This window comes from Rhodococcus sp. IEGM 1341, from assembly GCF_030056895.1.
Classification (GTDB): domain Bacteria; phylum Actinomycetota; class Actinomycetes; order Mycobacteriales; family Mycobacteriaceae; genus Rhodococcoides.
This window is the reverse complement of the sequence record NZ_JASHKV010000001.1, coordinates 864,315-1,325,687: the sequence shown is the minus strand read 5'-3', so window position 1 is coordinate 1,325,687 and position 461,373 is coordinate 864,315. Positions and strand designations below refer to the sequence as shown.

The following is a 461,373-nucleotide window of genomic DNA, read 5'->3' as shown; positions in this document are numbered from 1 at the left end:
CAAGAACAGGCCCTCCACCGGCGTCTCCGCCCGACCCAGACCCGGTGTCGGTCGAAATATCAACTGCTGCTGCAGCTGTGCGGTTCCGCCGTTCACCGCACCACCGTGCAGATTCGCGTCGGCACCGTACAGATCGCTCGGTCGCTGTACGATCCGCCCGACGATCGAATCGAGAAACCCCGGTGCGTGGGCGTCGAGGACTTCGTCCACCCGATCCGCCACGGTGTCGGCGGCCGCGTCGTCGACGACGCCTCTCGGCAGATGCGTGTAGGCCCAAGCGCTTTCGGTGCCCTCCGGTGATCTGCTCCGATCGGCAGTGGTCATCTGACCGAACAGCATGAACGGACTCGCGGGAAGGACTCCGGTCGTGAGATCGGCTGCCCAATGCACGAGACCGTTGTCGTCCGCACCGAGATGAACGGTGCCGGCATCGGCCAGAGACGGTGAATTCCAAGGGATTCTACGATCGAGCGCGTAGTTCACCTTGACCACAGGGGTGTCCCACTCGAAGGTGCGCAAGTCGTCGTGCACACGGCGCGGCACGGCGTCGTACGGAAGCAGTGAACCGTAGAGCGCCGGTGCGGACACGTCGGCCACGATCGCTCGGCGCGCCCGAAACGTGTCGCCGGCCGCGGTGTGCACTGCCCGAGCTCGACCGCCGCGCACCTCGATGTGCTCGACCGCCTGACCGCACTCCAGCACCGCACCCGATGCGGCGCCACGCCGAATCAACGCCGACGTCAGCGCAGAGGATCCGCCCACGGGGGTCGGAAACCCGACGTCCTGGGCCAGCATCGTGAGCAGCCAGCCCATCATCCCGCTCACGGGGGCGTCGGTCGGGACGTCACCGTGCATGGCGTTTCCCAGCAGGAGGCAGCGAGCGGCCTCGCTGTGGAAGAGTTCGTGAGCCATCACGCGGGCGGGGAGGGCGGCGAATCGTGCGAAGCGCAGCGTCTCGGGTACGCCCAAGGCGTGGACGAGGCGAGCCGCGGGGACGACTGGTGGAAACGGTCCGAACAGCGAGTTCATGAAGGGCTCGCGAATGCGCTCCCACTGCTCGAAGAGTCGCAACCAGGTGCGGCCGTCCCGCGCGTCGTGTTCCGACAGCCGCGCGGCGGTGGTCTCGACATCGTGGTGCACGACCGGAGCGTCGGTGTCCTGCGGTGACCGCGCATGGCCGTACACCGCGGGGGAGTGCGACCACTGCAGCCCGTGGCTTTCCAACTCGAGTGCCTTCATGGCAGGCGAGGCGAGCGCCAGTGGGTAGAACGCGCTGAAGAGGTCGCTGGTGAAACCGGGAACGAGCTCGGCGCTGCGCACAGCGCCGCCGGGATGTTCGGCGGCCTCGAGGACCACGACGTCCCAGCCGGCGTCTGCCATCGCTGCCGCCGCGACCAAGCCGTTGTGGCCACTGCCGATCACGATCGCGTCTACTTCGGTCGTGGTCATCGGGATGTACTCCTCTGCTCGGTCTTCGTCCTGCCGGTCAGCACGGTACCGACGAAGTACAGCGCTACGCCTACCGCAAGAAGCAGTCCGGCGCGGAGCCACGTTGCTCCCGACTGCTGGGTCAGCAGTACGGCACAGGTGATCAGCGCCAGGACGGGAAGTGCTGTGGGCGTTCGGAAATGGTCGGTCTCTGCCCGATCTCGGCGTAGTACGAGCACGGCGACGTTGGTGCTGACGAAGACGAACAGCAGCAGGAGCACCACGGTTTCGGCCAGTGCCGCAACAGAACCGGTGGTGGCCAGGACCATCGCGACAGCTGTGGTGGCGACGATGGCAGTCCACGGTGTCTTGCGACCCGGCAGAACCTCGGCGAGCACTCCGGGGAGCAGACCGTCGCGCGCCATCCCGAACGTCAGCCGCGATGCCATGATCATCGTCAGCAACGCGCCGTTGGCGACAGCGACGAGTGCGATCAGACCGAAAACCGACGGCGGAATGCCGGCATCCGCTGCAGCGACGACCTCGAGCAGTGGACCGGTGGACTGCGACAGTGTGTCGGCAGGTACGACCGTCGACACAGCAAGCCCGACGAGCACGTACACCACACCGGCCACGGTGACGGCACCGAGGAGGGCTCGTGGGTAGACCCGGCGCACGTCCTCGACTTCCTCGGCGATGTTCGCGGACGTCTCGAAACCCACGAACGAATAGAAGGCCAGCAGAGCCGCGCCGAGAACCGCCAAGGTCGGTGTCGTCTCGTCGGTGAATTCGAGGACGCGAGAGGGCACACCGTCGCCGCGGCTCAACACCAGTCCGGCAAGGGCGATGACGACGACCAGCCCGGACACCTCGACCACCGTCATCACGAGATTGGCGCGGAGAGACTCGGTGATGCCGCGCGCGTTGAGCAACCCGATCAACAGCAGGAAGACCACTGCAGCGGGTACAGCAGGCACGTCGAGGAACACGCCCAGATAGTCACCCGAAAAGGCGAGTGCCAGCCCGGCCGCACTGGTGACACCCGCGGCGAGCATCGAGAATCCGACGAGGAACGACACCATCGGTTTGCCGTACGCCTGTTGCGCGAAGACCGCCGCGCCGCCCGCCCTCGGATATTTGGTGACCAACTCTGCGTACGACGCCGCGGTCAGCAGCGCCATCAGCAGCGCGACGAGCATGGGGAGCCAGATCGCTCCGCCGACCTCACCCGCGATCTCACCGACGAGAGCATAGATTCCGGCACCGAGCACATCGCCGAGAATAAACACGAACAGCATTTTTCCCGAAACTGCTTGTCGCAATGGGGTCTTGGTCACGGTGCAGTGGACCGCTCGGCCAGGAGTGCAAGCCTGCGCAGCGCCTCGGCGTTGCGTGGATGCGCCAGAAGATGTTGGACCCGGTCGGGGACCAGATCGAAGGGTGCCGTGATTGCGTGCTCGATGATTTCGATGCGGCAGCCCGAGGCGAGAGGATGCAGTCGCACTGTTATCGAGGCCTTTCCGAACGGCAGTGCACGGGCTTCGAGCACAAGTTCTCGACCGGCATGGAGTCCCACCGACCGCGTGACGTCACTGAGTACCGCAGGCCACGCACCCACCGAGTGATGAATGGAGCTGCCGACTGCGGGCCAGTTGCCGTCGACAGCGCGGATGCGGGACGCGCCGACGACCCAGGTCGCATAGCTCCATCCGTTCGCCAGGACGTTCCAGACGTCCTCGCAGGTGGCTGACGTATTTCTGCTGGTGGGCACGATTCGGCCTCCGAAACTCTCGTCGTTGTGCGTGATTGCACGATCTCCGATCGTGCTCCGCTACTCCTGGGCTCGAAGTCGATGTACTGCGCGGTGTCGTCGGTTGCTCGAGGAGACGCACCGACTTCGACGTATGCCCCGAAACCTCCGGACCCAATCCCGTGGCGACCACTCGCGTCGGTGCCGATCTGCGATTGTCATACTGAGGCCATGTCGACAATCGCCTATGTCATCGCTGGTTCGGAAGCCACCGGCGGAGCCGGTCTGCAAGCAGATCTCAAGACATTCGAGCGGCTCGGGGTCTACGGAGTCGGCACGATCACGTGCATCGTCTCGTTCGATCCGAAGGCGGGCTGGGGGCACCGATTCGTGCCCATCGACAGCACGGTCATCGCCGATCAGATCGAAGTGGCCACTGCCGCACACGATCTCGATGTCGTCAAGATCGGCATGCTCGGCACCCCCGTCACCGTGGACACGGTAGCGGCGTCGCTGCGCCTGCAGCCGTGGCGGCACGTGGTCGTCGATCCGGTCCTGATCTGCAAGGGCCAGGAGCCGGGTGCCGCACTCGACACCGACAATGCCCTGCGGCGCGAGATCCTTCCGTTGGCCACCGTGATCACCCCCAACCTGTTCGAGGCGCAGACCTTGTCCGGAATGGACGCCATCGACACCGTCGACGATCTGGGTGAGGCCGCCAAGAGAATCGCCGATCTCGGGCCTCGTTTCGTGGTGGTCAAGGGTGGCACAGGTCTGCCCGGCGACGAGGCCGTCGACGTCGTCTACGACGGGTCCGAACTGACCGTGCTGCGCGCCCCCAAGGTGGGCGAAGAGCGCGTGTCAGGTGCCGGCTGCGTGTTCGCCGCAGCCATCACCGCGGAGCTCGCGAAGGGCGCAGACGTGCTCGACGCCGTCGCGACGGCCAAGGATTTCGCGCACGCCGGCATCGTCGGCCGACTCGCCAGCCACGCTCCGTTCGCGGCAGTGAGTTGGCACGACTGATCGTCCGATCCGACCTCAGGTTTACCGCCGGTGACTAGCGGGCAGCCGATACGAACCGCTTGTCTCGAATGGGACGAACGGTCCGTATCCGGAGAGGATCCACATGGCAGACCAGAACACGAGCGAATCCGACGCCGGGGCAACCGACGACGATCGGACGACGCGCGGGCACGCGGGTGAGGCAATCGTCGACACACGCAACTGGCCCGGGTACATCTGTATCGGAGTGGCATTGGTGAGTCTCGGTCTCACTCTCACCGCGGCAGGTTACGGATTCACCGGGTGGGTGTGGATCGGGGCCGTTGCCGCGCCGGTGCTACTCGCCGCCGGGATTGCTCTGGTCCTCCTCGAGCGCAAGCGTGTCAAGGCCAAGGAAGGCAAATCCCTCACCGACCCGGCGGGTCATTGACCGAGCCCGCGGCCGACGGATCCTGGAAGTCGCCGGGCCGAGGTCTCGGTACGGCGCTCGCTGATATCGCTCGCACGATCGGATCACCTGTACCCATCGAATCCGTGCGCGTGACCGGGGCGAGTGACGATTCCCGGACGGTCCGCCCCGGAGACCTGTACTTGGCGTTTCCGGGCTCTCACGCCCACGGGTTGAACCACGAACTCGAGGCGTACGAGCGCGGAGCGGTGGCCGTCCTGTCCGACAGGCCGTCGACCGTGCTGCCGACCGTCGTCGTCGACGACCCGCGCCGAAGCGCAGGCGCGGTCTGCGCACTGATCCACGATCACCCCGCGGACGCCATGGACGTCTACGGGGTGACCGGAACCAATGGAAAGACCAGCACTGCACTGCTGCTCGCTGCGGGGCTAGAGGCCTCGGGCGAGACGGTCGGCACGATGACCGGCATCGGACTGGCCGGGCCGGCGACGTGGTCACCCACTGCGCGAACGACACCCGAGGCTGCGACGGTCCAGCGCACGCTCGGCCGCTTTCGAGACGAGGGCGCAACGGCTGTCGCGCTGGAGGTGTCCTCTCATGCAGTGTCCGAACACCGCATCGACGGTATGCGCTTCGCTGCGGTCGGGTTCACCAATCTCGGTCCCGACCACCTCGACTATCACGGCAGCATGGACAGATACTTCGCCGCCAAAGCGGAGTTGTTCGCAGCCCACCGAACAGCAGCCGCGGCGGTGGGTATCGACGACGTGTACGGAAGAAGGTTGGCCCAGCTCGTGGACGTTCCGTGCTGGAGGTGGTCGGTACTCGACATCCGTGCGGAGGTGTTCGGAGAGCACATCGAATGCACCGGCGTCGATACAACGATGACTGTCCGAACACCTACGGGTTCGATCGACGTTCGACTGCCCCTGCTCGGTCCGCACCAGGCCGGTAACGCGCTTGCTGCGCTTGCCACAGCACTGGCCGCAGGCAAGGATCTCGCGGTGGTCGCCGCAGGATTGGAGAGCGTTCGATCCGTTCCCGGACGGCTCGAGAAGGTCGATGCCGGGCAGCCGTTTCTGGCATTGGTGGACTACATGCACAACACCGCGGGACAACGCCGATTGTTGCCGTTCGTACGGACTTTGGTGACCGGTCGGGTGATCGTGGTCGTCGGGGCAACGGGTGAACGCGATCCGGGCAAACGCTTCCCGCTGGGAGCTACCGCAGCCGAACTTGCCGACGTGGTGATCGTCAGCGACGAAAGTCCGTTGTCCGAGGATGCCGACACCATCCGAGCTGCGGTGGCGGAAGGTGCGCGAGCTGCACGGTCGGCGTCGGTCGTCGTCGAGCCGGACCGTCGTACTGCGCTCGCGCTCGCAGTGAAGATGGCCGAACCCGACGATGTGGTCGTGGTCGCGGGCCGCGGCTGTGACACCGAGCAGGCCTACGGTCGAGACATCGTCGAATTCGACGATCGGGTCGTGCTCCGAGAAGTGCTGAAGGACCTCCGCCGAGAAACCGGCGACCGGCTCTAGCGACCGACGCTGCGGGACTTGCGGTCCTGCTTGCCCTGGGACTTGTCGGCGCGCTTCTGCGCGAATCTGCCGGCCGATTTCAGGCCCCTGGACACGAAGTTGTCGTTCCCTGTTCGCTTTTCGAGGCTCTGACCGGCGAAGGCCAGCAGTCGGGCGAGGATGGGTAGCCCGATCGCGACGATCAGGTAGCGGTACAGGTATTTACGGGCAAGCAGGGGAAGCATCGGGCATTCCTTCTCGGGTCGAAGTCGGTCAGCGGACTGCGCGTCGAACCTTGAGCGCTGCGGTCGCGGTCAGCGTGATGACGGCACCGACGACGGCTGCGCCGAGCAGGGAGACACCCTGACCGAGGTCGAAGTTCCAACCCAGGAAATTGATCGTGGTGTGCACGGTGTTCTGCAGCACGAAGATCACCAGCGCTGCGACCAGGACGAGCGTGATCAGGAGGGCGAACTTCGAGGCGAATCCGCCGCGACGCTTGGGGGCCTTGGTCGTGTCTGTCGATGTGGTCATGAGGGGCATCCGTTCTCTGGTGTGAGGAAAGGTGGGAGTGAAAGGCGAGTGCCGCCGATCATCGAGATCGGCGGCACTCGATGCGATGGGGGTGGTTACTTGAAGGTGTCCTTGATGTTCTCGCCGACCTTCTTCACGCCTGCCGAACCCTGGTCCTTCTTGCCCTCGGCCTCGAGGTCCTTGTTGTCGGTTGCGTCGCCCACAACCTCCTTGGCCTTGCCGATGGCGTCTTCTGCAGCGTTCTTGGCCTTGTCGATGAAGCTCATGGTGTTGCCCTTTCAGGTGGCTGTGACTGTTGGTAACGGATACTTAGTCGGTTTCCGCCCCTGAAAGCAAACGCCGCTGTGATGTAGCTCATATCGCCGCAGTGTTCGCTCGGAGCATCAGGTGAGAGAGACCAGCTCGGTGATGTCGTCCTGAGGCAGCTCGCCGTCGACGACAGCGGTCACGACCGAACTGTTCAGGGTGATCGCACCCTTGTGGTTGTCCAGGAATGCGGTGTCGGCAGCATCGCGACCGACCGAGATTCGCACCAGCGTCGAGCGAGGGGCGAGGCAGGTGGCATCGACAACACGCCACTGGCCGCCCACGAACGCCTCGGCGACGGCGTGAAAGTCCATCGGATCGCAGCCGGGTGCGTACACCGCCACCAGCCGAGCCGGAACGTTGACCGCACGCAGCATGGCGACCACGAGGTGCGAGTAGTCCCGGCAGACACCCTGTCCGGCGAGCAATGTGTCGACGGCTCCGTCGATCGGATCGCTGCTTCCCGGAACGTAATTCAGACGTGCGCCCACCCATGCGGAGATCTTCGCCAGCAGTTCCTCGGAGTCCGCGTAGTCGCCGAATTCGGTTGCGGCGAACCCGTAGAACTTGTCGGCCTCGGCGTACCGGCTCGGCCGGAGATAGAGCGACATGTCGTAGTCGGTGACCGGAGCCGGGGTGGTGTTGCCCAGAATGGTGGCGTCGTACGAGACCTGCAGATTGCCGACGTCGGCAGGCATGACGTGGATCCGGTTGCCGTGCGGTCCGCTCACTTCCTTGGCCTCGATGGGGTTACCGTCGAGGACGAAGGACAGTGACTCGGTGACCGTCGTACCTGGGTGCGGTGCGACTGCGATCTGGAATTCGAGCGTGGTGGCTGCGGTGATGTCTACATCGAGGCGCGCGGATACGTCGCGTTTTAGCATGGGAACTCCTGGCAGGTGGGGTGGGTGAACCTGCTGCCAGTACCCACGTTCACCGAAGCCAAACGCCGCTGCTCAGCAGGTGATCAACGCCACCCCAGGGCGGGAGCGACGTCGCGCAGCAGTGTCTCGAGCAAGTGAGCGCAGTAGTCGACGCCCAGTTGGTTGGGGACGGTGAGCAGCAGAGTGTCTGCGGCAGTGATCGCTTCGTCGGTGGCCAGTTCCTCGATCAGCCGGTCGGGCTCGCCCGCGTAGGTCTTGCCGAACCGTGCTTTGCCGCCGTCGAGGTAGCCGACTTGGTCGTCGCCGGTGCCCTCTCGGCCGAAGTAGGCCCGATCGAGATCGCTGACGATCGGAAAGATGCTGCGGCTCACGGACGTTCGCGGTGCGAAATCGTGGCCTGCATCGCTCCACGTCTTGTGGAATCGTTCGATCTGCTCGGCCTGCAGTTGATGGAACGGCACACCGGTGTCTTCGCTCAGCAGTGTCGAGCTCATCAGGTTCATACCCTGGCGCGCGGTCCACTCGGCGGTCTCGCGAGTTCCGGCACCCCACCAGATGCGCTGACGCAATCCGGGGGAGTGCGGTTCGAGGCGCAGCAGTCCGGGTGGGTTGGGAAACATCGGTCGTGGATTGGGCTGCGCGAAGCCCTTGCCTTCCAGGAGGTCGAGGTAGATGCGGGTGTGCTCACGCGCCATATCGGCATGATCCGAACCGTCGGCGGGTGCGTAGCCGAAGTAGCGGTAACCCTCGATGACCTGCTCGGGCGATCCCCGACTGATGCCGAGTTGCAACCGTCCGCCGGAGATGAGGTCGGCAGAGCCCGAGTCCTCGGCCATGTAGAACGGGTTCTCGTACCGCATGTCGATGACGCCGGTGCCGATCTCGATGGTGCTCGTCTTGGCACCCACGGCGGCGAGCAGGGGGAACGGCGACGCGAGTTGGTTGGCGAAGTGATGGACGCGGTAGTACGCGCCGTCGGCACCGAGCTCTTCGGCTGCGACCGCGAGGTCGATGGACTGCAGCAGCACGTCCGACGCAGACCGTGTCTGCGACTGTGGGGATGCCGACCAATGTCCGAAGGACAAGAATCCGATCTTCTTCATCACGCGCTCTTTCGTTGAAGGATCAACTAAGTTCACAGTACTGCAGCGTGTGTCGAGGTGGATTCATTCCCGGCTCCCGCTAGGCGCCGATTCCAGCGGTCAAGAGCTTGGCCAATTCGAGATAGGCGTCGCCGTCGCTCAAACCCGTCAGGCGAAACACCTCACGCGTCTGGATGCGCACCATGACCGAGGAGGCGACATCGCCGACGAATGCGGCGTGCACGTCTCGTACTTCACCGCTGGCGACGCCCTCGCTGATCAACTCCTGAACACGCCGAGCGGCGATCGCGGTATTGCGTTCGTACACCGAACGAGCGGATTCGAGAGATGCCAGATCGGTCATGAACTGCTCGGACGCCGATTCCAGGGCCGCGCCGACGGCGGTGAGATACGTGGTGATGCGATTGCGGGTGCCGTCCACCTCGGCGACCGCGTTCTCGACCTGGGTGGTCATGGACTTGAAGTAGTGCACTGTGGCGCCGCCGACGAGCTGATCCTTGCTCGACGCCAGTGTGTACAGCGTGGACTTGGAGCATCGGAGGCGGGCCGCGATGGTGTCGAGCGTCAGGTGGGCGAAGCCCTCTGCCAGAAACAGGCTCACGAGCTGGTCGAAGAGCTCGGAACGGCGTGCCGTGGCATGCGAGGTCACGGGTGCGTTCACATCAGGGATGGTACTGCATCGCCTTGTGCAGTACTGTGCATCAGTACTGCGGATCATCCGGCAGTACTGATCCGAACTTCCCGGAGGTTTTCCACGTGCCCGTCGATCGTCTGTTGCCCACTGCCGAAGCGCGCGACCTCATCGCGCTGACCCGCGACGTGGCAGACAAGGTGCTCGACCCGATCGTCGACGATCATGAGCGGCGTGAGGCGTACCCGGACCAAGTGTTCGCCACCCTGGGTGAGGCAGGACTGCTGAGCCTGCCGTACGCGGAGGAATGGGGCGGTGGTGGCCAACCGTACGAGGTCTACCTCCAGGTCCTCGAAGAACTGGCATCGCGCTGGGCGGCAGTGGCCGTTGCAGTGAGCGTGCACGGTCTGGCCTGCTATCCCGTGATGGCCTTCGGTACCGACCAACAGAAAGCCGACAAGCTTCCCGACATGCTCGGTGGGGCTCAGATCGGTGCCTACTCGTTGTCCGAGGCGCAGGCCGGTTCGGACGCTGCCGCACTCAGTTGCAAGGCCACCCCGACCGAGGGCGGCTACACGGTGAACGGTTCGAAGGCGTGGATCACGCACGGTGGAGTGGCCGACTTCTACAACCTGTTCGCCCGAACAGGCGAAGGATCCAAGGGAATCTCGTGCTTCCTCGTTCCGGACGGAACCGACGGCCTGAGCTTCGGTAGGCCCGAGGAGAAGATGGGGCTGCACGCCGTCCCGACGACCTCGGCGCACTACGACAACGTCCACGTCCCCACCGATTGGCGAATCGGTGCGGAGGGGCAGGGGCTGCAGATCGCCTTCAGCGCGCTCGACGCCGGACGGCTCGGAATCGCCGCTGTAGCAGTGGGAATCGCTCAGGCGGCACTCGACGACGCGGTGAAGTACGCCCAGGAGCGTACGGCGTTCGGCAAGAAGATCATCGACCACCAGGGCCTCGGTTTCGTATTGGCGGACATGGCGGCCGCAGTGGACTCCGCCCGCGCCACCTACCTCGACGCCGCCCGTCGGCGTGACGCCGGACTTCCCTACTCGCGCAACGCCTCCGTGGCAAAGCTGATCGCCACCGATGCGGCCATGAAGGTGACCACCGATGCGGTGCAGGTCTTCGGCGGCTACGGCTACACCCGCGACTTCCGCGTCGAGCGATACATGCGCGACGCCAAGATCACCCAGATCTTCGAGGGCACCAACCAGATTCAGCGTCTGGTGATCGCCCGATCGCTCGCAACCAGCTGACACCAGAATCCACTCGACACGCCCGAACAGCAACCGTAGGGGACTCCTTCATGACCACGACCGAACCCGATATCCATACCACTGCGGGTAAATTGGCCGATCTTCGTAAACGTCTCGCGGTTGCGGAGATTCCGTCCGGTGAGGCAGCGGTGGACAAGGTCCACGCCAAAGGCAAGCTCACCGCCCGCGAGCGGATCACCGCGTTGCTCGACGAGGGCTCGTTCGTCGAACTCGACGCCCTCGCCCGGCACCGCTCCCAGAACTTCGGGCTCGGGGACAACCGGCCCTTCGGTGACGGTGTCGTCACCGGCTACGGCACCGTCGACGGCCGCGATGTGTGCGTGTTCTCCCAGGACGCGACCGTCTTCGGCGGCTCCCTGGGCGAAATCTACGGCGAGAAGATCGTCAAGGTCATGGACCTGGCCGTCAAAACCGGACGGCCCCTGGTCGGGATCAACGAAGGTGCCGGAGCCCGCATCCAGGAAGGTGTCGTCTCCCTCGGGTTGTACGGCGAGATCTTCCACCGCAACGTCCGCGCCTCCGGAGTGATCCCACAGATCTCGGTGATCATGGGACCCGCCGCCGGCGGGCACGTCTACTCCCCGGCGCTGACCGACTTCGTGGTCATGGTCGACGGCACGAGCCAGATGTTCGTCACCGGACCCGACGTCATCAAAACCGTCACCGGCGAGAACGTCACCATGGAAGAACTCGGTGGCGCGCACACCCACATGGAAAAGTCCGGGGTCGCGCACTACGTCGCCTCCGGCGAACAAGACGCGTTGGATTACGTCCGCGACCTCCTGTCGTATCTACCGAGCAACAATCGCGCCGACGCCCCCCGCACCGCACCCTCGGACCCGATCGCCGGGTCCATCGAGGACAATCTGACCGCCGAGGACCTCGAACTCGACACCCTGATCCCCGACTCACCGAACACCCCGTACGACATGCACGAGGTCATCACCCGGATCCTCGACGACGACGAATTCCTCGAAGTGCAAGAAGGCCGGGCCCGCAACATCATCGTCGGGTTCGGGCGCATCGACGGCCGATCGGTGGGGATCGTGGCCAACCAACCCACCCAGTTCGCGGGCACCCTCGACATCGATGCTTCCGAGAAAGCAGCCCGGTTCGTGCGGACCTGCGACTGCTTCAACGTCCCGATCATCACCCTGGTCGATGTTCCCGGGTTTCTGCCCGGCACCGGGCAGGAATACAACGGCATCATCCGCCGTGGCGCGAAACTGCTCTACGCCTACGGCGAAGCGACCGTCGGCAAGATCACCGTCATCACCCGCAAAGCGTACGGCGGCGCGTACGACGTGATGGGGTCCAAGCACATGGGAGCCGACGTCAACCTCGCCTGGCCGACCGCGCAGATCGCCGTCATGGGAGCCTCCGGTGCCGTCGGGTTCGTCTACCGCAAACAGTTGCTCGAAGCCGCCAAGAACGGGGAGGACGTCGACGCCCTGCGCCTGAGGTTGCAGCAGGAATACGAAGACACCCTCGTCAACCCCTACATCGCCGCCGAACGCGGCTACCTCGACGCCGTCATCCCCCCCAGCCACACCCGCGGCCAGATCGTCACCGCACTACGACTACTCGAACGCAAACAAGTCACCCTCCCACCCAAGAAACACGGAAACATCCCACTATGAACGAAGCGAATCATGACGCAGCGAACGACGAAGCGAATCATGCTGCAGCGTCGGTCAGTTGGTCGTTTCGCGGAAGTCCGACGGACGCCGAGATCGCTGCTGTCGTTGCGGTTTTGACTGCCGCGCAGCCGTCGGTGGCCGAGGAGTTGCCGGCCCCGATCGATCTGTGGGGTCGCCCGGAAGACATGCATCGCTACGGACTCAACAGTGCCCCAGCTCTTTTCGTCAATGCCCGATATGGCCAGTGAAGGAATTTCAGTACATGACTACCTCGACTTCCCATAAGAAAATCTCGAAGGTTCTTGTCGCCAATCGTGGTGAGATCGCGGTGCGGGTGATCCGGGCTGCGGCCGATGCCGGGTTGGCCAGTGTCGCTGTGTACGCCGAACCCGACGCCGACGCCCCGTTCGTCCGTCTGGCCGACGAAGCGTTCGCGCTCGGCGGGCAGACCTCCGCGGAGTCGTATCTGGTGATCGACAAGATCATCGACGCGGCCGCCAAGTCCGGGGCCGACGCCATCCACCCCGGCTACGGATTCCTCTCCGAGAACGCCGACTTCGCCCAAGCCGTCATCGACGCCGGTCTGATCTGGATCGGACCGTCCCCGCAGTCGATCCGCGACCTCGGCGACAAGGTCACCGCCCGCCACATCGCCGCCCGCGCCAAAGCCCCCTCGGTCCCCGGCACCTCCGAACCGGTCAAGGACGCCGACGAGATCCTCGCCTTCGTCGACGAACACGGCCTACCCATCGCGATCAAAGCCGCGTTCGGTGGCGGCGGACGCGGCATGAAAGTCGCCCGCACCCGCGAGGAAATCCCCGAACTGTTCGACTCCGCCACCCGCGAAGCCGTCGCCGCGTTCGGGCGCGGAGAATGCTTCGTCGAGCGCTACCTCGACAAGCCCCGCCACGTCGAAGCTCAGGTCATCGCCGACCAACACGGCAACGTCATCGTCGCCGGCACCCGCGACTGCTCCCTGCAACGCCGCTTCCAGAAACTCGTCGAGGAAGCCCCCGCCCCGTTCCTCACCGACGCCCAACGCAAAGAAATCCACTCCTCCGCGAAAGCCATCTGCCTCGAAGCCGGCTACTACGGTGCCGGCACGGTCGAATACCTCGTCGGCCAGGACGGCCTGGTGTCGTTCTTGGAAGTGAACACCCGTCTGCAGGTCGAGCATCCCGTCACCGAGGAAACCTCCGGCATCGACCTGGTGCTGCAGCAGTTCAAGATCGCCAACGGTGAAGAACTGTCCATCACCGACGACCCCGAACCGCGGGGGCATTCGTTCGAGTTCCGGATCAACGGCGAGGACGCCGGACGCGGCTTCCTGCCCGCCCCCGGTCCGGTGACCACCTTCCGTGCGCCGTCGGGACCCGGGGTGCGCGTCGATTCCGGTGTCGAATCGGGCTCGGTGATCGGTGGCCAGTTCGATTCGATGCTCGCCAAGCTCATCGTCACCGGCGCGACCCGCGAGGAAGCCCTCGCGCGGTCGCGTCGAGCGCTGGCCGAATTCGATGTCCAAGGGTTGGCGACGGTGATTCCGTTCCACGCCGCGGTGGTCTCCGATCCGGCGTTCATCGGCGACGGCGACTCCTTCGACGTCCACACCCGCTGGATCGAAACCGAATGGGACAACCAGGTTCCCCCGTTCACCGCCGGACAACCCATCGACGACGAGGAAGTCCTGCCGCGGCAGTCCGTCGTCGTCGAGGTCGGTGGCCGCCGCGTCGAGGTCTCCCTGCCCGGGGAACTGTCCCTCGGCGGCGGCGGTAACGGCGGCGGGCCCGCGGGAGCGGTACGCCGCAAACCCAAAGCCCGCACCCGTGGCGGTGCCGGAGCCGGTGCCGCATCCGGAGACTCGGTCACCGCACCCATGCAGGGCACCGTGGTCAAAGTCGCCGTCGACGAAGGCCAAACCGTCGACGCCGGTGACCTCATCGCCGTCCTCGAAGCAATGAAAATGGAAAACCCCGTCAACGCCCACAAAGCAGGCACCATCACCGGCCTGACCGTCACCGCAGGCGACGCCATCACCCAAGGCACCGTCCTCGCAGAGATCAAGTAGGGGGTGTTCGATGACTGCCCTCGCTGAATCGTTCGACGGTGGTAGCTCTCCGGTGCATTCGACCGAGCTCGAAATCGTGTCCACGGTGCTGCGCATGGCGTCGGCCGCGCGGGTTCGTCTGGCCGAGGCATTGGACGCGCAGGGGCTCAGTTGGGCGAGGTACGAGGTACTGGAACTGGTGTGCAGACGAGGGCCGATGTCCTACAGTGCGCTGTCGCGGGAGTTGGTGCGACACCGGACGAGTATCACCGCCACGACGGCAAGTCTCGTCGAGGCGGGGCTGCTGGCGCGGAGCGTCAATCCGCGAAATCGGCAGCAGTACATGGTCGAGTCCACCGACTCGGGGCACCGTGCGGTGACGCGGGCCGAGCGTGCGCTCGAGCGTGCCCGGTCGAGGATGGCTGTCGATGCCGATTCTGCTCGGACGCTCGAGGTGTTGCGCGGCATCGAGAAGCAGTGGAACGGCAGGCGCTGATCGAGGCCGAACAGGTGCCGCCGTCTCCGACCCCGGCCTGAAGTCGGGGTTCGGTGCCGCGGGGGAGTGACCGGAAAACGAACAGTGGGAGTCGTGTCGGCTCCGAGGTGACGCGTCGAGCGTCGTTGCGGTCGACATTCGGAGAATTCGTCTGCATACTTGACTTTGTCCAGAAAAGCGGAGGATAATATTGCTGTGATGCCGATCTCACCGTACGCGGAGCTGTTACGCACCGCCGACATGCGCGTGACCCGTCCGCGGGTCGCGGTGCTCGGGGTCGTCGGATCCAATCCTCATGCAGACACCGACACGATCCTCGGGCTCGTGCGATCGGTGCTGCCCGAGGTGTCGCGGCAAACCGTGTACGACGTGCTCAATGCGTTGACCGCGGCGCGCCTGGTACGGCGAATCGAACCGGCAGGATCTCCTGCTCGGTACGAATCTCGTGTCGGCGACAACCATCACCACGCGGTGTGCCGCTCCTGCGGTGTCATCGCCGACGTGGACTGCGCGGTCGGCGAAACGCCGTGTCTCACCGCATCGGACTCCGTCGGTTTCACGATCGACGAGGCGGAAGTCATCTACTGGGGCTTCTGCGCACAGTGTTCGGCTGCTCGAGGGCAGTCGACAGCTCCTGTTTCGTTCCCTCCCGGTTCTCGAACACAGCAGAGTTCGTGAATCGACCTCGATCACAGCCCGATCGTCACACTTCGGAAGGAAGCACGTGTCACAAGATCACACAACACGCGAAAAAGAGATGAACGAGGATCAGCCACAGGAGTCGGGTGGCAAGTGTCCGGTCATGCACGATTCGATGCCGATGCCCGTGGAGGGTGGCGGTAACCGCGAGTGGTGGCCCAAGGCTCTGAACCTCAAGATTCTCAAGAAGAACCCGGCCGTCGGCGACCCGATGGGTGCAGATTACGACTACGCCGCCGAGTTCAACTCCCTCGACCTCGCCGAGGTCAAGCGCGACATCGAAGCCCTCATGACCAACTCGCAGCCCTGGTGGCCTGCCGACTTCGGTCACTACGGCCCCTTCTTCATTCGCATGGCGTGGCACGCCGCAGGCACGTACCGCAAGCAGGACGGGCGCGGTGGAGCCGGAGCGGGCATGCAGCGCTTCGCCCCCCTGAACAGCTGGCCGGACAATGCCAGCCTGGACAAGGCTCGTCGTCTGATCTGGCCGGTCAAGCAGAAGTACGGCCGCAAGCTCTCCTGGGCCGACCTGATCGTGCTCACCGGCAACGTGGCCATCGAGTCCATGGGTCTGCCGACCTACGGCTTCGCCGGCGGACGCGTCGACGCCTGGGAGCCGGACGAGGACGTCTACTGGGGCCCCGAGCAGACCTGGCTGGGCGACGAGCGCTACAACGGTGACCGCACGAGTCTCGAAAACCCCTTGGCCGCAGTGCAGATGGGCCTGATCTACGTCAACCCCGAGGGCCCCAACGGCAACCCGGATCCGGTGCAGTCCGCACTGGACATTCGCGAGACCTTCGGCCGGATGGCCATGAACGACATCGAGACCGCGGCACTCGCCGTCGGTGGGCATACCTTCGGTAAGACGCACGGTGCGGCGGATCCCGACGAGCACATCGGTGCCGAGCCCGAGGGCGCACCCATCGAGCAGATGGGCCTCGGCTGGAAGAACAGCTACCAGAGCGGTGTCGGTGCGGACGCGATCACCAGTGGTCTCGAAGTCATCTGGACCCCCACGCCCACCCAGTGGGACAACAGCTTCCTCGAGACGCTGTACGGATTCGAGTGGGAGCTCCACAAGAGCCCCGCAGGTGCGCACCAGTGGCGCCCGAAGAACGGCGAGGGCGCAGATCTCGTTCCCGACCCCGCCGATCCCACCAAGCGTCGCCACCCGTCGATGCTGACCTCCGACATCGCGATGCGCGTCGACCCGATCTACGAGCAGATCACCCGTCGCTGGCTCGACCACCCCGAGGAGCTCGCAGAGGAATTCCAGAAGGCGTGGTTCAAGCTCACCCACCGTGACATGGGCCCGGTCTCGCGTTACCTCGGCCCCGAGGTTCCGGCGGAGCCCCTGCTCTGGCAGGACCCGATCCCGGCCGTCGATCACGAGCTGATCAACGACGCTCAGATCGCCGAGCTCAAGCAGACGATCCTCGGTTCCGACCTGACTCAGGACCAGCTGATCTCGGCTGCCTGGGCCGCGGCGTCGTCGTTCCGAGTCAGCGACAAGCGCGGCGGTGCCAACGGTGGCCGTCTGCGCCTGCAGCCGCAGGCAGGCTGGGAGGTCAACGAGCCCGACGAGCTCGCACAGGTCATTCGTGTGCTCGAGGGAGTCCAGCAGTCGTTCTCCGGAACGGTGTCGTTCGCCGACCTCGTCGTTCTCGGTGGCGTCGCAGCACTCGAGCAGGCGTCGGGTGTCAGCGTGCCGTTCACGCCGGGCCGTATGGACGCGACGCAGGAGCAGACGGACGTCGATTCGTTCTCCGATCTCGAGCCGAAGGCCGACGGTTTCCGCAACTTCCTCGGCAAGGGTCAGAAGCTTCCGGCCGAGTACTCCCTCGTCGATCGGGCGAACCTGTTGTCGCTCAGTGCACCCGAGATGACCGTGCTCGTCGGCGGACTGCGTGTGCTCGGAGCCAACTTCGGAAAGTCGTCGCACGGCGTCCTGACCGACAAGGTCGGAACGCTCACCAACGACTTCTTCGTCAACCTCCTCGACATGGGCACCGAATGGGTCCCCGCCGCGGAGGAAGGCATCTACGAAGCCAAGGATGCGGCGACCGGTGAGAAGAAGTGGACCGGAACTCGCAACGACCTGGTGTTCGGATCGAACTCCGAATTGCGCGCTCTCGCAGAGGTTTACGCCTGCGACGACTCCAAGGACAAGTTCGTCGCGGACTTCGTCGCTGCCTGGGACAAGGTCATGATGCTCGATCGCTTCGAGCTGGCTTAACTCTCTCGACCGAACTCGAAGTTATGGATGGAAACCGTGCTCGATCCATCCATAGCTTCGAGTTCGTCGTTATCGGTCCGTTATCTTTCGTTGCCGATTCGTGTCCTCGGTCCCTGATTCGCTGAAATTTGCGAGCGGCAAGCTACAAGACATGACACACGACGAGGGGGCGGCAGGAGCCGTCGACCACAACATGGACGAACCACGCAAGGGAGCATCCGGCTTCGGATCGTTCCTGGAGATGTTCCAGGATGCCTCCACCGACAAATCCGATACCGAGCGCTGAGTTCAGCGAGTCCCGATCGTGTTGGTGACCGATCCGATCCGTTGAATACTCAGCTCGACGCGATCGCCCGGGGCGATCCATCGGTCGAGTTCCAGGCCGCATCCGCGCGGAAGCGTGCCGGACGTCAACAACTCACCGGGGTAGACGTTTTCGCCGCGGCTGGCGTATGCGAGAGATTCGCCGACCGAGTACCGCATACCGGCGGTGCCGGTCGTCGACCATAGTTCCTCGTTGACGGTGACGGTGGCCGTCAACGAATCCAGATACGGCGTGATCTCGTCGGCGGTCACGATGTCGGCTCCCATGGAGCTGGCGAATGTCTTGGTCTTGACCACCGGACCGAACGGGGTGCGGCGCTGCTCCTCCCACTGGGTGTCGCGGGCGCTGATGTCGTCGAACACCACGAACCCTCCGATCGCAGCAGTGGCCTCTCGCTCGGATACGTCGCGCACGGGCCTGGTCACCACCGCTCCGAACTCGAGCTCGAAATCCAGTGCCCGGCTGTAGGACGGCCACTCGACCGGAGCTTCGTCGGCTACGACGGTGAGGTGGTTGCCGGTGTAGTAGACCGGATGGTCGTCGAATCCCGGCCCCGGACGGAGCGCCGGAAACGTCGATCGAGTGACGGCTTCGAATCCGCGGATGAAGGGGAGAGCTTTCGGGAGGTTGCGGCGAACCAGGTTGTGCGCGGCCAGATCCCAGTGAGCCTCCCAGCCGAGGAAGCAGCGAAGCGACGCCGGGACCACCGGAAGCGTCGGTGCCGGTCGGTCGATCACCGCGACTCCCTCGGACACGGCGCGCTGCACCACGGCAGAGGCCGCGTCGCGCACGCGTTCGCCGGCATCGAGAAACCCGAGCACGGTGCGGGTGAGCGGGCGTAGAGACTCGTCGGCACCCAATGTCGACACGGCGGTATCGAGGTCGACCCACGATCCCGACTCGGGTGCGTACACGGCCAGACGATCTGTCGAATCGGCAGCGATCAGGCGTCGCAATCGCACGTCAGGAATCCGATCTTTGCGGGAGGGGGCCCTACAACGGTTGAGGAACCAGGAGTGTAAGCGGCAGCACGGCCGTGATGTCAAGACCTGCTCGCCGAGGACTAGCGTGGACACATGAGATCGCCTGTTCCCGAATACCTCGCCTCCGTGTTGGAGGACTGCAGACAGTTCGACGGAGGGACGGTGACCGAGGGCAACCCGGTAGTGGCCTCGGCGGATCCCGACACGTTCGCGGTCGCACTCGCCACCGTCGGGGGATCGCTGCACGGAGCGGGCGACACCGACACCGAATTCTCGATCCAATCGATCGCCAAAGCGGTCGCGTACGCTCTCGCCATCGAGGACAACGGCATCGAGGCCGTGCTCGAGGCCGTCGACGTCGAGCCGTCGGGAGACTCGTTCAACGAGATATCCCTCGAAGCGGAGACCGGAAGACCGCGGAACCCGTTGATCAATGCCGGTGCGCTGGCAGTGCATTCGATGATTCGAGGCCAGGGAAGCGAAGAGCGGGCAGGGCGATTGACGGACCTTCTGAGCCGAATGGCCGGTCGCGGACTCTCCGTCGACCGTCAGGTGTACGAGGCAGAACTCGAGTCCGACGACCGGAACACCGCGATCGCGCACCTGTTGAAGTCGGTCGGCCATCTCGGAGCCGAGCCCGCCGATGTCGTCGACGGTTATGCACGTCAGTGCGCGGTGACCGTGACCTGCAACGACCTGGCCCGGATCGCCGCGGTGTTGGCGAACGGTGGGAAGGATCCCGACACGGGCGAGCAGGTGGTCGACCCAGCGATCGATCGACACGTGTTGGCGGTCATGGCCACCTGTGGAATGTACGACGGCAGCGGCAGCTGGCTCGCGTCCGTGGGTATTCCGGCCAAGAGCGGGGTTGCCGGGGCGATCATCGGTGTGCTGCCCGGTCAGGTGGGGATTGCTGTGCTGTCCCCGAGGCTGAACGAGCACGGCAACAGCGTCCGTGGGGTGGCGGTGTTCGAGAGGCTCTCGCGCGATCTGGGTCTGCACATGATGCATGTGGCACCCAGCGGCGAATCGGCCATCCGCAGCGTGACCGAGGCGGAGGGTGTGACCACAGTGGAGCTGCAGGGTGATCTTCGGTTCGCGGGTGCCGAGGCGATCATCGCCCGGATGGTCCACGGTTTCGGCGAAAATGACAGTACGACAGTCGATTTCAGTGAGGTACGGGCAATCGACGGCACGGCTCGACGGCTCCTGGATGATGCGTTTCGCGCCCTGGAGGACGACGGTCACCGGGTGGTCGCCCGTGACCCCGACGGGTTCATGGGCTCGCCCGATCGGTCAGAGTCGGCCGGCGAGAATCATGTTCCAGTAGGACAGCGGTAGGCCGTAACGGTCGAACGCCCAGGCGGAGCGCCGGGGTTTCAGCGGATCGACGAACGACGGCAACGACGGCGTCAGGGTGCCGGTGCGATCGAACTCGGCAGCGATCAGGCGGTGTGCATCGACCGGGATGGGGGCCACGGTGTAGCCGTCGTACTCCGACAACGGCGTGCCGCTGCGCGCTGCGATCATATTGTCGACGAGAATCGAAATCTGTTTGCGCAGTGCGCCACCCGAGGAATCGGTGTCGATGGCTGCGCCGTCACCTGCGGCCCAGATCTCCGGATGGATCCGGTGGCGCAGAGTTCGTCCGTCGATGTCGACGACACCGTGCAAGGCGGACCCGGTCAGGTTCGATTCCTCCAGCCACTTCGGACCGCGGAACGGCGGTACGAGGTGCAGCATGTCGTAGCCGAGCCGCTCGTCGATGCCGTCGTGGTCCGTGACCGTGATGTGTCCGCTCTCCGGGTGCAGTGCCGTCACCGCAGTGCGGGTCAGAATGCGCACGCCGAGCTCGCGTAGTCGTGCGATCACGATGCTGTCGAGTTGCGGCACACCCAGTAGTCGGTGTCGATCCACCACCAGCGTGATGTCCATTCCCGGCATGCGGCCGGTGCGGGTCCAATGGTCTGCCGCGAGGAACAGCGGCTTGAGGGTGGTGCCTGTGCACCCGACCGGTGGCCGGGGCACGGTGAACACCGCCCTGCTATGGGCTGGCAGATCGCGTACCAGCTGCCAGGTGCGTTCGGCTCGGTCGAGGTAATTGCTGGTGACGGCGGGGGATCGGAGCGCGGCCCACACTCCGGGCAGCGCGTCGGTGTCGACGACGAGACCCTGTCCGAGGACGAGATCCCGGTAGCCGTACTCGGTGCCCGACGCGCAGCGCACCAGACGATTCACCGGGTCGATCGCTGTCGCCGAATCTTCCAGCCAGACGCATCCGGTCGGGATCACCGAACGTTGGGTGCGCTCGGCCTCGGTCAGAGCAGCTTGACCGGAGCCCACGTACGAGAGCAATGGGCGATAGGTGTGCACTTTCTTGGGTTCGAGCACCGCGACGTCGGAGATGCCCTTCTTCAGCAGTCGTGCTGCCGCGCTGATGCCCGCGTTGCCGCCGCCGACGACGAGCACGTCGTAGGTCGTGTTCGGGGTGGTCACAGAGACACCTGCCGCGCTTCGGTGCGTGCCCTCGTCGTCATCGAACGGATCACCGGGTGTCTGCTGTCGGCGCGAGCACGGATTCGGTCATCGATCCTCGTACCTCGACTCGATCGGGTACGAGACCGATGCCGGACTGCTGCAGTGCCGGCGAAAGTACCACTGACAGTTGCTGATTCCACCGGCCGAGTCGGATGGCGGTGGCGTCGAGTACGGAGTGGACACCGGCCGAGGCTCCGGCCACCGACGACAGGTCGAGTATCAACGCTCGCCCGCGCTCGGCCGCTTCACCGAGCGTTTCGGCCAGGAGGGGGACATCCGAGTCGCCGATCGTGCCGGTCACTCGGACGACGATGTCGGAACCCGCGCTCTCGTCGACCGACAGCATCATCTCGGTATCGAAGCTCTGCGAGGCGTTCAGCGACGGAATCACTTCGGCGAGCGGGGGCGTGATGGACGGTACGACGATCATGAACACACTCCTGAGCAGCCGAACTCCTCGCCCGGCGCACGGGGGGAATCGACAGTCGACATTCGGGGACCGCGGGCTACTCCTCAACCACGCTCCACAGGACTACCCGGGGTGGGGTGTTCGTAAGCCTCGAAACGGCAACGGGTTTGACTGCGGGTCCGACGGGAATACGACAACGATCGCTACACCGTGGGAGGCACGCCGATGACGACAGCCGAATCCGATTCCATCCGAGCATTGACATCCGTGCACGCCGATCCAGGGGTGTACGAACCGCAGGAGGATTCGCTTCTGCTGTGTGACATCGCCGCCACGACGGGCATCGTCCCCGGCGCGCGAGTGTTGGACATGTGCACCGGCAGTGGTGCCGTGGCGATCACTGCCGCACTGTTGGGTGCGCGCGAAGTGGTGGCATTCGACATCTCGCCCCGCGCTGTCGACTGCGCCGAGCGGAACGCGCGCTCGGTAGGCGTCGAGGTGGACGTCAGGTTGGGTTCCCTGGCAGAGGCCGCCGAGCTCGAACCGTTCGACGTCCTGCTGTGCAATCCCCCGTACGTGCCGTCCGAGCTTCCTCCGACGGGGATGGGCCTGCACCGCGCCTGGGATGCGGGCGAGGACGGCCGGACGGTGCTCGATCCGCTGTGTCGCGCCTCGGCCGACCTGCTCGCGCCGGGTGGCGTGCTGCTCGTCGTCCATTCGGAGTTCTCCGGCCCCCACCGCACCGTGAGAATGCTCTCCGACAACGGATTCTCGGTGACGGAAGCGGGCCGGCAGACCATCGATTTCGGGCCTGTGATGCACCGGCGCGCAGAATGGCTGGAAGCTCGCGGAGCATTGGCTCCGGGGTGCCGAACAGAGGAGTTGGTGGTCGTTCGTGGCGACAAGCGATGACGCGGCAGGTGCGCGCACCACGGTGAGAATCGTCCGCGGCGGACCGATGCTGATCGACGGACCGGTGAACATCGAACTCGACGACGGTACGCGGGTGGAATCGGATCGCTTCGTCGTCGCGGTGTGCACGTGTCGGCGCAGCAAGAACTATCCCCTGTGCGACACGAGCCACCGCGCCAAGCGGCGACCCTCTCAGTCCAGCGAGGACTGACCGGCAGACCACCGCTTCATCACGTGGTCGGCGAGCTCGTTCTCGACGAAATCCAGCGCACGCATTCCGAACACCACATCAGCCTCCAGTTCGGGCTCGTGGCGGAGGAGCGTGCCGACCACATCGTGACGTAGTACCTGCTCGTGGACGGCGTCCGCCTCGACGTGCTCGGCGTAGAACGCGATGCATGCTGCGGGGGCATCGAGCCTCTGCAGTCCCTGGACGTAGCGCTGTGAGCCCGGAGACGAGGTGATCTCTGTTGCCGCGAGGTGGCCCACGGTGGCACCGCGCAGACCACGATGCAGGCCGAAGAGCGACATGAGATTGACCCACGCCAATGTCTGCGCCGGGACACGGTCGACGTACCCGAGGTACGTGGCATCGAGGTCGGCGGCCACCATCGATTCGGCCCACAGATGCTGGTGCAGGCGGTCGCCCTTGCCGCCGCCGTACTCGTCGAATTCCACTGCTACGTAGGAAGCCTTGGTCTGACCCGTCAAGCGGGGAATGGCCCAGGCATGCGGGTCGGCTTCCTTGAGGTGATAGACGGATCGGTGCACGAAGTATTCGCGCATCTGCTCCCATGAGCCCTTGTCGCGCAGGAACCAGGACGGGCCGGTTCCCGAGGTGGCCTCGACGGACAGTGCGTCCATCTCTGCGATCGCGTCGGTGCCGGGTTCCACGTTCTCCCGTACGTAGGCCAGGAAGGCGGATTCGAGAGCTCCTCGCAGTCGAAGGAGTTCGGGATCCCATTCCCAGGCGTCGGCGACACCCTGGAATCCGCGGTAGTGCAGTTCGTAGCAGATTAAAAGTGACAGTTGCACGTCTCGTGACGTGGGATCGACCTCGGTCGGTGTCGGCATAATCTCAGTCCCGTTCGGCTCACCCGCGGTCAGGCGCCGAGTGATGGCATCGGAGATCGGCCCACAGGGAGTGGGCAGCGCAGGGGAGCGGGCGGTGGACGGATCGACTGAGAACAACGCGGTCATAGTGGTGGCTACCCGCTGACGCTCGGTACCAACCACTCACGACCTCTGTGTTTGTGACCTGTCACAACAGGCAATGCGCAGTGCACGACATCGAACTTCGAGGTCGTTCCATCGGAAGGACCATATGCGCGCAGTGACCTGGCAAGGCAAGAGGAAAGTCGGCGTGGACACCGTTCCCGACCCGCGGATAGAACTGCCGACAGACGCGATCGTGAAGATCACGACGACCAACATCTGCGGTTCGGACCTGCATTTGTACGAAACACTCGGTGCCTTCATGGACGAAGGTGACATCCTCGGCCACGAGCCGATGGGCATCGTCGAGGAAGTCGGTTCGCAGACCGGCGATCTGGCAGTCGGAGACCGAGTGGTCATCCCGTTCCAGATCTCCTGCGGGCACTGCTACATGTGCGATTCGAGCCTCTACACCCAGTGCGAGACCACGCAGGTGCGCGAGCAGGGAACGGGTGCAGCACTGTTCGGCTTCTCCAAGCTCTACGGGCAAGTTCCCGGCGGTCAGGCCGAGTACCTCCGCGTCCCGCAGGCGCAGTTCACTCACATCAAAGTTCCGGAGGGACCTCCGGATTCGCGATTCGTCTACCTCTCCGACGTGTTGCCGACCGCATGGCAGTCCGTCGAGTACGCGGCAATTCCCGACGGGGGATCGGTGACCATCCTCGGACTCGGGCCCATCGGAGACATGGCAGCGCGCATCGCACAGCACAAGGGCGCGCGAGTGATCGCCGTCGACCTCGTACCCGAGCGACTCGCCCGCGCCGCAGCGCGGGGAATCGAGACGGTGAACCTTGCCGAGCACAGCGGTGGCGTCGGCGACGTCATCCGCGAGATGACCGACGGCCGGGGCACGGACTCGGTCATCGATGCGGTGGGTATGGAGGCGCACGGATCGCCGGTCGGCAAACTCGCACAGCAGATCGTCGGAATGCTTCCGGACGCTGTGGCCGCGCCGATGATGCAGAAGGCCGGTGTCGATCGACTCGGCGCGCTGTACTCGGCAATCGACATCGTCCGCCGCGGCGGAACCATCTCGATCATCGGGGTGTACGGCGGCATGGCCGATCCGCTACCTCTGATGACCATGTTCGACAAGCAGATTCAGCTCCGGATGGGGCAGGCGAACGTCAAGAGATGGGTCGACGACATCATGCCGTTGCTCGGTGACGACGATCCCCTCGGCGTCGACTCGTTTGCCACACACGAGCTTTCGCTCGAGGAGGCTCCGCATGCGTACGACATCTTCCAGAAGAAGCAGGACGGTGCCATCAAGGTGCTGTTGAAGCCCTAGAGACGTCCTTCGAATACAGCGATGCGGCCCGGAAGTTCACGGGCCGCATCGGTATTCGCAGAAGGATCAATCCATCTTCGTCAGTCGATGGAGATGACGTCCTTGGCGATTGCTGCCACGCGCGTCTGTCCTGCGGACACGACTCCGTGGCGGTTCTTGTGTGCCTCTTCGTACGTCACGACGGTGCGAACGTCGGTCGGGTTGGTGAGGTCCTTGATGGCGGCGACGGCGTCCGAGACGTTCAGGTCGTCGTAATCCGCGATCGGCAGCTCGTCGGCGTCCAGGGTTCCGCTGGCCGACCGCGCGGTGTGGATTGCGTCGGCGACGGTATCGACGCCCTCGCTGCGGGTGACGTCCTCGGCTGCTTCGAGTGCTGCATCGCGACTTGCCGTCAGCGTCTTGACTGCCACGTCACCGGCGTGAGCGCCGCGGCCCAGAAGTCCGGCGAGGCGGTCCGGGGTAGCGCGAGCTGCGTCCAGTGCACGGTCGAGACCGCGAGCCGACCAGGTTGCGGGCGCGTTGACGATCTTGACCGCGGTGCCTGCGGCGGCCTGGAACGGGGTGCGACGCAGTGCTGCGGGTCCGCCCAGTGCATCTTCCGCGAGGACGGTCTCGAGCCATTCCACCGTGGCGCTGTGCGCCGTGGCCAGCCGAGTCGCCAGAGCGACGACGGTGGGCTCGTTCGCTGCGGTGGCCAGAGCCTTGATGTACTTGGCGCGGCCCAGCAGCTGCTGCTCGAGGGCGAGATCGCCCAGCAGGGCCTCGTTGAACGGCTGTGCTTGCTCGGCCACTGCCTTGACTGCGGCGAGCGTGCGTCCCAGGAACGGCGACACGAGATCGGGCAGTCCGCCGAGTCCGCGAAGGGCTTCCTCGATGGCTGCGGCGCGGTCGCGACCGTTCGCGGCGTTCTGGGTCAACTCCCGGCGTACCGCCTCGGTGCGCGCCTGAACGACGCGAGTCTCGGCGATCTGGATTTCGGTGTTCGTCAGCTGCAGTGCGACACGCAACTGGGCGATCAACGTCGATGTGCTCATGGTGCTCCCCTTTCGGTCGGGTGGTCGATTTACTCTGGCCGATGCCTGTGGGTCACAGCGTGATGCTCGGCCCTGACTGCAGCATTACCCGTCGGTAGGTTCGACCAAACTGATGTGTCCGATATGTGAACAGCGACACGTACCCGTCGGCCTCCTTCCGCAGGTGCGGAACCTGACGGTTTCGATCGGCTGCCGACTGGACATCCGACATCGATGAACACCGAGCTGTACACAGCAACTGTCTCTGCCACCGCGACGGGAGTCACCTCCGACGACGGGGTGCTGTCCCTCGGTGTGCGCGAACCGAAGCAACTCGGGGGGCCGGGGGAGCACACCAACCCGGAACAGCTGATGGCCGCCGCATTGTCGAGCTGCCTGGTCGAATCTCTGCGTATCGCGCTCGGAACCGTCGGGGGCAGCGTCGACGAACTTGCAGTGAAGGGCACCGTGGTGCTCACCGACTCCGACGCATCCGGCTACGACGCGACGTTCGCACTCGCGGTATCTCTTCCCGGTACCGACGACGCCGAAGCAGTGTTGGCGCAGGCGACCTCGATCTGCCCGTTCCTCAAGGTCATCGACGGAGTGGAGGTCACCCTTGAATGACCCGTCGACGGGTGCCCTGTACTTCGGTGCCCGCACGAGATGACCTCGATACGCACCAGGGCAGCGCGGGGAGTCGAGGCAATCAAAGCCGGGTTCGCCCGCGAGGACACCACCTTGATCGCGGGCGGACTGACCTTCTACGCCGTCATCGCCGTGGTGCCGCTGTTGCTCCTCACCATCCGCGCCTGCGCTCTGCTGGTGTCGGCCGACTGGGTGCGCGGTGGCTTCGACGCCATCTCGGCGTTGTTGCCCGACGCCCTGGGTGCTCGCGCGGCCGTGGACGGACTGGCCACTGCCGGAATCGAACTCGGCCCGATCGGCGTCCTGATCGCCATCTTTCCCGCGACGTTCTACGGGGAGGGCCTGCGCCGGGCGATCGTGCGGTTCGCTCCGATCCGAGAATCGTTCACCGGTTGGCGGGGTCGGCTGGCAATGGTGCCGTTCTTCGCCGCAGCGCCTGTCTTGCTGGCAGGCGTCCTCTGCCTAGCGTGGTTGCTCGAAGCGACGACCGGTGGCGGCGGAATCGGTGCCATGGCGGCGCGCGTCTTCCTCGGCTTCAACTGCCTGTGGGTGATCCTGTCCGTCCCCTTGGCATGGACCTATCGCGTGATTGCGCCACGTGCGGTGGGCTGGCGGGCGTTGATCGTCGGATCACTCGTCACCTCGTCCATCGTCACCGGATTCGTCCATGGATTCATCTTGTTCCTGGCGATACCGGTGGACCTGGGTGCGCCGTTCGGAGGCCTCACCGCGATCGGCGGTGGAGTGGCAATGATGTTGTGGATGTTCGTGTTCCATGTGCTGGCTCTGGCCGGCTGGCTGGTCACCGCCGAGTTCGATCGGCCCGTCGATGCAGCCCAAACATCAACTGCATGAACCCGACGACTGCGAGCGCGCACGTCACCGACATTCCGATCGTCGCCGATGATCCGGCGGCGGCCGGAGCGGCACCGGCAACCGTCGCCGTGACCGCAGCCGCGATCACCCGCGAGGGGCGCTCCCACACCGTCAGAAAACCGACATCCTCGATGCCGGAACCGACCGCGCGGGCACGGGCCATCTCGTGCAGCATTGTCGTCACACCGACCGCGAGGACGAGCGGCATCGGTGCTCCGAGCGCAAGACCGCTCGCCAGGAGCAGCAGGTCGCTGCAGCGATCGGCGACGGTATCGAGCAGGTACCCCCACTGAGTTTGGGAGCGACCGATCATCGCGACCCCACCGTCGATACCGTCGAGCAGGCCGGAGATCACGATCAGCACAGCCGCGATCAGTGGTGCCGAGGTGCCGGGGCGAGACAGGGCCACTGCTGCTCCTGCCACGACGACGGCGGTCAGCGTGACCGCGTGGGCGGATACGGACGCGCGGACCAGCGGCGCGCTCAGCGCATAGACGACGCGAAGCCAACCCGAGACCAACCCGGAAGCAGAAGGATCGATGCCGTTGTGCAGCGTCGACCACGTCGACAGATACTCCTCGCGAGTCGCCGGACGTACCGGCACACCCTGCTGCTTCGACGTACTGCGCTGATTGACCATCGAGAACCCTTGCTCGGCACTGACTGAGAGGAACTCGACGAGCGGGTGACCGGCGATTGCGCGTCGAGACTTCGATGCGGAGTACCCGCCCGCGGCGTTCTCAATCCGCACCGCAGCCGGACTATCGGTCGTCGTCGGAGTTGCTCGCTCTCCGCCGCGCTTTCAGTCGCGAGATCTTGATGCCCACGGCAGCGAGCACGATCAGCCAGCCCGAGATCAACACTCCGCCACCGACGAACGCCGCACGGCGCAGAGGATGTTCGTCGGCGTACACGTAACCGACTGTGCCCCAGATCAATGCGATGAGGGCGATGATCGCCATCATCCAGAGCATCGAATACAGCGTTCTGTTCATTGTTCACCCGACCTTGCTGTTACGTCGTCCCCGACGAGCGCGGACATCCATTCTTCCATCAGTGGCCGCCGCACCGTACTTCCCTTCACCAGGACAGATTCGGTTGATGTTCACCGGTCGAGATCCCGAATTCGACGGCCGTGCGGTGCATGTGCCCGAAGAGGCCTTCGGCCGCATCGAGCCGATCACGACCGAGCTCATCGGCCCACCGCGCCGCGCGCGCACTCGACCGCGAACTGCGACACTCGACGACACCGCAGCCCCCGACGTCCACGGTCATGCGATCGGCACCGGTTGCCAGCATTCGGCGCAGAGCGTGCTCACCGAACAGTACGAGTCCGCGGACGTGTACGACCATGTGGCTGCGGCCGGTGTCGCCGGGCCGACCCAGATGGACGCGTGGGTCCACGTCGCCCCACTGCTCTCGCAACGACGCCGCGTCCGAACCGTCCAGCCACACCGCGCAATCTCGCTCGCGCAGAACGGAACCGACCGTGGCGAGCAGCGAGGCAGAGCTGTGTCCGGCGCACTCGACGACCACGACGATCTCGGGCACGGCGTAGACGAGGCCGTGAGTGCGAGCCGCAGGGTCGGTGATGCGCGAGGACAGCATCAGCGCTTCGAGATTCTTGCGTTCGCGATCCCCACCCGTCCGCTCGGCCCATTCGGGTCCGTCGTGCCAGGCGACCGCTCGGGGCAGGTGCGCCAGGACGGCACCGGCGTCGTAGGCGCGATGCGCGAACTCCCAGTCCTCTCCGCCGTAGCCGACGAAGGTCTCGTCGAATCCACCGATCTCCGAGAACAGCCGACGGCTGCACGACATGACGGCGCTGATGATGAACCGGTACGAACGCCGATCGGCATCGAGCAGGTTTCGCGAGCGGGAATACCCGTCCCGAAGCCACCCCGGCTCCGACAACTCCGGTGGTGCGGAAAATTCGCCGCCGAACCACCCGGCCACGTCCTCGGCGGACCAGCCCGTCAGATCGGCATGGCGTCGCCGACCCACGGCGAGGGCATCGGGAACCGCCCCTGTCAGCCGTACCGATTCCGCGATGTACCCGGGTTCGGGGGCGGTATCGGCGTCCAGAAAACACAGAATCTCCCCGTCGGCCACCGATGCGCCGAGGTTGCGTACTGCCGCCGCACGAAAGCCGAGATCGTCCTGTCGAACCACGGTGATGTCCAGGTCCGTCCGGAAGCCGTCGACGTCCGGTGCATCGGGGGACCCGTCGTCGGCCACGATCACCTGGAGCAGCGAGGCCGGGTAGCTCTGCAGTGTCAGCGCGGTCAGTACGAACTCCAGCTGACGCTGCTGGCGAAAGTACGGGATCACCACGGACACTCGCGGTTCCCGATCGACCGGCTCGGCGAGATCCCACCGATTGCCCGGAACCACCCATCGGCCGTCGGGTAGCTGGTCTGCCGTTCGTGCACACTGTTCGTCGAACAGTGCGTGGTACAGCACGGCTGCTTGCTCGAGCGTGGGGTAGGTGACCACGTCGCGGTTCTGCCAGGTCCTGTCGGGATGGCGCAGAGCCTCCGCCATCGCAGACGCGAGGCCGTCGACCGAATTCTCGTGAATCCACAGCGCCCCGGGGGAGTTGGTCTCCATTTCCTCCACGTACCGACCGCGCGGGACGAGTGGTCGACGGCCGGCCGCGATCCAGGAATTGATCGAACCCGATGCCGACACGTGTCGGTGGAACGCGACGGGAATCGCGATCGACCGCAGGATCTCGTTCAGCTCTGCATCGGGAACGAAACCGGTCGAGGTGAACGACCGGCCGAGTTGCTCTGCAGCACGGCCGAGTTCGTCGATCATGGATTCGTGGCCCGGTGATGCGGACCCGATCGAGAGAAAGTCGACGTCGGTGTCCAGCGACGTCATGGCATCGAGCACCTCCTCGTGCCCTTTACCCGGGTAGACGAATCCGAGTACGCCGACGAGTTTTCGCGGGGCGACGCGGTCTTCGGTTCGTGGCTCCGCGCGTCCGATCGGAAGCGGGATCACCCGAACGTCGTCTCCACCGTCCAGGACGTCGTCGAGCAGTAGCCGCTCGTGCATGCTGGAGACGACGACGGCAGCGGCGCAATCGGCCACCCGCCGGTAGCACTTCTTCCGCGCCTCGAATGCGTGGCCGTCGGATGCCTGCGGGACATCGTGCATCGTGACGGTGATCGGTGCGCGGTGCCGCTGCGCGAAGGCGACGAAAGCATCCGCCGCCGCCTCTGCAGTACGGCCGAACAACCGGTCGGTGAAGTGCACGTGGATCGCACTGTCGAGGGGGAGCTGCTCGAGATCCGATATCACCGGACTGGCTGTGGCGGAGGCCAATTCGTGCGCACAGCGGACGACACCGTGCTCGTCGGGCCCCATGACGAGATGAAGTACCGTCCCGGTCACGGTGCTAGCTCCAGGGTACGGATCAATTCGGCGTGACGTTCCAGCGCCGCATCGACGAACTCGGGACGATCCGCGTACCACTGCAGGTGCGCGCGGTGAACGGAATCCGGCGACACGGCAGCGCCGTCCACCGACCAGTTCGGCCGCGAATCACCCTGCAGACCCAGAGCATTCAGCACTCGCCCCTCGACGGGCGCGCGAACGCCGCCGAGCAGTTCGCGTCCCGGATCTCGCACCGTGCTCCCGGTCCCCAACTGATCGAGTATCCGCTGGGCGAGAGCGCCGAGCACCACGTTGGTCGCATGGTTGATCGTGTGGGTGGCGTCGATCCCGGCATCTGCGAACAGGTCGGAGGCAACGATGTCGGTGTCTCGGCGTTCGCGTCGGCGCAACTCGTCGAGGCTCGCCTCGGCTGCCTGTCGCAGACCGTCGTCCGAGACCGGTCGATCCCAGTCCTCGTCGCCGCTCAGGCCGCGACGGGCGGCGAGAATCGTCCGTAAGTCGTGGTACGGCACCATGTTCGGGACGGCAGCGGGGTCGCTCGGGTGTCGAACGATGACCTGGAAGGGGTGCAGCCCCGCGTATCTGAGTACCGGCCACCGGACCACGGTGGCGCCGGGTGCGAGCGCGTCGGCGAGATCGGGTACCCCCAGTGGCAGCGACCGATAGCCGGCTCGAACCGGCTGGGTGAGCAGCACCGACGCCTGGCGCACGAGGCGGTCGACGTGGGGCAGGTCCGAGGCTTCCAGCTCGTGTACGGGAGGGATGCGTACCGTCCGCAGCGGCATGGCCGGGTCGGAACCGAGGAGGATGCGCAGTGCCTCGGCCTGGCAATTTCCCCAGACGAGCAGGAGCGGTCCGTCCTTCTCGGCGTCGTCCGCCAGTCCGTAGAATTCGCCGTAATGGCGGGTGCGACCGTCCATGCTTGCCCCGACGTCGTGTGATCGTTCTTGTTGGACCATTCTCTCGTCAACGTAGACCCGGCGGACGGGCTTCGCCAACCCCGATTGAACCCGGCACCAACTGGGTACAGGCTACGTATCGCGTGTCGGGACCAGGCACGATCCACCTGCCTGTACCCGAAGGAATTCATGATTCGCGTTGCATCGGTTCCGTCCTCGCACGCCTATGTCCGACACCTGCAGCCCGTCGTCGGTGCCGCCCCACACGAGATGTCCGTCGACCCGGCGGTGATCGTGCTGCCCGATCCTGCCCCGGTAAGAGTCGATGTACCCGGCCAGTGGTGGCCCCCACGATTGCTCGATGCTCGGTGGCTCGCCGAGCAGACCGACGTGCACTTCGATGTGCTGCACGTGCATTTCGGGTTCGAGTCCTTCACGGCCGACGAACTCACCCGCACCGTCGAGCATCTGCGCGCCCACCGGCAGCCGTTGGTTCTGACGGTTCACGACCTGCACAATCCCCATTTCGCGGACAGCGCCGATCACCTGCGACAGTTGGACGTACTGATTCCCGCTGCCGCCGCCGTCATCACCCTCACCGCGGGAGCCGCTGCCTGGATTCACGATCGGTGGGGCGTCGAGGCAACAGTGGTGGACCATCCGCACGTCGTGCCGCTGGAGCGGATGACACTGCCGCGCCCGGAGTCGGACTCGTTCGTCATCGGCGTCCATGCCAAGAACCTGCGGTCCAACATGGACCCGTTGGCTGTGATGGATGCCGTGGTCGAGGCCGCACGATCGCTGCCCGACGCCACTGTCCGGTTGGACATCGACGAGGACGTGTTCGAGTCCTCCAGCCATTGGCACAGCCCGACGGTCGGCGCAAAGTTGCTGGACTACACGAGTTTTCCCGATGTCGACGTGCGCGTGCACGAACGTTTCGACGACGACGCGCTGTGGGACTATCTGTCGTCGATCGATGTCTCGGTGTTGCCCTATCGATTCGGAACACACTCGGGCTGGCTCGAGGCCTGCCGCGATCTCGGGACCGCCGTGGTCGCGTCGGACTGCGGCTTCTACGCAGATCAGGCCCGGGTGCACAGTTTCCGAATGGGAATCGATTCGTTCGATCCCGAAACCCTCGTTGCTGCCGTGCGAGCAGCGCACGCCGATCGAACGCCTGCGCTCGATTCGGGCGTTCGCGCGGAGCAACGACAGCGAATCGCAGCAACTCATGCCGCGATCTATTCAGCAGTGACAAAGGAGATGCGTTGAACGAGAACCCACTTCGCATCGCGGTGTTGGCGTCGTCGAGTTTTCCAGTGGCACAACCCTTCGCCGGCGGTCTGGAGGCGCACGTCTACAACCTGGTGCGCGCGCTTACCGAGCGTGGACATCAGGTGAGTCTGTTCGCTGCAGACGGATCGAGCGTCGACCTGGACGCAACGATGCTGCCGGTCCGAACGTTGGATCTGACGCCGATCTCGATCGCCGACGTGGCGATCACTCCCACCGCGATCCGTGAGCATCACGCGTATCTGGCGGTGATGTTGGAACTGGCCGGGACGCTGTCTCGGTCGTTCGACATCGTGCACAACCACAGCCTGCACTACCTGCCGCTGGCGATGTCGGCGACGCTGTCGGTACCGATGGTGACGACACTGCACACACCTCCGTTCGCGTGGCTGGAGTCCGCGGTTGCGTTGGCTCCTCCGGGTGCCAACACCTTTGCCGCTGTCAGCGAGTTCGCCGCCTCGCAGTGGGCCGATGTCACCGCCGGAACCGTCGTCATTCGCAACGGAATCTCGTTGGAGGACTGGCCGTTCGGCACCGGGGGCGACTACGTGGTGTGGTCGGGTCGGGTGGTCCCGGAGAAGGGGCTGCACCTGGCCATCGCGGCTGCGAAAGAAGCAGGGCGCTCGCTGCGTATCGCCGGTCCGCTGAGCAATCTCGAGTACTTTCACGAGTTCGTCGAACCCATGCTCGACGAGAACATCCGGTACGTCGGACACCTCGATCAGCCCGCCCTGGCGGCGTTGGTGGCAGGTGCCGAGGTCGCGCTGGTCTCGCCGGTCTGGTCCGAGCCGTACGGCCTGGTGGTCGCCGAAGCGCTGGCCTGCGGCACTCCCGTCGCCGCGTTCGCCAGGGGCGGCATACCGGAGATCGTGGACAGCTCGTCGGGAGTGCTGGTGGCTGCCGACGACGTACACGGCCTCGCCGCAGCGATCCCCGCGGCGGCAGCGCTGAGGAGGTCCGACGTCCGGGCCCGGGCGGAGAAGGTGTGCTCGATGGGCCGGATGGTGGACGAGTACGAGGCGCTGTACCACTCGACTCTGGCCGCGGCGGTCGACTCGGTGGACGACCGACTCGCGATCGCATGATCGGCTACTACGCGCACCACCACGGGGTCGGTCACATCACCCGTTCCGACGCCATCGCACGGTCGATGGCCGAGCCGATGACGGTGTTGTCCTCGCGTGCTCGACCGACAGCGCATGCGGCGGCCGAGTGGATCTCGCTTCCTCTCGACGTGGACGACTCCGTGAAAGGCGATGCGGCGGTGGACAGTTCGGCTGGAGGGGTGCTGCACTGGGCTCCCCACGACGTGGACGGTCTGACCGAACGGATGGCGATCATCGCGGAGTGGGTGGCGCGCGAGCGACCGCGGGCAGTGGTGGTCGACGTATCGGTGGAAGTAGCGATGTTCCTGCGGCTCATGGGTGTTCGCGTGATCGTGATGGCGATACCGGGGGAGCGGGATGATCCGATCCACAACCTCGCCTACCGGGCTGCGACCCACATCGTCGCACCGTGGTCCCGCGAGGTCTACGACCCGACCTGGCTGCGGCCCTTCGCCGAGAAGACCACCTATGCAGGCTCGATCAGCCGGTTCGCCGAACGTGAGCGAGACACTGCCCACGCCGATCCGACCGTGGTGGTTCTGGGCGCCGCCGGTGGCACGGCGCTGACCCGAGACCTGGTGGACTCGTGGTCGGCGGTGGACGGCCGCTTCGAGTTCCGCGCACTCGGCGTCGCAGGCGGCGACTGGGTCGACGACGTGTGGCCGGTGCTGTGTTCGGCGGCACTCGTCGTCACGCACGCCGGCCAGAACGCCGTCGCCGACGTCGCTGCTTCGGGCGCGCCGGCCATCGTCGTGCCGCAGGCCCGTCCCTTCGACGAGCAGCATGCCACCGCCGCGGCGCTGGCGGGCGGCCCGTTCGCCGAGGTTCTCGACTCGTGGCCGTCCGTCGCGCGATGGCATGCTGCTGCCGATCGCGCTCTCGAGATCGGTGGCCGGCGGTGGTCCGCGTTGCGTACCGAGGGCGCACCCGCACGTGCTGCCAGGGCGATCGAGCAGGCCGCACCTCGAACGGCGCGACAGTGAAGACCGTCGTCGTCACCGTGGTGTCCGGTCGGCACGAGCACCTGGCCGCTCAGGTGCGCGGTCTGAGTGCATCGGAAGAGCAGGTCGAACACGTCGTGGTCTCGATGGGCGACGACGCGATAGAAGACGTGCTCGCACGATCGGGTTCGGCGGCGACGTGCATCGACATGCCCCCGCAGACCCCGCTGCCGCTGGCCCGCGCCCGCAATCGAGGCGCGGCCGCAGCAATCGAACGTGGCGCGGAACTGCTGGTGTTCCTGGACGTTGACTGCATTCCGGGCCCGAACATGATCGAGCAGTACCGCCGTGCGGCAACGCTGCCCGGCAACGAGCGATCCCTGCTCTGCGGCCCGGTGACCTATCTGAAAGAGAAGGACATCGGTGCGGAGGGCAAGGCTCTGACGTTGCTGACCGCACCGCACCCGGCGCGGCCGAACCCGCCGGTCGGCACCGTCGAGCGCGGAGACAACTTCGATCTCTTCTGGTCGCTGTCCTTCGCGGTCGGGGTAACGACCTGGACCGAACTCGGCGGCTTCTGCGAGGACTACACCGGCTACGGCGGTGAGGACACCGACTTCGCAGCCACCGCGGAGGCGTCGCGCATGGGGTTGCGGTGGGTCGGTGGGGCTCACGCCTATCACCAGTTCCATCCGGTCTCCGATCCTCCGGTGGAACATCTCGACGACATCGTCGCCAACGCGCGCACGTTCTTCGACCGATGGGGGCGGTGGCCGATGATCGGATGGCTCGACGCCTTCGCGGCTCGCGGACTCGTCGAGTTCGACGGCTCCGGGATCCGCCGCACGGCCGGCTGACTCGCTCGGACCGGCACGGCCCCGCGCAACAGTGAGGGCGATCGGCCTCCGCAGCCGATCGCCCTCACCGAGGTTTGCTCGCCGGTGACTAGCCGCCGGTGATGGGTGAGTTGAATGCGCACGGGATGGACCTCGTGGGGAAGCCCTTCGGATCCAGTGCGTTCTTCACGATGCCGATCGCGCGAGGCGAGACCGAGATCGACAGGTGGTCCGACAGATCGATCTCGCAACCGTTCTGCAGGGTGACGTTGTTGACGGTGGCACCGGGACCGGCGGTGAGGAACGTCGTCTTGTACGGGGTGACGACCTCGTCGTACTTGGTGCCGATCACGGTGTACTTGATGCCGGGGTCGGTGTCACCGCCCACTGCCAATCCCTTGACCAGATCCGAGTCGATGACCTGGTCCGAGGCGGCGGGTCCGGCGATGGCCCCGACGACGCCGAGTACGTTCAGGCCCAGGTTGTTGATCGTGCGACCCAGAGTGCCGATACCGACGAGTGTGGTGCCGTGGTTCGACCCGGCGACGCTGACGACGGTGTTCACTTTGTTCTTCGTCGGGTCGGCCGGGTTGGCACCACCCTCGAAGCGCAGGTACTGGCGGGTCACGAGTCCACCCTGGGAATGGCCGACGATGTCGACCTGAGCGGACCCGGTGGCGGCGCGCACGGCGTCGATGTAGGTCGCGATCTCCTTCGCGCTCGACGCAACGGATGCCGTGCCGCGCAGCGACTCGAGATTGCCGACGATGCTCGAGTCCCGGTCGCCGTAGTTGAGCGCGAAGATGCAGTAGCCCTCCTTCTTCAGCGCAGGCGACATCCGAGCGAAGTTGTTGTAGGCGTTCTCCCACGTGCCGTGCAGCAGCACGACCGGACGTGGATGCGCTGCCGACGGCTTGCAGTTCCAGTCGTTGGCACCCTGAGGTGCGACATTGGGGTTGACGATGCTGTACAGGAATCCGGCCAGGAAGTTCTTCTGCTCCGGTCCGTAACCCGTGGTCTCGGTCCGTGGGTCGTAGGTGATGGTCGCGGGAGCGGCGGATTCGATGTTCGGCTGGGCGATGCCCTGGTCGGCGGCCTTGGGGGAAGCCTCGGTCGGGCCGGGCGGAACGACCGTGTCGCCCTGCACGGTGGCGGGCGGAGCAGGTGCGGTGGTGGGCTGTGCCTGTGCTGCGACACCGGTACCGAGGGTGAGTGAGCACGCCATTGCGGCGATCATCGCGGCGCGCACCGTCGTTGCCTTCCGCGTCGTGCGGGAGGTGGACCGAGAAGTGGTCATGGAGCCTGACTTTCGACGAGGGTTGTTGGACAAGGCGGAACAGTAAGCGCGGATTTCGGTGATTCTCGTTCTCCTGTCGGGCGTTTGGAATCTGCCCGTAACCGCCGAGTCGTATGTGAGAGATCGTCACAATTGAGCACCGACGACCCGAATCCGAACGGACTGCCGGATATATTCGGAAAAACAATCCCCAGGTTTGATTGGTGTTCTACAGTTCGTAGGGGGGAAACAAACCTGAAGTAGGTTTCGAGGTTCGAGGGGTGGGGTCTTCGGTGACGGCAACGGAAAGCGTGCACGTGTCGCAGGAGGAATACGTCAGTGGGCGACGGGCGTCCGATCGTCTGCGGACTCCGAGGGAGACTGCCGCACGCATGCTGGATCAGTACTTCGGCGAGCCCGAGGACACACCACCGCCGCGTGAGTGCGCCCGCGGCGAACTCGACGACATGACGACGACCTGCTGCGAACTGGCGACCGGAGTACTCGAATCCGGGCGGCTACCGATACCCGGTGCGATGGACGTCTTTCGCGACGCAGCGACCCGGTGGGCCCGAGATGGCGTACCGCTCGGCCGTATCCAACATGCCGTCAACGAGGGCTGCGCACTGGCTGTGCGACAGGCACCGCGCCCGGGCGACGGGGGTGCCGACGATCGACTCGCCGACGGAACCGTCCTGGTCATGGAACTGTTGGACGTCGTCACCGCGGCCGTGTCCGATGCCTACCTGACGGAATTTCGCACGCTGGCTCAGAACGGCCCCCGTCACGACGTGGAACTGCTGGACGCGCTGTTGACCGGTGACGGCACGGCTCGCAAGATCGCCGATCGGATGGGAACGCTGCTCGCCGAGGATTATCACGTTGTCGCCCTGCACTTTCCGGCCCATGCCGACGAAGGTGGCCGTCGGATCGACGCGGCGATGATGGCGGCTCGAAAACTGCGAAGAATACACACCGCGCTGGCCACATTCGACGCGGACTGCGTGCCCATCGCGTCGATCAGTCCCACCGGCGGAACCGTCCTGCTGCCCGATGTCCCCGGCGTCGACGTCGGCGACTTGATCGATCGTCTGGCCGACGCGGGTCAGGTGGCGGTGACTGCGACAACCGGGTCGGCCGCGATCGACGACATCGCCGCTACCGCGCCTCACCTGTACGAACTGCTGAGTCTCGTGCGTCGGCTCCGATACGCACCGGGGACGTACCGGATTTCGGATCTCGTGTTCGAGTACCAGGTGAGCAGGCCGGGCCTGGGGCGCAAACACCTTGTGACACTGATCGATCCGTTGCGCGATTCGGTCGACCTGTTGCCGACGCTGCAAGCATTCGTCGATTCGGACTCCAACCGAAAGAAGACGGCCACCTGGCTGACGGTGCATCCCAACACCGTCGACTACCGTCTCAAAAGGGTGGAGCAGCTCACCGGACTCGATCCGATGAAGCCGTCCGGACTGCGAAGACTGCACGCTGCTCTGATCGCCGACCGCCTCGAGGCCCGTCGCGTTCCGGTGGACGAGCGATCACTGTGACCGCGCCGGACGGCGCGGTGCTCGCAGCATCGGCGGCGCTCGATTCGGTGGAGTCCGTTGCCGCTCTGTTTCAGCCCGTCGTCGAACTGGCCACCGGGACAGTCGTCGGATACGAGGCTCTGGCCAGGTGGCCGTCTCCGAGCCTGGCCGTGCCCGAGGACGTGTTCGCGCTGGCGAGAGAGCGCGGACTGGTGGGTCGCGTCGACGTCGCGTGTCGCGCCGCCGCGCTGCGGGCGGCGCGTGAACGCGCCTACTCGCGTCGGGTGCGTTTCTTTCTCAACATCGAGCCGGGCTGTTTCGCCGACGAACGCGACGTCGACATCCACCTCGACGCGATCGGTGACGACCTCGACGTCGTCCTCGAGATCACCGAGCGAGACCTCGACCGCAACGTGCCGTTGCTGATGGCTCTGGTTCGAGGAGCCCGCGCTCGCGGCATCTCGGTGGCCATGGACGACGTCGGTGCCACGCCTGCAACGTTGGCACTGTTGGCCTCGGTCGCGCCGGACATCGTCAAACTCGACGCGTCGATCGTGAGGTCCCCGTACCGCGCACGCGCCGCGATACGACAGGTGCGGGCCTACGTCGGTTCGAGCGACGCCGTTCTGCTGGCCGAAGGAATCGAAACCCGCAGGCATCTGCGTCGCGCCAGGTCTCTGGGAGCAACCCTCGGTCAGGGCTGGATGTTCGGACGTCCCATGCCGCTGCCGAATCCGCCGATCTGACGAGGGACCGGGAACGACGAAACCCCGCACCCTCGACGGCCGGGGCCTGGGTGCGGGGTTTCGTTACGACCGATCGAGACGATCAGTTCTTGAACTTGTCCTTGATGTTGCCTGCGGCGTCCGAGACGTCGTCGCCGACCTGCTTGGTCTTGCCCGACGCCTGATCCTTTGCGCCTTCGGCAGCAAGATCGTCGTTGTCGGTCTTGTGGCCGATCTTTTCCTTGGCTTCGCCCACGAGCTCTTCTGCCTTGTGCTTTGCCTTGTCGATGAAATCAGCCATGGTGAACTCCTCGAAATCGATTGTCTATCCGTTCACGAGTAGCTATACCCGTGATCGACGTCGGTAATCATGAACTGCACATGCGGCGGGTTCTGCCGGCCCGATTCGGGTAATCGACGGCCATGGACCCAGATACCGATATGCACTCCGCCCCCGCTATGCCCTCACCCGAACACCGGCGCCCGAGCGGAGTGGACGATGTGACCGTGGCCGCAGTGGGAAAGTTGTCCGAGGCACTCGAGTGTGTGGAGCGGGCCCGGGGACACCTGTACTCGTTCCACCAACTGATGGGGCATTCGGACCTGCTGTTGGGTGAGGCCGTCGAGGCACTCGCCGAGGCAGATCACGACGCGATCGCGCAGCGAATCGACACGGACATGATCGGCAGAAACATCGCACCGGGGCGTTGGACGTTCCAGCTCGTCGAGGAGTTCGACGACGGATACTGGGGCCCGTTGCGCGAGCACGAGCGGGCCGTCCGAGACGAATTGCTCGACGGACGTCGCCACGTGTTCGAGGCCGAGATGAAGGAGAAGCGTAGAACCCACGGCCGCAGCGGGCACGAAGCGAGACCGTCCGACTGACGCCGGTCCACGAAAAAGCACCGACCCCGCCGGTTGACGGCGGGGTCGGTGCGTAAAGCGTGAGTGTCTAGCCTGCTTGCTTCGCCGCGTCGACCTCGCTGGTCGCGTTGGCGGTCGAGAGCTGGCCACCGGAGTTCTCCAGGTGTGCCCGCACGAACCAGTGGAAGAGTTCGAGCTGCGCGCTCTGGCCGATGAGCATGTCCTCGGTCACCGGGTCGATCTCGCCGACCTCTTCGATGTTCTTCCGAGTGGTCTCGATGACTCCGGTGTAGACCAGGTCGAGTGCACCGAGGTGCTCGATGGCCGTCGCGCGACCGATCGAGTAATCGTCCCAGCTGCGCTCGGAGACGATGGTGCCCGGTGTGCCCTTGGCCGAGGAACCGAGGGTTGCGATGCGCTCGGCGACGTCGTCCGCGAATCCGCGAACTGCTTCGACCTGCGGGTCGAGCATCTCGTGTACCGAGATGAAGTTGGGACCGACGACATTCCAGTGAATGTGCTTGAGGGTCAGGTGGAGATCGTTGTAGGCGTTCAGTCGATCCTGAAGGATCGCGGCGACGCGCGCGCCCACTTCCGAGGTGAGTCCGGGAACGGTGTACGAGTTCTTTTCAGCCATGTGCAGTGATTGCCCCATCCCCCTGGAACACAAACATGCCCCGCCGAATCGAATCGGCGGGGCATGTGTGGTGAAGGGTCAGGGCTTGTCGAGTCGCGGTGAATCCGTGCTCGACGTGCCGGTCGGCGAGGTGCCGGCCGAGGAGGTTCCGTCCGTCGGATCGACGATCGGGCTGTCGGCAGCGACCTTGTCGATGGCGTCTGCTTCGTCCTCCTTCGGGGGATTCTTCAGGCTCAGAATGATCGAACCTGCCAGGACCACGATGATGACCACCAGGCTGACCAGCGAGGGAATCTCGGGGATCGAGGTACTGATCACCTTGTGTCCGGCCTGCAGGATCAGCTTGACGCCGATGAAGGCGAGGATGATCGCCAGTCCCTTGGACAGGTAGTGGAACTTCTCGAGCAACCCCGCGAGCAGGAAGTACAGGGCGCGTAGACCGAGGATGGCGAACGCGTTCGAGGAGTAGACGATGAAGGGGTCGTCGGTCACCGCAAGAACTGCCGGAACACTGTCGACTGCGAAGACCAGGTCGGCGGCCTCGATGGCCACCACGACGGCGAGAAGCGGCGTGGCCACTCGCTTGCCTGCTTCCTTGACGAAGAACTTGGTGCCTTCGTATTCGTCGCGGACAGGAATGATCTTGCGAAGCAAACGAACTGCGATCGAGGTGCTCGGGTCGTACGAGTCGTCCTCGTCCTTCATCAGCTTGTATGCGCTGTAGAGCAGGATGGCGGCGAATACGAACAGAACGGCAGCGAACTTGCTGACGATGGCCACACCGGCGGCCAGGAAGATCGCGCGGAAGACGAGGGCACCGATCACACCGAAGAACAGCACGCGGTGCTGGTACTCACGGGGAACCTTGAAGTAGCCGAAGATCAGCGCGAAGACGAAGAGATTGTCGACGGACAGACTCTTCTCCAGCAACCAGGCCGTCGTGTATTCGACGCCGGCCGTGGTGCCCAAGGTGAAGAACACCACGATGCCGAAGATGATGGCCACGCCGACCCACAGTGCGCTCCACCATGCGGCTTCCTTGAAACCGATGATGTGGGCACCGCGGTGTGCCAACAGGTCGATGGCCAACAGGATCAGGACGACGGCACCGAATGCCGCCCATGCCCACCAGGGGACGACGTTCATGAACGGCCACCTCTATTCGTGAATTTGCTGCCGAGTTGCTTCAACTTCGCCTGATTCTCGGGCTTGGTTGCGTACCGACGTGCTTGGTCGATCATCTTCTTGCCCTGTGGGCTGCGAGCGAACGATGTCAACTTCTGTGTCAACGACGCCATCTTCACACGCTCCTTCTCGTTCTCGTCTGTCTTCGTCTTGCCGTTTTTCCGGCCGTACGTTCGGGCCTGGGCGGAAAATACTGCGTCTTTCCGCGACTACTCCAGTGTGACTGTTCGCTTTCCTGCAGGCATGGTCGTTTTGCGGACACGTTTCGACCGATTTCGTTGCCGGGTTACGGCAAGTTCAGCGGCCCCGCTGAGTCACGACGACGAGCCGACCTCGGGCCAGTCGAGCAACTTCGCTCCGAGCACCGCCGTGTGCAGCGCGAATGCCTCGACGGGGTTGCCCACATTTTGCCCGGTCAAATCCTTTATTCGCGACAACCTGTAGGTCACCGCCCGTACCGACAGATGCATGCGGCGCGCGGTGGATGCAGTGTTCGCACCGGTGTCGAAGTACACCTGCAACGTCTCCAGCAGTGGACCCGCGCCGCCTCGCGCGCTCAGCAACGGTGTCAACAACGTGTCGACCAGATCGGCGATCGCCGCGCGATCGCTGATCAGGACGCGGTAGACGAGCAGATCACGAGCATCGACCACCGATGCGTCGAATCCGAGCGAGGCTGCGAGATCGAGTGCGTCGAGGGCTTCCCGGTACGACGCCGCGACACCGACCGCCCCGCTGCGTGGGCGGCCGACCCCGATCTGCGTCCGGCCGTATTCCCCCTTACGACGTAGATCGACCGATTCGCTCGAGGTCGATGTGGACGTACCGAGGGCCCGTCCCACCCGGTCGAGGACGTGGTCGACGGCGACGAGGTCGGGTGCCGGGAACACCAGGATCAACCTGTCCTGCTTGGTGGCCACGAGCAACTCGGCGTCGCCCTTGCTGCCCTGCACGCTGCGCTCGACGAGGGTGATGGCAGAGCTGGCGTCGGTGAAGGGCTTGGTCGACGTCACCACGGCCACCACATGAGGACTCGACAGATCGAGACCGAACGTCTGCGCCCGCCCGAGCACCCCGGCGACATCGGAGGTGCCCGAGAGCAGATCGTCGACGAATTCACGGCGGGCGAGTACCTCGGCTCGCACGAGAGTGCGCCGGGCGAGCTGGAATCCCTCGGCCAGTTCGGCCACCGCGTCGTCGACCGCGCGCAGCATCACCTCGCCTGCCGTGACGACCCCAGCCGGGTCCTCCGCAGCGGCGACGACAGCGGGTAGTTCGCGCCACAGTCGCCACGCCGAGCTCAGATACAGATCCAGCAATGCCCGCAGTGCGACGCCCGCGCGGGCAGCGGCATCACCCTGCGCTCGGAACTCGTGCAGCTGCGGGCGGCTCAGTGGGACGCCGGCATCGACGGCGTCGGCGAGGACTTCGAGGAAGCTGCCCAGCAGAGCGACGTCGAGTCCGCCGGCGTCCGAAGCCGACTGCGCAGCGACGGAATCGAGCGGTAGCGCATCGCGCTGTGTGGCCATGTGTGTCTTGCTCCTCGTCGACTCCCATCATCGTAAGTCGCCGAAACCGATCGGTTACACGGGTGTGGAAGCATCGTCGCGCGCGACTCGGCGTTCGACGAAGGTAGGTAGATGACACGACTCGGCTCGGTGACCGTCGTCGCGATCGTGTGCGTGCTGTCGGTCAGCGCGTGCTCGGCACCGTCGCAATCGGGAGCGGCATCGGCCGATGCACTGGTGTTGGCGGACGGTTACGAACTCGGCGGTTTCAACCCGGTCGCCGGGTACGGTGCCGCGGGCGAAGCGAAGATGTACGACGGGCTGGTGCGCATCGGCAGCGGCGACGGTCTGCCACCGCTCGAACCCGCACTCGCAGTCGAGGTTCCCACAGCGAACGACGACGCGACGGTGTGGACGGCGACGCTTCGCGAGGGAGTGGTCTTCTCCGACGGGTCCGCGTTCGATGCAGCCGACGTCGTCGCCACCTACGAGGCGATTCTGGATCCGGCATCGGCGTCCGAGGCGAGATCGTCGTTCGACATGATCGACGAGGTCGTCGCGATCGACGATTCGACCGTCGAATTTCGACTTGCCTATTCGTACGCGCCGTTTCCGACGAAGCTGCTCATCGGAATCGTTCCATCGGAGGCCGTTTCGGAACCCGGGCTCGCCGCCGAATCCCCACTCAACCGCGCACCTGTGGGAACAGGCCCCTACGTTCTGGTGGATCTGTCACCGGATCGAGCCGAATTCGAGGCCAACGACAACTACTGGGGCGGTGCGCCCCAGGTGAAGAAGCTCACCCTGCTGTACGTCCCGGACGACAACACCAGAGCCCAGCGGATGGCGTCGGGCGACATCGACGGGACGAACCTACCGCCGCTTCTCGCGCAGAGCCTGGACGGACGCGAGGGAATGTCGTTGTCGGCCAATGTCTCCGCGGATTGGCGGGGTGTGTCGTTGCCGACGAATTCACCGGTCACCGGAAACCGGGACATGCGGCTCGCCCTCAATCTCGCCGTGAATCGTCAGGCGATGACGGACGGGGTGCTCGGCGGATACGGCCGACCGGCGGCCACACCCGTTCCGCCGGTGTTCGGCGACTCCTACGAACCGACTGCGGTGTTCGAGTACGACCCGGCCGCGGCCCGGCAGATCCTGTCCGACGGCGGCTGGATCCCCGGTCCCGATGGCATTCGCACGCGTGACGGACAGCGCGCAGAGATCACCGTGATGTACAACTCGACCGATACCGTGCGTCGAGATCTGGCGCAGGCCTTCGCGTCCGACGCGGTGGCGGTGGGGGTCGAGGTCACCCTCGAAGCACTGTCGTGGGACCGGATAGACCCCAGGATCGGCGTGGATTCCACGATGCTCGGCGGCGGAGAAGAGCCGTTCGATGCCGATACGCAGGCATACCGCGCACTCGACTCGTCGTTCGTCGCGCCGGGCGTCGGAAGTGTCTACGACAACGCGGCCGACTACTCGAACCCGACGGTCGACGCCGCCCTCGACACCGGCAGGCGCAGCCTCGACCCTGCGGTACGCGCGGAGGCGTACCGGGAGATGCAGCGCGCCTACGTGGCCGATCCGGGATACGTCTTCCTGGTCTTTCTCGATCACACGTACGTATCGAAGGATTCGGACTGGACGATGTCCGGCCCGGTACTCGAGCCGCACTCCCACGGCGTCACGTGGGGTCCGTGGTGGTCGTTGCAGACGTGGACTCGCGCGTCGTGACCGTCGATCGACGGCACGCCACGAAATCGCGCGGCATCGGAGCGATGGTGCGCCGTCGACTGATGCTGCTGGTTCCGGTGTGCGGTGTCGTCTCGCTCGGTCTCTTCGCCGCCGCAGCGGTGTCCCCGTTCGACCCGCTCGTCGGGTACCTCGGAAACCGATACACGACGACGACGGAGGCGGACAAGGCGTCGATGACGGTTGCCCTCGGCCTCGATCGGCCGTGGTTCGTCGCCTACTGGCAGTGGTTGCAGGGCGTCGTGACAGGAGATCTGGGTCAATCGCGATCCTACGGACAGCCGGTGAGTCAGGTTCTGGCCGAGCGTATTCCGTGGACGATGTTGTTGGCGGGAGTCGCGCTGTCGGCCGCGATTGCGATTGCGTTCACGGTCGGCATCGCTTCCGGCATTCGTGCCGGCGGCCGGTTGGACCGCTTCGTCGCCGCCGCGTGCGTCACCGTTCAGGGAGTGCCGCCGTTCGTGCTCTCGCTCGCCGCAATTGCGGTGTTCGCGCTCGGTCTTGGATGGTTGCCCGTGGCCGGACTCTCCGACGGCGGCAGCGATCCCACCCTCGGTGGAGTACTCCGCCATCTGCTGCTGCCCGCGTCGGTTCTGGCTCTGTCTCAGGTTCCGTGGCTGCTGTTGTCGGTTCGCGAGTCCATCGTGTCCGCGCGTGGCGAGGACTTCGTGGCAGGTGCGGTGGTTCGCGGCATTCCCACCGCCCAGATCACTCGCCGCCACATCGTGCCCGCCGCATTGGCCCCCTTCGTCAACGTCGTCGGAGTTCGACTGCCCGAGTTGGTCGTCGGGGCAGTACTGGTGGAAGAGATATTCGGGTGGCCTGGCGTCGCAGGAGCTGTCGTGCAGTCGGCACGCGATCTCGACATGCCGTTGCTGGCCGTGCTGACTCTCGGAACCACTGTCGCGGTCATGCTCGGCTCTCTGCTCGCCGACGTACTGGTCGTGCGACTCGATCCGAGGGTGCGTGCGGATGGATAGGCGAACGGCGATCGCGAGCGTGGCCCTCGCCGCTCTGACCGTGTACGCGGTAGCGGTCCCCATGCTCGCGGGGGTGGACGATCGCGTCGTCGACTTCTCGTCGGCGAGGCTGGGGCCCTCGGCGCAGCATCCGTTCGGCACCGACTCGGCCGGCCGAGATCTGTTCGTGCGCAGCGCATCGGCCATCGGCACATCGTTGCTCATCGCGGTGGCCTGCGCGGCACTGGCGACGGTCCTCGGCTGCGTCGTCGGCCTGGCCGCGGGGGTCTGGGGTGGGCGGGTCGATCGCATCGTCATGCGCAGCACCGACGCCGTCAACGCGCTGCCCCACCTGTTGCTCGGCATCGTGATCGTGGCGATGTTTCGCGGTAGCGTCGTCGCCATCGTGGCGTCGATCGCGTTGACACACTGGACCCAGGTGGCTCGCATCGTGCGCTCGGAGATCCTTCGGTTGCGCGAGCGAGAGTTCGTCGACGCGGCAATTCTGGCCGGGGCCAGTCGTTTTCACGTGGCAACTCGACACTTCGTTCCTGCCGTTCTACCCCAGGCCATGATCGCCGTCGTCCTGTTGCTCCCACACGCGGTGTGGCACGAATCGACGCTGTCCTTCCTGGGGTTCGGGCTGCCTCCACACGAGCCGAGCCTGGGTACCCTGCTCGAGGAAGCCCGCAGTTCTCTGCTGCTGGGGAGTTGGTGGACCTTGGTGTTCCCCGCCGCGATACTGCTTGTCGCCACGCTGTCCGTGGCCGTACTGGGTTCGGCACTACGGACGCGGGTGACGCCTGCGCGTCCGTCGGAGCTTCGCCTGTGACCCGGGGTCTGTCCGTTCGAAATCTGACCGTTCGCATTCCGATCGGTCGACGGTGGGTGCATGCCGCCTCCGATGTCGATCTCGAGGTTCCGGTCGGAACCGTGACCGCTCTGGTCGGCGAGTCGGGCTGCGGCAAGTCGATTCTCGCGGCGACGGTGATGGCGATGTTGCCGGTCGGAACGACCGTGAACGGATCGGTCCTGGTCACCACCGCGGAACGGGAATTCGACGTGACGAGTGCGGCAGGGTTTCGGGGCAGGGACGTCGCGCTCGTTCCGCAGTCTGCGGCAACACATCTCACGCCGACTCGAACCGTCCGATCGCAACTGGACGAGACGATCGCCGCACACGGAGGTCCGTCGACGTCCGATCGGCTCGCCGAGCGGGTGGGGCTTGCTCCGGCACACCTCGATCTCCATCCACATCAGCTCTCGGGTGGAATGGCTCAGCGGGTCGCTCTGGCCGGAGCGCTGGCCGCGGATCCCACGGTGATCGTCGCCGACGAGCCCACCTCCAACCTCGATCGCGCGGCCGTCGACCACGTGCTCGGGCTACTGCGGGCGTGCGCGGACGACGGCGCAGCGGTACTGCTGATCACCCACGACCTGTCGTCGTTGATCAGGACGGAGGTCGCGGATCGCATCGCCGTCATGTACGCCTCGCGACTCATGGAAACGGGGCCTGCCGCGTCGGTGCTCGAGAATCCCCTGCACGACTACACCCGGGACCTGCTGGATGCGCTGCCCTCCCGCGGGATGACTCCGCTCCCGGGATCGCCGCCCGAGTTGACGGACCTTCCCGACGACTGCGTCTATCACCTCCGCCGGCCACTGTCTCCACACTCCGGTGGACCCACTGAAATGGTGACGGTGGGCGCGCGGTCGTACCGAACGAGAGTGCACCGATGAGTCTGGACGCGATGGCCGTGAGCGCCGGTTACCCGGGTGGCCCCGATGTGTTGACACAGGTCAGCGTTTCGGTCGAACCGGGAACGATCACGGGGCTGACCGGCCCGTCGGGTAGCGGAAAGACAACCCTCGCGAGAGTGCTTGCGCTGCTGCAGAAACCTCGAACCGGATCGGTGCTGCTCGACGGAACCACCGTGCGAGGCGTCGGGTATTCGGTACCTGCGACGTCACGCGCACAGATCGCGCTGCTGTTCCAGTCTCCACGGCAGGCGACCGATCCACGGATGACCCTGCGCTCGATCATCGAGCAACCAGCGGTCATCGCCGGGCGCTCGGTCGATGTCGCGGATCTGGCAGAGCAGGTGGGCCTGACCGCCGACCTGCTGTCCCGTCGCCCACACCAGATCAGCGACGGGCAATTGCAGCGCGCCTGTGTCGCACGGGCGTTGGCGCAACGGCCGCGCTATCTGATCTGCGACGAGGTGACGTCGATGCTCGACGCGGCGACGACGGCGTCGATCGCCAGATCGGTCGAACGACAGGCCGTCGACGGCGGACTCGGTGTGCTCGTGATCAGCCACGACGAGGATCTGTTGGACGCTCTGTGCTCTTCCGTGCACCATCTGAGCTGAGAACCACATCGAGAACTCGCGGAGACGAGCGAGCCGGTTCGGTGTGCGAATCACTCGATCGGGGAGCAGAATCAGCCGAACCGATTGATTCGAGAGTTTCTCTCCACGTTGGGAGTCGCCCACATGACCTCGTCGAACAGACCTGCATCGAGTCTGCGATCACAACTGCTTCGCAAGAAGCCGATCGTGGATCCGGACCAGCAGAACAGTGGCGGGCTGGAACGCACCATCGGCACGTTTCAGCTGACGATGTTCGGCGTCGGTGCCACCATCGGTACCGGCATCTTCTTCGTCCTGTCGCTCGCGGTTCCCGAAGCCGGTCCTGCAGTGGTGCTCTCGTTCCTGGCCGCGGGTATCGCGGCCGGCCTCGCAGCCATCTGTTACGCCGAAATGGCATCGGCGGTACCGGTTTCGGGCTCGACCTACTCCTACGCGTACGTGACGATGGGCGAGGTGGTCGCGATGGGCGTCGCCGCCTGCCTGTTGCTCGAGTACGGAGTGTCCAGCGCTGCCGTCGCCGTCGGGTGGAGCGGGTACCTCAACGAGTTGTTGAACAATCTCTTCGGCTTCACCATCCCGCACGCGCTGTCCGCTGCCCCGGGTGACGCCGATCCTGGCATCATGAATCTGCCTGCGGTCGTGCTGATCGTGCTGTGCGCCGTTCTGCTCATTCGCGGTGCGAGCGAGTCGGCGGCCGTCAACGCAGTCATGGTCGTCATCAAACTCGGCGTGCTGGCTCTGTTCGCGATCGTAGGATTCACCGCCTTCGACTCCGGCAACTTCTCCGACTTCATGCCCCTGGGCGCAGCAGGTGTGACCGCGGCCGCCGGCACGATCTTCTTCTCGTTCATCGGACTCGACGCGGTGTCCACCGCGGGCGACGAGGTGAAGGATCCGCAGAAGACCATGCCGCGGGCCATCATTGCGGCGCTGATCGTCGTCATCGTCTTCTATCTCGTCGTCGCCGTGGCCGCCCTTGGCACTCAGCCCTGGACCGACTTCGCCGGCCAGGAGGAAGCCGGGCTGGCCGAGATCCTGCGTAACGTGACCGGGCAGGCCTGGCCGGCAACGATTCTGGCTGCAGGTGCGGTGATCTCCATCTTCTCGGTGACCCTGGTGACGATGTACGGGCAGACTCGCATCCTGTTCGCCATGGGCCGAGACGGCATGCTGCCCAAAGCTTTCGCCAAGGTCAGTCCTCGCACGCACACTCCGGTCAACAACACGATCGTCGTCGCCGTCGTGATCTCGATCCTCGCCGCGTTCATTCCGCTCGACAAGCTGGCGGACCTGGTGTCGATCGGCACCCTCGTCGCATTCATCGTCGTGTCCATCGGAGTGATCGTGCTGCGCCGCTCGATGCCCGATCTCGAGCGGCCGTTCAAGGTTCCGGGATACCCGGTGACTCCGGTGCTGTCGGTCCTCGCGTGCCTGTACATCCTGTCCGGGCTGCACTGGACCACGTGGTTCTGGTTCGGGCTCTGGCTCGCGGTCGTGTTGGCGTTCTACTACTTCTGGGGTCGGCACCATTCGGCATTGCGTGGTGCAGGGCAGGACGCGCGATGAGCGTGCTGATCGCGTTCGCACCGGGGAAGGGCAGCGTCGGTGCCCTCGATCTCGGTGCCCAACTCGCTCGGTCGACCGGTGCCGACATCGACGTGGCGACGGTGGTTCCCAAGCCGTGGTCGACGCCGTCGATGGCCCGCGTCGATGCCGAGTTCGCGGATTGGGCGGCGGCAACGGCAGCCGAATCCGAGGCGAAGGCGCGGCACTATCTGCAGGAGAAAGCGCCCGATATCGCCGCTTCGTTCCACCGCCTCGCGCACCGCTCGGTGTCGACGGCGCTGACCGATGCGGCGGACAGTCTCGGGGCCGCGGTTCTGGTTCTCGGCTCCTCGGGCGACGGCGCACTCGGGCAGGTCGTCGTCGGGTCGACCGCCGACAAACTGCTGCACTCGTCGCCGGTGACGGTGGCGCTGGCTCCGCGCGGCTATCGTGTGCGCGAGCGCACGACTCTGACGCGGATCACGTGCGCGTTCTCCGGTGACAGCGAGGCCTCGCGCGTGGTGGGACCCACCGCCGAACTGGCCAGGGAAGCAGGCGTTCCGCTTCGTCTGGCGTCGTTCGTGGTCCGTGGTGCGACGATGTACCCGCCAGAAATCGGGCTACGAGCCGAGGACGACGTCGCCGCCGAGCTGTCCCGGGGGCTCAGCGAGGCGCTCACCGCAGCAGTGGACGACGCGGTTGCGGTGGGACTCCCGGTCGATCGGGTGACGACCGAGTTGGCCTCGGCCGGCAGTTGGCGCGAAGCCCTCGACGAACTGCACTGGCAGGACGGCGAAGTACTGACCATCGGATCGTCCGGGCCACTGGGACCCATCGCTCGGGTGTTTCTCGGTTCCCGGGCAACGAAGATCATCCGTCATTCGCCGGTGCCGATCCTGGTGCTGCCGCGGCGGTGACGTCCTATCGGTTGAGGGCGAGAACCGACAACAGCTCGTAGGCAACATGAGCCGCAGCGATTCCGGTGATCTCGGCGTGGTCGTAGGCCGGCGCGACCTCGACGATGTCGGCGCCGACGACATTCAGGCCGACGAGTCCGCGCAGAGTGTTGAGCAACTCTCGGGACGTCATGCCGCCGGCTTCGGGAGTGCCGGTGCCGGGCGCATGTGCTGGGTCGAGAACGTCGATGTCGACCGAGACGTAGACCGGGCCGCCGTCCAGACGTCTGCGCATCCGCTCGACGATGCTGGCGACACCGTCGACCTCGTAATCGTCGGAACGAATCACCTGGAAGCCCAGAACTCGATCGTCCTCGAGGTCCTGCTCGCTGTAGAGCGGGCCGCGAATGCCGATGTGCTGCGAGCGTTCGAGGTCGATCAGGCCTTCCTCACTGGCTCGTCGAAACGGGGTTCCATGGGTGTAGGGCGCACCGAAGTACGTGTCCCACGTGTCGAGGTGAGCGTCGAAGTGCAGCACTGCAATCGGTCCGTGGTCGCGGGCGAGCGAGCGCAGAATCGGCAGTGCGATGGTGTGATCGCCGCCGAGGGTCAGAACCGAGGAGCCGTCGGCGCGCAGGTCGGTCACCGCGTCGTGCACCGTGGTGAGCGCCTCGGTGATGTCGAACGGATTGACTCCGATGTCGCCGAAGTCCGCAACTTGCTGGCGGGCGAACGGCGAGACCTTCAGGGCAGGGTTGTAGGGCCGCAACAGTTTCGAGGCAGCACGGATGTGCCCGGGACCGAAACGTGCGCCCGGGCGGTAACTCACGCCGGAATCGAACGGGACGCCGAGGATGGTCACGTCGGCGCGGGACACCTCGTCGAGGCGCGGGAGCCGAGCGAACGTGGTGGGCTCGGCGTAGCGGGGGACCTTGGTCGCGTCGACCGGACCGATCGGTGGGTGCTCGGGACTGCTCGGGTTCATCGAGAATTCCTTCCGAATTTCACAGAGTCCGGTGACAGTGGAGTCGACCAGTTCGCCCGGCAAGCGTTACTCTGATGCACGATCTTGTCAACACGAGTTTCCTGAGAGGCGATGACGGTGTCGATTGCTGCTTCGGTCGAGAACGACGCGCCACGTATCGGCGCGCGACTGAAGGAAGCACGCATGAAGAAGCGGCTGACTCTCGACGCCCTCGCCGATACCTGCGGGGTGACCAAGGGGTACCTGTCCAAGCTCGAGCGCGATCAGGTGAACGCATCGGTCGCGTCGTTGGTTCGGGTCTGTGCTGCGCTCGACGTTCCGGTCGGCTCCCTGTTCGACGACGCCCCCGCCGGTGAAGTGGTGCGCGCGCAATCGTTGCCGCGCATCATGTTCGGGGGAACGGCGATGACGGAGTATCTGTTGACCCCGGTCGGGGAGCGGCGGGTCCAGGTACTGCTGGGGGAGATCGAGGAAGGTGGCGGCAGTGGCGCGGAGGCGTACACCCTGCCGTTGGACGTCACGTTCGTACACGTGCTGTCCGGCGAGGTTCGAGTGACCTTCGAGGAAGATCCAGGCGGTGCCTTCGGCGGCGACGACGTGCTGCTCGGACCGGGCGATGCGTTCACGTTCTCGCCGCGACGCCCGCACAGTTTTCGCAGCGACAGCAGTGGTGGTGCCCGGGTCCTGTGGGTGCTGGCGCCCGCGCTGCCCGAAGAGTTGCACAACAGGAAACCGGAGTTTCTCTCATGACGGTCATCGTGTCGCTGTTCCAAGGGCCGGAGTTCTCCGCCGACGTCGAGGCCAACCTGTCGGCGATCGATGCCGCGGCGCGCAGCGCAGCCGAAGCAGGGGCGTCGATGCTGGTGACCCCGGAAATGTCGGTGAGCGGCTACGACATCGGGGATCTCGTGCGCGAACGAGCCGAAACGTTCGACGGTTCGATCTTCGAGCGCATCGCCTCGATCGCGCGAACACACGGTGTCGCGATCGTGTACGGATACCCCGAACTCGGTCATTCGAATCACGGGGGCGAGCCTGTGTTCAACGCGGTGCAGGTGGTCGACGCATCCGGACGATCGGTCGCGCGTTATCGCAAGACGCACCTGTTCGGGGCCCTCGATCGCACTCACTTCACCCCGGGGCCGGACCTGCTGGTGCAGTTCGACTTCGGCGGGCTGCGGTGCGGTGTACTCACCTGCTACGACGTCGAATTTCCCGAAGCCGTTCGCGCGCACGCCGATGCCGGCACCGAGTGGTTGATCGTTCCCACCGGTCTGATGACCCCATTCGAGATCATCGCCACTCACGTCGTTCCCACGCGGGCGTACGAGAGCCAACTGTTCATCACCTACGTCAATCGCTGCGGCACCGAGGCGAGCCTGAGGTATTGCGGGCTGACCTGTGCCGTCGGGCCGGCCGGCAACGACCTCGCGCGAGCCGGTGAACACGAAGAACTGCTGACCTTCGAGCTGGATCCGGCCGAGCTCGCTCGATCGCGTGCGGTCAACACCCATCTGGCCGATCGCCGTACCGACCTCTACCCGACAGGACCCTCACGGGCCGAGCAGGAGACCGACCGATGACCACACCCGTCACCCCGGACAGCGCAATCGCATCCGAGGACGACCAGCCGCTCACGATGTTCGGCCCGGACTTCCCGTTCGCGTACGACGATTACCTCGCGCATCCGGCCGGCCTGGGGAGCATTCCCGACGCGGCCCTCGGTACCCGGGTCGCCGTGATCGGCGGCGGACTCGCCGGTATGGTCGTCGCCCACGAATTGCTGAAGCTCGGCATGGAACCCGTTGTGTACGAATCGGATCGGATCGGCGGCCGGATGCGCTCGGTACCGTTCGACGGGCACCCGGGTGTGGTGGCAGAGATGGGCGCGATGCGTTTTCCGCCGTCGTCGACCGCGCTGTTCCACTACCTCGACGCCGTCGGGCTCGAGACGACACCGTTTCCGAACCCGCTGGCCGAGGTGACCCCCAGTACGGTGATCGACCTCAAGGGCGAGAGCCACTACGCACGCAAGCTCGACGATCTCCCGCCGATCTTCGCCGAGGTCGCCGACGCGTGGAACAGGACGCTCGAGGAACACGCCGAGTTGATTCCGCTGCAGCGTGCCATCCGCAGGCGAGACGTGGCCGAGATCAAGCGGATCTGGAACGAGCTGATCGTGAAGTTCGACGATCAGACCTTCTACGGCTTTCTGGCTGCGTCCGAGCACTTCTCGTCGTTTCGGATGCGAGAGCTGTTCGGCCAGGTCGGTTTCGGAACGGGCGGATGGGACACCGACTATCCCAACTCGATCCTCGAGATCCTTCGCGTCGTCATCACGGCAGCGGACGATCACCATCGCGGAATCGTCGGCGGCTCACAGCAACTCCCGATGCGGTTGTGGACCGACTCGCCGGCGAACATGGCGCACTGGCCCGCAGGCACATCGGTCGCGTCACTGAACGGCGGCACCACGATGTCGCGCGTCACCGAGATCAGGCGCACCGACGGCGGCACCACGATCCACGACGATCGCGGCAACATTCGCACCTACGCCGCCGCCGTCGTGACCGCCCAGAGCTGGATGCTGCTGAGCAACATCAGATGCGACGACGAGCTGTTCCCCATCGACCACTGGACCGCCATCGAACGCACCCACTACATGGGGTCGACCAAGGTGTTCGCACTCGTCGATCGGCCGTTCTGGAAGGACAAGGATCCGGTCACCGGCCGCGATCTGGTGAGCATGACGCTGACCGATCGAATGAGTCGCGGCACGTACCTACTCGACCAGGGTGAGGGCAAGCCCGGGCTGATCTGCCTGTCCTACACGTGGTCCGACGACTCGCTCAAGCTGCTGGCCCTGGATCCGACCGAGCGCATGAACATCATGCTGCGATCGCTGGAGGAGATCTATCCCGGTGTCGACTTCCGCAGTCACATCATTTCCACGCCGGTGACTCTGTCCTGGGAAACCGAACGCGATTTCATGGGCGCATTCAAAGCGAATCTGCCGGGGCACTATCGATACCAGGAAAGACTGTTCACCCATTTCGTGCAGCACGATCTCGAACCTCGACACCGGGGGATCTTTCTCGCCGGCGACGACATCTCGTGGACGGCAGGGTGGGCCGAGGGAGCCATTCACACCGCACTCAACGCGGTGTGGGGCGTCGTGCATCACTTGGGCGGTTCGTCGGGAGACGACAATCCGGGACCGGGCGATGTGTTCGAGTCGATTGCTCCGCTTCGGTTGGGCGACTGACCTTTCGGAGACAACGACCTGGGTGTGCGCTCGTCGAACACGAACAGTGCCAGAGCGACGGTCAGCATCACGGCTACGACCCAGATCGCCCGTAGCCCGAAAAGCTCGACCGCGACTGCGCCGAGCAGCGCCCCGCCGAAGAATCCGGAGATCACCGCGCCGAACCGTCGGGCGCGGGTGCCGGCCTCGAGATCGTGTTCGACCACCCGATGGAATGCCGCCATCGCCATGCTGCGGAGATTGCCGGTCGTCATCGTGGTGTTGAACGGCGAATCCACCAGCACACGGAAGGTGGTCACCTGCACGCCGGCAACGTGAGCGAGAATCACCGAGACCACTGCATCGGGGACGGTGGCCGGCAGAAATCCGACGACGAGGACCACGAGGATCTCGAACACCAGCACCGCCCGCACCGGTCGTCGGACGATCCTCGCAACCGCGGGCAGCGCGATGAATTCTGCGGTCGCGACCCCCAGGACGAAGGCCGCCAACGGCGGTAGGAACGCGAGCGCTTCGACCCACCGGCCGGCGGCGACATCGACGCCGAGCAGCACGACGTTGCCGGTCTGCGCGCCGGCGAACACGCCGCCGCGGGTGATGTAGGTGTACGCGTCGAGGAATCCACCGACTGCCGCCAGCAGTACTCCGAGTCGAACCGATTTCGCAGTGGCGACGGCAATGTGGGGCTGCGGCGTGCTCATCGAGAAATACTGACACGATTGCCGATGTTCACGATGTCGCGGCAAGCAGTGAGAGCAACAATTCCGCCCGCACCCGCGCCGACGTCAGATCGACCGACAGTAACTCTTCGCATCGGGTGATCCGGTTTCGCAGCGTGTGGCGATGAACGGACAGATTCGCCGCGGCGGTCTCCCAATGCCCGTTCGCTTCGAGAAAAGCCCGAAGCGATCCCACCAGATCGGCGGTGTGGGTGCGGTCGTACTCGGACAGCACTGCAATGGTCACGGCGGCCATGGCACGCAACGATTCCTGTACCGGCTCGGAGGCCAACAGCATCGATCCGGTGAATTCGACGATCCGATCGCCAGAGCCGGCCGCTGCGCACGCGAGCGAAGCCTGCTTCAGAGCGACGGGAGTCTCGGTGATGGGGAGGCTGGAACTGAGGCCGACGCGCACCGACCTCGGCAGTGAATCGAACAGTCGGGCAACGACATCGGAGTCGTCGCTACCGCGGAACAACACCACCACACCGGTGTCGGTCTGCCGAGTGAACGTGGGCCGCGCCCTGGCTCGGCACTCGGCATCGATCGCCTCGACGATGCGCTCGTACGGTCCGCGGACAACGGCGACCCTGATGCGAGAGTCGTCGTCGGCGGCGTCGACGAGATAGCTCGGTAGCGCGGTGCCGTCGGGGGAGGGCAGATGGCCGTCCAGCAACAATCCGAGCGCGAGCGTGTTGAGTCGCGACTGCTCGGCGCGCAGCCGCGTGGGCTTCTCGAGTTCGAGGGTCACCAGAGACACCGCGTGCCCGAGCAGGATCTGCTCGACGCCCGTCACCGGGCCTGCGGTGCGAATGGCGAGAAAGCTCGACGCCCCGCCGGAGATGGCGACCGAATGCAGAGTGACGGTGCACCCCGGTTCGCTGACCGACACCGTGGCCGGTGACGACGACGGGCGAATGCTGCGGGCGACGTCGCGGGCGCGCTCTACGAGATCGGCTGCGGCGGCGGGATGGAACGATTCGGTGCGATTGCCGATCAGCGCCACCGATGTGGACGTGGCGACGGCCAGTTCGCGAACGATCGCGTCGACGCCGCCGTGCAGTGCTGCCCTCGTGATGCGGGTCTGGACCGACGCCGCACGCAGAACCTGCTCGTATTCCTGCTCGGCTATGCGTTTCATGACCGCTCTGATGACGGCGGCGAACGGGATGTCGTAGGGAACCTCCACGACAGGAAGCCCGACATCCTCGGCGGTGTCGAGAATGTGACGGGGAATAGTGCTGTGGGACAACCCGACTCCGAATCCGAGACAGGCGACACCCGCGGCTGCCAAGGTCCGGACGTAGGTACCGAGGGCCGGGCCGTCGGCGTCGAAGCCGAGTCCGGTCGTGAGAATCAGTTCACCGCCCGACAGCCACGGACTGGGATCGATGAGTTCGGTCGCCTGCGCGAAGGTGATGGGCGCAGCGCTGCGCTCCGGTCCGCCGCGGTGACTCAGGCGAAGGTGTTGCTGCCTCAACAGCCAGGACATCTGCACGCTCACCGATCGAACTGTAGCGGCAGAACTGCCGAAATGGAGTGCAATGTGCCGTCGAGGTGTACGAAATGGCGTCCGGCCGTCGTGCTCGTCGAGTCGCATACTTGCACGACAAGCCCACACGAAAGGTGCGACCCATGGCCTCGATCGAGTACCGACTTCCGCAGGAGCGCAAGATCGTCACCGCCTTCCCCGGGCCGAAGTCGGCGGCGTTGGCGCAGCGGCGCAAGGCCGTCGTCGGTGCAGGCGTTGCCTCGACGCTGCCGGTGTACGTGGCCGACGCGGACGGTGGCGTCGTGGTCGATGTCGACGGGAACTCGCTGATCGACCTCGGGGCCGGAATCGCCGTGACCACCGTCGGTGCCTCGAACCCGGCAGTTGTTGCCGCCGTGCAGGATCAGGTCGCACACTTCACCCACACGTGCTTCATGGTCGCGCCGTACGAGGGCTACATCGAGGTCGCCGAGAAGCTGGCCGCGTTGACCCCGGGCGATCACGACAAGCGCAGCGTCCTGTTCAACAGTGGTGCCGAGGCCGTCGAGAACGCCGTGAAGATCGCACGTCACGCGACCGGGCGGTCCGCTGTCGTCGTGTTCGACCACGCGTACCACGGCCGCACCAACCTGACGATGGCACTGACGTCGAAGTCGATGCCGTACAAGAGCGGATTCGGGCCGTTCGCTCCCGAGGTCTATCGAGCGCCGATGTCGTACCCGTTCCGCGAAGGTCTGAACGTCGACGGTTCCGCGGTGACCGGTGCCCAGGCTGCGGCCCGGGCGATCTCCGTCATCGACAAGCAAATCGGTGCAGGCAATCTCGCGGCCATCCTGATCGAGCCGATTCAGGGTGAGGGCGGCTTCATCGTGCCCGCAGAAGGATTCCTGCCTGCACTGGCGGATTGGGCACGTGAGAACGGCGTCGTGTTCATCGCCGACGAGGTGCAGTCCGGCTTCACTCGGACCGGGGCCTGGTTCGCCAGCGAGCACGAGGGCGTCGTACCGGATCTGATCACGATGGCGAAAGGCATCGCGGGCGGGATGCCGCTGGCCGCGGTCACCGGTCGTGCCGACCTGATCGATGCCGTGCACCCCGGTGGGCTCGGTGGCACGTACGGCGGCAACCCCGTCGCCTGCGCCGCAGCCCTGGCGTCCATCGAGCAGATGGAGACGCTTGAGCTCAATGCCCGAGCGCGCGACATCGAACGCATCGTGTTCGAGCGACTGAACGCGTTGAGTGCCGAGGTCTGCATCATCGGTGAGGTGCGTGGCCGCGGAGCCATGCTTGCGCTCGAGCTCGTGCTGCCGGGTGGGCGTGAGCCCAACCCGGAGGCCACCAAAGCCGTTGCGGCGGCGGCACTCGAGGCCGGAGTGATCGTGCTGACGTGCGGCACCTACGGCAACGTCATCCGGTTGCTGCCGCCCCTGGTGATCTCCGACGAGTTGCTCGATGATGCTTTGACCGTGCTCGAAGACTCGCTTCGGACTGTGGCGCAGGGGAACTGATGGGTGCTCACGATCTGATCTCCTCGCTGCCCACCGATCTCTGGCTCGGTGGTGTCCAGTCGACCTCTGCGTCGGGCGCACGATTCGCCGTGCTGAACCCGGCGACCGGCGAGGAGCTGATCACCGTCGCCGACGCCACCGCGGCCGACGGCATCGCCGCGCTCGACCGTGCCGCCGAGGCGCAGCCGGGGTGGGCGGCTACGCCCGCTCGTGAGCGAGCCGAGATTCTGCGGCGCGCTTTCGACCTGCTGCAGGAGCGTGCTGCCGATTTCGCTCTGCTGATGACACTCGAAATGGGAAAGTCGTTGGCGGAGAGCCACGGTGAGGTGAAGTACGGCAGCGAATTCCTACGCTGGTTCAGCGAGGAGGCCGTCCGAATCGGCGGCCGGTTCACCCCCGCCCCTGCGGGCAACGGCTCGATCCTGGTCAGCAAGTCGCCCGTCGGGCCGGTCCTGGCGATCACCCCGTGGAACTTTCCGTTGGCCATGGGCACACGCAAGATCGGCCCGGCACTCGCGGCCGGCTGCACCGTCATCGTCAAACCGGCCGAGGACACCCCGCTGACGATGCTTCTGCTCGGACAGGTGTTCGCCGACGCGGGGTTGCCCAGCGGTGTGCTGTCGATACTTCCCACCTCCGACGCCGCCTCCGTCACCGGGCCGTTGATGGACGACCCGAGACTGAGGAAGGTCACGTTCACCGGATCGACCGGAGTGGGAAAGCTGTTGGTGCGCAACGCAGCCGACCGACTGCTGCGGACGTCGATGGAACTCGGCGGCAATGCGCCGTTCATCGTGTTCGACGACGCCGACATCGACGCCGCTGTCGACGGAGCGATGCTGGCCAAGATGCGCAACGGCGGCGAGGCGTGCACGGCAGCGAACCGCCTGTACGTCGCGAACTCCGTGCGTGAGGAATTCACCGCGAAGTTGACGGCGCGCATCGAGGCATTGACGGTCGGTCCCGGTGATCGGGAGGGCACCGACATCGGCCCGCTCATCAACGACAAGCAGCGCAGGACGGTGACCGCGTTGGTCGACGACGCCGTGGCCAAGGGTGCCCGGGTGCGTACCGGGGGCACGACGCCCGAGGGACCCGGCTTCTTCTACTCACCCACGGTTCTCGACTCGATTCCTGCCGACGCGAATCTGTTGCACGACGAGATCTTCGGCCCAGTGGCGGCGATCATCGGATTCGACACCGAGGCCGAGGCCATCTCTGCGGCCAACGACACCCGATACGGGTTGGTGGCGTACTTCTTCACCGAGAGCCTCGACCGCGCCCTGCGGGTGTCGGCGGCACTGGACACCGGCATGGTCGGGGTCAATCGCGGTGCCATCTCCGATGCCGCCGCCCCGTTCGGTGGCGTCAAGGAATCGGGCTTCGGACGCGAGGGTGGTTCGGAGGGCATCGAGGAGTACCTCGAGACCAAGTACATCGCGCTTCGGTGAGGGTGCACATGGCGCTCCACTCCGCGGCCTGTGGCGCGGGTATCGCCGATTTACGGCAGGGAGTGGAGCGTCGTGTGCAGGCCGCCTCTCAGCTCTGCGCGGCGGCGATTCGATCCTCGGCCAGGCGATCGGCCGCTGCCCCCAGCAGGATGCCCTCGGTGCGGGCGATGGCGAAGATGCCGGCGACGGTATCGCGGATCTTGCCGATCGTGGCCATCACCTCGGCCGAATCCTTGCCGCGCAGTTCGCCTTCCACCTGGATCAGGCCGCCGGCGTTGGCGACGTAGTCGGGGACCCAGACGATTCCGCGCGCAGCCAGCATGGCTTCGACATCGGGCGTGAGGAGTTGATTGTTCGCTGCGCCGCACACGATGGACGCCGACAACCGGGCCACCGAGGACGCGTCGAGAGTGGCACCCATGGCGCACGGGGCGTAGACGTCGATGTCGGCACCGATGATGTCGGATCCGACGGTGACTCCGGGGAAGTCGGCGACGATGCGATCGAGGGCGGGCGCGTAGGAGTCGCTGACGATCACCTCGGCACCGGCATCGCGAAGCAGGGCGACGAGGTTGTAGCCCACTTTGCCTGCACCCTCGACGCCGATGCGCTTTCCGGTCAGATCGTCCGAGCCCCAGGTCGATTCGGCTGCGGCCAGAAGAGAGAGAAAGACTCCGAGCGCGGTTTGGGGGCCGCTGTCGCCGGTGCCGCCTGCGGTGGTGTTCTTGCCGACGACGTGCGCCGTTTCTTCGGCGATGATGTCGAGATCGTCGCTGTTGGTGCCCACATCGCCTGCCGTCACGTACGTTCCGCCGAGCGACTCGACGAACCGGCCGTACGCGCCAAGCAGGGTCGGGGTCTTGATGGCGTTGGGGTTGCCGATGATCACCGCTTTACCGCCGCCGAGATCGACTCCCGCGACGGCCGCCTTGTAGGTCATTCCCCGGGAGAGCCGTAGTACATCGGTCAACGCATCCTGCTCGGATGCGTAGGGGTAGAAGCGAGTTCCGCCGAGAGCGGGTCCCAACGCAGTGGAGTGGACCGCGATGATCGCGCGCAGCCCGGTGTCGGGATCCTGACAGAACACGACGCGTTCGTGTGCGGAGTCGCGCGGCATGTCGGGGCGATCGAAGACGCCCGTCGGCAGGGGATCGTTCGGGGTGGGTACGACGGCGGGGCGGTCGGCAACGATGGACACAGGCAGTCTCTTTCGGTGATGAGGCGGCGGTACCCGGAAATGGATGGTGTCCGGGAACATGTCCGTCGAAGAGTGCCGTGAACGTGCACGCTGGTCAACCACCGTCGTCGAGAACGTGCATGTTGCACTGTGGCGCGTGAATCGACTCGGCAGAGCTGGTCTGGCTGCTCAGCGTCGGCCCTCCTCGGCGAGCTGCTCGAGCAACGGCTTGGTGCGGTACTGGATCAACTCGCTCATCGCGATGGACATGTTGGTGCGCTCGACGCCGGGAATGTCGAGGATGAGACCTGCGATGCGATACAGGTCGTCGGCGTCGACTGCGGCGATGCGAATGTGCATGTCCGCAGCACCGGACAGTCCGAACACCTCGAGTACTTCCGGAATGGTGCGCAGGTGTTCGGTGACCGCAGCCAGGGTGTGCTGGTTGACCTGAGCTGTGACGAATGCTTGCAGCGGGCGGCCGAGAGATTTCGGTGGAATGCGGTGATCGATCGGCGTGAGCGATCCCTTGTCGTCCCATCGACCGAGGCGCGCCTGCACGGTGTTGCGGGACAGGCCCAAGGTGGTGGCGAGTTCGACGCCGGTGGCTCGCGGCTTGGCGCAGAGAGCGAGGAGGAGTCGGGCGTCGGTCTTGTCCAGATCGGTCATTGCGCACTTCCTGTCGCTCGGTCGTTACCCAATATTGTGCATCGTGCGCAGTTCTGAAGTCAGCACTTGTGCACTCTGGCTGTCGGTGGTGTTCTTGTGAAGGACATCACACCACGACGGAGAGTGCGACGAACATGAACACCACCTCGCTGGTACAGCTGATCAAAGAATCTGGAACGGTGGTCCGCAACGAGACCTACTCACCTCTCGTCGCGGACATCGACACGGCCGCGATGATGGAGATGTACCGCGATCTCGTGGTCGTCCGGCGCATCGACACCGAGGCGACCGCGCTACAGCGACAGGGCGAACTGGGCTTGTGGGCACCGCTGCTCGGGCAGGAAGCGGCACAGGTCGGATCCGCTCGTGCGCTCGACACCGAGGACTTCGTGTTCGCCAGCTACCGCGAGCACGGCGTTGCTTACTGCCGGGGCGTCGACCCCACCCAGATGCTGCGGTTCTGGCGCGGCTCGACGCTCTCGGGCTGGGACCCGTACGAGTACCGCATGACTACACCGGCGATCATCGTCGGCTCGCAGGGTTTGCACGCCACCGGGTACGCCATCGGCATGCAGCTCGAGGGAGCCGAGGGCGCGGCCATCACCTACTTCGGTGACGGCGCAACCAGCCAGGGCGACATCTCCGAGGCGCTGGGCTTCGCCGCCAGTTTCCACGCACCGGTGGTGTTCTTCTGCCAGAACAACCAGTGGGCGATCTCCGAGCCGGTGACCGTGCAGACCAAGGCAACGATCGCCGCTCGCGGTGAGGGCTACGGCATTCCCTCGGTCCGCGTCGACGGCAACGACGTTCTCGCCGTCCTGGCCGTCACCAGGGCAGCACTCGCTCGCGCCCGCGAGGGCAGCGGCCCGACTCTCATCGAGGCCGTCACCTACCGCATGGGCCCGCACACCACCTCCGACGACCCGACGCGATACCGCTCGGGTGCCACCGACGACGAATGGCGCGCCAAGGATCCGATCGACCGAATCGAGAAGCTACTGAGGCGAATCGGCGTGTTCGACGACGCATTCGCCGCCTCGGTGAAGCGCACCGCCGATGACGTCGCGGCCGAGCTTCGTCGCGGATGCCTCGAGACCGTCGAACCGGCTGCGATGTCGGTGTTCGACAACGTCTACGCCGACCCCCACCCCCTCCTGGACGACGAGCGAGCCCAGTTCGCCTCGTACCAAGCCGGATTCGAAGGAGCTTCGTCATGACCACCCTGGAACGGCCCACCAGTCTTCCGTTGGGCAAGGCCATCAACGCAGGTCTGCGACGAGCGATGGAGAACGATCCGAAGGTTCTGTTGATGGGCGAGGACATCGGCAAGCTCGGCGGCGTCTTCCGCATCACCGACGGCTTGCAGAAGGACTTCGGCCCTGGCCGTGTACTCGACATGCCGTTGGCCGAATCGGGCATCATCGGCACCGCAGTCGGACTCGCGATGCGGGGATTCCGCCCGGTGTGCGAGATCCAGTTCGACGGCTTCATCTATCCGGCGTTCGACCAGATCGTCTCGCAGGTCGCCAAACTGCACTACCGCACCAGCGGCAATGTCAAGATTCCGATGACGATTCGCGTGCCCTACGGTGGCGGAATCGGTGCCGTCGAGCATCATTCGGAATCTCCCGAGGGCTACTTCGCGCAGACCGCAGGCCTTCGTGTCGTCACCTGCAGCAATGCCGCCGACGGCTACTCGATGATTCAGCAAGCCATCGCCAGCGACGACCCGGTGCTGTTCTTCGAACCGAAGCGCCGGTACTGGGAGAAGACCCCGATCGATCTGGAGTCGCGCGATCTCGACGCGTCCTACCCGCTGCATCGGGCGCGGGTGGTCACCGAGGGCACCGACCTCACCCTGATCGCGTACGGACCGCTCGTCGCCACTGCCCGCAAAGCTGCCGAAGTCGCTGCCCACGAGGGGGTGTCGATCGAGGTCATCGATCTTCGTTCACTCTCACCCATCGACTTCGAGACCATCGAGGCCTCGGTACGCAAGACCGGGCGTCTGGTCGTCACGCACGAGGCCCCCGTGTTCATGGGCCTCGGCTCCGAGATCGCCGCCCGGATCTCCGAACGCTGCTTCTACAATCTGGAGGCGCCGGTACTGCGCGTCGGCGGCTTCGGTACTCCGTACCCGGCATCGAAGCTGGAGAAGTTCTATCTCCCCGACGTCGACCGGATTCTCGACGCAGTCGACCGCTGCCGCTCGCACTGACCTCGCGCTCACCGACCGCCGCCGATACGTACCGAACAGGATTCGACGATGCCCACCATCAAGAGCTTTCCGTTGCCCGACCTCGGGGAAGGACTCACCGAAGCCGATCTGCTGACTTGGCTGGTCGCGGTCGGCGACACGATCGAGTTGAACCAGAACATCGCCGAGGTCGAAACGGCCAAGGCCGCCGTCGAACTTCCGTCACCGTTCGCGGGCGTCGTTGCTGCCCTGCATGTGTCGGAGGGTGACACCGTCGAGGTCGGGGTTCCGATCATCGACATCCGAGTCGATGGAGACACCGAGGACCCCGACGTCGTCGTCACCGGCACCGATGTGGACGACGCGAGTCCTGTCGAGGACAGCGAGGAACGCGTTCCGGTTCTCGTCGGTTACGGCGTGGCGAAGGAAGGATCGAGTCGACGCGGCGGCCGGGGGACCACTCCGGTCTCTGCGGCATCGACCGGGCAGAACGGCAGACCGCTGGCTGCACCGCCGGTGCGAAAGATCGCCAAGGACAACGCCGTCGACCTATCCGAGGTACCCCCGACCGGAGCTCGCGGCGACGTCACCCGAGACGATGTCGAGTCATATCTGCACGGAGCCGACACTGCAGGGGAGCAGACCCCACTGCGGGTCGGCCGCGAAGAGCGGACCCCGATCAAGGGGGTGCGCAAACATACTGCGGATGCAATGGTGCGCAGTGCATTCACCGCTCCGCACGTCACCGAGTTCGTCACGGTGGACGTCACCGACACCCTGACTTTGCTGGACTCGCTACGGTCCTCCGCCCACTTCGCCGACGTGCGGCTGACCCCGCTGGCGCTGGTCGCCAAAGCGGTTCTCGTTGCGCTGAAATCGAATCCCTCGCTCAACTCCTCCTGGGACGAGACTGCTCAGGAGATCGTCACCAAGCACTACGTCAACCTCGGCATCGCCGCAGCAACCCCGCGCGGATTGATGGTGCCCAACATCAAGGATGCACACGAACTGTCCCTGGTGGACATCGCCCGCGCACTGGCAGAGCTGACGCGAACGGCCAAGGAGGGCAAGAGCAGTCCGGCCGACCTGGCGGACGGCACGATCACGATCACCAACGTCGGAGTGTTCGGAGTGGACGCGGGCACTCCCATTCTCAATCCCGGCGAGGCTGCCATCCTGTGCTTCGGTTCGATCCGCCGCATTCCGTGGGAGCACGAGGGCGAGATCGCATTGCGGTCCGTGACTACACTGTCACTCTCGTTCGATCACCGCCTCGTCGACGGCCAGCAAGGTTCGCAGTTCCTGGCCCTCGTCGGCCGGTTGCTGAGCACTCCGATGGATATGATCGCCCTGAGCTGATTCCTCAGCTCGGCTCGACGCAGACAGCTCGATGGAGACAAAGGTGCGAGTGTGGCCGAGGCGATCGACGAGTACTTCCTGAAGCAGGTTCGGTCGGCTCGGAACGGAGATTCGGCCGTTGCCGATCCGGACCGACTGCTCCGGTACTTCGACGCGCAACTCGCGAGCCGGCATCTCGACTTCGCCGCGCGCTGGTTGCAATCAGCTGGCTTCGGCTACTACACCATCGGCTCGTCCGGGCACGAGGCCAACGCAGCCGTCGGTGCCGCGACGACGGTCACCGACCCGGCGCTCCTGCACTACCGGTCCGGCGGCTTCTATGCCGCACGAGCACAACAGTATTCGGGATCCAATCCGATCCACGACGTGCTCGCCGGGTTGGTCGCCTCCACCAGCGACCCCATCTCGGGCGGGCGGCACAAGGTGTTCGGGCATCCGGAACTGGGCATCGTCCCGCAGACATCGACCATCGGCTCGCAGGTACCGCGCGCAGTCGGTCTGGCGTTCGCGCTCGGCCGGGCGAAGGCTCTGCGGCATCGCACCCCGTGGCCCGAGGACGCCATCGTCGTGTGCAGCTTCGGCGACGCCTCGGCCAACCATTCGACGACGGTGGGGGCGCTCAACTCGGCGGCCTACTGCGCGCACCAATCCGTTCCGATGCCGATATTGTTCGTCTGCGAGGACAACGGGATCGGCATCAGTACCCGATCGCCGCGAGGGTGGATAGCGCAGTCGCTCGGCAGATTTCCCTCGATCGAGTACGTGCGGGCCGACGGACACGATCCTGATGCATTGATGCATACCGTCGACGCTGCCGTTGCTACCGTGCGGACTCGGCGGCGTCCGGTGGTCCTCCATCTCGAGACGGTCCGGCTGATGGGCCACGCCGGTTCCGACGCCGAGCTGGCCTATCGCACCAACACAGATATCGTCGGCGACTATGCACGAGATCCGTTGCTCGCCACTGCACGTACGCTGATCGGGGCCGGGGTGCTCTCGGCAGCCGACGTCGAAGTGCGCTACGAGGCGGTGCGCGAGACCGTCATGGCAGAGGCCGAGGCAATGGTCGAGTCACTGCGGACCGGGGGGTCGTCGCGCCTGGCCACCGCGGACGAGGTGATGGCTCCGTTGACCGAACGGCGACCCGCTGCCGTGGCCGCCACCGAGCAGAGCCTGCGGCCCGCACAGGGTGGGCCGCATCTGACGCTCGCCGCCATGATCAACAGGACCCTCACCGACATCATGGCAGCGCGACCGGACGTCCTCGTGTTCGGGGAGGACGTGGCCGTCAAGGGCGGCGTCTACGGTGTCACGAAGGGTCTACGCAAGAAGTTCGGTGCAGCACGGGTTTTCGATACTCTGCTCGACGAGCAGACGGTGCTCGGCACCGCCCTCGGTGCTGCGCTCGCCGGGTTCGTTCCGATACCCGAAATTCAGTATCTGGCGTACCTGCACAATGCGGAGGATCAGTTGCGCGGCGAGGCCGCGTCGCTCAAGTTCTTCTCCGATTCGCAGTTCACCAACGGCATGGTCGTGCGCATCGCAGGCCTGGCGTATCAGCGTGGTTTCGGTGGGCACTTTCACAACGACAACGCGGTTGCGGTTCTGCGCGATATCCCCGGCATCGTGGTGGCCGTTCCGAGTTCCGCGGCCGAGGCCGCAGCCCTGCTGCGAACCTGTGTGGCACTGGCCGTGGAGGAGGGACGGGTATGTGTCTTTCTCGAGCCGATCGCGTTGTATCACCGCACCGACCTGCTCGACGGTGACGGGGCGCTCCGCTGCACCGACGAAGGCCCGGCCCAATTCGGTACCGTCGCAAAGCATTCGGACGGAGGCGATCTTGCCATCGTCACGTTCGGAAACGGGGTGGTGATGAGCAGGCGTGCGGTGCCGAGGTTGCGTGAGCACGGAATCGGCGTGACGATCGTCGACCTGCGGTGGATCGTTCCGCTGCCGATCGACGACCTTCTGCGCCGGCTCGAAGGCTTCGATCGAGTGTTGGTCGCCGACGAGACCCGGCACGACGGGGGAGTGGGAGAAGGCGTCGTGACGGCCTTGATGGAGGGTGGCTACGCGGGCACGGTCCGCCGAGTGGCGAGCAAGAATTCGTTCGTGCCACTCGGCGGAGCAGCAGATCTCGTCCTCCTGTCGGAAGACGAGATCGTGTCGGCGGCTGTGACGATGGTTCGATCCGGTTGAGTCAGTGCACCGGCTGTACGGGAGCGACCTCGTCGAGATCACTATGTGCCGGGGCGCGGATGAAGAACGACGCCACCACCGCAACCAGCGATACTGCACCGCCGTAGAGGAAGGCGGTGTGGATGCCTGCCTCCGAACCTCCCACCTGAGTTGCGCCGTCGGAGATTCGGGCTGCCGCGGTATTCGACATGACGGTGACGAACAGTGCGGTCCCGGCAGCGCCTGCCAACTGCTGCACCGTGTTGAAGATGGCGCTACCGTGTGAGTACAGCTGGGTCGGAAGCGATCCCAGCGATGAGGTCATGAGCGGCGTCATGATCAGCGCGAGCCCCGCCGAGAGCAGCATGTGGATGCCGATCACCAAGGGCAGCGCGGTCTGCGCGTCGAGCACGGTCATCGACCACAGCGCGGCACTCACCACCATCGCACCTGGAATGACCAACGGGCGCGGTCCGATTCGGTCGAAGATACGTCCGACGAACGGCGCGAGCAGGCCCATCAGCAGTCCACCGGGAAGCAGCATGAGTCCGGTGTCCAGGGTGTCGAGACCGCGAACGTTCTGCAGGTACATCGGTAGCAGGATCAGAGCGCCGAACAGGGCCATCATCGAGATCGCGATCATGCCGAGGCCGATGCTGAAGGTCGGGGTACGGAACGGACGCATGTCCAACAGCGCGCCGCCGCGGTCCTGACGCGAGATCTGACGCAGCACGAACACCAGGAGGGCGATTGCTCCGACCACCAGTGGCAGCCATACCGGCACCACGGACTCCTCGGCCGAATGTCCCAGGCTGCTCAGGCCGTAGACGATACCGCCGAAAGCCAACGCGGACAACACGACCGACAGGGGATCGAACGACGGCCGACCGGTCTGGGTCACGTTTTTCACCAGGGTGGTCCCGATGGCGAACGCGACGAGCGCGATCGGCAGCACGAGCCAGAACATCCAACGCCAGTTCAGCGAATCGAGGATGATGCCCGAGATCGTCGGACCGATGGCGGGGGCAACGGCGATGACGATGGAGATCACGCCCATCATTGCGCCGCGCTTGTGCGCGGGAACCACCGTGAGCACAGTGGTCATCAACAGCGGCAACATTATCGCCGTGCCGCTGGCCTGCGTGACGCGTCCGAGCAGGAGCAGCTCGAAGCCCGGGGCAGAGGCTGCGAGCAGTGTGCCGACGGTGAACAGACTCATCGCAGCGACGAATACCTGGCGCAACGTGAAGCGCTGGAACAGGAATCCGGTGATGGGGATGACCACGGCCATCGTCAGCAGGAATCCGGTGGTGAGCCACTGCGCCGTCGTCGCCGTGATGTCGAGGTCGACCATCAGGGTCGGGAGTGCCACGCTCATGATCGTCTCGTTGAGGATCATGACGAACGCGGCGATGACGAGAATGCCGATCAGAAGTTTGCTGCCCGGCGCGAGTTCGTCGTCCGGCGCGGACTCGGATGTGTGGTCGGTCTGAGGTGAGTTCATCGGACGCTTTCGAGTATCGGTACAAGGTGCGGACAACGGACCGCCTAGATAGCTTGAGTCACCATGACAGTGACTGTCAACTTGAATATTACTGGTAAGTTGACGGTGAGAACCCGAAGGAGTGACGAGGATGACCGAACGAGTGTTGGATCTGCGAGAACGACGTCGCCGAGACACCCAGCTCGAGATCTCCTGCGCAGCGCTCGACCTGTTCGAGAAGCAGGGGTGCGCCGCGACGACGGTCGACGAGATCGCGCGTCGGGCAGGGGTATCGCCCAGCACGTTCTTCCGTAGTTTCGCGTCGAAGGAAGAATCCGTCCTCGGAAACGACCCCGAGCTGGACGTCGATCTGCACGCCTGGCTGGCGTCCACGGCACCGGAGAACATCACCATCACCGGAATCGAAGCACTGTACGAGCGATCCGTCGAACGATTTTCCTCCGCACCGGACGAGGTGCGTGATCGTCTCCTTCGCACCCGACGGCTGATCGGGGCCGACGCGCACCTGCGATCCGCGGCCTTCGCCCACGACGCGATGACATTGTGCCGCGTCACCGATGCGGTGGCCGAACGGCTCGGTGGCCACGAATCACGTTCCTATGCACGACTTCTGGTGGAGGGTGCCGGCATGGTCATGCGCATCGCCTTCGACGACTGGGCCGAGCGGGTCGACGGTGGACAGGACGCCGATCTACTGGACATCTACCGAACCACGGTGCGTGATCTACGACGCGTCGTCGGTAGAGCGGCTGCGCCGCACGTGAGTGAAACTTCGTAGCAGGGGTCGAGTTTTCGTGCACGTGGCGCGAAGCGCCTCTCACCCGAAGCGCTGTGGAGCCACGTCGCCCGGCCGTAGTCCACGCTCGGTCACATCGACCGGAAGTGGTTGCCGCCGTATCAGAGACGCGCCCACTCTGGCCAGCGCCGCACACGTCTGGATTCCGTATCCGCCCTGACCGGCGCACCAGAAGAAACCTTCGACTTTTCGATCGAAGCCCACGACCGGGGTGCGATCGGGAACGAAACTGCGCAGACCCGCCCAGGACGAGCGCAGATGCCTTCCTGTCAGCGTGGTCGCCTCGGCGATGTCGTCGAACGCCCGCGCGATCTCCAGCTCGTCCGGGCGCGCATCACTCGGTTCGGTGGGCGTCTCATCCGCAGGCGAACACAAGAGTTGTGCGCCTTCGGGTTTGATGTAGAACTTCTCGTCCATGTCGCTCAACGTCGCAAGGTTCGCGGTGTCGAGATCATCGGGTGCGGCGACCATGAACACCGACCGACGCATCGGCACGAGTCCGACGGGATCGGCTCCCGCCATCGCCCCGAGAACATCCGCCCACGCGCCTGCTGCGTCGACGACGAGCGGCGCGGTGTGGACCGACCCGTCCGTGGTGTGCACGTGCCACAGTCCGTCGATGCGTCGCAGTCGCGTCACACCTGCCCCGGTGTGGACTCGACCACCTCGATCGCGCAGCCCCCGCACGAACCCCTGATGCAGCGCGTGTACGTCGACCTCCATCGAATGTGGTTCGTACAGTGCACAATCGATCAGTTCGGAACGTAGCGGCGGAAAGAGCGTCTGCGCGTCGGCCGGGGATACCAGTTGGGCGTCCGGGGTCAGTCGGCTGACGTCCGCGTACATTGCCTCCAGCGCGTCACCTCGGCCGCTGGCCGCGAACTGCAGCAGCGGACGCGGGGCGAGCAGTTCGGATCGGAAGTGTTCCGGCGGGTTCGTCAGGAATTCTCGACTCGCCGTCGTCAGAGCGCGAATGGTGCTGTTGCCGTAGGTCTCCAGGAACAGTGCGGCCGAGCGGCCGGTGGTGTGGAAGGCCAGGGTCTTCTCGCGCTCGAGCAGCGCGACGCGTCGGTCGCTCGCGAGTTCGTATCCGAGCGAGACACCCGCGATTCCGCCGCCGATCACGATGACGTCGGTGGAGTTCGGATCTCGCTCGGGCGTGGTCATGGATTGCTTCCGTTCGTTGTCTCTGCGGTCCACTGCGCGCCCGGTCCGATCGCCTCGTCGAAGATCAGCCAGGTTCGCGTCGACAGTATCCCGTCGAGTCCCTGCAGCTTGTCGAGTACCAGATGGCGTAGCGCCGAGGTGTCCGGAGCTCGCACCAGAACGAGTGCGTCGAAGTCGCCGCCCATGAGGCTGACGTGTTCGACGAACGGAAAGGTGCTCAGGTCGTCGGCGACGGCTCGCCAGGAATCCTGCCGAATGGACAGTGCCACATAGGCCGACGCGCCGAACCCCGCCTTCTCGTAGGCGATGCGTGCGGTGAATCCCTCGATGACACCTTCGTCGACGAGGCGGTCGACGCGCACGTAGGCGTGCGCCCGCGAGATGTGGGTGGCCTCGGCCAGGGCGCGCATGGACATTCGGCCGTCGCGGCTGAGCTCGGTGACGATGCGTCGGTCCACGTCGTCGAGACGGTACTCGGGTCGGTGCTGTGCCATCCGTCCACTCCAGGTCGCTCGGAAAGGGTCTGTGTAGACGAATTGTCACATCTTTCGTGGCCATGAGCCATCGATCTTCGATTCGGCTCTCGATTTGAAAGTCGGTCCATCTGGCCGCACTCTGTGTAGAACACATCGATCCGCGACGAACACGCGCAGAAGGGGTAGTCATGACCACGACCGACACGCTCGATCACGTCACGACCTCGGTCGCACGACGCGTTCGACAGGGATACGAAACAGACTTCGTGGAGTGGACCGATCACGGGATGGATCTGGTCCGAACCTTTCCCGGATTTCTCGGTGGCGGCTGGCTGCGCAGTTCCGGTGATTCCAGCGACTATCACGTGGTGTACCGATTCGAGACCCACGACGACCTCGACGCCTGGCTGCGCTCGGATGCCAGGCGCACCTGGCTCGCCACCGGCCGTCCCATCGCCGACGACGTTGCGACCCATCGACTCTCCGGTGTGGAGGGATGGTTCGAGCCGCAGTCCAACCTCACCGACGCCGTTCGGGTGATCGGTGGACCGCCGCCGCGGTGGAAGCAGGCGATCTCGATCGGCGTGGCCTTCTACGCTGTCAGTCTGCTCGTCAACATCGTTCTCACTCCGCACCTGACGGACCTGAACGTGGCTCTGCGCACCGCACTGGTGGTGATGATGTGCACGCCGCTGATGGTCTACGTGGTGATGCCGTTCGTCACCGCCCGGCTACGGCGGTGGCTGGTACCGCACTCGTAGCTTCACCTTCGATAGGGTCGAAGCATGCCCGACGCCCCGGTACACGATCAATTCGCCCTCGACGGGGCCTGGAACTTCCGTGATCTCGGCGGTGTGCGTACCACGGACGGGGCGACGGTTCGGCCCGGATTGTTCTATCGCGCATCCGAATTGAGCGGGTTGACCGAGGTCGGGCAGCGCGTTGTCGCGGATCTCGGCATCCGTACCGTGTTCGATTTTCGCGGTGATGCGGAGGCCGAGCGAAGCGGTGTCGACAGGGTTCCCGCCGGCGTCGAGTCGATCTCCGTGCCGTACGAGAATCTGAAGGGCGAGCGAGCCCCACACGAGGCGGCGCCGATTCACGACGAGCAGAGTCAAGTGGACTACATGATGCGCGCGTACGCGTCGTTCTCGACTCTCGACGGTGCGTCGCATGCGATCAAGCGGGTGGTGGACGAGATCGTGGGGCGTCGCGGCGGCGTCCTGGTGCACTGCGCAGCGGGCAAGGACCGGGCAGGGTGGACGGTCGCGACGGTGTTGCGGGCGGCCGGCGTCGACGAGGACGACATCGTTGCGGACTATCTGAGAAGCAACGACGCGGTGGAGCCATTGCTCGCCCACGTCCGCCGGACCTGGACCGGACTCCACGACGTTCTGCCCACCGAGGCGATACTGGGAGTTCGCGCGTCCTATCTGGAGCACGGCCTGGAGGTCATGGCGAGGTCGCACGGCTCGTTCGACGGGTACCTGAACTACCTGGGCATCGATCGGGATCTCCGACGACGTCTGACTGCTTCGCTCGTACAGGACTGAGCGGTAACCTCGCCCCATGCGCATCGGAAAGACCGCCCCGGACTTCGAGTTGCCGGACCATTCCGGTGAACTGCGTGCGCTTTCCGACCTGACGGCGTCGGGTCCGGTCGTCCTGTTCTTCTATCCGGCGGCCAACAGCCCCATCTGCACAGCCGAAGCGTGTCACTTCAGGGATTTGGGCACGGAATTCGACAGATTCGGCGCACAACGTGTGGGCATCAGTACCGACACCCGAGATCGCAACCATCATTTCGCGCTGCAGAGGTCGTTCGACTTTCCGCTCCTCTCCGATCCCGACGGGGCGGTCGCCGAACAGTTCGGAGTGCGTCGAGGCGGGTGGTTCACGCGGCGGCGTCGGCTTCGAGAGTTCGAACGCGGCCACTCGAACGCGGGCCGTCGCGGATATGTGAGGCAGTTACTGTCCGTGAAGCGGACGACATTCGTGATCGATCGGCACCGAGTGGTGCGGATGACGGTGCGGAGCGAGCGCGGTCACGTGCATGCGACCAAGGCGCTCGAGTACCTGCGCTACCTGTCGTGAGAGTTGCTCGTTACGTTCCGAACGTCATTCGTTCGCGCCGCTGAACAGGGCGGTGTAGACGGCAGGCTTCGAAGCTTCGGCGTGTGCATCGGTCGATGCATCGTCAGGATGGCTGAAGAGTGCCTCGTTCTTGTCTTTGTGTTCCATTCCCCGAGCATGCCCCTGATTCGCCGCAATAGCCACTCGCCGCGCGGGCTGTCGTGGGTGCGCAGGGTGGGATACTGCTCGGGTGCCCGATGAATCCCTGTTCGACGCCCTCCGCCGTGAGCCCGACGCCGAGGCACCCAACCTCCATGCCGTCGACGCCGCGGACCGCCTCGTCCTCGATACCGTCGACGAACTCCCCGGAATCGACAGGACGATGCCGATCGCGGTGATCGGCGACAGGTACGGAGCCATGACCCTCGGAGCCGTTTCTCTCGGTTTCACCGCGGTTCGCGTTCATCAGGACGCCGTCACCGGCGCGCGGGCACTCGAGCTGAACGCCGCGCGGGTCTCGTTGTCGGACTCCTACACCCAGCACGACCTGGGTGCCGAACTGCTGACCGGCGTGGGCACAGTACTGATGCAGTTGCCACGAAGTCTGGCCGAACTCACCGAGATCGCCGAGCACATCGCGGCACACGCGTCGGCGGACGTCGTCGTCCTCGCGGGCGGGCGAGACAAACACATGACCCCCGCGATGAACGACGTCCTGAGAAAGTCGTTCGAGACCGTCACGGCCGGCCGCGGCCGGCAGAAAGCCCGAGTGCTCACCGCAACCGGGGCGGTGGCGTCGGGCATGACGTATCCGGTGAGCAAGCGGATTGCCGATGTCGACATGACGGTGGTGGCGCACGGTGCGGTGTTCGCGGGGGCCGGCCTCGATATCGGAACTCGTTTTCTGCTCGAGTACATACCGAAGATGCTGCCGCGAGCTCGCAACGCCGTCGATTTGGGTTGTGGCACAGGAATTCTCGCCACCGAGCTGGCTCGGGCCAGGCCTGATCTCGAGGTGATCGCGACAGATCGCTCGGCGGCAGCGATCGCATCGGCAGCGGCCACTGCGGCGGCGAACGGGACGAAGATTTCGGTGGTCGCCGACGACGCGATGTCGACCTTCGAATCCGAATCGGTCGATCTGGTGGTCTGCAATCCACCGTTCCACGAGGGTGCTGCGGTACACACGGGCGCGGCGAGCAAACTGTTCGCAGCCGCCGGTCGGGTGCTGCGACCGGGCGGACAGATGTGGACGGTCTACAACACGCACTTGAACTACCGGCGTGAATTGGCCGACGCGGTGGGTCCCACCGATCTCATGGGCCGCAACGGCAAGTTCACCGTCGCTCGCTCGGTACGCCCGAGCGAGCAACGATGACTGTCAGGTGACCGGGCCGCCGTCTTCGGGAGTTCCGTCGATCTGTCCCCGGTTGCGCCCGAGGTCCTCGACGAGGGTGCCCTCGACGATCTCGGCCTGACGCTGGCCTTCCGCGTAATCGATGTCGGGATCCTCGTCGGATTCCTCGACGACGTGGTCGACGAGTTCCTCGGTCAGTTCGTCGTCGGGAGTCTCGGTGATCGGGCGGTCGAGCTCCTCCTCGACGGCGATGTCGGGTTCTTCCTCGCTGAGCTTGAGATCCAGGCTCTCGCCCTCGGCAGCCTCGCGAGCGGTGGTGCCGAAGCTGTTGGCCTCGCTCCAATGGTCGGGGGGATCGACCACGGTGTCGCCGTCGTCGTTGCGCACCTCGTCGGAGTCGACGCTTTCACTGGGGTCCAAGGTCTGGTCGGGTCCGTCTTCGATTGCCATTTCCTCATACTGCCCGTTTCGATTCGGTGTCACACACGCGGTCGTCTCCGCGTGTGTGCCCGGTACCCGGTAGAGTCCGTTTTGTCCGTCGTAGAAGTTCTCCGCTCGGGAACTTTTGTCCGGATGTCAGACGTTCTACTGATGACCGACGGGGAGATCCCCGGTGGGGATCAGAACTTACGAAGGGAAGAGACACGGTGCGCACCTCCAGCAACCCGGTGTTCCGCAACCTGCCCAAGCAGCAGGGCGGCGGATACGCCACATTCGGATCTGCGACGGCTGGAGCCTCGCAGGCCGCAACCTTCGGCCAGCATCCCGGAACGCAGGCCGATCCGTACACGACGCAGCCTGCTCAGCGGGCCATGACGATCGACGACGTGGTCACCAAGACCGGCATCACCCTCGGTGTGCTGAGCGTGACGGCGATCATCTCGTACCTGCTCGTCTCAAACAACACCGACTTGGCCATCCCGTTCGTCATCGGCGGTGGCTTGATCGGCTTCGGTCTGGTCATGTTCGCGACCTTCGGCCGCAAGATGGACAACAAGGCGATCGTGCTCGCGTACGCCGCAGCCGAAGGCGTGTTCCTCGGTGCGCTGTCGCTCATGTTCACCGGCGTCGAGTTCGGTGGGGTCGGTGGATCCGCCCTCATCGGCCAGGCAGTCCTCGGTACGTTCGGCGTGTTCTTCGGCATGCTGATCGTCTACAAGACCGGTGCCATCCGCGTCACCCCGCGCTTGACCCGCATGGTCGTCGGTGCCCTCATCGGTGTCGTCGTGCTGATGCTCGGCAACCTCGTCGCCAGCTTCTTCATGGAGGACGGCTTCGGACTTCGCTCCGGCGGACCGCTGGCCATCATCTTCAGCCTCGTCTGCATCGGCATCGCGGCGTTCAGCTTCCTGCTCGACTTCGACCAGGCCGATCAGCTGATCCGCGCACAGGCTCCCGAGAAGGCAGCCTGGGGCGTCGCCCTCGGTCTGACCATCACGCTGGTCTGGCTGTACGTCGAGATCCTGCGTCTGCTGAGCTACTTCCAGAACGACTAGTGCTCACGCGAAAAGCCCCGCCACTCCATCGAAGGAGGGCGGGGCTTTTTCGTTGTGTGTCTCGGATCAGCTGAGGCGCTCGAGCACCATCGCCATACCCATGCCGCCGCCGACGCACATGGTCTCGACGCCGAACGTCTTGTCGTGCGTGGTCAGGTTGTTCAGCAGCGTGGTGGTGATGCGCGCACCGGTCATGCCGAACGGGTGGCCGATCGCGATGGCACCACCGGAGACATTGAGCTTGTCCTCTTCGATGCCGAGGTCGCGCGCCGATCCGAGGACCTGGACTGCGAAGGCCTCGTTGATCTCGAACAGGTCGATGTCGGAGATGGACATGCCCGCGATCTTCAGCGCCTTACGGGTCGCCTCGATGGGTCCGAGGCCCATGATCTCGGGGGACGTGCCGGTCACGCCGGTCGAGACGATGCGGGCCAGCGGGGTCAGGCCCAGTTCCTTGGCCTTGGTGTCGCTCATGATGACGAGCGCTGCTGCGCCGTCGTTGAGCGGGCACGCGTTACCGGCGGTGATGGTGCCGTTCGGGCGGAAGACCGGCTTGAGCTGGCTGATCTTCTCGTAGGTGGTGCCGGCGCGAGGGCCGTCGTCGGTGTTGACGACGGTGCCGTCGGGCAAGGTCACCGGGGTGATCTCCCGCTCGAAGAAGCCTGCGTTGATGGCCTCTTCGGCGCGGTTCTGGCTGCGGACGCCCCAGTGGTCCTGATCCTCGCGGGTGATGCCGGTGAGCAGCGCGACGTTCTCGGCCGTCTGGCCCATCGCGATGTACGCATCGGGCAGCTCGCCGTTCTCGCGGGGATCGGTCCAGCTGTCCGCGCCCTCTTCCTGCGCCTTCTTGGTGCGGGCCTCGGCGTCGGCGAAGATCGGGTTGTGGCTCTCGGGCAGCGAGTCGGAGCTGCCGTGGACGAAGCTGGACACGCTCTCGACACCAGCGGAGATGAACACGTCACCCTCGCCTGCCTTGATCGCGTGCAGCGCCATGCGGGTGGTCTGCAGCGAGGACGAGCAGTAGCGCGTGATCGTCGTTCCGGGCAGCGAGTCGTAGCCGAGCTGCACTGCGACGATACGAGCGAGGTTGTTGCCCTGCATGCCGCCGGGCAGACCGCAGCCCAGGAGGAGATCGTCGATGTCCTTCGGGTCGAGCGAGGGCACCTTGGCCAGCGCGGCGGCGACCATCTGGGCGGTGAGGTCGTCGGGACGAATGTCCTTGAGCGAACCCTTCATCGCCCTGCCGATCGGTGAGCGCGCGGTGGCGACGATGACTGCCTCTGGCATGAGATCTCCTTCGAATCGATACTGCGTGACTACAGTGCTACCGCCGGGTAGGCGATGTCTCCCGTCCGAACTTACAACCCCGCCGATTCGTCACCGGCACGACGTACGAGATCCTCCGACGCAGTGACGATCTCGGCATCGAGCTCGGCGCTTCTCCGGCGCAGGAAGCGATCGAACGCGGCCGTCGCGCGGGGGATGGCCTTGCGTGATTCGGCGACAGCGGACACGGTCGGCAGCTCGGGCAACGGGCCGCCGTGCCACACCCCCAACGCCGACGCGAGTACCGGCAGAATCTGCTGAGCGGCGAGCTCGTACCCCGCGGCCGACGGGTGAAAACGGTCGGCCGAGAACATCGTGTCGGGCGCTGCCAGGAACTCGGGGGAGAGCAGATCTGCCAGAGCCACCGGATGGCCACCGGCGCTGAGAGTCCTGGCCGTCTGGGCATTGGCGAGACGTCGACCCCAATTGCGGACGACGGTGCGCAGCGGCTGCGGGATAGCCGTCACGACACCGAGATCGGGGCACGTGCCCACTGCCACGACGCAGCCCTTGGCCGTCAATCGTTCGACGGCGTCGCCCAGCCGAGCCGCCGACGCCGGGATGGAGAACTTCTTGGTGACGTCGTTCGCGCCCACGAAGATGACCGCCGCGTCCGGGGGCGGGCCCGCGACGAACATCGCGTCGACCTGGCCTTCGAGCCCCTTCGAGGTGGCACCGGCAATCGCTTTGGTGCTCAATCGAATTCGTTGCCCGGTTTCCTCGGCCAGTCCGCGGGCGATCAGTACGCCGGGAACTTCGTCGGCTACGGTGCAGCCCACGCCGGCAGCGGTGGAGTCGCCGAAGATCATCAGATGAATATCTGCTGAATTTCCCATCCGCCACCGTTCCGGGGCCGCGCATCCCGCGGTGTAGACGCCGTCCGCCTCCGGTGGCTTGGCGGTGGTGCGCCCGATGACGCCGCGGGCCGCCGCGGCCTGCGCCATCAGATGTCGGTACGCGGCCCAGGATGCAGTCCCTGCTCCGGAGCCTGCAAGTACTGTCGCGGCGCTCGCTTTAGCAGCGGTACGCCATCCGCTCGCCGTCACAGATCGATCCCTCTCCTCGTGCCGTTGTGACCATCGTATGCGGGGTATCGACGGCCGTGACCGAGAGTGAAATAGGTGCATCTGGGAAGATGGAGCAATGCGCATCGCACAGCACATCACCGAACTCATCGGCAACACCCCGTTGGTGAAGTTGTCCACCGTCGTCGGCGACGGTGCAGGCACTGTCGCGGCCAAGATCGAGTACCTCAACCCGGGTGGTTCGTCCAAGGATCGCATCGCGGTGAAGATGATCGACGCGGCCGAGGCAGCAGGGGAACTGAAGCCCGGCGGCACCATCGTCGAGCCCACGTCCGGCAACACCGGCGTCGGTCTCGCCCTGGTCGCTCAGCAGCGTGGCTACAAGTGCGTGTTCGTGTGCCCCGACAAGGTCGGCGAGGACAAGCGCAACGTGCTGCGCGCCTACGGAGCCGAGGTCGTCGTCTGCCCCACGGCTGTCGCACCCGACGACCCCAACAGCTACTACAGCGTCTCCGATCGACTCGTCCGCGAGATCGACGGAGCCTGGAAGCCCAACCAGTACTCCAACCCGGCCGGCCCGGCCAGCCACTACGAGACCACCGGTCCGGAGATCTGGGCCGACACCGACGGCAAGATCACGCACTTCGTCGCAGGCGTCGGCACCGGCGGAACCATCTCCGGCACCGGCAAGTACCTCAAGGAGGTCTCCGGCGGCAAGGTCAAGGTCATCGGCGTCGACCCCGAGGGCTCGGTCTACTCCGGCGGAACCGGGCGTCCGTACCTCGTCGAAGGTGTCGGCGAGGATTTCTGGCCGACCGCCTACGACCCGTCCATCCCGGACGAGATCATCGCCGTCTCCGACAACGACTCGTTCGACATGACTCGGCGTCTCGCTCGCGAGGAGGGCCTGTTGGTCGGCGGTTCGTGCGGCATGGCTGCCGTCGCCGCGATCCAGGTCGCCGAGCGCGAAGGTCCCGACGCCCTCGTCGTCGTACTGCTGCCCGACGGCGGCCGCGGCTACCTGGCCAAGATCTTCAACGACTCGTGGATGTCCTCGTACGGCTTCCTGCGTTCGCGTCTGGACGGCAAGACTCACGAGACGTCCGTCGGCGAGGTGTTGCGCGGAAAGTCCGGCGCATTGCCGGATCTGGTGCACACCCACCCGTCGGAAACCGTGCGCGACGCCATCGAGATCCTGCGCGAGTACGGCGTCTCGCAGATGCCGGTCGTCGGTGCCGAGCCTCCCGTCATGGCAGGCGAGGTTGCCGGCAGCGTCACCGAACGCGATCTGCTCAGCGCAGTCTTCGAAGGTCGCGCCGCGTTGGCAGACCCCGTTGCCAAGCACATGAGCGAGCCGTTCCCCCTGATCGGTGCCGGCGAAACCGTCTCCGACGCCACCAAGGCACTCGGCGAGTCCGATGCGCTGATGGTCGTCGAAGAAGGCAAGCCCGTCGGCGTCATCACTCGCCACGATTTGCTCGGATTCCTCAGCAAGGGTGCCTAGCGGCAGTGGTGCGGTTGAGCGCCCCAGGGGGCACTCAACCGCACCACTGCGCGTCAGCGCACTGCGCTGGTGCCGGTCAGTGCCTGGCCGATCACGAGTTGATGGACCTCGGATGTGCCCTCGTAGGTGAGGACGGATTCGAGGTTGTTGGCATGACGGAGTACCGGGTATTCCAGCGTGATTCCGTTGGCCCCCAATATCGTTCGACATTCACGAGCGATCTTGATGGCCTCGCGCACGTTGTTGAGCTTGCCCAGTGACACTCGCTCGCCCGGCAGTTCGCCCTTGTCCTTGAGCCGGCCAAGATGCAGTGCGAGCAGCTGACCCTTGCCGAGCTCGAGGGCCATGTTCGCGAGCTTGGCCTGAGTGAGCTGATATCCGGCGAGTGGCTTGTCGAACACCGCGCGGGTCTGCGAGTACTCGATCGCCGATTCGATGCAGTCCCGCGCCGCGCCCATCGCGCCGAAGACGATGCCGAAGCGTGCCTCGTTGAGGCAACTCAGAGGTCCGCGCAGACCGCTGGCCTCGGGCAGCATCGCGTCGGCAGGCAGTCGGACGTCGTCGAACACCAATTCGCCGGTGATCGAGGCACGCAGTGACAGCTTCTTCTTCACGGTGTTGGCGGTGAATCCCGGTGTATCGGTGGGAACGACGAATCCGCGGATCTTGTCGTCGGTCTGAGCCCACACGACGGCGACGTCGGCGACGGGTCCGTTGGTGATCCACATCTTGCTGCCGTTGAGGATCCAGTCGTCACCGTCGCGCTTGGCGCGGGTGAGCATGCCGCCGGGGTTCGATCCGTAATCGGCCTCGGTGAGCCCGAAGCAGCCGATCAGCGATCCCTCGGCCATGCCCGGGAGCCACTGCTGCTTCTGCTCCTCGGAGCCGTACTTCCAGATGGCGAACATCGCGAGCGAGCCCTGCACCGAGACGAGCGATCGGATGCCGGAGTCGATCGCTTCGAGCTCGAGGCAGGCCAGGCCGTACGCCGTCGCGGACGTTCCGGCGCAGCCGTAGCCCTCGAGGTGCATGCCCAACAGGCCCAGCGAGCCCAGCTCCTTGGCCAGCTCGCGCGCCGGCACCGTGCCCTCGTCGAACCAATCGGCGATGTGCGGACGAATGCGCTCGTTACCGAACTTGCGGACTGTGTCCCGGATCTGACGTTCCTCGTCGTCGAGGAGTGAATCGATCGCGAACAGTTCGTCGACGCTCTGGGAGTTGGCCACGGTGCCTCTTTCCGCTGGGGGTTGTCTTCGCAGGTTACCCACGCCCCCGCGCGGCGACGCAGGCCGATTAGGGTGGAGGCCATGAGTGAGCAGCGCAGCAAGGCAGACAACACCTCCTGGCAGGGCTTTTCCACGAAGGCAGTGCATGCCGGATACGAGCCGGATCCGCTGACCGGCGCGGTGAACGTGCCGATCTACGCCAGCTCCACCTTCGCTCAGGACGGCGTCGGCGGCATGCGCAGTGGATTCGAGTACGCGCGCACCGGCAATCCGACGCGTCGGCCGCTCGAGGCCAATCTCGCGGCCATCGAGTCCGGCACCTACGGTCGCGCGTTCTCCTCCGGCATGGCGGCCACGGACTGCCTGTTGCGCTCGGCGCTGCGTCCCGGTGATCACCTCGTCATCCCCAACGACGCCTACGGCGGCACGTACCGGTTGATCGACAAGGTCTTCACCCAGTGGGGCATCGAGTACTCGGTGGCCGCAGTGTCGGACGTGGACGAGGTGCGCTCGGCGATGCGTCCGAACACCAAGCTCGTCTGGGTCGAGACGCCCACCAACCCACTGCTCAACGTCGGAGACATCGAGGCATTGTCGGGCGTTGCGCACGAGGGTGGGGCCAAGCTCGTCGTCGACAACACCTTCGCGTCGCCGTATCTCCAGCAGCCTCTGAGCCTCGGTGCCGACGTGGTGCTGCACTCGACGACCAAGTACATCGGCGGACACTCCGATGTCGTCGGCGGCGCTCTGGTGACCGACAGCGAGGAACTGGACACGGCCTTCGCGTTCCTGCAGAACGGCGCGGGTGGCGTTCCCGGACCGTTCGACGCGTTCCTGACCTTGCGCGGCATCAAGACTCTTGCGCTGCGGATGGAGCGACACAGCGACAATGCCGAGAAGATCGTCGAATTCCTCGACGGGCATCCGGCCATCTCGCAGGTCATCTACCCCGGACTCGAATCTCACCCGTCTCATGCTGTCGCCGCGAAGCAGATGCGACGGTTCGGCGGGATGGTCTCCGTTCGTCTGGCCGGTGGCAAGCAGGCTGCGCTGGACTTCTGCGCGAAGACCGAGATCTTCACGCTCGCCGAGTCTCTGGGCGGCGTCGAATCGTTGATCGAGCATCCCGGTGCGATGACCCACGCCTCGACGGCCGGTTCGTTGCTCGAGGTGCCCGACGATCTGGTGCGTCTGTCGGTCGGGATCGAGGACGGTGCCGATCTGGTCGGTGACGTCGAGCAAGCGCTGGCATGATCGTCGCACTGATCGACTCGGGCCTCGGGATGCTCCCGACGGCTGCGCGGTTGCGACAAGCGCGCCCCGAGCTCGATCTGGTGCTGATGATGGACCCCGACAACGCTCCGTGGGGACCCAAACCCGATGGGTGGGTCGTCGATCGAGTGGTCGCCACCGCCCAGCATGCCGTCGAACTCGGTGCCGAGGTGGTCGTGCTTCCGTGCAACACCGCCAGTGTGACGGCGCTGAGTCACGTTCGGGCCGCGCTCGGTGACACGATTCCGGTGGTGGGTACCGTTCCGGCGATCAAACCCGCTGCAGCGGTGAGTGATCGGATAGCGATCTGGGCGACGGCGGCCACGACCGCGAGCGCCTATCAGGGGCGTTTGATCGAGCAGTTCGCCTCGCACCGAACGGTGACGAGTGTGGCGTGCCACGGTCTGGCGGATTCGATCGACCGTGGTGACGAGCGGGGGATCGGTGCCGCTATCACCGCGGCCGTGGCCGCGACACCCGCGGACGTCGAATCGATCGTGCTGGGTTGCACGCACTACCCACTGGTGTTGGACCGGATCGTCTCGCAGCTGCCGCGCGACGTCACGATGTTCGACAGCGCCGAGGCGGTGGCCAACCAGACGGTGCGACGCGTCGACGAAGTCGGTTCGAGCGGTTCGGGCACCGGCTGCGTCTCGGTGTGGTTGAGCGGAATCGAGGGCGACTTGCCTGCGAGCGCGCAGCGGTACCGCGAAGGAAAACTGCTGCGGGGCGACGCACGAGCCGAGCAACACTGACCGTCGGGGAATGCCGGGCGCTCCCGAGCGTTGTCTTTCACTGAGCTAACGGTTACTGCGGTGAAGGGAAATACATGGTCGGCGTGGGCACTCGGACTCCAGTGGAACGGACGGCGGTGCGCATGCCGCATCGGTACGCGTTCTGGGTCGTCGGCGTCGCCTTCCTGGTCCTGATGGCCTCGGCGTCGGCACCGTCGCCGCTGTACCCGGTGTACCAACAGGCCTGGGGATTCAGCGCTCTCACCCTCACGGTCATCTTTGCCGTCTATGCGGTCGCATTGCTGTCCACGTTGCTCACCGTCGGTAGTCTGTCGGACCACATCGGGCGCAAACCCATTCTGATCGCCTCACTGGTTCTCCTTGCGGTCAGCTTGATGCTGTTCATCGTCGCCGACAGCGTCCCGGTACTCCTCGCGGCTCGCGTCGTGCAGGGAATTGCCGCGGGTGCGGCCACCGGTGCGCTGAGCGCAGCCGTCATCGACCTGCAGCCCGACGCGTCCACCGGACCGTTGCTCAACAGCGTCGCGCCCTCCCTCGGCCTGGCAAGCGGCGCGCTCGGGGCCGGATTGCTGGTCCAATTGGCACCTGCGCCCGACATCTTGGTGTTCGCATTGCTGATCGGCGCGGCACTGACTCTCGCAGTGGCATTGCTGTTCGTCCCCGAGACCTCGGCACTGCGTGGCTTCGATTCCCGCCGTCACCTCGCCTCGACCCTGCTGCCGAGGATGTCGATCCCCACGTCGGTGCGGGCACCGTTCCTGCTCATCGCTCCCGCTCTGTTCGCGACCTGGTCGCTCGGCGGGTTTCATCTCTCGCTCGGGCCGTCGATCATCGGCACGGTGTTCGACGTGGACAACCACATAGTGGGCGGGTTGGAGATCTTCGCGATGTTCGCCTCGGGCGCGGTGGCAGCTGCAGTGGTACGCAACGGGTTTCCCCGCACCGTGATGATGATCGGGGCGACGGTGTTGGCGGCAGGCGTCGCGCTCTCCCTGGTGTCGGTGCAGATCGAGTCGATCGTGCTGTACTTCGTCGGGGCTGTCATCGCCGGATCGGGCTGGGGAGCAACGTTCCTCGGTTCTATGCGCACGCTCGGCGCGCTGGTCCCCGCAGCGGAGCGAGGTGGGGTGTTCGCCACGACGTTCGTCATCAGCTACCTCGCGTTCAGCCTGCCCGCCGTGGTCGCCGGGCTGGCCGTGCATCGCCTCGGCCTGAGCACGACGGTGCAAGTGTACGGAGGGTTCGTCATCACGCTCGCGCTGATCTCGGTTCTCGGATTCTCTCTGGCGCAGCGGCGAGATCGATAGTGCACCAAAGCTTGTGAGTTCTCCTCTGCCGAGGGTGAGCGAGTACTCCTACCCGATCGGGTAGTTCGGTCGAGTCGTTGGCAGGGTTCCCGCCTCGAGGTGTTCCCACGCGGTACCGGGCAGGGGAGTGTGGTCATCAGTGAGACGCCGATCACAGAAGAAGGCGTCTTGTACTCACACTCACCGAGGAGACACCGATGGTCATCGAGCTCAACCAGATCTGGGAATTCCCCATCAAGGAGTTTCACCCGCTGCCGCGCGCCAAGCTGGGAGTCGGCGCCCACGACATGATCGGTGTCGAGGCCAAGGAACTCGGATTCAAGCGCTCGCTGCTGGTCACGACCGGTCTGCGCGGATCGGGCATCATCGAGGAACTGATCGGCAAGATCGAGTACCAGGGCGTCGAGGTGGTCCTCTACGACAAGGTCGAGTCCAACCCCAAGGACTACAACGTCATGGACGGTGCCGCGCTGTACCAGAAGGAGAAGTGCGACAGCGTCATCTCCGTCGGTGGTGGCTCGAGCCACGATGCGGCCAAGGGCATCCGCGTCGTCGTCGCCCACGACGGCCGCAACATCAACGAGTTCGAGGGATTCTCCAAGTCGACCAACAAGCAGAACCCGCCGCACATCGCCGTATCGACCACTGCCGGAACGGGTTCGGAGACATCCTGGGCCTACGTCATCACCGACACCTCGGACATGGAGAAGCCGCACAAGTGGCTCGCCTTCGACGAGGCGTCGACACCGACGCTGGCACTGGACGACCCGCTGCTCTACTACACCTGCCCCCAGCAGTGGACCGCGTTCTGCGGCTTCGACGTCCTCGCCCACGGCGCAGAGCCGTACGTCTCGCGGCTGGACTTCGCGCCGTCGCTGGGCAATGCGATCTACTCGATCGGGCTGGTCTCCAAGCATCTTCGTGAAGCTGTGTACGACCCGGGCAACCTGAAGGCTCGCGAGGGCATGATGAACGCCCAGTACATCGCCACACAGGCCTTCAACTCCGGTGGACTCGGCGTCATCCACTCGATCTCGCACGCGATCAGCGCCTTCTACGACAGCGCGCACGGCCTCAACAACGCCATCGCTCTACCGCGCGTGTGGGAGTACAACCTGCCCTCGCGTTACGAGCGCTACGCCGAGATCGCCGTGGCCATGGGCGTGGACACGAAGAACATGACCACCGTTCAGGCTGCCGACGCGGCAGTCGAGGCGGCCATCAGGCTCGCAAAGGACGTCGGAATTCCGGACAACTTCGGATCGATCCGTTCGGCGACGTACGACAAGAACCGGATGAACACCGGCAAGTACGCCGGCAAGGGCGACGTGATCAAGGGCGACGAGAAGTCGGTTCTGAAGATCTCCGAGCACATCCAGGAAGACTGGTGCACCCCGGGCAACCCCCGTGAGGTGACCGTCCAGTCGATGATTCCCGTCGTCTCGCACGCGATCAACGAGTCTTACTGATGCTTCGCAGTGGTGCGGTTGTGTGCCCCGGGCGGCGCACAACCGCACCACTGCGCCGCCTGAAAGGAAGCACATGACCTCGCTGTCGACAGTGCGTAGCGACGACACCGGCACCGTTCGATTCACCGACGCCGCCGATCTGCAGCGCGCGCTCGGAGAGCAGGACTACATCGCGGACGACGATCTCGCCACCGTGGTGCATCTGGCGACAGCACTCGATCGCCCACTGCTGCTCGAAGGCCCCGCGGGCGTGGGCAAGACCGAGCTGGCGAAGTCCCTGGCCGCGGCGAGCGGACGCAAGCTGGTGCGCCTGCAGTGCTACGAGGGTCTCGACGACAATCGGGCCCTCTACGAGTGGGACTACGCCAAGCAACTTCTGCACGTGCAGATGCTGCGCGAGCACATCGGCGCACTCACCCAGCACGTCACCGACATCGACGACGCCTCGAAGATGCTCGCCGCCAAAGACTTCGGCCTCTACTCCGAGCCCTTCCTCGCCGTGCGGCCCCTGTTGGAATCGGTGCTCTCCGAGGAGCCGGTGGTGCTCCTGGTCGACGAGGTCGATCGCACCGAGGAATCGATGGAGGCCTTGCTGCTCGAGGTGCTTGCCGAGAAGCAGGTGACGATCCCCGAGGTCGGTACGTTCACCGCGCGCAGCGATCCGTGGGTGATACTGACCTCCAACGACACTCGTGAGCTGTCGTCGGCCCTCAAACGTCGCTGTCTGCATTTCCATCTCGATTATCCGACCGCGGCGCGTGAGCGCGAGATCGTCACTGCTCGTGCCCCCGAGGTGCCCGCGCACATCGTGTCCGAGATCGTGGAGCTGGCAACGGAATTGCGTGAGCTACCGCTCCGCAAGAGCCCGTCGATCTCGGAAGTGATCGATGCGGCTCGTATCGCCTCGGTCCTCGGTCATACCGAAGACACCCGCAAGTACCTGCTCGCGGCCCTGGTGAAGTACTCGTCGGACATGAAGATCGCGCTGGCCGGACCGGTCGCAGAAACACCCTCTGCAGCAACATCACTCGGAACGGTCGTCAACACGACCGCGTCGGCCTTCAGAGGGCACGGTGGACGCGACAAGGGTGGCATCGGAATACGACGATGACCGTGGCACAAACGTTCTCGGCATCGGTGGTGCTCGATGTGCTGGCTGCGGTGTTCGGGCGCACGCTCAGGCGCTTCGGAGTAGCGGCGTCGCCGGCAGAGGTCATCGAGGTACGACGCGTCCTCGGACTTCTCGGGGCACGTGACCTGGCGGTGTTGCGCGCGGCCTTGCGTGCGACGTGCGCCAAGTACGACCACGAACAGCACGGTTTCGATCTGGCCTTCGAGTCGATGTTCAGGGCACCCGTCGAGAGCGCCATGGACGAGCATCGTTCGCCACTGGGAGCGCAGGTAGCAGGCGGATTGCCGACGGACCTGGACGTCGGCGCAGACCAGGAAGCGGCCAAATACGCCGAATACAACGAGCGTGCGGTCGAAATCGGTGATCTGCTCGACGCCCCGGAAGCGGACAAGGGCTTCAACCCGCACAAGGACGACGACGACATCAGTCTCTCGTCCGAGGACCACGATCTGTCGATCGACACCGACGGCGACATGGGTCGACGGGGTGTCACCTACACCGTCGACCTGGAGCGGTCCGGGTCGACGGCGGCCGGGGAGTTGGCGTCGAGCACCAGCGGAGCTGTTGCGGGACAGCTGAACTGGGAGGATCCGGCGAGCATCCTGGCGTGGTTCGATGCTTACGATCCGAGTAGCGTCTACGGCGACGGGGGTGATTCCGGTCCACTGAGTGCTGCGATGCTCGACCGCATCACCGATGCCGTCGAGGCTTTCGTCGCGGCGCTGGGGGATGTGACGGGGACGATGTCGTCACCGGTGCCGGTCGACGGCGCGGCGCAGGCGATCGGCCGGCACGCCGAGATCGAGCGCGCGAGTCACGAAGTGCTCAAACACATGCGGGGCACTCCTCGCCCACGACCACGCGAACATTCACGCGGACCGCTCGACATGCGGCGCACTGTCCGGTCCAGTCTGCGTACCGACGGCATCCCGTTCCGTCTGGTGACGAAAACCCCTGTGCCGGGCAAGGTTCGGTTGCTGGTGCTGGCGGACGTGTCGTTGTCGGTTCGGCCCATCACCGCGTTCACCCTGAGGCTTGCGCAAGCCATGCATGCGCGCGCACACCGATGCACGGTGATGGGGTTCGTCGACGCACCGGTCGATGTGACTACCACCTTGCTCGGCAGTACCGGCGACGGCGCACTGGCCGCGGTGCTCGCGGACGCGCGGCTGGACCTCGAAGCGAGCAGCGATTACGGCAGAACCTTCACCGATCTGTTGCAGTCACACCCGGAAGTCCTGGACAAGCGCACCGCGGTCATCATCGTCGGCGACGGTCGGTGCAACGGACGCCCGGCTGGCCTCGAGGCCCTGGACGAGATCCGGTCGAAGGTGCACCGCATCGCGTGGATCACCCCCGAAGCTCGTCGTTACTGGGCGCAGGCAGCGTGCTCGATGGAGGACTACGAGCGAATATGCGACCGGGTCGTCGTCGCGCGGGATGGCGAACAATTGACCTCGCAGGCGGCCGAACTGGGCCATGCGCTGTCCTGACCTGACCGATCGTGCCGCCTACCTACCCGATCGGGCAGGTAGGAACCTGGCCCGGTGCTGGTGGGATCGGATCAGCCGTACTCGTAAGGTTGTAACCTGAATCACAGGTCCGAGAGTTCTGGGATCGATGGACAGCGAGGGTGTGAACGGTGGACCAGGCAGCTACGGCGGACGTCGGCAAGGCGCTGCACGACCTCGATGCACAGCGCAGCCGAGCCGAGACGTCACGAGTTCTCAAATTCCACGCACCCGAGATCGTGTTCGGTCCGGATTCGCTGGGCGAGGTCGCGCACGCGACATGTCGTCTCGGTGGGGTCCGGCCGATGCTCGTCACGGACTCGGGGTTGATCGAGAGCGGCTGGGCCGGGCAGCTGGTCGACCTACTCGTTGACCAGGGCCTCGACCCCCAGGTCTGGAGCGCGCTCACGCCCAATCCCAAGGATGTCGAAATCGAGGCCGGGCACGGCTACTACGCAGAGAACGGTTGCGACGTGCTGGTGGCGATCGGCGGTGGGTCGGTCATGGATGCGGCCAAGGGGATCGCCATCCTCGCGGGCAACGGCGGCAGAATCCTCGACTACGAGGGCGTCGATCAGGCCACTCGGCCGATTCCCCCGCTGGTGATGGTGCCCACGACATCGGGCACCGGGGCCGACGTCTCGCAGTTCTGCATCGTCACCGACACGGCGCGCTCGACCAAGATCACCATCCTCGGCCGGGCACTCGTTCCCGATATCACCGTGATCGATCCGATGTTGCTTACCACGATGCCCGAATGGCTCAACGCGGCAACCGGTTTGGACGCTCTGACGCACGGAATCGAGGCATTCGTCTCGCTGGGGCACAACCAGCTCACCGACCATCATGCACTTCGGGCCATCACCATGGTGATGTCGCAGTTGGCGCGCACCATCGACGAGCCCACCGATATGGCCGCGCGTGGTTCGATGGCGCAGGCAAGTCTGGAAGCCGGTCTGGCGTTCACGAATGCGATTCTCGGTGCCACCCATGCCATGAGCCATCAGGTGGGAGGACTCCTCGACCTCCCGCACGGGGTGATCAACGGAGTGCTGCTGCCGCATGTCATTCGTTTCAACGCCGCGGAGGATCCGTTGCCCTACGTGGCCATCGCGACGAGCCTCGGATTGCCGGAAGGCAGAGCCAGGCCGGAGGAAGCCGCCATGGCTGTGGCGGACCGTGTCGATCGCCTTGCACGTCAGGTCGGCGTTCCCACCGGTCTGGCACAGATCGGTGTCCGCGAGTCCGATCTGGATGTGTTGGCCACCAACGCTTTACATGATGCCTGTATGTCCACCAATCCTCGCTCCGCCACGCACCGCGAGATGGTCGATCTGTTCAGGAGTGCGCTGTGACGTCCGGACCCGACCTGTCGCTGCTGACGGGGCTGCGTTCGGGCAAGAACACGTTCTACCCCCAATATCGTGGCGCGGCCGAACGTTTGGAGCGCGTCGTCTATGCGCTGGAGTTGATTTCACGGGCACTGGTTCGGACGGTCGACGGGCCCGAGACGCTGGTGTGCGCGGTCGCGGAAGCAGCTCGTGCCCATCTGAGCGCACGCTGGGTGGTCTTCGCTCTTGCCGATGGCGCTCTGCCGGATGCCGGTCCTCGTCGACTCGTGCTCGGACCGGACGCCACGCCGTTTCTGGTCGACAACGTCGAGGGGCCACCGTTGCCGGACGACGTCGTCGACTGCCTCGAGTCGATTCGACAGTCGACGTGCGGCGATGGGCAGACACCGGTTATTTCCGCTCATCACGCCTTCGTGCCGATCGCGTTCGACGGAGGCGTTGTGGGTGCTTTCGCGGCGTGGACCGGAGAGCAGCGGGTGCTCGACGCCACCGACGCAGCGGTGTTGAGCATTCTGGCCAGTCAAACGGCGGTGGCGCTGCAGAATTCGGCGCTCTTCCAGAGTCGACGGCAATTGCTCGAGCGGACCGAGAGTGCCTATGCCCAGGCGAACCGCACAGCGGCCGATCTCGCAGCCCGCAATGCCGAACTGTTGCTGACACAGCGGCAATTGGGTGCCGCGCACCGCCATCAGGTCCTCGACGACGAACGCCACCGCATCGCTCGCGAATTGCACGACAGCGTCACTCAGGCCGTGTTGTCCGCTGGTATGCAGATCGAAGTGTGTCGCAGCGAGATCTCGGCCGAAGAACGCAGCGACAGATTGGATCTTGCGAAGGATCTGACGCGTCGAGCTGTGGAGCAACTGCGGTCGGCGATCTACGCGCTCAATCATCCGCAGGACGCGGATCGAACGTCGCTTCCCGAAATGCTCGAACAGCTTTCCGTGGTCCACATGCCCGACGAGTTGCAGGTCTCGTTGCGTGTGGAGGGAACCCCCGTCGAGCTGAGCAGCGAGTGTGAGCATGCATTGCTCCGTATCGCCGGCGAAGCATTGTTCAACACAGCGGTGCACGCGCACGCGTCGCGGGCGATTCTTCGGTTGACCTATTCGCTCGATCAGGTGCAGTTGTCGATCGCCGACGACGGCGACGGCGATCCGGCCCACCTGCGAATGATGCTGCACCTGGCCGAGTCCACCGATGTCGACGGCCGCCACCGCGGATTGGCGAACATGGCGGCCCGCACCCGTGAACACGGCGGGGTCTTCGAGATTCGCCGCGCCCGAACCGGGGGTGTGCGTGTGGCAGTGCGCATTCCCTTCCAGGAAAGATCCGAGAAGGGCGAAACACAGTGAGCGTTCCGACGGTTCGCACGGGCATGGGGCAGGTGGCGGCACCTACTGTCCGCATCGTCCTGGTCGACGATCATGCAATTCTGCGCGACGGGCTGCGTTCGGTGCTCGAGCGCGAGTCGGATCTGACGATCGTGGGGGAGGCGTCGACGCGGGAGGAGGGATTGGCCGTCGTCGCGCGGGTCGAGCCCGATATCGTGCTGATGGATCTCAAGCTCTCGGCCAGTTCGGATTACGAGGGCCTTGCCTTGTGCGCACAATTGGCCAAGGCGCACAACGGAATCGGATTACTGGTGCTCACAACTTTCCTCGACGACCGACTCGTGGTGGAGGCGGTGCACGCCGGTGCGCGCGGATACGTCGTCAAGGACGTCGATACCACCGAACTGGTGCGGGCGATACGTGCTGTCTCGCGAGGCGAGAGTGCCTTCGATTCGCGCAGTGCCTCGGCTGTCGTGCGATCACTCAACGGCACCCCGAGCAGCATCGAGCGGCTGACCGAGCGCGAACTCGAAGTACTCCGGTTGCTTGCGACGGGCCTGTCCAACAACATGATCGGGACCCGCCTGTTCATCTCGGCAACGACGGTGAAATTCCACGTCAGCAACATCATGCGCAAGCTCGCAGTGTCTCGGCGAGCCGAGGCCGTGTACGCGGCGAGCAAGCAGGGGTTGATCTGAGCGACGCCCAAACATCCGAAGGTGCGGGGAAGCTCTCCGCGCCCCACCCCCCGGTGTGAGGAGAGTGCACACATTTCGTAACGCAAATGCCTCGGATGGCTTACGCCCAGGGCTTACCGTGTGTGCACTCGAACCTAGCGCGGAGTGCATCATGACGTCGTATTGGACAACCCGGGGACTCGGCCCGGCCGATCAGATGAGCTATTGGGCCGATGTTCTCTGCCAGGCATTCACGCCGCTGGCACCGTGGCGATCCCGGGACCACGTCGAACACAGTTCGTCACGTTCAGGACTCCCCGGATGGGTGCGCTCCGCGGCGATCGGGGGTGGCAACGCAGCGGAGATCGCTTCCTGCACACAGCGAATCGATCACGGAAAACGCGAGGTAGCCCGCGCGGACGAGGATGTCGTCTTCGTCAATCTGCAACTGGACGGGCACTGTACGACCACTCAGGACGGGCGGCAGTGCACGGTCTCCCGAGGTGAGTTCGCCGTCGTCGACTCGACTCGCCCGTACCGGCTGGAGTTCGTAGAGCCCGGCAACGACGAACTGTGGCGAGTGCTGTCCTTCCGACTGCCGCGCCCTCTGCTGGCTGATGTGGTCGGTCCGTCGGCAGCGACGACTGCGCGGCGTTTCGCAAGCTCGTCGGGTTCTGCTCGGCTGCTCAGCTCGTTGATGGTGGAGACCTGGCGGACCGATTCCTCGCTGCAGACCGCCGAGCGGCAGATGATCGGAGCGGCCCATGTCGATCTGCTGCGTGCCGTACTGGGAGGGACACAACGGCGCACCGGATGCTCGTTGGAGACCGACGAAGCACTTCGGGTCTCCGTCGTTCGGTACATCGACTCCAGGCTTGCATTCGGCCGAGTTCCCGCCACCGATGCGGCCCGCCATGTCGGGGTATCGGTACGCACGCTCCATGCCCTCTTCGAGAGGACGGGAACCACGTTCGGTGCCGTCGTCCGTGAACATCGCGTCGAAGCGTGTCGGCGTGAGCTCGCCGATTCTCGGGACACTCGATCGATCGGAACGATAGCGGCAGCGTGGGGATTCTCGGATTCCGCCCATCTGGCCAAGACCTTTCGATCGCGCTTCGGATGCAGTCCGGTCGAATACCGCGCGTTGGTGCAGACAGGGGAAGTGCCGCAGTCGGCGCAGGGGTGAATCTGTTTGTTCGACAATGCAGAACGGTACCGATGACGGCGCAGTCCGGTACAAGACCGGGATGCATCGGGCGATGAAACATGGTGGGTAGGGCAGCGTCGCCCGATTCCGTTCTTCACCTCCACCAGGACAGACATCGAGGAGTCTCACATGACCCTGAGTTTCGAGCTCAGCCCCGAGCAGATGGCAGTGCGCATGCAGGCGCGGCAAGTGGCAGACGACATTCTGAGCGAAGTAGCGCCCACCATTTCCTCCATACCGAGCCCCGAGGATCGCTTCTACGCGCTGCAGCCGGTCTACAAGCAGCTGGCCGGTCTCGGCTTCGTGAAGGGACTGGTTCCCGACCAATACGGCGGCGCGTACTTCGACAATCTCACCTTCGCGCTCGCAGCCGAGGAACTCGCTCGGGTCGACATCAACGCTCCGACTGCGTTGCTGGGCACGGGATTGGGACTCAACCCGATCATCAATTTCGGTACCGAGGAGCAGAAGAACCGGTGGCTCCCGTTGTTCTGCGACGGCGAACCCCGATTGGCTGCGATCGCCTACACCGAGGTGACCGGCGGGGCCAATTACGACTCGGAGGACCCGACCGTCGGAATTCGGACCTTCGCGCGTCGCGAGGGCGACGAGTGGGTCATCAACGGTGCCAAGCACTACACCACCAATGCCTCGGGCTGGGACGGTCAGGGTGCCGACCTGATCAGTGTGGTCTGCCGTACCGATCCTGCACTGCCGCCGTCGGAGTCGCTCGCCGTCATCGTCGTGGAGAAGGGAACGCCCGGGGTCGAGATCACCGACATGATCGACACCATCGGACATCGCGCCACCAATTCGCCGCGGGTGGAATTTCGCGACGTGCGGGTGCCGGTCGGCAACATCGTCGGCAAGCCGGGCGACGGGTTGGACATCGTCGCCACCGCGTTCTCCTGGACCTGCTCGTCCATCGCTGCCGCGTGCGTGGGCAGGATGCGAGCTGCATTCGACTACTCTTTGCACTTCGCCAAGACCGACCACCGCTCCGGTCCGGTACCCGTCATCGAGTATCAGAACGCCGGCTACATGTTGGTGGACATCAAGACTCGCATCGAGGCGGTGCGCTACTTCGCGTGGAAGGCCGCCGACCATTTCGACCGCACCGGCGGACGGGATCGGGAATTGGCGAACGAGGCAAAGATCTTCGCATCCGAGACGGCCGTGCAGGTCGTGTACGACGCCATGCGTCTCGTCGGCGTCGATGCGTACACGAACCTGACACCGATCGCCGCGATCATGGAGGACGTCCTGTGTTTCCCGGTCTACGACGGCGGCAACATGGGGGTCCGACGGCGTAACGTCCACAATCTGCTCAAGGCAGACGGATTCGACTCACTCGGTGCAGCGGAGAATCGACTGTCGGTACCCGAGTACGCCTAGGTCGACGGACGCAGTGGTGTCAGGATCCATTGCGATCCTGACACCACGTCGGTATTGCGATGTGGTACTCCCAGCGGCCTGTCAGACCAGTTGGGGGGGTCGAGGTCTTGTCGATCACGAGCCACCCACCGTGGTGCTCGAAGGTCCGAAATGCGCGGCCCGACGACCGACCGAGCTCGACCAGCGATGCCTCGTCGAATGTGCGGACGTGTCCGTGGCAGGCGGTGGTCTCGGTCTCGAAGGGCACGGCGACAACGACACGGGTGCGCGCGATGCGTAGCGCTTCTTCCACTATGCGGGAGCCGGTCTCGGCGTCGACGTGCTCGAGGAGATGCAGTGCAGTCACCGTGTCGGCACTGCCGTCGGCAACGGGAACATTCGCGGCGTCGCACACCACGGTGTCGAGCGTGACCCCGAGGTGTGGAGCCACGGTGGCGAGCAACCGCATGGTTCCGGCCGACAGGTCCGTCGCAGTCACCGAGTGGCCTTCCATCGCCAGCCGCAGTGGAAAGAAGCCGAAACACGAACCCAGGTCGAGCACCGACCCGACGATCAGGTTCTCCGCCCGTTCGTGGACAGGCGCGAAATCGGCGGTGCCCGAGAGCAGCTCGTCCAACGAATTGCGGTAATAGGTGGCCCATGCGTCGACCGGATCGGCGACCGTGGTGCGGACGATCCCGACCAACACCAACTCGAACTCGCGCTGCGAAAGACCTACATGGCGGGCGTGTGGGGTGACCATCGGAACCAGGCGCTCACCGATACCCGCAGACGTCAGGCCGTGGCAGACCTGCACGATCGACCCTGTTCGGGCCGCGTCGAATTCCAGTCCGGGGAGGTGCCGAACCACCACGTTCTCGTGAGCCCAGACTCCATCCGGGCTCGGTGCGAGTGCATCCAACTCGGTCATCGAAAGCCATTCTGTTCGTCGGACTCTCAGCGAAGCCGTACCTTCGCACACCGCCGAGCGTTCCACACGACGGTGTGCGAAGGTACCGATCCAGGGAAGATCGGGCCGTTCGGAGGACGTGGAACCCACGCGCCGGACGGGCCACTGCCTACCCGGACGGTCAGGTGGTGTCGACTCCCGAAACTCGGCGAACGCGTCACGATCCAAGGAGTGTCCACGAAAAAGACGCGATACGCATGAGGGAGGTCCACTCCGAGTTTCGACTGTTGTTTCGGTCGAGTTACTCGACGGTGGTGGACGTCCGTCGGAGCTTCAGCGACCCTCGATCATTTTCGCGCACACATCTGTGGTGGCCGACCGAAGACGCGCCACCGCGATGTGGGACAAGGGCCCGCCCTCGATCCGTAAGGGCTGGATGGCGATGGTCGTGGCGATCATCGTGCGTGCTCGCAGCGACCGAGCGGCGTGATGCGCCGCGGCCGACCGCTTGTCCGCCGGTGTCTCCGAGTCGGGGAAGTAGTCGAAGGCGCGGCGTACGTGCCTGTCCTCGTACTCTTTGGTCAGCAGGCGCGTCCCAGGGGTGGCACCGCCGGCCACCTGAAGAAACAGCATCCGGGCCGCATCGGGGTGTTCTGCCGTCCAGTCCCAGACGGCGTCGACGGCCTCCTTGAACGCGGCGGAATCGGCCTCGGTGTCGTCCGGTCGAACTGCCTGGGCTGCGGCGGTACTGGCATCCATCGCGAATCCGAGCGCGGTATCGAACAGCTCTTCCTTGCCGGCGAAATGGTAGTAGACCGCCGTCGGAACCATGCCCGCTGCTTCGGCGATCTCTTGAATGGACGTTTCCGCAAAACCTTTGCGGGAGAAGACACGCACCGCCGCCTGGACGATGAGGTGGCGGCGAGAGGGCCGGTGGGCAGATCCCTTGGGGGGCTGGGCATCGGGCTCGGACGCAATCGGAGCATCGACAGCAGCTCCGAGCGCGGAACTCTCGTCGACTTCGGACGTCGAGCTGCTGGTTCGTCGCGGCACAGCGTCCTCCTCGGCACCTGGGTCAGTGCATGGTGCCATGATCTCCGTCATGGCAGCAAAGGCAGTGAAGCCGAAATCGACGGTGACGCCCCCGGCGGACAAGGGGGCCAAGCGTGCGGCGCATCGGCCCTCGCGGCGCGAAGTAGTGGTCGAGGCCGCCATGCATCTGTATTCGGTCAGGTCCATCGAGGACGTCACCGTGGCCGATATCGCCGCGGAGGCGCAGATGACGTCGGCGGCCGTGTACTACCACTACCCGTCGAAGGACGAGGTTCTGCTCGCGGGTTTGCGTTTGTTCGCCGATGGTCTTCTCGATGAGCTACGGGCCCGGATCGCAGCTGACCCCGACGCTGCTCTGGGTGACATCATTTCTTCGTTGCTCGAGTGGACGGATCAGCACCGTGCTGCCGCATTGGTGTACTTCACCCGATCGCCCGGTTGGAGTCTGTCCATCGAAACCCTGCGAAGAGAAGTGCGTTCGGTGATGCTGGCGCTGTTCTCGGCCGAACTGCGCACTCGAAGCGGTATCGCGTCCAAAGCGAAGCAGGGTGCCGCAGCTGTTGCGTTGACTACCCTGCTCGAAGTGGCAGCCTCGTCATGGCTCACCGAGGATGCGGTTCTGGCCGGTCTCGGCCGACGTCGGTTCTCCGAGGAAGTTCGCGAGCTGGCGGCCGACATCTCGAGCGTCTGACGAGGGGTCTCGCGGCACCGATTTCACGAAGTATCTTCGGAGTTTTTTTCCAGTGCTCACTCGATGTGCTCTCCGTCCAGTCGGCTCTCGGCAGTGTCACTGGACGCTCGGAGCGGACCGACACCGGTGAAGAGAACCGACGCTCCTGCCGTCAGAAGCTCGGGAAGGCTGTTGTTCTCGTCGATCAGCCAATGCTCGTACGCCGAGATCGCCACCCCCAAGAGCATCCATCCGACGGTGCGCGGAAGATGGTCGCCGGGGTCGGAGTTCGTCCGTGCTGCCACGTATTCGGCAATGACCTGACGCCAGCCCTCGTACATCACCATCGAGTAGCTCTGCAGTGCTGGATTTCCCAGGATCAGTGCCATGCGCTGACGGTGAACGGCTACTTCTTCCTCGGGGAATGTGTTGAACTGCAACAGGGCCGAGTGCAATCCGTCCGCGAGTCCGACGTTGCCGGGCAGGTCGTTCAGATGCGTCCTCAATGCCGTGAGCTGAGTGTCGAAATCGCCCCAGGGAACTGCGTTCTTGGACGGGAAGTAGCGAAAGAACGTGCGTCGAGCGATGCCCGCGGCATCGGCTATGTCGTCGACGCTGGTCTCCTCGAATCCCTTGGCGGCGAACAGTTCGATTCCGAGATCGCTCAGTTCGCCTCGCGTTGTGGACGGGCGCCTACCTGGCTGACTGGACGGTTTTGCGCTCCTGACCATTTTCTTCTTTCCATTCTCTGGTTTTCTGCACTCAGTGTCATTATGTTGGTGACCCAAGCCACTGTCGACTCCGATTGTGGTCCGAACAACCTCAGGAGGTTTCCGATGTCGAAGAACAACGAGAACGCTGTAGTCGATACGGCAGTCGTCGAATCCGATCTGGTCGAAGAGTCGTTGGTCGAGGAAGTATCCATCGACGGCATGTGCGGCGTGTACTGATCATGACCACTGCGGTGCGCGAGGACCTCGACGAGTTGGACCTGGATGTGCGGTGGATTCTGCATCCGCAGGTGGCGTTGCGGCCGGAGTCGTTCGGGGCGCTGCTCTACCACTTCGGAACTCGCAAGCTCTCGTTCCTGAAGAACCGCACGATCGTGGCGATCATCGAATCGCTGCCCGACCACCCGGATATGCGGTCGGCGATCGCGGCTGCGGGAATCACCGAGTCGCAGTCGGCACCGTACGTCACGGCACTCGCGACGCTGGCCCGCTCGAACATGATCACTCGCCCGTAAAGCCCTGACCTATCGCAGAAGAGGACTTCCGCCCATGACCTCCACCCTCGAAAGACCAGCTCCGGTAGGAAAACTGGTCGATCAATTCGAACTCGGACTCGACGCCCCCATCTGTCTGACGTGGGAGTTGACGTACGCCTGCAACCTTTCCTGCGTGCACTGCCTGTCCTCGTCGGGTCGCCGTGACCCGCGCGAACTCAGTACCGAGCAGTGCAAGTCGATCATCGACGAGCTGCAGAAGATGCAGGTGTTCTACGTCAACATCGGTGGCGGTGAGCCGACGGTGCGGTCGGACTTCTGGGAGCTCGTCGACTATGCGACTGCGCATCAGGTGGGGGTGAAGTTCTCCACCAACGGGGTCAAGATCGACAAGAAGGTCGCGGCGCGTTTGGCTGCGTCGGATTACGTGGATGTGCAGATCTCCATCGACGGCGCGACGGCAGAGGTCAACGACGCGGTCCGCGGGCCGGGCTCGTTCGACATGGCCTGCCGTGCGTTGGAGAATCTGAAGGAGGCGGGCTTCCGGGACGCGAAGATCTCGGTGGTCGTCACCCGGCACAACGTTTCTCAGCTCGACGACTTCAAGGCCTTGGCCGACGAATACGCTGCAACACTGCGCATCACGCGGCTTCGGCCGTCGGGACGTGGCGCGGATGTCTGGGACGATCTGCATCCGACGGCGGGGCAGCAGCGAGAGCTCTACAACTGGCTCGTCGCGAACGGTGAGGGAGTGTTGACCGGTGATTCGTTCTTCCACCTGTCGGCGTTCGGTGATGCTCTGCCCGGACTGAACCTGTGCGGTGCCGGGCGTGTGGTGTGTCTGATCGACCCGATCGGCGACGTGTACGCATGCCCGTTCGCCATCCACGAGAACTTCCTCGCCGGCAACATCGTGCGAGACGCCAAAGACGGCATGGGCGGGTTCCAAACCGTCTGGCAGACTTCGGAATTGTTCCAGGAGTTGAGGTCTCCGCAGACCTCGGGTGCGTGCACCAAGTGTGCTCATTTCGATGCGTGCCGCGGTGGCTGCATGGCGGCGAAATTCTTCACGGGCCTGCCGATGGACGGTCCGGATCCCGAATGCGTCATCGGTAACGGCGAAATGGCGTTGGCGGCGGCGGGGGAGATCCCCAAGTCCAGCGTCGATCATTCCCGTACCGGGCAGCGCAAGAGCCCACGAAAGTCGGTGCCGCTGACGCTGATGATGCGTCCCCCGGCGAAGATCTGCGACGAGAACCCGCTCGCAGGAATGGAACAGGAACACTGATGGCCAAGAGTGCGTGGTTCGAGACCGTTGCCGAAGCGCAGCGACGAGCGAAGAAACGTCTACCGAAGTCCGTGTACGCCGCACTCGTGGCGGGGTCCGAACGCGGGTTGACGATCGACGACAACATGGCAGCATTCGGCGAACTGGGGTTCGCCCCGCACGTTGCCGGTCTGTCCGACAAGCGGGACTTGTCGACGACTGTGATGGGGCAACCCCTGTCGTTCCCGGTGATGATCTCCCCGACGGGTGTCCAGGCGGTGCATCCCGACGGTGAGGTCGCCGTCGCGAGAGCTGCTGCAGCGCGGGGCATTGCGATCGGACTGTCCTCGTTCGCCAGCAAGTCCGTCGAGGAGGTCGCTGCGGCGAATCCGCAGACGTTCTTCCAGATGTACTGGGTGGGCTCGCGCGAGATCCTGCTGCAGCGGATGGAGCGGGCACGCGCCGCGGGAGCCGTCGGATTGATCATGACCCTGGACTGGTCGTTCTCCAACGGCCGCGATTGGGGCAGCCCGTCGATTCCGGAGAAGATGGACCTCAAGGCAATGGTGCAATTCGCTCCCGAGGGCATCATGCGACCGAAGTGGTTGTGGGAGTTCGCCAAGACCGGCAAGATTCCCGACCTGACGACCCCGAACCTGACGCCACCCACCGGCGGTCCTGCGCCGACGTTCTTCGGAGCGTACGGCGAATGGATGGGCACCCCCTTGCCGACGTGGGAGGACGTGGCGTGGCTGCGTGAGCAATGGGGTGGGCCGTTCATGCTCAAGGGAGTGATGCGGGTCGACGACGCCAAACGAGCCGTCGACGCGGGCGTGACCGCTATTTCCGTCTCCAATCACGGCGGCAACAATCTCGACGGCACCCCGGCACCGATCCGGGCGTTGCCTGCGATCGCCGAGGCCGTCGGCGATCAGATCGAGATCACCCTCGACGGCGGAATCCGGCGCGGCAGCGACGTGGTGAAGGCGCTGGCACTCGGCGCGCGTGCGGTGCTCATCGGCCGGGCGTACCTGTGGGGTCTGTCGGCCGGCGGTCAGGCGGGCGTGGAGAACGTGCTCGACATTCTGCGCGGCGGAGTCGATTCCGCGGTCCTCGGACTCGGACACACCTCGGTACACGATCTCTCGCCGTCGGATGTGGTGATGCCGCCCGGGTTCGACCGGAAGCTCGGGGTCTGAGCGAGGGCGTGTGGTTCGAGACCGTTGCCGAGGCCCAGCGGCGAGCTCGGAAACGTGTACCGCCGTCGGTGTACTCGGCGCTGGTGGCGGGTTCCGAACGTGGTCTGACCGCGGCGGACAACACCGCCGCGTTCGCCGAACTCGGGTTCGCCCCACACGTTGCAGGGTTGTCGGACACCCGAGAGTTGTCGACGACGCTGATGGGGCAACCGCTGGCGTTCCCGGCAATGATCTCCCCGACGGGTGTGCAGGCGGTACACCCGGACGGTGAGGTCGCCGTCGCCAGAGCTGCTGCGGCGCGGGGGATTTCGATGGGGTTGTCGTTGTTCGCGAGCAAACCGATCGAAGAGGTCGTCGCGGCCAACCCACAGACGTTCTTTCAGCTGCATTGGGTGGGTTCGCGGGAGATGTTGGCGCACATGCTCGATCGCGCGCGCAGCGCGGGCGCGGTCGGGTTGATTCTGACGATGGATTGGTCGTTCTCCGAGGGCCGAGATTGGGGTAGCCCGGTGATTCCCGAACGCCTCGATCCGAGGGCGATGATCCGGTTCGCACCGGAAGCGCTGTGTCGGCCACGGTGGCTGACGCAGTGGGCCAGGTCGGGCGCGTTCCCTGATCTGACTGCCCCGAACCTCGCGCCGCCCGATGGGCCTGCGCCGACGTTCTTCGCTGCTTATCGAGAGTGGAAGGCGACCCCGCTTCCCACATGGGATGACATCGCGTGGTTGCGCGAGCAGTGGGACGGGCCGTTCATGCTCAAGGGCATCTCGCGGGTCGACGACGCGCTGCGGGCCGTGGACGCAGGCGTCACCGCGGTTTCGGTGTCCAATCACGGTGGTAACAATCTCGACGGTTCCCCGGCGTCGATTCGGGTGTTGCCTGCGATCGCCGAGGCCGTGGGCGATCAGGTCGAGATCACCCTCGACGGTGGTGTGCGTCGGGGAAGCGACGTGGCGAAGGCACTCGCGCTCGGTGCGCGGGCAGTGCTGATCGGGCGAGCGTATCTGTGGGGTCTTGCTGCGAACGGTCAGGCCGGAGTGGAGAACGTCCTCGACATCCTGCGCGGCGGCCTGGACTCCGCCGTACTCGGTCTCGGTCGCACGTCGGTCCACGAACTGTCACCGTCGGATGTCCTGGTGCCGCCTGGCTTCACGCCGGCGAATCAGCTCCCAGGTCTGGGATAACCGACGCCGATCGGAGTCCGGGATCCAGAACCGAGGGGCCGATTCGACCTGGACGGCCGCCGCAGGGAGACGAATCGACAGTCACCATTCGGACAGGTGAGTGTGGCCGTCCTGTAGTGCGCGAGCGAACAGGGCGGCCTTCGTCGGCGCGTTGCGTCCCACCGCCGCGTATTTCTGCCGGATGCGGGTGATGTGGGTGTTGATCGTGCCCACCGAGATGTAGACGGACCGAGCTGCGACCGTTTTCGAGTCGGAGGCGAACCAGGCGAGCATGACCTCGATCTCGCGGGCGCTCAACGCAGGCTTGCGGTGGCGAGCTTCGAGCGGTGTCGGGACTGCACCGGGTCCCCGCTGTGCCGGCCTTCGGAACGGGTGATGCACTGCCGATGCCAGCGTTCGTTCGAGCACGAAAATTCCCCCCCCTGGAGTGTCCACTTGCCCCGACCACACCGTCCATCGTCGACTGGACTTCGTCGCGGATCCAGCTGAACGAGCATGTCCGTACAAGGTCAATACGGACGGCCACGGACTCCGTACGAGCGTCATTCAAACGCATCAATTTGCTGTTCGTGCAGCTCAGCGCGATGCTTGAGTGCCTCTATCGAGGTTTTCCCGGTTCTATAGTTCTCGCTCATGACCATCGACCGTCCGGATCCTTCGTCGATCACGGACCGCACGGAATTCGCGGCAGCATTGCGTGCGATCAGGACCGAGGCGGGTGCCACGGTCCGGGAGATCGTAGAGCGTTCCGGTGGCTTGCACGGCACCATCAGTGGCTGGTTCTCCGGACATCACGTCCCGACCAAAGCCAGCGCCGAAATGTTCGCTGCCGTACTGATCGCATGCGGCGTAGCCGACGAGGACGAGCGCGCTCTGTGGTGGGACGCGGTGTCGAGGGTGCGGTCGATCCCGGGCAGGCGGACCGTCGATCCGGTGAAGGGCGACCCTCCGTACAAGGGTCTCGAGGCGTTCGAGCCGGCCGATGCAGAGTGGTTCTTCGGACGTGACGACGTGATCGAGCGTCTGAGCACGCGCGTCCGGGAAGCCCTCGGCTCCGGTGGAGGCATCGTCTTCGTCGTCGGTGCTTCGGGCTCCGGCAAGACCTCGCTCCTGCGTGCCGGGCTGGCATCGAGATTCCCCGGTTCGGAAGTCCATTCCGGCGTCGGCGATATTCGTGCCTTCCCCGAACGAGCCGAATCCTTTGCGCCGGGATCGGTTCTCGTCCTCGATCAGGCCGAGGAGTTGTGGACACTGGCGACACCGCTCGAGCGCGAGAACTTTCTGCGTGCGGCAGCGGCGTTGCCGAGCGCCGGGTCGGTTCTCGTGGTCGGACTGCGGGCGGATTTCTACCAGAACGCCGTGTCCGAGGACGCGCTGCTCGCCGGCCTGTCCGACAACCCGGTGGTTGTCGGGCGTCTCACCGAGTCACAACTGCGGGAGGTCATCCTGTCGCCTGCCGCGAAGGCGGGTGTCTCCGTCGAGGCCGCCCTCGTGCAGGTCTTGGTCGGCGAATTGGGTCCACGCGGATCGCAGTTCGCCCACGACTCCGGTGCCCTGCCGCTGCTGTCCCATGCCCTGCTCACCACGTGGCAGGTGTCGAGCGGCAGAACGTTGACTGTTTCGGACTACCTCGCAACCGGCGGGATCGGCGGTGCCGTGGGGCAGAGCGCCGAGGAAGTGTTCTCGGCTTTGACCGCCGAACAGCAGCGCGAGACACGACGCATCTTCATGCGGTTGGTCAATCTCGACGACGAGGTCGTCACTCGTCGCCGCGTCGATCGCGTGAAGCTGTTCAACGGAGACGAGAACGAGGTCGCGGTCACCGACGTCGACATCGTCGTCGAACGGTTTGCCGCACGCAGACTGCTGACCGTCGGAGAAGAGACCGTCCAGATCACCCACGAGGCGTTGCTGACGGCGTGGCAGCGGCTGCGCGAGTGGCTCGACGACGATCGTCAGTGGCTCGTCGACCACCGTCGACTCACCCAGGCCGCAGAACTGTGGGAGAACAACGATCGCGACGACGGTTCGTTGCTGCCGGAATCGAGGTTGGCGCTGGTGCAGGAATCCCTCGGTCCGGTACGTCGGCGAGATCTCAACTCGGTGGAGAGGCGGTACCTCGATGCGAGTGCGAACCGAATCGAGCAACAGAACCGAAGCGACCGACGTCGGCGACGCACCCTCGAAACGCTCGTCACTGCACTCGCGCTTCTGACCGTACTGGCTGTGACACTGGCAGTGACCGCGTTCGTTGCTCGGTCGGACGCGAACAACCGACGGGTCGAGGCCGAGCGCGCGGAGGCAGAGGCTGTCTCACGTCAGATCGCCGGTGTCGCAGAGCAATTGAGGACTCGAGATCCCGGGCTGGCGGCATATTTCGCGTTGGCGTCGTACGAGGTGGACCGCACGACGGAGGCACGATCGTCACTGCTCGACTCGTCCGCGATCCATACTCCTGTGCGGCTGCTCGGAGTGGAGGGCGGGGCGGTGACCGCGGTCGACCCGCGCGGAAACATCGTGGCGACAGCCGGTTCCGACGGACACGTGCGGATGTGGTCGCTCGCAGAGGGGCACGCGAAGCTCGGTGAAATTGTCTTGCGTGACGCCCGGGTGTTGATTTTCGATCCGCAGGGGAGCGTGCTCGCTGTGGGAGGATCGTACGGCGTCGAGCTGTGGGATGTGGCGAACCCGTCGGCACCGATGTTGTTGTCGCGCATCGACGCAACTGGCGTCAGTAGCCTGTCGTACTCTCCCGACGGCCGGCTGCTCCTCGTCGGAACCCAAGATGACACACTGCCTCTCCTCGACGTTGCAGATCCCACCGCGCCGCGCACGATAGGTGAAGTCTCTCAACCTGGTTCGCCGACAGCGACGGAATTCAGTCCCGACAGTCGATACCTGGTGACGGCCGGTCCGGGGCGCGCGATGCGGCTGTGGGACGCGACCCGACTGACCGCGTCTCCAGCAGCCCCTGTCGTTCCGCTGATCGACGTCCCCTCGGACGGATCGACCTACACCGCGCTACAGCTGGCATTCTCTCCCGACGGCACCACGTTGATCGCGGGTACCACCGGTCGCGAGGTTCTACGCTGGGCGGTCGACGGCGGTCGGCTGACTGCACTACCGGCGTTGACGGGATTCACCAGTTACGTCAACGACGTCGCGTTCAGCGGGGACGGGGTGTTGATCGCTGCGGCGAGTTCGGACAACACCACGAAGGTGTGGGACGCCGACTCGGGAACGCTGCAGCGGACACTGCCCGGCCCCATCGAGGTCACTTCGCTCGCGTTCTCACCGGATCGCTCGTCGATCGTGACGGCCAGTGGCGATGGCATCACGCGGATCTGGCCACTTCCCGGACCGGCCCTGGTCGATGCCGGCGACACGATCTATCAGAACCCCATCGGTGCGTCGGACACCCGGATGCTCGTCGGTGCCGGCAGCCGAGCCCCGGCCACGATCGTCTGGGAAATCACGGATGTGGAGCATCCGGTGGCGTCGGCACCGTTGGTGATCGGCGACGGTGCCCAGCAGACGGGGGCGGTAGCACTGACCGCCGACGGCACCCGTGCTGCTGTGGGTACCACCACCGGTGGATTTCAGCTCTGGGACACAACCGATCTCACCGATCCGGTCGCCCTCGGTGGCATTCGGGAGGCAACGACCAGCTTGACTGCGGGGCTGGTCTTCGACGGAACGGGATCGCTTCTGGTCGTCTCCGGCCAGAACTCGAACGACGTGTCGTTGTGGTCGCTGGCCGACCCAACGATCCCGCGAGCGTTGTCGACCCTGGAGGCGGGTAACTACCCCGCGGGTATGGCGCTGTCGCCCGACGGTTCGGTACTCGTCATCGCCAGTGTCGGTGGCGTGGTCGAACTGTGGGACATCTCCGACCCCACCGATCCGCGTCGAAGGACCACGTTGGGCGGTTTCGGAAGTGACGTGCAGGCCGTGGCCATCTCACCGGACGGGCGAACACTCGCCGCAGGCAGTGCTGATCGCTCGATTCGACTGTGGGACATGGAGAATCCGGACAACCCACAGCACCTCTCGCGCATCGTCGGACCGTCCAGTCCGATCTGGTCGCTCTCGTTCGATCGATCCGGTACGCGGCTGGCCGCCGGTGAGGGGGGATCGACGCTCTGGCTGTGGAACGTGGGGGACCGCTACGCACCCGAAGAGTATGCGGCCCTCACCGCGTACGGCCAGCGTGTCTACACCGCGGTGTTCGGCGCGGGCGGACAGGTGCTCTTCGGCGGTGGCTCGGCCCGCGACCTCCGCATGTGGCAGACCGAGCCGGACGAGGTCCGCAGTCGCCTGTGCGAATCCGGGGGCTCGGTGGTCACCGAAGCCGAATGGGACCGCTACCTGCCCGGGGTGCCGTATCGGCAGTTGTGCGAGACCTGATCGATCGCGGATCCAGGGCTAAGGATCAGGGATCGGTCGGCTGAAACCCTCCAGCATCCCGGTGTAGCGCTTGGGTGGCGGAACGGCGAATTCGCCCCTCTTTCCGGTACCCAGTCCCAGCGAGATCAGTGACTGCACGAACAGTGTTCCCGCGGCGACGCCGTCGACCACCGGTACGCCGATCTCGGCCGAAATGTGTTGGCACAGATCGGCCATCCCCGCACATCCGAGGACCACGGCATCGCTACCGTCCGTCTTCACGGCGATGCGACACGCCTCGGTGACGATCTTGCGGGCGTCGGGGTCCGCCTCGAGATCGAGGACCGGCAGGTCGCACGCGTGGATGCCGAGGCAGTGGCGTCCGAAGCCGTAGTGGTTGGCCAGATCCTGGGCACGCCCGACGGTGCGCCCGAGTGTGGTGACGACGCTGAATCCTCGGCCCAGGAAGCTCGCGGCGTGCATGGCCGCCTCGGCGATACCGATGACCGGCCCGGCCGCGAGTTCGCGAGCCGCGTCGATGCCGGGGTCGCCGAAGCAGGCGATGACGTAGCCGTCGACCCCCTCGGCCTCGCCACTGGCGATCTCGGCGAGAATTCCTGGGACGCTGAGGGCTTCGTCGACATGGCTTTCGATCGAAACGGGCCCCATCGAGGGGCTGACCGCGTCGACGACCGTGCCCGGGCCGACCACGGCCCGGGCACAGTCACCGATCGTTGCGGTCATCGAACTGGTGGTGTTCGGATTGATGACCTTGATGAGCACGGAAGAGATCCTATGCCTTCGCTGGAACGTCGAAGTTGGTGACAGCCAGCTTGGTTCGCGTCGCAAGGAAGTAGTACGTGGCGAATCCGATGCCGCAGCCGATGAACCAGCTGTACTTCGACGCCGTGGACATACCGGCGATCTCCAGGCCGTCGACGGCTCCGTTGAACAGCACGGTGAACATCGCCACCGCTGCGCCCGCGACGGTCGCGTACACCGCCGCCGGGTTGTAGCCCTTCGAGTACCAGTACAGGCCGGTCTTGGACATCGAGAAGAGTTCGTCGACCGCCACATGCTGCTTACGGATCAGGTAGTAGTCGGCGATCAGGATTCCGAACAGAGGCCCGATGAACGCACCGAGGGTCTCGAGCGTCAGGTGGATGACCTCGGGATTGTTGTACAGGTTCCACGGGGTGATCAGTACCGAACCGACTGCGGCGATCATGCCACCGGCGCGCCAGCTGATGCGTTGCGGGCTGACGTTGGAGAAGTCGAAAGCCGGAGCGATGAAGTTGGCGACGATGTTGATGCCGACCGTCGCGATGGCGAAGGTGAGGGCACCGAGGACGATGGCGAAGGTGCTGTCGATGCGGGCGACCGTCTCGACAGGGTCGGTGATCAGCTCGCCGAACACCGGCAGAGTCAGCGAGGCGGTGACGACAACGAGGATGGAGAACACCAGGAAGTTGACCGGCAGACCGAGGAAGTTGCCCTTCTTGACGGCAGCGTAGGACTTTCCGTACCGAGAGAAGTCACCGAAGTTGAGCATCGGACCGGAGAAGTACGAGACGACGAGCGCAATGGCTCCCAGCATGACGGGAACGGCGCTGAAGCCGGTGTATTCGACATCGCCGAGGGTGAGATCGATTGCGCCCCAGCCGGCTTTCCAGATCAGGTAGCCGCACAGCATGAACATGACGACGTAGACGGCAGGGCCGCAGAAGTCGATGAACTTGCGGATCGACTCCATCCCGCGCCAGAACACCGCAGCCTGAACGACCCAGAGGAACAGGAAGCTCGCCCAACCGAGCAGCGACAGTCCGGCGAAACCGTAGTCCGCGGTAACGGCGTACGGAGCCAGAGACGGGAACAGCTTGATCAGCACGATGTCGAGGGCAGCCGATGCCAAGAATGTCTGGATGCCGTACCAGGCCACCGCGATCAGGCCACGGATGATCGCCGGGATGTTGGCACCGAGTACTCCGAACACGCTGCGACAGATGACCGGATACGGAACCCCCGTCACCTGGCTCGGCTTGGCGACCAGATTGCAGAAGAAGTAGACGATCGTGATGCCGACGAGCAACGCGATCAGCACCTGCCAACTGGCCAGCCCGAGCGCGAACAGGCTGCCCGCCGTCACGTAACCGCCGACCGAGTGCACGTCCGACATCCAGAAGGCGAAGAGGTTGTACGAAGTCCAGGTCTGCTTCTTCAGCGGAGCGAGATCCTCGTTGGTCAGCCGTGGGTCATAGGTGTCCTTGATCAGTCCACCACCGACGGGGTGGCCCGCGGCTTCCACGAGATCTCCCGTTTGAGCGGGACCGTGCGCTGTATCTGTCATCGATGCTCCTGACGGCATGGCGTATGAGACGAACGAAGGAGGTGAACGAGCGAATGAGGAAAAGTTAGCGGCGAAGTGTTGCGCACTCGTGACGAGAGCGATATATCTTTTCGGTCGTTTTTGCAGTCTTTATTCCGACGACGGATCGGCGAACAATCCGTGATCGTTCGACAGTGTCGAAATGACCGAATTGAGACGCGTGTGGTGATGCTGCGCGGCGCGCAGCAAGCCCGCGGAATCGCCGGCCAGAAATGCCGCGAGCATTTCGGCGTGATCGCTGTGCAGCGACGCCCTGTCCGACCCGGCGACATGCACCATGGGTTGCACGGGTTCGGTTATGTTCCAGGCGGATTCGAGCATGTGCAGCAATCGATGCATGCGGGACGGACGGGTCAGGGACAGGTGGAACTCACGCGAGAGGCGGTGATATTCTCGCGAGTCGTCCTGGGCAAGCGAGGCCTCGAGTTGACAATTGATCTCGACGATGTGGGCCCGGTCGGCCTCGGTGGCGAGCTCGACTGCGGACGGTAGTGCAGCCGTCTCCAATACCTCTCGCACGATGTACATTTCGCGAAGTTCGGCTGCGGTCAACTGCGCAACCGTGTAGCCCAGATTCGGTCGATGATCGACCAGTCCCTCGCCGATGAGTGTCTTGAGGGATTCGCGCACCGGAATTCTGCTCACCCCGAAGAGTTCCGCTACTTCATTGAGTGGAATCGGCGTATTCGGCGGCGCATCGCCGGCAAGAATGACTCGGCGTAACTCTTGCAGAATTGTCGGTTGCGGGCCGCCGGGTGCCGATATCGACAATTGCGAGAGCAATACGGATCGGCGACGGGGTGGCACGAATCGAAGATTATCGTCGCAGTGTTTCGGCGGCGTGACGTCCTCGTTCCATCCGATAGCATCTGCACTCATGGCCACGGACCCCCTCGGTACGCAGTACTGGCCGGACCTCGACGGGTCTCGCACCCTGGTGGTGCCGGTCGGCTCGATCGAGCAGCACGGTCCGCACCTCCCGCTCGATACCGACACTCGTATCGCAACCGCCGTGGCGCACACCATCGCGGATGCTCTCGTGGCCCCCGCGATCGCGTACGGAGCCAGTGGCGAGCACGAGGGATTTCCCGGCACCGTGTCGATCGGGGCCGCAGCTCTCGAATCGGTTCTGGTGGAGTACGGGCGTTCCGCGTGCCGCTGGGCCGAGCGAGTGGTGTTCGTCAACGGACACGGAGGCAACGGCCCCACCGTGCGCTCTGCCGTACTGCTGCTGCGCTACGAGGGCCGCGACGTCGTGTGGTTTCCGTGCGCGATACCGGGAGCAGATGCTCACGCCGGGCGCACCGAAACGTCGTTGCTGCTGCACCTTTCGCCCGAGGTGGTGAACATGAGCAAGGCCGAGGTGGGCAATGTAGCCGACATCGCCGATCTGTTGCCTGCGCTTCGCGTCGACGGCATGGCACCGATCACTGCGAACGGGGTGCTCGGTGATCCCACCGGGGCCGATCCGGAGGAGGGGCGTCGGATGTTCGAGCAGCTCTGCACCCGCGCCGGCGATGCTGTGCAGAGATGGAGTCCCTCCGAGCACGGAGTGATCACATGAACGAGCTCGATGGATTGCCTGCTGAGGGGCCGTCCGACGATTCCGGAAAAACGGGGCATGGGTATGTTCCGTCCGATTTCACGGGTGGCCGACACTTCGGCGTCTCGTCCGCTTACGATCTCCTGATGGGTGAAGGTCGGTTGCCTGACGGCTTCGGGGTGCGAGTCGATCCACGCGTACGCACATTCTCCGAAGGACGAGTCCTGATCGGTGGTTCACCGACACGCATGCTCAAGCTCGCACCGACGGCAGCGGCGATGATCGGTGACGGTTTCATCGAAGTGACCGACTCGCAGTCCGCTCTCGTCGCTCGCAAACTGCTCGACTCGGGTGTCGGGAACCCGCGCCCGATGTCGATTCCGTCGCCGAGCGACGTCACCGTGGTCGTACCGCTCAAGAACAACGAGGCCGGGTTGGAGCGCTTGATCGCAGCACTCCACGGTCTGCACGTCATCATCGTCGACGACGGGTCGGACGTTCCGGTCGCAGTGCCGCGGGTCTCGTGGAGTGTGGGCAGCGTGACGGTGCTCCGGCACGAGCACTCGCGCGGACCCGCTGCGGCGCGAAACACGGGATTACGATGTGCAACAACGGATTTCGTTGCTTTCCTGGACTCGGACGTCGTGCCGCGCAAGGGATGGCTCGAGGTGATGCTGGGGCACTTCTCGGATCCGGCCGTGGCGCTGGTGGCACCCCGAATCGTCGCGCTGGAGCCCGAGGGCAGCGCCCTGGCCAGGTACGAACACGCGCGCTCGTCCCTCGATCTCGGTCGCAGGGAAGCAGCGGTACGCGCAGGCAGCTCGGTCTCCTACGTGCCCAGTGCGGCAATGCTGATTCGTCGGTCGGTGGCGATGGACTGCGAGGGATTCGACGAGTCGATGCACGTGGCCGAGGACGTGGACCTGTGCTGGCGGCTGCAGGAGGCGGGTTGGCGACTGCGCTACGAACCGGTCGCTCACGTCGCGCACGAGCATCGCGTCACCTTCGTCGAGTGGTTCGCCCGCAAGCTGTTCTACGGGACCGGTGCCACCCCGTTGTCGGCACGTCATCCGGGAATGGTGCCGCCCATCGCAATGTCGCCGTGGACGTTGGTCGCGTGTCTGCTCGCCGCGAGTCTGACGAGGATCGGACTCGTCGGTGCCGCCGCCACGCTCGGTGTCACGATCGTCCGCCTGCGCAAGATGTTCGTCGGTCTGGATCAGCCCACGCGGATCGCGGCCATTCTCGCTGCCGAGGGTTTCGTGGCGGGGTTGTGGCAGTTGGCGTCGGCCCTGTGTCGACACTATTGGCCGATCACCCTGCTCGCCGTGCTGCTGTCGAGTCGTATTCGTAGAATAGCGCTGGGATTGGCTGTTGCAGAGGCGTTTTCGGATTGGTACAAGCATCGTGAACTCGGCGGCCTCGACCCTGTGCGGTATGCATTCTACAAACGTGCCGATGATGTCGCGTATGGCGCAGGCCTGTGGCGCGGTGCACTGTCCGCGCGCAGCATCGACGCGCTCAAGCCTCGCCTGGACGGCTGACGCGATGCGAGCCGGGCCCGCCCCGCAGACGGTGTGATCGGAATCGAGCACGCGGACGTCATCGTCGTGGGAGGCGGATCCTGCGGCTGCGTCGTCGCGTCGAGGCTCATTGAGAATCCCGATCGGTCGGTGCTGTTGCTCGAAGCCGGGCCTGCGTTCTCCGGCGTCGCCGACGTTCCGGCGGCTTTGCTGGACGCGTCGACGCTTCCCATCGGCCCGGGGAGCGAATGGGTGGGAACCTACACGGCCGAACTCGCGTCGGACGTGTCTCGGACGATCGCGCGAGGCCGGGTGCTGGGGGGCTCCGGCGCAGTGAACGGCGGTTACTTCATCCGCGCCACGCCGGGCGACTTCGACGCCTGGCCGCAGTCGGTGTGGTCGTTCGATCAGGTGTTGCCGTTCTACATCGCCTCCGAAACCGATCTCGATGTCGAGGCGACCGGTCGGTGGCACGGTTCCCACGGACCGATGCCGGTCTCGCGCACTCACGTGCAGGACCGACATCCAGTGACGGCGGCATTCGTAGAGGCCGCTACGAACGCTGGCTTTCGATTCCATGATGATCTGAACGCTCCCGACGCGGCCGTGGGGGGAGTCGGCGTTGTGCCCTCGAACATCCGCGACGGGGTCCGCGTAAGTGCCGCTCTGGCATATCTGTTGCCGGTCGTCGGAAGGAAGAACCTACGGGTACAGGGGAATACGACGGTCGCGTCGTTGATGTTCAAGGGAAGCAAGGTGATCGGGGTCGAGATCATCGCCGACGGTGTACGCAGTGTCGTCGAGTCCGACACCGTTGTCGTCTCGGCCGGCGCGGTGCATACTCCTGCCCTACTGCTTCGATCCGGCATAGGACCGTCGGAAAGCTTTGCTGCGCTGGGTATTTCGGTCGTCGCCGACAGTCCTGGAGTCGGCCAGGGTTTCAGCGACCATCCCGAGGTTGCCGTTCCCGTCGTCACGACGAACGAATTCCCGACGGCATCTCGTGTTCTGGAAGCGGTGCTGCATGCGGGCGACGTGGAGATCAGGCCGTACACCGGGAGATTCGACCGACTCATTTCCGGGCTCCCCGCAGGTCCGCACGTGTTCGGTGTCGGCCTCATGCGCTCGACGGCACGAGGGAGCATCGCGCTGCGCAGCACGGATCCGTTCGAGGCTCCGGACGTGCGCTACCGCTATCTCGAATCGGAGGGTGATCGGCAGGCGGTGCGAGGTGGCGTCGCACTGGCGCGAGATCTGATCGCATCGCCGTCCATGGCGTGCGTCGAGGTCCCTGCGGTCGACGACCCTCTCGCGGCACTGGGCACGTCGTTGCACCTGTCCGGTAGCGCCAGGATGGGACCCGAGTCGGATCCGGGGTCGGTGCTCGACGATCACTGCCGCGTGCGCGGTGTGGATGGAGTCTTCGTGATCGATACTTCGGCGTTCCCGATGGTGCCGAGCCGCGGCCCGCACGCGACGGCGATCATGTTGGCCGAACGCGCCGCTGCGTTGATGGGAGAGGAGCCGGCGGAACGACCGGTGGCTGTTGCAGACCACGGTGAGGGTGTGTAGGCGTAGCGTTCGTGGTCTGGGGACCGTTCAGGTTCCCCGATAGATGGGTTACTGCCATGTCGGACAAATCGCCCCGCAACACGATGACCAAGAAATCCGGCAAATCGCTCAAGGACAAGCGCGCAGACAAGCGGGCCAAATCCAGTGGTGACACCAGCAACGACATCATCACCACGGCCGTCAAGAAGAAGTAGGCACTCGGGGTCGGCGCAACCGGCCACGGCCGCGCGCGTCGGCCACGGCTGTATCCTTGCGTGTGAGCTGGGTTACAACGATGTGGACAGGTCACGGAGGAAGCGTCGAATGGCAAGCCGATCGGACAGTGGTGGCAACCCCTGGGTCGCAGTGCGCCCCGGCGAGGACGTCGCTGTGCTCGCGCGCCAGATGTCCAGTGCCCATCAATCTTTCGTCGACGATGTTCGCACCCATGGGTCGGCCGTCCGGTCGGTCGTTCTCGATTCGTGGATGCGCAGCCGAACCAAGGGTGTCGACCCGGACGGTGGCAACGACACTCCTGCGCTGACCGGTGCGGACCTCGAGCGCTACCGCAACGGACACCCGATGGCCATCATCCGTCCGGTGATTCGGAAGCTTCTGGTCGAGGACGCGTCCGACACCGGTTTGCTCGTTGCGATTTCCGATGCCGAGGGACGCCTGCTGTGGGTCGAGGGTGATTCTGCGGCCAAGGACCGAGCACTCGCGATGGACTTCGCCGAGGGGGTCGATTGGAGCGAGGAGAGCAAAGGTACCAACGCCCCGGGCACTGCGCTCGCGGTCGATCACAGCGTGCAGATCTTCGCATCCGAGCACTTCTCGCGGTCGGTGCACGAGTGGAGCTGCTCGGCGGCACCGGTGCACCACCCCACCAGTGGTCACATCCTGGGAGCCATCGATATCACCGGTGGCCCGCGGGTAGCGGTGCCCGAGGTGCTCTCGTTGGTGCGCGCAACGGTCGCCGCTGCTGAATCCGAGCTGCGCCTGCATCTGATGAACTCGCCGAAATCATTGGGCGACACAGCTCCCCGGCTCGAGGTCCTGGGTTCGGGACGGCCGGGAGTGGTGCGCGGATCCGGCCGGATACCGCTTTCGCAGCGGCACGCCGAAATTCTGCTTCTGCTCGGTGAGCATCCCGAAGGCCTGAGCTCCGACCACCTCGCCGTGCTGCTCGACGAGCAGGAACTCGACTCGGTCACCATTCGCGCCGAGATGTCGAGGCTGCGCAAGGCCTTCGGTACTGCAGGCCTGGCATCGCGGCCCTACCGGCTGGTCGGCGAGTTGTCCTCCGACGTCGGCGATATCCGACGAGCCCTGGATCGAGGCGACGTCGACGCTGCTCTGCGCATCTACTCGGGCCCGGTGCTTCCCGGGTCGTCCGCGCCGGGAATCGAGGAGATCCGCGAGGAACTGCGGTCTCGGATGCAGGCCGCATTGCTCCGACTCGGAGATCCGGTGCTGCTGGCTCAGTGGACCTCGTCCATCCACGGTCGCACGGACGTCATCGCATGGGAGGCGTACCGGGCCACGCTCAGCCGCGACTCCGCGCTCTACGGGCAGGTCAGTGCGCGTATCGACCTTCTCGACCGCGATCTCGGCATCTGAGGAACCGGTCGCTCCAGGCCGTCCTCGGAATCGGCAACGTAGTTGCAACGTTGCAAGCCCTAGTGTCCTGAATCACACACCGCATCAACTGTGAAGCACGTGTCGATCAGGAGGATTTTCAATGTCCGTCTACGCCCGTCCAGGTACCGCCGATTCCGTCATGTCGTTCCAGTCGCGCTACGACAACTGGATTGGCGGCGAGTGGGTACCGCCGGTCAAGGGCCAGTACTTCGAGAACCCGACTCCCGTCACCGGTGAGAACTTCTGCGAGGTCGCCCGTTCCACGTCCGAGGACATCGAGCTCGCGCTCGACGCCGCACATGCCGCAGCCCCCGCATGGGGCAAGACCTCCGCGGCCGAGCGTGCCGTGATCCTGAACAAGATCGCCGACCGCATCGCCGACAACCTCGAGTCCATCGCGCTGGCGGAGTCCTGGGACAACGGCAAGCCGATCCGCGAAACACTGAACGCCGACATCCCGCTGGCCATCGATCACTTCCGATACTTCGCCGGCTGCATCCGCGCGCAGGAGGGATCGCTCTCCGAAATCGACAGCGACACAGTCGCTTACCACTTCCACGAGCCGCTCGGCGTCGTCGGGCAGATCATCCCGTGGAACTTCCCGATCCTCATGGCCGTGTGGAAGCTCGCCCCCGCCCTTGCCGCCGGTAACGCAGTGGTGCTCAAGCCCGCCGAGCAGACCCCCGCGTCGATCCTGCACCTGATCTCGATCATCGGCGACCTGCTGCCCGCGGGCGTGCTCAACATCGTCAACGGATTCGGCGTCGAGGCAGGCAAGCCGCTGGCTTCGAGCCCGCGTATCTCCAAGATCGCGTTCACCGGCGAGACCACCACCGGCCGCCTGATCATGCAGTACGCGTCGCAGAACTTGATCCCGGTGACACTCGAGCTCGGTGGCAAGAGCCCCAACGTCTTCTTCTCCGACGTGCTGCAGGCCAACGACGACTACCAGGACAAGGCGCTGGAGGGCTTCACGATGTTCGCCCTCAACCAGGGTGAAGTGTGCACCTGCCCGTCGCGCTCGCTGATCCAGGCCGACATCTTCGACGAGTTCCTCGCCCTCGCAGCCATCCGTACCAAGGCTGTGCGACAGGGAGATCCGCTCGACACCGAGACCATGATCGGCGCACAGGCCTCGAACGATCAGCTCCAGAAGATCCTGTCGTACATCGAGATCGGCAAGGGTGAAGGCGCACAGGTCGTCACCGGCGGCGAGCGCGCACAGCTGGGCGGCGACCTCAACGGCGGCTACTACATGCAGCCCACGATCTTCACCGGCAAGAACAACATGCGCATCTTCCAGGAGGAGATCTTCGGGCCGGTCGTCTCGGTCACGTCGTTCACCGACTACGACAACGCCATCGAGATCGCCAACGACACCCTGTACGGGCTCGGCGCAGGCGTCTGGTCGCGGGACGGCGGCATCGCCTACCGTGCCGGCCGCGATATCCAGGCCGGTCGCGTCTGGACCAACACGTATCACCAGTACCCCGCGCACGCGGCGTTCGGTGGCTACAAGCAGTCGGGTATCGGCCGTGAGAACCACAAGATGATGCTCGATCATTACCAGCAGACCAAGAACCTGTTGGTCAGCTACGCCCAGAAGGCACAGGGCTTCTTCTGATGAATGCCCCTCGGCCGCCTGCGCGGCTGAAGACCACCGTCGAGGCGATGGACCTGCTCCGTCGCCTCGGCGGTATCCACGGCGAACTGATGATGCATCAGTCCGGGGGATGCTGTGACGGGTCGTCGCCGATGTGTTATCCCGCCGGCGAATTCATCGTCGGCGACCGGGACGTTCTCCTGGGGTACATCGACCTCAGGCTCGGCGTCGGCGAGGTCCCACAGGGCCTCCCGAGCGGGAGCGACGGTGTACCGGTGTGGATTTCGGGGTCTCAGTTCCAGGCGTGGAAGCACACGCAGCTCGTGCTCGACGTGGTTCCCGGCCGCGGCGGTGGGTTCTCGCTCGAATCGCCCGAGGGAGTGCGCTTCCTCAGCCGCGGACGTGCGTACACCGCCGAGGAGAACGACATCCTCGCCGAGTACCCACCGCTCGTGGGTGTCGACTGGGAAGAAGGCCGACGGCCGGAGATCCCCGACGATCCGCTGGTGGTCGCCGAGGCCGTCGACGCATGTCCCGTTCCGGGGATGCTCCAGGGCTGAATGCCTGCGGCAGTGGCGCGGCTGAGAGCCCCAGGCGGCACTCAGCCGCACCACTGCGCGGAGCGCATACAGTGCGAACGATGAAGAGCGCACCGAAGTCCAACCACGTCGAGGGTGACGAGAGCCTGCGCACCGTGGTCATCGCTTTCGTCGCCAACCTCGGCGTCGCGATCGCGAAGACCTGTGCAGCGGTGTTCACCGGATCTGCGTCGATGGTTGCCGAAGCCGCGCACTCCTGGGCCGATACCGGGAACGAGATATTCCTGCTCGTCGCCAATCGTCGAGGATCCCGCGGACCGGACGATCGACGGCCTCTCGGGTACGGGCGGGAGACCTATTTCTGGTCGACTCTCGCAGCGGTCGGACTCTTCGTTGCCGGTGCGGCGGTGTCGGTGTGGCACGGCATCACCTCGCTGTTCGCCGGCGAATCGAGCAGCGAGAACTACCTCGTCGCATACGTGGTGCTCGGCATCGCATTTCTGCTCGAGGGAGTCTCGTTTCTGCAATCGGTTCGACAGATTCGCGGCGAGGCCGCCGAGTACCACAGAGACTTTCTCGATCACGCGCTCGAGACCTCGGATCCGACACTGCGCGCAGTGTTCGCCGAGGACAGTGCCGCACTGATCGGCATAGTCATCGCCGGTGCCGGAATCGGATTGCATCAGCTCACCGGTAACGCTGCCTTCGACGCCATCGGCTCGATTCTGGTGGGTGTGCTGCTCGGAATCGTCGCGTTCGTACTGATAGATCGAAACCGCCGATTCCTCACCGGCGAACCGGGATCGAGAGCATTATGGAACGCGGTGGTGCAGCGGATCGAGGAACTTCCCGACGTGGCGTCGGTCCGGTTCGTTCGCATCGAGTTCGTCGGTCCCAAACAGCTCTACGTGGTGGCGAGTGTCGATCTCGTCGGTGATTTCGCAGAATCACGCATCGCGCACACGCTCCGGCGGCTGGAGCGTGAGTTGGAAGCCAACAGAGCTGTGGTGGACGCAGTACTGACAGTCGCCGAACCGGACGAGGGAGACCTCGGCGACGTCAACGCCGTCGGGTACCAGCCGTAATTCGCCCGTCATTCATCGATGACGCGCCGCTTACATCACGCGCCTATCGTGAACCGATTCGCGCGCCACACCTGTTGTGAATCGTCCCCTCGGGCGTGACCGTCGTCCCGAGCGTTATGGCTACGAGAGGCTTGTCATGTCCGTAGTAGACCCCCAGTCGTCTCCCCCGAAATCGGGCTCCCACGAGAGCACTCAGTCACACGTCGAGGGCGGTGACTACCTGGCCAAGCGAACCCTGAAGAAGGGGACGGCAGGCTGGGTCCTGCTGGCGGGCCTCGGAGTCAGCTACGTCATCTCCGGCGACTATTCCGGATGGAATTTCGGTCTCGCCGAGGGTGGCTTCGGTGGTCTGCTCATCGCGGCGATCATCATCGCGGGCATGTACCTGGCCATGGTGCTCGGCATGGCCGAGATGTCCTCGGCGCTGCCCGCGGCCGGCGGTGGCTACACCTTCGCCCGCCGCGCTCTCGGACCGTGGGGCGGATTCGCCACCGGTACAGCGATTCTCATCGAGTACGCCATCGCTCCCGCCGCCATCGCGACGTTCATCGGTGCCTACGTCGAATCCCTCGGGCTGTTCGGCATCACCGACGGGTGGTGGGTCTACCTGGTGGTCTATGCGGTGTTCATCGGAATCCATCTCTCCGGCGCAGGCGAAGCCCTCAAGATCATGTTCGTCATCACCGCGATCGCCTTGGTCGGACTCATCGTGTTCGCCGTCGCCGCCATCGGACAATTCGACGCGAGCAACCTGACCGACATCGCGCCCACCGACGCAGCCGGAGCTTCGGGATTTCTGCCGTTCGGCTACCTGGGCATCTGGGCTGCCGTCCCGTTCGCCATCTGGTTCTTCCTTGCGATCGAAGGCGTTCCGCTGGCCGCAGAAGAGGCCAAGGATCCGACCAAGAACGTCCCACGCGGCATCATCGCCGCCATGGGCGTGCTGCTCGTCACCGGTGCTGTCGTGCTGCTCCTGGTGACCGGCGCAGGCGGTGCCGACGCCGTCAAGGAATCGGGAAATCCGTTGGTGGAAGCCCTCGGTGACGGAACTGCGAGCAAGATCGTCAACTACATCGGCCTCGCCGGACTGGTTGCGTCCTTCTTCTCGATCATGTACGCGTACTCGCGCCAGCTCTTCGCGCTCTCGCGTGCCGGATACCTGCCGAAGACACTGTCCATCACCAACTCTCGCAAGGCCCCGACGCTCGCCTTGATCGTCCCCGGCGTCATCGGCTTCCTGCTCTCACTGACCGGTCAGGGCGCAATGTTGCTGAACATGGCCGTGTTCGGGGCGGCGCTGAGCTACGTACTGATGATGGTCAGTCACATCGTGCTCCGTCGCAAGGAGCCGAACATGGAACGCCCGTACCGAACCCCCGGCGGCGTCGTGACCACCGGATTCGCGTTGATCGTCGCAGCGCTCGCCGTTGTCGCCACGTTCGTCGTCGATTCCACAGCGGCACTGTGGTGCCTCGGCGTGTTCGTCGCGTTCATGGCCTACTTCGGCATCTACAGCAGGCATCATCTGGTCGCGAACTCGCCGGACGAGGAGTTCGCTGCGCTGGCCGAGGCCGAGGCCGAGCTGGAATGACGATCTACACCCAACAGGTCTCGGGCACCACCTACACCTTCGACGGGTTGGTGGACTTGATGGCCAAGGCGACACCGCTTCGATCGGGCGACGAATTGGCAGGCTGCGCAGCCGAATCGGATGCCGAGCGCGCGGCAGCCCAGTGGGCATTGTCGGAGGTCTCGCTCGACGTCTTCCTGCAGGATCTGCTCGTGCCGTACGAGAGCGACGAGGTCACCCGCCTCATCATCGATTCACACGACCGCCTCGCCTTCGGAGCAGTGTCGCACCTGACCGTCGGCGGCCTGCGGGACTGGCTTCTCCAGGTCACCGCCAGGCCGGACGCGGCCGCGACGTTGCGGTCGGTGGCCGCCGGACTGACTCCGGAGATGGTGGCAGCGGTCAGCAAGATCATGCGAAACCAAGATCTCATCGCGGTGTCTCGAGCCGTGCAGGTGACATCGGCTTTTCGTACGACGGTGGGACTGTCCGGAACGCTCACCACCCGGCTCCAACCCAATCACCCGACGGACGACCCCCGCGGAATCGCCGCGGCCACGCTCGACGGGTTGCTGCTCGGATCGGGCGACGCGGTCATCGGGATCAACCCGGCGACCGACTCGCCTCAGGCGACGGCCGAACTGCTGCACCTGCTCGACGAGATCCGGCAGCGCTTCGAGATTCCCACACAATCGTGCGTGCTCTCGCACGTGACGACGACGATGGAACTGATCGACAAGGGCGTTCCGGTCGATCTGGTGTTCCAGTCCATTGCGGGCACCGAAGGAGCCAATTCGAGCTTCGGAGTGAACATCCCGCTGCTTAGGCAAGCCAACGAGGCCGGCCGATCGCTGCACCGCGGAACCGTCGGGAACAACGTCATGTATCTCGAAACAGGCCAGGGTTCGGCGTTGTCGGCGGGCGCGCACATCGGTACCGGCGACCGCCCCGTCGATCAGCAGACCCTCGAAACGCGTGCGTACGCGGTGGCCCGCGATCTCGAGCCGCTGCTGATCAACACCGTCGTCGGATTCATCGGGCCCGAGTACCTCTACGACGGCAAACAGATCATCAGGGCGGGCCTCGAAGATCACTTCTGCGGCAAGCTGCTGGGACTGCCGATGGGTGTCGACGTATGCTACACCAACCATGCCGAGGCCGACCAGGACGACATGGACACCCTGCTGACGCTCCTGGGTACCGCCGGGGTTGCGTTCGTCATCGCGGTGCCGGGTGCCGACGACGTCATGCTCGGCTACCAGTCGTTGAGCTTTCACGACGTGCTCTACGTTCGGCAGGTTCTCGGTCTGCGACCCGCTCCGGAATTCGAGTCGTGGCTCTCCCGGCTGGGCATGGTGGACGCCGACGGCAGAGTCCTCGACGTCGATGCCGCGGGATCACCGCTGCGCGCGTTGATGAGCGCGCGATGAGCACGCCAGCGGAACGACCGGAAACAGAGTTCTGGGGCGAGTTGCGCGCGATGACGCAGGCTCGAATCGGGTTGGGCCGCATCGGTGATTCGTTGCCGACCACGCGGGTGCTCGAGTTTCGCTCGGCGCATGCTGCGGCGCGTGATGCTGTGCACATGCCGCTCGAGGTCGAGGAGTTCGTGGGCCGGGTGGAGCAGGTCGGTCTCGGTTCGCCGTCGGTGGTGACGTCGTTGGCGACGAGTCGCGCGGAGTATCTGCGACGGCCCGATCTCGGTCGGCAACCGAAGGATCTGTCGGAGGTGGTGAATTCCGAGAGCGAGATCGGTATCGTGTTGGGCGACGGGTTGTCCCCACGTGCGCTCGCCGATCACGGCGTGCCGATGCTGGAGGCGCTGAAAGCAGAGCTCTCCGATCGTTATTCGATCGCGGCTCCGGTCATTGCAACCGAGGCGCGGGTGGCGCTCGGTGACCACATCGCGGCTGCGATGGGTGTGCGGACGGTGTTGGTGCTGATCGGGGAGCGTCCGGGGTTGTCGGTCGCCGACAGTCTCGGTATCTATCTGACGCATCTGCCGAAACCCGGGTGCACCGACGCCGATCGCAATTGCGTATCCAACATCCATCCGCCGGAAGGCCAGGGGTATGCGCAGTCGGCACGAATCGTGGCCGGTCTGTTGGCCGGTGCCAGGAAGCTCGGGCGGTCGGGTGTGGCGTTGAAGGACACCTCGCGAGCCGATGTGCTCGAGGCAGGCGAGGCCCTCACCCTCGAGTGACATCCCCCTATTCGGGGGTGGCCGACGGTGACGGGGCTCACTACCGTGGCCGTATGGACAGTTACTCTTCCGGTGAGTCGGACACAGCGGTGCTGGACGACACGATCGGTGCGAATCTGGATCGAACTGCGGCGCGGTACTCGGATCGCGATGCGCTGATAGATGTTGCGTCCGGGCGACGGTGGACCTACTCGGAGTTCGTCGCCGACGTCGATCTGTTGGCGGCCGGGTTGCTCGTGGCCGGAGTCGAGGTGGGGGACCGCGTCGGAATGTGGGCACCGAACTGCCCGGAATGGGTTCTGGCGCAGTATGCGACGGCCAAGGTCGGTGCCGTGTTGGTCAACATCAACCCCGCGTACCGCTCGCACGAGTTGCAGTTCGTGCTGAAGCAGGCCGGGGTGTCGGTGTTGTTGTCGGCCAGGGAGTTCAAGGGGTCGGACTACGCGGCGATGATCGACGACGCCCGCCCCGAGGTGCCGTCCCTGCGTGAGGTGCTGTTCATCGGGAGCATCCAGTGGGAAGCGATGACCGATCGCGGGCATCGAGCGCTGGCGAAGACTCCGCGCATGATCACCGATGTGTCCGAGCGGCTCCGCTGCGACGACGCCATCAACATCCAGTACACCTCGGGGACAACGGGTTTCCCCAAGGGTGCGACGCTCAGTCATCGAAACATCCTCAACAACGGATTCTTCGTCGGCGAGCTCTGCCATTACACCGCCGAGGACCGAGTGTGCATTCCGGTGCCGTTCTACCACTGCTTCGGCATGGTGATGGGCAATCTCGCGTGCACGTCGCACGGCGCAGCGATGGTGATTCCCGGACCCTCGTTCGATCCGGTCGCGACGTTGACGGCCGTCGCCACGGAGAAGTGCACGTCGCTCTACGGAGTCCCGACGATGTTCATCGCAGAACTGGCACTGGAGAACTTCGAGGATTTCGACCTCGGCAGTCTGCGTACCGGCATCATGGCCGGATCGCCGTGCCCCACCGAGGTGATGAAGCAGGTGATCGAGCGGATGGGGATGGCCGAGGTGTCGATCTGTTACGGCATGACCGAGACTTCTCCGGTGTCGCTGCAGACTCGGAGCGAGGACTCCGTCGAGCAACGGGTGTCGACCGTCGGACGCGTCGGTCCGCACCTCGAAGTGAAGATCGTCGATCCGATCGAGGGCAGCACACTGCCGCGTGGGGAGGCGGGCGAGCTGTGCACGCGCGGGTATTCGGTGATGTTGGGCTACTGGGAGCAGCCGGAGAAGACCGCCGAGGCCATCGACGACGAGGGGTGGATGCACACCGGCGACATCGGGGTGATGGACGACGATGGCTACGTGGCGATCACCGGACGGATCAAGGACATGGTGATTCGCGGCGGCGAGAACATCTATCCCCGCGAAGTGGAGGAGTTTCTGTACACCCATCCCGACGTCCTCGACGCGCAGGTGATCGGTGTGCCCGACGCGAAGTACGGCGAAGAGCTGATGGTGTGGATCCGGATGAAAGACGATGCTGCGCCGCTCGATTCGGCAGCGGTGCGTGAGTTCTGCGACGGGCGGTTGGCGCACTACAAGATCCCGCGGTACGTGCACGTGGTCGACGAGTTCCCGATGACGGTCACCGGCAAGGTGCGCAAGGTGGAGATGCGCGAGCGATCGCTCGGCCTGATCGAACAGCTGCCCTTCGGCTGACATACTCGCTTCCATGACCAGTGCGCTGTGGACGCCGACGGATTCCGACCTCGCCGAGGCTCGGGTGACCGCGTTCGCGCGCTTCGTCGAGCAACGTCACGATGTGCTTCTACCGGACTACTTCGCTCTGTGGCGATGGTCGACCACCGAGCTGGAGCTGTTCTGGCGAGCGGTGTGGGACTTCTTCGAGGTTCGCTCCTCCAGCGTGCCGACAACGGTGCTTGCGGAGCGCACGATGCCTGGCGCGCAGTGGTTCCCGGGTACGGAACTGAACTACGTGGACCACGTGACTCGGCACGCTCGACCCGGTCGCGCCGCGATCGTGCACGCCCGTGAAGACGGTTCGACGCGGACCGTGACGTGGGAGGAGATGATCGATCAGGCCGGGGCGCTGGCGGGGACGCTCGCAGGCGCGGGAGTTCGACGCGGCGACCGCGTCGTCGGGTATCTGCCCAACGTCCCCGAGGCGGTGATCGCGTTCCTGGCGACCGCGAGTCTGGGTGCGGTGTGGTCCGCGTGCGGGCAGGACTACTCGGCCTCGGCAGCGCTCGATCGTCTGGGACAACTCGAACCCACGGCACTGATCACTGCCGACGGGTACGTCTACGGAGGGAAGTTCCGAGACAAGGCCGCCGATGTCGACGCGGTCACGGCCGGGCTGCCGACGCTACGGCTGGTGGTGACGGTCGGCGAGGCGTCGGGAACTGCAGTGAGCTGGTCTGCCGCAACAGCGCAGAGCCGTGAATTGGAACCGGCCGCAGTGCCGTTCGATCATCCGCTGTGGGTCGTGTTCTCCTCCGGTACCACCGGTCTGCCCAAGGGCATCGTGCACGGTCACGGTGGCGTGGTGCTCGAGCATCTCAAATCGGTTGCCCTGCACTCCGATCTGGGGCCGGAGGACGTTTTCTTCTGGTACACCAGCCCCAGCTGGATGATGTGGAACTTTCAGGTCGCCGGTCTGCTGGCCGGGTCCACGATCGTGTGCGCCGACGGCAATCCCGCATTTCCGACGCCTGATGCATTGTGGGACATCGCCGCTCGCCTGGGTGTGACCTATCTCGGCACCAGCCCCGGGTACGTACTCGCATGCATCAAGGCCGACGCACATCCGGGCACCGATCACGATCTCTCGGCACTGCGGGCCATCGGCATCACCGGATCCGCGATGCCTGCGACGTCGTCGATCTGGTTGTCGGAGAACATCGGAGCCCACGTACCGGTCTTCTCCATCTCCGGTGGCACCGACGTGGTGTCGGCGTTCGCCGGGGGAGTGCGGACCGCGCCGGTCCGGGCGGGGGAGCTGTCGGTGCCGTTCCTCGGCGTCGCGCTCGACGCCTACGACGAGGACGGCGAGCCCGTCCGCGGCACCGTCGGTGAACTGGTCGTCACCGAGCCGATGCCGTCGATGCCGCTGCACTTCTGGAACGACGCGGACGGATCTCGTTACCGAGAGGCGTACTTCGAGACCTATCCGGGAATCTGGCGGCACGGCGACTGGATCACCAGGACCGATCGCGGCAGTGTGCTCGTCCACGGCCGGTCGGATTCCACGCTCAACCGCAACGGAATTCGTATGGGGAGCGCCGACATCTATCAGGCCGTCGAATCGCTGGACGAGGTCACCGAGGCGCTCGTTCTGGGCATCGAGCTACCCGACGGCGGATACTGGATGCCGCTGTTCGTGGTGGTCCCGGGCGGCGCGACCGACGAGTTGGGTGAACGCATCCGATCCGTCATCGGAACCCAGGTGTCGCCGCGACACGTTCCCGACGACGTCATCGCCACGCCCGCGGTGCCCCACACTCGAACCGGGAAGAAACTCGAGGTACCGCTCAAACGACTTTTCCAAGGTGCCGCTGCGGCAGGCACCGTCGATGCGAGTGCCGTCGACGACCCGGCTGCGTTGGCGTGGTTCGTCGACCGGGCGGCCGAGTTTCAGCGAGTCCAGCGCGCGAGGTAAGCCTTCTCCTCCGGCGCGATGCGGCGCAGAGTCTCGGCACCGACGTTTACCATCGCCATCCGGGTGGTCGCCACCACCGCGGGCGGCGAATCCGGTGCCGCGCCCGCGGCGCGCACCTCGTACCCGATGGTGAAGTCGACAGCGCGCACCTTCTCGAACCACAGGGTGACGTCGAGTGGACCGTCCGAATGACGGAGCGGCTTCTTGTACGCAATGGTCACGTTGGCGATCAACGCACTCTTGATCAGCGACTCGTTGGCCTCGCCCTCGCTGAGCAGCCATTCGATTCGCGCTTCTTCGAGCAGGGTGACCATCCGTGCATGGTTGATGTGCGCAAAGGCGTCCATGTCGGACCAGCGCACCGTCACGCTCGCGTGATATCCGACGGGACCGGTCTGCTCTGTCTGCATCGCAACAGGCTCTGTCTTCATTGCTAGAGGATGGCATGCGCGCCCGTGAAGTCGACGCTCTAGAGTCCCAGGAGTGATTATCGCCAATGTCGCACTGGATGGTTCCGGCGTGCTCTTCGACATCGAACTGGCAGGGTCGGTCATCGCGGCGATCACCCCCGCAGGTACTCGACGCGCAGCGGGTGACGAGGTGCTCGACGGTGGGGGCGGGGTGGCGCTACCCGGATTCGTGGACTCTCACGTGCACCTGACGCAGTGGGCGGCGGCCCGTAGGCGAATCGACGTCGGGCCGGCGATGTCGGCGGCCGACGCCGTCGCGCTGGTGTACCCCTACGCGCGTACGTCAGGTGAATCCGTGGTGCGCGCCAACGGTTTCCGCGATGCACAGTGGCCGGAGGAGCCACACAAGGACCTGCTCGAGAATGCGTTGCCCGGTGCCCGCGTGGCGATGACGAGCATGGACCTGCACACGCTGTGGCTGAGCCCGGCGTTGCTCGACGACCTGGGTATCGACCACCCCACCGGTGTGTTGCGTGACGTCGACGGCCTCGAAGCGGTCATGGCTCTCGAAGAGCAGGAGGACCCGGCCGAACTCGATCGAGCCGTGCTCGACGCGACCGCGGCACTGGCGGTCCGCGGAGTCACCGGCGTCGTGGATTTCGAGTTCGCCGACAACAAGACGGTCTGGGATCGACGCCTGACGGCCGGCTCTCCCGCGGTACGCGTCGACACGACCGTGTGGCCGCAATGGCTCGACGAAGCACTCGAGCGCGGCGAGCGGACCGGAGACGTCTCGGCTCTGTCGGAACTGATCCGGCGCGGACCGCTCAAGGTGATGCTCGACGGCTCGCTCAACACCCGGACGGCGTGCTGCCACGACAGGTACCCGGGGATCGAGGGTGACGACGCGTACGGTCTGCTGCTCGAGACCCAGGAAGGTCTGTTCGAGCTCGTGTCGCGGGCCTCACGCGGCGGCATCGTTCCGGCGATCCACGCGATCGGTGACCGCGCGAACGGTGTTGCTCTCGATGCGTTCGAGCGCGCCGGTTGCGGTGGTCGAATCGAACATGCGCAACAGATCCTGCCGGAGGACATCACGCGTTTCGCAGCGCTCGGCGTCGCGGCATCGGTGCAGCCGCAGCACGCGATGGCCGATCGCGAGATCGCCGAGGATCTGTGGGCCGGGCGGCGCTCGGTGGCGTACGGATACGGAACCTTGCACCGGAGCGGGGCGAGGTTGCTGTTCGGTTCCGACGCCCCGGTCAGTCCGCCCGAGCCGTTGGCCGGAGTCGCCGCGGCGGTGTTCCGTACCGACGACGACCGACCCCCGTGGCACCCCGAAGAAGCCGTACCTCTCGAGGTGGCACTGCGGGCGGCGTGCGGTGGCCGCGGGATACTCCGCGTGGGGGATACGGCGGACATCGTCGTTCTCGTCGAGCATCCCGTGCACCGATCGGCACACGATCTGGCCGACACCGAGATCCGAGCGACGATCTGCGCCGGCGCGCTGACCCACGCGTCCGCCGGATAGGCACCGGGTTCGCGGACGAAAATTCGGTCCATAGCCGGACATGAGAACTCACTCATGTTGCCCTCATCGGCGTCTCACTCGTTCGAGACAGTGTGGTGATGTGAAGTTCGCACCCAAGATCGCCGTCCTGGCGGCCGTGGTCATCGTCCCGGTGGGCGTAGCACTGGCGAGCACCGTACTCGCCGACATCCCGCAGCCACCGAGCTTCGAGCCGCGAGTCACCGTCGGAGTCGCGGCACCGAGCGCATCCGAGACCTCCGGCGAGGCGCCGCCCCCATCGGCCACACCGCCCTCCTCGACCGCTGTACCCCCGACCGCTGTACCCCCGACCGCTGCACCCTCGACCGCGGCCCCCTCGGTGGCTGAAATTCCTCCCGCGGCCACGGGCCCGGTGGGCGGTACGGCTCCTGCTGCAGCGGAGCCGCCGGCAGCACCGCAGTCCATCGTCGTCCCTGCCCCTCCGCCTGTCGAAGTCATTCCGGACGGTGATGACGATGATGACGACGTCGGTGGCCAGGACGATGCGGATGGCGACGACGATGTGGAAGACGACGACGGGTGAATTCGACCGAGAAACTGATCGACGGCAGTGATGCCCGCACCGAGGTGCTCGCTCGGAAGGGCCCTGTGCCCGAGCCTGCGCCTCGTCGTCCCCGGGTGGGAACCCGTGTTCCGGCGCGGGTGCGCATCCTCGGCTGGCTGTTGTTCGTCATGGCACTGGCCATGCTGGCCGTGGGGGTTGCCGTCCGAACGATCCTCCTCGCCGATGTCGAGAGAGACACCGCGGTGGCGCTCGAGCAAGAGATCGGCGAGTTCAGCGAGTTCGCTGCGACCGGCCGGGATCCGGACGACGGGTTGCCGTTCGGCAATGTCGCCGATCTGCTCCAGTTGCACCTGCAGCGCCAATACCCGGACGACGACGAGATCCTGTTCGGCTACACCGACCGACTGCTGCGTCAGGAGCGCAGCGGCCCGGGAGATCTGGTCGCCGACGCGGCCGTCGTATCGGCGATCGTGGACTCACCCGACAGTGTGGGATCGACGCAGACTTCGGAAGGCGAAGTCGCCTGGGCGAAACAGGTCGCCGAACCTTCCGGCGGCGGCCAGGCCGGAACTTTCGCGATCGGAATCCTCGTCGACCGCGAACGCGCGGACGTATCCGACACCGTTCGTGTGGTGATCGGAGTGTCACTGATGGCACTGCTGTTCACCGGCGGCATCGCCTGGGTCGTGGCCGGGCAGATCCTTGCGCCCGTGCGTCTGGTTCGGCGGACCGCAGCCCAGATCACCACCGACGACCTCTCCAGGCGGATCGAAGTGGACGGCCGAGACGACGTCGCCGAACTCGCCGACACCTTCAACGACATGCTCGATCGATTGGAGTCCGCGTTCGCCGCGCAGCGACAATTCGTCGACGACGCGAGCCATGAGCTTCGTACGCCGATCACGATCGTGCTGGGGCATCTCGAACTGATGGGTGATGATCCACGCGAGCGCGAAGAGACGGTCCGGCTCGTCACCGACGAGTTGGACCGAATGAACCGGATCGTGGAAGATCTGTTGCTCCTCGCCAAAGCCGAGCGGCCGGATTTCGTGCACAAGCAACCGGTGGATCTCGAGACCCTCACGCGCGACATCGACGCGAAGGTGCGCGCGCTCGCCGACCGCGACTGGATACTGGGGCACGTCGGCACGGGCTCGGTGCGGGTCGATCCACAACGAGTGACGCAGGCAGTGCTTCAGCTGGCGCAGAATGCGGTGTCGCACACCGGCCCCGGTGACCGGATCGTCGTGGGCTCCGAGCTCGCCCTGGACCGAGTTCTGTTGTGGGTGAGCGACACCGGTCCCGGTGTGTCCAGCGAGGACGCGCCGACCATCTTCGAACGATTTGCCCGCGGCACCAGTGCTTCGCCTCGCTCGGACAACGGCGGAGCGGGTCTGGGCCTCAGTATCGTGCGAGCGATCGCCGACGGGCATCACGGTGCAGCGACACTCGACAGTCGGCCCGGTGCCGGTGCGACATTCGGGCTCGACCTGCCGGCACGGTGAGCGACCGACGATTTCGTTCTGCCAGAAATGTTTCCACGTCACCCACGGCAGTGGAACGGCACATGAAAGAACGCTCATGGAACGTTCATCGACGTTTCATCGGACGGACCGAGACTGGTCACCATGAACACGGTCAGCTACAGAACGCAGCCACCTCCTGTCCCGGAACCGATGCGCTCGTGGCGCTTTCGCGATCTGTTGACCCGCCGACTGGTCCAGGGTGTCATGAGTTCGGTTGCGCTGCTGGTACTCCTGGGCGTACTCGCCGGCGCGGCGCAAGGGCTGCCCAGCGCCGGGCGGACCACGCTCGTGGTCTTCACCGCAGCTGTCGCGCTCTGGGTGTTCACGAAGATCGACGACACCTACGTAGCTCTCGGTGCCGCACTTGCTCTGGTACTGACCGGTGTGGTGAGCACCGACGCACTGTTCGACACTCTCGGCGAGGAGACCATCTGGCTTCTCATCGCGGCATTCATCATCGCCGCGGGAGTCCGTGAGTCCGGTTTGGCAACGCGCGCAGCAGTGTTCATCGTCAGTGGCGCGCGTAGCGTACGCCAGCTCGCCCATCTGGTGACGGCCGCGTTGATCGTGACCGCTTTCGCGATTCCCGCCACCTCGGGTCGCGCCGCCCTTGCGCTGCCGGTGTTCTTGGCGTTGGCGCAGGCGCTCGCCGAGCGCAAGCGGGTGGTGCGGGCGTTGGCAATCCTGTTTCCTACCGTCATCCTGCTGTCCGCGGTGGCGACGCTCATCGGGGCGGGGGCGCATCTGATCACCAGCCAGGTGCTCGAGAGTGCGACGGGTACCGGGATCAGCTTCACCGCGTGGCTGTTGCTCGGTGTGCCGCTGGCCGTGGTCAGCAGTCACTGCGCCGCCGAACTGGTACTGGTGCTGTTCACCGATCGGGAGGATCGCCGAATACCGTTGACGGTGAACGTATCCGACATGGCATCGCGACTCCCGACACCGGTGACGGGACCGCTGACCATCGCGGAGAACCGGGCCGCGACGCTGCTGGCCGTCGTCATCGTGCTGTGGTGCTCCGAACCGTTGCACGGCGTGCACCCCGCCATCATCGCCCTGCTGGGTGCCTTGATCTCCACCTCACCGCGGGTGGGTACCACCGACTTCGGAAAGGCGCTCGCTACCGTGCCGTGGTCGCTGCTGTTGTTCATGGCGGCAACGCTGGCCCTCGGGACCGCGTTGACGACGTCCGGTGCGGCAGGGTGGCTCTCGGACGGGCTGTTCACGGTGGTTCCGATCGGCTCGGCACCGCCCTGGGTGTTCATCGCGGTGGTGATCGTGCTGTCCGTGGCCTCGCACCTTCTCATCCAATCTCGCTCGGCACGTTCGTCCGTCCTCGTTCCGCTCGTCGTCACCACGGCTTCGGCGCTCGGAGTCGACCCCATGGCCGCGGCCTTCGCGTCGACGGCTGCAGCAGGCTTCTGCCACACCATGCCGTCCTCGGCGAAGCCGGTGGCAATCTTCGGCAAAGCCGAAGGTGTGGAGACGTATTCACCGAAGGACCTGCTACGCCTGTCCGCCTTTCTCGCGCCGCTGACCGCAGGGACCGTGCTGTTCTTCGCCGTGTTCGTGTGGCCGCTGCTCGGCACCCCCATCTCCTGATCTCCCACCCTCGAAAAGGAATCGATCACCATGCCGTCTTCCACCCCACTCCGGTTCGTCGTCGCCCCGTCCGGGTTCAAGGAATCTCTCGGTGCCGACGAGGTCGCGTCGGCCATTGCCGCTGGTATTCGCCGGGTGGTGCCCGGGGCCATCGTCAACTCGGTCCCCCTCGTCGACGGGGGTGAGGGGTCCGCTCGCGCCCTTGCCGGTGCCACGATGGGCAAGGTGATCGACACCGTCGTGACCGGGCCGGTGGGCAAGCCGGTCGATTCCCATTTCGCTCTGCTGGGAACGGACGGGCCGGTCACCGCGGTCGTGGAGATGGCAGCAGCGGCCGGTCTGTCGCTGGTTCCGCGAGACATGCGCGACCCGACGGTGACCACGAGCCGCGGAGTCGGTGAGCTCATCCGCACCGCCCTCGACTACGGTGCCGAACGAATCCTGTTGGGCTGCGGCGACTCCGGCACCTCGGACGGCGGTGCGGGGCTCCTGCAGGCGCTCGGAGTGCGACTCCTCGATGCCGAAGGCCTCGAATTGGGCGACGGCGGAGGCGAGTTGACTCGGCTCGACCACATCGATGTATCCGGCCTCGATTCACGGCTGAGTCCGGGAAGCGGTGTGGAGATCAGGGTCGCATGCAACCCACACAACATTCTCTGTGGGCCCGGCGGAGTCGCCCGGGTCTTCGCACCGCAGAAGGGGGCCACCGCGACGCAAGTGGAGATCCTGTCGGCTGCGATGGACCGCTGGGCCGAGGTGTTGGAGCGTGACGTATCGACGCGGCCGGCCGGTCTGAACCTCCGCACCGGGCCCGGTACCGGCGCATCCGGCGGGATGGGGGCAGGCGTGGCAGCGGTCCTGCGGGCCGAGCTGCTACCGCGCTTCGAGGTGATGCTCGATCATGTCGACCTCGACAGCCTCATCGCGACAGCAGACCTGGTGTTGACCGCCGAGGGGTCCATCGACAAGCAGACGCCGAAGGGGAAGATCCCGACGGAGGTCGCCCGCCGAGCCAAGCTTCACGGCAAACCTGTGGTGGCGCTCGCGGGAACCATCGGGCTCGACGCCCGCGCCAACTACGACTCGGGTATCGACGCCTTCGCCGGCATCCTGCCCTCACCGGTCGAGTTGGTCGAGGCGCTCGAACGGGGTGCCGAGTTCCTGACCGACGCCACGGAGCGAGCCATGAGATTGCTTCTGGTCGGAGCGACTCTCGGCCGGTGAGGCCGGAGCAGCGTGAATGGATCTCGAGGACCTGCCGAAGTGTCCGCGATCGCCGATTCTGTCGGATCACCCGCGTAGCGTGTCTGCGATGACGTCGATCACCGATCCGCGCGTACGCGAGTTTCTGTCCACGGGTACCCGCACCGGCAAGCTCGGATACCTGGCCTCCGACGGCAGGCCCCTGGTGGCCCCCGTCTGGTTCATCGTCGAGGGCGACGAGATCGTGTTCAACACGGGGGCCGACACCGCGAAGGGAAAGTCGATTCGCCGTGATCCCCGCGTGGTGCTGACCGTCGATCTCGAAGAGCCGCCGTACGGATTCGTCCAGGTGCAGGGCATCGCGTCGGTCGACGAGGATCCCGCCGAGTTGCTCCGCACCGCCACCGAGCTGGGGGCTCGGTACATGGGCCGCGATCGCGCCGAGGAGTTCGGCGCACGCAACGGTGTTCCGGGCGAATTGATCGTTCGGGTGACACCGAACAAGGTGATCGCCGCTTTCGACATGACGGCATGACGACCGACGGTCTTCGCCCGGTCGGCACTGTAGATTGACCGGGTGCCGAATCGAGTCGGAGTGTGTCGGGTGAGCTCGGATCGGGTATCGACTTGTAACGGTCCGGTACATACGGACGGATATGTACTGAAAGGTAACTTCGAGTTGTTTCCGGTGAGAAAATAGAGAACGAAGTAAGCAACTTGTTCGATGTGTTCGGTGCCTGCCGATCGCTGCTCGTGTGGCAGCCGGTGGGGGCGCGTGTGATTGTGGGAAAGAGAGGCTTCGATTGGACCCGCTAGGTGTGGAAGGTGCTGGACACGACGACGGAGTCGGCAGTTCCGAGCATTCGTCGTTCCCACTGTCACCGGCCCAATTGGGAATGTGGTTCGCACAGCACGTGGACCCCTCGGTACCCGCGAACATCGCCCAGTACATCGAACTTCACGGCGACCTCGACGTGGAGCTGCTTCGCCGAGCATCCTCGCAGGCGGCACTCGAACTGCAATCCGGATTCGTGCGCATCGTCGAGGTCGACGCCGAGCCCCGTCAGATCGTCGACCCCACTCTCGACGACTCTCTGAACTACCTCGATCTGCGCGGTGAGGCCGATCCGAGGGCAGCCGCCCTGGCGTGGATGCACGGCGACTACAGCGCGCCGATCGACATTCTCCGCGACCGACTCATCGCGGCAACCGTCCTGCGCCTCGAGGACGACGTGTGGTTCTGGTACGAGCGCGTGCATCACGTGGTGCTCGACGGTTTCGGAGCCGTCACGTTCATGAACCGTGCGGCGGAGCTGTACACCGCAGCGGTGGAGGGCACCGAGCCGAGCAAGAACCTGGCATCGGACCTGACCAAGGTCTACGACATCGACGTGGCATACCGTGATTCGACCCGTTTCGAGGCCGACCGCGAGTACTGGGCGTCACGCATCGACGGCATCGACGGAGTCACCACTCTCGCCGGGCACACGGCTCCGCCCGCAGCGAAGAGCCAGATCGACAGCACAGCTCTGTCCACCGAGACGATGGAACGGCTCGAGGCTCTTCGTGCCGAGACGGACACCACGATGGCAACCATCGTCATCGCCGGCTTCGCCGCCTATCTCGCCCAGATGACCGGACGAGAAGACGTCGTACTGTCGCTGCCGGTCACCGCACGCACCACCGCTGTACTTCGCCGTTCCGGCGGCATGGTCTCCAACGTCGTTCCCCTGCGGCTCGACGTGTCGGGAGACACCACCGTCGAGACGCTCTTCGCGCGCGTCAACGCCGAGGTCTCCGGGGCCCTGCGCCACCAGCGTTACCGGCACGAGGACATCCGGCGCGATGCAGGCTCGGCCAGTGGTCAGGCCTCGTTCTTCGGCCCGTGGGTCAACATCATGCTGTTCTTCGGCGAGGTGCGCCTCGGTTCGATGGTCGGCGGCATCAACATTCTCTCGACCGGCCTCATCGAGGATTTCGGGCTCAATCTCTACACCAGCGTCGCCGGGTCCACCACGCACATCGACTTCGAGTCCAACCCCAATCTGTACGGACCGGAACAAGCCGGCCGGAACCACGAACGCTTCGTCGACTTCTTCGCCCGCTTCGTGGCGTCGGGACCGAAGGACGCGGTATGGGATCTGGCACTGACGAACGGTCTCGAACGCGAGCAGGTCGTGGACCGGTGGAACGACACCGAGCACGAGACCGAACCACGGACTCTGCTCTCTGCATTCGAGGCAGCCGCGGCCGCGAATCCGAACGCAACAGCCCTGGTGTACGAGGGTGAGGCGCTGACCTACGGTGACCTCTCGGCGCGCGTGAACGGCCTCGCTCGCCACCTGATCGACATGGGTGTGGGTCCCGAGACGCTCGTCGGACTGTCGATTCGCCGTTCTTTCGACCTCGTCGTCGGCATGTACGCGATCGTCGCGGCAGGCGGTGCCTGGGTGCCGATCGACCCCGACCACCCCGCGGATCGCACGGCCTACATTCTGGACTCGGCACAGCCGCGGTGCGTGCTGATCTCTTCCCGCGACGACGTGGCGCTGCCCGAGGGAACCGAGACGGTTGCGGTCGATCTCGTCGACTGTGCCGCGAGGTCCACGGCACCCGTTCGGGATGTCGAACGCACTGCGCCACTACGACTTTCGAATACTGCGTACGTGATCTACACCTCCGGTTCCACCGGACGGCCCAAGGGCGTCGCGGTCGAACACGCGGCGATCCACAACCAGATGGAGTGGATGCTCTCGGAGTATCCGATGGACGGCTCCGACGTCTATCTGCAGAAGACGGCCACCACCTTCGACGTCTCGCTCTGGGGATTCTTCCTGCCGCTGCGCGTCGGCGCGACGATGGTGCTCGCCACCCCCGACGGGCATCGAGACTCGGTCTACGTGGCCAACAAGATCGCCGAACATCGGGTCACGATCACCGATTTCGTGCCGTCGATGCTGACGGTGTTCGTGGCCAACGCGCCGATGGGCACCTGCAGTTCGCTGCGCCACGTGTTGGTCATCGGCGAGGCACTGCCGGTCGAGACAGCAGCGTCGTTCCGCGCGCTGTGCTCGGCGGGGCTGCACAATCTCTACGGCCCCACCGAGGCCGCGGTCTCGGTCACCTATCACCCCAGCGGACCGGAGGACACCCGCACCGTTCCGATCGGTGTCCCCGAGTGGAACACCAGGGCCTTCGTTCTCGACGGTCGGCTGCGGCCCACCCCGATCGGCGAATCGGGCGAGCTCTACCTTGCCGGAGTCCAGTTGGCGCGCGGCTACGTGGGCCGACCGGATCTGAGCTCGGATCGCTTCGTCGCCAACCCCTTCGGCACCGGCGGCGAGCGGATGTACCGCACCGGTGACCTCGTGCGCTGGCGTAGCGACGGAGTGCTGGACTACATCGGACGAACCGATTTCCAGGTCAAGTTCCGCGGCCAACGCATCGAGCTCGGTGAGATCGAAACGGTTCTGCTCTCCAACGAATCCATCTCGCAGGCAGTGGTGTTGGTGGTCCAGACGGTCACCGGTGATCAGTTGGTGGCGTATGTGGTCGCCGCTCCCGGACGATCCATCGAGTCGGCCGCGGCGATCGAGTTCGCCGGTCACGCCCTACCGTCGTACATGGTGCCTGCAGCGGTCGTCGTCCTCGACGCCCTGCCGCTGAACACCAGCGGCAAGCTCGACCGAAAAGCGTTGCCCGAACCGGTGTTCAGCAGTGCGAAGAAGTACCGGGCCCCGCAGAGCCGCGCGGAGTACGTCGTCGCGGGCATCTACGAGGATCTGCTCGGAGCCTCCAAGGTCGGTCTGGACGAGGACTTCTTCGAGCTCGGTGGCAACTCTCTGATCGCCACGCAGTTGGTGACGCGAGTCGGCAGCGCTCTCGGTGTGCGCCTCGGTGTCCGTGAGCTGTTCGAGGCTCCCACGGTCGGCGCACTCGCGGCCAGGGCCGAATCGGCGGCCCGGCTCGGGGCGGACACCCCGGTTCTGGAGTCGCGGGAACGGCCCGAGCGTATACCGCTCTCACCTGCGCAACAGCGGATGTGGTTCCTCAACCGCTTCGACCCGACCACCGCGGCGTACAACCTGCCGTTCTCCGTTCGTCTGACCGGTCCGCTGGACGTGGTGGCGCTGTCGGCCGCATTCGCCGACGTCGTCGATCGACACGAAACGCTGCGCACCGTCTACCCCGAAGTGGACGGCTCACCCGAACAGGTCGTGCTCACGGCCGCACGGACTCCGGCGACGATTCTGCCGGTTCGCATCGAACGCGACGAACTGGGTGGCCGGCTGCACGAACTGGTCGCCAAGGGATTCGACGTCACGGTCGACACACCGTTCCGCATCGCACTCTTCGAGATCTCACCGACCGAACACGAACTCGCGATGGTGCTCCACCACATCGCCGCCGACGGTGCGTCGTTCGGCCCGCTGGCGCGGGACGTGCTGGTGGCGTACTCGAGCCGCGTCAAGGGGCGCGCACCCGAGTGGACCCCTCTCGAGGTCCAGTACGCCGACTACGCGTTGTGGCAACGAGCGGTGCTCGGTCCCGAGGCCGATCCACTGTCTCTGGCGTCTCGCGAAATCGCCTACTGGAGCGCGACTCTCGAAGATCTGCCCGATCAACTGGCGCTGCCGTCGAGCAGGCCACGGCCCGCCGTGTCCTCGAATGCGGGCAGCAAGCTCCGGGTCGACGTTCCGGCGCATCTGCATGCCTCGCTGGCGAACCTGGCCCGAGCGAACAACGCCTCGCTGTTCATGGTCATGCAATCCGCGTACGCGCTGCTGCTCGCTCGGCTCAGTGGTACCACCGACATCGCCATCGGTGCGCCCGTGGCCGGTCGGGGAGAACCCGCGCTGGACGACCTGGTCGGCATGTTCGTCAACACGCTCGTACTGCGCACCGAGGTCGATCCGGCGTTGACGTTCGAGGATCTGCTCTCGCGCGTACGTGACACGGATCTGTCCGCGTTCGCGCATGCAGACGTGCCGTTCGAGCGCCTCGTCGAGGTGCTGAACCCGGTTCGCTCGACGTCTCGGCACCCGCTGTTCCAGGTCGCGATCTCACTCGAATCGGCGATGTCTCGCGAACTCACCGTCGGCAGCCTGCGCGCGGAGGCCGCCGAATTCGATGTTCCCATCGCCAAATTCGACATACAGCTGTGGCTGACCGAGCACCTCGACGACGGAGCGCCCGCGGGTATCGATGCGGTGTTCGAGTACGCAACGGATCTGTTCGACGAAGATCTCGTCGAGAGCTTCGCGCGTCGCTTCCTGGCGATTCTGGACGCGGTCACCACGGACGCGACAGTGCCGGTCGGTGACGTCACGATCGTCGACGCCGCGGAGCACCGTGCCGTGGTGTCGCAGTGGAACGTCTCGGGAGACGACGTCTCACGAGAGCTGACCCTGGTGGATCTGCTCGATGCAGCAGCCGCGAATCACCCGGACGCCGTCGCGGTGCGATTCGGTGGCTCGTCGATGACCTATGCGGAGTTCGATGCGCAGTCCAATCGCCTTGCGCGCGTTCTCGTCTCGCACGGCGTCGGCCCCGAAAGCCTGGTCGCCGTAGCACTTCCTCGGTCGGCGGAACTGGTCGTCGCGCTCGTCGCGGTGATCAAGGCCGGCGGTGGATACCTCCCCGTCGACCCGAGCTACCCACTCGACCGGGTCGAGTACATGCTCGACGATGCTCGCCCCACCACCGTTCTGTTGTCCGGCTCGGACCGAGTCGAACTGCCGTCCGACGTCGAATCACGTACCGGCGCAGCGCTGCTCGATATCGACACCGTCGATCTGTCCTCGGTGTCCGACGATCCCGTCACCGACGAGGATCGGACTGCTCCGCTGCGGCCCGACAACGTCGCCTACGTCATCTACACCTCGGGTTCGACGGGCCGTCCCAAGGGCGTGATGGTTCCGCATCGCAACGTCGTTCGGCTGCTCGACAACACCGATTCGGTCTACGGCTTCGGTGCCGACGACGTCTGGACGATGTTCCACTCCTACGCGTTCGACTTCTCGGTGTGGGAGCTGTGGGGCCCGTTGCTGTACGGCGGCACGTTGGTCGTCGTCGACTACTTCACCTCACGGTCGCCGGAGGCATTCCACCGACTGCTCGTCGACGAGCAGGTCACAGTGCTCAACCAGACGCCGTCGGCCTTCTATCAGCTCTCCGAGGCCGATCGCACGACGGCGACCGCGCACGGCGAATTGGTGCTGCGGTACGTGATCTTCGGCGGTGAAGCCCTCGAACAACGACGGCTGACCGGCTGGTTCGAACGGCACGGGCACAGTGCGCCCCAGCTCGTCAACATGTACGGCATCACCGAGACGACCGTCCACGTGTCCTACCGTGCGCTCGATGCCGCGTCCGTCGAGACCAGTGCGTCGGTGGTCGGTAAGCCGATCGCCGGGCTGCGGGTATTCGTACTGGACACTCGCCTGCACCCGGTTCCGGTCGGGGTGCCCGGTGAAATGTACGTCGCCGGTGGACAACTCGCCCGCGGTTACCTCGGTCGCCGCGAACTGACGTCGGTTCGCTTCGTGGCGAACCCGTTCGCGTCGGGAGCCGACGAGGGATCGCTGCTGTACCGAACCGGTGACCTCGCACAGTGGAACGCCGCAGGCGAACTCGAGTACCTCGGACGTTCCGACGACCAGGTCAAGGTTCGCGGATTCCGCATCGAACTGGGTGAGGTCGAGGCGGCGGTGTCCGCGCAGCCGACCGTCACCCAGGCCGCCGTGGTCGTGCGCGAGGACTCGCCCGGTGCAGCTCGACTGGTCGCCTACGTGGTGTCCGCCGCGGTCGAGGGCAGGCCGATCGTCGACATCGAAGACATCAGAACCGGTATCGCAGAGGTACTTCCCGAGTACATGGTGCCGTCGGCTTTCGTCGTGCTCGACGCGATCCCACTGACCGTCAACGGCAAGCTCGATCGCCGGGCACTGCCGGCTCCGGTGTTCGAGGTGCGCGAGTTCCGCGCCCCGACCACACCGATCGAGGAGATCGTCGCGGACGTCTTCGCAGACGTTCTCGGCGTGGAACGCGTGGGTCTCGACGACGACTTCTTCGAGCTCGGCGGTAACTCGCTGATCGCCACGCAGGTGGTCTCGCGCCTGGGAGTCGCTCTCGATGCGACCGTGCCGGTGCGCATGCTGTTCGAGGCATCGACCGTAGCGCTGCTCGCGGTACGGGTGGAGCAGGCCGCAGGGGAGGGCGGCCGCGTCGCGCTCGTCGCAACCGTGCGGCCCGAGCGCATTCCGCTCTCGCTCGCGCAGCAGCGTATGTGGTTCCTCAATCGATTCGACGCCGATTCGACCGCATACAACATTCCGTTCGCACTGAGACTGACCGGCGAACTCGACGTCGCCGCGTTGCAGGTGGCGATCATGGACGTCATCGACCGTCACGAATCGCTGCGCACGGTCTACCCCGACACCGCGGCCGGCCCGCAGCAGACCATCCTCGATGCCGCGCAGACGGTGCCGAACCTGATGCCCGTTCCGACGTCCGCGACCGATATCCAGCGGCAGGTCTTCACGCTCGCGTCGACGACGTTCGACGTGACGGTCAACGTTCCGATTCAGGCTCGCCTCTTCGAGATCGGTCCCCGCGAGCACGTCATCGCCATGGTGGTGCACCACATCTCGGCCGACGGCTGGTCGATGGGTCCACTGGCCCGCGACCTCATGATCGCGTACGCCTCACGCACCGCGTGGGAGAACCCGGCGTGGATGCCGCTCGAGGTGCAGTACGCCGACTACAGCCTGTGGCAGCGTTCGGTTCTCGGCTCCGAGGACGATCCGCAATCGCTGATCTCCGGTCAGGTCGACTACTGGGCCGACATGCTTGCCGGTCTGCCCGACCAGCTGGACCTGCCGACCGATCGGCCGCGCCCGAATCGTCAGTCGTACCAGGGATCGTCGATCCGATTCGAGGTACCGGCCGAGGTCCACCGAGGCCTGTCCTCGCTGGCTCACACGCACAACGCATCGCTGTTCATGGTCGTGCACGCCGCTCTGGCGGTACTGCTCGCTCGCTTGTCCGGCACCGAGGACATCGCGATCGGTACTCCGGTCGCAGGCCGCGGCGACGCAGCCCTGGACGACGTGGTCGGCATGTTCGTCAACACCCTCGTGCTGCGCACCGATATCGAGTCGGGTCGCACGTTCTCGGAGCAGATCGGCCGCGCCCGCGAGGTCGCGCTCGGTGCGTTCGGGCACGCCGATCTGCCGTTCGAGCGCTTGGTCGAGGTGCTGAACCCGTCCCGGTCGCAGGCGCGGCACCCGCTGTTCCAGGTGATGCTCTCGTTCGAGAACCTCACCCGTACGCACGTGGACCTACCCGGACTGTCGGTGGACAGCGTCGCCCTCGATGCCGAGGTGGCGAAGTTCGACCTGCAGCTGACCGTCACCGAGTCCATCGGAGTGGACGGTCGCGGACAGGGCATGGCAGCCGAGTTGACCTACGCGACCGATCTTTTCGACGCCGCGACGGTCCGAGGATTTGCCGAACGTTTCGTGCGGATGCTCACTGCCGTGGTCGCAGATCCCTCGCTGTCGGTGGGAGACATCGACCTTCTCGACGACGGCGAGCGCGAGCGCGTCGTCACGGCGTGGAACCGGACCGAACACGACGTGCCGAAGCAGGTGACGTTGGTCGACCTGTTCGACCGTCAGGTCGACCGGACCCCCGATGCACCGGCTCTGGTGTTCGAGGGGGAGCGGCTGACGTATGCGGAGTTCGCGGCGAGAGCCAATCGTCTTGCGCGACATCTGGTGTCGACCGGTGTCGGGCCCGACACCCTCGTGGGGCTCGCCATCGGACGCAGCCTCGACCTGTTCGTGGGTATGTACGCGATCGTCAAGGCCGGAGCCGGGTACGTTCCGATCGATCCGACGCAGCCGGCCGATCGCAACGAATACATCGTGGCCACGGCCGCACCGGTCCGAGTGCTGTCCACCACGCGAGATCACGTGGAGTTCGCCGGGGTCGCGACGATCGACATCGACACACTCGACGTGTCGGACCTGTCCTCGACGCCGTTGACCGACGCCGACCGTGCAGCCCCGCTGCGGCCCTCGAACATCGCCTACGTGATCTTCACGTCGGGATCGACAGGTCGCCCCAAGGGCGTCGGAGTCTCGCACGAGGCGATCGTCAACCGCCTGCTGTGGATGCAGCACGAGTATCAATTGAACGCCGACGACGTGGTGCTGCAGAAGACTCCGTCGACCTTCGACGTCTCGGTGTGGGAGTTCTTCTGGGCTCTGCAGAACGGCGCATCGGTCGCCATCGCTGTTCCGGACGGTCACCGCGATGCGATGTATCTGCTCGACGTCATTGCGCGCGAACATGTCTCGGTGGTGCACTTCGTACCGTCGATGATGTCCGTCTTCGTCCCCGAGGTGGAGCGACGCCGAGCATCGGGTGCCACACTGCGGCTGGTGTTCGCATCCGGCGAGGCACTGGCTCCCACCACGGCTCGTGCACTGCGCCGAGCGGTGAAGGGAGTCGAGCTGCACAACCTGTACGGTCCGACGGAGGCTGCCGTCGACGTCACCTATCACGCTGTCACGGACGAGGATTCGGACGTGATGCCGATCGGTGCGCCGGTGTGGAACACCGCCGTGTACGTGCTCGACTCGCGACTGAATCCCACTCCCGTCGGTGTCGCAGGTGAGCTCTACCTCGCAGGTACACAGCTGGCTCGCGGCTACGTGAGCCGCCCCGACCTGACCGCGGATCGCTTCGTGGCGCATCCGTTCGCAACGGGCGGGCAGCGCCTCTATCGGACCGGTGACGTCGTGCGGTGGAACCGTGACGGCGAGCTGGAGTACGTGGGTCGTTCGGATTTCCAGGTGAAGCTGCGCGGCCTGCGCATCGAACTCGGCGAGATCGAATCCGCATTGCTGGCACAACGCTCCATCTCTCAGGCAGTCGTCGTGGTCCGCAACGACCAACTCGTCGGGTACGTCGTACCGTCCGGTGCCTCGGTGGAGACCGGAGCCGTCCTCGGTGCCCTGCGCTCTCGACTCGCGGAGTACATGGTGCCGTCGACGCTGATCGTGCTCGAGGAGTTTCCGCTCGGTGCCAGCGGAAAGCTCGACCGCAAGGCTCTGCCCGATCCCGCTTTCGAGGTGACCGAGTACCGGGAACCGACCAACGACATCGAACGCACCGTTGCGGAGGTCTTCGCCCAGGTCCTCGGAGTCGAGCGCGTCGGTCTCGACGACGACTTCTTCGAGCTCGGCGGAAACTCCCTCATCGCAACACAACTGGTGTCACGACTGGGCGTCGCCATGGACACTCGAATTGCGGTTCGAGAGCTGTTCGACACCTCCACGGTGGCCGATCTGGCCGCGCGGTTGGGCACACTGGTCGCCACCGGAAGCCGTCCGCCGCTGGTGCCTCAGCAACGGCCGCAACACATTCCGTTGTCGCTCGCGCAGCAGCGGATGTGGTTCCTGAACAAGTTCGACGTCGAATCCGCAGCCAACAACATCCCGATCGCCGTGCGACTGTCCGGTCTGCTGGACCGTCGCGCAATGCAGATCGCGGTCGCGGACGTCGTGGCTCGGCAGGAGTCCCTGCGCACGGTGTTCCCGGAGACCGACGGAACCGCACATCAGGTGATCGTCGACGCAGCCACGGCCACACCGGATCTGACGCCCGTCGACATCGCCGCGCACGAGGTCGCGGATGCGTTGCGTGAACTGGCGACCACCGGATTCGACCTGTCGAAGGACCTGCCCTTCCGAACCAGGCTCTTCGAGGTCAGCCCCACCGAGCACCTGCTGGTGTTCGTCGTCCACCACATCGCGGCCGACGGGTTCTCGCTGGGCCCGCTCACCCGAGACGTGATGAACGCGTACGCGGCTCGCTCGCTGAACCAGGAGCCCTTCTGGTCTCCGCTGCCGGTCGACTACGCCGATTACAGCCTCTGGCAGCGCGAAGTACTCGGTTCCGAGGACGACCCGCAGTCGGTCGTCTCGCAGCAGATCGACTACTGGACAGCCACTCTGGCGGGCCTACCGGATCAGCTCGACGTGCCGTCCGACCGACCGAGGCCTGTCGTGGCGTCGAACCGTGGCGCGCTCGTACGCTTCTCCATCGACGAAGATCTGCACCGCGCGCTGATCGATGCCGCCAGAGCAGAGAACGCCTCGCTGTTCATGGTGGTGCACACCTCGTTGGCCGTACTGCTGTCGCGGTTGTCCGGCGAGGCCGACATCGCGATCGGCACCCCGGTCGCCGGTCGCGGTGAGGCCGCCCTCGACGACTTGATCGGCATGTTCGTCAACACGCTGGTGTTGCGCACCGAGATCGACACGTCGCGGCGATTCGACCAGGTTCTCGCCGACACCCGCGAGACCGACCTGTCGGCTCTGGCTCACGTGGACGTACCTTTCGAGCGGCTGGTCGAAATTCTCAACCCCGCCCGATCCACGGCTCGGCATCCCCTCGTGCAGGTGGTACTCGCGTTCCAGAACCTGGGACAGAAGGATCTCGAACTGCCTGGACTGTCGGTCTCGGGTGTCGATTTCGAGACGCTGGTCGCGCTGTTCGATCTGCAGTTCACGTTCGTGGAGTCGATCGGACCGAGCGGTGCTCCGCAGGGCATGACCGTCGACGTCACCTACGCCACCGATCTCTTCGACGAAGCCACGGTCGTCACGCTGGGCGATCGGTTGATCACGGTTCTCGAAGCCGTCGCCGACAACCTCTCGACCGTGGTCGGGGACATCGAGCTGCTCGAGCCCGTCGAACGCAGCCGGGTACTGGTCGAGTGGAACGACACCGCGCACGAGCTCGACCGGGCACAGACGTTGGCCTCACTTGCCGGACAGGTCGACTCGACCTCCGCCGCACTGGTTTTCGAGGGCGACACGCTCGGCTACGGCGAATTCCAGGAACGGGTCTCCCGTCTGGCGCGGTTCCTGATCGCCCGCGGTGTCGGACCCGAGAGCGCGGTAGGCATCGCTGCCCGTCGCTCGGTGGAACTCCTCGTCGGCATTCACGCGATCATCGCCGCCGGCGGTGCGTACGTACCGATCGATCCGGACCAGCCGACCGAGCGGATCGCACACATTCTCGGAACCGCGGAACCGGTCTGCGTGCTGACCACCTCACGTGACGCGGTGGAAGCCGACGGCTACGAGGTGCTCGATATCGACACCCTCGATCTGTCCGGCTTCTCCGATGCGCCGATCACCGACGCGGACCGAATCGGTGCGCTGGCACCGTCCAACACCGCCTACGTCATCTTCACCTCGGGTTCGACCGGGCAGCCCAAGGGCGTGGCCGTCTCACACGAGGCGATCGTCAACCGCCTGCTGTGGATGCAGTCGGAGTACGAGCTGAGTCCCGACGACGTGGTGCTGCAGAAGACCCCCGTCACGTTCGACGTGTCGGTGTGGGAACTGTTCTGGCCGTTGCAGATCGGCGCTACGTTGGTCATCGCGAAGCCCGACGGCCATCGCGACCCTCAGTACCTGCTCGAGACGATCGAGGCACAGTCGGTCACCACAGCGCACTTCGTACCGTCGTTGCTCGAGGTCTTCGTGTCCGTCGTGGCGGCTGCGCCGTCTCCTGCGGCCGGCTCTCTGCGGACGCTGTTCGCATCAGGAGAGGCGCTGCCCGCCGAGGTCGGCGATCGGCTCCGTCGCGTCCTGCCGGGCGTGGCTCTGCACAACCTCTACGGTCCCACCGAGGCGGCCGTCGACGTCACCTACCACGCAGTGACGGAGGCGGACGTCGACCTCGTCCCGATCGGTGTCCCCGTGTGGAACACCAGAACGTATGTCCTCGACGCTCGACTGTCTCCGGTCGCACCTGGGGTTGCCGGCGAGCTGTACCTCGCCGGAGTTCAACTGGCCCGCGGATATCTCGGACGAACGGACCTGACGGCCGATCGATTCCTTCCCGACCCGTTCGGAGAACCGGGCTCGCGCATGTACCGCACCGGTGACCTGGTGCGCTGGCGTGCGGCGTCCCCCGGTTCAGGACGGTTGGAGTACCTGGGCCGCACCGACTTCCAGGTCAAGCTTCGAGGACTGCGCATCGAACTCGGCGAGATCGAGACCGTGCTGCGCAAGCATCCGTCCGTGGAATCCGCCGTCGTACTGGTTCGGCAGACCGTTGCCGCGGGCGATCAGCTGGTCGCCTACGTCGTACCCACGGTCGGCGGGACCGTCGACGTCGCCGAACTGGCGGAGTTCGCGTCACGTTCGCTCGCGAGCTACATGGTCCCGGCCGCGACCGTCGTGCTCGACGCGCTGCCACTGACGCCCAACGGCAAGCTCGATCGTCGCGCTCTGCCGGAGCCGAACATCGAGCAGCGCGTGTTCCGTGCACCGACAACCACGTCGGAAACCGTTGTGGCCGAAGTCTTCCGCGATGTTCTCGGCATCGATGTGGTCGGTGCCGACGATGAGTTCTTCGCGCTCGGCGGCAACTCCCTCGTGGCCACGAGAGTGGCGTCTAGAATCGGCGCTGCACTCGACACCACGGTGACCGTGCGGACGATATTCGAGGCATCGACCGTGTCCGCCCTGGCGGCCAGACTCGACGAGCTCTCGGGTTCGGGCCGTCGAATTCCGCTGGTGCGCACCGACCTGCCGGATCTGGTACCGCTCTCGCTCGCGCAGCGCCGGATGTGGTTCCTCAACCGGTTCGACCCGGAGTCCGCGACGGAGAACCTCCCCGTCGCCATCGAGCTCAGTGGCGATCTCGACATCCCCGCTCTGCGCGCAGCAGTGGCCGACGTGATCGAGCGGCACGAGTCGCTGCGAACGGTCTACCCGGAGGTCGACGGCGTCGCCTCCCAGGTGATCGTTCCGGCGGAGCGGGTGGTTCCGGATCTGGTACCGACAGCGACCACCACGGCCGAACTGCCGTCGGCGCTGGCGGCGCTGGCCATGGGCGGGTTCGACGTCACCGCGGAGCCGCCGTTGCGTGCTGCGCTGTTCGAGCTGGGCTCGGACCGCCACGTTCTGGCGTTCGTCACCCACCACATCGCTGCAGACGGCTTCTCGATCGGCCCCATGACTCGGGATCTGATGGTCGCGTACGCGGCCCGGAGCGCGGGGACCGAGCCCGGTTGGGCTCCGCTCGCCGTCCGCTACGTCGACTACACCCTCTGGCAGCAGGCCGTTCTGGGTTCCGAGGACGATCCGTCGTCACCGGTCTCGAACCAGATTCGGCACTGGACGAGGGCATTGGCGTCGCTGCCGGACGAGGTCACCTTCCCCGGCGATCGCGTCCGCCCGGACAGGTCGTCGTATCGCGGCGGCAACATCACGCTGGCCCTCGACGCAGCCACGCACGGACGCCTCGGCGACGTGGCCCGCGCCAACCAGAGCTCGCTGTTCATGGTGTTGCACTCCTCGCTCGCCGTGCTGTTGGCCCGGCTGTCCGGTGAGACCGACATCGCGATCGGTACTCCGGTCGCAGGACGCGGTGAGGCCGCGCTCGACGACGTCATCGGAATGTTCGTCAACACGCTGGTACTGCGGACCGATATCGATCACGGCGGCGCCTTCACCGGGCTGCTGGCTCGGGCACGCGAGACCGACCTGTCGGCGTTCGCCCACGCCGAGGTGCCGTTCGAGCGGCTCGTCGAGGTACTCGACCCACCGCGGTCGGCGGCTCGGCACCCGCTCGTCCAGGTGATGCTCACCGTGCAGAACATGGAGCAGACCGAGCTCGAACTCCCCGGCCTGAGCGTGCGCGGAGTCGATCTCGACGTCGAGACGGCCAAGTTCGACGTTCAGTTCACGTTCACCGAGAACCACGTCGACGGCGGCATGACCGTCGACGTCACCTTCGCTCGCGATCTCTACGACGACAGCACAGCGCGTGTCATCGGGGAACGTCTGGTCCGCGTCCTCGAATCCGTGGCAAGCGATCCGAGTCAGCGAATCGGCGACGTCCCCGTCATGGACGAAGCCGAACGCGGCCGTGTTCTCGCACTCGCGCAGGACGCGCCTGCCGTTGCCGATTCGCTCGACACGATCGTCGATCTCTTCGCCGCTCGGGTGGCCGAGGACCCGGACGCTCCCGCAGTGGTGTTCGAGGGTGCCTCCACGAGTTACCGAGAGATCGACGAGTCCTCGACGGCACTGGCGAGAATTCTCGCCGGCCAGGGGGTCGGGCCGGAGTCGCTGGTGGCCGTCGTGCTGCCGCGTACCGCCGATCTCGTCGTCGCACTGCTCGCGGTGCTCAAAGCCGGCGGTGCCTACGTTCCGATCGATCCGTCCTACCCGGCCGACCGTATCGAGTTCGTACTCACCGATTCTCGTCCGGTGGCCGTCCTGACGTGGACCGGTGTGGACGTGGAGCTACCCGCCGCGCTTCCTAGGATCGATATCGACACCGCCTCGATCGCGGGCGACGTGTCGGTGGCCGATCCGATTCCGGCGACCGCGGCTGCGACGGCGTACGTGATCTACACCTCGGGCTCGACGGGCAAGCCCAAGGGCGTACTCGTTCCGCATCGGAACGTCGTACGGCTGTTGGCGAACACCGAGCGGCACTTCGAGTTCGGTCGAGGCGACGTGTGGACGCTGTTCCACTCGTTCGCGTTCGACTTCTCGGTGTGGGAACTGTGGGGCCCGCTCACCACCGGCGGCAGCGTCGTCGTGGTCGACTACTTCACCTCCAGGTCGCCGGAAGCGTTGCGAGAGCTGCTCGTTCGTGAGCGTGTCACCGTTCTCAATCAGACTCCGTCGGCGTTCTACCAGCTCGATCAGGTCGATCGGACCGCAGGCTCGACAGGCGACTATTCGTTGCGGTACATCGTGTTCGGTGGCGAGGCGCTGGAACTGCGACGACTGGCCGGTTGGTTCGATCGTCACGGCGACGAATCCCCGCAACTGGTCAACATGTACGGCATCACCGAAACCACCGTCCACGTCTCGCACCGCGTCGTGGACGCGCAGTCCGCAGCGCAGGCTTCGGGATCTCTGGTGGGACGCGCCATCTCGGGGCTCTCGGTGTACGTACTGGATTCGCGACTGTCGCTGGTGCCAGCAGGCGTGCCGGGGGAGATGTACGTCTCCGGTGGTCAGGTCGCGCGCGGGTATCTCGGTCGGCCCGGACTGAGCGCGACGAGGTTCGTCGCCGATCCTTTCGCAGGCGACGGATCGGTCCTGTACCGCACCGGCGACGTGGCACGGTGGTCGACCGACGGCGAACTCGAATTCGTCGGTCGCGCCGACGATCAGGTCAAGATCCGCGGTTTCCGAATCGAGCTGGGCGAGGTCGAATCCGCCGTCGCGTCCGCTCCTACCGTCGGGCAGGCCGCGGTGATCGTGCGCGAAGACACTCCCGGTGCCGCACGCCTGGTTGCCTACGTCGTGCCCGCGGCCGAGTCGACCGTCGACATCGACGTCGTCAGGACAGCGATCGGGGAGCACCTTCCCGAGTACATGGTGCCCTCGGCGTTCGTGGTCCTCGACGCGATTCCGTTGACCGGCAACGGAAAACTGGACCGACGAGCGCTGCCCGAGCCGGCCGCGCGCACACGTGAGTTCCGACCACCGACCACTCCGGTGGAGGAAATGGTCGCCGACGTGTTCGCCGAGGTTCTCGGAGTGGAGCGTGTCGGTCTCGACGACGACTTCTTCGAGCTCGGCGGCAATTCGCTGGTGGCAACGCAGGTGGTGTCCAGGCTGGGAGCCGCAGCGGACACCACTGTCCCCGTCCGCGCACTGTTCGAGGCCCCGACCGTCGCGGCTCTGGCAACGCGGGTCGAGCAAGGTTCTGGCGCAGGCGCGCGTCCGGCACTGGTGGCATCGACGCGACCGAGCCGAGTGCCGCTCTCGCTCGCGCAGCAGCGGATGTGGTTCCTCAACCGCTTCGATTCCGAGTCCACGGCGTACAACATCCCGTTCGCGCTTCGGCTCAGCGGGCGTCTCGACGTCGACTCGCTGCAGCGTGCCGTCTCCGACGTGATCGAACGTCACGAGACTCTGCGATCGGTCTATCCGGATTCACCCGAAGGCCCGCATCAAGTGATCGTGCCGATGTCCCAGGTGCCCACCACTCTCGAGGTGATCGACACCGACGCGGAGTCGGTGACCGCGCGGGTTCTGGAGCTCCTGTCGGCGACGTTCGACGTCACCACCCAGGTTCCGCTGAAGACCGCACTCTTCCGAGTCTCGAACACCGAATTCGTACTCGGCATGGTCATCCACCACATCAGCGCCGACGGTCTGTCGGTGATGCCGTTGTCCACCGACGTCATGACCGCATACGCCGCGCGCACCCGTGGTTCCGATCCGGCGTGGGCACCGTTGCCGGTGCAGTACGCCGACTACGCGCTGTGGCAACGCCAGGTTCTCGGATCCGAGGAGGACTCGGAATCGATTGCTGCGCAGCAGATTCGGTACTGGGAAAGCGCTCTGGCCGAGCTGCCCGAGCAGATCGAACTACCGCTCGATCGTCCGCGACCCGCCGAGCAGACCTTCCGGGGCAGCCGCGTCGACTTCCGGATCGACGCAGCCGCGCACGCTCGACTGACCGAACTGGCACGCGCACGCAACGCGACGGTGTTCATGGCCGTGCACGCGGCGTTCGCCGTGCTGCTCTCGCGCATGTCGGGATCGTCGGACATCGTCGTCGGGACTCCGATCGCGGGTCGCGGCGAAGCGGAGATCGAGAACCTCGTCGGGATGTTCGTGAACACGTTGGTGCTGCGGCTCGACGTGGCGGGCGGTGCGAGCTTCGAGGACCTCCTCGACGCGGCTCGGGAAACCGATCTGCAGGCTTTCGCCAACTCCGACATACCGTTCGAGCGGCTCGTCGAGGTCGTCAACCCCACCCGGTCGACGGCGCGTCACCCGCTGTTCCAGGTCGGCTTCTCGTTCCAGAACTTCGCGCGCCGAGAATTCGAGCTCGACGGACTGGATATCTCGGCCCTGGACACCGAGACCGGAACGTCGCAGTTCGACCTGCATCTGATCGTCTCCGACGCATCGAGCGGCGACGAGGCGTCGGGCGGGGCCGATGCGTTGTTGACCTACGCGACCGACCTGTTCGACGAGCGCACCGCGCGTTCGCTCGTAGCCCGGTTCGAGGCCGTGCTCGACGCTGTCACAGCGGCGCCGGCGACCCCGATCGGCGATCTCGATCTGTTCCTCGACGGTGAGCTGCCCGCCATCGTCGAGGAATGGAACGACACCGACCGTGAGTTCGATTCGGCATATGGCACCACGCTCGCCGATCTGTTCGCGGGCTCGGCAGCGCGCAACGGTGACGCCGTTGCACTCGTGCACGACGACGGCACGCTGACGTACGGCGAGTTCTCCGAGCGGGTGTCGCGTCTGGCCCGTCATCTGATCGGTCTGGGTGTCGGACCCGAAGTGCCGGTGGGGCTTGCCATTCGGCGTTCGGTGGATCTACTGGTCGGCATGTACGCCGTCTCCGTGGCCGGAGGCGCCTACGTCCCGATCGATCCGGATCAGCCGGCCGAGCGCAACGCGCTGGTGTTGGAGACCGCAGCTCCGCTGTGCGTACTGACATCCGGTGCTGTCGGCCCGGAGATCTCCTCTGCAGCAACGGTCGTCGATCTGGCGCAACTCGATCTCGAGGGCTACTCGTCCGCGCCGGTCGAGACCTCCGAGCGCTGCGGTGAACTCTCCGCCGACACCACGGCCTACGTCATCTTCACGTCCGGCTCCACCGGCCGGCCCAAGGGCGTGGCGGTCTCGCACGGCGCAGTGGTGAACCAGTTGAACTGGCTGCGCGCGGAGTACCGCCTCGACGAGACCGATGCGTCTCTGCTCAAGACCGCAGCGACGTTCGACCTGTCGGTGTGGGAGTTCTGGTCGCAACTGACCTCGGGTGGGCGACTCGTCATCGCGAACCCGGAGGGTCATCGCGATCCCGACTACCTGCTCACGCTGATCCGTCGGCACGCGGTGACGACGTTGCATCTGGTGCCGTCGATGTTGTCGATGCTCGGCACCGTTGCCGCGGGCGATCTGTCACCCGATCTGCGACGTGTCCTGGCCATCGGTGAAGCACTACCCGCAGCGGTGGCACAGGACTTCCGGCGGCACAACGGTTCCGCCGAGCTGTTCAACCTCTACGGTCCGACCGAGGCTGCGGTGTCGGTGACCTCGCATCCGGTCACCGATGCCGACACCGTCACCGTGCCGATCGGCGTGCCCGAGGCCAACACCGCCGTGTTCGTGCTGGACTCGCGCCTTCATCCGGTTCCTGCCGGAGTCACGGGAGAGCTGTATCTCGCCGGTGCACAGCTGGCGCGAGGATATTTCGGGCGTGCGGACCTCACCGCCGAACGGTTCGTGGCGAATCCGTTCGACGCGAACGGAATGCGGATGTATCGCACGGGCGACCTCGTGCGCTGGCGGGTTCCGGTCGTCGACGGCGCACCCGCGGCGGCCCGCCTCGAATACATCGAGCGTGCCGATTTCCAGGTCAAGATTCGCGGCTTCCGCATCGAGCTCGGTGAGATCGAGGCAGCCCTGCGCACACAGGCGACGGTGGCCGACACCGCCGTCGTGGTGCACACCGGCGAATCGATGGGGGACCAGCTGGTCGCCTACGTCGTCGGTACGTCCGGAGCAGTACTCGACGTGGCGAGTGTCGAAGCCGAACTCGCCCGCGCCGTGCCGTCGTACATGGTTCCGGCAGCGTTCGTCGTCCTCGATGCCCTTCCGCTCAACGCCAACGGCAAACTGGATCGACGGGCACTTCCGGCACCGCAGTTCGAGGTTGCCGAGTTCCGCGCTCCGGTCACTCCGGTCGAAGAGATCGTCGCGGCCACCGTGGCGGAACTGCTCGGTCTGGACCGTGCCGGACTCGACGACGATTTCTTCGCGCTCGGCGGAAACTCATTGGTCGCAACGCAATTGGTCTCGCGGCTGGGACAGGCTCTCGACGCCCAGATTCCGGTGCGAGCAGTGTTCGCGGCGTCCACCGTCGCAGGCCTGGCCGCCCACATCGCCCCGCTCGTCGGCGGCGGTGCGCGCCGAGAACTGACCGTTCGTGAGCGACCCGATCTGCTTCCACTCTCGATCGCTCAGGAAAGAATGTGGACGATCAACCGGATCGACCCCGGTTCCTCGGCGTACAACATTCCTGTCGCGGTCCGGCTGACCGGCGCACTCGACGTCGACTCCCTGCGTGGGGCATTCGACGACGTTCTGGGGCGCCACGAAATTCTGCGCACGGCGTACCCCGATTCTGTGGACGGGCCGGTGCAGCAGATCGTTTCCGTCGCCGAGGTAGGGGTCGATCTGACGCCCGAGCGGGTGGAACCGGATGCAGTGATCTCCCGCCTGACCGAGACCCTCGGTGCCGGGTTCGACGTCACGAAGTCGGTTCCGGTGCGCGCTGCGTTGCTGCAGGTCGCCGACAACGAGCACGTGCTCGCCGTGGTGGCACACCACATCGCTGCCGACGGTTTCTCGATGGGTCCGCTGATCCGCGACGTCATGGTGGCCTACACCGCTCGGGTTGCGGGGGAGATGCCGGCATGGACTCCGTTGCCGGTCCAGTACGCCGACTTCGCGCTGTGGCAGCGTGACGTGCTCGGCAGCGAGAACGATCCCGAGAGTCCACTCGCGAAACAACTGGCGTATTGGACGACCGAGTTGGCAGGTGCGCCGGAACAGTTGGCGCTCCCGCTGGATCGGCCGCGACCGCCTCGGCCGACGATGCAGGGTGCCTCGTACGAGTTCTCGTTCGGCACCGACATCGCATCGGCGATCGAGAAGATCGCTCGCGAACACTCGGCGACGACGTTCATGGTGGTGCACTGTGCCTTCGCCGTGCTGCTCTCGAGGCTGAGCAACTCCTCCGACATCAGCATCGGTACACCCACTGCCGGTCGCGGTGAACAGCAACTCGACGAGCTCGTCGGCATGTTCGTCAACACGCTCGTGCTGCGAACTCGACTCGATCAGAGCGGCACGTTCGTCGAGCTGCTGCAGCAGGCCAAGGACAAGGATCTGGCAGCGTTCGGCCACGCCGACGTCCCGTTCGAGCGGCTCGTCGACGCGCTGGGCCGGGCGCGGTCGAGTGCCTACACTCCGCTGTTCCAGGCGATGCTGACGTTCCAGAACCACGTGACCGGATCGTTCGAGTTGCCGGGTCTGCAGGTGCAGGCCTTGCCCGCGGGCGACGACCAGGCCAAGTTCGATCTGCAGCTGACCGCCGTCGAACGATTCGACGACACCGGTGCACTGCGCGACATCGAGGCGACGTTCACCTACGCGACGGCGATCCTCGACGAGTCGTCGATCGCGACGTTCGCAGATCGGCTGCTGCGGATTCTGAACGCCGTGGTCTCGGATCCTGATGTGGTGCTGCGGTCCATCGACATCCTCTCCGACGAGGAGAAGGCGGAGTTCGCACCGCGAACCAAGCCCAAGACGGTGGACGATCTGCCCGATCTCGTTGCCCGCGCAGCGGCCGTCGCACCCGATGCGGTGGCACTCGAACACGAGTCGACGACGGTCGATTTCGCTGCTCTGCACGCCAAACTGGCTCAGATGTCGGCAACGATGGGCTCGGCGATGAAGCCGCAGGCTCTGGTGACGGTCACTCTGTCGGCACTGGTTCCGGGGATCTTGCCCGCCCTCGGTGCGGAGGGGCTGAACACCGCTCTGGCATCGTTGATCGAACGGGCGGAGTCGGTGATCGCGTCGTCGTGACGAATGCCGAGCTCGCCGGTTGTGCACGTGGATCGATCAGGAGGAAAAGGTAGATGGCGGTAGGACGTCGAAGCGATGCAGCTCTGACGGTCGAGGACCTTCCGCGCTTGGTTCGGAGCGTCGCAGCGGTCGAACCCGACCGCGTAGCTCTCACGCACCTCGGTACGGAACTGACCTACGCCCGCCTGGACGAGGAGATCACCACCCTCGATGCGGCCATGGGGGGCGTCCTCGGCCCCGACGCGCTGGTTCCGGTCGTGTTGTCCAACACGCTTGCAGGCCTCATCGAGGCCACCGAGGGTGGTCTGGACGCGGTCGTGTCCACCGTCGTCGCGGATGCGGTGTCGGTTCTCGGCGACGACGAGTCGACGTCGAGCTCCGCCCATCCCGAAGCCGCCACGCTGTACGCGCTGTTCGCCGATCAGGCCGAGCGCACCCCGGACGCACCTGCCCTCGTCTTCGGCGACGACACGCGAACCTACGCCGAGTTCGCCGCCTCGGTGGAGCGTCTAGCCCGCGTGCTGATCGCACGGGGAGTCGGCCCCGATTCAGCGGTGGGACTGTCGATCCGCCGATCCTTCGATCTGCTGGTGGGCATGTACGCCGTCTCCGCAGCAGGCGGAGCCTACGTGCCGTTGGACCCGGATCATCCGGTCGACCGACTCGGCTACGTTCTCGACATCGCGACACCTGTCCTGGTTTTGACGACCACGAACGACATACCGCAGTTGCCCGAGGGCACCGCCACCGTTCTCGTCGACGAGCTCGACCTGACCGATGTGCCGGGAGGACGGATCACCGATGCGGATCGGCTCTCCGCCCTGACCGAGGACGACCTCGCCTACGTCATCTTCACCTCCGGTTCGACGGGACGCCCGAAGGGCGTGGCGGTGAGCCACCGGGCCATCGTCGCCAACATCTCCTGGCGTCAGCGGGAGTACTCGATGAGTGCTGCCGACGTCGTGTTGCAGAAGACTCCGTTCACGTTCGACGTATCGGTGTGGGAGTTCTTCTGGCCGTTGCAGATCGGTGCCACGCTCGTGATCGCCGAGCCCGAGGGCCACCGCGACCCCGCCTACCTCGCCCGCGTCATCGGCGAGCGCGGCGTGAGCGTGACGCACTTCGTGCCCTCCATGCTCTCGGTGTACGTCGCCGAACCCACTGCTGCGCAAGCCGATTCGCTTCGGATGGTCTTCGCCTCCGGCGAGGCTCTCCCGGCGCGCACCGTCAACGCGTTCCACGAGATCTCGAACGCGGAACTGCACAACCTGTACGGTCCCACCGAAGCGGCCGTCGACGTCACGTACTACCGAACCCAGCAGGTGGAAGAAGCCTCGGTTCCCATCGGCGCTGCCGTCGACGACACCGATCTGTACGTGCTCGACGAAGGACTGCGGCGATCGCCCCGTGGAGTCGAGGGCGAGCTCTATCTGGCGGGCGTGCAGCTCGCTCGCGGATACCTCGGACGCACCGACCTGACAGCCGATCGGTTCGTGGCCGACCCGTTCGGTGAGCCGGGTGACCGCATGTACCGCACCGGCGACCTGGTGCGTCGACGCGGCGACGGCCTCATCGAATACATCGGGCGCACCGACTTCCAGGTCAAGCTGCGCGGCCTGCGTATCGAGCTGGGCGAAATCGAATCGGCCCTGCTCGCCGAGCCTGAGGTGACCCAGGCGGCTGTACTGCTTCATTCGTCGGAGCAGTCGGAACAACAGCTCGTCGGCTACGTCGTCAGTACCGATTCCGATCTCGACCACGACGGCCTCGCGGACGCGGTGAGACGCCGCATGCCCGAGTACATGGTGCCGTCGGTGTTCGTCGTCCTGGACGAGTTCCCGCTGAACGCCAGCGGAAAGCTCGACCGAAAAGCGTTGCCCGCTCCCGATTTCGCGTCCCTGGCTCGGGAGTACCGCGCACCGAGCACGGAGACCGAGTCGGCATTGGTCGCGATCTTCGAGACCGTGCTCGGCATCGACCGTATCGGCGTCGACGACGACTTCTTCGCACTCGGCGGCAACTCGCTCAACGCCACCCGCGTGATCGCGCGGGTCAACGCCGAGCTGGGCACTGCGGTGGATGTGCGGTCCTTCTTCGACGCACCGACCGTCGCCGAACTGGCCGCCGCAGTCGACGCCGCAGGCTCGACGCACGCGCGACCGGCGTTGGTTGCGCAGCAGCGGCCCGAACGTGTGCCGCTGTCGCTTGCCCAACAACGGATGTGGTTCCTCAACCGATTCGAGCCGGACTCGGCTGTCAACAACATCCCGGTCGCCATCGCGTTGAGTGGAGAACTCGACTTCACGGCCCTGCAGTCGGCCTTGGTCGACGTGTTGGATCGGCACGAGTCACTGCGGACGGTCTACCCCGACCACGACGGTGTCGGCTTCCAGCGAGTACTCGAATCCGATTCGGTGGCAGTGGAATTGGAACGTGCGACGGCAACCGATGCCGACGTTCCCGCCGTGCTGCTCGAGTTCGCGCTCAGGCCCTTCGATCTGGCGGTACAGCTGCCCTTCCGGGCGGTGCTTCTCGAGACGTCCGAGACCGAGCACGTGCTCGCGTTCGTGGTGCACCACATCGCGGCCGACGGATTCTCGATGGGCCCGCTGACCCGCGACGTGGTGGCCGCCTACGTGGCACGCACAAACGGGCAGGAACCACAGTGGACTCCGCTCGAGGTGCAGTACGCCGACTTCACGCTGTGGCAGAGAGCCGTCCTCGGTAGCGAGGACGACCCCGAGTCGGTGCTCTCTGCTCAGCAGGATTATTGGCGCGGACGCCTCGGCGGAGCACCCGATCAACTCGAACTACCCACCGACCGGCCCCGCCCGGCTGTCGCCACGACCAACGGCGGCACGCACACGTTCGAGATCGACGCCGAACTGGTCCGCGCGCTGGAGAGGCTCGGAAGAGACCACAACGCAACGACGTTCATGGTCGTGCACGCCGCACTGGCGGTGTTGTTGGCCAAGCTCGCTGCCGCCGACGACATCAGTATCGGTACTCCGGTCGCCGGCCGTGGTGATGCGGCCCTCGACGACGTCGTCGGGATGTTCGTCAACACACTGGTGCTGCGCACCGAAGTCGATCCACGGACGTCGTTCGACGATCTGCTCCGCGAGACGCGGGAGGTGGACCTCGCCGCGTTCTCGCACGCCGAGGTGCCGTTCGAGCGTCTGGTGGACGTGTTGGCTCCGGCGCGCTCGCAGGCACGCCACCCGCTGTTCCAGGTGATGTTGACGTTCCAGAACCTGGATCGAACCTCGGTCGAGCTTCCCGGCCTGACCATCGCAGCGGTCGACTACGAGGCAGACCTGGCGAAGTTCGATCTGCAGGTGACGCTGTGGGATTCGGCACCGGCCGGCTCCGAGCCCGCGGGCCTGACCGTCGCCCTGACCTATGCCGCGGACCTGTTCGAGAAATCGACGATGGCCCGATTCGGAGAACGGTTCGTTCGTGTTCTTCGTGCGATCACCGCAGCGCCCGCCGCAGCCGTCGGAGAGATCGACCTGCTCGACTCGGTCGAGCGGGAGTCGGTGCTGACGTTCGGTTCGGGACCGGCGCACGAGATCACCAGCGGAACAACGTTGGTGGGGCAGTTCGACGGTCGCGTCGAGCAGACCCCCGACGCGCAGGCCCTGGTGTTCGAGGACGTTCGGCTGACGTACGCCGAGCTCGATGCGCGCGCGAACCGCCTGGCGCGGTACCTGCTGTCGGTGGGTGTCGGGACCGATTCGACGGTCGGCCTCGCAGTCGGCCGCAGTATCGAGTTGTTCGTCGGTATGTACGCGATCGTCAAGGCCGGTGCTGCGTACGTACCCATCGATCCGGCTCAGCCGTCGGAGCGCAACGAGTACATCGTGAGCACGGCCTCGCCGGTACGGGTGCTCTCGAGCACCCGAGACCACGTCGAGTTCCCCGGCGTGGAGACGGTGGACATCGACACCGTGGACGTGTCCGAATTCTCGTCGGCACCGGTGACCGATGCGGAGCGGACGGCACCGCTGCGGGCGGAGAACCTCGCATACGTCATCTTCACCTCGGGTTCGACGGGTCGGCCGAAGGGCGTCGGCGTATCGCACGCGGCGATCGTCAACCGGTTGTCGTGGATGCAGCACGAGTACCCCCTCGGTCCGCAGGACGTGGTGTTGCAGAAGACACCGGCTACGTTCGACGTGTCGGTGTGGGAGTTCTTCTGGGCCTTCCAGGTCGGCGCATCGGTGGTCCTCGCGGTTCCCGAGGGTCATCGTGATCCGTCGTACCTGCTCGATGTCATTGCACGCGAACGTGTCTCGGTAGTGCACTTCGTGCCGTCGATGATGTCGGTGTTCACGCCGGAGGCGTTGCGTAGGCCCGACGCGGGAGCGTCGCTGCGTACGGTGTTCGCCTCGGGGGAGGCGCTTGCGCCTGCTACTGCACAGTCGTTGCGCCGCGCGCTCCCACAGGTGTCGGTGCACAACCTGTACGGCCCGACCGAAGCTGCTGTCGACGTGACCTATCACGCGGTCTCCGACGCGGACACAGCCGTGGTGCCGATCGGTTCACCGGTGTGGAACACCGATGTGCGCGTTCTGGATTCGTCGTTGCGGCCGGTTCCGGCCGGGGTGTCGGGAGAGCTCTATCTCTCGGGTGTCCAGCTCGCCAGGGGATACGTGAGCCGACCCGATCTGACCGCGGATCGCTTCGTTGCCGATCCGTTCGCGGTCGACGGTGCGCGGATGTACCGAACCGGCGACGTGGTGCGGTGGCTGCCCGCCGGTGAGTTGGAGTACGTGGGCCGGTCCGACTTCCAGGTGAAGTTGCGTGGTCTCCGTATCGAACTCGGCGAAATCGAATCGGCTCTGTTGGATCTTCCCGAGATCGCTCAGGCCGTGGTGCTCGTGCGACGAGAACAACTGGTTGCCTACGTCGTCCCCACCGAAGGCCCGGTCGAAGTGGACCGGGTACGCACCGCGCTACGTGGACGTCTGGCCGAGTACATGGTGCCGACCACCGTCGTGGAATTGGCCGAGTTCCCGCTCGGCGGAAGTGGCAAGCTCGATCGAAAAGCGCTGCCCGATCCCGAATTCGAGGCAACGCCCTACCGAGCACCGTCCGATCCGGTCGAAGAGATCGTCGCGAACGTGTTCGGCGCGGTCCTCGGACTCGACCGAGTCGGTGTGGACGACGACTTCTTCGCGCTCGGCGGCAATTCGCTCGTCGCCACTCAGGTCGCCGCACGACTCGGTGCCGAACTGGGCACGACGGTGCCCGTCCGAACGATGTTCGAGGCAGGCACGGTGGCAGCCTTGGCTGCTGCGTTGGAAAGCCACGTCGGCCACGGAGTCTCCGCGCCTCTCGTGCCGCAGGAACGCCCCGAACGAATTCCGCTCTCTCTCGCCCAGCAGCGGATGTGGTTCCTCAACCGATTCGAGCCCGAATCGGCGGTCAACAACATCCCCGTGGCGATCCGGCTCACCGGAGCACTCGACACTCCGGCCCTGAACGCAGCGGTCGTCGACGTTCTCGACCGGCACGAAGCACTCCGCACCGTCTACCCGAGTGTGGACGGAGCGGGGCATCAGGTGATCCTGCCTGCCGAATCGGTGGCACCGGACCTGACACCCACCACACCGTCCGCCGACGGTGCGGTGGCCGACCTGATCGCTTTCGCCTCCGAAGGATTCGACGTCACCCAGTCGATTCCCCTGCGCGCGAAACTGTTCCAGGTCACCGACGACGAGTACGTGCTGGTCGTCGTGGTTCATCACATCAGCGCAGACGGGTGGTCCATGGGACCGCTGACCCGCGACGTGATGACGGCTTACCTCGCTCGTGTGGCCGGCGACGCTCCGCAGTGGACGCCGCTGGCGGTTCAGTACGCCGACTTCGCGCTGTGGCAGCGCGCCGTGCTCGGCGACGACGCGGATCCGAACAGCCTGATGGCAGCACAGGCGGACTACTGGCGTTCGGCCCTGGCGGACCTGCCCAGTGAGCTGACCCTGCCGTACGACCGGCCGCGTCCCGCGGTGCAGTCGTACTCGGGCGGGCGGTTCCAGTTCGATATCGATGCGGATCTGCGTGCCTCGCTCGACGATCTGGCCCGGTCGACCGGAACCACCCTGTTCATGGTGCTCCACGGTGCTCTCGCGCTGTTCCTGGCTCGCATGTCCACCTCGGACGACGTTGCGGTGGGTACCGCGGTCGCAGGCCGCGGCGAGGCCGTCCTGGACGACGTCATCGGCATGTTCGTCAACACCCTGGTGCTCCGCACCTCGGTCGATCGAAGCAAGGGATTCACCGACCTCCTCGGCCACGTCCGGGACGTCGACCTCGATGCATTCGCACACGCGGACATCCCCTTCGAGCGGCTCGTCGATCTGCTCGAACCCGAGCGAACGACGGCCAGGCACCCGCTGTTCCAGGTGGCGATCGCGTTCGAGAACCTGCCGCCGAGCGAATTCCACCTTCCCGATCTGACGGTCTCGGCGGTCGACGTCGAGGTAGACACCGCCAAGTTCGACCTGTCGCTGACGCTGCACGAGAAGTCCGACGGCACCGGTCTGTCCGCCGGTTTCCTCTACGCGCGAGACCTGTTCGACGAGAACACGATCGAGGTGTTCTCGCGACGTTTCCGCTGGCTGCTCGAAGCGATCGTGGCGACACCGAACACCCCGGTGGGCGATCTGTCCATCCTCTACGACGACGAATACGACCGGCTCACCCACGTCCACGGTGACGACGTGTTGGCCGGCGGCACTCTGGCCGAGATCTTCGCTGCCGGAGCCGCACTCGACCCGTCGGCGACCGCGATTCGCTACGAGGGCCGCTCGATCTCGTACGCCGAACTCGATGCGACGTCCTCGCAGCTCGCCCGGGTGCTCATCGAGCGCGGGGCCGGCCCCGAATCCGTTGTGGCTCTGGGATTCCAACGCTCCTACTTCATGGTGCTCGCGGTCTGGGCAGTGGCGAAATCGGGGGCCGCGCACCTACCCGTCGACCCGACGTATCCGCAGGATCGCGTCGCCCACATGGTCTCGGACTCCGAGGCCCTACTGGGCCTGACCACCCGGGCACACTCGGATCGGCTCGCCGGTGGACAGCAGGACCTGACCTGGCTGAGCGTCGACGACGACGAGTTCGTGGCCGAGGTCCGCACCCGCTCTGCCGAGCCGGTCACCGACGCCGACCGCCTGCGACCCGTCACGTTCCAGAACCCCGCCTACGTCATCTACACCTCGGGCTCGACGGGCAAGCCGAAGGGCGTCGTCGTCACGCACGCCGGACTCGGCGGCGTCCTCGACGCAGCAACCGATCTCTATCACCTGAAACCGGCCTCGCGGTTCCTCCACGTCTGCTCGCCGAACTTCGATCCGTCGGTTCTGGAGTGGATGGCGGCGTTCTCCGTCGGCGCGACGTTGGTGGTGGTACCGGCATCGATTCTCGGCGGCACCGAACTGGCCGAATTGTTGAAGGCGGAGAGGGTCACTCACACGATCATCACGCCTGCGGTGCTCGGCACGATGGATCCCCACGGGATCGATTCGCTCGAGGTGCTCTCGGTGGGCGGCGACGTGACCACTCCCGAACTCCTCGCCCGGTGGGCAGGGGACCGGAAGTACTTCAACGGGTACGGACCGACCGAGACCACGATCATCTCGAGCTTCGCCGAGTTGACGCCCGGCGAACCGATCACCATCGGTCGACCGATTCACGGCATGTCCGTGCTCATCCTCGATTCCAGGCTCGAACCGGTTCCGACCGGTGTCGCGGGTGACCTGTATCTGTCGGGCGGTGCGCTCGCTCGTGGCTATCTCGGTAGGCCGAGTCTGTCCTCCGAGCGCTTCGTGGCCAATCCGTACGGTATCGACGGCGCACGGATGTACCGCACCGGCGACGTCGTGCGATGGACGGACGACCTGCAGCTGCAGTTCGTCGGCCGCACCGACTTCCAGGTCAAGGTGCGCGGGTTCCGTATCGAGCTCGGCGAGATCGACTCCGCGCTCACCGCTGTTCCCGAGGTCGACTTCGCCGTCACACTCGGACACGAACTGCCCTCGGGTGTCACCACTCTCGTGTCCTACGTGTTGCCGGCGCGTGGTTCGGTCGTCGACGTCGACGAGCTGACCGCCTTCGTCGGAAAATCATTGCCCGCCTACATGATCCCGTCGTCGATCATCGTTCTCGACACCGTTCCACTGACCCCGGTGGGCAAGTTGGATCGCGCCGCGCTTCCCGCACCCGTGTTCGAGGCCCGGGAATTCCGCGCACCCACCACCGCGGTCGAAGAGATCGTCGCCGGAGTGTTCGCCGACGTTCTGCACCTCGAGCGAGTGGGACTGGACGACGACTTCTTCGCCCTGGGCGGTAACTCGTTGATCGCCACCCAGGTGGTCTCGCGGCTCGGCGCGGCCCTGGACACGGTGGTCCCGGTGCGGGCGCTGTTCGAGAGCTCGACCGTGGCCGCACTGGTGGCGCACGTGGAGAGCGCTGTCGGTTCGGGCGGGCGAGCTGCACTCGTGGCGGGTCCGCGTCCCGAACACCCGCCGCTCTCGCCTGCGCAGCAGCGGTACTGGTTCCTCAACCAGTTCGACACGACGTCGTCGGTGGACAACATTCCGTTCGCCGTGCGGTTGTCGGGTGAGCTCGACGTCGCTGCGCTGCAGTCGGCGGTGCGCGATGTCGTCGAGCGCCACGAGTCTCTTCGTACCCGGTACCCGGACTCGGCACAGGGCCCGTTCCAGCAGGTGTTGCCGGCGTCCGAGGTGCCGATGGACCTCGCCGTGCGAGACGTGGCCGGTGCGAACGTCGTCACCGCCGTGACCGAATTCTTCACGCGTGGCTTCGACGTCACCGTCGAGGTACCGGTCGACGCGCGCGTGTTCCGCGTCGACGAGAACGAGCACGTCCTGGCCTTCGTCGTCCACCACGTGTCGGCCGACGGCGCTTCGATGGGCCCGCTGGCCGTCGACGTCATGACCGCATACACCGCGAGATCTGCAGGGACGGCTCCGGACTGGGAGCCACTCGAGGTGCAGTACGTCGACTTCGCGCTGTGGCAGCGAACCGTACTCGGCACCGAATCGGATCCCGATTCGGTTGCAGCGCAGCAGGTGTCGTTCTGGAAGGATACGCTCGCCGAGCTGCCGGATCAGCTGGTGCTGCCCACCGATCGCCCGCGCCCGCCTGCGCAGAGTTTCCGTGGCGATGCCGTGCGGTTCACCGTCGACGCCGGCACGCACGCTGCTCTCGCCGAACTCGGACGTACCGAGCAGGCAACGTTGTTCATGGTGGTGCACTCGGCATTCGCCGTGTTGCTCGCACGCCTGTCCGGTTCCGAGGACATCGCGGTCGGAACGCCCATCGCCGGCCGCGGTGAGCGGGCTCTGGACTCGATGATCGGTATGTTCGTCAATACCCTGGTCTTCCGGTCGTCGGTCGAATCGTCGATGACCTTCCGCCAGTTGCTCGCTCAGGCCCGAGAGCGGGACCTGGCCGCGTTCGCGCACTCCGACGTTCCGTTCGAGCGTCTCGTGGAGGTGCTGAACCCGGTGCGGTCGACGGCACGCAACCCGTTGTTCCAGGTAGGCCTGTCCTTCCAGAACCTTGCCGAGTCGACGTTCGAGCTGCCGGGTCTGACGGTGAGTGCCGTCGAGGCGGATGCGGTGACTGCGAAAACCGATCTGCAACTGTCGATCTCGGATCGCTACGCCCCGGACGGCTCGCCCGCGGAACTGTCGGCCGAATTCAGTTACGCCACCGATCTTTTCGATCGCGCGACGGTCGAAGGTTTTGCCGACCGGTTCGTTCGCCTCCTCGCTGCCGTGGCCGAGGACCCGTCGGCCGTCGTCGGCGATCTCGAGCTGCTCTCACCCGAGGAACGCACCCGGATCGTCCGCACGTGGAACGACACCGATCACGATGTCGATGCGTCGCAGACGCTGGTATCGCTGTTCGATCGACAGGTGCAGGCACAGCCCGACGCGGTCGCGGTGGTCCACGCCGGGCAGTCACTGTCGTACGGCGAGTTCGATCGTCGAATCAACCGGTTGGCCCGCGTCCTGATCGGTGCCGGTGTCGGCCCGCAGGTGACGGTTGCCCTGGCGATCAGGCGCTCGGTGGATCTGCTCGTCGCGATGTATGCCGTCGCCAAGGCGGGCGGGGCGTACGTGCCCATCGATCCGGACCAGCCGGCGGACCGCAATGCCTACATCCTGGAGGTAGCTGCTCCCGCTCTGGTCCTGAGTACTGCTCGCGACGGTGTCGATGTCGACTCGGTTCCGGTGCTGTTGGTCGACACCGATCCGCGAGTGCTCGACGCAGAGGTCTCGGACGCGCCCGTCACCGACAGTGAGCGCACCTCGCCGCTGCGGCCTGCGAACACCGCCTACGTCATCTTCACGTCCGGATCCACCGGCCGACCCAAGGGTGTCGCGGTGAGTCATGCCGCCATCGTCAACCAATTGCTGTGGCAGAGCGCCCATTACGGACTGGGCAGCACCGACCGAGTGCTGCTCAAGACTGCGGCCACATTCGACCTGTCGGTATGGGAGTTCTGGGTCGCCACCGTCTCCGGTGGTGCGATCGTCGTTGCCGACGCCGAGGGCCACCGCGATCCCGCCTACCTCGTCGATCTGATGAACCGGGAATCGGTGACGACACTGCACACCGTGCCGTCCGTGCTCGATGCGTTGGTCACGGCGTCGGCGGGCACACTGCCCGAACACCTGACGCGGATCCTGGCGATCGGCGAGGCGCTGCCGGTGGCGACGGCCGAGCGCACACTACGCAGTTCTGCTGCGCGACTGGGCAACTTGTACGGGCCGACCGAGGCCGCGGTCTCGGTGACCGCGCACCGGGTGACGACCGTCGACGGCACAACGGTTCCCATCGGCGCGCCGGAGTGGAACACCCGTGTCTACGTGCTCGACTCGCGTCTGGCTCCCGTTCCGGTCGGCGTCGCAGGCGAGCTGTACCTCGCGGGTGCGCAGCTGGCCGACGGGTACTTCGCCCGGCCGGACCTGAGCGCCGAGCGATTCGTCGCGGACCCGTTCACGCCCGGCGGCCGCCTGTACCGCACCGGTGACCTCGTATCCTGGCGCGCCGACGGCGAATTGGAGTACGTCGGGCGCACCGACTTCCAGGTGAAGATTCGCGGTTTCCGGATCGAGCTCGGCGACATCGATGCCGCTCTCGGATCGCTCGACGACATTCGCGACGTCGCCGTGATCGCTTTCGAGGACACGGGATCAGGCGCGCGGCTGGTGGCCTACCTCGTGCCCGCCGATGGGGTGACGCTGGATCAGGACGGCATCCGTCGAGCACTCGCCGAACGTCTGCCGTCGTACATGATCCCGGCGGCCTTCGTCGTGCTCGAGGCTCTTCCTCGAGGCGTCAACGGAAAGCTGGATCGACAGGCGCTCCCCGAACCGCAGTTCGAGACAGCCGAATTCCGCGCGCCGACCAATCCGGTGGAAGAGGCCGTCGCGGCGGTCTTCGCCGAGGTGCTCGCTGTCGAGCGCGTGGGTCTGGACGACGACTTCTTCGCGCTCGGCGGTAACTCGCTCATCGCCACCCAGGTGGTCTCCCGGCTGGGGGCGGCGCTCGATACTCAGGTGCCGGTCCGCTCGATCTTCGAGTCTCCGACGGTGCAGTCGCTCGCACGTGCGATCGAGTCCGAGGTGGGTACCGGTGCGCGCCGGGCACTGACGGCTCGGACGCGACCGGACTCGGTGCCGCTGTCGATGGCCCAGCAGCGCATGTGGTTCCTGAGCCAATTCGATCCGACGTCCGCCGTGAACAACATCCCGGTCGCAATTCGGTTGTCCGGCAATGTCGATGTCGATGCACTCACCAGCGCGGTGTACGACGTGCTGGCACGGCACGAGATTCTGCGCACCGTGTACCCGGAGGTCGACGGACGAGGCCAGCAGGTTGTGCTCGGTACCGCAGAGGCCGGCGTGACGGTTGTCGTCGACGACGTCGACGAGAGTTCGATCGAGCACGCCCTTCGCGACTTCGTGTCCGCGGGATTCGACGTGACCCGAGCTGTTCCGGTCCGAATCCGGATCCTGCGGGTCAGCGAGACCGAGCACGTACTGGCCTTCGTCGCCCACCACATCGCCGCGGACGGGTTCTCGATGGGACCCCTGACGCGCGACGTCATGGTGGCCTACACCGCCCGTGCCGCGGGGGAGAACCCGCAGTGGGCACCACTCCCGGTGCAGTACGCGGACTACGCGTTGTGGCAACGCGAGGTACTCGGTTCCGAGGACGACCCCGATTCGCCGTTGGCGAAGCAGCTCGCCTACTGGACGACGGCTCTGGCCGGTGCCCCGGCACAGCTCGACCTCGCGACCGACCGGCCGCGTCCGGCGGTGGCGTCGTATCGCGGTGCGGCATACAACTTCTCGATCGACTCGGTATTGCAGTCGAACATCGCTCGGGCCGCCAGAGCCGAAAACGCCACGAACTTCATGGTGGTGCACGCCGCGCTCGCGGTGCTCCTCGGCGCGATGGCGGGAACCGACGACGTGACGATCGGAACTCCGGTCGCCGGCCGCGGTGACGCGGATCTGGACGAGCTCGTCGGCATGTTCGTCAACACGCTCGCTCTGCGTACCGCGATGAATGCCGCGGCAACGTTGCGCGAGCAACTCGCCGCAGTTCGTGAGGCCGACCTGGGTGCCTTCGGGCACGCCGACGTGCCGTTCGAGCGGCTGGTCGACGAGCTGGCCCCGGACCGCTCTCAGGCTCGGCACCCGATCTTCCAGGTCATGTTGACGTTCCAGAACCTGAACCGTCAGACGTTGGCCCTGCCCGGGCTGAGCGTCGAGGGAATCGATCTCGGCAGCGCGTTCGCAAAGTTCGACCTGCAGGTGACGCTGTGGGAGAACGTCGAAGAATCCGGCGCTCCAGCCGGCATCGACGTCCAATTCGACTACGCCACCGATCTTTTCGACGAGTCCAGCATGAAGTCTCTCGGGCGACGGCTCGTCCGGGTTCTGCACGCGCTCACCGATGCACCGGACGCCGTCGTCGGCGACATCGACATCCTCGAGGAGGGCGAACGTACCCGCGTCCTCGAGGAATGGAACGCCACCGCGCACGAGGTGGATCCCGGCGCAACTCTGGTGTCGCTGTTCGAGGCCCGAGTTGCGGCGTCACCGGACAACATCGCCACGAGCTTCGCCGACGACCGAGTGACCTACCGCGAATTCGCCGAGCGGGTCAACGCGCTCGCGCGCCTGCTCATCGCCGAGGGAGTCGGCCCGGAAACCGTGGTGGCCACGGCCATGCGCCGCTCGATCGACATGCTCACGGGTATCTACGCCGTGCTCACCGCGGGTGGTGCCTACGTCCCGGTCGACCCGGATCTTCCGGCCGAACGAATCGGCTACATCCTGGACACGGCGGCACCGGTGGTACTGCTCACGACCGAGCACGACGGCACATCTCTCGTGACCGACGCCGCCAGGATTCTGGTCGACACCGTCGACACGACAGGTCTGTCCACGGCACCGGTGACCGATGGCGAGCGAACCGCGCCGCTGCGACCGGCGGACACCGCGTACGTCATCTTCACCTCCGGCTCCACCGGTCGCCCCAAAGGCGTTGCGGTCAGCCACGAGGCCATCGTCAACCGTCTGCTGTGGATGCAGGACGAATACCGTCTCACCGAGCAGGACAAGGTGTTGCAGAAGACGCCGGTCACGTTCGACGTATCGGTCTGGGAACTGTTCTGGCCGTTGCAGATCGGTGCCGAACTCGTCATCGCGGTGCCCGACGGCCACCGAGATCCGGCATACCTGGTGAGCACCGTCGCCGAACGCGGCATCACGGTCGCGCACTTCGTCCCGTCGCTGTTGGCCGTGTTCGCTGCTGCGGATGGTGTCTCCGACTGCACCGGCCTGCGTGCGGTCTTCGCCTCGGGCGAGGCGCTGCCTGCATCGGTTGCCTCGGCGCTGCGCGCGGCACTGCCTGCCACCGAACTGCACAACCTGTACGGACCGACCGAGGCCGCAGTCGACGTCACCTACCACCGCGTGGTGCCGGCCGACGTCGCGTCGGTCCCCATCGGTGCTCCGGTCTGGAACACCCGAGTCACCGTGCTCGATGCACGCCTGCACCCGGTCCCGGTCGGAGTGCCCGGGGAGCTGTATCTCGCCGGGCGGCAACTGGCCCGCGGATACCTCGGCCGCCCGGACCTCACCGCCGACCGGTTCGTCGCCGACCCGCACGGCAATGCCGGCTCGCGGATGTATCGCACCGGAGACCTGGTTCGCTGGAACGCAGACGGCGAGCTCGAGTACCTCGGCCGCACCGATTTCCAGGTCAAACTGCGAGGCCTGCGGATCGAGCTCGGCGAAATCGAAGCCGCGTTGACCGCAGATCCGTCGGTCGACCAAGCCGTGGTTCTCGTGCGCAGGACGCCGTCGGCAGGTGAACTACTGGTCGGGTACGTCGTTCCTGTCGCCGGGGAGACGATCGACACCGCAGCGGTCACCACCTCGGTTGCCACCCTGGTTCCGGAGTACATGGTGCCGGCCGGGCTCGTCGTGCTCGATGCCCTCCCACTCGGGCCGAACGGCAAGCTGGACCGCAGAGCGCTACCCGAACCGGAATTCGGCAGCGATGCCGAATTCCGTACGGCGACAACCGATACCGAACGCGTCATTGCCGAGGTCTTCGCCGACGTGCTCGGCCTCGACACCGTGGGCGTCGACGATTCGTTCTTCGCGCTCGGCGGCGACAGCATCGTCTCCATTCAGCTCGTCTCTCGTGCCAAGGCCAGGGGAATTCAGTTCGGTCCGCGAGATGTGTTCGAGCGCAAGACCGTCGCCGGTCTCGCCGAGGTCGCCGTGATCGTCGGTGAGGGCGCTGACGCGGTCGTGCTCGAGGAACTCGACGGCGGCGGCGTCGGTTGGATGCCGCTACCCCCGTTCGGTGTGGCGATGATCGAGCGCGGCGGAGGCTGGTCGCGGTTCCATCAGGCCGTCACACTGGAGCTGCCGCTCGGCATCGACCGAGCCGGGATTCTCGCCACGGTGACTGCAGTGGTCGATCGACACGACGTGCTGCGCTCGACCCTGGTGCACGACGACCGCGGCTGGGGTCTCGAGGTTGCGGGCACCGGTGCGGTCGACGTGGATGCGTTACTCACCCGGGCCGATACCGATTCGGCCGCAACCGTATTCGACGACGCAGTCGGAACGCTCGACCCCACGGCCGGGCGCATGCTCGCCCTCGTCTGGGTCGATCGAGGACCCGACGAAGCGGGCACGCTGACCGTCGCCGCGCACCACCTCGTGATCGACGGAGTGTCGTGGCGAATTCTGGTCCCCGACTTCGTCTCCGCCTGGGCTCAGGTGTCCGGGGGAGTGGACCCGAGCCTGCCCGAGGTCGGAACCTCGATGCGGCGGTGGACCCATGCTTTGGCCGACGCGGCAGCGAGCGAAGCGCGGCTGGCCGAGTTGCCGCTGTGGCGCTCGATCGCCGACACCGAGGATCCCGTGCTGGGCGACCGAGCTTTCGATCCCGCGGTCGACGTCGTCGCGACGCTCGAACGGGTGAACATCGAACTGGCACCCGACGTCACGCGCACCTTGCTGACCACGGTTCCGGAGATCTTCCGCGGCGGCGTGGGCGACGGGTTGTTGGCCGGACTCGCTATGGCTGTCACGAGACTGCGGTCCGAGCGCGGCGTCACCGCACCGGCGACACTGGTGCAGCTCGAAGGCCACGGCCGCGAGGAAGCGGTGGTTCCCGGAGCCGATCTGGGACGCACCGTCGGCTGGCTGACCAGCCTGTTCCCCGTCCGCCTCGACCTGACCGGAATCGACGTCGACGCTGCGTTCGCGGGCGGACCGCAGCTCGGCGACGCCGTCAAGGCCGTCAAGGAACAGATGCTGGCGCTGCCCGATCGAGGCATGGGCTGGGGACTGCTCCGTTACCTGAACTCCGAGACAGCTGCGGAACTTGCGGAACTCGGGACCGGACAGATCAGCTTCAACTACCTGGGCCGGGTCGACGCCGGCGAGGTCCCGGACGAGATGAAGTCGCTCGGCTGGTTGCCGGCCGCCGACGGCGAGCTCTCCGCGCCCGGTGACGCCGACATGGCCGCGAACAAGACCGTCGACATCAACGCCATCGTGCTCGACACCGACGAGGGCGGGGTCCTGAGCGCCAGCTTCGCGTTCCCGACCGGAGCCGTGTCCGCGGACACGGTCGAGCGTCTCGCCGGGCTGTGGTCCGAGGCGTTGTCGGCGCTGGCCTCGTACGCCGAGGTACCCGGCTCGGGTGGCCTGACCCCGTCGGACGTGCCCCTGGTGGCGCTGTCGCAGGCCGACATCGCGTCGTTCGAGGCGCGTTACCCACAGCTGACCGACATCTGGTCGCTGTCACCGTTGCAGCAAGGACTGCTGTTCCACGCGTTGTTCGCCGATGCGTCGATCGACGTCTACACCATGCAGGTCGTACTCGACCTGGCCGGCGAGGTGGACGCCGAACGGTTGCATCACGCTGCCCAGACACTGCTGGATCGGTACGAGAATCTGCGTACCTCGTTCACCGCGACCGCGGACGGCGAGACTGTGCAGATCGTCCAGCAGAACGTTCGTCTGCCCTGGAACACCCTCGATCTGTCTCATCTCGACGGGCTCGAACGCGACGCTGCCGTCGCCGACGCACTGGCCGCGGATCAGCGACGACACTTCGACGTGTCCACGGCACCCCTGCTGCGGTTCCTGCTCGTCAGGATCACGCCGACCACTTACAAGCTCGCGATGACCAATCATCACGTGTTGCTCGACGGATGGTCGTTGCCGCTGGTGATGAAGGAACTGCTGTACCTGTACGCGGCGCAGAGCTCCACGGCGTCGATGCCTCGCGTGCGGTCGTACCGCTCGTATCTGGCGTGGCTCGATCGACAGGATCCAGCCGTATCGCTGAGCGCGTGGACCCGGGCACTGGACGGTGTCGAGGAACCGACCTTCGTCGCTCAGCCGAGCGTCGGACGAGAAATCTCGTCCAGATCGGCCGAGGCGGAGAAATCGGTCGATGTCGACACGACAGCGGCGCTCGTAGCGCTCGGTGGCCGGCTCGGCGTCACGGTCAACACGCTGGTGCAAGCGGCGTACGGACTGTTGATCGCGCACGTCACCGGACGCACCGACGTCGTGTTCGGTGCCACGGTCTCCGGTCGTCCGGCTGCTCTTCCCGGCGTCGAGTCGATGATCGGGCTGTTCATCAACACCATCCCGGTGCGGGTTCGATTCGATCCCGCCGACACGGTGGAGAACTACCTGGTCCGGATCCAGGGCGAACAAGCCGATCTTCTCGACCACCACCACGTGGGACTGGTCGACATCCAGCGGGCGATCGGCGTCGGCAATCTGTTCGACACCCTGACCATTTTCGAGTCCTACCCGGTGGACGAAGCACAACTGACACAACAGGCCGCGGCCATCGACGGCATGACCGTCGAGGGCGTGAGCTCCAACGACAACACCCACTATCCGCTGACGTTGCTCGTCGTGGCCGAGGACCGAATCTCGTTCACGCTCAAGTACATCAGCGATCTGTTCGATCCCGCATACATCGACTCCGTGCTGGCGCGACTCGTCGGCATCCTCGAAACCTTCGTGTCCGACACGACCGTCGCGGTCGGCGATATCGATCTGCTCGGCCCGGCAGAACGAACTCGAGTGATCGAGACGTGGAACGACACCGCACACGAGGTCGACGCAGGCGTCATGCTGACCGAGCAGTTCCGGGCGCGAGTGGCCGCGAACCCGGACGCCACGGCCGTGGTGTTCGAGGACGCGACCGTCACGTATGCGGAGTTCTCGGACCGAGTGAATTGCCTCGCGCGACACCTGGTGTCTCTCGGTGTGGGGCCGCAGTCGCTCGTCGCACTCGGGATGCGGCGCGGAATCGACCTCATGGTCGGCATCTACGCCGTCCTCGAAGCCGGTGGCGCCTATGTGCCCATCGATCCGGACCACCCCGCGGATCGCATCGAGTACATCCTCGACACAGCCGAGCCGGTGGTGGTGCTCTCCACCAGTCACGATCGGGAAGGTCTACCGGAGCGTTTCCCGATTCTCGAACTCGACACCGTCGGTCTCACCGGGTACCCGAACGGTGCCTTGACCGACGCAGATCGACTGGCACCGGTGCGTCCTGGAAACACCGCCTACGTCATCTTCACCTCGGGCTCGACGGGACGCCCCAAGGGCGTGGCGGTGTCGCACCGTGCCGTCGTCAACGAGATGGCCTGGATGGTGCACCAGTACTCGCTCGACGAGAACGACGTCTACTTGCAGAAGACCGCCACGACATTCGACGTGTCTCTGTGGGGGTTCTTCCTTCCGCTCTGGGTCGGTGCAACGGTCGTTCTGGCGACCCCCGACGGCCACCGCGACCCGGAGTATGTCGCGGAGCGCATCGCTCGGCACGGCGTCACCGTCACGGACTTCGTGCCGTCGATGCTCACGGTGTTCGCCGCGTACGCGACCGAGGAGCAGTGCCGGTCCCTGCGACACGTCTACGTCGTGGGTGAGGCACTGCCCCCGGAGACGGTGACGGATTTCCGTGCGATCACCTCTGCCGGGATCCACAACCTGTACGGACCCACCGAAGCTGCTGTGACAGTGACGTTCTGGGAGACCGAGCCGGAAGATGTATCGACGGTTCCGATCGGTGCGCCGGAATGGAACACCCAGGCCTACGTCCTCGACGGCAGGCTGCATCCAGTGGCCGCAGGGACCGCGGGTGAGCTGTATCTGGCGGGTACCCAGCTCGCCGACGGATATCTCGGCCGCGTCGACCTGACGATGGACCGCTTTGTCGCGAACCCGTTCTCGGCTGCCGGCGAGCGCATGTATCGCACCGGAGACCTCGTCCGATGGCGGCCGGGCCCCGACGCTGTGGGGGTACTCGAGTACATCGGGCGCACCGACTTCCAGGTCAAGTTCCGTGGCCAACGGATCGAGCTCGGTGAGATCGAGACCGCGCTGTTGGCCCATCCCGACGTCAACCAGGCCACGGCCGTGGTGGCGACCACCGGTGCCGGCGACCAGCTCGTCGGATACGTGGTGCCTGCACCGGGCAGCACACTGGACCCGGCCGAGGTACGCACCTTCGTCGGCGGCGCGCTGCCGAAGTACATGGTGCCGGCGACGGTGATGGTGCTCGCCGAATTCCCTCTGAACACCAGCGGCAAGCTGGACCGAAAAGCACTGCCGGAGCCGGTGTTCGAGGTTCGCGAGTTCCGTGCTCCGGCAACGCCGGTCGAGGAGATCGTGGCGGAGATCTACGCCGAGTTGCTCGGCGTCCAGCGTGTCGGATCGAACGACGACTTCTTCGATCTCGGTGGTAACTCGCTGATCGCCACGCGAGTGGCGGCACGGGTGTCGGCGGCGCTCGGCAAGAAGGTCGGTGTCCGAGACCTGTTCGAGGCGTCGACCGTTGCCGCGCTCGCAGCTCGTGCCGAGTCGCGTATCGACGACGCGAACGATGTGCCGCTGCGCCGCCGACCGGCCGGACAGACCGTGCCGTTGTCGCTCGCGCAACAGCGCATGTGGGTACTCAACCGACTCGACCCCGAGTCCGGGGCCTACAACATGCCGCTGGCGCTCCGTCTGCGAGGCGAGCTGGATGTCGCGGCACTGCAGACCGCCGTGTCCAGCACCGTGGAACGCCACGAGGCACTGCGCACGCGCTACCCGGAAGATGCGAACGGTTCGCCGTATCAGGAGTTCGTCGACGCCGGATCGGTCGTACCCGATCTGACTCCGATCGACGCGCCCAACGACTCCGACACCGCCGAACGGATTCGCGCACTCGTCTACCAGGGTTTCGACGTCACCGTCGCACCCCCGGTCCGGGGAGCACTGTTCCGGTTCGGTCCGGACGAGTACGTCTTCGTCATCGTGATGCACCACATCAGCGGAGACGGCGCATCGATGGCACCACTGGCCCGTGACGTCATGACCGCGTATCTCGCTGCCGCGTCGGGAACCGACTACACGCCCGAACCGCTGACGGTGCAGTACGCGGACTTCGCGGTCTGGCAGCGGCAGGTGCTGGGCTCGGACAGCGACCCCACGTCGATTCTGTCGCAGCAGTTGGCCTTCTGGGCGGACGAGCTCAGCGGGATCACCCCGGTCGTGTCGTTGCCGTGGGATCGGCCGCGTACGGCTACCGCCAACCTGCGCGGAGCCAGTGTGAGTGTCGAGCTGGACGAGTCGGTACACACCGGGCTCGCGGCGATCGCGCGCGAGAACAACGCGACTCTGTTCATGGTGTTGCACGCGGTACTCGGGGTGCTGTTGTCACGGATGAGTGGCTCCCGCAGCTTCGCCGTCGGCACGCCTATCGCCGGCCGCGGGCACGAGGCGCTCGACGGACTGGTCGGCATGTTCGTCAACACCCTGGCATTGCGCACGGACGTGGACCCGGATGCGACGTTCGCAGAGCTGCTGACCGCCCTCCGCGAGACCGACCTGCGGGCCTTCGCGAATTCGGACGTGCCGTTCGAGCGGGTCGTCGACACCATCGCACCGGACCGGAACGCCGGGTACACCCCGCTGTTCCAGACGGTTCTGTCGGTGGAGCCCCACGGCGAGGCGCGGTTCGAATTGCCGAACCTGGTGGTCGAACCCGTCAGCGGCTTCGAGCCGACGGCGAAATTCGACCTGCAGGTCACGGTGGAGACCCAGCACGCCGACGGGAACAGCGGCACCGGAACCCTGAACGTCGAATGGGTGTACGCCGCCGACCTGTTCGACGAGTCCACGGTCGCCTCCTTGGCGGAACGATTCGCTCGTATCGCCGGTGCGGTAGCGGCAACACCAGCTGTCGTCGTCGGCGACATCGACGTGCTCGACGCCGCCGAGCGGGCCGCACTGACCGAGACCCCGCAGACCGCCGACTCCCCTGCGGCACCGGTCCGGTCGGACCTGACCTTGCCGCAGGTACTCACCTCGGCGGTGGACGCAGATCCCGATGCGCCCGCGTTGTCGTCGGACGGAGTCGAGACCACCTATCGTCAGCTCGACGAGCAGTCGTCGAGGATGGCTCGGGTACTGATCGAGCGCGGCGTCCGGCCCGGAGTCGTGGTCGGCGTCTCCGTCACCGGCGACGTCGCGGCCGTCGTGACGCGGTGGGCGGTGGCCAAGGCAGGCGGAGCTGTGGCACCGATCACCACTTCGAACTCCTCCGACGTTCTGGAGCGGGCAGGCGCATCCGTCCTCGTTCTGGACGGTGACGATGCGCCGAGCTCGGCCGGGCCCGCCACGACCGTCCACCTCGGACAACCCGACGTGGTCGACGCCATTGCCGCGAGTTCTGCGCGGCCGGTGACGTATTCGGACCGAACGGCGGTTCTGGGACCCGACAGCCCAGCGTTGGTCTCGGTCGACGACGGCACCGTGATCGACCACGGAACACTCGCCGCACTGGCGACGAGCGCAGTGACGGAGTGGGCAGTGGCGTTCGATTCACGGCTGGCCGTTCCCACCCGGTTCGATTCCGCTGCAGCAGTTCTGGCCGGCGTGGTCGGCGTCACGGCAGGTGCAGCTCTGGTGACCGACCGGGCGGAGTCCGCCGAAGACGCCGCAGACATCGTGTCCGCAGAATGGGTGACCCATGCGTTCCTCGCCGCAGCAGACATCGCCGCGGTCGATCGACTGCAACCCGAGGACATCGAGGACCTCGTTGCGATCGTGTCGGTCGACGGTGACGGTGACGGTGTCGAGATGAGCGGTGTCGACATTCCGGTGCATCGTCTGCCCGGGTCGATGGGAACCGCCGACCGATAGGGTGAAGCGAACTGCAACGCTCGCCGCGTCGCGGACGATGAACGGTCGGATCGGCCGACGCGTCGTCCACGACCGAGCGCGGGGCAACACTGGTGAGGAGTCATAGTTCAGATGAGTTCGGATGGATCGACCGGCACACCGTCCGAGTCGGGCGGCCGAGTGGGTGGACGGTCGAGCCGCCCCAGGCCTACCCGTGCACGACCCACCCGACAGCGACCGGCCCGTACGGTCGCGCTGCCGACTCTGCTCGCCGCGGCGGTGGAAAAGAACCCGGACGGTACCGCGGTGGAGTTCGGCATCCGGTCGCTCACCTATCGGGAGATCGACTCCCGGTCGTCCAGGCTCGCCCGGCTGCTCATCGAACGCGGGATCGGTCCCGAGGATTTCGTGGCTCTGGCACTGACCCGTTCGATCGAATCGGTCACGGCCGTGTGGGCCGTGGCGAAGACCGGTGCTGCTTTCGTGCCCATCGACCCGAATTACCCAGCCGCCCGCATCACGCACATGGTGAACGACTCCGGCGTGCGAATGGGTGTCACTGCAACACAATTCGAGGACACGATGCCGACGTCGGTGTCGTGGATCAGCCTCGACTCGTCCGACACCGAAGGCGCACTCCAGGGGTTCTCCGACGATCCCGTCGTAGCGGACGACCGACGGGCACCGATTCGCCCGTCCACGCTCGCGTACGTCATCTACACCTCCGGCTCGACCGGTCTGCCGAAAGGCGTCGCCGTCTCCCACGCCGGACTGGCTCCGCTGACCTCCACTCAGGTCGAGACCTACGGGCTGGACTCCGATTCGCGCACACTGCATTTCGCGTCCCCCAGCTTCGATGCATCCGTGCTGGAGCTACTGATGGCCGTGGGCGCAGGCTCGACGATGGTCATAGTCCCGCCCGGCGTGTACGGCGGGTCCGATCTGGCCGACATGCTCCGCCGCCACCGCGTCAGCCATGCGTTCATCACCCCGGCAGCGCTGGCCTCGCTCGACCCGGCTGAGGTGCCCGACATGCGAGTGCTCGCGATCGGCGGCGAGGCCTTCACCTCGGAGCTGATGTCGAAGTGGGCACCGGGCAGACGGTTTCTCAACGTATACGGCCCCACCGAAGCGTCGATGGTGTGCAACATCTCGCCGCCGTTGAACGCCGGCGAAGCCGTGCTGCTCGGGCCGTCCACCAAAGACATGGGCTACCACGTGCTCGACGACCGGTTGCGGCAGGTACCGGCCGGGGTGCCGGGGGAGCTGTATCTGACCGGTGCCGGCCTTGCGCGGGGTTACCATCGAAGATTTGCGCTGACCGCGGCGCGATTCGTAGCCAATCCCTATGCAGCCGAGGGTATCTCGGATCAGAGTCGACTGTACCGTACCGGTGACCTGGTGCGGTGGCGGGAAGTGGCGTCCGGACGTGCCATCGAATATTTGGGCCGCAACGACTTTCAGGTCCAGATCCGAGGCTTCAGAATCGAACTCGGTGAAATCGACGCCGTTCTCACAGCGCAGGACGGGGTCGATTTCGCTGTCACCCTCGGTCACCGCAGTCCTACTGGCGCAACCGTTCTCGCAGCCTACGTACTGCCGGTGGCAGGGGCGGACGTCGACCTGGACCGGGTGCTGGACGAGGCCGGGCGGAGTCTGCCCGCGCACATGGTGCCCTCGGTGATCACGCGGATCGATACGATCCCGCTGACTCCCACCGGCAAGCTGGACCGAGATGCACTGCCGGAACCGGTGTTCGAGGCCGCGGAATTCCGGGCTCCGTCGACCCCCACCGAACAGGCGGTAGCAGAGATATTCGTCGAGCTGCTCGGAGTCGAACGAGTCGGTGCAGGCGACGACTTCTTCGCGCTCGGCGGCAACTCGCTGATCGCCACCAAACTCGCCGCACGACTGGGTTCGGCTCTCGGCGTGCACGTGCCCGCGCGTTCTGTGTTCGAGTCGTCCACCGTCGAGGCGCTCGCGAACGCGGTCGACTCGGTCGACGCTCCGGTCCGGGCGCAGCTCGACGCCTCGAGGGCTCGACCGCAACACATTCCGCTCTCGTCCGCTCAGCAACGTATGTGGTTCCTCAACCGACTGGACACCGGGTCGGCACTCAACAACGTGCCGGTTGCTCTGCTGCTGCGAGGTTCCCTCGACATCGAAGCGCTGCAGGCCGCCGTCCTCGATGTGGTCGGTCGGCACGAATCGTTGCGCACCATCTATCCCGACATCGAAGGCAGCGGCTATCAGCAGGTGCTCGACGAGGCCGATGCGCAGGTCGACACGGCCATGGTCACCGTCACCCGTGACAGCGCCTTGGCCGACGTCACCGAATTCTTCAGCCGTGGATTCGACGTGACGGTCGAAATTCCGTTCCGCGTTCGGCTGTTCGAGGTCACCGACCCCGCCGGTCCGATGCCGGAGTACGTATTGGCGTTCGTGGCACACCACATCTCGGCCGACGGGCTGTCGATGGCTCCGCTGTCTCGGGACGTCATGACGGCATACCTCGCGCGACGCAGTGGATCGGCACCGCAGTGGATGCCGCTGCCGGTTCAGTACGTCGACTACACGCTGTGGCAACTCGACATGCTCGGTTCCGAATCGGACCCGAAATCCGTCGCCAGCAAGCAGATTCAGTACTGGCAGCACACACTCGACGGCCTACCCGAACAACTGGAGTTACCCGCCGACCGGCCGCGCCCGCGAGTCGCGTCGGGACGAGGGGCGGTGGTGTCGTTCGATATCGATCCCGAGCTGCACACCCGAGTGGTCGAATGCGCCCGGGCCAACGAGTCGACCCCGTTCATGGTGGTGCACGCCGCGTTGGCCGTGTTGCTGGCGACACTGTCGGGTACGTCCGACATCGCCGTCGGAGCGCCGGTGGGTGGCCGTGGTGACGCGCGGCTGGACGATTTGGTGGGCATGTTCGTCAATACGGTGGTGCTTCGAACCCCTGTTGACTCGGATGCCTCGTTCGTCGAGGTTCTCGACACGGTCCGTGAGGCCGACCTCGAGGCGTTCGACAACGTCGACGTTCCCTTCGAGCGTCTGGTCGAGGTACTCGATCCGGTGCGTTCGCAAGGACGACACCCACTGGTGCAGGTTGCGCTGTTCTTCCAGAACTTCTCGCAGGGTTCGTTCGAGCTGCCCGATCTCGCCGTCGAGGCGTTCGGGTCCGGCGTGGCATCGGCCAAGTTCGACCTCCAGGTGACGTTCACCGAGCGGGGCGACGGCGCAGGGCTCGCCGTCGAGTTGATGTACGCCACGGATCTGTTCGACGAGCCGACCGTGACGTCCTTCGGGCACCGGCTGGTGGCCGTTCTCGACTCCGTGACCGCTCGACCCGAACTCGCGGTCGGTGACATCGACGTTCTCGATTCGGCTGAGCGTGAACAACTCTCGTTGCGGGGCCACGGCAGCGCGGTGGCTGTCGATTCGGACGAGGTGCTGCTGGATGGTTTCGACCGGGTGGTGGCCGAGTCGCCTGATGTGGTGGCGTTGGTGTTCGGCGAACAGTCGTTGACGTATCGGGAGTTCTCGGACCGGGTGGATGCGACTGCGTGGTTGTTGCAGGAGCACGGTGCCGGGCCTGGTGTGTCGGTGGGGTTGGCCATGCGTCGATCGATCGAGCTGGTGGTCGGCATGTATGCCGTGCTGCGGTCCGGTGCGGCGTACGTTCCGGTGGATCCGGATCAGCCGTCCGAGCGAAACGACTACATTCTCGACACGGCGTCGCCGGTTGTCGTTCTGTCGACGGCGCGAGACGACTTCGCCACGGGGACAGCGATTCCGGTTGTCGACATCACGGATCCGCCGCCGCCGGTCGGGTCGGTGGCATTCCCTCGTGCCTCCGGTGCCGATCTGGCATACGTGCTGTTCACGTCCGGGTCGACAGGTCGGCCGAAGGGGGTGGCCGTCGAGCATCGCGCCATCGTCAACCAGATGGCGTGGATGGCGCAGGAGTACGGTCTCGACGCGTCGGATGTGTACTTGCAGAAGACGGCTACGACGTTCGACGTGTCGTTGTGGGGGTTCTTCCTGCCGCTGCGTACCGGGGGTCGGTTGATCGTGGCGGCCCCGGGCGCGCAGCGCGACGTGGAGGCAGTCGCGGCCGAGATCGCCCGTCATGGTGTGACGGTGACAGATTTCGTGCCGTCGATGCTCACGGTGTTCGCCGAATCGGTTGCTGCACAGTCCATCTCTTCGCTTCGGCACATCTTCGTGATCGGTGAGGCGTTGCCCGCGCGGACCGTGGATACGTGCCGCGCGGTGTCGGATGCTCGGGTGCACAACTTGTACGGACCGACCGAGGCGGCGGTGAGTGTCACGTATCGCGACGTCTCCGAGGACGTCGGGGTGGATGGCTCGGTCTCCATCGGGGTGCCGGAGTGGAATACCTCTGTCCACGTTCTCGATTCGCGGTTGCATCCGGTGCCTGCGGGTGTGCCGGGCGAGCTCTACCTCGCCGGGGTGCAGTTGGCTCGGGGTTACGTTGTGCGGCCGGACCTGTCTTCGGAGCGTTTTGTAGCGAACCCGTTCGGCGATGCTGGGGCGCGAATGTATCGCACCGGCGATCTGGTTCGGTGGTCGATGGATGGCGGGCGGCTCGAGTACATCGGTCGGACGGACTTCCAGGTCAAGTTCCGTGGGCAGCGAATCGAGTTGGGGGAGATCGAGACTGCCTTGACGGCGTCTCCGGCGGTGAGTCAGGCCGTTGTGGTGGTTGCGCAGTTGTCGGTGGGGGAGTCGTTGGCGGCGTACGTGGTGCCCGCGGTCGGAGCCGACATCGAGGTCGAGGCGGTCCGGTCGGAGTTGGGGTCGGCGGTGCCGTCGTACATGGTGCCGTCCGCGTTCGTGGTGCTCGACGCGTTGCCGCTCAATGCGGCGGGCAAGCTGGACCGTCGTGCGTTGCCTGCCCCGGAATTCGAGATCCGCGAGTTCCGCGCTCCGCGGACACCGGTCGAGGAATCGATCGCGGCGGTGTATTCGGACGTCCTGGGAGTCGAGCGCGTCGGGTTGGACGACGACTTCTTCGCGTTGGGTGGCAACTCGCTGCTGGCGGTCAAGTTGGTGTCCAAGCTCGGAGCGGCCGTGGGCGGGCCGATACCGCTGAACTGGTTGTTCGTCGACGCGTCCGTGGCCTCGCTCGCCGCGCGGATCACCGCAGCGACAGCGTCGCCTGTCGAGGGGGACGAATCGAGCGGGCTGGACACAATGATTCCCCTTCGGATCGGTGGTTCCGCGTCACCGCTGTTCTGCATCCATCCCATCGTCGGGCTCTCCTGGGCCTTCGGAGGATTGTCGGCGTACCTGGGCGAAGATCGTCCGATCTACGGGTTGCAGTCACCTGCCCTCTCCGGTGCCGAACCCCTGCCGGAATCCATCGAACAGTGGGCCGCCCTGTTCGTCGACAGGATTCGCAGCGTGCAGCCGTCCGGCCCGTACCACCTGCTCGGTTGGTCGATGGGCGGATCGATCGCGCACGCCATGGCTGTGCAACTGCAGCACGAAGGCGAGTCGGTAGCAACGCTGGCGATGATGGACTCGTTCGTCGCGGGCAGGACCGACCACCTCGTGGACCGCCCCGTGTCGGCCGGAGAGATGCTCGGCGGCCTCGGCCTGGGAACAGACTCCGATATCGAGATCGGAGAGCTCACGGTCGATTCCGTGGCGGAACTGTTGGCATCGATGCCTGCTCCGTTCGACGCGATATCCCGCGAACGGATAGCCGGGATACTGGACGGGATCGCCCGCTCGGCGGAGCTGATCGACTCGTACGTGCCACGGACATTCGTCGGGCGGTCGACCCTCTTCGCGTCGGTCGTCGACGATCCGACCGGAACCATTGCAGCGTCGACGTGGGAGGACGCGGTCGACGGGGGCGTGAACGTGGTGCCCGTGCATTCCACCCACTGGCAGATGGCGTCGCAGTCTGCGCTCGCCGAAATCGGACCGGTGTTGCAGTCCGAGTTGGACCGGTAGACCGTCGAACACGACCGGGGCCTCACGACGTGATGTCGTGAGGCCCCGGTGGTGAAGGTTCGTGCTGTGTCAGCAGGGTGCAGGCGTCGTCGCTGCGTAGTCGGGATCGAGCGCCGACTTGACCATGTACAGAGGCACAGGGTCGGTGACGAGGCCGATGTGCGATGTCGTGGCGGCCGGGCACACGTCCTGGACCCAGACGTTGTGCACCGTCGACGGATCACCCGACCGGAGGAAGGTGTTCCCCGGGGGTGTCGACACCGTGTCGTTGCGTGTGGCGACGACGGTGTACTCGACTCCCGGTTGGACGTCACCGCCGTCGTTCAGGCTCGTCAACGTCGTCGAACCGACCAACTGCTGTGCACCGGCCATGTTGTACGTCAACGGGGTGAGCGCGTCGCCGGGGAGTCCGAGCGAGGTCAGCAGTTCGGAGAGCTGCTGCAATCCGCCGAACGTCGTCCCGTGGTTGGTGGCACCGAGGGTGACCAAGGTGTGAACCTTGTTGCGGGCCGGGTCCTGCGGATCGGTGCCGCCGTCGAATTTCATGTACTGGCGTGAAGAAGTACCACCCTGTGAATGGCCGACGAGATCGACCTGTTCGGCACCGGTGGCGGCAAGTACCTCGTCGACGAAGCGGCCGATCTGACGTCCCGACTCGGCGATGTCGCCCGAACCCCAGATGGTGGTGCTCGGATCGAGCAGGAGCGAGACGCCACCGTAGTTGGGGGCGAAGACGCAGTACCCCTCGCTCTTCAACTGTGGTGCGAGTGTCTTCCACGTCGACGCATCCATCTTGGTTCCGTGTACGAGAACGACCGGGCGCGGATGGGCCGCACTGGGTACGCAGCCGAAGTCGTTGGCACCCTCGAGTACGGGGGTGGCCGACACCGAGGTGCCGGTGGGAGAGGGTGCTGCGGTCGCCGTTCCCGCCCCGGTCAAGCACAGGGCACCGGCGACGGCGGCAGCAACCGCCGTGGGCAGCACTCGGGAAAGCGTGTTCGACATGGCCTCGATCTCGTGTGAAGGCGTGGGACGCGCCGCCGGTTTCGGCAGGCCTGTGTTGTCGACCGTAACATCGGTCATCCATCCGTTACAGTCGCGCGGATCAAGACTGCAGGCCGGGTGGGTCGGTGAGCCAGTGGGTGTGTCCGACGTCACCAGCTGAACGCGCGATAGGCAATGCCCCCGCGAATTTCGCCGACCCGGATGACGAGGGCCCTCGACCAGTGACCACGGGCCAGCCCGGTCCATGCCGTCGGTAGCAGCGGATTGCGAACCAACAGGGCTGTCCACCACGACAGGACCGTACGAACTTTCATGGCCGGGCACCCCTGGGGCCGATAGATTCCCCGCAGCTTGGCAAAGCCGAATCCGAGCCGGAACGACTGGCGCAGCATGGGTCGGAGCTCGGCGCGCAGTCTGTAGGCCACGACAGTGTCGGTACTGAAACCGAGGGTGTAGCCGGACAGTTGCGCGCGCCAGCAGAATTCGACGTCCTGGCTGGCCCTGAACCGGTTGTCGATGCCACCGACATCGCGATAGACCGACGCCCAACAGGCCATGCTGGCCCCGATGGCGAACGGCAGGAAATCCGTACGGCCCTGGTTCTCGGGCGGTGTGGTCGGAGTCCAGGACAGCGCTCGCGCACTGTTCAACGTGTGCGTCTCCACTGCGGTACCTGCCACGTCGAACGTCCGAGCCAGTTCGGCGAGCGTTCGTAGCCACGACGGATGCACCACGTCGTCCGCGTCGCAGAACATCAACAGGTCGCCGGAGGCGCTCTCGGCACCGCGATTGCGTGCGTGCGCCGCACCGACCTGCTGTGACGCGTCTACGCAGGTCAACTGCAGTCGATCCCGCAGGGGATGCGAAGCGACGTGATCGCTGACTCGTCCGTCGCCTGCATTGTCCGAAATCAGAACCTCGAACGGATGGTCGACATCTTGCTCCGCCAACGCCTGCAACTGGGCGTCGAGCAGGGGATCCAACGAGCCCACAGGAATGATCACCGAGATCGACGGATGTGCGGAGTGCGCATGCTTCACGATGTCATCTCCGTTCCGGGCCGTGGGTCGACCGGAGCCACTTCGATCAGCCGTCCGACGACGCCTTCTTGTAGCCGCGAATTGCCGGGATCAGAAACACTGCTGCCATTCCGAGCGACCACGCAAGAGTCTGCAACACCGGTGTCAGGACCGGACCACCCATTGCCAGGTTTCGCATTGCATCGACCGCCACCGACATCGGCTGCGCCGCGACGACGGGCTGAAGCCATGGTGGGTAGGCCAGCACAGGTACGAAGCCGGCGTTGAAGAACATGAGAAGCGTGGCGAAGATCGACACGACTTCGACCAGGGGTGCGTCGCCGGCGACGGTGGCCAGGAATGTCACCATGACCGCGAACCCGATACCGAACACGATCGGCACCAGAATCAACAAGATGCCGGCCGGAATTCCCTGGGTGAATCGGAACCCCATCGCGACACCCGCCAAGGTGATGACGATGGTGGTGACGAGCACTCGAACTGCTTCGGCGATCATCCTGCCCAGCAGACCGGCGGCACGATGCGTCGGTGTCGTCCAGAAGCGGGACAGCAAACCCGATTTACGTTCGCCCTTGAGGCCGACCGCGCTGACGATGGATCCGAACATCGCTCCGACGAGAGCGATCATCGGCACCTGGCCGTAGATCGCCGGCGCTCCGGTGGCCGCGGAAATCGAGTTTCCGAGCACGACACGGAACATGACCAGCATCAAGGCGGGGTACAGCAACGCCTGAATCATCGTCGACGGATCGCGCATCCATCGCATCAACAGACGCTTGGCCTGGATCAGACTGTGGGTCCAGAGGGCACGGACAGACCTCTCGCCCAGGACCATGTTGGGTTCGGGGAAGGTCAAGCCGGACACGCGGGTCGTGTTCACCGACGCTTCGGACATCGTCATGTCGGACTCTTCACTCTGGCCTGGAGCTCGCCCAGATGGCGAGCGGTACGAAGAACAGGATCAATCCGGTCACCCACGCGAGCGACGGCCACAACACCTGGAAGGTGACTCCTCCTTCGGCCATATCTCGCATTGCGAAGGAGAACTGCGAGATCGGCTGGTTGCGTACGAACGGTCGGATGAGTTCCGGGAATCCACTTTCCGGAACGAACCCGCACGACGCCATCCCGAGAATGAGCTGGGGGAGGGTCAACACCTGGCTGGTTGCTTCGGGACTCTTCGACAGAGTTCCGATCGCATCGGCCCCGATCGACAACGTGGTGCTGATCAGCATGGCGAGTGCGCAGAACAACAGGGCCTGACCGAACCCTGCCGTGAAGCGAAAACCGATGACATAGCCGAAACCGAGGGCGGATACGAGCGAGACCAACGAGCGGACGACACCGCTCGAGATTCGTGCCACGAGTGGCACGCCCCGTACGACGGGCATGGTCTTCAACCGTGAGTTCAGACCACTCATCGCCTCGGCCGAGGCGCGCTGTGCCGCCGAGATCGCGGTGAACGCCATGGCCTGCAACACGATGATCGGCATCAGGAACTGGGCGTAATCGATGCCCTGCAAACCCATGACGAACTTGAGAGGCAGATAGAAGCCGACGGTGAAGATGAGCGGTGCGATGACTGCGACCAGCAACTCGCCCTTGGTCAGCATGGTCCACAGTGCGCGGCCGGTGAGGGCCTGCCACTGCACGAACCCCGACGGCTTCGTCCTCGACCGCCGCTTCGGCTGCTGAGCGGTCGAACCGACATCGGCCCGTTGGACGGTTCTGGCCTTCGAATCGGCGACGCCTCGCGTAGTGGCCGTCACGGTGTGGTGCTCGTCTGCGAGTGCCCGGTGAGCGTGAGGAACACGTCATCGAGCGACGGGCGGCGCAGAGCAATGTCGGCCAGCACGATTCCCCTCGCATCGATACGCCGCAGAATCTCCGACAGCGTTGCCGCGCCGTCGGGTGCGGGAACGGAGAGCCGGTCCGAGGCAGCGGTGATCTCGGCGTGAACTGCAGCGGGGACCATGTCGCCCAGGGCTTCGGCGGCCGCACGGAGTTGGCCGGGATCGAGAGGAACGACCTCACAGTAGCTTCCGCCGGTCATTGCCTTGAGATGGTCCGACGTGCCCTCTGCGATGACCGTGCCCTTGTCGATGACGATGATGTTGTCGCTCAGAACGTCTGCTTCTTCGAGGTACTGCGTCGTCAACAGCACGGTGATGCCCTGCGCCTTGAGTGCCTCGACCAGCGACCAGACACCCTGCCGGCTGCGTGGGTCGAGTCCGGTGGTCGGCTCGTCCAGGAACACGACCTCCGGCCGCACGACGAGGCCACAGGCGATGTCGATGCGGCGACGCATACCACCCGAGTAGCCGCGCACGGGGCGCTTGCCGGTATCGGAGAGGTCGAACTCGTCGAGCAGCGCCTTGGCGCGGGCCTTCGCGGCCTTCTTGTCCAGACCCATCAGACGACCGAAGAGCTCGATGTTCTCGCGGCCGGACAGTGTGTCGTCGAGGGCCGCGTACTGCCCGGTCATCATGATCGAGCGGCGTACTGCCGGAGCGTCGGTTGCGACATCGTGACCCGCCACGAAGGCTCTGCCGCTGTCGGGTGCGATCAGGGTGGAGAGCACCTTCACGGTCGTCGTCTTGCCTGCACCGTTCGGGCCGAGAATGCCCAGAACTGTTCCCCGCTCCGCGGAGAAGCTGATGCCGCGCAACGCTTGCACATCGCCGAAGGACTTGTGTACGTCCTCCACGTGTACGGCTGCGTGTTGAGCTGACGACATCGAATCTCCGAGCTGTCGGGGGGAGTGGTGGGACCGGACCCCGTGGAGTCGAGGGCCACTACTTGATAGCGAAATTCGCCGTGGATGTTACGTGGAGGGGCGTCGTTGCGTGAGTTCCGCAGTCAGCCCCAGTCGATATCGATACTGTTCTCGACGTCGAGTTTTCGGCACAGAGACCGCAACCCGCTGTAGTCCTGAACCAACGCTCGCCGGCTCTTGTCCTGCTCGACATCGGCGAGCATCGCCTCGGCTCCCAGCACGCCTTCGAGTTCGAGAATGCGTCCCCAGGTGGAGAAATCGCTGCTCGAGAACGCGTCCATGCCATCGACGAGGCCGTCCAGGAACTTCTGCCGGTCGTCGGGACCGAGTCGCTCGAAGACGATCGCGGCCATGTCGTCGGCGATGGACGCATGGCAGTACTCGTCGCGGTTGTGCAGCTTGACCGTTGCCCGATTGATGGGCTGAATGACGTCGTCGTCCTCGATCAGGTCCAGGTACGACGTGATGGAGATCTCTGCAACCGTCATGAACGCGAGGGAGCTGATCGCGGCCGACCAGGGGTCGTCACTGTTCGCCTGTGCCGCGCGTTGCCGGCGCACGGTGGAGCTGAACGGCAGAGAGCGTTCCGACAGGGCCCAACCGCGCCCGCGCCTGGTGGCTGCGCTCGCGTTGAGGTGCATGAGGGTGTGGTACTGCTCGTCCACCATGGCCTGGGTCACCGCAACTGCGAGGGTGTCACCCATCCCGGTCTCGAACACGTCTTGCGCCAGCAGGGCGAAGCCGGGATGAACGACATGCTGCTCGACGTCCATCACGTTCTTGTTGAACGCGATCCAGCCCCACGCCCGAAGTCGATTCTGTTGCTCGGGAGTGGCACCGGTGAAGGTGTCGTGCTCACCGAACGGAATCAGAGCGTCGGGGAAATCCTGCTTGGCGACGTCGAACAGATCGTCCAGTTCGGGTTCGGGCTTCTTGACCGTCGCGCGTTGTGACCAGTTCTTCGCCAACCGCGCGACGACGGCGCTCTCCACGACATCTGTGGAGTCGAATTCCGGCAACGACGGTTGCTCCAACATCGCGTGCCCCCGCTTTCCGCTCGTCCGACTGCGGCTATCGGTTACCGCCGCTGCCTCGAACGATACCGAACATCTCCGCACACAATGCTCGATACTGATCGCCGTTCCCGCCCAGAGCGGCTTCGGCCTGCGTCAACAGGCGAGCGAAGTCGGCCTCGGAGCCGGAATCGACGGTCTCGCTCACCGTCTGCGTCGCTCGATGCAGCGCCTCCCTGGCATCGGCGGCGTGCGGATTGCCTGCCTGAACATCCCAGTAGACCTCGGGTTCACCGCCGGTGATGCGCGCCAGCACCGCGAGCATCGTCGCGTGTGGGGGAGGCGCAACGGCGTCGATGTCGACGAACGGAAGGTCCAGTTCGGCCAGAGCCAGGCCGAACGCCAGCACACTGGCGTGTGTCAGCGCCTGCGTCGCGGCGGCGAGGCGATCATGGCGTGCAGCGTCGAGGAGCACTACTCGACCGCCCCACCGCGAAATTCCCTCGAGGAAGAGATCCACCGGCGGGCCGGGTCGGTGTACGACGGCCGCGACGGGACGTCCGGCCATTCCGAGCGACGGGGCGAACATGGGATTGATTCCCACCACGGCACCGATCGGACGTGCGCCCTGCACGTGGCGCGAGAAGCCGGACTTGACCGACAGGGTCTCCACCAGCAGAGCGTCGGGCCGCAGCGCAGACAGGTCCGCCGCCAGCGCCACGGATTCGGGCACCGCCAGAATGACCGTCGCCGCACGTGCCAGCACCGCTTCGAGCTGTTCGTCGGGCGCAGTGATGTCACCGACCGTGACGGGAAAGGCGTCGGGACCGTCGTCGATGTCGACGACGGTGACCGAAGCGCCGTCACCGCGCAGCAGGTCGACCATCAGACGTCCGACCGCTCCCGAACCTCCGACCACAATCACGGAGTTGTCGGGCTCCGACCGCGTCACCGAGTTCATCGGTCGAGTATGTCAACGAGATGCGGCAGAGACCCAGATGGTGATGTCCGCGTGCACCACCTCCGCGCCGGCTGTGTCTCGGATCGAGACCGGCACGACGATGTCGATGCCATCGGTGACCGTCCCGAAGTCGGGGAGCTCGTCGAGTGCGGCGATCGCGCGCAGTGATGTGGTGGCCTTCGTCAGATACTGGACCGTCATCGATTTGGGGATCCATCGGTGCGAGGTGGGGACGGTCGCCTCGGCGAGCATGCCCATCGCGACCTCGGCGAGGTTGCAGGCCGCGATGGCGTGGAAGGTGCCCAGGTGGTTTCGAATGCCGAACCACTTGGGGGCAGTGACCTCGCAGCGCCCCGGCTCGAGCGCGACGACACGGGGCAGTACGGATGCGAAGTACGGAACCCGTAGGCACATGCCGACAGAGAAGAGGGTGGAGCCGATACCGTTGTTGGGTAGCTTCGACCAGGCGCGATAGGTCGCGCCGGTGGTGTTCTCGACGGTGGTCATGGCGCTACCTTACTGCTCGGTAAGGTAGCGCGGTGACGATCGATCGGCCCCGAGTTGATCTGATGCCCGGTCTGCGGCATACTGGTCGGGTTGCCTGGACACGGGACGCGCATGCGTGCGGCCTGACACAGGTGAGTCGGCCGAAAAGCCGACTGAGCAAGAACATGAGACCAGCGCTCCACGTGAGCGCGTCCGGAACACCAGCTCGATCGGTGCGGATTTCGTTGGATTCGGATGGTCGAAGCGAAAGTTTCAGCCCAGAAGAATGAGCGGAATCGCGACACGCCCGACCGCGTGGACCGGAGAACCATGACAGATGAAGAGCGGCAACGGAATCAGGTCACGCCTGGTCGTCAACGTTTTTCACTGTCGTGTGTGCACGAAGGCAGTTCGAGTCGGTGGGTTTCCCACGGCTCGGGGACTGTGCAGACGAGGTGGAGCAGGCCGAACGGCCCGTTCTACGACCAAGCGGCAAGAAAAGGACACTAAGCGTGGCGGGACAAAAGATCCGCATCAGGCTCAAGGCCTACGACCATGAGGCGATCGACGCGTCAGCGCGCAAGATCGTCGAAACGGTCACCCGTACGGGTGCCCGCGTCGTCGGACCGGTGCCGTTGCCGACAGAGAAGAACGTGTACTGCGTCATCCGTTCGCCGCACAAGTACAAGGACTCGCGCGAACACTTCGAGATGCGTACTCACAAGCGGCTCATTGACATCCTCGACCCGACACCGAAGACGGTGGACGCGCTCATGCGCATCGACCTCCCGGCCAGTGTCGACGTCAACATCCAGTGAGCGCGGAGACAACGATGACTGATAACAAGAACCGGCCTGCAACAGGAATTCTGGGCACCAAGCTCGGAATGACCCAGGTCTTCGACGAGAACAACCGCGTCGTTCCGGTGACCGTGATCAAGGCAGGCCCCAACGTGGTCACCCAGATCCGCACCCAGGAACGTGACGGCTACAGCGCCGTCCAGGTCGCATTCGGTGCGATCGACCCGCGCAAGGTGAACAAGCCCACCACCGGCCAGTTCGAGAAGGCAGGTGTCACGCCGCGTCGCCACATCGTGGAGATTCGCGTTGCCGACGCCTCGCAGTTCGAGGTCGGCCAGGAGCTCACCGCTGCAGTGTTCGAGGACGGCGCTTACGTCGACGTCACCGGCACCAGCAAGGGCAAGGGCTTCGCCGGAACCATGAAGCGTCACGGCTTCAAGGGTCAGGGCGCGAGCCACGGTGCACAGGCCGTGCACCGTCGTCCCGGATCCATCGGTGGCTGCGCAACGCCCGGTCGCGTCTTCAAGGGAATGCGCATGTCCGGACGTATGGGTGGCGACCGCGTCACGACGCAGAACCTCTCGGTCCACAAGGTGGACAGCGAGAACGGTCTGCTGCTGATCAAGGGAGCGATCCCGGGCCGTCGCGGCAACGTCGTGATCGTCAAGTCTGCATTGAAGGGTGGTGCACGGGCATGACCAGCCTCGAGAAGAACACCGAGACCAAGCTGACGCTCGATGTCAAGGAAGCCGGCGGCAAGACCAACGGCACCGTCGATCTCCCCGCGGAGATCTTCGACGCTCCGGCGAACATCGCGCTGCTGCACCAGGTCGTCATCGCACAGCTGGCAGCTGCTCGTCAGGGAACCCACTCCACGAAGACTCGTGGCGAGGTTCGCGGCGGCGGCAAGAAGCCGTACCGGCAGAAGGGCACCGGCCGCGCCCGTCAGGGCTCGACCCGCGCTCCTCAGTTCGTCGGCGGTGGCACGGTCCACGGACCGCAGCCGCGCGACTACAGCCAGCGGACCCCCAAGAAGATGAAGGCCGCCGCATTGCGCGGAGCCCTCTCGGATCGGGCCCGCAGCGAGCGTCTGCACGTCATCACCGAACTGGTTGCCGGACAGGTTCCGTCCACCAAGGGTGCGAAGACGTTCCTCGCCGAGATCTCGGACCGCAAGAAGGTCCTGCTCGTCGTCGGCCGCGAGGACATCGCAGCCTGGAAGAGCGTTCAGAACCTGGACGGCGTGCATCCCATCGCACCCGACCAGCTCAACACCTACGACGTGCTCAACGCCGATGATGTCGTTTTCAGCGTGGAAGCGCTGAACACCTTCATCGCTGGGCCTGCAAAGAACGAGGAGGCAAGCAAGTGACCACGATCGCCGATCCCCGCGACATCTTGCTGGCACCGGTCATCTCCGAGAAGTCCTACGGACTGATCGAAGAAGGCACCTACACGTTCCTTGTGCACCCGGACTCGAACAAGACGCAGATCAAGATTGCCGTCGAGAAGATCTTCGACGTCACCGTGACCAGCGTCAACACGATGAACCGTCAGGGCAAGCGTAAGCGGACCCGGTTCGGTTACGGCAAGCGCAAGGACACCAAGCGCGCGCTCGTAACGCTCTCCGCCGACAGCAAGCCCATCGAGATCTTCGGAGGTCCGGTCGCGTAAGCGACTGGGACTCTTCGGATATAGAGGACGAGAAGACTCATGGCAATCCGTAAATACAAGCCGACAACCCCGGGCCGTCGTGGCTCCAGCGTTTCCGATTTCGCTGAGATCACGCGTTCGACCCCCGAGAAGTCGCTGATCCGCCCGCTGCACGGTCGCGGTGGACGTAATGCACACGGTCGTATCACCACCCGGCACAAGGGTGGCGGTCACAAGCGTGCGTACCGTCTCATCGATTTCCGTCGTAACGACAAGGACGGCGTGCCGGCCAAGGTCGCTCACATCGAGTACGACCCCAACCGCACCGCGAACATCGCACTGCTGCACTTCGCAGACGGCGAGAAGCGCTACATCGTCGCACCCAAGGGCATCGCCCAGGGCTCGCCGATCGAGCAGGGTGCCAATGCCGACATCAAGCCCGGCAACAACCTGCCCCTGCGCAACATCCCGACGGGTACGACCATCCACGCGGTCGAGCTCCGTCCGGGTGGTGGCGCCAAGATGGCCCGCTCCGCCGGAGCGAGCATCCAGCTCCTCGGTAAGGAAGGCCCCTACGCCACGCTGCGTATGCCGTCCGGTGAAATCCGTCGCGTCGACGTGCGCTGCCGCGCAACCGTCGGCGAGGTCGGCAACGCCGAGCAGTCGAACATCAACTGGGGCAAGGCCGGCCGCATGCGCTGGAAGGGCAAGCGCCCGACCGTTCGTGGTGTCGTGATGAACCCGGTCGACCACCCGCACGGTGGCGGCGAGGGCAAGACCTCCGGTGGACGCCACCCGGTCAGCCCCTGGGGACAGCCGGAAGGCCGTACCCGCAAGAACAAGGCGAGCGACAAGCTGATTGTCCGTCGTCGTCGTACCGGCAAGAACAAGCGCTAGGAGGGAGTTCAGAATGCCACGCAGCCTGAAGAAAGGCCCGTTCGTAGACGATCACCTCCTCGCGAAGGTTGACGTCCAGAACGACAAGGGAACCAAGCAGGTCATCAAGACCTGGTCCCGTCGATCGACAATCCTGCCCGACTTCATCGGTCACACTTTCGCCGTCCACGACGGTCGCAAGCACGTGCCGGTGTTCGTGTCCGACTCCATGGTCGGCCACAAGCTCGGGGAATTCGCACCGACCCGCACGTTCAAGGGTCACATCAAGGACGACCGGAAGGCGAAGAGGCGATGACCAACTTCACCCCCACCGCCAATCCGACTGCCAAGGCCGTAGCGAAGCACGTTCGCGTCACGCCGATGAAGGCACGTCGCGTCGTGGATCTGGTTCGCGGGCGCTCCGTCGAGGACGCGCTCAACATCCTCAAGTTCGCGCCGCAGGCAGCGAGCGAGCCGGTCGCCAAGGTGATCGCCTCCGCAGCGGCCAACGCCGAGAACAACCTGGATCTCGATCCCAGCACACTGATCGTCGCCACTGCATTCGTCGACGAGGGTGCAACCCTCAAGCGATTCCAGCCGCGCGCTCAGGGCCGGGCATTCCGGATCCGCAAGCGCACCAGCCACATCACGGTGATCGTCGAAAGCCTGCCCAAGACCGGCGGAACGTCTCGCAACCGTCGTAAGGGCCAGGCGTCCAAGGAAGGGGCTCAGTAGTGGGTCAGAAAATCAACCCGCACGGCTTCCGCTTGGGTATCACCACTGACTGGAAGTCGCGCTGGTACGCAGACAAGCAGTACTCGGAGTACGTCAAGGAAGACGTCGAGATCCGCAAGCTTCTTGCCACCGGCATGGAGCGCGCAGGCATCGCGAAGGTCGAGATCGAGCGCACCCGTGACCGTGTTCGCGTGGACATCCACACGGCACGTCCGGGCATCGTCATCGGTCGTCGTGGCGCCGAGGCCGACCGCATCCGCGGAGCTCTCGAGAAGCTGACCGGCAAGCAGGTTCAGCTCAACATCCTCGAGGTCAAGAACGCCGAGTCCGAGGCTCAGCTCGTGGCCCAGGGTGTTGCCGAGCAGCTCAGCAACCGCGTCGCATTCCGTCGCGCAATGCGTAAGGCCATCCAGTCGGCCATGCGTCAGCCGAACGTCAAGGGCATTCGTGTTCAGTGCTCCGGCCGTCTCGGTGGTGCCGAAATGTCGCGCTCGGAGTTCTACCGCGAGGGACGCGTTCCCCTGCACACGCTCCGTGCCGACATCGACTACGGACTGTACGAGGCCAAGACCACCTTCGGCCGCATCGGCGTGAAGGTCTGGATCTACAAGGGCGACATCGTCGGCGGACGGCGTGAACTCGCTGCCGCTGCGGCTCCGGCCGCCGGTGCAGACCGTCCCCGTCGTGAGCGTCCCACTCGTCCGCGTCGCAGCGGTGCCTCGGGCACCACGGCGACCAGCACCGAGGCCGGCCGCGCGGCATCCGCAACCGAGGCTCCGGCCTCGACCGAGCCCACTCAGGAGGGCTGACGCATGTTGATCCCCCGCCGGGTCAAGCACCGCAAGCAGCACCACCCGAAGCGTTCGGGTGCCGCCAAGGGCGGAACTCAGGTGACATTCGGTGACTACGGCATCCAGGCTCTCGAGCCCGCCTACATCACCAACCGTCAGATCGAGTCCGCTCGTATCGCGATCACTCGCCACATCAAGCGTGGCGGCAAGGTCTGGATCAACATCTTCCCGGACCGCCCGCTCACCAAGAAGCCTGCCGAGACCCGCATGGGTTCCGGTAAGGGTTCGCCCGAGTGGTGGATCGCCAACGTCAAGCCGGGTCGTGTGCTCTTCGAGCTGTCGTACCCCGACGAGACCATCGCGCGTGAGGCATTGACTCGCGCCATCCACAAGCTGCCCATCAAGGCACGCATCATCACCAGGGAGGAGCAGTTCTGATGGCTACCGGAACCCCAGCCGCAGAGCTCCGCGAGCTCACCGGTGAAGAGCTGGTCACCAAGCTGCGTGAGTCGAAGGAAGAGCTGTTCAACCTTCGTTTCCAGATGGCTACCGGCCAGTTGGACAACAACCGTCGACTGCGCGTGGTGCGCCACGAAATCGCGCGTATCTACACGGTGCTTCGTGAACGTGAGCTCGGCTTGGCCTCTGGTCCTTCCGAGGACACAGCAGGTGACGCAGCATGAGCGAGGAAAACACTGTGACTGAAGAGCGCAACAACCGTAAGGTTCGGATCGGCTACGTCGTATCCGACAAGATGGAAAAGACGATCGTGGTCGAGCTAGAGGACAGGGTCAAGCACCCCCTCTACAGCAAGATCATCCGTCGCACCACCAAGGTCAAGGCACATGACGAGAAGGGCGACGCCGGCGTAGGCGATCGCGTTCAGCTCATGGAGACCCGTCCGCTGTCCGCCACGAAGCACTGGCGACTGGTCGAGGTTCTCGAAAAGGCCAAGTAGTACCTGCACACAAATGCCCGCTCCCTTCCTGGGAGCGGGCATTTCTGTGTTCCGGCCGCGCGGCCTATCTGCCCAACAAGCCGCCGAGCGCGCCGCCCACACCGGCCTGCTCACCACTGCCGCTGCCACCGATCATCCCGCCCGGCGGCTGCTCCGACGGCTGTACGACGACAAACCCTTGGCCCGCGAACTCGAGGGTGAACCGCTCACCGGTCGATCGGCCGATCAGCGTGCCGAGACCGAACGAATCGTTCTTCTTGACTCTCGTCTGCAACGAGGACGACCACGCAACCGCAGCCTGCGGATCGGCAAATGTGGGCTGATCGACGTTCAGCACCACCGGAATCCCGTCCGTGGTGATGGCGATCCGTCCGCGCCCGGTGAACACACAGTTGAAGAAGCCCGCGTTACCGCCTGCCGCAGCGCCCTGCACACGCTTGACGTCGTAGCTCAGCGTGGACTCGAAAGCCAGAACGTTGGCACCGTTGATGGTCAGACCGTCGGACCCGTCCAGGTCGATCAGATGGATGTCCTGAGCTGCGTTGGCGAGAAAGAGATCGCCCCGGCCCGTGACTTTCATCAGAGGGACACCCTCGCCCGAGAGTGCCTGCTTGAGCGCCCGGCCGATACCACCCGAGCCCTTCGCCTCGAACCGGAGATCGCCCTGGTACGCGACCATCGAACCGGCCCGGGCCATCACGTCACCGTTCATCCCGATTCGGCACATCTTGCTGCCCTGCTTCTGAATGCCCGAGCCGGGAACCTCGGCGTGGGCGGGCGTGAACAGTTCACTTCTCATGGCCAGGACTCCTCGAGGGACGGGTGAATTCACGGGTGGCGCGGCGGCGTCTGCTGATGGCTCGTCGGGGGTGTCGGGCGCCGGCTCGTCGTCTTCGACACTGATCCCGAACGCCGTGGCCAACCCCGCCAGACCATCGGCGTAGCCCTGGCCGACGGCACGGATCTTCCACTGCTCGCCGCGGCGGTAGAACTCGAGACACACCAGCGCGCTCTCGTCTCCGAGTGCATCGGCAGTGAATGCCACCAGGGCTGTGTCCGACGCATCGGACACCGTCACCGCCGTCGGACCCGCAGCCGCGAACGTGGCCGGCCCCGTTCCGTCGAGGGACGCCGCAACGGCCACGGTATCGACGCCGGCGGGGACGGCGGTGGCGTCGAACATCAGCAGGTGCCCGGTCGATGCACGGCGATACTCGACACCGGGGGCGGATGGCTGGTTGTAGAACACCAGGTCCGCGTCCGAACGGACCCGCCCGTCCGGCCCCAGAAGCAGCGCGGAGACGTCGACCGAGGTCGACGCTGCGAGTGTCACCGTCAGGGGACCGGCAGGAGCGGGGCAGTTCTCCCCGCGTGCGAGGGTTTTCATCGAATCCAGTGTGCCACTGTCGAGGGCGTCAGGACTGGCGCGCCAGCTCGATGACCTCTTCCTCGGTCGGCGGACTCTTCGGATGGTAGGACAGGCACAGCGGAGTGGCCGTACGACGGAATTCTGCGCCCTCCACGGCCGCGTAGAACTGACCGGCGGGCAGGCGTCCGACGTCGGGAACCGAGCCACCCTTCACCCGCGCCATCTCTTTGGCTGCCTCCACCTGCGAGGGACTGTTGAGCAGGCCGTAGAACTGAGTGGACGCATTGCCGGCGATTCGATTGTGCAGACCTTTCGGGGCCTGGGTGGCGAACACCAGGCCGAGTCCGTACTTGCGTGCCTGCGAGGCCAGAGCGAGAGTGCTGTGTGTCGCAGCGGTCGTCCTGTCCGAGGGCGCGAAATTCTGCGCCTCATCCATCACGAACAGCCCACCCAGCGGCCGGTCGCCCGCAGGGTTCTTCTTGATCCAGGCGAACAAACCCATCTGCAGCTGGTTGACGAAGCTCTGCTTCTGCTCGTCGGTGGTCAGGCCGGCGAGGTTGATCACCGAGACCCTGGCCTTCTTGCCCTCGGCCGGAGTGAGCAGAACGGCCGGATCGACCGGGGTACCCGCTCCCGCGAACATCGGATCGTTCGCGGCGGCGGCCTTGAGATTCTCGGCCAGTCCGGCCGCGATGCGCACCGCATCGCGCATCTCGCTGGCGTCCTCGGGAAACTCTTCCAACAGGTCGATGAAGGCGGTCAGGTCCCCGCCCTGCGGCCGTCGACCGAACAGATCGAGCGCTGACTTCAACACGGCCCGACCGTGTTTGGCCTTCTGTGACGTGCCCAGAACTCCCGCAGCCGGTTCGAGTGAGGCCAGTGCCGACTCGACGGAGGCCTCGAACTCGTCGGCGTCGCCGAGGACGCTGACGAAGTCCGGAAGTGGCTGGAAGCTCAGCGGCCGACCGGAGGACTTGCGAGGCGTCCAGACCACGACGTCGGTGTCGCGCAGATACGCGGTCGCCTTCGCTTCGTCCCCCGGTGGCCACGTCCTCTCGTCCTCGGGCCACGCGGTGCCGAGCCGAGCCAGGTCGTTGTTGACGTCGAGTACGATCGCCGAAACTCCCTGCAGCGCACACTCTTCCACCAGGCGACGGATCAGCACCGTCTTGCCCGAACCGGAGCCCGCGAAGATCGCAGTGTGCTTGCGCAACGCTTCGAGTGGAACGGCGACGTCCGCACCTGTGCTGAGTTCGGCACCGACCACGATGGACGGCCGCCGCGGTGCCGCGGGCTGCGCTGCGACGCTCGGCGTCTCGGGTTCGATGAGGGCGGTGTCGTCGTCGACGACACTGACAGCGGGAAGCACCGCCCGGAACAATTCCACATCGTGCGCCGGCTTGCGTGCGAGCAGCCAGGACGTGAGTGCGGGGGAGTTCTCGGTCAACAGGATCGACAACGCCGCCAGAGCCCTGCGGTCCTCGTCGCCGAAGGGCACCACGATGCCTCCGGCGCGCCGCAGGGCCGCGATGGTCTGCTCGGTTTTCGCGCCGTTCGGCCACGGATCGTTTCTGATCAGGATCAGCCGACGCCTCGGCATGTCTATCCGCAGGCCAGCCGTCGTCACGGCCCGTTCCACTCGGGCCAGCGCGGCGCGGGCGTTACCGGACGTGACCGCGCGGAAGCACCAGTGCTCTTCGTCGTCGGTATCGGTGTCGACGGTGTGGCGCAGGCGAGCGTGCAGCGCAGGCTTGCCGCTCGGCGGCGGATCCTGGGCCAGGCTGTCGTCGGACGACTGATGCTCGTGAATCCACGCGGTCAGGCCCGCGGACAGCAGTGCGGGAACGATCGAGTCCTCGCTGTCGGGTCGGAGCGGAATCGAGACGTCGACCTGCTCGCGAAGTTGCTTGTAGCGATCGTCGAGCGCGTCGAGTTCGTTGACCCGCGCCGTGGGTAGATCCGGCGCATCGGCCGGACCCGACCTGTCGGTGAAGCTCTCCAACTCCGACGCGATGCCGGTGTCGAGGCAGTGCCTGATGTGGCGATCGACGGCGATGAGAAGCTGGCGCGGAGTGAAATCGGGGGCCTGCTCGAACGCGTCGGGCGCGACCGGCCACGTGGGGTGCGGCGGGGTGAACCCGGCTTCGAGGAAGCACGCTGCCAGACGTCGTCCGAGAAGGAGGCGTCCGATGTCCGACGAGGGAATCGGCTTGAGCGACTGAGTGACTCGGAAGCGGTCACGCATCGGCGCGACTCCGCGCGCGGCGATCAGTTCCCAGGCACTCGACAGCGCAGAAAGTACCGAGGCGGTGCGGGGGAGGGTCTCGCGTAACGACATCAAGCCGTGCGCGAGCTGCTCGACGACCTTGTCTTCCTGAGCGTCGGCGTACTCCTGGTCCGATCCGGTACGAGACTGCGCCACGAGTGTGTCGATCTGGTCGATCGCGAGAATCGTCGGACCGGTGATAGCGAGCAGACGCGAGATGTTCTCGGCGATGCCCTGATGGCCGAGTTCGGCCCGGCGGATGCCCCAGGCCGAGAACTCGTCTGGATCGACATCGTCGATCGATTGCAGGTATGCGTCACCCAGGTCCTGAACTGCCGAGTCGGGGGCGATGGACAGCACGAGTGCGCGCAGCGTGTGCTGCGACGTCCGGCGGTGGCGGGGGTGAACCTTGTACACCGCGGTGACGAAATCGTTCAACGTGTCCGCGTCGATCATGTTCTCGCCCATGATCTTTGCGCGTTGATCGTCGGGAATCTCGCCGATCTCGCACAGGCGTCGGAGCAACAGCCCGAGCTGGCTGTCCGATCCGCGGCCGGACGGACGCATCAGGTCGTCGAGCATCCCCATCAGCGTCGAGCGCCAGAATCCGGCAGCGTCGAGCAACCTGATCAGGAAGAAGTAGCCGCCCTTGAGCTGCACTTCTTCGCGCACCTGGCCGAGCAGGTGCGTCTTGCCCGAACCGGCCGGGCCGCGTACGACGACCCCGAGCGGACTGGCGTCGTCGGAGGCGTCCGCGTCGTCGTATGCATTCATCACTTCGAGGAACACTCGTTCGTGCATCCCCGGCACGTGCACGTTCGACTGCGAACGCCACACGTCGTCGGGGGTCGGTGCCCAGCTCAACCGCACCGATTCGAGAGCTCTGATCTGCTCGTTGTCCGTCATCGTCGAGTCAACGCCCATCATGGTTCGATCGAGAGAAGGTGGTTCTGCTGATTGCCGACGACGACGGCAGCGGCGCGTTCCTCGTCGGTCAGTGTCTTCTGATTTTCTTCGGGTATCAGCGAGACATCCGCCGCACGACGCAGGCGCGCCAGGGCCTCGTCGAGATCGGTTCTCGGTATGTCGTGCAACTCGTTTCGCAGGCGCGAGAGTCGCACGGTGCTGCCGGGTTCGCGCGCGATCCGGGCATACGCCGCGCGAATCGAGGCTTCGATGTCGACGGTAGAGGAATCGACGGCCTTCTCGTCGATCGCAGGTTCGTCGGGTGCAGCCTCGTCTCCGCGGGGCGAGAACACGTCCGCCGGACGGCTGTCGGTGCGGTCGAGCCACCGACGCAACCCGGCCAAGACGGTGAACATGGCCTTTCCTGCTCCCGTCGACCGGGCCGGTGGCTCACCACCGATGAGTTCGCCGCAGGTGCGCCAACCCTTGTCGGTCAGTTCGAGAGTCATCGGTCGGACGGATGCATTCACCTCGATCAGGCCGGCATTCCTCAGCCTGTCCCGGGACGGCTTCGCGAGCTCGGGTCCCATCGCTCTGAGTTCGGAGTTCTTGACCGGACTTGCCTCGGCCATCAGGACGAGCAGCACTGCCGCTTCCGTCCCGTTCAGGTCTTCGGTGCTCATCGAGGATCCCCCTTCGATCGTCTTCTCGATACTGCCTCGCGGATGGTAGCGACCACACGTTGCGGATCGTCGATCACCTGAGCATTGGTGAAGCGCAACACCATGTAGCCGTGTGTCTGCAGTTGGTTGTCACGGACGCGGTCCTCGGCGAACCGATCGACTGCCCGGTGCTCGTTTCCGTCGATTTCCACCACGACCTTCTCGGTGCGCCACAGTACGTCGACCGTGAACGGTCGGCTGAGCTCGTCGAGTCGAATCGAGCGGTTGTGCTCACGCCCGGTGGCCCAGTCATGCGCGTCCAGCGCGCGACACAGACGCTTCTCGGGTTCGCTCGCCGGGTGGGGGTGACCCGAGATCGGGGGATAGCTGAGCGGCCGGAATCGATCGAGGACAGTGCTGACGCCGTCGGGTACTTCCGGCGCACGTACCGAGACCGACGGGAATCGGTCCATGCTCGACGCCCCGTCGCCCGTCACCCAGACCCCTGCCCCGGCGTGGGCGCACAACCATTCCGCTGCTCCCGCGACGACTCCGGCGTCCGTTCCGACGGGCACGACCAACACGAGGGCAACAGTGCTTCTGTGCTGAGCGGAGGCAAGTACTCGGGCCGACCCTGCTGCTCGGGTCTCGACGGTGAATGCGGTTCGACGCGGCGACCGCCCCGCGACTGCGGCATCTGCGAGTGCCCCGACATACGGACCGAAGTGCGCTGTGTCGCCGGCGAGCCGCACAGCGGCGGCGCGTGCAGCGCGTCGATGCAACGTCGACGAGTCTTCCTGATTGTCGAACTCCGTGAGCAACAGCGGAACCGAGTCGACTGCAGCGTTCTCGAGTTCTGCCACCACCGCATCGACGAGATCGACGGCACGATTCGCCGTCGCTGGATCGACCGCGAAGAAGACGATGGAGGGCGCGTCCGACGGCAGAGGGTTCACGGACTCGGCGAGTTCACGCTCGGTGGCACCGTGCAGTCGGACGACCCGATCCAGTGGCAGACTCGACCACCAGCGGCCGCCGTCATCCGTCGACGTCATCGCCGCGCCCCGCTGATCCGAAGATGTCCCATCCCCGAAACCGTACCGAGAGTTCCGGGTCGGCAGGCGGCGGCCGGTGCCCGCGCCATGGCGATTTGGATCCCTGGGGCCCGTTCCCCTACACTTGACCGGTTGCCTGTGGCAGCGGTGTGCCTTTGTGCGCCCGCTCCCGGCAGCCGACCGCGCGTGTCGGGACGGAAATCCGGCACGTACGTACATCCAGGTCAAGGAGAAGTTAGTGATTCAGCAGGAGTCGCGAGTACGCGTCGCTGATAACACGGGCGCGAAGGAAATCCTTTGCATCCGCGTTCTCGGTGGTTCGTCACGTCGCTACGCCGGAATCGGCGACATCATCGTAGCTACGGTGAAGGACGCCATTCCCGGTGGAAACATCAAGAAGGGTGAGGTCGTCAAGGCCGTCATCGTCCGCACCATCAAGGAGCGTCGCCGTCCGGATGGCTCGTACATCCGTTTCGACGAGAACGCTGCGGTGCTGATCAAGCCCGACAACGATCCCCGTGGAACTCGTATCTTCGGCCCGGTCGGCCGTGAGCTGCGTGAGAAGAAGTTCATGAAGATCGTCTCGCTCGCCCCGGAGGTGCTGTAAATGAAGGTGCACAAGGGCGACACCGTTCTCGTGATCGCAGGCAAGGACAAGGGTGCCAAGGGCAAGGTCATTCAGGCCTACCCCGCTGACTCCAAGGTTCTGGTCGAGGGTGTGAACCGCATCAAGAAGCACACCGCGGTCTCCGCCAACCAGCGCGGCGCATCCTCGGGTGGCATCGTCACTCAGGAAGCCCCGATCCACGTATCGAACGTCGCAGTGGTCGACTCGGACGGAAACCCCACTCGCGTGGGCTACCGGACCGATGAGGAATCCGGCAAGCGCGTTCGTGTTTCCCGCAAGAACGGGAAGGACATCTGAGATGACTACCACCGAAAACATCGCGGGCGAACAGCCCCGCCTCAAGGCGCGCTACCGCGCCGAGATCAAAGACGCCCTGAACACCGAATTTGCATACGAGAACGTCATGCAGATCCCCGGCATCGTCAAGGTCGTCGTCAACATGGGTGTCGGCGACGCCGCCCGTGACGCCAAGCTGATCAACGGTGCAGTTGCCGACCTCGCTGCCATCACCGGCCAGAAGCCGGAGATCCGCAAGGCTCGCAAGTCCATCGCACAGTTCAAGCTGCGCGAAGGAATGCCCATCGGCGCACGCGTCACCCTCCGTGGCGACCGCATGTGGGAGTTCCTCGACCGTCTGGTCTCCATTGCCCTTCCCCGAATCAGGGACTTCCGCGGCCTCTCGGGCACGCAGTTCGACGGCAACGGAAACTACACGTTCGGCCTCAACGAGCAGTCGATGTTCCACGAGATCGACGTGGACAAGATCGACCGTCCGCGCGGCATGGACATCACCGTAGTAACCACCGCAACCAACAACGAAGAAGGCCGCGCGCTGCTCAAGCACCTCGGCTTCCCGTTCAAGGAGAACTGAGTCCATGGCGAAGAAGGCATTGGTCAACAAGGCCAACAAGAAGCCGAAGTTCGCGGTGCGTGCATACACTCGCTGCAACCGCTGCGGCCGTCCCCATTCCGTGTTCCGCAAGTTCGGCCTCTGCCGTATCTGCGTGCGCGAGATGGCACACGCCGGAGAGCTTCCCGGAGTTCGCAAGAGCTCCTGGTGATCTGAAGCCCTCGGGCTTCACCACACCACGCTGATGGGCGTGGGTTCCTCTCGGGGAACCCACGCCCATTTCGTGTTTCTCAGGCCCGGAGCTTCATACCGACCACACGTCGTGTCGTAGATCGAGCGATCGGGTCAGAGCCAGTGCGGCATCTTGATCATCGCTCTGGACGATCACGAGCAGGCCACGTTCGGACATCGCCGACACGAAGGCATCGGCGGAGACGGTCCTACATCCGGGTGGCATAGTTGGGTCTCCGAGTTCTCGATAGGTGTCGGCAATCGCTACTCCGTCCTCGGCTGGGTCGAATCCCCAGACGGTCACGAAATGCCCTACGTTCCAATCGAATTCGGTCAACTCTGCAGTATGTACATTCGCCAGCAGGCTGAATCGGAACTGCGCGTCCGCGAGGCGGGAAAGAAACAGACGCAGTCTCCCGGCACCGGGTCCCCTGATCGGAACAACGGAAACGCGGTGGTCGGTCGCCGTCTCGATGCCCGACGCGAGACCTGCTGCTGTGGTCCCGGCTGCATCGATCGATGCAGCCCTCGGCAGTACATCCCACCCGTCGGTGGTCCGGGGCGATCCAGGGGGACGCGCCGACTCGACCTCGATCGGCCAGATCGCGGATCCCGATGCGACCGCGAGTGCCGTGACATCCGGTGCGTCTTCGTCGAGAACAGCGGTCAACGCTACCGATGCCGAGAACGGTCCGCAGAGTTGATCCGGTTGCGGCAGAACACGATCGAGTGCCGAGACGATTGCACCTGCGCCGGGGAAGCGTCGCAGCATCTCAGTAGATCCAGCGCAACGATTCGAGCAGTTCGTCCTCGGTGTGACTCTCCGCCCACGCGGCATCGGCGTCCCGGCACGCAACGAACGCGCCCAGAAGATCCTCGCCCAACACGTTCGCGACGAGTTCGGATGACAGCAGGTTCTCCCGCTGCTGAGTATGGGTCGTCGCGAGTGGGGAGATACCCGCGGCCTCACGACGTGCGTCGTCCCAGCCGCCCACATCCTGCTGAACCGGTGGCGGCAACTGGGCCGAATCCGCTACTCCAGACAGGCCGGCCGCGATCGTGACGGCCAGCGCCAGATACGGATTGGCCGACGCATCGCAAGCCTTCAACTCGACGTTGGTGTGATTCGGACCGAGCAGCGGCGACGACGGTACGAGCCGCACTGCAGCCTCACGGTTCTCGACGCCCCAGAACCCGAAGGCACCGGCCCAGTAGCCGGGTCGACGACGCAGCAGCGATCCCGAACTCGGTGCCGTGGTGGCAGTGAGTCCCGGCAGTTCTCGAACCAGGCCTGCGATGTAGGACCGGCCGGTGTCGGACAATCCGTGCTCTCCGTCACCGGTCAGTGCGTTCCGACCGTCGCGGACCAGCGACGTGTGCAGATGCCAACCATTGCCTGCACTGCTCGACGACGGCAGGGGAGCGAAGCTGGCCCGCAGACCCAGAGCGCGTGCCGCTGAGTGGATGGTCTGCCGCGCGAGGATCTGCGCATCGGCCGCGGCGAGTGGATCGAGTGGACTGAGCGCGATCTCGATCTGGGAAGCGCCGTACTCGGCGTGAATCTGGCCGATGCTCAGACCGTTCGCGGCAAGCGCGTTGAGCAGCAGCACGACGAATTCGTCGACATCGCGTACTGCGTTCGCGGAGTATGCAGGTCCGCGATGAGCGGACAGGCCGTCCGATTCGCGAGTCAGCGCGAATTCGATCTCGAATCCGGCCCGCACCTCGAATCCGGCATCGGACGCCTTCTGCACCTGACGCTCGAGAACCGCGCGCTGATCGTAGGGCCAGGGAGAGCCGTCTGCTGAGAGCTGCCGGCCGTGTACCCAGGCAAGCCCCGATTGGCCGGCGAGCGCTACTACGCTCGACGCGTTGTCGATCACCGGAATCAACCGCACATCGCCGGACGGGGTCGACAGTCCATCGTGGGCGAACGTGATCCCGTCGTGCGAATCGAATACGGCGAACACCGCGGTGATTCCCACTCCGCGACGTGCGACTGCCGTCAATTCTGCGGTGGGCACGGTGCGCGATCGGACGATGCCGTTGTTGTCGACCCAGCCGATGGTCACCCCGGCGATGTTGCGGTCGCGCAGCGAGTGGGTGAGATGGTCGATGTCGACTGCCTTCGAGTCCGTCATGGTCCGACGTTAGCGAAGAAGTGGGAGTTCGGGTGTCCAACCGGGTGTGCGGATTGCGAAATGGCTGGGCTGCGCGGGAACTGAGCGATTGCCGCGCTTCATCGTCTATGCGGTTGAGCGCAGGGCGGAGTCGCCGCGACGTGAGTCTCACGGACGACATTGGAACAGGGTTGAAGAGTGCGCGAGGCCTGCATCTGAACCTCCGGACCGTGTCAGGGCGCGTTGTGATGTCAGGTGCCGAATGACAGATTCTGAATGTCGACAGTCATGTTCCCGAGCACGTGAATTTCGGGCCGGTTTTCAGTCGCGTTACAGCTGGTCTCCAGGTGCCGGACTGCCCTTCCTCAGTCGGTGAACAGGCCGATGAAGTACTCATTATCGGAGCTGATCCTGAAATCGCCCTCGATGTACCGCGCGAACTTCGGCACGTCGGCCAATGCGACTGGATATGGTCCCATTTCTAGGGGAAGTTCGCTTTCGTCGACGTCAATCAGTTCTCTGATTTCGTCTCCGGTGATAGCAGTCAGGAGGTAGCTGTGTGCGATCGTATCGGTTCGTTTATTATAAGATTCCAAATACCACATGCCGTCTCGCTACTTCTTGCTTACCGGCCATGGCGGCGGAGTGTGAAGTCTATTTCGGTTCGGCAAGAAACGAGAGTTCGTACGAATGATTCTCCTTCGCCTCGAACGGTATTTGCATGAACCGAGCAAAGTTGGGTATCTTCTCCGCCGGAACGTCGTTCTGGCCGACTGCAACGGGTAGTTCGAAGTCGCTGTCATCGATCTGGAGCGTGCGTTTGACGAATTCGACAGTCATGTCGCGAAGAAGGTGTATTTCTGTTCCCAACTCGGTTTCATCATCGAATTCTTGCAAGTACCAGATTTCCTTCTCCTTTAGTCAGTCTGCGAAAAGGCCTACGAAGTATGTGCAGCCGAGGTCGATCAGCAGCTCGCCATCAATATATCTGGCGAATCTGGGTAAGTCTGCGGGCGCAACCTCGTGCATTGCGGCTTCGATCGGTCCGCTTTCTTCATTTGTCCCGATCAATTCTTCTATAGTCGTGCTGGTTGCACCCTGAAGCGGATAGCTTTTTGCAAGAAGTTCAGATTTGTTCTCGTACGCGTCCAAGTACCACATTGTCATCTCCCTGGTTTTCGGCCGGGCACTGGCCCCTTGGTCATGTCGCCCGTTACTGGGTCGAACTCGCCTAGGTGTTTTCCGTTTTTCGTGTATTTTTCGAGAGCTCCGTGCTGGTAGTCCCACTCCAAAATATTTCCTCTGTTGTCAGTCCAACGCGGTCGATTATTCAACGGCTTCGTCTGTTTGGCATCAGGAAAGCCAGGAAGCCGTCGATCAGCCGGGGGAGGGTTGTAGTGCCAATTTCCTCCGCCGGTGTTCGCGTTGAAGTGGTCGGACTTGCTTGTAGGAGCGGTTGCACGTCCGATGCAATTCCAATGGCCGCCGCCCCGGTTGCCACGGTGACACCGACGGCAATTGCGGACGCCGCTTCCACTCCGGTCAGGACGGCGATGACACTTCCGGCGATGGCGCTTCCCGTCGCGCCGGTAACGGCGACTGTTCCCACGCCGAGGGTGAAGAAGCCGGCAACTGCACCGGCGATCGTGCCGGCAACGATGGCGGTTCCCACGATATCGATGACGCTCTGGTGAGCGTCCTGAATGGTCGACGCCCATTCGCCGCAAGCGCTCGCGAGAGTGTCGAATTGGTCGGCGACGTTGTGCGCAGCGCTGTGGACGCCGTCCATCTGGGCGAGGACCTGCGGCAATTCGTCGGAGGCAAGTTTTTCGATGTCGGTCCACGCGGAGTTCGTGGCGTCGCTCGCTCGTCTCAGCTCTTCGGCGGCGGTGCGCCACGCGCTTCCGAGTCCCCGCAACTTCTCCGGGTCACCGTTGGGCCACATGTGGCCCTGTAGCCAACGCGTGATCAGTCCCCACCCCATCGGGGCGTCGGTATCGCCGCCGTAGGAACCGTTGAACCGCGGTGTATTCGTATGAGGAAGTTGTGGGGGAGCGGGCAGCGGCGGTGTCGGCGGAACGGTGTTCGCATTCTCTGCGTTGGCGTGGTTGACACCGGTGGTTGCAAGCAGGTCGTGGAGCTTGCCGAACGCATTCGCGATGTCGGTCCCCGCGGTGACTGCGTCGAATGCCGCGGAATCGTAGCTGTCTGCCCAAGACTTTCCGGCGTTGTCGGTGCCTGCGCAGCCCCAGTTCCGGTGGAGTTCCGCGGCGAGTTCCGCTATCGCGCCGCTCGAGATGGTCTTGGCGCTGCTGTACTGGGAGGCCGCATCGGCGAGGATGTGCGGGTCGACGCTGATCGGGGCCATCAGGGCCACATTCGCTTGTTGTGGTCGACGGCTGCGCGGTAGCGATCATGGGCGCCTCGCGCCAGCGTGCCGAGTTGCGCGAGCGCGGTTCGCATATCGTTCAATTCCTGCCGGAGCAGCTCGTGCTCCGAGCGGTGAGCCTCAGCCGCTTCGCCCTCCCATTCGATGCCGAGATCGTTCACCTCGCGCTCCACTTCGGCGATAGCCGATTCGATCGTGGCTCCAACTATGTGTGCGCGATCGACAAGAGCGAGAATCTGTTCGACGTCGGCGACGTAGCGCGCCGTCAACGGTCCAACCGAAGGCCGGAATCCACCACGTGTTCATCGATCACGTTGTCCGTTGCGGCGTATTCGGTCGCAATGCCATCGAGCAGCCACGCGTCCTCGGTGAGCGCGCCGCATATCTTCCGAGCCGAATCGACCCACTCCGCCCATAGAACTGCATGGGAATCGGCCGCAGCGCCTGTCCAGGAGGTCTCCAGCAATTCCTCCACGGCGAGACGGACGAGATCGATGTCATCCCACAACACGTCGGCGAGGCCGGACATCCGAGCAGAGGCACGGCGGATCCGATCGGGATCGGCTTTCACTGCGTCGTGCGGGACGAACCCGGCCATGGTGGGACGTCGACCGTCCTGGCAACGGAATCGGTTGTGCGCATCGAACCCCCCGGAGCGATGAAATGATGTCGGAAGAATACTGCACCGAACCGACGAACACGGCTGTGTCTCGCGAGTCCTACTGGCATGGTGCCGCTCGAGCTCTACCACGACCGATTTTGAGAATGGCACCCGGTTCCCTACACTAGAGCGGTTGCCCGGGCTTCGTCGTGCCTGCACGCGAGTCCTTGCAATGGAAACGCAACCTCGAGTTCTCCGTACGTCAGCGTCGAAATGCGGAAGCTCGAAACACCTGGCAGTGCAGCGATGCATTGCTTGGAGCGCAACCCCTGACCGGCAACAGTCGGTCAGGACATGTTCACTTCGTTGTAGGCCCACGATGTGACGAGCCAGGCCCGCCGGGTTCTCGAGAATCCAGGGGCACCAGCTCGCGCGTGCTGTATGGGAACCGCTGCGAGAAAGGTGCACAGGTCACACCATGACGATGACCGATCCAATTGCAGACTTCTTGACCCGTCTGCGCAACGCCAATTCGGCGTACCACGACGAGGTGAAGCTTCCCCACTCGAAGCTCAAGGCGAACATCGCCGAGATCCTCAAGCGCGAGGGCTACATCTCCGACTACCGCACGGAAGACGCCGAGGTGGGCAAGACCCTCATCGTCGATCTGAAGTACGGCCCGAGCCGTGAGCGCAGCCTCGCCGGCGTGCGACGCGTCTCCAAGCCCGGTCTCCGGGTGTACGCAAAATCCACCAATCTGCCCAAGGTTCTCGGCGGCCTGGGCGTGGCGATCATCTCCACGTCCACAGGTCTGCTCACGGAGCGTCAGGCGGCCAAGCAGGGTGTGGGCGGAGAAGTCCTCGCCTACGTCTGGTAGGGGAGGCCACCACCATGTCACGTATTGGAAAATTGCCGGTACCGGTCCCCGCTGGAGTCGATATCACCATCGACGGCCAGAACGTTGCGGTCAAGGGCCCCAAGGGTGCCCTGAGCCTGACGGTCGCCGAGCCCATCCAGATCGCTCGCGCCGACGACGGCACCATCGCCGTCACCCGGCCCGATGACGAGCGCAAGAGCCGTGCACTGCACGGACTTTCGCGCACTCTCGTCGCGAACCTCATCACCGGTGTCACCAACGGTTACACCAACAAGATGGAGATTCACGGCGTCGGTTACCGCGTCGTACTCAAGGGCAAGGACCTCGAGTTCGCACTCGGTTACAGCCATCCTGTGCTGATCGAAGCACCCGAGGGCATCACGTTCACGGTCGAGTCGCCCACGCGATTCACCGTTGTCGGCATCGACAAGCAGAAGGTCGGTCAGATCTCTGCCAACATTCGTCGTCTGCGGCGTCCGGACCCGTACAAGGGCAAGGGCATCCGCTACGAGGGTGAAGTGATCCGCCGCAAGGTCGGAAAGACGGGTAAGTGATATGAGCCAGCAAACAGCAGACAAGGCGAACGTCGTCAAGCGCACTCCGCGTGGCACCGACGTCTCGACGAAGCGTCGCCTGTCGAAGGCACGTCGTCACTTCCGCCTTCGCAAGAAGATCTCCGGCACGCCCGAGCGTCCCCGCTTGGTCGTCAACCGGTCCTCGCGTCACATCCACGTGCAGTTGATCGACGACCTCGCCGGCCACACGCTGGCCAGCGCGTCGAGCATCGAAGCAGATGTGCGCGCCCTCGAGGGCGACAAGAAGGCCGTCAGCGCGAAGGTCGGCGAGCTCATCGCCAGCCGCGCGAAGGCAGCCGGCGTCGAGGCAGTCGTGTTCGACCGCGGCGGCAACAACTACAGCGGCCGCATCGCGGCACTCGCAGACGCAGCCCGTGAAGGCGGGTTGACGTTCTGATGATGACAATGACTGACAACGGAAGGACAGCCTGATGCCGGGACGTCAACGGCGTGACGGCGGAAGCGGCCCCGCCGGACAGAACAGTGGCCCCAACGCAGGTGGCGACAACAACCAGCGCGGCGACAACCGCGGTGGCGGTCGTGACCGTCGTGACAACGGCCGTGGCGGCAACGCTGCGGACAAGTCGAACTTCATCGAGAAGGTCGTCACGATCAACCGCGTCTCCAAGGTGGTCAAGGGTGGTCGACGCTTCAGCTTCACCGCCCTCGTCATCGTCGGTGACGGCAACGGACTGGTCGGCGTCGGCTACGGCAAGGCCAAGGAAGTTCCCGCGGCCATCCAGAAGGGTGTCGAGGAGGCTCGCAAGAGCTTCTTCCGCGTCCCGATGATCGCCGGCACCATCACGCACCCCATCCAGGGTGAAGCCGCAGCAGGCGTCGTCATGTTGCGTCCGGCCAGCGCCGGTACCGGCGTCATCGCCGGTGGCGCTGTGCGTGCCGTGCTGGAGTGCGCCGGTGTCCACGACGTGCTTTCGAAGTCGCTCGGTAGCGACAACGCCATCAACGTCGTGCACGCGACCGTCGCAGCCCTCAAGGGTCTGCAGCGTCCCGAGGAAGTTGCGGCTCGCCGCGGCCTGACCCTCGAAGAGGTTGCACCCGCCGGAATGCTGCGCGCACGCGCACAGGCAGGAGCGGTGAAGTAATGGCTCAGCTGAAGGTCACCCAGATCAAGAGCACCATCGGCCAGAAGGCGAACCAGCGTGACAGCCTGCGTACTCTCGGGCTCAAGGGCATCCGCCAGACGGTCGTCCGCGAGGACAACCCGCAGAACCGCGGACTGGTCAACACGGTGCGCCACCTCGTAACTGTTGAGGAGGTCTAACCATGACCATCAAACTGCACCACCTGCGCCCCGCAGCCGGATCCAAGTCGACGAAGATTCGCGTCGGCCGTGGTGAAGGTGGCAAGCGTGGCAAGACCGCAGGTCGCGGTACCAAGGGAACCGGCGCACGCAAGAACGTGCCGGCACGCTTCGAGGGTGGCCAGATGCCCCTCCACATGCGGCTCCCGAAGCTCAAGGGCTTCACCAACCGCAACCGTGTCGTGTTCCAGGTCGTGAACCTGCGCGACATCGAGCGTTTGTTCCCCGAGGGCGGTCAGATCGGTATCCCCGAGCTCATCGCCAAGGGTGCCGTTCGCAAGAACGAGCCCGTCAAGGTTCTCGGCGACGGAAACCTGACCGTGAAGGTCGAGATCTCGGCCAACAAGTTCACGGGCTCCGCCAAGGAAAAGATCGCCGCTGCCGGCGGTTCTGCAACCGAGGTATGAGCATCGGTTCGATGTGCTGAGTAGCAGTGCATCGACCAGCAGTTCGTGACGATGGCCGCAGCCACAGCTCTCGCAGCTGAGCTGCGGCCATCGTTGCCTCGGCACCACGTGCCGTGGTCGACCGAACGGACGGGGTCCAACACTGACCGTCGGGCGGTTCGATACGCACTGTTAGAGTTCTAGAGTTCACAGAAGTTCGTTTCGATGCGGGCGACGCATGTCGCTTGCAGTCCATGCTCGTGAGGCTCACGGGAGCACCGGTTTGCGCTCCCGACGAAGTACTCGCAGCGTCAATGCAGTCGTGCCAGGAGGATCTTTGCTTTCCGCCTTCGTGTCGGCCCTCAGGACTCCTGACCTGAGACGGAAGATCCTCTTCACGCTCGGTCTGGTCGCCCTGTATCGCTTCGGTGCCACGCTGCCGTCGCCGGGCGTCGACTACGCCAATGTCCGAGCATGCATCGACCAGGTCTCCGGTGGAGACTCGGCGGGCATCTACTCGTTGATCAACCTGTTCTCCGGTGGAGCGCTCCTTCAGCTCTCGGTGTTCGCGATCGGCATCATGCCGTACATCACCGCCAGCATCATCGTGCAGCTGCTCACCGTCGTCATCCCGAAGTTCGAGGAACTCCGTAAGGAGGGCCAGTCGGGGCAGGCCAAGATGACGCAGTACACGCGTTATCTGTCGATCGCCTTGGCCATCCTGCAGGCGACCGGCCTGGTGGCACTCGCTTCGCGCGGCCAGCTGCTTCAGGGCTGCCAGCAGGACATCATCGCCGACCAGTCCATCTTCGGCCTCGTCATCATCGTGCTCGTCATGACCGCCGGTGCAGCCGTCGTCATGTGGTTCGGTGAGGTCATCACCGAGCGCGGCGTCGGCAACGGCATGTCGCTGCTCATCTTCGCCGGAATCGCCTCGCGTATCCCGTCCGAGGGCAACTCGATCCTCGAGAGCCGCGGCGGATTGGTGTTCGGTTTCGTCTGTTTCGCAGCGTTCCTGATCATCACCGGCGTGGTCTTCGTCGAGCAGGGTCAGCGCCGAATTCCCGTCCAGTACGCCAAGCGCATGGTCGGTCGGAAGATGTACGGCGGCTCGTCCACGTACCTTCCGCTCAAGGTCAACCAGGCCGGCGTCATCCCGGTGATCTTCGCGTCCTCGCTGCTGTACCTGCCGAACCTCATCGCCCAGCTCACCTCGGCGAGCACCGCGGTCGACCCGAGTTGGTGGCAGCGCATCATCAACGAGTACCTGGTGAACCCCGCAAACCCGGTGTACATCGCGATCTTCTTCGGTCTGATCGTCTTCTTCACGTACTTCTACGTGGCGATCACGTTCAACCCCGAAGAGCGCGCCGACGAAATGAAGAAGTTCGGCGGGTTCATCCCGGGCATCCGTCCGGGCAAGCCGACCGCCGACTATCTGAACTACGTCCTCAGTCGCATCACGTTGCCGGGTGCGGTCTACCTGGGCACCATTGCCGTGCTCCCGAACCTGTTCCTCGACATCGGAAGTTCGGGTGGAGGACAGAACCTGCCGTTCGGCGGCACCGCCGTTCTGATCATGGTCAGCGTGGGCTTGGATACCGTGAAGCAAATCGAAAGCCAGCTGATGCAGCGTAACTACGAAGGGTTCCTCAAGTGAGACTTGTTCTGCTCGGTCCCCCCGGTGCCGGCAAAGGCACCCAGGCCGTCCTCCTGTCCGAGAAGCTGGGCGTTCCGCACATCTCCACCGGCGACCTGTTTCGCGCGAACATCGGTGAGAAGACGGCGCTCGGACTCGAAGCGAAGAAGTACCTCGATGCAGGCGACCTTGTTCCCAGTGAGCTGACCATCGACATGGTCCGCAGTCGCCTCGCCGAGCCCGACGCGGTGAACGGCTTCCTGCTCGACGGCTTCCCGCGTTCGGTGGGTCAGGCCGAGGCGCTGGTCGGCATCCTGGCGGATCTGAACGCCGAGCTCGACGCAGTACTCTCCTTCGCCGTCGACGAGGACGTCGTCGTCGAACGCATGCTCTCGCGTGGACGCGAGGACGACAAGGAAGACGTCATCCGGAACCGACTCAAGGTGTACCGGGACGAGACCGCGCCGCTGCTCGACTACTACGAGGGTCAACTCGTGACGGTCGACGCGATCGGTGAGGTGGACGAGGTCAACGCTCGCGCGCTGAAGTCCATCGAGGACCACGGCAAGTAATGGCGTTCGGCCGTAAACGCAAGGTCGTGCCGTTCCGCAGCGCAGGTGAACTCGACGCCATGGCTGCGGCCGGTGCGGTCGTCGGCGCTGCTCTGGTTGCCGTTCGGGCAGCGGCGGTACCCGGTGTCTCGACTCTCGAGCTGGACCGAGTGGCCGAGGCGGTCATTCGCGACGCCGGCGCTGTGCCGTCGTTCCTCGGGTATCACGGCTTCACCGGCAGCATCTGCTCGTCGGTGAACGACCGTGTGGTGCACGGCATTCCGTCGGCGGATGAGCTGCTGGTCGCAGGCGACCTGGTGTCCATCGACTGTGGGGCAGTTCTCGACGGTTGGCACGGAGACTCTGCGTGGACGTTCGGTGTCGGCGACATCATCGAGGCCGATGCGATGCTGAGCGAGGCGACGCGGCTGTCGATGGAAGCCGGTATCGCCGCGATGCTTCCCGGCAACCGGCTCACGGACGTCTCGCACGCCATCGAATCCGGAACCCACGCGGCCGAGCAGGCACACGGCCGCAAGTACGGAATCGTCGACGGATACGGCGGTCACGGCATCGGCCGTGAAATGCACATGGACCCGTTCCTTGCGAACGAGGGTGCGCCCGGCAAGGGGCCGGAGTTGGTGGTCGGATCCACCCTCGCGATCGAGCCCATGCTGACCCTCGGAACGTACGACACCGACATTCTCGACGACGGGTGGACGGTCGTGACCACCGACGGATCCCGATCCGCGCACTGGGAACACACCGTTGCCGTCACCGAGGACGGGCCGCGCATTCTGACCCTGCGACCCAGTTAGGGTCGGATCCGGTCAGGGTCACCAGGCCAACGATCCGTAGCGTCGACCGCCACGGAGCAGGCCGAGGTGCGCAGCCACCAGACGTAGCCAGAGTCGAGTGGGCATCCTGGTCACGGCAGTCGGAAGCAGTGGGTTCCGTACGCCGAGCATCAGCAGGGCGACGGAGATCGAGCGGGCTCGGAAGGGTGGGCAGCCGTGTGCTCGGTAGAGGCCGCGCACGTGAGCCGATCCGTATCCCAAAGCGCCTGCTTGTTTCCAGTTCTCCCGGTGGCCGGTGCGCAGTCGGTAGGAGACCAGCGGTTCGGCGATGAAGTGCAACCGACGGCCCGCGTGCTGTGCGCGCCACGAGAATTCCATGTCCTCGCTGGCGTGTACGTATTCGAGCATGCCGCCGAGCTGACGGTAGGTCGATCTGCGGCACGCCATGCTGGCACCGATGACGAACGGCAGGAATGTCGACTTTCCCTGATCCGTGGGCGGTGCGAAAGGCGTCGATGCTCGCGTGGCAACGGAGTTCAGTGTCTCCGTCTCCAGGCCGGTACCCACGAGGTCGTACTCGTCGAGGCCCGTAACGATGCGTCGGAGCCAGCTCGGGTGCACCGCGTCGTCCGCGTCGCAGAATGCAAGCAATTCGCTGCGGGCGGCGTCTGCACCCCGGTTGCGTGCGAACGATGCCCCCGGGGTTCCCGCAGCATCGACGTATCTCAGGTCCAGAGCGCCACGAAGGTGATGGCTGTCGATGTGTTCGCGAAGGCCGTCGGTCGAGCCGTTGTCGCTGATGATCACCGTGAACGGATGCTCGTAGTCCTGTCGAGCGAGAGCTCGCAGTTGATCGTCGAGAACGTCCTTGGCGTTGTGAATTGGGATGATGACGGATACGACCGGGTCTCCGGCGCGCGTGTCTGATCTCAAGAGGGGTGCCTCGTAGTCGTCTTCGCGGACACGGCCGCCGCTGCGAACGCAGTCGGTACGGCCAGTGGTTGTGCGGCTGTGATGCAGCCCGGCGGAACGTTAGCTCAGGAAATCGAACTGGGGCAAACGTTGACCTGGAGTATGGACACTGGACGCATTTGGCCAGACGTGCATTACCCGGTAGCATGGATCGACGGTGCGCCCTGCGTACCGGATGTTCGCGTGCCCTGGTGGGCTGCGAACCGTTCCGGCGATACGTCGACCCGTTGATTCGGGTCGGTCAGTGGGCATCACGGTAACGGAAACAGATGCAATCAACCAGGTGTGAGAGCCAGGATCGCGGAGGATATGGCCAAGAAAGACGGTGCTATCGAGGTAGAGGGCCGAGTTGTCGAACCGCTGCCCAATGCGATGTTTCGCATTGAGCTCGAAAACGGCCACAAGGTACTCGCTCACATCAGCGGAAAGATGCGTCAGCACTACATCCGCATCCTTCCCGAGGATCGCGTCGTGGTGGAGCTTTCGCCCTACGACCTCACGCGTGGACGCATCGTTTACCGCTACAAGTAAGAGCTTCCCCGGCCACGTCCGGTCGGGGAGAACCATGCTCGGGGCCACTGCACGCAGCGGGGCCGAGCTACACACAGGAGATCAACGACGTGAAGGTTCAGCCGAGCGTCAAGAAGATCTGCGAAAAGTGCAAGGTGATTCGTCGTAACGGACGCGTCATGGTGATCTGCGACAACCTGCGTCACAAGCAGCGTCAGGGATAACCACCGAGCATTTCGCACGTCGGCTTGGCAACAGCTAGAAGATGACCTCCCAGCACCAACCGCGACACACGCGTCGCGGCAGACCCCCGGCACGGAGGCCGGGGCCCCACTGAGTTAGTTGAAAGACGCTTCACACCCCAGCGGTGAGAAGGACACAGGGGACGGACTGGGAGCAGACCTCCGGACAAGAAAAGGAAATGCCACATGGCACGTCTCGCAGGTGTGGATCTGCCGCGCGAAAAGCGCATGGAGATCGCACTGACTTACATCTACGGCGTCGGCCGTACCCGCTCCAAGGAAATCCTCACAGCGACGGGCGTCAGCCCCGACCTGCGAAGCAAGGATCTCGGCGACGACGATCTGCGCAAGCTCAGCGATTACATCAACGAGTCCCTCAAGGTCGAGGGCGACCTGCGCCGCGAGGTTCAGGCCGACATCCGTCGCAAGATCGAAATCGGCTGCTACCAGGGTCTTCGCCACCGTCGTGGTCTGCCCGTCCGTGGACAGCGCACCAAGACCAATGCGCGTACCCGTAAGGGACCCAAGCGCACCATTGCCGGCAAGAAGAAGGCGAAGTAATGCCCCCCAAAGCACGCGGTACCGGTCCGAAGAAGGCGCAGAAGACGCGTCGCAGGGACAAGAAGAACGTCCCGCACGGATCTGCGCACATCAAGAGCACGTTCAACAACACGATCGTGTCGATCACCGACCCCGCCGGAAACGTCATCTCGTGGGCGTCCTCGGGACACGTGGGCTTCAAGGGCTCGCGCAAGTCGACTCCGTTCGCCGCACAGCTCGCAGCCGAGAACGCTGCGCGCAAGGCACAGGAGCACGGCGTCAAGAAGGTCGACGTGTTCGTCAAGGGTCCCGGCTCCGGCCGTGAGACCGCGATCCGCTCGCTTCAGGCCGCTGGCCTCGAGGTCGGCACCATCTCCGATGTCACCCCTCAGCCGCACAACGGCTGCCGTCCGCCCAAGCGGCGTCGGGTCTAGCGGGAAGGAAAGGTTTAGAAAATGGCACGTTATACCGGTCCTATCACCCGCAAGTCGCGTCGTCTGCGCGTCGACCTCGTCGGAGGCGACCAGGCGTTCGAGCGTCGTCCCTACCCGCCCGGCCAGCACGGCCGCGCGCGGATCAAGGAGAGCGAGTACCTGCTCCAGCTGCAGGAGAAGCAGAAGGCTCGCTTCACCTACGGCGTCATGGAGAAGCAGTTTCGTCTGTACTACAAGGAAGCCAACAGGACGGTCGGCAAGACCGGCGAGAACCTGCTGACCATCCTCGAGAGTCGTCTCGACAACGTCGTCTACCGCGCCGGACTGGCACGCACGCGTCGTCAGGCCCGTCAGCTGGTCACGCACGGTCACTTCCTGGTGAACAACAAGCGCGTCGACATCCCCAGCTACCGCGTCTCGCAGTACGACATCATCGACGTGCGTGAGAAGTCGGCACAGACTCTGCCGATCCAGATCGCCCGCGAAAGCTACGGCGACCGTCCCGTCGCCCCGTGGCTGCAGGTCGTCCCCAACCGTCTTCGCATCCTGGTGCACCGGTTGCCGGAGCGCGCACAGATCGACGTGCCGCTCCAGGAGCAGCTCATCGTCGAGTACTACTCGAAGTAAGGCGCAGCACGCATGTGAGTCTCCCCGTGAGGCTCACATGCGTCTTCGCCTCCACACGTGGGCGTCAAATAGCGGACGCCCGTACAGGAGGAACACACAATGCTCATTTCACAGCGCCCGACGCTGACCGAAGAGGTCATCGCCGACAACCGCTCGAAATTCGTCATCGAGCCGCTCGAGCCCGGCTTCGGTTACACACTCGGCAACTCGCTCCGCCGCACCCTGCTGTCGTCGATCCCCGGCGCTGCTGTCACCAGCATCCGTATCGACGGCGTCCTCCACGAATTCACCACCGTCCCCGGAGTCAAGGAAGATGTCACCGACATCATCCTGAACCTCAAGGGCCTCGTGGTGAGCTCCGAAGAAGACGAACCGGTCACCATGTACGTCCGCAAGCAGGGCCCCGGCGCTGTGACCGCAGGCGACATCGTGCCCCCGGCCGGCGTCACGGTGAACAACCCCGATCTGCACATCGCGACCCTGAACGACAAGGGCAAGTTGGAGATCGAGCTCGTAGTCGAGCGCGGTCGCGGCTACGTCCCCGCCGTTCAGAACAAGGCTTCGGGTGCCGAGATCGGCCGTATTCCGGTCGACTCGATCTACTCACCCGTGCTCAAGGTCACCTACAAGGTGGAGGCCACTCGCGTCGAACAGCGCACCGACTTCGATCGGCTCGTTCTCGACGTGGAGACCAAGAATTCCATCACCGCGCGGGACGCGCTCGCTTCGGCGGGCAAGACCCTGGTTGAGCTCTTCGGCCTCGCCCGTGAGCTGAACGTCGAAGCAGAAGGCATCGAGATCGGACCCTCGCCCGCCGAGGCCGATCACATTGCTTCCTTCGGACTCCCCATCGAGGATCTGGACCTCACCGTCCGTTCCTACAACTGCCTCAAGCGCGAGGGTGTTCACACCGTCGGCGAGTTGGTTGGTCGTACCGAGTCCGATCTGCTCGACATCCGTAACTTCGGGCAGAAGTCCATCGATGAGGTGAAGGTCAAGCTGCATTCGCTCGGCCTCTCCCTCAAGGACAGCCCCGCGTCGTTCGATCCGAGCACCGTGCCTGGCTACGACGCCACCACGGGCACGTGGAGTGACACCGACGCCGGCTCCTTCAGCGACACCGAAGGTGCCGAGCAGGACTACGCCGAGACAGAACAGCTGTAATCAGCTCGCTGGAGCTCTTACTAGGAGATTCATCATGCCCAAGCCCACCAAGGGCCGCCGTCTCGGCGGGTCGGCGTCGCACCAGAAGGCCATCCTGGCCAACCTGGCGACGTCACTCTTCGAGCACGGCCGCATCACCACCACCGAGTCGAAGGCCAAGCGCCTTCGTCCCCACGCCGAGAAGCTCGTCACCCACGCCAAAAAGGGTGATCTGGCGCATCGTCGTGAGGTTCTCAAGACGATCAACAACAAAGATGTCGTGCACAAGCTGTTCGCCGAGATCGGGCCTTTCTTCGCCGATCGCGACGGTGGCTACACGCGCATCATCAAGACCGTCCCCCGCAAGGGTGACAACTCGCCGATGGCCATCATCGAGCTCGTCAACGAGCAGACGGTGTCCAACGAAGCCGATCGCGCTCGCCGCGTGAAGGCTTCGCAGGCTGCTCCCGCCGCAACCGAGGCTCCGGCCGAGGACGCGACCGACGAGAACGTCGTCGAGGCTGTCGAAGCCGACGCGACCGACGCCGAGGTGGCCAACGCCGACGCAGTCATCGAAGGCATCGAGGACAACGACGCACACGCGTCGGACGCCCCCGAGGCCGAGGAAGCCAAGAAGGACTAGTCCTTTTGAGCTCCGCGCACGATCGAAGCGGGCCCGCCATTCCCCCAGGGGAAGGCGGGCCCGCTTTGTCGGTCCCCACCAGATTTCGGCTCGACATCTCGTACGACGGCACGAGATTCTCCGGGTGGGCGCGCCAACCGGGTATCCGCACCGTCTGCGGAGTGCTCGAAGAAGCCTTCTCCACGGTGCTGCGGCAATCGGTAGAGCTGACCGTGGCGGGACGAACCGACGCGGGAGTCCATGCGACGGGACAGGTGGCGCACTTCGACGCCGTCGACGTTCCCGACGATCACGACCGACTGGTCCGCCGAATGGCCCGGTTTCTACCCACCGATGTTCGAGTGCGGGCCATCACCGCCGTCTCCCGTGATTTCGACGCGCGATTCTCGGCATACCGCAGGCACTACGAATATCGTTTCGGCACTGCGCCATACGGTGTCGACCCCCTCGATGTCGCCGGTGTCGTCTCCTGGCCCAGGCCCATCGATCTGGGTGCGATGCGTGAGGCATCCGTGGGATTGGTCGGTCTGCACGATTTCGCCGCGTTCTGCAAGCGACGTGACGGTGCCACCACCGTTCGGGAACTGCAGCGCTTCGACTGGGAGCGCGACGGCGATCGTCTCACCGCATACGTCAGCGCCGACGCATTCTGCTGGTCGATGGTCCGTAGCCTCGTCGGTGCCATGCAGGCCGTGGGGGAAGGGCGTCGAACTCCCGACTGGGCGCGGTCATTGTTGACTCGGCGCGAGCGGGCGAGCGAGGTGGCGGTGGCTCCGGCGCACGGCTTGTCCTTGGTTGGAGTCGACTACCCGCCGGCCGACGAGCTGGCCGCTCGGAACGCGGCCACCCGAGAAGTGCGCTCGGCGATCACCGGCGGCGGTTGCTGTGGGGGAGAGGGCTGACCGAGCGTCACCGGGTCTAGTGTCGGAGCGATGCAGCCGATACAGCTCGCCATCGTCGTCGGTAGTGTGCGTGCCGGTCGAGTGGGACCGACCGTCGCGGCCTGGGTTCGAGGTGTCGCAGCCGAACGCACCACCGTCGAGGTGGTGGACGTCGACCTGGCCGATTTCGAGTTACCGAATTCTCTCGTTCCGTGCGAGGACTCCGAACGCTTCACCGGGATCATAGGTGCCGCCGACGCCTTCGTGTTCGTCACTCCGGAGTACAACCACGGCGTACCCGGTGCGTTGAAGACTGCGCTCGACACGGTGAAGTACGAATGGCGTGGCAAGCCGGTGGGATTCGTCTCCTACGGCGGGCTGGGCGGTGGGATTCGAGCGACCGAACAGCTGCGGCAGATCACTGCCGAATTGCACATGGTCTCGGTCCGAGACGCCGTGTCGCTGCACCGGGTGCGCAAGCGGTTCGACGAGTCGGGACGGATCGACGATGCCGCAGCCGTCGACGCTCTCGGGCGTCTTCTCGATCAGCTGGAGTGGTGGGCCGATGCGGTCGCCGGCGCTCGTGGGCGCGCCGACTACCCCGGCTGAGAATCGGTCATGCACGAACCGCGGGGCGCAGACTCCTGGGGCGGCCGATGAACGCCGTCTCCTGCGGAATCGTGACCAATGTCAGCTCGACGTCGAGTGGACCGGATCGGACTCGAATTCGATCTCCCGACGCATGGGGCTGGACGATCGTCAGATCCGGCTCAGGCACGCTTCGCTCCTGTTCGGGGCGGCCGGTCCGCGGTAGGTGCTCGGACAACGAGATCATGGTGACGCCCGAAAGTCCCTGTTGCACAGGCGGTGCCGAACCGTCGGCGAAGTCGATCAGGATCACGTCGTACGACGGCCGGGATCGGGTCGTGGTGCCGTCGACCAGTAGTCGATCGGGTGCGCCGATGGCGTCGAGGATCGCGCGCCAGGCGTGCGGGCGATCCGTGCGGACGAGAACCCTGGCACCGGTGGCGATGGCGCGGAAGATCAGTTGCTGGGCGAGGTAGAGCTCTCCGGCGATTCGAACTCGCGTCAGGCCCGGTCCGAACAGCCGCACCGCGACACCGTGTCCGTGAGCATCGGATCCCAACAGCTGGCCGCACCCGCTTACCGGGAGTTTCAGCTCGTGCATCGTCGTTGTGTCGAGAAATCGTCTGGGAGACAACGAATCCAGGGCGGGTAGGGCCAGCGGGAGCTGGGCGAGGATGCCGTCGCGTTGACTTCCGCTCATCGAGGTCAGCGCGCGTACACGAGGCTTCGTGATCGGTGTTCGAGTGGCGAATCTGCACGACCCATGGATGCGCACCTTCCCGGTGTCGTGGGTCGGTTGCAGGCGGAAGGACAGCGTCGTTCCGAGGGACGGTGTTGCCCACAGGGTCGCGATGTCCTCGGCAGTGACTGTGCTGCAATCGATTCCGAAGCCGGTACTCGACGCACCCGGTAGGGGTGCTGTCGACCACGTCTGGGTGAGGTCGTCGATACTCACGCCCCGACACAGGTGCAACACAGCCGATCGTAGTTCGGAGCTCGTCAACAGTCGCGAGGACAGCCCGTGGGCGTTCAGAGCGCGATGTACGCGAGTGGTCGCGACGACAGCGGCGCGGGCTGCCCCGGCCCTGCCTCCGCCTCTGGCCCCGATCGCACGCGCATTCGCACGCAGGTCGAGAGTGACTGCCACCCAGACTGTTCGCACCGCTACTGCCGGTAGCGGACCGATGAGTGACTCGTACACCTCGGTGGCGACCGAGCCTGCCGAGCTGCGGAATCCGAGTGCAACGACGTCGATGGAGCAGACCTCGATGTCGTGCTGTCGCAGACACGACGCCAACGCGTCGACAGGAAGCGTGTGTTGCGTCTCGGCGCTCGCCTTGCCGAGGACTGTGGTGGCGTGCCCGGGCGGGACGATCTCGATGGTGCAGGTGACGGTGTCGCGCTGCCAGTGGACCCCGACCGGGCCGACTGCCGTGTCGGTGTGGTCCGTACTCACACCGACATCGGGGGCACGATCGGCGAGGAACCGCCAGATTGTCCGGACCCAGTCCACGACCGATCTGCGCCGAACGGCGACGAACGGAACGAGCGCTACCGTCGCAACAGCGAGCAGAGTCAGCCCTGGTCTCACCTGTGCCGCGAACAGAGCCGAGCCGATCGCCACGGCTGCGGTCTCGGCCAAGATCACCCGCCGCACCGTGGGCGCGACGAAAGGAACGGCGGCTCGCCCACGCCCTGCCCGACCGGTACGCGTCATCGAAACCCTCCCCCCGAAGGTCGCAGTGCCCCATCGACGAACGCCAACGCGGTCGCCGAGGTGTGCGGACGAACTGTACTGTGTCGCGTGACCCGAATGGGGATCGGGTCCGCACAATCCTGGGGAGGAAGCGTGGCGTCGACGCCGACAACGAAGTGGCAGGTTGGCGGTTACCGCTTTCTCGTCCGCAGAATGGAACATGCACTGATCAGACGCGACGTTCGGATGCTGCACGATCCGATGAAGTCGCAGTCGCGGGCACTGCTCGTGGGCGTCGTCGTCGCCTGCATCGGCTTGGCGGGATGCGCTGCGCTGGCACTGTTTCGGCCGCAGGACAAGATCGGCGACGCGTCGATCGTGGTGGGCAAGGATTCGGCCGCGATGTTCGTGAAAGTGGACGACGTGTTCCATCCGGTGCTCAATCTCGCGTCGGCTCGATTGATCGTAGGCAAGCCCGACGACCCGTTGACGGTCAAGGAATCCGAATTGTCCGCACGACCCCGCGGCGCGCTGGTGGGTATTCCCGGTGCTCCGTCTGCGCTACCGCACGACAGTGACGGCAGCGCAGAAACGTGGACCGTCTGCGACACCGTCGACCGGATCACGGGAGTGACCTCGACAACGGTTGTGGTGGGTGATCCTCGCTTCGGTGAAAGCACGGCTGCGCTCGCCGATTCCGAGGCGTTCCTCTGGACATCGGACGGCACTGCCTATCTCGTGCACGACGGCACCAAATCGCCGGTCGACCTGAACAACAGGGCAGTGGTCCGGGCACTCGGACTCGAGGACGCGACACCATCTCCGGTCAGTGCCGGTCTGCTCAATTCCGTGCCCGAATCACCCCCCGTCGCAGCACCGTTCGTGCCTCGAGCGGGTGAGGCTCCTGCGTTTCCGTTCGACGGCCGGACGATCGGATCGGTCGTCAAGGTCGCCGGTCGCGACGTCCAGTACTACGTGGTTCTCGAGGACGGAATACAAGCGATCAACGAGACTGCGGCCCTCCTCCTGAAATTCACCGATTCGCAGGGCAGTCCGGAAATCGTAGCCGTCAATCCCGACCTGCTCGCGAATGCTCCCAAAACGTCCTTCGGGCTGGAGGTTTCGACGTTTCCGGAGACCGCTCCCACGATCGTCGATACCGGGGAGCGCCCGGTGGGTTGCTTGACGTGGGAGCCACTCGCAGTTGCCGACGGCGGGCCTTCGGCTCGACTGGTCGAGTCCGCCGGTCGCGGGCTGCCGCTGGAGGCAGATGCACAACCGGTTGCGCTGGCTCAGGCCGATGGTGGCGGTGACGCCGTCGACCAGGTCTATCTGGCACCCGGTAGCGGCGGTTTCGTGCGCAGTACCGGTATCTCCGCGTCGAGTACACGTCAGGGCAGCGTCTTCTTCGTGGCCGATACCGGAGTGCGCTACGGCGTCGACGGTGCCGAGGCTGCGTCGGCGTTGGGGTTCGGACCGCCGGCACCCGCGCCCTGGCAGATACTCCAATTGCTCGGCAGTGGGCCAACTCTCGGGCGCGGCCAGGCCCTGACGATGCACGACGGTGTTGCTCCCGACCCGCAGGCCGCGGCACTTCCGACGGAGTAGCGCCTGGCTCAGTCGGTTCTGCCGCGTCGGCGCAGCGGTACCGACAGCGCGAGTCCGAGTGCCAGGATCACTGCCACCAGCACCGAACCGGTGACCGCTGCGGTCCGCGGGCGATGATCGGGCGTGGGCGGCGGCAACGGCGCACTCATCGCAACACTGTCCGCAGGAACCGACCGGGGGGTGGGCGTCACCGAATCGGTCACCGCTGCAAGCGGATCGACGACGCCGTGGCCGACGAAGGGATTCCACCCTTCGGCCGGCTCGTGCGCCGTTCGTTCGATCCGATCGATCACCTCCAGCGCCGACAGTTCGGGCCGGTGGGAGCGCACCAGCGCCGCAACCCCGGCAACCAGCGGTGCCGCAAAACTCGTTCCGGTCATGGGAATCACGCCATCGGTGCCCCGGGTGCCGTTCGCCAGTCCGTTGCCAGTAGGCGACAGCGACGTCATATTCGAGCCCGGAGCGGCGACGTCGACCCACGGACCGGCCAGGCTGAACGGAGACGGTGTGCCGTCCGACTCGACCGAACCGACAGTCAACACGTCTTCGAACCACGCCGGAGTCGCGATGGTCGCGATGGACGCCCACGGGTCGGCACCAGGCCGAAGCGGATCGGTCATCGGGTTCTGTGCCTGGCAGGCAGCGCTGCCGAGATTTCCAGCTGCTGCGACGACGACGACATTTCTTTCTCGGACGGCATACTGCACGGCCGCGCCGAGCGGACCGTCGGCCACACCGCCTCCGGCGGGCACGCAGGCGACCTCGGAGATGTTGATGACCGAGGCACCCGAGTCCACCGCAGTTCGGATGGCCATGGCCATGGTGCGCACGTTGCCGTAGCCCGCGGCGTTCTCCGGCTCTGCTGTCTTCTCCTCCTCGGGCCGGTTGTCGACGATCTGAAAGACACTGCTGGACTGACGAATCGACAGTATGCGTGCGTCGGGCGCGCCTCCGGCGAATCCGCTGCCCGATGCGGTCTGTGCGGCGATCAGGCCGGCGACCATCGTTCCGTGTGCATCGCAGTCGAACAGCCCGTCGCCTGCGCTGACATAGTCGCCGCCGGCGATCAGACCCGGCAGGCGCGGATGTGCGGTGATGCCGGTGTCGATGACGGCAACCACTTGACCTGCCCCACGGGTGATGGGCCAGACCGATGCGAAGTCGAGCGCCTTCAGCGCGATCGGCACGTCCTGGGCGTCGGCAGTCGCGGACGGCAGCGCGCAGGCGTTCTTCTGTTCCGTGGCTTCGAGCGGGCCGGGAGCGCTCGGCGGAGGTAGCTGGAAGGGGTCGATCACCGGACGTTCGGCGCGTGCGGGATACCCGCCGAAGACTGCGTCGAACGACAGCGACAGAGCAGTGAACGCCGCGATGACGACCGTTCGCCGTCGGTGCGGCGTCACAGCCCGCGGACGACGCTGTACAGACCGCACACCCAGACTGCGATCGGAATGACCAGGGCGATGGCGGCGTATTCGAGTAGTTCGGCCGCTCTCCGCATCACCGGCGAGTACGTGCGTGTGGGCACGAATGCCCCGAAGATCGACGAGGCCACCGCGCCGGCCAGTGCAACCCCGAACAGAGCGAGGACGAGATCCGGCAGTGCGACGACCGCACCGACGAGAAGCGCCAGCAGAATCGTCGCTCCGCCTGCGACCAGCGGAACGGCATGCGTCACAACGGCATAGGTGCGTCCACGCAGCAGCAGGACGAGCGCACACAGCGCCGCCAGCGCGACCGCAGGCCAACGGACGCCATCTCCCGAATCGGCTCCCGCCGCGACAAGCACGCCCGCCACCACGGCGACGCTGAACGCCGACAGCAGACCGGTCAGGTAACTACGCGCTTCGGCCGCGGCGACCTGCAGATCGTCGAACGAGATCGCGTCGAGTTCTGCTTCCTCGACGGTGTCCAGCGGTGCTCCCGCGGTGGGGACCGGTGGAAGCGGCAATTTGGCCTGCATCATCGACACGCGGGCAGAGAGCGCGATTCCAGCCAGGCCGGTGAGGGCCGCGGCAGTACCGATCGCCGGTGGTGCCATCGTGGTGAACAATGCGCACACCGCGGCAGCGAACGTCAGAAGCGCCACCGATATCGCAGCGGTGAACAGTGCGAACCCGGTCCCGCCGATACGAAGGGACAGCAGAGCCGTCGCACCGGCCATGGCCGAACCCAGCATCAGCTGAGCCGCGCCGAACTGCCCGGGTACCAGCACAGTTCCGCCGGTGAACATCAGCGCGACGGCGCATCCACCGAAGAGGACGGCGACGGAGTGCTGGTGATACATCCGCCCCAGAATCACCCCCGCTATCGCGAAGAGAATCGACGCAGTGACGGCAGCCAGCCCCTCGACGAGACTGCCGACGTGCTCGGCTCCGGCCCGGATCGGCCCACGTAACAGGACCGCGCACGCCAGCAACACCAGCGCACCGGTGACAACCGAACCCACCGTGCGCGCGGTACGCGCAGTCCAGTGCGGAACATCGTCGGTACCCGATCGCGCAACGGAATACATGAGGTCGTCGAACAGTGGAACCGGCGCGGGCCGCTCGGCCACACCCAACACGAGCAACTCACCGTCACGCACCGACAGCTCCGCCAACGTCGCAGTCGGTGACAACGGTGGGAACCCGATCCGTGCGAGCGTCCACGCCACGGGCAACCCATCCGACGCGGGATCCCCGTCGCGGGGTTCTCCTCGTCCCGCAGGCTCCACTCCCGCTCTACTGGGTCGTTCCGCAGGCTCCACTCCCGCCGCAATCAGGTCGACGATTCCCGGTACGAGAAGCGAGACCGGAACGTCCACCGGCAGCGCCATGTCCACCTGCGTGGACCTGGCCAACACCGTCACCCGACAGACTTCCTGCGCGAAGACGGACTGCGCGCCCGCTGCCCGCCGACCCACGTCCGACGCGGCGGGTGACTGTGTCGGATCGGCAGGTGCCGTGCGTGACGGCGCAATGCCGGCCGATGGACGGCTGTCGGCGCGTGTCATGGATATCCCCCCGGATACGTTCGATTCACGTTCCGATGCCCGCCCCAGTGGGCATCGGTGTCCAAACCTTACGACATCGCGGCGACAAGCAATCGCCCGTCGGGATCTGCCGGTGACGCAGCGCCCCCGTCAGGCAGGAACCAGGTCACTCACCTGTGCGAGCAACTCGAACGAGCGAAGCCACGATGCGCGGTCGGACACACCGGACGCGACGATCAGCTCGTCCGCTCCCGTGCGTTCGGCGAAACGGTCGAGGTAGTCCTTCACCATGTCCGGAGTGCCGACGGCCGAGTACTTGGTCATCTTCGTGATCTGTTGGCCCGCAGGCGCTTCGAGGACCATGTCGGCTTCCTCGTCGGTGAAGGTCCGGCCGCGGCCGAGCAGGAGGCTGACGCGGCTGCGCTTGGTGCGGAGGAACTGGGCCTGTGCGTCGGCCAGAGAATCGGCCGCGATCACGTTGACGCCCACGATCAGGTGTGGCTCGGACAATTGAGCGGAGGGCCGGAAGTCACGTCGGTAGATCTCGACGGCCTGCTCGAGGGCGTCGGGTGCGAAGTGCGAGGCAAAGGCATAGGGCAGGCCGAGTGCAGCGGCGAGCTGTGCGCCGAAAAGCGACGACCCCAGGATGTACAGCGGTACCTCGGTACCTGCGCCGGGAGTCGCGCTCACTCCGGGGATCAGAGACTCTTCCGACAGGTAGCCCTGCAGTTCCTGGACATCCTGCGGGAAGCGATCGGCCGACGCGGGATCGCGTCGCATCGCCCGCATCGTCACCTGGTCACTGCCGGGTGCGCGGCCCAGCCCCAGATCGATCCGTCCCGGGTACAGCGTCGCCAAGGTACCGAACTGCTCGGCGATGGTCAGCGGCGCGTGATTGGGAAGCATGATTCCGCCGGATCCGAGCCGGATGCGCTCGGTGTGGGCAGCGACGTGCCCGATGAGAACCGACGTGGCCGACGACGCGATCGTCTTCATGTTGTGGTGCTCGGCGTACCAGATGCGTCGGTATCCCCAGTTCTCGGCATGCTGAGCGAGTGTGACGCTTGCATCGAAGCTGTCGCGGACTGTTTCGCCCTCGCCCACATGAGCGAGATCGAGGATGGACAGAGGTACGGACACGGTTGGGGCCAGCCTTTCGTTCGTCGAGCACGCGGCCGAAGAGCCGCATTCAATTGCAACGGTGTCGGGCAGCGTTCTATTTCTCGTCGGACGTACCGGTGGTCATGTCCGTCCGGGGTGGCGACGCCGACTGTGGACCGCCCGGTCTTCGATGCGCTAGCCTGTCGTCCTGCAGCCTCGGGGGGAGGCTGCCGCGATGCAGTTCTGGGGGCGTGGCCGTGGGGGCGGATCTATGAGTACCGTGCGCTTCGTTCGCGGTGCCCGACGGGAAGTGCCTCGATCTCCTGGCGGGGAAGTGACCCTGCAGCCGCCGCCCGAGATCCCACGCGCGGTGCCGGGCAATCTGCTGATGAAGCTGATGCCGCTGGTGATGGTTGCCGCGATGGTCGGGATGGTCGCGCTGATGTTCACCTCCGGCGCAGCGGCGAACCCGATGATGTTGATGTTCCCGGCCATGATGCTGATGTCCATGGTGGGGATGTTGGCCGGCGGCGGGAAGTCCGGCGGGGCGCGCACCGCCGAGGCCAACGAGGACCGCAAGGATTACCTCCGCTATCTCGATCAGCTCCGCCGCGACGTCGCGGAAACCGAACGCGCGCAGCGCCGAGCCCTCGAATGGAGCCACCCGGGCCCCGATACGTTGTGGTCGGTCGCCGGAACCGAGCGCATGTGGGAACGGCGACTGTCGGATCCGGATTTCGCTCACGTCCGAGTCGGCCTGGGGGATCAGCGGCTTGCCACTCGACTGGTTCCGCCCGAGACCGGGCCGGTGGAGGAACTCGAACCGGTTTCGGCGGTGTCCCTGCGTCGATTCGTGCGGGCGCATTCGGTGGTGCCCGCGCTGCCGACCGCGGTGTCACTGAGGGGGTTCGCGGCGCTGTCCGTAGCGGGCGACCGGGACGGTGCCCGCGCGATGGTGCGCGCGATGTTGGCCTCGCTGTGCACCTTTCACGGGCCCGACCACGTCGCGGTCGCGATCGTCTGTGGTCCGGACACCGTGCAGCAGTGGGAGTGGGCCAAGTGGCTTCCACACACTCAGCACGACGTTCTGCGCGACGGGGCCGGGTCCGCTCGGATGATCTTCGGTAGTTTTCTCGAACTCGAGGGTGCGCTGGGCGACGTGCTGAGTGTGCGGAATCGATTTGCGCGTGGAGCTGTGCCGGTTGCCGGCGTCGTGCAGCTGGTGATCGTGGTGGACGGCGGGCTCCTCGACAACCGTTCGACCGATCTCACCGACACGGGCCTCGATTCCGTCACGATCATCGATCTGTCCGGCCTGTGCCCACGACTGGCTGCATCGCGTGGAATCCAGATGTTCGCCGAGAACGGGTCGATCGGAGCGGTCAGCGGAACCACGGTCGAGGTGTTCGCCGTCGCGGATTCGATGAGCACCACGCAAGCACACGCCGTTGCGAGACGCCTGTCGCCGTACCGCGCGCCGTCGTCCTCGTCGGTCGTCGATGTGGTCGACGACGGCGGAGTCCGGATTTCGGGGTGGAACAGCCTGGTCGGTATCGCCGATGTGGGCGCACTCGACACGGACCGAGCGTGGACGATGCGCCGGGGACGCGAGAGGCTGCGGGTACCGATAGGTGTCGCCCCCGACGGCAGTGCTGTCGAGATCGACCTGAAGGAATCTGCCGAGAACGGTATGGGGCCGCACGGATTGTGCATCGGCGCAACGGGTTCCGGTAAATCCGAGTTTCTCCGTACGCTGGTGCTCGGCTTGGTGTCGACTCACTCGCCGGAACAGCTGAACCTGGTGCTCGTCGACTTCAAGGGCGGCGCGACGTTCGCGGGTCTCGAATCGGTACCGCACGTGGCCGCGGTCATCACCAACCTGTCCGAGGACTTGGCGTTGGTGGATCGAATGCGCGACGCGTTGGCCGGCGAGATGAACCGGCGCCAGGAGTCGCTGCGCTCGGCAGGCAACTTCGCGAACGTCTCCGACTACGAGAGGGCACGCGCCGGGGGAGCGGATCTGGCACCGATGCCCGCCCTGTTCGTGGTGGTCGACGAGTTCTCGGAATTGCTCAGTCAGCAACCCGAATTCGCCGAGTTGTTCGTCGCGATCGGTCGGCTCGGGCGCTCGCTGCACATGCATCTGCTGCTCGCCAGCCAGCGCCTCGAAGAAGGAAAACTACGCGGTCTCGACAGTCACCTGTCGTACCGAATCGGTCTGAAGACGTTCTCCGCGAACGAATCTCGTTCGGTGCTCGGGGTTCCGGACGCGTATCACCTTCCCGCTCAGCCGGGTGCGGGCTATCTCAAGTGCGATTCGGCCGAGATCGTCAGGTTCGCTGCGGCATACGTCTCCGGTCCTTACGCGCCGCCGCGTTCCGGTCCTGGCGCGCGGCCCTCGCTCGGCAGTGACATCAGGCCGAAGCCCTTCACCGCCTATGCGGTACCACTCGATTCCATCGATGTCGGCCGGATCGAGGCTGCCACTGCGCCGGCGGCAGAACTGGATCCGGTCGACTCCGAGAGCACCGGTGCGACGGTGCTCGACGTGGTCGTCGGACGAATTCAGGGTCGGGGAATTCCGGCCCACGAGGTGTGGTTGCCGCCGTTGGACACCGCACCGACGTTGAACCGGTTGCTGCCCGGATCGGTTCTGACGGAGCGGATCGGTCCGCTCAGCACCCTCCGCGCCCCGATCGGGATCATCGACCGGCCTTTCGATCAGCGCCGCGATCTGCTGACCGTCGATCTGTCCGGTGCTGCGGGCCACGTCGCCATCGTCGGTGCCCCGCAATCGGGCAAGTCGACGGCGCTTCGGTCGTTGATCCTGGCGCTCGCGATGACGCACTCGCCCGCGCAGGTCCAGTTCTACTGCTTGGACTTCGGCGGCGGAACGCTGGCCGGGTTGGCCGATCTGCCGCATGTCGGATCGGTGGCCAATCGGCTCGACGTCGATCGGGTTCGGCGGACCGTGGCCGAAGTCGCCGGCGTCGTTCGGCAGCGAGAGAGGACGTTCCGTGATCGCGGGATCGACTCGATGGCCGAGTTCCGACGGCGACGTGCAACGCAACCCGTCGACCCGGAGGATCGATTCGGCGACGTCTTTCTCGTCATCGACGGTTGGCCGTCGATCAGGTCCGATTTCGAGAGTCTCGAACAGCAGATCGCCACTTTGACGACGCAGGGCCTCGCCTTCGGTCTGCATCTGATCCTCACCGCCTCGCGGTGGGCGGAAGTTCGGCCCGCGACCAAGGACCTGATCGGCACCCGATTGGAACTGCGACTCGGTGACCCGTCGGATTCGGACATGGGTCGCGCCAAGGCGGCGAGCGTTCCCGAGGGGCGGCCGGGCCGGGGCATGACCAGGGACGGACTGCATCTGCTGATCGCACTTCCGCGAGTGGACGACGTCTGTTCCGTCGACGACCTGTCTCGCGCAGTCGGTGAGTCGGTCGCTGCGATCGCGGCTGCATCTGCGGGAACTCCAGCGCCGCCGGTGCGGATGCTGCCGGAGCTGCTCGAACGATCAGCGGTGCTCGATCAGCTCGGTGATGCGTGGCCACGAACCCGTGGCGGCATCCCTGAGCTCGCAGTTCCCATCGGCATCGACGAGGCCGAATTGGCGCCGGTGGTGGTCGATTTCGCGGAGAATCCACATTTCGTAGTGTTCGGTGACAGTGAGTGCGGCAAGACTTCCTTGTTGCGTGGAATCTGTCGATCGCTCGTCGAGGCGAACTCGCCCGACAGCGTCAAACTCATCGTCGCCGACTACCGCCGAACTCTGCTCGGCACCGTCGATTCGGAGCATCTGGCCGGGTACGCGGCCTCGCAGGCGACGCTGTCCGCCATGCTCGTCGACCTCGCCGGCCGCATGGCCGATCGCATGCCAGGAGCAGACGTGACCCAGCAACAGCTTCGCGAGCGGTCGTGGTGGAACGGCCCCGAGGTGTTCGTCGTCGTCGACGATTACGACCTGGTTGCCACGTCGTCGGGAAATCCGTTGGCCCCGTTGGTGGAACATCTTCCTCATGCGCGGGACATCGGGCTGCACGTCGTCGTGGCGCGTCGTTCGGGCGGGGCTGGCCGGGCGCTGTTCGACCCGGTGATCGGACGGTTGCGCGATCTGGTGACTCCGGGACTGGTCATGAGCGGAAGCCGCGACGAGGGGAACCTGCTCGGGACGGTCCGTCCCAGTGCCATGCCACCCGGACGCGGGGTCTTCGTCGACCGCTCCGGCCAGTCGCTCGTCCAGCTCGGACATTCGAGTTGACGGGCCACTCGTGGCGATATGCCGCAGTGCATCTGGGCTACACGGAAATTTCCGTCGTCGCCACGGGCGCAGCCTTCGAGGGGCCGAGAGAGAGCGTCGGATCGGCGTTCGCCACCGAGGAGGGCGGCCGATTGGTGTTCGGCCGGGGCGTAGCCGGAGACGAGATACCGCCGCTGCTCTGCATCGACGATGCGTCGATCCCGGTCGGGACCACGGTGTGGGATCGAGAGGTGGTGTTCCACGGAATCGTGTGGTCGGCCCTGCACGGTGCCGGCGTACACGACCGACTCGACGTGCTCGAGATCGCGTATCCGTCGACCTGGGGCGAGGAACGTGTGGGCATCGTTCGCGCGATGTTCGCGACCTCGGCAAACGAGGTGGTGCTCGTGGAGACGGCCGAGGCCGCCGTTGCGTCGTCGGGTGAACGGGCACCGTCGGCCGCGGTGGTCGTAGAAGTCGGAGCTCTCGATACGTCCGTCGTCGTGCTCGACGAGTCGGGGGCGCACGGCGGAGACACCGGCGCGATCCTTCCGTTCGGCATCGGTGACGACGATGCGTGGCGACGAGCGGTCGGGGAATGCGTTCGGTCGTCGATCACGCGCTGCCCCGATGAGGTGTACGTGGTGGGGGCGCCCATCGGAGCGGATCCCGTCGTCGATCACCCCACGCAATGGCTGACCGGTCTCGATGTCGCCGGATCGCTGTATCGGCGAGCCGGGGCGGATCTCGTCCCGGCACCGTCGGTACGTGCCGCGACGACGCGATCGGCGGCATGGCTCGACGACGTCGCCGCGCCGCCGCGGTCCCGGGAGAAAAGACGTCGCCCTTTGTTCGCAGCCGTGGGTGCCGTGGCGGCGATCCTCGTATTCGTCTGCGCAGCTGTGTATTTCGCCGGACAGTCTCCAATAGAGCCGGATGGGACTGCAGCGCAACCGTTTTCGCCGGTCGTGGTCCCGAGTGCTACATCCTCGTCCGTAGCCGCACCGCTACCGACCACGACAGCGGATGCGCCACCGCCGGTCGAGACGGTCACCTTCGTGTCCGGGCGGGTGTCGATGCAGTTGCCGAGCACCTGGACGAAGCTGGACGACCCCGACCGCATGGTGCTGATTCCACCGACCCCGCCCGAGCGTCGGATCGTCGTCACCGTGGCGGACCTGTTGCCGGGCTCGACGCAGGAGCAGGTCGCTGCCGAGCTCCGGTCGGCCGTCGATGCCCGTGGGCCGGATTCGACCATCGGATCTCTCGAATCCACACGAGATTTCGGCGGCCGCGTCGGAATCGCCTACACCGAGAGGCCGATCGACGATTCGACGGTGCTGTGGCGGGTGTTCGTCGAATCCGACCTGCAGGTCAGCATCGGTTGTCAGTTCGAGGGAGGCGACGCGGCGGTGATCGACGTCGAATGCGGGCAGGCGACGCAGACTTTGGACATCGTTCCGGCCTCGTGAGAGCGGCCCACATTTTTCGCGCACGGCCGGAACCGAATCGAGGGGTCGTTGCGTCCAAGGAGATGTAGGGGAGTGAGCGGGCCGACAGTGGCCTCTCGGTCGAGCAGCACGTGCGCCGCGGGTGCAGGTGAATCGAGTATCGAAGACAAGGAGTCGAAGTGGGATATCCAGGGGGACCGGAATCTACGGGTTCGTCGAACGGCGTCACGGTCACGCCGCAGGAGCTCATGGCTGCCGGAGCCACGATCGAAGGCCTGAGCGTGTCGATCAACGCGTCCAATTCGGCCGTTCGCTCGATCGTCGAGCAGACCGCCGAGGCGTGGGTCGGCAAGGCGGGCAAATCGTTTCAGGACGTGATGGCCCAGTGGGACACCAGTGCGCAGAAGATGCGCAGTGCGCTCGAACAGATCTCCGCGGACATCAAGACCAACGGCCACGGCTACTCGGACGCCGACGACGACAACGTGTCGGCCTTGAACCAGGTGGCCGGATCCCTGAACTCGGGACTGTCCTCGTTCAAGTGACGCCGCATCCGGTGACCACACGACAACTCACACGACCACGCTCGACCAAGGAGACCGATCCGATATGAAATACGACTTCGCGCAGATCGCGGCGCTGACAGAGGCGATGAACAAGCAGGCGAACGTGACCAAGGACCTCCTCGGGGACGTGGACAGCACCGCGAAGCGGCTCTACCAGTCGTGGGAGGGCGACGCGATGACGTCCTACTACGAGCTGCAGCGTCAGTGGAATTCTGCATCCGACGAGCTCAACCTCATTCTGTCGAGCCTCGTCGCAGCCGCCCGTACCGGTGGCGAGACGATGCACGGCGTCGAGATGGCCAACAAGGCGCGGATGGCTCGCTGACCGGTCTCGACACCACGCATCTGCCCCGACCGAGAACATCGGTCGGGGCAGACGTCGTTTCGTCGCACGCCGGTCCGTCGCGGTGTCTACTGGAGTGGTGACGGACTTCGCAGCAGCACTCGGGACGGAGCGGTCGCGCTCCCTGCATCGTCTCGAGTCGCTTCGTGGCGAACTCGCGTCGGTGATCGAGGGATCGCGGCTCACCACCGACGACGACGAGCACGATCCCGAGGGATCGACGATCGCGTTCGAGCGAGCGAAGATCGCGGCGCTGATCACCGACACCGAATCCGAGATACGCGAGATCGGTGCGGCGTTGTCGCGGCTCACGGCCGGGACGTACGGCTTCTGCGAGCGGTGCGGTGGTGAGATTCCGGCGATCCGGCTCGAGGCGCTGCCCGCTGCCCGTCGGTGCGTGCAGTGTGTGCGCCTGCGCTGACGAGCGGAGGCGTTTTGACCTGGGCGTCCGCTCCCGGTATCGTTCCCCGTTGGCGTGTATGGGCTCGCCGCGTATTCACTTGCGTATCGAGCTCTTGTCCTCGGGTCTCAACTGGCCGCCGAGGGCATCCACACGTCTTGGCCAGCAGCGACATCATGAAGACAGGAATTTTCTGTGTCTACTTACGCCCCGAAGGCCGGGGACACCACCCGGACGTGGCATGTGATCGACGCCACGGACGTCGTGCTCGGACGCCTCGCCGTCCAGGCCGCGACACTGCTCCGCGGTAAGCACAAGCCCACCTACGCACCCAACGTCGATGGCGGCGACTTCGTCGTCATCATCAACGCCGAGAAGGTTGCCATCAGCGGCAACAAGCTCGACGGCAAGTTCCACCACCACCACTCCGGCCATCCGGGCGGCCTGAAGTCGCGCTCGACCCGTCAGGTCCTCGAGAGCAACCCCGATCGTCTCGTGGAGAAGGCCGTCGTCGGCATGATCCCCAAGAACAAGCTCGGTAGTGCCATCGCGAGCAAGCTGAAGGTCTACGCGGGACCGAACCACCCGCACGCCGCTCAGCAGCCCGTTCCGTTCGAGATCAAGCAGGTGTCCCAGTGACGGCGCCGGAGGGAAATGACGTGACGTCGCAGGAGAACATCGAAGAGATCGCCGCCGACGAGTTCGTGGCAGTCGAAGATCCCGAGGTCGTCTCGGACATCGAAGCCGCAGCGGCTCCGGCCCCGATCGTGTTCGATCGCCCGATCCAGACCGTCGGTCGCCGTAAGGAAGCCGTCGCTCGTGTTCGGTTGTCCTCGGGCACCGGCGGATTCAAGCTCAACGGCCGCACCCTCGAGGATTACTTCCCGAACAAGGTGCACCAGCAGCTGATCAAGGCTCCTCTCGTTCTGGTGGACCGCGCGGAGTCCTTCGACATCGTCGCACTGCTGCACGGTGGCGGACCGTCGGGACAGGCAGGCGCACTGCGTCTGGCCATCTCGCGCGCACTGATCGAACTCGCACCCGACGATCGCCCGCCGCTCAAGGCCGCGGGCTACCTCACGCGTGACGCGCGTGCAGTCGAGCGCAAGAAGTACGGCCTGAAGAAGGCCCGTAAGGCGTCGCAGTACTCCAAGCGCTGACGCGTCTTACTCGTTTCATCCTCGAGGGCAGGCATCCAGCAGAATCGGACGCCTGCCCTCGAGGCGTTTCCCACCACATTCTCTCCGCTCGAAGGGTTCTTGGTTCATGGCGCGATTGTTCGGCACCGACGGAGTTCGCGGACTGGCAGGCGGGGTTCTGACCGCAGAACTGGCGTTGACGATCGCGCGAGCCGCAGCCGCCGTGTTGGCACCGAACGTCGACGGCGTCCGGCGGGTGGCAGTGGTCGGTCGTGATCCGCGTATCAGTGGGGCGATGCTGAGCGCAGCCGTGTCCGCGGGACTGACCGCGTCGGGTGTCGACGTGATCGACGTCGGAGTTCTCCCCACGCCTGCGGTTGCCTACCTCACCGCCGAATACGACGCGGCGCTCGGCGTGATGATCTCGGCGTCTCACAATGCGATGCCCGACAACGGAATCAAGATCTTCGCCGCAGGCGGACACAAGCTCGACGACGACGTCGAAGACCGGATAGAAGCTGCCCTGGATCCCGAGGGGCGCTCCCGGAACGACGCACAGCCCTACGGCGCCACCGGTGCCGCGATCGGCCGCATCGACGTCGCGCACGACGCGGCAGCCCGCTACACCGAGCATCTCGCTTCGTCGGTGTCGCATCGACTCGACGGCGTGACCGTCGTGGTGGATTGCTCGCACGGTGCCGCCTCTGTCGTCGGGCCCGAGATCTACCGACGGGCCGGTGCGACGGTCGTGGCGATCAATGCAGAACCCGATGGCATCAACATCAACGACGGGTGCGGGTCGACGCACCTGGAGGGATTGCAGAAGGCCGTCGTGGAGCACGGTGCCGACCTCGGTATCGCGCACGACGGAGACGCCGACCGTTGTCTCGCCGTCGATGCGTCGGGTTCCGTGGTGGACGGTGACGCGATCATGACGGTGTTGGCCATCGCGATGCACGACGCCGGCCACCTGACCGACGACACGTTGGTCGCAACGGTGATGAGCAACCTCGGTCTGCACATTGCGATGCGCGAGGCCGGAATCACGTTGCGTACCACCGCGGTCGGAGATCGATACGTGCTCGAGGAGCTACGCCGCGGCGGGTTCGCGCTCGGGGGTGAGCAGAGTGGACACGTCGTGCTGCCCGCAGTCGGAACGACCGGAGACGGAATTGCCACTGCCCTGCGGCTGATGGAGCGGATGGCGCAGACCGGGCGGTCCCTCGCGGACCTGGCTTCGGCGATGCGGACACTGCCGCAGGTGCTGATCAACGTCCGCGTGTCGGACAAAGCAGCGGTGGCGTCGGCACCGTCGGTGTCGGACGCCGTCGCGTCGGCCGAGCGCGAACTCGGGGAATCGGGTCGAGTTCTGTTGCGCCCCAGCGGTACCGAACAGTTGGTGCGGGTGATGGTGGAAGCGTCCGAACTCGACGTCGCGACCCGGCTCGCCGAAGAGCTGGCGGGCCGGGTCGCGTCTGTCTGACGTTTCTCAGGCCGTCAGTTCGCGCAGTGCGGTCAGCTGCGCCACGCGACCTGCGGTGTTCTCGGCGAGCGGCGCGACATTGAGGGTGGTGACACCCGCTTCGGCGAAGGCTGCGACCCGCTCCTTGACGAAGCTCTCCGGGCCGATGAGGTTGACCGCGCGCGCGAGCTCGTCGGGAACTGCCGCTGCGGCCTCCTCCTTCTTGCCGGCCAGGTAGAGGTCCTGGATCTTCTCGGCCTCGGCCTCGTATCCGTATCGCTGAGCCAGGGAGTTGTAGAAGTTCTTGCCCTTGGCTCCCATGCCTCCGATGTACAGCGCCAGATGTGGCTTGACCCAGGGGAGGTACTTCTCCGCGTCCTCGCCGATCGCCAGCGTCGGACTTGCGAAGACCTGGAGTTCGCCGAGTGACGGGTCACGCTTGGCCTTGCCTGCTGCGAGGGAATCGCCCCACACGTCGGCGGCCTTCTCCGGGAAGTAGAAGATGGGCTGCCAGCCTTCGGCGATCTCGGCGGTGAGTTCGACGTTCTTGGGGCCCAGTGCGGCAATGACGACCGGAATGCGATCGCGCACAGGGTGATTGATCAGCTTGAGCGGCTTGCCCAGACCGGTTCCCTGGTCGGCCGGCAGCGGGATCTGATAGTGCTTGCCCTGATACTGCACCTTCTCGCGACGCCAGACCTGGCGGCAGATCTCGATGACCTCGCGGGTTCTGGCGATCGGTGCGTCGTACTTGACGCCGTGGAAGCCCTCGACGACCTGCGGTCCCGATGCGCCGAGCCCGAGCACGAATCGGCCCTCGGAGACGTAGTCGAGACCGGCGGCGGTCATGGCGGTCAGTGACGGTGTCCTGGTGTAGATCTGGAAGATGCCGGACGCGATCTTGATCGTGCTCGTCTTGGCCGCGAGGAATCCGAGTTGGCTGACGGCGTCGAACGAGTAGGCCTCGGGCACGAAAATGATGTCGAGACCTGCCTTCTCGAGCTCGGCGACCTCGGCAACGGTCTCGTTGAAACCACCGCTGTAGTTCAGCATCGTTCCGATGTGCATGGGACTCCTCGTTCGGTGAGTAGCTGGTGCAGCCACTTCAGGTACCTGTTACGGACATTTCACATCGGGACGTTACCGCTCCCTGGGGAACCGATGTGAGTCGGCGCACGTCATAGTGAGAAAGGGGTACTCGGAGGGGGAACGGGAACGTATGAGCGACGGAGTTCGGGTGGACGCGGACCGGGTTCGCGGGGTGGCAGATGCATTGGTGTCGTCGGCGGAAGTGCTCGGTGACGCCGCCGATTCCGTCGCCGACGCAGGCTTCGGCGCAGCCGGGGCCGGACGGAACTACGGTGACCTGGGCGCTGCGTACTCGCAGGCGTACCTCGGGCTCGGGCGTGCCGTCGGGGCATGGCGGTTCGCGGTCGACGACATTGCCGATGCCCTCACCACTGCGATGAACGAGTACGAGCAACAGGACGACGCCACCGCGTACGCGATCGAGTCACCCCGGTGACACCTCCTTCGGCCTCGTCCGGTGACAGGGCGTCGATAGACGAGATTCTCGATGCGAACGCCGAAGGATTGCTGTTCTTCGAGCGCTTTCTGCCACTGGTCGGCCGTGTCCCGGGCGTGGAGGTTCCGCAGTATCAGGACATGTGCGCCAGGTACGACGAGCAGCGTGGGCTGAACCTCGGTGCGCTCGGACACGATGCAGACGCCGTGGGGACGGTGTCCGCAGTACTTGCCGATCAGCTCGAGGAGCAGATTCAGCTTCGCCGGGTCCTGCAGTTGCGTTGGCACGGTGAGGCGGGGGATGCCGTGCAGACCTATCTTTCGGCCGAACAGGAAAAGGCTTCCCAGTTCCTCGCGTCGATCGAAGATTCTCACCAGACGATGTGTGCGGCCGTCGACGTTCTCCGTGACGCAGTGACCGACAAGGCCGAGCTCGTCGGCGGCCTCGACACCGACCTGGTGGACGGCAAAGACGTCGACCAGATCGATGCGATTCTGCTGGCGTCGGGAATCGAGTGCCTGCCGGTCGATCGAGAGTCGGTGTTCCCACGATTGGCGTCTGCGTTCGAGGATCTGAACGACGGTGTGCGCAGCGGCGATGTCTCCGACGAGTTCGCTGCCGAGGTGACCGAACGCTGCGGGCGCTGGATCGACACCGAGTTCGTTCCGCGGGTGCAGGGCACATGCGAGGCCGTCCTCGCAGCATGTACCGCCACGGACACCGCCGTCAGAGACTGTCTGAAGTTGGTGGTGGACATTCTGGGCAGTGTCCACGAGCCTTCGTTCGGCGGACTCGACGAGCGCAGTTGGGCACTCGCCCCCGGTACAGCAGCGCCGTGGACGGGGCCCGACAGCTCTTCGGTAAACCCGGATCCTGCCGGGATCGGTTCCACGCCTGTCGGTTCCGGAGCCGGACCAGCTGTCGGACCCGCCGCTGTCGGCCCGGCCGTCTCGCCACCCGGCGGCAACGCACTCGCCGGATCGGACAGCGTGGATCCGGCCGAATCCCTGGTCGCCGACGGTCGTGTCGTCGATCAATTGGGGGATTCTCTGGACGGACTCGTGGATCGAGTCGTCGCCGAGATCGTCGACCGTGTCGACGACGCGCTGACCGAGACGATCGACAGTGGAGATCTCCAGGGCTCAGGCGATACGGCAGTCGACAGCCGGACAGGTGACGAGAACACCGAGGAAGCTTCTCCGGACGTGAGCGGCGATCGGCCACCCGAGTCGGACCCGTTGTCGCAGCCCGGGCAGTCGTGGCCCGAGGCCGGCGACGAACGCGGCCATCTCGAGGCCGAGCTCGACGGGCATCGCGCCCGCATCGCACTCGAACACGACGGCACGGTGTCTCTCGAACTCGAGACTCCCGGACTCGGAACTCGCTCGTTCGAGCTCGGAATCGGACCGCTCGGCCTACCCCAGATCGTCGAGGTCCCCGGTGTCGTCGACGCGGTGGACGGACCGGCCCCGGCTGCAGCGTTGCTGTCCGAACCGGAACCCCCGTCCGAACCGGAACCCCCGTCCGAACCGGAACCCACGGCAGAATCCGTCGCGGCGGCGGAACCGGTGCCATCTGCGGAACCGGTGCCGGCTGCCGAACCGGCACCCACGTCCGAATTCGACTCGGATGCATCGGTGCAGTGCACGCCGGAGTCACCCGACATCGAGCAGCCTGCTGTGCAGCATCCGGTGGTTGCGGATCGACCGGTCACCGATCCGCAACCCGCCGACACGGGTAGCGGCGCGGGCCTCAGTGAAGCAGGGGAGCTGTGAGCACCGACAGTGGGTGGCGTCGGGAGTTGCATCGAATACGCGATGAGCACCGCATCGCGATGGGGCGGGCGGCGGAGACGTTGAGTCGGGCACAGGCTCCGGCAGTCGACCGAGGCGGACGGAGTTCAGCAGAGGTGAGCGGAGCGGACTCCGACGTCGAGCCAGGGTCGGGCTCGGTGCTGCAACCGGCTCATCTCGACCAGCGAGAGCCCCCACCGCACGTCGAGACCGAACCCGACGAACGGCCGAGGTCCTGGCTGGTCTGACAACAGCCGGGACTAGCCCCGTCCGAGCAGCGCCTTGATCGACGCAGACGCCTTGGGCTTGGGCTGCGCGTCGAGAGGCGCGTGTGGATCGACAGCTCTGGTGCCGTCGATCTCGCCGGTCGATCCGGCCAGTTCCTCGTAGTCGGAGTCACCGGTCAGATGGAACAGCAGGAAGGCCGTCAGAACGGCGCGGGTGCGCTGCTGAGTCTTGCGGTCGGGCTTGTTGATACCGAGTGCGCCGAGAATCCGGCGACCCTCGACGAAACCGTCCGCGGTCGAGCCGTCGATTCGCCGCAGGACGGTCGGGCCGTTCCAGGCCTGAGCGAGCGCGAGCGAGTTGTCGGTGAGCGAATCGGCGTTCGAGTTGTCTCCGACGACGAGTCCCGGCACGGAAAGGCCGGCTGCGGCGTCCTCGGACGAGGGCGCAGTCGGTGCGGGGAACAGCGCGGCGACGGCCTTGATGTCCGATCGTCGGGAAGCGGCGAGCACTGCGGTGCCTGCACCCATCGCGTGGCCCGCCGTGGCGAGTTTGTCCGGATGCACGCTGATGTTGCCTGGGCCCAGTCGAACGCCCGTCATGATGTCGAGCACAGTGCCCAGATCGGTGGCGAGGCCGCGATGAGACGGTACGAGACCGTGCTCGGTGTCCGGTGCCGCAACCACGATGCCCCAGGACGCGAGATGCTTCAGGGTGTCGGTGTAATGACTGGGACGCAGCATCCAGCCGTGTGCGAAGGCGACGCCGGGCAGGCCGTAACCCTCGGCTGGGGTGTAGACGACACCGGGTTGCCCGGCGAGGGCCAGGTCGCCTCGCAGCACCTTGTGCGGGCCGCGCTTGGAGAGAGCAGATGCCAGCTTCTTCGGTTTCGCCACGAGAGATGACGCTACCGAACTGCGGCGCGTCAGGGGGACACCGGACACGTCAACCTGAGCGAATGGGTCGTGCGCGCCCCGCCGAGTACCCTGATTGTCCATGTGCGGAATCGTGGGTTACGTCGGCCACCGCCCAGCTCTGGGTGTGGTGGTCGAGGCGCTTCGGCGTATGGAATATCGGGGTTACGACTCCGCGGGCATCGCCATTCTCGACGGTGCGGGAGCGACAGCCGTCGAGCGCAAGGCGGGTCGACTGGCGAATCTCGAAGCCGAACTGGACGACATCGGTACCGATACGTTCGTCGGCACCACCGGAATGGGTCACACCAGGTGGGCGACACACGGCCGTCCCACCGACCGCAACGCCCATCCGCATCGGGACGCGTCCGGAACGGTCGCGGTGGTGCACAACGGCATCATCGAGAACTTCGGTCCGCTGCGTGCCGAACTGGAAGCGGTCGGGATCGAGTTCCTCTCCGATACCGACACCGAGGTCGCGGTGCATCTGGTCTCGCGTGCCTACGCCGATGGCCCGACCGCGGGCGATTTCGTGGCCAGCGCGAAAGCAGTTCTGCGTCGTCTCGAAGGTGCGTTCACCCTGGTGTTCACCCATTCCGATCATGCGGACACGATCGTCGCGGCGCGCCGCTCCACGCCATTGGTTCTCGGCGTCGGCGAGGGCGAGATGTTCCTCGGGTCCGACGTCGCTGCCTTCATCGAGCACACTCGCAACGCTGTCGAACTCGGCCAGGACCAGGTCGTCGTCATCACCGCCGACGGCTACGACATCAGCGATTTCGAGGGCAACGAGGCGCAGGGGCGTCCGTTCCGAATCGATTGGGATCTGGCAGCCGCCGAGAAGGGCGGCCACGACTACTTCATGCTCAAGGAGATCCAGGAGCAGCCCGCCGCAGTGGCGGACACGTTGCTCGGCCACTTCGACAACGGTCGAATCGTGCTCGACGAGCAGCGACTGTCCGATCAGGAACTGCGCGACGTCGACAAGGTGTTCGTCGTTGCCTGCGGTAGCGCGTACCACTCGGGCCTGCTCGCCAAGTACGCGATCGAGCACTGGACCCGGCTTCCGGTCGAGGTGGAACTGGCCAGCGAATTCCGCTATCGCGACCCGGTACTCGATCGATCGACCCTGGTCGTCGCCATCTCGCAGTCCGGCGAGACTGCGGACACTCTCGAAGCGGTTCGGCACGCCAAGGATCAGAAGGCCCGGGTTCTCGCGGTGTGCAACACCAACGGCTCGCAGATTCCGCGTGAGGCCGACGCCGTCCTCTACACGCGTGCCGGTCCGGAGATCGGCGTCGCGTCGACCAAGGCCTTTCTCGCGCAGGTGACCGCGAACTATCTGGTCGGGTTGGCGTTGGCGCAGGCTCGCGGCACCAAGTATCCCGACGAGGTCGCGCGTGAATTCGCCGAACTCGAAGCGATGCCCGAGTTGGTGCAGCGGGTGCTCGAGACTGTCGAACCTGTTCGGGCGCTCGCACGAGAGCTCTCGACGGCCACGACCATTCTGTTCCTCGGCCGACACGTCGGGTACCCGGTTGCGCTCGAAGGCGCGCTCAAGCTCAAGGAACTCGCGTACATGCACGCGGAGGGATTCGCAGCGGGCGAGCTCAAGCACGGACCGATCGCGCTGATCGAGGACGGTGTCCCGGTGATCATCGTGATGCCGTCGCCGAAGGGTCGTGCGGTGTTGCACTCGAAGATGCTGAGCAACATTCGCGAGATTCAGGCTCGTGGTGCGCGAACGGTCGTCATCGCCGAAGAAGGCGACGAAGCCGTACGGCCTTTCGCCGACGATCTCATCGAGATCCCGGCAGCCTCGACGCTGTTGCAACCCCTTCTGTCGACGATTCCGCTGCAGGTGTTCGCCGCCGAGGTCGCGCAGGCGCGCGGCTACGACGTGGACAAGCCGCGCAACCTGGCCAAGTCCGTCACCGTCGAGTAGCGCTCGGCATGCGCGGTTACTACACACCCGAACAGATCCGGAATGCGGAAGCGCCGCTGCTGAACTCGTTGCCCAACGGTGTTCTCATGCGGCGCGCCGCGTACGGCTTGGCGACCGTCGTGGCGGGCGAACTGGCCGCGCGCACGGGCGGCGTCGCCGGACGGCGTGTGACGATTCTGGTGGGCACGGGCGACAACGGCGGCGACGGTCTGTGGACGGGGACATATCTGCGTCGCCGCGGTGTCTCGGTGTCGGCTCTTCTGCTCGACCCGACGCGGGTGCACGCCGAAGGTCTTGCAGCCCTGCGAGCGTCGGGCGGACGAGTGGTGACTCGGTGCGGACCTGCCGACATCGTGGTCGACGCCATTGTGGGAATTTCCGGCAAGGGTCCGTTGCGGCCCGATGCGGCTGCGGTGGTCGAGCAGATCACCGCACCGATCGTGGCCGTGGACATTCCCAGCGGAGTCGACGCGGAGACCGGTGCCGCACCGGGGCCGGCCGTGACCGCCGACGTGACGGTGACGTTCGGAGCCCGCAAGCCTGTGCATGTACTGGCCGTACCTCGTTGTGGCCGAATCGAACTCGTGGACATCGGCCTCGAGCTGCCCGCGCCGGCGATGGCGTCGCTCGAGCCGGCCGACGTAGGACGGGTGTGGCCGATTCCCACGGCCGCGGACGACAAGTATTCGCAGGGCGTGGTGGGTGTCCTGGCCGGCAGCGCCACGTTCCCCGGTGCCGCACTGCTCTGCGTGGGCGCGGCTGTCGCGGCCACCTCCGGGATGGTCCGCTACGTGGGAAGTGCAGGCGCAGAGGTCGTGTCGCACTATCCGGAGGTCGTTGCCGCCCCGGATCTCGACACGGTTGGGAGGGTGCAGGCGTGGGTGGTCGGTCCCGGTTTCGGCACCGACGAGGAATCCGCGGAGATCGTGCGTCGAGTTCTGGACACGGACCTGCCGGTGGTCGTCGACGCGGATGCGCTCACTGTCCTCGCACAGAACGAAGGCTGGGTTGCCGGACGCGCCGCACCGACCCTGCTGACCCCGCATGCCGGAGAATTCGCCCGCCTGACCGGATCCGACCCCGCACCCGACCGAGTGGGATCGGTTCGAGATCTCGCCGCGCGCTGGGGCGTCACCGTTCTGCTCAAGGGACGGGCGACGATCGTGGCCGATGCGGACGGCACCACGTTCGTCAGCGATGCCGGAGGATCGGCCGCGTCGACGGCCGGCTCGGGCGACGTACTGTCGGGCATTCTCGGGGCCCTGCTCGCGTCGGGAATGGCACCGTCCACGGCGGCTGCCTGCGGAGCGAAGGTCCACGCCCTGGCCGCGGCACGTGCGGCTCACGGTTCGGGCGGAGAGTTCGCAGCACCCATTTCTGCGAGCCCGCTGTGTGAGGCCATTCCCGACGCGATCCGAACAGTGCGCTCACTCACTCTGTGACCGTGGTCGTGCTTGGCCCACGTCCGACACCAGGTGTGTCACGAGTTGTGGCACCCTGATCCGTCGTATCGGCGGCCCGGATGGCACTATCGAATGTTGTGACTATCGGCTGCGACGACGAGAGGACCGATCCTCGGACGGGTTCGGGCGCTGTGGCGTCCGTCGACCTCGACGCAGTGGCTCACAACGTCCACGTGTTGCAGCAGTTCGCCGGGGACGCCGCTGTGATGGCGGTCGTGAAGGCCGACGGATACAACCACGGTGCCGTCGAAGTCGCACGCGCCGCAGTGGCAGCGGGGGCGCAGGAGCTCGGCGTCACCACGATCGGCGAGGCCCTCGAACTCCGGGCAGCGGGAATCACGGTCCCGGTGCTGGCGTGGTTGCATCGAACGGATTCGGACTTCGCTGCGGCAATCGCCGGGCAGGTGGGGATCGCGGTGTCCACGGCCGCCCAGCTCGATGCCGTTGTCGACGCCGCGCGTCGAGTCGGCCGAACCGCAGATCTCTCGCTCAAGATCGATACCGGGCTCAACCGCAACGGGGTCGCGGAAGCTGATCTCGACGACGTCCTCGACACGACGGCGGTTGCCGTCGCGGAGGGCACCGTTCGGTTGATCGGAATGTTCTCGCACCTGGCATGCGCCGACGAGCCGGGTCATCCGGCCAACGATGCCCAGGCGGAGCGGCTTCGAGACGCGGTGCGGCGCTCCACCCGCCGCGGGACACCTCCCGCCGTCGTGCATCTGTCCAACTCGGCTGCCACGTTGACCAGACCCGATCTCGGTTTCGACATGGTCCGCCCGGGTATTGCTCTGTACGGCTTGTCGCCGGTGCCCGAGCTGGGAACGTTCGGGCTGCGTCCGGTCATGACGCTGTCGGCGCAGGTGGCGAACATCAAGAAGGTGAGCGAAGGTGAATCGGTGTCCTACGGCTACACCTGGACCGCTCCCGCAGACACCGTGGTCGCACTCGTCGCTCTCGGTTACGCCGACGGTGTCGTTCGCCGCCTCAGCGGGCGGTTCGAGGTGACCATCGGAGGTCGCCGCTACCCCTCGGTGGGGCGCGTGTGCATGGATCAATTCGTCGTCGACCTCGGTGGCGGCGGCTCGGGTGTCGCGGTCGGCGACGAGGCGCTACTGTTCGGGCCAGGGGACAGGGGAGAAGCGCACGCTCAGGATTGGGCGGATGCGCTCGACACAATCAGCTACGAGGTCGTCACCGGCATTCGTGGACGTGTTCGACGACGGTTCGTCGCCGCGCACTCAGGGGAGGCGACGAAATAGATCATGCTCGGATTGCTGCAGAGTATTGCAATTGTGGTGCGCGAGACGGCGTTCCGGTCCAACAAGGATCCGCTGGCCACCGAGAATCTCGACCTGATGGATGCCGACCGAGGCAGTATCGTCACCGCGGACGACGGCGTGCCGCTTGCGGTTCGCGAAGTCGGTCCGTCGGATGCCGAACTGACCGTCGTATTCGTACACGGTTACTGCCTTCGCACGTCGTCGTGGCATTTCCAACGGCGTGCGCTCGAACAGCAATGGGGTTCGACGGTCCGCATGGTCTTCTACGACCAGCGCGGTCACGGGCGGTCGGGAGTACCGAGCCCGGAGAGTTGCACCATCGGTCAACTCGGCCTCGATCTCGATGCGGTGATTCGCTCTGTCGTACCCAAGGGCCGCATCGTTCTGGTGGGGCACTCGATGGGCGGAATGTCGATCCTGTCCATGGCGCGGCAACGAGCGGACGTGCTGCGTCAGCGAGTGATCGGCGCAGTCCTGATCTCGACGACAGCTGCCGGTCTCGCTCAATCCGGGGTAGGTCGTAGTCTGCAGAATCCGGCGGTCGACGCGTTCCGGCTCGCGGTGCGGACGTCGCCCGGCTTCGTGCAGTTCGGTCGCGGAGCTGTGCGCGCACTCATCTCACCGGTACTGCGCGCGGCGTCCTACGGCACCAGGGTGTCCCCACGATTGGTGGCGTTCTCCCAGTCGATGATCGACGACACGTCCGTCGTCACGATCGTCAATTTCCTCGAGACGCTCGAGTTGCACGACGAGTCCGAGGCCTTGCTGGAATTCGAGAACATTCCGGTATCGGTCGTGTGTGGCGACGAGGATTGGATCATTCCGTTCGCGAGCTCGGAGGCTCTGGCTCAGGCCCTGCCGCGTTCGGAGATGGTGCGTGTGCGCCAGGGCGGGCACCTGGTTCAACTCGAATTTCCGGAACAGGTCAACGGTGCGATCGCGCGCCTCGTGGCACGGGCAACGGAGGCCGCGGGCAAGAAGCGGCGGTGGGGCGTTGTCTGACGAGCCGCTGATCTTGCCGGTGGATGTCGAATTGGCCACTGCCGCAGATACTGCCGAGTTCGGTGCACGGCTTGCGGACGTTCTGGTCGCCGGCGATCTGGTGATTCTCGACGGCCCGCTCGGGGCCGGAAAGACAGCCATGACGAAGGGGATTGCGGCCGGACTCGGTGTGCAGGGCCGTGTCACCTCGCCGACGTTCGTGATCGCCCGTGAGCACCGGGCAGGGTCGCGGCCCCGTGGTCTGCCGCCGGTCGCGCTCGTCCACGTCGATGCGTATCGGCTGGGGATGACGGGGCAGTCGGCGCTCGACGAACTCGATGCCCTCGACCTCGACACCGACCTCACGGACGCCGTGGTCGTGGTCGAGTGGGGTGAGGGATTGGTCGAGAAGCTGTCGGACGGCCATGTGTCGGTTCGTCTGACGCGTGACCCGGACTCCGACGTTCGACGCGCGACGGCACGCCGCGTGGAATCGGTGGTCACGCCGCAGCACTGAGCCCGGCCGGCTGTGCACGACGGCAGTGAGTCGGCATGCGGGCGTGCGGGTAATCTGAAACATCGTGCTTGTACTTGCCGTCGACACCTCGACCCCCGCCGTCACCGCAGGTGTGGTGAGTCTGACCGAGTCCGCCGTCGGTGCAGTGGCCACGACGCTCGCCACGCGGGTTCGGGTGGACGCGCGATCGCATGCAGAAATACTCACCCCCAACATCCTCGAGTGCCTGTCCGAGGCGCAGATCACCGCCGCCGATCTCGGTGCCGTCGTCGTCGGCGTCGGTCCAGGCCCCTACACCGGCTTACGGGTGGGAATGGCGACGGCAGCGGCCTTCGGTGACGCACTCGGTCTTCCGGTGTTCGGCGTCTGCAGTCTCGACGCCATTGCCTCGGATGTCTCCGAACCCGGGTCCCTGTTGGTGGTGACCGATGCGCGTCGACGCGAAATCTATTGGGCGCGTTACGAAGCGGGAGTGCGAATCGCGGGACCCGACGTCGTGGCCCCGGCCGACCTGGACCGTGTCGGGGTCGATTCGGTCGCCGGATCGGCACCGCATGCAGCGGCATTCGAGCTTCCGATTCGTGATGTGCAGGCACCGTCTCCGGCCGGACTGGTCGCGGTGGCCGCCGCCGATATCGGCAGCGGGATGGTCCCCGGCCCGCTCGTCCCGTTGTATCTGCGCCGCCCCGACGCCAAGACGCTCGACGAGCGTGCCGCAGCGAAGGCTCTGAAGTGACCGTGTCGATCGAGTCGATGACGGCGGCGGATGCTGCTCGGTGCGCGTATCTCGAGACCGTGCTGTTCCCGGGTGACGACCCGTGGGCCGAGGATGCATTCATCGCGGAATTGGCCGCGCCACACAATCACTACGTCACCGCGCGGGAAGACGGTGAGGTCGTCGGCTACGCAGGCATCTCGCTGCTGGGGCAGCCGAGCCGCGGAGCGTTCGTCGTCGGTGAGTCCGAGGTGCACACCATCGGAGTCGATCCGTCGCATCACCGCAGGGGAATCGGCGGGCGTTTGCTGGACGAACTGCTGCGCGTGGCCGACGAGCACGGTGGGCCGGTCTTTCTCGAGGTGCGCACCGACAACGAGCCCGCCATCGAGCTGTACCGACGTGAAGGGTTCGAGATCGTGGGCACCAGGGCCGGGTACTACCAGCCGAGCGGGGCCGACGCCTTCACCATGCGCCGGCCCCAGAAGACGAAAGGATCAGCCCGATGATCGTCATGGGTATCGAAAGTTCCTGCGACGAAACAGGAGTCGGGATCGTCCGCTGGGGCGGGGCAGGGACGTGCGAGCTGATGGCCGACGAGGTCGCCTCCAGCGTCGACGAACACGCGCGGTACGGCGGAGTGGTGCCCGAGGTGGCATCGCGCGCACATCTCGAAGCGATCGTGCCGACCATGCGGCGCGCTCTGGCGGCCGCGGACATCGAGCGTCCCGACGCCGTCGCAGTGACCATCGGGCCGGGGCTGGCCGGGGCGTTGCTGGTCGGGGTTGCCGCTGCGAAGGCGTACGCCGCGGCCTGGGGCGTGCCCTTCTATGCGGTCAACCATCTCGGTGGCCACGTCGCGGTCGATACGCTCGAGCACGGCCCGATGCCGTCGTGCGTGGCGCTGTTGGTCTCCGGAGGTCACACTCATCTGCTGCACGTCGACGATCTGTCCCGGCCGATCGCCGAGCTCGGGACCACGGTCGACGACGCAGCCGGGGAGGCCTTCGACAAGGTTGCGCGGCTCCTCGGATTGGGGTACCCGGGTGGTCCGGCACTCGATGACGCTGCGCGCGAGGGCGATCCGGCTGCGATCGCGTTTCCCCGAGGCATGACCGGCCCACGCGATGCCCGTTACGACTTCTCTTTCTCCGGGGTCAAGACGGCGGTCGCTCGATTCGTCGAGGCCAGGCAACGTGCGGGAGATCCGATTCCTGTCGCAGACATCGCGGCGTCCTTCCAGGAATCCGTCGCTGATGTCCTGACGATGAAGGCCGTTCGCGCGGCAACCGACGTCGATGTCGACACGATCGTGTTGGGTGGGGGTGCCACCGCCAACTCTCGCATTCGTTCGCTGATCGAAAGTCGTTGTGCAGAGCAGGGTTTGACGCTGAGAATTCCGAAGCCGCGACTGTGCACCGACAACGGCGTGATGATCGCCGCACTGGGTGCCCACCTCGTTGCGGGCGGAGCCGAGCCTTCGGCGTTGACCGCTGTGACCGACCCCGGCCTCTCGATCGCGACCAGTCAGGTGCCCGGCTGAGCGTCCTGCGTTGCGACGGTGGTCTCGGACGATTGTGGAGCCGACGGCTCGGCTGCCGACAGTGGATCGGTCGGGGATCCGGACGCCGCGGGAGCTGCGACCGGCGGCGACCATACCGTCGGTGGTGCCGTCAGTTCCGGGGTGGGTTCCGAACCGCTGACATCGGTGGTCGGCACGGTGATCGACTCGGTCGGCACCGGAGTGAACTCGGGTGTGACCTCGGTAGTGGGCTCGGGCGTCGGGCCGGGAACGATCTCGGTCGTATCGCTCGGGTCCGAGGACTCGATCGGTTCGGAGGGTCGAACCGGAGTCGTGGTGACCGAGGTCGGCGGCTCGATCGGGATCCCGGTGGTGGCGTCGGGGGACGCCGGGTTCGTGGTGGGGTCGATCGGCCAGTCGATCCGCGGGAGGTCCGGTGCGGGACGCAGTGTCGGGGTACTGGTCGGCGGAGCGGTCGTGGTGAACCGCGCCGACGATCCGGTGGCGTCGACCGAGGTCGCCGTGGGGTCGGATCGATCCCCGGGGGTGCGTCCGGCTGTCGTCTGATCCTCGTCGGGGGAGTACCCCCCGGTGGCCGGCGTACCGGTATCGCTGGATTCGGTCGCGGATCGCGCGGTACTTCCGGCCGGAGAGACGCTGGCATCGTCGGCAGGCGTCATCGTCTGCACGCCGTAGGCGAGAACGAGACCACCTGCGACGACGGCGGCCGCGATCGCACCGGAGTATCGGCTCATCCGGGTCGCGGTGTTGCGCGTGGCCGAGACGAGTTGGTAGCCGCCGCCGTCGGCAGACGCGGCGACGGAGGCAGCGCCGACGGCAAGAACGGCGTCGGGCTCGGACATTCGAACGACCGGGGCGTGGAACATGTCGGTGAGCGTGGCGGCGAGCAGGGGGATGTGCGCCCCTCCACCGATCAGCACGATGACCTCGGGTTCGTGAGTGCTCTCGTCGAACACTCCTCGTACGAACTCGGCGGCGGTGCCGAAGATCGGGGTCGCGGCGGTGTCGAATGCGTCCCGGGTGACCGTCAGCGGGATTCCGCTGTAACGCGCGATGCTGACTTCGTCCGAGTGGGACAGCTGTTCCTTGACCGATCGGTACCGCGCGGACCCGATTCCGCGGTCGTCGCGGATGTCGTCCCGAAGGTTGTCACGGGTCATGTCCTGCACGAGGTTCCTGACGAGCACGTTGAGTGCGTCGCCGCCGACGGCGTCCGATCGGCCGTGCGCCAGTACCTTGTCGGTGGTCCGATCGGTGACGGTGACCGACATGCCCGAGGCACCGAGATCGACCAGCGCGATCGTGTCGTATCGATCGATCAGGCCGGTGGTCGCCAGATGCGCGGACGCGGCAGCGGACTCGGGTACCAGTCGAACATCGCGGGTGGTGTGGGCCAGCGCGGCGCGAATACCCGCAGCGTGCTCCTCGGTGCGGTAGGTGACGGCGATCGCGTCGGGCGACCGGTGACCGGGAATCAGAGAGGCCATCAGTTCGATGGCCGAGGTGACCAGATCGCCGATGTCGGTGTTCGCTTGGCGATCGGTGGATACGGTGCGGTACTCGACCGTGCGACTACCGTCGGTGTCGACGGTGACGAGGGCTGCGCACACGACCTCGGATCCGGTGGATATACCCACGCCTACTCGCATGCTGCACCTCCCGCCCCTGTGTACCTGTCCGGAATCGACTGCTCTGTGTGCCATGTCGCGGCACGGCTGTCGACCGTTATCGCTCGGACAGCTCCGTTATCGTAACGTTACTTCGTGCCTCATCGCGAGCGTAATATGCCGCTCGGTAGGTTCTTCGGTGAGAGTTCATAGCCTCCTACCTGGTCGTTCGATGGCTTCGCGGACGCCGGTAAAACAGCGGGAAACGACTCCGGTGTTCGGCGTTTCGGGTCCTGATTCGCTCGTTTTCGGATCTTTGTGGTGGTGCAGGAGGGCGCGTGCGTACCCGCGCGACCCACGCGTCACGAACCTGGCGAACCCAGCCCTTGAGTGCTGGCACTCTCGTGTATAGAGTGCTAGTTGGCACCGAGCGAAGTCCCGGCACCCGCGACGACGGGAACGAGTTCAGGCCGTGATTGTCAGAACCGCAGGAGAAGTACTTACACACAGCTGTCCGGGGATCCGACCCCGGGCGCGTACCCCATAACTTTGGAGGGCTCAACGTGGCGAGCGTGAAAATCAAGCCGCTCGAGGACAAGATCCTCGTCCAGGCCAACGAGGCCGAGACGACGACCGCCTCCGGTCTGGTCATCCCCGACACAGCCAAGGAGAAGCCCCAGGAGGGCACCGTCGTCGCCGTAGGCGAAGGCCGTGTCACCGAGAAGGGCAACCGCATCCCGGTCGACGTCAAAGAAGGTGACACCGTCATCTACAGCAAGTACGGCGGCACCGAGATCAAGTACGCCGGCGAGGAGTACCTGATTCTGTCGGCACGCGACGTGCTGGCTGTCATCGCCAAGTAGGCCACAACGCATCCCGCCCCGGTATCCGATTTTCGTGTCGGTCCCGGGGCGGTGTGCGTTCGATCGAGTTTCTTTACTCGAAGGAGTAACACCGAAACATGGCAAAGCAAATCCAATTCAACGAGGAAGCGCGCCGCGCACTCGAACGCGGCGTCGACAAGCTGGCCGACGCCGTCAAGGTGACGCTCGGGCCGCGGGGACGCCACGTCGTCCTGTCCAAGGCATTCGGCGGTCCGACCGTCACGAACGACGGCGTCTCGATCGCTCGTGAGATCGACCTGGAAGATCCGTTCGAGAACCTCGGCGCGCAGCTGGTCAAGAGCGTCGCCACCAAAACCAACGACGTCGCAGGCGACGGAACCACCACCGCGACGGTCCTCGCGCAGGCGCTCGTGCGCGGCGGTCTGAAGAACATCGCCGCAGGTGCCAACCCGATCGCGCTCGGCACCGGCATCTCCAAGGCGGCCGACAAGGTCGCCGAGGCTCTGCTCGCCGCCGCAACCCCGGTCGAGGGCAAGCAGGCGATCGCTCAGGTCGCCACCGTGTCCTCGCGTGACCCCGAGATCGGCGAACTCGTCGGTGAGGCGCTCACCCGCGTCGGCGCGGACGGTGTCGTCACCGTCGAGGAGTCCTCGACGCTGCTCACCGAGCTCTCGGTCACCGAAGGCGTGCAGTTCGACAAGGGCTACCTCTCGCCGTACTTCGTCACCGACGTCGACGCGCAGGAAGCAGTTCTCGAGGACGCGTACGTCCTGCTGTACCGCGAGAAGATCACCTCGCTTCCGGACTTTCTGCCTCTGCTGGAGAAGGTTGCCGAGAGCGGCAAGCCGTTGCTCATCATCGCCGAGGACACCGAAGGTGAAGTTCTCTCGACGCTGGTAGTCAACTCCATCCGCAAGACGATCAAGGCCGTGGCGGTCAAGGCACCGTTCTTCGGTGATCGTCGCAAGGCGTTCCTCGACGATCTCGCGGTCGTGACGGCCGGCCAGGTCATCACCGCCGATGTGGGTCTGAGCCTGAAGGAAGCCGGGCTCGAGCTGCTCGGTCGCGCTCGTCGCGTCGTCGTCACCAAGGACGACACGACCATCGTCGACGGTGCGGGCACGCAGGACGACATCGACGCGCGCGTCGGTCAGCTCCGCCGTGAGATCGAGAACACCGACTCCGAGTGGGATCGCGAGAAGCTCGAAGAGCGTCTGGCGAAGCTCTCGGGCGGCATCGCGGTCATCAAGGTCGGCGCTGCCACCGAGACCGAGCTCAAGGAGCGCAAGTTCCGCGTCGACGACGCTGTGGCTGCGGCCAAGGCCGCCGTCGAAGAGGGAATCGTCCCCGGCGGCGGTTCGGCTCTGACTCAGGCAGCGTTGGCTCTGGCCGACGACCTCGGCCTGACCGGCGACGAAGCCACCGGTGTGGCCGTGGTGCGCAACGCACTCAACGCACCGCTGTTCTGGATCGCCTCCAACGCGGGCATCGACGGTTCCGTCGTCGTCAGCAAGGTGGCAGAACTGCCGAAGGGACACGGATTCAATGCCGCGACCCTGACGTACGGCGACCTGCTGGCCGACGGCGTCGTCGATCCGGTCAAGGTGACTCGCTCCGCTGTGGTCAATGCCGCGTCGGTTGCACGCATGATCCTGACGACCGAGAGCGCGATCGTGGAGAAGCCGGAAGAGGCCTCCGAGCCTTCTTCCGGGCACGGACACGCTCACTGACGTTCATGACACGAGAAAGCCCCCAACCCCTTTCGGGTTGGGGGCTTTCTCGTGTGGTCGGGTGACTACACCGCTATGCGGCGGCGGTTGTGACGAGCGTGCAGTTCTCGCTCGGTCTCCGACATTCCGCCCCAGATCCCGTAGGGCTCGCTGACGTTGAGAGCGTGTGTACGGCACTGGGCGAGGACGGGGCAACTACGGCACATTTCCTTCGCCCGCATCTCGCGCTGTGCTCGTGCCCGGCCCCGCTCGCCGTCCGGGTGGAAGAACATGGACGAATCGACGCCACGGCACAGGCCGTGCATCTGCCAATCCCAAATGTCGGCGTTCGGCCCAGGGAGGTGATTCGGCTGCGGCATGGAAACTCCTAGGGTGGTGTGGCTTCTCGGATTCGTGATCCGAATGCCGACAACGTTATGTGGATCGACGAAATCGAGTCAATAGTTCTCTGTCGTGTGCAAATGCATAGTTATGGGGCAAAGAATTAACACGGGCGATATTTACTTCGACTCACCCGCGTGCGTGTCCTTCCTGTTGAAGAATCCGTCGACACGGGAGACGATGGGAAGGGCATCGGCATTCCGGCTGTCGAAGCGAAGCCGCGGAGCTCGGTTGTCCGGCATCGGTCGTCAGGGTGATCGCTCGATGCGACCGACAGGCACTAGTTGGTGTTTCTCCTGATCACAGGCGTTTCGTTGGTGCTTCGGGCAGCTCCGTTGCACGCGTCGGGTGAGGCGTCGATCCATTCGGTCGAGGCCGCGCGAGGTGTCCGACGCGATCACGCGGAGCGCCGTCCGGGACCCGAAGGGACGAACGGACGGCGTGTGGCGCATCGCTTGCCGATCGTGTGACCGACTGCGCCGATTAACCTATTCGCCACACAGCGTTCAGATTCTCGTCTCCGAGTCGGCTGTGTTCACATTGTTAATTCCTTGAAAACTGCATTCTGTTCGCGCGAAAGGACGCGCTGTTGTCCCTTTTCGTACCGACGGTGAATTCGCCCCACGCAATTGCGTCGCGTCGTATCGGTAGGACTCGGACGCCGTTCGTCATCGGCGATGGCCCTACCCTTGCCTCCGTGCCCTCAGAGCAGAGCTCGCTGTTCAACGCGACGCCGTCCGAACTCTTCGACGCCGCATTCGGCGGCAAACCCGGCCGATTCCCGCTGCCCGCAGCCACCGATCCGCGAGAGAGTTGGTTTCGCAGTGTCGCGTTGGCAGGGCAGGGCCGGTACAGCGCCGCCGGAGTCGAGCTTCGGCGGCATCGACCCCGCAGCGCGGAGCTTCGGTCGCTGCACGCGTCGACCACAGCGTCGTGGTTGCGTCAGGTGGGCGAACACGAGCGAGCCCGCCACTGGGACGGCATCGCGGTCCTTCTCGTCGGACTCGGGGGACCGCCGAGATCGACGGACTCGGTGGAGGCCCGGAGCGATGCGCTGACCGGCCTGGCCGCAGATGCGTTGGGAATCGGACGTTTCGGCCTCGCGGACACCCTGTTGGCCCGCAGTGCGGAGCAGCGGCAGGACCCCGCCGGTCGAGGGCTGTGGCGTCCGGCACTACGGGCGTCGTGGGTAGCGGCCGAGCTGGCGATGATGCGCGGCGACGGGCCAGGGGCGGTCCGACACGCCGAGAACGCTCGGGCTCTCGCCAACGATGCCGATTCGTTACGCCACATCGTCAAGACCGACCTGGTGTCTGCGGCGGCGCTGAGCTGTATCGGTGAGACCGGACGTGCTCGTGAGTCGGCCGTTCAGGTGGCCTGCGCTGCGGAGATGGCCGGGCTGCTGCCCCTGCGCTGGGCCGCCACGATGCTCTGCGAAGGAACCGGCGGGGTCGACGCCGGGATGGCCTCGTCCGCCGACCTGGCCGCCGCCATCGATCGCCTGGGTGGTTCGACGGTCGGTTGACCAGGACCTGGGTCGAAGGCGGACCGATTGGTTCGGTTGCGGCCGGGTGGTGTCGCTATCCTTGGTCTCGTTCCACCACCACGTGGAAGCGCTCCCATGCGGGTGCGTACCTGTAACGCGGGGAAATTTGTCGACGATGAACAGTGCGGGTGAGGAGTTGGACTCTTTCGTCGTTGCCGCAGCGCAAGGCGATCGACTGGCTCTGTCCCGGGTCTTGGAATTCATCCGACCACTCGTCGTTCGGTACTGCCGGGCACGGGTCGGTTCGGCTGAGCGCGGTCAGCTTTCGGCCGACGACGTGGCGCAGGAGGTCTGTTTGGCAGTCATGACCGCCTTGCCGCGATACCAGGATCAAGGTCGTCCGTTCATGGCATTCGTGTACGGCATCGCGGCTCACAAGGTCGCCGACGCCCATCGCAGCGCCTCGCGTAACAAATCGGACCCGGCCGCCGAAGTACCAGATGTCGTGTCGATGGAGCACGGACCGGAGCAACGCGCTCTCGAATCCGAGTCGAGTCGACAGATGACTGCACTGCTGGACACCTTGCCCGCCAAGCACCGCGAAATTCTGGTGCTCCGACTCATCGTCGGATTGTCGGCCGAGGAAACAGCAGCCGCCGTCGGCAGCACTGCAGGCGCTATCCGCGTGGCTCAGCACCGAGCTATCGCAAAACTGAAGAACGAAGTTGTGAGAGCAGGTGAAATGTATGGCTAGGGACAATGGTCACGGTGGCCCCGGTGAGACGCCGCGTCGCGGAATCTCGCGTATCGGTGAGCACGTGAACTCCACTGGACCGAAGCAGAACGATCCCTATGCCGACATCGGCGCAGACGGTGGTCCTGTGGACCTCGTCGCCGTACGTCGTGACGATGCGTTCATCGACGCGATCAGTGGCGACGGACCGATTGCCACCGATGACGCAGACGAGTACCAACTCGCCCTTCTGTTGGCCAATTGGCGAGCAGACGTGATCGCGCCGGCGATGCCGGCCGGACCCTCCCTCGACGTGGTCGTCGCCTCCGTCGAACGCGAGAAGCTCGCCGCCGACATGGCGCGCTCGAGCTCGGCCAACCGCGGTGGACGCATGCGTCTGCTGCGTCCCATCGCCGGTGCCGCAGCCGCGATCGCCGTCGTGATGGGTGGCCTGGTGGTCATCTCGTACAACTCGACACCGGACGATCCGCTCTGGAGCGTCAAGTCGGTCGTCTTCTCCGAGCAGGCGGATTCGACTGTCGCTCAGATCGATACGACGTCGAAGTTGCAGGAGGCGGAAAATCTCCTGTCCTCGGGGGACACCACTGCCGCTCGCGCACTCCTCGACGGCGCGTCGAACAGCAGTTCCGCTGTTCTCGACGACGGTCAGCGCGCCGAGCTGGACCAGTGGCTGGAACGTCTGCTGCAGGAATTGCAGGCTCTGACGCTGCCCGCGCCTGTTCCGCTCCCTGCGGAGGTCGTCCCGGCTCCGGTCCCCAGTCCGGAGGTCTTCGTGCCACCGGCACCGGTGGATCAGGTCACGCCCGACACCACGGGTGTGCCGAGCACTCCGGCTCCGGCAACGACGACGCCCGAGGTCCCGCCCACGACGACGACGCCGAGCCCGACAACGACCACCGACGTCGTGCCGACGGTGCTGCAAGAGCCCGGTCAGCCGACGGCAACCGCCGGAGGCAGCAGCTCCTCGGAGAACCGCGACCGTATGTCGGTTCCATCCGGCGGCAGCTGACAGGTTCTCGATCTTTCACCGGCAACGAAGAAGCCCGACACGATCATCGTGTCGGGCTTCTTCGTGTCGGAAGTCAGGGTTCAGCTGTCGAATCCGTCGCCGTGCAACGCGTCGTTCATGGAAGCATCGGCGAAACCTCGGCAGTAGTCCCAGGTCACGTAGGCGTCGGGTACAGGGTCGTAGGCAGGCTCGTGCGGCCGGACGGTTCCGTCGACGAGCAGCTGGAGCAGATTCGCGCGCAGCATGTCCCAGTCGTGGTAGTGGTCCTGCTGGCAGTCCTCGCAGCACACGACGAGGCCGCGGATGCCGCGGTGGCCCAGGAGAGCCTCGTAGACAGCCAGGTCCGCCAGATCCTCTTCGACGGCCAGGCGCTCCTGAGGATCGAGGGGCTGGCCTGGCTCGATGGCGTCGAGGGCGGCCGACGGGTCGGCTGGGTCTCCGGCGAACGGATCCGGGGGTAGACCGGGAGGCAGTTGATCGCGCACGCCTCCACGGTACGCAGGACTGGTGGGTCTGCGCCAGCCGTTCGAACGCGACATGCCGGACGTACCCGCCACCGACAACGCCGAGGACCGTCGTTTCGGGGCTCGCAGGCCACTGACAGCGAGACGCATTCGCACTGGTTGTGCCCTAGCCGATACCATGGTTCACGGCGCTGAACAGATGAGTGCAAGTGCCGAAACTCCATCCGTTCTCCAATCCCGCACTGCGGTGCGCCTGCGAGCTCTCACCGGCCGCACGCCGCGCCGAAGCGCAACCAGGCTCTAGGGAGGGCCAGATTCGCATGAGTAGTCCCGGAGCCCACGTCCGCACAGGCGGCGACGATCCCAACAAGGTCGCGATGCTCGGCCTCACGTTCGACGACGTCCTGCTGCTGCCGGCCGCTTCGGATCTGATTCCCAGCTCGGTCGATACGTCCAGCCAGATCACCCGCGAGATCCGCTTGCGAGTGCCGCTGGTCAGCTCGGCCATGGACACCGTCACCGAGGCCCGGATGGCCATCGCCATGGCCCGCGCGGGCGGTATGGGCGTGCTGCACCGCAACCTGTCACTGCAGGATCAGGCGTCCCAGGTCGAGACGGTCAAGCGTTCGGAGGCCGGGATGGTCACCGACCCCGTCACCTGCAAGCCCACCGACTCGTTGGCCGAGGTCGACGCCATGTGTGCGCGGTTCCGTATCTCCGGTCTTCCCGTCACCGACGAGACCGGCGCACTGGTCGGCATCATCACCAACCGCGACATGCGATTCGAGGTCGATCAGAATCGCCGCGTCGCCGACGTGATGACCAAGGCCCCGTTGATCACCGCACAGGAGGGCGTGACTGCGGAAGCGGCGCTCGGCCTGCTGCGCCGTCACAAGATCGAGAAACTGCCGATCGTGGACGGCAAAGGTGCGTTGACCGGCCTGATCACCGTGAAGGACTTCGTCAAGACCGAGCAGCACCCCGACGCCACCAAGGACCGTGACGGTCGACTGCTGGTCGGTGCCGCTGTGGGCGTCGGGCAGGATGCCTGGGCTCGGTCGATGGCGCTGACCGACGCCGGGGTGGACGTCATCATCGTCGACACCGCACACGGCCACAATTCGCAGGTGCTCGAGATGGTCAGCAAGCTCAAGGCGGAGGTGGGCGACCGCGTTCAGGTCGTCGGCGGCAACGTTGCCACCCGCGCGGGCGCACTCGCTCTCGTCGAGGCAGGCGCGGATGCGGTCAAGGTGGGCGTCGGACCGGGATCGATCTGCACCACCCGTGTGGTCGCAGGTGTCGGCGCTCCGCAGATCACCGCCATCCTCGAAGCCGTGGCCGCGTGCAAGCCGCACGGTGTGCCGGTCATCGCCGACGGCGGTATGCAGTTCTCCGGTGACATCGCCAAGGCTCTCGCTGCCGGTGCCTCGACCGCCATGCTCGGATCGTTGCTGGCCGGTACCGCCGAGTCCCCGGGTGAGCTGATCCTGGTGGGCGGCAAGCAGTTCAAGAGCTACCGCGGAATGGGTTCGCTCGGCGCGATGCAGGGACGCGGGGGAGCGAAGTCGTTCTCCAAGGACCGCTACTTCCAGGACGACGTGTTGGCCGAGGACAAGTTGGTGCCCGAGGGCATCGAAGGTCGCGTCCCGTACCGCGGACCGTTGAATCAGGTCATCCACCAGCTCACCGGTGGTCTGCGCGCTGCGATGGGGTACACCGGGTCCACCTCGATCGAGGACCTGCAGAAGGCTCAGTTCGTGCAGATCACGGCGGCCGGGCTCAAGGAGAGCCACCCCCACGACATCACGATGACCGCAGAGGCCCCGAACTACACCACCCGATAGTCGCTTCGGCCTGTCCTGGGCCGATTCGATTCGCTCCCGAAGTAGAAAGGTGCGCGCGTGCGCGACCTCGTTGAAATCGGCATGGGCAGAGAAGCCCGCCGCACCTACCAGCTGGACGACATCGACATCGTGCCGTCCCGTCGTACCCGGTCGTCGAAGGAGGTGTCGACGGCATGGCAGCTCGACGCGTACCGCTTCGACATTCCCCTCCTCGCGCATCCGACCGATGCTCTGGTTTCGCCCGAGTTCGCGATCGAGCTGGGTCGACAGGGTGGGTTGGGGGTCATCAACGGTGAAGGGCTGTGGGCCCGCCACTCGGACGTGCAGGCCAAGATCGATCAGCTGATCCACATCGCCGAGACCGAGCTCGATCCCGACGCGCCGATCGCCTTCCTGCAGGAACTGCACGCCGCACCGCTCCGGCCGGATCTGCTGGCCGCAGCGGTCGGTCAGGTCCGCGACTCCGGGGTGACCGTCGCGGTTCGGGTGAGCCCCCAGAACGCTCGCTCGCTCACCCCTGCCCTCGTTGCATCGGGCCTGGATCTGCTGGTCATCCAGGGCACGATCATCTCCGCCGAGCACGTTGCGCACGGCGAGGACGAGCCGCTCAACCTCAAGACCTTCATCGCGGAGCTCGACGTTCCCGTCATCGCCGGCGGCGTGAGCGATCACCGCACCGCACTGCATCTGATGCGTACCGGTGCGGCAGGCGTCATCGTCGGTTACGGTTCGGTCGAAGGTGGCACGACCACCGGTGAGGTGCTCGGTATCGGCGTTCCGATGGCCACCGCCATCGCCGATGCGGCCGCGGCGCGTCGGGACTATCTCGATGAAACCGGCGGGCGCTACGTGCACGTCATCGCCGACGGCGACATCACGACCTCCGGTGCCCTCGCCAAGGCCATCGCCTGCGGGGCCGATGCTGCGGTTCTCGGTGCTCCGCTGGCCGTCGCTGCCGAGGCTCCCGGCGGAGGTTGGTACTGGCCGTCTGCCGCTGCGCACCCGTCCATGCCGCGCGGCGCGCTGCTGCCGATGTCGGCGGGGGACCGTCCGAGCCTGGATCAGGTGCTCAACGGACCGTCGCGTGAGTCGTACGGCTCGATCAACCTCGTCGGCGGACTGCGTCGGTCGATGGCGAAGTCCGGATACTCCGATCTCAAGGAATTCCAGAAGGTGGGCCTGAACGTCAGGGCTTGACGACGTCAGTTCCAGCAGGGCGCGTACTCCTCTCACACGGGGGTGCGCGCCCTTTCTGCTGCATTGCGTCCACGTAAGTCGACCCTGGGTTGGTGATACCTCTCGTAACAGCTAGAATCGCTTGTGGCGGTAGTCACATGGGGGTGTGCATACTGTTCGACAGCATCGGATGTAGCGGAGGTCACCATGGGTTCAGCTGTTCGCGCCACGGATTACGACGTCTTGATCGTCGGTTCGGGCTTCGGCGGAAGTGTCACCGCGCTGCGCCTGGTGGAGAAGGGATACCGCGTCGGCATCCTGGAAGCCGGGCAGCGCTTCGAGGACAAGGACTTCGCGAAGAACAGCTGGGACCTCAAGCGTTTCCTGTGGGCTCCGAAGCTCGGCCTCTACGGCATCCAGCGCGTGCACCTGCTGCGCGACTGCCTCATCCTCGCCGGTGCCGGAGTCGGCGGCGGCTCGCTGAACTACGCGAACACCCTCTACAAGCCTCAGGCACCGTTCTTCGAGGACAAGCAGTGGGCGCACATCACCGACTGGAGCAGTGAACTCTCCCCGTTCTACGACCAGGCCACCCGCATGCTCGGCGTCGTGCGCAACCCGCACATGACCCCCGCCGACGAGGTGATGAAGTCGGTTGCCGAGGACATGGGCGTTGCCGACACCTTCATTCAGACCCCGGTGGGCGTGTTCTTCGGAGACGAGCCCGGCAAGACCGTCCCGGACCCGTACTTCGGCGGCGCGGGTCCTGAACGCACCGGATGTATCGAGTGCGGCGAGTGCATGACCGGTTGCCGCCACGGAGCCAAGAACACCCTGCTGAAGAACTACCTCGGCCTGGCCGAGCGCGCAGGAGCCGAGATCGTGCCGATGACGACCGTCACCGGTCTCGTTCCGCGATCCGACGGCACCTGGGACGTCGACACCGAACGCACCGGCGCTCGGCTTCGCAAGGGGCGCAAGACCTACAGCGCAGCCAATGTCGTTCTCGCCGCAGGCACCTGGGGCACGCAGAACCTACTGCACAAGATGAAGGACACGGGTGCGCTGCCCCGTCTGTCGGACACGCTCGGGGAGCTGACGCGCACCAACTCCGAGTCGATCGTCGGAGCGGCCAAGCTGGCGGTCGATCCGAACATGGACCTCACCCGCGGAGTCGCGATCACGTCCTCGTTCCATCCCAGCCCCAACACCCACATCGAACCGTGCCGCTACGGCAAGGGCTCGAACGCGATGGGCATGCTGCAGACGTTGATGACCGACGGCGGCGGAAAAATCCCACGGTGGCTCAAGTTCGTGTTCGCGCTGATCGCGCATCCGATCCAGTTCGTCCGCGTCGTCAACGTCCGGCACTGGAGCGAGCGCACCATCATCGCGCTGGTGATGCAGAACCTCGACAACTCGATCACCACGTTCACCAAGCGCGGGCCGTTCGGCCGCAAGATCTCGAGCAAACAGGGTCACGGTGAGCCCAACCCGACCTGGATCCCCGAGGGCAACGACGCCACCCGCCGCATCGCCAAGAAGATCGGCGGCGTCGCAGGGGGTACCTGGGGTGAACTGTTCAACATCCCACTCACGGCCCACTTCCTGGGCGGCTGCGCCATCGCCACGGACTCCGAGCACGGCGTCATCGATCCGTACCACCGCGTCCACGGCTACCCGACGCTCAGTGTGGTCGACGGGGCTGCCGTCTCGGCCAACCTCGGAGTGAACCCGTCGCTGACCATCAGCGCGCAGGCGGAGCGTTCCGCGGCACTGTGGCCGAACAAGGGCGAGCTGGATCTCCGTCCGGCACAGGGGCTGCCGTACCAGCGTCTCGATCCGATCGCCCCGAACTCTCCGGTCGTCCCGGTGGATGCTCCGGGCGGTTTGCGACTGCCGATCGTGGAGATTCGGTCGGGTTCCTCGGCGATGCCCGTCGAGCATTCGGGTGTTGCATGAGTGCTGGAACAGTCCCACTAGACTGACCCGGTGACCGACTCCTCTGCACACGATCCCGCACACGCACGCCCGGTTCTCGTCGTCGATTTCGGCGCCCAGTACGCGCAGTTGATCGCCCGCCGTGTGCGCGAGGCCAACGTGTACTCCGAGGTGATCTCGCATACCGCGACGGCCGAGGAGATCGCGGCGAAGGACCCTGTCGCGCTTGTGCTTTCCGGTGGACCCTCCAGCGTCTACGCCGAGGGTGCGCCCGAGCTCGACTCCGCTCTCCTCGACCTCGGCATCCCTGTGTTCGGCATCTGCTACGGATTCCAGGCCATGGCCCAGGCCCTCGGCGGAACCGTCGAACACACGGGAACGCGGGAGTACGGACGCACTCAACTCAGCGTGGACGGCGGTCGTCTGCACGACGGTCTGCCCGCAACGCAGCCGGTCTGGATGAGTCACGGTGACGCGGTCACCGCGGCCCCGGAAGGCTTCACGGTCACGGCCACCAGCGCAGGCGCGCCGGTGGCTGCCTTCGAGAACGAGGGCAAGCGCATGGCGGGCGTGCAGTATCACCCCGAGGTTCTGCACTCCCCGCACGGGCAGCAGGTGCTCAGCCGATTCCTGCACGAAACAGCGGGCATCGCCCCGGATTGGACTGCGGCCAATATCGCCGACGCTCTGGTGGACGCAGTGCAGGAGCAGGTGGGCCCCACTGGCAAGGCCATCTGTGGCCTCTCGGGCGGCGTCGACTCCGCGGTGGCGGCGGCACTGGTGCAGCGGGCCATCGGTGACCGTTTGACCTGTGTCTTCGTCGACCACGGACTGCTGCGCGCCGGCGAGCGTGAGCAGGTGCAGCAGGACTTCGTGGCCGCGACCGGAGCCAAGCTCGTCACGGTCGATGCGGTCGACACATTCCTCGGCGCGCTCGAGGGCGTCTCCGACCCGGAGGAGAAGCGCAAGATCATCGGCCGGGAGTTCATCCGGAGCTTCGAAGGTGCCGTGGCCGAGGTGCTGGGCGAGAACGCCGAGCACGGCGACGCCGTCGAGTTCCTGGTGCAGGGCACGTTGTACCCGGATGTCGTCGAGTCCGGCGGCGGGTCCGGTACCGCGAACATCAAGAGTCACCACAACGTCGGCGGACTGCCGGACGATCTGCAGTTCGCCCTGGTCGAGCCGCTGCGTGCATTGTTCAAGGACGAGGTGCGTGCAGTCGGACGCGAACTGGGATTGCCAGAGGACATCGTCGGCAGGCAGCCGTTCCCCGGACCCGGCCTGGCGATCCGCATCGTCGGTGAGATCACCCGCGACCGTCTGAATACGCTCCGCCATGCCGATTCGATTGTCCGAGAAGAACTTACGGTCGCGGGCTTGGATCAGCAGATCTGGCAGTGCCCGGTGGTGCTGTTGGCCGACGTGCGTAGCGTGGGAGTGCAGGGCGACGGCCGTACCTACGGGCACCCGATCGTGCTGCGTCCGGTGTCGAGCGAGGACGCGATGACGGCGGACTGGACCAGGCTGCCGTACGACGTGTTGGAAACGATCTCGACTCGGGTGACCAACGAGGTTCCGGAGGTCAACCGAGTCGTTCTCGACGTCACCAGCAAGCCGCCGGGCACCATCGAGTGGGAGTGACGGCGTCAGCTCTTTCTGCTGGGGCCCAGTAGAAGCGCGAAGCCCACGACCACCGCGGCGACGACGAACACCCAGCGGAACTGGACGTCGCCCAGTGCCGCGATCGCATCTCGGCCGATGAGTGCTGCGACCGAGACGACCATGGCAGCGAGGCCGGCGAGGAGCAACAGTGCCGAGGGGCCGCGTCGGCTGGAGGTGTGATCCTCGGTGTCGGAATCGGCGCTGCCGTGGTCGAGTCCGATGCGGTCGGTCTTGTTCTTCTTCACGGGTTCTCCACCTTCAGTTCGCCGAGTGCCAGATCGCCCACGATCGTCAGAACCGGAGTATCGGTGGTGCCAGGACCGAAGCGTGTCTCGGTGGGGCACTGACCGATCGCCGCCTCGCACTCCACGATCACGTTCATCGAAGCGGGCACGGTGACCGACGCGCTGCCCAGCGCCACATCGATCTCGACGATGTGGTCTTCGGCGAGTTCGAGGCCGGTGAGGTCGAGGTTCAGCTCGCCGGCCCCGACATCGTAGGAGGGGTCGAGCTCGGCGGCGGTGAGTGGGGCGATCGTCTGATTCCCTGGCACTCTGTTGTTCAGGTCCACCGGACCGACCGCCGACGCCAGAACGACGAAGCCGGCCAATGGTGCTGCGACCACCAGCAGTCCGTAGCCCTTGCGTAGGAACGCGCCCGATACGAGTCCCACGGAGATGACTGCCAGAGCGACGGCACCGACACGGCCCGGTGATGCCCAGTCTCCTCCGGTAGCCGAACCGACTGCTGCGGTGACTGCGGCAGCGAGCAGAGCCAGGCCGAGAAAGCTTGCCGTCCAACGTGATCGGCGCTTGCGTTCGATCGCCGCAGGCGGAAAGGTGCCAGCCGGTTCGGGAAGATCCCAGGCGAACGGGGCCACACCGAGCGGATCCCACGACGGGGGAGTCACGGTCGGCATGTCGGTGGGCAGGTCGGCCGGCTTCTCGGCGGATGCGGTCGACTTGCTCAGGTTCACGGTGTGCGCGTCGGCGTCGATGCCGGTGTGCTCGATGGGCTTCGGCGTCGGAACGTAGCTTTTCGGCAGGGTCGTGTACGGGGTGTAGCGCTCGTGCTGGAACTGTGGCGGACGATACTGCGCGGCCGTCCACTGCTCGGCCGATGTGCTGGTCGAGCCGAAAGGCATCGGAGCGTAGCGATTACGGGAGAACTCCGCCGTCCGCATGTACGGCGGCGGCTCCGGGCACCGTTGGTGCAGCAGCCACAGTCCACCGAGCATCGCCACCAGTGAGATCAGCCCCGAACCGCCGAGTCCGACACCTACCGGGCCGATGGTCGACACCGCGATGACCAAGGCCACTGCCACGACCACCATCTTGGTCGTCGAATCGGAGCTGTTCCCACGCCCGACCAGCGACTCCGCACCCGACGCCGTATCACCGGCGCGGTTGAGCACCAGCCACCCCGCCAGATACAGCACGATGCCGGTACCGCCGAACAAGGTGGAGACGACGAACGCGATCCGAATCAGAACGGGGTCGACGTCGTAGCGGTAGCCGATACCGGCCGCAACACCCGCTACATGCCCGCGTTGCGGCAAGCGGTGCGGACGGGTGCGCCACATCTGCTGAAGTTGATCCGAGACGGTCACGTTGCTCATGCCAATCATCGTGGCGGTGCCGGTCGAGAAACACATCAGGGATACCCCTGATCTTCGTCCCCGAGATCGGGCCCGCCACGACGGACCCGCGAAACATCAGGGCGAACCCTGATGCGACGACCACCGCATCCGTGCCAGGATCGAAGGCGTGCACCCTGTCGACAATCCACCCGTTGTCGCCGCCCGCAACACATCTTCCGAAGCCGGCGACGTGCCGGTCACCCATGCCGTTCCTCTTTTTCCTGCCGCTCCAGCCCGTTCTGCTCCTGCCCCCTATCAACGACGCGGCGGCGGACGCATCGTCGGCGGCGTCGCAGGTGGTCTCGCCGACCACCTCGGCGTCGACGTGTTCAAGGTCCGGGTCGCATTCGCACTGCTCGCCGCGTCGGCCGGTGCCGGAATTGCCGCCTACGGACTGATCTGGATGTTCACGCCCGCGGGCGAGGACACTGCGCACCCGAGTGCCGCCGAACGTCAGCGTGCGCTCGGGTTGGCTGCCATCGGTCTCGGCCTCGCCGTCGGGCTCGCCTGGCTACTCAGCGGCACCGCTGCTTCGGTCATCGTGCCGGTCATCGTCGTGGTGATCGGTGCTGCCCTGGTGTGGCGCGAGTTCGACTCCGAGGGCCCGCGAACGGCTCTGGGGCTCCCCAAGCATCCGACCGTGTTGAGTTGGGCGAGGGTCGTCGGCGGAGCCACGTTGATCGTGCTCGGTCTCGCCGTGGTGGTGCTCGCCCGCGTCGATCTGGCGGCGCTGCGCTCGTCCTTGCTGGCGGTGGTGGTCACTCTCGTCGGCGTCGGCCTGTTGACGGTTCCCATCTGGTTGCGCACCTGGCGTGCGCTCGGTGCCGAGCGGTCTGCGCGCATCCGCAACGACGAACGCGAGGAAATCGCGTCGCACCTGCATGATTCGGTGCTGCAGACACTGGCCCTGATCCAGAAGCAGTCCGATCATCCACAGGAGGTGATGCGGTTGGCGCGCGGCCAGGAGCGTGAACTACGCAAATGGCTGTTCGACGGTGGCGACACCGACAACTCGAACTTGTCCGATGCGCTCGAGACCATCTCCGGTGAGGTCGAGGATCAGCACGGTGTCACCGTCAGACCGATCACGGTCGGTGACGTGCAACTACTGCCCGACGACGTCGAATCCGGCCTGTCCAGGGAAAGTTTCACCGCTCTGCTGGGTGCAACCCGAGAAGCACTGGTCAACGCGGCCAAGCACTCCGGTGAGACCAATATCGACCTGTACGCCGAAACCGAACCGGACCAGGTCAGTGTTTTCGTTCGCGACCGGGGTACCGGATTCGACGAGTCCGCGGTACCCGAGGATCGACAGGGCCTGGCGAAGTCCATTCGGGGACGCATCGAGCGCCGCGGCGGCACGGTGCAGGTACGGTCTACCGTCGGCAAGGGAACCGAAGTGCGAATCTTCATGCCCCGCAACGGTGCCTCCGTGACCACCGAATCATCCGAATCCACCCAGCAGGAGCAGCCGACGTGACCGAACCTTTCCGCGTTTTCCTGGTCGACGACCATGCGGTGTTCCGTTCCGGTGTGCGAGCCGAACTCGGCCGCGAGGCGGACATCGAGGTCGTCGGGGAAGCGGGAGGCGTCGCCGAGGCGGTCTCGGGAATCGAATCGACCAAGCCGGACGTGGTGTTGCTCGACGTGCACATGCCCGACGGCGGCGGCGTGGCCGTGTTGAACCGTATCTCCGAGGGGCCGGTGTGTCTCGCCCTGAGTGTGTCCGATGCCGCCGAGGACGTCATCGCCGTCATCCGTGCCGGGGCAAGGGGATACGTCACCAAGACGATCTCCGGCTCTGAGCTCGCCGACGGTGTTCGACGCGTCGCCGGGGGAGATGCCGTGTTCAGCCCCCGCCTGGCCGGGTTCGTCCTCGACTCGTTCACCGGTCGCAGCGCCGCTCCGGAGCCCCCGCTGGATCCGGAACTGGATTCGCTGACGCCCCGTGAACTGGAGGTGCTGCGGTTGTTGGCCCGCGGGTACACCTATCGTGAGATCGCCGAGGATCTGTTCATCTCGGTCAAGACCGTCGAGACGCACGCCTCGAACGTTCTCCGAAAGACTCAGCAGTCCAACAGGAATGCGCTCACCAGATGGGCGCACAAGCGTCGAATCGACTAGGTGACCGGATCTCGCTTGACCTTCGACCTACCCGAAGCCTCAGGATTTCCCCATGACTGATTCGGACCAAGAATTCCTGACCATCGGTGTGTTCGCTCGCGCGAGCGGGCTGACCCCCAGTGCCCTTCGCTTCTACGACGACTGTGGGTTGCTCGTGCCGGCATCCATCGACGCCAGGTCCGGCTATCGCTACTACACCCAAGCACAAGCGAAGCGGGCGAACATCATTCGACAACTTCGCGAAATCGGCATGCCGCTCGACACGGTGGCCTCCGCCCTCGACGGCGACGGAGCTGCAGCGGTGGAGATGGTGGATCGGCACGTCGACGAGCTCGCCGCACGTGCGCGGGCAGCTGCCGAGGCCGCGGTGTCCATTCGCCGATTGTTCGACGAAAAGTACTGCACAGCAACGGTATCTGCTGCCGACTTCGCGTCGGCGGTGGAACAGGTCGCGTCGGCGGCCGGAACGAGCGAGGAGTTTCCGGTGCTGCGGGGCGTGTTGGTCGAGGTGGACGGTGGCACTGTCACGCTCACCGCGACGGATCGGTACCGACTCTCCACTCGAAGCCTCGTCGCGCAGAGCTCACCCGGTGCATCCTGGTCGCGTATCGCAGCGGTCGGCTCCCTCGGGTCTCTACCCGCGTCGGGGAACTGTGCGTTGACGGCAACCGACGACGCGATGATGCTCGAGTCCGAAGGCGTCCAGCACACCGTGGATCTCGTCGACGGCGACTTCCCCGACTGGCGGACGATCGTCGACGGTCTGGCCCCGACTGCGACGCGGGTTGTGGTGCAACGAGATTTCGTTCCCCTCGACAGCGGCACGCTGCGGATCGACGCAGGCCCGGACGGCCTGACGGTCGAGGGTGTTGTCGTCCCCGCACGGGTCACCGGTGCCGAGACGACGGTGTTCTTCGACGCGGCCGTCCTGCAGGCTGCCGTCGCATCGGCCGTCGGGCCGGACCTGATGCTCGATATCGCCGCGCCGGATCAGCCGATGCTGGTGCGGTCGGCAGTCGACGGCGCTCTGACGACGCTGGTGATGCCGGTTCTCGGCTGATCGATGGGCGACGTGCCCGAAAGTTCTCGGCTACATCGACTTTCGATGGCGGGTACTTGCCGATCCCATCGTCGACGCGTGGTTGCGGGTGCTGTCGGGTCGGGGAAATCCGATGCGGAGACCGGTACTGATGGTCAGATCACAAGCATGATCACCAGAACGAGAACGATCACGACGGCGAGCACGAGTGCTGCGAGGATCGCGGTCGACGGAATCGACGTTCGGTCACCGATGACGTCCTCGATGCGCATCAGGACGTCGTCGATCGGGTTCTTCTTCTTTTTCGGCAGGTCGAACGGTGGTGGCGAATACGTGGACGGGACCGGATTGGCTTGGCTCTCACCGGGTTGCACGGCCGGTAGGCCCGCGATGGTTCTTCCGAACTCCCGCGACGGACGGCGAGATTCGGAGACCGGTGTCGAGCGCCTGGCCCATGCCGGGACCACACCGTCCGCAGATGTCAGCGGTGCCCCGCGCAGTTGAGCTATGGTGCCGCGCTTGCTGATCGCGGCGACGATGATCTCGTCGCGCGCCTGCGCCATGGTGGGGCGTCGGGCAGGATCGGGCTCGAGCATGTGCAGCAACGGTCCCGTGAGATCGCCGCTGCGGGTGGGAGCGATGATCTGCCCCTTGGCAACTCGGTGCAGCAGTGCGATCGAATCGTGATCGATGTCGAACGGCGGTTTGCCTTCCATGGCCGTGTACAGCGTTGCGCCGAGGGAGAATACGTCGCTGGACGCGGTGGGGTCCTGTCCGCGCGCGACCTCGGGGGCGAAATATGCCGGGGTGCCGGTGATCACACTGTCGTCGGCTTCTTCGACGTCTCCCTTGGCGCGGGAGATGCCGAAGTCGCTGATCTTGACGATGCCCAGATCCTTGCCGCGATCGGCGATCAGAATGTTGCCAGGCTTGATGTCGCGGTGCACGATTCCGGCCTCGTGCGCCTCGGTCAGTGCATCGGCGATCTGTGCGCCGATCTGTGCGACCTCGAACGGTGGTAGCGAATCGGTGGTGCCGAGGGCCTGCGCGAGACTGCGCGAGGACAGGTATTCCATGACCAACCACGGCTCACCGTCGACGAGAGCGACGTCGTGCATCGCGATGGCGTGCGGGCTGGAGAGTCGGGCAGCGATGCGTCCCTCGCGCATGGCCCGGTTGCGTACTTCCTCGGCCTGCTGAGGGGTCAGTCGAGTGGTGGACGTGACCTGCTTGACGGCCACCTGACGGTGCAGAAGTGTGTCGGTGGCGAGCCATACCGCGCCCATGCCTCCACCGCCGAGTTTGCCGGCCAGGCGGTATCTGCCTGCCAGGAGGTAGTCGGGCCCGACGCCCCGTCGAACACGCTGCTGATCCGTCACGTCCACAGGTTAGTTGACGATGGCGGGACGTGCCTGCAGCCACGGAACGGAGGCATCTACCAGGGGCTTCGGCATCACCTTGACGAGTTGCCGTCCGAGCGGCTTTACTGAGTGCAGATCGAAATTGTGTTCGAATGCGCCACTTCCCGCGTCCGTCGAACACCGAAGTTTCGGCTCGATTTTCTACGCCGCGAAGGGGAGTGACATGACTGTATCGGGAGCTTCTGTCACGCCGGATGCGCTCGACGGGTTGTCGCTGCCGGAGCGCGTGGCGTTGCTGCGTAGCCGGATGGCTGCCGTGCCTTCCCGGGGCGAAACGGCGTCGGTGCGCATCGAGAATTCGGACCCTGTCGAGCCCGTGATTCAGGAACCGTCGACGCAGCGTCCAACCCGTCAGCGGCCCGTTCTACCGGTGCCCTCCGCGCTGATCGAGGTACTACCGCACGGCGGCCTGGTGCGTGGAACGGTGGCCTCGGTATCCGGTGCCGGCTCGCTCCTGATCGGGTTGGTGGCTGCGGTGACCGGTGCCGGTGGGCATGTCGCCGTCATCGGGCAGCCCCGTTTCGGGATTCTGGCCGCGGTGGAGATGGGTGCACAGCTGAGCAAGCTGGCCTTGATTCCCGATCCCGGTCCCGATCCGGTGGAAGTGGCGGCAATTCTGCTCGACGGTGTCGACCTCGTCGTGCTCGGTCTCGGTGGTCTGTCGGTATCGCCCACTCGGGCCAGGGCCGTGGTGGCCAGAGCGCGTAGCAAGGGCTCGACGCTGCTGGTGACCGATGGGCACTGGGACGGGGCAGAGTTACGACTGGACGCATCGGTCCACGGATACGACGGCCTCGGCACGGGCCGGGAGCTGGGTCGCGGCCGACTGCGCGGCGTCCGTTTGTCGGTGTGCGCTCGCGGCAAGGCGATGCGGCCCCGCACCGTTCGACTCGACCTGCGTTCGGAGAACGGCCGCATCGAGTGGCATGCCGAGGGGCGCGAACAGAATCCGTTGTCGATCGCGGTCTCGACATGAGCATCGACCGCTCCAGCCGTGTTCATGTCAACCGTGTTCTGGCACTGTGGTGCCCCGATTGGCCTGCCGTTGCAGCAGCTGCCCAGGCCGATCTCCCTGCGACGCATCCGGTGGTCGTCACCTCGGCCAATCGGGTCGTCGCCTGCTCGGCGACGGCACGGGCATCGGGCATCAAGCGTGGCCTGCGCCGTCGGGAAGCGCAGGCGCGGTGCCCGGAAGTGCATGTCGCTCTGGCCGATACCGATCGTGATGCGCGACTGTTCGAGCCCGTGGTCTCGGCGATCGCCGCCATCGCACCGGGAGTCGAAGTACTGCGACCGGGCCTGCTGGTTCTTTCTGCCCGCGGCGTCGGACGGTATTTCGGTACCGAGCATCGGGCCGCGGAACGGCTGATCGACGAAGCGTCGGCTGCCGGAGTGGAATGTCAGATCGGTATCGCCGACGAGCTGTCCACCGCGGTCGTCGCTGCGAGGTATGCGCAGGTGGTGCCGCGCGGCGGGGGTGCAGGCTTCCTCGCGCCGTTGCCGGTGGCGGAACTCTCGGCGGAACCGAGCATGTCTGCTGCCGATCGCGGCGAGCTGGTGGATCTGTTGCGGCGCTTGGGTCTACGAACCATCGGCGACTTCGCTGCACTGTCTCCGGGGGATGTGGCGTCCCGGTTCGGTACCGACGCGGTGTTGGCGCATCGCAGTGCACGAGGCGAGCCCGAGCGTCCGCCGTCGGCCAGGGCTCTTCCACCCGACCTGGATGTGGAGTACCTGTGCGACCCGCCGATCGATCGAGTCGACGCCGCTGCCTTCGCCGGGCGCGGCCTGGCCGAGCAGCTGCACACCAAGCTTGCCGCCGCTGCCGTTGCGTGTACTCGGCTGCTGGTGCATGCCAGTACCGGTAACGGTGAGAACCTGTCGCGGATCTGGCGCTGCGCGGAGCCGTTGACGCCGGAAGGAACAGCCGATCGTGTGCGGTGGCAACTGGACGGCTGGATCACCGGGCGCAGCGAGAACAAGCCGACGTCCGCGATCACCGTGCTGCGGCTCGAACCGATCGAAGTGGTGGCCGCAGGTGAGCTGCAACTGGGGTTGTGGGGCAGTGTCGGCGACGAGGACGAGAGGGCGCGTCGGGCGTTGGTGCGCGTGCAGGGTCTGCTCGGTGGCGAATCGGTGCTCGGTGGTGTGCTCAGTGGGGGTCGTGGGCCGTCCGAGCGGATCACGTTGCGTCCGCTCGGCGACGAATTGGTGCCGATATCCGACCCGTCGGCTCCTTGGCCGGGACGGCTACCCGAGCCTGCTCCGGCGGCAGTGATCGAGACACGTCCGACAGTGACGTTGATGAATCGAGCGGGAACCGGAATCGGCGTCACCGATCGTGGTGTGTTCGATGCGCCCCCGTCGCGGTTGCGCTGGGGCACCAAGGAATGGGCGTTGACGGGTCTGGCCGGACCGTGGCCGGTGGACGAGCGATGGTGGGACAGTGGCCACGCGGCGACGGGTCCGACGGCGCGAGCCCAGGTGGTGCTCGACGACGAGAGGGCCCTGCTGCTGGTGTTCGACGAGGGTCGGTGGCGGGTGGAAGGAATCTACGAATAGCGGCACCGCTACCGTCGAGGGAATGCAGATGATGTCGGAGACGGTCGACCTCGATGGCGTCGATATCGCGTATCGCTCGTTCACCCCGCTGGGGCATGCGAACTCGGAATCGACACCGGTGATGCTGGTACACGGCATGGGCGGTGACAGCACAACCTGGGATCGGTTCACCCGGGCGCTCACCGCGCAGGGCCGCCGGGTGATCACCGTCGATCTGCGCGGGCACGGCAAGAGTGCGCACACGTCCACGTACGAGTTCGATTCCTTCGGGGCAGACCTGCTGGCCCTGATCGACCACCTCGGGCTGAACGAAGTCGATCTCGTCGGCCATTCCCTCGGCGGATATGCGGTCTCGCTCGTCGCGCAACGTCGCCCGGAGCTCGTTCGGCGTCTGGTACTCGAAGAGCTCCCGATACCGATCAGGCCGGGGGACGCTCCGCCGACGCTGACCGGCAAGATGCCGTCGATCACCGAGCTCTGGCACGCAGCGAGCAGCGTCGTTCTGCATCCCCGCGCGGTACTCGCCTTCGATCGCTCGATGACCGCCACTGCTCTCGACCAGTTCCGTCGGCCGAATCCGCAGTGGTGGGAGTCGTTGGCCGACATCGCTGCTCCGACGTTGGTGCTTCGCGGCGGTCCCGGCGGCATGGTCGATCCGGAACGACTGGACGCGATGGTCTCCGAGATCTCGACCTGCCGCGTCGAGGCGTTTCGCACCGGACACAGCATTCATCGTGACGGCTACTCGGCGTTCGAGGCCACCGTCCTCCCGTTTCTGACGCACTAGTGTCTTCGGACATGACACCGAGTGCGCTGGATCGCAGGATGCTGGGCTGGTCGGCACTGTTCGTCGTATCCCAGGCCAACATCGCCCGACTGCTCGGCCCAGCAGCTCCGAAAGTGCTTGCCGTGCAGACGGCGTGGTCCGCCGAGCGTTATCGGCAGATCCTGGCGAGCATGGACGAGACCGAGATCGCCCGGTTCCGCAGCCACTATCTGCCCGATTTCGTCCATCCGGCGATCTACGCCGTTGCATTGCGTGCCGGCGCGAGGAGCCTGGCGGACAAGACGCCGCTGAGCCCTGCGGCGACGACTGCATTGGCCGTCGCACCCGTGGCCTCTGCCGCCGGCGACTACATCGAGAACATCGTCGGACTGATTCTGGTGGACAACCGCGAACAGATCACCGACACCGTCGTTCGCGCCACCACCGTGGTCAGCACCGTCAAATGGGTGCTGGCCATCGGCACTCTGACACACCTGAGTCAGGGATTCCTGCGTGTCTGGGGAAAGGCACTGCTGCGCTGACCCCGCCGGTCACCAGCTGGTGCCGGGTACCAATCTGCCGGCGCGACGGATCACTTTGCCGATGCGAGCGCTCGGAGCTTTCGGATCGTAGGGCCGGACTCGGTAGGGCACCTTTCCGTCCTCGAGGGGTACCTGCGCTTCTCCTTTGGCAGCCGCGGATTCGGCGAACGTGCGGTAGTGCTGGTGCATCGTGCGGTCCTTGCCCTTGGGGGCGAAGATGGCTCCGAACTGTCCGAGCGTTCCCAGCGGCGTATCGATGCGTTTGGGCTTGTCGCTCAATGCGCGGATCACCATGGCCGCGGCCTTCTCCGGTGAGAACACCGGGCCGACGTTCTTGTCGCCCGTCGGGGTGATCATCGGAGTGTCCACCAGCGGCATGTGGATCGTGGTGTACGTGATTCCGTCCGAGAGTGTTTCTGCCGCAGCAACATCGGTGAACCCGTCGAGCGCTGCCTTGCTGGCGACATAGGCGGAGAACCGTGGGGGGTGTCCCAGGACGGCAGCGCTGGAGATGTTGACCACGTGCCCGAACTGACGTTCACGCATGTGTGGCAGCAGCGCCAGCACCAACCGAATTGCCCCGAAGTAGTTGACGGCCATGGTGCGCTCGTAATCGTGCAACCGATCGGTGGACCGATAGAGCGAGCGGCGGATGGATCGCCCGGCATTGTTGACCAGCATGTCGACATGACCGTGTTCGCTCAGAACGGTTTTCACGGTGTGCTCGACCGACTCGCTGTCGGTCACGTCGCACGGGTAACCGTATGCAGTGCCACCTGATTCGCGAATTCTTTCGACCACTTCGTCGAGTTGATCCTGCCCGCGTGCGAGAAGAATGACCACTGCGCCCTTGCGTGCGGCCGCCTCGGCACTGGCCCGGCCGATGCCGGAGGAGCCACCGGTGATGATGATGTGACGACCGAACAGTGGCCCGCGCGGATCGTTTCGGCGATTGCGCTTGGGGTCGAAGTTCTCCCGCCAGTAGGTCCACACGCGATCGGCGTACGTGCGCAGTGGAGGCGGTGCAATCGAGCTGCCCTGCAATGCTTTCTGTGTCGCTGCCGACTCGAACACCGTGGGCAGGGTCAAGTGCTCGAGCATCACCGGAGGTACGCCGAGATCACGGAGGGCGGCGTCGCGTTGCTTGCGTACGGCTCGGTACTTGGGGGAGACGACCGGAGCGACCAGTGCACCCGGTACGTCGACGATCTTCGCTCGCGATCCGGCTGCCGACGAAAATGCGGAATACACCTCGGCCATGGATTGCGGACTCGTGTTCACCAGATGGAACACGCTGCCGGAAGAAGTGTTTCGATGTACGAGCTCGACGATGGCGTCGGCGACGTAATCGACCGGAACGAGGTTGGTGGAGCCCATCTTCGGCACCGTGATCGGTATGGCAGAAGGCAGCTTGGCAAGTTCGGCGAAGAACGGGAAGAAGTAGTACGGGCCGTCCACTTTGTCGATCGCACCGGTCTCCGAGTGGCCGATGATCGCGGCGGGCCGGTAGACCCGCCAGTCCACAGCGCTGTCTCGCACCAGCTTCTCGGACTCGAATTTGGTGCGGTGATATGCCGTCGGAAAGGCTTGACCGAGGTCGAAGTCGTTCTCCGAGAACGTTCCTCGGTGATCGCCCGCGACGGCGATCGACGAGATGTGGTGCAGGCGAGCCCCCGTCTTCTCGGCGAGACGAATCACCGAGGCCGTTCCGGCGACGTTGGTCGGGGTCTGCTCGTCGCCCGCGGTCAGATCGTAGACGGCTCCGAGATGGAGGATGTGGTCGATGTCGGAAGGCACGTCTCGGAGTCCGAGCGCCGGCTCGGTGAGGTCGCCGACCAGCGGGTGAATTCGGTCGCCGCCGTCGAGGTGCTGTGCCAGTCGCTCGAGCCGCGCCACCGAACTCGGACGCACCAGCACGTGGATTGCCGCGAGTGCATCGCGGTCGAGCAATCGGGGCAGCACGTTCTTCCCGAGAAACCCGGTACCGCCGGTTACGATGAAGTTCGCCATGCGAGCCGACCCTACTCCGAAGTAAGTTCCGGTGCTAGTGCCCGATACCGGCTTTTTCGTGCACTTTCTTCATCCAGGCGGGTGCCCACCAATTGGCCTCGCCCATGAGTTTGACCAAGGACGGAACCAGCAACATACGGATGATCGTCGCGTCGATGATCAGAGCCAGAATGACTCCGACGCCAAGGAACTTCATGATCGACAGACCCGAGATGGTGAAGGCACCGGTGACGACGATCAGAATCAACGCCGCCGCAGTGACGATGCGTCCGGTGCGTTGGGCACCGAAGATCACCGCTTCCTCGGTAGTCGCTCCCGCCGCGCGGGCCTCGACCATGCGCGACATCAGGAACACCTCGTAGTCGGTCGACAAGCCGAAGATGACCGCGAGGATGAGAACGACGAACGTCGACTCGAGCGGTCCTGGGGTGACGCCGAGCAGGGAGGCTCCGTGGCCCTCTTGGAACACCCACGTGAGTGCGCCGAAGGTTGCGCCCAGGCTCAGTCCGGCCATCAGTACGGCCTTGACGGGCAGCACGATCGAGCCGAACGCGAGGAACAGCAACACCAGCGTCGAGACGACCATGATGGCGATCATCACCGGTAGCCACTTCGCGATGGCAGCATTGCCGTCGTCGACGTTGGCTCGTCCGCCGCCGACGAGGATCTCGGTGCCGTCGGGAGGGGCGATCGAGCGCAGTGCAGACACTGCCTCGGATTGAGACTCGGCCTCGGTCAGGCCGCCGGTCGGCTCGCTGTAGGACGCCTGAAGTGTCACGAAATCGTCCTTGGAGCCCAGGAATTCGGCGCGAGCGATACCCGGTGTGGATTCCACAGCCGAGGTGAGGGATGCGATGGGTGCGCCCTGAGGCTTGACGCCGTCCAGGCCGCGAAGAACCACGGTGGCACCCTCGCCGGTGGACTCGAAGTCGGTGCCGAGCGTCTCGAACGCCATGCGCGCAGGATTGTCCTTCGGCAGCGCCGTGTAGTCGACCTCGCCGAGTGAGACTTTCAGGATCGGGGTGGCGATGATCAGCAACCCGGCGACGATGACGGCCGCGACGATTCCCGGATGCTTCATCACGCGGGTGACGACGCCGCCCCAGAACTTGTGTGCCCGTGCATCGCTGCGATCGGACGCGGTACGCGACCACGTCCAGGAGTTGATGCGGGAGCCGAGAATCGCGAGCAGCGCCGGAATCACCGTCAGGGACAGGACGGCCGCGCTCGCCACCGCCGCCATGGCCCCGAACCCGAGAGATCGGATCACCGCCTGCGGGAAGACGAGCATGCCCGCGAATGCGCAGATCAGCAGCAGTCCGGAGAAGACGACGGTCTTGCCTGCGGTGGACACCGTGCGGACGGTCGCGTCGAACGGCGTCGACCCGCCGCGTAGTTCCTCGCGGAATCTGCTGACGATGAACAGTCCGTAGTCGATGGCAAGGCCGAGCCCCAGTAGCGACGCGACATTGATGGAGAACGAGCTGACTTCGGTGAACTCGGTGAGCACCCGCAGGATGGCCAGGGAACTGAGCACGCTGAGGATGCCGACGAACACCGGGACCGCTGCGGCGACGACGCCGCCGAAGATGAATATCAGCAGCAGCAATGTGATGGGAACAGCGATGATCTCGGAGCGGACGAGGTCGCGTTCGAGGGTTTCGCTGAGCGATACCCCGACCACCGATGCGCCGGCGAACTGCGATTCGATGCCGGGTACTTCGAGCTGGGGCGGCAGGTCGCCGAATGTGTTGAACGTGACGCCCGAGTTCGCCCCGAGGGACACCGTCGCCAAGGCCTTGGTTCTGTCTTTCGAGATCAGAAATTCTCTGCTGACCGGGTCTGCGGTCCAGTACGAGTTGACGTTGCCGAGGGTGTATCGACTCGTGAACTCGTCGATCGTCGCTTGCACTCGGGGGCCGATGTCGTCGATCGTCTCGCCCTCGGGTGCGGTGTAGATCGCCACGATGTCGGGAGTCGGTTGGCCGATGCCCTGTACGAGCCGTGCCACCTCGGACGATTCGCTGCCGGCGTCTGCGTAGCCGCCCTCACTCAGTTTCGAGAAGACGCTCAGTCCCAACACCCCGCCGACTGTGACGACGGCGACGACGACAGCCAGCACCCATCGTTTGTGCGATACGACGAACGAGGCCCAACGGGTCACGACGGTGCTCCGGCTCTGTGGAAGGGGTCAGTGGCGACTCGACTGTAGTTGATCGTGTCGGACCCTCGTGCTCTCATTAGAACAAGTGTTCGATGCAACGGCGATGCGGTGAGGGGAGGGCTGATGGGATGGAACGACGGACCACCCACGTGGTCGGAGATGGAGCGCGTCCTGTCCGGACGTCCCAAGCCGGCGGCCGAGGGCGACGGCGGCGACAGCCCGGCTTGGTCGCGAAAGAGGGACGTCTACGACCGCACCATCGACAAGCCCGTGCTGTCCACGACGCCGTATGCAGAATTGCATGCGCACTCGGCGTTCAGCTTTCTCGACGGTGCCTCGCAGCCCGAGGAGATGGTCGAGGAGGCGGTACGCCTGGGCCTCGAGTCCATCGCCATCACCGATCACGACGGTTTCTACGGGGTCGTGCGCTTCGCCGAGGCAGCCAGAGCTCTCGGCATCGGAACCGTGTTCGGTGCCGAACTCTCACTGGACACGCATCGATCCCGAGCCGGGGAGACCGATCCCGACGGCACTCATCTACTGGTGCTCGCTCGCGGCCAGGAGGGGTATCGCCGGCTCTCGCGTCGGATCGCGGCCGCACACCTGGCCGGCGGAGTCAAAGGCAAGCCGCAGTACGACATCGACGAACTCACCGAATCGGCGGGCGGGCACTGGCAGATTCTCACCGGTTGCCGAAAGGGTCATGTTCGGCAGGCGCTCTCGCGCGGTGGTCCGGAGGCGGCCGAGTCCGCGCTGCGCACTCTCGTCGACCGCTTCGGGGCCGATCGCGTCACCGTCGAACTCACCCGGCACGGAATTGCCGACGACGACGAGCGCAACGATGCGCTGGCGATGCTGGCTCGAAAGTACGGTCTTCCGACGATCGCGACCACGGCCGCGCACTACGCCAGTCCGCGCAGCAGGAGATTGGCCATGGCGATGGCCGCTGTGCGCGCTCGGAGCAGTTTGGACGAGGCTGCCGGTTGGTTGGCACCGACCGGCGGCGGACATCTACGGTCCGGAGCGGAGATGGCGGAACTGTTCGAGCACTATCCGGGCGCGGTGCGCGGTGCCGTCGAGCTCGGTCGTGAGTGTTCGTTCGATCTGAAGCTGATCGCGCCACGCCTCCCGCCCTTCGAGGTGCCCGACGGGTACACCGAGATCAGCTATCTGCGTCGACTCACGTTCGAGGGGGCCGCCCGTCGGTACGGCTCGCAGTCGGCGAACCCGGCGGCCTATTCGCAGCTGGAGTACGAGCTCGACATCATCGAGAGGCTCGAATTCCCCGGCTATTTCCTGGTGGTCCACGACATCGTCCACTTCTGCAAGACACACGACATCCTCTGTCAGGGAAGAGGTTCGGCGGCCAACTCGGCTGTCTGTTTCGCGATCGGCATCACCAACGTCGACCCGGTGGCGAACAAGCTGCTGTTCGAGCGGTTCCTCGCACCCGAGCGCGACGGGCCACCGGACATCGACATCGACATCGAATCCGATCGTCGAGAAGAGGCGATCCAACACGTCTACGCCAAGTACGGCCGCACTCATGCCGCTCAGGTGGCCAACGTCATCACCTACCGCGGCAAGTCGTCCGTGCGAGACATGGCCCGTGCGCTGGGCTTCTCACAAGGGCAGCAGGACGCATGGAGCAAGCAGATCACCCGCTGGTCCGGAATCGGTGATCAGGAGGGCGACGGTATTCCCGAATCGGTTCTCGAACTCGCGCGGCAGGTCGAGGGCTTCCCGCGGCACCTCGGCATTCACTCCGGTGGCATGGTGATCTGCGATCGGCCGATCGCCGACGTCTGCCCGGTGGAATGGGCGACGATGGAGAACCGCAGTGTGCTCCAGTGGGACAAGGACGACTGTGCCGCAGTGGGTTTGGTGAAGTTCGACATGCTCGGGCTCGGCATGCTCTCGGCGCTGCACTACATGATGGACCTGATCGCCGAGCACAAGGGCATCGATATCGAACTCGCCTCGATCGACCTGTCCGAGCCTGCGGTGTACGAGATGCTCCAGCGAGCTGATTCGGTCGGGGTGTTCCAGGTCGAGTCTCGCGCGCAGATGGCCACTCTGCCGCGGCTCAAGCCGCGCAACTTCTACGATCTGGTGGTCGAGGTCGCGCTGATCCGTCCCGGTCCGATCCAGGGTGGTTCGGTGCACCCGTACATCAAGCGCCGCAACGGACTCGAGCCGGTGATCTTCGAGCATCCGTCGCTGAAGAAGGCACTCGATCGAACACTCGGAGTGCCGCTGTTCCAGGAACAGCTGATGCAGATGGCCATCGACGTCGCCGGCTTCAGTGCCGCCGACGCCGATCAACTGCGCCGTGCGATGGGGTCGAAGCGATCACCGGAGAAGATGGAACTGCTGCGTGGGCGGTTCTACGACGGGATGCGCGATCTTCACGGCATCACCGGCGCGGCGGCAGACCGAATCTACGAAAAGCTGTCCGCATTCGCCAATTTCGGCTTCCCCGAAAGCCATTCGCAGAGTTTCGCCTCACTGGTGTTCTACTCCTCGTGGTTCAAGCTGCACCACCCGGCGGCATTCTGCGCCGGCCTGCTGCGTGCTCAACCGATGGGTTTCTACTCACCGCAATCCCTGGTCGCCGACGCCAGGCGGCACGGTGTGCTCGTCCACGGTGCAGACGTGAACGCGAGTCTCGGCCATGCGAATCTCGAGGCGGACGGCCTCGAGATTCGCATGGGGTTGGCCGATGTGAAGTTCATCGGGACCGCAGTGGCCCAGAAGATCGTCGACGCGCGAGACGCACACGGGCCCTACACCTCGTTCCTGGACCTGACCGGACGCGTCGAACTGTCGGTGGCGCAGGCGGAATCGCTGGCAACGGCAGGTGCACTCGGGTGCTTCGGCATCACTCGCCGAGAGGCACTGTGGGCTGCGGGTGCAGCGGCGGGGGAGCGTCCTGGACTGCTCCCCGGCATCGGAGCGTCCACGAAAGCGCCTGCGCTACCGGGAATGTCGGATCTCGATCTGGCCTCGGCCGATGTCTGGGCAACCGGTGTGTCACCGAATTCTTATCCCACGCAGTTCTTTCGGGATCGGCTCGATTCGCTCGGCGTGATTCCCGCGAACCGGCTGCTGCAGATTCCGGACGGAGACCGAGTGCTGGTCGGCGGAGCGGTGACGCATCGCCAGCGGCCGGCAACTGCCGGAGGAGTCACGTTCATCAACCTCGAGGACGAGACCGGAATGGTCAACGTGGTGTGCTCGGTCGGGTTGTGGGCCAAGTACCGCAAGCTGGCGATCACGGCTCCGGCGCTGCTGATTCGGGGAAAGGTGCAGAACGCCGAGGGTGCGGTGACCGTGGTGGCCGATCATCTGCAACTGATGGATCTTCGAGTCGCATCCAGATCCAGGGACTTTCGCTGATTCTCGAGCTAAAATTTGCATAGCCTTGCCTAAGTGCTACTTTACTGCTCAACCAAAGTTCCAGTAAAGATCGAGCAATGGAGTACACCGAAGTGAGAACGTTCCGCGCCCCCCGCCTGCTTGTCGCAGCCGCCGCGACCTCGCTGCTCGTGCTCGGTGCGTGCAGCACCGACTCGGCCACAGGTGAGTCGACCGACGCCGCAACCGTCACCATCGAGACGAACAACGGCAGCATGGAGGTTCCCGCGAATCCGGTGCGCGTGGCAGCACTGGACAACACCTCGTTCGAGACGCTTCGGGCGTTCGGTATCGAGCCGGTCGCTCTGCCCAAACCCATCATGCCGTCGACGGGCTTCGAGGAGTGGATCGACAACGATGCCATTCTCGACGTCGGAACTCATCGCGAACCGAACCTCGAAGTGGTCAGCGAAGCAGAACCCGATCTCATCATCGGTGGCTACCGATTTCAGGAGTACACCGACGAGCTCGGCCAGATCGCGCCGACCATCGACATCTCGCCCGACGAGGAGAACTTCGTCGACACTCTGAAGACCCAGACCGAGACACTCGGCGTCATCTTCGACAAGGAGGACCGGGCGGCCGAGATCATCGCGGCCCTCGACGCTGCGGAGGCTCCCGCCGCGGCGCAGACCACCGGGCAGACGGTGTTTCTTGCCAACGTCAACGGCGGCAAGATCGACAACGGTGCAGCGCGCATCGGTCGTCTCCTCGAACCCCTCACATTGACCGACGTATTCGCAGGGCAGGCAGGCGATGTCCATGGTGACTCGGGTCTGGCACCGGAGACCATCGCTCAGGCCAACCCTGATTGGGTGATCGTTCTGGACCGCGACGCCGCAGCGGGTGAGCCCGGTTCGTCCCCCGCCAAGGCCGTCTTCGATGCACAGGAAGCCTTCGCCGACACCACCTTCACCACCGAGGACCAGATCATCTACCTCGATCCGTTCTTCTACACCCGCGAGGGAATCCAGGCGTACACCGAAGCATTCCAATCGATTTCGGACGCGTTCGAGAACGCCGCGTAGGCCCCGGCGAACACCGTTCGACGCATTGCCGACATGACGAACAAGAGACTCCTGCTTGCCGCGATCGTGGTGGTCGTGACGCTGTTGACCGTCGCGTCGCTACTCGTCGGTGGATACGACATCACCGTCGCCTCGATGGTCGACGATCCCGCGGCCAGAAACATGTTCCTGATCTCGCGGGTTCCGCGCACGCTGGCGTTGATCTTCGCAGCCATGGCCATGAGCATCTCAGGGGTGATCATGCAGATGATCACCCAGAACAAGTTCGTCGAGCCCACCACCGCCGGTACGGCGCAGTGGGCCGGCCTCGGCGTTCTGGCCACATTGATCGTGTTGCCCGACGCCCCGCCGATGACCAAGATGCTCATCGCCACGGTGTTCGCTCTGGTCGGCACGCTGCTGTTCGTCGGCGTGCTCCGGCGACTGTCGGTCCGGACGACGTTGGTGGTGCCGCTCGTCGGCATCATGCTCGGGGCCGTCGTCGGGGCCGTCACCACGTTCCTCGCCGGGACTTTCGATCTGCTGCAGGCGATGTCGGCCTGGCGGTCCGGAGGGTTCAGTGGCATCGTGCGCGGGTTCTACGAACCGATGTGGGCGGTGATCGTCATTGCGGTGCTGGCATACCTGCTGGCGCATCGCTTCACAGTTGCCGGGCTCGGTAAGGAGCTCGCGACCAACGTCGGTATCAGGTACGAGCAGATCGTTCTGGTCGGAGTCGCCATGGTTGCCGTGGCGACCGGCGTCACCACGGTCGTCGTCGGGTTCATTCCGTTTCTCGGACTCATCGTGCCCAACCTGGTGTCGATGATGCTCGGCGACGACGTTCGCAAGAACCTCCCCTGGGTGGCGCTCGTCGGCGCCGGTCTGCTGCTGGCATGCGATCTCGTCGGTCGAACAGTTGTGGCACCCATGGAAATTCCCGCATCGGTCGTTCTCGGAGTTCTGGGGGCAGTCGTGTTCGTCGTTCTGATCGTGAGGCAGCGCCGGTATGTCAGTGCTTAGTTCCCGAGTGGCCCCGCGCATCGCCGGCCCGGTTCTGGACGGACCCAAGGCCTCGCGCTTCACTCCGAGGATGCGGTTGGCGGTGCTCTCGGTGATCGTGGCGATCGCCATCGTGTGCTTTCTGTTCCTGTTCGTGCGCGGATCGTTCGCATTCGCGTTCCCTCGGCGGCTGAACATGGTGGGAGCCATGGCCGTTGCGGCGTTCACGCACGGCCTCGGCACGGTGGTCTTTCATACCGTCACCGACAACCGCATTCTGACACCGTCCATCATCGGGTTCGATTCGCTCTACACGCTGATGCAGACACTGATGGTGTTCGTCTTCGGCGGCACCGTCATCGCCGACACCGAAGGGATCCCGAAGCTGTTGGCACAGACGGCATTGATGGTGGCACTGGCCACCGTGCTGTACGGCTGGCTGTTCTCCGGAAAGCTCGGCAGCCTGTTCCTGATGCTGCTGGTCGGCGTCGTGCTCGGGTTGGCGTTCGACAGTATCTCGACGTTTCTGCAACGCCTGCTCTCACCCACCGAATACGACATGCTCTCGGTCGAGCTGTTCGGCCGACTGAGCGCGGTGAAGGGGGACTACCTGCCGTTGGCGTTCGGGGTGTGCCTGTTCGCCGGAATCGTGCTGTGGAAGCGACGACACCACCTGGACGCACTGCTGCTCGGGCGGGAGGCAGCCATGGGGATCGGGGTGTCGTACAAGCGCGAACTGACGTCGATGCTGATGTTGATCGCTCTACTGGTGGCGTTCTCGACGGCGCTCGTGGGACCGATGACGTTCTTCGGTTTCATCGTGGCGACGCTGGCCTACCAGGTCACCGGCAGCTACAAGCACATCTACGTCCTCCCGATGGTGTTCCTGCTGGGCTTCCTGACGTTGTTGCTCGGGCAGTTCGTCATGCAGCACATCTTCTACGCCGGCGGATTCCTCACTGTCATCATCGAATTCGCCGGTGGCATCCTGTTCTTGATCATGATTCTTCGTAGGGGCACGCTGTGATCGACTTTCGTGATGTGACCAAGTCCTATCAGGACGTGGTCGTCCTCGGTCCTGTCACCGGTGCCATTGCCGAAGGCGGGATCACCTCGCTCGTCGGGCCGAACGGTGCAGGAAAATCCACCTTGTTGACGATCATCGGGCGATTGCTCGATCCGACCTCGGGCACGATCACCGTGGGCGGGATGGATGTTCGCGTCACGAAGTCTCGGGAACTCGCCAAGCACCTGTCGATCCTGCGTCAAGAGAACCACATCACCGCGCGGTTGACGGTCCGTGAGCTGGTCGGGTTCGGCCGGTTCCCGCACTCGAAGGGCAAGCTCGGTCCCGAGGACGAGGCGCACGTCGACGACGCCTTGGAATTCTTGAACCTGAAGGCCCTCGAAGGGCGATTTCTGGATCAACTCTCCGGTGGGCAGCGGCAACGAGCGTTCGTGGCGATGGTGCTGGCTCAGGATACCGAATATCTTCTGCTCGACGAGCCTCTGAACAATCTCGATCTCAAGCATTCGGTGTTGATGATGAGGCAATTACGTCGTGCTGCAGACGAACTGGGCAAGACGATCGTGCTCGTAGTGCACGACATCAACTTCGCAGCTGCCTACTCCGACAGCATCGTCGCGATGCGCGACGGCGGCATCGTGAACACGGGTACCGCCGAGGAGATGATGCAGGACGACGTGCTGACCGAGGTGTTCGATACCCCCGTTCGCGTCCACGTCGTCGAGGGGCACCGCACTGCGGTCTATGTGCGGTAGTGGATCGGCGACGTGCACAATCGAGTGGTGAAGTTGCTGCTGATTGCCGACACTCATCTCCCGAAGCGCGCCCGCGATCTCCCCGCCGAGGTGTGGTCGGCTGTGGACGACGCCGATGTGGTGATCCATGCAGGCGACTGGGTGAACCTGGCTGCGTTCGAGCAACTCTCACAGCGGTCGCGTCGACTGGTTGCGTGCTGGGGCAACAACGACGGCGAAGAGTTGCGGGCTCTGATGCCCGAACGCGCCGACGTCGTGCTCGGCGGAGTCCGATTCAGCGTGGTGCACGAGACCGGTGCCGCGACGGGACGTGAACGACGAATGGCTGCGGCGTACCCGGAGACGGACGTGCTCGTGTTCGGCCACAGTCACATACCGTGGGACACGTTCGCGGACAACGGCCTACGGCTGCTCAACCCGGGATCGCCGACGGATCGGCGTCGGCAACCGTTCTGTACGTACATGACGGCCACGGCCGAAGGTGGTGCGCTGACGGATGTGGAGCTGCACCGCATCGCCCCTCGATAGAGGCGTCGACGTATTCACATTCCGCCGGCCACCCTGATGACGGTTCCGGTCGCGTATCTCGCATCCTCGGACAACAACCACGACACCGCACCGGCGATCTCGTCCGGCACGCCGGGGCGACCGAGGGGAATGCTCGACGCCATCTTCTGTGGCCGATCTCGATCTCGGTGGAAGTCGGTCTCGATGATCCCGGGTGCCACTGCGTTGACGCGGATGTTCTGCGCAGCAACTTCTTTCGACAGTCCGACCGTCAGTGCATCGACGGCGGCCTTGGCTGCCGCGTAGTGGACGTACATGCCCGGACTGCCCAGTGTCGCGGCGGCGGAGGAGATGTTGACGATAGAGCCACCTGATTCGGCCATCGCCGCGATCGCGGACTTGCAGCAGGTGAGTACCCCGACCAGGTTGACGTCGAGATCCGCTCTGATGGTCTCGATGTCGTTGTCCACCAACGCCCCCACGGCGCGCGCCGAACCGGCGTTGTTCACCAGACCGGTGACGGTGCCCATCTCGGCGGCTGCGGTGAACAGATCGATCACCGCCTGCTCGTCGGTGGTATCGGCTTGCACGGCAATCACCGTTCGGCCGTCGGTCGACAATTCGGCGGCCAACGCTTCCGCGGCAGTGGCGTCGGAGCGATAGCCGATCACCACATCGTGCCCGTCGGCCACCAGCCGCCTGGACACCGCCGCGCCGATTCCGCGACTACCGCCGGTGACGACGGTCAAGGGAGCATTCATCTCTCGACAATAACCATCGCGCAGCAGGCACAATGCACTGCAGACGCGATGCGCACGCACGGGAAAGAAGGAACCGACGTGATCGATCGACCGGAATTGGCAGCGTTTCTCCGGCAGCGACGGCAGTCGTTGCAGCCGGAGGACGTCGGTCTGCCACGGGGTCAGCGCAGACGCACGCAAGGCCTTCGCCGTGAGGAGGTCGCAGAGCTGTGCCACATGTCGACCGACTATTACGCACGACTCGAACGGGCCAGCGGACCTGCCCCGTCGACTCAGATGATCGCCTCCATCGCCCAGGGATTGCATCTGTCGCTCGGCGAGCGTGATCACGTGTTCCGGCTCGCCGGGCACAATCCTCCCGTGCGCGGGTCGTCGAGCGACCACATCAGCCCAGGACTATTGCGCATTCTGGATCGACTGAACGACACGCCCGCCGAGATCGTGTCCGAACTCGGAGAGACGCTCCGTCAGACGCCGCTGGGTGCGGCACTGACCGGCGATGCCTCGCAGCGCACCGGCCCCGAGCGAAGTCTGGGGTATCGCTGGTTCACCGACCCCGAGGCCCGGCAGTCGTATCCGCCCGAGGAGCGTGCCGCGCTGTCTCGGGTGTACGCGTCGGGTCTGCGCGAAATCGTCACTCTTCGCGGACCCGAATCGACAGCTGCGCAGCTGTCCACAGAGCTACTCGAGGTCAGCGAGGAATTTCGAACCCTGTGGGCGAAACGCGAAGTGGGGGTTCGCCCGCCCGATTTCAAGCGATTTCTGCACCCGACGGTCGGCCTGCTGGAGCTGAACTGTCAGACCCTTCTGGACCCCGAGCAAGCGCATCGTCTGCTGGTGTACACGGCAGTCCCCGGCAGTGAAAGCTACGCCAAGTTGGAGCTGCTCGCGGTGGTGGGAACCCAGGTTCTGTCCTGACGTGATCCACGGGCTCGGCCGTATCAGTGGATCGGGAAGTCCTGGATGAGCTCGGAGTGATCGTCGAACATGGGTTCTGCAGATCGAATCCGCAGATCGACACCAGCACAGGAGCTTGTCATGGGCCGCGAAACACACACCTCACTTCCCGATCTGACGGGGAAGATTGCCGTCGTCACGGGAGCAAGCGACGGGATCGGAACGGTCATCGCCACGCAACTCGCCCGCTCCGGAGCCGAGGTCGTCATGCCGGTCCGCTCCGCCGCCAAGGGGGAGCGTGCTGCGAAGTCGATCCGGACTGCAGTACCCGGCGCACAGATCAGCACCCGCACGTTGGATCTGTCGTCACTGAACTCGGTGGCAGCGTTGGCGAGCGAACTCGTCTCGGAAGGCCGGTCGATCGACATTCTCGTCAACAACGCCGGCGTCATGCAGCCGCCCGAGCGTCAGGTCACCCGGGATGGGTTCGAGCTGCAGTTCGGTACCAATCACCTCGGCCATTTCGCGCTCACCCTCGGTCTGCTGCCGCTGCTGCGGAAGGGTGGTGCGCGGGTCACCCATCAGACGAGCATCGCGGCGCGATCGGCGACCATCAATTGGGACGACCTCAATTGGGACCGTTCCTACGACGTCATGAAGGCCTACAGCCAATCCAAGCTCGCGGTGGCTCTGTTCGCACGTGAACTCGAGGTTCGTAGTAGGGCAGGCGGCTGGGGAATCACCAGCAATATCGCTCACCCGGGGATTTCGCCGACCAATCTGCTTGCGGCACAACCGGGATTGGGGCGACCGAAGGATTCTGCCGGCCGACGATTGATCGGCGTTCTTGCCCGCCTCGGCATTGCCGGCACTGTGGACAGCGCAGCGCAGCCGGGATTGGTTGCGGCCGCTGGTAGCGACGCAGGTGGGGATCAGTTCTTCGGCCCCAAGCGAGTCATCGGCGGGCCACCGACCGAGGTCGGCATGTGGAAGCCGATGCGCAGGATGGACGATGCGCGTCGCCTCTGGGACGCCTCGGAACACCTGACCGGCGTGCGGCTCTCGTCCTGAAAGTTCTCGGTCGTCACCGAGGGGTCGGCGAGGGCTCCCGGGCATGGTCGACCAAGTCGTGCACCAGCCCGATGATGACGTCCATCTGAGCGATGACTTCGACGCGCAATCGGTCCTGCTGGTCCTCCGGCATATCCGGAGTATCCGGCCGGTCGAGTGACATCAGTAGATCGATGTTGGTGCGTAATGCTGTCAGCGGCTCCATCAGTTCCGCGCCGGCATCGATGATCAGCTGGCCCTGCCGCGCTCGTGAACGAGACAGGGAGGCCAGCATTTCATTGAAACTGTTGGCAAGTGATGCCAGTTCGTCGTCCCCGTTGACGTCGATGGGCTCGAAAGCTCCCGTGCGGGCAACACGTTCGGTACCGGCCCGCAGTCGCCTGACCGGGCGGAGTCCGGTGCGTGCCACGGCCGCGCCAGCGACACCTGCCAGTGCGACGAGAAACGCCCCGACGAGTACGAGAGCCAGCGTGAGTTTGCCGAGTAGCGGTGACGCCGCGCTGAGCGATTCGGCCACCAGGATCGTTTCGCCTGTGTCGGTGCGCTTGGCCGAAATGTAGTAGCCCCGCGCCTCGCGCAGGGACTGATCGGTGTCGCCGTCGATGACCGATCTTTCCGCGGCGTCCAGCACGCCGTCGGAATTGGTGAACGGCTCGGAGCCGTTCGTCGACGTCACCAATGCGCCGTCAGTCGTCGCGAAGGCGACCTTCACCGCGGTGCCCTCGGTGTCTCCGATGGCGAAGCCGAGCAGATTGGCCGGAACCCCCGTTGCCGCGCTGGCAATAATGGCGTCGCTGTTGCGTTCCACGCGGTCCGCGATCTGTGAGCGGAGGGCCTGCTCCGCGACGAGATAGATCGCGAGAGCACTCACTGCGACCGCCAGGGCTGCCACGCTCATCGTCAACACTCGGATGCGGCCGTGCAACGTCAGTGCTCTGGGGCGAGCGGTTGCACGTGAATTGCTCATTTCTCGAGTATGCCGGTCGATCAGCGAGGGCCACTCTGCAGGCCGCGTGGGCCGACGTCGACGTTCGGCAACGGTCGGGTCCGAGCGGGTTCGTGCAGCGGGGTTCGGCTTCCCGACCCTGGTGCACGCGCGGCATGGGTTCGCCGTACTTCCGTGAAACTCCGATCTTCAGAAGGGCGGGGTGTCGGTGTCGGTGTCTTCGGCTGGGGGTTCTGTTTCGGGGACGTGGTTGTCGGGTGGGTTGGGGTAGGCGATGTGGCTGGATCGTTTCGGTGTGGTGGGGATGTGTGGTCTGAGGTCGTTGCCGAGGATGGGTACGGATGTTGCGTTGGTGGGCAGGGTGATTCGGGTGGTCTTGGATGTCGATGTCCAGAGGATGGCTCCGCCGGGGAGCATGACGGCTGTCCAGTAGCCGGCGGTTTTGACGGAGTGGTGGTAGTCGCAGAGGCATTGGAGGTTGTTGACGGTGGTCCAGCCGCCGCCGCGTGGGTTGGCGTGGTCGGAGGCCACGATGTGGTCGAGTTGGCAGCGTGCGGCGGGTCGGTGGCAGCCGGGGAAGCGGCAGTGTTTGTCGCGTAGTCGGACGGCTGCGGTGGTGAGGGCGTCGGGTCGGTAGATCAGGGCGCGGTCGGTGAACGGGTCGCGTGGGACGGATGTGCCGAGGGTGGGGTCGGCGGCGATGGCGGCTTCGAGTGCTGCGGCGAGGGACGCACTGCCGAGGTAGAGGCCTGAGGACGTGCGGTGTGCGGGTGTGTGGCCTGTGGGGGTCGTCGGGTTGTTCAGCCGGATTGCCGAGCGCAGGTCGAGTGCTCTCGTGTTGCGGGCAGGATGTCTGATGTCGTCCAGGTCGAGGGCAGAGCTGTGCCGTGTGCCCCGGCCGATGGGGGTGTGGGTGCAGAACAGGGCTGCAGCGGAGGTCAGCGATTGCGGGCGACGCTGGTTGTCGCGGCTGTCAGCTGTGTGTGGGGATGTGTCAGCGCTCGGACTCGATGGTCCGTCCTCCATTGCTGGTGAAGTTTCATCCGTCGGTGCCGCCGTTGCGGTGTCGGACCGTTCGTGTTGTGTTGCAGCTGAACGTGTATCGGACGCAACGTTGGGTGCCGTCTCCGCAATCGGCGCAGGTACTTGTGCTGCATCGGAGCCACGGCCGGGATTTGTCCCCGGGCCGGAGGCCGAGTCCGTTGCTGTCGCCGGTGCTGGCGCAGTGGCCGTTGCCGTCACGCTTGTCGGCGAGGGCGAGGTGGTCGTTGCCGTCACGCTTGTCGGCGAAGAAGCTGGGGTGGGTGATGGTGCGGTGGTTGATTCGGTGGCGGGGTCATTGCTTGCGGCGGATTCGTTCGCCGGTTCCGTTTCCGGTGCAGTGGTCGCATCGGTATCGGTGGAAGTGCCGCATCCGGTCTCGGAGTCCGTTGCCGATGCTGTGTCTGTGCGAGTCTCGGTCCTGCTTGCTGCCGATGCCGTTGATGCTGCCGGGTCGGTGTTCGTCGGCGGATCCGTATCTTCTTCTGTTTCCGGCGTGGGGTTTTTCGGTGTTCGTTCCCATTCCCCGGTGTCTGGGTTCTGTACAGCGAGCCCGAGTTTCTCGGCGAGGGTCACTGCTTCGGTGAGCAGGATCTGCCAGTGACTGTTGCGTGCCAATTCTCGTGCGAGGTCGGGGTCGATGGAACCGTGCCCGGCCAGATAGGCCGGGTTGGCGAGTAGCCCGATGAGGGTGGCGATGTCGACGGTGATCATCGTGAGCGGCACCCGCCGATCCGGCAATGTCGCCTCGGTTTTGGGGCAGTCGGTGCGTTGGCACAGGCATGCCAGTCGGGGTTCGCCGTGCATGCGGGCCATGAATGCATCGCACAGGCGTTCTTTCTTCCCGCGCGGGTCTTTCGGGCAGAGGGTGTCGGCCATCTCTTCGAGGAGTTGCCATGCGGCGGCGGCTTCGGGGGCGGTCAGCTCGGCTCGGATGCGGGCGAGTTCGCCGGCGGGGCTGTAGGTGACGGTGCGGAATTTCTTCGCGAACTCCCGCAACGCTGCCGCTTCCTCGGGTGCGACGCGCAGCAGGATGTCCCAGATCGCCTGTTCGAGCGGGCCCGGGGACGATCTCCGCGCCGCTTCGACGATCTCGGCTTCGACGCGGGTGACGATGTCGTCGGAGAGATTGTCGAGGATCCGGCATACCGTCCGTACGCGGGGAAGGTCTATCTCGCCGGTCTCGAATGCTGCCCGTAGCAGCGGCATCCGGGTGTGCAGGGCAACGCCGACGGACACATACGCTTCGGCGACGGTCGCGGAGCAGCCCAACGCCACTGACATTTCGGTGCGTCCGTATCGGCTGTAGTGCTTGTGTTTGGTGTCGCGGGTGATCCAGTCGCAGTGCACGCGATAGCAGGCGGTGATCTTGCGGGCCGCCTGCCGATTCTCCTCACGCGCGGCAGCGGTCAACGCCTCCAGTGACACCGTCGGTACTGCACCCAATTTTTTCACCCCCCCCGGTGAGCAACATTTCAGAACGTGCGTTCGAACTGAAAGCAGACTATCTCGACCCACCGACAAGAACGGAAAGGCGCTTCAGGGGACTGGCTTGGCTGGTCAGGGGCGGTGATCTGCCGAGTCGGTGCCCTCGTTCCATCGTTGCGCCCATTGCCAGAGTGGTTCGAGTGCCGGCCCCAACTCATCACCGAGTTCTGTGAGGCAATAGGAGCCGTCCGAGTCCTTGATCAATACTCGCGCGTCGACGAGGGTGCGCAGTCGCGTGGCCAGCACGCTGGACGAGATGTCGTCGGTGCGTCGTCTGAGTTCGAGGAAGCCGAGCGGGCCGCTCCGCAGCTCCCAGAGGATGCGTAAGTTCCATCGCTGTCCCAGGAGATCGAGCACGGCCATCATCGATTGTCGGGGTGCGTTTGCCATTTCCATCGCGCTCGATCATAGTAGTTCGAAAATCGAAGTAGTTCGAAAATCGAAGCGGAGGGTGTCGATGGAGCATCGTGCGTCAGGGAAATCTGTGTTGATCACCGGTGCGTCCCGAGGTATCGGAGCGGAAACGGCGGTGCAACTGGGTGCCCAAGGGGCTGCGGTTGCGGTGAACTTTCGCGAGAAGAAGCGCAGAGCCGATGCTGTTGTGCACTCGATCGAAGAAGGTGGAGGGCGCGCTCTCGCCGTCGGTGCCGACGTCACCGACCCCGAAGCAGTCGAAGCGATGCTGAACGTTGTCGAAGCCGAATTCGGCACAATCGACGTTCTGGTTCTCAATGCGTCTGGTGGGCTCGAGCTCGGTGCAGATCCTGGCTACGCCATGAGCATCAATCGCGACGCGCAAGTGACGGTGGCGCGATCGGTCGCCGGCCGAATGAAACCCGGCTCACGAATCGTCTTCCTCACCAGTCATCAGGCGCATTTTCACGGCAGGAGGCCCGTTCCCGTCGAGTACGAGCCTATCGCTGTGAGCAAGCGAGCAGGAGAGGACGCCTTGCGCGACATGATTCCCGAAATGAATTCTCGGGGAATCGACTTGGTCGTCGTGTCCGGTGGCATGATCGAGGGCACCATCGTGGTGACACTGCTGGAGCGACGAAACCCCGATGCGGTCGCCGCCCGCGCCGCGCACGGTGCGCTCCCGACCGTTGCCGAGTTCGCTGCAGCTGTGGCGGCGGCAGTTGTCACGCCGATCGAGAAGTCCGGTCACACCGTGTATGTAGGAGGAGCCGATTACCTCGACGAGTTCGTGTCGGGGTAATCGGCTCCGTAGACCGGATTTGTGCCTGCAACCGGGCGATCAGCTACCGAGGACGCAGAACTGGCCGCTGGTGAGGTTCAGTGCCAGTGACAAGGGGCCGACGCAATCGACGCCCTGAGCCTCGGAGGTAGCGCCGGATCCCCACCCGGCGACAGCGAGAGTCGTCTGTCCGGCGTCTGCCCACGAGTGAGCGATTCCGCCGCCGAGTGCCAGTGAGTACGCCGTCCCTGCATTCTTGCTCGCTCCGAGGGCGACGCCGTATCCGTTGGCGTAGGTGGTCGTCGAGCCCGGGCCGTCGTTGACGCTGACTGCGGTGCCGCTGTCGGCAGCACCTGCGGTGGCCCGTCCGGTTCCGTTCGAGGTTGCTCCGCAGCTCGCGGTGTCGTCGACCTGGATGTCGTTGGCCGAGGGCGGAGACACGCAGTTGACGGGGGCTGCCGACGCAGTGGCCGTGCCCGACAGGGCTGCAACCGTCAATCCCGAGCCCATGGCGAATATTGCTGCGGTGCGGGCAATTCGACTACCGAACCGACTGGACGTGCGCGCGGAGGAGGAGTTGGAGGACGAGAGACGGGGGAGGGAAACAGAGAACAAAAGAAAGCTCCTTCACGAGCGAAACGGGCCGGTGCGGCACACGGTACCCCGCCCTGCGAGTCCATGGCAGCAAGCCGGTGAGGTTTGTGTAACGGTGCCGCTGGCGTCCGGGGATGAATCGTCGTAGAAGTCCGGTTCCCCGCACCCTGACTGCAGCGGTCGCGGTACCCGGATGCGCGTTCGTGTTGCTGTTGTGCTCCGCTTCCGATCCATCGAATGTGCCTCCACCACTTGACTGTTCGACTTCTCTGGCAGGGCCGGCGCTCGCGCACGAGATGGCAGTCGACTCCGCCCGGCAGCGGGCCCCGGCGCCGATCGAATGCAAGGAAATCGTTACCGGACGGCTCTCGCTGATCGCCGACGATCCGACCGCGGCCGCGTCGAATACTGCCGAACTCATCGAGGTGGAATCGGCGCAGTCGAGCCGACAGGGCGAACTCGACAGGTCGGTGTCACAGAAGAACTACCTCGCGTACCGGATCGATTTGTCGACGCTCACAATCAGTTTCACCTCCGAGGCCGAAGATGCTGGCCGTCTACGTCGATGGTCGAAGACCTGAACTCACGATCCGACGCGACCACGGTCTCGCCCGCGCCCAACGCACCTTCGGTCAGAGCGCGCTCCGACAGCTAGGGCGTTCGAGCGCGGTCGAACGCCAACCCGTCAGACGCTGCCTTCGTATCCGTGCTGGCGCCATGCCTCGTACATCGTCACTGCTGCCGCGTTCGCCAGGTTCAACGATCGGCGGCCGGGAATCATCGGGATTCGCAGCCGATCGGTCACGTGCGGGTCGTCCAGAACGTCGTCGGGCAATCCAGTGGGTTCCGGTCCGAACAGGAGGACGTCACCGGGTTCGTATGCGACGTCGGCGTAGGACCGGGCCGCGTGGGCGGTGTAGGCGAACACGCGAGTCGGTGCCAGCGCGGCCCACGCCGAGGGAAGGTCATCGTGCACCGTCACCGACGCCAGGTCGTGGTAGTCCAAGCCTGCCCGCTTGAGCTTCGGCTCGGACATGTCGAAGCCGAGCGGACCCACCAGGTGCAGTTCGCAGCCGGTGCCGGCGACCAGGCGAATCGCGTTGCCGGTGTTCTGTGGGATGCGGGGCTCGAAGAACATGAGTCGAAACACCCGGTTCACTCTGCCATCTCGAGCCCGGGAAGTATGGGGCAGGTGGACGACGAACAGACGATCGGTGAGGACTTTTCCGACACGCGACTGGACGGGCAGGAGTGGACCGGTAGGCAGTTCGTTCGGTGCACCTTTGGCGATGCGGACATGAGCGGCGTCCGAACCGACTCGGTGGTGTTCACCGAATGCGACTTCACCGGCACGGACCTTACCGAATCGATTCACACGAACTCCGCATTTCGATCGTGCACTTTCACTCGGACCAATTTGCAGCACAGTACTTTTCGTCATTCGACTCTGATGGGATCGATGTTCGTCGACAGTCGCATGCGTCCCGCGACGTACGACGAGGTCGACTTCACCCTCGCGTCATTGGGTAGGGCCGACCTTCGTGGTCTCGATCTGACGGGGTGCCGAATGCGGGAGGCCAACCTGGTATCCGCAGACTTCCGCAAGGCCACGGTGCGCTCGGTCGATTTCACCGGTGCCCGCACCGTCGACGCGAAGTTCGACGAGGCAGATCTGCGCGGAGCCGTCGTCGACGCATCTCTGTGGGTCAGCGCGAGCGTGCGTAATACGAAGATCGAGCTGATGCAGGCCGTTTCATATGCAGGAGCGCACGGGCTCGTAGTCGAGGGCTGACGGCGGTGATCGGACCGGTGCGCCGCTGCTGACGCAGAACCTGGAACAATGACCGGGTGACTGCAACGATTCTCGATGGCAAAGCGACCCGTGACGAGATATTCGTCGATCTCACCGCCCGCGTGGCAACGCTGCGTGACAAGGGCATCACCCCAGGTCTGGCGACCGTGTTGGTGGGCGACGATCCGGGTTCGGCTGCGTACGTCCGGGGCAAGCACAACGACTGCGCCAAGGTAGGCATCACGTCGATTCGTCGCGACCTACCCGCGGACATCACCCAGGCAGATCTCGAGGCCGTCATCGACGAACTCAATGCCAACCCCGAATGCACCGGCTACATCGTCCAATTGCCGTTGCCGAAGCATCTCGACGAGAACGCTGCGCTCGAGCGAATCGATCCGGACAAGGACGCCGACGGTCTGCACCCGATCAACCTCGGCCGTCTGGTGCTGGGCAAGGACGCCGCACTGCCGTGCACACCTCGCGGGATCGTGCATCTGCTGCGCCGCTACGACGTTGCTCTCGACGGCGCGCACGCGGTGGTCATCGGCCGCGGTGTGACGGTCGGGCGACCCATCGGACTGCTGCTCACGAGGCGTTCGGAGAACTCGACAGTTACTTTGTGCCACACCGGAACTCGTGATCTGGCCGCCGAGGTCTCACGTGCGGACATCGTCATCGCCGCTGCCGGAGTGCCCGGATTGATCACTGCGGACATGGTCAAGCCTGGTGCTGCTGTGCTCGATGTCGGGGTGACCCGCACCGAGGACGGATTGCGCGGCGATGTCGCCGACGGTGTCGCGGAGGTGGCAGGGTTCCTCTCGCCCAACCCCGGCGGTGTCGGTCCGCTGACGCGGGCCTTTCTGCTCACCAATGTCGTCGAGCGCGCCGAACGCGTCGCCGCCGAGAGCTGAGCGGACCCGACGTGAACGATGCAGAGGACGAGCGAAGCGAGCCCGATCCGGGATTTCGTGCGGCAGTCGCGCGCAACCTACCGATCGTCGCAGTCTCGGTCGTCGTCCTCGCCGCGCTGATCCTGGTGCTGGCCGATCGCTGGCGGCGCGGCGCGTTCATCTTCGGATGCGCAGCGCTGCTGGCGGCCGTCCTGCGGCTGTGTCTGCCCGAAACACGTGTCGGCACACTGCAAGTGCGCAGTCGCGTGTTCGATGTGTTGGCGCTGGGTGGCGTCGGCGGAGCCATTGTCTTTCTGTCGCTGTCGATCGATCCGCTGGGAACCGACTGACCTCGGCGCTCGAGCACCCGGTGAACGAGTGCGGAGTCAGCGCCGACCGAGGCGGGCCAGCTCCATCGTCTCGGCGAGCAGTTTGGCCACCGAATCGGCCTCGGTGAGGAAGCCGTCGTGTCCGTCGCGCGACTGGATCACTTCGAGTCCGCGGCACTGGGGGAGTTCGCGAGCGATCTCCTTCTGCAGTCGAAGCGGATACAGGCGGTCGGAGTCGACTCCGCCGACGATGGTCGGGACAGATGTGGACGCGAGAGCGTCGGCCACTCCGCCGCGGCCACGGCCTACGTCGTGTCGGTTCATCGCTTCGCTGAGCAGGACATACGTCGCCGCGTCGAACCGGTTGACGAGCTTGGCAGCCTGATGCTCTAGGTAGCTCTGCGCGGAGTACCTGCCACCGGCCCACGGGTCTTCGTCGTTCTGCGGTGAGTTTCCGAACCTGATGTCGAGTTCGCTCTCGGTCCGGTACGTCAGATGCGCGATGCGCCGCGCGATGCCGAGTCCGGCCGACGGTGAGGTGCCGGTGTCGTGATAGTTGCCGCCGAGCCATCCCGGATCGGCTTTGATCGCGGCGATCTGTGTTGTCTGGGTGCCGATCTGGTCGGCAGTCGCCCTGGCACCGACCGCGAGGACCAACGCCGCCGCCACTCGGTCGGGATGTCCCACGATCCATTCCAGGGTGCGCATACCGCCCATCGAGCCGCCGACGACAGCAGCGAACCGCTCGATTCCGAGGACGTCGGCCACGGCCGCCTCGGCAGCGACCTGGTCGCGGATGGAGATGTCCGGGAAACGAGAGCCGTAGGGGGTGCCGTCGGGCGAGACGCTGCTCGGGCCCGTGGTGCCGCCGCAGCCGCCGAGCACGTTGGTTGCCACGACGCACCACTCGTCGGTGTCGATGGGGCAGCCGGGACCGACCATTCCGTTCCACCACCCGGATAGAGCGTGATCGTCGTCCGGCGGACCGGACACGTGCGAGTCCCCGGTGAGGGCGTGTTCGACGAGCACGACGTTGCTGCGGTCGGTGGCGAGTTCACCCCACCGCTGCACCGCGACGGTCACCTGGGGGATTCGCTCGCCGTTCTCGAGATCGAGACCACCGATGTCGATGGTGCCCAACCGCCCGTCCGGAGACGGAAGAACCGCCTCCGGACGAACGCCTGTGTCGCAGCTGTTGCTCAAGATGCCGCCGCGCTGAATCCGACCTCGAGATCGGCGATGATGTCGTCGATCCCCTCGATGCCCACGGCGAGACGGACCAGGCCGGGAGTGACGCCCGATGCCAGTTGCTCCTCCGGAGTCAGCTGGGAATGCGTGGTGGATGCGGGGTGGATGACGAGTGAGCGCACGTCTCCGATGTTAGCGACGTGGCTGTGCAGAGTGAGAGCGTTGACGAACTTCTTGCCCGCGTCCACACCGCCCTTCAGCTCGAACGCGATGATCGCGCCCTGCCCCTTCGGCAACAATTCCTGCCCACGCTGGTACCACGGCGACGATTCGAGTCCGGCGTAGTTGATCGAGACGACGTCGTCGCGACCGGCGAGGAAGGCAGCGACCTTCTGCGCATTCGCCACATGCCGCTCGATCCGAAGGCTCAACGTCTCCAGACCCTGACTGATGAGGAAGGCGTTGAACGGCGAGACTGCAGCACCGATGTCACGCAGCAGCTGGACGCGTGCCTTCAATGCGAACGCGGGCGCGCCCAGATCGGCGAACACGACGCCGTGGTAGCTCGGATCCGCGGTGGTGAAGTTGGGATGACGGCCCTGCGTCCAATCGAACGTGCCACCGTCGACGATGACGCCCGCGATTGCTGTTCCGTGTCCGCCGAGGTACTTCGTCGCCGAGTGAACCACGATGTCGGCACCGTGCTTCAACGGCTGCAGCAGGTACGGCGTCGCCACGGTGTTGTCCACGATCAGCGGGATGCCGTTCTCGTGGGCCACTGCCGAAATCCCCGGGATATCGAGGATGTCGTTCTTGGGGTTCGAGATCGACTCGCCGTAGAACGCCTTGGTCGACGGAGTGATCGCGGCACGCCACTGCTCGAGGTCGTCGGGATCGTCGACGAACGAGACGGTGATACCCAGCTTGGGGAGCGTGTAGTGGAACAGGTTGTACGTGCCGCCGTAGAGCCGCGGACTCGACACGATGTGGTCGCCCGCCTCGGCGAGGTTGAGAATCGCGAACGTCTCGGCGGCCTGCCCCGACGCGAGGAGCAATGCCGCGACGCCACCTTCGAGGGCCGCGATGCGCTGCTCGACGACATCCTGTGTCGGGTTGATGATCCGGGTGTAGATGTTGCCGGGCTCGGCCAGACCGAACAAGGCGGCGGCGTGATCGGTGTTGTCGAACGTGTACGAGGTGGTCTGGTAGATGGGCAACGCACGGGCCCTGGTGGTGCCGTCCGGTGTCTGACCCGAATGGATCTGCTTGGTCTCGAAGCTCCAGTCGGCTGCGGGGTCGGTGAACGGATCCTCGGTGGGTGCTCCGGTGGCGTCGACGACGTCTGGGGTGGAATCGGTCATGGCTGGTGATACTCCGTTTTATTGAGACGAGTCTGTCTGAGACGAATCGAATGTCGAATGATGCTCGAGAAGTCGAGCGCTACGGGGCGTATCGGTACAGCAACACATGGAAGAACCTCCTGACAGGCTTCGGCCCCTGGGGACCGAAGGTTCAGTGGGTCCGCTTCCTGCGGACCCGCGCTTGTCGAAACGGCACTCGCGTGCCGTATCGGCCTGGTCGTTCACCCGGGGCACCCCACCGCGGTTGGAGGGTTGCCGGCCAGCAAGCCGGGGCTCGATGCTGGCACTCATGACCTGGCGATCATCGTAGCGGGTAACGGCACCCCATCGGAACGAGGGCACGGCATCCAATCGGGTCGAGCTCGAGCAGATGTTCGGGTGAGGACAATCACCGTGCATCCACGCGAAACAATCTGCCGTCGGGAAGACAATTGACGGGAGCGACGTTGCCTTCTGGGTCGGACCCGGTGGGTCCCCGACCGCAGGCTCGATTTCCGGCCGCTTCCTCTGCCCCCGATTTGCACACGAAGGTTGTACTGCTGTGACTGTCACCGATTCCGCTCTTGCCCGAGTCAGCGCTGTGCGCGGCAAGGTGTCGAGTGGCCTGAGTGTCAGTCACCGACCGCACTCAACCCGCCGCAAGCTCGCGATGCTGGCACTGTCCATCGGCGGCTTCGGAATCGGCACCACGGAGTTCGCGTCGATGGGTCTGTTGCCGGACATCGCCACGACGATGGGGATCTCCGAGCCCTCGGCCGGCCACATGATCTCCGCGTATGCGCTCGGCGTCGTGGTCGGTGCGCCGACCATCGCAGCCCTGGCTGCTCGCGTTCCCCGGCGGATGTTGCTACTGGCGCTGATGGTGGCCTTCACCCTCGGCAACCTCGGCACGGTGTTCGCGCCCAGCTTCAACGAACTCGTCGCCTCGCGCTTCGTCGCCGGCCTGCCGCACGGTGCGTACTTCGGTGTCGCGGCCCTGGTGGCTGCTCACCTCGCCGAACCGGGCAAGCGAGCCAAGGCCGTCGCGATGGTGATGATGGGACTCTCCGTCGCGAACGTCGTCGGCGTCCCGGTGGCGACCTGGATCGGGCAGGCGTTGGGATGGCGCAGTGCATTCACGCTCGTTGCTGTCATCGGTGCCCTCACCGTCGCCGCGCTAGTCCTCTGGATGCCACGACTCGACGCGATGCCGACCACCAGCCCCATCACCGAGCTGGGCGCACTGCGGCGCAGCCAGGTGTGGATGACCCTGTTCGTGGGCATCGTCGGATTCGGCGGCATGTTCGCGGTCTACACCTACATCGCGTCGACTCTGACCGACGTCGCCGGTCTCGCCCGCGCACTCGTTCCGGTCGCCCTGATGATCTACGGACTCGGAATGGTCGTCGGAAACTACGCCGGCGGCTGGCTCGCCGACAGGTACCAGCTCAAGGGCACCTTCGTCGGTTTGGCCGCTACTGCGGTAACTCTTGCGGTGTTCGTCGTGGCCGCACACAATCCGATCACCGCACTCCTGCTGGTGTTCCTCATCGGCGCGTCCGGCTCTTCTGTGGTCCCCGGTCTGCAGACGAGGTTGATGGACGTGGCAGAGGACGCTCAGACGCTCGCCGCGTCGCTCAACCATGCCGCGTTCAACCTGGCCAACGCCATCGGAGCGGCAGTCGGGGGTGCCGTGATCGCCGCTGGATTCGGGTACACGGCACCCGCCGCCGTCGGCTCGGGCCTGGCGGTGGCCGGTCTCGGGGTACTGGCCACTGCCATGTGGATGGACAAGCGTTCCGCCGCGTAGGAGCGCCCAGGATCAACCGGTGATCGTTGCCGGCGTTCCACCGAGGGCGATGTGAAACGCCTGGCTCAACCTTCACCGAACCTCCACATTTCCCGACGGGCTCCTCCACGTGCGCCCTCTAGGGTCAGTTCTCATGAGCCGCACAGTTCTCGTCGTCGACGACGAGCCCACGATCTCCGACGCCGTTGCCGCTCGGCTGCGCGGCGAAGGGTACGAGGTCGTCACTGCCGCCGACGGTCCGGCTGCCGTCGACGCGTGCGCCAGGATCGATCCGGACGTGGTGGTGCTCGATCTGATGCTGCCCGGGTTCGACGGGCTCGAGGTGTGCCGCCGTATCCAGGCGTCCCGCCCGGTCCCGGTGTTGATGTTGACGGCCAAGTCCGACGAGACGGACATGCTCGTCGGCCTGGGCGTCGGCGCGGACGACTACCTGGGTAAGCCGTTCAGTATGCGCGAGTTGGTCGCTCGCGTGCACGCCCTGGTTCGGCGTGCCGAGCGAACGGTGGCAGCCGAACCGCAGGCGGTTCGAGTCGGTGACGTGCAGATCGATCACCGGGAACGGCGGGTGACCACTTCCTCCGGTGACATCCACTTGACCAGAACGGAATTCGACATCCTCGCCTATCTGGCGGCTCGGCCGCGTACTGCGGTCTCGCGGGAGACTCTACTGTCGGAGCTCTGGGGCTGGGACGATTCCGCCAGCAGCAGGACGGTCGATTCTCACGTGAAAGCGTTGCGTCGCAAACTCGGTGGCGATCTCATCCGCACCGTGCACGGCGTCGGCTATGCCGTGGAGTCGCCGCGATGACGCGCATGCTGCCGCGTCCGTTGGATCCGTTGCGGTCGTTCAAGCTCAAGGTTTCGCTCGTCGTCGGTATCGTGCTGGTGCTCGCGAGCGTCGTCTTCTGGATCGGGGCGGGCTGGCAATTTCGCTACACCCTCCTCGCAGCTCTCGTCGTGTCCTTGGCCGTGACACAGTTCGTCGCCCACGGGATGACGTCGCCGCTGCGCGAGATGACCTCGGCCGCCAAAGCGATGGCGCGAGGGGACTATTCGACACGAGTGCGAGCCACGTCGAGGGACGAGGTGGGTGAGCTCGCCACGGCGTTCAACACCATGGCGAGTGATCTGGAAGCTGCCGAGAAGTACCGCCGCGAACTGATCGGCAACGTCTCGCACGAGTTGAAGACGCCCATCGCTGCGCTGCGTGCCGTGCTCGAGAACATGGTCGACGGGGTGACCGACGCGAATCCCGCAACGCTGTCGGTGGCGCTGCGTCAAACCGAACGACTCGGAGATCTGGTCAGCGAACTGCTCGACCTGTCTCGGGTGGAGGGCGGTGTGCTCACCATTGCCCCGGAGGAGTTCGCGGTGCAGCAGTTCCTCGAGGATGCGACATCCGTTCACCGAGAACGAGTGTCGATCGTCGTCTCGCCCGGAGATTCGACCGTCGTGGCCGACCGATCTCGCATGACACAGGTGATCACCAACCTCGTCGACAACGCCGTGCGGCATTCCCCCCATTCGAGCACTGTGACGCTGCGGGCTCACCGAATCGGCGGAGCCTATGCATTCGACGTCGTAGACCAGGGGCCGGGCATCGCCCTCGCCGATCGTCATGCGGTGTTCGACCGATTCACCCGCGGCGGATCCACCGACGGCGGAACAGGTCTCGGCCTCGGCATCGCCCGCTGGGCCACCGAGCTGCACGGCGGAACCATCGAAGTTCTCGACACCGAATTCGGCTGCCACATCAGAGTGGCCATCCCCGAGCACTGACTTTCCCGATCCACCCGAACCGCGACTGCTCGTCTCCGGACTGCAGCCGCCGACCTTCCATGCCCGAAACACACAAGAAGGAAGTGTTATGAGCACTATCGACATTCCGATTCAGCCGAGATCGAAGCACGGGCGCTCTGTCTGGGGGCCGCGCACCTGGCCGGTGCTGCGGTATTCGCAGCCCCCTCGCGCGGCACTCCTCGGGTCGGCTCTCGCCGGACTGGTCGGTGCAGTGACGTTGATGGACAACACGTTCGGTGTGCTGGTCACTGCCGTGGCCTTCGTCGTCGTCGTGCTCGCAGCCCGCCGCGGCAGGCTCTCGCGGTGGGAATGGGGCGGCGTGGCAGGTGCGCTGGCCTTGGCGAGCGTGTCTGCACTGCGCGCAGCGGAGTGGATCGTGACGATGTCGACGACGCTGGCCATCGTGGTCGCAGTGGTGGTGCTCTCCCGCGCCTGGACGTGGACGGGAATTACACTCGGCGGTCTCCTGCCGGTGTTGCTGCCGGTGCGAGTTGCTCGGTGGATCCGACGCGGAGCCGGTTCGATCGACCTGGAGGGGCCGCGGCCGGTGCGGGCCGGCATGGTCGCCGCTGTCACGATCGCACTCGTCGTCGTGTTCGCAGCGTTGTTCGGTGCGGCCGACAAGCGCTTCTCGGACGCACTGGGCGCGGTGACGCCCGAGTTCGATGCCGCGTCCATCGTCGGACGCATTCTCGTCTTCGTGCTCACTGCAGCAGGTGCGCTCGCGGTCTGCTACGTCGCGCTGCATCCGCCTCGATTCGATCGCCTCGCTCCGTCGCCGCGTCGAACAGTGCAGTTGTGGGAGTGGATGATTCCGCTCGGGGCGGTGGTGGCGTTGTTCGTCGTGTTCGTCGGGTTCCAGGTTCCGACGCTGTTCGGCGGGCAGGGGCATGTGGCGACCACGGAGGGACTGACCAATGCCGAGTACGCCCGGCAGGGCTTCTGGCAATTGCTGGCAGTGACGGTACTGACACTGTTCGTCATTGCGGTGACGGTCGCGAAGGCTCGGCGAAAAGACCGGGGAGATCGAATCGCATTGCGGGCGTTGCTCGGAGCGCTGTGCCTGCTGTCGTTGGTGATCGTTGCGTCGGCGCTGCATCGAATGTCCCTGTACGAGCAGCAGTACGGCTACACCACCCTCAGGTTGTTCGTCACGGCCGTCGAGTGGTGGCTGGGATCGGTGTTCGTACTGCTTCTGATCTCGGGCGCGCGGATGTCGGGGCGCTGGCTACCGAGAGCCGTGGGCGTCGGTGCGGTTCTGACCGTGCTCACGCTGGCGGCTCTGAATCCGGATGCGTACATCGCACGGCACAACGTCGATCGCTTCGAGCAGACCGGACGCATCGATACGTCCTACGTCGGTGGGTTGTCGTCCGACGCCGACGCGGAGCTCGAGCGACTGCCCGACTACGTTCGTCCCTGCGTGCAAGCCCGAGGTCCGGTGTTCGTCGGGGATACCTGGCACCTGTGCACGGACCCTGCGGTATCTGTACCCTGAGCAACGACTCGGGTTCGGTGGCATACCAGGGAGGTGCGGGATGAGATACCAGCGCATGGTCGTCACCTCGCTGCTCCTCGTGACGCTGTACCTGACGATGCCGAACGCAACCGCAGACGTGGCCCTGATCCTCGTCGCGGCGCTGGCAGCGCTGATGCTGCTCGCACACCGTGTCGATGTTCCGGCACTGCTGCGCCTGCTGCCGAACGTCGGCCCCGCCGCAGAGGAACGACACCTTCGAGGCTCTTTCCGGCGTCAACATCGCCCGGATGCTCCGGGCCGCCCACAGCCACGAGCACCCGGTGCACTGGTGGGGGCACTGTAGCTCGACAGTTCCCCCACGCCTTCGCAATCCGTTGTCCGCGAGGCTGTCCCAAGGAACCGAAGATGCTCGATTCTCGAACCCTCCACCTGGCGATGCGACGTTACGCCGGGACACTGGTCGGCGTCCTTGCCGTCCTGCTCGTCGTCTTCGCCGTCGTCGACGCACAACCCGCCGCACAGATAGCGATGTTCGGTGCGTTGGTCGCGGCGTCCCTGGTCGTCCTCGGTGCGCCGTGCGACCTCGCCGTGATCGCACCGCTGTCGTCGTGCGCCGCAGGCGCGGACGGTCGGCGGCTTCGTGGATCGTTCCGCAGGCAACAGCAACCCGATGCGCCCGGTCGCCCCATGCCCAGAGCACCCGGTTCGGTCCACGGACCGGACCGGTGGCTCCAGTTCTCCTGAGCCACTGCGAGATCCGGTCGAGACGCCAACCGACCGACTTCTCTCACAGTGAGGTGCTCCACCATGCTCGATGTCGTCTACTATCCCGTCTCCGCGGTGCTGTGGTTCTGGCACAAAGTCTTCGGGGCTGTGCTCGGCCCCGACAACGGCTTCGCCTGGGCCTTGGCGGTGATATTCCTGGTTTTCACGCTGCGCGCGCTGCTGATCAAGCCGTTCGTCAGTCAGATTCGTTCGCAGCTAGCCATGAAAAGGCTCCAACCACAGCTCGAGGCCGTACGGAAGAAGTACTCCGGGGACCGTGCTCGACAGGCAACCGAGATGCGGAAACTGCAGCAGGAACACGGTTTCAACCCCTTGCTGGGGTGCCTGCCCCTGCTGGCGCAGGCCCCGGTTTTCATCGGTCTGCTGCACGTGCTGCGCTCGTTCAACCGAACCGGCACCGGATTCGGCCATCTCGGCATGACGGCGCAGGAGAATGCGAACACCGCGAACTACGTGTTCAATGCCGCCGATGTGCAGTCCTTTCTCCACGCGCGACTGTTCGGTGCGCCGATCTCGGCTGCCATGAACAGCTCGCGTGAGGTACTGGAGGCATTCGGCCCGTTCGGGGGAGTGCCGTCGGTGTTGAGCATCGCGCTCGTCGCGGTCCCGTTGATGATCGTCGCTGCGGTGGCCACGCATCTGAACTCGCGGGCGTCCGTTGCTCGGCAGGACGCAGCGGCGCTGGCAAACCCGCAGACCGCCATCATGAACAAACTCGTGCTCTGGGTGTTCCCGGCAGGCGTGCTCGTCGGTGGGCCGGTACTTCCTGTCGCGGTGTTGTTGTACTGGGGCAGCAACAACATCTGGACCTACGCCCAGCAACACCTCGTCTACCGACGCATCGATCGAGAACCGATCACCTCGCCGGAGGTGACATCGGCGGTCACCGCCCCGAAACCCGGGGCCAAGCCGAGGCGTCCTTAGCAATCTCGCCGGAGGTGCCGCCGGCAGAAGGCGACCTGCCGACTGTCGGTGGGCTCCGCTACCGTCGTCGGCGTGCCGATCACTGTTTCCACTGTCAACGTCAACGGAATTCGCGCAGCTGTTCGCAAGGGCATGCTGCCATGGCTCGAGACCACCGATGCCGACGTCATCTGCCTGCAGGAAACCCGCGCCAACGACGGGGAACTGACCAAGGCGTTGGCCCCGGCCCTCGATGCGGGCTGGCACCTGGCCTCGGCCGAGCCGTCCGCGAAGGGCCGCAACGGGGTGGCTTTGCTGTCGAAGGCGGCTCCCGATGCGATTCGCACCGGCATCGGTGCCGCCGAATTCGCCGATGTGGGTCGCTACATCGAAGGCGACTTCGGCGATGTCACCGTGGCGAGCCTGTATCTGCCGTCGGGCGAGGTGGGTACCGAACGTCAGGACGAGAAGGAACGCTTCATGGCGGCGTTCGCTAAGTATCTGGCCAAGACGGCCAAGGCCGCGAAGTCCGACGATCGGGACGTGGTGGTGTGCGGCGATTGGAACATCGCCCACACCGAGGCCGATCTCAAGGCATGGAAGACCAACCGCAAGAACTCCGGCTTCCTGCCCGAGGAACGCGAGTGGGTGGCGCGGTTGCTCGCCGAGAAGGCACCGTGGACCGACGTCGTACGTGCGCTGCACCCGGGCGTCGAAGGTCCGTACAGCTGGTGGTCCTACCGCGGCAAGGCCTTCGACAACGACGCCGGGTGGCGGATCGACTATCAGTTGGCCACGAGCGATCTGGCCGAGCGCGCCAAGGAAGCGATCACCGAGCGGGCCGAGGCGTACGACCAGCGATGGTCCGATCATGCTCCCGTGACAGTGCGCTACCGCTAGGCAGGGAGTTGGCGTCGATGGGGTCGTGAAAAGATTGCGGTATGTCTTCTTCCGACTCCATCGACACTCCGCAAGGTCCGCGTAGGCGGGTGCTCTCCGGCATCCAACCGACTGCGGATTCGTTCCATCTCGGTAACTACCTGGGCGCGGTGCGGAACTGGGTGGAGTTGCAGGACGAGTTCGACGCGTTCTATTTCATTCCGGACCTGCATGCGATCACCGTTCCGCAGGATCCCAAGGAGCTTCGCCGCCGCACCCGGGTGGCCGCGGCGCAGTTGCTCGCGGTAGGGATCGATCCGGAGAAGTCGACGCTGTTCGTGCAGAGTCAGGTGCCCGAGCATGCGCAGCTGGCGTGGGTTCTGAACTGCATCACCGGATTCGGCGAAGCAGCGAGGATGACGCAGTTCAAGGACAAGTCTGCCAAGCAGGGTCGCGATCACACCAGCGTCGGGCTGTTCACCTACCCGATTCTGCAGGCCGCGGACATTCTTCTCTATCGGCCGAATCTGGTGCCCGTGGGCGAGGATCAGCGGCAACACCTGGAGCTGACTCGCGATCTGGCGCAGCGTTTCAACACGCGGTTCAAGAAGACGTTCGTCGTGCCCGATGCGCACATCATCAAGGGCACCGCGAAGATCTTCGACCTACAGGATCCCACCGCGAAAATGAGCAAGTCCTCGTCGAATCCGGCGGGCATCGTCAACATTCTCGACGATCCGAAGGTGTCGGCCAAGAAGATTCGATCGGCAGTGACGGACAACGAACGCGACATCGTGTTCGATCCGGAGAACAAAGCGGGCGTCAGCAACCTACTGGTGATTCAGTCCGCGCTGTCGGGCGTGAGTATCGACGATCTCGTTGCCGGGTACGCGGGCAAGGGCTACGGCGACCTCAAATCCGACACCGCCGACGTTCTGACCGAGTTCGTCGTTCCGCTGCGGGAGCGGATGGACGGGTTCATGGCGGATGTGGCCGAACTCGACCGCATCCTCGCGTCCGGTGCGGATCGAGCCAGGGAAGTGGCGAGTCGAACGCTCGCTCAGGTCTACGACAGGGTGGGTTTCCTGCCTCCGGGTGCATAGCATCTACGGCACACCGAGTTTCGTCGTGCTGAATTCCGGCAAACAGTACTTCGAGACGCAGCACCGCGGCGACACGATCCGACAGCAGCCGACAACAGCGAGAAGGCGAGTGCCATGCCAGATTTCAAGGCGATCCTCGACGACCGGCGCAACCGGTGGCCGTGGCTCGATCACACTGTTGTTGCTGCGCAGCGGTATCAGGGCCAGAAGGGCGATTACTACGCGGCCGGGATGACGTATTTCAGCGTGCTGGCCTTGTTCCCCTTGCTGATGGTCGCCTTCGCGATCGCTGGGTTCGTGCTGGTGAATCAGCCCGAGTGGCTTGCCGAGATCCAGTCGCAGATTGCCGAGAACGTGCCGGGCAGCTTCGGCGAGACGATCAATTCGCTGATCCAGACTGCCATCGAGTCTCGGACGAGCGTCGGCATCATCGGTCTGCTCGGTGCGTTGTATGCGGGTCTCGGTTGGATCGCCAACTTGCGCGAGGCGCTGACCGCGATGTGGGAGAGCCAGCACGAGCAGGGCGGATTTCTGGCCACCAAGGCCAAGGACTTCGCCGCGCTGCTCGGGCTGGGAACCGCGCTCGTGCTGTCGCTGGCGTTGTCGGCACTGGCCGGTGGTGACCTGATGCGCAGCATTCTCGAGTGGGCCAATCTCGATTCCGTTCCAGGAGTGGGCGTCGCACTGCGCGTGTTCTCCGTTCTACTTGCGCTGGCGGGTACCTGGGCGTTGTTCACCTGGGTGATCTCGAGGCTTCCGCGCGAGCCGGTGTCGTGGCGCAGCGCAGCCAAAGGTGCGCTGCTCGCTGCCGTCGGATTCGAGATCTTCAAGCAGCTCGGTGCCCTCTACCTGGCTTCGGTGACGAGCGGTCCTGCGGGCGTGGTCTTCGGACCGATCATCGGTCTGCTGGTGTTCGTGTTCACGACGTCGCGTCTCGTGTTGTTCTCCACGTCGTTCGCCGCGACGACTCGAGAAAGCTTGGCCGAAGCCCACGTTCCGGCCCCGGAGCCGGCGGTGATCAACACGAGGGTCGAGGTCAGTGATGGGCCGGGCGTCACGGGCGGTCTGGCTCTGGTGGGTGCCGGTGCCCTCGCAGCTCTCGGTTTCGCAGGACTGCGCAACCGGCGTCGCTGATCAGCGGTTGCGCGAAAGACGCCGAGCGCCCCACAACAGCCCGATCACCACGATCGACCCGAGGACACCGATCGCGATGCGAACGACGGTGTCGCCTTGGGCCTGCATCTCGGACTGGCGGGAGCTCGAGCCCGACGCCGATGCGGGTGGCTGGGCAAGAGTCGGCGTGGCCTCGGGCGCGCGGGTGCTCGTCACCGCGGACGTCGATTGCGGCTCCACGAGCTCGCCGACGCCGCGGCTCGAATCGAGAGCGAACCCGTAGTCCAACAGGCGGGCCGCTTGCTCCCACGGCCGGATCGGCAGCACGTCTCCCTTCATGATCGTCACGACGAGGCGTCGACCGCCCCGCTCTGCTCCTGCGACGAACGTCTGGCGCGCATCGTCGGTGTACCCGGTCTTGCCGCCGAGTGCGCCCTCGTAGTTGTAGAGCAACTGATTGTCGTTGGAGAGGGTGAACCCGGGCCGGTCCTGGTCGTCCGGGATCGTGGGATCCTTCGGGTAGCCGGGAAACTGAACCGTCTCGGTCGAAATCAGTTGCGCGAAAGTCGGATTACGCATGGCCGCGCGGTAGATCAACGCCAGATCGTAGGCCGAGCTCGCCATGCCGGGACCGTCGAGACCCGACGGCGTGGCGGTGCGCGTATCGAGCGCCCCCAGTTCCGCGGCCTTGGCATTCATCTTGTCCACGGTGGCGGAGTCACCGCCCAGCTGCCTGGACAACGCATGCGCTGCATCGTTTCCCGATGCCATCACCAGTCCCTGCATCAATTGGAGATTGGTGTACACACCGTTCTCGCCGATGCCGACGGCACTGCCCTCTGCATCGGCGTCCTCCGCGGTCGCGGTGATCTGGGTATTCAGGTTCAGCTCGTCGAGCGCAACGAGTGCGAGCAGCACCTTGATCGTGCTCGCCGGCCGATGCCGCCCGTGCGGATCCTTGGCGACCAGAACGGAGCCCGAGTCCATGTCGGCCACCACGAACCCGGTGGCCGAGATGTCCGCAGGCAACGGGGGAGCCCCGTCCGGCAGTACCGCTCCACACTCGGCGAGCCGATCCCCGCCGACAGCCTCGGCGGGAATCGGGAGTGGTTGCGGGGCAGTGCTTCCAGGGGCCGGTACCTCGGACAGGTCGATCGCCGGGGGCGGTGACGCGGCGAAGGGGCAGCTGTCGGTGTCGGGCGTCGTGAACGGCGGTGTCGTCGTCACCACCGGTGGCTCGGCGGCAGGTTGTGCCAGAGCCGGTCCACAGCCGAAGCCGACGAGAATCATCGACACCGCCGACGCGGCCACGCACACTCGAATCCTTTTCATCGCGAATCACCATAGGCGCTCGGGGGTCGGTCGACGTGGCGACCCACCGGCGCGCGTCGCTCGAACGACCGCTCCGATCCTTGTCTCGACATCGTCAGCGGCGACGGCCGAATGCAGCCCCTCGCGCAGCGGCACGCGCCCGCCACCAGAATGAGAACTCGCTCATGTTGTCTTCCTTCGGTTCTCACGTTCGACGGCGATCGTTGAGTCATCACCGAAACGGTGGCCCACAGAACTCGAATCGAAGGAGCAGTCATGAGAATGCCGGCAAAATTCATGATCGTCGGTGCAGCAGCCGTTGTCGTCACCCTCGGAAGCGTCGGCGCACTCGCGATCGCCGACGACGGCCCCACCCAGCAGCGGCCGTCGTCGATCTCGGTGGAACAGCCTCTGTCGGACGCAGATTCGGCCTCGAACCCGCCGGCAGCGCCCCAGCAGCCCGCACCGACCCGGATCTCGGACGACCGTTACGACGACGACTGGGACGATCGCAACGACGACCGTTACGACGACTGGGACGATCGCAACGACGACTGGGACGATCGCAACGACGACTGGGACGATCGCGACGATGACCGGGACGATCTGGACGATCGCAGCGACGACGACGATCGGGACGACGACAACGACGATCGGGACGACTGAGACTCGAGCAGTGGCGTCGGCACCGGCCGACGCCATTCATGTCTCGGACAGTCGGTACCCCATTCCGCGGACGGTCTCGATTCGTGTGGCACCGAATTTCGCCCGGAGGTAGCGGACGTAGACATCGACGACGTTGGAGCCCGGGTCGAAGTCGTAGCCCCACACCTGCGACAGGAGTTGCTCTCGCGAGAGGACCTGGCCCGGGTGGCGCATGAAGGTCTCGGCGAGGGCGAACTCACGGGCCGACAGGTCGACAGTGCGGTCTCCCGCCACAGCTCGTCGAGTACGCAGGTCCAGGGTGAGGTCCGCGACGGTGAGCTGGGTGGTGTCGACGGTTCTCTTGGTGCCCAGGCGAACTCGGATGCGCGCCAGCAGTTCCTCGAACCGGAACGGTTTGGCCATGTAGTCGTCGGCACCGGTCTCGAGACCGGACACCACGTCGTGGACGCTGTCGCGGGCAGTCAACACGATCACCGGTATCTCGCATTGCTCTCCGCGCAGTCGCTGCAGTACCTCGAAGCCGTCCATGTTCGGCAGACCGATGTCGAGTACCACCAGATCGAAGTCACCGCTGCGGGCGTGTTCGTAAGCGGATCTACCGTCGGAGACGGTGGTCGTGCTGAAGCCGCTCGCTCGCAGCCCCTTCTGGACGAACGAGGCGATGCGGGGTTCGTCTTCGGCGATCAGGATGCGGGCCATGGTCGATCTTTCTGCGAGGGAACGGAATCGGTCAGTGGGATCGTGATGGTGAACGTGGCACCGTGCCCCGGTGCGCTGCCGACACTCACCCGTCCGCGGTGGGCCTGTGCGATGGCGGTGACGATGGACAACCCGAGCCCCGCGCCCTCGGTGCGTCTGGTTCCGTTGCGACCGCGGGCGAAGCGCTCGAAGATTCGTTCCTGCTCGTCGCGCGCGATTCCAGGGCCCGAGTCGGTGACCCAGAACCGGATGTCACCGTCGGACAGTTGGGATCCGATGCCGACACGACTGCCGGGCATCGTGTGGTGGGTTGCGTTGTCCGCCAACGCCAGCAGCGCCTGGGTCAGCCGTTGAGCGTCGAGCGGCGCGTGGACGGTCGCGCTGGCCTCGAGCACCCATTCCCGGTCGGCGAGGGTGGTCACCTTGTCGAACACGCTTCGGGTGAGCGCGTCGACATCGGTGACGACGGGGTTGACGAAGCTCGTCTGATCGGCTCGGGTGAGCAGCAACAGGTCCGCGACGAGCCGGTTCATCCGATCGAGTTCGTCGTCGACGAGCGCGACGGTATCGCGCACGTCGACGGGGTCGTCGTGGTCGAGCACGTCGAGATGGCCGCGGACGATGGTGATGGGAGTGCGGAGTTCGTGGCCTGCGTCGTCGAGAAATCGGCGTTGACTGGCCGCGCCGGACTCGATCCGATCGAGCATCGAGTTCAGTGTGTCGATCAGGGCTCCGATGTCGTCGCCTCGACCCGTTGTTCTGGCGTCGGTGATTCGGCCGGAAAGGTCGGTCTCGGTGATCGTTCTGGCGGTTGCGGTGATGTGTCTGATCGGCGACATGATGCGGCCCGCGACCAACCACGCCCCTACTGCCGCCAGCACCGAGGTGACGCCGCCGACGACGAGCATCAAGGTCGCGGTCTCGTCGGCGGAGGCGCGTTCCTGGTCGGCGAAGTACGCGGCGACCACGACCCCGGTCACCGGGTCGCCCGCCAGCGAGACCGGCACGGCGAGGTACACCACTTCACCTGCGGCGCTCGAATACGAACCCTCGACGGGCGCGGTGACGGTCCCGACTTCGGCGGTGAAGCCGGTGTCGTCGGACAGTCGCACCGGTGCCTGCTGCCTGCTCTGCACGGCGAAAGCGCCGTCCACGTAGCCCAGGAACTTCTCGTTGGGGCGGGCGAGGTTGTAGGTGATCACCACGCGGAGCACGTCGTTGATGTCGTCGAACGGTGCGCCGGTGCCGGGATCGACGCCTGCGTCGGTGAGGGTGGTGAACTCGGCGATCTCGGTGCGCAGCGATTCACGCATGCGATTGTCGGTGGCGCGGATCATGAGCAGCCAGGTGGTGACGGTGACGGCCGCCAGCGACGCCAACACCAGCAACAGGACCCACGAGAAGATGCGGCTCCTGGCGCTGGTCGGGCGTAGGGCAAGCAGTCGCGTCCGCATCACGTGGTCGGTCTTGCAGCAGGATCAGTCGTCGTCATCGTCATCCCAGTCGTCGTCGAAGTCATCGTCCCAGTCGGCAGGCGGCAGCGGCGGCGGGGGCACGAATCCGTCCGGTGCCACCGGCTGTGGCGCGGCGGTCGGCGCGGTGCTGGGCGCGGGCTCGCCCGGCTGTGGTGCACCGGGAACGGGTTGCGGAGTACCCGGGGCGGATTGCACGGGTGCGGCGGGTGCGACTATGGGTGCGGGCAACGGGGTCTGCTCGCCCGTCGATCGAGTCGTCAGCAATGCCACGACGAGCACGCCGAGCGTGAGCAGACCCAGGGCCGAGACGATGATGGTTCGCACACAGTCGAGTCTTACGACGGCGGATTGTGGCTACGTGAATCGGAGATGAGAGTTCTCTCATGTCGTCCGAGGTCCCGTGCTGCTCCGAATACTTGTCGGTTGTTCGAGAGGAAATGCAATGAGGGTTCGGCAAAGGCGCGGACCGATCGCGGTCGGCGCGATCTGTGCGGTCGCGGCACTGACGGTCGCTGCCTGTTCGAGCACCGGTGGTGCTCCTCGATCGTCCGACGACGGAAGCAACGCGGGAGTTGCCGACACTCCGTCGGCGACGATCGCGATGATCACGCACGAGGTTCCCGGCGACACCTTCTGGGATCTGGTTCGAAAGGGTGCCGAGGCCGCCGCGGCCAAGGACAACATCGAACTGCGCTACTCCGCAGATCCCGAAGCGCCCAACCAGGCCAACCTCGTCCAGAGTGCGATCGACTCGAAGGTCGACGGTATCGCGGTCACGTTGGCCAAACCCGACGCGATGGCCCCCGCCGTCGAGGTAGCGACCGCCGCGGGGATACCGGTCGTCGCGTTCAATTCCGGTTACGAGTCCTGGAAGGACATGGGAGTCCAGCAGTACTTCGGCCAGGACGAGACCATCGCCGGCGAGGCCGCGGGTGCGCGGCTCACCGATGACGGTGCCCTCAAGACTCTGTGCATCATCCAGGAGCAGGGGGCGGTGGCCCTCGAGGCTCGCTGTGCCGGCGTGACGCAGGGCTTCGGAGGCACCACCGAGATCCTGAACGTCAACAGCAAGGACATGCCGTCCGTCGAGTCGACCATCACCGCCAAGCTGCAGCAGGATCCGACCATCGACCACGTCATTGCCCTCGCCGCTCCGATCGCGCTGACTGCGGTTCAGTCGAAGAACAACGCGGGCAGCGACGCCACGATCGTCACGTTCGACACCAACGCCGCACTCGTCGACGCGATCGAGTCGGGCGACGTGGCGTGGGCCATCGATCAGCAGCCCTACCTGCAGGGTTACCTGGCCGTCGACTCGCTGTGGCTCTACCTCAACAACGGCAACACGATCGGCGGCGGAACCCCGGTGCTGACCGGGCCCGCGTTCATCGACTCGACCAACATCGACGCGGTCGCCGAGTACGCCCGCAACGGCACACGCTGAGTGCGTCGCTTCGGCGCGGAAGGAAGAGCATGTCCACTCAGGCCGATCCGGCTCTGTCCGAACACACCGTGATCACCGATGAGCGGATCAAGAATCAGAAACCGTTGCAGCGGTTGCTGATTCGCCCGGAGATCGGTGCCCTGTTCGGTGCGGTCGCCATCTTCGTCTTCTTCTGCATCGTGGCACCACCGTTTCGATCACCCGAGGCTCTCGCGACCGTGCTGTACGCATCCTCGACCATCGGCATCATGGCGATCGGGGTCTCGCTGTTGATGATCGGCGGAGAATTCGACCTCTCCACCGGAGTCGCGGTGACGTTCTCGTCGATCATGGCCTCCATGCTGGCCTACAACCTGCACCTGAACGTGTGGGCGGGCTCTGCATTGGCGCTGGTGCTGGCACTGGCGGTCGGTTTCCTCAACGGATACCTCGTGATGACGACCAAGATTCCGTCGTTCCTGATCACGTTGGCGTCGTTTCTGATGCTCACCGGCATCAATCTCGCCGTCACCAAACTCGTCACCGGCCAGGTCGCCACCCCATCCATCTCGGACATGGAGGGATTCGACTCGGCCAAGGCCTTCTTCTCGTCCTCGTTCTCGCTGCTGGGGGTCTCGGTCCGCATCACCGTCGTGTGGTGGATCGTGTTCACGCTCGCCGCTACCTGGGTGCTGATGAAGACCCGGGTCGGCAACTGGATCTTCGCCGTCGGCGGCAACCAGGAATCGGCGCGTGCCGTCGGCGTCCCGGTCACGAGGGTCAAGATCGGCCTGTTCATGTTCGTCGGCTTCTGCGCCTGGTTCGTCGGCATGCACCTGCTGTTCGCCTTCGACACCGTGCAGTCCGGCCAAGGCGTGGGCAACGAATTCCTCTACATCATCGCCGCCGTCATCGGCGGCTGCCTGCTCACCGGTGGATACGGTACGGCGGTCGGTGCGTTCATCGGAGCGTTCATCTTCGGCATGACCAATCAGGGCATCGTCTACGCAGGCTGGAACCCGGACTGGTTCAAGTTCTTCCTCGGCGCGATGCTGCTGTTCGCAGTAGTCGCGAACAGCTCCTTCCGCAACTACGCGGCGAAAAGGTGACCATGACGTCTTCCGCGAACACGCCCCTGATCGAGCTGAAAGGCGTCGGTAAGAGCTACGGCAACATCATCGCGCTGCACGGGATAGACCTGCGTGTCGGTGCCGGTGAGGTCACCTGCGTCCTCGGTGACAACGGCGCAGGCAAGTCGACTCTGATCAAGATCATGTCCGGTCTGCATCGCCAGTCGGAGGGGGAACTGCTCGTCGACGGCAAGGCGACAACGTTCGGCTCGCCGAAACAGGCCGTGGAACAGGGCATATCGACGGTCTATCAGGACCTCGCGGTCGTTTCCCTGATGCCGGTGTGGCGCAACTTCTTTCTCGGCCAGGAGCTGCGCAGGGGCAAGATCTTCAAGACCCTGGACACCCATGCCATGCGCGCGAGAACCATCGACGAACTGCGCAAGATGGGTATCGATCTGCCCGACGTCGACGCCCCCATCGGCTCCCTGTCCGGCGGTCAACGTCAGTGCGTGGCGATCGCTCGCGCCATCTTCTTCGGTGCGCGAGTGCTCATTCTCGACGAGCCGACCGCCGCTCTCGGCGTCAAACAGTCCGGCATGGTTCTCCGATACATCTCCGCGGCCAGGGAGAAAGGCTTCGGCGTCGTGTTCATTACCCACAATCCTCACCACGCGTACATGGTCGGAGACCACTTCGTCCTCCTCGATCGCGGACGTCAGACGTTGGACTGCGCGCACGACGACATCTCACTCGACGATCTCACCAAGGAAATGGCGGGCGGGGACGAACTGGAGACCCTCTCCGACGAACTGCGCCGCTGACCGGTCGGCGGTCGCGGGCCCATGCGTGAGAATCGCGCGTGACGGGTAGAAGACCGATAGCGGTGCCCGATGGAGGTGCCAGACGAAGGAGCCGAACATGAGCGAGCACGAGCCCCTCGGACCACTGTCGCCGGACTTTCTCGAATCCGATTTCTACGGGTATCAGAGCATGCTCGACGACTCCGAGATCGAGGTGGTCCTGCGTACCCGTCGGTTCCTGCAGGACGAGGTCGCGCCGAGGGCGAACGAGTTCTGGGAGAAGGCCACCTCTCCGGTGCACCTGATGCCGAAGATCGCCGAACTCGAAATCGCCGGTCTCGGTTACGGATTCGGTGATCGAAAGGCCTCGCGCAAGCTGCTCACCGGCTGGCTCGAAATGGAGTTCGCGCGGGTCGATCCGTCGACGGGAACGATGTTCAGCGTGCACAGTTCGCTGGCGATGAGCAGCATCTCGATTCTCGGCTCCGAGGAGCAGCGCGAACGGTGGTTGCCTGCCATGCGTCGAATGGAGAAGATCGGCGCGTTCGGCCTGTCCGAACCGCACGGTGGCTCCGATGTCGCGGGCGGGCTGGAGACCACCGCCCGCCTCGACGGTGATCACTGGATCCTCAACGGCAGCAAGCGGTGGATCGGCAATGCCACCTTCGCCGATCTGACCATCGTTTTCGCCAAGGACGAGGCCGACGGCGAGGTCAAGGGCTTCGTCGTGGAGCAAGGATTCGAAGGCTTCCGGGCCGAGAAGATCGAGGGCAAGTACTCGCTCCGCGCAGTGGAGAACGCCGACATCCATCTGGAGAACTGCCGGGTCCCGGTCGGCAACAAGCTTGCCGAGGCCAACTCGTTCGCCGACACCGCGAAGGTGCTTCGGCTGACGCGCGGGGGAGTGGCCTTTCAAGCCGTGGGCGTGATGATGGGCGCGTACGAGCGGGCCGTGGCGTATGCGCGCGAACGCGAACAGTTCGGATCTCCGATCGCCTCGTTCCAGCTGATCTCCGACCTGATCGCCCGCATGACGGCGAACATCACCGCCGCGCTCGGGATGGCGATTCGTGTCGCTCAGTTGCAGGACAACGGCGTCCACCACGACGAGCATGCGGCGCTCGCGAAGACGTTCTGTACGACGCGGCTGCGCGAGACGGTGGGTTGGGCCCGAGAGATCCTGGGCGGCAACGGAATTCTGATCGAGCACGACGTCATCAGATTCTTCGCCGACGCCGAGGCCCTGTACTCCTACGAGGGAACCGCGCAGATCAACAATCTGATCGTCGGACGCGGAGTGACCGGATTCGGCGCGTTCGTCTGACGTAGAACGTCGAAAGGCCCCTCCGCGTGTGCGAAGGGGCCTTTCGATTGCGGGGGAGTTGTCAGCGTGCGAAGAGCAACGCTCGCTTGACTTCCTGGATCGCCTTGGTCACCTGGATGCCGCGAGGGCATGCGTCGGTGCAGTTGAAGGTGGTGCGGCAACGCCACACACCCTCGACGTCGTTGAGGATGTCCAGACGCTCGGTTGCGCCCTCGTCACGGCTGTCGAAGATGAACCGGTGTGCGTTGACGATGGCGGCCGGACCGAAGTAGCTGCCGTCGCTCCAGAACACGGGGCACGAGGTGGTGCAGCACGCGCACAGGATGCACTTGGTGGTGTCGTCGAAGCGGGCACGGTCCGCAGCGGACTGGATCCGCTCGCGGGTCGGCTCGTTGCCGGTCGTCATCAGGAACGGCTTCACGGCGCGGAACGCGTCGAAGAAGGGTTCCATGTCGACGATGAGGTCCTTCTCCACCGGCAGACCCTTGATGGGCTCGATGGTGATGTTCAGCGTCTTCGACGAGTCCTTGGGGAGCATGTCGCGCATGAGCACCTTGCAGGCGAGACGGTTGACACCGTTGATCCGCATCGCATCGCTGCCACAGACACCGTGTGCGCACGAGCGACGGAACGTCAGGGTGCCGTCCAGGTAGCCCTTCACGTACAGCAGCAGGTTGAGCAGACGGTCGGTGGCCAGTGTGGGGACCTGGAAGGTGTCCCAGCGCTGACCGTCACCGCTCTCGGGGTTGAAGCGCGCGATCTTGAGGTTGACCATCACCGCGCCCTCGGGGACGGGTGGCAGATCGGACTCGTTGGACTTCTTGTCCAGGGTGGGTGCGCTCATATCAGTACTTCCGCTCCATCGGCTCGTAGCGGGTTTGGATTACCGGCTTGTAATCCAAGCGGATCTCGGTGAGCAGACCTTCGCCCTCTTTGTAGGCCATGGTGTGCTTCATGTACTCGGCGTCGTTGCGCTCGGGGTAGTCCTCGCGAGCGTGTCCGCCGCGCGATTCCTTCCGGTTGAGTGCACCGACGACCGTGACCTCCGCCATTTCGAGCAGGAAGCCGAGTTCGATGGCCTCGAGCAGGTCGCTGTTGTAGCGCTTGCCCTTGTCCTCGACGGTGATCTTGTTGTACCGCTCCTTGAGGGCGCGGACATCCTTGAGTGCCGTCTCGAGACGCTCCTCGGTACGGAACACCGAGGCGTTGTTGTCCATCGACTGCTGCATCTCGGTACGGATGTCGGCTGCGCGCTCGTGACCGTGGTCGGAGAGGATCAGCTCCAGCCAGTCCTGCACCATCTTCGCCGGCTCCTCGGGGAGCGGGGTGAAGTCGACCGAGTTCGCGTACTCGGCCGCCGCGATGCCGGCACGACGTCCGAAGACGTTGATGTCGAGCAGCGAGTTGGTGCCGAGACGGTTGGCTCCGTGCACGGAGACGCAGGCGCATTCGCCGGCCGCGTAGAGGCCGGGGACGATGTCCTCGTTGTTGCGCAGAACCTCGCCGCGGATCTTCGTGGGGATGCCGCCCATGACGTAGTGGCACGTCGGGTAGACGGGCACCGGCTCCTTGACGGGGTCGACACCGAGGTACGTGCGAGAGAACTCCATGATGTCCGGGAGCTTCTCGTCCAGAACTTCCTCGGGAATGTGCGTGACGTCGATGTAGACGTAGTCCTTGTTCGGGCCGCCACCGCGTCCTTCGAGCACCTCGAGCACCATCGAGCGCGCGACGATGTCGCGGGGCGCGAGGTCCTTGATGGTCGGTGCGTAGCGCTCCATGAAGCGTTCACCCGACTCGTTGCGCAGGATGCCGCCCTCGCCTCGCACGGCCTCGGAGATGAGGATGCCCAGGCCTGCGAGACCTGTCGGGTGGAACTGGTGGAATTCCATGTCCTCCAAGGGAAGACCCTTGCGGAAGACGATGCTCATGCCGTCACCGGTGAGGGTGTGGGCATTGGAGGTGGTCTTGTAGATCCGGCCCGAGCCTCCGGTGGCGAAGATGATCGACTTCGCATGGAAGATGTGCAGCTCACCGGTGGACAGCTCGTAGGCGATGATTCCGGTCGCGACAGGACCGTCGTCGGTCTCGGTCAGACACAGATCCAGCGCGTAGAACTCGTTGTAGAACTCGACGTCGTGCTTGACGCAGTTCTGGTAGAGCGTCTGCAGGATCATGTGGCCGGTGCGGTCGGCCGCGTAGCACGCACGACGCACGGGAGCTTTGCCGTGATCGCGGGTGTGGCCACCGAAGCGCCGCTGATCGATCTTGCCCTCGGGTGTCCGGTTGAAAGGAAGGCCCATCTTCTCGAGGTCGAGAACCGCGTCGATGGCTTCCTTGGCCATGATCTCCACCGCGTCCTGGTCGGCGAGGTAGTCGCCGCCCTTGACGGTGTCGAACGTGTGCCACTCCCAGTTGTCTTCCTCGACATTGGCCAGGGCGGCACACATGCCACCCTGAGCTGCGCCGGTGTGCGAGCGCGTGGGGTAGAGCTTGGTCAGTACGGCTGTGCGAGCACGGGGTCCGGCCTCGATCGCAGCACGCATACCGGCACCGCCTGCGCCGACGATCAGTACGTCGTAACGATGTTCCTGCATGTAAGCGTCAGTGTCCTTAGCTCGCCGTGATGTTGGGATCGAACGTGAAGATGACGTACGTGCCGACGCCCATGATGAGGATCATCGACAGCACCAGCAGCGTGGTCAGCCAGAATCGCGTCGAATCCTTGCGGGAGTAGTCCGCGATGATCGTGCGCAGGCCGTTGCCGCCGTGCAGCTGCGCCAGCCACAGCATCGTCAGGTCCCAGAACTGCCAGAACGGGCTGGCCCAACGACCGGCGACGAAAGCGAAGTTGATGCGGTGCACACCGTCGTCGAGCATCAGCATGATGAACATGTGGCCCAGGACGAGCACGACGAGTGCCAGGCCGGAGAAGCGCATGAACAGCCATGCGTAGAGCTCGAAGTTGCCCTTGCTCTGCCGCCGCGGCGAACGCGGGTTGGCCAAGCTGGCCGGACGGTCGTAGTTCGTGCCGAGGACCTTGGCCTCGGGACCCTGCGTCGACATCAGTGACCACCCGCCGTGAACATGTTGTAGAAGATTCGTCCCGCGCCGGGGATCATGACGACGAGCCAGATGACTGCGATCGCCCACAGCATCGGCTTCTGGTATTGCGGTCCCTTGGACCAGAAGTCGATCAGCATCACGCGGATGCCGTTCAACGCGTGGTACAGCACTGCCGCGACGAGGCCGATTTCCATCAGGCCGACGAGCGGGGTCTTGTAGGTCTCGATGATGGCGTCGTACGTCTCGGGGTTGACCCGAACCATCGCCGTGTCGAGGACGTGGACGAACAGAAAGAAAAAGACCAGAACGCCTGTGATGCGGTGGAGAACCCAGGACCACATGCCCGGGTCCCCGCGGTACAGAGACCGCTTGCGCTCCTTGACCGGAGCGACTTCCGTCGTGCTACTCATCGAGTGCAATGCCTCCAACGTCGTTGGTGGACGCATCGAGCCCCGGTGGCCGGTCTTGCCTGGCTCGATTTGTCGCGATTCGGCCCTAGTGCTGGTTGTACTAGCCGCTTACTGGAAACTGTAAACCCATTCGAAACACGGAACTAATTCGACTCGAGGTTCGTACGGTGGCGAAATGCGGTGTTAGGTTTGCCTTCCCAATTGATGGATGCTCTTCAGGCCGGATCTCTGCATCAATTCAGACACCGTGATTGGATGGTTCACCATGAACGAAATCGACTGGAAGACGTTGCGCGACAATGCTCATGAGGCAATGGGCCGTGCCTACGCCCCATACTCGAACTTTCCGGTCGGAGCGGCGGCTCTGGTGGACGACAATCGGATAGTCACCGGGTGCAATGTGGAAAATGTCTCATACGGTTTGGGGCTCTGTGCGGAGTGCGGGTTGGTGTCCAACCTGCACTCGACCGGCGGCGGCAGACTCTTGGCCTTTTCCTGCTGCGATTCCAGGCGTGAAATTCTGATGCCGTGCGGGCGATGCCGACAGCTGCTGTACGAGTTCGGCGGCCCGGATCTGCTCGTCGACACCGTCTCGGGACCGGCTCGACTGGCAGAGTTGCTTCCGAATGCTTTCGGCCCCGACAACCTCGACGAAGGACGCGTGAACAACCATGCCTGACGCCGTATCCATCATCAGCGCCAAGCGAGACGGGCGCGTTCTCGACGACGAACAGATCGAATGGGTGATCGCGGAGTTCACCCGCGGATCCGTCGCGCCGGAACAGATGTCGGCCCTCGCGATGGCCGTTCTGTGGCGTGGATTGTCGCGTCGCGAGCTCGGTACGTGGACGAACGCGATGATCGCGTCGGGTACCCGAATGGACTTCTCGGCGCTGCCGCTGCCCACCGTCGACAAGCACTCGACCGGTGGTGTCGGAGACAAGATCACGCTGCCGCTGGCTCCGCTCGTCGCCGCCTGCGGGGCAGCTGTGCCGCAGCTGTCGGGTCGAGGGCTCGGACATACCGGCGGAACGCTCGACAAGCTCGAGTCCATCCCCGGCTGGCGAGCGGATCTGAGCGGTGAGGAGATGCATCGCATCCTGGCCGATCCGGCGATCGGTGCTGTCGTGTGCGCTGCCGGTGCCGATCTGGCTCCGGCCGACAAGAAGCTCTACGCACTGCGCGACGTGACGGGAACGGTCGAATCGATCCCGCTGATCGCCAGCTCGATCATGAGCAAGAAGATCGCCGAGGGCACCGGTGCCCTCGTGTTGGACGTCAAGGTGGGCGGCGGCGCGTTCATGAAGAACCTCGACGACGCACGCGAGCTCGCGACCGCGATGGTCGAGCTCGGAACCGATGCGGGCGTGCGGACTCTGGCGGTTCTGACGGCGATGGACACCCCCCTCGGGCTTACCGCAGGCAACGCGCTCGAGGTGGAGGAGTCGGTCGAGGTTCTCGCCGGAGGTGGCCCGGCCGACATCGTCGAGCTGACGATCACGTTGGCGCGCACGATGCTCACCGCAGCCGGGATCGAGGGCATCGATCCGGCCGACAAGCTCGCCGACGGTTCTGCCATGGATCGCTGGCGAACGATGATCGCCGCGCAGGGCGGCGATCCCGATGCCGCACTACCCGTCGCCCGTGAGAGCCAGGACTTCACCGCCACCGCCGACGGCGTCGTCACCGGATTGGACGCAATGGGCGTCGGGCTCGCGGCCTGGCGACTGGGCGCGGGCCGCGAGCGACAGGGTGAGCCGGTTCAGAGCGCGGCCGGTGTGCGGCTGCACGCCAAACCCGGCGATCGGGTACGTGCTGGGGATCGACTGGCGACGCTGTACACCGACACCCCCGAGCGTTTCGAGTATGCGCAGCAGGCACTCGAATCCAGTTGGGAGATAGGGGCCACGGCCTCGCAGCCGAGGCCCCTGGTGATCGACCGCATCGGCCGGTGAGGAGCTCGGGTAGTAGCGGGCCCGGTCAGATCAGGTTGCCTGCCTCCGTCAGCACGCTGCGCAGGATCTGCTCCATCTCGTCGAACTCCTTCTGACCGCAGATCAGCGGTGGTGCCAGCTGTACCACCGGGTCGCCGCGGTCGTCGGCGCGGCAGTACAGCCCGGCGTCGAACAGTGCGGTGGACAGGAAGCCGCGAAGGATGCGCTCTGCTTCGGCATCGCTGAACGTTTCCTTCGTGGCCTTGTCCTTGACCAACTCGATGCCGTAGAAGAATCCCTCGCCGCGCACGTCGCCGACGATCGGTAGGTCGTGCAGTTTCTCGAGCGTGGCACGGAACGCCGGTGCATTGTCTGCGACGTGCGCGTTGATGCCCTCGCGCTCGAAGATGTCGAGATTGGCCATGGCAACGGCGGCGGAGACGGGGTGGCCGCCGAAGGTGTACCCGTGCGCGAAGCTCGACGTGCCGTCGTCGAACGGCTCGAAGAGCTTGTCGGAGGCGATCATTGCGCCGATGGGGGAGTAGCCCGAGGTCAATCCCTTGGCGCAGGTGATGATGTCCGGTACGTAGCCGAAGTCGTTGCACGCGAACATCGATCCGATCCGGCCGAACGCACAGATCACCTCGTCCGAGACCAGGAGCACGTCGTAGCGGTCGCAGATTTCACGGACGCGCTCGAAGTATCCGGGCGGGGGAGGAAAGCAGCCCCCGGCATTCTGAACCGGCTCGAGGAACACCGCGGCCACCGAATCGGGGCCCTCGAACTCGATGGCCTCGGCGATGCGGTCCGCGGCCCAGATTCCGAATGCTTTCGGATCTGTGTCCAGGGGAGCGGGGGCGCGGTAGATGTTGGTGTTCGGCACTCGGAACGCGCCCGGCGTCAGCGGCTCGAACGGTTCCTTGAGCGCGGGGATTCCGGTGATGGCCAGCGCACCCTGCGGGGTGCCGTGGTAGGCGATCGCTCGCGAGATCACCTTGTGCTTACCGGGCTTGCCGACTTTCTTGAAGTACTGCTTGGCCAACTTCCATGCGCTCTCGACGGCCTCGCCGCCACCGGTGGTGAAGAAGACCCGGTTCAGGTCGCCGGGGGCGTAACCGGCGAGACGCTCGGCAAGTTCGATGGCGGGTTCGGTGACGTACGACCACAGTGGGAAGAACGCCAGTTCTTTGGCCTGCTTGGCTGCGGCCTCGGCCAGTTCTTCACGGCCGTGTCCCACCTGGACCACGAACAGCCCCGACAGACCGTCGATGTAGCTCTTTCCGTTGGAATCCCAGATGGTCGACCCTTCCCCGCGGGTGATGATCGGGGGAGTGACCCCTGCGCCGTGGCGGGTGAAGTGGCCCCACAGGTGCTTGGCTGCGGAAGCGTCGAGCTCGGCTGTCGTTCGTGTCATCGTGTTCCCCAATTGTATTGCTGCTTGACGAGTTTGAGATAGACCAGGGTTTCGGTGCTGGTGACGCCGTCGAGACTTCTGATCTGCTTGTTCAGGATCTGCAGGAGTTGTTCGTCGTCCTCGCACACCACTTCCACGACGACGTCGAACGACCCTGCGGTGAGGACGACGTAGTCGATCGCATCGATCGCCGATAGTTCCTCGGACAGTGCGTAACTGTCGCCGGTGCACTTGATGCCGATCATGGCCTGCCGCTTGAATCCGACCTGCACCGGATCGGTCACCGCGACGATCTGCATGACGCCGGAGTCCGTCAGGCGCTGAACTCGTTGACGGACAGCCGCTTCCGAGAGTCCGACGGCTTTGCCGATGGCGGCGTACGAGCGACGCCCGTCCTCTTGAAGTTGCTCGATGATCGCCTTGGAGACGTCGTCGAGTGCGATGGGCGGTTGCTCGGGCATGGCTCGATCTTGTCACTGTCGTGGCCGTGAACACAACCCGTCCACGATGAAAAGCGTGTCAATTGTCGATCCAAACGACAGAATCAGTTGTCGAAAGGCTCGAAACAGAGAGAATCAGTGGGTTCGCCGGTACTCTGCAGGCATGGCGAACATTCCTGGTTGTTGGATCGACGGACGCGCGGTCGACGGTGGCGGTGATCGGTACGAGGTCGACGATCCCGCGACCGGAGCTGTCGTTGCCGACGTCGGTTTGGCCACCGCCGAGGACGTCGATTCGGCTCTCTCGCATGCTCGATCGGCCTTTCCGGCATGGTCCACCGCCACCCCCGCGCACCGCAGCGCCGTGTTGATGGAACTGGCGCGTCTCGTTGCGGCCGACGCGGAGAACTTCGTGTCCGAGGAAGTGGCGCAGACCGGCAAATCGACAAGGCTGGCAACCGAATTCGATGTTCCGGGCAGCATCGACAACATCGAGTTCTTCGCCGGGGCGGCGCGGCACCTGGACGGCAAGGCTGCTGCGGAGTACTCGGGTGAGCACACCTCCGCCATCCGCCGGGACGCCGTCGGAGTGGTCGGGTCGATCACTCCGTGGAACTATCCGCTGCAGATGGCGGTGTGGAAAGCGATACCGGCGTTGGCGGCCGGGTGTTCCATCGTGCTCAAGCCCAGTGAACTAACGCCGCTGACCACCCTGCGGCTGGCGCGCTTGGCCACCGAGGCAGGCGTGCCCGACGGGGTGTTCAACGTCGTCACCGGAACCGGAGTGGACGCCGGAGTCGCTCTTTCCTCCCATGCCGGACTGGACCTGATGACGTTCACCGGTTCCACTCCCGTCGGCAGGCGCGTCATGGCGCAGGCCGCCGCGCACGGCACGCGGGTGCAGCTCGAGCTCGGGGGCAAGGCGCCGCTGGTGGTGTTCGACGACGCCGACCTCGACGCAGCCATCCACGGTGCCGTCGCGGGATCGCTGATCAACGGCGGCCAGGACTGCACGGCGGCCACCCGCGCCATCGTCGCCGAATCCCTGTACGAGGACTTCGTCGCCGGAGTCGCCGAGTTGATGGGTCGCGTCGTCGTGGGAGACCCGAGGGATCCCGCAACGGACATGGGATCGTTGATCTCCGTCGCGCACCGAGATCGGGTGGCTGCGATGGTGGATCGGGCCCGCGACGCAGGTGCCAGGGTGGTGACCGGAGGCCGTGTGCCCGAGGGGCGAGGCGCTTTCTATCCGCCCACCCTGATCGCCGATGTCGGTGAGCAGGACGAGATCTATCGCGACGAGGTGTTCGGTCCGGTGCTCACGGTGTCCAAGCATCACGGGGACGACGACGCGATCCGACGCGCCAACGACACCGAATTCGGACTCGCCGCCTCGGCGTGGACCCGCGACCTGTACCGCGCGGGCCGAGCGACGCGGGAGATCGCCGCCGGCTGTGTATGGATCAACGACCACATCCCGATCATCAGCGAGATGCCACACGGCGGATTCGGGGCCTCGGGTTTCGGCAAGGACATGTCCAGCTACTCGCTCGACGAGTACCTCACCGTCAAGCACGTCATGACCGACATCACCGGTGTGGCCCGAAAGCCCTGGCACCGAACGGTCTTCGCGTCCGCCGACGCTGCAACGCAGGGAGATGCCCGATGAATGCACCGTGGGCAACCACTCCCACCGACCGCGGCGTGACCATGGTGGCCGGCGCGGCACCGGAGTCCTACTGGCTCGATCGTCCCGAACGCCCGGAGCCACGGGCCCGGCACACCGGTTCGACTGCAGCGGATCTGGTGATCGTCGGCGGCGGATTCACCGGACTGTGGGCGGCTCTGCATGCGGCAGAGGAGAACCCGAACCGATCGATCGTGCTGCTCGAAGGCGACCGCATCGCCGAGGGTGCAACCGGACGCAACGGCGGCTTCTGTGCGGCCAGTCTGACGCACGGACTGGGCAACGGACTCGATCGCTACGCCGACGAACTACCGGAACTGCTGCGGATGGGCACCGAGACGCTCGACGCGATCTGCGCGACTGCGGACAAGTACGGGATCGACGCCGACATCGAACGCACCGGCGAGCTCGACATCGCCAATTTCGACTGGCAGGTGGACGACCTGCGGGAGCTCGGCGACGAGGGGAGGCGACTGGCGCAGCCGATGGAATACCTCGACGCCGCTGCAGTGCGGTCCAGGATCACCTCGCCGATGGCGCGCGGTGCACTGTTCGACCCCGATGTCGCGATGATCGACCCCGCCAAACTCGCCTGGGGCCTGGCCGACGCGGCCGAGTCGCTCGGCGTTCGCATTCACGAGAACACTCGGGCGCTGTCGATCAGCAAGTCCGACAGGGGTATTCGAGTCAAGACGGGCTACGGCACCATCGAGGCCGCCAAGGTGCTGCTGGCCACCTCGGCATCGAAATCGTTGCGCCGCAAACTCCGTCACTGGATCGTCCCGGTGTGGGACTACGTGATCATGACCGAACCACTGACGTCGGCGCAGCTCGCCGGCATCGGCTGGTCCGGCCGCGAAGGATTGGCCGACTCCGGCAACCGATTCCACTACGTCCGGTTGACGGCGGACAACCGCATCCTGTTCGGCGGGTGGGATGCGCACTACTTCTACGGTAGCGACACCGACCCACGCCGAACCCAACATCCCGAAGAGTTCGCATTGCTCGCCGAACACCTGCTGCAGATGTTCCCGAGCCTCGAGGGGATTCGCGCCACTCATGCCTGGGGCGGATCGATCGACACGTGCTCGCGGTTCAGCGCCTTCTGGGATCTCGGTATGAACGGACGGGTGGCCTCGGTCGCCGGGTTCACCGGCCTCGGCGTCGGCGCGTCGCACTTCGGTGCCCGCACCGCCCTCGACCTTCTCGACGGCAAGGACACCGAACGAACACGCCTGAAGATGGTGCGCAGCATGCCGTTGCCGTTCCCGCCCGAGCCCCTCAAGTCGATCGGGATCAACATCACCCGCGCGGCATTCGCCCGAGCCGACCGCAACGGCGGTAAACGAGGACTGTGGCTCAAGGGCATGGACGCGCTGGGTCTGGGCTTCGACAGTTAGAGCGGCTGCGCCGCACGTGCACGGAAACTCGACCTCTGCTACGAGCTTCTGCTCACGTGCGGCGAAGCCGCTCTACTCGTGCGGAACGACGATCACCGGCACCGGGGCGGCACGCAGAATCTTGGCCGCACTCGATCCGAGAAACACCCGCTTGGGAGTGGCCAATCGACTCGAGCCGAGGAACAGCACATCGCCCGGCTTCCAATCGAGGTTGCCCATGGCCTCGTCCAGCGACGATCCATCGGCGACGATCGACTCCAGACCGTCGATATCGGGGAGAGTGCGTACGGCGAGCTCGAGATTGTCCTGCGCCGCAGCGACCTGTCGGCGACGCGTGTCCAGTGAGGTCTCGTCGCTCGGGGCCCCGGTCGGCTCGAGCGAGACCAGCGACACCAACCGAAGAGGCACGTGCGCGGCGCTGGCGAGAGTGATCGCGAACGGCAACGGATTCGGGGCAGAGGCCCGGGTGGGGACGGCGACGGTGAGGTCGGTGATCGGTGCGTTCGAGAGCCGGTAGCCCCGAGGTGCGAGTGCCAGCGGAACTTCGGAGGCGTGCAGGAGCTGGCCGGCAACCGAACCGACGGAATGCCGATTCAGCAGGCCGTCGCCGGCTCCGCCGACGACGATCATGTCGGCATCGGTCTGCACCGCGAAGTCGATCAGGGCACGAGCGAAGGACTCGTGCGAGAGCACGTGTGTGGTCACCTCGATGCCCGACGGCACCTGGGCGGCCGCGTCGGCCACCCAGCCCTCGGCCTTGGCCGCAAGAACTTTTCGATACGGCCCACTGCCTTCCATGACCGGCTCGTCCACGGCCATGACCAGCACGATGTCGATGGACGCGTCGAGGGCGCGGGCGAGGGCGGTGGCCAGGGCTACGCCGTCGTCGCCGCTGGGGGTGGCGAGATAGCCGACGGTGATCTTCATGAGTTTTCGGTCCTTCTCTTCTAGTAAGTGTCCGGAACCTTGACTTCGGTGGACGCGGTGAGTGTCTTGCCCTGGAAGAAGTCCTTGTTGCCCACGAAGCACAGCAGCATGAGCGGAATTCCGAGTACCAGCATGCCGACGCCGAGGACGAACACACCGCCGATCGGACCGTAGACGGTGTAACCGTAGTCGGGCTTGATCATGTCGACCGCGCTCTGCACGAACGCCCACGTCATCGACAGTCCGCCGAGGAGCGGAAAGATGCCGCGCATGAACAGGTTTCGGACGGACGAGAACAGTGTGCGACGGAAGTACCAGGTGCACGCGTACGCGGTGATGCCGTAGTAGAACGCAACCGCGAGCCCGAGTGATGCCACCGAATCCTGCAGCGCGTTGGCGCTGACGAAAGTGAGCACCAGATAGAACATCAGCGCCGCGGCACCCATCACGAGCGTGCCGAAGCCGGGCGTCATGTACTTGGGGTGCACGCTGGCGAACCGCTTGGGGATCGCTTCGTACACGGCCATCGACAGTGTTCCGCGGGCCGTCGGCAGGATGGTCGTCTGCGTCGAGGACAGTGCCGAGATGGAGACGGTCAGCAGTAGGAGCGACGCGACGATCGAACCGGCGACCGGATCGCCGAGAATGGTGAGCACATCGTCGACGTTGTCCGGGTTGTTCAGGCCGATGCCGGTGTCGCCGAACCCGGCGAACGACTGCACGGCGTATCCGACGAGTACGTAGGTGGCCACGAGAATGAGCGTGGTGATCACCGCGGCGCGTCCCGGAGTCTTCTCCGAATCCTTCGTTTCCTCGCCGACGGCAAGGCAGGCGTCCCACCCCCAATAGATGAAGATGCACAGGATGATGGCCTGGGCCGCGTCGGACATCGTCACTCCGGTGGGTACCAACCAGCTCCACTGGGGTGTGATGGCCTGCGGTCCTGCGGTCCCGGTGCCCACCTTGACCAGAGCAGTCACCGACACTCCGATGAGCACCCCGAACTGCACGACCAGCAACACGTTCTGCATGCGTTCGCTGATGAGGATGCCGCGAAAACTGACATATGTCATCGAGACGATGAAGAACGAACCGAGGGCGACCTTGGCTGCGGTCGACTCCGCCAACCCGGACAGTCCCAGGAACTCGAACAGATAGATGGCAGCGATCTCGGCGACGTTGGCCAGCACGATGATCGCCGAGACGGCCAGCCCCCACCCGGCCATCCAACCGACCCAGGGCCCGAATGCCTTGGTACCCCAGGTGAACGACGTTCCGCAGTCCGGTGTGTCACGCCCGAGTTCGCGGTAGGCGAAGGCGGTGAGCAGCATCGGAACGAAGGCGATGAGGAACATCGAGGGCGCTTTGTCGCCGACGGCCAGAACCACGTAACCGAGGGTCGCGGCGAGGCTGTAGGCCGGGGCCACCGCCGACAAGCCGATGACGATGTTGCCGACCAGCCCGAGAGCGCCGGTGTTGAGTCCTTTACCCGGAAGGGTGTTCGGCGGTTCCACAGTGGACATAGATCTCTCCGAGGTTCGAGACGACCGAGGACGTCGGAGGGGACCCGACAGAATCGGCCGCGCGTGTGTGCTGAACACTACGATTTCCGTCGCAGATCCGCTGTGTATCGACGGAATTGTTTTCATTGGAGTAACAATGCAACGAAATAGGTCGCAGAAGCGGCGAAGTTCGGGGGAATCCGCGGACTCGCCGAGTGGTGATGACAGACGCGCGTGCGTGCGAGCCGCACGCTACCGTCGTCACATGAGCACCGCGGAGAACACTCAGTCCTCGATCGGTGGCAGTGCGCCACTCGATCTCGCGTCGATCAGGACAGCTCCCAAGGCGTTGCTGCACGATCACCTCGACGGCGGACTCCGCCCGCAGACCGTGTTGGAACTGGCCGACGAATGCGGCTACGGCGATCTTCCCGCCACCGACGGCGCGGCATTGGGCGAGTGGTTCCGCGACGCCGCGGACAGCGGCTCGCTCGTGCGGTACCTCGAGACGTTCGCGCACACCGTTGCCGTGATGCAGACTCCCGAAGGACTGTTCCGGGTGGCGCGCGAATGCGCCGAGGATCTGGCCGACGACGGCGTCGTGTACGCCGAGGTGCGCTTCGCGCCGGAACAGCACCTCGAGCGCGGACTGACTCTCGACGAGGTCGTCACCCATACGCTCGCCGGCTTCGAGGCAGGGATCTCCGCGGCCAAGGTGCGCGGCAAGAACATCACGATCGGCACCTTGCTCACCGCGATGCGGCACGCGGCGCGTTCGCGGGAGATCGCCGAACTGACGGTCCGGTTCCGTGACCGCGGCGTCGTGGGCTTCGACATCGCCGGTGCCGAAGCGGGCTTCCCTCCCAGTCGTCACCTCGACGCCTTCGAATACATGCGAGCGAGCAACGCGCACTTCACCATTCACGCGGGAGAGGCGTTCGGTCTGCCGTCGATCCAGGAAGCAGTGGCGTTCTGCGGCACCGACAGGCTCGGTCACGGGGTTCGGATCACCGACGACATCACCACCGACGCCGGCGGCACACCCGAGCTCGGCCTGCTCGCCGCCTACGTCCGCGACACACGGATGCCCCTGGAACTGTGCCCGAGCTCGAACGTCCAAACCGGTGCCGTCGAGTCGTTGGCGACCCACCCGTTCGATCTGCTTGCCCGATTGCGATTCCGGGTCACCGTCAACACCGACAACCGCTTGATGAGCGATACGTCGATGAGTCGAGAGATGGTCAAGCTCGTCGAGACCTTCGGCTACGGCTGGAGTGACCTCGAGCGATTCACCATCAACGCGATGAAGTCGGCGTTCCTGCCGTTCGACGAGCGGCTGGCGCTGATCGACGACGTCATCAAGCCGGGGTACGCGGTGCTGATCGGCTGATCGACCAGACCCGGGGGCCGGCTACTTCTTGCGCAGTCGACTCTCGAACTCGCGCTCGAGGGCGCGCCACGCTTCGGCCTCGACGTCGAACGGTGCGCTCGGCGCGAGCCGGTCGGGACTGGGCTCGAGAGCATACGAGACGTACCAACCCAGTGGCGTGGACGTGGCGAGTGCTTCGTCGACGGAAGCGTCACCGGCGAAATCTGCTGCGTCGGTGAACAATTCGACGGCCAGATCCAACTGTTCGACGTCCACTGCGGTGGGCCCTTCGGCGAGATCGTCGGCCAGGCCGGGCAGGACGTACACGTTGTCGTCGGTGATCTCGATGTCGAGGGAGCCGTCGATGGCTGCGGTCTGAACATCGGAGTAGGTGCTGACCTGTGCCAGATCGTGATCGTGATCGTCGGCCAGGTAACGGGCCAACGAACGCTCGGAACCGAAGACGCTGATGGCACCGCCGCGACCGAGGAACACCGGCTTGTCGCCGAGGTAGCACCGCAGAGTGTAGAGCGTGTCGTCCGAGGTGATGATGCGAATCGGGTCGATTCCGACAGTGGTCCAGAACGTATCTTCGGCCGCGGCTGCGGCGATCGGATCGCGATCCACCTCGGCGGAGTCGTCATCGTCTTCGTCTTCGTCGTCGTCCGAATCGGAGTCGATGTCGTCCGTGACGTCATCGGCGTCGACGGCGTTCTCAGCGGCTGCGGTGATCTCGGCTTCGGCGACGGCAACGGCAGCGGAGTCGACATCGGGGGAGGTGACGATGGAGTCGACCGCGTCGAGCACGTCGTCCCAGTGCTTGGCGACCGCTGCACCGATGCGGTCCCACAGTTCACCGCCCTCGCGACCGAGGAAGTTCTCGACGCCTCCGCCGACTGCCCCGACGAAAGGGTTGGATCCGAAAAAGCTTGTGACCGGTCGCAGTTCGCAGACATCGCCGATGGAGGAGACGATGTCGAAGGTTGCCTGCAGTTCGGCGAGAACGTCGGCTTCGGGATCGGAGGCCACCAACTCCGGCACGGCCACCAGATCGAAGCGGTGCAGATCGTCGGGCTCGAGTTCGTGTGCGGCGAGTGCGGAGACCACCTTCCACGACGGATGGTCGACGAGGTCGTTGTCGTCGTCGGACCTGACGAATGCCGCGAGCTCTGCGACGGTCGAGAATCCGTACAGGTCTTCCTCGTGTCCGAGGAATGCCTCCCACTCGTCGTCGCCTTCTCGCCACTCCGGTGCCCACAGTGTCGAGAAGTCACCGGCGGTGAGACCGAGTTCGATCGGGATGATGTCTCCAGCCATGGCGCGAAGCCTATCTCAGGAGTCTGTGAACGAACCCTGCAGACTTTGCAGGATCGCTTCGCGCTGCTCGAGCGCCGCACGTGCAGCGTCGGCAGCGACGACGGTGATCGTCGACGCGAGTGCATGAGCGGCAACCGATCCGAGGTTCTCGGCGAGTTCGAGTTCGACCAGGGCGCCGGACCCATCGACGACGACGGTCACCAGATCGTCCGGCGAGGTGAGTCGAATTCTGATGCGGTCCAGTCGCTCGTGCGTTTCGCGAAGTGCATCCAGCCGGTGCTGGGCGCTGCCGACCAGAGCGTCGAGTTCGGTGGTGTGGGCGTGGGTCATACCTGCTTCAACCAACTCGTGGGTGCGGAGTCCCCTGCGAGATGCTCGTTCGCCTCGGCGGCGACTCGGGCACGGGTGGGCAGACCGAGACGATTCAGAACATCGGAGGGAACGCCGTCCTCGGCGAGGAGGGTGCGCCGCTGAGCTCGTGCGTCCGCAGTCGCCCGTACGCAGTGCTCGAGAATTGTCGACGCCAAAGCGCCTCCGCCGTAGCGCAGTTCGCGTTCGTCGATCGCGATCCCGATCGGCAGTCCGTGTTCGGTGGCGCGCACCGTCACCGATCCCGATCGTGTTCCCGATACGGCGCTGACGACGGTGACGTCCGAGTCCGTCACTGGCCGGCCCTTCATTCGGTCGGACGGTAGAAGCCCTTGAAGCCCATACCGCTGTTGGTCGTTCTGATCGGCCCCACCTGCACCGGGTCACCTGCCTCGACGAGCTGACCGTTGCCGATCACCATGGCCACGTGTCCGTCCCAGACGGCGAGGTCACCGGGCATCACCTCACCCGGTGCCACGGCGGAGCCGATGTCCTGTTCCTGTGCCAGACGGGGGATCTCGACGCCCTGCTGTGCGTACGCCCACTGGGTCAATCCGCTGCAGTCGAGTCCGCTGCCCGGCGTGGTGCCGCCCCACGCGTAGGGCACGCCCTGTTGGGTCAGTGCGCTACGGACGGCACCTGCGGCTTCGGCGTTGGGTGCGGTGACGGTACTGCCGTCGGGTAGCCGGATCTCGACTCCCCGGCCGGTGCTGTCGGGGGTTCGGTAGGGATCGGTGCCCGGATTGCCCAGGTAGTTGTGGGCACCGCCGTTGCTCGGTGACTCGGCTCCGGCGGCAGGGGAGGAGACGGACTGCGCGAACGTCTTCGCCAGCTTCTCGCCTGCTTCGATCACCTGTGATGTCGCGGGCGAGGTCATGAGATTCGAGGGTGAGCCGGGGGACGATGTCGGTCCGCCGCCGACGGGGCCGGGAACTGTCGGGGGAGCGGCCAGTTCGCCGACTTTCGCGGTGTGGACGGCCAACTCGCCCCGCACGCGCGCCACGACCACGAGCGCTCGTTCGAGGTGTTCGATGGCCGCCGTGATCAGCATGGTCTGCCCCGGCGGGGTGGCGATGATCGGTCCGGCCGACAGTGCGATTCCCACGAACGAGTGCACGATCGACTGCAGTTCGAGAAAGCCTCGATTGGTGTCGCGGCAGGCCTGGTCGACCACGGCAGCGATGTCGTCGGCGTGGTCGGCGAGGGCAAGTGCGCTCGTATGAGCGTTCTCGGCGTACCGAATGGCCGCGTCGGCGGCGTCACCGTTCCAGTTCGCCGCGAGCTCGGTGATCGCGACCCTGCCGATTCCGTGCGCCGCCTCGATCGCTGCCGAGGACACGCGCAGTACGTCGGCCGGACCGCCGGTGGGGAGCGCCCGGTTCCCGAAGGCTCCGAGCAGATCGACGATGGGACGGGCCAGCAGATCGATCATCGGCGCTTACCGCTCGTCCTGTGCGATACCGGCGGCCGAGGCCGCGGTGGTATCAGCGGCCGAGGCCGCAACGGTTGCGCCGGTGCCGGCATCGGTGAGGGCGTACGACACCGCGGATGCGGTGGCCGCGGAACCGATGCTCGCCACCGTGCTCGCCAGGCGCACGACGGCGTCGGTGTGCGCCAGATGGGTGCCGGTGACCGCACCGAGAAACTCCTGTCCGATCAGACCGAAGACCGGAGCCAGCACCGCGGGGCCGCACGCGGCGGCGGCAGCACTTGCCGCGGCGATCTGCTCGGCCATGGTCGACGCCACCGCACCGTACGCGAGGACCCCCTCGGTTTCGACGACGAGCTCGGCCATCAGTGCCCCCTGAGAATGCGATCGATTCACGGTCGCCGAGTGCGACGCCCAACTGGTTCGACGCGGGTACGTGCCATTCGGTTCCCCCGAGTTGCCGTTCGCGTCCTGCCGCCCAGGTCCTATCCTTGTCGGCATGGAAACACACGTGGTCGATCACCCACTGGCCGCAGCCCTGCTCACCACGATGCGGGACGAGCGCAGCGACAATGCCACGTTCCGGTCGGCTCTGCGTCAGCTCACTCACATGCTGGTCTACGAGGCCACTCGCGACGCTGCGATCGACACCTTCGAGGTACGCACGCCCGTCGCGGTCACCGAGGGCACCAGGCTGGCGCGACCGCCGTTGCTGGTCCCGGTTCTGCGCGCAGGCCTCGGCATGGTCGAGAAGGCAAGCAGCCTCATCCCGCAGTCCCGCGTCGGTTTCGTCGGAATGGCCCGAGACGAGGAAACCCACCAGCCCGTCCCGTACATGGAATCCCTTCCCGACGACCTGTCGCAGACGCCCGTCTACGTGCTGGACCCGATGCTCGCCACCGGCGGATCCATGGTCCACACGATCGAACTGCTCGTCGGCCGCGGTGCGGCGGACGTGACCGCCATCTGCGTCGTGGCCGCTCCCGAAGGAGTTGCCGCGCTCGAAGCCTCGGGACTACCGGTGCGACTGGTGGCAGCGAGCATCGACGACGGCCTCAACGACAACGCCTTCATCGTTCCCGGCCTCGGTGACGCGGGCGATCGTCAGTTCGGTCCGCGCTGACTCCCTCTGTCGCAGGTCGATTGGTTCTCGGCGTCTCCTGGCCATCGGAGGCGTCACCTGCACCGCGACCGAGATTGCGGGTGCTCGACGTCGATACCGAGCAGATCGAGTTCCACGAACTGGTCGGCCGCAGGCTCGGTTTCCGTGCGCCGGGTGCTTCGACCGATCGGTACTGCACCGGGCGCATGGCATTTCGGGCCGACGGCCCGCCGCGCTACGTGCCCTGCCCCGGTCGGGAGCGGGCCGTCGTGTCGGGACAGTGCGCGACGTGCGCCGACAAGGACAGCTTTCGATTCGTGCACACCGTGCATCGCAGCGCATTCGTCTCGCGTGATCTGGAAAAGCATGTGATGCAACCGCATTGGCTGTACCTTGCGGCGTTCGCCAACGGCACCTTCAAGATCGGGACGGCGGCGGACACGCGGAAATGGGGTCGGCTCGCCGAGCAGGGTGCCATCTGCGCGCAGTACGTCGCCCATGCCGACGACGGCAAGGCCGTCCGGGTGGCCGAGGACCTCGTGACCGAATCGATGGGGCTACGGCAGGCCGTGCGGTCCGCGGCGAAAGCCGCCTCGCTGTGTCTGCCGATCGACGTGGACAGGCTCGAGGCCGCCGTCGCCGTCCGGGCCCAGCAGGTCCGCGACATGCTGACCGAGGCCGGCGTCGCCGGCTGCACCCCGATCGACGAACCATGGGTCCCGCCCGCAGGCCGGGAGGCGTTGAGCGAGAACGTCAGCCGCGTCGCCTACCCCGCGGATGTCGCAACCGGTTCCCACGGACTCGAGATCAGGACATGCGTCGGGCAGGCGGTGATCGCGACCGTCGACGACGAGACCTACGTCGTGGATCTTGCGCCGTTGAAGGGTCGGCGAATCGAACTCGGGGCCTTCACGTCCGATCTGCCTGCGGTGCAGTCGGCGCTGTTCTGACGTTCGGGTCGTCGACGCCTAGAGGTGCTGGGCGAAGTCGGTCAGTTCGGCCAGGATCTCGGCTGCCGCCGCCCGCGCTCTCGGCAGGTCCTCGGGGGCGTCGACGTGCTCGATCACTTCGAGGTAGGCCTTGAGCTTGGGTTCGGTGCCGGACGGCCGCACGATCACCCGCAGCCCCGACCCGCTGATCTCGACTGCGTCGGTGCGTAATTCGTCGTCGCGCTGGGCGTAGTCCAGGACGCTGACCGTCCGGCCGGCCAGTTCCGTCGGCGGTGCGCTGCGCAACCGGTGCATCATGTTCCCGATGTCGGCGAGGTCCGCGACCCGCCGCGAGACCTGCGCGCCCAGGTGAACCCCGAACTCGACGGCGAGGTCGTCGAGTACGTCGAGCAGGGTGCGACGATCCTGCTTCAGGCCGGCGGCCAGATCTGCGAGCACCACCGCGGCCGAGATACCGTCCTTGTCGCGCACCACGTTCGGATCCACACAGTGCCCGATGGCCTCCTCGTAGGCGTACACCAGGCCCTCGCCCGCGCGGACGAGCCATTTGAATCCGGTCAGGGTGCGGGCATAGCGAGCGCCGCGCGCCGGAGCGAGCGCCGAGAGCAGTTGCGACGAGACGATCGTGTTGGCCACCAACGAGTCGGCGGGCGCATCGGCGAGAAGATGGTTCGCGAGCAGAGCCCCGGTCTCGTCGCCGGTCAGCATGCGCCACCCGCTGTCCGTCGGCACCCCGACCGCACAACGATCGGCGTCGGGGTCGAGGGCGATCGCGATATCGGCGTCGATCTCCGCCGCCAGCGCGAGCACGGCGTCGGCTGCTCCTGGCTCCTCGGGGTTGGGAAACGTGACGGTCGGAAACGCAGGATCGGGCTCGAACTGCTCCTCGACCACCCGGATGTCGCGGAACCCCGCACCACGTAGTGCTGCCATCGCAAGTTCACCGCCGACGCCGTGTAGGGGAGTCAATGCGATGCGGATGTCGCGACCTCTCGAACGTGGCAGTGCTACAACGGAATCGAGATACCGAGAAGCGATGTCGGAGCCGCCGGGCTGCACGATCGCGCGCGGAATCTCGATCGCGTCGGGAGTGGCCTCGATGAGCGCTTCGATCTGGGCGTCGCTCGGCGGGATCAGTTGCGAGCCGCCGCGGAGATACACCTTGTATCCGTTGTCCGCAGCGGGATTGTGCGAGGCGGTGATCTGCACGCCGAGCTCGGCATCGAGTGCTCGCACCGCGAAGGCGACGACGGGGGTCGGGAGCGGCCGAGGCAGCATCACCACCGAAAAGCCCTGGGCGGAGAAGGTTTCGGCGGCCGCGAAGGCGAACTGTTCGGAGCCGTTCCTGGCGTCGCGACCGACCACGACGGTGGACCCACCCAGACCGTTCTCGATCAACCAGGCTGCGATGCCGGCCGAGGTTTTCGTCACCACCGCCACGTTCATCCCGTTCGGGCCCGCGCGCACCGGGCCACGAAGACCTGCGGTACCGAACGTCAGGGGTCCGCTGAACCTGTCGGCGAGTTCGGCCTCGGGCAGGCCGTCGAGTTCTTCGCGAGCAGCGGGGTCGGGATCGCCTGCGATCCATCGTTGTACTCGCTCGGTGAGATTCTCGGTCACAGGCGGGAGACCAACTCGTGCAACAGCGATCCCATGCGGGCAGCGGACTCCTTGCCTGCAGCGAGTACTTCGGTGTGATTCAGGTGCTCACCGGTCATTCCGGCGGCGAGATTGGTCACCAGCGAGATGCCCAGGACGCGTGCGCCTTTCGCTCGCGCGGCGATCGTCTCGTGCACGGTCGACATCCCCACCAGGTCCGCACCGAGTGTGCGCAGCATCCTGATCTCGGCGGGCGTCTCGTAGTGCGGACCGGGCAGGCCGGCATAGACGCCGTCCTCGAGCGACGGATCGATGTCGGCCGCAAGGGCCCGAAGTTCGGGGGAGTACGCGTCGACCAGATCGACGAACTCCGCCCCGACGAGGGGCGAACGAGCCGTCAGATTGAGGTGGTCCGAGATCAGCACGGGCTGTCCGACGCTCATGCCGTCTCGGATACCGCCTGCAGCGTTGGTCAGCACGACGGTCGTGGCACCTGCCGCGATCGCGGTCCGCACCGGATGCACGACGCGTCGCAGGTCGTGCCCCTCGTAGGCATGCGTGCGTCCCTGCAGCAGCAGTGTGTGGGTGCCGCCGACGTCCACCGAGGTGATGGTGCCGGAGTGGCCCGACGCCGACGGTGGCGCGAACCCGGGCAGGTCGGCCATGCGCACGGTCGCGGTGGGGGAGCCGAAGACGTCGGCTGCCGCCTGCCATCCGGAACCGAGAACGATGGCCACGGTGTGGGTGTCGACTCCGGTTGCTGCGGCGAGTGCGTCGGCGGCGGTGCGCGCGGCACCCTCGGGATCGGTCACGGGGTCGGTCGCATGTGCGTCGGTGGTTGCCACGATGAACAACAGTAGGAGATCGACGCAACGGATGTGCGACCGGCGGAAGTTACTGTTGGGTAGTATCCGCTGCATGCCTTATCTCGAACGCGACGGTGACGTCCACATCCTGTTCCTCGGAGCCCAGGACGGAGCGGACAATCCCGAGAACCGTTTCCACCCGGACTGGATCGACGCCACCCACGCGTTGCTCGACGAGGTCGAGGCCTCGACCGGTCCGGCGGCGCTGGTCACCACGTCGGCGGGCAAGTTCTACAGCAACGGCCTCGACACCGACTGGCTGTTCGCCAACCTGGACAAGATCACCTGGTATCTCGACCGCGTGCACACTCTCTACACCCGGTTGCTCGCTTTTCCGATGGCCACCGTCGCTGCTGTTCAGGGCCACGCCTTCGGCGCGGGCGCGATGTTCGCCACCTCCCACGACTTCCGCATCCAACGGGTCGATCGCGGCTTCTACTGCCTGCCCGAGGTGAACCTGAACATGCCGTTCACCGTCGGAATGTCTGCTCTGATCAACTCCCGGCTGCCCAAGCAGACCGCCGTCGAGGCGATGACGACCGGTCGCCGCTACGGCGGAGCCGACGCCGTGGCCGCCGGAATCGTCGAGGCGACGGCAGTGGAGGAGTCGCTGGTGTCCGACGCGGTCGCGAGGGCCGCCGCACTGACGAGCACCCGGGGTGCCAACCTGGCCGGCATCAAGGCTCGCATGCACGTGGATCTGCTCGCCGCGTTGAACACTGCGACCGACGACAGCAACTTCAGCTTCGGGAAGTAGTCACTCGGCACAGCTGTTCCGACAGTCGGTCGCGCTAGTGACACACTGTCTCTCGTGATCGACGAATCGAACAGTGCCGACGTGGGTGAGGCGATGGACCGCGCCCTGGCCGACGCCACCGACGAAGTGGTTGCGCTCTCGCACTCGATCCACGCGGAGCCGGAGCTGGCGTTTGCCGAGCATCGCAGCGTCGCCAAGATCCTCGACACGCTCCGGGCCCACGATTTCGAGATCGAGACGGCCGTCGCAGGCATCGACACCGCGTTCACCGCGTCGTTCGGCAGCGGCGATCTGGTGATCGGGATCTGTGCGGAGTACGACGCTCTGCCCGAGATCGGTCATGCGTGCGGGCACAACATCATCGCGGCCTCGGCTGTGGGTGCTGCGCTTGCGCTCGCTCCGGTCGCCGACGCGCTCGGGATCACCGTGCGAGTGCTCGGTACCCCGGCCGAGGAGACCGGCGGCGGCAAGGTCTTGATGCTCGAGCGAGGAGTGTTCGACGGCGTCGGCGCGGCGTTGATGGTCCATCCCGGCCCCTTCGACATCGTGGGTGCGACCTCGCTGGCGCTGGCGGACATCGCGGTCAAGTTCACCGGCCGTGCCGCGCACGCGTCGGCTGCTCCAGAGTGGGGAATCAACGCAGGCGACGCGGTGACCATCAGTCAGGTGGCACTCGGGCTCTTGCGCCAGCATCTGTCGCCGGGTCAGCAGCTCCACGGCATCGTCAGCGACGGGGGTGTGGCACCGAACATCGTGCCCGGCCATGCCGAGCTGCTCTACTACCTGCGCGCGAACACCACCGAATCGCTGCACGCTCTGACGGCGAAGACGTACGCGTGTTTCGAGGCAGGAGCGATCGCCACCGGGTGCACTCACGAGATCCGCACGGTGTCGCCGACCTATGCGGCGTTGACGCCGGATTCGTGGCTGGCTGCGGCTTTTCGGCAGGAGATCGAAGCATTGGGCCGATCGCCCCTGGCTCCGGATTTGGAAGGATTTCGCCCGTTGGGCAGCACAGACATGGGAAACGTGACGAATGTTCTACCCGGTATTCATCCCGTCGTCGGCCTCGATGCGGGAGGAGCGGTGACCCATCAGCCGGAGTTCGCCGCCGCGTGTGTCACAGAGTCGGCCGATCGAGCGTTGCTCGACGGAGCTCTCGGTCTCGCCAGAACTGCTGCGCGCGCCGCAGCCGATCCCGGTACCCGCGCCCGTCTGCTCGACGGCGTGACCGCTCGCTCGGCGGCGCAGTCGTGAGTACCCGCGAGGACGCGATCGATCGGTGGATTCACGCGCACACGGCAGATCTCTCGCTGTGGCGGCGGCACATTCACGCGAACCCAGAACTTGCTCGACGCGAATTCGGCACCACCGCGTTCGTGATGGAGCATCTCGAGGCGGCGGGTCTGTCGCCCAAGCCGCTCCCCGGTGGAACGGGGTTGATCTGCGACATCGGGCCCGATGGTCCGCGGGTGGCGTTGCGGGCGGACATGGACGCCCTGCCGCTGCAGGAGAACACCGGCGCGGTGTACTCGTCGACCGTGCCGGGGGTGTCGCACGCCTGCGGGCACGACGCACACACCACGGTGCTGCTCGCGACCGGATTGGCGCTGGCGTCACTGCCGGACCTGCAGTACGGGGTGCGCCTGATCTTTCAGCCCGCCGAGGAGGTCATGCCGGGCGGTGCCCTCGACGCGGTGGCCGCGGGAGCGCTCGACGGCGTCACCAAGATCTTTGCGCTGCACTGTGATCCGCGGCTCGAGGTGGGGCAGGTCGGCGTGCGCCTCGGTGCGATCACCTCTGCGGCCGACACCGTCGAGCTGCGGCTGGATTCGCCCGGCGGTCACACGTCGCGGCCGCACCTGACGACCGATCTGATCTACGCACTGGGCACCGTCATCACCGGTCTGCCCGGAATGTTGAGCAGGCGCGTCGACCCGCGGACCAGCACGGTCATGGTGTGGGGAGCTGTGGTCGCGGGCCAGGCCCCCAACGCCATACCGCAGACCGGCATGCTGACCGGCACCGTCCGCACCGGCGACCACGAGACCTGGGCGTTGCTCGAACCGCTGGTCCGCGAGATCGTCACCGGATTGCTCGCACCGACCGGTGTCCGCTTCGAGCTGCACTACCGTCGCGGCGTGCCTCCCGTGGTCAACGATCCGGCGTCCACGCATACGTTCGAGAAGGCGATCGAAAGGGTCGGACCCGACGCATTGGCCGATACCGCGCAGTCCGGCGGCGGCGAGGATTTCTCGTGGTACCTCGAACGAGTGCCTGGCGCGATGGCTCGACTCGGTGTGTGGCCGGGCACCGGGCCTCAACTCGACATCCACCAGCCCACCTTCGATCTCGACGAACGAGCACTGGCCGTGGGCGTGAAGGTGATGACCGGAATCGCGCTGGATCCGAACTAGAGGCAGGAGACGAGATGGCGTTCGATGTGTCGCCGATCGGGATCGTCAGATCCGAACGCGCCGAGGTGATGGACGACAATTGGGGATCGGTCGAATCCGTCCTCGACCTTCACGACAGTGTGCTCGACGCCGACTCGACCCTCGGTCTCGCGGAATTCTCCCACCTCGAAGTGGTCTACGGCTTCCACCTGTGCGATCCTGCCGCGACCACCACCGGTTCGCGGCACCCCCGCGGTGACACGACGCTTCCTCGGGTGGGAGTCCTCGCTCAACGGGTCAAGGACCGGCCCAATCATCTCGGGGTGTCGCGGTGCGAGATCGTCGACGTGGACGGACTGCGCATCCGAGTCCGAGGTCTCGACGCGATCGACGGCACACCGGTGTTCGATGTCAAGCCGTTCCTGCAGTCCATGGTTCCGGAACGTGCGGATGTGACCGAGCCGGCCTGGGTGGCGTCGGTGATGAAGAACTACTTCTGATCCGTCCCTCGAACTACGAGGCGGTACCGGGACCGACGTTGCGGCTGTTGCGGGTTCGTAGGTCCCGCACGTATTCGGCTGGGGCACCGGCGATTTCGGCTGCCTCGGCCATGACGCCGAGGTAGCGTGCCGACGGCAGGCCGCCCTCGTAGGCGTCGAGCACGTACATCCAGGCGAGCACCGGCTCCCGGCCGGTCTCGATGCGCAGCCGGATCTTCCGGTGAATACCGAGTTCCGACCCCTCCCAGCGATCCAGGCTCTCCTCGTCCTCCTCGGACACGTCGTAGAGCACGACGAAGACCTGCGAGTCGGGATCCTCCACGACCGTGGCCAGCGCGCCTTCCCAACCGATGTCGCCACCGCCGAAGGTCAACCGCCATCCGTGCAGCCACCCGGTTCCCGACAGGGGCGAGTGAGGGCATCGCTGCAACATCTGCTCCGGATGCATGTTGGATCCGTAGGCGGCATAAATTGGCACGTCGGCCAGCCTAAACCGTATCGGTGCACACTGACGCCTCGTGGTCGTGTTTCGGTGCGTCGCCGCAGGTCCGCCCTCCTACGGGGCAAGGCAAGCCAGCCCTACCGACGCGCGAGGGCGGCCTCTGGAATACCGTTGACGCGACACAGCGAGAGATTTCGAGCATGCGAGAAGAGGATCAATGACCCGGATTGTGATCATCGGTGGTGGTCCGGCAGGGTACGAAGCAGCGTTGGTTGCCGCACAGTACGGCGGAGAGGTGACGCTCGTCGATTCCGACGGTATCGGCGGTGCCTGCGTTCTCTGGGACTGCGTGCCGTCGAAGACGTTCATCGCCTCGACCGGCATTCGCACCGAGATGCGTCGAGCCAGCGACCTCGGTATCTCCCTCGATCCGTCGCAGGCGGCCGTCGCGCTGCCGAAGATTCACGACCGTGTGAAGAGCCTCGCGCAGGCGCAGTCCTCCGACATCGCCCACCGCGTCACCTCCGTCGGCGTGGAGCTGCTGGCCGGACGCGCCGAGATGATCGACTCCCACGTCGGGATGGCCTCGCACCAGATCAAGGCGGTGCTCGCCGACGGCGAAGAGCGCATCCTCGACGCCGATGTCGTGCTCATCGCGACCGGTGCCCGTCCCCGCGTGGTCAAGGGAGCCGAGCCCGACGGCGAACGCATCCTCAACTGGCGTCAGCTCTACGATCTCGAGTCCCTCCCCGAGCACCTGGTGGTCGTCGGATCCGGTGTGACCGGTGCCGAGTTCGTCTCGGCCTACACCGAGATGGGCGTCAAGGTCACCGCCGTCTCGAGCCGCGACCGCGTCCTTCCGCACGAGGACGAGGACGCCGCTCTGGTGCTCGAGGACGCGTTCAACGAGCGCGGCGTCACCCTCGTCAAGCACGCCCGCGCCGATTCGGTCGTTCGCACCGACGACGGCGTCTTGGTCACGCTGTCGGACGGCCGCACCGTCGAGGGCAGCCACGCCCTGATGACCGTCGGATCGGTGCCCAACACCTCCGGTCTCGGACTCGAGAAGGTGGGCATCGAACTCGACAAGGGTGGATACCTGCGGGTGGATCGCGTCTCGCGGACCGCTGTCGCCGGTATCTATGCAGCCGGTGACTGCACCGGTCTGCTGCCGCTGGCCTCGGTTGCGGCGATGCAGGGACGCATTGCGATGTATCACGCACTGGGACAGGCCGTCAGCCCGATCAAGCTCAAGACCGTGGCCTCGGCGGTGTTCACGCGGCCGGAGATCGCGTCGGTCGGCGTCGCGCAGTCCAAGATCGACGCCGGTGACGTGCCGGCGCGCGTGGTGATGCTGCCGTTGACAACGAATCCGCGAGCGAAGATGAGCGGGCTCAAGCGTGGTTTCGTGAAGATCTTCTGCCGCCCGGCGACCGGCGTCGTGATCGGTGGCGTCGTGGTCGCCCCGAGTGCGTCGGAGCTGATTCTGCCCATCGCGATGGCGGTACAGAACAACCTCTCGGTCAACGACCTGGCGAACACGTTCTCGGTGTACCCGTCGCTGTCCGGTTCGGTCATCGAGGCCGCGCGTCAGCTGATGGCGCACGACGATCTGGACTGATCTCATGATGTGAGAAATGCGTTTCATATTTCGGTAGCACGTGAGACAGTCGAAGGAGCGGACACACCCGTCCGCTCCTTCTTCGACTCAGCGGATCCGCGGGCCGTCTCCCCATTCCTGCTGCCCCGGAGCCTCTCTCATGTCCACTACGTACCGTCCCGCCGGCCTGGCCACCCGCACCGACTCGCTCACCAGCTCGGCCATCCGTGACCTCCTGGCTCTGACTGCACGCGACGATGTGATCAGCCTCGCCGGAGGTCTACCGGCCACCGATCTGATACCGATCGACCGCATCGCCGCAGCAGCAGAGGCTGCGCTTCGTCGCCCCGACGCGGTGCAGTACTGCGAGACATCCGGCCACCGCACTCTGCGTAGCGTTGTTGCAGCCAGGGAATCGCTCACGCGCGGGGGAATGCTCGTTCCGGTCGAGTCCGTCATCGTGACTCACGGTTCGCAACAGGCTCTGACGTTGCTCGCGCAGGCACTGATCGACCCCGGTGCTGTCGTCGTGGTCGACGAACCCGCGTACACCGGTGCGCTGCAGGTGTTCTCGATCGCCGAAGCCCGCATCGAGTCCATTTCCATCACCGATACCGGAATGGACACCGACGAACTCGAACGCAGACTGGCGGATGGACTGCGTCCCGCGGTGGTCCACACTGTCGCGAACTTCCACAATCCGCGGGGAGTCACGATGAGCGAGCAGCGTCGACGCCACCTCGCGGCGCTCGCGGATCGTTACGGGTTCTGGGTCATCGAGGACGACCCGTACGGTGAGATATGTTTCGACACAACGGAATCCGATATCGGCGTTCCGCCGCTGCCGATCGCGTGCCACAGCGATCGCGTCATTCGACTCTCCAGTGCGTCGAAGATCCTCGCTCCGACGCTCCGTGTCGGCTGGTTCGTCGCCCCGCCCAGCGTCTGTGCGGCGGTGGAACTGCTCAAGCAGGGCGCGGATCTGTGTGGATCCTCGATGACGCAGCTGATGGCAGCGGACATGCTCGCCGACACCGCGTGGCTCGATGCGCATGTGGTCGTTCTGCGGCGCGAGTACGGCTCTCGCGCAACGGCATTGACGAATGCTCTCGTCGCCGAGTTCGGTGATCGGCTCACCGTCTCGCGCCCCGAGGGTGGCATGTTCGCCTGGGCCACCTTCCGGGACGGAACCGACACCGGCGAGTTGCTCGACGCGGCGCTCGATCACGGAGTTGCCTTCGTGCCGGGCACGGCGTTCGCTTCGGATGCGCAGTACCGTCACTCGCTGCGGTTGAGCTTCGCCGGATCGACCCCGGCCGTGCTGGCAGAGGCAGTGCGACGATTGGGTGCCGCGCACTCGGCGTCGACTCGAGTGCGCTGATCCGATTGCCCCGACCCCACTGCTTCGACCGGACTGTTTCGACCACGGCAGGTTCTGCGCCTCGAGGACCTGGGGCGGTAGCCTGACGTGCAAGCAATGCGGGGATTTTCGATGGAGATGGAGCGTTCGAGATGAGCAACCGATCGAATACGAAGTTCCTCGGACCCGACCAGCGGGTGGAGGCGTGGGACCAGCTCGGAACCGAGCAGTTCGACGTGGTGGTGATCGGCGGTGGCGTCGTCGGCTCCGGTGCAGCCCTCGACGCGGCGACGCGCGGACTGAAGGTGGCGCTGGTCGAGGCGCGGGATTACGCGTCGGGAACGTCGTCTCGCTCGTCCAAGATGTTCCACGGCGGGCTTCGATACCTCGAGCAGCTCGAGTTCGGACTGGTGCGTGAGGCCCTGCACGAACGCGAGCTCTCCCTGTCCACGCTCGCACCGCACTTGGTCAAGCCGCTGAAGTTCCTCTTCCCGCTCACGCACCGGTTGTGGGAGCGTCCGTACATCGCCGCGGGGATTTTTCTGTACGACCGGATGGGTGGGGCCAAATCGGTGCCGCAGCAGAAGCACCTGACTCGATCCGGTGCGCTGCGGATGTCGCCCGGGATCAAACGCAAGTCGTTGATCGGCGGGATCAGGTACTACGACACCGTCGTCGACGACGCCCGGCACACCATGACCGTCGCCAGGACGGCCGCTCATTACGGCGCAGTGGTGCGAACCTCCACCCAGGTCGTCGGCTTCCTGCGTGAGGCCGACCGGGTTTCCGGTGTGCGCGTGCGTGATTCGGAGACCGGTGCCACCACCGAGGTGCGGGCACACGTGGTGATCAACGCCACCGGCGTGTGGACCGACGAGATTCAGTCGCTGTCCAACATGCGCGGACGCTTCCGCGTACGCGCCTCGAAGGGCGTGCACATCGTGGTGCCGCGGGATCGAATCGTCAGCGAGGCCGCGATCATTCTGCGCACCGAGAAGTCGGTGCTGTTCATCATTCCGTGGGGTGCGCACTGGATCATCGGTACCACCGACACCGACTGGAATCTCGATCTGGCACACCCGGCCGCCACCAAAGCCGACATCGACTACATCCTGGGCGAGGTCAACGGCGTGATCGTCACGCCGCTCACCCACGCGGACATCGACGGTGTGTACGCGGGCCTGCGGCCATTGCTGGCAGGCGAGAGCGACGAGACCTCCAAGCTCTCTCGCGAACACGCGGTCGCTCGCGTGGCACCCGGACTCATCGCGATCGCAGGCGGCAAGTACACGACCTACCGAGTCATGGCCGAGGACGCCGTCGATCTGGCGGCCGAGGACATCCCGGTGCGGGTGGCGTCCTCGATCACCGAGAAGGTGCCCCTCGTCGGTGCCGACGGTTACTTCGCCCTGGTCAATCAGGCACCGCATCTGGGGGAGATGTACAAGCTGCATCCACATCGGGTGACGCATCTGCTCGATCGATACGGTTCGTTGATCGACGAGGTGCTGGCGATGGCCGACGGCAAACCCGAACTGCTGCAACCACTCACCGATGCGCCGGCCTACCTTCAGGTGGAGGTGGTGTACGCCGCGGCAGCGGAGGGCGCACTGCATCTCGAGGACGTGCTCTCGCGTCGTACCAGGATTTCCATCGAGTACTCCCATCGCGGGATGAACTGCGCGGGTCAGGTGGCCGCGTTGATCGCACCCGTGCTGGGTTGGGACGAGGCCATGGTCGACCGTGAGGTCGAGACCTACCGCGCCCGGGTGGAAGCCGAGATCGAGTCGCAGCGCCAGCCCGACGACGAATCGGCAGACGCGCTGCGAGTCGTCGCTCCCGAGGCCCGCCAGGAAATCCTCGAACCCGTTCGCACGATCTAGCGCAGTCGAACCAGCGTCCGGGGTGCGCGAGCAGCTGTCGCGCCGGACACGGCCATGATCAGCAGGGTGAGTATCGCAAGTGTCAGCATGCGTCCATGGTGATCGGCAAAGCTGTGAACAGGCTTGGCCGCACCTGACAGGGAGCTTTCAGGTCGGTGGCCGCTGGCAGTGTGGGCAGTGGTAGATCTGCCGTTCCTCGAGTGGGTTGTCTCCGATGAGCCCGAATTCGATGGTGGTTCCGCAGCGTCGGCATGGCTTGTTCTCGCGCCCGTACACCCAGAAATGTCGGCCCGGTCGCCGATCCCCGGTGGTGACGCGTTGATTTCGATCCTTGTTGGCCATGATCAATCGATAGGACAGGTCGATCGTCTTCTTCAGGTCACCGGCCTCGCCGACCGGTGTACGCGGGTCGATTCCGCGCAGAAAGCAGATCTCGTTTCGGTAGACGTTGCCGAGTCCGGCGATGTTGCGCTGATCGAGCAGCGCGAGTCCGACGGGACGAGCCGGATCCGACTCCAAATTGGTCAGGGCGGCTACTGGGTCCCAGTCGGGACCGAGTAGATCCGGTCCGAGATAGCCGACGACCTCGTCCTCGTCCTCGACGATGTCGAGGACTCCGAGCTCGAAACCGATGGCCTGCGCGTCGGCGGTGTTCAGGATGATCCGCGCCTGGAACGCCGGGCGACGCCAGCGAGCGCCGGGTGCATAGACGTGCCAGGTGCCTTCCATCTTCAGATGCGAATGAATGACGTAGCCGCCGACTCTGATCAGCAGGTGCTTACCGCGTGAGGCGACGGAATCGACGGTCTCTCCGGTGAAGTCGACTGTGGCGTAACGGGGTACGCGAATGTCGCAGGTGGTGAGCTGCCTGCCCTCGAGTGCGGCGCGCAGGGTGTTGGCAGCGCGCCAGACGGTATCGCCCTCGGGCATCGGTGTCCTCTCTCGTTCCTGGGGAGTATTGCGGTGCTTCAGCGACGCAGACGAAGGCCGCGTGGGGTCGCCGAGAAACCGGCCTCGGTCAGGGTCTTGGAGAAGTCCGTGCCGTGAATGTCGTGACCGTTGATCCGCTCGACGAGTAGCTTGTCGACTCCGCCGCGGCGAACGGTGGCCGCCAATGCGGTTGCTGCAGCGCTGATGTCCTCGGTGTTCTCACCGAACGTCAGCACCGACTTTCCGCCGCGTTCGACGAACATCGTCAATTCGCCTCGGACGAGGACCACCAGTGCACCGGCCTTGCGACCCGGCCGATGCTTCGTCGTCTCGTCCGGCTTGTCTCCGACACCGGCCTCGCCGCTGCCTGCTTTCGGCCAGGGCAGTGCTCCGCCGTAGGGGTTGGCCGGATCGCAGGACGCGAGCACGACGGCGGTGGCGTTCTTCTTCGGTTCGTCGTAGCTGCGCAACCGGTCCACCACATCGGAGGTGGAGAACTGCGCTCCGCCGAGGGAATCGACGAAGTATCCGCGACGGCAGCGACCGGAATCCTCGAATCCGGTGAGCACCTTGTACATCGTGGCGAATCCGCCGGGCACGCCCTCGTTCATCACCGAGCCGCGGGTCACCACGCCGTAGCGTTCGAGCAGTACATCGGCGGTCGCATGGGCGCGGACGGTCAGGTCGGGTTCGAGCTCGGGCAACCTCGACCATCGTCCACCCGCGGTCGGGGGTCCGGTGCGGGTGGGCAGGGATGGCCGCTCGAACTGCCGGTACGAGCGCAACCGCGGTGTGCGACGCGGTGCTCGATGGCTCGGGGCCGAGCGGGTGGTCGTGGAGTTCAACAGCGCGCGCAGCGGGGCGAATGTGTCGTTGCTCAGTCGGCCCGCCCACACCAGCTCCCACAGGGCGGCCTGCAGAGCGGTGTCGTCGGTGCTGCCGACGGTGTCGGAGAGTTGGCGGAAGAAGTACGCGCCGCCGCCCGCAACGGCGTCCTGAATGCGAATCTGCAACTCCGACAGGTCGGATTCGGCAGCGGGCACGAGGGTCAGCGGAGCGGTGTCGGCCATGTGCAGGCTCACCCAGCCGTCCTTGGACGAGATCGCGCCGTGTCCCGACCACAACACCTCCCCGGTGGAGGTCAGTTCGTCGAGCATCGCCGGGCTGTAGTCCGTCACCCGCGACGAGAGCACGAGTGATTCCCAGGCCGATGCCGGAACAGGAACGCCCGCAAGCTGTTCGATGACGGTCGCGACGCCGTCGATTCCGCTCAGGCGTCGGCTGTCCACGTGCTGCCACGCCGGCAGGAAGCGGCCGAGGGTGGCGGTGGAAACGGGTTCGATCTCCTGCCGAGCCGCAGCGAGCGACCGGCGCCGCAAACGTCGCAGGACCTCGGCCTCGCACCATTCGCTGCCGGTGGCTCCGGGCCGAAATTCGCCCTCGACGACGCGCTTGTCGACGGCGAGTCTGCGCAGGACGTCGCGTACCACGGCGGTGCCCACCCCGAAGCGCGCCGCCGCGTCGTCGAGCGTGAACGGTCCGTGGGTTCGGGCGTACCGGCTGATCAGGTCCACCAGCGGATCGTCGACGGGTTCGATGAAGGCGGCCGGAGTTCCGATGGGAAGCGGCACGCCCAGTGCGTCGCGCAGCCGAGCGGCGTCCTCGATCGCCGTCCACCAGTTCTTGCCGGCGAACGAGACCTCCATCGCCCGCTTGGCATCGGCGAGTTCGGTGAGCCACTGCGGGTATTCGTCGCCGTCGGTTCGAAGGCCGACTTCCTCGACGGTCAGCGGACCGAGCAGTCGCAGCAGGTCCGCGACGCCTTCGATGTCCTTGGCGTGGCGGTCCTCGGGGAGGCGCTGTAGCTCGAGTTCGGTGGTGGTGATGACGCTGTCGTCGAGCAGCTCTCGCAGTTCGACGCGTCCGAGCAGTTCGGCGAGGAGCGCCGAGTCGAGTGACAGTGCGGCGGCACGGCGTTCGGCCAACGGGCTGTCGCCCTCGTACATGAATGCGCCGACGTAGTTGAACAGCAGCGAGTTGGCGAAGGGGGACGGTGACGGCGTCTCGATGTCGACGATTCTGATCTGGCGTCGGCCGATTCTGGCCAGGATGTCCTCGAGGGCGGGGAGGTCGTAGACGTCTTGCAGGCACTCGCGGACGGTCTCGAGCAGGATCGGGAACGTCGGGTACTTGCGTGCCACGTCGAGCAGCTGAGCCGAACGCTGGCGCTGCTGCCACAGCGGCGCTCGCTTGCCCGGGTTGCGGCGGGGGAGAAGCAGTGCGCGAGCGGCACATTCGCGGAATCTCGATGCGAACAGAGCCGATCCGCCGACCTGCTCGGTGACGATGTCGGCGATCTCGTCGCGCTCGAAGACGAACAGTTCTGCGCCCGGCGGCTGGTCGTCGGTGTCGGGCAGCCGGACGATGATGCCGTCGTCGGATGCGGTGGGGGCGGCGTCGATGCCGTACCGCTCGATCAGCCTCGCGCCGACTGCGAGTGCCCACGGCGCGTGCACCTGCTGACCGTAGGTGGAATGCAGCACGAGCCGCCAGTCGCCCAGTTCGTCGCGGAACCGCTCGACGATCATCGTCTTGTCGGTGGGGAGTTGGCCGGTGGCCTCGAGTTGCTCGTCGAGCAATGCGATGAGGTTGTTGACGGCGTTGGCGTCGAGACCGTCGGAGCTCAGCCGGTCGGCCAAGTTGCTGCGATCGGTGGTGCTGCGCAGGAACTCGCCCAGGGCTCGGCCGAGTTCGGCCGGCCGGCCCAGGCCGTCGCCGTGCCAGAAGGGGAGCCGGCCGGGTTGACCGTAGGCCGGGCTGACGAGCACCCGATCGTGGGTGATCTCCTCGATCCGCCAGCTGGTGGCACCGAGGGCGAACACGTCACCCACTCGCGATTCGTAGACCATCTCCTCGTCGAGTTCGCCTACCCTGGACTGCTTTTCGCCCACCATGTACACGGTGAACAGGCCGCGGTCCGGGATGGTGCCACCAGAGGTGACGGCCAGTCGCTGCGACCCGGGACGGCCGGTGAGAGTGTTGGCGTCGCGGTCCCACACGAGCCTCGGCCGTAGTTCCGCGAACTCGTCCGAGGGGTAGCGGCCCGAGAGCAGATCGAGAGTCGACTCGTAGGCAGATCGGGGCAGGGTGGCGAAACTGCCTGTGCGACGGACGGAATCGAACCAGTCCTCGGCGTCGATCGGTTCGAGGGCGCAGGCCGCCACGGTCTGCTGCGCCAGCACGTCGAGTGGATTGGCGGGAACGAACAACGCCTCGATCTTGCCCGACGTCATGCGTTCGACGGTGACGGCGCAGTGGATCAGGTCGGTGCGGTGCTTGGGGAACAACACACCCTTGGAGATCTCGCCGACCTGGTGACCTGCGCGTCCGACGCGTTGCAACCCACTCGCCACCGATGGCGGCGCTTCGACCTGGACGACCAGATCGACTGCGCCCATGTCGATTCCGAGTTCGAGGCTGCTGGTGGCGACGACGCAGCGCAGCCTGCCGGTCTTGAGATCGTCTTCGATCAGCGCGCGCTGATCCTTGCTGACGCTGCCGTGGTGGGCACGGGCCAGCAACGGATCGGCACCGTGGTTCACGTCGTTGGGAGTGCCGACCTGCGAGGGCGGTTTGTGCTCGGTCTCGACGCCGTCGCCGATCCGTTCGGCGTACACCTCGTTGAGCCGCGCAGTCAGCCGCTCTGCGAGACGTCGAGAATTGGCGAAGACGATGCACGATTTGTGCTCGAGGATGAGATCGACCATCTTCTCCTCGACGTGGGGCCAGATGGATCCCTGCGCCGGGGGAGCGGCCGAGGTGTCCGCATTCGGGTCGGTGACGCCCAGTTCGGTCATGTCCTCGACCGGCACCTGGACCGTCAGATCGAACGTCTTCGGTGCAGGTGGAGCGACGATCTCGATGGGAGCGGCACCGGCCAGGAATCGGCCCACCTCTTCGTGCGGTCGTACCGTCGCGGACAGGCCGATGCGTTGAGCCGGCTTGTCCAGCATCGCGTCGAGCCGTTCGAGAGACACCGCGAGGTGTGCGCCACGTTTGGTGCCTGCGACGGCGTGTACCTCGTCGACGATGACGGTGTCGACCTCGGCGAGGATGTCTCGCGCGGCCGAGGTGAGCATGAGGAACAGCGATTCCGGGGTGGTGATCAGGATGTCCGGCGGCGTCTTGATCATGTTCCTGCGGTCGGCGGCGCTGGTGTCGCCGGATCGCACACCGACCGAGATCTCCGGTGGGTTCAGGCCGAGGCGCTTGGCGGTCTGGGTGATGCCGACGAGGGGAGCGCGCAGGTTCCGCTCGACGTCGACGGCAAGGGCTTTGAGCGGCGAGATGTAGAGGACTTTGGTCTTGCGGGTGCTGTCCGCACCCAGCTGCGCAAGCTCGTCCAGGGCCCACAGGAAGGCCGAGAGCGTCTTACCCGAACCGGTCGGAGCAACCACGAGGGTGTGCGAACCACTCGAGATGGACGACCACGCGCCCAACTGCGCGGACGTGGGAGCGGGAAAAGCGCCGGTGAACCATTCCCGGGTCGGCCGCGACAACTTCTGCATCACCGACAGCTCGCCCGCTGCGTCGGTGCCCGTACTCTGCCTGGCCATCCCATCATCATGCCCCCGGGCACCGACAGATAACCCTCGCGCCGTTCCCCGAGCGTGCGGCGGTGTCGATTCGAGCGATTCGGGTACACCGCCCCCATGACCGACGACCAAGAGATCATGCAGAAGATTTCCGCGAAACTCGACGCTCTGCTCGGCAGCAAGACCAACGGCCTGCAGAACGAGGTGCCTCCGGGCGCGAGCATCCAGTCCGACGAGGACGATGCCGAGCACGGGCCACTCGGCCGCGACTACCACCTGGCGAGCAAATACGCGCAGGCTCTCGCCATCAACGAGCCTCAGGTCATCGACCGCGAGGAATTCGATCGACTGGTCGCCGAGTACGGCTGACCAGGACCGCTGCGCGACACCGGCCCCGGCCCGCCTACGTGGGTCGGGGCTTCGTCGTGTTCGCAGCCGTGGCGCGGAGCCCGGCACCGGATCTACAGTCGACGGGGTGACCGAACGCAAGAAACCAGGAGTCACGTTCGAGTCCTGGGTCGACAAGCAGATTCGCGAGGCGCAGGACAACGGTGCGTTCGAGGGCCTCGAAGGCACCGGCAAGCCGATCCCGGTCGGCGATCCCGGCGACGAGCTGTGGTGGGTTCGGGGCTACCTGAAACGGGAGAACCTGCCCGCCGACGCCTTGCTACCCACCGCATTGCAGCTGCGCAAGGAGATCGAGCGGCTGCCGTCGACATTGATCGGCATTCGGCGCGAGGATTCGGCACGAGAGGTGTTGGACGAGTTGAACGCTCGCATCGTCGACTGGATTCGGTTCCCGACGCCGCCGATCGTGCCGCTCGGCCCGGTGGACGTCGAGAACTGGATGGAGAGCTGGCGGATCAACCGCGCCGAGGTCGACCGACTGGCCCGCGAGCATGCGGCGCAGTCGCCCGCGACACCCACGAATTCGGCGGGATCGAACCCACCGTCCTGGTGGACGCGACTGCGCACGAGGATCGCCCGGAGGCGTTGAGCCCGAGCGCCTAGTTCTCTTCGTCTCGCAGCTCCTCGTTCAGCTTGTCCTCACCGCGATTGCGGAAGAACTTGAATCCCGGAATGCCGATGACCGCACGTCGAACGTCCTTGGTGACTCCGAGGAGCTCGTGAATCTCGGGGGACACCGTGTCGAGGGTGGCGAGAATGGGAAGCAGCGCTTCCATGTGATCGAGGAGTCCGGGGAGCTGATCGACCATCGCGATCGCGGCGTCGACTTCCTCCTCGGACAGGTTGTCGACGAACTTGCGGGCCATGGGCTCGGACGTCTTGGCGATGGGATCGAACAACTCGATCAGCTCAAGCGCGGTGTGTGAGGCCACCGACGCCGACGCGACCACCTCGTCCGCGGCCCCGGTTGTCCGCTGCACGCTGGCGACCACGGCGTCGGCGGAGTCGATCACCTGATCGATACGTGTCATCAACATCTCAATGCGCGTCAGCAGTGCTTCGATTCGGCCGGGCAGGGTAAGCGCGAAAGCGGTCGTGGTGAGCATCCAGCCCGCACCGGCCCGCGCGACCGCGACTCCTCGCCGGAGCACAGTTTCGGTACCGAGGGGATCGGGGAGAACCACACCTGCCAAGACCAGAGCCATAGGAGCGACAATGCCACACCGACACAACGCCCCGAGTGCCGTTAGCCTCGAAGCATGAGAGCTCTCGTCACCGGTGCCAGCGGGTACATCGGGTCGCGGTTGGTGGCAGCTCTGCTGGCCGACGAGTTCGAGGTCGTCGTCGGCTCCCGAACGCCGGACAACCTGCGGACCTTCGACTTCTTCGACTCCGTCACCGCAGTCTCGCTCGATGTCACCGACGAACAGTCCTGCGCTGCCGCGTTCGCGCAGTCCGGCGACATCGACGTGGCCTATTACCTCGTGCATGCCATCGGCGAGTCCGATTACCGCGCGCAGGACCGACGGTCCGCCGAGCAGTTCGCCGCGGCGGCGGCGCGGGCCGGAGTACGCCGAATCGTCTACCTCGGTGGTTTCGTACCCGATGACGACCAGCTGTCGGAGCACCTCGCGAGCCGGGCGGACGTCGGCGAGGCTCTGACGGTGGACGGCGTCGAGCTGGTCTGGCTCAGAGCGGCCATCGTCCTGGGTGCAGGTTCGACGTCGTACGAGATGTTGCGCTACCTCGCCGACCGCTTGCCGGTGCTGCCGCTGCCGAGTTGGCTCGCCGAGCCCGTGCAGCCCATTGCCGTGGACGACGTGCTGCACTATCTGCTCGCAAGCGCCGACACCGATGCAGTCCCGGCGGGTTCCTACGACATCGGTGGGCCGGATGTGGTGCCGTATCGAGATCTGGTGTTCGCGTACGTCGAAGCTGCCGGCCTCCAGCGCATCGGCGTTCCGGTGCCGCTGGTGCCGACCTCGCTCGCAGGCAAGGTCATCGGAAAGATCATTCCGGTTCCCGCGGGACTCGCCGAAGATCTCGTCGGTTCGCTGCACAACACGATGACGACGTCGGAGAGTCGGATTCGTGAACTCGTGCCCGACCCTCCCCGAGGTCTCACCACGATTGCCGACGCCATGGCCCGTAGTGTGCGGGGAATGGTCGGTGACCCTCCCGGTGTGTGTGCCCTGAAGGATCCGCTTCGGCTCGCGAGCACCGACGCGGCCTGGAGCGGCGGTGACGCTCTGGGGATCAGGCGTCGCGGTGTCGCGGCGTCCTCCGACCGCACCTGGGGGTTGATCGAAGCCCTCGGCGGGCGTCGGCTGCTGTACGCCAAGCCCGTCGCGGCAGCGGTGCGCACCAATCTCGACGTGATAGCCGACGTGAATCGACGCGCGAGGTCGGCCGTACGCCGACTGACCGATACCGAGGAGGCGTGATGGGAACGTGGTCCACGACCGCGCTCAACGTGATGAAGTCCGCTCTGGTCGATCCGGTCGAGCGCGATCACCGACAGTCCGACGCTGCGTTTCGCAAGCGCCGAATCGTCGTGATGATCACCTTGGTGATCGGCGCGACGGTGCTGTACTTCTCGCTCAAGACGGAGCCGGGTGACCCGACGTTCTATGCGCTGACGCTGGTGCTGGCCGCAGTCTGGACGATCGGTGGATTTGCGTCCGGACCACTGCACCTGGGCCGTATCCAGGTCGGCGGGTCGATCAGACGGCCGATCGTCACCCCCATCCTGATCGGACTCGCCGTGGGCGGAGTCTTCTTGCTCGGCGGACTCGTGGTTCGGCAGATCCCGCCGCTGGCCGACTTCACCGAGAACGTGCTCGCACACGCCCGGGTGGGGTCACTGGTTCTGATCGTCTTCATCGCGCTGCTCAACGGCGTCGCCGAGGAGATCTTCTTCCGGGGAGCCCTGTACTCGGCCATCGGGGTCAAGCATCCGGTGATCATCTCCACCGTCATCTACGCCATTGCCACCCTCGCATCCGGCAATCCGATGCTGGGCTTCGCGGCTGTCCTGCTCGGTTACGTGATGGGTCTGCAGAGGCGTGCGTCCGGCGGAATCCTGGCTCCGATTCTCACGCACGTCAGTTGGTCGGCGGTCATGGTCCTCGCCCTACCCCCTCTGTTCCTGTGAAAAAGAGGCACAAGCACCGATTCGACCAGCAGAAACGGATGTGGCCGCTGATTCGTCTCGGATCTGGGCTACATTGCGCAGGTGAGTGAAAATCTCGATCGCGTCGATCGCTTGATCATCGACGAGCTTGTCTCCGACGGACGCGCTACTTTGGCGACGTTGGCGGAAAAGGCTTCCCTGTCCGTGTCCGCCGTTCAATCGAGGGTTCGACGGCTGGAGTCCCGGCGCGTCATCCGTGGATACACGGCCCAGGTCGATCCGGAGGCCCTCGGCCGTCCGCTGTCGGCATTCGTCGCCATCACTCCGATCGATCCGGCTCAACCGGACGATGCCCCCGCCAGGTTGAAGCATCTGTCGGCCATCGAGTCGTGTCACTCGGTTGCCGGTGAGGAAAGCTACGTTCTGCTGGTGCGAGTCGAATCGCCGAGGGCGCTCGAACGCTTGCTGCAGGAGATCCGGGCAACCGCCAACGTGCAGACGCGCAGCACGATCATTCTGCAGACGTTCTACGACCGCTGACTGCCCGCCACACCCGGTCCGACGACATGGGTAGGTCGTACAGTCGGGCACCGACGGCGTCACGAATGGCGTTGGCCAAGGCCGGTGCCACGGGGTTGTACGGAGACTCGCTCATCGACTTCGCGCCGAACGGGCCCAGACGGTCGTAGGTGTCGGCGAACAGAACTTCGGTGCGAGGAATGTCCGCGAACTGCGGAACGTGGTAGCTACGAATCGAATCGGTGGTGACCAGACCGGCACCGTCGGTGCGGATCTCCTCGTACAGCGCGCTACCGATCGCCTGTGCGACGCCGCCCTCGACCTGACCACGGCACTGCTGCGGGTTCATCACGGTTCCGGCGTCCGCGCTCTGCACCGACTGCAGTATTTTCACGGTGCCGGTGTCCTCGTGCACCGCCACTCGGAACGCGTGCACGTTGAACGCAAGCGAACGCGGCAGCCCGCCACTGTTGCCTGCGGTGACGAGGGTGCCTCCCGCCATCGCCAGAATGTCGTCGAGGGTGACGAAGCGATCTCCGCAGCGCACGCCCTCCGGTCCGAGTGTGCAGTCCGAATTTCGGTGTCCGGTCGCCGTGGCGGCCAGATCCAGGATCCGAGCTGACATCGCGCGAACCGCCGCATACAGGGCCTTGCCTGCCACCACGGTGCCCGCCGAACCGAATGCGCCCGTGTCGTAGGTGACCGAGTCGGTGTCGGATTGATCGACTCCGATGCGGTCGACGGACGTGCCCAGTTCGCTCGCCGCGATCTGAGTGTGGACGGTGGTGGTTCCGTTGCCGAATTCCGCAGTTCCGACGCGTATCTCGTACCGCCCCTCGGGTAGCAGTGCAACCGAGGTCTCGGCGCGGTGGCCGCGCGGGGGAATGGTCGCGATCATGGCCACCGCCATTCCTTCGCCCACCTTCCAGCCCGCCGGTGCGTGCTCGCCGTTGCCTTGTCGCAGAGCGGCTTCGGCAAGGTCGATGCACTGGTCGAGGCCGTAGCTGCCGAACTGCAGGTCGTCTCCCTCGTGGTGGGCGGCGACGATGTCGTCGCCGGGGACGATCACGTTGCGTCTGCGAAACTCGAACGGATCGACGTCGATCTCTCGCGCCAGATCGTCCATCGCCGATTCGATCGCGAACATCACCTGTCCCAACCCGTAGCCGCGGAAGGCTCCGGACGGGATGTTGTTGGTGTACACCGTCTTTGCGTCGACCCGTTTGTTGGCGCACCGGTAGATCGCCACCGACTCGCCGCAGCCGTGGAACATCACACCGGCACTGTGGTTCCCGTAGGCACCGGCGTCGGTGAGAACGTCGATCGACAGGGCGGTCAGCGTGCCGTCGGCGCTCGCGGCGGCGGTGACGTCGACGCGGAACGGATGACGGCACGGTGCCACGGTGAACTCGTCTGTGCGCGTGAACTCGAACTGCACCGGTCGACCGGTACGCAGTACCGCCAGCGCCACCACGTCCTCGGTGAGCAACTCCTGCTTGCCTCCGAACCCGCCGCCGACGCGCGCGGTGAACACGCGAACACGATCGCGTGCCAAACCGAAGATCTCGCAGATCTCGTCGCGCACCAGAAAAGGAACCTGAGTGCTGGTGCGTAGATTCAGTTTTCCGGTCTCGTCCAACCAACCGATGGTGCCGTGGGTTTCCAGGTGCACGTGCTGAATCCGCTGCGTGGTCCAGCGGCCGGTGACCACCGCCGCCGCGTCGCGAACGGCAGCGTCGACGTCCCCGGTACTGCCGTGCAGCTCGGCCACCAGATTGCGAGACGGATCCGCGATTCGCGCCGTCGCGTCCTTGTCGCCGTGGATCTTCGGCGCATCGGGTGCGAGCGAGGACTCCGGATCGAACACTGCAGGCAGCACGTCGTACTCGACGACAAGAGCGCGGCACCCCTCCTCGGCCGCTGCCACCGATTCTGCGACCACGATCGCCACTCGCTGGCCGATGAAGCGCACGACGGTATCGAGAACGTGGGTGTCGTCCGGATCGTCGACGCGGCGGTCGTGGCGGGCCGTCGAGAATGCGGTCGCCGGACTGTCTTTCGCAGTCAGGATCAGGTGCACCCCCGGCACCTGCTCTGCCGCGGTGGTATCGACCGAGACGATCCGGGCATGCGCGTGTGGACTTCCGAGAACACTGGCGTGCAGCAACCCGGCAGGGGTGTGGTCGAGTGTGTAGGGCTCGGTTCCGGTGACGATGCGCGTGCTGGCGGGTGCCGCGAGCGACCGTCCACACGCCGGACCGTCGACGGACTTCTCGGTGTTGACCACCCCGCAGACGGCGTCGGACACGGCGCGATATCCGGTGCAGCGACACAGGTTTCCCTTCAGCCGTTCGGGAAGCTCGTCCAGATCTTCCTCGGTCAGCGTCGAGGCGGTGACGACCATTCCCGCAGTGCAGAATCCGCACTGGAAACCGGCGGCTTCGACGAATCGGCTCTGCATCGGATGGAGGTCGTCCGGTGTACCGAGCCCCGCGACGGTGGTGACGGACCGGTCGGCGGCACGGAACGCGGGAAAGATGCACGAGTGCACCGGTTCGCCGTCGACGAGCACCGAGCATGCGCCGCAGTCGCCTGCGTCGCACCCTTTCTTCACGTCGAAGTGGTCGTGTTCACGGAGCAGGGTGCGCAGGCACTGACCGGGCCGCGGAGTGACATCGGTCGGCACACCGTTGATGTCTACGATCATGACAACTCCTCGCGAATCTGCTGCGCTGCAGTGCAACTGATGTGTCGACGCCAGTCCGGAGCCCCGTGGGGGTCGTCGTACCAGTGCTGAGGACCGATGGTGGCGGCGAGCGCGTCGTCGAGTTCGGCCGCCGTCGGCAGGCCGGGGAAACGGAGAACGAACGGACGGACGGTCGACGCGCTGACGGTCAGAACGAATTCGCCGCCGTCGTCGACTCGCCCGATCACCACGGCGGCCGATCGCCCGAGCGGTGACAGTGCGAGCTTGCGCATCGCCGTTCTGGACTGGAGCGCGTGGAGCGGAATGTCGATGCTGCGCAGCACGTCTCCCGGTCGAAGGGCGTTGGCATGCGGGCCCGTGACCAGATCCGCGATCGCGATGCGGTAGTCGTGATCGGGCCCATCACCCGACCACACCTGCCCGACACCGTCGAGAGCGGCGGTCAACGAGATCATCGCTCCGGCAGGCAGGGCCAGCGCGATGTTGCCGCCGACGGTGGCGGTCTTCCAGATCTTGAACGAGGCCAACAACGCTGCTGCGCAGCGGGGGAACAATGCGGTGGCCGGCCACGGAGAGGTGTAGCGCGCCAAAGTCTCGATGGTGCAGGTGGCAGCGATCTCGAGCCCGGTCTCGGTGACGGTCAACGGCTCCCACCCCAAGGCGGTGACATCGACGAGGGTGGCCAGGTGGTCATGCTTCTCGGAGAACAGCCAGGTACCGCCGGCAAGGACGGCGGTGTCCGCGCGTCCGGGCGGAAGGTCCGCGCGGGAGCCGGGAAGCAGAATGTCGTCGACAGTGCCGAGATCCATGGCCTTCGTTCACCTCGTTCTCGCCGGCAGATCCACCACGCCGACAGATCCAACACCCGATGTGTCCCTTCGAACTGTAGTGAGTATCTGTTACCGATCTTCGGTCGTTCGGCGATACGCCCGAAACTCGCCCGAAACAACCCACACATACTGTTTTTCATACGAGCTCAGCTGTTTCGAGCACGCTCAGCGAGGGCCGGGGGGAGGGGTAGCAGTGCAGGTCAAGGACTTGCTCGACGCCACACAGCTCGGCATTCGATTGCTCACCTCCGATACCGACGCCCTCGGCCGCACGCTGCGTTGGACCTACACGACCGATCTGCCCGATCCGTCGCGCTACATCGCCGGCGGCGAGTTGGTCATCACCGGTCTCGTGTGGCATCGAACGCCCGCGGACAGTGAGATGTTCGTCAGGGCCGTCGCCGAATCGGGGGCTTCGGCACTGGCCGCCGGTGAAGGGCTGCTCGGCCACGTTCCACCCGACTTGATCGACGCATGCGAGCGGCACGGACTACCCCTGCTCGCGGTACCCGAGATCGTCTCGTTCGGCGAGGTGACGGAGTTTCTCGTCGGCCGTGTCACCGGAGATCGCATAGCCTCGCTGAACACCTCGCTCGTCCGGCAACGCCAGCTGCTCACCGCGATCGCAGACGGCAGAGCGCTCGACGAGTTGGCGCTGCACACCTCCAGGGAAACCGGGATGGCGTGTCTGATCTTCACGGCGACCGGACGCCGGCTGGTGGCCGAGGTCACGGCGTTCTCCGATGCCGACGTCGATACTCTGACGCACGCTGCGCTGTCCTCCGAAAGGCTGCCCACGACAACCACTCTCAGTGACAGAGGTGTGTACAGCATCTTCGGTGTCGGGCCTGCGCTCGCGCAGCGGACCACGCGATGGTTCCTCGCGGTGGCGGGAGACATGGCGACGTTCCCACCCGCCATCGCCGATGCGTTCGGCCAGCTCGCGGCCATCGCCGCGCTCGATCGTGCTCGACGCGAGGAGGGGCGACTGGTCCGACGCGAAATCGCCGACCAGGCAGTGGCGTTGATCGAGGCCGACAGCACCAGACCCGAGGCCCTGACGCGGCTGCGTCAGGCAGGCGTCGACCCGGACCGCTCGCTGTTCGTCGTCAGAGTCGTTCACAGCGGACGGATCGACCTGCGCGAGATGCTGCGTACGGTTCTCAGCGACACACTCACCTCCTTCGGTGGAGGATGCGTCGGGTGCAGCACGCACGGCGACATCGTCGCTGTCGTGAACACCGACGATCCTGATTTCACACAGACACTGCGAACTCGATTGACTCGCTTGGGTTCCGGCATCGGGCACAGCCGTCTGCTCGTGGGGGTCAGCTCCGAGGCAACTGGGATCACCATCGACGGCGCGCTGCGATCGGCCCGGCACGCACTCGAAGTCAGCAGACAAGGGTCAAGCCCGGTGACCGTCACCGCGGGTGCGCAACTGACCTCGGCGGTGTCGATGCTCTCGGCTCTGCCGGACGACGTGCGTCGGTCGTTCGTCGAACACGTTCTCGCTCCACTGCTCGACTACGACCGGCGCACCGATGCCGGCCTGACCGACACCCTCCGCGAGTTCCTGGCGACCGGTGGATCGTGGAACCGGACGGCCGAGTCGTTGCACGTCCACCTCAACACCGTGCGGTACCGAATCAAGCGAGTGGAGGAGTTGCTGGGCCGGGATCTGAATTCCACCTCGGACCGGCTCGATGTCTATCTCGCGCTTCAATCCATCCCTCGTTCGTCGGCCACCGGGGCCGCATAGGATCGAGGAATGACTGGCTTCACCGGAATACCCTTCGCTGCCCTGGATTTCTACGAGGACCTCGAAGCCGACAACAGCAAGCTCTGGTGGAGCGAGCACAAGGAGGTCTACGACAGCGCGGTCAAGGGGCCGATGACAGCATTGCTCGCGACCCTCGAACCGGAATTCGGCAGCGCCAAGGTGTTTCGCCCCTACCGCGATGTCCGTTTCTCGAAGGACAAGACGCCGTACAAGACCCATCAGGGTGGATTCGTCGCTCGTGGGGACAGTCTGGGCTACTACGTCCAGATCGACCCCGCCGGCTTGTTCGTCGCAGGCGGCTTCTACAACTCCTCGACCGAGGGTGTCGCCCGCTACCGCCGCACCGTCGACGACGATGTCCGCGGTGCCGAACTCGAGCGAATTCTGGCGACGCTGACCAAGGCCGGATACGAGATCGGCGGCGACAAGCTCAAGACCAAGCCGCGGGGATACGAGCTGGAACACCCGCGCATCGACCTGTTGCGCCACAAGTCACTCACCGCGGGCAAGCATTTCGGCTCACCCGCGTGGCTGGAGACACCCAAGGCCGCCACGAAGGTGCGCGATGCCTGGCGAGCCCTGACCCCGTTGGTGGAGTGGACTGCGGCGCTGCACACGTGAGCGCAGCGCTCTATCCGACGACAGAGTATGTCCGCCAGGCACTTCCGGCGTCCGGGGCATCCTCACGCTCGACGGTTGCCTGAATCAGACCGTACGGCCGATCGTCCGCGTTGAACACCTCGAGATTGTTCTCGATGCCGAACCTGCCCAGGTCGTAGACGAAGTGATGCTTGTTCGGTGCGGACATCGTGATCTCTGCGATGAACGGATACTTCTCCAGCACCGCCTCGCCCATGGCGTACAGAGTCTGCTGGAGGGCCAGTGACTGCACATTGGCGAACCGCTCGATCATCGCCGCCTTCACACCCGCGTACACGGCGTCCCACTCGACGTCGGTGGTGGTGTATCGCCATTGCGCGGTCAGCGATGTCGCCATCACCCGGTCGGTGGTGGGTTCGAGAATCGTCAGGTCATCTTCGAGGAATCCGTGGAATTCCGAGCCCGTGGACTTGAGAATCACCATCTCCTTGAAGCCGCTGATCACCCACGTCTGCTGCGCGTCGCCCTTACCCTCGACGGTCACCGCCGACGTACGGATCTCCTCACCCTTGCGGGTCCACGTGTGATCGTGCTCGACGCCGTCGATCACCGCGCGAGCCCAGGCGTACTCCTCGAGTTCGATGCGGGCCCCTTCGACGGGTTCCACATCGTCGACGAAGTGCCGAGCGAGATCGAGGCCGTAGCTCTCCAGATGCAGCAACCCCTTGGTCTTCGCGTACGCGTACGCGGTCTGCTTCTGGGTGTCGGTGGGAAGCACATTGGACTGATCTCCCACCAGATGCGCGGGCGAGAAGTCGCCGCGCAGGGCGCTCGACACGTTGATGTCGTGGATCTCGTGCCGGGGAGAGTCGCGATAGATCCGCACCACGCGGTTCTCGGCCTTGCCGTACTGATTGGATCCGAGGACGATCTTTCCGGTCAGGTCGGTCATGTCAGCTCCCGCGATAGGTCGAATAAGCGAAGGGGGACAACAGCAATGGGACGTGATAGTGGGCGTCGGGATCGGTGACGGTGAAGGAGATCGACACCTCGGGATAGAAGCTCGGTGTCGATGTCGCCTCGAAATAATCGCCGGTGTCGAACGAGAGGCGATACACGCCCGGATCGATCGGCCCTGGCACCACCTCGCCGATTCGGCCGTCGCCATCGGTGGTGGCGGTGGAGATTTCGCCCTTCTCGGGATGGAACAACCGCACCCGCATCCCCACCGCAGGTGTCCCCGAGGTGGCGTCGAGGACGTGGGTCGACAGCCCCGTCACTGCTCTGGTCCCAGCATGCGTCCGAGGCGAATTCGGTTGATCTTGGCCAGTTCCACGCGGAGCACCCGTCTTTCGGTTTCGGCATCGTTGTCGAGCCTCTCCTCGAGGATAGCGAGCAGGTCCTCCGCGGACCTGCCCGTGGCGCACACCAGATACACATGGCCGAACTTGTCCTCGTACGCACGGTTTCCCGCCGCCAGCTTCTCGCGTACCTCGGTACCCGCCGTCGTCACACCGGCCTGCTCACGTTTCGAGGACGGGTTGTCGGCCTTGCCGCCGATGCGTGGATGACCGTCGAGTGCATGGTCGATCTCGGCCTCGGGTAGTTCGGCAAGTACTCGATCCGCCCTGTCCAACAGCAGATCTCGACTGTCGAAGGGGCGACCCTGGGCGACTCGACGGGCCCAGATCGACGATGCGCAGCACTCGTAGAGTGCATGCATCGCTTGCCGATCACTGAGTCGATTGAACCCGTCGAGCCCTATCCATTCGTGCAGCACATCTCGCTCGCTATCTGAAGTCGTTGATGCGACCGAACCGCGCGGCCGCGATCGGGTTGGCGTCGGCCACGAGGTCGTCGAACCGGTAGTTCGCGATCTTGGCGATCTCGATCATCGCGAACGACCGCTCCGCCGACGGTGCGTTCTCGACGCGTGACCACCCGTTGGCCAGAACTCGATCGTAACGCTCCGTCTCCCGTGCACAGATCACCAGCGGGAAGCCGAAGTGTTCGCGGTATTCGGCGGCGAGTTGGACGATGTTGTCGTGCTCGTCCTCCTCCAGGTTGGACAAGCCGACGTGGTCCGCTGCGTTGAGGGTGCCGGTGGCGTCCTCGCTACCGAGATCGGGGTAGCTGTTGATCAGTTCGATCTGTTCCTCGGTGGTGCCGGCCAACAATGCCTCCTGGAACGCCTCGCGCAACCCGTGCGCATCGGCGAAAGGCCGCTGCTGGTACGCGCGTTCGACCACCCACGGAGTGCCCTGCACCAAGCCGCCGAACGTGGCAGCGAAGTCCTGGGCGGACATCTCGTTGACCGTGTCGAGGGTGATGCCCTTACCCGGACCACCCGCGACAGCCTGCCCGCGATTACCGATGTGGAAGAACAAGACGTTGAGCACGATTGCCGAGACCGCGCCGAGAACGATGCCACTGCCGAACAACATTTCCAGCCAGTCGGGCACACCCTCGGAGACCGTCGGTTGAATGGTCACGAGCATTGCAAGGCCGAGACTTGTGGCGACGATGATCAGGTTGCGGTGATCGGTGAAGTCCACCTTCGACAGAGTCTGGATTCCGACCACGGCGACGGTCGCGAACAGGGCGAGCGCGGCTCCGCCGAGCACCGGCGGCGGGATGGATGCCACGACTGCTGCTGTCTTGGGCAGCAGACCCAGCAGAATCATGATGCCGCCTGCCGTGGCCACCACCCAACGGCTGCGCACGCCGGTCAGGCGGACCAGGCCGACGTTCTCCGAGAAGGCCGTGTACGGGAACGAGTTGAACGTGCCGCCGATGACGGTGGCCACGCCGTCCGCGCGCAGAGTTGCCGCGATGTCGTCCTTCTTGATGCGCTTGCCGACGATCTCACCCGTCGCGTACACACTGCCGGTGGTTTCGACGGCGATGATGAGCATGACCACGATCATCGAAATGATGGCGACGACACTGAATTTGGGTACACCGAACAGGAAGGGCTGCGTGAACCCGATCCACGACGCCTCCGAGGTGCCGTCGAAGTTCATGTCTCCCAGAACGAACGCCACGGCGCTACCGATCACCAGGCCAAGAAGCACGGCGATGGTGGCCATGAAACCCTTGAAGAATCGTTGGATCAGCACAATGATGAGCAGGGTGCCGATTGCGTATGCCATCCACCGTCCGTTGGACGGATCCTGTTCGTGGGTAGCAGGATTGGTCACCGCATCGTTGACGGCGACCGGCAGCAACGCCACACCGATGATCGTGATGACGGTACCGGTGACCACCGGTGGGAAGAATCGCAGCAGCCTACTGAAGTACGGAGCCATGAAGAACGTGACGAGACCGGCGACGATGACGGCGCCGTAGACGTACAGCAACCCCTCGGTGCCGCCGCCGTTCGCCATCGCGATCGCGATCACCGGAGAGACACCGGCGAACGTCACGCCCTGCAGGAGCGGCAGGCGGACACCGATCTTCCAGAATCCGACCGATTGGATGATCGATGCGATGCCGCAGGTGAACAGATCTGCGTTGATAAGGTGGATCAACTGTTCGTTGGTCAGTCCGATCGCGCTGCCGATGATGATCGGCACCAAGACGGCGCCGGCGTAGAACGCGACGACATGTTGGAACCCGTAAGCAGCAAGTTTCGGAACGGGGAGCACTTCGTCGACAGGATGGACACGTTTGCGTGTGGTGGGCTTGACGGACATGGGTGGGCACCTCGCGGAAGCAACAGGGCAGGGTTCCTGCGACGCTGCAGGAGAAGTGCACTAAGAATCAGTCATCGCGCCTATCCTCGCTAGTCGAGCGAGCACAAACTTCGGGACGTACTCGACGTGGACGTTGTGCGAACATCCAAGACTTCACCCGAGAGTGAAAGGAACGATCGTGTCGGACCTTGCCGTCGGAGTGCTATTGGCCGCCGGTGCCGGAACGCGATACGGATCGCCCAAAGTGCTCGCCCACGACGGGCTGTGGCTCAGGACTGCGGTGCAGGCATTGCGCGACGGCGGCTGTGATCGCGTGGTCGTGGTGCTGGGCGCGGCGGATGCGCCCGTGCCCGACGGTGTGATCGCTGTTTATGCACCCCAGTGGGAACAAGGAATGAGCGCGTCGTTCGAGGTCGGTCTGACCGCAGCGTCGGACGCGGACTACGCGGTGGTGCATGTGGTCGATACGCCGGACGTGGGAGCGGAGGTGGTGCGGGCGGTTCTCGCTGCTGCGCGGGAAACCGGTCTCGCCAGGGCCGTGTTCGACGGCCGTCCCGGACATCCGGTCGTTCTGGCGCGACGACACGTCGACGCAGCCGTGGCATCGGCGTCGGGGGACTTCGGTGCACGCGACTTCCTGCGGGGAAGAGACGACGTGATCGCCGTCGAATGTTCGCAATGGGCAACGGGAATCGACCACGACTATCGGTGAGCGGACGCCCGGTCTGCATGTTCGACCGAGTCGGCCTCGTCATCGACTACGAGGATCGGGGCCGGTAAGCGTCCCCGCGGGGACGCTTGCATCCGCGCATTTCGGCGACAATGTCGTCGATCATGCCGTCGGACTGATGACCACCGGTCGACAACTCGATCAGTCTCGCCGACGGGAGAGCCGTCGAGTTCGACGCCAGGTGAGAAATGGGAACTACGTCGTCGTCCCGGCAGTGGACGAGCGTCAGGTCGGTCTCGGGCTCCTGGGTGGTGAACGCGTAGTCCGTGACATCCCACCCATGCGGAGTCCAGTCCGGCATCGCCAACAGAGTGGCTCTCAGGGGTCGCTCCCGGCGATGTTCTGCCAAGACCCTGACGAGGATCGATGCGCCGAAGGAATGCGCAATCACCGCATCATCCGATCCGAGCCGGTCCAGGTGCTGCCGAACCGGCGCGGCCCAGTCCTCGAAACCCATGGCAGTGTCGGACAGTTCGGGCATGCACAGATCGAGGTGCAAAGCCTGTGCAAGTCCGTTGGCCAGCGGTGCGTCGTCGAAAAATCCGCCGGCACCGTGAACGAACAGAAGTCGACCGACCATAGTGGGTTCCTCTCCTCGGCAATGCTGTCACCGAAGAAGACCGAATCGCGGCCGTGAATTCACCGGTTGACTCGGATTCGGGGTCCGTGCGAGCATCGTCCTCAGCGTCGCGTGTCGATGACGGACTGCGTCAGGCATGGAGGCGTCGTACTGCCCAGGAGGCAGCGCATGTCCATTTCGTTCGGTCACACCATCATCGTTGCGAAGAACAGTGCCGCATCGGCCGAGTTCTTTTGCACCCTGTTCGCTTTACCCGAGGCCCCGTCATGGGGGCCGTTCGTCAATGTGCAACTCACCGATGGAATTCTCATCCAATTCGCCGAGCCCCCCTTCGACGATATTCAGTTCCAGCACTACGCGTTTCGGGTCAGCGACGATCTGTTCGACGCGGCCTATACCAGGCTGGTCGACCAGGGCGTCGAACACTGGGCCGACCCTCGGATGACCGAACCCGGCACCGTCAACACCGACCACGGAGGGCGCGGAGTGTATTTTCGCGACCCGACAGGTCACCTGTTCGAGATGCTGACGCACTCGTACCTGACTGTGGAGGGTGTGCCGGTACCGTAGCCACTGTGACCGAGCAGCAGCATGTTTCGATGACGAGAGCCGCCTACGACACCGTTGCCGAGAGCTACGCCGAACTCGTTCGCGACGAACTCGACGGCCGACATCTCGAGTACGGATTGTTGGCGACGTTCGCAGCCCGGGTACCGAGCGGACACGTTCTGGAGGTGGGGTGTGGATCCGGCCGTATCACCGAGCAGCTGCACCGCCTCGGCCTCGCCGTAGCGGGGATGGATCTGTCGCCCAATATGATCGAGGTCGCTCGGCGCGAACATCCGCACCTGCGATTCGATGTCGGATCGATGGAGGCATTGGACGCGGGTGACAGCTCTCTGGCGGGGATCGTTGCCTGGTACTCGATCATCCACACGCCTCCGCACCAATTGTCGAAGATCTTTGCCGAATTGCATCGGGTGCTGATGCCGGAAGGTCTGCTGCTGTTGGCATTTCAAGCAGGCAACGAGCGGGTGCGACTCGAGCAGGCGTACGGACACTCGGTCTCGTACGACGCATACCGACTCGACCCCGACATGGTCGCAGGCATGCTCGTCGAGGCGAACTTCGAGGTGGACGTCCGCGTGCATCGAGCTCCGATGGGATACGAGTCGACATCGCAGGCATTTCTGTTGGCCCGCAAACGAACATCGTGATGTCTCGAGACCAGTAGGAGTCGCCCGATGCATGCACCCCGTCCACGCGTTCTCTTCGTCACCGACCTGGCGTATCTGTCGAAGGGCCGACGCTACTGCGACGAAGACATCTTTCTGTCGTCGCAGCTCCGTGAGTGGTTCGACATTGCGCTCTGTCACCCGCTCGACGCGCTTGCGCTGATGGACGGCTTCGATGTGGTCGTCATCCGGAACTCCGGGCCTGTGCTGGGGTACCAGGATGCTTTCGACATGTTTGCTCGCCATGCGCGCGAGAACGGCACGAAGGTTTTCACCCAGCTGACCGGCAAAGGCGACCAGAGAGGCAAGCAGTACCTGGTCGATCTTTACGTAGATGGTTTTCCGGTCATACCTACCGTCGACGACCCGCGGGACGTCTCGCGCTTACCCGAGGTGAATACCTATGTGGTGAAACCGAAATGGGGTGCCGACTCGATCGGCATGCGTCATTCCGGGCGCGCCGAACTATCGGAAGTAGAGCCGGGCAGCCTGATTCAGCCGCGAATCGATTTCGTGTACGAAGTGTCGTTCTACTTCATCGGCCGCACAGTTCAATACGCCTTGTACGCTCCTGACCCCGACAGACGTTGGGATCTGGAGCCGTACTCGACTACCGCTCAGGACCGAGAGTTCGCGCAACGATTCGTCGATTGGAACGACATCGACCACGGAATCACTCGGGTGGACGCATGCCGCACCGTCGACGGAACGCTGCTGTTGGTCGAGCTCGAAGACCTGAACCCGTACCTCTCACTCGACCGGCTGACCGAGTCGACGCGTCGAGAGTTCGTGAACCACATGGCGGAGGCGATCGTAGCGCTGTGTGCCCAACCGTAGAGGGCGATATCAGTCGGGTACAGCACGCTGGACGCAGCATCGGTGCTCACGATTCGGTAGCGTCGGTCGGGGCGAAAGGTGATGGCCGATGTCGATGACGGTGATCCACACGTCTGCCGCAATGCTGTCCGTTCTGGTCGGAGCAGTGGTTCTGTTCGCCCGCAAGGGCACCGTTTTTCATCGGGCATGCGGACGCACGTACGTTGTAGCGATTCTGGTGATGATCGCGGCGTCCTTCTTCGTCACCGAGATTCGTGACGGATGGAGCGTGTTCCACGCCGTGTCGATTCTGACAGCCGCGCTCGTGCTGTTCGGCTGGCTGCAACCGCTGGTCGGCCGCTCACGGTCGGGTTGGGTTCGGCGACACATGCTGTCGATGCAACTGTCCTACTTGGTACTCATCGTGACCGGAACGGCCCAGTTCTTCGACTATCTGCCTCTTCCGAACGACGCTCTCAACGCCATCGTTTTTCTGCAGTTGCCCCTGATGGTCGGGATCGTAGCAATCATTCGACGTAGTCGACGACCTGTCGGTTTCCAGGATTCGCTATGGTCTTGACCGTGATTTTCGGACCGAACGATGCGGTAATTTGTCGCCCCGCGAGGATCGTCGTCGCTGGGACGTCCGGTTCCGGGAAAACGACGCTGTCTGCCCGTCTCGGATCGATTCTGGGAATCGAACACATCGAGATCGACAGCTTGTTCCACGGCCCGAATTGGACGCCGCGTGCGACGTTCGAGTCCGACGTGGAGGAGTTCATCGCGCGCCCGTCGTGGGTCACCGAGTGGCAGTACAACTTCGTTCGAGACCGTCTCGCCGATCGAGCCGATTTGTTTCTGTGGCTGGACCTACCGCGCCGAACAGTCATGCGGCAGGTGATGGTTCGGACGCTACGCCGCAGGCTCGGTAGGCGCGAGCTGTGGAACGGCAACATCGAACCCCCACTTCACCGCATCTTCTTCGACCGCGACCACATCGTTCGATGGGCATGGAACACCTACCGGTCGACTACCGAGCGAGTGCAGCGACTGAGTGTGCGCCGCCCGGAGCTGACGATTGTTCGCTTCCGTTCGCACCGGGACGTGGACGCGTGGATTGCGCACCAGCTGATTCCTCTGACCCGATAGCAGTGGTCAGCAGCCCAATTGCGTTGCGAGAGAATCGATCGAGTCGACGCTGTGATTCCAGTCGGGTTCCGCGGCGAGGTCGGTGGTCTGACGCGGCCCGTGTTCGAGGGGACGAGCGACGAATGCCGTTGCGAAGCCGCAGTCCGCGGCCGCAGCAAGGTCACTGTTGTGTGCGGCGACCATCATGCATTCGCTCGGCTCGAGACCCAGAATGTCGGCGGTGCGTAGATAGGCGTCTGGCATCGGCTTGTACGCACGCACCGGTTCTGCTCCGAGGATTGCGTCCCATGGCAGTCCGGCATTCTTGGCCATATCGAGCAGGAGCGAGATGTTGCCGTTGGAGAGCGGCGCGATGATGAACTCGGTGCGTAGTCGGGTGAGCCCAGAAACCGAATCCGGCCACGGATCCAATCGGTGCCACGCGTGATTCAAGGATGCGACATCACTGTCGTCGAGCTGAACATCGAACTCCGACAACACGACTCGAAGTGACTCGAGATGAAGTACATCGAGCCGGGTGAACGGTCGATTGCCCGACCGAACCTGTTCCATCGCCGGCTGATACAGGCCGCGCCAGCGGTCGGCGAACGCATGACTGTCGATGTCGGGACCACACAGCGACTCGACCTCGCGGGCCACGCTGGTTCGCCAATCGACCACCGTGCCGAACACGTCGAACAGAAGCGCCTTCAACGATCCCTCTTCTTTTTCTTCGGACTCTTCGAGTGACCGCCTGCCGACAGCAGCGCACCCGCCAGCGGGATGAGAAGGAAGAACAGCCACTTCTGATCGAAGTCGGTGAGGAAGAACAATGCCAGTGAACCGAAGATGACCAGGGGCATCACCACTGCGCGCCAATCGATTCCGGCACCGCCCTCGGTCGGTGCCGGAGATTTCCCGAGCTGGGCGGGAGTGTGCGACGTCGACGCAGCGGGGAGATCGACGAAGACCTTGTCGATCTCCCCACGCGTCGTTGCCGAAGCAACAACGGCGCTGCGCTCGTCGAATTCGGGCACAGTCAGCCGACCCTCACTGAAGTGCAGACTCAGTGCCTCGAGGGCCTTCTCCCGATCAGTCGTACCGATTCGGATCTCCGGAAGCTCGGACATCGCTACGTCATTTGATCTCTGCGAGGACGGTGCCTTGAGTGATGGCGTCGCCTGCGGTGACGGTCAGGCCGGTGATGGTGCCTGCTTTGTGGGCGTTGACGGGGTTTTCCATTTTCATTGCTTCGAGGACGGCGATGAGGTCACCGGCGTCGACGGTTTGGCCTTCGTCGACGGCGACTTTGACCACGGTGCCCTGCATGGGTGCGGTGACGGCGTCTCCGGATGCGGCACCGGCTCCGGCACCACCGCGGGTGCGGGCTTTGGGCTTGCGCCGTACTGCTCCTGCGGGCCCGCCGCCGCTGCCACCGCCGCCGAGGGACAGTTCCCCGGGCAGGGAGACCTCGACACGTCGGCCACCGACCTCGACGACCACGGATTGCCGCGGCAGGACCTCGTAGTCGTCGATGGGTTGCCCGGCGGTGAACGGGGGAACCTGGTTGTCCCATTCGGTTTCGATCCAGCGGGTGTGGACGTCGAAGGAGTCGCCGTCGCCGATGAACGCCGGATCGGAGACCACCGCGGCGTGGAACGGAATCACCGTCGCCAACCCTTGGACATCGAATTCGGCGAGCGCTCGACGTGAACGCGCGAGGGCTTCCTCGCGGGTCGCGCCGGTGACGATGAGCTTGGCGAGCATCGAATCGAACTGGCCACCGATCACCGAGCCGGATTCGACACCGGAATCGACCCGAACCCCGGGTCCCGACGGCGCACGGAAGGTGGTCACCGGACCGGGAGCGGGCAGGAAGCCGCGTCCGGCGTCCTCGCCGTTGATCCGGAACTCGAACGAATGGCCCCGCGGTTCTGGATCGTCGGTGATGGAGAGTTCTTCACCGTTGGCGATCTTGAACTGCTGCAGCACCAGGTCGATGCCGGAGGTTTCCTCGGTGACCGGGTGCTCGACCTGCAGACGAGTGTTGACTTCCAGGAACGACACGAGGCCGTCTTGGCCGACGAGGTATTCGACGGTGCCGGCACCGTAGTAGCCGGCTTCGAGGCAGATGGCTTTCGCGCTGGAGTGGATTTCTTTGCGTTGGGCGTCGGTGAGGAACGGGGCGGGGGCTTCTTCGACGAGTTTCTGGAAGCGGCGTTGCAGGGAGCAGTCGCGGGTGCCGGCGACGATGACGTTGCCGTGTTGGTCGGCGATGACCTGAGCTTCGACGTGGCGCGGCTTGTCGAGGTAGCGCTCGACGAAGCATTCTCCGCGCCCGAACGCCGCGACTGCTTCGCGGGTGGCGGAGTCGAACAGTTCGGGGATTTCCTCGCGGGTGCGGGCGACTTTCATGCCGCGTCCGCCGCCACCGAACGCGGCTTTGATCGCGATCGGCAGGCCGTGTTCGTCGACGAAGGCGAGGATCTCGTCGGCATCCTTGACCGGCTCGGACGTGCCGGGGACCGAGGGTGCTTTGGCGCGGGCGGCGATGTGGCGGGCGGTGACCTTGTCACCGAGGTCGCGGATCGACTGCGGGGACGGGCCGATCCAGATCAGACCGGCATCGATGACCGCTTGGGCGAAGTCGGCGTTCTCGGAGAGGAATCCGTAGCCGGGGTGGATGGCGTCGGCCCCGGACTTGGCGGCTGCATCGATGATCTTGTCGATCACCAGATACGACTCCGCGGAGGTCTGCCCGCCGAGCGCGAACGCTTCGTCGGCCAGACGGACGAACGGGGCGTCGGCGTCGGGTTCGGCGTACACAGCGACACTGGCCAACCCGGCATCGGCCGCCGCCCGGATCACCCGCACCGCGATCTCACCACGATTGGCGACAAGAACCTTGGTGATCTGAGCACTGGCATGGCTGGGCACTGAGCCTCCTACGGATGTGTTTCTCGCGTGCTTCGTTACGAACGTCACGTCGGAGTCTAAGCATCGGCACTGTCATCGCTGCAATCGGTCTGCAGAGCTGCAGCTGATCGGCGGCGAGCCGCAGTGAGCTACTGATTGGTAGCGATCTGACCGGTGTCGGTATGTCCGATATCGGATCGCTCGTCGCCCGTGAGGGGGAATCGGGCGGTCCCGGTGTCCGCCACATCGCTCAACAACTTTCGGAAGGCACCGACGTATTCGTGAACCCGCGCGGTCGCCTGCTCGGTGTTGGGATAGCGAGCCGCGATGTTGATTCCCTGCGGCGTGCGGTTGATCCAGATGTACACGTCGTGCTGGTACTGCTTGCTGCGCAACGCTCGGGCGTTCCAGTCCGGCCAGTGCTCGGCGGCAGGCGCAAACCGCACGTCCATGAACGAGACGACGAAACGCGGGCGGGCGGAGTAGCCCAGAGTGGTGAACACGCGATCGAGAGGAACTCGGGCGATCGGTTTGGTCTTCTTCACCTCGGCCGAGGCCGCCGCGACCACCGAGCCGAACGAGTCCGCACCGGCGATGTCGAAAGAGATGGGGCACAGTCCGACGAACCAACCCAGCGCCGACGCCCATTGCGGCTCGTCGCGAGTGTGCACCGGCGTCACCGTGCGGAAACGAGTGCCGCCGCCCAGTTCGGAGCCGGTGATGGCCAGAACTGCGAGCAACCCGGCGAACAGACTGTGTCCGGTCTTGCGGCAGGCGACCGAGAACGAGTCGGCCTGATCGGGGTCGAGCACCCACGCGGACAAACCGCCCTGCGGCAGATCGTCCGGGCTCGGATCTCCGATGTCGAGTGGAAAGGCCGGTAGCTCGCCTTCGCCGTCGACGAGAAAATCCCGCCATATCCGCACCGCGTCGTGGGAATGCTCCAGCTCTGCATTCCTCTCGCGTTCGGAGGAACCGAAGTCGAGGTAGCTGCCGGCCTCGAACAGGGCAGCGGGCGCACCACCGAGTTCCTCGCCGTACAGAGCAGCTATCTCGTGCGCGACCAGCACCGTGGACAGACCGTCGATGATCGAATGATCCGCTGCGAAGAACACGGTGACCGGACGCGTCTCGTCCACCGGTTCGAGCGTCACGAAGGCGTAGGCGGGCCAGATCAACGGCGAGGTGAACTCGTCGAACAGATACTGCAGGTGCTCGAACACCTCACTCGATTGCGCGCACCGTTCCTGCTCGACCTGCCAGATGTCGATGGCACCCTGCGCTGCGGTCACCCGCGTCATCTCGCCCGTCACCTCGTCGATCGACGCGCTCGAACGCATCGCCTCGTGCCGGTCGATCCAGTTCAGCACTGCCTGGCGAAACGCGGGCTTGTCCAGCGGGCCTGCGATTTCGAAGGCCGCGCCGAGCCATGATTCACGACCGCGGCGAGGACTGCTCAGGCTCGTACGAAGGTGAGCCTCGTGGACGTAGGACGTCGGCCTGGCGTCGGGATGCCACCCAGCGGCCTCCGGAGTGCGGGCCTGCGGGCCGACGCTGGGTATCCACTCGGTGAGCGTGCCCGCGGGAACCGCGTAGTCCGCCAACTCCGTGAACTCCATATCGGCAGCAACCAACCTTCGTCGTACGCATCGGGGGGACTGGGCTCAGGGGCCCTGCCGCGGAGTCTAACGACGACGCGTTGTATCGATCAAGACGACGGCACGCCACCTGCGCCGTCGCCGGTCAACGCAGGTGACGCTTGATCCGCGCCAACATCGCCGACATACCGCGCAGTCGCAACGGGCTCACCGCATCGCTCAGCCCCAGAGCCGAGTAGAAATCGTCCGGAACGTCGAGGATCTCCTGTGCGCCGAGACCGTCGAGTCCCTGCGCCAGGATCGAGGCGAACCCCCGCGTGGTCGGAGCTTCCGGCGGGGCGCTGAAGTACAGCCGGACCCGCGCCGGATCGCCTGCATCCACCGACAGGAACAGCGGAGACTGGCACTCCGGCACCGGCTCCATCGCATCCTGAGCAAGGTGGTCCGGCAGAGGAGGCAGTTCGCGACTGAACTCCAGCAACAGCTGCAGCTTGTCCTGCCCCTCCACCGCGGCGAAGTCCTCGACTATCTCGGCCAGGGATTCCGGCAAGGCGCTCATCGAGTGGCCGGAGCCGATCCGGGCTCCTCGCCCTTGGCGATCGGGACGCGAACGGCGTTGCCCCATTCGGTCCACGAGCCGTCGTAGTTGCGCACCGACTGGTACCCGAGCAGATGGGTCAACACGAACCAGGTGTGGCTCGAACGCTCACCGATCCGGCAGTAGGCGATCACGTCGTCGGTGGCGGAGGTGCCGGAGTAGATCTCGTCCAGTTCCGTGCGTGACCGGAAGCGTCCGTCCGGTGCGGCTGCCTTGGCCCAGGGGATGCTCACGGCGGTGGGGATGTGACCTCCGCGCAGTGCACCTTCTTCTGGGTAGTCGGGCATGTGGGTGCGCTCGCCGGTGTACTCGGCGGGGGAGCGAACGTCGATCAACGGGACCGTTCCGAGCGAGCCGAGAACATCGGAGGCGAACGCACGAATGGGTGCATCGTCGCGTTCGATCACCGGATAGTCGGTGGCGGGGAACTCGGGCACGTCGAGGGTGGTGTCGCGGTTCTCCGACAACCAGGCGTCGCGGCCACCGTCGAGCAGACGCACGTCCTGATGTCCGAACAGCGTGAAGACCCACAGTGCATACGCGGCCCACCAGTTGCTCTTGTCGCCGTACACGACGATGGTGTCGTCCCGGGAAATGCCTTTGCGGCTCATCAGTTTCGAGAACTGCTCGCCGTCGATGTAGTCGCGGGTGACCGGATCGTTGAGGTCGAGATGCCAATCGATCTTGACCGCGCCGGGAATGTGGCCGACGTCGTAGAGCAACACGTCCTCGTCGGATTCGACGACCCGAAGGCCGGGGGTACCGAGATGAGCGGAGAGCCATTCGGTCGATACGAGACGATCCGGATGCGCATAGTCGGCGAACGTTGCGTTGGAATCGGTTGGTACAGGCACGTATCGGCTCCTACGGAAGATATTCGGCTGGCGGCCCGCCCGGGGGTGGACGGTCTGCACTGTCGATCCTATGCGGAACCTCTGTCACGGGGCAGGAGTGGAGCCTGCGGAACGACTTTGTCAGGGCGTCAGGGCAGCGCTCTCGGGTTTCGCCGCGCCGGCGCGCAGGAGGGCGACGAGTTCGGCGGTGAACGCATTCATCACCGAGCGTGCCTGTGCAGTGTCGGGAAATCGTGACCGCAATGCCAGGCCCGACGTGGTGCGGGAAACCCAGAACTGCGCGTCGTCGGACACCGTGGCATTGCTGATGTGGTGTGCATCGGTTCGGTCGAAGCGTTCGTGTCCACCGATTCTGGTGTAGTCGATGTACGACACCATGAACACGTCTCGACGCGACAGGGTGAACGCGTCGCCGAGGTTGTTCAGTACCTGGGGGATCGGAACGGTGCTCAGTGGCAGTGCTGCACGAAACGCTGGGTGGGCCGCGGTGATCGTGTCGGTGAGGTCGTGTTCTACCTCCACGGTCATGGGAGCGTTCGTGGTGAACCAGCCCAGTGCACGCGAGAATTGCTGCTCATGGCGGGTGTGCAACGGGAACAGGAACGGCATGCGGCTCGGTCCGCCGATCCCGGCGCACGCCTGCCCGATCGCAGCGACGACCCCGGCGAACATCCCGGCTCCGGAACGGGCGCAGAGCTGCGCGTAGTCGAGGGTGTGCTGCGCGTCGAGCAAGGGCGTGACAGTCGTTGCCTGAGGCGCGGTTTCACCCTCGGCGACGCCGAGGTCGAGTGGGAAACGCGGCGTGGTGCCACCGCACTCGGTGAGGAAATTCGACCACCGCACCATGCGTTCGTCCGTGGGATCGACGAGTGGCTGGGTTGCTTCGACACGGCAGTACTCGACGAACCCACCGACCGGAGGCAGGGCTGCCTCCGGGTTCGACGGGCAGCGGCGGTAGGCGTCGTACAGGGTGTTGATCTCGTCGACCACGACTGCGATCGACATGGCGTCGACGTTGGAATGATCGAATGCGCACAACACCGTCGAGGTGTCCGGCCGATCGATTCCGAAACACGTGTAGGACGGGTATCGTCGTGCGTCGCAGTGTAGTTCGAGTGAACTTCGGAGGTGACTCCGGAGCATGGACCCCGACGAGAAGGTGGTTCGAGTGGTTTGCCTCATCTCGACCGCACCCGGTTCGTGAACCATCCGCTCGATTCCCGCCGCCGCGCGAACGAACGAACTGCGCAGGGTGTCGTGTCGGTCGATCAGGCGCTCGAAGGCCCACCCCAGTGCGCGGGTGTCGAGCCTGCCCTGCACCTCGAAGGCTCCGGCAATCCAGACACGCTCGGCCTCGTCCAGATCGCCGAGGTGAAACCGTTGGTTGAACGACGGCGGAACCGTCGACGGCTGCGGTTTCCCGGTGACGACGGCGGTGAACTCGACGACGGTGCCCGCGCGTGGGGTGTACTCAGTGATCGAGGTGACCCGCACCGGCCGGCTCCTGAACCAGATTTTCGAGCGTCAGATTGTAATCACCTTCGCGTGCAATGGTTTCCAGTACATGCGCCAGATGATCGTGGTACCGCTTCACCGCTGCGGCGGCAACGTCGGTATCAGGGGTCTGGGCCACCAGGTACAGGTGCTCACCGTCTCGGTTGATCCACATCGATGCGTTCGACGTCGAACCCTCGCCGGTGAAATGCTTCGCGCGCGTGTCCGCGTCTCGTCCGACGCCGGGGAACCAGCGAAAGTCGATGTACGAGAGCATGTTCGGACTCACTGCCAACTCGCTACCGAGAGTTCCGTCGGCGGCCAGCGCGCCCAGCACGGCGTGCACCGGAGCCTCCGCGATCTGCTTGGCCTGCTCGAAGCCTCGGTGGGCTCCAGCCGCGACGTCGGAGAACCTCTCGTGTCCCGCCACCTCGAATGCGACCGGAGCGAAGTTGACGAACCATCCCTGGGACTGACCGTAGTCACCGTGATGCCGGGTGCTGAGCACGGTGATCCCGAAGTAGTCGGTGTTACCGGCCAACTCGAAGTCGGTGATCCCGACGGCGGCGAATATGCCGCTGCTCATCCGGGCCCCGGCGGCCTTGCATGCGGCGTCGAATGCAGCGGTCAGTTCTTTGCTCAACAGGTCGCGTTCGACGATGCGGACCGGAGCTTTCTCGCCGGGCGCGAGGCCGAGGTCGAGCGGGAACCGAGGCATCCGGCCGTCGTGTCTGGTGAAAATGTCTCGCCAGGCCGCGATTTCGGGAGAATCGGCTCCGAACGTCGCGGCCCGAGCCCGTTCGTCGGCGGCGTAGGCCAGATGGCTGCCTGCCTCTGCCGGGGTAGGTACGTCCGCGCCGGTCTCGAGTGCGTACAGATCGGCCAACTCGCTGATGACCAACGCTTGCGAGCCGCCGTCGGTGAATGCGTGATCTGCGCCGTAGTACAGGGTGAAGCTGCCGGGCCTGGCCACGACACCGACGACGAATCCGGGCCAGGCGTCCGCGGTCGCCTCGGACGAGAAACGCCCTCGTACGTACCGTTGGAATCGGTCGTCGTCCGTGGTTTCTCCGGCGTCGGTCACCTCGAACGCCGCGACCTCGGGCGGGGCGAGATGCCGAACGACGTTGTTTCCCTCGACCTCGAACCAGCATCGAAGGCCCTCGTGACGCAGCACGTAGGCGGCCAGCGCGCGGCTCATCGCATCCGTGTCCACGTCACCGTCGATCTCGGTTGCCACCCCGGTGTACGCGGTGTGCACATCGCCGCGTTCGCGGGCCGCCCATGCGGCCTTCAGGTGGTCCTCCTGGAGAAACGAGACCGGAGTCGAATCGACAGGTGCCGCTTGGGCACTCGCACGGGCAGCCGAAGTGGGATGCCATTCGAGCAGTCGGCCGGGAGCAGGATTCCATCTGCCCATAGCGGTGATGATCATGGTCGCTTCATCCTCCTCGATAAGGGCCGCGGGCTGATTCGACGACTCACTCTGCGGCGACGGTCACCGACCGTGAGGCCGACGTGAGCACCGTATCGGTACCACTGTCGGAGTCGATCACTGCCGTCAGCACGGCGACGAACTCGGTGATGAAGCGGTGGACGTTGGTCGACGCGACATCCGAGCTGGGGAATCGCGCGGAGATGTTGAGCCCTTGGAGCGTCCGGTTGACCCAGAAGTAGACCTCGTCCTCGGCGTGGCAGTTGCTCCGCAGAGCCCGACCCTTGCGGTCCTGCCACTGCTCGGCGTCCGGGAGGAATCGAAGATCGATGTAGGACACCACGAATCGAGGAATTTCCGTCGACTCGAGGATCTGGGCGATCTTGGAGTACGGCATCCGTGCCAACCCCTTGTTCGCCGCGCCTGCAGTTGCTGCAGCCGCGACTGCCTCCCCGAAGGTGCGAGCGTCGCCGAGCTCGATCTCCATGGGCAGAATCCCGACGTACCACCCCACCGCCGCGGCCCACTTCTGTTCGTCTCTGGTGTGCATCGGCATCACGGTGCGTAACGTCGTGCGACCGGACAGGCGGACGTTCGTCAGCGCCAGCGCGGCCAGTATTCCGGCCTGCATGTTGTACCCGGCGTTACGGCATGCAGCGTTGAAGGCATCCGACTGCTCGGACGTCAGCAGCCAGGACGAGATGCTGCTCTGTGCGGCCGGGCCGGTGAGCGACCGGTCGACCGACACCGGAAGGGGAAATGCGGGAAAGCGTCCGTCCTCCACGGCAAGGAAGTCCTGCCAGGTGCGCACGGCGCTGTGGTCACCGGTCAGTGTCTCGCCGAGAGCCCTCTCGGACTGGCTGAAGTCCACATAGCTGCCGACCTCGGGCAACTGGGGGTCGATGCCTTCGAGGGCGTGCGCGTAGAGCCTGTCGATCTCGTTGATGGCGTAGATCTGGCTGTATGCGTCCATCACCGAGTGGTCGGCGGCGAACGCGAGCAGAAACGACTCACCCGGCCCGTTCGAGAGAGCGCGTGATGCGTCGTCCGGCTCGATGGTCGCGAGGACGAAGTGCGGCCACGCCGTCGGGGAGACGGTGTCGCCGAACCAGGAGTGCAGATGGCTGAAGACCTGAGTCTCGGTCCGGGGTTCGGTGTGGGCCCGGTCGGTCACCTGCACTGCATCCGTGGGTGCGGTGTAGCGCAGCCAGGAACCGGATTCCTCGTCGCGCCTGACCTTGGTCCGAAATGCCTCGTGCCGACCCATGTACGCGGTGATGGTTGCGCGCACTGCCTCGACGTCGTAGCGGCGATGAATCTCGAACACCGTGCCGATCCACGAGCCCGGAGCGCTGCGCTCGCAATGGTCCTGGTGCGTGTAGGACAGACCGCGGGGGTCCGGTTCCCAACGGTCGTCGTCGACGCGGGGGACCCACTCGGTGAGGCGACCGGCGGGGAGGGGGTAGTCGGCGAGTTCGGTGTATTCCATGGGAGTCCTCTTCCGTTCCGGGCTCGGTCAGCGGTGCGCGGCGTTGGTTCGGTATTGCACGTTCGATTACGGTCGAGTCGATCGTGTAAACCCGTCGGCGATGATCGGGCAGCCGACCGGTCGTTTTATCCGATTGCTGTTGGATTGCTGCTTTCCGCATTGAAAGAACAACGTCGTTGCCGTCGACCCGAAGTGAGTTCAGAGAACACGATAGGGCGAAAGCGAAATTATTTCGCAGCGCGAGAAAGTAATACTTCTCACTGTCGAGCGTCTTGACTCGCCGGTCGCCGATCGGGAGTCGAGGGAGCGTCCGATTGTCGTATCTTTTGAACGAATCACTGACTTTGCTGGTCAGCGTGATGATAGTTCACAATCGAAGTGTGGTGCAAACTGTCGTGCGACCCGAAACACGACCCACGCCACCGAATGGATCGAACATGGTCCGGGACACATTCGGGACGCCTTTTTCGTGCACCTATTGCCGAATGTGAATGCATTGGTGTGGCGAATTGACACCACTACCCCTGCTTCGTGGATGTAGTAGGTTCGGCGCGTGACTCGAATTGGATTTGCCGATCACCTATTCTTGCGAATGCATCACGGCATCGGATATCCCGTCTACAACCAGTTCTTGTGGTGGTTCGACGAAACCGTCCAGCGAGTGGACCTGGAAAAACTACGCGACAACCTGTCCGACGGTCTGCTCGCGCGCCGAGTGGTCTCGTCGACGGTGCCTACTGCCCGCGCTCGATGGGTGGCCTCGAACGTCTCCCATTCATTGGATTTTCACCCACACTTCATCGAATCGACCGAAGTGTCGGCCTGGGCCGACGGTTGCATCGATGACGACATCGATCCCGAGACCGGTCTCGGTTGGCGACTGGCGGCAGCTCCTCTGGCCGACGGGGGGACGGTGCTCTCGTTGGTCGCTTCGCACATGGTCGCCGACGGCGGCGCTCTGATCGCCGCGTTCGCGGCTGCGAACGCCCCGTCCGTGCACCCTCGGTCGGTTCCGACCGAGGACGGAATCGCGGCCATCGGCTCGGACCTGCGAGACGCCGTGGGGCAGGTGCGGTCCGTAGCCGGCTGGTTGGTGAACACCGCTGCGTCCGCGCTACCGATTCCCACCCGATCCGGTCCGGACGTCGTTGTCCCGCGCTCGCAGCCGACTCGTTCGCAGCCGACGGCCGGTGCCGTGGATGCAGACTGGGTATCGCCTCGCGCGGTGGCAGAGGTGGACGCAGGTACTTGGACAGCGGCTGCCCAGCAATGGGGTGGCACGTCCAATTCACTGTTCATCGCCGTTCTGACGGCAGCCTCGGGGCAGGCCGGGCGAGCCTCGATCGGAGACTCGGTGCAATGGTCTTTGCCGGTCAGCGATCGCACCGTCGACGACACTCGCTCCAATGCCACCAAGATCGTCAAGATCGAGGTCCCCGTCACCGACGCGGCCGACCGCGATCTGTCGACGATTCGGAAAATCAGCAAGGCGGCGTTCACCGCTTTCGCCGCGAGGCAGGCTGCCGGTCTACCACCCGCAGGCATCTCGCAGGCCCTCGTGCAGATGCTGCCCGACGCCGTGGTCGCGCGTGTTCCGCAACCGCGTGACGGTGCGGAAGGCCTGGCGTCGAACCTGGGTGCTCTGCCCGAGGTCTTCACCACAGTGGCCGGTATCGAAGCTCGTGCCGTATCGGGCAGGGCGACCTTTGCGGGTGCCGACGCCGCGTTCGCGCGATCGTTGGACGGTGGGCTGACGGCCTGGCTGTGCGAGACGGGCGCGAGCGTCACCGTGACCGTCCACGCTATGGACCCAGATCGATTCGTCGATGACCGGGCACTGCGTGACCATCTGGCGGAGGCGCTGGGTCGCTGGGAGTTGGCTGCGCGATTCTGGTGAGTGCGTCAGCGGTTCCGCGCTGCCGCCTCGGTGATGTCGGCAGCTGCGGCCACTGCAGTTGCAGTCGGGGCGACTGACTCGGCGAGTCGGCGTGCCGCCTGCCTGGCGCGTTCGGTGGTGATATCGGTAATGCCCTGCTGGAGAACGGATTCGGTCAAGGTCGAGAATTTCGTGCTGGTGCCGGCTCCGATCCTGCGCAGCGCGGCTCCCCAGAACGGCTGATCGGCGCTGAACCAGCAGACGAGTGTCGGCAGGCCGGCCCGCGCCGTCGCAGCCGTCGTGCCTGCGCCACCGTGGTGGACCGCAGCCACGCATCGCGGCAGGATGCTCGCGTGATCGACCGACTCGACGATCATGATGTTCGAATTCGATTGGACAGCAGCAGAATCGGCACCGATCAGGTCGCTCCAGCCGGCACAGACGAGAGCGCGAACGCCCAGCCTTCGGGTCACGTTCTCGATCATGCGCAACAGCGCCGCGGGATCGGGGACGGGCATGCTGCCGAAGCCGAAGTACACCGGCGCGGAGCCTGCCTGCAGCCATTCTTCCAACGCGGGATCGGAGTCGACGCGAGCGCTGCTCAGCCCCAGGAATCCGACGAACGGGCGGTGTGAGCCCCACTGTTCTGCGAGCCCGGGGAACAGCGCCGACTCGTACGCCTGAATCTCCACTCCGCCGTAGCGTTCGGACCGAACAGGCAGCGAATGACGCGTCGGTGCCAGACCCAGGGACTTCCTCTGCGCGTTCTCGCGGGCCTTCATGGATTTCCAGCGCATCGACTCCGCCAGCGCCCACATCGACCGGTTGACGTATCCCGGTAATGCGATGCCCGGGGTCACGGGCACGACGTCGTTGCGCCGGAGCGGGCAATAGTGCAGTGCCACAAAAGCATTGCCTGTGTGCTCCGCCATGTTGAACGCCATCTCCTGCCCCAGCGAACCGGTGACGATCGCGTGGCAGCCCTGGGCCATCCGTTCGAGTTCGCCCGTCATCTGATCCCAGCCGTAATTGGCCAGTTCCGCGAGTGCCGCCATCTTGGTCCGCGGGTTACGCGACTTGATCCGCACCCTGATCAACTCCGACTCCAGCAGTCGCTGGGTGTCCGGCCCGAACGAGACCACGCCGATTCGTTCGGACTCAGCCGTTTTCGCGCGAGCGAAGTCCATGAGGTTCGGTGGTGCGCCGAACACCACGTCGTGTCCGCGATCCGCGAGTTCGACGCCGAGCGCAAGACCGGGCGTCACGTCACCGCGACTGCCGTTGAATGGCATCACGAACTTCATAGGGTCACTCGCAGTCGCGTCGGCGTGGAAAACGTCCTCAACCTATCAGTCCCGCCCGCCGCAGTTCGGATCGGAAAACATATGGCGGGAAACACATTTGCGGCCCACCTGCGTCCGCGCTCGCGCAGCGATAGTCTCGCGGGGTGGAAAGACTGACGTACGACGACGACCTGTTCCTCCGGATGGAATGCGTTCTCGGGGTACCGGTGGTGAACCAGATCGTCTGGCGGTTCGACCGCGCCGTCGCTCCGGACGCGCTGCGATCGATGTGGCGAATGCTCGCCGAAGGCCCGATCGATCGATCCGTTCGACGGGCCCGGGTGCCCGGAGCCCGTGACAGCTGGACCGCAGCGCGTCGACCCGCCGATCCGGTGGTGATCGGGCCACCGATCGCCCGTGCGGCGGTCGACAGGTGGATCGAGGACGAGGCCGCCGTGGCGTTGGATCCGATCGGGGGACCGGCGTGGCGATTGTCGGCCACGTCGGTGGAAGAAGGCGGCACGGTCGTGTCGTTGGTCGGCTCTCACGTCGTCGGCGACGGCGGGGCACTCACCTCCGCAGCCGCGGCCGCGCTGGCCGGACATGCCGTCCCCGACGATTTTCTGCGCGTCGGCCTCGATGACGGTCCCCTGTCCGCGACGGCGATCTCCCGTGCCGATCTCTCCGATGGTCTCGGCCGTGTCGGTGCAGCGCTCTCGGGTGCGGCACGAGCGCTCGGCCGCACCGCGGTGGCGGCGGTACGGGCACGGTCCACGGCGTCCGCCGACGCGAGCGCAGGAACACCGGAGGGCACCGGTGCCGACCGTCCGCGTGCGATCGTCGCCCCTGCCGAGGGCGCGTGGACGCCGAGCACCGTCGTCGTCGATTGTCTGTCTGCGGAGTGGTCTGCCGCCGCGGCGAACAAAGGCGGCAGTTCCAACAGCCTCCTGGTCGCGGTGGTGCTCGGGATACTGACCGGCAGCGGCCGAGTCTCGACCGAGGACCGGGTACGCGTCGCCCTCCCGGTCAGTACCAGGACCACGGGTGATCGGCGTGCCAACGCGACGTCCGGCGTCTCGATCCACGTCGAGCCGGGAGGGGCGTACCTCGACGATCTCGGAGCAATTCGAGCGGCGAGCAAAAACGCCTTCAGAACCCAGGCCGATCGCACGGTCACCACGACGTTCGAGCTCCTCAAACCGCTGATGCAGTTGCTGCCCGACGCGATCGTGGCCACACTCGCCGCGTCGGGCTCGGCCCCGCTGTGTCTGTGCTCGAATCTCGGTGCCAGAGGCGTCGCACTGCGGACCATCGGTGGTCTGGACGCCACCGCGGTGGCGATGAGGTCCATCACGCAGAACACCGACGTGGCCCTACTGCGCCGCACGGGCGGTGGCGTCAGCGCCTGGTGGAACGAATCGGGCGAACGCGCCACCCTGTGCGTCACCGGGCTCGATCCGGACAGCTTTCCCAGCAAGGAGCACCTGAGAGGGCTCGTCGAGGTGGAGTTCGATCGATGGGGCCTGACGCCCGAGTTCTGGTGACCTCGAGACAAGTCACAATGGCGGGCAAGGACGGATTTTCGACCGGATCGCCGGTGAGGCTATGCTTTCCGACTGTTCGAGTGTTCGAGCAGGTGTGAGAAAGGGGAGCGATCCATGGCAGTGGTCGTGTTGTTCGGGTCCGAGACCGGTACGGCCGAGGAGGTCGCCGACAAGATTGCGGACGTGCTCAGCGATCATGACGCCGAGGTACGCGACATGCTCGAGTACGAGGGGTCCGACATCGACACCGACGACTTCCACGTGGTCATCTGCTCCACCTACGGAGACGGAGAGCTCCCCACCGGTGCAGAACCGTTCTTCGATGCGCTCGTCGAGGATGCGCCGGACCTCGCGGGACTGCAGTTCGCGGTGTTCGGTCTGGGCGACCGGGTCTACGAGGACACCTTCAACCGCGGCGGCGAGATCATCGCCGAGAAGCTCACCGAGCTCGGCGGCAAGCAGGTCGGTACTCATGCTCGGCACGACAGCTCGTCGAACATCAAGCCGAAGACCATGGCCGAGGAGTGGGCTCGCGAATTGATCGATCTTCTGCCCTGACGGCAGAACTCGGCTCCGTCCGGCCCAGCGGTCGGCGGAGCCGGACGGTCAGGACGGGGCGCTGCCCCACAGTGCGGCCAGGGACGTACCCACACGAGTGAGCAGTGTTCGCACCAGCGGTAGGCCGATGCCGATCACCGACGACGGATCGCCCTCGATGCGGTCGACGAACCAGCCCCCGAGCCCGTCCAACGTGAACGCCCCGGCCACCGACAACGGTTCACCCGAGTCGAGGTAGGCCTCGAGGTCCACCGAGGACGGCGTCGAGAAATGGACGACGGTCGAGCTGTGCGCTGCAGCCTGCGCCACGACCACTCCGTCGGTCACCCGGAGCACAGCGTGGCCGGTCAGCAAGTCGCCGCTGTTGCCCGCCATCGACTGCCATCTCGTGCGCGCCACCTCGACCGAATGTGGCTTACCGTGCAGTTCCCCGCCGATGGCCAACATCGAATCGCAGCCGACGATCACCAGATCGTCGCTCGAATCCGAGAACGTCTCGGCCACCGCGGCGGCCTTGGCTCGGGCCAGTTCCGTGACCACCGTTTCCGGAGACACCGACGGCCCGAGCGCTGCTGTCAACGCATCCTCGTCGACACCCGACACCCGGACGATCGGCTCCACCCCGGCACCGCGCAGCACCGACAGACGCGCAGGCGACGCCGACGCCAGGACCAGACGAACAGGCCCCGGCGCAGCGTCGGACGACCGCATTGTCACCGTGGGTAGCGGCCCGACGCGGCATACGAATACGCCGACTGAGGTGCGAATCGGCGATGCAGCAACTCCGGTGAACCCCACAGCTCACGAGGACGAGAATCGCCCGTCGACTCGGACCCGCCCTGGGCAGCCGTCAGAACCGTCACCAGCGCGGCGAGTTCCTCGTCGCTCGGATTGCCCTTCACCACCCGAACAGCCGCAGGGGACGGGGAAACCACCTCGCTCGGATTCGCTGCGTCATGATTCGCGTCGTCGTTCGCTGCGTCATGATTCGCTTCGTCGTTCATAGTGGGATGTTTCCGTGTTTCTTGGGTGGGAGGGTGACTTGTTTGCGTTCGAGTAGTCGTAGTGCGGTGACGATCTGGCCGCGGGTGTGGCTGGGGGGTATGACGGCGTCGAGGTAGCCGCGTTCGGCGGCGATGTAGGGGTTGACGAGGGTGTCTTCGTATTCCTGCTGCAACCTCAGGCGCAGGGCGTCGACGTCCTCCCCGTTCTTCGCGGCTTCGAGCAACTGTTTGCGGTAGACGAATCCGACGGCGCCGGAGGCTCCCATGACGGCGATCTGCGCGGTCGGCCAGGCGAGGTTGACGTCGGCTCCCATGTGCTTGGATCCCATCACGTCGTAGGCGCCGCCGTACGCTTTGCGGGTGATGACGGTGATCTTGCCGACGGTCGCTTCGCCGTAGGCGTAGAGCAGTTTCGCGCCGCGTCGGATGATGCCGTTGTATTCCTGCCCGGTGCCGGGCAGGAACCCGGGAACATCGACCAGGGTGATGATCGGGACGTTGAAGCAGTCGCAGGTCCGCACGAACCGGGCTGCTTTCTCGGAAGCATCGATGTCGAGGGTGCCCGCGAACTGGGTGGGTTGGTTGGCCACGATCCCCACCGATCGGCCGTCGATGCGCCCGAACCCGACGATGATGTTGCGTGCCCGGCCTTGTTGGACTTCGAGGAATTCGTCGTCGTCGAGGATCCGGGTGATGACCTCGTGCATGTCGTACGGGGTGTTCGGTGAGTCGGGGATCAGGGTGTCGAGTTCGAGATCCTCGGCGGTCAGATTGTCCTCGATCGACCCGGCGATCGGGTCCGAGGGTGCGGTGCGGGGGGCGTCGGCGCGATTGTTCGACGGTAGATACGACAGGAGGTCGCGGACGTAGTCGAGGGCGTCCTGTTCTCCGGATGCGACGTAGTGCGCGACCCCGGACTTCTCCATGTGGGTGTGCGCGCCACCGAGTTCTTCCATGGTGACGTTCTCACCGGTGACGGTTTTGATGACGTCGGGTCCGGTGACGAACATCTGGGAGGTGCCGTCGACCATGACCACGAAGTCGGTCAGTGCCGGGGAGTAGACGTGCCCGCCGGCGTTGGGTCCCATGATCAGCGAGATCTGTGGGATGACCCCGGAGGCGCGGACGTTGCGGTGGAAGATCTCGCCGTACAACCCGAGGGAGACGACACCTTCCTGGATGCGGGCTCCGGCACCTTCGTTGATCCCGACCAGGGGCCGTCCGGTTTTGACGGCCAGGTCCATGACCTTGACGATCTTCTCGCCGTAGATTTCGCCCAGGGAGCCGCCGAAGACGGTTGCGTCCTGGGAGAACACGCACACATCGCGGCCGTCGACGGTGCCGTAGCCGGTGACGACACCGTCACCGAAGGGCCGGTTGTCCCCGAGCCCGAAGTTCTGGGAGCGGTGCCGGGCGAGGGCGTCGAGTTCGACGAACGAGCCCTCGTCGAGCAACGCGGTGATCCGTTCGCGGGCGGTGAGCTTGCCTTTGGCGTGGACCTTGTCCACCGCTGCCTCACCGGACGGAATCTCCGCAACCGCGAGACGTTTACGAAGATCGGCCAATTTACCCGCAGTGGTATGGATATCGGGGGCTTCGGCCGACCCGTGTGCAGTGGAATCCTGGACGCTGGTCATGGGGAACCACTTTAACTGCGAGTGTGATCTGCGCCCCGACCGAGGGTGGTTGCCGACAGGCCGTCGGCCTGTCGGCGAGCCCATATGCTGGTGCGCATGTGGACAAACCTCGATCGGCCACCGCTGGACGTCCGCGCGCTTCGCCGGGCACTGGTGGACGGCCCGCAGGCCTCGTGGTCCCGGCTGGACGTGGTGGCGGAGACCGGTTCGACCAATGCCGACCTGATCGCGGGGGTTGCCAACTACGCAGACCGGACGGCATTGATCGCCGAACACCAGGACAGCGGACGTGGCAGGCATGCACGACCGTTCTCCGGCGCGCCTCGGTCGCAGATCCTGGTGTCGATGTTGCTGAAGTTCCCGGGAATCGATCCCGCCGTGCTCGGGTGGGTGTCGCTCATGACCGGAATCGCTCTCGTCGACGCGTTGCGCACCGTCGGTGAAGTGGATGCTCGGCTGAAATGGCCCAACGACGTCCTCATCGGAGGCAAGAAGGTCTCGGGCATCCTGGCCGAGGTCGCCGCGCACGGACCGTCGCCCACTGTCGTCATCGGGCTCGGGGTGAACGTGACGATGACCGTCGACGAGTTGCCGGTACCCACGGCGACATCATTGGCGCTGGAGGGGGCCGCGGTTCTCGACCGCGACACGTTGGTTCGGGCGATTCTGCGGGGGATGGCCGCCGAGGTCGACTCGTGGCGCGACTCGAACTGGAACACCGACGCCCTCGCCCACCGGTACCGGGAGAGGTGCGGCACGATCGGGCAGCGTGTGCGAGTCGATCTGCCCGGCGGCGACGAGAAGGTCGGAACTGCGGTCGACGTCGACGAGCACGGCCGGATCGTGATCGAGGTCGAGCACCCCGGGTCCGATCACCCGTCGGTGCTGGCCGTGGCCGCCGGTGATGTCACTCATCTGCGACCTCTCGCGTGAGACCATATCGACTCGACGGAAGTCGTAGCGAGTAGTCAGGAGTGCACGTGGGTTATCCACAGGACGCGTTGGCCGACGAGGAAGAGCTCCTGCTTCATCATCACCCTCACTGGAAGATGCTCGTCCTGCCGTCGGTCACGTTCGTTCTCGTCACGGGCCTGGCAGGCGTCGGTCTGGGGGCCGCGAGTGCACGCCTCGACTCGACGGCAGCGAACGCCGCCATGATCGCCACAGCGGTGCTGTGGGCGGCGATCGTCGTGTGGCGGTGCCTGGTGCCGCTGATCAGCTGGAAGTGCACGCATTTCATCGTCACCGATCGACGAGTGTTGATCAGACAAGGCGTGCTCACCCACTCCGGCATCGACATTCCGATGAGCCGAATCAGCAATGTGCAGTTTCGACACGGACTGATCGACCGGATGTTGCGGACCGGCACGCTGATCATCGCCTCGGCATCGGACGACCCACTCGAGTTCGACGACATTCCGCACGTACAACGCGTCCATTCGCTGCTCTACCAGCAAGTATTCGACTCGATGGAGTACCGTCGCGAACCCGTGCACGGCCGGGAAGCGGCGTTCGAGCCGACACCCGAGGATTCGGCCGGCGAGTCCAAGCCCGGTTGGCGAGCCGGTAAACGCAGGTAACACAGGCTGTTCTCACCTTCGAACCGTAGGGTGACCGATGTGACCGACGTGCTGCTTGCCGAAGACGACGAAGCCATTGCTGCACCCCTGTCCCGAGCGCTCGGGCGCGAGGGCTACACGGTGACCGTCGAACAGACCGGCCCCGCCACCCTTCAGCGTGCGCTGGACGGAAAATTCGACCTGTTGATACTCGACCTCGGCCTGCCGGGGATGGACGGCCTCGAAGTGTGTCGGCAGGTGCGTGCCAACCGATCCGAGGTTGCCGTACTCATGCTCACCGCACGCACCGACGAGGTCGACTTCGTGGTCGGTCTCGACGCCGGCGCCGACGACTACGTCGGTAAGCCCTTCCGGCTCGCCGAGCTCATGGCCCGCGTACGGGCGTTGCTCCGCCGCCGTGGTGCCGGGGAGGATTCCCCGATCGAGGTCGGCGCCATCCGTCTCGAACCCGCTGCCCGACGCGTCCTGGTCGGTGGCACCGAGATATCTCTCGCCAACAAGGAATACGAGCTGCTCAAGGTCCTGCTCGACCATGCGGGCCAGGTCGTCTCTCGCGAAGTCATCCTGCGTGAGGTCTGGGGCGACGCAGAGTTGCGCGGATCGAAGACTCTGGACATGCACATGTCCTGGCTGCGTCGCAAGATCGGCGACGAAGGGCCGGTGGCCGAGCGTCGCATCGCCACGGTGCGCGGCGTCGGCTTCCGTATCAACAGCGACTAGCGGTCGATGCGGCGTCGAATTCTGGTCTCGATTCTCGCTGTCGTCGTCATGACGGCGTTGCTGCTCGGTTTGCCCCTGATGTACACCGCGTGGTTGTGGGTGGAGGATTTCACCCGTAACGACCTGCAGGCACGCCTGGATCGAATGGCGGCGGAGATCATCTCGCAGGAGGGGTCTGCGGGGCTGATCGAGGGGCAACTCGACATCGGCTCGCTCCGGTTGGCGATCCCGCAGGGCGGCCGGCTCGTGGTCATCTATCCGACTCCGGAGGATGCCGCCTCGCGCGCGGACATCGGGCAGTCGTCCGTGCCTCGCCCGCTGGTGGAATCGCTGTCGATGGGTACCTCGGGTTCGCTTCGCCTCGAAGTGCCGTCCGACGACATGCGGTCCCTTCAGCGCCAAGCGCTGGGAGCGGTGACGCTCGTCGTTCTCGCATCTGCGATGGCAGGCACCGTCGTGGCCGTCGTGACGGCCAAGCGCCTGGCCGACCCGCTGCAGGATGTGGCGCGGCGAGCTGCTCGCCTGGCCGAAGGCGACTTCAGGCCGGATCCACGACGGCACGGCATCGCCGAACTCGATCGGGTCTCGGAGGTTCTGGACTCGGCCACCGTCGAGATCGCCGGACGGCTGCAGCGTGAACACACGTTGGTTGCCGATGTCTCACATCAGCTTCGCAGTCGCCTGACCGCTGTCCGTCTACGCCTGGACGAAATCTCCACACACCCGGACCCGGCGGTGGTCGACGAGGCCAACGAGGCGATGGACCAGGTGGATCGGCTGACCCTTGCCATAGACGAGCTCGTTCGATCCTCTCGTAGTGACGGCGCGGCCGACGCGCACGAGGTCTCGGTCGTCGATGAGCTGACAGGAACCATCGTCGAATGGCAGCGAAACTTCGAGGACGTGGGTCGGCCCCTGGCGATCAAGGGCGACGCGGATCTGAAGGCCTCGGTGACCGGATCGCGCTTGCGCGAAGCGGTCTCGGTGCTGATCGACAATTCCCTGGTGCACGGAGAGGGAGCGTGCACGGTGGCGGTTCGAGCCGTCTCGGCCGTCGAGAGCACGGAGGGACGCCGCGAGAGACTGGTCTGCGTCGAGGTCTCGGACGAGGGGCCAGGGGTGAACAACGAACTTGCTCCGCACATCTTCGACCGCGGATTCTCGGGAGCCGGTTCCACCGGTGTCGGGCTCGCACTGGCCCGGGCGTTGATCGAGGCGGACGGCGGCCGTCTGGAACTGCAGCGACGCCGCCCGGCACTCTTCTCGGTGTTCCTGCCTGCGTGGCGGGAACCGTCGCCTGCGGTGCCTCGGCGCGAACCGCGCTGAGCATCTCAGGGTCGGTGCATCTCAGGGTTGGTCGAGTGCGTCCGCTGTGTCGGTCGGATCCTCGTTGCGTTCGGCGTCCACTTCCAGGATCGTGCGCGCGTTGTCCTCGGGGAACGCGAAGCGGCGTAGTGCCCAGAACCGGAATGCCATCTGCAACAGGTTGCCGATGATGTAGTTGAGGACGAAGTCGATGATGACCACGGTCGTCAGGGATTCGCTGGTGTCGCGAATGTCGAAGATGTTGTTCGCGATCCACAGCGGACCGGCTGCGATGAGCACACCGATACCGCTGATCGCGAAGAAGAGCAGTGCCTCGTGGTGCCGCTCGCGTCCGCCGCGGTGTTTGAAGGCCCACTCACGGTTGAGGAAGTAGCTGAGCAGGGTGGCGAGTACACCCGAGATGATCTTGGCGATCACCGGCTTCTGCTCGAGCACCGTCAGGCTGAGCGAATAGAAGATGACGAGGTCGAAGACCATCGTCGTGCCACCCACGATGGCGAACTTGATCAGCTCACTGTGCCGAATCGCGAGGTCCCGAAGGGGCGTGGGTAAGCGCTGGAGCACGCTTGCGATCGTCGGCACAACGGTGAAGTCTACGAAACACATTCCGGTTCCGCCGAACCGAGGCTCCGATCATCAGGGTTTCCACAGGTCCTCGCCGACTCCGCCGTCTCCCGTGAGACTGCCGGTTCGGACCGAATGCGTGCGACATGACACCATGGTGAGCCGTGACAGGTACCGAACCGCGCCCCACTGCTGCGCGCCCGTCGTCGACCGGAATGCCCGTGGTGACGATGATCGGCGGCGGTCAGCTCGCCCGCATGACTCATCAGTCCGCGATCGAACTCGGACAGACCCTTCGCGTTCTCGCCGCCGGTGCCGACGAGCCGGCAGCTCAGGTCAGCCCCGACGTCGTCTTCGGCCACCACGACGACCTCGATGCGCTGCGCACTGCCGCGACCGGTTCCAATGCGCTCACCTTCGACCACGAACAGGTGCCCACCGCGCACCTGGAGACTCTCGTGGCAGAAGGGGTCAACGTACAACCGCCGCCGAGCGCGTTGATCTTCGCCCAGGACAAATTGCGCATGCGTCGTAAGCTCGCCGAACTGGGCGCGCCCGGTCCCGCCTACGCGGAGGTCTCGTGGGCGCAGGACGCGATCGCGTTCGGCGACGAGCACGGTTGGCCGGTGGTGCTCAAGGCAGTGCGCGGCGGCTACGACGGGCGTGGAGTGTGGATGCCCGCCGACGCCGAGGAAGCCGAGGAGATCGTCACCGCACAACTCGACCTGGGTGTACCGCTCATGGTGGAGGAGAAGGTGGCCATGCGCCGTGAGCTGTCGGCGATGGTGGCACGATCGCCGTTCGGCCAGGGAGCTGCATGGCCCGTGGTGCAGACAGTGCAGCGCAACGGCCAGTGCGCGGTGGTGCTGGCACCGGCTCCCGACCTCGACGAGGACGTGGCCACGTTCGCAGGCAGGCTTGCCCTCGACATCGCAGGTGCGCTCGGCGTGGTCGGAGACCTCGCGGTCGAACTGTTCGAGACCACCTCCGGCAAGCTCCTGGTCAACGAACTGGCCATGCGACCCCACAACTCCGGTCACTGGACCATGGACGGGTGCCGTACCTCGCAGTTCGAGCAGCACCTACGTGCGGTACTGGACTACCCGCTCGGTGACACCGATCCACTCGCTCCGCTGACGGTCATGGCCAACATTCTGGGCGCGCCGCAGGCCCCCGAGATGACGATGGACGAGCGGCTGCATCACCTGTTCGCCCGCATGCCCGACGCGAAGGTGCATCTGTACGGCAAGGGCGAGCGCAAGGATCGCAAGATCGGACACGTGAACATCCTGGGCGCGCAGTCGGGTTCGCTCGCCGACCCCGCCTACGTGGCCTCGGTGCGCGAGCGAGCCGAGCGTGCAGCGCACTGGATGTCGCACGCCGAATGGACCGACGGATGGGACCCGCACGATGACTGACAGCACGATCGACTCAGGCCCTGCAGTCGGCCTGATCATGGGCAGCGACTCCGACTGGCCGACGATGGAAGCCGCGGCAGAAGCGCTCGCGGAGTTCGGAATTCGCTTCGAGGTAGGCGTCGTATCCGCGCACCGCACCCCGCAGCGCATGCTCGACTACGCCCGCGAGGCCGCAGGACGCGGGATCCGCGTCATCATCGCCGGGGCCGGGGGAGCGGCCCACCTGCCCGGCATGGTCGCGTCGGCGACGCCGTTGCCGGTCATCGGAGTGCCGGTGCCGCTGAAGTACCTCGACGGTATGGACTCGCTGCTCTCGATCGTTCAGATGCCCGCCGGAGTCCCCGTGGCCACGGTCTCCATCGGGGGTGCACGCAACGCAGGGTTGCTCGCGGTCCGGATTCTCGGTGCCTCCGATCCGGCTCTGCAAGAACGGATGTCCGCGTTCCAGGCCTCACTCGAGGCCATGGTGCTCGAGAAGGACAAAGCTCTGCGCACCACTCTGCTCGGGTGAGCGCAGCCGTGTCACGGAGCGAGCAGATCCGGCGCGCCGGTCGCGGTAGTCGGCAGTCCATGCTGGTGACGCGGCTGGCGCTGTTCTATGCCCGACTCTGGCGCGGTACGGCGCATTTCGACGACGAATTCTCGCTGTTCGTGTGCACCGGTCTGCGTGGCGGATTCGGCCGCGGCGGAACGACATTCGGCGGTGCCTACCTGACGAAGGGCAACACCGCCCGTCGGGTACTGCGACACGAGGCCGTCCATGCAGACCAATGGGCGAACTTCGGGCTCACCTTCCCGTTCCGCTACCTCGCCGAAGAAGCGCGACATCGGGGCCCGGCGAACAAGTACGAGATCGAGGCCGGACTCGCCGACGGCGGCTACCGTCAGCCCGGCTGAGCAAAATTGCCGGTGACCTTCTCGGTCTCGGCGCGCCGCTGCGACTTCTCCTTGTCCGGATGTGCCACCTGAACCAGTGACGCCCCCACGACGAGTACCGAGAGTAGACCGTCGATCAGCTCGTCGGCTGTGGTCCAGGACGCGCTGGACATGACCCGGTCCGAGGCCGTCCAGGACCGTGCGGCGGCTCGCTCACCAGCGGCCGCGAGAACCTCGTCCACCGAACGTCCGTCCAGCGCCGCGGCTGCGCTCCCGGAACCCGCGCTCCCGGAACCCGCGACCCTGAACTGATCGCCGTGCACCCGCACCGACGTCGCGTAATCGGTCATCCCGATCGGCAGATCGGGGACCGCCTTGCCGAAGGCGTCGAGCGAGAAGGCCAGCACCTCTTCTGTGTCGGGAGCCTCATCGAGCCGATCACCCGACACCATCGCTACGTCCGCGGAGTCGTCGGCCCCGAGAATCACCTCGCCGCCTGCCCACCAGATTCCCAGCAGTGCCGCAGCCGTCTGCCAGTGCGCGGGCAACAGCACACTCACCCTGCCGCCCACCTCGAAGCCGAACTCGTCGCGCAACAGATTGGCGGTCTTGGCCGCCCAGTTCGCGAGGGTCACCGCCGACACCTCGACCCGCTCACCGGTCGCATCGTCGTAGAACGTGATGCGCGGACCGGCCGGATCGGCGGCGAGAATCGGGTCGAGCAGGGTCTGAGTCAGATTCGAAGCCACCCCACGACCCTAGATGACGCTCGACGACTCCGTTTCACACAGTGAGCGAACGCCGATCAGTTGACGCACATCGGGCCGACGGAACCGGCGTCGATCGGAGCAGCCGGTGCCTCGGGAACCGCCGTACCCGACTCGGGAGCAACGGTTTCCGCCGTCGCAGCCTGACCCGAGCCAGGCCCCGCGTAGTCGTTCGCGAGGACCACCCGAACGGTATCTGCCGACAGCGAGTCGTCCGCGGTGATCTGCAGTCCGCCGAGCGCTGCCGAGACGGCGCGTGCGGCATCACTGTCCACATCGGCAGCCTGGATGCGGCTCGCCGAGATCGACGCGCCCTCGTAATTTCCGATGGTGCCGTCGACGTACCCCAACGCCGTCAACGAACCGGCGACACCGTTGGCGAGCCCGTCGATACCGCTGTCGTTCGCGACGTCGACGGTCACCGTCGACGGATCGACAGCCGGTGCGTCCGAATCCTCGGCGTTGGCCTCCGCCGAATTACCGTCGGCGAGCAGGCCTGCGACGTACTTCTTCACCGCAGCGGGATCGACCTGCACGATCGATTCGCCGTAGTCGGTGGTCGCATTGATGTCCACTGCCGGAATCGTCTCGAACTTGACCTTGCCGCCGGCGAGATCCTGCAGGCGAGTGGCGAACTGCAGAATGTCCCAGTCGGAATCGAGAGTCACCGATCGCTGCACCGCGGTGCTGAGTTGGCCCAGTTTGCCGGGGTTGCTCAGCGTCTTGGCGCTGAGCACACTCCGCACGAGCGAGGCCATGAACACCTGCTGGCGCACGATGCGGTCCAGATCTCCGCGCGGAAGATCGTGCCGCTGTCGGACGAAACTCAGAGCCTGCGAACCGGAGAGATTCTGCTCGCCCGCGGGGAAGTTCGCACCCGACAGTGGTTCTTGCACAGGGTTGTTCAGGCACACCTCGACACCGCCGACGGCATCGGTCAGCAGCACGAAGCCGAGCAGCCCCACCTCGGCATAGTGATCGACGGTGATGCCGGTGAGGTTGGCGACCGAATCGATGAGGGCCTCGCGACCGGCCTCGGTGGCCTGGGATTCGGCATCGGCGTCCGTCACCCCTTGCTCGACCAATTCGAGTCGCTTGTTCTCCTTGGTCGCGCCGTATGCGGCGTTGATCTTGGACATGCCGATGCCGGGTACCTCGACGTACGAGTCTCGCGGGATGGAAATCGCGGTGGCCGACGAACCGTCGTTCGGAACGCGGATCAGCACGATCGTGTCGGTGTTGGACGCCACCTCTTCGCCGGCGTTGAGGGATGCGAGTTCTGCGGGGGACAACGCATTGCCGTGGGCATCGGTACGACTGTCCGTGCCGACCATCAGAATGTCGACGGCACCGTCGGCGGCTCCGCCGAGACCGAGACCACCCGCGGTGGCGATATTGGAGCGCAGGCTGTCGACACTGCGCCACGCGAAACCGGTCACCAGCAGGACGAGAATCGAGAGCACTGCGACCGCGACGTGGGTCGCGGGCCAGCGGGTACTGCCGACCCGAGGGCCCCTGCCGTCGGATCCGGGTCGCTCGACGCCACCGCGAGGGGTTCGCCGATCGGGACGACGGGATCTGGTCGCGCGTTCGCCGGGAGCACCATGTCTGCGTTCTCTGGTGCGGCGTTCTCCGCGGTGTTCGTCGTCGACGTATCGGTGGGCGGCGCCCTCGCGCTCGCTGGAGCGTCCCGAGGTGCGCGCTCGGGGATCGTCGGATCGCCGGGGAGCGCTCCGCCTCGGCGGGGGAGTGCGCTCACCTCCGGGCGTGCCTGGATCTCGTGGCACCGTGACGACCCTCTCTCGTTTCCGGCCGGCCTGAAACCTGCCTACTTCGTTGTTCTCCCCCCGCCGTTCGAAGGTTACTTGTCACCGGTCGCTGCCTCGCCGAAGCGAACGCGGCGTGCCACACTTGGCAACCGTGAATGCGATCGTGGTGACCGGTGCACACGGCCAGTTGGGCCGCCGAGTGATGTCTCTGGCCGCCGAACGAGGTGACGGAGTCGAGGTGTTCGGATATTCGTCCGCCGACCTGGACATCACCGACCCCGACGCCGTGAACGCCGCGGTGAGCGCGGGGACAACGGTGATCAACTGCGCTGCCTACACCGCCGTCGATGCCGCCGAGACCGACGAGGACCGAGCCTCGGCGGTCAACGCGGACGGCCCTCGAAATCTCGCGCGCGCCTGCGGGCGTGTCGGAGCCCGGTTGATTCACGTCTCCACCGATTATGTGTTCGACGGCACAGCAACCGAACCGTACGAGGTCGATGCGAAGACCGCACCGCAGTCGGCGTACGGACGCACCAAGCTCGCAGGCGAGCTCGCGGTGCACGAGGAGCTGCCCGAGGCCGTGGTCGTGCGGACCGCCTGGGTGTACGACAACACGGGCAAGAATTTCGTGACCACGATGCGCCGACTCGAAGGCGAGCGCGAAACGATCTCCGTGGTGAACGATCAGATCGGTTCGCCCACGTTCGCCCTGGATCTGGCGTCGGGGCTGCTCGAGATCGAAGCCGACCCTGCTGTGCGCGGACGAACGCTGCACTTCACCAATGCGGGGCAGGCCAGCTGGTTCGACCTCGCACGCGCGGTGTTCGCGGGGATCGGTGCCGATCCCGAGCGAGTCGAGCCGTGCTCGAGCGCCGAATACGTGGTTCCGGCCCCTCGGCCCGCGTACTCGGTGCTCTCATCGACCGCGTGGGTCGATGCCGGTCTGACCCCGGCGCGGCCGTGGTCGGATGCGTTGACAGCAGCCTTGACGCAGTCGACATGAGGGTTCGACGCGAGATCGGGCTAGTCTTGCCCGCGTGAGTTCCGAGCTGGCCGTGGTGACGGTGACCTATTCACCCGGCGAATACCTTGACCAGTTCCTGACGTCTCTACGTGAGGCGACGACGCGTCCCCTTCGGGTGATCATGGCGGACAACGGCTCGGTCGACGGCGCGCCCGAGGCAGCGGAGGTCGCATTCGAGGAGGCGGAGTTGCTGCGAACCGGCGCGAACATCGGCTACGGCGCAGCGGTCAATCGCGCGGTGGCCGAGATCGACCCCGACATCGAGTTCGTCGTCGTGGCCAATCCGGACGTGCGGTGGCATCCAGGATCCCTCGACGGTCTGCTCGACGCAGCGGCGCGGTGGCCGCGGGCGGGTGCCCTCGGACCGCTCATTCGCGAGCCCGACGGCTCGCGGTACCCGTCGGCACGGTCGGTACCCGATCTCACGTCCGGTGCGGGACACGCGGTGCTCGGCAAGCTCTGGCCGACGAACCCGTGGACTCGGCGGTATCGCCAGGAGAACGAGACCGTCAGCGAGCGTCCGGTGGGGTGGCTGTCGGGATCCTGTCTGCTGCTGCGGCGTTCGGCGTTCGATTCCATCGGCGGATTCGACTCGCGCTACTTCATGTACATGGAGGACGTGGATCTCGGCGACCGGCTGGGCAGAGCGGGCTGGCACAACGTCTACGTTCCCGACGTCGAGGTGACCCACTCGAAAGGCCATGCGGCAGGACGGCATCCGGAAGTGATGTTGCCCGCACATCACACCAGTGCGTACCGCTTCCAGGCCGATCGACACGACCGAACGTGGCAGGCTCCCTTACGATGGGCCCTGCGTGGCGGTCTCGGTCTTCGTTCGAAGATCGTTGTGGCCTCGGCGCTTCGGGCGCGAGCAGTTGACGGACGAGAATCGGACGAGAGAACAGAGGCTGGACATGCCGGATAGTCCCACATCGGTCGCCGCACGTACCGACGCAGTCATCCTGGTCGGCGGCAAGGGAACTCGGCTCCGGCCGCTGACACTCTCGGCACCCAAGCCGATGCTCCCCACCGCAGGGCTGCCGTTCCTCACGCACCTGCTGGCGCGCATCAAGGCCGCGGGTATCGAGCACGTCGTCCTCGGAACGTCGTTCAAAGCCGAAGTGTTCGAGCAGCATTTCGGGGACGGATCCTCGATGGGCATCGAGCTCGAGTACGTCTTCGAGACCGAACCGCTCGGAACCGGTGGCGGCATCAGGAACGTACTACCGCGCCTGCGCGCGGACAACGTCATGGTCTTCAACGGCGACGTCCTGGGCGGCACCGATCTGACCGCGGTCCTCGACACGCACCGGAACACCGATGCCGATGTCACGTTGCACCTGGTTCGTGTCGGCGACCCGCGCGCGTTCGGCTGCGTGCCGACCGACGAATCCGGCCGAGTGACAGCGTTTCTCGAAAAGACGCAGGATCCGCCGACCGATCAGATCAACGCCGGTTGCTACGTGTTCAAGCGCGAGATCATCGAATCCATTCCGGCCGGCCGTCCGGTGTCGGTGGAGCGAGAAGTGTTCCCGGCCTTGCTCGCCGAGGGCAAGAAGGTCTACGGACACGTCGACAGTGCGTACTGGCGCGACATGGGAACACCCGAGGACTTCGTCAAGGGCTCGGCCGATCTGGTTCGCGGCATCGCGCCGTCGCCTGCGCTGCACGGAGACCGCGGCGAATCGCTTGTACATCCGAGTGCGGGAGTGGCACCGGGCGCACTGCTGATCGGTGGAACGGTCGTCGGACGCGGTGCGGAGATCGGGGCGGGTGCCCGCCTGGACGGAGCCGTCGTGTTCGACGGTGCCGTCGTCGAAGCGGGTGCCGTCGTCGAGCGATCCATTCTCGGCTTCGGTGCTCGTATCGGACCCCGCGCGCTGGTGCGCGACGCGGTCATCGGCGACGGTGCCGACATCGGGGCCCGCTGCGAGTTGCTCCGGGGCGCACGCGTGTGGCCAGGGGTCAAGTTGCCCGACGGTGGAGTCCGCTTCTCCACCGACGTCTGACCCAGGCGGTCTCTACCGGCGACGCGCGGCGAGCGAGACGAGGTGGTCGATCGTCTCGCGCTCCGCGTCGTCGGGCAGAGCATCGACCGGCCACCAGCGCAGATCCGTCGATTCCTCGCTGCGGACTGCTCGCGCTCCGTCCGGGGCCCGGACCAGGAACCTCAGGTCGAGGTGCCGCGTCGGCTTACCGAGCGAGCAGGTGATCGGATGCGTGTGCGCGGAGAGCATGATCGGGTCGACCGTCAGATCGGCGATTCCGGATTCCTCGGTGGCCTCCCGTAGCGCTGCGTCGACAACCGTCTCGTCCGACGGTTCGCAGTGGCCGCCGAGTTGAATCCACCGACCGACCTTCGGATGAAGCGTCAGCAACACATGGGTACCCGACGTGTCGAGCACCAACGAGGACGCGGTGAAATGGCCGGCCTCGTTGGCCCGCAGACAGGCGTCCGGGTTGCTGTCGAGAAACGCCAGCATCGTCTGCCGGAGCGATTCGTCGTTCGAATCGGACGGTGCCCATCGGTCGAGCGATGCTCCGACCGAACGCCACAGTGTCGACGCCGACACGTCAGAGCTCCACCAGTGACGACCCGGGAACCACCGGATCCCGAACGGTCAGCGATTCGCTGGGATGCCCGATTGCGATGGCTCCCATGGCTTTCCAATCCGCGCGCAGGCCGAGTTCGGCGCGCACGGTATCGGCGGCGAAGATGGTGGAACCGATCCAGCAGCTGCCCAGTTCACGCACCGCGAGGGCGACGAGCAACCCCTGCACGGCCGCACCGACAGCCACGGTGAACATCGTGTCCTCCGCGGTTCGACGCCTCTCGTCGGGGTACGAGTGCGCGCCGTCGGGCACGCAGAACGGGATCACGATTTCCGGTGCGTCGAACAAGATGTCGCCGCGGCTCAGTCTCGCCGCGATCCGCTCCTCGCTCAGCCCGTCGCCGGCCAGGTCGGCTCGCCATTGCTCACGCATCGTCTCGAGCAGTCGACGCCGGACAGCAGGGGTTCTGACCCAGACGAATCGAACCGGACGGGTGTGGTGCGGGGCCGGGGCGGTGAGGGCATCGGCAACGGCCGCTCGAACGGCGTCGGGATCGACCGGTTCGTCGGTGAACGAGCGCACCGAGCGTCGGCGCAGCAGCGCCTCGCGTCGACCGCGATCGAGTGCCTCGGCGGTACCGAGCCAGAACAGGTCGTCCTCGCCGCCGCGCAGGAGCGTCGCCGCGGTGGAACCGTCGTCGACGGGGGTCAGTCCGCGCACGACCGCGATCGGAACTCCGCCGAGCTTCCCTTTCACCAGATCGCCTGCGGCCGCGAGCTCGTCGGCGATCGCGACCTCGGTGACGACGAGCTCGTTTCCCTGACCGTCCTCGGCTCCGGCGTACGCGTGGACGACGCCCAGGCCCGCCGCACCGATGGCGGCGTCGGTCTGGCCGATCCGCCACGCCCGTCCCATCGTGTCGGTGACGACCACGGCGACCGTCACCCCCAACAGCGCGCCGAGCGCAGTGCGGAGCGCGGCGGCACTGGCGTCGGGGTTCTCGGGCAGCAGCGCCAGTTCGCCTCCGTCGACGTTGGAGCCGTCGATTCCCGACGCGGCCTGCACGATGCCGAGTCGGTTCTCGGTGATGAGGGTTCGGCCCTTGCGTGCGACGATGCGCACGGCTTCCTGTTCCACGAGGACTCTGCGGGCGGCGTCTCGCTCGTCCGCATCGCGAGGTGCCTGCACCAGACGGCCCTCGACCTTCGAGATGATCTTGCTGGTGACGATCAGGATGTCTCCGTCACGCAACCACGGCGCTCGGTCCGCAACGGTCGCGGCCAGATCGTCGCCCGGCCGGAACTCGGGGAGGCCGGTCACCGGCAGTATCTCGATCGAGCCGCCCGGAGCGTGATCCTCGGGTGCCGACCGGAGCGAATCGGTATCGCGAGTGTCGGTCACAGGTCGAGTCCGGCTGCGCGCAGAGCGGTTCGGGCCATGACCGCAGTGGTCTCGGGGTCGGTCATCAGCAACGGAACCGACTGCACGTCCACCCCGTCGACGACCGCCGTATCGGTGGTGTGCACCAGCCATGCGTCGAGAATGCCGGTACCGCTTCGGCTTCCGTAGTGACGGCCCACCGCCTGCGCCGTGGTCTCCACTCCGATGACGGACAGGCACTCGTCGGCCATGCCGCGCAACGGCTTACCGTCGACGACGGGGGAGAGGCCGACCACCTTGGCGGCCGTCGTGCGAAGCGCCCCGCGGATACCCGGCACCGCGAGGATCGCACCGACGCTTACCACCGGGTTGGACGGAGCGAGGACGACGGCGTCGGCCTCGGCGATCGCCTCGACGACTCCCGGTGCCGGAGTTGCCTGTTCGGCTCCGATGTTGGCGAAGCTGTGGGTCGGGATCTGTGCGCGGTACCGAACCCACCACTCCTGGAAGTGAATTGCGCGCTGCTGCTCGCCGGTCGGGTCGTCCGGATCGGTGACGACGACGTGGGTCTCGGAGCGGTCGTCGGTGACGGGCAGGAGCCGAACTCCGGGTTGCCAACGGTTGCACAGCGCTTCGGTGACGGCGGACAGCGGAAAGCCGGTGCGCAGCATACGACTGCGGATCAGGTGTGTGGCGATGTCGCGGTCGCCGAGTCCGAACCAGTCGGGATCGGCACCGTAGGCCGCCAACTCGTCCCGAGCGTTCCAGGTCTCCGCGATGCGCCCCCAGCCTCGCTCGGTGTCGATTCCTCCGCCGAGGGTGTACATGCACGTGTCGAGATCCGGGCAGATGCGAAGACCGTGCATCCACACGTCGTCACCGACGTTGACCACGGCGGTGATCTCGTGCTCGGGCTCGTCGCCGAACAAGGTTTTCAGGCCCTGCAGAAACCGAGCGCCACCGACGCCACCGACCAGAACAGTAACTTTCACAACACGCGAGCCTAGTGGGGTTGCGGTGATGCGGGGTGAGCGCCCACCCGTGGGCCGACGTCCGCGGGGACCGTTTGTGACCGGGAGAACCGATGCGACACGCACGGGACGGGCTTCGATCCGGGGAGAGCGCCGATTTCGGGCATGTGATGGTATTGGATTTGTGCGATCGGCTTGACCGCGACACACCTGGACGTGTCTAATCACAGGTATGTCATTCGGTGTTCGCAACACGAGTTCGATTGCAGCGAACCTGGTTTCGAACACTCGTTCCCTTTCTGTTCGTCCCTGACTGGACGTCGAGTAGAGGTCGAGAGTCGGATCGGCACGTTGGACCAGCTCGATCGAATACCGGCGCGGGGCAAGGTATTCGAGAACATGAGGACCGAAAGTATCTGCGCTACCACAGGTGAGGAGGCGGAAGCGATGTATGACCAGCACGTGACACGTGATCAGCGGGGCGGACCCACTGCACATCTCAGCGCTGTCGACGACGCGCCGCAAACCGAGTCCGGCATCGGCGCAGATTCGAGCGTCTCGATCGACGCGGGTTCTGCGTACGTCGGCCGAACGGACGAGTCCGACAACGACGTCGATGTCGTCGACGCCGAACTGGAGTCGGACTCCGACACACAACTCGATTCCGATTCCGACGCCGACTCGATGCCGTTCGTCGCCGAGTCGGTTCCCCCGGCCAAGCCGTTCCTCAGTCTCGTCGCGGGTTTCGACGAGATGTTCGAGGAGATCGAGGATCAGTGGCAGGAGCGCGCTCTGTGTGCGCAGACCGATCCCGAGGCCTTCTTCCCGGAGAAGGGTGGCTCCACCCGCGAGGCGAAGCGCATCTGCCTCGGCTGTGAGGTCAAGGACGAGTGCCTCGAGTACGCGCTCGCCAACGACGAGCGGTTCGGTATCTGGGGCGGGCTGTCCGAGCGCGAGCGTCGCAGGCTCAAGCGCGGAATCGGCTGAGCGGTCCCGTTCGGTCTCGGTGATCGGAACCGCAAGGATCGTTCACACCCCGGCCGGGTCGACCTCGTCCGGGTCGATGCCGAGATACGTGGCCACTTGCTCCACCAGAACTTCGAACAACAGATCTTCCAAGTCCTCCGGGTGCTTCGCCCGCCGCTCGAGCGGCCGCCGGAACAGCACCACCCTGGCGCGTGTCGTCTCTCCGCGCTTGTCGATCCCTGCGGGTACCAGTCGCGACAGCGGTACCGGACCCTCTGCCACCACCTCGGGTGGCCACGTCACCGATTCCGGGTCCAACGCCCTGATCTTGGGTACCTCGTCCACGGCGATGTCGAGCTTCGAGAGCTTCTCGTGCCATCGATGATCGATCCGCGCGAACGCTTCGAGCACCAGCCGGTCGAACTTCTCCGCTCGTGAGCGCCTGGCCGGGATGTCCTCGGGCAGAACCGGTCCGCGGACGCCGCGTCCGTGCCGGGCCACGGACCGAGAGGTGATCCTGCGCGCGGATGAGAATCGAGGCATAGGGGGAGGTTATCGCGCTCGTCCGGTGTGTCGGTCGTTCGGTCGGTTGCACCCAACGGATACTCTGCACTCGTGAGATCACTGCGTGGCTGCTGCAGGCCTGGTTGCAACCGTTCTGCCGTTGCGACGCTCACATACGTCTACTCCGATTCCACCGCGGTCGTCGGGCCGCTGGCCACAGTCGACGAACCGCATTCCTGGGATCTGTGCGAGGTACATGCGTCGACCACCACCGCTCCCAAGGGCTGGGAACTGGTGCGCTACGAAGGCGGCTACTCGACGTCGAGCCCCGACGAGGACGACCTGACGGCTCTGGCCGAGGCCGTCCGCGAGGCCGGCCGCGGCGATCGCGTCCGGTCCGAGGACCGCGAGAGCTCCGAGCGCTCGAGCTCACGGCCGTCCGACACCGAACGCCGATCCGCTCCGGCCGTTCGAACGGGCAGGCGCGGGCACCTTCGAGTTCTTCCCGACCCCACGTCCTGAGCAGCCCGAGCACACCGAGTGTGGTGTGCGCCGGTCCGACTGGCCGGTCCGTCTGCCGTCTGGCAAGGTTCGACGAGCAGGACCGAAACGGACAGCTGCGGTATGCCGATACTCGGTGTGGATCGCACCGCTACCAATGCTCGATTTCCGACGCCGATGTGCGGCGTCGTCAAGAACGATCACCAGGAGAATCTTCGTGGCCCGAACCGCAGAGTCCGTCAACGCCGTCATCAAGGCCTACGACGTCCGTGGCGTCGTAGGTGAACAGATCGACGAGGCGTTCGTGCGTGACGTCGGTGCATCCTTCGCGCGACTGGTTCGCGACGAGGTAGGGGCCGCGCGCTCGGTCGTCATCGGCCACGACATGCGTGATTCCTCGCCCGCGCTGTCACGGGCCTTCGCCGACGGCGTCACCGCTCAGGGCCTCGACGTGGTGCACATCGGGCTGGCGTCGACGGACCAGCTCTACTTCGCCTCCGGCATGCTCGATTGCCCGGGAGCGATGTTCACCGCCAGTCACAATCCGGCGAAGTACAACGGGATCAAGCTCTGCCGCGCCGGTGCCAAGCCGGTGGGCCAGGACACCGGCCTGGCCACGGTCAAAGCCGAATTGGTGGACGGGGTACCGGAGTTCGACGGGCCGTCCGGAACAGCGACATCGCGAGATGTGCTCGACGAATACGCGCAGTTCGTCCGAGACCTGGTCGATCTGTCGGGAATCGGATCCATGAAGATCGCCGTCGACGCCGGAAACGGAATGGGCGGTCACACGGTGCCCGCGGTGTTCGGGCCGTTGCCGGTGACGATCGAGCCGCTGTTCTTCGAGCTCGACGGCAGCTTTCCCAATCACGAGGCCAATCCGCTCGATCCGGAGAACCTGGTGGATCTGCAGCGTTTCGTCGTCGAGACCGGTGCCGACATCGGACTCGCCTTCGACGGCGACGCGGATCGGTGCTTCGTCGTCGACGAGAAGGGCGACCCGGTCTCGCCGTCCGCAGTCACCTGCCTGGTGGCCGAGCGGGAACTGGCCAAGGAACCGGGCGCGGTGGTCATCCACAATCTGATCACCTCACGTGCGGTTCCGGAATTGGTCACCGAGCTCGGTGGCACACCGGTTCGTACCCGAGTGGGGCACTCCTTCATCAAGCAGCAGATGGCCGACACCGGGGCGATCTTCGGCGGTGAGCACTCCGCGCACTACTACTTCCGTGACTTCTGGGGTGCAGACTCCGGCATGCTCGCCGCGCTGCACGTTCTCGCCGCACTCGGGGCACAGGACCGTCCGCTGTCGGAAATGATGGCCAGCTACGAGACCTACAGTGCATCGGGCGAGATCAACTCGACCGTCGACGACGCCGCCGAACGCACCGAGGCGGTCCTGGCGGCATTCGCCGATCGGACTGCAGGCATCGACCGACTCGATGGGGTGACGGTCGATCTTGCCGACGGTGCCTGGTTCAACCTCCGAGCCTCGAACACCGAACCGCTGCTCCGGCTGAACGTCGAAGCACGCACCGGAGCGGACGTCGATGCGCTTTCGACAGAGATATTGAGCATCGTTCGCGCCGGACTGGAATAGTGGTTACCGAGGGTTCATGAGTGGGTATACAGCGGTTTCGCGCAGGGTGACGTAGGGGGAGGTGTCGCAGCCATGACGGCAGTGTCGTCTCTGGTCGATCTCGACGATTCGGATGCTCTCATCGCAGCCGATCGTGAGGGCTCCTTGCGTAGCGCAGCGCTGGCGGGCGCGCAGGTGCGCGCCGTCGCGACCGCGGTCGACGAGTCGGTCCTGGAGCGGTTGGCCGATCTGCGTCCCCGAAGCGTGGTGATCGTGACCGGCGACGGGCGGAGCAGCCGGGCGGCGTCACTGCTCGTCGCCGCGCTCGGTGATCGCCTGGGGGTGCCCCTGGTCCGAAGCACCGGAACCCCGCCGTGGATCGGCCCTCTCGACGTGGTGGTGGTGGCGGGCGACGACGCCGGGGATCCGCGACTGGCCGAGTCGGTGGACGCGGCAGCCCGGCGTGGGGCCGAAGTCGTCGTGGTCGCCCCGGAAGAGGGGCCCTTGCGCGCCGTCCGGGGAGCCAGAGTCATGTGGCTTCCGCCGCGAATCGCAGTTCGTGACCACAATGCTCTGATGCGCTACCTCGCGGCCTTCGTGGCCGTACTCGGGGCGGTTGCCGGCGGATCCTGGAAGACGTTGCTGCCCAATTTGTCTCGACTTGCGGACCTGCTCGACGCGGAAGCGGTACGAAACAGCCCGTCCAACGAGATGTTCCACAATCCGGCCAAGGCCCTCGCCAGTGGATTGAACGGTCGGCGTGTGGTGCTGACCGGGGCCAGTCCTGCCGCAGTCGAGGTGGCTCGGCACGGCAGCGAGGTGCTGCTGCGGGTGGCGGGTGTCGTCGTCGGTGCGGGGGAGTTGGGCGACGTCATTGCCGCGTCCATCCGGGCCTCGGTTGTCGAATCGTCGCGCACACCACAGACATTCGACTCGTTCTTTCACGACGAGCAGCTCGACGGGCCGCCACCGGCGCTGCCGATGCGCGTCGTCGTGGTGGCCTCGGACGCCGATCGGGCGATGACCGAACGACGAATTGCCGGTGTTCCGGAATCGGAGTTGTTGCTCGCCGATTCGAGTGAAGCGCTGTTCGGCGGCGACCGCGCGAGATCCGAATTCGACAACCCCGCACCGGCACCGGATCCGGATAGACTCTCGGTGCTCGACACGATGTCCGTGTTGGCGACGCGGTTGGACACCACTGCCGCGTATCTGCTGTTGATGGGCGGTAGCTAGTGCAGCTCTTGCGAGGCGCGGTTCGGTCCTACGCATGGGGTTCGCGAACAGCACTGGCTCGAATTCAAGGCCGACCGGTGCCGTCCGATCATCCCGAGGCCGAGATCTGGCTCGGAGCTCACCCGGCCGACTCCGCGCACGTGGTGCACGAGGGCGGCAGTACGCCACTGCTCACGCTGATCGACGGAGATCCGAGCACTCACCTGGGCGGCTCCGCGCAACATTTCGAGTCACGCCTGCCGTATCTGCTGAAACTGCTTGCCGCAGAAGAGCCGTTGTCTCTGCAGGCGCATCCCAGCAGCGCTCAGGCCCGTGAAGGCTTCGCTCGCGAGAACGCCGCGGGTGTCCCCATCGATTCACCGGTACGGAACTACCGGGATCCGAACCACAAGCCCGAACTGATCGTCGCCCTCACGGAGTTCGAGGCGTTGGCGGGTTTCCGGCGGCCCACCGACACCGTCGAACTGCTCGACGCGTTGGCCGTCCCCGCCTTGGGCGGATATCGAACCCTGCTGGCCGCTCAGCCTGATGCTTCCGGGCTGCGCACGGTGTTCACCTCGTGGATCACGTTGCCGGGACAGGCATTGGACGACATCCTGCCTGCGGTCGCTCAGGGGTGCATCGACTATCTCTCCGGTCCCGCACGCTCGGACGGTGGACGATTCGCCGCCGAGGCCAGAACTCTGCTCGAGCTGGGGGAGTCGTACCCCGGTGACGCCGGAGTGCTCGCGGCGCTGCTGCTCAATCGGGTGACATTGACTCCCGGCCAGGGCCTGTACCTCGACGCCGGAAACCTGCATGCGTACCTGCGCGGGACGGGCGTGGAGATCATGGCGAACTCCGACAACGTGCTGCGCGGAGGACTGACACCCAAGCACGTCGATGTCCCGGAACTGCTGCGCGTGTTGGATTTCGAGCCGGCCGATCTTTCGCCCATCACCCCGGGTGCCGACGATCGACCGACCTACCTGTATTCCACGCCTGCACCCGAATTCGCGCTGAGCCGGACTGCGGTGGCGGCGGGGGAGACGGTCGCAGTGCCCGGCTCCGGCCCGAGAATCCTGCTGTGCACGAGTGGCACCGTCGTGGCCGCCACGAAGGGCACCCAGTTCGGGCTGACGGTGCCGCAGGGCAGCTCTGCCTGGATACCCGCTGCAGACGAATCCGTCACCGTGACCGCCGAGTCGGGCGAGGCCGAGGTCTTCGTGGCCTCCGTCGGACGCGTGTAGATCGGGCAATTCGGTCATCGTTGCGCCGCTTGCGGTTTCGGACTGCGTAATTGTGCGAACGGTCCGCCCGTAGGCAATAGTCTGATGCCACAGTGAATCGAAGTGACGGATGAGTTCGGTGATCCGTCGACAGATGTGAAGTGGCGATACGGAGACCCGATGACCAGAGCAGACCGGCCCGCGAAGACCCCACGCACGACGGGTTGGTTCCGGACCAAATCGATCGAGCAGTCGATCCAGGACACCGACGAACCGGACACCAAGCTCCGGAAAGAACTCGGATCCTGGGATCTGACCGTGTTCGGTGTCGCCGTCGCCGTCGGTGCCGGCATCTTCACCCTGACCGCGCGGACCGCCGGAAACGTTGCGGGACCGGCAGTGTCGTTGGCCTTCGTGCTCGCGGCCATCGCCTGCGGCCTCGCGGCGCTGTGTTACGCGGAGTTCGCGTCGACGGTGCCCGTGGCCGGAAGCGCGTACACGTTCTCGTACGCGGCGTTCGGTGAGTTCATCGCCTGGATCATCGGATGGGATCTCATCCTCGAGTTCGGCCTCGCAGCCGCGGTGGTGGCGAAGGCGTGGTCGCTCTATCTGGGCGATCTGCTCGGTACGGCCGCTCCGGTGCTCGAGATCGGTTCACTGAACTTCGATTGGGGCGCACTGCTGATCGTGGTGGTCCTGACGGTGCTCATCGCATCGGGCACCAAGTTGTCCTCGCGGGTGTCGCTGGTCATCACCGCGATCAAGGTGATCGTCGTGCTGTTCGTCGTCGTACTCGGAGCCTTCTACATCAAGGTCGCCAACTACGACCCCTACATTCCGCCGTCGGAACCGGGATCCACGGGCGAGGGACTGCATCAATCTCTGCTCTCGTACGTCACCGGCGCGGGAGGCAGCACATTTGGTTGGTACGGACTGCTGGCCGCGGCGTCCCTGGTGTTCTTCGCATTCATCGGATTCGACGTGGTGGCGACGACCGCCGAAGAGACCAAGGAACCGCAGAAGGCACTTCCCCGCGGAATCCTCGGGTCGCTCGCGATCGTCACCGTGCTGTACGTGGCCGTCACTCTGGTTCTGACCGGGATGGTCAAGTACACGGATCTGGCCGGTGACAGTTCCACGCTGGCGACCGCATTCGAGCTCAACGGACTGACCTGGGCCAAGAACATCATCTCGTTCGGCGCACTCGCCGGTCTGACGACCGTGGTGATGGTGTTGATGCTCGGGCAGACCCGGGTGCTGTTCGCGATGTCGCGAGACGGACTGGTGCCGCGTGCATTGGCACACACCGGAAAGAAGGGCACGCCGGTCCGAACGACGATTCTGGTCGGTGTCATCGTCGGCCTGCTCGCCGCTTTCGTTCCGCTCGGCACGCTGGAGGAGATGGTGAACATCGGCACGCTGTTCGCGTTCGTGCTGGTCTCTGCCGGGGTTCTGGTACTACGCCGAACTCGACCCGACCTCGAGCGTGGTTTCCGCGTTCCCTGGGTTCCCCTGGTGCCGATCCTCGCGGTCCTCGCGTGCCTGTGGTTGATGCTGAACCTGTCGGTCGAAACATGGCTGCGCTTCCTGGTCTGGATGGCTGCCGGTGTCGTCATCTACGTCGTGTACAGCAGGCGGCACTCGGTGATGGGACTGCGGGAAGCCGAGAAGGCTCGTACCGACAGGTCGGGGAACTGACCCCGGCATCGGCGACGCGGATGCACCGACTCACGTTCCGACCAGGAACTTTCCGCTCAATTTAGATAGCGTCACATCAAACCGCTGGAATGTTATACCCTCGAAAACAGACTTGGAGGACTCAAAAAGTTCGATGAGAGGGTGTTGCAACAGTGAGTGTGGACGGCCGAATTCCTTCGTTGGAGGGTTCGGGTGTCGCTTTCGGGGGGCGGGATTCGAAGGCCAGTGAGCGGTCGGTTCGCTGGCAGGACAACAAACGATATCTATGGATGCTGGGGCTACTGGCCCCGGCGTCGGCATTGCTGCCGTCGCAGTTGGTCTACTGGACGGGCATGCCGCTGTTCTGGTGGAGCGGCGTGCTGGTGTTCTTCGTGATCATTCCGGTGATCGACGTGATCGCAGGCGAGGACGGGCACAATCCGGACGCTTCGGCCAGTGAAAAGCTGCAGAACGACCGGTACTACCGGTGGTGTACGTACCTCTTCCTGCCCGTTCAGTTCGTCGGGCTCTTCGTCGCCTGCTGGATGTGGGCGTACGGCGATCTGAGCGTGGTGGACAAGATCGGCCTCGCGGTCACAGTCGGTCTGGTGGCAGGTACCGGCATCAACGCGGCCCACGAACTGGGCCACCGCATCGAGCAGCACGAGCGGTGGCTGGCCAAGATCGCCCTGTCTCAGACGCTGTACGGGCACTTCTTCGTCGAACACAACCGCGGACACCACGTTCGAGTGGCGACGCCCGACGACCCCGCGAGCGCACGACTGGGCGAGAGCGTGTGGAGCTTCGTGCCGCGCAGCACGATTCTGGGCCTCGGCTCCGCATGGAAGCTCGAGTCGCAGCGACTTCGGCGCAAAGGCCGCTCGGTCGCAAGCCCGACCAATGCCCTGCTGCACACGTGGCTGCTCAGCCTGGTGCTGTTCGGCGCGCTGTTGATCGTGTTCGGCTGGTCCATCGCGCCGTACCTGCTGTTGCAGGCCGTCGTCGGATTCGTACTGCTCGAGATGGTGAACTACGTGGAGCACTACGCCCTGCTCCGGGAAACCAACGATCGCGGCAGATACGTTCGGTGCTCGCCCCGCCACAGCTGGAACAGCGACAGGATCTGCACCAACATATTTCTGTACCACTTGCAGCGACACAGTGACCACCACGCCAATCCGGGCAAGCGCTACCAGACCCTGCTCTCCTGCGACGAGGCTCCGCAGCTCCCTGCCGGCTACGCCTCGATGGTGATGCTCGCCGCAATTCCGCCGCTGTGGCGTCGGGTCATGGATCCGCGGGTACTGGCGCACTACCAGGGAGATATCACCCGAGCGAACATCCTGCCCCGCAAACGGGCTCGAATCCTGGCGCGAGCCGGACGAAACGGATAGCGCGGGTCTCGACAATCGGTCGCAGGCGACAGGCTCCACCTCTGCACTTCCGGGCAGTCGGAGCCCGAAGCGTGCGGACCCGATAGCCTGGACGGCAGACACTCAGTCAACAGGAGAGGCAAGATGACGACCTCAGTTACGTCAGGATCGGCACTCACCGTGGAACACCGCGGTGGAATCGACTTCAAGGTCGCGGACCTGTCCCTCGCGGAATTCGGCCGCAAGGAAATTCGGCTCGCCGAGCACGAGATGCCCGGCCTGATCGCGCTGCGTCGCGAATACGCCGACGTACAGCCGCTCAAGGGAGCGCGAGTTTCGGGATCGCTGCACATGACCGTGCAGACCGCGGTGCTGATCGAGACGTTGGTTGCGCTCGGAGCCGAGGTGCGGTGGGCGTCGTGCAACATCTTCTCCACCCAGGATCACGCAGCAGCGGCCGTCGTCGTCGGCCCGTACGGCACCGTCGAGGAGCCCAAGGGCGTCCCGGTGTTCGCGTGGAAGGGCGAGAGCCTCGAAGAGTACTGGTGGGCGGCGGAGCAGATGCTCACCTGGCCCGATCAGCCCGCCAACATGATTCTCGACGACGGTGGCGACGCCACGATGCTGGTACTGCGCGGCGCGCAGTTCGAGAAGGCAGGCGTGGTTCCGCCGACCGACGACGATCACGATTCGGACGAGTACAAGGTGTTCCTCGGCCTGCTGCGTCGTTCGCTCGAGGCATCGAAGTCCAAGTGGACCGAGGTTGCCGCGTCCGTGCAGGGCGTCACCGAGGAGACCACCACCGGCGTGCTGCGGCTGTACCAGTTCGCAGCTGCGGGTGAGCTCACGTTCCCCGCCATCAACGTCAACGACTCCGTCACCAAGAGCAAGTTCGACAACAAGTACGGCACCCGCCACTCGCTGATCGACGGCATCAACCGCGGCACCGACGTCCTCATCGGTGGCAAGGCCGTTCTGGTCTGTGGCTACGGTGACGTGGGCAAGGGCTGCGCCGAGGCGCTCAAGGGCCAGGGTGCACGCGTGACCGTCACCGAGGCCGACCCGATCAACGCCCTGCAGGCGCTCATGGACGGCTTCGACGTGCGCACGGTCGAGGAGTTCATCGAGCAGGCCGACATCGTGATCACCTCGACGGGCAACCTGTCGATCATCACGTTCGAGCACATGCGCAAGATGAAGCACCAGGCCATCCTGGGCAACATCGGCCACTTCGACAACGAGATCGACATGGCCGGTCTGGAGAAGGCCCCCGATGTCACGCGGATCAACATCAAGCCGCAGGTCGACGAGTACCAGTTCAAGGACGGGCACTCGATCATCGTGCTGTCCGAGGGCCGTCTGCTCAATCTCGGCAACGCCACGGGCCACCCGTCGTTCGTCATGAGCAACAGCTTCTCCAACCAGGTCATCGCTCAGATCGAACTGTGGACCAAGCCGGACGAGTACGACAACGAGGTCTACCGCCTGCCCAAGCACTTGGACGAGAAGGTCGCGCGCATCCACGTCGAAGCGCTCGGTGGCTCGATCACCAAGCTCACCAAGGAGCAGGCCGAGTACATCGGCGTCGACGTCGAGGGCCCGTACAAGCCCGAGCACTACCGCTACTGACCGCACCGTCAGTGGGAAAACTGTTCGTCATCGAAGGAGTCGACGGAGCGGGCAAGAACACGCTCGCCCGTCGGCTCGTTTCGGCGTGGCAACGTGAGGGCCTGTCGGTCGAGCGCATCGGGTTTCCCCGGTACGGCCGGTCGGTGCACGCCGATCTGGCGGCCGAGGCGTTGCACGGCGAGCACGGTGACACCGCGGGCAGCGTGCACGCGATGGCTCTGATGTTCGCGCTCGATCGCCGGGACGCGGGCGACGAGATCCGAAAGTTGCTCTCGGACAACGATATCGTTCTCCTCGATCGGTACGTGGCATCCAATGCCGCCTACACCGCGGCTCGGCTGGAGCAGTCCGCGGACGGCGAGGCCGTCGAATGGATCAGGTCGCTCGAATTCGACCGATTCGCCGTGCCCGTTCCCGATGTCCAGATTCTCCTCGACGTCCCGGTGGCGCTCGCCGCCGAGCGTGCGGCGGCCCGTGAGAGTGCGGACGTCGCTCGAACCCGGGACGCCTACGAGAGGGACGGCTCACTGCAGAGCCGAACCTCGGCTGCGTACGGCAGGCTCGCGGCCTCGCACTGGGTGTCACCGTGGCGAGTCGTCACAGCCGACGTCGATCCCGATCGACTCGCCGCCGACATGTTCAATCAGCCATCAGGCGTTCGGAAAGTGACACCATAGGACCATGAAGCCTCGGATTCTGGTTGTGGACGACGATTCGGCTCTGGCGGAGATGCTCACCATCGTGTTGCGCGGTGAGGGATTCGAGCCTTTCGTGGTCGGCGACGGTACCCAAGCACTGGCGGCCGTGCGCGAGAACCGGCCGGATCTGGTGCTGCTGGATCTGATGCTTCCCGGCATGAACGGCATCGACGTCTGCCGCGTCCTGCGTGCCGACTCGGGCGTGCCGATCGTCATGCTGACGGCCAAGACCGACACCGTCGATGTCGTACTGGGTCTCGAGTCCGGTGCGGACGACTACATCATGAAGCCCTTCAAGCCGAAGGAACTGGTCGCTCGTGTTCGTGCGCGCTTGCGCAGGACCGAGGACGAACCCGCCGAACTGCTGTCCATCGCGGACATCGTCATCGACGTGCCCGCCCACAAGGTCAGTCGCGGTGACGAACTCGTCTCCCTCACACCGCTCGAATTCGATCTGCTGGTGGCACTGGCGCGCAAGCCACGTCAGGTGTTCACCCGAGAGGTGTTGCTCGAACAGGTCTGGGGCTACCGCCACGCGGCCGACACCCGGCTGGTCAACGTGCATGTGCAGCGTCTGCGCGCCAAGGTCGAGAAGGATCCGGAGAACCCCGAGGTGGTGTTGACCGTGAGGGGGGTCGGCTACAAGGCCGGACCGCCGTGATCCGTCTTTCCCATTCTCGGCGGCGAATCAACGGCAAGTTCTCTCCCGTACTGCGTTGGTTTCGTTCGCTGAGTACGTCGCTGGGCCATGCCTGGCGTCGATCACTGCAGCTGCGCGTCGTCGTGTCGACGCTGACGCTGTCCCTGGTGGTCATCCTCATCCTCGGGGTGGTGTTGACCTCTCAGATCACCGACCGACTACTCGAAGCGAAGCTGTCCGCCGCCACCGAGGAACTCGACCGTTCGCGGACCACCGTCGAGGGCAACCTCGCCGGGGCCGACGATTCGAGCGGGCTCGCGACGCGCCTCGAACGAGCCAGGGCGGCGCTGACCAATCAGGACCTGGACGCCGCGTCGACCACCGGGTCGGCGGGATCGTTCGATCCGGTCCTGATCGTGGAAGGCGACGCCACCCGCGCGGAGGCCTCGGTGGGCCCGGTCGATCAGATCCCGAACAGCCTGCGCGACTTCGTCAAGAAGGGCCTGATCAGTTCGCAGTACGCGACGGTGACCGACAGCGACGGCGGGTACTCCGGCTCGGCGCTGATCATGGGATCGCCCACCGGATCCGACATCTCGGCCCTGCAGCTCTATCTCATCTTTCCGTTGGCCAGCGAGGATCGCACGCTCTCGCTCGTACGCGGCACGTTGTTCATCGGCGCAGTGGTGCTGTTGGTGCTGCTCGCGGCGATTGCGATGCTCGTCGCACGTCAGGTGGTTCTGCCCATTCGTTCGGCGTCGAGGATCGCGGTGCGGTTCGCCGACGGCAGGCTCAAGGAGCGCATGCCGGTCCGCGGCGAGGACGACATGGCCAGACTCGCGATGTCCTTCAACGAGATGGCCGAGAGTCTCTCCAAACAGATCACCCAGCTCGAGGAATTCGGCAACCTCCAGCGCCGATTCACCTCCGACGTCAGCCACGAACTGCGCACCCCGCTGACCACTGTTCGGATGGCCGCAGACCTCATCCACGACGCGAGCGACGACCTGGAGCCTGCACTCAAGCGATCCTCGGAGCTGCTGGTCAACGAGCTCGACCGGTTCGAAACCCTGCTCGGTGACCTGCTCGAGATCAGCCGGCACGACGCGGGCGTGGCCGAGCTGGCCGCCGAACAGCTCGACCTGCGAATGTGCGCCCGGGCGGCAGTGTCGACCGTGCGGCACCTGGCGCGCGAGACCGGCACCGAAGTGATCGTCGACATGCCCGAGACCGCAGTCATCGCCGAGGTCGACCCCCGACGGGTGGAACGGATTCTGCGCAATCTGCTGGCCAACGCACTCGACCACGGCGAAGGCAAGCCGGTCCTGCTGCGGCTGCGCTCGGACGCCGACGCGGCCGCATTCGTCGTGCGTGATCAGGGAGTCGGTCTGCGACCAGGCGAAGAGAAGCTGGTGTTCAACCGGTTCTGGCGCTCGGATCCCTCCCGCGTTCGACGATCCGGAGGCACCGGCCTCGGGCTGGCGATCAGCGTCGAGGACGCCCGCTTGCACGACGGTAAGCTCGAGGCGTGGGGAGCACTGGGCGAAGGCGCATGCTTCCGACTCACTCTGCCGCTCGTGCGCGGGCACAAGGTGATCGGATCCCCACTGCCCCTCAAACCCAGCACCAAGAAGTTCGCACAAGGACAACCGATTCCCGCGATCACCGCAGCCAAGACAGCCACGTCGGAGCCCGCGACGTGATCTTCTCGTGCCGTCGCACCCGAGTGCTGGCGATGTGCGCGCTCGTCGTCGCCCTCGTGAGCGGATGCGCCAGCCTTCCCGAGTCGTCCAGCCCCCAGGCCATCGGCACCCTGACCGCAGGTGCCGTGCCCACCAGCGCTCCGGCCCCGGAGCCGGGACGCGAGCCCGACCGCCTGCTGGACGACTTCTTCGAGGCCAGCGCCGTCTCTGCCAACAGACACCAGGCCGCCCGGCAGTTTCTCACCGAGGAGGCGTCGGGAACCTGGGACGACGGCGCACGGACGGTCGTGGCGGATCGGATCGACACCCTGTCCGGTCCACGAACCGCAGACACCGCGCAGTTCACGATCCGCTCGGCGACGGCCGGGATGCTTGCCTCGGGCGGCGAGTACCAGGCCGGATCGGACACCTTCGACGCCGCGATCGAGATGGCACGGGTGGACGGTCAGTGGCGGATCTCGAAACTGCCGCCCGGTGTCGTCATCGATCGATCCGCGTTTCTGAACACCTATCAGCAGCGATCGCTCTACTTCGTCGACCCGCTCGGTGGCGTACTCGTGCCCGATGTGCGGTGGACCAGCGGATCGCAGGACCAGCTCGCCAACCAACTCGTGCAACTGCTCATCGACGGCCCCAAGTCCGCGCTGTCGGCCGCGGTGAGCAACGAACTGTCCGACGACGTGAGTATCCGCGGGCCCATCACCAAGGCCGATGGCCAGACCTCACAGGTGGGGGTAGGACTCGGTGGTATCAGGATCGACTTCGGCGGCCTGCAGAACAAGGGTGATCGCGACCGCGAACTGCTTGCTGCGCAGGTGATCTGGACCCTCGCCTCGGCCGAGGTCGCCGGACCCTACGTGCTGCTCGCCGACGGTCAACCGATCGACACGACCAAGCCCGACGGGTGGACGACCGCAGGTGTCGACTCCTTCGATCCGCTGGGCAGTACCGGCGACGGTGTCGGACTGCACGCACTCGCGTCCGGCCAATTGCTTCGCGTCGACGAGGCGGAGACCACTCCCGCTCCCGGGTACTTCGGGCAGGCCCGCAATCTGCGCTCGGTGGCCCTGTCCAACGACGGCACGCTCGTGGCAGGAGTCGCGGACACCGGACGGCCCGCCCCTGCGCCGTCGAGCACGCTCATGGTCGGCAGCTACGACGGCGGCGCGTTTCCCGTGGCCGAGGGGCAATCGATCACCCGGCCCACCTGGGGAGCCGACGACAACGCGGCCTGGGCGGTGATCGACGGCACCAACGTCATCCGGGCCGCCCGCGATCCTTCCACCGGCCAGGTGTCGGTGATACCCGTCGAGGCCACCGCCGTCACGACACTCGGCAACCGGGTCACCGAACTGCGACTGGCTCGAGACGGAGTGCGAGCGGCGCTCATCGTCGACGGCGTCGTGTACGTGGCAACGGTGGTGCGCGAGCCCTCGGGCGTGTACTCCCTCACCGAGCCGAGGGCCGTGGCCATCGGACTCGGTAGCGACGCCACGAGTTTGGACTGGAGTACCGGCGACACCATCGTGATCGCGCGGGTCGCGACCGACACACCGGTGGTCCAGGTGAGCGTCGACGGATCCCGGATGGATCCGTTGCCGTCACGCAACCTGACCACTCCGGTGTTGGCGGTCGATGCCTCGCCGGAAACGGAGTACGTGGCCGATGCACGGGCCGTGTTCGCCCTCAACAACTCCGATCCGGTCGGCGACCGGTACTGGCGTGAGGTCACCGGTCTGGCCGGAGTGAAAGCTGTGCCCATTCTGCCCGGCTGACGTCGGTCGCAGATGTCTGTCGGTGGGCCGGGGCAGACTCCGCATCCATGCGGACGCTCCTCGATCTGGTTCTGCCCCTCGAGTGCGCCGGGTGCAGTGTGCCGGGGGAGCACTGGTGCGGAGGGTGTTCTCTGGCCCTGTTCGTTCCGCCCGTCGCCGTTCGGCCACGAGTCGATCCCGGTGTGCCCTGCTGGTCCTTGGGTACGTACAGCGGGCCGCGCCGCAGTGGTGTGATCGCACTGAAAGAGCGAGGTCGGCGGTCGGTGGCCCGGCCTTTCGGGCGAGCGCTCGCCGAGGCCGTCGGACATCTACGCGACGCGGGTGAGATCGATCCACCGGAGCTGAGTTCGCTGATTCTGATCTGCGCACCCTCTCGGGCTCGTGCGGCGCGGGCTCGTGGGGGCGATCCCGTTCTGCGATGCGCTCGAGTCGCTGCCGAACAGTTGGCACCGGAGCGTGTGCTCGTTCCCGAGTTGCTCCGCATGACCGGTGGAGTACGTGATTCGGTGGGACTGTCGGCGGGCCAGCGGCAGCACAACGTGGCAGGGCGGATCGAGGCCGTCGGGGTGGCTCGTTCGCGCGCCGACGCACGTGCGACGCCTTCGGCGGACTTCACCGTTCTGCTGATCGACGACGTCGTCACCACCGGTGCCACGTTGGCCGAATCGGCAAGAGTGCTAACCGATTTCGGAGTGCCGGTGGCCGGAGCGCTGGTGGTGGCGAGTGCGTGACGGCGGAGTGGAAGGACACGCCGACAACCAATTCGGGGTGAACGGTGGCACACGAGTCGATGACCGACTAACGTCGCGGACACGCACCGACTGGACCAGATGTGAGGTGATGCCCCGGACTTTGATGCCGGAAGGTTCCCCATTCGGCATGCACACTTGCCACGTCCAACAGTGGGCGTGGCCGATATCGGGAGGTACGCGTGACGACCCCTTCACAAGCCTCGGTTTTCTTCGACGAGAAGCCCTCTGAAGAACCCGCCAAGAGCAATGCGGACGTCGTGGTCAAGGGCCGCAACGTCGAGATACCGGATCATTTCCGGATATACGTCTCCGAGAAACTGGCTCGCCTCGAGCGCTTCGATCCCTCCATCTACCTGTTCGACGTCGAACTGCAGCACGAACGAAATCGCCGCCAGGCCAAGGCATGTCAACGCGTGGAGATCACCGCGAAGGGCAAGGGCCCGGTCGTTCGAGCCGAAGCGTGCGCCGACAGTTTCTATGCCGCACTCGAAGCGGTGACGTCGAAACTCGAGAGCAGACTCCGGCGCACCAAGGACCGTCGCAAGGTTCACTACGGCGAGAAGCGGCCCGTATCCGTCGCCGAGGCCACTGCCGAACTCGCCGAGGACGACACGCTGGCACTCGACCCCGAGACGAAACTCGACTCCTTCGAGGACGACCAGAGCGGCCCGGGGCACATCGTGCGGACGAAGACCCACTCGGCCGCACCGATGAGCGTCGACGACGCACTGTACGAAATGGAACTCGTGGGCCACGATTTCTTCCTGTTCCACGACAGCGCAACCGATCGCCCCTCGGTCGTGTACCGACGGCACGCCTTCGATTACGGCTTGATCAGACTCACCTGACCGGACCGATCGGGACGGTTCGACACGTTCGCCGTCCGTGAAATCTTTTCACCGCTGCAGGCTCGACGCCGGAGACTCGATCCCCACGTCGAGCCTGCAGTGCTGTGTCGGTGTTGTCCGAATGGCCGACCGGCGATCTCCGACGACCGATAGTCGGGCTGCCGGGTTCACAGCGACACCGCCTACCATGGACGCGTTCGGGTTACCCGCCGCGCAGATGTCGTGGTGACGAACCCGTGAGCTCGTGCAGTATGCAGTGTTGTTCGTACCAGTACCCGTGAACCGAGGATCGAGGACGAGAAAGCCCGTGCCGTCGCTGTCGTTTTCCAAGCTGCTCCGTGTCGGTGAAGGTCGCATGGTCAAGCGGCTCAAGAGCATCGCCGACCACGTCTCGACCCTGTCTCCGGACGTCGAGAGCCTCTCCGACGACAAACTGCGCGGCAAGACCGCGGAGTTCAAGGAGCGGTACTCCGCAGGCGAGACCCTGGATCAGCTCCTGCCCGAGGCCTTCGCCGTGGCCCGTGAGGCGTCCTGGAGAGTGCTGTCGCAGCGGCACTTCGACGTACAGGTCATGGGCGGTGCCGCTCTGCACTTCGGCAACATCGCCGAGATGAAGACCGGTGAGGGCAAGACACTGACGTGTGTTCTCCCGGCTTACCTCAATGCCATCTCCGGCGAGGGTGTGCACGTGGTGACGGTCAACGACTACCTCGCCAAGCGCGACTCGGAGTGGATGGGCCGCGTGCACCGCTTCCTCGGTCTCTCGGTCGACGTGATCCTGTCCGGCATGACCCCGGTGGAACGCCGCGCCGCGTACGCCGCGGACATCACCTACGGCACCAACAACGAGTTCGGTTTCGACTACCTGCGCGACAACATGACGCACTCGCTCGACGACCTCGTGCAGCGCGGCCACAACTTCGCGGTCGTCGACGAGGTCGACTCCATCCTCATCGACGAGGCCCGTACGCCGCTGATCATCTCGGGACCGGCCGATGCGTCGAGCAAGTGGTACGGCGAGTTCGCCCGTATCGCGCCGATGCTCAAGGTCGACACCCACTACGAGGTCGACATCCGCAAGCGGACCATCGGTGTGCACGAGGCAGGCGTCGAACTGGTCGAGGATCAGCTCGGCATCGACAATCTGTACGAGGCCGCCAACTCACCGCTGGTGAACTACCTCAACAACGCGATCAAGGCCAAAGAGCTCTACACCAAGGACAAGGACTACATCGTCCGCGACGGCGAGGTCATCATCGTCGACGAGTTCACCGGCCGCATCCTGGTGGGACGCCGCTACAACGAGGGCATGCACCAGGCGATCGAGGCCAAGGAGAAGGTGGAGATCAAGGCCGAGAACCAGACTCTGGCCACGATCACACTGCAGAACTACTTCCGCCTGTACGACAAGCTGTCGGGCATGACCGGTACCGCCGAGACGGAGGCCGCCGAGCTCCATCAGATCTACGGACTCGGCGTCATTCCGATTCCGACGAACCGTCCGATGGTCCGAGTGGACAACGGCGACCTGATCTACAAGACCGAAGAGGCCAAGTTCGACGCGGTCGTCGACGACGTAGTCGAGCGGCACGGCAAGGGCCAGCCGGTCCTCATCGGCACGACGAGCGTCGAGCGATCGGAGTACCTGTCGAAGCAGTTCACCAAGCGCGGCGTCGCACACAACGTGTTGAACGCGAAGTTCCACGAGCAGGAAGCGACGATCATCGCCGAGGCGGGCCGGCAGGGCGCGGTGACCGTCGCGACCAACATGGCCGGTCGTGGTACCGACGTCGTGCTCGGCGGCAACCCGGACATCCTCGCCGACCTGCAGCTCCGGAAGCAGGGCTTGGACCCGGTCGAGACCCCCGAGGAATACGAGGCTGCCTGGGAGCCTGCGCTGGAAGAGGTCAAGGCGCAGGTCAAGGCCGATGCCGATACCGTGCGCGAGGCCGGTGGGCTGTACGTCCTCGGTACCGAACGGCACGATTCGCGCCGCATCGACAACCAGCTGCGAGGCCGCTCCGGTCGTCAGGGTGACCCGGGCGAATCGCGTTTCTACCTCTCTCTCGGCGACGAGTTGATGCGTCGATTCAACGGCGGCGCACTCGAATCGATCATGACTCGGCTCAACCTGCCCGACGACGTCCCGATCGAAGCCAAGATGGTGTCCAAGGCCATCAAGAGTGCTCAGACGCAGGTGGAGCAGCAGAACTTCGAGATCCGCAAGAACGTTCTCAAGTACGACGAGGTGATGAACCAGCAGCGCACCGTCATCTACGAGGAGCGCCGCCGCATCCTCGAAGGTGCGGACATGGAGGGCCAGGTCGAGGGCATGATCACCGACGTGATCACCGCCTACGTCGACGGTGCCACCGTCGAGGGCTACGTCGAGGACTGGGATCTGGAACAGCTCTGGACCGCGCTGAAGACTCTCTACCCGGTGGGAATCGACCACAAGGTCCTCTCCGGCGAGAACGAGGACGGCGAGAAGGGCGACCTGACCCGCGACGAATTGCGTGAGGCGCTGCTCGAGGACGCGCGATCGGCGTACGCCAAGCGCGAGGCCGAGATCGACGGCATCGCCGGCGAGAACGGAATGCGCGAACTCGAGCGTCGAGTTCTGCTGTCGGTTCTCGACCGCAAGTGGCGCGAGCACCTCTACGAGATGGACTACCTCAAGGAAGGCATCGGCCTGCGCGCGATGGCGCAGCGCGACCCGCTGGTCGAATACCAGCGTGAGGGCTACGACATGTTCCAGGGCATGCTCGACGGCCTGAAGGAGGAGTCGGTCGGCTTCCTGTTCAACCTGCAGGTCGAGGCCACACCGGCTCCGGCAGGTCCGGCAGCCTCGGCAGGTCTCGCAGTGGCTCCCGGACTGTCCTCTCCGGTGGGCTCCGGCCGCCCGGCAGCGACACCCGCCGCAGCACCTGCACCGACGGCACCTGCACCGACGGCTCCCGCACCCACCGCTCCTGCACCCGCTGCTCCTGCGGTGCCCTCGGCGCTGCGGGCGAAGGGTCTCGACGAGCAGGAAGACCAGAGACTGACCTTCTCCGGTCCGGCAGAGGGCGGCGGCACTGCCGTTCGTCGATCCGGGCCGACCCCGACCGGCAGCGAGTCCGCGGCCGAGGGCACCCGCCGCGAGCGTCGCGAGGCGGCGAGAACTCAGAGCAAGGCCCCCAAGAAGGCAGCTCGCTCCAAGCGCAAGAGGTAGTTCACGACGGTCGCGTCGCCTCGGGGCGACGCGACCCTCACCCCACTCGCAACGACGTGACCGTCCACCCGGGCCGGCGCGGGTCGATGGCGAGCTCGATTCGGCCCGCGAAGGCGAACATACGTGGGCCGCGAGTGTACGAGCCGAAGATCTCGGCCGAGACATCCGACTGATACGCCACATGCACTCGACGCACTGCGGCGAATCCGAGTCGCCTTCCTGGCGGTGGGTTTCGCACTATGGTCCGCACCAGGTCGATCATCGAGGCGGTGAACAACGGCGACAGCTGGTCTGCGCTGCGTCGTCGATCGATCACCTCGATCATCATGCGCATCGCCCGGTCGGCACTCGAGCGCGCATCGGCGGGCACCGTCGGCCGGCCGGGAGGCTCGATGCGCCGTCGAGAACGGTTGCTGCGCACGGAGGGCCGGTGTCGGGCGGGCGGCGAATCGGTGATCGCCGCTGGATCCCACGTGTGCACGGCACCGGAGCTGAGCGGCGGCTCGAACGGAGCGGCACGCGAGAGAAAGCAATGATGTTCGGCGCGGAGTTGCGGGCCCGGGGCCGAGGTGTCCGCGATGTGCGGCGGGTCGTTCGATTCGATGACGCTCACACCGACATTGACGGTCCGAGCGCGCGTTCGGTTCCCGCCGAAACCCGGGAGCAACACGCGACACGGTCCTCGAACGACCCCGAGACCGACATTCGTCCGCCACGTACTCTAAGTTCGAGCACACTGCGCGCTCGGCCACAGGAATCGGCGCGTACTTCACGCGAGGACGGGGACTGGAACACGCGATGGCGACCAGGCTGACAGCGCAGGATGCGTCGTTCTATTTTCTCGAGGCCAGTAGCAGCCCGATGCACCTCGGGTCGCTCGCCATCTTCCGGACTCCGCGCAGTGGATTCAGCTACGACCGTCTGCTGTCGTTGGTCGAGCAACGCCTGGCATTGGTTCCCCGGTACCGGCAGAAGGTGCGTGAGGTCGCCTTCGGGCTGGCCAGGCCGGTGTGGGTCGACGACGCGGATTTCGACATCACCTACCACATCCGCCGTTCGGCACTACCCAAGCCGGGTTCGGACGATCAGCTGCACGATCTGATCGCGCGGCTGACCTCGCGCCCACTCGATCGCACCCGTCCGCTGTGGGAGATGTACCTGGTCGAGGGGTTGTCGAAGAATCGTTTCGCCGTCTTCACCAAGTCTCACTCGGCGCTGGTCGACGGTGAACACGCGCTCGACATCGGTCAGGTCATTCTCGATGCCAGCAAGAATCCGCCGCCGATGGCCGAGGAACTCTGGATGCCCGCGCGCGAGCCGAAGGATTCGGCGTTGGTCATCGATGCTCTCACCGACTTGGTGGTACGTCCGGGGGAGAGCGTCGAGGCACTGCGCGGCGCGGTCCACGGCGCTGCCGGTGTCGCGGGTGGAGCCTTGCGGGCCGCAGCGAAGGTCGCGGCCGTGCTGCGCACCGCGACCCAGAGCGCGCCGTCGAGTCCGCTGAACGCCCCGATCTCGCGAAACCGCAGATTCGCGGTGGCCAAGACCGAGCTCGCCGACTACCGCAGAGTGCACAACAGGTTCGGCTGCTCGATCAACGACGTGGTGCTCGCTGTCGTCACCGGGGCACTGCGCAATTGGTTGCTCTCTCGAGGCGAGCCCGTCACGGCGTCCTCCACGGTGCGGGCCATGGTGCCCATGTCGGTGTACGTCTCGGCCGATCGGGTCGGTTTCGGAGATGCGGCCGATCGGCCGGTCGAGGCGACCGAGGAAGATCGCAGCGAGGTCTCGTCGTTTCTCGTCGACCTGCCCGTCGGTGAATCCAATGCCGTGGTGCGCCTCTCGCACATAGCGCACGCCACCGAGGCCCACTCCAAGCAGAGTCGCGGCGTCACCGCTCAGACATTGATGCGCATCTCCGGATTCGCGCCTGCGAGCCTGCACGCGATGGGCGCGCGAGCGGGTAGTCGGCTGTCCCAGCGGGTGTTCAATCTGATCGTCACCAATGCCCCCGGACCACAGTTCCCGCTGTATGTGGGCGGTGCGCGCATGCTCGAGATGTATCCGGTGTCGCCGCTGTTCGAGAACCAGGCGATGAGCATCGGGCTGACGTCCTACGACGGCTACGTGTTCTTCGGGCTCAATGCAGATCGAGGTGCCATGCCCGATGTGGACGTCGTCACGGCGCTTCTGCACGAGGCGTTGGAAGAGTTGGTCGACGCGAGTAACGAATCGAGAGTGTGAGGTCTTCTGTCATGCGTGTCTACGTTCCGGCGACGCTGGAGTTCTTGAAAGTGCTGTCGGCGGAGGGCGAGTTCAGCCCGGTCTCGCGCACGGCCTTCGCGGTGACACCGACACTGCGTGAGGCGTACTCGTCCGGCGACGACGAGGAACTTTCCGAGGTGGCGATGGGGGAGGCAGCTCGGGCCTCTCTGCGGCTGATCGCCGCAGCGGTCGACGACGAGACCGACACCGGGACAGTCGCCGAAGGGGTGGTGTACCGGAGGGCAGTGATCGCGGCCGATGTCGACGATCCCACTCTGCGTCCCGATCTGGACGACGCCGTCGTCCGGCTCAAAGAGCCGTTGCGGATGGATCAGGTCGCGTCGGTCCACGTCGATCTCGAAGGTGCCGAGTCGGCGGTCGCCAAGGCCGTCGCCGCGGTCGATGCCGCGGACATGGGAGACGAGGATGCGGAGTTCGTGCTGGGAGACGCCGAGGATCACACGCTCGCGTGGTACGCCCCGCAAGAGTTGTCGTTTCTGCTCGAACTGCTGTGATTCCGTCGTGTTCGTTCGCACACGATTCACACCGACACAGGTGTTCCCGAACCCGAACCTACGGTAGCGTAACCTCGATGACCGCAAGCGGTTCAGTATCTCGATCGAGGGGATGGAACACCCGATGGATCTGAAGAAGTGGCTGGAGGCTCCGGCGGCCGGAGTATCGGCCCCCAAGCGTCCGAGACTGAACATGGTGCGTGGTGCCTTCACCCGCATCACCACCCCCTTGTTGCCCGACGACTACCTTCATCTCGCCAATCCTCTGTGGTCCGCACGCGAACTTCGCGGCCGCATCGTGCGAGTGGAGAAGGAGACCGCCACGGCGGTGACCCTGGTGATCCAGCCGGGTTGGGGCTTCAATTTCGACTACCGGCCCGGCCAGTACATCGGGATCGGGTTGCACCTTGGTGGGCGATGGCACTGGCGTTCGTACTCGTTGACCTCCCCGCCGAACTGGGAAGACAAGCTGATCTCCATCACCGTCAAGGCGATGCCGGAAGGCTTCCTCTCCTCGCATCTGGTCGGCGGTGTGCCGCAGGGGACCATCGTTCGGCTGGCCGCCCCGAAGGGCAATTTCGCGCTGCCCGTGCCGCCGCCGAACAAGATCCTGTTCGTCACAGCCGGTAGCGGCATCACCCCGATCATCTCGATGCTGCGGGCCTTGGATCGCCACGGCGACATGCCCGACACCGTGCACATCCACTCGGCACCGACCGAGGACGAAGTCATGTTCGCCGCCGAGATCGCTGCGCTCGAGAAATCTCATCCGAACTTCACCTCGCACGTGCAGCTGACACGATCGGACGGCAAGTTCGCACTCGCCTCGCTCGACGAGCTCTATCCCGACTGGCGCACGCGCGACACCTGGGCGTGTGGACCGGCAGCACTGCTCGAGGAGATCGAGAAGACCTGGAAGCGAGAAGGAATCGAGGACCGGCTTCATCTGGAGCGGTTCGAGATCTCGCGCGCCGATACCTCCGGTGCCGGCGGCACCGTCACGTTCTCCAAGTCGGACAAGAAGACCACTGTCGACGGCGCGACCAGTCTGCTCGAAGCAGGCGAGAACGTCGGAGTTCAGATGCCGTTCGGCTGCCGGATGGGTATCTGCCAGACATGTGTGGTGCCGTTGACTTCGGGGCATGTCATAGACCTGCGTTCCGGTAAGGAACACAGCGAGGGCGACCGCGTCCAGACGTGCATTTCCGCAGCTGCGGGCGACTGCACATTGGAACTGTAGGTCTGTTTCTCGCACACTGCCTTCTCAGACTGTTCGGTTACGCTTACGTAGGTTGCCCACGTCGAAACCCGATATTTCGGGCACTGCACTCAACTGTTGGAGGACCCGGTGGCCATCACCGACATCAAAGAGTTCGCTCATCTCAGCGAAGCGGACATGGAAGCGTTCGGTCGCGAACTGGATTCGATTCGTCGAGACGTCGAAGACAGCCGTGGCGAGCGCGATGCCGCATACATCCGTCGGACCATCAGACTGCAGAGGTTGCTGGAGCTCGGCGGCCGCGCGGTGCTGCTCGGCAGCAAGTATCGGCCTGCTTGGATCGCCGGCACAGCGATGCTCAGTGTCGCCAAGATCATCGAGAACATGGAGCTCGGTCACAATGTGATGCACGGGCAATGGGACTGGATGAACGATCCGGAGATCCATTCCACCTCGTGGGAGTGGGACCAGACCGGGCCGTCCGAGCAGTGGAAGCGAGCCCACAACTACTCGCACCACACCTACACCAACATCGTCGGCATGGACGACGACATCGGCTTCGGCATTCTGCGCATGACTCGTGACGAGCCGTGGAAGCCGATCAATCTCGTTCAGCCGCTTGCCAACATCGTGCTGGCCACCACCTTCGAGTGGGGCATCGCGCTGCACGATTACGACGCTCAGAAGCAGTTGGACGGCGAGGACCAGAAGGGTCTGCTGAAGTCTCCGGCGAGCCGCGCTTTCGCGCGCAAGATCGCCAAGCAGGTCGGCAAGGATTTCGTCCTGTTCCCGGCACTGTCCGGCCCGGCGTGGAAGTCCACGTTGACCGCCAACGCCACGGCCAACCTGGTCCGCAATCTGTGGGCCTACGCGGTGATCTTCTGCGGTCACTTCCCCGATGGCGCCGAGAAGTTCACGATCGGGCAGTTCGAGACCGAGACACGCCCCGAGTGGTACCTGCGTCAGATGCTGGGTAGTGCCAATTTCGAGGCCGGTCCGGTCATGGCCTTCATGAGCGGCAACCTCTGCTACCAGATCGAGCACCACATGTTCCCGGATCTGCCAAGCAACAGGTACTCGGAGATCGCCGAGAAGGTGCACGCTCTGTGTGAGAAGTACGATCTGCCGTACACCACAGGATCGCTCGGCAAGCAGTACTTGCTGGCGCTGCGGACCATCCACAAGCTGTCGCTGCCCGACTCGTGGTTACGCGCCACGTCCGACAACGCTCCCGAAACGTCGTCCGAGCGACGATGGCGGGAGGGCGATGCGCCTACCGTCCACGCGCTCAGAATCGATCCGCTCACCGGGCAGCGTCGAGGTCTGCGTTCGGCAATGCAAGAGGCACGGGTGAGCTTGCGCAACGCCAAGAAGGAAGCCAAGCGTCAGGCCAAGAGCCTGCGTCGCTCGGGTGACCGCGTTCCGTTGTGAATCGTCACACAGATTTCCGCCACTAACCTACGGGACCGTAACTTACGGTACGGTAGGCGACGGAATTGCACATGGCCTGATTACGCGAGCTGTGTGTTCACGACTGCCAGGAGGTTGTATCCCATGGCGATTACGGACGTCAAAGAATACGCGCATCTGACCGATGCCGACATCGAGGCGTTGGGCCACGAGCTCGACTCCATCCGACGTGACATCGAAGCGTCCCGCGGCGAACGCGACGCCCGGTACGTCAAGAACACGATCCGCCTGCAGCGATCCCTCGACATCGGTGGCCGGGCCGTGCTTTTCGCCAGCCGCAAGCGTCCCGCTTGGCTGGTCGGCACCGCCATGCTCGGGGTCGCGAAGATCATCGAGAACATGGAGCTCGGCCACAACGTCATGCACGGCCAGTGGGACTGGATGAACGACCCGGAGATCCATTCCACGTCGTGGGAGTGGGACAACACGGGCCCGTCGGCTCACTGGAAGCAGACGCACAACTACATCCACCACAAGTACACCAACGTGCTCGGCATGGACGACGACGTCGGCTACGGTCTGCTCCGCGTCACCCGCGATCAGCGGTGGAAGCCCTTCAACATCGGCAACCCCGTCTACAACCTGCTGCTGCAGTTGTTCTTCGAGTACGGAGTGGCGCTTCAGCACCTCGAATTGGGCAAGGTCGCCAAGGGCCGAGTGCCGCGCGAGGAATTCGAGCAGAAGCGGCGCGAGGTGCTCGAGAAGGTCGGCAAGCAGATCGGCAAGGACTACATCCTGCACCCGTTGCTGACCGGGCCTGCCTGGAAGAGCACGTTGACGGCGAACATCGTCGCCAACATGATGCGCAACGTGTGGACCAACACCGTCATCTTCTGTGGCCATTTCCCGGACGGTGCGGAGAAGTTCACCAAGTCCGACATGGAGGGTGAGACGCAGGGGCAGTGGTACCTGCGTCAGATGCTCGGCAGCGCGAACTTCAATGCCGGTCCCGTCATGGAGTTCATGAGCGGCAACCTCTGCTACCAGATCGAGCACCACCTGTTCCCGGACCTCCCCAGCAACCGCCTGCGGGAGATCAAGGTTCGAGTGCTCGAACTGGCGGAGAAGTACGACCTGCCATACACGACCGGTTCGATCGTTCACCAGTACTTCCTGTCCTGGCGAACCATCGCGAAGCTGTCGCTGCCGAACAAGTACCTGAGGGCGACCAGCGACGACGCTCCCGAAACGGCGTCCGAGCGCAAATGGGCCGACGCGCCGGCGGGCCTGTTCACCGTCGATCCCGAAACCGGCAAGCGTCGTGGTTTGCGCACCGCCATCGCAGAAACAAAGAAGCGCAAGGGAATCCGCAGGCTGGTCGGTAAGGCCGCGTAAGCTCTGCACCGAATTGGAGCCTGGTGGCAACCGACCCCGAGCGGGTGGTTGCTACCAGGCTTCGTTCGTTCGAACGGCCTCGAGGAGTAGGCGAACTGCCGCGACGCGACGGGCCGGGTCGCCGGTGAGGGAGTCGAGGGCGCACTCGGGATCGGCGGGCGGGCCGAGGTGCGTGCATCCTCGGGGGCAATTCTCGATCGTGTCGGCCAGGTCGGAGAACGCTGCGACGACGTTCTCGGGGGAGATGTGCGCCAGTCCGAACGACCGGATCCCGGGAGTGTCCACCACCCAGCCGCCGCCGGGAAGCGGTAGCGCCACCGACTGCGTCGAAGTATGGCGGCCCTTGCCGACGCCCGAAACCACCCCCGTGGCGCGATAGGCGTCGGGCACCAGCCGGTTGACGAGCGTGGACTTTCCGACGCCCGAGTGTCCGATGAGCGCGGTCACCGAGTTCGTCAGCATCGAGGTCAGCTCCGTGAGGTCCTCGGACTGGCCCGCCAGCACCACCGGTACGTCGAGATCGGCAAAGGCGGCGGTGAATTCTTCGGGGTCGGCCAGATCGCTCTTGGTCAGGCACAGAACGGGTTCGAGTCCGCCGACGTACGCCGCCACGAGTGCTCGTTCGACGAAGCCGGTGCGAGGAGGTGGGTCGGCGAGCGCGGCAACGATGAGCAGCCGGTCGGCATTGGCCACCACGACGCGCTCGAACGGGTCGGTGTCGTCCGCGGTGCGACGCAACACCGTCCGTCGCTCGGCCACGCGCACGATACGAGCCAGAGTGTCGACCTTGCCCGACAGATCTCCGACGATACCGACCTCGTCTCCCACCACGATCGGAGTTCGGCCCAGCTCGCGGGCGCGCATCGTCACGACCGGCCGTGCCGGATCACCGTCGAGCACGCATCCCCATCGGCCGCGGTCGACGGACACGACCATGCCTGCTTCTGCGTCGTTGTGTTCGGGTCGAGTCTTGGTCCGTGGTCGCGAACTCTTACCCGGTCGGATCCGAACGTCGGACTCGTCGTACCGGCGCGCGGTCAGGAGCCGACCCCGCTCGGTGTCGATGCGGACAGCATTGCGTCCCACAGCGTTTCGAAGCCGGGGAGCGTCTTGGCAGTGGTGCCGATGTCGTCCACCTCGACCCCGGGTACCCGCAAGCCGACGATCGCGCCTGCGGTCGCCATGCGGTGGTCGGCGTAGGAGTGCCAGACGCCTGCGTGCAGCGGTGCCGGATCGATTCGGATGCCGTCGTCGGTCTCGACGGCGCGTCCGCCGAGTCGGACGATCTCGGTTGTCAGTGCAGCGAGTCGGTCGGTCTCGTGGCCACGCAGATGGGCGATGCCACGCAGAATCGACGGCCCCTCGGCCAGTGCGGCGAGCGCCGCGACCGTTGGGGTCAGTTCGCCGATATCGTGGAGATCGAAATCGATGCCGCGCAACGTATCCGGGCCCTCGACGGTCAGGATGCCTGCGGTCAGGTCGACTCGAGCGCCCATCAGGGTGAGTATCTCGCGGAATGCGTCGCCGGGCTGAGTGGTCGATTCGGGCCAATTCGGCACGCGCACTCTGCCTTTCGTCACCACCGCTGCAGCGAGGAAGGGGGTGGCGTTGGACAGGTCCGGCTCGATGGTCCAGTCGATCGGCGCGACCGGGCCTGGGTGCACCCGCCAGGTGTTCGCGTCACCACCGGACTCGGGGGTATCGACTCGGACGCCCGCACGCCGCAACATCTCCACGGTCATGTCGATGTGCGGCATCGACGGAACGGGCTTGCCGATGTGGTGGATTTCGATTCCCTCGTCGAAGGCCGCGGCGGAGAGCATCAGACCGGAGACGAACTGCGAAGAGCCCGAGGCGTCGATCTCGACCGATCCGCCGCGCAGCGAACCGGTGCTACGCATCGTGAACGGCAGCGCGCTGCCGTCGATCTCGGCCCCCACCGCGCGCAGAGCGTCGAGGATCGTGTCGAGCGGTCGGATACGTGCCTGCTCGTCGCCGTCGAACGACACTTCGCCTGCGGCGAGCGCAGCCAGGGGTGGCACGAAGCGCATGACGGTACCTGCCAGCCCGCAGTCGACGGCTCCTCCGTGCAGCGGTGCCGGAGTCACCCGCAACGACGTCCTGTCGTCCTCCGCGGCCTCGATATCGATGCCCAAGGTTGTCAGGGCGTCGATCATGAGATCGGTGTCACGGCTGCGCAGGGCACCGGTGATCGTCGACGAGCCGGTGGAGAGCGAGGCGATGATCAGTGCGCGATTGGTGATCGACTTCGATCCGGGCAGAGTGACTGTCGCGTCGACGGGTGCGACGGCGGCGGGGGCTGTCCAATTGCTCACCCGTCCATCTTCTCTCATTCGGGATCAGCGCGCGGCGATGGGCGCGGATGTAGCGGCTGTGAGCCGGACGAGATCGGCCGGTGCGAGTTCGATCTCGAGTCCGCGCCTACCTCCACTGCACAGAATCGTCTCGAAACCGAGGGCCGAAACGTCGATCGTGGTGGGCAGGGATTTGCGTTGGCCGAGAGGTGAGATACCGCCGAAGACGTACCCGGAGGAGCGCTCGGCGGCAGTCCTGTCGGCCATCGTGATCTTTCTGGTGGACAGCGCGGCGGCCGCGGCCTTGAGCGAGAGCGTCGTCGTCACCGGGACGATCGCCACCGCCAGCGAGCGATCCGCTCGTTCGACGACGAGAGTCTTGAAGACCTGTTCGGGCCGAACGCCGAGTCGTTCGACGAGTATCTGTGCCGCCTCCTCGCCGTAGGACTGCGCCCGTGCGTCGTGGTCGTACGAATGCACGGTGTGCGCCACCTTTCGTGCGGTGAGCAGCGCGAGAGCAGGTGTGGACGCAGCCATTCACGGGACTCTAGCGATCGGGCGGGAACATGGCGGCACGACGCCGTGTTGTGCAACAACAGATACGAATGCAGGTGGAAGGAATGACGAATGGCAGTGCTGACCGCGGGACGTCCCCTCGCGCTGAAGGGGGTGATCTCTTCGCAGAAGTCGACTTCGGGCGCGGTAGCCTGGGCGGTGGAAGCTATCGAAGGGATCAGCGTGACAGAAGCCAGCAATCCCGTCGCTGACGTGGACGACGAGAAGGCGATCGCGGAGCGCAGAGCTGCCGAGACCGAGGCGCAGTTGACCGAGCGCTTCGAGCGCGACGCGCTGCCGATGCTCGATCAGCTCTACGGCGCAGCTCTGCGTATGACGCGCAACCCCGCCGACGCCGAAGATCTGGTTCAGGAGACGTTCGTGAAGGCCTACTCGGCTTTCCGGTCGTTCCGTGAGGGCACGAACCTCAAGGCGTGGCTGTACCGAATTCTCACCAACACCTACATCAACTCCTACCGCAAGAAGCAGCGTCAGCCCGCTCAGTACCCGACCGACGAGATCAGTGACTGGCAGCTCGCCGCCACCGCCGAACACACGTCGACGGGGCTGCGTTCCGCCGAGGTCGAGGCTCTGGACGCGTTGCCGGACGACGACATCAAGGCGGCGCTGCAGTCTCTTCCCGAAGAATTTCGGATGGCTGTGTACTACGCCGACGTCGAGGGGTTCCCGTACAAGGAGATCGCCGAGATCATGGGCACTCCCATCGGCACGGTGATGTCGCGTCTGCACCGCGGACGCAAGCAGCTGCGGGGCCTGCTGGCAGGGGTTGCACGCGAGCGTGGTTTCAACCGGGACGGCGCAGTCGACCGGCACGAGCAGGAGGTAGTCCAGTGACGGGCACCGGAAAGATCGATAGCGGGAACGACGGCGACGCACAGTTCGAGCGCCTCGACTGCTCGGCGGTGATCGCGGACGTGTGGGTGATGCTCGACAACGAATGCGACGAAGCGAGCCGATCCCGCCTGCAGAAGCACATCGACGAATGCGGATCGTGCTTCGAGGCCTACGGAATCGAAGAGAAGGTCAAGCGGCTCATCTCGCGCAAGTGCGGGGGAGACCAGGCACCGGCCGGGTTGCGCGAACGACTCAGCGTCGAAATTCGACGAACCGTGCTGATCCGCCAGACGGACTCCGAGTAGTCGCAGCTCCTACCCACGAACGACGAGGGGCCGAGAAGCAGTCGCTTCTCGGCCCCTCGCGGCTTGTGGCAAACCGTCAGCTGTTGGGACGTTTGCCGTGGTTGGCCTTGTTGCCCTTACGAGCACGCTTCTTACGTCCACGCTTTCCCATGATGGGCTCCTCTCGTTTGTTCACTACAGTCTCCCACGTGTGATTGGCTTACTGTGACGGGCCTGGTCTCATATGGGTGTCCAGCGCAGTTCGTGGTGACGTGAGAGAGGGGTTCGCCGATGTCCGAGGACGTTCGCGCGGAAATGGTGTCCACTGTGTTTCAGGTGGTCGTGGCCCGAGGCGATGCCGTCGAGGTCGGTGACACCCTCGTGATCCTGGAATCGATGAAGATGGAAATTCCTGTGCTGGCCGAGACCGCAGGGACGGTCACGTCGGTGGACGTCGCGGTGGGCGACGTCATTCAGCAGGGCGACCTCATCGCCGTCGTGTCCTGAGCAACGATCACGTGAGATCTCGTGTCGACCCTCAGTGACCTTCTGGCCGAGCACACCGACCTCCCCGGTGTTGCGGTGGACCATCTCCAACGCGTCGTAGGCGAGTGGCAGCTGCTGGCCGACCTGTCGTTCGCCGATGTGCTGCTGTGGGTCGGCACGGACGACGTGTCCAGTGGGACTGCCGACGTACTGTGTGTGGCTCAGTGCCGGCCGACGACCGCGCCCACGGTCTTCACTCACGACATCGTGGGAACGACGATCTCCGAATCCGAGCACCCCGATGTGATGGTCGCGCTGCAGCAGCGGAAGATCGTGCACGGAGGCGTGGTGACGCGAACCGAGAGCATTCCGGTGCGTTGCGGAGAGCACGTCATCGCGGTGCTGACCCGCGATACCAATCCCGCGCAGCTTCGACCGCCGAGTGCCCTCGAGGTGGCGTATCGAGAATGCGCCGACGACCTGTGTCTGATGATCAGCGAAGGCACGTTTCCCACCCCCGAAGAGCGCACCGATGTGAACTCGTCCCCCCGCGCAGGCGACGGATTCATTCGCGTCGACACCGAGGGGCTGGTGGACTACGCCAGTCCCAACGCCCTCTCGGCGTACCACCGGATGGGATTGACGACCGAGCTGTCCGGCCGGGATCTGGCGTCGGTCACGCGGTCGCTGGTCACCGACCCTTTCGACTCGCAGGAAGTGGCCGATCACATCAGGTCGTCGCTCAACGGCAACGTGGGACACCGGATGGAGGTCGATGCCCGCGGTGCCACCGTTCTCGTGCGCACGCTGGCCCTGCAGCCGCGCGGAAGGTCTGCCGGGGCGGCCGTGTTGATCCGCGACGTCACCGAGGTCAAGCGCCGCGATCGTGCTCTGCTCAGCAAGGACGCGACCATTCGGGAGATCCACCATCGGGTGAAGAACAACTTGCAGACGGTGGCGGCGCTGCTCCGACTTCAGTCGCGCCGACTCGAGAACGAGGAAGCGCGCACGGCGTTGTCCGAGTCGGTCCGCCGAGTCACGTCCATTGCACTCGTGCACGAAATGCTGTCGATGTCGGTGGACGAGGAAGTGGACCTCGACGAGATCGTCGATCGATTGGTGCCGATCATGCTGGACATTGCCACGGTCAATCCGAGGGTGCGAGTGGTGCGCGAGGGCAAACTCGGAGTCTTCTCGGCCGAACGCGCGACGCCCTTGGTGATGGTGCTCACAGAGCTGGTGCAGAACGCGATGGAGCATGGATTCGACGCCGGGTCGGCCGGTGTCGTCCGAATCGGAGCCGACCGGTCCGCGAAATGGCTGGATGTTGTCATCCACGACGACGGGCGCGGTTTGCCCACCGGGTTCTCGCTGGAACGCTCGGACGGCCTCGGGCTGCAGATCGTGCGCACTCTGGTCTCGGTGGAGCTGAACGGATCGCTGGGTCTGCATCCCGCGGCGGGTGGGGGAACCGACGCGATGCTGAGGGTTCCTCTGGGACGGCGTGTGCCCAGGCCCTGATGCACGTTCGGTGAACAGTGCGTAACGGGTTCTTCGACCGCCAGAGGGACCCTGAAGGCCCGTGGAACGCAGAAAGCCCGGTATCCGCTACAGCGGATACCGGGCCTCGAGCGTGTGCTGGTTTCGCGTCCTAGACGGAGCTGCGTGCGCGCGTACGTGCGTTGCGTCGCTTGAGTGCACGGCGCTCGTCTTCACTCATTGCGCCCCATACTCCTGCGTCCTGGCCGGATTCGAGTGCCCAGGACAGGCATTCAGCGGTGACGGGGCACCGAGTACAGACGACTTTGGCATCGGCGATCTGCGCGAGCGCCGGACCACTGTTTCCCACCGGGAAAAATAGTTCCGGATCTTCATCGCGACAAATAGCCTTGTGGCGCCAGTCCATCCTCTGCTCCTTACCGGGCGCCGTAGCGCCGTTTCGTTTCTCTTCTGTTCACGAGTGGGTAACCAATGTTTCCGCACTGTTGCTTGTGAATGCTTTCACGAACTCAGGTGAAGTCAAGGGGTACGCGCGTGACCGTGGTCAAGCTCACTCTGTTAGGCTCGCTTTAGCCTTCTGCGCTCCTTTGTACCCCGAGTGAACAGATTTCGCTCGTGATTTCACAGAAAGTGCGCTCTGCGCCTCAGTGGGGCTCGGCACACGCGGGCCCTCACATGCTCGGCGCAACCACCTGCAGCGCGTCGGGAGTGGAGAAGAACTCAGCCTCGGTGCGTTCGCCCAGGTAGTCGCCGTCCATCTGCAAACCGACCGGTTCTGCCGAGGAAATTCGGACGCTCGGTACATCGTCGATACGAATCAGCTTGCGAGACTTCGGTTCTGCACCTTTGGCAAGCAGCTGGCGAGAGACTCGCAACGTCGGGAACAACGCAGTCGAGCGCATGCCGAACACTCCGAGACCCGAATCGAAACCGGTACCCGGATTGGTGTGCACCGGCCTCTGGTTCAAATAAGTCCACGGACTCGAATTCGACACGAACGCATAGTGGACTCCCTCGAAAGGATCCCGACCCGGAACCTCGACCGTCAACCGGGCCGGCTGCCGCTTGTGCTTGAAGAACTCCTGCACAGCCGACCGCAGATACCGCGTCGCAGACACCGGCTTGCCGTCCTTACGGCCGGCATCGATCGCCCGACACACATCGGCATCCAGACCCATACCCGCGTTGAAAGTGAACCAGCGATTGTCGCAGTGCCCCAACCCGATCGTCCGCCGCGCCCGTGCATCGAGCAGCCCGATCAACTGATTCGTCGCCGCCACCGGATCCGCCTCGATACCCAACGAACGAGCGAACACATTCGCACTACCGCCAGGAACGACCGCGATCGGCGGAATCGCACCGATCGTCACCGCCTGCATCGACGTCGGCAACGGCACCCCGAGCAAACCGTTGATCACCTCGTTGACCGTCCCGTCGCCACCGTGAACGATCACCAACCCCATCCCGTCCTCACGGGCACCCCGAGCCAGCTCCGACGCATGATCACGATGAGTCGTCTGCGCAACCGTCACCCGCACCCGACTCGACAATGCATGAGCCAACAGATCCCGAGCCGCAGCAGTCGTAGAAGTCGCATTGGGATTGACGATCAGCAGCGCACGCACGAGCAATGACACTAACCGGGTCGTTCCGCACGCTCCACTCCGGTCACCTGGGTCGTTCCGCAGGCTCCACTCCGGTCACCTGGGTCGTTCCGCAGGCTCCACTCCCGCCCCTGGGTCGTTCCGCAGGCTCCACTCCCGGTTGCCTAGGCTGGTCGCGTGTCCACCTCACCCGAGAACCTCACCCCGCCGGCCACGTTTCGATCCGCCGGGGCGCTCGTCGCAGCGCAGGGCGTGGCGTCGTTGGTGGCCGCGATCGTCCTACTCGTCCGAGCGTTCTCCGGAGAGGGGGAGAACGCAGTGGCCAACGGGTACGGCACCGCGGGATGGTTCGGCGTCCTGGGCATCGGAGTCGGAGCCGCAGGCGTTGCCCTGGTCCTCGGAAAACGCTGGGGACGATCCATCGCCACGGTCGTACAGCTGTTGCTGCTGCCCGTCGTGTGGTCGCTGTTGACCGGATCGCATCAGACCGTCTACGGCGTCGCCCTCGGAGTCGTGGTCGTCGGCGTGCTCGTCTTGCTGTTCAGCCCGCCGTCCTCTCGGTGGATGGCCGCCGAATACAGCGACGTCGACGACGACTTCCGGTGACGTAGTCGCTTCAACGCGCCTGGATGGCCAACTCGACCAATGCATCCTCGGTCAGGCGGAACGTGGTCCACTCGTCCTGTGGCTCTGCCCCGAGCGATCGGTAGAAGCCGATCGACGGGGTGTTCCAGTCCAGAACCGACCAGGCCAACCGCGTGTACTGCCGATCGATGCATTCGGCGGCCAACGCGGCAAGCAGTGCAGTTCCGAAGCCTTCTCCCCGCGCGGCGGGTTGCACGTAGAGATCCTCCAGATAGATTCCGTTGACTCCGTCCCACGTGGAGAAGTTCAAGAACCACAGCGCGCACCCCACCACCGTCCCCTCGTGCTCGGCGACGTGCGCGAACACCGACGGCTGCGCTCCGAACAGAGCGGAGCGAAGCTGCTCGTCTCGAACGGTGCACAGCGAGGACGACTTCTCGTATGCGGCGAGTTCGTGCACGAGAGCGGTGACGGCGGGAACATCGGCCTCGGTGGCGCGGCGAATCATCCTGGGTTTCCTTTCGGTGCCGTGGCGGCGGTGAGGATCGACGGGTGCACGTTGTGTGCGACGAGCTGGCGGAACGAATGCTCGAAGCCGAGCAACGAGTACGCGGCGGGCGAGAGGGCGAAGCGTTTGCCCTCGGTGATGGGGGCCTCGGTCCAGCCGGCGATCAGTGCGCGCGAGAAGTGGCCGTGACCGACCAACACGACGTCGCGGCCGCTCAACAGCGGCAGGACGACCGAGAGCACCATGTCGACGCGCACGGCGATGTCACCGATGGACTCACCACCCGGACACGGATGCGTCCAGACGGTCCAGTGCGGCACAGTTTCGTGGATCTGCGTCGACGTGATGCCTTCGTAGGCTCCGTAGTCCCACTCCGACAACGCATCCCACTCCCGATCGACCTCCAGGCCTGCGAGCTCGGCGGTTCGACGTGCGCGCTCTCGCGGGCTCGTGATCACCAGAGGATCGCGCAGGTTCAGTAATCGGAGCAGCGATCCGGCCTCGACGGCCTGGTGCTCGCCGACGCTGGTGAGGGGGACGTCGGTGTTACCGGTGTGCTTGCCGGCCAGCGCCCATTCGGTCTCGCCGTGCCGGAGTAGAACGACTCTGCCTGCCTCGACGCCGCCGTGTGTGGTCATGGAACGATCATGCCTGCCCGCGGGATGTGGCCCTTGTCATAGTCGACCTGCGGATGTGTCCGATTTGTCGATTGAGTACAGACCTACCGGCCGGTTACCCTCGTTCCGAATCGTCACTGCCATGGGCGACGCAGCTCTGTCCGTCGTGCCGCACAGCTCCTTCTCATCGACTTGGAGAACCATGACCGACCTGCAGAAGCCCGCGTCGCCCGATTCTCCGGAGAAGCTCGACGGCGCGTTGCTGAAGATCGCCGGGGTCGTCGTGCTCGGGGCCATCATGTCGATACTCGACGTCACCGTCGTCAGCGTCGCGCTCCGGACCTTCACCGACGTCTTCGAGACCACTTACGCCAATGCCGCGTGGACGATGACGGGCTACACGCTTGCCCTGGCCACCGTCATACCGCTGACGGGGTGGGCTGCCGATCGGTTCGGGACCAAGCGCCTCTACATCATGGCATTGGTGCTGTTCGTCCTCGGTTCGGTGCTGTGCAGCTTCGCGTGGGACATCACCTCGCTCATCGTCTTCCGAGTGCTGCAGGGCCTCGGCGGAGGCATGCTGATGCCACTGGGCATGACGATCATGACGCGCGCCGCAGGCCCGGAGCGGATCGGGCGCGTGATGGCCGTGCTGGGTGTCCCGATGCTCATCGGGCCCATCGCGGGGCCGATCCTCGGAGGCTGGTTGATCGAGGCAGCGAGTTGGCACTGGATCTTCCTCATCAATCTGCCGATCGGCATTATCGCTCTGATCGCGGCCGTGCTGATCTTCCCCAAGGACAACCCGACTCCGTCCGAGTCCTTCGATTTCCGCGGCATGCTGATGCTCTCGCCCGGCCTCGCACTGTTCCTCTACGGCGCGTCCTCGGTCGTCGAAACCGAAACCGTTCTCGCGGTGAAGGTGCTGGTCCCGGTCATCGTCGGACTCGTGTTGATCGTCCTGTTCGTGTTCCATGCACTGCGCGTGCAGCATCCTCTGATCGACCTACGGCTGTTCCGGAACAGGTCGCTCACCGTGGCCGTGATCACCACGACGCTCTTCATGGTGGCCTTCATGGGCGCGGGTCTGCTGTTCCCGAGCTATTTCCTGCTTCGCGGAGAAACGACGTTGACCGCCGGGCTGCTGCTCGCACCACAGGGCATCGGCGCGATGATCGCGATGCCGATCGCCGGAGTGATCGCCGACAAGTTCGGTCCCGGCAGGATCGTGCTGGTGGGGATGGTGCTCATCACCGCAGGGATGGCGGTGTTCACTCGGGTCGGCACCGACACCTCCTACACCTTGCTCATCGGCGCATTGTTCGTCATGGGACTCGGACTCGGTTCGACGATGATGCCCATCATGACGGCTGCGCTGCAGACGTTGACCGACGAGACGGTTGCGCGCGGCTCGACGTTGATGAACATCGTCCAGCAAGCGGCCGGGTCGATAGGTACCGCACTGATGTCGGTGGTGCTGACCGCTCAACAGAAGCCCGCACTGACCGCAACCAGCCAGGTCGAGGCCTTCGACATCTCGGCCAGGGCCTTCGGGACCACCTTCATGGTCGCGTTGGTGCTGATCGTCGTCACGTTCGTTCCCGCCTTCTTCCTGCCCCGGACGAAGCACGTGACCGAGCGGTCCGCGGCGCCGATCTCGCTGCACTGACGCGCCCGAGAGATGCCGAACCCTCGCTCATCGGCTCGATGTAAGCAAGGATCAGGGCCGTGACGACAATTCTCGCGGTTGCGAATCAGAAGGGCGGCGTCGCCAAGACCACCACGGTGGCTTCGCTCGCGGCTGCGCTGCATGCTCTCGATCGACGAGTCCTGGTGGTCGACCTCGACCCGCAGGGCTGTCTGACGTTCTCCCTCGGACACAATCCCGACAAGCTCGATTCCTCGGTGCACGAGGTGCTGACCGGGGATGCGAAGGTCGAGGACGTGCTGATCGAGACTGCGGAAGGAATCGTTCTGCTTCCGGCGACGATCGATCTCGCAGGCGCGGAAGCCCTGCTGCTGATGCGCGCGGGTCGCGAGTTCGCGCTCAAGCGAGCACTCGCGCCGATCCTGGAGGACTTCGATGTCGTCGTCATCGATTGTCCGCCGTCGTTGGGGGTGCTGACCCTCAACGGCCTCACTGCCGCACAGTCGGTGCTCGTGCCCCTGCAGTGCGAGACCCTCGCTCATCGCGGGGTCGGGCAGTTGTTGCGAACGGTGTCCGAGGTGCAACAGATCACCAACCCCGATCTGACGCTGCTCGGTGCCCTTCCCACGCTGTTCGACGCCCGCACCACGCACAGTAGAGATGTGCTCGGCGACGTCTCGGACCGCTACTCGTTGCCGGTTCTCGCGCCGCCGATTCCGCGGACCGTACGCTTCGCCGAGGCCAGTGCCTCGGGCGCGACGGTACTCTCGGGACGAAAGAACAAGGGCGCACAGGCTTATCGAGAACTTGCCGAGAATCTGCTGGCGTACTGGGACGGTCAAGCCGATCTGAAGACCTACGATCCGGCGGAGTAGAACCAAGCGCGTGCCGGCGGGTCAGCCGAGAGCGACCACGTCGGAACCGCGTTGCTCGACGACCACATCGCCGATCACCGACATCTGTATCGGGCCGTCGTAATCGCCTCGGTCGACCGGAATGTCGGCCGTCGAGACTCCGGTGGAGAGATCGACCACCGAGATGCCGTCGGGCACCGGTAACAGGAGTCGGCCTGCCATGACCGCTCCACTCCCGAGGGCTCCGGGGACGGTCCAGAGAGGGCTCAGGTTGTTGGAATCGAACGCCTGGACCCCCGTGCCGGTGAACCAGGTGAGAGCCGAACCTGCCTTCGTCGCAGGAAGATCCGGGGTAGGGGAAGAGCCGGCCGGGAGAGTGAATTCGGACAGTTTCGCGGCCGCGTCGTCGTAGAGTCCTACCCGGTCGGGCGCGCCGTTCTCCGCTGGAATGTGCAGCGCGACAACGTTGCCCGTGATCGCGATGATCTGCCCGGCAGTGGGTGCGTCGGATCGGGGAACGAGTTCAGGTACCACCGTCGACCCGTACTCCTCAGGTTTACCGGCGTCCTTGGGTGCAGGATTCATCAGCGACAATCGGGCAGCGGTCTCTCCCGGGCACTGTTCGAGCACAGCCGTCCGCGAGTTCGTCGACGCCGAGGACAGCAGCGTGCACCCGGTTCGCGGCTGACTACCCGGATTGACCGGGGCATCGACTCGACCGTATTCGAGGGTGCGCACCATGTCCGACCGCCACAGCTCCATGCGAGTGTCGCCCCTCGACGTCACGTAGGTGCCATCGGAGGACAGGCTGACCGCATCGTCGGCGTCGGAAGTGCGCTGTGCCTTGCGCTCTCCGGTCGGCCCGTCGAGTTCCGTCACCTGAGAGCAACCGCGGTCGTCGCGGTAGACCGCGACCGCGGTATTCCACGACGAGACCACCGAGCAGAGCGGGAGATCTCTCGAGTACGACCAGGATTGCTCTCCTGACCGGGGATCGCGGCCGAGGACGGAGCCCCCGTCCGCCGTCACCACCGTGGATCCGGTGACGACAGGGAGCGGGGTTCGCGTCGGATCCGTCGCTGCACTCGGCGCACGCCACAGTTCGGTGAGCGCAGTGGGCACCGCGAGCGCGGGCTCGGCCTGAGGCAGCGGCTCCTCGGCCGGGATCGATGTGGTTCCGCGAGCATCACCGGTGAACCAGGCGATGCTCGCGGCAACCACTACCACCACCGCGATGACGGCGGCGACGAGGAGGTCGGTTCTCGTCCTTCGTTCTGGAGCCAGCACGGCGGGAGATTAGTCCGACGCGCTCGCAGTCGAGGATCCGGCGTCGGCGGACGATCCACTGGGGCGACGACGCCTGCGGCGGCGCGGCGCAGTCTTGGTGACCGTGTCCGCGGACGCCGCATCGGACGTATCCGACTGTTCGGCACCCGATTTCGTTGCCGGTGCGGAATCGTTCTGCGCAACGCCGGTTGCGGCGGTGTTGTCGCCGTCCTGCCCTGCGCGGGTGCGACGCCGACTGCGCGAGCGGCGCGGCTTGGTAGCCGAAGACGCGTCGGCCGCAGGCGCTGCCGTCGCCTCGCCGTCGTCCGCCTTCTCCGGGGCGCGCGAGGGTGCCTTGCGTACCGTGCCGGTGGCGTCGGTGGCGATACCGAGGTCGGTGAACAGGTGCGGCGAGCTCGAGTAGGTCTCGACCGGATCCGGCATGCCGAGATCGAGCGCCTTGTCGATCAGCTGCCAACGGGGGATGTCGTCCCAGTCGACCAGGGTGACCGCGATGCCGGTGCGCCCTGCACGGCCGGTGCGGCCGATGCGGTGCACGTAGGTCTTCTCGTCCTCGGGGCACTGGTAGTTGATGACGTGGGTGACGTCGTCGATGTCGATACCGCGGGCCGCGACGTCGGTCGCCACCAGAACGTCGATCTTGCCCGTCCGGAACGACTTGAGGGCCTTCTCGCGCTGGACCTGGCCGAGGTCACCGTGCACGGCACCGACCGAGTATCCGCGCTCGGCCAGCTCGTCGGCGACCTTCTGGGCGGTGCGCTTGGTGCGGGTGAACACCATGGTCGCGCCGCGACCCTCGGCCTTGAGAACCTTGGCGACCATCTCGACCTTGTCGAGGGCGTGGGCCCGGTAGACGTGCTGGGCGGTGCGGTCGTGGACGGCCGAGGACTCCGCCTCTTCGGCACGGATGTGCGTCGGCTGAGTCAGGAACGTCCGGGCCAGGGTGATGATGGGGCCGGGCATCGTCGCCGAGAACAACATCGTCTGACGCTTGTCGGGAACCATGCCGAGGATGCGTTCGATGTCGGGGAGGAACCCGAGGTCGAGCATCTCGTCGGCCTCGTCGAGGACCAGGACTCCGACCTTGCCGAGGATCAGGTGGTTCTGCTTGGCGAGGTCGAGCAGTCGGCCCGGGGTGCCGACGACGACGTCGACGCCGCTCTGCAACGCGCTGATCTGAGCTTCGTACGGACGGCCACCGTAGATGGAGAGCACCTTGACGGGGCCGTTCGCGCCGCTGAGGTACTTGGATGCGTTCTCGAGGTCGGAGCTGACCTGAACGCACAGTTCACGGGTCGGAACGATCACCAGGGCGCGGGGAGTGCCGTCGAGCGGGGAGGTACCGGAGTTGTCCGTGGCGAGTCGGTGCAGCAGGGGCACGCCGAAGCCGAACGTCTTGCCCATGCCGGTGCGTGCCTGACCGATGAGGTCGTCGCCCGCGATGGCGAGCGGCAGCGTCAACTCCTGGATGGCGAACGTGCGCTCGATTCCCATCTCGGAGAGCGCGCGAACGATGGTGGGGTCCACGTTCAGCTCGGCGAACGTGGGGGGTACGTGCGTGTCGTCCAGCTGCGCCGACAGCGTGGTGTCGCCGGTGTCGGATTCTTGGTCGATGACTATCTTGCTCAGGGGACTGGCCTTCCTCGTGGTCGAACGTGCGCACGAGGAAGGGCATAGGCCTATTGCCGGCCGAAGTCGATGCCCTCGATCCGATGTGATGTCGCCGTCAGCCTCAGCGCGGCCGCGAACTGCGATGTCCGCTGCGGCGAAGCTGTCGAGGCGACCCGGATCAGGTGCGCACACATTATCGATGACCGTCGCGTGCTTCTTCGGTCCGTTTCATCGGTCCGCGAGTGACGATCGAGCACCATGGTAGCTTGCCGGACGGAATTCTCCATTGTCGGCAGGTCACGATAGGTCCAGCGCGCGCCGCGACGAGGCGTCGGGCACCGGACTACGATTGCCAGCCATGGGAGCCCATTCGTCGGAGCCGTCGTCCGCAGTTTCACCCACCACTGTCGTCGAGTCGCCCGAGTCGGATCGAGTCGAGCCGGCGATCGCGCACGATCACCCCGGTATTCCGGATCTGTTCGCGGTGCTCGCGTACGGCGAGATCTCCGCGTTCTATCGCCTGGCGGACGACGCTCGAATGGCTCCGTCGATGGAGGGTCGAGTCGCGCTCGCGAGTATGGCGGCTGCGGAGATGAGCCACTTCGAGACGTTGCAGAGAGCCTTGTCCGATCGTGGTCTCGACGTCTACGCCTCGATGGACCCGTTCGTTCGTGCCCTGGACGAGTACCACGAGTCGACGACGCCGTCGACGTGGTTGGAGTCGTTGGTCAAGGCGTACGTGGGTGACGGCATCGCGGCCGATTTCTACCGGCAGATCGCGCACAGTCTCGCCCCCGACGTGGCCGAGATCGTCCGCGACGTGCTGGCCGAGACCGGGCACTCGGAATTCGTGGTGCACGAGGTGTCCGATCGGGTTCGTGCGAGCTCGCAGGAGAAGGCGCGATTGATGCTGTGGGGTCGTCGTCTGCTCGGTGAGGCCATCACCCAGGCGCAGTTCGTGCTCGCTCGCCGTGAATCGCTGACCGATCTCGTCATCACCGCATCGGGAGACCTCAACGGTGTCGTCGCACTGTTCGATCGCATGCAGGAACAACACGCGGAACGGATGTCCTCACTCGGCCTCGATTGACCGCACAGCACTGTGTTCGCTGACAGCACAGGGCGTCGGGCGTCTGGCTCGGTGCGGCTGCACTAGCCTGGCGTGAGCAGAGTTGTCGAGAGTTCGGAGGTTGACCGTGGAGGTCAAGATCGGTGTTTCGGAGAGTTCCCGTGAGCTCGTCGTGAACAGCACGCAGTCCCCGGCCGAGGTCGAAGCGCTCGTATCGACCGCCTTCGCCGGTAAGGACGGAGTGCTGGCGTTGGAGGACGAGAAGGGACGCAAGTTCTTGATTCAGGCTTCCAAGGTGTCGTATGTCGAGATCGGTCCGTCCGATGCTCGGAAGGTCGGATTCGCGACCGCCTGAGACTGCTCGGAACGCAGAACACGCCCCTCACTCGCATCGAGTGAGGGGCGTGTTGCGTTCGTGGTTGCGAGGTCTACGGTGCCTGCAGGGGAACGTGCGACAGACCGCCCCAAGCCAGCGACACCGTGGTGTCGACGGCGTCTTCCTTCGAGATCGGCCGGTCGGCTTCGAGCCAGTACCGAGCGGTGAACTGACTGGCACCGACCAGGCCTACGGCCAGTACGCGAGCTCGATAGGGATCGAGTCCGGAATCGTGGGCAACGAGGTCGAAGACGGCGTCGACACACGCTTCGGTTGCCTGCTCGACGCGTGCATTGACCTGCGGGTCGCCCATCAGATCGGATTCGAAGACCAGGCGGAATCCCTGTGTGTCGGTGTCGACGAAGTCGTAGAACGCCAGCACCGCGGCACGAACTCGTTGTCTGTTGTCCGTGGTCGAGCGCAGAGCCTGACGTACTCCTGCGATCAGGGTGTCGACGTAACTCTGCAGCACCGCCAGGTACAGCTCGAGTTTTCCGGGGAAGTGCTGATACAGGACCGGCTTGCTGACGCCCGCGCATTCGGCGATCTCGTCCATCCCGGATGCGTGATACCCACGGGTCACGAATATTTCGCTCGCCGCAGCGAGCAGTTGTGCCCGACGGGCATCGCGAGGCAGCCGTGCGCCGCGCCGATTGCCGGTGGTGGCCGGCCGGTCCGAAGACCTCCGGTCGTCGAGATCTGTCATCAATTATGTTCCCATCCGCGTCGCCAGCTGCGCTCGTCTTGGTTCGACAACGAACGGTCCGGCATGAACTTCCGGCGGGTGGCCGTCGGTTCGGACCGCTCGTAGCGCAGATCACGGGCAACGATACTCGTGGCGGCCGGCACCCACGGGACCCTGGGGGACCGTTGCGGAAAGTGGGCGATACCGGAACATGTCGAGCGGTTTGTTCGTACGATGTTTCCGCACCGAAAACCCGATAGTTCCATTCCCGGTATCGGCGTGCCGAGCAGCGGGCGGTGAGGATTGTGAGATCGTGTTCGAGTGACTGACCGAGGCGGGCCGCGTATCCGCGGTGGTGTGCAGTCGGACGGCGTCGACGACGGTTACGACGATCGCGCGGACGATTTCCCACGCAGTGTGGGCAGTCGCGGATCGCATCAACCGCTCCGCGCGCAGTGGGATCCGACGCAACGCGAGGTCAAGCTGCGCAGTCGTCGACCGGATCGCGATATCAGGAAGCAGAGCAAGCTCGGAAAGTTCGCGTCCACGTACGGCTGGCGGGCGTACGCGGTGCCGATTCTGATCGTGGTGACCGCGCTCGTCGTGTTCGATGCCGTGCGGACCGGTGACCCCGTCACCGGCACCGCAGCGCAGTCGACCAACGCCGATCCTGGATTCGGCACCTTGAGTTCGGATACGACGTCGGGCACCGGAATCATCGGAGTTCCGCCGCAGGCCGACGGTAACTTCGCAGCGTCGATATCGTCGGGTGAACTGCCCGACGGTGGTCCGTTCGCGGTGGAGGGGGCCGGAACGTGGCACACCGTGCCGGGGACAACGGAGCAGGTGGGTCAGGGGACCGAGCGGGTGTTCACCTACACGGTCGAGGTCGAGGACGGCGTGGACACGGTCGGGTTCGGCGGCGACGAGTCGTTCGGCCGATTGGTGGATCAGACCCTTGCCAACCCCAAGAGTTGGACCAACGATCCACGGTTCGGATTCCGTCGCATCGATCAGGGCGATCCCGACTTCAGGATCTCGCTGACGTCGCAGATGTCGATCCGGCAGGCCTGTGGTTACGACATCCAGCTCGAGGTCTCCTGCTACAACCCCGGCATCGAGCGAGTGGTGCTCAACGAGCCGAGGTGGGTGCGTGGGGCGATCTCGTTCCAGGGCGACATCGGCTCGTACCGCCAGTACCAGATCAATCACGAGGTCGGCCACGCGATCGGCTACCAGCAGCACCAACCGTGCGAGACCGACGGCGGGCTCGCTCCGGTGATGATGCAGCAGACGTTCGGGACGAACAACGACGACATCGCGCGACTGGACCCAGCGGGCGTCGTTCCGATGGACGGCAAGACGTGCCGATTCAATCCGTGGCCCTACCCGCGAGGCTGATCGGCTGGGTTTCCGACAGGCCGGGGGATTAGATTCGAACGTGTCGCGCCGGGTCACCGGCCGCCGTGTCGAGTCGAGGAGCGTCGCTGCGTCGTGGTCCACCTACCCCCGCTGGTCGAACCCGCAGGCGAACTGTCGCCCGAGGACGTCGCCCGGTACAGCCGGCACCTGATCATTCCCAGCGTAGGAACCGACGGTCAGAAGCGACTGCGCAACGCCCGCGTGCTCGTCGTCGGTGCCGGGGGACTGGGCTCACCCGCATTGCTGTACCTCGCGGCCGCCGGTGTCGGGACTCTGGGCATCGTGGAATTCGACGACGTCGAACTGTCGAACCTGCAACGGCAGATCATCCACGGCCGGTCCGACGTGGGTCGCCCGAAGGCCGACAGCGCGAGAGACTCGATTCTCGAACTCAACGACGGCGTCGAGGTGACGCTGCACCGTGTTCGACTCGACTCGTCGAACGCACTCGAGCTCTTTCGGCAGTACGACCTCGTGCTCGACGGGACCGACAACTTCGCCACCCGATACCTCGTCAACGACGCGGCCGCGCTGGTCGGAATCCCTTATGTATGGGGTTCGATCTACCGGTTCGAGGGGCAGGTGTCGGTGTTCTGGGATCGAGCCCCCGGCGACGCAGGTATCAACTATCGCGACCTGTACCCCGAGGCTCCACCGCCCGGCATGGTGCCCTCGTGTGCAGAGGGTGGGGTGCTGGGGGTGCTGTGCGCGTCGATCGGGTCGATCATGGTCACCGAGGCGATCAAGCTGATCACCGGAATCGGCGAGACCTTGCTGGGTCGGTTGATGATCTACGACGCACTGGCGATGAGCTATCGAACCGTCGGTCTGACTCGTGACCCGCATCGAACGCCGATCACCGAGCTGATCGATTACGAGGCATTCTGCGGAGTGGTGCCGGCCGCCGAGTCCACCGGCGAATCGGTCACTCCGGCGGAGCTGCACGCAATGATGCAGTCCGGTCGCGAGATCGCCCTCATCGACGTGCGTGAGCCGGTGGAGTGGGACATCGTCCGCATCGACGGTGCGCGCTCGATTCCCAAGGGTCGAATCCTGTCGGGAGCGGCGATGTCGGATCTACCGCAGCACATCCCCATCGTGCTCTACTGCAAAACCGGCATCAGGTCCGCGGAGGTGCTCTCCGCCCTCGTGGCAGCCGGTTTCTCGGACGCCGCCCATCTGCACGGCGGAATAGTGGAGTGGGCCGAGCAGATCGATCCTGGTTTGCCGATGTACTGATGTGTCGCGTGTGCGCGTCGTCCGCAGCGGCACCGCGATCGGCGGTAGCGTGGCGCTCGTGAGCTCTGTCGAACCTCCTCAGCACGTGATCTCTACGTTCGGGCTGCGCGATGTCGAGCCTGCACCTCTCGGTGCGGACTGGGACGGTGGATGGCGTCTGGGCGATGTCGTCCTGTCCCCGGTGGCAGACCATGCCCGCGCCGCATGGTCGGCCAAGGTGCGCGAGACGCTGACCGTGGACGGGGTCCGTCTCGCCCGACCGGTTCGGTCGACCGACGGGCGATACGTCGTGTCGGGCTGGCGCGCAGACACCTTCGTTGCCGGCGAACCGGAGCCTCGTCACGACGAGGTGATCTCGTTGTCGATGCGGTTGCACGCGGCGACCGCGCAACTCGAGCGACCGCGATTTCTGGTTCAGCCCCCCGTGGCCCCGTGGGCCGATGTGGACGTGTTCGTCGCCGCCGACAGAGCTGCATGGGAAGCGGTCCCGCTGCGCTCTGCTCGTGGTGCCGGCGCACCCGAGCCGTCGTCCAGTGATGGCAAGAGCAGCCTGGAATTGGTCAAACAGCTTGCGACACTACGCAAGCCCGTCGAGTCACCGGACCAGTTGGTGCACGGTGATCTGTTCGGAACGGTCTTGTTCTCGGGTAGCGAGGCACCAGGGATCAGCGACATCACCCCGTACTGGCGTCCTGCGCCCTGGGCTGCCGGGGTGGCCGTGGTGGACGCCCTTTCCTGGGGTGACGCGGACGACGGTCTGGTCAACCGCTGGGACGATCTACCGGAATGGCCGCAGATGTTGCTGCGCGCGTTGATGTTTCGTCTCGCAGTGCACGCGCTTCATCCGCGTTCGACGTCCGAGGCGTTCCCCGGCTTGGCGCGAACGGCAGATCTGGTACGCCTTATTCTCTGACTTCCGCTGCGCGAGCCGGTGATTCCGCTGCGCGAGCCGGTGATTCGGAGAGTTCGTGGAACAGTGATCGAGCGGCCTGCATCGCGCGGGCCGCGTCACCGGCGATCACCGCCTCCACGAGCGCCGTGTGTTCGTCGATGTAATCGTCGTCGTGCTCGATGGCATGGTGGCGCATGGCGTCGTGGATCACCGGTAGCAGCGAATCGTAGAACTCGAGATAGATGGCGTTGTGGCTGGCCGCGACGATGGCGCGGTGCAGGCGTGCGTCGATCCGAACTGCATCGGCCAGCGGAGTCTCGTCGGACCACGCCGCGTTGCGATCGGCCAGCGCGCCGAGCATGGCACGGATGTCGTCGTCGTCGCGCCGGTCGGCCGCAAGAGCCGCCGCAGTGACTTCCAAGGTTTCGCGTAGCTCGGTGACATCGCGGTGCCGGGCGTCCGAGAAGTACTTTCCCAGGGTTCCGCCGAGATCGGAGCACGTCATGACGAAGGTGCCCGAACCCTGCCTGCGTTCGACCATGCCGGCGTGCACGAGTGCCTGCACGGCCTCGCGCACGGTGTTGCGCCCGGTGCCGGTGATCTCGCACAGTTCGGGTTCGGTGGGGATACGGGTACCCACCGGCCATCGCTGCGACGTGATCTCTTCGCGCAGCTGAGCGGTGACCTGGGAGATCAGGCTCGATCGCTGGACCTGCCGCACGTGGACTCCTCATGCCGGGGACGTTGCAGCGTCGATAGTAGTGCTTTGCACCCGATGATCCGGTCATCCTATGATTACGCGGTGAGTGCGCCCACCGCCCCCGATACCCGCCTCGTCGGTACCTCGCTCGTGCGTGGTCGAGTACTCGTCTTCTCCGCGATCGTCGTGTCCGCGCTGACTCTGCGCGCCGCCGTGACCTCGATCAGCCCGCTGTTCGGCAGAATCGGAACCGACCTCCAGTTCGGCACCACGGTCATCGGCATCGTCGGCATGTTGCCTCCGGCGATGTTCGCCGTCTTCGGCCTGGCCACGCCGTTCCTCGCCAAGCGCACCGGCCTGGAGCGGGCAGCTCTGCTGGCGATGGCGCTGACCACGATCGGTATGGCCACTCGTGCGTTCGCGCCGAACACCGCGTCTCTGCTCGCGCTGTCCGCGATCGCTCTTGCGGGCATGGGCATCGGAAACGTCGTCATCCCGCCGTTGGTCAAGCGGTATTTCTCCGAGCGGCTCGCCGTCGTCAGCACCATCTACATCTGCGCCATGCAGGTCAGCACCATGGTTCCGCCGTTGCTGGCCGTCCCCATCGCCGACGCGCACGGTTGGCGCATCTCCATCGGGATCTGGGCCGTCGTCGGCCTGGCCGCCGCGCTGCCGTGGCTCGGTGTGGTCATCGCCCGACGCGGCCGCGACGAGAAGGACGTCTCGGGTGAAGCCGGGTCGGCGTCGGTCCACGCATCGCCGAGCGGCCGAATCCACCGGTCCTCGCTGGCGTGGGGGATGGTGATGATGTTCGCAATGACCTCCCTGATCACCTACTCCATGCTCACCTGGTTGCCGACGCTCCTGATCGATGCGGGGATCGGAGAGGGCTTGGCCGGTGCGTCGGTGGCGGCGTTCGGAGCGATGGGACTGATCACGTCGCTGGCCGCGCCGACGCTCTGTGCGCGCGTGCGCAATCCGTACGGCATCGTGATGGTTGCCGCGGCGTGCTACCTCGGCGGGTTCGCGGGCCTGCACTGGTCTCCGACTGCCGGTACGGTCGCGTGGGTGTGCCTGGTCGGGCTGGGCACGATGACGTTCCCGATGTCACTGACGCTGATCAACCTCAGGACGCGCACGGCCGTAGGCTCGTCCTCGCTCTCGGGATTCACCCAGGGGCTGGGTTACGTGGTGTCCTCGACCGGTCCGATTCTGTTCGGGCTGCTGCACACCGAGTCCGGGGGCTGGGGACTCCCGTTGGTTCTGTTGACCGGATGCGTAGCGGTTCTGCTGGTCGGAGGATTCCTGTGCTGCCGACCGAGGATGCTCGAAGACACCTGGTGACGTTCGGTGCACGTTGACGCTTCAGCTCACGTCGGTGCTCGACGGCACGTGAGACCAAGTTAATCAACGAGTCATCGCGCGCAGCGCCGCGGCAACATGGCTTTCCTATGTTCGGTTCACACACCGATCAGGAGGCCACACGTGACCAGCCTTTCTCGCAGCGCTTCGGCAGATGCCGGCTCAGCCACCACGGCGACGGTTCCACCCGGAACAGTTCCCGTCTCCGTCAACCATCACATCGCGCACTGGAATTCCGAGGACGTCGAGGCCTGGGAGGCCGGCGGCAAGCAGATCGCCAAGCGCAATCTGATCTGGTCGGTCATCGCCGAGCACGTCGGATTCTCGATCTGGTCTATCTGGTCGGTGATGGTGCTGTTCATGCCGTTGTCGGTCTACGGCATCGACGCCGCGGGCAAGTTCTTCCTGGTGGCCGTCCCCACCCTCGTCGGCGCGATCCTGCGCATTCCGTACACCTTCGCCACGGCCAAGTTCGGTGGCCGTAACTGGACCATCTTCAGTGCTCTGGTGCTCCTGATCCCCACCGTGCTGACCATGTACTTCATGCTCAACCCGGCGTCGTACACCACCTACATCATCGTTGCGGCGTTCGCCGGACTCGGCGGCGGTAACTTCGCGTCCTCGATGACGAACATCAACGCGTTCTATCCGCAACGCGAGAAGGGGTGGGCGCTCGGCTTGAATGCGGGCGGCGGCAACATCGGTGTGCCCGTCATCCAGCTCATCGGCCTGTTGGTCATCGCCACCATCGGCAACACCGCCCCCGAGATCGTGTGCGCCGTCTATCTCGTCTTCATCGCGCTTGCCGCCGTCGGTGCCGCGCTGTACATGGACAACCTGGACAACCAAAAGACCAACGGACGCTCCATGATCGACGTGCTGAAGTTCTCGGACTCGTGGTGGATCGCCTTTCTGTACATTGGCACGTTCGGGTCGTTCATCGGCTTCAGCTTCGCGTTCGGGCAGGTCCTGCAGATCAACTTCCTCGCCGGACTCACCGACGGAGCACCGGCGACTCCCGCTCTACAGGCGCAGGCATCGCTGCAGGCCGCTCAGATCGCGTTCATCGGACCGTTGCTGGGATCGCTGTCGCGTCCGTTCGGCGGCAAGCTCGCCGACAAGATCGGTGGCGGCAAGATCACCCTGTACACATTCGTGGCCATGACGTTCGCCACCGGGATTCTGGTTGCGGCCAGTACCTGGGACGATTCGACTCCCGGCGCGGCCAGCGGCACCGTGATGGTGCTCTTCGTCGTCGGATTCATCGCACTCTTCCTGCTCTCGGGCCTCGGAAACGGATCGGTGTACAAGATGATCCCCGCCATCTTCGCTGCGAAATCCGCTCAGCTTCAGGGCATGACGGTCGACGAGCAACAGCACTGGTCGCGCAAGATGTCCGGTGCCCTCATCGGAATCGCCGGCGCGATCGGCGCTCTCGGCGGCGTGGGAATCAACCTGGTGCTGCGGGCGTCGTACTCGGGCACCGCGAAGTCCGCGACCACCGCGTTCTGGGTGTTCCTCGCCTTCTACATCGTCTGCGCGATCGTCACCTGGGCGATCTACCTGCGCAAGACCAACTCCGCCGACGCCGACGCACCGGTAGCAGTCTGAGGATCCATCACCGGCGAGAACGAAACACACTGCACGGCAACGTAGATCGGAAGGACTCGCAATGAAGAACGCGGTAGTGGTAGGTCACGGGATGGTCGGACACCGATTCGTCGAAGCGTTGCGTGCGCGCGACGAGGCGGCCGAGTGGAAGGTCACGGTGCTGTGCGAGGAGGCGCTGGCGGCGTACGACAGGGTGGGACTGTCGTCCTACGTCGGTGCCTGGGACCACAAGGAACTCGCTCTGGCGGGCAACGACTATCCCGGTGACACCCTCGTCGAGATGCGCACCGGAGTACGGGCCGATCGCATCGACCGCGACCACCGCACCGTCGTGACCTCGGCGGGGGACACCGTCGAGTACGACGCTCTGGTCCTCGCCACCGGCTCCTACCCGTTCGTGCCGCCGATCACCGGACACGACCTGCCCGCGTGTTTCGTCTACCGAACCCTCGACGACCTGGACAAGATCCGTGCCCGCGCCGACGCCGCAGGCCCGGGTGCCGTCGGTGTGGTGGTCGGCGGTGGCCTCCTCGGTCTCGAAGCGGCGAATGCGCTGAAGAAGATGGGCATGACCCCGCACGTCATCGAGTTCGCTCCACGATTGATGCCGCTGCAGGTGGACGAGGGCGGCGGCGCACTGTTGGCGCGTCTGGTCACCGAACTCGGATTGAACGTACATGTGGGAGTCGGCACGTCGTCGATCTCCGAGAACGACAGCGCCGGTCTGACGGTCGAGTTGAGCGACGGCAGCACCATCGACGCCGCGCTGCTGGTGTTCTCCGCCGGTGTGCGTCCCCAGGATCGGCTGGCACGCGAGAGTGGCCTCGAGGTGGGTGAGCGCGGCGGCATCATGGTCGACATCGGCTGCAGTACCTCCGATCCTGCCGTCTACGCGATCGGTGAATGTGCTGCGGTCGAGGGCCGGTGCTACGGACTGGTCGCTCCCGGGTATTCGACGGCGGAGGTCGTGGCCGACCGATTGC

General features: G+C 65.3%; 410 protein-coding genes and 1 riboswitch (2 of these 411 running past the window's edge). Of the genes, 259 read left to right on the top strand and 151 right to left on the bottom strand.

Features of this window, described 5'->3' with window-relative positions; translation table 11 throughout:
• The 3 genes in view from QM615_RS05890 to QM615_RS05880 are tightly spaced (each overlapping or abutting the next) and all read right to left on the bottom strand, a layout consistent with a single transcriptional unit that may run on beyond the window.
• A protein-coding gene (locus QM615_RS05890; protein WP_149405244.1) for a phytoene desaturase family protein crosses the window boundary here: on the bottom strand, positions 1-1,449 show its 5' portion. 144 nt of this gene lie to the left of the window's left edge; only the first 1,449 of its 1,593 coding nucleotides appear in the window; its start codon is at positions 1,447-1,449; its stop codon lies beyond the left edge, outside the window.
• Positions 1,446-2,765, bottom strand: a complete 1,320-nt coding sequence (locus QM615_RS05885; RefSeq protein WP_262498270.1) for an APC family permease — start codon at positions 2,763-2,765, stop codon at positions 1,446-1,448. The genes QM615_RS05890 and QM615_RS05885 overlap by 4 nt, the downstream gene beginning before the upstream one ends.
• Positions 2,762-3,199: an SRPBCC family protein gene (locus QM615_RS05880; RefSeq protein WP_149405246.1), complete on the bottom strand. Its 438-nt coding sequence runs from the start codon at positions 3,197-3,199 to the stop codon at positions 2,762-2,764. Before QM615_RS05880 ends, QM615_RS05885 begins: the two co-directional genes overlap by 4 nt.
• Positions 3,200-3,409: 210 nt before the next feature.
• Between QM615_RS05880 and thiD the strand changes: the two genes are divergently transcribed.
• From thiD to QM615_RS05865, 3 genes are all read left to right on the top strand, one after another.
• Complete coding sequence (thiD, locus tag QM615_RS05875) at positions 3,410-4,201, top strand: bifunctional hydroxymethylpyrimidine kinase/phosphomethylpyrimidine kinase (protein WP_149405247.1); 792 nt, start codon at positions 3,410-3,412, stop codon at positions 4,199-4,201.
• A 103-nt stretch (positions 4,202-4,304) separates the two neighbouring features.
• Positions 4,305-4,610: a hypothetical protein gene (locus QM615_RS05870; RefSeq protein ID WP_149405248.1), complete on the top strand. Its 306-nt coding sequence runs from the start codon at positions 4,305-4,307 to the stop codon at positions 4,608-4,610.
• 110 nt (positions 4,611-4,720) lie between these two features.
• Positions 4,721-6,127: a Mur ligase family protein gene (locus QM615_RS05865; RefSeq protein WP_262498271.1), complete on the top strand. Its 1,407-nt coding sequence runs from the start codon at positions 4,721-4,723 to the stop codon at positions 6,125-6,127.
• On the opposite strand, the gene QM615_RS05860 is transcribed toward QM615_RS05865, so the two are convergent.
• The 6 genes from QM615_RS05860 to QM615_RS05835 form a co-directional block, all read right to left on the bottom strand.
• The gene (locus QM615_RS05860; protein WP_149405249.1) at positions 6,124-6,351 is read right to left on the bottom strand and encodes a hypothetical protein; all 228 of its coding nucleotides are present in this window, start codon (positions 6,349-6,351) and stop codon (positions 6,124-6,126) included. The genes QM615_RS05865 and QM615_RS05860 overlap by 4 nt on opposite strands.
• Positions 6,352-6,379: 28 nt before the next feature.
• Entirely contained in the window at positions 6,380-6,640 is a 261-nt protein-coding gene (locus QM615_RS05855) for a lipopolysaccharide assembly protein LapA domain-containing protein (protein ID WP_068046905.1), read from the bottom strand.
• A 95-nt stretch (positions 6,641-6,735) separates the two neighbouring features.
• Complete coding sequence (locus QM615_RS05850) at positions 6,736-6,906, bottom strand: CsbD family protein (RefSeq protein WP_008718579.1); 171 nt, start codon at positions 6,904-6,906, stop codon at positions 6,736-6,738.
• Positions 6,907-7,023: 117 nt separating this feature from the next.
• A complete protein-coding gene (locus QM615_RS05845) occupies positions 7,024-7,830 on the bottom strand; it encodes a transglutaminase-like domain-containing protein (protein WP_068283468.1) in 807 nt (268 codons plus the stop codon).
• Between the two features lie 83 nt (positions 7,831-7,913).
• Positions 7,914-8,933 carry an LLM class flavin-dependent oxidoreductase gene (locus QM615_RS05840; RefSeq protein ID WP_149405250.1) on the bottom strand — a complete coding sequence of 340 codons (1,020 nt, stop codon included), beginning with the start codon at positions 8,931-8,933 and terminating at the stop codon, positions 7,914-7,916.
• Between the two features lie 79 nt (positions 8,934-9,012).
• Complete coding sequence (locus QM615_RS05835; RefSeq protein ID WP_230074079.1) at positions 9,013-9,594, bottom strand: TetR/AcrR family transcriptional regulator; 582 nt, start codon at positions 9,592-9,594, stop codon at positions 9,013-9,015.
• 95 nt (positions 9,595-9,689) lie between these two features.
• On the opposite strand from QM615_RS05835, the gene QM615_RS05830 reads away from it, so the two are divergent.
• The 8 genes from QM615_RS05830 to QM615_RS05795 all read left to right on the top strand — a co-directional run bounded on the left by QM615_RS05830 (position 9,690) and on the right by QM615_RS05795 (position 18,257).
• A complete protein-coding gene (locus QM615_RS05830) occupies positions 9,690-10,832 on the top strand; it encodes an acyl-CoA dehydrogenase family protein (protein ID WP_149405251.1) in 1,143 nt (380 codons plus the stop codon).
• A gap of 50 nt (positions 10,833-10,882) precedes the next feature.
• Positions 10,883-12,493, top strand: a complete 1,611-nt coding sequence (locus tag QM615_RS05825; RefSeq protein WP_149405252.1) for an acyl-CoA carboxylase subunit beta — start codon at positions 10,883-10,885, stop codon at positions 12,491-12,493.
• Complete coding sequence (locus QM615_RS05820) at positions 12,490-12,741, top strand: acyl-CoA carboxylase epsilon subunit (protein ID WP_149405253.1); 252 nt, start codon at positions 12,490-12,492, stop codon at positions 12,739-12,741. The genes QM615_RS05825 and QM615_RS05820 overlap by 4 nt, the downstream gene beginning before the upstream one ends.
• 14 nt (positions 12,742-12,755) lie before the next feature.
• A complete protein-coding gene (locus tag QM615_RS05815; RefSeq protein WP_149405254.1) occupies positions 12,756-14,558 on the top strand; it encodes an acetyl/propionyl/methylcrotonyl-CoA carboxylase subunit alpha in 1,803 nt (600 codons plus the stop codon).
• A 10-nt stretch (positions 14,559-14,568) separates the two neighbouring features.
• Positions 14,569-15,033: a MarR family transcriptional regulator gene (locus QM615_RS05810; RefSeq protein WP_149405255.1), complete on the top strand. Its 465-nt coding sequence runs from the start codon at positions 14,569-14,571 to the stop codon at positions 15,031-15,033.
• A 198-nt stretch (positions 15,034-15,231) separates the two neighbouring features.
• The gene (locus QM615_RS05805; RefSeq protein WP_149405256.1) at positions 15,232-15,711 is read left to right on the top strand and encodes a Fur family transcriptional regulator; all 480 of its coding nucleotides are present in this window, start codon (positions 15,232-15,234) and stop codon (positions 15,709-15,711) included.
• 79 nt (positions 15,712-15,790) lie between these two features.
• Positions 15,791-17,971, top strand: a complete 2,181-nt coding sequence (gene katG, locus QM615_RS05800) for a catalase/peroxidase HPI (protein WP_188078552.1) — start codon at positions 15,791-15,793, stop codon at positions 17,969-17,971.
• A gap of 151 nt (positions 17,972-18,122) precedes the next feature.
• On the top strand, positions 18,123-18,257 hold the full coding sequence (locus tag QM615_RS05795; protein ID WP_255183086.1) for a hypothetical protein: 135 nt from the start codon (positions 18,123-18,125) through the stop codon (positions 18,255-18,257).
• A gap of 2 nt (positions 18,258-18,259) precedes the next feature.
• Here the strand turns inward: QM615_RS05795 and QM615_RS05790 are convergent, their stop codons facing one another.
• Positions 18,260-19,258 (bottom strand): fumarylacetoacetate hydrolase family protein, encoded by a 999-nt coding sequence (locus tag QM615_RS05790; RefSeq protein WP_188078553.1) that lies wholly within the window; start codon positions 19,256-19,258, stop codon positions 18,260-18,262.
• 114 nt (positions 19,259-19,372) lie between these two features.
• Here QM615_RS05790 and glsA point away from each other — a divergent pair, with 114 nt between their 5' ends.
• Positions 19,373-20,620, top strand: coding sequence for a glutaminase A (glsA, locus tag QM615_RS05785; RefSeq protein WP_149405259.1), 1,248 nt, complete (start codon positions 19,373-19,375; stop codon positions 20,618-20,620).
• Here glsA and QM615_RS05780 read toward each other — a convergent pair.
• Complete coding sequence (locus tag QM615_RS05780) at positions 20,576-21,775, bottom strand: NAD(P)/FAD-dependent oxidoreductase (protein ID WP_149405260.1); 1,200 nt, start codon at positions 21,773-21,775, stop codon at positions 20,576-20,578. The genes glsA and QM615_RS05780 overlap by 45 nt on opposite strands.
• Positions 21,776-21,824: 49 nt before the next feature.
• Positions 21,825-22,247 (bottom strand): hypothetical protein, encoded by a 423-nt coding sequence (locus tag QM615_RS05775; protein WP_149405261.1) that lies wholly within the window; start codon positions 22,245-22,247, stop codon positions 21,825-21,827.
• A 204-nt stretch (positions 22,248-22,451) separates the two neighbouring features.
• Here QM615_RS05775 and QM615_RS05770 point away from each other — a divergent pair, with 204 nt between their 5' ends.
• Together QM615_RS05770 and QM615_RS05765 are read left to right on the top strand one after the other, a co-directional pair.
• On the top strand, positions 22,452-23,138 hold the full coding sequence (locus QM615_RS05770; RefSeq protein ID WP_068050316.1) for a HemK2/MTQ2 family protein methyltransferase: 687 nt from the start codon (positions 22,452-22,454) through the stop codon (positions 23,136-23,138).
• Between the two features lie 46 nt (positions 23,139-23,184).
• On the top strand, positions 23,185-23,349 hold the full coding sequence (locus QM615_RS05765) for a CDGSH iron-sulfur domain-containing protein (RefSeq protein WP_149405611.1): 165 nt from the start codon (positions 23,185-23,187) through the stop codon (positions 23,347-23,349).
• Here QM615_RS05765 and QM615_RS05760 read toward each other — a convergent pair.
• On the bottom strand, positions 23,331-24,338 hold the full coding sequence (locus QM615_RS05760; protein ID WP_149405262.1) for an iron-containing redox enzyme family protein: 1,008 nt from the start codon (positions 24,336-24,338) through the stop codon (positions 23,331-23,333). The two genes, QM615_RS05765 and QM615_RS05760, sit on opposite strands and share 19 nt — an antisense overlap.
• A 124-nt stretch (positions 24,339-24,462) precedes the next feature.
• On the opposite strand from QM615_RS05760, the gene QM615_RS05755 reads away from it, so the two are divergent.
• Entirely contained in the window at positions 24,463-25,644 is a 1,182-nt protein-coding gene (locus QM615_RS05755) for a zinc-dependent alcohol dehydrogenase (protein WP_149405263.1), read from the top strand.
• Positions 25,645-25,724: 80 nt separating this feature from the next.
• On the opposite strand, the gene QM615_RS05750 is transcribed toward QM615_RS05755, so the two are convergent.
• Positions 25,725-26,678 carry a ferritin-like domain-containing protein gene (locus tag QM615_RS05750; protein WP_149405264.1) on the bottom strand — a complete coding sequence of 318 codons (954 nt, stop codon included), beginning with the start codon at positions 26,676-26,678 and terminating at the stop codon, positions 25,725-25,727.
• A gap of 213 nt (positions 26,679-26,891) precedes the next feature.
• Here QM615_RS05750 and QM615_RS05745 point away from each other — a divergent pair, with 213 nt between their 5' ends.
• Entirely contained in the window at positions 26,892-27,284 is a 393-nt protein-coding gene (locus QM615_RS05745) for an OsmC family protein (RefSeq protein ID WP_094639042.1), read from the top strand.
• A 39-nt stretch (positions 27,285-27,323) separates the two neighbouring features.
• A complete protein-coding gene (locus tag QM615_RS05740; RefSeq protein ID WP_149405265.1) occupies positions 27,324-28,160 on the top strand; it encodes a YihY/virulence factor BrkB family protein in 837 nt (278 codons plus the stop codon).
• Here the strand turns inward: QM615_RS05740 and QM615_RS05735 are convergent.
• The 4 genes from QM615_RS05735 to QM615_RS05720 all read right to left on the bottom strand — a co-directional run bounded on the left by QM615_RS05735 (position 28,108) and on the right by QM615_RS05720 (position 32,506).
• Positions 28,108-28,932 (bottom strand): CDP-alcohol phosphatidyltransferase family protein, encoded by an 825-nt coding sequence (locus QM615_RS05735; protein WP_149405266.1) that lies wholly within the window; start codon positions 28,930-28,932, stop codon positions 28,108-28,110. The genes QM615_RS05740 and QM615_RS05735 overlap by 53 nt on opposite strands.
• 10 nt (positions 28,933-28,942) lie before the next feature.
• The gene (locus tag QM615_RS05730; RefSeq protein WP_231893824.1) at positions 28,943-29,176 is read right to left on the bottom strand and encodes a hypothetical protein; all 234 of its coding nucleotides are present in this window, start codon (positions 29,174-29,176) and stop codon (positions 28,943-28,945) included.
• Between the two features lie 85 nt (positions 29,177-29,261).
• The gene (locus tag QM615_RS05725; RefSeq protein ID WP_262498273.1) at positions 29,262-31,583 is read right to left on the bottom strand and encodes a glycosyltransferase; all 2,322 of its coding nucleotides are present in this window, start codon (positions 31,581-31,583) and stop codon (positions 29,262-29,264) included.
• Positions 31,580-32,506 (bottom strand): WcbI family polysaccharide biosynthesis putative acetyltransferase, encoded by a 927-nt coding sequence (locus QM615_RS05720; RefSeq protein WP_262498274.1) that lies wholly within the window; start codon positions 32,504-32,506, stop codon positions 31,580-31,582. Before QM615_RS05720 ends, QM615_RS05725 begins: the two co-directional genes overlap by 4 nt.
• A 168-nt stretch (positions 32,507-32,674) precedes the next feature.
• Between QM615_RS05720 and QM615_RS05715 the strand changes: the two genes are divergently transcribed.
• Genes QM615_RS05715 through QM615_RS05700 form a run of 4 tightly spaced genes read left to right on the top strand, consistent with a single transcriptional unit; the run spans position 32,675 to position 36,685 of the window.
• Positions 32,675-33,760, top strand: a complete 1,086-nt coding sequence (locus QM615_RS05715; protein ID WP_149405268.1) for a glycosyltransferase family protein — start codon at positions 32,675-32,677, stop codon at positions 33,758-33,760.
• Positions 33,757-34,866 carry a glycosyltransferase gene (locus tag QM615_RS05710; protein ID WP_149405269.1) on the top strand — a complete coding sequence of 370 codons (1,110 nt, stop codon included), beginning with the start codon at positions 33,757-33,759 and terminating at the stop codon, positions 34,864-34,866. The genes QM615_RS05715 and QM615_RS05710 overlap by 4 nt, the downstream gene beginning before the upstream one ends.
• Positions 34,863-35,870, top strand: a complete 1,008-nt coding sequence (locus tag QM615_RS05705; RefSeq protein ID WP_149405270.1) for a glycosyltransferase — start codon at positions 34,863-34,865, stop codon at positions 35,868-35,870. The genes QM615_RS05710 and QM615_RS05705 overlap by 4 nt, the downstream gene beginning before the upstream one ends.
• Entirely contained in the window at positions 35,867-36,685 is an 819-nt protein-coding gene (locus tag QM615_RS05700) for a glycosyltransferase family 2 protein (RefSeq protein WP_149405271.1), read from the top strand. The genes QM615_RS05705 and QM615_RS05700 overlap by 4 nt, the downstream gene beginning before the upstream one ends.
• A gap of 88 nt (positions 36,686-36,773) precedes the next feature.
• Here the strand turns inward: QM615_RS05700 and QM615_RS05695 are convergent, their stop codons facing one another.
• The gene (locus QM615_RS05695) at positions 36,774-37,961 is read right to left on the bottom strand and encodes an esterase/lipase family protein (protein WP_149405272.1); all 1,188 of its coding nucleotides are present in this window, start codon (positions 37,959-37,961) and stop codon (positions 36,774-36,776) included.
• Between the two features lie 272 nt (positions 37,962-38,233).
• Here QM615_RS05695 and QM615_RS05690 point away from each other — a divergent pair, with 272 nt between their 5' ends.
• Both QM615_RS05690 and QM615_RS05685 read left to right on the top strand, forming a co-directional pair.
• The gene (locus QM615_RS05690) at positions 38,234-39,490 is read left to right on the top strand and encodes a PucR family transcriptional regulator (RefSeq protein ID WP_262498275.1); all 1,257 of its coding nucleotides are present in this window, start codon (positions 38,234-38,236) and stop codon (positions 39,488-39,490) included.
• Complete coding sequence (locus tag QM615_RS05685) at positions 39,487-40,215, top strand: EAL domain-containing protein (protein WP_262498276.1); 729 nt, start codon at positions 39,487-39,489, stop codon at positions 40,213-40,215. The genes QM615_RS05690 and QM615_RS05685 overlap by 4 nt, the downstream gene beginning before the upstream one ends.
• A gap of 82 nt (positions 40,216-40,297) precedes the next feature.
• Here QM615_RS05685 and QM615_RS05680 read toward each other — a convergent pair whose 3' ends face one another.
• Entirely contained in the window at positions 40,298-40,495 is a 198-nt protein-coding gene (locus tag QM615_RS05680; protein ID WP_068050352.1) for a CsbD family protein, read from the bottom strand.
• A gap of 140 nt (positions 40,496-40,635) precedes the next feature.
• On the opposite strand from QM615_RS05680, the gene QM615_RS05675 reads away from it, so the two are divergent.
• Positions 40,636-41,079: a hypothetical protein gene (locus QM615_RS05675; RefSeq protein WP_149405614.1), complete on the top strand. Its 444-nt coding sequence runs from the start codon at positions 40,636-40,638 to the stop codon at positions 41,077-41,079.
• 67 nt (positions 41,080-41,146) lie between these two features.
• On the opposite strand, the gene QM615_RS05670 is transcribed toward QM615_RS05675, so the two are convergent.
• The 4 genes from QM615_RS05670 to QM615_RS05655 all read right to left on the bottom strand — a co-directional run bounded on the left by QM615_RS05670 (position 41,147) and on the right by QM615_RS05655 (position 44,409).
• Positions 41,147-41,695 (bottom strand): Dps family protein, encoded by a 549-nt coding sequence (locus QM615_RS05670; RefSeq protein ID WP_032397614.1) that lies wholly within the window; start codon positions 41,693-41,695, stop codon positions 41,147-41,149.
• A gap of 78 nt (positions 41,696-41,773) precedes the next feature.
• The gene (locus tag QM615_RS05665) at positions 41,774-42,841 is read right to left on the bottom strand and encodes a TerC family protein (protein ID WP_149405273.1); all 1,068 of its coding nucleotides are present in this window, start codon (positions 42,839-42,841) and stop codon (positions 41,774-41,776) included.
• Positions 42,838-42,993 carry a hypothetical protein gene (locus QM615_RS05660; RefSeq protein WP_179275604.1) on the bottom strand — a complete coding sequence of 52 codons (156 nt, stop codon included), beginning with the start codon at positions 42,991-42,993 and terminating at the stop codon, positions 42,838-42,840. Before QM615_RS05660 ends, QM615_RS05665 begins: the two co-directional genes overlap by 4 nt.
• Before the next feature lie 201 nt (positions 42,994-43,194).
• Entirely contained in the window at positions 43,195-44,409 is a 1,215-nt protein-coding gene (locus QM615_RS05655; protein ID WP_094686563.1) for a PucR family transcriptional regulator, read from the bottom strand.
• Between the two features lie 111 nt (positions 44,410-44,520).
• Here QM615_RS05655 and QM615_RS05650 point away from each other — a divergent pair, with 111 nt between their 5' ends.
• From QM615_RS05650 to QM615_RS05620, 7 genes are all read left to right on the top strand, one after another.
• Positions 44,521-46,128: an ABC transporter substrate-binding protein gene (locus QM615_RS05650; RefSeq protein WP_149405274.1), complete on the top strand. Its 1,608-nt coding sequence runs from the start codon at positions 44,521-44,523 to the stop codon at positions 46,126-46,128.
• Between the two features lie 44 nt (positions 46,129-46,172).
• Positions 46,173-47,126 (top strand): ABC transporter permease, encoded by a 954-nt coding sequence (locus QM615_RS05645; protein WP_188078594.1) that lies wholly within the window; start codon positions 46,173-46,175, stop codon positions 47,124-47,126.
• Positions 47,119-47,937 (top strand): ABC transporter permease, encoded by an 819-nt coding sequence (locus QM615_RS05640; protein WP_149405276.1) that lies wholly within the window; start codon positions 47,119-47,121, stop codon positions 47,935-47,937. Before QM615_RS05645 ends, QM615_RS05640 begins: the two co-directional genes overlap by 8 nt.
• Positions 47,934-48,845, top strand: coding sequence for an ABC transporter ATP-binding protein (locus QM615_RS05635; RefSeq protein WP_149405277.1), 912 nt, complete (start codon positions 47,934-47,936; stop codon positions 48,843-48,845). Before QM615_RS05640 ends, QM615_RS05635 begins: the two co-directional genes overlap by 4 nt.
• A complete protein-coding gene (locus tag QM615_RS05630; protein WP_149405278.1) occupies positions 48,842-49,477 on the top strand; it encodes an ABC transporter ATP-binding protein in 636 nt (211 codons plus the stop codon). The genes QM615_RS05635 and QM615_RS05630 overlap by 4 nt, the downstream gene beginning before the upstream one ends.
• A 123-nt stretch (positions 49,478-49,600) precedes the next feature.
• On the top strand, positions 49,601-51,043 hold the full coding sequence (locus QM615_RS05625) for an amino acid permease (RefSeq protein ID WP_149405279.1): 1,443 nt from the start codon (positions 49,601-49,603) through the stop codon (positions 51,041-51,043).
• On the top strand, positions 51,040-51,939 hold the full coding sequence (locus QM615_RS05620; protein WP_149405280.1) for a universal stress protein: 900 nt from the start codon (positions 51,040-51,042) through the stop codon (positions 51,937-51,939). The genes QM615_RS05625 and QM615_RS05620 overlap by 4 nt, the downstream gene beginning before the upstream one ends.
• A gap of 4 nt (positions 51,940-51,943) precedes the next feature.
• Here the strand turns inward: QM615_RS05620 and speB are convergent, their stop codons facing one another.
• The gene (gene speB / locus QM615_RS05615) at positions 51,944-52,903 is read right to left on the bottom strand and encodes an agmatinase (protein WP_149405281.1); all 960 of its coding nucleotides are present in this window, start codon (positions 52,901-52,903) and stop codon (positions 51,944-51,946) included.
• Positions 52,904-53,014: 111 nt separating this feature from the next.
• Here speB and QM615_RS05610 point away from each other — a divergent pair, with 111 nt between their 5' ends.
• Genes QM615_RS05610 through QM615_RS05600 form a run of 3 tightly spaced genes read left to right on the top strand, consistent with a single transcriptional unit; the run spans position 53,015 to position 56,168 of the window.
• Positions 53,015-53,653 carry a helix-turn-helix domain-containing protein gene (locus tag QM615_RS05610; protein WP_149405282.1) on the top strand — a complete coding sequence of 213 codons (639 nt, stop codon included), beginning with the start codon at positions 53,015-53,017 and terminating at the stop codon, positions 53,651-53,653.
• Positions 53,650-54,486 (top strand): carbon-nitrogen hydrolase family protein, encoded by an 837-nt coding sequence (locus QM615_RS05605; protein WP_149405283.1) that lies wholly within the window; start codon positions 53,650-53,652, stop codon positions 54,484-54,486. Before QM615_RS05610 ends, QM615_RS05605 begins: the two co-directional genes overlap by 4 nt.
• On the top strand, positions 54,483-56,168 hold the full coding sequence (locus tag QM615_RS05600; protein WP_149405284.1) for a flavin monoamine oxidase family protein: 1,686 nt from the start codon (positions 54,483-54,485) through the stop codon (positions 56,166-56,168). Before QM615_RS05605 ends, QM615_RS05600 begins: the two co-directional genes overlap by 4 nt.
• On the opposite strand, the gene QM615_RS05595 is transcribed toward QM615_RS05600, so the two are convergent.
• Positions 56,084-56,869 (bottom strand): YoaK family protein, encoded by a 786-nt coding sequence (locus tag QM615_RS05595; RefSeq protein WP_149405285.1) that lies wholly within the window; start codon positions 56,867-56,869, stop codon positions 56,084-56,086. The two genes, QM615_RS05600 and QM615_RS05595, sit on opposite strands and share 85 nt — an antisense overlap.
• Before the next feature lie 28 nt (positions 56,870-56,897).
• On the bottom strand, positions 56,898-58,394 hold the full coding sequence (locus QM615_RS05590; protein ID WP_283347117.1) for a PucR family transcriptional regulator: 1,497 nt from the start codon (positions 58,392-58,394) through the stop codon (positions 56,898-56,900).
• 131 nt (positions 58,395-58,525) lie between these two features.
• Between QM615_RS05590 and gabT the strand changes: the two genes are divergently transcribed.
• Together gabT and QM615_RS05580 are read left to right on the top strand one after the other, a co-directional pair.
• Positions 58,526-59,890 carry a 4-aminobutyrate--2-oxoglutarate transaminase gene (gene gabT, locus QM615_RS05585; RefSeq protein ID WP_149405287.1) on the top strand — a complete coding sequence of 455 codons (1,365 nt, stop codon included), beginning with the start codon at positions 58,526-58,528 and terminating at the stop codon, positions 59,888-59,890.
• Positions 59,890-61,341: an NAD-dependent succinate-semialdehyde dehydrogenase gene (locus QM615_RS05580; protein WP_149405288.1), complete on the top strand. Its 1,452-nt coding sequence runs from the start codon at positions 59,890-59,892 to the stop codon at positions 61,339-61,341. Before gabT ends, QM615_RS05580 begins: the two co-directional genes overlap by 1 nt.
• An 88-nt stretch (positions 61,342-61,429) precedes the next feature.
• Here QM615_RS05580 and QM615_RS05575 read toward each other — a convergent pair whose 3' ends face one another.
• Together QM615_RS05575 and QM615_RS05570 are read right to left on the bottom strand one after the other, a co-directional pair.
• Complete coding sequence (locus QM615_RS05575; protein WP_262498311.1) at positions 61,430-62,458, bottom strand: Glu/Leu/Phe/Val family dehydrogenase; 1,029 nt, start codon at positions 62,456-62,458, stop codon at positions 61,430-61,432.
• Positions 62,459-62,707: 249 nt separating this feature from the next.
• A complete protein-coding gene (locus tag QM615_RS05570; protein ID WP_149405290.1) occupies positions 62,708-63,187 on the bottom strand; it encodes an Lrp/AsnC family transcriptional regulator in 480 nt (159 codons plus the stop codon).
• A gap of 134 nt (positions 63,188-63,321) precedes the next feature.
• Here QM615_RS05570 and pdhA point away from each other — a divergent pair, with 134 nt between their 5' ends.
• The 4 genes from pdhA to QM615_RS05550 are packed head-to-tail and all read left to right on the top strand — an operon-like array spanning position 63,322 to position 68,942.
• Positions 63,322-64,404 carry a pyruvate dehydrogenase (acetyl-transferring) E1 component subunit alpha gene (pdhA, locus tag QM615_RS05565; protein WP_149405291.1) on the top strand — a complete coding sequence of 361 codons (1,083 nt, stop codon included), beginning with the start codon at positions 63,322-63,324 and terminating at the stop codon, positions 64,402-64,404.
• Complete coding sequence (locus tag QM615_RS05560; RefSeq protein ID WP_149405292.1) at positions 64,401-65,405, top strand: alpha-ketoacid dehydrogenase subunit beta; 1,005 nt, start codon at positions 64,401-64,403, stop codon at positions 65,403-65,405. The genes pdhA and QM615_RS05560 overlap by 4 nt, the downstream gene beginning before the upstream one ends.
• A 48-nt stretch (positions 65,406-65,453) precedes the next feature.
• Positions 65,454-66,743, top strand: coding sequence for a dihydrolipoamide acetyltransferase family protein (locus QM615_RS05555; protein WP_149405293.1), 1,290 nt, complete (start codon positions 65,454-65,456; stop codon positions 66,741-66,743).
• Between the two features lie 51 nt (positions 66,744-66,794).
• Complete coding sequence (locus QM615_RS05550) at positions 66,795-68,942, top strand: thiamine pyrophosphate-dependent enzyme (protein WP_149405294.1); 2,148 nt, start codon at positions 66,795-66,797, stop codon at positions 68,940-68,942.
• 1 nt (position 68,943) lies between these two features.
• Here QM615_RS05550 and QM615_RS05545 read toward each other — a convergent pair whose 3' ends face one another.
• Complete coding sequence (locus QM615_RS05545; RefSeq protein WP_149405295.1) at positions 68,944-70,425, bottom strand: MDR family MFS transporter; 1,482 nt, start codon at positions 70,423-70,425, stop codon at positions 68,944-68,946.
• Between the two features lie 130 nt (positions 70,426-70,555).
• On the opposite strand from QM615_RS05545, the gene QM615_RS05540 reads away from it, so the two are divergent.
• Positions 70,556-71,203 carry a TetR/AcrR family transcriptional regulator gene (locus QM615_RS05540; RefSeq protein WP_262498277.1) on the top strand — a complete coding sequence of 216 codons (648 nt, stop codon included), beginning with the start codon at positions 70,556-70,558 and terminating at the stop codon, positions 71,201-71,203.
• 39 nt (positions 71,204-71,242) lie between these two features.
• Here the strand turns inward: QM615_RS05540 and QM615_RS05535 are convergent, their stop codons facing one another.
• Both QM615_RS05535 and QM615_RS05530 read right to left on the bottom strand, forming a co-directional pair.
• On the bottom strand, positions 71,243-72,388 hold the full coding sequence (locus QM615_RS05535; protein WP_149405296.1) for an NAD(P)/FAD-dependent oxidoreductase: 1,146 nt from the start codon (positions 72,386-72,388) through the stop codon (positions 71,243-71,245).
• Entirely contained in the window at positions 72,385-72,882 is a 498-nt protein-coding gene (locus tag QM615_RS05530) for an Lrp/AsnC family transcriptional regulator (RefSeq protein ID WP_094686552.1), read from the bottom strand. Before QM615_RS05530 ends, QM615_RS05535 begins: the two co-directional genes overlap by 4 nt.
• A gap of 170 nt (positions 72,883-73,052) precedes the next feature.
• Between QM615_RS05530 and QM615_RS05525 the strand changes: the two genes are divergently transcribed.
• The 4 genes from QM615_RS05525 (at position 73,053) to QM615_RS05510 (ending at position 76,315) form a co-directional block, all read left to right on the top strand.
• Positions 73,053-73,625 (top strand): antibiotic biosynthesis monooxygenase, encoded by a 573-nt coding sequence (locus QM615_RS05525; RefSeq protein WP_149405297.1) that lies wholly within the window; start codon positions 73,053-73,055, stop codon positions 73,623-73,625.
• A gap of 24 nt (positions 73,626-73,649) precedes the next feature.
• Positions 73,650-74,417, top strand: a complete 768-nt coding sequence (locus QM615_RS05520) for a tyrosine-protein phosphatase (RefSeq protein ID WP_149405298.1) — start codon at positions 73,650-73,652, stop codon at positions 74,415-74,417.
• Positions 74,418-74,433: 16 nt separating this feature from the next.
• Positions 74,434-74,958 carry a peroxiredoxin gene (locus tag QM615_RS05515; RefSeq protein ID WP_149405299.1) on the top strand — a complete coding sequence of 175 codons (525 nt, stop codon included), beginning with the start codon at positions 74,434-74,436 and terminating at the stop codon, positions 74,956-74,958.
• 229 nt (positions 74,959-75,187) lie between these two features.
• Positions 75,188-76,315 (top strand): class I SAM-dependent methyltransferase, encoded by a 1,128-nt coding sequence (locus QM615_RS05510; RefSeq protein WP_149405300.1) that lies wholly within the window; start codon positions 75,188-75,190, stop codon positions 76,313-76,315.
• Positions 76,316-76,318: 3 nt separating this feature from the next.
• On the opposite strand, the gene QM615_RS05505 is transcribed toward QM615_RS05510, so the two are convergent.
• A complete protein-coding gene (locus tag QM615_RS05505; protein WP_068051629.1) occupies positions 76,319-76,744 on the bottom strand; it encodes a hypothetical protein in 426 nt (141 codons plus the stop codon).
• 197 nt (positions 76,745-76,941) lie between these two features.
• Between QM615_RS05505 and QM615_RS05500 the strand changes: the two genes are divergently transcribed.
• A complete protein-coding gene (locus QM615_RS05500; protein ID WP_032404782.1) occupies positions 76,942-77,790 on the top strand; it encodes a Bax inhibitor-1/YccA family protein in 849 nt (282 codons plus the stop codon).
• Between the two features lie 66 nt (positions 77,791-77,856).
• Here the strand turns inward: QM615_RS05500 and QM615_RS05495 are convergent, their stop codons facing one another.
• Both QM615_RS05495 and QM615_RS05490 read right to left on the bottom strand, forming a co-directional pair.
• On the bottom strand, positions 77,857-79,077 hold the full coding sequence (locus QM615_RS05495; protein WP_068051627.1) for an acetyl-CoA C-acetyltransferase: 1,221 nt from the start codon (positions 79,075-79,077) through the stop codon (positions 77,857-77,859).
• 71 nt (positions 79,078-79,148) lie between these two features.
• Complete coding sequence (locus QM615_RS05490) at positions 79,149-80,162, bottom strand: SGNH/GDSL hydrolase family protein (protein WP_149405301.1); 1,014 nt, start codon at positions 80,160-80,162, stop codon at positions 79,149-79,151.
• Positions 80,163-80,259: 97 nt separating this feature from the next.
• Between QM615_RS05490 and QM615_RS05485 the strand changes: the two genes are divergently transcribed.
• Entirely contained in the window at positions 80,260-81,645 is a 1,386-nt protein-coding gene (locus tag QM615_RS05485; protein ID WP_121870491.1) for a cystathionine beta-synthase, read from the top strand.
• Positions 81,646-81,698: 53 nt separating this feature from the next.
• Here the strand turns inward: QM615_RS05485 and QM615_RS05480 are convergent, their stop codons facing one another.
• A complete protein-coding gene (locus tag QM615_RS05480; protein ID WP_149405302.1) occupies positions 81,699-82,871 on the bottom strand; it encodes an acyl-CoA dehydrogenase family protein in 1,173 nt (390 codons plus the stop codon).
• Positions 82,872-82,952: 81 nt separating this feature from the next.
• Here QM615_RS05480 and QM615_RS05475 point away from each other — a divergent pair, with 81 nt between their 5' ends.
• The 11 genes from QM615_RS05475 to QM615_RS05425 all read left to right on the top strand — a co-directional run bounded on the left by QM615_RS05475 (position 82,953) and on the right by QM615_RS05425 (position 96,282).
• Entirely contained in the window at positions 82,953-84,125 is a 1,173-nt protein-coding gene (locus tag QM615_RS05475; RefSeq protein WP_149405303.1) for a cystathionine gamma-synthase, read from the top strand.
• Complete coding sequence (locus QM615_RS05470) at positions 84,122-84,898, top strand: glutamate racemase (protein WP_149405304.1); 777 nt, start codon at positions 84,122-84,124, stop codon at positions 84,896-84,898. The genes QM615_RS05475 and QM615_RS05470 overlap by 4 nt, the downstream gene beginning before the upstream one ends.
• Positions 84,899-85,020: 122 nt before the next feature.
• Entirely contained in the window at positions 85,021-86,205 is a 1,185-nt protein-coding gene (locus QM615_RS05465) for an MFS transporter (protein WP_149405305.1), read from the top strand.
• Positions 86,206-86,402: 197 nt separating this feature from the next.
• The gene (mdo, locus tag QM615_RS05460) at positions 86,403-87,674 is read left to right on the top strand and encodes an NDMA-dependent methanol dehydrogenase (RefSeq protein WP_094639073.1); all 1,272 of its coding nucleotides are present in this window, start codon (positions 86,403-86,405) and stop codon (positions 87,672-87,674) included.
• A 73-nt stretch (positions 87,675-87,747) separates the two neighbouring features.
• On the top strand, positions 87,748-88,785 hold the full coding sequence (locus QM615_RS05455) for a MadB family AAA-type ATPase (protein ID WP_149405306.1): 1,038 nt from the start codon (positions 87,748-87,750) through the stop codon (positions 88,783-88,785).
• Positions 88,782-90,299, top strand: coding sequence for a MadC family VWA domain-containing protein (madC, locus tag QM615_RS05450; protein ID WP_149405307.1), 1,518 nt, complete (start codon positions 88,782-88,784; stop codon positions 90,297-90,299). Before QM615_RS05455 ends, madC begins: the two co-directional genes overlap by 4 nt.
• A gap of 185 nt (positions 90,300-90,484) precedes the next feature.
• Positions 90,485-91,672 (top strand): iron-containing alcohol dehydrogenase, encoded by a 1,188-nt coding sequence (locus tag QM615_RS05445; protein WP_262498312.1) that lies wholly within the window; start codon positions 90,485-90,487, stop codon positions 91,670-91,672.
• Positions 91,669-93,024, top strand: coding sequence for a MadS family sensor histidine kinase (locus QM615_RS05440; protein ID WP_068051604.1), 1,356 nt, complete (start codon positions 91,669-91,671; stop codon positions 93,022-93,024). Before QM615_RS05445 ends, QM615_RS05440 begins: the two co-directional genes overlap by 4 nt.
• Before the next feature lie 23 nt (positions 93,025-93,047).
• Entirely contained in the window at positions 93,048-93,701 is a 654-nt protein-coding gene (locus tag QM615_RS05435; RefSeq protein ID WP_032405004.1) for a MadR family response regulator transcription factor, read from the top strand.
• 151 nt (positions 93,702-93,852) lie between these two features.
• Positions 93,853-94,866 (top strand): helix-turn-helix domain-containing protein, encoded by a 1,014-nt coding sequence (locus QM615_RS05430; protein WP_149405309.1) that lies wholly within the window; start codon positions 93,853-93,855, stop codon positions 94,864-94,866.
• Positions 94,867-95,016: 150 nt separating this feature from the next.
• The gene (locus QM615_RS05425) at positions 95,017-96,282 is read left to right on the top strand and encodes an acyl-CoA dehydrogenase family protein (RefSeq protein WP_149405310.1); all 1,266 of its coding nucleotides are present in this window, start codon (positions 95,017-95,019) and stop codon (positions 96,280-96,282) included.
• A 19-nt stretch (positions 96,283-96,301) separates the two neighbouring features.
• Here the strand turns inward: QM615_RS05425 and mftM are convergent, their stop codons facing one another.
• Complete coding sequence (gene mftM, locus QM615_RS05420) at positions 96,302-97,192, bottom strand: mycofactocin oligosaccharide methyltransferase MftM (RefSeq protein WP_149405311.1); 891 nt, start codon at positions 97,190-97,192, stop codon at positions 96,302-96,304.
• 312 nt (positions 97,193-97,504) lie between these two features.
• Positions 97,505-98,224 carry a TetR/AcrR family transcriptional regulator gene (locus QM615_RS05415; protein ID WP_149405312.1) on the bottom strand — a complete coding sequence of 240 codons (720 nt, stop codon included), beginning with the start codon at positions 98,222-98,224 and terminating at the stop codon, positions 97,505-97,507.
• Between the two features lie 49 nt (positions 98,225-98,273).
• On the opposite strand from QM615_RS05415, the gene QM615_RS05410 reads away from it, so the two are divergent.
• Complete coding sequence (locus QM615_RS05410) at positions 98,274-98,915, top strand: TetR/AcrR family transcriptional regulator (RefSeq protein ID WP_262498278.1); 642 nt, start codon at positions 98,274-98,276, stop codon at positions 98,913-98,915.
• Between the two features lie 56 nt (positions 98,916-98,971).
• On the opposite strand, the gene mftR is transcribed toward QM615_RS05410, so the two are convergent.
• Positions 98,972-99,625 carry a mycofactocin system transcriptional regulator MftR gene (gene mftR, locus QM615_RS05405; RefSeq protein ID WP_149405314.1) on the bottom strand — a complete coding sequence of 218 codons (654 nt, stop codon included), beginning with the start codon at positions 99,623-99,625 and terminating at the stop codon, positions 98,972-98,974.
• Positions 99,626-99,730: 105 nt separating this feature from the next.
• Between mftR and mftA the strand changes: the two genes are divergently transcribed.
• Genes mftA through mftD (QM615_RS05380) form a run of 5 tightly spaced genes read left to right on the top strand, consistent with a single transcriptional unit; the run spans position 99,731 to position 103,769 of the window.
• Positions 99,731-99,844: a mycofactocin precursor MftA gene (gene mftA / locus QM615_RS05400; protein ID WP_094639111.1), complete on the top strand. Its 114-nt coding sequence runs from the start codon at positions 99,731-99,733 to the stop codon at positions 99,842-99,844.
• A gap of 2 nt (positions 99,845-99,846) precedes the next feature.
• Complete coding sequence (gene mftB / locus QM615_RS05395) at positions 99,847-100,140, top strand: mycofactocin biosynthesis chaperone MftB (RefSeq protein WP_068051521.1); 294 nt, start codon at positions 99,847-99,849, stop codon at positions 100,138-100,140.
• 34 nt (positions 100,141-100,174) lie between these two features.
• Positions 100,175-101,407, top strand: coding sequence for a mycofactocin radical SAM maturase (gene mftC, locus QM615_RS05390; RefSeq protein ID WP_149405315.1), 1,233 nt, complete (start codon positions 100,175-100,177; stop codon positions 101,405-101,407).
• Positions 101,407-102,585 (top strand): pre-mycofactocin synthase MftD, encoded by a 1,179-nt coding sequence (gene mftD / locus QM615_RS05385; protein WP_068051503.1) that lies wholly within the window; start codon positions 101,407-101,409, stop codon positions 102,583-102,585. Before mftC ends, mftD (QM615_RS05385) begins: the two co-directional genes overlap by 1 nt.
• Positions 102,582-103,769, top strand: a complete 1,188-nt coding sequence (gene mftD, locus QM615_RS05380) for a pre-mycofactocin synthase MftD (RefSeq protein WP_149405616.1) — start codon at positions 102,582-102,584, stop codon at positions 103,767-103,769. Before mftD (QM615_RS05385) ends, mftD (QM615_RS05380) begins: the two co-directional genes overlap by 4 nt.
• Positions 103,770-103,850: 81 nt before the next feature.
• On the opposite strand, the gene QM615_RS05375 is transcribed toward mftD (QM615_RS05380), so the two are convergent.
• Positions 103,851-104,177, bottom strand: coding sequence for a LuxR C-terminal-related transcriptional regulator (locus QM615_RS05375; RefSeq protein WP_262498279.1), 327 nt, complete (start codon positions 104,175-104,177; stop codon positions 103,851-103,853).
• 225 nt (positions 104,178-104,402) lie between these two features.
• Between QM615_RS05375 and QM615_RS05370 the strand changes: the two genes are divergently transcribed.
• Positions 104,403-108,176 carry a WD40 repeat domain-containing protein gene (locus QM615_RS05370; RefSeq protein ID WP_149405316.1) on the top strand — a complete coding sequence of 1,258 codons (3,774 nt, stop codon included), beginning with the start codon at positions 104,403-104,405 and terminating at the stop codon, positions 108,174-108,176.
• 18 nt (positions 108,177-108,194) lie between these two features.
• Here QM615_RS05370 and QM615_RS05365 read toward each other — a convergent pair whose 3' ends face one another.
• From QM615_RS05365 to QM615_RS05355, 3 genes are all read right to left on the bottom strand, one after another.
• Positions 108,195-108,938 (bottom strand): aspartate/glutamate racemase family protein, encoded by a 744-nt coding sequence (locus QM615_RS05365; RefSeq protein WP_149405317.1) that lies wholly within the window; start codon positions 108,936-108,938, stop codon positions 108,195-108,197.
• A gap of 10 nt (positions 108,939-108,948) precedes the next feature.
• Positions 108,949-110,502, bottom strand: a complete 1,554-nt coding sequence (locus QM615_RS05360) for an NCS1 family nucleobase:cation symporter-1 (RefSeq protein WP_149405318.1) — start codon at positions 110,500-110,502, stop codon at positions 108,949-108,951.
• A 129-nt stretch (positions 110,503-110,631) separates the two neighbouring features.
• Positions 110,632-111,348, bottom strand: a complete 717-nt coding sequence (locus tag QM615_RS05355; RefSeq protein ID WP_149405618.1) for a GntR family transcriptional regulator — start codon at positions 111,346-111,348, stop codon at positions 110,632-110,634.
• A gap of 70 nt (positions 111,349-111,418) precedes the next feature.
• Here QM615_RS05355 and mftE point away from each other — a divergent pair, with 70 nt between their 5' ends.
• From mftE to QM615_RS05290, 13 genes are all read left to right on the top strand, one after another.
• The gene (mftE, locus tag QM615_RS05350; protein ID WP_149405319.1) at positions 111,419-112,105 is read left to right on the top strand and encodes a mycofactocin biosynthesis peptidyl-dipeptidase MftE; all 687 of its coding nucleotides are present in this window, start codon (positions 111,419-111,421) and stop codon (positions 112,103-112,105) included.
• Positions 112,106-112,230: 125 nt separating this feature from the next.
• On the top strand, positions 112,231-113,628 hold the full coding sequence (gene mftF, locus QM615_RS05345; protein WP_094639178.1) for a mycofactocin biosynthesis glycosyltransferase MftF: 1,398 nt from the start codon (positions 112,231-112,233) through the stop codon (positions 113,626-113,628).
• A gap of 33 nt (positions 113,629-113,661) precedes the next feature.
• Entirely contained in the window at positions 113,662-115,179 is a 1,518-nt protein-coding gene (mftG, locus tag QM615_RS05340; RefSeq protein ID WP_262498280.1) for a mycofactocin dehydrogenase MftG, read from the top strand.
• A gap of 56 nt (positions 115,180-115,235) precedes the next feature.
• Positions 115,236-115,373 (top strand): hypothetical protein, encoded by a 138-nt coding sequence (locus QM615_RS05335; protein ID WP_176460347.1) that lies wholly within the window; start codon positions 115,236-115,238, stop codon positions 115,371-115,373.
• A 109-nt stretch (positions 115,374-115,482) separates the two neighbouring features.
• On the top strand, positions 115,483-116,778 hold the full coding sequence (locus QM615_RS05330; RefSeq protein WP_068051494.1) for a sigma-54-dependent transcriptional regulator family protein: 1,296 nt from the start codon (positions 115,483-115,485) through the stop codon (positions 116,776-116,778).
• A gap of 121 nt (positions 116,779-116,899) precedes the next feature.
• The gene (exaC, locus tag QM615_RS05325; protein WP_068051492.1) at positions 116,900-118,423 is read left to right on the top strand and encodes an acetaldehyde dehydrogenase ExaC; all 1,524 of its coding nucleotides are present in this window, start codon (positions 116,900-116,902) and stop codon (positions 118,421-118,423) included.
• Positions 118,423-118,962 (top strand): DUF779 domain-containing protein, encoded by a 540-nt coding sequence (locus tag QM615_RS05320; RefSeq protein ID WP_179276414.1) that lies wholly within the window; start codon positions 118,423-118,425, stop codon positions 118,960-118,962. The genes exaC and QM615_RS05320 overlap by 1 nt, the downstream gene beginning before the upstream one ends.
• 80 nt (positions 118,963-119,042) lie before the next feature.
• A complete protein-coding gene (locus QM615_RS05315; protein ID WP_094686512.1) occupies positions 119,043-120,026 on the top strand; it encodes a cation diffusion facilitator family transporter in 984 nt (327 codons plus the stop codon).
• Between the two features lie 136 nt (positions 120,027-120,162).
• Positions 120,163-121,617 (top strand): ethanolamine permease, encoded by a 1,455-nt coding sequence (gene eat / locus QM615_RS05310; RefSeq protein WP_094639118.1) that lies wholly within the window; start codon positions 120,163-120,165, stop codon positions 121,615-121,617.
• Complete coding sequence (locus tag QM615_RS05305; RefSeq protein ID WP_149405320.1) at positions 121,614-123,026, top strand: ethanolamine ammonia-lyase subunit EutB; 1,413 nt, start codon at positions 121,614-121,616, stop codon at positions 123,024-123,026. Before eat ends, QM615_RS05305 begins: the two co-directional genes overlap by 4 nt.
• On the top strand, positions 123,023-123,799 hold the full coding sequence (gene eutC / locus QM615_RS05300; RefSeq protein ID WP_149405321.1) for an ethanolamine ammonia-lyase subunit EutC: 777 nt from the start codon (positions 123,023-123,025) through the stop codon (positions 123,797-123,799). Before QM615_RS05305 ends, eutC begins: the two co-directional genes overlap by 4 nt.
• 53 nt (positions 123,800-123,852) lie before the next feature.
• The gene (locus QM615_RS05295) at positions 123,853-125,487 is read left to right on the top strand and encodes an AMP-binding protein (protein ID WP_149405322.1); all 1,635 of its coding nucleotides are present in this window, start codon (positions 123,853-123,855) and stop codon (positions 125,485-125,487) included.
• Between the two features lie 13 nt (positions 125,488-125,500).
• Complete coding sequence (locus tag QM615_RS05290; protein ID WP_149405323.1) at positions 125,501-127,447, top strand: acetoacetate--CoA ligase; 1,947 nt, start codon at positions 125,501-125,503, stop codon at positions 127,445-127,447.
• Here the strand turns inward: QM615_RS05290 and QM615_RS05285 are convergent.
• On the bottom strand, positions 127,423-127,857 hold the full coding sequence (locus tag QM615_RS05285) for an acyl-CoA thioesterase (protein ID WP_149405620.1): 435 nt from the start codon (positions 127,855-127,857) through the stop codon (positions 127,423-127,425). The genes QM615_RS05290 and QM615_RS05285 overlap by 25 nt on opposite strands.
• 73 nt (positions 127,858-127,930) lie before the next feature.
• On the opposite strand from QM615_RS05285, the gene QM615_RS05280 reads away from it, so the two are divergent.
• From QM615_RS05280 to QM615_RS05240, 9 genes are all read left to right on the top strand, one after another.
• Entirely contained in the window at positions 127,931-129,388 is a 1,458-nt protein-coding gene (locus QM615_RS05280; RefSeq protein ID WP_149405324.1) for an amidohydrolase, read from the top strand.
• A 100-nt stretch (positions 129,389-129,488) separates the two neighbouring features.
• Positions 129,489-129,950 (top strand): hypothetical protein, encoded by a 462-nt coding sequence (locus tag QM615_RS05275; RefSeq protein ID WP_149405325.1) that lies wholly within the window; start codon positions 129,489-129,491, stop codon positions 129,948-129,950.
• On the top strand, positions 129,947-131,437 hold the full coding sequence (locus QM615_RS05270; RefSeq protein ID WP_262498282.1) for a sensor histidine kinase: 1,491 nt from the start codon (positions 129,947-129,949) through the stop codon (positions 131,435-131,437). Before QM615_RS05275 ends, QM615_RS05270 begins: the two co-directional genes overlap by 4 nt.
• A gap of 123 nt (positions 131,438-131,560) precedes the next feature.
• Positions 131,561-133,060, top strand: coding sequence for an SLC13 family permease (locus QM615_RS05265; protein ID WP_262498283.1), 1,500 nt, complete (start codon positions 131,561-131,563; stop codon positions 133,058-133,060).
• Positions 133,061-133,090: 30 nt separating this feature from the next.
• Positions 133,091-134,284, top strand: a complete 1,194-nt coding sequence (locus QM615_RS05260) for a glycerate kinase family protein (protein WP_149405326.1) — start codon at positions 133,091-133,093, stop codon at positions 134,282-134,284.
• Between the two features lie 88 nt (positions 134,285-134,372).
• Positions 134,373-134,798, top strand: coding sequence for a PPOX class F420-dependent oxidoreductase (locus QM615_RS05255; protein ID WP_068051470.1), 426 nt, complete (start codon positions 134,373-134,375; stop codon positions 134,796-134,798).
• Between the two features lie 283 nt (positions 134,799-135,081).
• On the top strand, positions 135,082-155,952 hold the full coding sequence (locus tag QM615_RS05250) for a non-ribosomal peptide synthase/polyketide synthase (RefSeq protein WP_262498284.1): 20,871 nt from the start codon (positions 135,082-135,084) through the stop codon (positions 155,950-155,952).
• Between the two features lie 53 nt (positions 155,953-156,005).
• Positions 156,006-177,758, top strand: a complete 21,753-nt coding sequence (locus QM615_RS05245; protein WP_283347116.1) for a non-ribosomal peptide synthase/polyketide synthase — start codon at positions 156,006-156,008, stop codon at positions 177,756-177,758.
• A gap of 111 nt (positions 177,759-177,869) precedes the next feature.
• Entirely contained in the window at positions 177,870-183,725 is a 5,856-nt protein-coding gene (locus QM615_RS05240) for a non-ribosomal peptide synthetase (RefSeq protein WP_149405328.1), read from the top strand.
• Between the two features lie 69 nt (positions 183,726-183,794).
• Here the strand turns inward: QM615_RS05240 and QM615_RS05235 are convergent, their stop codons facing one another.
• From QM615_RS05235 to QM615_RS05200, 8 genes are all read right to left on the bottom strand, one after another.
• Complete coding sequence (locus QM615_RS05235) at positions 183,795-184,730, bottom strand: esterase/lipase family protein (RefSeq protein WP_149405624.1); 936 nt, start codon at positions 184,728-184,730, stop codon at positions 183,795-183,797.
• A gap of 149 nt (positions 184,731-184,879) precedes the next feature.
• Entirely contained in the window at positions 184,880-185,770 is an 891-nt protein-coding gene (locus QM615_RS05230) for a glycosyltransferase family 2 protein (RefSeq protein ID WP_188078554.1), read from the bottom strand.
• Between the two features lie 46 nt (positions 185,771-185,816).
• A complete protein-coding gene (locus tag QM615_RS05225) occupies positions 185,817-186,671 on the bottom strand; it encodes an ABC transporter permease (protein WP_149405330.1) in 855 nt (284 codons plus the stop codon).
• 10 nt (positions 186,672-186,681) lie between these two features.
• Positions 186,682-187,539 (bottom strand): ABC transporter permease, encoded by an 858-nt coding sequence (locus tag QM615_RS05220; RefSeq protein WP_149405331.1) that lies wholly within the window; start codon positions 187,537-187,539, stop codon positions 186,682-186,684.
• Positions 187,536-188,507, bottom strand: a complete 972-nt coding sequence (locus QM615_RS05215) for a daunorubicin/doxorubicin resistance ABC transporter ATP-binding protein DrrA (protein WP_068051396.1) — start codon at positions 188,505-188,507, stop codon at positions 187,536-187,538. Before QM615_RS05215 ends, QM615_RS05220 begins: the two co-directional genes overlap by 4 nt.
• Before the next feature lie 122 nt (positions 188,508-188,629).
• Positions 188,630-189,583 (bottom strand): AurF N-oxygenase family protein, encoded by a 954-nt coding sequence (locus tag QM615_RS05210; protein ID WP_149405332.1) that lies wholly within the window; start codon positions 189,581-189,583, stop codon positions 188,630-188,632.
• Positions 189,584-189,617: 34 nt separating this feature from the next.
• On the bottom strand, positions 189,618-190,520 hold the full coding sequence (locus QM615_RS05205) for a prephenate dehydrogenase dimerization domain-containing protein (protein WP_149405333.1): 903 nt from the start codon (positions 190,518-190,520) through the stop codon (positions 189,618-189,620).
• A 12-nt stretch (positions 190,521-190,532) separates the two neighbouring features.
• Positions 190,533-191,027, bottom strand: a complete 495-nt coding sequence (locus QM615_RS05200) for a hotdog fold domain-containing protein (RefSeq protein ID WP_149405334.1) — start codon at positions 191,025-191,027, stop codon at positions 190,533-190,535.
• 491 nt (positions 191,028-191,518) lie between these two features.
• On the opposite strand from QM615_RS05200, the gene rpsJ reads away from it, so the two are divergent.
• Genes rpsJ through rpsQ form a run of 11 tightly spaced genes read left to right on the top strand, consistent with a single transcriptional unit; the run spans position 191,519 to position 196,819 of the window.
• On the top strand, positions 191,519-191,824 hold the full coding sequence (gene rpsJ / locus QM615_RS05195; protein ID WP_003938093.1) for a 30S ribosomal protein S10: 306 nt from the start codon (positions 191,519-191,521) through the stop codon (positions 191,822-191,824).
• 14 nt (positions 191,825-191,838) lie between these two features.
• Complete coding sequence (rplC, locus tag QM615_RS05190; RefSeq protein WP_027496309.1) at positions 191,839-192,504, top strand: 50S ribosomal protein L3; 666 nt, start codon at positions 191,839-191,841, stop codon at positions 192,502-192,504.
• Positions 192,501-193,178: a 50S ribosomal protein L4 gene (gene rplD, locus QM615_RS05185; protein WP_008718317.1), complete on the top strand. Its 678-nt coding sequence runs from the start codon at positions 192,501-192,503 to the stop codon at positions 193,176-193,178. Before rplC ends, rplD begins: the two co-directional genes overlap by 4 nt.
• Positions 193,175-193,480, top strand: a complete 306-nt coding sequence (gene rplW / locus QM615_RS05180; RefSeq protein ID WP_027496310.1) for a 50S ribosomal protein L23 — start codon at positions 193,175-193,177, stop codon at positions 193,478-193,480. The genes rplD and rplW overlap by 4 nt, the downstream gene beginning before the upstream one ends.
• Before the next feature lie 39 nt (positions 193,481-193,519).
• A complete protein-coding gene (gene rplB / locus QM615_RS05175) occupies positions 193,520-194,356 on the top strand; it encodes a 50S ribosomal protein L2 (RefSeq protein WP_008718311.1) in 837 nt (278 codons plus the stop codon).
• A 13-nt stretch (positions 194,357-194,369) separates the two neighbouring features.
• Entirely contained in the window at positions 194,370-194,651 is a 282-nt protein-coding gene (gene rpsS / locus QM615_RS05170) for a 30S ribosomal protein S19 (protein WP_008718309.1), read from the top strand.
• Positions 194,648-195,070, top strand: a complete 423-nt coding sequence (rplV, locus tag QM615_RS05165) for a 50S ribosomal protein L22 (RefSeq protein WP_037188319.1) — start codon at positions 194,648-194,650, stop codon at positions 195,068-195,070. The genes rpsS and rplV overlap by 4 nt, the downstream gene beginning before the upstream one ends.
• Entirely contained in the window at positions 195,070-195,879 is an 810-nt protein-coding gene (gene rpsC, locus QM615_RS05160; protein ID WP_027496312.1) for a 30S ribosomal protein S3, read from the top strand. Before rplV ends, rpsC begins: the two co-directional genes overlap by 1 nt.
• A 3-nt stretch (positions 195,880-195,882) precedes the next feature.
• On the top strand, positions 195,883-196,299 hold the full coding sequence (gene rplP / locus QM615_RS05155) for a 50S ribosomal protein L16 (protein WP_027496313.1): 417 nt from the start codon (positions 195,883-195,885) through the stop codon (positions 196,297-196,299).
• Positions 196,299-196,544 (top strand): 50S ribosomal protein L29, encoded by a 246-nt coding sequence (gene rpmC / locus QM615_RS05150; RefSeq protein WP_032376634.1) that lies wholly within the window; start codon positions 196,299-196,301, stop codon positions 196,542-196,544. The genes rplP and rpmC overlap by 1 nt, the downstream gene beginning before the upstream one ends.
• The gene (gene rpsQ, locus QM615_RS05145; protein ID WP_032376635.1) at positions 196,541-196,819 is read left to right on the top strand and encodes a 30S ribosomal protein S17; all 279 of its coding nucleotides are present in this window, start codon (positions 196,541-196,543) and stop codon (positions 196,817-196,819) included. The genes rpmC and rpsQ overlap by 4 nt, the downstream gene beginning before the upstream one ends.
• 64 nt (positions 196,820-196,883) lie before the next feature.
• Here rpsQ and QM615_RS05140 read toward each other — a convergent pair whose 3' ends face one another.
• The 4 genes from QM615_RS05140 to QM615_RS05125 are packed head-to-tail and all read right to left on the bottom strand — an operon-like array spanning position 196,884 to position 203,077.
• Positions 196,884-198,206, bottom strand: a complete 1,323-nt coding sequence (locus tag QM615_RS05140) for an AIM24 family protein (RefSeq protein WP_149405335.1) — start codon at positions 198,204-198,206, stop codon at positions 196,884-196,886.
• A gap of 28 nt (positions 198,207-198,234) precedes the next feature.
• Complete coding sequence (locus QM615_RS05135; RefSeq protein WP_149405336.1) at positions 198,235-201,360, bottom strand: ATP-binding protein; 3,126 nt, start codon at positions 201,358-201,360, stop codon at positions 198,235-198,237.
• 17 nt (positions 201,361-201,377) lie between these two features.
• Positions 201,378-202,043 (bottom strand): hypothetical protein, encoded by a 666-nt coding sequence (locus QM615_RS05130; protein WP_149405337.1) that lies wholly within the window; start codon positions 202,041-202,043, stop codon positions 201,378-201,380.
• Positions 202,040-203,077 carry an endonuclease domain-containing protein gene (locus tag QM615_RS05125; RefSeq protein WP_149405338.1) on the bottom strand — a complete coding sequence of 346 codons (1,038 nt, stop codon included), beginning with the start codon at positions 203,075-203,077 and terminating at the stop codon, positions 202,040-202,042. Before QM615_RS05125 ends, QM615_RS05130 begins: the two co-directional genes overlap by 4 nt.
• Before the next feature lie 238 nt (positions 203,078-203,315).
• On the opposite strand from QM615_RS05125, the gene rplN reads away from it, so the two are divergent.
• Genes rplN through QM615_RS05105 form a run of 4 tightly spaced genes read left to right on the top strand, consistent with a single transcriptional unit; the run spans position 203,316 to position 204,766 of the window.
• Complete coding sequence (gene rplN / locus QM615_RS05120; RefSeq protein WP_032397538.1) at positions 203,316-203,684, top strand: 50S ribosomal protein L14; 369 nt, start codon at positions 203,316-203,318, stop codon at positions 203,682-203,684.
• Entirely contained in the window at positions 203,685-204,002 is a 318-nt protein-coding gene (gene rplX, locus QM615_RS05115; protein ID WP_008718278.1) for a 50S ribosomal protein L24, read from the top strand.
• Position 204,003: 1 nt separating this feature from the next.
• On the top strand, positions 204,004-204,576 hold the full coding sequence (gene rplE / locus QM615_RS05110) for a 50S ribosomal protein L5 (protein ID WP_008718275.1): 573 nt from the start codon (positions 204,004-204,006) through the stop codon (positions 204,574-204,576).
• 4 nt (positions 204,577-204,580) lie between these two features.
• Positions 204,581-204,766, top strand: coding sequence for a type Z 30S ribosomal protein S14 (locus tag QM615_RS05105; RefSeq protein ID WP_008718273.1), 186 nt, complete (start codon positions 204,581-204,583; stop codon positions 204,764-204,766).
• A gap of 93 nt (positions 204,767-204,859) precedes the next feature.
• On the opposite strand, the gene QM615_RS05100 is transcribed toward QM615_RS05105, so the two are convergent.
• The 9 genes from QM615_RS05100 to QM615_RS05060 all read right to left on the bottom strand — a co-directional run bounded on the left by QM615_RS05100 (position 204,860) and on the right by QM615_RS05060 (position 209,893).
• Positions 204,860-205,558 carry a DUF6885 family protein gene (locus QM615_RS05100; protein WP_149405339.1) on the bottom strand — a complete coding sequence of 233 codons (699 nt, stop codon included), beginning with the start codon at positions 205,556-205,558 and terminating at the stop codon, positions 204,860-204,862.
• A 1-nt stretch (position 205,559) separates the two neighbouring features.
• Positions 205,560-206,927, bottom strand: coding sequence for a type I glutamate--ammonia ligase (locus tag QM615_RS05095; protein ID WP_149405340.1), 1,368 nt, complete (start codon positions 206,925-206,927; stop codon positions 205,560-205,562).
• A gap of 344 nt (positions 206,928-207,271) precedes the next feature.
• Positions 207,272-207,511 (bottom strand): DUF7683 domain-containing protein, encoded by a 240-nt coding sequence (locus tag QM615_RS05090; RefSeq protein ID WP_149405341.1) that lies wholly within the window; start codon positions 207,509-207,511, stop codon positions 207,272-207,274.
• 49 nt (positions 207,512-207,560) lie between these two features.
• Positions 207,561-207,803, bottom strand: coding sequence for a hypothetical protein (locus QM615_RS05085; RefSeq protein ID WP_149405342.1), 243 nt, complete (start codon positions 207,801-207,803; stop codon positions 207,561-207,563).
• Between the two features lie 24 nt (positions 207,804-207,827).
• Positions 207,828-208,058 carry a DUF7683 domain-containing protein gene (locus QM615_RS05080; protein WP_149405343.1) on the bottom strand — a complete coding sequence of 77 codons (231 nt, stop codon included), beginning with the start codon at positions 208,056-208,058 and terminating at the stop codon, positions 207,828-207,830.
• A gap of 11 nt (positions 208,059-208,069) precedes the next feature.
• Positions 208,070-208,240, bottom strand: coding sequence for a colicin E3/pyocin S6 family cytotoxin (locus QM615_RS22420; protein ID WP_283347115.1), 171 nt, complete (start codon positions 208,238-208,240; stop codon positions 208,070-208,072).
• On the bottom strand, positions 208,237-209,274 hold the full coding sequence (locus tag QM615_RS05070) for a WXG100-like domain-containing protein (protein WP_262498286.1): 1,038 nt from the start codon (positions 209,272-209,274) through the stop codon (positions 208,237-208,239). Before QM615_RS05070 ends, QM615_RS22420 begins: the two co-directional genes overlap by 4 nt.
• Positions 209,274-209,564 (bottom strand): WXG100 family type VII secretion target, encoded by a 291-nt coding sequence (locus QM615_RS05065; protein WP_068051355.1) that lies wholly within the window; start codon positions 209,562-209,564, stop codon positions 209,274-209,276. The genes QM615_RS05070 and QM615_RS05065 overlap by 1 nt, the downstream gene beginning before the upstream one ends.
• The gene (locus tag QM615_RS05060) at positions 209,561-209,893 is read right to left on the bottom strand and encodes a WXG100 family type VII secretion target (protein WP_068051353.1); all 333 of its coding nucleotides are present in this window, start codon (positions 209,891-209,893) and stop codon (positions 209,561-209,563) included. The genes QM615_RS05065 and QM615_RS05060 overlap by 4 nt, the downstream gene beginning before the upstream one ends.
• A 481-nt stretch (positions 209,894-210,374) precedes the next feature.
• Here QM615_RS05060 and rpsH point away from each other — a divergent pair, with 481 nt between their 5' ends.
• The 9 genes from rpsH to map all read left to right on the top strand — a co-directional run bounded on the left by rpsH (position 210,375) and on the right by map (position 216,063).
• Positions 210,375-210,773, top strand: coding sequence for a 30S ribosomal protein S8 (gene rpsH, locus QM615_RS05055; RefSeq protein ID WP_008718266.1), 399 nt, complete (start codon positions 210,375-210,377; stop codon positions 210,771-210,773).
• Positions 210,774-210,787: 14 nt separating this feature from the next.
• Positions 210,788-211,327 carry a 50S ribosomal protein L6 gene (gene rplF, locus QM615_RS05050; protein ID WP_032397535.1) on the top strand — a complete coding sequence of 180 codons (540 nt, stop codon included), beginning with the start codon at positions 210,788-210,790 and terminating at the stop codon, positions 211,325-211,327.
• Between the two features lies 1 nt (position 211,328).
• Positions 211,329-211,745 carry a 50S ribosomal protein L18 gene (rplR, locus tag QM615_RS05045; RefSeq protein ID WP_032365631.1) on the top strand — a complete coding sequence of 139 codons (417 nt, stop codon included), beginning with the start codon at positions 211,329-211,331 and terminating at the stop codon, positions 211,743-211,745.
• A gap of 34 nt (positions 211,746-211,779) precedes the next feature.
• Positions 211,780-212,451: a 30S ribosomal protein S5 gene (gene rpsE / locus QM615_RS05040; RefSeq protein ID WP_032397534.1), complete on the top strand. Its 672-nt coding sequence runs from the start codon at positions 211,780-211,782 to the stop codon at positions 212,449-212,451.
• The gene (rpmD, locus tag QM615_RS05035) at positions 212,451-212,630 is read left to right on the top strand and encodes a 50S ribosomal protein L30 (protein ID WP_008718256.1); all 180 of its coding nucleotides are present in this window, start codon (positions 212,451-212,453) and stop codon (positions 212,628-212,630) included. The genes rpsE and rpmD overlap by 1 nt, the downstream gene beginning before the upstream one ends.
• A gap of 2 nt (positions 212,631-212,632) precedes the next feature.
• Positions 212,633-213,076, top strand: coding sequence for a 50S ribosomal protein L15 (gene rplO, locus QM615_RS05030; protein ID WP_032397532.1), 444 nt, complete (start codon positions 212,633-212,635; stop codon positions 213,074-213,076).
• A 316-nt stretch (positions 213,077-213,392) separates the two neighbouring features.
• Positions 213,393-214,715 carry a preprotein translocase subunit SecY gene (gene secY / locus QM615_RS05025; protein ID WP_032397531.1) on the top strand — a complete coding sequence of 441 codons (1,323 nt, stop codon included), beginning with the start codon at positions 213,393-213,395 and terminating at the stop codon, positions 214,713-214,715.
• Positions 214,712-215,266: an adenylate kinase gene (locus tag QM615_RS05020; RefSeq protein ID WP_094639134.1), complete on the top strand. Its 555-nt coding sequence runs from the start codon at positions 214,712-214,714 to the stop codon at positions 215,264-215,266. The genes secY and QM615_RS05020 overlap by 4 nt, the downstream gene beginning before the upstream one ends.
• Positions 215,266-216,063: a type I methionyl aminopeptidase gene (gene map / locus QM615_RS05015; protein WP_032397529.1), complete on the top strand. Its 798-nt coding sequence runs from the start codon at positions 215,266-215,268 to the stop codon at positions 216,061-216,063. The genes QM615_RS05020 and map overlap by 1 nt, the downstream gene beginning before the upstream one ends.
• Before the next feature lie 18 nt (positions 216,064-216,081).
• Here map and QM615_RS05010 read toward each other — a convergent pair whose 3' ends face one another.
• Complete coding sequence (locus tag QM615_RS05010) at positions 216,082-216,975, bottom strand: glycosyltransferase family 2 protein (protein WP_188078555.1); 894 nt, start codon at positions 216,973-216,975, stop codon at positions 216,082-216,084.
• Between the two features lie 348 nt (positions 216,976-217,323).
• On the opposite strand from QM615_RS05010, the gene infA reads away from it, so the two are divergent.
• From infA to QM615_RS04965, 9 genes are all read left to right on the top strand, one after another.
• Positions 217,324-217,545 (top strand): translation initiation factor IF-1, encoded by a 222-nt coding sequence (infA, locus tag QM615_RS05005; RefSeq protein ID WP_005140011.1) that lies wholly within the window; start codon positions 217,324-217,326, stop codon positions 217,543-217,545.
• Between the two features lie 89 nt (positions 217,546-217,634).
• Positions 217,635-217,748: a 50S ribosomal protein L36 gene (gene rpmJ, locus QM615_RS05000; protein WP_025347279.1), complete on the top strand. Its 114-nt coding sequence runs from the start codon at positions 217,635-217,637 to the stop codon at positions 217,746-217,748.
• Between the two features lie 204 nt (positions 217,749-217,952).
• Positions 217,953-218,327, top strand: a complete 375-nt coding sequence (rpsM, locus tag QM615_RS04995) for a 30S ribosomal protein S13 (protein ID WP_008718227.1) — start codon at positions 217,953-217,955, stop codon at positions 218,325-218,327.
• Positions 218,327-218,740 (top strand): 30S ribosomal protein S11, encoded by a 414-nt coding sequence (gene rpsK, locus QM615_RS04990; RefSeq protein ID WP_027496331.1) that lies wholly within the window; start codon positions 218,327-218,329, stop codon positions 218,738-218,740. The genes rpsM and rpsK overlap by 1 nt, the downstream gene beginning before the upstream one ends.
• Positions 218,741-218,761: 21 nt before the next feature.
• On the top strand, positions 218,762-219,367 hold the full coding sequence (rpsD, locus tag QM615_RS04985; protein WP_032397528.1) for a 30S ribosomal protein S4: 606 nt from the start codon (positions 218,762-218,764) through the stop codon (positions 219,365-219,367).
• Between the two features lie 99 nt (positions 219,368-219,466).
• Complete coding sequence (locus QM615_RS04980; protein ID WP_008718222.1) at positions 219,467-220,531, top strand: DNA-directed RNA polymerase subunit alpha; 1,065 nt, start codon at positions 219,467-219,469, stop codon at positions 220,529-220,531.
• A 34-nt stretch (positions 220,532-220,565) separates the two neighbouring features.
• Positions 220,566-221,153, top strand: a complete 588-nt coding sequence (gene rplQ, locus QM615_RS04975; RefSeq protein ID WP_068051325.1) for a 50S ribosomal protein L17 — start codon at positions 220,566-220,568, stop codon at positions 221,151-221,153.
• A 5-nt stretch (positions 221,154-221,158) separates the two neighbouring features.
• Entirely contained in the window at positions 221,159-222,055 is an 897-nt protein-coding gene (gene truA, locus QM615_RS04970) for a tRNA pseudouridine(38-40) synthase TruA (protein WP_149405347.1), read from the top strand.
• A 30-nt stretch (positions 222,056-222,085) separates the two neighbouring features.
• Positions 222,086-222,643 carry an NADPH-dependent FMN reductase gene (locus QM615_RS04965; RefSeq protein WP_068051320.1) on the top strand — a complete coding sequence of 186 codons (558 nt, stop codon included), beginning with the start codon at positions 222,086-222,088 and terminating at the stop codon, positions 222,641-222,643.
• Positions 222,644-222,650: 7 nt separating this feature from the next.
• On the opposite strand, the gene eccE is transcribed toward QM615_RS04965, so the two are convergent.
• Entirely contained in the window at positions 222,651-224,339 is a 1,689-nt protein-coding gene (eccE, locus tag QM615_RS04960; RefSeq protein WP_188078556.1) for a type VII secretion protein EccE, read from the bottom strand.
• Positions 224,340-224,471: 132 nt separating this feature from the next.
• Between eccE and eccB the strand changes: the two genes are divergently transcribed.
• On the top strand, positions 224,472-225,926 hold the full coding sequence (gene eccB / locus QM615_RS04955) for a type VII secretion protein EccB (RefSeq protein ID WP_149405348.1): 1,455 nt from the start codon (positions 224,472-224,474) through the stop codon (positions 225,924-225,926).
• 8 nt (positions 225,927-225,934) lie between these two features.
• Here eccB and mycP read toward each other — a convergent pair whose 3' ends face one another.
• The 3 genes from mycP to QM615_RS04940 form a co-directional block, all read right to left on the bottom strand.
• Positions 225,935-227,356: a type VII secretion-associated serine protease mycosin gene (mycP, locus tag QM615_RS04950; RefSeq protein WP_410482222.1), complete on the bottom strand. Its 1,422-nt coding sequence runs from the start codon at positions 227,354-227,356 to the stop codon at positions 225,935-225,937.
• Entirely contained in the window at positions 227,323-228,918 is a 1,596-nt protein-coding gene (gene eccD / locus QM615_RS04945; RefSeq protein ID WP_149405349.1) for a type VII secretion integral membrane protein EccD, read from the bottom strand. The genes mycP and eccD overlap by 34 nt, the downstream gene beginning before the upstream one ends.
• A gap of 129 nt (positions 228,919-229,047) precedes the next feature.
• Positions 229,048-230,037 (bottom strand): LLM class flavin-dependent oxidoreductase, encoded by a 990-nt coding sequence (locus tag QM615_RS04940; protein ID WP_068283870.1) that lies wholly within the window; start codon positions 230,035-230,037, stop codon positions 229,048-229,050.
• Positions 230,038-230,269: 232 nt separating this feature from the next.
• On the opposite strand from QM615_RS04940, the gene eccCa reads away from it, so the two are divergent.
• From eccCa to glmM, 8 genes are all read left to right on the top strand, one after another.
• Entirely contained in the window at positions 230,270-234,268 is a 3,999-nt protein-coding gene (gene eccCa / locus QM615_RS04935) for a type VII secretion protein EccCa (RefSeq protein WP_149405350.1), read from the top strand.
• The gene (locus tag QM615_RS04930; protein WP_149405351.1) at positions 234,265-235,719 is read left to right on the top strand and encodes a type VII secretion-associated protein; all 1,455 of its coding nucleotides are present in this window, start codon (positions 234,265-234,267) and stop codon (positions 235,717-235,719) included. The genes eccCa and QM615_RS04930 overlap by 4 nt, the downstream gene beginning before the upstream one ends.
• Positions 235,720-235,877: 158 nt before the next feature.
• Positions 235,878-236,243: a WXG100 family type VII secretion target gene (locus QM615_RS04925; protein WP_068051314.1), complete on the top strand. Its 366-nt coding sequence runs from the start codon at positions 235,878-235,880 to the stop codon at positions 236,241-236,243.
• Positions 236,244-236,307: 64 nt separating this feature from the next.
• A complete protein-coding gene (locus QM615_RS04920; RefSeq protein WP_068051312.1) occupies positions 236,308-236,589 on the top strand; it encodes a WXG100 family type VII secretion target in 282 nt (93 codons plus the stop codon).
• 97 nt (positions 236,590-236,686) lie between these two features.
• Positions 236,687-237,028: a TraR/DksA family transcriptional regulator gene (locus QM615_RS04915; protein WP_094639189.1), complete on the top strand. Its 342-nt coding sequence runs from the start codon at positions 236,687-236,689 to the stop codon at positions 237,026-237,028.
• A gap of 174 nt (positions 237,029-237,202) precedes the next feature.
• Positions 237,203-237,646, top strand: a complete 444-nt coding sequence (gene rplM / locus QM615_RS04910; protein ID WP_037188282.1) for a 50S ribosomal protein L13 — start codon at positions 237,203-237,205, stop codon at positions 237,644-237,646.
• Positions 237,643-238,167: a 30S ribosomal protein S9 gene (gene rpsI / locus QM615_RS04905; RefSeq protein ID WP_032397516.1), complete on the top strand. Its 525-nt coding sequence runs from the start codon at positions 237,643-237,645 to the stop codon at positions 238,165-238,167. The genes rplM and rpsI overlap by 4 nt, the downstream gene beginning before the upstream one ends.
• A gap of 106 nt (positions 238,168-238,273) precedes the next feature.
• The gene (gene glmM / locus QM615_RS04900; protein WP_149405352.1) at positions 238,274-239,629 is read left to right on the top strand and encodes a phosphoglucosamine mutase; all 1,356 of its coding nucleotides are present in this window, start codon (positions 238,274-238,276) and stop codon (positions 239,627-239,629) included.
• Positions 239,630-239,635: 6 nt separating this feature from the next.
• On the opposite strand, the gene QM615_RS04895 is transcribed toward glmM, so the two are convergent.
• The gene (locus QM615_RS04895; RefSeq protein WP_037188278.1) at positions 239,636-240,676 is read right to left on the bottom strand and encodes an LLM class F420-dependent oxidoreductase; all 1,041 of its coding nucleotides are present in this window, start codon (positions 240,674-240,676) and stop codon (positions 239,636-239,638) included.
• Between the two features lie 151 nt (positions 240,677-240,827).
• On the opposite strand from QM615_RS04895, the gene QM615_RS04890 reads away from it, so the two are divergent.
• From QM615_RS04890 to QM615_RS04880, 3 genes are read left to right on the top strand one after another with little or no spacing between them, the layout of a single operon-like run.
• Positions 240,828-241,133, top strand: coding sequence for a type VII secretion target (locus QM615_RS04890; protein ID WP_068051310.1), 306 nt, complete (start codon positions 240,828-240,830; stop codon positions 241,131-241,133).
• On the top strand, positions 241,130-242,908 hold the full coding sequence (locus QM615_RS04885; protein ID WP_149405353.1) for a hypothetical protein: 1,779 nt from the start codon (positions 241,130-241,132) through the stop codon (positions 242,906-242,908). Before QM615_RS04890 ends, QM615_RS04885 begins: the two co-directional genes overlap by 4 nt.
• A complete protein-coding gene (locus QM615_RS04880; RefSeq protein WP_149405354.1) occupies positions 242,905-243,174 on the top strand; it encodes a hypothetical protein in 270 nt (89 codons plus the stop codon). Before QM615_RS04885 ends, QM615_RS04880 begins: the two co-directional genes overlap by 4 nt.
• A gap of 12 nt (positions 243,175-243,186) precedes the next feature.
• On the opposite strand, the gene QM615_RS04875 is transcribed toward QM615_RS04880, so the two are convergent.
• Positions 243,187-244,047, bottom strand: coding sequence for a dienelactone hydrolase family protein (locus QM615_RS04875; protein ID WP_149405355.1), 861 nt, complete (start codon positions 244,045-244,047; stop codon positions 243,187-243,189).
• Between the two features lie 100 nt (positions 244,048-244,147).
• On the opposite strand from QM615_RS04875, the gene glmS reads away from it, so the two are divergent.
• The 8 genes from glmS to tsaD all read left to right on the top strand — a co-directional run bounded on the left by glmS (position 244,148) and on the right by tsaD (position 252,512).
• Positions 244,148-246,010, top strand: a complete 1,863-nt coding sequence (glmS, locus tag QM615_RS04870) for a glutamine--fructose-6-phosphate transaminase (isomerizing) (RefSeq protein WP_068051303.1) — start codon at positions 244,148-244,150, stop codon at positions 246,008-246,010.
• 8 nt (positions 246,011-246,018) lie between these two features.
• Positions 246,019-247,452 (top strand): NAD(P)H-hydrate dehydratase, encoded by a 1,434-nt coding sequence (locus QM615_RS04865; RefSeq protein WP_149405356.1) that lies wholly within the window; start codon positions 246,019-246,021, stop codon positions 247,450-247,452.
• Positions 247,453-247,532: 80 nt separating this feature from the next.
• Positions 247,533-248,735: an alanine racemase gene (gene alr, locus QM615_RS04860; RefSeq protein ID WP_188078557.1), complete on the top strand. Its 1,203-nt coding sequence runs from the start codon at positions 247,533-247,535 to the stop codon at positions 248,733-248,735.
• Positions 248,736-248,738: 3 nt separating this feature from the next.
• Entirely contained in the window at positions 248,739-249,758 is a 1,020-nt protein-coding gene (locus QM615_RS04855) for an alpha/beta fold hydrolase (RefSeq protein ID WP_068051296.1), read from the top strand.
• Positions 249,751-250,254, top strand: a complete 504-nt coding sequence (gene tsaE, locus QM615_RS04850) for a tRNA (adenosine(37)-N6)-threonylcarbamoyltransferase complex ATPase subunit type 1 TsaE (RefSeq protein ID WP_149405357.1) — start codon at positions 249,751-249,753, stop codon at positions 250,252-250,254. Before QM615_RS04855 ends, tsaE begins: the two co-directional genes overlap by 8 nt.
• A 64-nt stretch (positions 250,255-250,318) precedes the next feature.
• Complete coding sequence (tsaB, locus tag QM615_RS04845; protein ID WP_149405358.1) at positions 250,319-250,990, top strand: tRNA (adenosine(37)-N6)-threonylcarbamoyltransferase complex dimerization subunit type 1 TsaB; 672 nt, start codon at positions 250,319-250,321, stop codon at positions 250,988-250,990.
• Positions 250,987-251,478, top strand: coding sequence for a ribosomal protein S18-alanine N-acetyltransferase (rimI, locus tag QM615_RS04840; RefSeq protein WP_149405359.1), 492 nt, complete (start codon positions 250,987-250,989; stop codon positions 251,476-251,478). The genes tsaB and rimI overlap by 4 nt, the downstream gene beginning before the upstream one ends.
• Positions 251,475-252,512 carry a tRNA (adenosine(37)-N6)-threonylcarbamoyltransferase complex transferase subunit TsaD gene (gene tsaD / locus QM615_RS04835; RefSeq protein ID WP_149405360.1) on the top strand — a complete coding sequence of 346 codons (1,038 nt, stop codon included), beginning with the start codon at positions 251,475-251,477 and terminating at the stop codon, positions 252,510-252,512. The genes rimI and tsaD overlap by 4 nt, the downstream gene beginning before the upstream one ends.
• Here the strand turns inward: tsaD and QM615_RS04830 are convergent.
• A complete protein-coding gene (locus QM615_RS04830) occupies positions 252,497-254,161 on the bottom strand; it encodes a DUF7159 family protein (protein ID WP_188078558.1) in 1,665 nt (554 codons plus the stop codon). The two genes, tsaD and QM615_RS04830, sit on opposite strands and share 16 nt — an antisense overlap.
• 521 nt (positions 254,162-254,682) lie before the next feature.
• Here QM615_RS04830 and groES point away from each other — a divergent pair.
• A complete protein-coding gene (gene groES, locus QM615_RS04825; protein WP_008718149.1) occupies positions 254,683-254,982 on the top strand; it encodes a co-chaperone GroES in 300 nt (99 codons plus the stop codon).
• 98 nt (positions 254,983-255,080) lie between these two features.
• On the top strand, positions 255,081-256,694 hold the full coding sequence (gene groL / locus QM615_RS04820; protein WP_149405362.1) for a chaperonin GroEL: 1,614 nt from the start codon (positions 255,081-255,083) through the stop codon (positions 256,692-256,694).
• A 65-nt stretch (positions 256,695-256,759) separates the two neighbouring features.
• On the opposite strand, the gene QM615_RS04815 is transcribed toward groL, so the two are convergent.
• Positions 256,760-257,053, bottom strand: a complete 294-nt coding sequence (locus QM615_RS04815) for a WhiB family transcriptional regulator (protein ID WP_027496361.1) — start codon at positions 257,051-257,053, stop codon at positions 256,760-256,762.
• 719 nt (positions 257,054-257,772) lie between these two features.
• Between QM615_RS04815 and QM615_RS04810 the strand changes: the two genes are divergently transcribed.
• The 3 genes from QM615_RS04810 (at position 257,773) to QM615_RS04800 (ending at position 260,324) form a co-directional block, all read left to right on the top strand.
• Entirely contained in the window at positions 257,773-258,600 is an 828-nt protein-coding gene (locus QM615_RS04810) for a hypothetical protein (RefSeq protein WP_082898996.1), read from the top strand.
• Positions 258,601-258,736: 136 nt separating this feature from the next.
• The gene (locus QM615_RS04805; protein ID WP_032397500.1) at positions 258,737-259,315 is read left to right on the top strand and encodes a sigma-70 family RNA polymerase sigma factor; all 579 of its coding nucleotides are present in this window, start codon (positions 258,737-258,739) and stop codon (positions 259,313-259,315) included.
• Entirely contained in the window at positions 259,308-260,324 is a 1,017-nt protein-coding gene (locus QM615_RS04800) for an anti-sigma-D factor RsdA (protein WP_149405363.1), read from the top strand. Before QM615_RS04805 ends, QM615_RS04800 begins: the two co-directional genes overlap by 8 nt.
• Before the next feature lie 80 nt (positions 260,325-260,404).
• Here QM615_RS04800 and QM615_RS04795 read toward each other — a convergent pair whose 3' ends face one another.
• Positions 260,405-260,809: a DUF5319 domain-containing protein gene (locus QM615_RS04795; protein ID WP_032378069.1), complete on the bottom strand. Its 405-nt coding sequence runs from the start codon at positions 260,807-260,809 to the stop codon at positions 260,405-260,407.
• A 299-nt stretch (positions 260,810-261,108) separates the two neighbouring features.
• Between QM615_RS04795 and guaB the strand changes: the two genes are divergently transcribed.
• From guaB to guaA, 4 genes are all read left to right on the top strand, one after another.
• Positions 261,109-262,632: an IMP dehydrogenase gene (gene guaB / locus QM615_RS04790; RefSeq protein WP_188078559.1), complete on the top strand. Its 1,524-nt coding sequence runs from the start codon at positions 261,109-261,111 to the stop codon at positions 262,630-262,632.
• Positions 262,633-262,689: 57 nt separating this feature from the next.
• Complete coding sequence (locus QM615_RS04785; protein WP_149405364.1) at positions 262,690-263,829, top strand: GuaB3 family IMP dehydrogenase-related protein; 1,140 nt, start codon at positions 262,690-262,692, stop codon at positions 263,827-263,829.
• A gap of 186 nt (positions 263,830-264,015) precedes the next feature.
• On the top strand, positions 264,016-265,770 hold the full coding sequence (locus QM615_RS04780) for an FAD-dependent oxidoreductase (protein ID WP_068051264.1): 1,755 nt from the start codon (positions 264,016-264,018) through the stop codon (positions 265,768-265,770).
• Between the two features lie 30 nt (positions 265,771-265,800).
• A complete protein-coding gene (guaA, locus tag QM615_RS04775; RefSeq protein WP_032397497.1) occupies positions 265,801-267,390 on the top strand; it encodes a glutamine-hydrolyzing GMP synthase in 1,590 nt (529 codons plus the stop codon).
• Positions 267,391-267,395: 5 nt separating this feature from the next.
• On the opposite strand, the gene QM615_RS04770 is transcribed toward guaA, so the two are convergent.
• Positions 267,396-267,656: a hypothetical protein gene (locus QM615_RS04770; RefSeq protein WP_262498287.1), complete on the bottom strand. Its 261-nt coding sequence runs from the start codon at positions 267,654-267,656 to the stop codon at positions 267,396-267,398.
• The gene (locus QM615_RS04765) at positions 267,653-269,029 is read right to left on the bottom strand and encodes a PspC domain-containing protein (RefSeq protein WP_149405365.1); all 1,377 of its coding nucleotides are present in this window, start codon (positions 269,027-269,029) and stop codon (positions 267,653-267,655) included. Before QM615_RS04765 ends, QM615_RS04770 begins: the two co-directional genes overlap by 4 nt.
• 211 nt (positions 269,030-269,240) lie before the next feature.
• On the opposite strand from QM615_RS04765, the gene QM615_RS04760 reads away from it, so the two are divergent.
• The 3 genes from QM615_RS04760 to QM615_RS04750 are packed head-to-tail and all read left to right on the top strand — an operon-like array spanning position 269,241 to position 272,234.
• On the top strand, positions 269,241-270,530 hold the full coding sequence (locus QM615_RS04760; protein WP_410482225.1) for a sensor histidine kinase: 1,290 nt from the start codon (positions 269,241-269,243) through the stop codon (positions 270,528-270,530).
• On the top strand, positions 270,527-271,174 hold the full coding sequence (locus QM615_RS04755; protein ID WP_068051262.1) for a response regulator: 648 nt from the start codon (positions 270,527-270,529) through the stop codon (positions 271,172-271,174). Before QM615_RS04760 ends, QM615_RS04755 begins: the two co-directional genes overlap by 4 nt.
• A 52-nt stretch (positions 271,175-271,226) precedes the next feature.
• The gene (locus QM615_RS04750; protein WP_149405367.1) at positions 271,227-272,234 is read left to right on the top strand and encodes a DNA polymerase III subunit beta family protein; all 1,008 of its coding nucleotides are present in this window, start codon (positions 271,227-271,229) and stop codon (positions 272,232-272,234) included.
• 134 nt (positions 272,235-272,368) lie between these two features.
• On the opposite strand, the gene QM615_RS04745 is transcribed toward QM615_RS04750, so the two are convergent.
• On the bottom strand, positions 272,369-273,592 hold the full coding sequence (locus QM615_RS04745; RefSeq protein WP_262498288.1) for a serine/threonine-protein kinase: 1,224 nt from the start codon (positions 273,590-273,592) through the stop codon (positions 272,369-272,371).
• 205 nt (positions 273,593-273,797) lie between these two features.
• On the opposite strand from QM615_RS04745, the gene imuA' reads away from it, so the two are divergent.
• From imuA' to QM615_RS04725, 4 genes are read left to right on the top strand one after another with little or no spacing between them, the layout of a single operon-like run.
• On the top strand, positions 273,798-274,610 hold the full coding sequence (imuA', locus tag QM615_RS04740; protein ID WP_176460342.1) for a DnaE2-dependent mutagenesis accessory factor ImuA': 813 nt from the start codon (positions 273,798-273,800) through the stop codon (positions 274,608-274,610).
• Positions 274,607-276,196: a DNA polymerase Y family protein gene (locus QM615_RS04735; RefSeq protein ID WP_149405369.1), complete on the top strand. Its 1,590-nt coding sequence runs from the start codon at positions 274,607-274,609 to the stop codon at positions 276,194-276,196. The genes imuA' and QM615_RS04735 overlap by 4 nt, the downstream gene beginning before the upstream one ends.
• 22 nt (positions 276,197-276,218) lie before the next feature.
• Entirely contained in the window at positions 276,219-276,983 is a 765-nt protein-coding gene (locus QM615_RS04730; RefSeq protein WP_394855385.1) for an alpha/beta fold hydrolase, read from the top strand.
• An 11-nt stretch (positions 276,984-276,994) separates the two neighbouring features.
• Positions 276,995-277,504, top strand: coding sequence for a hypothetical protein (locus QM615_RS04725; RefSeq protein ID WP_068051266.1), 510 nt, complete (start codon positions 276,995-276,997; stop codon positions 277,502-277,504).
• A 9-nt stretch (positions 277,505-277,513) separates the two neighbouring features.
• Here the strand turns inward: QM615_RS04725 and QM615_RS04720 are convergent, their stop codons facing one another.
• Together QM615_RS04720 and QM615_RS04715 are read right to left on the bottom strand one after the other, a co-directional pair.
• The gene (locus tag QM615_RS04720; protein WP_149405370.1) at positions 277,514-279,514 is read right to left on the bottom strand and encodes an SDR family oxidoreductase; all 2,001 of its coding nucleotides are present in this window, start codon (positions 279,512-279,514) and stop codon (positions 277,514-277,516) included.
• 34 nt (positions 279,515-279,548) lie between these two features.
• Entirely contained in the window at positions 279,549-281,678 is a 2,130-nt protein-coding gene (locus QM615_RS04715; RefSeq protein ID WP_149405371.1) for an MMPL family transporter, read from the bottom strand.
• A 123-nt stretch (positions 281,679-281,801) separates the two neighbouring features.
• Between QM615_RS04715 and QM615_RS04710 the strand changes: the two genes are divergently transcribed.
• From QM615_RS04710 to QM615_RS04685, 6 genes are all read left to right on the top strand, one after another.
• The gene (locus QM615_RS04710; protein WP_149405372.1) at positions 281,802-285,077 is read left to right on the top strand and encodes an error-prone DNA polymerase; all 3,276 of its coding nucleotides are present in this window, start codon (positions 281,802-281,804) and stop codon (positions 285,075-285,077) included.
• Positions 285,078-285,154: 77 nt separating this feature from the next.
• Positions 285,155-286,123 (top strand): siderophore ABC transporter substrate-binding protein, encoded by a 969-nt coding sequence (locus QM615_RS04705; protein WP_283347114.1) that lies wholly within the window; start codon positions 285,155-285,157, stop codon positions 286,121-286,123.
• A gap of 33 nt (positions 286,124-286,156) precedes the next feature.
• Positions 286,157-287,125, top strand: a complete 969-nt coding sequence (locus QM615_RS04700) for an ABC transporter permease (RefSeq protein ID WP_269594439.1) — start codon at positions 286,157-286,159, stop codon at positions 287,123-287,125.
• The gene (locus QM615_RS04695; protein WP_283347113.1) at positions 287,112-288,131 is read left to right on the top strand and encodes an iron chelate uptake ABC transporter family permease subunit; all 1,020 of its coding nucleotides are present in this window, start codon (positions 287,112-287,114) and stop codon (positions 288,129-288,131) included. Before QM615_RS04700 ends, QM615_RS04695 begins: the two co-directional genes overlap by 14 nt.
• Complete coding sequence (locus tag QM615_RS04690; RefSeq protein WP_283347112.1) at positions 288,128-288,886, top strand: iron ABC transporter ATP-binding protein; 759 nt, start codon at positions 288,128-288,130, stop codon at positions 288,884-288,886. Before QM615_RS04695 ends, QM615_RS04690 begins: the two co-directional genes overlap by 4 nt.
• Positions 288,887-288,913: 27 nt before the next feature.
• The gene (locus tag QM615_RS04685; protein ID WP_094639167.1) at positions 288,914-289,414 is read left to right on the top strand and encodes a metallophosphoesterase family protein; all 501 of its coding nucleotides are present in this window, start codon (positions 288,914-288,916) and stop codon (positions 289,412-289,414) included.
• A 14-nt stretch (positions 289,415-289,428) separates the two neighbouring features.
• Here the strand turns inward: QM615_RS04685 and QM615_RS04680 are convergent, their stop codons facing one another.
• Entirely contained in the window at positions 289,429-290,154 is a 726-nt protein-coding gene (locus QM615_RS04680) for an SDR family NAD(P)-dependent oxidoreductase (RefSeq protein ID WP_283347111.1), read from the bottom strand.
• Positions 290,155-290,232: 78 nt separating this feature from the next.
• Between QM615_RS04680 and QM615_RS04675 the strand changes: the two genes are divergently transcribed.
• Both QM615_RS04675 and QM615_RS04670 read left to right on the top strand, forming a co-directional pair.
• The gene (locus tag QM615_RS04675) at positions 290,233-291,072 is read left to right on the top strand and encodes a helix-turn-helix transcriptional regulator (protein WP_283347110.1); all 840 of its coding nucleotides are present in this window, start codon (positions 290,233-290,235) and stop codon (positions 291,070-291,072) included.
• A gap of 120 nt (positions 291,073-291,192) precedes the next feature.
• A complete protein-coding gene (locus QM615_RS04670; RefSeq protein ID WP_283347109.1) occupies positions 291,193-292,122 on the top strand; it encodes an SDR family oxidoreductase in 930 nt (309 codons plus the stop codon).
• A gap of 13 nt (positions 292,123-292,135) precedes the next feature.
• Here QM615_RS04670 and QM615_RS04665 read toward each other — a convergent pair whose 3' ends face one another.
• The 3 genes from QM615_RS04665 to QM615_RS04655 all read right to left on the bottom strand — a co-directional run bounded on the left by QM615_RS04665 (position 292,136) and on the right by QM615_RS04655 (position 295,993).
• Entirely contained in the window at positions 292,136-293,089 is a 954-nt protein-coding gene (locus tag QM615_RS04665; RefSeq protein ID WP_283347108.1) for a methyl-accepting chemotaxis protein, read from the bottom strand.
• Between the two features lie 168 nt (positions 293,090-293,257).
• Positions 293,258-295,555 carry an HNH endonuclease signature motif containing protein gene (locus QM615_RS04660; protein WP_188078560.1) on the bottom strand — a complete coding sequence of 766 codons (2,298 nt, stop codon included), beginning with the start codon at positions 295,553-295,555 and terminating at the stop codon, positions 293,258-293,260.
• A 114-nt stretch (positions 295,556-295,669) separates the two neighbouring features.
• Positions 295,670-295,993, bottom strand: coding sequence for a winged helix-turn-helix transcriptional regulator (locus tag QM615_RS04655; RefSeq protein WP_262498291.1), 324 nt, complete (start codon positions 295,991-295,993; stop codon positions 295,670-295,672).
• Between the two features lie 61 nt (positions 295,994-296,054).
• Between QM615_RS04655 and QM615_RS04650 the strand changes: the two genes are divergently transcribed.
• Complete coding sequence (locus QM615_RS04650; protein WP_149405378.1) at positions 296,055-296,813, top strand: SDR family oxidoreductase; 759 nt, start codon at positions 296,055-296,057, stop codon at positions 296,811-296,813.
• Between the two features lie 39 nt (positions 296,814-296,852).
• Here QM615_RS04650 and QM615_RS04645 read toward each other — a convergent pair whose 3' ends face one another.
• Entirely contained in the window at positions 296,853-297,407 is a 555-nt protein-coding gene (locus QM615_RS04645; protein WP_188078561.1) for a DUF6764 family protein, read from the bottom strand.
• Positions 297,408-297,682: 275 nt separating this feature from the next.
• Here QM615_RS04645 and QM615_RS04640 point away from each other — a divergent pair, with 275 nt between their 5' ends.
• A complete protein-coding gene (locus QM615_RS04640) occupies positions 297,683-297,967 on the top strand; it encodes a DUF4349 domain-containing protein (protein ID WP_188078562.1) in 285 nt (94 codons plus the stop codon).
• Between the two features lie 104 nt (positions 297,968-298,071).
• Here the strand turns inward: QM615_RS04640 and QM615_RS04635 are convergent, their stop codons facing one another.
• Positions 298,072-298,536: a tRNA (cytidine(34)-2'-O)-methyltransferase gene (locus QM615_RS04635; protein ID WP_188078563.1), complete on the bottom strand. Its 465-nt coding sequence runs from the start codon at positions 298,534-298,536 to the stop codon at positions 298,072-298,074.
• 33 nt (positions 298,537-298,569) lie between these two features.
• Here QM615_RS04635 and QM615_RS04630 point away from each other — a divergent pair, with 33 nt between their 5' ends.
• The 3 genes from QM615_RS04630 to QM615_RS04620 are packed head-to-tail and all read left to right on the top strand — an operon-like array spanning position 298,570 to position 300,421.
• Positions 298,570-299,178, top strand: a complete 609-nt coding sequence (locus QM615_RS04630) for a pentapeptide repeat-containing protein (RefSeq protein ID WP_149405381.1) — start codon at positions 298,570-298,572, stop codon at positions 299,176-299,178.
• Between the two features lie 56 nt (positions 299,179-299,234).
• Positions 299,235-300,092, top strand: coding sequence for a bifunctional methylenetetrahydrofolate dehydrogenase/methenyltetrahydrofolate cyclohydrolase (locus tag QM615_RS04625; RefSeq protein WP_149405382.1), 858 nt, complete (start codon positions 299,235-299,237; stop codon positions 300,090-300,092).
• A gap of 11 nt (positions 300,093-300,103) precedes the next feature.
• A complete protein-coding gene (locus QM615_RS04620) occupies positions 300,104-300,421 on the top strand; it encodes a DUF3017 domain-containing protein (protein ID WP_068051743.1) in 318 nt (105 codons plus the stop codon).
• Positions 300,422-300,457: 36 nt separating this feature from the next.
• On the opposite strand, the gene metX is transcribed toward QM615_RS04620, so the two are convergent.
• Together metX and QM615_RS04610 are read right to left on the bottom strand one after the other, a co-directional pair.
• Positions 300,458-301,606, bottom strand: coding sequence for a homoserine O-acetyltransferase MetX (gene metX, locus QM615_RS04615; protein ID WP_410482226.1), 1,149 nt, complete (start codon positions 301,604-301,606; stop codon positions 300,458-300,460).
• Positions 301,600-302,949 (bottom strand): bifunctional o-acetylhomoserine/o-acetylserine sulfhydrylase, encoded by a 1,350-nt coding sequence (locus QM615_RS04610; protein WP_082323496.1) that lies wholly within the window; start codon positions 302,947-302,949, stop codon positions 301,600-301,602. The genes metX and QM615_RS04610 overlap by 7 nt, the downstream gene beginning before the upstream one ends.
• 172 nt (positions 302,950-303,121) lie before the next feature.
• Positions 303,122-303,244: riboswitch (SAM riboswitch) on the bottom strand.
• A 354-nt stretch (positions 303,245-303,598) separates the two neighbouring features.
• Here QM615_RS04610 and QM615_RS04605 point away from each other — a divergent pair.
• The 10 genes from QM615_RS04605 (at position 303,599) to yhjD (ending at position 312,823) form a co-directional block, all read left to right on the top strand.
• Positions 303,599-304,738, top strand: coding sequence for an MFS transporter (locus QM615_RS04605; RefSeq protein ID WP_068051784.1), 1,140 nt, complete (start codon positions 303,599-303,601; stop codon positions 304,736-304,738).
• Between the two features lie 133 nt (positions 304,739-304,871).
• A complete protein-coding gene (locus QM615_RS04600; protein WP_283347107.1) occupies positions 304,872-305,546 on the top strand; it encodes a response regulator transcription factor in 675 nt (224 codons plus the stop codon).
• Positions 305,543-306,517: a HAMP domain-containing sensor histidine kinase gene (locus QM615_RS04595; protein WP_283347106.1), complete on the top strand. Its 975-nt coding sequence runs from the start codon at positions 305,543-305,545 to the stop codon at positions 306,515-306,517. Before QM615_RS04600 ends, QM615_RS04595 begins: the two co-directional genes overlap by 4 nt.
• A gap of 88 nt (positions 306,518-306,605) precedes the next feature.
• A complete protein-coding gene (locus QM615_RS04590; RefSeq protein WP_283347105.1) occupies positions 306,606-308,036 on the top strand; it encodes a DUF4153 domain-containing protein in 1,431 nt (476 codons plus the stop codon).
• 40 nt (positions 308,037-308,076) lie between these two features.
• Positions 308,077-308,361 (top strand): DUF6412 domain-containing protein, encoded by a 285-nt coding sequence (locus tag QM615_RS04585; protein ID WP_283347104.1) that lies wholly within the window; start codon positions 308,077-308,079, stop codon positions 308,359-308,361.
• A 62-nt stretch (positions 308,362-308,423) separates the two neighbouring features.
• Positions 308,424-308,762: a DUF6412 domain-containing protein gene (locus tag QM615_RS04580; protein ID WP_283347103.1), complete on the top strand. Its 339-nt coding sequence runs from the start codon at positions 308,424-308,426 to the stop codon at positions 308,760-308,762.
• A gap of 63 nt (positions 308,763-308,825) precedes the next feature.
• Positions 308,826-309,728 carry a membrane protein insertase YidC gene (gene yidC, locus QM615_RS04575; RefSeq protein WP_283347102.1) on the top strand — a complete coding sequence of 301 codons (903 nt, stop codon included), beginning with the start codon at positions 308,826-308,828 and terminating at the stop codon, positions 309,726-309,728.
• A gap of 132 nt (positions 309,729-309,860) precedes the next feature.
• Positions 309,861-310,607: an exodeoxyribonuclease III gene (locus tag QM615_RS04570; RefSeq protein ID WP_394855246.1), complete on the top strand. Its 747-nt coding sequence runs from the start codon at positions 309,861-309,863 to the stop codon at positions 310,605-310,607.
• A gap of 41 nt (positions 310,608-310,648) precedes the next feature.
• Positions 310,649-311,689: a tryptophan--tRNA ligase gene (trpS, locus tag QM615_RS04565; RefSeq protein WP_283347100.1), complete on the top strand. Its 1,041-nt coding sequence runs from the start codon at positions 310,649-310,651 to the stop codon at positions 311,687-311,689.
• A 114-nt stretch (positions 311,690-311,803) separates the two neighbouring features.
• Complete coding sequence (gene yhjD / locus QM615_RS04560) at positions 311,804-312,823, top strand: inner membrane protein YhjD (protein WP_283347099.1); 1,020 nt, start codon at positions 311,804-311,806, stop codon at positions 312,821-312,823.
• Here the strand turns inward: yhjD and QM615_RS04555 are convergent, their stop codons facing one another.
• Positions 312,824-314,134, bottom strand: coding sequence for a D-alanyl-D-alanine carboxypeptidase family protein (locus tag QM615_RS04555; RefSeq protein WP_502941861.1), 1,311 nt, complete (start codon positions 314,132-314,134; stop codon positions 312,824-312,826).
• A gap of 255 nt (positions 314,135-314,389) precedes the next feature.
• On the opposite strand from QM615_RS04555, the gene QM615_RS04550 reads away from it, so the two are divergent.
• Complete coding sequence (locus QM615_RS04550) at positions 314,390-314,779, top strand: hypothetical protein (protein ID WP_283347098.1); 390 nt, start codon at positions 314,390-314,392, stop codon at positions 314,777-314,779.
• A 36-nt stretch (positions 314,780-314,815) separates the two neighbouring features.
• Here QM615_RS04550 and QM615_RS04545 read toward each other — a convergent pair whose 3' ends face one another.
• From QM615_RS04545 to QM615_RS04535, 3 genes are read right to left on the bottom strand one after another with little or no spacing between them, the layout of a single operon-like run.
• A complete protein-coding gene (locus tag QM615_RS04545; RefSeq protein ID WP_068051697.1) occupies positions 314,816-315,478 on the bottom strand; it encodes a response regulator transcription factor in 663 nt (220 codons plus the stop codon).
• Positions 315,463-316,932, bottom strand: a complete 1,470-nt coding sequence (locus QM615_RS04540; RefSeq protein ID WP_283347097.1) for a sensor histidine kinase — start codon at positions 316,930-316,932, stop codon at positions 315,463-315,465. Before QM615_RS04540 ends, QM615_RS04545 begins: the two co-directional genes overlap by 16 nt.
• A gap of 24 nt (positions 316,933-316,956) precedes the next feature.
• On the bottom strand, positions 316,957-317,277 hold the full coding sequence (locus QM615_RS04535) for a hypothetical protein (protein WP_068051693.1): 321 nt from the start codon (positions 317,275-317,277) through the stop codon (positions 316,957-316,959).
• Between the two features lie 118 nt (positions 317,278-317,395).
• Here QM615_RS04535 and QM615_RS04530 point away from each other — a divergent pair, with 118 nt between their 5' ends.
• The 4 genes from QM615_RS04530 to QM615_RS04515 all read left to right on the top strand — a co-directional run bounded on the left by QM615_RS04530 (position 317,396) and on the right by QM615_RS04515 (position 321,573).
• Positions 317,396-318,397, top strand: a complete 1,002-nt coding sequence (locus tag QM615_RS04530; RefSeq protein WP_283347096.1) for a substrate-binding domain-containing protein — start codon at positions 317,396-317,398, stop codon at positions 318,395-318,397.
• Positions 318,398-318,426: 29 nt separating this feature from the next.
• Positions 318,427-319,485 carry an ABC transporter permease gene (locus tag QM615_RS04525; protein ID WP_283347095.1) on the top strand — a complete coding sequence of 353 codons (1,059 nt, stop codon included), beginning with the start codon at positions 318,427-318,429 and terminating at the stop codon, positions 319,483-319,485.
• Between the two features lie 2 nt (positions 319,486-319,487).
• Complete coding sequence (locus QM615_RS04520; RefSeq protein ID WP_269593450.1) at positions 319,488-320,270, top strand: ATP-binding cassette domain-containing protein; 783 nt, start codon at positions 319,488-319,490, stop codon at positions 320,268-320,270.
• A 97-nt stretch (positions 320,271-320,367) separates the two neighbouring features.
• A complete protein-coding gene (locus QM615_RS04515; protein WP_269593451.1) occupies positions 320,368-321,573 on the top strand; it encodes an acyl-CoA dehydrogenase family protein in 1,206 nt (401 codons plus the stop codon).
• 61 nt (positions 321,574-321,634) lie between these two features.
• On the opposite strand, the gene QM615_RS04510 is transcribed toward QM615_RS04515, so the two are convergent.
• The 4 genes from QM615_RS04510 to sdhC are packed head-to-tail and all read right to left on the bottom strand — an operon-like array spanning position 321,635 to position 325,049.
• On the bottom strand, positions 321,635-322,417 hold the full coding sequence (locus QM615_RS04510) for a succinate dehydrogenase iron-sulfur subunit (RefSeq protein ID WP_008718029.1): 783 nt from the start codon (positions 322,415-322,417) through the stop codon (positions 321,635-321,637).
• 1 nt (position 322,418) lies between these two features.
• The gene (gene sdhA, locus QM615_RS04505; RefSeq protein WP_032397463.1) at positions 322,419-324,170 is read right to left on the bottom strand and encodes a succinate dehydrogenase flavoprotein subunit; all 1,752 of its coding nucleotides are present in this window, start codon (positions 324,168-324,170) and stop codon (positions 322,419-322,421) included.
• Positions 324,171-324,186: 16 nt separating this feature from the next.
• Positions 324,187-324,639: a succinate dehydrogenase hydrophobic membrane anchor subunit gene (locus QM615_RS04500; RefSeq protein WP_032397462.1), complete on the bottom strand. Its 453-nt coding sequence runs from the start codon at positions 324,637-324,639 to the stop codon at positions 324,187-324,189.
• On the bottom strand, positions 324,639-325,049 hold the full coding sequence (sdhC, locus tag QM615_RS04495) for a succinate dehydrogenase, cytochrome b556 subunit (protein ID WP_082898767.1): 411 nt from the start codon (positions 325,047-325,049) through the stop codon (positions 324,639-324,641). The genes QM615_RS04500 and sdhC overlap by 1 nt, the downstream gene beginning before the upstream one ends.
• 265 nt (positions 325,050-325,314) lie before the next feature.
• Here sdhC and QM615_RS04490 point away from each other — a divergent pair, with 265 nt between their 5' ends.
• Positions 325,315-325,728, top strand: coding sequence for a cytidine deaminase (locus QM615_RS04490; RefSeq protein WP_283347094.1), 414 nt, complete (start codon positions 325,315-325,317; stop codon positions 325,726-325,728).
• Positions 325,721-327,004: a thymidine phosphorylase gene (locus tag QM615_RS04485; RefSeq protein WP_283347093.1), complete on the top strand. Its 1,284-nt coding sequence runs from the start codon at positions 325,721-325,723 to the stop codon at positions 327,002-327,004. Before QM615_RS04490 ends, QM615_RS04485 begins: the two co-directional genes overlap by 8 nt.
• Before the next feature lie 25 nt (positions 327,005-327,029).
• On the opposite strand, the gene QM615_RS04480 is transcribed toward QM615_RS04485, so the two are convergent.
• Positions 327,030-328,397, bottom strand: a complete 1,368-nt coding sequence (locus tag QM615_RS04480) for an aspartate aminotransferase family protein (protein ID WP_068051664.1) — start codon at positions 328,395-328,397, stop codon at positions 327,030-327,032.
• A complete protein-coding gene (locus QM615_RS04475) occupies positions 328,394-328,858 on the bottom strand; it encodes an Lrp/AsnC family transcriptional regulator (RefSeq protein ID WP_032376836.1) in 465 nt (154 codons plus the stop codon). Before QM615_RS04475 ends, QM615_RS04480 begins: the two co-directional genes overlap by 4 nt.
• A 142-nt stretch (positions 328,859-329,000) precedes the next feature.
• On the opposite strand from QM615_RS04475, the gene QM615_RS04470 reads away from it, so the two are divergent.
• Both QM615_RS04470 and QM615_RS04465 read left to right on the top strand, forming a co-directional pair.
• The gene (locus tag QM615_RS04470) at positions 329,001-330,506 is read left to right on the top strand and encodes a gamma-aminobutyraldehyde dehydrogenase (RefSeq protein WP_283347092.1); all 1,506 of its coding nucleotides are present in this window, start codon (positions 329,001-329,003) and stop codon (positions 330,504-330,506) included.
• Complete coding sequence (locus QM615_RS04465) at positions 330,503-331,924, top strand: NAD(P)/FAD-dependent oxidoreductase (protein WP_283347091.1); 1,422 nt, start codon at positions 330,503-330,505, stop codon at positions 331,922-331,924. Before QM615_RS04470 ends, QM615_RS04465 begins: the two co-directional genes overlap by 4 nt.
• 72 nt (positions 331,925-331,996) lie before the next feature.
• On the opposite strand, the gene QM615_RS04460 is transcribed toward QM615_RS04465, so the two are convergent.
• Together QM615_RS04460 and QM615_RS04455 are read right to left on the bottom strand one after the other, a co-directional pair.
• The gene (locus tag QM615_RS04460) at positions 331,997-332,851 is read right to left on the bottom strand and encodes a universal stress protein (RefSeq protein ID WP_283347090.1); all 855 of its coding nucleotides are present in this window, start codon (positions 332,849-332,851) and stop codon (positions 331,997-331,999) included.
• A gap of 20 nt (positions 332,852-332,871) precedes the next feature.
• Positions 332,872-334,374 carry an APC family permease gene (locus tag QM615_RS04455; RefSeq protein WP_283347089.1) on the bottom strand — a complete coding sequence of 501 codons (1,503 nt, stop codon included), beginning with the start codon at positions 334,372-334,374 and terminating at the stop codon, positions 332,872-332,874.
• Between the two features lie 244 nt (positions 334,375-334,618).
• Between QM615_RS04455 and QM615_RS04450 the strand changes: the two genes are divergently transcribed.
• Positions 334,619-335,743 carry an adenosine deaminase gene (locus tag QM615_RS04450; protein WP_283347088.1) on the top strand — a complete coding sequence of 375 codons (1,125 nt, stop codon included), beginning with the start codon at positions 334,619-334,621 and terminating at the stop codon, positions 335,741-335,743.
• A 21-nt stretch (positions 335,744-335,764) separates the two neighbouring features.
• Here the strand turns inward: QM615_RS04450 and QM615_RS04445 are convergent, their stop codons facing one another.
• Genes QM615_RS04445 through QM615_RS04425 form a run of 5 tightly spaced genes read right to left on the bottom strand, consistent with a single transcriptional unit; the run spans position 335,765 to position 339,203 of the window.
• Entirely contained in the window at positions 335,765-337,039 is a 1,275-nt protein-coding gene (locus QM615_RS04445) for a SatS C-terminal domain-containing protein (RefSeq protein ID WP_283347087.1), read from the bottom strand.
• A 15-nt stretch (positions 337,040-337,054) separates the two neighbouring features.
• Positions 337,055-337,369, bottom strand: a complete 315-nt coding sequence (locus QM615_RS04440) for a YbaB/EbfC family nucleoid-associated protein (protein ID WP_283347086.1) — start codon at positions 337,367-337,369, stop codon at positions 337,055-337,057.
• The gene (locus QM615_RS04435) at positions 337,366-337,719 is read right to left on the bottom strand and encodes a hypothetical protein (protein WP_283347085.1); all 354 of its coding nucleotides are present in this window, start codon (positions 337,717-337,719) and stop codon (positions 337,366-337,368) included. Before QM615_RS04435 ends, QM615_RS04440 begins: the two co-directional genes overlap by 4 nt.
• Positions 337,716-338,840: an NlpC/P60 family protein gene (locus QM615_RS04430; RefSeq protein WP_283347084.1), complete on the bottom strand. Its 1,125-nt coding sequence runs from the start codon at positions 338,838-338,840 to the stop codon at positions 337,716-337,718. The genes QM615_RS04435 and QM615_RS04430 overlap by 4 nt, the downstream gene beginning before the upstream one ends.
• Positions 338,841-338,846: 6 nt before the next feature.
• Positions 338,847-339,203, bottom strand: a complete 357-nt coding sequence (locus QM615_RS04425) for a type VII secretion target (RefSeq protein ID WP_141215329.1) — start codon at positions 339,201-339,203, stop codon at positions 338,847-338,849.
• A 133-nt stretch (positions 339,204-339,336) separates the two neighbouring features.
• Here QM615_RS04425 and upp point away from each other — a divergent pair, with 133 nt between their 5' ends.
• On the top strand, positions 339,337-339,960 hold the full coding sequence (gene upp / locus QM615_RS04420; protein WP_037188128.1) for a uracil phosphoribosyltransferase: 624 nt from the start codon (positions 339,337-339,339) through the stop codon (positions 339,958-339,960).
• An 80-nt stretch (positions 339,961-340,040) separates the two neighbouring features.
• Positions 340,041-340,889, top strand: a complete 849-nt coding sequence (locus QM615_RS04415; protein WP_283347083.1) for a DUF2797 domain-containing protein — start codon at positions 340,041-340,043, stop codon at positions 340,887-340,889.
• Positions 340,890-340,907: 18 nt separating this feature from the next.
• Here QM615_RS04415 and QM615_RS04410 read toward each other — a convergent pair whose 3' ends face one another.
• A complete protein-coding gene (locus QM615_RS04410; protein ID WP_283347082.1) occupies positions 340,908-342,509 on the bottom strand; it encodes a phospho-sugar mutase in 1,602 nt (533 codons plus the stop codon).
• Entirely contained in the window at positions 342,506-343,408 is a 903-nt protein-coding gene (locus QM615_RS04405) for a purine-nucleoside phosphorylase (protein WP_373454880.1), read from the bottom strand. Before QM615_RS04405 ends, QM615_RS04410 begins: the two co-directional genes overlap by 4 nt.
• Between QM615_RS04405 and QM615_RS04400 the strand changes: the two genes are divergently transcribed.
• The 4 genes from QM615_RS04400 to QM615_RS04385 all read left to right on the top strand — a co-directional run bounded on the left by QM615_RS04400 (position 343,407) and on the right by QM615_RS04385 (position 347,007).
• Complete coding sequence (locus QM615_RS04400) at positions 343,407-344,111, top strand: enoyl-CoA hydratase/isomerase family protein (protein WP_283347081.1); 705 nt, start codon at positions 343,407-343,409, stop codon at positions 344,109-344,111. The genes QM615_RS04405 and QM615_RS04400 overlap by 2 nt on opposite strands.
• A 93-nt stretch (positions 344,112-344,204) precedes the next feature.
• The gene (locus QM615_RS04395; protein WP_094686492.1) at positions 344,205-345,368 is read left to right on the top strand and encodes a M20 family metallopeptidase; all 1,164 of its coding nucleotides are present in this window, start codon (positions 344,205-344,207) and stop codon (positions 345,366-345,368) included.
• On the top strand, positions 345,365-346,528 hold the full coding sequence (locus QM615_RS04390; RefSeq protein WP_094639006.1) for a M20 family metallopeptidase: 1,164 nt from the start codon (positions 345,365-345,367) through the stop codon (positions 346,526-346,528). The genes QM615_RS04395 and QM615_RS04390 overlap by 4 nt, the downstream gene beginning before the upstream one ends.
• Positions 346,529-346,542: 14 nt before the next feature.
• Complete coding sequence (locus QM615_RS04385) at positions 346,543-347,007, top strand: SAM-dependent methyltransferase (RefSeq protein WP_283347080.1); 465 nt, start codon at positions 346,543-346,545, stop codon at positions 347,005-347,007.
• A 13-nt stretch (positions 347,008-347,020) separates the two neighbouring features.
• On the opposite strand, the gene QM615_RS04380 is transcribed toward QM615_RS04385, so the two are convergent.
• Complete coding sequence (locus tag QM615_RS04380) at positions 347,021-347,485, bottom strand: gamma-glutamylcyclotransferase family protein (RefSeq protein WP_037188123.1); 465 nt, start codon at positions 347,483-347,485, stop codon at positions 347,021-347,023.
• 181 nt (positions 347,486-347,666) lie between these two features.
• Here QM615_RS04380 and QM615_RS04375 point away from each other — a divergent pair, with 181 nt between their 5' ends.
• From QM615_RS04375 to glpD, 3 genes are all read left to right on the top strand, one after another.
• Complete coding sequence (locus tag QM615_RS04375; protein WP_068051456.1) at positions 347,667-349,070, top strand: NAD(P)H-quinone dehydrogenase; 1,404 nt, start codon at positions 347,667-347,669, stop codon at positions 349,068-349,070.
• A 139-nt stretch (positions 349,071-349,209) separates the two neighbouring features.
• Positions 349,210-350,430 (top strand): aminotransferase-like domain-containing protein, encoded by a 1,221-nt coding sequence (locus QM615_RS04370; RefSeq protein ID WP_283347079.1) that lies wholly within the window; start codon positions 349,210-349,212, stop codon positions 350,428-350,430.
• Between the two features lie 131 nt (positions 350,431-350,561).
• Positions 350,562-352,292: a glycerol-3-phosphate dehydrogenase gene (glpD, locus tag QM615_RS04365; protein WP_283347078.1), complete on the top strand. Its 1,731-nt coding sequence runs from the start codon at positions 350,562-350,564 to the stop codon at positions 352,290-352,292.
• 147 nt (positions 352,293-352,439) lie between these two features.
• Here glpD and QM615_RS04360 read toward each other — a convergent pair whose 3' ends face one another.
• Both QM615_RS04360 and QM615_RS04355 read right to left on the bottom strand, forming a co-directional pair.
• Positions 352,440-353,222, bottom strand: coding sequence for a DNA-formamidopyrimidine glycosylase family protein (locus tag QM615_RS04360; protein WP_283347077.1), 783 nt, complete (start codon positions 353,220-353,222; stop codon positions 352,440-352,442).
• Positions 353,223-353,260: 38 nt separating this feature from the next.
• Positions 353,261-357,838: an ATP-dependent helicase gene (locus QM615_RS04355; RefSeq protein ID WP_502941860.1), complete on the bottom strand. Its 4,578-nt coding sequence runs from the start codon at positions 357,836-357,838 to the stop codon at positions 353,261-353,263.
• Positions 357,839-357,934: 96 nt separating this feature from the next.
• Between QM615_RS04355 and QM615_RS04350 the strand changes: the two genes are divergently transcribed.
• The gene (locus QM615_RS04350; protein WP_068051442.1) at positions 357,935-358,186 is read left to right on the top strand and encodes a modification methylase HgiDII; all 252 of its coding nucleotides are present in this window, start codon (positions 357,935-357,937) and stop codon (positions 358,184-358,186) included.
• Positions 358,187-358,292: 106 nt separating this feature from the next.
• A complete protein-coding gene (locus QM615_RS04345; RefSeq protein WP_283347076.1) occupies positions 358,293-358,814 on the top strand; it encodes a DnaJ family domain-containing protein in 522 nt (173 codons plus the stop codon).
• A 10-nt stretch (positions 358,815-358,824) separates the two neighbouring features.
• On the opposite strand, the gene QM615_RS04340 is transcribed toward QM615_RS04345, so the two are convergent.
• Positions 358,825-359,430, bottom strand: a complete 606-nt coding sequence (locus QM615_RS04340; RefSeq protein ID WP_283347075.1) for a ribulose 1,5-bisphosphate carboxylase large subunit — start codon at positions 359,428-359,430, stop codon at positions 358,825-358,827.
• Between the two features lie 54 nt (positions 359,431-359,484).
• On the opposite strand from QM615_RS04340, the gene QM615_RS04335 reads away from it, so the two are divergent.
• The 3 genes from QM615_RS04335 (at position 359,485) to QM615_RS04325 (ending at position 361,898) form a co-directional block, all read left to right on the top strand.
• Positions 359,485-360,669 (top strand): NAD(P)H-binding protein, encoded by a 1,185-nt coding sequence (locus QM615_RS04335; protein WP_269593472.1) that lies wholly within the window; start codon positions 359,485-359,487, stop codon positions 360,667-360,669.
• A complete protein-coding gene (locus tag QM615_RS04330) occupies positions 360,669-361,379 on the top strand; it encodes a CPBP family intramembrane glutamic endopeptidase (protein WP_068051435.1) in 711 nt (236 codons plus the stop codon). The genes QM615_RS04335 and QM615_RS04330 overlap by 1 nt, the downstream gene beginning before the upstream one ends.
• 81 nt (positions 361,380-361,460) lie before the next feature.
• On the top strand, positions 361,461-361,898 hold the full coding sequence (locus QM615_RS04325; RefSeq protein ID WP_032376860.1) for an Lrp/AsnC family transcriptional regulator: 438 nt from the start codon (positions 361,461-361,463) through the stop codon (positions 361,896-361,898).
• On the opposite strand, the gene QM615_RS04320 is transcribed toward QM615_RS04325, so the two are convergent.
• Together QM615_RS04320 and QM615_RS04315 are read right to left on the bottom strand one after the other, a co-directional pair.
• Positions 361,870-364,584: a molybdopterin-dependent oxidoreductase gene (locus QM615_RS04320; protein ID WP_283347074.1), complete on the bottom strand. Its 2,715-nt coding sequence runs from the start codon at positions 364,582-364,584 to the stop codon at positions 361,870-361,872. The genes QM615_RS04325 and QM615_RS04320 overlap by 29 nt on opposite strands.
• Positions 364,581-365,393, bottom strand: coding sequence for an FAD binding domain-containing protein (locus tag QM615_RS04315; protein ID WP_283347073.1), 813 nt, complete (start codon positions 365,391-365,393; stop codon positions 364,581-364,583). The genes QM615_RS04320 and QM615_RS04315 overlap by 4 nt, the downstream gene beginning before the upstream one ends.
• A 214-nt stretch (positions 365,394-365,607) precedes the next feature.
• On the opposite strand from QM615_RS04315, the gene QM615_RS04310 reads away from it, so the two are divergent.
• Positions 365,608-367,176 carry a PucR family transcriptional regulator gene (locus QM615_RS04310; RefSeq protein ID WP_283347072.1) on the top strand — a complete coding sequence of 523 codons (1,569 nt, stop codon included), beginning with the start codon at positions 365,608-365,610 and terminating at the stop codon, positions 367,174-367,176.
• A 9-nt stretch (positions 367,177-367,185) separates the two neighbouring features.
• On the top strand, positions 367,186-367,818 hold the full coding sequence (locus QM615_RS04305; RefSeq protein WP_269593475.1) for a DUF2461 domain-containing protein: 633 nt from the start codon (positions 367,186-367,188) through the stop codon (positions 367,816-367,818).
• A 10-nt stretch (positions 367,819-367,828) separates the two neighbouring features.
• Here QM615_RS04305 and pucL read toward each other — a convergent pair whose 3' ends face one another.
• Genes pucL through uraD (QM615_RS04285) form a run of 4 tightly spaced genes read right to left on the bottom strand, consistent with a single transcriptional unit; the run spans position 367,829 to position 371,492 of the window.
• Complete coding sequence (pucL, locus tag QM615_RS04300; RefSeq protein ID WP_283347071.1) at positions 367,829-368,749, bottom strand: factor-independent urate hydroxylase; 921 nt, start codon at positions 368,747-368,749, stop codon at positions 367,829-367,831.
• A 1-nt stretch (position 368,750) separates the two neighbouring features.
• The gene (gene uraH / locus QM615_RS04295; protein WP_032376865.1) at positions 368,751-369,077 is read right to left on the bottom strand and encodes a hydroxyisourate hydrolase; all 327 of its coding nucleotides are present in this window, start codon (positions 369,075-369,077) and stop codon (positions 368,751-368,753) included.
• Positions 369,074-369,577 carry a 2-oxo-4-hydroxy-4-carboxy-5-ureidoimidazoline decarboxylase gene (gene uraD / locus QM615_RS04290; RefSeq protein WP_283347070.1) on the bottom strand — a complete coding sequence of 168 codons (504 nt, stop codon included), beginning with the start codon at positions 369,575-369,577 and terminating at the stop codon, positions 369,074-369,076. The genes uraH and uraD (QM615_RS04290) overlap by 4 nt, the downstream gene beginning before the upstream one ends.
• 10 nt (positions 369,578-369,587) lie before the next feature.
• Positions 369,588-371,492: a 2-oxo-4-hydroxy-4-carboxy-5-ureidoimidazoline decarboxylase gene (uraD, locus tag QM615_RS04285; protein ID WP_283347069.1), complete on the bottom strand. Its 1,905-nt coding sequence runs from the start codon at positions 371,490-371,492 to the stop codon at positions 369,588-369,590.
• Positions 371,493-371,667: 175 nt separating this feature from the next.
• On the opposite strand from uraD (QM615_RS04285), the gene QM615_RS04280 reads away from it, so the two are divergent.
• On the top strand, positions 371,668-372,204 hold the full coding sequence (locus QM615_RS04280) for a nucleotidyltransferase family protein (protein WP_283347169.1): 537 nt from the start codon (positions 371,668-371,670) through the stop codon (positions 372,202-372,204).
• A gap of 46 nt (positions 372,205-372,250) precedes the next feature.
• Here the strand turns inward: QM615_RS04280 and QM615_RS04275 are convergent, their stop codons facing one another.
• The gene (locus QM615_RS04275) at positions 372,251-372,802 is read right to left on the bottom strand and encodes an alpha/beta hydrolase (protein WP_283347068.1); all 552 of its coding nucleotides are present in this window, start codon (positions 372,800-372,802) and stop codon (positions 372,251-372,253) included.
• A 168-nt stretch (positions 372,803-372,970) separates the two neighbouring features.
• On the opposite strand from QM615_RS04275, the gene QM615_RS04270 reads away from it, so the two are divergent.
• From QM615_RS04270 to QM615_RS04250, 5 genes are all read left to right on the top strand, one after another.
• Entirely contained in the window at positions 372,971-373,372 is a 402-nt protein-coding gene (locus tag QM615_RS04270) for a VOC family protein (protein WP_283347067.1), read from the top strand.
• 5 nt (positions 373,373-373,377) lie between these two features.
• Positions 373,378-374,019: a class I SAM-dependent DNA methyltransferase gene (locus QM615_RS04265; protein WP_283347066.1), complete on the top strand. Its 642-nt coding sequence runs from the start codon at positions 373,378-373,380 to the stop codon at positions 374,017-374,019.
• Between the two features lie 27 nt (positions 374,020-374,046).
• Complete coding sequence (locus QM615_RS04260; protein ID WP_283347065.1) at positions 374,047-374,874, top strand: ATP-grasp domain-containing protein; 828 nt, start codon at positions 374,047-374,049, stop codon at positions 374,872-374,874.
• A gap of 88 nt (positions 374,875-374,962) precedes the next feature.
• Positions 374,963-375,433: a DUF2306 domain-containing protein gene (locus QM615_RS04255; RefSeq protein WP_283347064.1), complete on the top strand. Its 471-nt coding sequence runs from the start codon at positions 374,963-374,965 to the stop codon at positions 375,431-375,433.
• The gene (locus QM615_RS04250; protein ID WP_269593483.1) at positions 375,424-376,002 is read left to right on the top strand and encodes a P-loop NTPase family protein; all 579 of its coding nucleotides are present in this window, start codon (positions 375,424-375,426) and stop codon (positions 376,000-376,002) included. Before QM615_RS04255 ends, QM615_RS04250 begins: the two co-directional genes overlap by 10 nt.
• Before the next feature lie 6 nt (positions 376,003-376,008).
• Here QM615_RS04250 and QM615_RS04245 read toward each other — a convergent pair whose 3' ends face one another.
• From QM615_RS04245 to QM615_RS04205, 9 genes are all read right to left on the bottom strand, one after another.
• On the bottom strand, positions 376,009-376,695 hold the full coding sequence (locus tag QM615_RS04245) for a haloacid dehalogenase type II (RefSeq protein WP_283347063.1): 687 nt from the start codon (positions 376,693-376,695) through the stop codon (positions 376,009-376,011).
• Positions 376,692-377,111 carry a DUF1707 SHOCT-like domain-containing protein gene (locus QM615_RS04240; RefSeq protein WP_283347062.1) on the bottom strand — a complete coding sequence of 140 codons (420 nt, stop codon included), beginning with the start codon at positions 377,109-377,111 and terminating at the stop codon, positions 376,692-376,694. Before QM615_RS04240 ends, QM615_RS04245 begins: the two co-directional genes overlap by 4 nt.
• A 7-nt stretch (positions 377,112-377,118) precedes the next feature.
• Complete coding sequence (locus QM615_RS04235; protein ID WP_283347061.1) at positions 377,119-378,918, bottom strand: acetyl/propionyl/methylcrotonyl-CoA carboxylase subunit alpha; 1,800 nt, start codon at positions 378,916-378,918, stop codon at positions 377,119-377,121.
• A gap of 128 nt (positions 378,919-379,046) precedes the next feature.
• Complete coding sequence (locus QM615_RS04230) at positions 379,047-380,516, bottom strand: condensation domain-containing protein (protein WP_149405426.1); 1,470 nt, start codon at positions 380,514-380,516, stop codon at positions 379,047-379,049.
• 124 nt (positions 380,517-380,640) lie between these two features.
• Positions 380,641-381,054 carry a SufE family protein gene (locus QM615_RS04225; protein ID WP_037188062.1) on the bottom strand — a complete coding sequence of 138 codons (414 nt, stop codon included), beginning with the start codon at positions 381,052-381,054 and terminating at the stop codon, positions 380,641-380,643.
• Complete coding sequence (locus QM615_RS04220; protein ID WP_094639333.1) at positions 381,051-381,947, bottom strand: sulfurtransferase; 897 nt, start codon at positions 381,945-381,947, stop codon at positions 381,051-381,053. The genes QM615_RS04225 and QM615_RS04220 overlap by 4 nt, the downstream gene beginning before the upstream one ends.
• A 120-nt stretch (positions 381,948-382,067) precedes the next feature.
• Positions 382,068-383,441, bottom strand: coding sequence for a condensation domain-containing protein (locus tag QM615_RS04215; protein ID WP_269593487.1), 1,374 nt, complete (start codon positions 383,439-383,441; stop codon positions 382,068-382,070).
• On the bottom strand, positions 383,419-384,876 hold the full coding sequence (locus tag QM615_RS04210) for a condensation domain-containing protein (protein WP_269593488.1): 1,458 nt from the start codon (positions 384,874-384,876) through the stop codon (positions 383,419-383,421). The genes QM615_RS04215 and QM615_RS04210 overlap by 23 nt, the downstream gene beginning before the upstream one ends.
• A gap of 46 nt (positions 384,877-384,922) precedes the next feature.
• Positions 384,923-386,365 carry a condensation domain-containing protein gene (locus QM615_RS04205; RefSeq protein WP_283347060.1) on the bottom strand — a complete coding sequence of 481 codons (1,443 nt, stop codon included), beginning with the start codon at positions 386,363-386,365 and terminating at the stop codon, positions 384,923-384,925.
• Positions 386,366-386,957: 592 nt separating this feature from the next.
• On the opposite strand from QM615_RS04205, the gene QM615_RS04200 reads away from it, so the two are divergent.
• The gene (locus QM615_RS04200) at positions 386,958-388,262 is read left to right on the top strand and encodes a hypothetical protein (RefSeq protein WP_283347059.1); all 1,305 of its coding nucleotides are present in this window, start codon (positions 386,958-386,960) and stop codon (positions 388,260-388,262) included.
• A 5-nt stretch (positions 388,263-388,267) separates the two neighbouring features.
• Here QM615_RS04200 and QM615_RS04195 read toward each other — a convergent pair whose 3' ends face one another.
• A complete protein-coding gene (locus tag QM615_RS04195; RefSeq protein WP_283347058.1) occupies positions 388,268-389,533 on the bottom strand; it encodes a glycosyltransferase in 1,266 nt (421 codons plus the stop codon).
• Positions 389,534-389,688: 155 nt separating this feature from the next.
• Here QM615_RS04195 and QM615_RS04190 point away from each other — a divergent pair, with 155 nt between their 5' ends.
• Together QM615_RS04190 and QM615_RS04185 are read left to right on the top strand one after the other, a co-directional pair.
• Positions 389,689-391,068, top strand: a complete 1,380-nt coding sequence (locus tag QM615_RS04190; RefSeq protein ID WP_283347057.1) for a hypothetical protein — start codon at positions 389,689-389,691, stop codon at positions 391,066-391,068.
• 114 nt (positions 391,069-391,182) lie between these two features.
• Positions 391,183-391,626, top strand: coding sequence for a flavodoxin domain-containing protein (locus QM615_RS04185; protein WP_283347056.1), 444 nt, complete (start codon positions 391,183-391,185; stop codon positions 391,624-391,626).
• Between the two features lie 48 nt (positions 391,627-391,674).
• Here the strand turns inward: QM615_RS04185 and QM615_RS04180 are convergent, their stop codons facing one another.
• The 3 genes from QM615_RS04180 to QM615_RS04170 are packed head-to-tail and all read right to left on the bottom strand — an operon-like array spanning position 391,675 to position 394,267.
• Positions 391,675-392,337 carry a Maf family protein gene (locus QM615_RS04180; protein WP_094669205.1) on the bottom strand — a complete coding sequence of 221 codons (663 nt, stop codon included), beginning with the start codon at positions 392,335-392,337 and terminating at the stop codon, positions 391,675-391,677.
• A 2-nt stretch (positions 392,338-392,339) separates the two neighbouring features.
• Complete coding sequence (locus tag QM615_RS04175; protein ID WP_283347055.1) at positions 392,340-392,630, bottom strand: acyl-CoA carboxylase subunit epsilon; 291 nt, start codon at positions 392,628-392,630, stop codon at positions 392,340-392,342.
• Entirely contained in the window at positions 392,627-394,267 is a 1,641-nt protein-coding gene (locus QM615_RS04170) for an acyl-CoA carboxylase subunit beta (protein ID WP_283347054.1), read from the bottom strand. Before QM615_RS04170 ends, QM615_RS04175 begins: the two co-directional genes overlap by 4 nt.
• A gap of 96 nt (positions 394,268-394,363) precedes the next feature.
• Between QM615_RS04170 and QM615_RS04165 the strand changes: the two genes are divergently transcribed.
• Genes QM615_RS04165 through QM615_RS04150 form a run of 4 tightly spaced genes read left to right on the top strand, consistent with a single transcriptional unit; the run spans position 394,364 to position 397,893 of the window.
• Positions 394,364-395,200, top strand: coding sequence for a biotin--[acetyl-CoA-carboxylase] ligase (locus tag QM615_RS04165; protein WP_094642499.1), 837 nt, complete (start codon positions 394,364-394,366; stop codon positions 395,198-395,200).
• Between the two features lie 47 nt (positions 395,201-395,247).
• Positions 395,248-395,847 carry a PH domain-containing protein gene (locus QM615_RS04160; RefSeq protein WP_094688946.1) on the top strand — a complete coding sequence of 200 codons (600 nt, stop codon included), beginning with the start codon at positions 395,248-395,250 and terminating at the stop codon, positions 395,845-395,847.
• Between the two features lie 39 nt (positions 395,848-395,886).
• The gene (locus tag QM615_RS04155) at positions 395,887-396,567 is read left to right on the top strand and encodes a response regulator transcription factor (protein ID WP_037190266.1); all 681 of its coding nucleotides are present in this window, start codon (positions 395,887-395,889) and stop codon (positions 396,565-396,567) included.
• Positions 396,568-396,573: 6 nt separating this feature from the next.
• The gene (locus tag QM615_RS04150) at positions 396,574-397,893 is read left to right on the top strand and encodes a sensor histidine kinase (RefSeq protein ID WP_269593496.1); all 1,320 of its coding nucleotides are present in this window, start codon (positions 396,574-396,576) and stop codon (positions 397,891-397,893) included.
• Between the two features lie 21 nt (positions 397,894-397,914).
• Here QM615_RS04150 and QM615_RS04145 read toward each other — a convergent pair whose 3' ends face one another.
• Positions 397,915-398,475 (bottom strand): GtrA family protein, encoded by a 561-nt coding sequence (locus tag QM615_RS04145; RefSeq protein WP_283347053.1) that lies wholly within the window; start codon positions 398,473-398,475, stop codon positions 397,915-397,917.
• 197 nt (positions 398,476-398,672) lie between these two features.
• Between QM615_RS04145 and QM615_RS04140 the strand changes: the two genes are divergently transcribed.
• From QM615_RS04140 to QM615_RS04130, 3 genes are read left to right on the top strand one after another with little or no spacing between them, the layout of a single operon-like run.
• Entirely contained in the window at positions 398,673-399,875 is a 1,203-nt protein-coding gene (locus QM615_RS04140; RefSeq protein ID WP_373455168.1) for a 5-(carboxyamino)imidazole ribonucleotide synthase, read from the top strand.
• On the top strand, positions 399,868-400,386 hold the full coding sequence (gene purE, locus QM615_RS04135; RefSeq protein WP_283347052.1) for a 5-(carboxyamino)imidazole ribonucleotide mutase: 519 nt from the start codon (positions 399,868-399,870) through the stop codon (positions 400,384-400,386). Before QM615_RS04140 ends, purE begins: the two co-directional genes overlap by 8 nt.
• The gene (locus tag QM615_RS04130; RefSeq protein ID WP_283347051.1) at positions 400,383-400,772 is read left to right on the top strand and encodes a hypothetical protein; all 390 of its coding nucleotides are present in this window, start codon (positions 400,383-400,385) and stop codon (positions 400,770-400,772) included. The genes purE and QM615_RS04130 overlap by 4 nt, the downstream gene beginning before the upstream one ends.
• On the opposite strand, the gene QM615_RS04125 is transcribed toward QM615_RS04130, so the two are convergent.
• Positions 400,760-401,500, bottom strand: a complete 741-nt coding sequence (locus QM615_RS04125; RefSeq protein ID WP_283347050.1) for a TIGR03089 family protein — start codon at positions 401,498-401,500, stop codon at positions 400,760-400,762. The two genes, QM615_RS04130 and QM615_RS04125, sit on opposite strands and share 13 nt — an antisense overlap.
• A gap of 56 nt (positions 401,501-401,556) precedes the next feature.
• Positions 401,557-402,981, bottom strand: a complete 1,425-nt coding sequence (locus tag QM615_RS04120) for an LCP family protein (RefSeq protein ID WP_149405440.1) — start codon at positions 402,979-402,981, stop codon at positions 401,557-401,559.
• A gap of 457 nt (positions 402,982-403,438) precedes the next feature.
• Here QM615_RS04120 and rfbD point away from each other — a divergent pair, with 457 nt between their 5' ends.
• The 3 genes from rfbD to manB are packed head-to-tail and all read left to right on the top strand — an operon-like array spanning position 403,439 to position 406,323.
• Positions 403,439-404,293, top strand: a complete 855-nt coding sequence (rfbD, locus tag QM615_RS04115; RefSeq protein ID WP_283347049.1) for a dTDP-4-dehydrorhamnose reductase — start codon at positions 403,439-403,441, stop codon at positions 404,291-404,293.
• A gap of 34 nt (positions 404,294-404,327) precedes the next feature.
• Positions 404,328-405,239 carry a glycosyltransferase family 2 protein gene (locus QM615_RS04110; RefSeq protein ID WP_094642323.1) on the top strand — a complete coding sequence of 304 codons (912 nt, stop codon included), beginning with the start codon at positions 404,328-404,330 and terminating at the stop codon, positions 405,237-405,239.
• Positions 405,229-406,323 carry a mannose-1-phosphate guanylyltransferase gene (manB, locus tag QM615_RS04105; RefSeq protein ID WP_283347048.1) on the top strand — a complete coding sequence of 365 codons (1,095 nt, stop codon included), beginning with the start codon at positions 405,229-405,231 and terminating at the stop codon, positions 406,321-406,323. The genes QM615_RS04110 and manB overlap by 11 nt, the downstream gene beginning before the upstream one ends.
• Positions 406,324-406,335: 12 nt before the next feature.
• Here manB and QM615_RS04100 read toward each other — a convergent pair whose 3' ends face one another.
• Genes QM615_RS04100 through cofD form a run of 3 tightly spaced genes read right to left on the bottom strand, consistent with a single transcriptional unit; the run spans position 406,336 to position 409,239 of the window.
• On the bottom strand, positions 406,336-406,887 hold the full coding sequence (locus QM615_RS04100; protein WP_283347047.1) for an NUDIX hydrolase: 552 nt from the start codon (positions 406,885-406,887) through the stop codon (positions 406,336-406,338).
• Position 406,888: 1 nt separating this feature from the next.
• Positions 406,889-408,268 carry a coenzyme F420-0:L-glutamate ligase gene (locus tag QM615_RS04095; protein WP_068045708.1) on the bottom strand — a complete coding sequence of 460 codons (1,380 nt, stop codon included), beginning with the start codon at positions 408,266-408,268 and terminating at the stop codon, positions 406,889-406,891.
• Positions 408,265-409,239 (bottom strand): 2-phospho-L-lactate transferase, encoded by a 975-nt coding sequence (gene cofD, locus QM615_RS04090; RefSeq protein WP_068045705.1) that lies wholly within the window; start codon positions 409,237-409,239, stop codon positions 408,265-408,267. The genes QM615_RS04095 and cofD overlap by 4 nt, the downstream gene beginning before the upstream one ends.
• A gap of 732 nt (positions 409,240-409,971) precedes the next feature.
• Between cofD and QM615_RS04085 the strand changes: the two genes are divergently transcribed.
• Positions 409,972-410,205, top strand: coding sequence for a WhiB family transcriptional regulator (locus QM615_RS04085; RefSeq protein WP_027496498.1), 234 nt, complete (start codon positions 409,972-409,974; stop codon positions 410,203-410,205).
• 42 nt (positions 410,206-410,247) lie between these two features.
• On the opposite strand, the gene QM615_RS04080 is transcribed toward QM615_RS04085, so the two are convergent.
• Positions 410,248-410,727 carry a metallopeptidase family protein gene (locus QM615_RS04080; RefSeq protein WP_094642321.1) on the bottom strand — a complete coding sequence of 160 codons (480 nt, stop codon included), beginning with the start codon at positions 410,725-410,727 and terminating at the stop codon, positions 410,248-410,250.
• A 72-nt stretch (positions 410,728-410,799) separates the two neighbouring features.
• Between QM615_RS04080 and QM615_RS04075 the strand changes: the two genes are divergently transcribed.
• The 14 genes from QM615_RS04075 (at position 410,800) to secA (ending at position 429,521) form a co-directional block, all read left to right on the top strand.
• Entirely contained in the window at positions 410,800-411,210 is a 411-nt protein-coding gene (locus tag QM615_RS04075; protein WP_283347046.1) for a DUF3499 domain-containing protein, read from the top strand.
• 196 nt (positions 411,211-411,406) lie between these two features.
• Positions 411,407-412,789, top strand: a complete 1,383-nt coding sequence (locus QM615_RS04070) for a phosphomannomutase/phosphoglucomutase (protein WP_283347045.1) — start codon at positions 411,407-411,409, stop codon at positions 412,787-412,789.
• A gap of 72 nt (positions 412,790-412,861) precedes the next feature.
• Complete coding sequence (locus QM615_RS04065; RefSeq protein ID WP_068045700.1) at positions 412,862-414,004, top strand: tobH protein; 1,143 nt, start codon at positions 412,862-412,864, stop codon at positions 414,002-414,004.
• Positions 414,004-415,233: a mannose-6-phosphate isomerase, class I gene (gene manA, locus QM615_RS04060; protein ID WP_283347044.1), complete on the top strand. Its 1,230-nt coding sequence runs from the start codon at positions 414,004-414,006 to the stop codon at positions 415,231-415,233. The genes QM615_RS04065 and manA overlap by 1 nt, the downstream gene beginning before the upstream one ends.
• 159 nt (positions 415,234-415,392) lie before the next feature.
• Positions 415,393-416,910 (top strand): amino acid permease, encoded by a 1,518-nt coding sequence (locus tag QM615_RS04055; RefSeq protein ID WP_269593509.1) that lies wholly within the window; start codon positions 415,393-415,395, stop codon positions 416,908-416,910.
• 269 nt (positions 416,911-417,179) lie between these two features.
• Positions 417,180-418,283, top strand: coding sequence for an alkane 1-monooxygenase (locus QM615_RS04050; RefSeq protein WP_149405447.1), 1,104 nt, complete (start codon positions 417,180-417,182; stop codon positions 418,281-418,283).
• 123 nt (positions 418,284-418,406) lie between these two features.
• On the top strand, positions 418,407-419,891 hold the full coding sequence (gene ahcY, locus QM615_RS04045; RefSeq protein WP_149405448.1) for an adenosylhomocysteinase: 1,485 nt from the start codon (positions 418,407-418,409) through the stop codon (positions 419,889-419,891).
• 11 nt (positions 419,892-419,902) lie between these two features.
• Complete coding sequence (locus QM615_RS04040) at positions 419,903-420,568, top strand: dTMP kinase (RefSeq protein ID WP_283347043.1); 666 nt, start codon at positions 419,903-419,905, stop codon at positions 420,566-420,568.
• Between the two features lie 4 nt (positions 420,569-420,572).
• Positions 420,573-421,250, top strand: a complete 678-nt coding sequence (gene mtrA / locus QM615_RS04035; protein ID WP_027496508.1) for an MtrAB system response regulator MtrA — start codon at positions 420,573-420,575, stop codon at positions 421,248-421,250.
• The gene (mtrB, locus tag QM615_RS04030) at positions 421,247-422,932 is read left to right on the top strand and encodes an MtrAB system histidine kinase MtrB (RefSeq protein ID WP_149405450.1); all 1,686 of its coding nucleotides are present in this window, start codon (positions 421,247-421,249) and stop codon (positions 422,930-422,932) included. Before mtrA ends, mtrB begins: the two co-directional genes overlap by 4 nt.
• A complete protein-coding gene (gene lpqB, locus QM615_RS04025; protein WP_411742139.1) occupies positions 422,929-424,707 on the top strand; it encodes an MtrAB system accessory lipoprotein LpqB in 1,779 nt (592 codons plus the stop codon). The genes mtrB and lpqB overlap by 4 nt, the downstream gene beginning before the upstream one ends.
• 47 nt (positions 424,708-424,754) lie before the next feature.
• The gene (locus QM615_RS04020) at positions 424,755-425,438 is read left to right on the top strand and encodes a ComF family protein (protein WP_283347042.1); all 684 of its coding nucleotides are present in this window, start codon (positions 424,755-424,757) and stop codon (positions 425,436-425,438) included.
• 200 nt (positions 425,439-425,638) lie between these two features.
• Positions 425,639-426,307: a ribosome hibernation-promoting factor, HPF/YfiA family gene (gene hpf / locus QM615_RS04015; RefSeq protein ID WP_149405452.1), complete on the top strand. Its 669-nt coding sequence runs from the start codon at positions 425,639-425,641 to the stop codon at positions 426,305-426,307.
• Between the two features lie 307 nt (positions 426,308-426,614).
• Positions 426,615-429,521 carry a preprotein translocase subunit SecA gene (gene secA, locus QM615_RS04010; protein WP_283347041.1) on the top strand — a complete coding sequence of 969 codons (2,907 nt, stop codon included), beginning with the start codon at positions 426,615-426,617 and terminating at the stop codon, positions 429,519-429,521.
• A 37-nt stretch (positions 429,522-429,558) separates the two neighbouring features.
• Here the strand turns inward: secA and QM615_RS04005 are convergent, their stop codons facing one another.
• Positions 429,559-430,134 (bottom strand): Rv3235 family protein, encoded by a 576-nt coding sequence (locus QM615_RS04005; RefSeq protein ID WP_283347040.1) that lies wholly within the window; start codon positions 430,132-430,134, stop codon positions 429,559-429,561.
• A gap of 185 nt (positions 430,135-430,319) precedes the next feature.
• Here QM615_RS04005 and QM615_RS04000 point away from each other — a divergent pair, with 185 nt between their 5' ends.
• The 5 genes from QM615_RS04000 (at position 430,320) to QM615_RS03980 (ending at position 436,325) form a co-directional block, all read left to right on the top strand.
• Positions 430,320-431,765 carry a WS/DGAT/MGAT family O-acyltransferase gene (locus QM615_RS04000; protein WP_269593514.1) on the top strand — a complete coding sequence of 482 codons (1,446 nt, stop codon included), beginning with the start codon at positions 430,320-430,322 and terminating at the stop codon, positions 431,763-431,765.
• An 11-nt stretch (positions 431,766-431,776) separates the two neighbouring features.
• On the top strand, positions 431,777-432,301 hold the full coding sequence (locus QM615_RS03995; protein WP_068045663.1) for a DUF6912 family protein: 525 nt from the start codon (positions 431,777-431,779) through the stop codon (positions 432,299-432,301).
• Positions 432,302-432,425: 124 nt separating this feature from the next.
• Positions 432,426-433,541 carry a ferredoxin reductase gene (locus tag QM615_RS03990; RefSeq protein WP_094642485.1) on the top strand — a complete coding sequence of 372 codons (1,116 nt, stop codon included), beginning with the start codon at positions 432,426-432,428 and terminating at the stop codon, positions 433,539-433,541.
• A gap of 108 nt (positions 433,542-433,649) precedes the next feature.
• Positions 433,650-434,951 carry a fatty acid desaturase family protein gene (locus QM615_RS03985; RefSeq protein ID WP_283347039.1) on the top strand — a complete coding sequence of 434 codons (1,302 nt, stop codon included), beginning with the start codon at positions 433,650-433,652 and terminating at the stop codon, positions 434,949-434,951.
• A gap of 123 nt (positions 434,952-435,074) precedes the next feature.
• Complete coding sequence (locus QM615_RS03980; protein WP_283347038.1) at positions 435,075-436,325, top strand: fatty acid desaturase family protein; 1,251 nt, start codon at positions 435,075-435,077, stop codon at positions 436,323-436,325.
• A gap of 51 nt (positions 436,326-436,376) precedes the next feature.
• Here QM615_RS03980 and rsgA read toward each other — a convergent pair whose 3' ends face one another.
• The 3 genes from rsgA to ybaK are packed head-to-tail and all read right to left on the bottom strand — an operon-like array spanning position 436,377 to position 439,177.
• Complete coding sequence (gene rsgA / locus QM615_RS03975) at positions 436,377-437,411, bottom strand: ribosome small subunit-dependent GTPase A (RefSeq protein WP_283347037.1); 1,035 nt, start codon at positions 437,409-437,411, stop codon at positions 436,377-436,379.
• The gene (aroA, locus tag QM615_RS03970; RefSeq protein ID WP_283347036.1) at positions 437,363-438,679 is read right to left on the bottom strand and encodes a 3-phosphoshikimate 1-carboxyvinyltransferase; all 1,317 of its coding nucleotides are present in this window, start codon (positions 438,677-438,679) and stop codon (positions 437,363-437,365) included. The genes rsgA and aroA overlap by 49 nt, the downstream gene beginning before the upstream one ends.
• Before the next feature lie 6 nt (positions 438,680-438,685).
• A complete protein-coding gene (gene ybaK / locus QM615_RS03965; protein ID WP_283347035.1) occupies positions 438,686-439,177 on the bottom strand; it encodes a Cys-tRNA(Pro) deacylase in 492 nt (163 codons plus the stop codon).
• A 90-nt stretch (positions 439,178-439,267) separates the two neighbouring features.
• Here ybaK and QM615_RS03960 point away from each other — a divergent pair, with 90 nt between their 5' ends.
• Both QM615_RS03960 and rsrA read left to right on the top strand, forming a co-directional pair.
• A complete protein-coding gene (locus tag QM615_RS03960) occupies positions 439,268-440,050 on the top strand; it encodes a sigma-70 family RNA polymerase sigma factor (protein WP_094642309.1) in 783 nt (260 codons plus the stop codon).
• Entirely contained in the window at positions 440,047-440,355 is a 309-nt protein-coding gene (rsrA, locus tag QM615_RS03955) for a mycothiol system anti-sigma-R factor (protein ID WP_262498294.1), read from the top strand. The genes QM615_RS03960 and rsrA overlap by 4 nt, the downstream gene beginning before the upstream one ends.
• A 76-nt stretch (positions 440,356-440,431) precedes the next feature.
• On the opposite strand, the gene QM615_RS22415 is transcribed toward rsrA, so the two are convergent.
• Positions 440,432-440,506, bottom strand: coding sequence for a 50S ribosomal protein bL37 (locus QM615_RS22415; protein WP_370878772.1), 75 nt, complete (start codon positions 440,504-440,506; stop codon positions 440,432-440,434).
• A gap of 119 nt (positions 440,507-440,625) precedes the next feature.
• Here QM615_RS22415 and QM615_RS03950 point away from each other — a divergent pair, with 119 nt between their 5' ends.
• Together QM615_RS03950 and QM615_RS03945 are read left to right on the top strand one after the other, a co-directional pair.
• Entirely contained in the window at positions 440,626-440,841 is a 216-nt protein-coding gene (locus tag QM615_RS03950) for a biotin/lipoyl-binding carrier protein (protein WP_008717734.1), read from the top strand.
• A 21-nt stretch (positions 440,842-440,862) separates the two neighbouring features.
• Positions 440,863-442,341 carry a sensor histidine kinase gene (locus QM615_RS03945; protein ID WP_068045643.1) on the top strand — a complete coding sequence of 493 codons (1,479 nt, stop codon included), beginning with the start codon at positions 440,863-440,865 and terminating at the stop codon, positions 442,339-442,341.
• A 130-nt stretch (positions 442,342-442,471) separates the two neighbouring features.
• Here the strand turns inward: QM615_RS03945 and QM615_RS03940 are convergent, their stop codons facing one another.
• Positions 442,472-442,726 (bottom strand): WhiB family transcriptional regulator, encoded by a 255-nt coding sequence (locus QM615_RS03940; protein WP_032366305.1) that lies wholly within the window; start codon positions 442,724-442,726, stop codon positions 442,472-442,474.
• 265 nt (positions 442,727-442,991) lie between these two features.
• Positions 442,992-443,945 carry a diacylglycerol/lipid kinase family protein gene (locus QM615_RS03935; RefSeq protein ID WP_068045641.1) on the bottom strand — a complete coding sequence of 318 codons (954 nt, stop codon included), beginning with the start codon at positions 443,943-443,945 and terminating at the stop codon, positions 442,992-442,994.
• Between the two features lie 156 nt (positions 443,946-444,101).
• Here QM615_RS03935 and QM615_RS03930 point away from each other — a divergent pair, with 156 nt between their 5' ends.
• Complete coding sequence (locus QM615_RS03930) at positions 444,102-444,530, top strand: hypothetical protein (protein WP_149405464.1); 429 nt, start codon at positions 444,102-444,104, stop codon at positions 444,528-444,530.
• Between the two features lie 10 nt (positions 444,531-444,540).
• On the opposite strand, the gene QM615_RS03925 is transcribed toward QM615_RS03930, so the two are convergent.
• Both QM615_RS03925 and QM615_RS03920 read right to left on the bottom strand, forming a co-directional pair.
• Positions 444,541-445,017, bottom strand: a complete 477-nt coding sequence (locus QM615_RS03925) for a GNAT family N-acetyltransferase (RefSeq protein WP_283347034.1) — start codon at positions 445,015-445,017, stop codon at positions 444,541-444,543.
• Complete coding sequence (locus QM615_RS03920) at positions 445,014-445,655, bottom strand: acid phosphatase (RefSeq protein ID WP_283347033.1); 642 nt, start codon at positions 445,653-445,655, stop codon at positions 445,014-445,016. Before QM615_RS03920 ends, QM615_RS03925 begins: the two co-directional genes overlap by 4 nt.
• A gap of 181 nt (positions 445,656-445,836) precedes the next feature.
• Here QM615_RS03920 and QM615_RS03915 point away from each other — a divergent pair, with 181 nt between their 5' ends.
• Positions 445,837-447,303, top strand: coding sequence for a DHA2 family efflux MFS transporter permease subunit (locus tag QM615_RS03915; protein WP_283347032.1), 1,467 nt, complete (start codon positions 445,837-445,839; stop codon positions 447,301-447,303).
• Positions 447,304-447,362: 59 nt separating this feature from the next.
• On the top strand, positions 447,363-448,157 hold the full coding sequence (locus tag QM615_RS03910) for a ParA family protein (protein WP_068045629.1): 795 nt from the start codon (positions 447,363-447,365) through the stop codon (positions 448,155-448,157).
• 21 nt (positions 448,158-448,178) lie between these two features.
• Here the strand turns inward: QM615_RS03910 and QM615_RS03905 are convergent, their stop codons facing one another.
• Both QM615_RS03905 and QM615_RS03900 read right to left on the bottom strand, forming a co-directional pair.
• The gene (locus QM615_RS03905; RefSeq protein ID WP_283347031.1) at positions 448,179-449,423 is read right to left on the bottom strand and encodes an Rv3212 family protein; all 1,245 of its coding nucleotides are present in this window, start codon (positions 449,421-449,423) and stop codon (positions 448,179-448,181) included.
• 9 nt (positions 449,424-449,432) lie between these two features.
• Positions 449,433-451,106, bottom strand: a complete 1,674-nt coding sequence (locus QM615_RS03900) for a DEAD/DEAH box helicase (RefSeq protein WP_283347167.1) — start codon at positions 451,104-451,106, stop codon at positions 449,433-449,435.
• Between the two features lie 286 nt (positions 451,107-451,392).
• On the opposite strand from QM615_RS03900, the gene QM615_RS03895 reads away from it, so the two are divergent.
• Together QM615_RS03895 and QM615_RS03890 are read left to right on the top strand one after the other, a co-directional pair.
• Complete coding sequence (locus QM615_RS03895) at positions 451,393-452,124, top strand: ferritin-like fold-containing protein (RefSeq protein WP_262498296.1); 732 nt, start codon at positions 451,393-451,395, stop codon at positions 452,122-452,124.
• A gap of 106 nt (positions 452,125-452,230) precedes the next feature.
• The gene (locus tag QM615_RS03890) at positions 452,231-452,458 is read left to right on the top strand and encodes a DUF3107 domain-containing protein (RefSeq protein ID WP_094642304.1); all 228 of its coding nucleotides are present in this window, start codon (positions 452,231-452,233) and stop codon (positions 452,456-452,458) included.
• A 73-nt stretch (positions 452,459-452,531) separates the two neighbouring features.
• Here QM615_RS03890 and fasR read toward each other — a convergent pair whose 3' ends face one another.
• Positions 452,532-453,185, bottom strand: a complete 654-nt coding sequence (fasR, locus tag QM615_RS03885) for an HTH-type transcriptional activator FasR (protein WP_032397680.1) — start codon at positions 453,183-453,185, stop codon at positions 452,532-452,534.
• Positions 453,186-453,581: 396 nt separating this feature from the next.
• Between fasR and QM615_RS03880 the strand changes: the two genes are divergently transcribed.
• The 3 genes from QM615_RS03880 to QM615_RS03870 all read left to right on the top strand — a co-directional run bounded on the left by QM615_RS03880 (position 453,582) and on the right by QM615_RS03870 (position 456,738).
• On the top strand, positions 453,582-454,565 hold the full coding sequence (locus QM615_RS03880) for a DUF3152 domain-containing protein (RefSeq protein ID WP_094642481.1): 984 nt from the start codon (positions 453,582-453,584) through the stop codon (positions 454,563-454,565).
• A gap of 93 nt (positions 454,566-454,658) precedes the next feature.
• On the top strand, positions 454,659-455,825 hold the full coding sequence (gene moeZ, locus QM615_RS03875; protein ID WP_283347030.1) for an adenylyltransferase/sulfurtransferase MoeZ: 1,167 nt from the start codon (positions 454,659-454,661) through the stop codon (positions 455,823-455,825).
• Between the two features lie 58 nt (positions 455,826-455,883).
• Positions 455,884-456,738, top strand: a complete 855-nt coding sequence (locus tag QM615_RS03870; protein WP_283347029.1) for a TIGR02569 family protein — start codon at positions 455,884-455,886, stop codon at positions 456,736-456,738.
• On the opposite strand, the gene QM615_RS03865 is transcribed toward QM615_RS03870, so the two are convergent.
• Positions 456,728-457,438 (bottom strand): FadR/GntR family transcriptional regulator, encoded by a 711-nt coding sequence (locus tag QM615_RS03865; RefSeq protein WP_283347028.1) that lies wholly within the window; start codon positions 457,436-457,438, stop codon positions 456,728-456,730. The two genes, QM615_RS03870 and QM615_RS03865, sit on opposite strands and share 11 nt — an antisense overlap.
• An 81-nt stretch (positions 457,439-457,519) precedes the next feature.
• Between QM615_RS03865 and QM615_RS03860 the strand changes: the two genes are divergently transcribed.
• The 3 genes from QM615_RS03860 to nirB form a co-directional block, all read left to right on the top strand.
• Entirely contained in the window at positions 457,520-458,761 is a 1,242-nt protein-coding gene (locus tag QM615_RS03860; RefSeq protein WP_283347027.1) for an MFS transporter, read from the top strand.
• 237 nt (positions 458,762-458,998) lie between these two features.
• A complete protein-coding gene (locus tag QM615_RS03855) occupies positions 458,999-460,390 on the top strand; it encodes a nitrate/nitrite transporter (RefSeq protein ID WP_283347166.1) in 1,392 nt (463 codons plus the stop codon).
• A 61-nt stretch (positions 460,391-460,451) separates the two neighbouring features.
• A protein-coding gene (gene nirB / locus QM615_RS03850; protein WP_283347026.1) for a nitrite reductase large subunit NirB crosses the window boundary here: on the top strand, positions 460,452-461,373 show its 5' end (the start). 1,574 nt of this gene lie beyond the right edge of the window; only the first 922 of its 2,496 coding nucleotides appear in the window; its start codon is at positions 460,452-460,454; the stop codon falls past the right edge of the window.

Bases quoted from the DNA above. Each gene is read 5' to 3' on its own strand.
- thiD (WP_149405247.1), top strand. From the start codon at position 3,410: ATGTCGACAATCGCCTATGTCATCGCTGGTTCGGAAGCCACCGGCGGA.
- QM615_RS05870 (WP_149405248.1), top strand. From the start codon at position 4,305: ATGGCAGACCAGAACACGAGCGAATCCGACGCCGGGGCAACCGACGAC.
- QM615_RS05860 (WP_149405249.1), bottom strand. From the start codon at position 6,351: ATGCTTCCCCTGCTTGCCCGTAAATACCTGTACCGCTACCTGATCGTC.
- QM615_RS05855 (WP_068046905.1), bottom strand. From the start codon at position 6,640: ATGACCACATCGACAGACACGACCAAGGCCCCCAAGCGTCGCGGCGGA.
- QM615_RS05850 (WP_008718579.1), bottom strand. From the start codon at position 6,906: ATGAGCTTCATCGACAAGGCCAAGAACGCTGCAGAAGACGCCATCGGC.
- QM615_RS05845 (WP_068283468.1), bottom strand. From the start codon at position 7,830: ATGCTAAAACGCGACGTATCCGCGCGCCTCGATGTAGACATCACCGCA.
- QM615_RS05840 (WP_149405250.1), bottom strand. From the start codon at position 8,933: ATGAAGAAGATCGGATTCTTGTCCTTCGGACATTGGTCGGCATCCCCA.
- QM615_RS05825 (WP_149405252.1), top strand. From the start codon at position 10,883: ATGACCACGACCGAACCCGATATCCATACCACTGCGGGTAAATTGGCC.
- QM615_RS05820 (WP_149405253.1), top strand. From the start codon at position 12,490: ATGAACGAAGCGAATCATGACGCAGCGAACGACGAAGCGAATCATGCT.
- QM615_RS05815 (WP_149405254.1), top strand. From the start codon at position 12,756: ATGACTACCTCGACTTCCCATAAGAAAATCTCGAAGGTTCTTGTCGCC.
- QM615_RS05810 (WP_149405255.1), top strand. From the start codon at position 14,569: ATGACTGCCCTCGCTGAATCGTTCGACGGTGGTAGCTCTCCGGTGCAT.
- QM615_RS05805 (WP_149405256.1), top strand. From the start codon at position 15,232: ATGCCGATCTCACCGTACGCGGAGCTGTTACGCACCGCCGACATGCGC.
- katG (WP_188078552.1), top strand. From the start codon at position 15,791: ATGAACGAGGATCAGCCACAGGAGTCGGGTGGCAAGTGTCCGGTCATG.
- QM615_RS05795 (WP_255183086.1), top strand. From the start codon at position 18,123: ATGACACACGACGAGGGGGCGGCAGGAGCCGTCGACCACAACATGGAC.
- glsA (WP_149405259.1), top strand. From the start codon at position 19,373: ATGAGATCGCCTGTTCCCGAATACCTCGCCTCCGTGTTGGAGGACTGC.
- QM615_RS05775 (WP_149405261.1), bottom strand. From the start codon at position 22,247: ATGATCGTCGTACCGTCCATCACGCCCCCGCTCGCCGAAGTGATTCCG.
- QM615_RS05770 (WP_068050316.1), top strand. From the start codon at position 22,452: ATGACGACAGCCGAATCCGATTCCATCCGAGCATTGACATCCGTGCAC.
- QM615_RS05765 (WP_149405611.1), top strand. From the start codon at position 23,185: ATGCTGATCGACGGACCGGTGAACATCGAACTCGACGACGGTACGCGG.
- QM615_RS05760 (WP_149405262.1), bottom strand. From the start codon at position 24,338: ATGACCGCGTTGTTCTCAGTCGATCCGTCCACCGCCCGCTCCCCTGCG.
- QM615_RS05755 (WP_149405263.1), top strand. From the start codon at position 24,463: ATGCGCGCAGTGACCTGGCAAGGCAAGAGGAAAGTCGGCGTGGACACC.
- QM615_RS05750 (WP_149405264.1), bottom strand. From the start codon at position 26,678: ATGAGCACATCGACGTTGATCGCCCAGTTGCGTGTCGCACTGCAGCTG.
- QM615_RS05745 (WP_094639042.1), top strand. From the start codon at position 26,892: ATGAACACCGAGCTGTACACAGCAACTGTCTCTGCCACCGCGACGGGA.
- QM615_RS05740 (WP_149405265.1), top strand. From the start codon at position 27,324: ATGACCTCGATACGCACCAGGGCAGCGCGGGGAGTCGAGGCAATCAAA.
- QM615_RS05730 (WP_231893824.1), bottom strand. From the start codon at position 29,176: ATGAACAGAACGCTGTATTCGATGCTCTGGATGATGGCGATCATCGCC.
- QM615_RS05720 (WP_262498274.1), bottom strand. From the start codon at position 32,506: ATGGACGGTCGCACCCGCCATTACGGCGAATTCTACGGACTGGCGGAC.
- QM615_RS05715 (WP_149405268.1), top strand. From the start codon at position 32,675: ATGATTCGCGTTGCATCGGTTCCGTCCTCGCACGCCTATGTCCGACAC.
- QM615_RS05705 (WP_149405270.1), top strand. From the start codon at position 34,863: ATGATCGGCTACTACGCGCACCACCACGGGGTCGGTCACATCACCCGT.
- QM615_RS05695 (WP_149405272.1), bottom strand. From the start codon at position 37,961: ATGACCACTTCTCGGTCCACCTCCCGCACGACGCGGAAGGCAACGACG.
- QM615_RS05680 (WP_068050352.1), bottom strand. From the start codon at position 40,495: ATGGCTGATTTCATCGACAAGGCAAAGCACAAGGCAGAAGAGCTCGTG.
- QM615_RS05675 (WP_149405614.1), top strand. From the start codon at position 40,636: ATGCACTCCGCCCCCGCTATGCCCTCACCCGAACACCGGCGCCCGAGC.
- QM615_RS05670 (WP_032397614.1), bottom strand. From the start codon at position 41,695: ATGGCTGAAAAGAACTCGTACACCGTTCCCGGACTCACCTCGGAAGTG.
- QM615_RS05665 (WP_149405273.1), bottom strand. From the start codon at position 42,841: ATGAACGTCGTCCCCTGGTGGGCATGGGCGGCATTCGGTGCCGTCGTC.
- QM615_RS05660 (WP_179275604.1), bottom strand. From the start codon at position 42,993: ATGGCGTCGTTGACACAGAAGTTGACATCGTTCGCTCGCAGCCCACAG.
- QM615_RS05655 (WP_094686563.1), bottom strand. From the start codon at position 44,409: ATGGCCACACAGCGCGATGCGCTACCGCTCGATTCCGTCGCTGCGCAG.
- QM615_RS05650 (WP_149405274.1), top strand. From the start codon at position 44,521: ATGACACGACTCGGCTCGGTGACCGTCGTCGCGATCGTGTGCGTGCTG.
- QM615_RS05645 (WP_188078594.1), top strand. From the start codon at position 46,173: ATGGTGCGCCGTCGACTGATGCTGCTGGTTCCGGTGTGCGGTGTCGTC.
- QM615_RS05640 (WP_149405276.1), top strand. From the start codon at position 47,119: ATGGATAGGCGAACGGCGATCGCGAGCGTGGCCCTCGCCGCTCTGACC.
- QM615_RS05630 (WP_149405278.1), top strand. From the start codon at position 48,842: ATGAGTCTGGACGCGATGGCCGTGAGCGCCGGTTACCCGGGTGGCCCC.
- QM615_RS05625 (WP_149405279.1), top strand. From the start codon at position 49,601: ATGACCTCGTCGAACAGACCTGCATCGAGTCTGCGATCACAACTGCTT.
- QM615_RS05620 (WP_149405280.1), top strand. From the start codon at position 51,040: ATGAGCGTGCTGATCGCGTTCGCACCGGGGAAGGGCAGCGTCGGTGCC.
- speB (WP_149405281.1), bottom strand. From the start codon at position 52,903: ATGAACCCGAGCAGTCCCGAGCACCCACCGATCGGTCCGGTCGACGCG.
- QM615_RS05610 (WP_149405282.1), top strand. From the start codon at position 53,015: ATGACGGTGTCGATTGCTGCTTCGGTCGAGAACGACGCGCCACGTATC.
- QM615_RS05605 (WP_149405283.1), top strand. From the start codon at position 53,650: ATGACGGTCATCGTGTCGCTGTTCCAAGGGCCGGAGTTCTCCGCCGAC.
- QM615_RS05600 (WP_149405284.1), top strand. From the start codon at position 54,483: ATGACCACACCCGTCACCCCGGACAGCGCAATCGCATCCGAGGACGAC.
- QM615_RS05595 (WP_149405285.1), bottom strand. From the start codon at position 56,869: ATGAGCACGCCGCAGCCCCACATTGCCGTCGCCACTGCGAAATCGGTT.
- gabT (WP_149405287.1), top strand. From the start codon at position 58,526: ATGGCCTCGATCGAGTACCGACTTCCGCAGGAGCGCAAGATCGTCACC.
- QM615_RS05580 (WP_149405288.1), top strand. From the start codon at position 59,890: ATGGGTGCTCACGATCTGATCTCCTCGCTGCCCACCGATCTCTGGCTC.
- QM615_RS05575 (WP_262498311.1), bottom strand. From the start codon at position 62,458: ATGCCGCGCGACTCCGCACACGAACGCGTCGTGTTCTGTCAGGATCCC.
- QM615_RS05570 (WP_149405290.1), bottom strand. From the start codon at position 63,187: ATGACCGATCTGGACAAGACCGACGCCCGACTCCTCCTCGCTCTCTGC.
- pdhA (WP_149405291.1), top strand. From the start codon at position 63,322: ATGAACACCACCTCGCTGGTACAGCTGATCAAAGAATCTGGAACGGTG.
- QM615_RS05560 (WP_149405292.1), top strand. From the start codon at position 64,401: ATGACCACCCTGGAACGGCCCACCAGTCTTCCGTTGGGCAAGGCCATC.
- QM615_RS05555 (WP_149405293.1), top strand. From the start codon at position 65,454: ATGCCCACCATCAAGAGCTTTCCGTTGCCCGACCTCGGGGAAGGACTC.
- QM615_RS05545 (WP_149405295.1), bottom strand. From the start codon at position 70,425: ATGAACTCACCTCAGACCGACCACACATCCGAGTCCGCGCCGGACGAC.
- QM615_RS05540 (WP_262498277.1), top strand. From the start codon at position 70,556: ATGACCGAACGAGTGTTGGATCTGCGAGAACGACGTCGCCGAGACACC.
- QM615_RS05535 (WP_149405296.1), bottom strand. From the start codon at position 72,388: ATGACCACGCCCGAGCGAGATCCGAACTCCACCGACGTCATCGTGATC.
- QM615_RS05530 (WP_094686552.1), bottom strand. From the start codon at position 72,882: ATGGCACAGCACCGACCCGAGTACCGTCTCGACGACGTGGACCGACGC.
- QM615_RS05525 (WP_149405297.1), top strand. From the start codon at position 73,053: ATGACCACGACCGACACGCTCGATCACGTCACGACCTCGGTCGCACGA.
- QM615_RS05520 (WP_149405298.1), top strand. From the start codon at position 73,650: ATGCCCGACGCCCCGGTACACGATCAATTCGCCCTCGACGGGGCCTGG.
- QM615_RS05515 (WP_149405299.1), top strand. From the start codon at position 74,434: ATGCGCATCGGAAAGACCGCCCCGGACTTCGAGTTGCCGGACCATTCC.
- QM615_RS05505 (WP_068051629.1), bottom strand. From the start codon at position 76,744: ATGGCAATCGAAGACGGACCCGACCAGACCTTGGACCCCAGTGAAAGC.
- QM615_RS05495 (WP_068051627.1), bottom strand. From the start codon at position 79,077: ATGCCAGAGGCAGTCATCGTCGCCACCGCGCGCTCACCGATCGGCAGG.
- QM615_RS05485 (WP_121870491.1), top strand. From the start codon at position 80,260: ATGCGCATCGCACAGCACATCACCGAACTCATCGGCAACACCCCGTTG.
- QM615_RS05475 (WP_149405303.1), top strand. From the start codon at position 82,953: ATGAGTGAGCAGCGCAGCAAGGCAGACAACACCTCCTGGCAGGGCTTT.
- QM615_RS05470 (WP_149405304.1), top strand. From the start codon at position 84,122: ATGATCGTCGCACTGATCGACTCGGGCCTCGGGATGCTCCCGACGGCT.
- QM615_RS05465 (WP_149405305.1), top strand. From the start codon at position 85,021: ATGCCGCATCGGTACGCGTTCTGGGTCGTCGGCGTCGCCTTCCTGGTC.
- mdo (WP_094639073.1), top strand. From the start codon at position 86,403: ATGGTCATCGAGCTCAACCAGATCTGGGAATTCCCCATCAAGGAGTTT.
- QM615_RS05455 (WP_149405306.1), top strand. From the start codon at position 87,748: ATGACCTCGCTGTCGACAGTGCGTAGCGACGACACCGGCACCGTTCGA.
- madC (WP_149405307.1), top strand. From the start codon at position 88,782: ATGACCGTGGCACAAACGTTCTCGGCATCGGTGGTGCTCGATGTGCTG.
- QM615_RS05435 (WP_032405004.1), top strand. From the start codon at position 93,048: ATGGGGCAGGTGGCGGCACCTACTGTCCGCATCGTCCTGGTCGACGAT.
- QM615_RS05430 (WP_149405309.1), top strand. From the start codon at position 93,853: ATGACGTCGTATTGGACAACCCGGGGACTCGGCCCGGCCGATCAGATG.
- QM615_RS05425 (WP_149405310.1), top strand. From the start codon at position 95,017: ATGACCCTGAGTTTCGAGCTCAGCCCCGAGCAGATGGCAGTGCGCATG.
- mftM (WP_149405311.1), bottom strand. From the start codon at position 97,192: ATGACCGAGTTGGATGCACTCGCACCGAGCCCGGATGGAGTCTGGGCT.
- QM615_RS05410 (WP_262498278.1), top strand. From the start codon at position 98,274: ATGGCAGCAAAGGCAGTGAAGCCGAAATCGACGGTGACGCCCCCGGCG.
- mftR (WP_149405314.1), bottom strand. From the start codon at position 99,625: ATGGTCAGGAGCGCAAAACCGTCCAGTCAGCCAGGTAGGCGCCCGTCC.
- mftA (WP_094639111.1), top strand. From the start codon at position 99,731: ATGTCGAAGAACAACGAGAACGCTGTAGTCGATACGGCAGTCGTCGAA.
- mftB (WP_068051521.1), top strand. From the start codon at position 99,847: ATGACCACTGCGGTGCGCGAGGACCTCGACGAGTTGGACCTGGATGTG.
- mftC (WP_149405315.1), top strand. From the start codon at position 100,175: ATGACCTCCACCCTCGAAAGACCAGCTCCGGTAGGAAAACTGGTCGAT.
- mftD (WP_068051503.1), top strand. From the start codon at position 101,407: ATGGCCAAGAGTGCGTGGTTCGAGACCGTTGCCGAAGCGCAGCGACGA.
- QM615_RS05370 (WP_149405316.1), top strand. From the start codon at position 104,403: ATGACCATCGACCGTCCGGATCCTTCGTCGATCACGGACCGCACGGAA.
- QM615_RS05360 (WP_149405318.1), bottom strand. From the start codon at position 110,502: ATGACAGATACAGCGCACGGTCCCGCTCAAACGGGAGATCTCGTGGAA.
- mftE (WP_149405319.1), top strand. From the start codon at position 111,419: ATGGCCACGGACCCCCTCGGTACGCAGTACTGGCCGGACCTCGACGGG.
- mftF (WP_094639178.1), top strand. From the start codon at position 112,231: ATGGGTGAAGGTCGGTTGCCTGACGGCTTCGGGGTGCGAGTCGATCCA.
- QM615_RS05335 (WP_176460347.1), top strand. From the start codon at position 115,236: ATGTCGGACAAATCGCCCCGCAACACGATGACCAAGAAATCCGGCAAA.
- QM615_RS05330 (WP_068051494.1), top strand. From the start codon at position 115,483: ATGGCAAGCCGATCGGACAGTGGTGGCAACCCCTGGGTCGCAGTGCGC.
- exaC (WP_068051492.1), top strand. From the start codon at position 116,900: ATGTCCGTCTACGCCCGTCCAGGTACCGCCGATTCCGTCATGTCGTTC.
- QM615_RS05320 (WP_179276414.1), top strand. From the start codon at position 118,423: ATGAATGCCCCTCGGCCGCCTGCGCGGCTGAAGACCACCGTCGAGGCG.
- QM615_RS05315 (WP_094686512.1), top strand. From the start codon at position 119,043: ATGAAGAGCGCACCGAAGTCCAACCACGTCGAGGGTGACGAGAGCCTG.
- eat (WP_094639118.1), top strand. From the start codon at position 120,163: ATGTCCGTAGTAGACCCCCAGTCGTCTCCCCCGAAATCGGGCTCCCAC.
- QM615_RS05305 (WP_149405320.1), top strand. From the start codon at position 121,614: ATGACGATCTACACCCAACAGGTCTCGGGCACCACCTACACCTTCGAC.
- eutC (WP_149405321.1), top strand. From the start codon at position 123,023: ATGAGCACGCCAGCGGAACGACCGGAAACAGAGTTCTGGGGCGAGTTG.
- QM615_RS05295 (WP_149405322.1), top strand. From the start codon at position 123,853: ATGGACAGTTACTCTTCCGGTGAGTCGGACACAGCGGTGCTGGACGAC.
- QM615_RS05290 (WP_149405323.1), top strand. From the start codon at position 125,501: ATGACCAGTGCGCTGTGGACGCCGACGGATTCCGACCTCGCCGAGGCT.
- QM615_RS05285 (WP_149405620.1), bottom strand. From the start codon at position 127,857: ATGCAGACAGAGCAGACCGGTCCCGTCGGATATCACGCGAGCGTGACG.
- QM615_RS05265 (WP_262498283.1), top strand. From the start codon at position 131,561: ATGAACACGGTCAGCTACAGAACGCAGCCACCTCCTGTCCCGGAACCG.
- QM615_RS05260 (WP_149405326.1), top strand. From the start codon at position 133,091: ATGCCGTCTTCCACCCCACTCCGGTTCGTCGTCGCCCCGTCCGGGTTC.
- QM615_RS05255 (WP_068051470.1), top strand. From the start codon at position 134,373: ATGACGTCGATCACCGATCCGCGCGTACGCGAGTTTCTGTCCACGGGT.
- QM615_RS05245 (WP_283347116.1), top strand. From the start codon at position 156,006: ATGGCGGTAGGACGTCGAAGCGATGCAGCTCTGACGGTCGAGGACCTT.
- QM615_RS05240 (WP_149405328.1), top strand. From the start codon at position 177,870: ATGAGTTCGGATGGATCGACCGGCACACCGTCCGAGTCGGGCGGCCGA.
- QM615_RS05235 (WP_149405624.1), bottom strand. From the start codon at position 184,730: ATGTCGAACACGCTTTCCCGAGTGCTGCCCACGGCGGTTGCTGCCGCC.
- QM615_RS05225 (WP_149405330.1), bottom strand. From the start codon at position 186,671: ATGACGATGTCCGAAGCGTCGGTGAACACGACCCGCGTGTCCGGCTTG.
- QM615_RS05215 (WP_068051396.1), bottom strand. From the start codon at position 188,507: ATGTCGTCAGCTCAACACGCAGCCGTACACGTGGAGGACGTACACAAG.
- QM615_RS05210 (WP_149405332.1), bottom strand. From the start codon at position 189,583: ATGTTGGAGCAACCGTCGTTGCCGGAATTCGACTCCACAGATGTCGTG.
- QM615_RS05205 (WP_149405333.1), bottom strand. From the start codon at position 190,520: ATGAACTCGGTGACGCGGTCGGAGCCCGACAACTCCGTGATTGTGGTC.
- QM615_RS05200 (WP_149405334.1), bottom strand. From the start codon at position 191,027: ATGACCACCGTCGAGAACACCACCGGCGCGACCTATCGCGCCTGGTCG.
- rplC (WP_027496309.1), top strand. From the start codon at position 191,839: ATGACTGATAACAAGAACCGGCCTGCAACAGGAATTCTGGGCACCAAG.
- rplD (WP_008718317.1), top strand. From the start codon at position 192,501: ATGACCAGCCTCGAGAAGAACACCGAGACCAAGCTGACGCTCGATGTC.
- rplB (WP_008718311.1), top strand. From the start codon at position 193,520: ATGGCAATCCGTAAATACAAGCCGACAACCCCGGGCCGTCGTGGCTCC.
- rpsS (WP_008718309.1), top strand. From the start codon at position 194,370: ATGCCACGCAGCCTGAAGAAAGGCCCGTTCGTAGACGATCACCTCCTC.
- rplV (WP_037188319.1), top strand. From the start codon at position 194,648: ATGACCAACTTCACCCCCACCGCCAATCCGACTGCCAAGGCCGTAGCG.
- rplP (WP_027496313.1), top strand. From the start codon at position 195,883: ATGTTGATCCCCCGCCGGGTCAAGCACCGCAAGCAGCACCACCCGAAG.
- rpmC (WP_032376634.1), top strand. From the start codon at position 196,299: ATGGCTACCGGAACCCCAGCCGCAGAGCTCCGCGAGCTCACCGGTGAA.
- rpsQ (WP_032376635.1), top strand. From the start codon at position 196,541: ATGAGCGAGGAAAACACTGTGACTGAAGAGCGCAACAACCGTAAGGTT.
- QM615_RS05140 (WP_149405335.1), bottom strand. From the start codon at position 198,206: ATGAAAACCCTCGCACGCGGGGAGAACTGCCCCGCTCCTGCCGGTCCC.
- QM615_RS05135 (WP_149405336.1), bottom strand. From the start codon at position 201,360: ATGACGGACAACGAGCAGATCAGAGCTCTCGAATCGGTGCGGTTGAGC.
- QM615_RS05130 (WP_149405337.1), bottom strand. From the start codon at position 202,043: ATGAGCACCGAAGACCTGAACGGGACGGAAGCGGCAGTGCTGCTCGTC.
- QM615_RS05125 (WP_149405338.1), bottom strand. From the start codon at position 203,077: ATGACGTCGACGGATGACGGCGGCCGCTGGTGGTCGAGTCTGCCACTG.
- rplX (WP_008718278.1), top strand. From the start codon at position 203,685: ATGAAGGTGCACAAGGGCGACACCGTTCTCGTGATCGCAGGCAAGGAC.
- rplE (WP_008718275.1), top strand. From the start codon at position 204,004: ATGACTACCACCGAAAACATCGCGGGCGAACAGCCCCGCCTCAAGGCG.
- QM615_RS05105 (WP_008718273.1), top strand. From the start codon at position 204,581: ATGGCGAAGAAGGCATTGGTCAACAAGGCCAACAAGAAGCCGAAGTTC.
- QM615_RS05100 (WP_149405339.1), bottom strand. From the start codon at position 205,558: ATGCTGCGACGCTTCCCCGGCGCAGGTGCAATCGTCTCGGCACTCGAT.
- QM615_RS05095 (WP_149405340.1), bottom strand. From the start codon at position 206,927: ATGACGGACTCGAAGGCAGTCGACATCGACCATCTCACCCACTCGCTG.
- QM615_RS05090 (WP_149405341.1), bottom strand. From the start codon at position 207,511: ATGTGGTATTTGGAATCTTATAATAAACGAACCGATACGATCGCACAC.
- QM615_RS05070 (WP_262498286.1), bottom strand. From the start codon at position 209,274: ATGGCCCCGATCAGCGTCGACCCGCACATCCTCGCCGATGCGGCCTCC.
- QM615_RS05060 (WP_068051353.1), bottom strand. From the start codon at position 209,893: ATGGCCGGGTTCGTCCCGCACGACGCAGTGAAAGCCGATCCCGATCGG.
- rpsH (WP_008718266.1), top strand. From the start codon at position 210,375: ATGACGATGACCGATCCAATTGCAGACTTCTTGACCCGTCTGCGCAAC.
- rplF (WP_032397535.1), top strand. From the start codon at position 210,788: ATGTCACGTATTGGAAAATTGCCGGTACCGGTCCCCGCTGGAGTCGAT.
- rplR (WP_032365631.1), top strand. From the start codon at position 211,329: ATGAGCCAGCAAACAGCAGACAAGGCGAACGTCGTCAAGCGCACTCCG.
- rpsE (WP_032397534.1), top strand. From the start codon at position 211,780: ATGCCGGGACGTCAACGGCGTGACGGCGGAAGCGGCCCCGCCGGACAG.
- rpmD (WP_008718256.1), top strand. From the start codon at position 212,451: ATGGCTCAGCTGAAGGTCACCCAGATCAAGAGCACCATCGGCCAGAAG.
- rplO (WP_032397532.1), top strand. From the start codon at position 212,633: ATGACCATCAAACTGCACCACCTGCGCCCCGCAGCCGGATCCAAGTCG.
- map (WP_032397529.1), top strand. From the start codon at position 215,266: ATGGCGTTCGGCCGTAAACGCAAGGTCGTGCCGTTCCGCAGCGCAGGT.
- infA (WP_005140011.1), top strand. From the start codon at position 217,324: ATGGCCAAGAAAGACGGTGCTATCGAGGTAGAGGGCCGAGTTGTCGAA.
- rpsM (WP_008718227.1), top strand. From the start codon at position 217,953: ATGGCACGTCTCGCAGGTGTGGATCTGCCGCGCGAAAAGCGCATGGAG.
- rpsK (WP_027496331.1), top strand. From the start codon at position 218,327: ATGCCCCCCAAAGCACGCGGTACCGGTCCGAAGAAGGCGCAGAAGACG.
- rpsD (WP_032397528.1), top strand. From the start codon at position 218,762: ATGGCACGTTATACCGGTCCTATCACCCGCAAGTCGCGTCGTCTGCGC.
- QM615_RS04980 (WP_008718222.1), top strand. From the start codon at position 219,467: ATGCTCATTTCACAGCGCCCGACGCTGACCGAAGAGGTCATCGCCGAC.
- rplQ (WP_068051325.1), top strand. From the start codon at position 220,566: ATGCCCAAGCCCACCAAGGGCCGCCGTCTCGGCGGGTCGGCGTCGCAC.
- QM615_RS04965 (WP_068051320.1), top strand. From the start codon at position 222,086: ATGCAGCCGATACAGCTCGCCATCGTCGTCGGTAGTGTGCGTGCCGGT.
- eccE (WP_188078556.1), bottom strand. From the start codon at position 224,339: ATGACGCGTACCGGTCGGGCAGGGCGTGGGCGAGCCGCCGTTCCTTTC.
- eccD (WP_149405349.1), bottom strand. From the start codon at position 228,918: ATGACACGCGCCGACAGCCGTCCATCGGCCGGCATTGCGCCGTCACGC.
- eccCa (WP_149405350.1), top strand. From the start codon at position 230,270: ATGAGTACCGTGCGCTTCGTTCGCGGTGCCCGACGGGAAGTGCCTCGA.
- QM615_RS04920 (WP_068051312.1), top strand. From the start codon at position 236,308: ATGAAATACGACTTCGCGCAGATCGCGGCGCTGACAGAGGCGATGAAC.
- glmM (WP_149405352.1), top strand. From the start codon at position 238,274: ATGGCGCGATTGTTCGGCACCGACGGAGTTCGCGGACTGGCAGGCGGG.
- QM615_RS04895 (WP_037188278.1), bottom strand. From the start codon at position 240,676: ATGCACATCGGAACGATGCTGAACTACAGCGGTGGTTTCAACGAGACC.
- QM615_RS04890 (WP_068051310.1), top strand. From the start codon at position 240,828: ATGAGCGACGGAGTTCGGGTGGACGCGGACCGGGTTCGCGGGGTGGCA.
- glmS (WP_068051303.1), top strand. From the start codon at position 244,148: ATGTGCGGAATCGTGGGTTACGTCGGCCACCGCCCAGCTCTGGGTGTG.
- QM615_RS04865 (WP_149405356.1), top strand. From the start codon at position 246,019: ATGCGCGGTTACTACACACCCGAACAGATCCGGAATGCGGAAGCGCCG.
- alr (WP_188078557.1), top strand. From the start codon at position 247,533: ATGGCACTATCGAATGTTGTGACTATCGGCTGCGACGACGAGAGGACC.
- QM615_RS04855 (WP_068051296.1), top strand. From the start codon at position 248,739: ATGCTCGGATTGCTGCAGAGTATTGCAATTGTGGTGCGCGAGACGGCG.
- tsaD (WP_149405360.1), top strand. From the start codon at position 251,475: ATGATCGTCATGGGTATCGAAAGTTCCTGCGACGAAACAGGAGTCGGG.
- QM615_RS04830 (WP_188078558.1), bottom strand. From the start codon at position 254,161: ATGCGAGTAGGCGTGGGTATATCCACCGGATCCGAGGTCGTGTGCGCA.
- groL (WP_149405362.1), top strand. From the start codon at position 255,081: ATGGCAAAGCAAATCCAATTCAACGAGGAAGCGCGCCGCGCACTCGAA.
- QM615_RS04815 (WP_027496361.1), bottom strand. From the start codon at position 257,053: ATGCCGCAGCCGAATCACCTCCCTGGGCCGAACGCCGACATTTGGGAT.
- QM615_RS04805 (WP_032397500.1), top strand. From the start codon at position 258,737: ATGAACAGTGCGGGTGAGGAGTTGGACTCTTTCGTCGTTGCCGCAGCG.
- QM615_RS04800 (WP_149405363.1), top strand. From the start codon at position 259,308: ATGGCTAGGGACAATGGTCACGGTGGCCCCGGTGAGACGCCGCGTCGC.
- guaB (WP_188078559.1), top strand. From the start codon at position 261,109: ATGAGTAGTCCCGGAGCCCACGTCCGCACAGGCGGCGACGATCCCAAC.
- QM615_RS04780 (WP_068051264.1), top strand. From the start codon at position 264,016: ATGGGTTCAGCTGTTCGCGCCACGGATTACGACGTCTTGATCGTCGGT.
- QM615_RS04765 (WP_149405365.1), bottom strand. From the start codon at position 269,029: ATGAGCAACGTGACCGTCTCGGATCAACTTCAGCAGATGTGGCGCACC.
- QM615_RS04750 (WP_149405367.1), top strand. From the start codon at position 271,227: ATGACTGATTCGGACCAAGAATTCCTGACCATCGGTGTGTTCGCTCGC.
- imuA' (WP_176460342.1), top strand. From the start codon at position 273,798: ATGACTGTATCGGGAGCTTCTGTCACGCCGGATGCGCTCGACGGGTTG.
- QM615_RS04735 (WP_149405369.1), top strand. From the start codon at position 274,607: ATGAGCATCGACCGCTCCAGCCGTGTTCATGTCAACCGTGTTCTGGCA.
- QM615_RS04730 (WP_394855385.1), top strand. From the start codon at position 276,219: ATGCAGATGATGTCGGAGACGGTCGACCTCGATGGCGTCGATATCGCG.
- QM615_RS04725 (WP_068051266.1), top strand. From the start codon at position 276,995: ATGACACCGAGTGCGCTGGATCGCAGGATGCTGGGCTGGTCGGCACTG.
- QM615_RS04720 (WP_149405370.1), bottom strand. From the start codon at position 279,514: ATGGCGAACTTCATCGTAACCGGCGGTACCGGGTTTCTCGGGAAGAAC.
- QM615_RS04710 (WP_149405372.1), top strand. From the start codon at position 281,802: ATGGGATGGAACGACGGACCACCCACGTGGTCGGAGATGGAGCGCGTC.
- QM615_RS04705 (WP_283347114.1), top strand. From the start codon at position 285,155: ATGGAGTACACCGAAGTGAGAACGTTCCGCGCCCCCCGCCTGCTTGTC.
- QM615_RS04700 (WP_269594439.1), top strand. From the start codon at position 286,157: ATGACGAACAAGAGACTCCTGCTTGCCGCGATCGTGGTGGTCGTGACG.
- QM615_RS04695 (WP_283347113.1), top strand. From the start codon at position 287,112: ATGTCAGTGCTTAGTTCCCGAGTGGCCCCGCGCATCGCCGGCCCGGTT.
- QM615_RS04680 (WP_283347111.1), bottom strand. From the start codon at position 290,154: ATGAATGCTCCCTTGACCGTCGTCACCGGCGGTAGTCGCGGAATCGGC.
- QM615_RS04670 (WP_283347109.1), top strand. From the start codon at position 291,193: ATGGGCCGCGAAACACACACCTCACTTCCCGATCTGACGGGGAAGATT.
- QM615_RS04665 (WP_283347108.1), bottom strand. From the start codon at position 293,089: ATGAGCAATTCACGTGCAACCGCTCGCCCCAGAGCACTGACGTTGCAC.
- QM615_RS04655 (WP_262498291.1), bottom strand. From the start codon at position 295,993: ATGGAAATGGCAAACGCACCCCGACAATCGATGATGGCCGTGCTCGAT.
- QM615_RS04650 (WP_149405378.1), top strand. From the start codon at position 296,055: ATGGAGCATCGTGCGTCAGGGAAATCTGTGTTGATCACCGGTGCGTCC.
- QM615_RS04640 (WP_188078562.1), top strand. From the start codon at position 297,683: ATGGCAGTCGACTCCGCCCGGCAGCGGGCCCCGGCGCCGATCGAATGC.
- QM615_RS04630 (WP_149405381.1), top strand. From the start codon at position 298,570: ATGGGGCAGGTGGACGACGAACAGACGATCGGTGAGGACTTTTCCGAC.
- QM615_RS04610 (WP_082323496.1), bottom strand. From the start codon at position 302,949: ATGACCGATTCCACCCCAGACGTCGTCGACGCCACCGGAGCACCCACC.
- QM615_RS04605 (WP_068051784.1), top strand. From the start codon at position 303,599: ATGCTGGCACTGTCCATCGGCGGCTTCGGAATCGGCACCACGGAGTTC.
- QM615_RS04600 (WP_283347107.1), top strand. From the start codon at position 304,872: ATGAGCCGCACAGTTCTCGTCGTCGACGACGAGCCCACGATCTCCGAC.
- QM615_RS04595 (WP_283347106.1), top strand. From the start codon at position 305,543: ATGACGCGCATGCTGCCGCGTCCGTTGGATCCGTTGCGGTCGTTCAAG.
- QM615_RS04590 (WP_283347105.1), top strand. From the start codon at position 306,606: ATGAGCACTATCGACATTCCGATTCAGCCGAGATCGAAGCACGGGCGC.
- QM615_RS04585 (WP_283347104.1), top strand. From the start codon at position 308,077: ATGAGATACCAGCGCATGGTCGTCACCTCGCTGCTCCTCGTGACGCTG.
- QM615_RS04580 (WP_283347103.1), top strand. From the start codon at position 308,424: ATGCTCGATTCTCGAACCCTCCACCTGGCGATGCGACGTTACGCCGGG.
- yidC (WP_283347102.1), top strand. From the start codon at position 308,826: ATGCTCGATGTCGTCTACTATCCCGTCTCCGCGGTGCTGTGGTTCTGG.
- QM615_RS04570 (WP_394855246.1), top strand. From the start codon at position 309,861: ATGCTGCCATGGCTCGAGACCACCGATGCCGACGTCATCTGCCTGCAG.
- trpS (WP_283347100.1), top strand. From the start codon at position 310,649: ATGTCTTCTTCCGACTCCATCGACACTCCGCAAGGTCCGCGTAGGCGG.
- yhjD (WP_283347099.1), top strand. From the start codon at position 311,804: ATGCCAGATTTCAAGGCGATCCTCGACGACCGGCGCAACCGGTGGCCG.
- QM615_RS04555 (WP_502941861.1), bottom strand. From the start codon at position 314,134: ATGAAAAGGATTCGAGTGTGCGTGGCCGCGTCGGCGGTGTCGATGATT.
- QM615_RS04550 (WP_283347098.1), top strand. From the start codon at position 314,390: ATGAGAATGCCGGCAAAATTCATGATCGTCGGTGCAGCAGCCGTTGTC.
- QM615_RS04545 (WP_068051697.1), bottom strand. From the start codon at position 315,478: ATGGCCCGCATCCTGATCGCCGAAGACGAACCCCGCATCGCCTCGTTC.
- QM615_RS04540 (WP_283347097.1), bottom strand. From the start codon at position 316,932: ATGCGGACGCGACTGCTTGCCCTACGCCCGACCAGCGCCAGGAGCCGC.
- QM615_RS04530 (WP_283347096.1), top strand. From the start codon at position 317,396: ATGAGGGTTCGGCAAAGGCGCGGACCGATCGCGGTCGGCGCGATCTGT.
- QM615_RS04525 (WP_283347095.1), top strand. From the start codon at position 318,427: ATGTCCACTCAGGCCGATCCGGCTCTGTCCGAACACACCGTGATCACC.
- QM615_RS04520 (WP_269593450.1), top strand. From the start codon at position 319,488: ATGACGTCTTCCGCGAACACGCCCCTGATCGAGCTGAAAGGCGTCGGT.
- QM615_RS04515 (WP_269593451.1), top strand. From the start codon at position 320,368: ATGAGCGAGCACGAGCCCCTCGGACCACTGTCGCCGGACTTTCTCGAA.
- QM615_RS04510 (WP_008718029.1), bottom strand. From the start codon at position 322,417: ATGAGCGCACCCACCCTGGACAAGAAGTCCAACGAGTCCGATCTGCCA.
- sdhA (WP_032397463.1), bottom strand. From the start codon at position 324,170: ATGCAGGAACATCGTTACGACGTACTGATCGTCGGCGCAGGCGGTGCC.
- QM615_RS04500 (WP_032397462.1), bottom strand. From the start codon at position 324,639: ATGTCGACGCAGGGTCCCGAGGCCAAGGTCCTCGGCACGAACTACGAC.
- sdhC (WP_082898767.1), bottom strand. From the start codon at position 325,049: ATGAGTAGCACGACGGAAGTCGCTCCGGTCAAGGAGCGCAAGCGGTCT.
- QM615_RS04490 (WP_283347094.1), top strand. From the start codon at position 325,315: ATGAACGAAATCGACTGGAAGACGTTGCGCGACAATGCTCATGAGGCA.
- QM615_RS04485 (WP_283347093.1), top strand. From the start codon at position 325,721: ATGCCTGACGCCGTATCCATCATCAGCGCCAAGCGAGACGGGCGCGTT.
- QM615_RS04480 (WP_068051664.1), bottom strand. From the start codon at position 328,397: ATGACACGAACGACAGCCGAGCTCGACGCTTCCGCAGCCAAGCACCTG.
- QM615_RS04475 (WP_032376836.1), bottom strand. From the start codon at position 328,858: ATGCCCGAGCAACCGCCCATCGCACTCGACGACGTCTCCAAGGCGATC.
- QM615_RS04470 (WP_283347092.1), top strand. From the start codon at position 329,001: ATGGCGAACATTCCTGGTTGTTGGATCGACGGACGCGCGGTCGACGGT.
- QM615_RS04465 (WP_283347091.1), top strand. From the start codon at position 330,503: ATGAATGCACCGTGGGCAACCACTCCCACCGACCGCGGCGTGACCATG.
- QM615_RS04460 (WP_283347090.1), bottom strand. From the start codon at position 332,851: ATGAAGATCACCGTCGGCTATCTCGCCACCCCCAGCGGCGACGACGGC.
- QM615_RS04455 (WP_283347089.1), bottom strand. From the start codon at position 334,374: ATGTCCACTGTGGAACCGCCGAACACCCTTCCGGGTAAAGGACTCAAC.
- QM615_RS04450 (WP_283347088.1), top strand. From the start codon at position 334,619: ATGAGCACCGCGGAGAACACTCAGTCCTCGATCGGTGGCAGTGCGCCA.
- QM615_RS04445 (WP_283347087.1), bottom strand. From the start codon at position 337,039: ATGGCTGGAGACATCATCCCGATCGAACTCGGTCTCACCGCCGGTGAC.
- QM615_RS04440 (WP_283347086.1), bottom strand. From the start codon at position 337,369: ATGACCCACGCCCACACCACCGAACTCGACGCTCTGGTCGGCAGCGCC.
- QM615_RS04435 (WP_283347085.1), bottom strand. From the start codon at position 337,719: ATGAAGGGCCGGCCAGTGACGGACTCGGACGTCACCGTCGTCAGCGCC.
- QM615_RS04430 (WP_283347084.1), bottom strand. From the start codon at position 338,840: ATGATCGATCTGCTGGCCCGTCCCATCGTCGATCTGCTCGGAGCCTTC.
- QM615_RS04425 (WP_141215329.1), bottom strand. From the start codon at position 339,203: ATGGCCGAGCTCGTCGTCGAAACCGAGGGGGTCCTCGCGTACGGTGCG.
- upp (WP_037188128.1), top strand. From the start codon at position 339,337: ATGGAAACACACGTGGTCGATCACCCACTGGCCGCAGCCCTGCTCACC.
- QM615_RS04400 (WP_283347081.1), top strand. From the start codon at position 343,407: ATGCCTTATCTCGAACGCGACGGTGACGTCCACATCCTGTTCCTCGGA.
- QM615_RS04405 (WP_373454880.1), bottom strand. From the start codon at position 343,408: ATGCAGCGGATACTACCCAACAGTAACTTCCGCCGGTCGCACATCCGT.
- QM615_RS04395 (WP_094686492.1), top strand. From the start codon at position 344,205: ATGGACCGCGCCCTGGCCGACGCCACCGACGAAGTGGTTGCGCTCTCG.
- QM615_RS04385 (WP_283347080.1), top strand. From the start codon at position 346,543: ATGGCGTTCGATGTGTCGCCGATCGGGATCGTCAGATCCGAACGCGCC.
- QM615_RS04375 (WP_068051456.1), top strand. From the start codon at position 347,667: ATGACCCGGATTGTGATCATCGGTGGTGGTCCGGCAGGGTACGAAGCA.
- QM615_RS04370 (WP_283347079.1), top strand. From the start codon at position 349,210: ATGTCCACTACGTACCGTCCCGCCGGCCTGGCCACCCGCACCGACTCG.
- glpD (WP_283347078.1), top strand. From the start codon at position 350,562: ATGAGCAACCGATCGAATACGAAGTTCCTCGGACCCGACCAGCGGGTG.
- QM615_RS04360 (WP_283347077.1), bottom strand. From the start codon at position 353,222: ATGCCCGAGGGCGATACCGTCTGGCGCGCTGCCAACACCCTGCGCGCC.
- QM615_RS04355 (WP_502941860.1), bottom strand. From the start codon at position 357,838: ATGGCCAGGCAGAGTACGGGCACCGACGCAGCGGGCGAGCTGTCGGTG.
- QM615_RS04350 (WP_068051442.1), top strand. From the start codon at position 357,935: ATGACCGACGACCAAGAGATCATGCAGAAGATTTCCGCGAAACTCGAC.
- QM615_RS04340 (WP_283347075.1), bottom strand. From the start codon at position 359,430: ATGGCTCTGGTCTTGGCAGGTGTGGTTCTCCCCGATCCCCTCGGTACC.
- QM615_RS04335 (WP_269593472.1), top strand. From the start codon at position 359,485: ATGAGAGCTCTCGTCACCGGTGCCAGCGGGTACATCGGGTCGCGGTTG.
- QM615_RS04330 (WP_068051435.1), top strand. From the start codon at position 360,669: ATGGGAACGTGGTCCACGACCGCGCTCAACGTGATGAAGTCCGCTCTG.
- QM615_RS04320 (WP_283347074.1), bottom strand. From the start codon at position 364,584: ATGATCGTAGACATCAACGGTGTGCCGACCGATGTCACTCCGCGGCCC.
- QM615_RS04315 (WP_283347073.1), bottom strand. From the start codon at position 365,393: ATGGATCTCGGCACTGTCGACGACATTCTGCTTCCCGGCTCCCGCGCG.
- QM615_RS04305 (WP_269593475.1), top strand. From the start codon at position 367,186: ATGACTGGCTTCACCGGAATACCCTTCGCTGCCCTGGATTTCTACGAG.
- pucL (WP_283347071.1), bottom strand. From the start codon at position 368,749: ATGACCGACCTGACCGGAAAGATCGTCCTCGGATCCAATCAGTACGGC.
- uraD (WP_283347069.1), bottom strand. From the start codon at position 371,492: ATGTCCGTCAAGCCCACCACACGCAAACGTGTCCATCCTGTCGACGAA.
- QM615_RS04275 (WP_283347068.1), bottom strand. From the start codon at position 372,802: ATGGTCGGTCGACTTCTGTTCGTTCACGGTGCCGGCGGATTTTTCGAC.
- QM615_RS04270 (WP_283347067.1), top strand. From the start codon at position 372,971: ATGTCCATTTCGTTCGGTCACACCATCATCGTTGCGAAGAACAGTGCC.
- QM615_RS04260 (WP_283347065.1), top strand. From the start codon at position 374,047: ATGCATGCACCCCGTCCACGCGTTCTCTTCGTCACCGACCTGGCGTAT.
- QM615_RS04255 (WP_283347064.1), top strand. From the start codon at position 374,963: ATGTCGATGACGGTGATCCACACGTCTGCCGCAATGCTGTCCGTTCTG.
- QM615_RS04250 (WP_269593483.1), top strand. From the start codon at position 375,424: ATGGTCTTGACCGTGATTTTCGGACCGAACGATGCGGTAATTTGTCGC.
- QM615_RS04240 (WP_283347062.1), bottom strand. From the start codon at position 377,111: ATGTCCGAGCTTCCGGAGATCCGAATCGGTACGACTGATCGGGAGAAG.
- QM615_RS04230 (WP_149405426.1), bottom strand. From the start codon at position 380,516: ATGGAGTTCACGGAGTTGGCGGACTACGCGGTTCCCGCGGGCACGCTC.
- QM615_RS04225 (WP_037188062.1), bottom strand. From the start codon at position 381,054: ATGAGCGCCTTGCCGGAATCCCTGGCCGAGATAGTCGAGGACTTCGCC.
- QM615_RS04210 (WP_269593488.1), bottom strand. From the start codon at position 384,876: ATGATCATCACCGCTATGGGCAGATGGAATCCTGCTCCCGGCCGACTG.
- QM615_RS04205 (WP_283347060.1), bottom strand. From the start codon at position 386,365: ATGGAATACACCGAACTCGCCGACTACCCCCTCCCCGCCGGTCGCCTC.
- QM615_RS04200 (WP_283347059.1), top strand. From the start codon at position 386,958: ATGCATCACGGCATCGGATATCCCGTCTACAACCAGTTCTTGTGGTGG.
- QM615_RS04195 (WP_283347058.1), bottom strand. From the start codon at position 389,533: ATGCCATTCAACGGCAGTCGCGGTGACGTGACGCCCGGTCTTGCGCTC.
- QM615_RS04185 (WP_283347056.1), top strand. From the start codon at position 391,183: ATGGCAGTGGTCGTGTTGTTCGGGTCCGAGACCGGTACGGCCGAGGAG.
- QM615_RS04180 (WP_094669205.1), bottom strand. From the start codon at position 392,337: ATGCGGTCGTCCGACGCTGCGCCGGGGCCTGTTCGTCTGGTCCTGGCG.
- QM615_RS04175 (WP_283347055.1), bottom strand. From the start codon at position 392,630: ATGAACGACGAAGCGAATCATGACGCAGCGAACGACGACGCGAATCAT.
- QM615_RS04170 (WP_283347054.1), bottom strand. From the start codon at position 394,267: ATGACCAGCGTCCAGGATTCCACTGCACACGGGTCGGCCGAAGCCCCC.
- QM615_RS04165 (WP_094642499.1), top strand. From the start codon at position 394,364: ATGTGGACAAACCTCGATCGGCCACCGCTGGACGTCCGCGCGCTTCGC.
- QM615_RS04150 (WP_269593496.1), top strand. From the start codon at position 396,574: ATGCGGCGTCGAATTCTGGTCTCGATTCTCGCTGTCGTCGTCATGACG.
- QM615_RS04140 (WP_373455168.1), top strand. From the start codon at position 398,673: ATGCCCGTGGTGACGATGATCGGCGGCGGTCAGCTCGCCCGCATGACT.
- purE (WP_283347052.1), top strand. From the start codon at position 399,868: ATGACTGACAGCACGATCGACTCAGGCCCTGCAGTCGGCCTGATCATG.
- manB (WP_283347048.1), top strand. From the start codon at position 405,229: ATGCCGGATAGTCCCACATCGGTCGCCGCACGTACCGACGCAGTCATC.
- QM615_RS04085 (WP_027496498.1), top strand. From the start codon at position 409,972: ATGTTCGAGGAGATCGAGGATCAGTGGCAGGAGCGCGCTCTGTGTGCG.
- QM615_RS04080 (WP_094642321.1), bottom strand. From the start codon at position 410,727: ATGCCTCGATTCTCATCCGCGCGCAGGATCACCTCTCGGTCCGTGGCC.
- QM615_RS04065 (WP_068045700.1), top strand. From the start codon at position 412,862: ATGACGGCAGTGTCGTCTCTGGTCGATCTCGACGATTCGGATGCTCTC.
- QM615_RS04055 (WP_269593509.1), top strand. From the start codon at position 415,393: ATGACCAGAGCAGACCGGCCCGCGAAGACCCCACGCACGACGGGTTGG.
- QM615_RS04050 (WP_149405447.1), top strand. From the start codon at position 417,180: ATGCTGGGGCTACTGGCCCCGGCGTCGGCATTGCTGCCGTCGCAGTTG.
- ahcY (WP_149405448.1), top strand. From the start codon at position 418,407: ATGACGACCTCAGTTACGTCAGGATCGGCACTCACCGTGGAACACCGC.
- mtrA (WP_027496508.1), top strand. From the start codon at position 420,573: ATGAAGCCTCGGATTCTGGTTGTGGACGACGATTCGGCTCTGGCGGAG.
- QM615_RS04020 (WP_283347042.1), top strand. From the start codon at position 424,755: ATGCGGACGCTCCTCGATCTGGTTCTGCCCCTCGAGTGCGCCGGGTGC.
- QM615_RS04000 (WP_269593514.1), top strand. From the start codon at position 430,320: ATGGCGACCAGGCTGACAGCGCAGGATGCGTCGTTCTATTTTCTCGAG.
- QM615_RS03995 (WP_068045663.1), top strand. From the start codon at position 431,777: ATGCGTGTCTACGTTCCGGCGACGCTGGAGTTCTTGAAAGTGCTGTCG.
- QM615_RS03990 (WP_094642485.1), top strand. From the start codon at position 432,426: ATGGATCTGAAGAAGTGGCTGGAGGCTCCGGCGGCCGGAGTATCGGCC.
- QM615_RS03980 (WP_283347038.1), top strand. From the start codon at position 435,075: ATGGCGATTACGGACGTCAAAGAATACGCGCATCTGACCGATGCCGAC.
- aroA (WP_283347036.1), bottom strand. From the start codon at position 438,679: ATGAGAGAAGATGGACGGGTGAGCAATTGGACAGCCCCCGCCGCCGTC.
- ybaK (WP_283347035.1), bottom strand. From the start codon at position 439,177: ATGGCTGCGTCCACACCTGCTCTCGCGCTGCTCACCGCACGAAAGGTG.
- QM615_RS03960 (WP_094642309.1), top strand. From the start codon at position 439,268: ATGGCAGTGCTGACCGCGGGACGTCCCCTCGCGCTGAAGGGGGTGATC.
- QM615_RS03950 (WP_008717734.1), top strand. From the start codon at position 440,626: ATGTCCGAGGACGTTCGCGCGGAAATGGTGTCCACTGTGTTTCAGGTG.
- QM615_RS03940 (WP_032366305.1), bottom strand. From the start codon at position 442,726: ATGGACTGGCGCCACAAGGCTATTTGTCGCGATGAAGATCCGGAACTA.
- QM615_RS03925 (WP_283347034.1), bottom strand. From the start codon at position 445,017: ATGATTCGCCGCGCCACCGAGGCCGATGTTCCCGCCGTCACCGCTCTC.
- QM615_RS03920 (WP_283347033.1), bottom strand. From the start codon at position 445,655: ATGACCACACACGGCGGCGTCGAGGCAGGCAGAGTCGTTCTACTCCGG.
- QM615_RS03915 (WP_283347032.1), top strand. From the start codon at position 445,837: ATGACCGACCTGCAGAAGCCCGCGTCGCCCGATTCTCCGGAGAAGCTC.
- QM615_RS03895 (WP_262498296.1), top strand. From the start codon at position 451,393: ATGGGAGCCCATTCGTCGGAGCCGTCGTCCGCAGTTTCACCCACCACT.
- fasR (WP_032397680.1), bottom strand. From the start codon at position 453,185: ATGACAGATCTCGACGACCGGAGGTCTTCGGACCGGCCGGCCACCACC.